The sequence below is a fragment of the Sphingobium sp. B11D3D genome (genome assembly GCF_025961755.1).
Lineage (GTDB): Bacteria > Pseudomonadota > Alphaproteobacteria > Sphingomonadales > Sphingomonadaceae > Sphingobium.
On record NZ_JAOQOG010000001.1, the window covers coordinates 1,868,646 to 2,325,125 of the forward strand.

Below are 456,480 nucleotides of genomic sequence, written 5' to 3' on the forward strand. Positions count from 1 at the left end.
GCACCGGTGTGCGTGGCGGCGGATTCGCGCGCCGCGCTGCTCTTGCCGGGGTGCAGCAAGGCAACGAGCTTGCCGGCGGCGCGGGCCTTGTCCATCAGCGCCAGGAAGCGGGCGGGATCGCGGAACTGCTCGACGATCATCGCAATGATGCGCGTCTTCTCGTCGGCGATCATGAACTCGACATAATCCTCGACACCGCTGCCAGCTTCATTGCCGGTGGAGACCGAGTAAGTGAGGTCGAGCGTGCGGCTCTCCAGCATCACCGCGAGCACGGCCGCCATGGCGCCGCTCTGCGAGACGATGCCGACGCCACCGGGGCTCGGGGCCTTGATGTCGGTATCGATGAAGGTGAGCGGAATGCGGTCCAGATAGTTCACCGAACCCAGGCAATTCGGCCCCTCGACCACGATGCCGGCCTCGCGCGCAATGCGCCCGATTTCCTGCTGGTCGGCCATGCCCTGCTCGCCGCCCTCGGCAAAGCCTGCAGCAAAGATGATGGCGGCGCCGGCCTTGCGCGCAGCAAGCTGACGCATCGTATCCAGCACGGCGACGCGGGGAATGGCGAGGATCGCGCAGTCCACGCCCTCGGGCAGCGCCTCGACGCTGGGCACCGCAGGGCGACCGCTGATCGTTTCGCGCTTGGGATTGACGAGATGGATGTCACCGGAAAAGTCGTTCCGAACGAGATTGGCCAGAACGCTGGCACCGAGCGAACCCGGCGTTTCGGACGCCCCGACGATCGCGATGGACCGCGGACGCAGCAACCGATTGATGTCACGCGTTCCCGCCTGCGGGCGCTCTCCGGCCTCAACCGTCATAACTCAACTCTCCTTCGCGAAACCAGCTCGTGGCAATCAGACCTTTCGCCCCGGAGGCGGATGCAGCCGGGGCGAAGGATAACACACAGGAAAGGGCGGCCCTGCTTGGGCCACCCTTTCGGCAACTCAGACGTCGGTCTTGGTCTTGTCGTAGTGACCCAGGCCCGGCTTGAAGGTCTTGTCGTCGAGGAACTGCTTCATCGCGACATGGCGGCCATCCGACTTGTCGAACCAGTTGAGGCCTTCTTGCAGGCGGATCAGATAATCCTCCGCATTGTCGTAGGTCATTTCCTTCACCCGACGGACTGCGTCCTTGGTGTACTTCACCGTCGCCCAGTTCTTGGCGATCAGCGTCTCGGCGACCTGCTTCACGCGGGCCTTGAGCTGGCCGACCGGCATCGACTCGTTGACGAGATTGTAACGGGCCGCTTCCTGACCGGAGAGGTTCTCGCCCATCATAGCGTGATACATGGCCACGCGCATGGGCATCAGGTCCACGGCCACCTTGGTGGCGCCACCGCCGGGGAGAATGCCCCAGTTGACTTCCGACAGGCCGAACTGCGCTTCGTCAGCGGCAAAAGCGAGATCGCAGGCGAACAGCGGGCCATAAGCGCCGCCGAAGCACCAGCCATGCACCATGGCGATGGTCGGCTTCTGGAACCAGCGCAGACGCTCCCACCAAGTATAGGCCTCACGCTGTGCCTTGCGCGTGCCGGCCAGGCCCTGCGCCTCAGTCTCGCGGAAATATTCCTTGAGGTCCATGCCGGCGCACCAGGCGGGACCTTCGCCACCCAGAACCACGACACCGACATCGTCACGGAATTCGAGATCCGTCAGAACCTTGAGCATCTGGCGGTTGAGCTTGGGGCTCTGAGCGTTCCGCTTGGCGGGGCGATTATAATAGACCCATGCGATATTATTCTCGATCTCGACCCGAACGGTATCCTCTTCCCGCTCGACGGACGTATTTTCCTCAGCCATTTGATTTCCCTTCAAGGCAATTTATGCTATGCGCCATAGCATTATCGACCATGGCTCACAAGGGGCTGGCGACTGGTTTTCATCCGGGGGCATGATGGCAAGGGACCAGAGGCAGGGACGCGACAAGGCGCTGGATTCACCGGCTGAACCCCCGGTCGCCACCACGCTCGCCAGCCCGCTCGACGGGACGCTCGGCTATCGGCTGCGCCGCGCCTCCATGGCGATGATGGGCGATGTCATCGCCGCGCTGCGCGCCATTGACCTGAGTGTCGGCGAGGCCTCCTTGCTGATTCTCGTCGGCCATAATCCGGGTTGCCGGCAGAGCGATGTCGGGCGGGCGCTGGCGATCAAGCGCGCCAACCTGACGCCACTCATCGGCCGGCTCAAAGCTCGCGATCTCATCAGCGATGCGCCCATTGACGGGCGATCCCTGAGCCTGACGCTCACGCCGCAGGGGGAAGCCCTGCAGCGCGAAGCGATGAAGCGGGTGAAGGCGAGCAATCGCAAGTTCCAAAAACGCCTGACCATCGAGGAAAAGGCGCTGCTCGCCGCGCTGGAAGCGTTGGGCTGAGCGGGGCTACGGCCCCTCCCCTCCCGGGCATCAACCTATCGCGGCTTCGCCCTTCACCGTCACCGGAATGCGCAGATAGCGCACGCCATTGGCCTCCGCCTTCGGGAAGCGCCCAGCGCGGATGTTGACTTGGATCGAGGGCAGCAACAGGCGCGGCGCGGACAATCCGGCGTCCCGCTTGGTGCGCATCGCCACAAAGTCCTCCTCGCTGACATCATCGCGCACATGCACGCTGTTTTTCCGCTGCTGGCCGACGGTGCTCTCCCAGCGATAATCATCCCGCCCCGGCGCCTTGTAATCATGGCACATGAACAGGCGGGTCTCGTCAGGCAGGCTCAGCAAGCGGCGGATCGAGCGGTAGAGGGTGCGCGCATCGCCGCCGGGGAAGTCGGCCCGCGCGGTGCCATAATCCGGCATGAACAGCGTATCACCCACGAAAACTGCATCGCCGATCCGGTAGGCGATGTCCGCCGGGGTGTGACCGGGAAGATGAAGCACCTCGACCTCCAGCGACCCGATCGAGAACCGCTCGCCATCGGCGAACAGGCAATCGAAATCCGAGCCGTTGGTCTGCAAATCGTCCAGCGCGAAGACCGGGCGGAAGATCTTTTGAACGTCCCGGATGTGCTCGCCAATGCCGATCTTCGCGCCCGTCTTCGCTTTGAAGAAGGGCGCGGCGGAAAGATGATCGGCATGGGCATGGGTTTCCAGCACCATGGCAATCGACCAGTTCTGCGCCTGGGCGCGGGCAAGAATGCGCTCGGCTGAGCCGGTATCGACCTCGCCACTGGCCGGATCGAAATCCAACACAGGATCGATCACGGCCGCGATGTGCGTCTGCGGATCGACCACCAGATAGCTCACCGTGTTGGTGGGCTCGTCAAAAAATGCCTCAATGATGGGTTGGGTCATAAGTGCCTCCATTCGATGCTTGACAATATAGAAGCGTCTTCTACATTAGCAATATCTAATTTAGAGGATACTGATGTTAAAAGCTGCCATGGATCTCGACACGTTCGAGGCGCGCGCCGGAGAGGTTGCGCAGGTGCTGAAGGAGTTGGGCAACGGCCGTCGCCTGATGCTGCTGTGCAAGCTCGTCGAACATGGCGAGCGCATGGTGGGCGATCTGGCGGACGATGTCGGCCTCTCTCAATCGGCCCTCTCGCAACATCTCGCCCGGCTCCGCGAGGAAGGCCTCGTGACCTCCCGCCGCGAGAGCCAGACCATCTGGTACAGGATCGCCGATCCGCGGATCGAGACCCTGCTCGCCACGCTCTATCAACTCTATTGCACAGGGGACTGACCCCATGACGATCCAGACACTTTCCCCCGCCGACGCCAAGCGCCTCATTGAGGGTGGCGCCAAGCTCATCGATATCCGCGCGGCGGACGAACATGCCCGCGAGCGCATTCCGGGGGCCATTAACGTGCCGCTGGAGCGCATCGACACGGTCGACCCCGGCAACAATGCCATCGTGTTTCACTGCCGCTCGGGCATGCGGACACAGGCCAATGCCGACCGTCTGGCCGCAGCCAGCGATGCCCCCTGCTTCATTCTGGAGGGCGGCATCGACGCCTGGCGCAAGGCCGGGCTGGATGTGCACATCGACAGCGGGCAGCCGCTGGAGATCATGCGGCAGGTGCAACTGACCGCCGGCGGGCTGGTGCTCATCGGTGTGCTGCTCGGCTTCCTCGTCGCGCCGGGGTTCTTCGGCCTTTCCACCTTTGTCGGCGCGGGCTTGATGTTCGCGGGGGCGACCGGTTGGTGCGGCATGGCGACGCTGCTCCAGCGCATGCCCTGGAACCGTCGCAAGGCGGCCTGAGGCCATGACGACCGCGCAGATCCTCCTCGCGCTCCTCTCGGGCGGCATTATCGGCATCGTACTCGGAATGGTGGGCGGCGGCGGATCGATCCTTGCCGTGCCGCTGCTCGTCTATGTTGTCGGGGTAGGATCGACGCATGCCGCGATTGCGACGGCAGCCGTGGCGGTCGCGGCCAATGCGGCAACGGGGCTTGCGGGCCATGCGCGGGCGGGGCGGGTCAAATGGCCTTGCGCGCTGGTGTTCGCGGCGTCGGGCGTCGTGGCGGCAGCGCTGGGGGCGGAGATCGGCAAGGCGGTGGACGGCCGGCGGCTGCTCGCGCTGTTCGGCCTGCTGATGATCGGCGTCGGTATCGCGATGCTGCGCCGGCGCAAGGGCGCCGACGATCCCGACGTGCGTCTCACCCGCCAGTCTGCCGGGCGGCTACTGCCGCGGCTGATCCCCATGGGCGCCGGCGTTGGTCTGGCGGCGGGGTTCTTCGGGATTGGTGGCGGGTTTCTGATCGTCCCGGCGCTCATCGCGGCGACGGCGATGCCCTTCGCTACGGCGATCGGCACCTCGCTGGTGGTGGTGACCGCATTGGGGCTGACCACGGCGACATCCTATGCGCTGTCCGGCTATGTCGACTGGCCGCTGACGGCGCTGCTGATCGCCGGCGGTGCCGTGGGATCGGTGCTGGGGATGCGCGCGGGGTCAGCACTTGCTGCGCACAAGACACCGCTCGAACGCGGCTTTGCGATGCTGGTGATCGGCGTCGGCGGCTATGTAGTCTGGACCGCCCTCTAACCCCATCCGCCGGCGCCGGGCCGTGCGGGTCATCATGCTTGCGATGGGGAGAAATGGCGCGCCCGGAACGATTCGAACGTCCGACCCTCAGATTCGTAGTCTGATGCTCTATCCAGCTGAGCTACGGGCGCTTGCCAATCTCACGGTGCCGGTTGGCCGCCGTGGGAGAGGCGCAGATAGTCGGGGGCGCCGTCCGTGGCAACCCCCTTTTTTGCATTCTTTTTGTCCTTTCAACCGCGCGCGGCGAGCGCCGCCTGTGCGGCCGCCAGACGGGCGATCGGCACGCGGTAGGGCGAGGCGCTGACATAATCGAGACCGGCCTTCTCGCAGAAAGCAATCGAGGCGGGATCGCCGCCATGCTCGCCGCAAATGCCGAGCTTGATGGCCGGGCGCGTCGCCCTGCCCCGCTCCACGGCGATCTCGATCAGCTCACCCACGCCCTCGACATCGAGGCTCACGAACGGGTCGCGCGCGAAGATGCCCTTGTCGACATATTGGGTAAGGAAGCGGCCGGCGTCGTCCCGGCTGATGCCGATGGTCGTCTGCGTCAGATCGTTGGTGCCGAAGGAGAAGAACTCGCCGGCCTCGGCAATCTCGCCGGCCTTGAGCGCGGCGCGCGGCAGTTCGATCATGGTGCCGACAAGATACTCGACGGAGGTACCGCGCTCGGCGAACACGGCCTTGGCAGTCTTGTCGACGATGTCTTTCATCAGCTCCAGCTCGCGCTTGGTGGCGACGAGGGGAATCATGACCTCGGGGATCGGCGCGTCACCGCTGGCCTTGGCGACATCCAGCGCGGCCTCGAAGATGGCGCGAGCCTGCATCTCATAGATCTCGGGATAGGTGACGCCCAGACGACAGCCGCGATGGCCGAGCATCGGGTTGAACTCGTGCAGTTCGGCAGCGCGACGCTTGAGCAGATCGACGCTCACCCCGGCGGCCTCGGCCACATCGGCGAAATCGACATCCTCATGCGGCAGGAACTCGTGCAGCGGCGGATCGAGCAGGCGAATCGTGACCGGCAGGCCGGCCATCTCGGTGAAGATCTCGGTGAAGTCGGCGCGCTGCTCGGGGAGCAGCTTGGCCAGCGCCTCGCGACGGCCCGCCTCGGTCTCGGCGAGGATCATCTGGCGCACGGCGGTGATCCGCGCGGCATCGAAGAACATATGCTCGGTGCGGCACAGGCCCACGCCCTCCGCGCCGAACTCGCGCGCGGTGCGGCAATCGAGCGGCGTCTCGGCATTGGCGCGCACCTTGAGGCGGCGGACCTGATCGGCCCATTCCATCAGCGTGCCGAAATCGCCGGCCAGCTCGGGCTGCACGGTCGGCACTTCGCCGGCCATCACTTCGCCGGTCGCGCCGTCGATGGTGATGATCTCGCGCTCCTTGAGCAGACGGTCGCCGATCCGCATCAGCTTGCCGGCGGTGTCGATGGAGATGCTGCCTGCGCCGGACACACAAGGCCGCCCCATGCCGCGCGCCACCACGGCGGCGTGGCTGGTCATGCCACCGCGCGCGGTGAGGATGCCCTTGGCGGCGTGCATGCCGTGAATATCCTCGGGGCTGGTCTCGATGCGCACGAGGATCACCGCCTCTCCCAGCTCATTGAGCCGCTCGGCGGTCTCGGCATCGAACACCACCTGACCGGAGGCCGCGCCCGGCGAAGCCGGCAGGCCCTTGGTCAGCACATCGCGCGGCGCCTGCGGATCAAGCGTCGGGTGCAGCAGCTGGTCGAGCGCGGCGGCATCGACGCGGGCCACGGCTTCCTCATTGCTGATCAGGCCTTCATGGGCCATGTCCACCGCGATCTTGAGCGCGGCCTTGGCGGTGCGCTTGCCCGAGCGGGTCTGCAGCATCCACAGCTTGCCCTGCTGCACGGTGAACTCGATATCCTGCATGTCGCGATAATGCGTCTCGAGGATCTGGAAGACCTTGGCCAGCTCGGCATAGGTCTCCGGCATGGATTCCTCCATGCTGAGCGGCTTGGCCCCGGCCCGCTCGCGCGCAGCCTTGGTCAGATATTGCGGCGTGCGGATGCCCGCGACCACGTCCTCGCCCTGCGCATTGATGAGATATTCGCCATAATAAGCATTCTCGCCGGTCGCGGGATCGCGGGTGAAGGCGACGCCGGTGGCGGACGTCTCGCCCATATTGCCGAACACCATGGCCTGCACGTTGACGGCCGTGCCCCAATCGCCCGGAATATTGTTGAGGCGACGATAGACCTTGGCGCGATCCGCCTGCCAGCTGCCGAACACGGCGCCGACGGCACCCCAGAGCTGCTCGTGCACATCCTGCGGGAACGGCTTGCCCCAGAGCTGCTGCACCAGCGCCTTATATTCGGCGACCAGCGCCTGCCAGTCCTCGGCGCTCAATTCCGTATCCAGGAAGGCGCCCTTGTCTTCCTTGGCGATCTCCAGCGCTTCCTCGAACTTGCCGTGATCGAGGCCGAGCACCACGTCCGAATACATCTGGATGAAGCGGCGATAGCTGTCCCATGCAAAGCGCGCGTCGCCGGAGACGGTAGCGAGGCCTGCGACGGTTTCGTCGTTGAGGCCGAGGTTGAGCACGGTGTCCATCATGCCCGGCATGGAGACGCGGGCGCCGGAGCGGACGGAGACCAGCAGCGGATCGGCCTTGTCGCCAAAGCGCTTGCCGGTCACGCCCTCGATATGCGCGATGCCGCCGGCGACTTCCGCATTCAGGCTTTCGGGATAGGTCTCGCCATCCTCATAATAGCGCGTGCACATCTCGGTGGTGATGGTGAAGCCCGGCGGCACCGGCAGGCCGATGGCGGCCATGCCATCCAGATTGGCGCCCTTGCCGCCAAGCAGGTTCTTGTCGCCCTTGCCGCCATCATCGACGCCACCACCGAAACGGTACACATATTTCGTCATTCAGACACTCCACCTGCATTGGAATGCGCGCGCAAGCAGCCGTTACGATCTCGCCGCCGACGCGCGATTATTGCTCGCGAACCTAACCTTCGATTTTCGAGAAGTCGGCGACTTTGTGCACCGCAGCGCGAATACGGGTCAACAGACTTAACCGTGATTGGCGCTTGACCGGATCGGCATCGTTCACCGTCACCGTCTCGAAGAACGCATCGATCGGCGCGCGAAGCGTGGCCAGCGCCGCCATGGCGCTCTCGAAATCCTCCGCCTCGATCGCGGACTGCGCGCGCGGCTCGGCCTCGTCGAGTGCGCCGACCAGTGCCGCCTCGGCGGCCTCCAGCGCGTAGCCGGGTTCAACCGCGAACTGTGCCTCATGCGCGCGCATGGCGTCGGCCATCTCCGGATCGGTCAGCGCTTCGCCGGGGTCTTCCTCGCCAAGCTGGCTTTGGGGCTTACCAACCTCGGGCTTCTCCTTCTTGAGGATATTGGCGGCACGCTTGTAGCCGGCGAGGAGGTTCTTGCCGTCCTCGGTACTGACGAAGGATTGGAGCGCATGAACGCGGGCGAGCAGGCGAACGAGATCGTCCTCTCCGCCGAGCGCGAACACGGCGTCGATGAGGTCGTGGCGGACGCCGGCTTCCCGCTGCTGGACCTTGAGGCGGTCGGCGAAGAAAGCCCTGACCGAGCTTCGCTGATCGGCGAATTCCGGATGAGAACCGATATGATGTATCGATCCATGTTGATCGTGGTGGTGCTTCATCACCATCGGCGCGAGCACGGCGCGATCAACTGAAACTCGCAAGCCATTGCCCACGACCAATTGCACAATCCCAAGGGCGGCCCTTCGCAGAGCGAAGGGATCCTTTGACCCGGTTGGAGGCATGTCCTCCATGAAGAAGAGAGCAAGCGTATCCAGCTTATCCGCCAGCGACACCGCCACCGTCACCGGCGCAGTCGGAACCTCATCCCCCTGCCCGACCGGCTTGTAATGATCGCGGATGGCATCGGCGACCGCATCCGGCAGACCTTCCGCGCGGGCGTAATAGCCGCCCATCAGGCCCTGCAGCTCGGGGAATTCGCCGACCATTTCGGTGACGAGATCGGCCTTGCACAGGCGGGCGGCCTGTTCGGCGAGGTCGGCCAGTTGCGCTTTGCTGTGCTCCTGCGAAGGCAGGAGCCCAGGGCCGGCTTGGGCGACATCGCCCTGGGTTCCTGCCTGCGCAGGAACACTGGCTTGTTGATCGGCGCCAACGATGCCTTCTTCCACCAGCCAGCGGGCGAGCTTCGCGACGCGGTCCACCTTGTCCGCGACGGTGCCCAGCTTCTCGTGGAACGTGATGCGCGAGAGCTTCTTCGCGTGATCCTCAAGCTTCGTCTTCTTGTCCTGCTCCCAGAAGAAGCGGGCATCGGAGAGGCGCGCGGCGAGCACCTTGCCATTGCCTTCGACAATCGCGGTGCCGCCATCGCTAGCCTCGATGTTCGCCGTGCAGATGAAGGCGTTGGCGAGCTTGCCAGCACTGTCCCGCAGCACGAAATATTTCTGGTTGATGCGCAGCGTGAGCTGGATGACCTCGGGCGGCACCTCCAGAAACGCGGCATCGAAGCGGCCGAGCAGCGGCACCGGCCATTCGGTCAGCCCGGCATTCTCGGCGACGAGGCCGGCATCGGGGATCAGTTCCAGTCCGGCCTGCGTCGCCAGCTCGTTGGCGCGCCGGTCGATGATCGCCTTGCGCTCCTCTTGATCGACGATGACATAGGCCGCACGCAATTGCTCGGCATAGGTCGCGGCGCTCTCGATGGTGATCTCGCCGCTCGAATGGAAGCGGTGGCCGCGCGTCGTCCGCCCGGTCGCAATCCCTTCAATGGCGAAGGGCACCACATCATTGCCGAGCAGCGCGATGATGCCCTGCAGCGGACGCACCCAGCGCAGGCTCTCGGTGGAGAGGCTGGCATCGCCCCAGCGCATCGACTTGGGCCAGGGGAAGGCGCGCACCACCTGCGGGATCGCCTCGGCCAGCACATCGGCCGTCGCGCGGCCGGGCTTCTCGACCGTGGCGAACCACACGCCGTCGCGGTCCTCAAGCTGGTCGTGCGTCAGGCCGGTCTTGCGCAGGAAGCCCTCCAGCGCCTGCGGCGGGGCCGAGGTGCGCGGGCCTTTGAATTCCTCGCTGACGGCCTGCGTGGAGAGCGGCAGAGCGCGCGCGATGAGGGCGAGACGGCGCGGGGTCACATGAACGGTCAGGCCCTCGGGCTTGAGGCCGGCCTGTGCCAGCGCGTCGCTGAACAGCCGGGCGAAATCCTCGCTGGCCTTGGCCTGCATGCGCGCCGGGATTTCCTCGCACCGCAGCTCGAGAAGGAAGTCAGCGCTCATCATTCCACCCACCCATTATGCGTCATCCAGGCCTCGCAGCTCCCCTTCGCGAGATCGCGCACGCGGCCCATGTAGCTGGCGCGCTCCTGCACGCTGATCACGCCGCGCGCCTGCAGCAGATTGAAGACATGGCTCGCCTCGATGGCCTGCTCATAGGCCGCGAGGGGAACGCCGGCCGCGATACTCGCCTTGCACTCTTCCTCGCAATCCTTGAACCAGCGGAACAGCTTGTCCGTATCCGCCACCTCGAAGTTCCACTTGGAGAGCTGGCGCTCATTTTCGAGGAACACGTCGCCATAAGTGACGGCGGGCCGGTCCCCCACGGCCTCGTTGAACACAAGGTCGTAAACGCTGTCGACGCCCTGGATATACATGGCGAGGCGCTCCAGCCCGTAGGTGAGCTCGCCCGCCACCGGCTTGCAGTCGAACCCGCCCATCTGCTGGAAATAGGTGAACTGCGTCACCTCCATGCCATCGCACCAGACTTCCCAGCCCAGGCCCCAGGCACCGAGCGTCGGGCTCTCCCAATCGTCCTCGACGAAGCGGATGTCGTGCAGCAGCGGATCGATGCCGATGGCCTTGAGCGAGCCGAGATACAGATCCTGCAGATCCGGCGGGCTCGGCTTCATGATCACCTGATATTGGTAATAATGCTGCAGCCGGTTGGGGTTCTCGCCGTAGCGGCCGTCCGTCGGCCGGCGCGAGGGCTGCACATAGGCACAGTTCCACGGGTTCGGCCCCAGGCTGCGCAGCGTGGTCGCGGGGTGGAAGGTGCCCGCCCCGACCCGCATGTCGAAGGGCTGGAGGATCACGCACCCCTGCGCTGCCCAATAGTCATGCAGCGTCAGGATGAGTTGCTGAAAGCTCAGCGGTTTGGAGGCCTTATCCTGCATGGTTCAACCGTTTCACGTCTAAGCTTGAGCGGCTGTGCGCCGCCTGTCTGAACGGGCGCGCTTTGGCCCATGGGACTAACGCGGTCAAGCCGCGCGGTGGCAGGCCGCCGGGCGGGGTTGCGTCCGCGCGCCAACTTGCCCAATGCAGGCGGTGATTTGAGGAGCGCGTGCATGAACTGGAAAACATTGATCCTCGGTTGGGCACTGCTGCTGCCCCCGGCCCTCACCGGGCCCGCGCTCGCCCAGCAACCCAAGGCGCCGGCCACACCGGCACCCGCTGCGGAGGCGCCCACCGTTCACGCGCGGCCGGCCCTGTGGGTGGTGCGGGACAGGGACACGACGATCTATCTGTTCGGTACCATTCATCTGCTCAAGCCGGGCATCAGCTGGTTCGAGGGACCGGTGCGCAAGGCGTTCGACAAGGCGGATACCGTCGTGCTGGAGGTCATCGATCAGGATCAGGGCGCCACGCGGGAGGCAATCATGCAGCGGGCGGTGGCGCCGGGCCTGCCGCTCTCCAACAAGCTCGATGAGGCGACCCGCACCGCCTATTTCGCCGCGCTGGAGAAATATGGCGTCTCGACCCTGCTGTTCGACCATGTGAAGCCCTGGTTCGCGGCCACGACCCTGACCGTGCTGCCCCTGGATGCCCTCGGCTATTCGCCCGAAAGCGGCGTCGACAAGGCGGTGAAGGCTGCGGCGGCCAGCGCGGGCAAGTCCCTGGTCGGGCTGGAGACCTCCAGCGAGCAGATCGGCTTTTTCGACCAGATGCCCGAGGGCGTGCAACTGACGCTGCTCAAGGAGACGCTGGCGGAGCTGCCGACGCTGGCCGAAACCATCGACGGCATGGTCGCCGCGTGGAGCGCTGGCGACGAAGAGCGGCTCGCGGCGCTGATGAACGAGACGACTGAGAGCAGCGAAGAAATCGAGCGCATCCTGCTCACCGACCGCAATGGCCGCTGGGCCGAGTGGATCGCCGCGCGGATGAAGCAGCCCGGCACGGTCTTCATGGCAGTGGGAGCGGGTCATCTGGCGGGGGACAGGAGCGTACAGGCGATGCTCGAAAAGCACGGGCTGTCGGCCAAGCGGGTGAAATGGCCGCGGTGATGGGTGGGGTAGCATAAGCGCTGATCGATGAGCGGGCCGCACCCAGACTTGAACAAGCGCCGCTTTGCGCCGCTGCTGCTGCTCGCGCTGGCCTCGCTGGCCGCCCTTCTGTGGCTGGGCTGGCGGATCGGCGCGCCGACGCAGCCCGATCCCGCCACCGTCACGGCGCGCCCGGCGCTGTGGCAGGCCAGCAAAGGTGAGGCGCGGCTCTGGCTGTTCGGCACCATCCACGCCGTGCCGCGTGGCGAGGCCTGGCTTTCGCCGGCCATCGCCAAGGCGGCGGACGAAAGCGACCGCTTGTATCTTGAGGTCACCGGGCTTGAAGGCGAGCGCAAGAGCCGGGCGGTGTTCGAGCGGATGGGGCGCCGCGCCGGCCTGCCGCCTATCGCCGCACGCCTCTCGCCTGAGGATGCCGAGCGCTATCGGGCGCTGCAGGCGAACCATGGCGCCGCGCTCGATCAGTTGGACGGCTATGAGAGCTGGGCCGCCGCCCTGCTCCTCAACGCTGCGGCTGCCTCCGGACTCTCGCTCACCGCCGCAGAGGCGGGCGAAGCGGTGCTGGAACAGCGCTTCGACAAGGCCTCGCGGCCGGTTCTCGGACTGGAGACCATCGACCAGCAACTCGGCCTGTTCGACAGGATGCCGGAGAGCGAGCAACGGCTGCTGCTTAGCCAGTCCCTCACCGATGCCGCGCAGGCCCCTGCCCTCTACCGCAGCCTGTTCGCCGCCTGGGCGGGCGGCGACGTGGCCCGGCTGGAGCGCGAGTTCATCGCCCCGTTCGCCCGCGCGCCGGCCCTGCGCGTAAGACTGATCGATGGGCGCAATGAGCGCTGGGCGCGGCATCTCGATGCGGCCATGACGGCCCAACCCGGCACCGCCTTCGTCGCGGTCGGCGCCGGGCATCTGGTCGGCGATGCCAGCCTGCAGGCCCGCCTTGCCGCGCGCGGATGGCGGATCGATCGGGTGCAATGAACGAGCGCTCGGTCGCTTCGCTTGCTTTCCCCGCAATTTGCCGCTAAGCGCCCCGGCTTCCGTCATGGTCATCCCTGGAGGCGTGGCGGAGGTTCTAGCACTAAGCTTCTGGAGACACGCACATGAGCGATACGCTTACGCTGTCGGCTGAGGCACGCGATCGGGCAGGCAAGGGAGCCTCCCGCGCTCTCCGCCGTGAGGGCCGCGTTCCCGCCGTCATTTATGGCAATAATGAAGAGCCGCAGTCGATTCACGTTGAGGAAAAGATCCTCAACAAGCTGCTCGGCACGGGCCATTTCTTCAATTCGGTCGTCATGGTCGAAGTGGGCGGCAAGAAGGTCCGCACGCTCCCCAAGGACGTGGCGTTCCATCCGGTGACGGATCGTCCGCTCCATGCCGACTTCCTGCGTGTTTCCGAACACGCCCAGGTGCATGTGAATGTGCCCGTGGTGTTCGAGAACGAAGAGGCCGCTCCCGGTCTCAAGCGCGGTGGCGTGCTCAATGTCGTCCGTCACGAGCTGGAAATGATCGTGGATGCCGCCGAGATTCCGGACAGCATCACGGTTGACCTTACCGGCTTCGATGTGGGCGATTCGATCCACATCAGCGCGGTGAAGCTGCCCAAGGGCGCCGAGCCGGCAATCACCGATCGCGATTTCACCATTGCCACCATCGTTGCACCGTCCGCGCTCAAGTCGAGCGAAGGCGACACGACGAAGGACGGCGAAGAGGCCGGCGAGGCGTAAGCCTCTCCGCGCGGGGGGAGCGCATCTGTGCAACTCTGGGTTGGCCTCGGCAATCCCGGATCGCAATATGCGCTCCACCGCCACAATGTCGGCTTCATGGCGCTGGACGTCATCGCTGCGGATTACGGCTTTTCGCCGTGGAAGAAGCAGTTTCAGGGCCTCGTTTCCGAAGGCCGCATCGGCCCGCACAAGGTGTTGCTGCTCAAACCCCAGACATTCATGAACCAGAGCGGCCGCGCCATCCGCGCCGCCTGTGATTTCTACAAGCTCGGTGTCGAGGACGTGACTGTCTTCCACGACGAGCTGGATCTTGCGCCGATGAAGATGAAGGTGAAGCGCGGCGGCGGCGCTGCCGGCCACAACGGCCTGCGCTCCACCGACGCGCATCTGGGCAAGGAGTTTCGCCGCGTGCGCATCGGCATCGGCCATCCCGGTGACAAGGACCGCGTGACCGGCCATGTGCTCGGCAATTATGCAAAGATCGAGATCGATCCGCTGGCCGACCTGCTCGGCGCCATGTCGCGCGAGGCGGAATGGCTGGCTGCGGGCGACGATGTGCGCTTCATGAACGAGGTCGCGCGCCGCCTGCAGGACTGAGGGCGGGCACGAGCGCCGTTAGCGGCTGCCGCCATTCTGCGCCTGCGCGGCGCGATAGGCCGCGAGACGGGCACGCCAAGGCGCCAGCGTCTGTTGCGGCACGTCCGGCCGGGCCATGGCCGGTTTGCCCGCCCGCAACCGTGCCCGATCTTCCTCGGGCGGATCGACGCGGCGCACCCGCACCTGCACCGTGCCCTGCTGCCTGATCCCGAGCAATTCCGCCGCGCCTTGCGACAGGTCGATGATCCGATTCCTGGCGAACGGTCCGCGATCGTTGACGCGCACCAGGATCGTCCGGCCCGTGTCCAGCGCCGTCACCTCGACATAGCTGGGCAACGGCAAGGTGGTGTGCGCGGCGGAAATGCCGTGCTTTGCAAAGCGCTCGCCATTAGCGGTCTGGTTGCCGGACTCGCTGCCGTACCAGCTCGCATCGCCCAGCATGTCCAGCGTGCGATCATCGGTCGGCGTGTAGGTGACGCCGCGCACCACATAAGGCGGGCCGATGCGCACTGGTGTATCGCTGACCGGACGGAACTTGGTGCTGCCGGCGCACCCGGCGAGGGCCGGCGCCGCGAGCAGTGCGAGCCAGAAAGAACGCCCCGGCAAGGCGCGCGGCATGGAAGAGCGGATCGCAAGCATCGGCTTACCCCTAACCCACTGCGCCGCCACGGTGAAGAGATGAGTCGTCAGCTAGGGTGCGGGCACAAGCTGGCTGCTTCCGGTAATGTCGGCTATCCTGCATTGTCGTCGCGATGCAGATATTCCCGACACGACAACATTGCCGAAATTCGCTCACTATAGCAGCAGCCACTTCACGACGCACGCGCCAGCCAAGAGGACCAGACCGCATCCCCACCACGGGATGAGGGTGCCATCGTCATAATCTCCCAAGTCGACATACCGTTGCACCGCTTGCCTTTGACGCGCCCCGTATGCGCCGTCGCGGGATCGAATGTCAGCATCATTAAGATAGTGGTGAACGGCCTCCGGCGTCGCGTCGATTGGCAGTTCCTCCTGAAGCTCGCTTGCTAGCCGATCCACCTCAAGCCAATCTGTTGGCTCTCGTTGTTCGACAGCCAGAATGGCCGCTAAGCGGCTGCGTAGCTCGTCCATTTCCACGCCTACAGACTACAGGAGTTGGCGCTTGTTGCAACGGCCGCTTTCTACGCCAAGTCAGCCGTACAGACCTCCTGGGCTGTGTCTGAAATCGGACGTCGCATGCCCCTGAATTTTATCCAAGCCGCTCACCCTTCGTTATTCCCGCGCGCGCGGGAATCCAGCTGGAGCGTTGGTCCCGAATGTAAGCGTCGATCTGGATTCCCGCGTGCGCGGGAATGACGGCGTTTTGTGCCCCTGAGCTATCGACTTCCCGGTCAGCCCCATCCCTCACCTCACCTAAGTCACGGAACTGACTTGCAATCTTCATCCCCGTGACATCGCCTCGCAATCATCATGTCATGCACCTCTGCGATCAGGCCCCGCCTGAGCGGCAAATGCACCTTCCGCGAGCCGTGGCGGAACCAATTCAGGGGAAATCATGTCACATCTTACCGACGAAGCCCGCGCGCCCTACCGGACCGCGATGTCTAACGAGGCCAATCCCAACAGTCTGGAAGCGATTGTCGAGGCCAATCCTTCGCGCCGCACGATCATCAAGAACGGCCTGTTCGGCCTGTCGATCTTCCCGGTCGCGGCGATGCTCTCGGCCTGCGGGGAGGACAAGGATGGGATGGTGACCATTCCCAATCCCACGCCGACACCCAGCCCGACGCCGACCCCCACGCCCACGCCGGCGGTCAGCTACGCCATCGAGTTCACGTCGGTGGCCGCCAACCAGGACGACAAGGTCACCGTGCCGGCCGGCTATGACGTGAAAGTCCTGCTGAAGGCGGGCGATGCCATCGAGACCGGCGTCACCGGCTATGCCGGCAGCTTCCCGACGCCTGCGACGGCGGAGAAATGGGCCGGCGGCAATCATGACGGCATGGAATATTTCGAGCTGTCGGGCGTCGACCCCAACAAGGGCGGCCTGCTGGCGATCAATTTCGAATATCCCGATTTCAACATTCTGATGAACGGCAATTACGATGCCGCCACCGCCACCACGGACCAGAAGGCGCTTGCGCTCTCGGCCGTAGGCATTGGCGTGGTGGAAGTCGCCAAGGGCAGCGATGGCAACTGGGCGGTGAAGGCCGGCTCGCAATATAACAAGCGCTATACCGGCAACTCCAATTACCGCGCGGGTGGGCCGGCCGCCGGGCTGCTCTCCGGCACGATCAAGGGCATGCTCAACAATTGTTCGAGCGGCCGCACGCCGTGGGGCACCTACCTCACCTGCGAGGAAACGACGGACAATTATCTCGACCCCACGCGCCCCGAGCGGGATTATGGCTGGGTGGTCGAGATCGACCCGCTGCAGGAGCTGGCTCCGGCGACTAAGCGGACCGCCATGGGCCGGTTCAGCCACGAGAATGTCGCTCACCTCACCAACAGCGATCGCCGCGTGGCCTTCTACATGGGCGACGATTCGACGCCGGGCTGCATCTACAAGTTCGTGCCGGATCAGGCCTACAGCACCACCAACCGGGCGGCGAACAGCAACCTGCTCGACTATGGCACGCTCTATGTCGCCAAGTTCAATGCGGACGGCTCGGGCGAGTGGAAAGCGCTGGTGCAGGGCCAGAACGGCCTCGTCGCCAATGCGTCCGATCCGGGCGATGTCAGCCAATTCACGACGGCCCCTGCGCCGACGCCGGTGAGCTTCAACAGCCAGGCCGACGTGCTGATCAATTGCGCCTCGGCCGCGCGCGTTGCTGGTGGCACCGTGATGGATCGGCCGGAGTGGATCACGGTTTCGCCGGACGGCAAGGCGATCTTCGTGACGCTGACCAACAACAGCGGCCGCAAGGTGACGGATGCGGCGAACCCGCGCGTCACCAACCGCCACGGCCATATCCTCAAGTTCCGCGAGAGTGGCGATTCTCCGCTGGCGACCGGCTTCACCTGGGAACTGTTCCTGCTGGCCGGCGACCCCGGTTATGCAGCCGGCGGCACCAATCTGGTCGGCAACATCAATGGCGACACCTTCTCCAGCCCGGATGGCATCCGCATCGATCCGCAGGGGCGCCTGTGGGTGCAGACCGACCATAGCGTGCCGGGCACATCGGGCGCGAGCGGCGTCACCATCGAGCAGGTCGTCGGGCACAATGCGATGTTCTACATCGACCAGACGAGCAAGAAGAGCAAACGCTTCCTCGTCGGCCCGACGGGCTGCGAGATCACCGGCCTTGCCTATACGCCGGACCTCAAGACCTTCTTCGTGAACATCCAGCACCCGACCGGCAACTGGCCGATCGCCGGGGAGCAGCCGCGCTCCTCGACCGTCGTCATCACCCGGACGGACGGCAAGCCTGTCGGCGCCTGATCGGTTCACGATCCGACACAGCATCACCGCCGCGCCCACCCCGGCGCGGCGGTTTCTTGTTGGGCGCTACGGTCGAGACGGCTGGCCATGGCAGCGACACGGCGCTAAGGGGCCACATCACGTGCTTCCAGATCGAACGGACAGATTTCCATGGGTTTCAAATGCGGGATCGTCGGCCTGCCCAATGTCGGCAAGTCGACTCTCTTCAATGCGCTGACCGAGACGCAGGCCGCGCAGGCTGCCAACTATCCCTTCTGCACCATCGAGCCGAATGTCGGCCAGGTCTCGGTGCCGGATGCGCGGCTCGACAAGCTCGCGGCGATTGCCGGCAGCCAGAAGATCATTCCGACCCAGCTGGCCTTTGTGGATATCGCGGGCCTGGTGCGCGGCGCCTCCAAGGGCGAGGGCTTGGGCAACCAGTTCCTCGGCAACATCCGCGAAGTCGACGCGATCGTGCATGTGCTGCGCTGCTTCGAGAATGACGACATCCAGCATGTCGACAACCGCGTGGACCCCATTGCCGATGCCGAGACCGTCGAGACCGAGCTGATGCTCTCCGACCTTGAAAGCCTCGAAAAGCGCGTGCCGGCGTTCGCCAAGAAGGCGACCGGCGGCGACAAGGAAGCCAAGATCGCCGCAGCCGTGCTCGGCCGTGCGCTCGATCTGCTGCGTGAGGGCAAGCCGGCGCGGCTCGTCGAGATCAACGATGAGGAGGAAGCGCGCATCTTCCAGCAGGCGCAGCTACTGACCTCCAAGCCCGTGCTCTATGTGTGCAATGTCGAGGAAGAGAGCGCGGCCGAGGGCAATGCCTTCAGCGCCCGCGTGTTCGAGAAGGCCAAGGCCGAGGGCGCGCAAGCCGTGGTGGTCTCCGCCGCGATCGAGGCCGATCTCGTCACGATGCCAATCGAGGACCGCGCCGAATTCCTCGAGGCCATGGGTCTGGAGGAAGCCGGTCTGGCGCGCGTGATCCGCGCCGGCTACGACCTGCTGCACCTCATCACCTTCTTCACTGTCGGCCCCAAGGAAGCGCGCGCCTGGACGGTCCATCGCGGCGCCAGCGCACCGGAAGCGGCGGGCGAAATCCACAGCGATTTCCAGAAGGGCTTCATCCGCGCCGAAACCGTCGCCTTCGACGATTTCATCTCACTCGGCGGCGAAGCGAAGGCGCGTGAGGCCGGCAAGCTGCGCGCCGAAGGCAAGGCCTATGTGGTGCAGGACGGCGACGTGATGCACTTCCTTCACAGCTAGATCGGTGCGATAACCTCGCCATCATGTCGTTCCCCCGCCGACTCCTCTGCGCGCTGCTGACGCTGCTGCTGGCCTTGCCGGCGATGCAGGCCAGCGCATGCGCGCCGGGGAGCGAGGGGACGGGCGTCGCGCACCAAGCGAGCGCCGAGACTGCCGTGCCGCATGGCGACCACGCTGCCCATAGCGGCCATGCGCCGTCCGTGCCGGATGGGTCCAAGCCGGCGGTGGCACATCACGATTGCATTGGCTGCGTAGCGCCGATCGACAGCCGGACCTATCGCCCGGTCGATCGACTGTCCTTGCTGCCGGGCAAGGCGAACTGGTCCCCCAACCCTGCCCGGCTGACCGACTGGCTGGGTTCGCCCGACACGCCCCCTCCCCGACAGGTCCTCTGAACGCTTTTCCCACACAGCCTCAGACAGGACTTTTATATCATGAGTTTTCGATTGAACGTGGCTGCGAGCCTGCTCGCGGCAGCCTCGCCCGTTGCCCTCTTCGCGCAGGCGCCGATGGCCGGGCGTGAACATGCCGGACACCAGAGCGCCAGCCCGGTGACGCCGTCCGCCGAAAATGCTGGCGAGACGATGGACCATTCGACCATGGATCATGGCGCGATGGACCATGCCGGCATGAACCACTCTGGCATGGATCATTCGGGGATGGATCACGCCCAGCACAATGCCGAAGCGCCCGCCTCGGCGCCGAACCACATCCACCCCACCGACACCGCCCAACCTTATGTCGATGGCTCCGGCACGGCGCGGCTCCCGGCGGCGCAAGGCCCGATGAGCGGCCTTCATGCGATGAGCGGCGACTGGATGTTGATGGCGCACGGCAATGTCCAGCTCAATTACACCGACCACAAGGGGCCGCGCGGCGACGATCTGGTCTACGCCACCTCCATGCTGATGCTGGCGGCGGAGCGGGATCTCGGCGGCGCGCGGCTCACGCTCCGCTCGATGCTCAGCCTTGAACCGACCATGTCAGCGCGGGGCTACCCCAATCTCTTTGCCACGGGCGAGACGGCGGGCGGCGCGGCGCTGGTCGACCGCCAGCATCCGCACGATCTCTTCATGGAGCTGGCCGCGCGCCTGGACGTGGACATCGCGCCCGGCGCAAGCGTCTTCCTCTATGGCGGACCGGTCGGCGAGCCGGCGCTGGGGCCATCGGCCTTCATGCATCGGGCGAGCGCGCATTATAATCCCGAGCCGCCGATCACGCACCACTGGTTCGATTCCACCCATATCACTTATGGCGTGGTGACTGCGGGCGTCGCCTTGCCGCAATGGCAGCTCGAAGGCTCGGCCTTCCGGGGGCGTGAGCCGGATGAGGAGCGCTGGGGCATCGAGACGCCCAAGCTCGATAGCTGGTCGGTGCGGCTGAGCTGGACGCCGACGCCAAACTGGGCCGCGCAGGTCAGCCATGGCTTCCTCAAAAATCCCGAGACGCTTCATGGCGACCAGAACGAGCATCGTACCACGGCGAGCGTCCATTATGCGGACGGCGCCCTCTCGGCGACCGCGGCCTTCTCCGCCAAGAACCGCGACCCCGGCGATACGCTGACCGCCTGGCTCGGCGAGATCACTTACGACCTGACGCCGCGACACAGCCTGTTCGGCCGGGTCGAGAATGTCGCCAATGATGAGCTGATCCCCGATCATGACGATCCGCTCCACGACGTGCCGTTCCGCATCACCAAGATGCAGGCTGGCTATGCGTGGAACACCCCGATCGGTGACGGCCCGGTCCACCTCGCGCTTGGCGGCAGCGTCAATCTCTACGCCAAGCCCGCGGCGCTGGATGCGGTCTATGGGGATAATCCCTGGGGCTACACGCTGTTCGCGCGGCTTTCCTTGGGGCGCTGACATCAGCCTCCCCTCCTCCTGCAAGGAGGGGCCGGGGGTGGTGGCGCCAGCATCGCACAGTCAGTGTTTGACCGCGAGGTTGCTGCACCACCCCAACCCCTTCTCTGAGCCGCAGGCGAGCGAAGCTCAACAGGAGGGGCTAATTGAGCTGTCAGGCGTGGCCGACCCAGCCCCGCCATGTGAAGGCGGCGTAGAACAGCGCCACGTCCGCAAAGCCGCCGGCTCTCAAGATGGCTTCGTCTTCTTCAGGCGAGAGGCAGTGGAGGCTGGCGGCGACGGCGGCACGGGCCTTGGCGGTGTCCGCCGGGTCCGCGCCCATCGCCTTGGGGTAAGCCGCATAGCGGTCCAGCCAGACATCGCGGGTCTCGGCATCCTGCGGGAAGCTGCTATGGGCAGCGACGAAGGGCGCGCCTGCGCGCAGGCGGCGGTGGATTTGCTGCACGGTGCGCGTCCGCTCTGTGGGATCGAGAAAATGAAGGGTCAGGAGGCAGACCGCCGCGTCAAATGGCCCGTCCGGTGCGTCATCGATCAGCCCCTGCACCAGCTCGACGCGCTCCATCAGCGGACCGAGCTGCCGTTCGGCCAGTTTCAGCATTTCGCCGGCCGGGTCCACGCCCACGAAGCGCCAGTTTGGTTGTGCCTCCGCGAGCGCCTTCAATTCCATGCCGCCGCCCGCGCCGAGCACGAGCACCCTAGCCTCCGATGGGGCGCGCTCGGCGAGCAGCAGTCCGGTCATCCGGTGCAGCGCATCCAGCCCCGGCACGAAGCGGCGCGGGCTATCCCAGTAGCGCGCCGTGGCCGCCGGATCATCGAAGGCCTTGATGAACATGTCCGGGTCCACTGTCTCGTCCGGTGCGGTGTCGTGCGTGGTCATGGATTTTCGATCCTATGTTGGCCCGGATAATCGGGCGGCAAGAGACGGTGGAAGCCGGCGCTGAGACTGGCGAGCGTGACGGTGGCGTAGGAGTCGAGCAGCAACGACTCGGCCTGCCGCAGCGGTGCATCGAGCGCGGCGTTAACGGCTCGCTCGACCGCGCAGCCGGGGTTGTCGCTGCGATTGCCGATGGCGAAGAGCGGCGGCGCCCCGATGGCCCGATAAATATCGAGCAGCGTGACAGCCGCCGGATCGCAAGCGACCGACCAGCCCCCGCCATGCCCCTTTTCCGAGCGGACATAACCGGCATCCCGCAGCCCGCCCATGACGCGCCGGATCACCACCGGGTTGGTCTGCATGATCCTGGCCAGCATCTCCGATGTAACCGGACGCTGCTGCTCGGCCATGTGGAGGAGGACGTGAAGGACGCCGGACAATTTGCTGCTGTTGCGACTCATGCAACATATCATGTTACATATTCGCGCCCTGTTCAAGCCAAATGAGCGCCGCTTGCCCTTCTTGCCCTCGCCGCTTAGGCAAACGGTCATCCGATCCCGGAACCGAAGGCACAGACATGGACTATTATTGGGAAGACCTGGAACTCGGCCTCACCGAGCATTTCGGCCCGTTCGAAGTGGATCGCGATGAAGTGATCGCCTTTGCCGAGCGCTATGATCCGCAGCCCTTCCACCTCGATGAAGAAGCCGCCGCCAAGACGCATTTCGGCCGTCTCGCGGCGAGCGGCTGGCAGACCTGCGCGATGATGATGGGCGCGATGGTGCGGGCGCGGCAGAATAGCGGCGGCTGGCAGGCCAATGCGCTGGGCGCGATGGGTCTGGACGAACTGCGCTGGCGCCGGCCGGTTTTCCCGGGTGACGTGCTACGCGGATCGAGCGAGTTGGTCGAGAAGCTGGAATCGCGCAGCCGTCCGGAGACGGGCATCCTCAAATGGCGCACCCGCCTGCTCAATCAGGACGATCAGGAAGTGCTCAGCCTCGTCTCCGTCGTGCTCCATCGTCGCCGCCCGAAGGCCTGATGCGACGAATGCTGCACAAGATGTATTGATCTCTCAACATCCTTGCTGCACCCTGTGCGCGTCGGCCATGGGGGCGGCAAGGAGAGGATCATGAAGGACGACAAGGCTGTGCCGGGTGCGCTCGCACCATCGCGGCGGACGTTCATCGCCGGGGCGGCAGCGCTCGGCATCGGCAGCACCAGCGCGCTTGCAAGGGCCGCAACGCAGGAGGGCACCGTGCCGTCGCAGCCCTGGTTCGAGGCGTATCTAGCCGCGTTCAACCGCGCCGACGAAGCGGTTTTCAGCGCTTATTATGCCGATGACGTGCAGTTCTTCGGCCAGGCCGCGCAGGTAACCGGCCGACAGGCGGTGATCGATTTCTATCGCGGTGTGCGCAAGCATCTGCACGAGAAGGTCGATCTGCTGACCTATGTGGGCGATCCGTCCGGCGCGCATATCCTCGCGGTGCTGCGCACGACGCTGGTGGCCCATACCGACTGGCCCGACATGCCCACCGGTGCGCTCAAGGCGGGCGACACGCGCTCGAGCGTCAACTTCGTCATGTACGACATCAAGGATGGTCGGTTCACGCGGGTCCGCTCGGCCCGGTTCAGTCCGCAGAAGGGGCGCAGCGCATGACACAGGAAGAGCGCTTCCGGGCCTATATCGCCTCGTTCAACGCGCAGGACTGGCCCGCGCTGGTGAAGAATTACGCGCCGGACGTGCATCTGGTCATCGGCAATGGCACAGAGCTGATCGGGCACGATGCCATTGTCGCCTTCTACAAGAAGGTGAACCAGCAGACGCGGCGGATCATCCAGGTCCGCAATGTCTTCACCGACGGCAAGCGGCTGGTCGCCGAGCTGGAATCGGAGTTTCTGGCCACGGTCGATGCGCCCGATTTCACCTCCGGCCCGCTCAAGAAGGGCGACCGCATCCACATCAATAGCTTCGCGCTGTATGAATATGTGGGCGACGTCTTCACCAACATCCGCTCGGCGGTGTTCCGGCGGGAATTCATCCCGGCCGGCAAGAGCGAATAAGCAGAGCGAACAGGCCGCGCCGGCTCAATGCCGGCCGAACAGCTTCTCGATGTCGCCATGCGCCAGCTTGATCCAGGTCGGCCGGCCATGGTTGCATTGCCCGCTATGGGGGGTGACCTCCATCTCGCGGAGCAGCGCGTTCATTTCTGCCACGGAGAGCACCCGCCCTGCCCGAACCGAGCCGTGGCAGGCCATGGTCGCCGCGACAAGATCGAGCCGGGCCTTGAGCGAGGCGGCATCGCCAAGCGCGGCCAGATCGTCGGCGAGATCGCGGACGAGGCCGGGCACGTCGCTGGTGCCAAGTAGGGCCGGTGCAGCGCGGACGAGAATTGCGGCCGGGCCGAAGCGCTCGACCTCCAAACCGAGTTCGGCCAGCTCGGCGGCGCGCGCCTCGATCCGGTCGCAGGCCGGCTCATCCAGCTCGACCACTTCCGGCAACAGCAGCGCCTGCCGCGCGACCGCGCCGTCGGCCAAAGCCCGCCGCATCCGCTCCAGCACGAGGCGTTCGTGCGCGGCATGCTGATCGACCAGCACCAGCCCATCCTCGGCTTCGGCGACGATATAGGTTCGCGCCACCTGCCCGCGCGCCACGCCCAACGGAAACTCGCGATGCTCGGCCGGCGGCTGCGCGACCGGCGCTTCCGCCCGGCCAGACGGTGCGAAACCGGTGAAACGGGCTTGGCGGTCCGCGAACAGCGGCGCGGCGCTATAAGCACCGCCGGATGACGGCGCCCGCCAAGTTGTGGGAGCCTCGGGTGCCGGCGCCTCTTCGCGCTGCCACAGATCGGCGGCGCTGGCCTCGGGCCGGTTGGCGACGCGCATCCCGGCATCATCGAGCGCCCGGCGCAGGCCGCTGACGATCATCCCGCGCATGAAGGCGGGATCGCGGAAGCGTACTTCTGTCTTGGCAGGGTGCACGTTCACGTCCACGTCCGGCATCGGCACATTCAGGAACAAGGCCAGCACCGGATGCCGGTCCCGCGCGATGAAATCGGCATAGGCGCCGCGCACAGCGCCCACCAGCAGGCGGTCGCGCACCGGGCGGCCGTTGACGAAGAGATACTGATGATCGGCCGAGCCGCGATGATAGGTGGGCAACGAGGCGACGCCGCTGATCGTCACCGCCTCCCGTTCCAGCGACACGATGACGTGATTGTCGGCCAGCTCGCGATCGATGAGCTGGGCGACGCGATCCTCGCGGGTCTGCCCGCCCGGCAGCGAGAACACCCGGCGTCCGTCATGCTCCAGCACGAAGGCGACATCGTTGCGCGCCATGGCGAGGCGCCGGACGATGTCGAGGCAGGCGGCATATTCCGACCGGGCCGAGCGCAGGAACTTGCGGCGCGCCGGAACGCGCTCGAACAGCCCATTCATCTCCACCCTCGTGCCGGGCGCCATCGCGCAGGGGGCAGCGGTGGCCAGCACGCCATTGTCGCACACCACGCGCCAGCCATCCGCATCGCGCTGGCGGCTGGCGATGCTGAGGCGCGAGACGCTGCCGATGGAGGGCAGCGCCTCACCCCGAAAACCGAGCGTCCTGACCGCCTCAATGGCCTCGTCCGGCAGCTTGGATGTGGCGTGGCGCTCCAGCGCGAGGGGCAGATCGTCGCGGCTCATGCCATGGCCATCATCGGTGACGCTCAGGCCACCGAGGCCGCCCTGCTGCAGCGAGATCGCAACGGAGCGGGCCTGCGCATCCAGCGCGTTTTCCAGCAACTCCTTGAGCGCGCTCGCAGGGCGCTCGACCACCTCTCCGGCGGCAATTCGATTAACGAGGGACTCGGGGAGGCGGCGTATTGACATTGGATTGCGACTAGACCAAGCGAGCCTCCTACGCGAGCGAAAGCCACCCCTTTTTCCGGTGGCTGGAGTCGGCAGGGCGGGCATTCCCCGGAGCATCTGAAAGCCGCGTCCTCACCGGCGCGACCGGCATGAACAGGACAGTCAATGGCGTTCTTCTCCAATTGGTTCAAGTTCACTTCCAGGGACATGGCGATCGACCTCGGCACGGCCAACACAGTGGTCTATGTGCGCGGTCACGGCATTGTCCTCAATGAACCATCCGTGGTTGCGGTGGAGACGATCAACGGCGTGAAGCGCGTCAAGGCCGTCGGCGAAGACGCCAAGCTGATGATGGGCAAGACGCCGGAATCCATCGAGGCCATCCGCCCGCTGCGCGACGGCGTGATCGCCGACATCGACATTGCCGAGCAGATGATCAAATGGTTCATCAGCAAGGTCCATGGCCACCGCCGCTTCCCCCGCTTCCCCGAGATCGTGATCTGCGTGCCGTCCGGCTCGACCAGCGTCGAGCGCCGCGCGATCCGTGATGCCGCCAGCAATGCCGGCGCGAGCCAGGTCTTCCTGATCGAGGAGCCAATGGCCGCTGCGATCGGCGCCGATATGCCCGTGACCGAGCCCATCGGCTCAATGGTCGTTGACATTGGCGGCGGCACGACCGAGGTCGCCGTGCTCTCGCTGCGCGGCCTGGCCTACACCACCAGCGTGCGCGTGGGCGGTGACAAGATGGATGAAGCCATCGTCTCCTATGTCCGTCGCCACCACAATCTGCTGATCGGCGAGGCCACGGCCGAGCGGATCAAGAAGGAATATGGCATCGCCCAGAAGCCGGCCGACGGCGTGGGCGCGACGATCCACATCAAGGGCCGCGACCTCGTGAACGGCGTGCCGAAGGAAATCGCGATCAATCAGGGCCAGATCGCCGATGCGCTGGCCGAGCCCATTGGCACCATCGTGGAAGGCGTGCGCATCGCGCTTGAAAACACCGCGCCGGAGCTGGCCGCCGATATCGTCGATCAGGGCATCGTCCTCACCGGCGGCGGCGCGCTGCTCAAGGGGCTGGACGAGGAACTGCGCGACGAGACGGGGCTTCCCGTGACCGTTGCGGAAGACCCGCTGACCTGCGTCGCCATCGGCACGGGGCGCGCGATGGAGGACCCGGTCTTCCGCGGCGTGCTCCAGACCGCCTAAGCCCGAGGTTGTTCGCATGGCGCCACCCGGCAACAGGCGCCCCGGCTTCAACCGGAAAGCGCAATATGGACTGTTCGCCAGCTATGTGATCGCGCTGCTCGGCGCGGTCACTGGCCTGCTGATGCTGATCGTCTCCATTGCCGATCCCGCTGGCTTTGCTGGCCTGCGGTCGGCGGCGGCGGAAGTCACGCGCCCCATCTCCAGCAATCTGCGCTCGGTCGTCGTCGGCGTCGGCAATATCGAGGAAGAGTTTGCCGCCTATATCAACGCAGGCTCGCAGAACGCCGCCCTGCGCCGGCAGGTGGAAGCGAACCGCACGCGCCTCATCGAGGCCGAAGCGATCCGCCAGGAGAATATCCGCCTGCGCGACCTGCTCAAGCTGACCGAAACCGATCAGGGCGTCGTTGCTGCCGGCCATCTGATTTCCTCTACACCGGCGAGCGCCGCCCGCCTGGCGCGCCTCGACATGGGCCGCAGCGAGGGCGTGAGCGCGGGCATGCCGGTGCGCGCGCCGGAGGGCCTGGTTGGCCGCGTGCTGCGTGCCGGGCCGAACACCGCCGACGTCCTACTGCTCATCGATGAAGGCAATATCGTGCCGGTACGACGCACGAGCGACAATATTCCGGGCATTAGCTCCGGCCGGGGCGACGGCACGGTCGAGATCCGCGCCCTCAATGCCGAGCGCAATCCCTTCAAGCCCGGTGATGTGCTGGTCACGTCCGGCATTGGCGGCCTGTATCGCTCTAATATCCCCGTGGCGATCGTCGCGCGGCGCGAAGGCGAGAAGGCCATCGCCATTCCGCTCGCCAATCCCTCGCGCGTTGAGCTGGTGGTCGTGCAGGCTCCGTTCCGGCCGGAAGAAGCCGAGCGTGCCGGCAATGCCGCGCAGCCGCCCGCCGCGCCATGAACAGCCGCTACAGCAACCGGATCGGCCGCAAGCGGACCTGGCTGCACCTGCGCGGCGTGCCGGTCGCGTCCGTCATTCTGGGATCGATGCTGGCGCCGCTCATGCCGGTCATCGCGCAGACCCCCCTGCTCCCGCCGTTCGGCCTGATGATGCTGATCGCCTGGCGGGTGCTGCGTCCGGACATCTGGCCGCTGTGGATCGGCGTGCCGCTGGGGCTGGCCGATGATCTTATGAACGGGCAGCCGGTCGGCAGCGCCGTATTTCTGTGGACGATCCTGCTGCTCGCTTTCGACTTTGAGGGGCAGCGGAACCTGTGGCGCGATTACTGGCATGGCTGGCTACTCGGCTCGCTGGCAATCGGCTTTGCGCTGGCCGGTGGCTGGCTTGCCGTACATCTCTCCGGCCATGGCGGGGAAATCATTCAAATCCTCCCGCAGTTCCTCTATAGTGTCGCCTTGTTCCCCTTCATCGTGCGCATCTGTGCCGCGTTGGACAAATGGCGGCTTCCGTGATTTCCTTCCGCAAGATCCTGTTCCCCAACAAAGTCGTCACCCCCGCCAGCCAGGCCTACAGCTTCAACCGCCGCACCTTCGTGCTCGGTGGGGCGCAACTGGCGGTGGGCGGCCTGCTGGTGGGGCGCATGGGGTGGATCGCCATTGCAGAGAATGAGAAGTACCAGCTCCTTTCCGACAGCAACCGCATCAACCTGACCATCACCCCGCCACGGCGCGGCTGGATTCTGGATCGGCGCGGGCAGGCGCTGGCCTCGAACCGCACCAATTTCCGTGTCGACATCATTCCCGATCGCCTGCGCGACCGGGAGCGGGTGGTGCGCGAGTTGGCCACGCTGCTGGCCCTGACGCCCAATGATGTGGACCGCATAAACGAGCATCTTGACCGCGCGGCGGGCTATCAGCCCGTTCAGGTGGCCGACGACCTGAGCTACGAGCAATATGCGGCGCTCTCGGTGCGGTTGCCCGATTTTCCCGGCGTCGTGCCCTCGCAAGGCTTTTCGCGTTACTATCCTGCTGGCCCGCCAGTCGGCCATCTACTCGGTTATGTCGGCACGCCGTCAGCCGAAGAATATAACGCATCGCGCGACCCCTTGCTGATCACGCCAGGCTTCAAGCTCGGCAAGCAGGGTCTGGAGAAGTCGCTCAATTCCGTTCTCACCGGCAAGCCCGGTGCCCGCCGCGTGGAAGTGACGGCGCGCGGGGCGATGGTGCGCGACCTCGAAACCCGGCCCGATACGCCGGGCCGCTCGATCAAGCTGACCATCGATGCTGGCCTGCAGGAATTTGCCGGCCGGCGGCTGGGCACGCAAAGCGGCGCCGTGGTGATCATGGATTGCCACACCGGGGACATTCTCTGCTCGACCTCGATGCCGAGCTTCGACCCCAACAGCTTCTCCGAGGGCATTTCGCATCACGAATGGCAGATGCTCTCGCAAGACGACCATGTGCCGCTGCGCAACAAGACGCTGGGCGGGCTGTATCCGCCCGGATCGACCGTCAAGCCGATGATCGCCCTCTCCTTCCTCGAAGCCGGGTTGCCAGCGGATGCGACGGTGAACTGCACCGGGGCGCTGCGGGTGGGCAATCGCCTGTTCCACTGCCATGCGCGCCGGGGCCATGGCACGACGAACATGCACCGCGCCATCGAGCAGAGCTGCAACATCTATTTCTATTACTTCGCCCAGAAGATCGGCATGGACGCCATCGCCATGATGGCGCGGCGGCTGGGCCTCGGCCAGCGCTTCGACCTGCCCTTCCCCAACCAGAGCTATGGCACCGTGCCGGACCCGGCCTGGAAGATGAAGAAATACAACCAGCCCTGGCAGACCTATGACACGGTCAACGCGACCATCGGCCAGGGCTATATGCTGGTGAACCCGACACAGATGTGCGTGATGGCCGCGCGCCTCGCCACCGGGCTCGATCTCGATCCGCACTTCATCGTCGATGGCAAGCGCCATCAGGGCGAGCCGCTGGGCGTGTCGCTCGAGCATCTTACGGTCATCCGCAATGCCATGAAGGATGTGGTCAACGGCGGCGGCACCGGCCGTGCAGCGCGGCTGGACGTTCCCGGCGTGATGCTCGCCGCCAAGACCGGCACGGCGCAGGTCGGGGCGATCAGCACCCGCGGCCAGCGCGCGGCAAGCCAGCCCTTCCGCCTGCGCGATCACGCCCTGTTCCAGGGCTTCGCGCCGCATGACAATCCGCGCTACGCCATCGCCACGATCATCGAACATGGCGGGCACATGGACCGGGTGCAGGACGCGCCGATGATCTCGGGCGATTGCATCACCTATCTCTACGATCCCGCCAAGGCGATGGAGAAGCTGCAGCGCTTCGAAGCGACCTGGGGCGGCACGCCGCAGATGCGCATGGAACGCCAGCTCAACGCCTTCCGCATTGCGCGCGGCCTTGAGTCTGCGCCCCTCATGCCCGAGCCCGGCAATGCGGCCTCCCCGGCCGCCCCGACTCCCGCCACCCCGGCGCAGACCGGGAGCGAAGACGGCGCCAATACAAGCGAGGATGGTGACATCGATGCCCCCGTCGGCCCCGGCACCCGCGACACCGACTGAACCGCACGCGGTTTTCTCGCAAAGCAGCATCTTTTTTCGCCGCGCCTCGGATTTTTTGTTGGCATCCTGAAAACACCATGTTAACGGCCCACCTCCCGACGGGATGTTGATCAAACGATCAACGAGCCGCCGAAGTGGACGCATAGCTCAGTTGGTAGAGCAGCTGACTCTTAATCAGCGGGTCCTTGGTTCGAGCCCAAGTGCGTCCACCACTTTTCTCCTAAATTTCAATCTCTAGAGCGAAGCGAGACATTGCTTCCGCTTTAGGTTCCAGGCGTCCAGCGGCAGCCGCCGTTCGTCATCTGGAAAGTAGCATCGGGTTTTCCCGTTCGATATTGACGCGCGCCCGTCCTATCGGATATTTCCGATGGATGAACACCGATAACGCCCTCGGCATTCTGGCGGCCCTCTCCCACCCGATCCGGCTGACGACCTTCCAGTTGCTCGTGCGGCATGAGCCGGAGGGCCTTTCGACGGGTCAGCTTGTCGCGGCGAGCGGGCTGACGCAGAGCACATTCTCGACCCATCTGGCAGTCATGGCGAAGGCAGGGCTGGTGATCTCGGAAAAGCGGGGGCGCCAGCAAATCCAGCGCGCCAATATCGCAGCTTTACGCGATCTGATGCTCTTCCTCGCCAAGGATTGCTGCCAGGGCCGCGCGGATTTGTGTGCGCCGCTGCTTGCCGAACTCTCCTGCTGCTGAAGGACGGGATCATGACCACCATCGTCATCTATCATAACCCCGATTGCGGAACCTCGCGCAACACGCTGGCGCTCATCCGCAATTCCGGGGTCGAGCCGCATGTCATTGAATATCTGAAATGCCCGCCGACGCGAGCGCTGCTCGCCCAGATGATCGCGCGGGCCGGGCTGACGCCGCGCGCACTGCTGCGGGAAAAGGGCACGCCGTTTGCCGAACTCGGACTGGATGATGAGAGCCTGAGCGATGACGCGCTGCTTGATGTCATGATGGCGCACCCGATCCTCATCAATCGCCCGCTGGTGGTCACGCCGCTGGGCGTGCGGCTTTGTCGCCCGTCCGAGCTTGTCCTCGATATCCTGCCCGATGCGCAGCGCGGCGCCTTCACCAAGGAGGATGGCGAGCCGGTCGTCGATGCCGCCGGGCAGCGGGTGAGCTGATGGGCACGTTCGAGCGCTATCTCTCGCTCTGGGTGGCCCTGTGCATCGTCGTCGGCATTCTGCTTGGGCAGGCCGTGCCCGGTGTCTTCGCCGCGATCGCATCGGCCGAAGTGGCGCAAGTGAACCTCATCGTCGCCGCCCTGATCTGGCTGATGATCGTGCTGGTCGAAGTGCGGGTGATGCTCTCCGTTGTCGCAATCGTGAAGCGCAGCCGGCCCTGGTATGAAAGGAACCTCGTTTCGTGAGCCGTGTGCGCATCCTGCCCGATCCTGATCATCTTCCGGCGCTCGACCGTTCCTATGCGATACCCAGGCCCGCCCTCGGGATTGGCGAGGATCAGCCGCCGCCCCGCATCCTGCTGCTCTACGGGTCGCTCCGGGAGCGGTCCTTCTCGCGCCTTGCGGTCGAGGAAGCCGCGCGCCTGCTGCGGTTCTTCGGCGCGGAGCCCCGCATCTTCGATCCCTCGGACCTGCCGCTGCCCGATCAGGTGCCCGGCGACGATCACCCGGCCGTGCATGAGCTGCGCGCGCTGTCGCTGTGGTCGGAGGGACAGGTCTGGTGCAGCCCGGAGCGGCATGGGCAGATCACCGGCATCATGAAAGCGCAGATCGATCATCTGCCGCTGGAGATGAAAGGCCTGCGCCCGACACAGGGCCGGACGCTCGCGGTCATGCAGGTGTCGGGCGGATCGCAGTCCTTCAACGCGGTCAACACGCTCCGCCTGCTGGGCCGCTGGATGCGGATGTTCACCATCCCCAACCAGTCGTCGGTGGCCATGGCCTATAAGGAGTTCGATGAGGCCGGCCGCATGAAGCCCTCCAGCTATTATGACCGCATCGTCGATGTGATGGAGGAGCTGGTGCGGATCACCGTGCTCATGCGGCCGCATGCGGCGCAACTGGTCGACCGCTATTCCGAACGGAAAGCGCGGGGTGTCAGCGTGGATCCTTCCGCGGACCGCGCGGCGGCGGCGCTGACCGATGGGCGATGAGCGCCGATAGGGCGGTCAGGACTATGCGGCCGACCCCAAGGCGATGCCAAGCGGTGGTTCTTGCTGATACCCAACAGTCCCTTGCCCGACCGCGTTCTGCCGTGTAGCAGGCGGGCAATCGCAAGGACCCGGTGAAACCCCGGGTGGCTATTCCGGCCGCCGATCCGCCGGACAACATCACACATGCAACTCCCCCCGCGCCCAATGTGCGCCATGTGCCTTGTTGTGGAATCCGCATGACCTCTCATCTGACATCTTACCGCCGCCAGTGGTTCACTGACGGACCGACCGCCCGTCGCGACATCTTGGCGGGCGTCGTCGTCGCTCTCGCCCTCATTCCGGAGGCGATCGGCTTTTCGATCATCGCCGGCGTCGATCCGCGCGTTGGCCTTTATGCGTCCGTCGCGATTGCCATGACCATCGCCCTGATCGGCGGCCGCCCGGGCATGATCTCTGCGGCCACGGCGGCTGTCGCCGTCCTCGTCGTGCCGCTCGTCCGCGAGCATGGGGTCGACTATCTCTTCGCGGCCACCATCCTGATGGGCCTTATCCAGATGATCGCGGGTCTGCTGCGCCTCGATCTGGTGATGCAGTTCGTGTCCCGCTCGGTCATCACGGGCTTCGTCAACGCGCTGGCGGTCCTCATCTTCCTGGCTCAGTTGCCCCAGCTGACCAATGTCGGGTGGCAGACATATGCCATGGTCGCCGGCGGCCTGGTCATCATCTATGGCTTCCCGCGCATCACGAAGGCCATCCCCTCGCCGCTCGTCGCCATCCTCGTGCTCAGCGCAATCAGCATCGGCATGGGCCTGCCGGTCAACACGGTAGGCGATATGGGCAAGCTGCCCGAGGGACTGCCCAGCCTGGCGCTGCCCAACGTGCCCTTGACCCTCGATACCCTGCGGATCATCCTACCCTATTCCCTGACGATGGCTGCGGTCGGCCTGCTGGAATCCCTGCTTACCGCGCAGATCGTCGACGACATGACCGATACGGACAGTAACAAGCGGGTCGAATGCGCCGGCCAGGGCGGCTCCAACATCGTCGCCGCGCTGTTTGGCGGCATGGGCGGGTGCGCGATGATCGGCCAGTCGGTGATCAACGTCACGTCGGGCGGCCGTGGACGCCTCTCGACCTTCGTCGCCGGTGCCTTCCTCCTCTTCCTTCTGGCCGTGCTCGGGCCGTTCGTAGGCCGGGTGCCGATGCCGGCGCTGGTCGCGGTGATGATCATGGTCTCGATTGGTACGTTCAGCTGGAACTCCATCCCCAATCTGCGCCGCCATCCTGCAACCTCGTCAGTGGTGATGCTGACCACGGTCATCGTGGTCGTCGCCACGCATGACCTCTCGCTTGGCGTGCTGGCGGGCGTGCTGCTCTCCGGCATCTTCTTCGCCGGTAAGGTCCAGCGCATGTTCGCCGTCGAGCGTGACGAAACTGCGGACGGCGCGCAGGCCATCTACCGCGTGACTGGCGAGATTTTCTTCGCGTCGGTCGACCGCTTCACCCGCGCGTTCCAATCGGAAGGCACAGCGACGCGCGTCGTCATCGACGTGACCGGCGCGCATTTCTGGGACATCTCGGCTGTCGGGGCGCTCGACAAGATCGTCGCGCGACTCCGCCGCGATGGACGCGAGGTCGAGGTCGTGGGCTACAACCGCGCCAGCGCCGACATTGTCGACCGCTTCGCGTTGCACGACAAAACCGGCGTAGAAATGGGGCTTGCGCCGCACTGATCGAAGCTGCGGCGAATGAAGGGCTTGGGCGTCTGGGACTCTAGCGGGCGTCCACTCCGCCCCACGCCCGATCCAGCAGTTCAACGACGTGCAGAACGGGAATGTTCGTGGCGCTGCCGATCTGCATCGCGCAGCCGATATTGCCCGTGGCGATGACATCGGGCCGCAAGGCTCGCAGATTCGCGACCTTGCGATCGCGCAGTTGTGCGGAGATTTCCGGCTGCAGGATATTGTAGGTGCCGGCAGAGCCGCAGCACAAATGGGGCTCGGCGGGGGTCGCGACCTCATAACCAGCACGCTCCAGCAGCGCGCGCGGCTCATGGTCGACCGACTGCCCGTGCAGGAGCGAACAGGCCGATTGATAGGCGACGCGGATGCCCTGCGGACGTCCCCGCGGAAGCGTGATTTTCGCGAGAAACTCGCTGATATCGCAGGCCAGCGCCGATAGGCGGGCGGCCCTCTCCGCATAAAGCGGGTCGTCGCGCAGCATGAAGCCATAATCCTTGATCGTCGTGCCGCAGCCCGAGGCGGTGATGATGATGGCTTTCAGGCCGGCGTCCATATGAGGAGTCCAGGCATCGACATTCCGACGCGCGGCGTTCAGGCTCTCGGCGTCCTGCCCCATGTGCCGGACCAGCGCGCCGCAGCAAACCTCGCCTTTGGCGAACAGGACATCATAGCCGGCGCGCGATAGCAGTCGGTGCGTGGCAGCGCGGATGTTGGGCTTCAGGACCGGCTCTGCACAGCCTTGCAGGAGAATGACGCGGCCCAGATTGCCGATGGCGGGTGGCGGCACCCCAGCAGCCGTTGGGCGTTCGGACGGCGCCAGTCGCAACATGGCAGCCAGCGGGCGCGTCACGGGCCAGCGCGCCAGCAGCGGTGCGAAGGGGCGACCGAACGGTGCGAGGCGCAGGGCCAGGGCAAGGCGGCGCGGGTGCGGCAAGACCGCGCCCAGCAGCCGCCGCATCAGCCGCTCGTGCCAGGGGCGCCTGTAATGCGTCGCGATCCAGCTGCGCGCATGATCGACAAGGTGCATGTAGTTCACGCCCGAGGGGCAGGTCGTCATGCAGGAGAGGCAGGACAGGCAGCGATCGATATGGCGCACGGTCTCGCCGGAGGGCACGCGCTCGTTCTGGAGCATATCCTGCATCATGTAGATGCGCCCGCGCGGCGAATCCCGCTCATCGCCGAGCAGCACATAGGTCGGGCATGTCGCGGTGCAGAAGCCGCAATGGACGCATTTGCGGATCGCGCGCTCACTGCTTGCCATCGCCGGATCGGCCAGTTGCTCGGCCGTGAAATCAGTGCGCATGGGCGGCTCCAAAGCGATCGGGTGACAGGATGCCCAGCGGATCAAACGCCGCCCGCACCCGCGCCGAGAGTGCGGCGACGCCGGGCTCTTCGACATGGAGGGCCGACATGCTGGTGCGCAGCGCGGCTGGCGCGCGGATCAGCGTCGCGTGCCCGCCCGTCTGCGCGATGACCTGGCGCACGCGGTGCTGATCGGCATCTTGCGGCAAACTCAGCCAGACGAGGCCGCCCGCCCAGTCATAGCAGCGTCGCGCACCCAGATGCTGGAGCGCCCGGAAGACCTCCGGCCCACGGGACGGCGCGGTGCTGATCCGCCACAACACGGCCTCGCCCTGCAGGGCGCCTCCACCCCTCACCGTTGCCCACAAAGGCTCGTCGGCACCGTCAGCGAGCAGATCCGCCTGCCCGAGCAGCGCCCGCAACATGTCGCTGCGCGCTGCCACCGATGGCGCAAAGCCTTCGACGCGCAGCAGCGTGATCCCCGCTTCGGGCAGATGCGCGGCGCAGGCGACCTCGGCCGGGGAGCCCATGGCGCGGGCCATTGCGGCGATGGCCGCTTCGTCGTCCAGTCCGCGCAACAGCAGCGTCGCGCATGTCTGCGGGCGGGGCATGACCTTCACAGTGAGGCTGGTGAGCGCGGCCAGCCTGCCCCAGTTGCCAGTCATCAGCTTGGGCAGGTCGTAGCCAGTGACGTTCTTCATCACCTTGCCGCCGCCGATAAAGGCCTCGCCCCGCCCCGAGACGGCCTCGAAGCCCAGCATGTGATCGCGCGCCGCCCCGGCCGAGAGGCGGCGCGAGCCTGAGACGCCGGCCGCGATGATACCCCCGATGGTCGAGGCGCCGGATGAGCGCGCGAAGACCGGGCCGTAATCGAACGGGTCGAACGCCAGCATCTGGCCCTGCTCCGCCAGAAGTAGCTCGATCTCGGACAAGCGGGTGCCAGCCCCTACCGTGAGCACAAGTTCGGCGGGATCATAATCGATGATCCCTGCAAAAGCGGACATATCCACGATCAACGCCTGCCGGTCCGGCTGGCCGATATCCGCCTTTGTCCCGCCGCCGCGCAGTTCCGCAGGCATGCCGTCGCGACCCGCATCGCGAATGATCGCGCAGAGCTCAGCGATGTCGGTCGGCGTGACCATATTGGTGGTCATCAAAATCTCGGCAGCTCGGGGAAAGGCACCTGCCCCTTGTGCACATGCATGCGGCCCAGCTCGGCGCAGCGATGCAAGGTGGGGAAGACCTTTCCGGGGTTGAGGCGCAAGGCCGGATCGAACGCGCATTTCACCCGCTGTTGATGCGCGAGATCGGTCTCGCTGAACATCTCCGGCATCAGATCACGCTTCTCGATTCCGACGCCATGTTCGCCTGTGAGCACGCCGCCCACCTCGACGCACAGGCGAAGGATCTCATTGCCGAGCTTTTCCGCGCGGTCGAGCTCGCCGGGCTGGTTGGCATCGTAGAGGATCAACGGATGGAGATTGCCATCGCCGGCATGAAAGACATTGGCGACGGCAAGGCCATGCGCTGCGGCCAGCTCGGAGATGCGTCGCAGCACATGCGGCAGGTGGCGGCGGGGAATGGTGCCGTCCATGCAATAATAGTCCGGCGCGAGGCGGCCCACGGCGGGAAAAGCGGCCTTGCGCCCCGCCCAGAAGGCGAGGCGCTGCGTCTCATCCTGCGAGACCTGAAGGCTCACGGCGCAATTCGCCGTCGCAATGGCGCTGATCTCCGCCGCGAGATGATCGCATTCAGCATCGACGCCATCGATCTCGACGATCAGCAAGGCCTCGACATCGAGCGGATAGCCGACCTTCACGAAGGCTTCGGCAGCGCCGACGGCGGCGCGGTCCATCATCTCCATGCCGGCCGGAATAATGCCGGCGCCGATCACATCCACCACGCAGCGCCCCGCCGTCTCGATGCTCGGGAAGCCGATCAGCATTGCTCGTGCCTGCAGCGGCTTGGGGAGAATGCGCACGGTGACTTCCGTCACGACACCTAGCAGCCCTTCCGATCCGGTCACCACACCCAGCAGATCCAGATCAGCCGCATCGAGATGGCGCCCGCCGAGGCGGATGATCTCGCCGGTCATCAGCACCAGCTCGACGCCGAGCACATTGTTGGTCGTGAGCCCATATTTGAGGCAATGCACGCCGCCGCTATTCTCGGCGACATTGCCGCCGATGGAGCAGGCGATCTGGCTGGAGGGGTCCGGCGCATAATAGAAGCCCTGCGCTTCTACCGCCTTGGTGATCGCGAGGTTGGTGACGCCGGGCTGCACGACGGCGACCCGGTTGGCATAATCGATCTCGATGATGCGGTTCATGCGGGAGAGGCCGAGCAGGATGCCATCGGCCAGTGGCAGCGCGCCGCCCGAAAGCGACGTCCCTGCCCCACGCGGGACGACTTTCACATCATGGGTGTGGCACCAGGCCAGCACCTGCGAGACTTGCGCGACCGTCTCAGGCAGCACAGCGGCCAGCGGCATCTGCCGATAGGCGGTGAGCGCATCGGTCTCGAACGGGCGCAGGCCATCGGGATGGGAGACGACGCCCTCCCCCGGGCACGATCGCCTGCATCGCCCGCACGATATCCGCGCGACGACCCAGAATGTGTGGGTCCGGGGCAGGCATGGAAATGGTCACGCGAGGCGACCTTGGACCGTCATCACCGGCGGCGGGGGCAGCTTGCGACGAAATGGAGAGATCACGACCTTGGCGCTTAGGTCGCCGAGCAGCTGCCTTTTCAAGATATCTTCCTGAGTTCCATCATGCGTATGACAGATACGAGTGTGCCAGAGCTTGGCGGACTTGGGCAGACTAAAATAGTGGCAACAATTCCGAGCGAAAATATAGTTGTCGCTGGCTGAATTTCGCTTGCATAACAAGGATCAGACAGTTTCAATCGGTCCGTAGAGGATCGCATGAACACAGCGGAAAAGATATATAGCGCGTCCACCAGCGAGGACGCCGGCACGGCCCGCCTGGCCGAGCGGCTGGCCCGCAGGATCGAGGACGATATCGCCTCCAGCCCTTTGCCCGTCGGTGGCGTGATGGGGTCACTGCGGGGTCTGTGCGAGCATTATGCCGTGGGGCGCGCAGCTATGCGCGAAGCGGTCGCCCTGCTCGAGCGCCGCGGATTGGGCCGGCTACGTCCCGGACGGAGCGGTGGCTTCATGGTGGCGCAGCCCGACGTGGGCCGGATCGGGCTTGAGCTCGCCAATTACTTCCAGCTGGCTGGCGTGACGTGCGAGCAGGTGCTGGATGCGCGCGAAGCTGTCGACCCGCTGCTCGCAACGCTTGCGGCCACAGCCGATCGTTCAGACCATGGGATGCGACTGGACGCGCCGGACGAACGCGAGGGCGGCCTTGCCTGGCATTTGCGGGTGCGCTCCCACCTGGCGGCGATGAGTGGAGACCCCGTCCTGCCGCTGTTCGTGCAATGCCTCAACGAACTGACGATGCTGTTTGCCGGCGTTGAATCGCATGACGGCGATTGGCTTGGGCAAGCCAAGCAGCAGGCCGAAGCGATCAACCAGGCCGTCGCTCACCGTGACGTGGCGGCCGCACAGCAAGAGGCCGACACACTTCACCGGCGCCTCGGCGACTGGCTGGCCGCGCGCGATGCGCCGCTTTCGCCGCCGACCATCGAGGCATCCCGTCAGGATGCCGACCGGACGCTCGCCCTCCTCGTCGCCCGCCGGCTGGCGGCCGAAATCCTGCCGAGCGGCAATGCCGGCCAGCGCCTCGGCTCCGAATGGGATTTGTGCGAGCGCTTCAGCGTCAGCCGCGTTACCTTGCGCCAGGCGATCCGGCAGTTGCAGGACAGCGGGCTCGTCGAGTGCCGCCGGGGCCGGGGCAATGGCCTCATCGTGCGGGATCTGCGCGGCACCGGCAGCATCCGGCTTGTCCTTGCCTTCCTGATCAGCCGGCAGGTCGATCCCCAGACCGCCGGCACGACGCTGTTCCAATTGAATCGCTTCGTACCGGCGCTGGCCGTGAGCCGCGCCAGTGCGGCGGAGCGAGCACGGCTGCAGGAACTTCTCGACCGGGCACAGCGCAGCGACCCCATCGATCGCTATGATCTGCTGGCGCTGGTCCAATATGTCTCCAAGCTGGCCAGAAGCCCGATCATCGATCTCTTCTCGCGCTGCCTCGCGGCTTATGAGGCGCGGTTCCATCCCTTCTTGCTGGAGCGCCTGCCGGCGCACAAGCAGGCCGAATATTTCGCGCTGCTGCGCATGCTGCTCGACCGGCTGCCGATGGGGGGCGATGCGCAATTGGGCTGGGCCAAGGCAGAAGCCTCGCGCGTCATGCTCTCCATGAGTTCGACGCGCCCGATCTGAGCGGGTGCAAAGGGGATAGCTCTTATGCCACCCCTGCCTCGTCTTCCGGCCGGTAGACATCCTTGCGCAGATCCCGCGCGGCGAGAACATAGTGCAGCGCGGCCCAGAAAAACAGCACCAGCACAGTGAGCAGCGCGTACCGCAAACCGGTCGATGACGCCGTGAGGCAGGCGGCATCGAGAGCCGTTCCGATGCCATCTGGCCCCCTGCCCCCCGGACAAGATGTCGCGAAATCAGCCGCGCCATAAGCGCGCCTTGCGTAAAAATCGCTGAGCACGCCGGTGACAGTCGGCCCGAGGCCGGCACCCAGCAGGCCACCAACCAGCGCGGTGATCGCGGCGGTCATGGCGCGCATCTGCGGCCCGGCAAGGTTCTGCATCGTGCCCATCGTGGGGGCCATGAAGGTGATCAGCGCCATATTGCCGAAGAAGATGCAGGCGAGCGAGACGTACAGTTCCCGGCTCATGAAGGCGCCGAAATAGATGGGCACGCACAGCGCCATGCACAGCGCCGGCCCCCAGAGCACCCAGCGCATGTCTCGACGCGACAGCCAGTCGAAGCCGAACCCGCCCAGCAGCATGCCAATGCCGTTGGAGGTGAAGGTGACGATGCCGAAGATCACCCCGAGCGTCGCTAGGTTGATCTCAAAGCTGCGCAGATAGAAGGGCAGCACGAAGTTGGCGATGGCGTTGAGGGTGAAACCGGCAATGGTCACCCCCACCAGCAAGTGGATGTAGGTCTTCTTGGCCAGGAGGAAGCGCAGAACCGTCCCCAGCGAGGGCACGGGTGCGCGGGTGATGCGGCCATCAGCCAATCCACGCGGCGGCTCTCGCAGGGTGAACCAGACCAGCAGGGAGACCATGATGCCCGGTGCGGCCATGACGAAAAAGGCCGTGCGCCAGTCCCATTGCGTCGCCACCCAACCACCCAGCGACTGGCCGAGCAGAAAGCCGAACGGTGAGCCGAGCGAGATGACGGCCAGCACCGAGGCGCGACGATTGGCCCTGTAATGATCGGACAGGAGCGATGATGTCGGCGGTTGCACCCCCGCCTCGCCGATGCCCACGCCGATCCGCCCCAAAAGCAAGGTCGTGAAACCCGTCGCGAGGCCACAGACCGCCGTCATGGCAGACCAGGCGGCGACGCAGATGGCGATCAGCCGCGTCCGGTTGACGCGCTCGGCCAACATACCGAGCGGCACCCCCAGCACGGAATACATGATCGCAAAGCCCAGTCCCTGCAAAATGCCAAGGTCGGTATCGGTGAGCCCGAGGTCTTCCTTGATCGGCTGGGCGAGCACCGCGAGGATCGCGCGATCGGCGAAGTTGAAGATGCTGACGAGCAGCAGCACGAACACGGCCCATTTCTTGTAGCCGGGCCGCAACAGCGGATGCGTTTCGTCTGCGACCGGCTCTGCCGGATTATGCTGTGTCGTCGTCGCCATCGTCACCCCCCATTTCGTCGGTCGGTTCTACTGTATTTTTGACCGACTGCTATTCCGCTGCCTGCTGCCGCTCGGCATGGGGAACGAAGGTGACATTGTGCGCCTGCAGGCGTGGCAAGACCTCCTTGCCGATACGGCGCACCTGATTCATGTACATGTCGTGGGGCATGTCGCCGCGGTTGCATACCAGCAGCACATTGTTGGCGCCGGCATCGTTGCACTCATCGATGATGCGCGCGACGATCTCGTCGGCGGTGCCGATCGGCATGTGCTGGGCTGCGCCCCGGACCGTGTCCATCGTCCACTCGTTGAACACCGTGTCATCCTCGGCCAGCGTGCCTTTCGCGCCTTCGCGCAGATGTTCGAACGCGGTGGAGCTATAGTATTTCGTCTTGCGCACATCCGACTGCCAGACCTGATCGTAGCGCAGCAGCGTGTTGAACAGATACATCAGATGGCTGCCATATTCCTCGATGGCCTGCTCCTTGGAATCGGCTACGTAGCAGTCGACCATGATGCTGATCTTGTCCGACTGGACCTCGCGTCCATGGCGGGCCTGGCATTCGGCGAAATAGCGGATGGTATCCTCGCGCATGGACCCACGGAAGATACCCGGCGTGATGGTCGCATCATGCTCGGCAGCCCATTCGATGGACTCCTTCGACCCGGTGAGCGGCACCCAGATGGGCGGGTGGGGTTGCTGGAAGGTGCGCGGCCACAGCGAGACGTCCTCGAACTTGTAGAACTCCCCGTCGAAGGAGAAGCTGTCCTGCGTCCAGGCGCGCCGCATCACCTCGAAGCCCTCATTGAAGCGACCGCGTGATTCACCCATGGGCACGTTGAAAATCCTGTATTCGCGGGGTGCGCCCCGACCCACGCCACAGATCAGCCGTCCGTTGCTCATGCAATCGAGCATGGCGATCTCTTCGGCCAGACGCAGCGGCTCGTGGATGGGCAGGAGATTGGCGTAAACGAGGATCTTCAGGCGCTCAGTCACCTGAGACAGCGCCGCCGCCATCAGATTGGGCGAATTGCCCAGACCGAATGGCGTGCCATGATGCTCGTTGATCGCAATGCCATCAAAACCCTGTTTGTCCATCTCCGCCCATGCTTCGAGATGGTTCTTATAAGTCTTTGCGGCGACCTGTGGATCAAAATGACTTGCACCCAAGCGCGGAATAACACCATCCTCGCGATACTTATCAACATTATCTTGATAAGCGGTCCAGTCGAATACAAAGACCTTCATGATTTATTCTCCAACGTAACGCTTGAATATATTGTTAGACTGAACTTATACTGATGCAGTCTGAAAATCTTGAAAGGCGTTCTTATGAAAAAGACCTTCGTCGCTCTGGTCGAGCGAACAGACCTTTGGGACCCCAGCAAGGAAGCGCATGAGCAGCCCGGCTTTGCGGACCACGCCGGCTATATGGGCGCGCTCGAAAAGGAGGGCTTCATCGCCATGGCGGGCCTGCTGGCCGAGTCCGAGGACGTGCTGTTCGTGTTTCTGGCCGACAGCCGCGAAGAAGTGCTCGATCGACTGGCGAAGGACCCCTGGCAGCAGAGCGGACAGGCGAAGCTGACCCGGCTGGAGGAAGGCCATTTCCGCATCGGCGCGCCGGCCGGCGCAGCCTCGGGCTGATCCGACGCGCAGGATGGCGGAGCGGGCAGGAGAGCGCTGCGCCATCATGCGTCGAACACCGCGATGGTCCTGACCTCGAAGCTCTCCCGGCGCGGGGAATCCGCTTTGCTCGTCGGATCCTCGAACGCTGTATGGCCGGTCATCTGCCAATCGGGATTGCCGGTATCGTACAGGCGAAAGATCAGCGCCTCATCGGGCTGCATATCCGGATAATAATACCATTGATGCCGGGGATTGTAGGCCATGTTGAGGCCGGCCGGCATGCCCTGGCGGAAGCCGCCTTCTGGCTTGCCCAGCGATACGCTCAAGAAGTCGCGCTTCTCGACGCTGCGGCTGTCGCAGACCGCCAGCGGATAATTCTCGACCGGCTTGGTGCCACGCCAGACATTGATGTTGACGAGCCGCTTCGCCGCCAGTTCCTCGGCCCGATCGGGCGCGAGCCGCGCGATCCACTGCTGCAGCGCGGGCCCGTTGAAATCCACATGAGCACTCAGCGCCGGACCGCCGCCCTTGGCATCCTCCCCGCCCCTTAAAATTCCCATGAAGGCGAACACATCACTGGCGCCCGTCAGCTCTTTCACCAGACGCGCCACCTCGGGATAATAGCGGCGCTCGAAATCATCCTTGTCCGTAAAATCGACATCCGTGGCGTGCTTCACCAGGGTGAAGCCCTGCGCATCGAACGAGGTGTCCGCCAGCCGGGCGTTGTGCACGGTCACGTCATGGTCTTCCATCGAGAAGGAATAGGAGCCGTTCTTCTCGATCCAGCCCCCATCGGCCGCACGCTCCGAATAGCGAATGAAGCTCTCGACCGAGGTCGGGCGCGAGGCGACTGCGGCAGCCTGATTCTTCACGATTCTCTCTCCTCATGGCGGCCGGGGTATCGCAGTCGACGGGCTATCCGACCGATCTGGCGATGCCGCTGCGGCCGCCTTTCGTTCAATTCGCGCCAGTGTGCGGACGGGCCGGCTTGAAAATAGTGCCTACATTGCAAGGCTGAGCCGAGCAGAGTGGCCTCAGGGCAGCGCGGATTCGATCATGTCGGCAGATTCCGTCACGGCGACATGCTGGAGATCGTGCGTGAAGGGCATTTCCTCCACGCGCCAGTCCGGCTGAGTGCGCAACCGTTCGGCCACGGGGGCGAACGTATCGTTCTTGTAGCCGGTGGCGATCACATAGGTCTTTTGCGGGATGCGGTCGCGTGCACCCGTCAGCTCCGCCTTCTGCGAGAAGCAGTAGACGGACTGCGCCGTGCGCCGATCCTCGTAGGAGGCGCGCGAGGCGGGGTCCATATGCGCATTGAAGCCCTGCAGCACCAGCCGGGGCGGCGGCACGAGATAATCCCCTTCCTCGGGCGGGAGGTGCGGCTCGCCGGGCACCAGATCGTTCAGCGACTGGCCGTTCTCCGGCATGAAAGCGTCCATATAGAGGATCGACTGGATCACCCCCTCGGGGATCAGTTCGGTCGCCTGCGAGATCGGCATGCCGCCATAGGAGTGGCCGACCAGCAGCACATTCTCCAGTTCCTCATAGCGGATGACATTGGCGATATCCTGCGCGTGCAGCGCCAGATTGACGTCGCGACTGGTGAGGTGGGCGCGCTCACCCAGACCGGTCAGCGTGGGCGTGAACACATAATGGCCGCGCTCGCGCAGCAGATCGGCCACCTTGCGCCAGCGCCACCCGCCAACCCACGCACCATGCACGATCACGATCGTTCCACGCTTGTCCGCCATCATTCTCTCCCTTGATATGTGTCAGCTTGGCCGGCGCGGCCTCTCCGAAGAGGCATGCCATTGATTTCCCCAGCGAGTGCCGCTGCGCCGGGCGAGAAAATAGTGGCGACAATAGGCGGATGCGGTGGGCGGTTCAGAGTGGCGCGCCATCGGCCCGCATCTCCAGGATGCGCCGGCGATAGGGCTTCACCCCCGCCCAATAAGTGACGGCCGCCAGCGGGAAGGAAATCGCCGCAGAAGTTGCGATGGCATATCGCAACAGCGCCTCGTCTCCCCACACATATTGGGTGAGGAAGGCGAAGTAGGTCGGTCCGAGCCCGCCGCCCACCGCCGTCATGGTGAACAGATAGAGCGCGGTGATCTGCCCCCGAATCTCGTTGGGCGTCACCACCTGCAAGGCCGAGTTGAGCGATGGCGCCGCCATCAGCATCAAGGCCGTGCCGATGCCGCCCATGCCGAGCGCCAGCCAGGGGCTGGGCATGAGTGGCGCGGCGATCATGAACGGGGCCGATGCGGTGAAGCCGATGGCCAGCACCCGCATGTTCGCATCGGGATGGCCGCGATTGCGGAAATGATCGTTGAGCCAGACCGCACCGAACAGGGCTGGAACCGCCAGGACGAGGCTGAGAAGCCCGGTGTAGAGGCCCGTGCTGGCCGGCGCCCATCCATAGGTCCGTGCATAAAAGGCCGCGCTCCACGCCGCCGTGCCGAACATATGCATGGCGGTGAAGCACAGGCCGAGGAACATCGGGCCGTAAAGCCGCCAATGGGCGAGCAGATAGCGCAAGGTCTCGCGCAGGCCGACCTTGCGCGGTTGCATCCCGACGACCGCTGCGGCGCTGAATCCGCGACGCTTGGGTTCGACGATCGTGGCGACCAGCAGCAGGATCGGGATGCCCATAAGGCCGGTCACCACCCACACGACCTGCCACTCGCGCACGGCGCCAAGCAGCGGCAGGTGAATGGCCGGCATCCCTGAGAGCAGGTGGATCATCACCGCGCCAAGCAGCAGCGAGAGCGCCGTGCCACCCTGAAAGCCGACATTGTAGATCGCAATGGCGCGCGGCAGCTTTTCCGGGGGGAAATAGTCGGCCATCAACGAATAAGAGAGCGGGCCGCTGATCGATTCACCGGCGCCGATGCCAAAGCGCGCCGCGAAGAACTGCCAGAAATTCTGGGCAAGGCCGCATGCCGCGCTGGCAAGGCTCCACAGGAAAACGGATACCGCGAGCAGATGCTTGCGATTATGCCGGTCCACCAGTCGGGCGGCGGGAATGCCGATCAGCACGTAGAAGAGACTGACCGAGAAGCCGAGCAGATAGCTCATCTCCATATCGGTCAATTGCAGGTCGCGCTTGATCGGCTCGACGAGCAGCGTCATGACGCCGTTATTGAGCTGGGCGCACATCTGCACGGCGGCCAGCACCCAAGCGACATGATAGGCCTGACGCGCGGCGGGCCAGGCTTCGTCCGAATAATGGGGGCGATAAACGGGGCTGGCGGCGCGATCCGGATCAGGCTGCGCGGCGGCGATGTCAGTCAAATTGTCTCTCCACGCAGCATGTCATCAATCGGTATAGGGGCCGGGCACGGTTCCCGGCTTCATCGCGCCGGTCCAATGCTCCGCAAGGCGCCCCTTCTCGATGCGGAACATGTTGAACTGGGTTGTCGTGTAGCTGGCCCCTACCCGGCTCGGATGCGGATGCTCATGGCCGGTGACGACGATCACGAGATCGCCCTGCGCGACCATGGCGACCAGTGTGGCCTGCATGGCCTGCGCAAGCGGTACCGCAGTGCGACCCTTGGCTGCGGCGATGATCGCGGGCGCGCCGTGCGTGGCGCGTGGATCATGTTCGATGAAGTCGCCGGCCAGATATTTCTTAGCGGCGGCCGCGCCACCCGCATCAACCAGATGGCGCCAGGCATCGAACACGAGCCGCTTGTTGGCTGCCAGTGCGGGATCGTCCGATTGGAGCCGCGCTTGTTGGGCCGGCCCAGTCGCGCCCGTCACCGGCTGCGGACCACCCTCCTCCGGCGAAGGCAGATCTGGTCCGGGCGGGGCTTCGACCGAGTGCCAATGCTCGGCCAGACGATCCCCTTCCACCCGGAACAGGTTGAAGTGCGTGCTGGTATAGCGCCCGGCCCCCTCCGGCTCGCGCAGCTCTTCCCGCAAGGCCATCACCACCAGATCGCCTTCTGCAACCATGGTAACGAGCGGCGGGGAGACCAGCGCCGGGATGTCGCGCCGTGGGACGGCCGAGAAAATCTGCTTGAAGGCCGCGCGCCCGCTCGGCAGCACAGGGCTATGCTGGATATAGTCTTCTGTCAGCAAATCGTCGGCCAGCTCGACATGGCCGGCATTGACGATGCTGCGCCACATGTCGAACGCCAGGCGTTTGTTCCGGGCCAGGCGCGGGTCCTTGTCCTCCAGCAGAGACAGTGGCGCAGGGTGACCCATGACCGGCACGACGCTTCCCTCCCTCGCGGCAGCCACGGGCGGTGCGAGCGAGGGCGACCCGTCACCCGAGGAGGCCGTGCATGCCGCAAGCAGCATGCAGGCCGCCACCCCGCCCAGCGAACCCCGCGTCAAAAGCGTTTGCCGACCTGGATCTGCATCACACGGCCCAGCGCGCTGCCATAAGTCGGGTCGAAGCGGATCGCGCTGCCGGCAAGGCCTGCCTGATTGACGACCAGTGGCGGATCCTTGTCGAAGACGTTCTGCATGCTGAGGACGATGCTGAAATTGTCCGTCAGCCATGAGCCGCCCCGGTCGCCGGTGTCGAAGCCGATGGTCAGGTCGAACGTCGTGTAGGAGCCAATCTTGGCATAGGACGGGTCGACGCCGACTGGTAGTTGTGCCTGATCGATCTCATAGGAATTGCGGAAGTTGACGAAGGTGCTGGCGAACAGATCGCCCATCCCGATATCGCGCCGCCAACCAAGCTGGCCGCGCGCCTGGAAGGTGAGCGGGAAGCCGAGCTGGTTCACTTCCTGCACGAGCTCAGCGCCGGGCAGCGGGGACACTTTCCAGCTCATCGTGTAGGAGGCAACCGCACCGAGGTTGAACCGGCCCATGCTGCTATCGAAGGCGTAATCGATGTTGAAATCGATGCCCCGGCCGACCGTCTTGCCCGCGTTGATCCGGCGGCCGCTCACCAGCGCGAACACATTGCCCGGCGCCGTCGGCGGACCGAACAGACCGCCCCGCTCCCCGCCGGTGTTGTAGCAGCTGATCATCGCATCGTAGACCGCCTGCGTGGTCACATTCTTCCCGAAGGCTGCGGCGCAGGAAGGGTTTGCCTGATTGATGGTCGGGAAATCGCCAAAGAAGGCAGTCGGGTTGTTCGCGGCCAGTGTCGGGAAATAGGCCGGGTTGTAGATGATCTGCGAGTTGTAGATCTGCTGGTTGATCGCCGGCACGCTGCCGACGTTGAAGGCCGGCGTGGTGATCTGGCCCTCATAGCTCAGCCACCAATATTTGGCGGACATGGTGAGGCCCGGCAGCGAGGGCGGTGTCCAGTCGACGCCGATGGCATAGGTCTCGGAGGTCTCGGGCGCGAGATCGCGATTGGCGCCGCCGATCGACTGATAGATCGCGCCCATCGGCACGCCCTGGCACGCTGCGCAGATCGCCGGCGAGAGCTGGTTGCCCGCCGTCACCAGCGGGATAACGCCGGTCTGCGAGAAGGGATCATTATCGGCAAGGCCCGGCGCCCGGAAGGACGTGCCCCAGCTGCCGAAAATCTTGAGGCCGCGCGTCGGCCAGAAGTTGAAGCCCAGACGCGGATTGGTCGTGGTGCCGGCGTCGCTATAATCATCGTAGCGGATCGAGCCATTGAGCTCGAGCTTGTAGATGAGGCCGCTCCCCGCATCCGGGCTCACGACCGGCACGAACAATTCGCCGAACACCGAAGAGACGCTGCGCGGATTGAAGTTGTTGCCGCCGAAATTATTCTCGTTGAGCAGCGAGCCTTCATAGCGCTCGACACCCACGGCCAGCTTCACCTGTCCGGCCGGGAGAGAGAAGAGCGGGCCGTCCGCAGTCGCCGAATAGACCTGCATGTCATATTTGGTCCGGTTGATGAGCGAGGTGCCGCGCGCGTTGATGGAATCGGCCGTCGCCTGATCGGTGCACTGGAAGGCGGTGGGATCGCAGAAGAAGTTGAACGTCGCGAAGACCGGCGCCGGCGCGCCGCCCGTCTGCGTGGTGGTCGAGGGCGCATCATGCGTGCCGGCGAAGGCCGACAGGGTTACCGACCAGTCATAGGGCAGCTTGATGTCGACACCGCCGCCATAGGTCCAGGTTTCGGTTTGGCCGAAGCGGCGCGGCGACCCGATGTCGTAGACGGTGCTGTAGGCCACGGAGAGCGCGCCCGTCGCGCAGGCGGCGAGGAGGTTGGCGGGACCGGTGACGACGCCGCCCGCATAATGGCTGGGGTTGCACGGGCTGAACGGATTGCTGTTGGGAATGCGCGGCAACTGGCCAAGATTGGTGACGCGGTTGCTGGTCGACGAGTTGGGACCGTTAATGGTGAAGTCGCGCCGTACATAGAGCGCGTCCGCGAACACACGGAGCCAATCGGTAACATTCTGCTCGAAGTTCATCGCAAAGCGGTCTGCCTCAACCTGCGGAATAACCTCGATGCCACTCCAGGTATTGAAATAGTTGGGCGTGGATTTGAGATCTGCGAGAGTCAGCTTCGACCCGTCCTGACCCGCCGGGATGCCGTAATAGATGCCGTTGATGACGACATTGCCCGGCGCCGAGTAAAGCGATGAGGGCGCCCCGCCATAAGGCGAGAGATCGTCATTATAGAGATCCGGGCGTGCCGAGGCCGCGAAGGCGGTCTGATAGGAGTGCTGGTAGGAGAGGATAATGCCGCCCTCACCCACGCTGCCCTCGCCCCAGCGCACCCCGCCGATGCCGGTCACATACCAGCCATCCTGACCGTCATTCTTGCGATAGCCGCCGTGGACTTCAAGCGTGTCCTCCGGCCGTCGCAGGATATAGTTGACCGTCCCCGCGATCGCGTCCGCGCCGTAGAGGGCCGAGCCGCCGTCCTGCACCACGTCGATCCGCTGGATCATCTGCGCGGGGTAATTATCCCCGTCGAACGAGTTCATGTTGCCGCCTTCATACGGCACGCGGTGCCCGTTCACGAGGCTGAGCGTTGCGCCCACGCCCAGGCCGCGAACATTGGGCGACTTGTTGAAGTTGAAGGAGTTGATCGTGTTCGCCTGCTGCGCCTGCCCACCGGCATAATTATCGCCGCCGCCCAGGCGCAGGATGGAGGGCACCGTGCCCAGAATGTCGGCGGTGCTGGAGAGGCCGGTGGCCCTGATCTCCTCCTTGCCCAACTGGACGAGCGCCGTGCCCACCGGTGCTTCGCCGCCGATGCGGGTGCCGGTGACGATGATTGCGCGCTCATTATCGCCATTGCTATCCTGCGCTCCGACATCCGCGCCCGCCGAGCCGGTTTGCGCGCTGACCGGCTGGGCCAGCCCCAGCATCGAGGCGCTGCTGAGCAGCAGAAGCGCGAATTGCGCGCGCGACGTGAATGAAAGACGATGGCCTGCAGTCATGTTCACCCTCCCGGCCTTGCGGCTGTTTCGGGATGCACGATCCGGTACTGCGCCGCATTGCTCGCGTGTCGCAGACGAGGTCCGGTCGATGACATCCTCTCTTGTCCACCTGCCTTTGGGCTAAGCACGCAGGACGAAAATAGTGCTGTGAATTGGTTGCGGTCTCAAAGCATCATGAAAGCAGCCTGGCGACAGGCATGAAGCGACCGCCCCAAAAGAACACACTATTTTGAGGGCCGGCGCTCATGCCAGATCGAGGAAGAATGGCTTTGCGCGTCGGCAGCACCTGCGCGCGCCGGGCTGAGATAAAGAGTGGGATGAGGAATGAGCGGAGCGATGAAGATCAACCAACTGCACCCCCGGTTCGTGGGCGAGATCACCGATCTGGACACCTCCGCACCCCTCTCGCCCGAGACCGTCGAATTCTTCGAGGCGGCGATGGCGCAATATGCCGTCTGCGTGATCCGCAATGCCAGCCTGTCGGACGAGGACCATATCGCCTTCGCCCGGTCCTTCGGCCCGCTGGAACTGGCACCGCCCGGGCGCAAGCGGATCGCGCCGGAGCTTTACGACATCAGCAATCTTACCGCCGAGGGCGAGATCATCCAGCCCAAGCCGGATGGCGCCCAACCGGCCGATTTCGAGCTGTTCCATACCGACAGCCCGTTCAATTCCTGGCCCACGAAATGGTCGATGTTGCTGGCCTATGTGACGCCGCCGGAGGGTGCCGATACGGAGTTCATCGACACCCGCGCCGTCTATGATGATCTGCCGGAGGACATGAAGGGAAAGGTCGCCGACCTCAAGGTCGACCACGACCTCTTCCGCGCGCTGCAGCTGAACGGCGTCAAGTTCGAGGACGAGGAGATGCGCAAAAATTATCCGCGCATGGCTCATCCACTGGTCCGCACCTCGGCCAGCGGGCGCAAGGCGTTGTACATGGGCTGGCACGGCGTGGGCATCGAAGGGTGGCCGGAAGACGAGGCCCGCACCTTCCTGGACGAGCTCTACCGCTTCGCCACGCAGGAGCGCTATGTCTACGCGCATAAATGGGGGCCGGGCGACATGGTCGTGTGGGACAATCGCTGCACGATGCACAGCGCGACGTCTTTCGAGCGCTATCGCTATAAGCGGGATATGCGCCGTGCGACGATTAACGAATTTGGCCCGGAGGTCTCGGCGATCGAGGCCAACAGGCGCGCGCCGGATTGATCGCCGCCCGCACGGCCGCTCAGCCCTGCGGGGGTTGGAACCCGGCACGAGCTTTGGCGACCCGTGCCCGGATCGCGCAGCCTTCGGCATGGTCGTTGATCAGCCCCATGGCCTGCATGAAGGCATGGACCGTGGTCGGGCCAACGAACTTCCAGCCGCGCTTCTTGAGGTCCTTGGACATGGCGATGGACGCAGGCGACGTTGGGGCGAGATGCGGAACCTCGTCTCGGGGTTCGAAGCTCCAGACATAGGCTGCGAAGGAGCCGCTTTCGCGCACGAGATCCTGCACGCGCTGCGCGTTGTTGATGACCGCCTCGATCTTGCCGCGGTGGCGGACGATGCCGGCATCCTGCAACAGGCGCTCGACATCCGTCTCATCAAAGGCCGCGACGCGATGAAAATCGAAGCCGTGAAACGCGGCCCGAAAATTCTCGCGCTTGGTCAGGATCGTTCGCCAGCTCAGCCCCGACTGAAAGCCTTCCAGGCTCAGCTTCTCGAACAGACGCCGATCGTCGGACAGGGGATAGCCCCATTCATCGTCATGATAGGCGATGTAATCTTCCGACGCTGCGCACCAGCCGCAACGGGCCACGCCATCGGATGCCGTAAAAAGCCCCGCCATGTTCCTTCCCCCATCATCCGAGCGGACAGCGCGGCGCCAGGGCACCGGCAAGCTGTGATCTAGCCTGCCGCCTTCCCTGACGCCAGCGCGGCCTCGAGGCTTCTCCCTTATCTGTCGGCAGCGATGTTCGTTCGCCAATGTTCGTAGAGAGCCGGGATATCGCCGCTGGTCAGGATGGGCATGGCGCGTTGCAAGTCGTCATCGCTCCAATCCCACCAGCACAGCTCAAGCAGCCGGGCGACGTCCGCGTCGGCGAAGCGCTGCCGGATCAGCTTGGCGGGGTTGCCGCCGACGATGGCATAGGGGGCGACGTCCTTCCTCACGACGCTGCGCGTGCCGATGATCGCGCCATGCCCGATCCTGATGCCGGGCAGGATCACCGCTTCCGACCCGATCCACACGTCATGACCGATGACCGTATCGCCTGCCGGCCGATAGCCATTGTCCGCACCGGCAAATGCCGGCACGTCCGGCATCCAGAAGAAGGGGAAGGTGCTGATCCAGTCGCTGCGATGGCCCTGATTGCCCGCCATGATGAAGGAAGCGCCCGACCCGATAGAGCAGAACGAGCCCATGATGAGTTTGTCTGCGCCTTCATCGGGCAACAGGTAGCGGGCGCAATCGTGGAAACCATGGCCATGATAATAGCCGGAATAATAGCTGTAGCGTCCGACTCGGATGTTGGGATGCGTGACAAGACGATCGAGCGTGATGCCCTTGAAGGGGCTTTCAAAAACATTGTGCATGGTTGGTCTGGCCTGAAGATTTGATCGCCAGCTTCGGGGCCTTGAGACGGCCGCTGGCGCAAGACAACGTGCTCGGGCAATCACTGGATCGCCCGCCATCAGCTTCTCACGTCAGTGACGCGGAAGCACGATGCAGATGGTACACGGTGCGATCTTCATCCCGCGATGATGACGCAAATGCTTCAGCATGCCAAGTCAGGCGATGTATTCGCCCTCCCGCAACATACTATTGCTGCTCGGGATAATCCTCTGGCTTGACCGAGCCGACCATCGGGCGGTCTTCCACCTTCTCCTGAGACTGACCACCGCCGGTGCGATTGTCATTCTCGGCAGCGTCCGGCCGGGCATCGCCCATGGGACCACGGGGCATCTCGGTTGGATTGCCCTTCTCGCCCTTGTCCTTGGGAGGATTGGCCTTCGCCTCGCGATCCTTATCCATGGGCTTGCTCCTTTCCAGCAGTCTTTGGCTCCTTGCCAAAAGCCTCGCGCAGCTCATCCTTGGCTTTCTCAAGGATCTGGCGTTGCTCCTTGCCGAGATTGTCGCCTGCGCGGTTGATGTAAAAGGTGAGCATGCTCATCGCGGACTGGAGCGCGGTGCCCTTGCGCCGCTTGCTATGCTCCGCCGAGCGCTTGAGCGAGGCTGCGATCTTCGCCGGATCGTCCTGCTTGAAGACGCCCTCGTCCAGATCGAGCGCGTCCGAATGTTCGGTCACATCCTGAGACCATTTCTTGTCGGCCATGGCTCAGTCCTTTCCGCTGCCGGGCTCAGCCAGCTTGCGATGCTGCTCGGCGAGCATCGCCTGTGGCACGACGCCGGCGGCGGCGACCTGCAGCTTGTTGGAGAGGCCCGAGACGATATGCCCCTTGCCATCCAGCAGCGCCTTCCAGCCATCGCGTGCGACTTTGGCGGGATCGGCCTTGTCCTGCTGGCCCACCTGCGTATCCAGCAGACCGGCGCGCTCGAAGAACTCGGTGTCCGTGGGGCCGGGCATCAATGTGGTGAGGGTAACGCCCTCGGCCTCCTTGATCTCGTTGCGCAGCGCTTCGGTGAAATTGTCGATGAACGCCTTGGTCGCGTTGTACACGGCATTGAAGGTGCCCGGGATGTAGCCCGCGATGGAGCCGGTGACGAGAATCTTGCCGTCATTGCGCGCGACCATGTCGGCCAGCACCTTCTGCAGAAGATAGACGGTGCCGGTGACATTGGTGTCGACAGACCGTCGCCACATGGCGACATCCTGCTCCAGAAAGGGTCCGCCCGTGCCGACCCCGGCATTGGCGCAAAGCACTTCGATCCTCCGGCCTTCCGCTGCGGCCAGAAGCCGATCCACGCCGTCGAGCGTGGAGAGATCGGCCTCAAGCGATCGCACGTCGCCGCCATGGCGCCTGAAGTCCTGCGCGGCCGCGTCGATCAGCGGCTCGTCAGCGACGACGAGCAGGTCATAGCCATCCTGCGCGATGAGATGGGCGAGTTCGAAACCGATGCCGGTAGACGCGCCCGTGACGATTGCGAATTTCTCGCCCATCCCATGCCTCCTTATGCGCCCGGCATCTTTGCCAGCATGTCGATATGCTTCTGGACGACCGGAGCGATCTCGCCCGCAGCTGCCTTGAGCGCCGGCGTGTCGCCGTTGGCGGCGTAACCCTGATGGAGCGCAAGCGCCGCTGCATGGGCTTCGCGTTGGGCCGTCAGATAGGCCGTGGTGGCGGCGGTGCCCTCTGCAGCCTTGATGGCATCCAGCTTGGCTTGCTGGTTGGCGTCAAGCGCCGGCGGCGTGGCGGTGAGTCCGGCCTTCTCAGCCGCTGCCTTGAGCTTGGCGGTGGATTGGCCATGCGCATCGACCATCATGTTTGCGAAATCGGCAATCGGCTTGTCCGGATTTTTCGCGAGGATGGCGCGGGACGATTCGATCTCGAACAGGTCGCCAGCGCCTGCCTTGGCGAGGTAGCCCGTCGCATCGGTGGGCGTGGCGGACATCTCGCCCGGTGGCGGCGCGCCCACGGACATGTTCGTGGCATTGCCCGTCATGGCCATGTCGTTGTTGGTCATGGCTGTATCATTCGCCGGTGTGCCGCCCTGGCTGCACCCAGCCAGTACACTGGCCGCCAACGGTATCGCAAAATAGAGTTTCATCATCCGTCTCCTTGCATGAGTCATGCGGCGACCCGGTCGAGCCCCGGTTTCAGCACCACCTTGGTCACTTCGTTCTGGTGATCGTGGAACATCTTGTAGCCCTGCGGGGCTTCGCTCAGCGGCATGCGGTGGCTGATGAGGAAGGTGGTATCGATCTTCCCCTCCATGATCGCATTCAACAGGCCCGGCAGATAATGCTGCACATGGGTCTGGCCGGTCTTGAGCGTCAGCCCCTTCTCCATGAAGGCGCCGAGCGGAAACTTGTCGACGAAGCCGCCATAAACCGCCGGCATCGACACGCGGCCACCCTTGCGGCAGGCAATGATCGCCTGACGGATCGAATGGGTGCGGTCAGTGCCGGTGAAGGTGGAGACCTTGATCTGGTCCCAGACATTGTCGGCGAAAAGACCGTGCGCCTCCAGGCCGACTGCGTCGATACAGGCGTCGGGGCCAATGCCGCCGGTCATCTCCATCAGCGCCTCGTAGGTCTTGCTCTCTTCGAAGTTGATGGTTTCCGCGCCGAACTTCGCCGCCAGCTCAAGGCGGCGGGGGAAATGGTCGATGGCGATCACCCGCTCGGCGCCCATCAGGAAGGCCGCCTGCACGCAGAATAGCCCGACCGGCCCGCAACCCCAGACCGCGACCGTATCGCCGGGCTCGATCTGCGCGAACTCTGCGGCTTGCCAGCCTGTCGGCAGAATGTCGGACAGGAACAGCACCTTGTCGTCGTCGATCCCGTCGGGAATGACGATCGGGCCAACGTCGCTGAACGGCACGCGGACATATTCCGCCTGCCCGCCGGCATAGCCCCCCGTCATGTGGCTATAGCCGAACAGACCGCTCATCGGCTGGCCGTAGAGCGTCTGGGCGATATCCTGATTGTCGGCCGGGTTGGAATTGTCGCAGGCGGAATATTGGTGCTTGCCGCAATGGTAGCAGCTCCCGCAGGCAATGGTGAACGGCACCACCACCCGCTGCCCCTTTTGGAGCGTCGAGCCGGGGCCAGTCTCGACCACCTCACCCATGAACTCATGGCCGAGAATGTCACCGGACTTCATCGTGGGGATGTAGCCATCATAAAGGTGCAGGTCCGAACCGCAGATTGCGGTGGATGTGACCTTGATGATCGCATCGCGCGGATTGATGATTTCCGGATCGTCCACGGTGTCCACGCGGACATCATGCTTGCCGTGCCAGGTGAGCGCGCGCATCAGGCCGTCTCCTCTTCCAGTTGCTTGTGCGTCCACGCCGACGTGGCGATCTCGCCGGTTTCCATGAGTTGCTTGAAGCGCCGCAGGTCGCGCCGGGCCTGAATGGCCGGCTCGCGCTGGAACATCTTGGCGATGACCTTGCCGATGAATCCTGCGGGCGGATCGTAGAGGATCGTCGCCGTGACCACGGTGCCGCGCGCGCCTGCATCGCGAAAATCGATTCGACCGCTGTTCGGCACGTCGGCACCCTCGGTCGAGGCCCATGCGATGAACGCGTCCGGCTGTTCCTCGGTGATCACTGCATCCCACTCGACGGTCCGGCCGCCAGGCGCCTTCACCACCCAATGGCTGGTCACATCATCGATCATGTCGACCCGCACGACATTGTCCATGAAGGTCGGCAGCCGGGTGAAGTCGCGCCAATAGGCGTAAAGCTCCGCACGGGGGCGATTGATCGTCACGGAGCGGCCGACCAGACTGTCGCCTTTGGGTTCGACCAGGGTCGCCGCGGCCTCATCGACCACGTGGCGATCTTTGGAGGTCGTCAGCGGTGCGTCGTCGCGCGCATCGGGCATTCTACTTCTCCTGTCGCGGGTTGGCTCAGTGAGCGTATGATCAGTCAACGCGTCTCAGCTGGGACCGTTGCCCACATATCGGACGAACTCCTCAGAATAGCGGCGGGTGATCATCGCCTGCTCGCTGGACGAGACGTCCTCCATCAGCTTTGGGAACCAGGTTCCCTCCTCGGAATAGATGTGATGGGCAACCGCGCCGCGGATATGCTCGAGCTTGTCGAGATAATCCTGGCTCATCGGGTCCAGCCGTTCCAGCAGACCCATCTCCATCTTGGCGGCGGATTGTTCCTGATAGGCAAGCTCGGCATGGCCGACCTGCTTGTCCGCGGCCAGCGCGGGATAGATCGCCGCTTCCTCCGCGATGGAATGGCCCGTGAGGAGCAGCGCCAACCGCTCCTGCGCATCGCGACGCGTCTCGGCCGTGGTTGCGGCCTTCACGGCTGCGAACAGAGCCTCGATCTGCCGATGATGATCGAGAATATGCGCGAGCCAGCTGCCGCGCGTCGCAAGCTCCTCGGCCTTGGCCCGGGCCTCGGCCCGCGCCTCCTCGCTTTCGGGCGGGGTGACAGCGGCGATGACCTTATCGATGATGGACATGATTAATCTCCTTTTCGAAGGAACTCAGGCAACGGCATCGAGATCGACGAGCGGCTCGCGTGCCCAGAACCGCAGCGGCGCCAGCGCCGCGACGAATGCCGTCGCATCGGATTTGCTCTTGAGGGCGAAGCAGCCTTCATCGAGGTCGGGCATCAGACCGGCCTTGGTCAGCAGCGGCTCTGCTTCCTTGCTCAGGCCCATGAACTTGCAGTGGGCAAAAGCGTCCGTCACGAAGTCCTTCGCCGTGGCATCGAGCGCGAGCAACTGCCCGCCCTCCGCCGAGGCGACGACCGCGACGGCATCGAACAGGACCGAAGGCCCGCCATCCACCTTGTAGTGGGCGCCAAGGATCTTACCGTCTGACAATGTGACCCCGCCGATCTTGGGGGCAATGAACTCGATCATCGCACCGGCTTCATCGACCGCATTGATGATCGCCTGGACAAGCGTCGCATCGGCGCCGTCGGTCACCAACAGGCCGAGCTTGCGGCCGGCAAAGCTCTGCGGCCCACGCTTGATGATGCTCAGCGCATCGGACGGCGCCAGATCGGTCCGCGGCTGTACCGCCGTGGTCGCCGCCTGCGGCATGGCCAGCCCCAGCCCGTTTGCGACGGTCGCCGCGAGGTCCGCATCGATGTTCAGCAGATGCGAAACCATGCGCGACCGGATGTCCGGCCGCTCCACGCGGGAGAGCTCGAACACCAAAGCATCGCCGATATGCTTTTGCTCGATCAACGTCTGGCTCGCGTAGAACTGCGTGGCCTGGCTATAATGATCGGCAAAGCTTTCCGGCCGGATGCGCAACTTGTCGCCGTCGGCCGGCTCCGCGAAGCTCTTGAAGCCGCGCTGCGGGTCCTCACGCGGACCGCCGATTTCCGCGCCCCAGCTATTGGGCTCATAATTGGCGCGACCGACGGGATTGCGCATCGCCATATGCCCATCCTGCTGGAAATGCGCGAACGGGCAGCGCGGTGCATTAATCGGCAGATGCGTGAAATTGGGCGAGCCGAGGCGCTTGAGCTGCGTATCCAGATAGGAGAAATTGCGCCCCTGCAACAGCGGGTCGTTGCTGAAGTCGATGCCCGGCACGACATTTTGGGTGCAGAAGGCGACCTGCTCGGTCTCGGCGAAGAAATTATCGACCAGACGATCGAGCACCAGACGACCCACGACGCGGATCGGCACCAGTTCCTCGGGAATGATCTTGGTGGCATCGAGCACATCAAAATCGAAGCTGTCGGCGAATTCCTGATCGAAGAGCTGGAGACCCAGTTCCCATTCGGGAAAATCGCCGGCTTCAATGGCGGCCCAGAGGTCCCGCCGGTGGAAGTCGGGGTCGGCGCCGTTGATCTTGACCGCTTCGTTCCAGGCCACCGACTGAAGGCCCAGCTTGGGCTTCCAGTGGAACTTGACGAACGTCGACTTTCCGTCTGCGTCGACCAGCCGGAAGGTATGGACGCCAAAGCCCTCCATAAAGCGGAAGGAGCGCGGGATCGTCCGGTCGGACATGATCCACATGACCATGTGCATCGATTCCGGCGTCAGGCTGATGAAGTCCCAGAAGTTGTCATGCGCCGTCTGGGCCTGCGGAAAGGCGCGATCCGGCTCGGGCTTGGCGGCATGGATCAGGTCGGGAAACTTCATCGCGTCCTGGATGAAGAAGACCGGGATATTGTTGCCAACGAGGTCCCAATTGCCCTCCTTGGTGTAGAGCTTCACCGCAAAGCCGCGCACATCGCGCGCGAGATCGAACGAGCCCTTGGACCCGGCCACGGTCGAGAAGCGAACGAAGGCCTCGGTCCGCTCGCCTACCCGCTGGAAGAGATCGGCACGGGTGATGTCGGACAGGCTGTCTGTCAGCTCGAAAAAGCCATGGGCGCCATAACCGCGCGCATGAACCACGCGCTCCGGGATACGCTCATGATCGAAGTGGAACATCTTCTCGCGAAAATGGAAGTCTTCCAGCAGCGCGGGGCCGCGCGCGCCCTGCTTGAGGCTGTTCTGGTCATCGGAAACGGGAACGCCCTGCGCGGTCGTCAGCGTCGCGACATCACCGCCAGCGGTCTGCCGCGTTTCGCCACCCTCGCCCATCGGACCTTCAAAAACAGGCATGTCCTCAAAGGCGGCATCTGCAGAAGGGCTGTTTGCCGATGACCGCTGCTGATCGGATTTCATAGGCGCACGGCCTTTCGCCGCACGCGTTGCCTGTTTCGCCATCGCGGTTCCTTGTCATTGCTGGGATGTGAACGAGTTCGTCTCGTGCTTCACCAACACGCCGTCCGGATGACAGTTGCCTGTTAAGGCTAGGAATTAACATTGATCATAGTGAAAGCCGATCGGGGCTGGATCGCCAGCGCGGCTTATCCGTTAGCCACTCGATGTTGATGGATCGCCTCCTTGCAAACCGCCGCGGCGTGGCCCTGACGCCGGAAGAACGAGCCGCGCTCGAAGACACGATTCTCGAGGTTCGCACCTTTGAGCCCCGCACGACGATTGTCGACGCGGGTCAGATTGTGGATGTCAGCAGCTTCCTGGTCGAAGGGATCATGTCGCGCTATATCGATGATCGCAAAGGCTTGCGGCAACTCGTCGCCATCCATGTGCCTGGCGAATTCGTTGATCTCCATGCTTATCCCATGCGGGAGCTGGACCATGCTATCGGCACGCTCACAACCGCGAGCATCGCCATCGTGCCGCACAAAGCCTTGAGGGAAGTACTCGACCCCCGGCCCGATCTGGCGCGCAAGCTGTGGTTTTCGACGCTGATCGATGCCGCCCTTCATCGTGCTTGGTTGTTCCGGGTCGGGAGGCTCGACGCGGTCGGGCGTGTCGCCCATTTCCTGTGCGAGATGAATGCCCGACTCTATGCAGTGGGATTATCGGACGGACATCGCTTCGTGCTGACCCTGACGCAGGGCGACATTGCCGAGATTTGCGGCCTGACCACCGTTCACACCAATCGGGTGCTCCGCCAATTAAGAGAAGCCGGACTGTGCGAGAGGCACGCCTCACTGGTCCAGATCAACGATTATGCCGGTCTGGCCCGCCGGGGCAATTTTTCATCAGATTATCTGTATCTCGCCCCCTGCGCAGATATCCAGCAAGGAGGACCAGCATGACTGTCCACTCCCCAATCGAGCCCTATGCCGAACCCGGCGTCGCCACGGCTGAGGAGGATCATGTCATCCTCGAGGGCCCGGGCGGGATCGCTGTAACCATGACGGCGGACGCAGCCGTTGCCACGGGCGAGAGCCTGATCGAAGCCGGCGAGGAAGCGCAAAGGCATCAGAAGACCAAATAACTGCGCGGTCTCAGATGCAACGCAAGCTTGGACTGGAACGGTCAAGGGACGGGGCGACCGCCGGTCGCCTCTTCGCGGAGCCCCCCGGCGCCGGGAACGATGTCGAACGGATGGAAGTTTCTCTCCAGCGATGAGGATAACAGGTCGAGAGATGATGTTTCCGCAGGAGAAACCCTCAGAAGCTTATGCCGAGACCCTATCCCCGGCACTACCCGATGACATCATTGCGGCAGCCATGGCCGTGCTCGAAACCGCCAGGCAGGCGGCGATCGGGATCGCCACCGCAGAAAGTTGCACCGGGGGCCTGCTCGCATCGCTGCTGACCGATATCGAGGGGACCAGCAACGCCTTTGACCGGGGCTTCGTCGTCTACAGCAAGGATGCCAAATGCGATCTGCTCGGGCTCAGCCATAAGCTTGTCGAGGATTACGGCGCGGTGAGCGAACCCGTCGCGCGCGCGATGGCTGAAGGGGCCTTGCGCCGATCCAAAGCGCGACTGGCGATTGCGATCACCGGCTTTGCCGGCCCCGGTTCCTCCGACGATGAGCCGGGGCTGGTCCATTTCGCCTGCGCCGCGCATCGGGCGGAGACGCGCCACAGCGTCCATCACTTCGGCGACATCGGGCGCGGCGCGACCAGGATCGAATGCCTGCGCGTTGCGCTTGCCATGTTGAGCGAGATGCTCGCCGAGGTGGCCGCCGATCCGCAGCGGGCCGCGTGAGGCCGCCCATGGCGACACCGGCACCCGATGGCATCACGCAAGAGCATGAGAGCAACAGCCGGCGGGCCAATCCCTGGCCGCTGGTCCTGCTCACGGTGATCTTGGGCGCCGGTCTGACCGGTCTGTTTGCGGGGCAGGCCCCTGCCGTGCGCAAAAGCTCGAACGACCGCATCACCCTCCTCGTGCAAACCCCGAAAACGCTGCGCAACGGCATGGTCTTCGAGACCATCGTCGAGGTGACGCCGCGCAAACCGATCGGTGATCTGGTTATTGCCGTGTCGGATGACCTCTGGCGGGAGATGACCATCAACACGATGATCCCGGCTGCAAGCGAGGAACGCTATAAAGACGGCTCTCGGCAGTTCTCATTCGGCGAGGCAAAGCCCGGCGAGACGTTCCGCTTCAAGATCGACGGGCAAATCAACCCGCCGCTGTTCGCCGGCACGCGCGGCAGGATCGCCGCCCTCGACGGGGAGCGCGAACTCGCTGCCCTGCCCGTCCACATCAAGGTCTTGCCCTGATGGATATCATCCTGCGCGCCAGCGTGATGTTCTTCATCATGTACATGCTGCTCCGGCTGCTGGGCAAACGCGAGCTCAGCCAAGTCACACCGTTCGAACTGGTGCTTCTGGTGGTGATGGGCGATCTCGTCCAGCAGGGCATCACCCATAATGATCTCAGCATGACCGGCGCCGCGCTCGCCATTGGCACCATTGCCTTCTGGGCGCTGGCGCTGAGCTGGATCACCTATCTTTCCCCACGCGCCGAACGGCTGCTGGAAGGCGTACCGCGCGTGCTGATCAAGGATGGGGAACTGATTACCCCCAACATGCGCCGCGATCGCGTGACCCGGGCCGAGGTTGAAATCGAGATGCGGCTGGCGGGCATCGCCAACATATCCGAGGTCGCCTGGGCAATCCTCGAACCCAATGGCAAAATGAGCTTCATCGCAAAGAAGGACGATGGGCCGGCCAAGCAGGAAGATGATGATGACAAGGCCGTTTGACCGGTTCCGCTGACTGCGCGCACGATCTTTCAAGCTGAACGAGCGCGGCAGGGTTGCCCACAGGCCGGCGTCATTGTATCAGCAGGTCCGCCGACCAAACGAACTAATGTATTGGTTCAATCATGCGCATTCGCGACAAACGCCGGCCTCACACTATGAGGCCACGCATCGAGACCCTGACTCGTCCCACAGCCCTGCTGCTGCAGCCCGGCGACTTGGCGCTCCCTGCCCGGCCCGAATGGCGCTCGTTCGCGCAGAGTTGGGACGACCTGCCCCGCGACATGTGGATGGCCGATGGCGGAACCTATCGCCGCCGCCGCTACGCTGCCTTTGAGATCGATGGCGACGCCTGCGCGCGCCTGCCGCATCGCGCCCATTATCAGGATCGCGATCACAATCCCTTGAATGGCGGCGTCGAACGCTGGTTTGCACCAGTGGCGGACGAACAGGCCGAGAGCGCGCTATTGCGCGATCTGATGCGGAATACTGCGGCGCGCATTTCGCAGGCCAGCGGTTGCGAAGAGCACGCATGGATGGTCGAAGCCCATCAGTTTCGCATTGAGGCCCTGCCCGACCTCCCCGGCCTTCCGACGCCTGAGGGGATGCATCAGGATGGACGCGACTGGGTGTTGATCCTGCTGGTCGGCGGCAACAATTATTCGGGCGGTGAGACCCGCGTCGAAACTGTTTCAGGCGCGTGCCTGATCGAACACCGGCTCGCGCACGCCGGCGAGGCGCTGCTCCTCAATGATGGACAGGTGCGCCACGGAACCACGCCGATCCAGTCGGAGGCCGGGGATCTGCCGGCTTGGCGAGATACGCTGGTCCTGACCTTCGCGAATGCGGCGGGGCGCTGAGCGGCCGGCGTGGATCGCTTCTTCATCGTCACCGGCGGCCCCGGATCGGGCAAGACCACACTGCTCGATGCGCTGGCCCGGCACGGCATCGCGACCATGGCCGAGGCCGGGCGCACGATCATCCAGCAACAGATGGCCGCAGGCGGCAGCGCCGTGCCCTGGGCCGACCGGGAGGCGTTCGCGGAGAAGATGCTTGCGTTCGACGTGAAGTCCTATGAAGCCGCAAAGGGACGATCGGGCCCGATCCTCTTCGACCGAGGCATCCCGGATGTCATCGGTTATCGTGCTCTGTGCGGCCTTCCCATTCCCGACAATTTGCACCGAACCGCTAGCGCGCGCCGCTACAATAAGGACGTTTTCATCGCCCCGCCCTGGGCGGACATTTACGCGCAGGATACCGAGCGCAAACAGGACTGGTCGGAAGCCTTGGCAACCCATGAGGTCATGGCCCGGGTTTATTCCGACCTTGGATATAATCTCGTGCCGCTACCGTTTACGACTCCGGACGAGCGCGCGGATTTCGTGCTGCGCAGGATCAGCGCCAACGCCTCAGCCTGACCGACGACCGCGCTTTACACCAGCCCTCGCGCGGCGCTGTCGCCCGCCGGCGTCAGCATCTCCACCACCTCGTGAAGCGCCTGTTCCAGACGATCCCGTGACCGGATTGCGCCGAGGCACAGCCGCACGCCCGAGGGCGCACAGGGGTCGACGGCCGGCGCATCGGGCGGGGTGAGCGCAATGCCGGCACGCAGGGCGCGGGCGCTCAGGCGCTCGGCATCGAGCATCGGCATCGGCATCCACACATGCAGGCTGCGCGACGCGCCGGGCACGGCCATGGCCTTGCCGAGAATGTCGCGGGCAAGCTGTGTCCGCATCTCCGTCTCGGCGACCAGCTCGTCGGCGATGCGATCGGCCGTGCCATCCTGCTCCCACTGGCTGAACACCAGACCGCCCAAGGACGGCGGCGTATAACCAAAGGCGCGGACACCGAGCAGCAATCGGTCGCGAACCCCGGCATCCTCCGGCGGCAGCAGAAAGCCGAGGCGAAGCCCCGGCGCGACGGCCTTGGACACGGCGGCCACCATCAGCGTGCGCTCGGGCGCCAGATCGGCGAAACTCTCCGGGGCGTCGCGATCCGCGAACACGCGATAGGCATCGTCCTCGACGATCATCAGATCCTGCGCGCGCGCCACCTCGATGATCTCTGCGCGTCGCGCGGCATCGAGCGTGATGGTGGTGGGGTTCTGCAGAGTCGGGATCAACACCACCACGCGCGCACCGGTCTCGCGGGCGGCCCGAGCCAGTGCCTCGGGTTCGAGCCCGCGTTGATCCATGGCGACACCGCCCAGGCGATAGCCGGCATGATCGGCCAGCGTCCGGATGCCGGGATAAGTGGCCGCCTCGCACAAGATCGTATCGCCGGGCCGCGCCAGCGCCGAGAAGGCCAGCGCAAGGCCGTGTTGGCCGCCATTGCACTGGATCACGCGATCCCGCGTGGCGCGCTGAACGCCATGGCGACGGTGGAGCCAGGAGGCTCCGGCCTCCCGGATGGATTCAAGCCCCTCGGGCGGGGCATAATTGACGGCTGTCGCCAGATCCGCGCGCTGTCGCACACGGCTCAACCCTTCACCGATCCAGCGCTCGGCAGGCGCGAGCGGCGGAATGTTGCGCGCCATGTCCAATGGCCCGCCCGCCTCGGCCGGCGATTGCGGCCGCGCTCGGTCCGCGACGAAGGAACCGCGCCCGACATGGCTGGAGATAAAGCCCCGCCGTTCCGCCTCGACATAAGCGCGGCTGACCGTCCCGACACTCAGCGCCAGGCGATGGGCAAGGTCCCGCTGCGGCGGGAGGCGATCACCGGGGACGAGCCGCCCCTCGCGCACGTCGCGCTCCAGCGCGGCGACGAGACGCTCGTACATCGGCGCATCGTCGCCCGACACTTCCGGCCGCCAGCCCTTCATTTGCCATCCTCAATAAGATTGAACCGGTTCAATATCACATTTGACACATGGGTCAATCGCGATCATTTCCGCAAGCGGGAGATCATAATGGATACCAGCCTGCTCGCGCCTTTGGCGCTCTACAGTTTCGTCTGCACGGCCACGCCTGGCCCCAATAACATCATGCTCGCCTCATCCGGGCTGGTGTTCGGATTCCGGCGGACGCTGCCCCATATTTTCGGCATCAACTTCGGTTGTGCGGCGATGCTGGCCTTGAGCGGGTTGGGCCTTGGCGCGATCTTCGAAGCCTGGCCGATCCTGCGCTGGGTGCTGCGCATCGTGGGCGCAGCCTATCTGGCCTGGCTTGCAGTGAAACTCTGGCAATCCGAAGGCATGGCCCGGCGTGAAGGCGCGCATCCGATGACTTTCTGGCAGGCGGCGGCCTTCCAGTTCATCAATCCCAAGGCATGGGCCATCACCGTGCCTGCCATCGCCACCTTTACCGTGCCGGACCGTCCGCTGGGTCTGCAGCTTGCGGTGATCATCGCGGCTTTCTCGCTGGTCGGCCTGCCCTCCATCGCGGGCTGGGCGGCCATGGGCGCCGGCGCGCGCGAATTGCTCGAGAGTCGCAAGGCCATGACACTTTTCGTGCGTACCATGGCCATCATGACGGCGCTCACCGCCCTGCTGTTTCTGATCTAGGGAGATAGGCGCATGACCCGCGACGAGATGATGCGCTTTGCGGCCCGGTGGATCGCCAACTGGAACGCGCGCGATCTGGAGGCGGTGCTTTCGCACTTCGCCGAGGACGCGCGCTTCATCAGTCCCTTGGCCAGGGAGGTTACCGGTTCGCGCATTATCGAGGGCAAGGCCGCGTTGCGCGCTTATTGGTGCGATGCGCTTGCGGCCACGACGGACATGCACTTCACCCTGATCGCGGCGGTGTGCGACATCGAGGCACAGGTGCTGGACGTGCATTATCTCGCGCAGCGGAACGGCCGATCCCGGCGCGCGCTGGAGACGATGCGGTTCGTCGATGGCAAGCAGGTGGAAGGCGAGGCCTTTTTCGGCATCGATCTCACAGACTGATAGCAGGCGCGGTTGCCAAAGCCCGCGCGAGCGTCTAGCAGGCTCGGTACATCAAGAGTTGGGGCGACGCCCAACGCCAACCTGCCAATCCGGGCAAGGTGGCACTCCGCAAGGAGGATGTGGCCGAACGGCAATTATGCGGATCAAGCCACTCAGCGTCGACCCGGACAAGGACCGACGCACTGTGCCGATCAAGATACCAGACCACCTCCCCGCCCGCCGTACCCTGGAAGCGGAAGGCGTCCTCGTCATGGACGAAGGCACCGCAACGCGGCAGGACATCCGGCCATTGCGGATCGGCCTGCTGAACCTGATGCCGGACAAGATCAGCACCGAGACACAGATCGCCCGGCTGCTCGGCGCCACGCCGCTCCAGATCGAGCTGACGCTTGTGCGGATTACGGATCACGCCACCCGCAATACGTCCGCCGATCATATGGCCGCCTTCTATCGCCCGTGGAGCGCGGTGCGGCATGAGCGGTTCGATGGCTTCATCATCACCGGGGCGCCAGTGGAGCGGCTCGATTATGAGGATGTACGCTACTGGCCGGAGCTGACCGACATCTTCGACTGGACGCAGACGCATGTTCACCGCAGCCTGACGATCTGCTGGGCGGCGCAGGCGGCGCTTTATCACTTCCATGGCCTGCGCAAGCGCGCCCTGGAGCAGAAGGCGTTCGGGATCTTCCCGCATCGCAATCGCGTGCCGACCTCGCCATATCTGCGGGGCATATCCGACGTGTTCGACGTGCCGGTGTCGCGCTGGACCGAGGTGCCGCAGATGGAGCTGGAAACGGCGCCGCATCTGCAGATCCTTGCCGATGCGGCCGGAACAGGCGCGGGCCTGGTTTATGACGAGGCCCGGCACATGCTCCACATGTTCAACCATCTGGAATATGATACGGAGACGCTCGCGCGCGAATATGCCCGCGATGGCGGGGCCTGTTTGCCTGTCGACTATTTCCCGCAGAATGACCCAACGCGTCCACCGCTGAACAGCTGGCGGAGCCACGCCCATCTGCTGTTCGCCAACTGGATCAACGAGGCCTATCAAACCACCGCGTTCGACCTCGTGCATGTCGGGCGGGAGCCACTGCCGGTGTCGTGAAGGACATCACCGGTTCCGCGCACGCCGTAGCCTCCAGTTGGCGATGTGCGCCCCCGCGAGCAGCAGGCTGCCCGAGACCGTGATCGCCGTTTCCAGAATCTCCCGGCTGGCAAACAGGATGCCAACCGCCATCAGCGCCAGGCCGACCGCGCCGATCGCCAAAGGCACGGGCGCGCGATGCCTGCGCCAACCACTCACCAGCGCCAAGGCGCTGGTCGGCACCGCGAGCGCGAGGACGACGGCGTGGAAGCTCTCGCCCGGATCGATCTGATCGGCGAAGGCCGGGAGGGCTGCCAGCAGCAGCGGCAGTCCCAGACAGTGGATCATGCAGGCGACGGAGGCGCAGACGGCGAAGCCGTCCAGCCAGTCGTTTCTGCTCCGGGTTTGCGTGAGGGGAGATGCGGCGGCTGTGTGATTCAATTCCATACCGCTATTATGATATGGTATATCATTCCTTTCAAGGCATGGAGGCATTTAATTGGTGGGAACGCTACCTCTGAAGCAGCCCGCTATTTAAACGCTACGCGCCGCCAATCAGGGAGCGAACGCCTGAACAGCGCGCGGCCGCCTACCCTCTCAGTTCCGACAGAATTTAGGTGCGCGAGCGCGCCCGCAACGTGGAAAACTCCACGTCGCGGGCGTTCGAATTCACGCCTTGGGGATGACCGGTACCAGCAGATGGCTGTCATACTGACCACCGGTGTGGATGACATGCGTGCCGGCGTTGCGCAGTTCTTCGTGGCGCGCGAAGGGCAGCATCGGCAGGCCCTCGCGATAGATATCCATGCCCTTCACGACCACGCGCAATTGCTCGCCCGCCCGGAACAGCGTGGAGGACGGCCAGATCTCGATATCGACCGGCACCGGAACGCCCGGCTCCAGCGGCTCCTCGACCAGATGGCTGTGGACCGGCTGGAACGGCGTCGAGCGTGCTTCATCCAGCGCGCGATGGCTGGCCCGCAGCCAACCCAGTGCCACCGGACCATTTTCGAAAAAGGCGTAGAAGGTCATGCCCACCGGATTGCCATCGGCATCGAGCTTCTGCAGCGCGAGGAACAGGTCCATGTCGTCGGCACCCTGCGCTTCCACCCATAGGCGCAGCTTCATGTAGCCGGTGAGCTCGGTGTCCGTGTCGAAGCGGATATCGAAGCGGGCCTCGCCGGCTTCATCGAGCGGATCGTAGGAGGCGCTGGCTGCATTGCCCACGGGCTCGCCCTGCATCGTGCCGGTCGCGGCATCGAGATAGAGCGGCGTGTAGACCGTGCGTGCCAGCGGCCATTCCTGCTCGCCGCGCATGGTCCATGTCTGCGCGCTTTCGCGGACTTCGAGCATCACCTTAGGCCAGTCGGCAAGGCCGCTCTCGACGCCCTTGAGATAGCGATCGAAGAAGACGCGGGCCAGCTCCTTGCTCTCGGGCATATAATAATGTGCCCATTTCTTGCGGCCATGGCCGATCAGCCATTTGTCCGGCGAAGAGAATTGCCGGAAGGCCTCGAAGGTGCCACGGGTATGCAGCGCCTGATCCGCCCAGCTGCCGACGACCAGCGCCGGAATGTCGATGGCCGACAGGTCGACTTCCTTGCTTGCCCAATAGGCATCGTACAAAGGGTGCGACTGCACATTGGCGTTGGTATCCTCGTAGCGCTGATGGCCAAAGCGCAGATTGCTGCTGCCGCGCGGCAGGAAGCCCGTCTCGCGAATGCCGCCATGATAGGCAAACTCGCGATACCAGTCCGAGAAGCCTTCCCACGGGTTGATGGCGGCCAGATGCGGCGGCTTGAGCTGACCGACGAGATACTGGATCGCCGCGAGATAGGAGACGCCGGTCATGCCGACCTTGCCATTGCTCCAATCCTGCACGCCGAGCCATTCGATGAGATCGTAGCAATCTTCCCCCTCGCCCAGGCCGTTGTGGCGCACCTCGCCCTCGGACTGCCACATGCCGCGCGAGTCCGCATTGCACACGGCATAGCCATGCGCGCACCAGAAGGCAGGATCGGGCGCCTCGAAGGCGGTGAAGCGGGACATCCAACCGGCCTCCACGCCTGAATGCGGCGGGAAGAGTTTATCGGACAGGCCGTGCTTGCCATAAGGGCTCCAGCCGAGAAGCACGGGCAGCGGGCCAGCGGCGGCATCGGCGGGACGATAAAGATCGACATAGATGTGAACGCCGTCGCGCAGCGTCACCTGGATATTGCGATCGATGAGGAGGCCGTCCTCTTCCCACTGCTCATGGGCAATCGGCGGTAGCGGCGGCTTGCCCGGTGCTGTCGTGGGATCAATGCTATCCTGCATGATCAGCGTGAAGCCGGCCGTATCGCTCATCGACTATCCTCTCGTCTGGAAATTAAAAATGCCCGGCGATCGGTTCGACCGCCGGGCACATCATTAACGGATCAGAACTTGAACCGGGCACCGATGCGGTAGGAACGGCCAACCACGTCATACAGCACGTTGTTGGTCGGACCGAAGCTGGACGGTGCGTCCACCGGCGGATCCTTGTCGAACAAATTATTGATCGCGCCGAAGATCTCCATCTTCTGGTCGCCACGGTTCCAGACCGCGACGCTGCCGTTCAGGTTCACATAGGTCCAGGGCGCGATGTAGTTGTCGTTGATGCTGTCCGTACGGTTCGGATCGTAGCCGTACTGCCCCGGCCCCACGAGCGCATTGTTATAGGTACCGCCGGAGATGTGCCGCACCTGAACCTGCAGGGTCGCAGGATCAGCGTTGAACGTCACATAACCATTGATGATGTAACGCGGCATGCCCGAGGGCTGGGACACGGGCGAGCCATTCATGCCCGCACGGTCGATGACGCCACTTGCCGAGTCGGTGATCAGATCGTCGATGATCGTGGCCATGCCGCGCAGCGAAACGCTACCGCCCAACACGTTGATCGGCAACGTGTAGGCCGCCTCGATATCCCAGCCCCGCGTTATGAGGCTACCCAGATTGATGTTGCGGTTGGTGATCGACTGGATCGTACCCAGCGTCTGACCGGACTGCAGCGGAGCGCGTGTGATAAGATCGCAGAGTGTCGCGATATTGCTCACCTCGCAACCCGTGACGATCACCTGCGCCCCAAGTTGAGAAACGGCGTTCTTGAGTTTGATGTCGAAGTAGTCAACCGAGAACCGAAGGCGCCCAGCACTGCCGAGGTCGGGCTGGAGCACCACGCCAAAGGTCAGGGTATCCGCTTCTTCAGGGACGAGATTGGGATTGCCGCCCAGCAGTACCGAGGCGAGCACCTGGCCACCGGCTGCCGGGTTGACGCTCTGGAAGCTAGTCTGCGTCGGGCCGAACAGCTCGAACAGATTGGGCGCACGAATGTCGCGCGACCGCGTACCGCGCAAGCGCAGCCAGTCGAGCGGCGCGGCTTCCAGGCCGGCCTTCCAGGTAATCACATCGCCACTGGTGGAATAATCGGTGTAGCGAACGGCACCGTTAAAGAACACACCTGGCGCGAGCGGCACATCGAGCTCGCCGAATGCTTCGAAAATGTCGACCTTACCATCGATCGGCGCACCCGGACCGGTGTAGAACTGGAGCGCGCGGGAAATCGCGTCGGCACGGCCGCGTGCGATGTCCTGGCGCAATTCCACGCCAGTCGCCGCCTTGATCGGGCCAGCCCAACCTTGGAAGAGCGTACCGTTCATCGAGGCTGCCACAACGTTCTGGGTCAGGCGGGTGTCCTGTTCAACCGTGCCGTGCGTCCAAGCCTTGGCCGCAGCCGAGACATTACCCTCGCCGAACGGGTTCAGAGGCACACAGCCTGCAGCAGCGGCAACGCCCTGTAGGGTGCCGCGGCAGACAATGTTGCCATTCGCAACGCCGGTGGTGAATTCACCTTGATCGACGGCATCGATCGCCAGCTGAATGCGCGGCGTGATCGAGGTGTTGTAACCACGCTGCCAGTAATCGGTGCGACCGAACTGGTAATAAGCATCGAATTTCCAGTCGCCCCACATTTCAGCATTGATACCCACGACCGCGCGGTAGGTGTCACGCTTCACCGTCGAACGCTGCGGTCCAAGATCCTCCCACACGCGCCCGAAGGGAATGGATGCGAGGCCGAACGTTGCCATGGTATTCGCGACGGAATCAGGGAGATAGGCATTGTCCTGACGGATCGTCAGATTGCCGAGGTCACGGCGCTGAGCGCCGATGGTGGAACCGTTCACCCGGCTGTACGAGCCTTCGGTGAACAGCTCGATGCCGTCTGCGACCTCGAACTTTGCATGAGCAAAGGCGTTCAGACGCTCGACAGGCGCGGCGATGGGGAAGTTATCGTAAAAAGGCTGACGCCCGTCGCCGCCGCCGCTCTGAAAGAGGCCGGAGCCGTAGTAGGTTCCAAAGTCGTGACGACCCGTCGTGCCATTGGACCGGAACTCCAGACCCGGAAGTCCCGAGGCAATCAGCGCAGCGTTTGCCGGCGTGTTGGGAACCAGCGGGATCAAACCATTATAGGATGAAGAACCGGTGGTCGTGTTCGGCAGGATCAATGTTGCCGGCAGACCCGGCGCCACCCGGCCTAGCGAGGGATTGGTCGCGACACGATAGGGATTGGCAACCGTGTTGTAGCCCAGCGCGCACCAGTCGCGGGTGTAGCAATCGCCCGTGCCCTTATTATCGGAATATTCGACGCCCGCGACGATGTGACCACGGCCACCGGCAAAGCCCATGCCGCCGGCGAGCGCGAACTGATATTCCTTGCCATCGCCTGCATCGTTGATGCCGTACTGCGCCGAGCCCTTGAGGCCGGTCAGGTTGGTGTCGAGAATGACGTTGACGACGCCCGCGACGGCATCCGAGCCGTAAGCGGCCGAGGCACCGCCGGTCACCACGTCGACGCGCTCAACCAGCGAGGTCGGGATGATGTTGAGGTCAACCGCGCCGGCATTGGCGAAGGAACTGCCCTGCACGGTCGAAGCCACCACGCGGCGGCCATTGATGAGCACGAGCGTGCGGTTGGCGCCGAGGCCGCGCAAGTCGGCGGTGGAGGCGCCGATGTTGTTGGCGAAGATCGCGTTGGTGCTCGGCGTCGCCTGCGGACGGAAGGACGGCAGCTCGTTCAGCACCTGCGCGACGTTGACGGCGGCTTGGCGCGCGATCTGCTCACCGCCAACGACGGAGACGGGGGTGGGCTGATCGAAGCCGGTGCGGGCGATGCGCGAGCCGGTGACGATGATCGCCTCACCAGCCTCATCATCCTGCGGCTGCGCGGCGTCCTGGGCGAAAGCGGGCGTGGCGACAAAAGCCATGCCGAGCGCGAGAGCGCTCAGGCTGGCACCGGCACCGGCCCTCAAAACGCGCGAACGGGTAATGAATGGGGACATGGACAATCTCCTCTCCTGATCAGGCACTAGGCACAAGCTTTGCCGAACGACGCGCGCGCAAAGACAATGCCCGCCCCCGTTCGACATGCTGGAAAAACAACGATGACGGACTATCAAGGGAGAATTGATCCCTCAACACCTTTAGCGCGAGTTAACTGCCTCATTGGCGAGGTGTGACATATCCGTCACAAAACCGGGGCTTTGCGTTGAAAAAGTCCACTCGGATGGGGGTTTCTGAGCACCAAAACCCCCAAAGAGGTCAGGGAGCGAGGGGAATAGTCTCAGCCTCGGCGAGGATCAGGAGAAAGTCCTCCCGGGCGTCGGTCCAAACCTGCCGGTGGGTCCAGCCACCGGCCGAAAGCAGAGCGCGGGCGGACTGTTCAGTATATTTGTGGCTGTTCTCAGTATGGATGGTTTCCCCATCGCGCATGAAGAACAGGCGGTCCTCGACCTGGAACGCGACGTCCCGATGCGCCTCAAGATGCATTTCGATCCGGCTCGCGGAGGGGTTCCAACGGGCGACATGGTGGAAATCGTCCACGGGAATGTCCGCGCCCAGCTCCCGGTTAATCCGGTGCAGGAGATTGAGGTTGAATTGAGCGGTCACGCCTTGCGCGTCGTCATAAGCGGCGATCAGGCGATCGATTGGCTTCACCCGGTCGATGCCGATGAGCAGCCACGAGCCATGGCCGAGCGTGTCGCGCATCGAGCGTAAGAGGTCCGTCGCGGCGAAGGGCGCGAGATTGCCGATGGTGGAGCCGGGAAAGAAGCCGAGCATCGCACTGCCCCGCAGCGCGGAGGGCAGCGCCACGGCTTTGGTGAAGTCGGCTTCGACCGGATAGATTGGTAGATCCGGCAGCAATTGCGCGAGATCGGCATTGGACTGGAGGAGGAATTCCCCGGAAATATCGATGGGCACATAAGCCGAAGGATTGACCTGCCGCAGCAGATGCGGGGTCTTGAGCGAACTCCCGGAGCCGAACTCCACAACGACCCGCCCCTCACCGATCACGTCTGCGACATCGCCGCAATGGGCCTTGAGCAAGCCGACTTCCGTGCGGGTCGGGTAATATTCGGGCAGCCGCGTGATATCCTCGAACAGTTCCGAGCCGACAAGATCGTAAAACCAGCGCGCGGGGATGGCCTTTTGCCGTTGCGAAAGCCCCGACAGGACGTCCTCGCAAAATGCACTGGTGCCTTCATCCGGTGCGCAGCGGTCCAGCAGATCGAGTTTGGGCATCGTCGCCATGGTTAGCAGTCCTTTGCGAGCCGCAGTCCGGTGAACTGCCAGCGCTGATGGGGGTGAAAGAAATTCCGGTACGAGGCGCGCATGTGCCCGCGCGGCGTGGCGCAACTCCCGCCCTTCAGAACGAGCTGGCTGCTCATGAACTTGCCATTATACTCGCCGACCGCGCCCTCGGCGGTGCGAAAGCCGGGATAGGGTCGATAGGCCGAACCGGTCCATTCCCAGACATTGCCGAACAGCGAGAGAAGGCCTGACCCGTCTTCCGGGCATCGCGGCGTGACCGGTCCCGGCCCGTCAAGCTGGATGCCGCCGTGAGGATCGGCACCCTGTGCCGCCGCTTCCAGTTCCTGCTCGGTGGGCAAGCGCGCGCCGGACCAGCTCGCAAAGGCATCGGCCTCGTAGAAGCTGATATGCGTGACAGGATCGGCATCATCCACGGCCTGCCAGCCCGAAAGACTGAACTGCTCCCAGGCGCCATCCGACTCCCGCCAGTAAAGCGGGTGGCCGATCCCTTCCCGATTGCACCAATCCCATCCGTCGGACAGCCACAGGGATGCCATGCGATAGCCACCATCCTCGATGAACGCGCGCCACTCGCCATTGCTGATCGGCCGATTGGCGAGCGCATGGGGCGCGAGATAATGAGGATGACGCGGCTGCTCATTGTCGAAGGCGAAGGTGCCAGCGCCATCTGCATGACCAACCTCGACAAGGCCGCTTGGCCGCTCGATCCAGCGCAGGGCGGGCGCTTCGGTATGTCCTCGCGGTTGCGCGGGCCACAAAGCGACATCCAGCGGGTTGCAGGAAAACAGATGCTTGAGATCGGTCAGCATCAGTTCCTGATGCTGTTGCTCATGATGGAGGCCGAGGGTTAGCAAGTCCGGGCAGGCCTTCGCAAGCAGAGGCATCGCATTCAGGACCGCCTCATCGACCCGCCCCCGATAGTCGCGGACCTCCGCGAGTGTCGGTCGGGTGAGCAGGCCACGGTGTGGACGCGGGTGTCGCGGCCCCTCCGCTTCATAATAGCTGTTGAAAAGATAGGCCCAGCGATCGTCATGCGCGACATAGCCCGGCGCATGGTCGCGCAGCAGGAAGGTTTCGAAAAACCAGGTCGTATGGGCGAGGTGCCACTTGGCCGGCGAGGCGTCGGGCATCGACTGCACCGTCGCGTCGGCGTCGCTCAGCGGCACCGCCAGATCGACAGAAAGCGAGCGGACAGATTGGAAACGGTCAGCCAGGTCTGCAGAACATGCCTCGGCGACCTGCGCGCGGCTGGCCATCTCAGGGATTCATGTCCGCGATCGGCTTCCCGTCCTGCTCCTCTTCGAACAGCAGGGCCGCTGCTCCGGTTGCGGACAAGCGCACCTTGTCGCCTTCCACCTCTGCGACGAGGCCGCCAGACAAATAATGGTGGTGCTTGCCATGCGAGCCGCTGTCCGCGCGCGTCATCTTGATGCGGTCGCCCTCGACATGGTCGACCGTGCCGATATGCACGCCATCGGCGCCGATGATGGACATATGCTCTTTGACGTTGCTGAGATCGGCCACAATTGCCTCCACGCTTAATCGGGAACCCGATAGCCTAACGCGCAAGGCCGATATTGGATGCAGCGCGATCCGAGCGAATCTTTGGCTCAGACGTAGCGCAACCCGGCGTCCATGATCCGCTGGCGCAGATCGAACACGTCGAGGCTGAACTCTCCGGCTGCAAGGCGCGTGCGCTTGCCAGCCTCGTTCGCCTCCCGTGCCCGCGATGCTTCCAGCACTTTAGCCGCATTGGCGCGGGGGACGACGCACACGCCATCATCATCGGCCACGATCACATCGCCCGGATTGACCAGGGCATTGGCGCAGACCACCGGAATGTTGATGCTGCCCAGCGTGTTCTTGACCGTGCCCTGCGCGTAAATGGCCTTGGACCAGACCGGGAAGTTCATCTCGGTGAGGTCGCGCACATCGCGCACGCCGGCATCGATGATCAGGCCGCGACAGCCGCGGGCTTGCGCCGAGGTCGCCAGCAGATCGCCGAAATAGCCATCCCCGCACGGGCTGGTCGGCGCCAGCAGCAGCACGTCGCCGGCCTTCAACTGCTCGATGGCGACATGCACCATCCAATTGTCGCCCGGAGGCGCGCTGATCGTTACCGCGCTGCCCGCGATCCGCGCACCGGCATAGATCGGCCGCATGTAGCTCGCCAGCAAACCCGTGCGCCCCTGCGCCTCATGAACCGTCGCAACACCGCACGCCGCCAGACCGTCAATCACCTCAGGATCAGCACGCTCGATATTCTGTACGACCACACCCATGATTGCTCCTGCCCCTTTTAGCTTGCGATGATTGTCTTGGTCTCCAGAAACTCTTCCAGTCCCCAGACACCATATTGCCGGCCATTGCCCGACCTTCTGTATCCCCCGAACGGCGCCGCCGCCGTCCATGGCGGAAAGTTGATCGACACATAACCGGCCCGCACACGGGCTGCGACGGCCCGCGCCGACGCGGGATCGGCCGACTGCACATAGGCGGCGAGGCCGAAGTCGGTGGCATTGGCGATTTCGATGGCCTCGTCAACATTGCGATAGGTGAGGATGCACAGGACCGGGCCGAAGACCTCCTGCGTGGCGATGGCGGCATCCGGTGCGACCGGACCGAAGATGGTTGGCCTGGCGTAATAGCCGGTCGGTAGATGGGCGGGTCGTCCGAGACCCCCGGTCAATAGGGACTGGCCTTCATCGATCGCCTGCTGGATCAGGCCCTGAACGCGATCGAACTGCGCCGCGTTCATCAGCGGGCCGAAGCTTGTCGCGGGATCATCAGGCGGCCCCACGACGAGGCCCTGCGCGGCGGCCACGGCAAGCGCGGCAACCTCCTCGAACCGGTCGGCCGGGACGATCAGCCGGGTCGGCGCGGCGCAGACTTGCCCTGCCACCATCATGCATGCCGCCACGCTGCGGGGGACGACCGCCGCGAAATCGGCATCCGGCAGCAGGATGTTGGCGCCCTTCCCGCCCAGTTCCTGATGCACTCGCTTGATCGTCGGTGCCGCCGCTGCCGCGACCGCCGCGCCGCCCGCCACCGATCCGGTGATCGAGATCATGTCTACATCGGGATGCGCGGCGAGGCGCTGCCCGCAATCCGCGCCGCGACCATTGACGAGATTGAACAGGCCGGGCGGCAGGTCCGCCTGTGCCATCGCCTCCGCGAGCAGCCCGCCGCACAATGGCGCATGTTCGCTCGGCTTGACGATTACCGTGCAGCCCGCAGCGATCGCCGGTACGGCTTTGCACAGCATCTGATTGACCGGGGCATTCCAGCTGGTGATCGCCACCACCACGCCAATCGGCTCCCGCACGATCTCGAACCCGCCGGGCATCTTCTGGGCGAAGGGATAGCGCGCGAGGATCTCGGCCATGCTGTCGAAATGCGCTCGGCACATCATGCTCTGCCCCTGCGCGACCATGCGCGTCAGGCCGATCTCCCGCATGAGGTGATCCTCCAGCGCGGGTGCCAGCGTCTCGAAGGCGGCGCGCATCCGGGCGAGCACGTCCAGCGTTTCCGCGATGCTGCTCTGCGACCATGAGGTGAACGCCTGCCGGGCTGCTGCGACGGCTCGATCTGCGTCGACCGCATCGCCGAGGACCGCGCGCCCGAGCAGCCTTCCATCTGCGGGAGACCGGACCTCGACGATGTCCCGGCCATGCGGCTCGACCCATGCGCCGCCGATGAAGAGACGATCCTGATACAGCGGAGCATTCAAAGTCGTGACACCTTGGCGTGAGAATTGTATAGCACGAGAATATACTATTTCAGAGAGGCGCCGGTGCCGCAATCGGAAAGCGCAGATTATATCATCATCGGCGCGGGGTCGGCGGGATGCGTCCTCGCCAGCCGCCTGTCGGCCGCGCCGGAAAACCGGGTCTTGTTGCTGGAGGCAGGCGGGCACGATCGCCACCCGCTGATCCGCATGCCCTTTGCCTTCATGAAGCTGCAAACCATGCCGTTCCTGACCTGGCCCTATTGGAGCGAGCCCGAGCCGGGGCTGGATGGCCGGCGCCTGTGGCTGCCACGGGGCAAGGTTTTGGGCGGCACCTCCTCGATCAACGGCATGGTCTACGCGCGCGGCCATCCAGCAGACTATGATGAATGGTCGGCACTCGGCGCCACCGGCTGGAGTTGGGACGAGGTGCTCCCCTATTTCCGCCGCTCCGAACGGAGCTGGCGCGGCGACAGCGCAGATCATGGCGTCGACGGGCCGCTGACGGTCAGCCCGGTCGAGACGACTGGGCCTTTGCATGATGCGGTGATGCAGACCGCGCGCGCCCTTGGCCATCCAATTCTCGACGATCAGCATGGGCCAAATAGCGGGCACGGCTTTGCACCGCCCGAAGTGACGGTGGACAAAGGCCGCCGCGCCAGCAGTGCGCGGCAGTTCCTGCATCCCGTCGCGCATCGACCCAATCTGGCCATTCGGACCGGCTGCACGGTCACCCGGATCGTCATCGAGGCCGGGCGCGCGGTGGGCGTCGAGATCATCGATAAAGGCCGGCCGACTTTGCTGCGCGCACGTCGCGAGGTCATATTGTGCGCGGGCACCTACAACTCGCCGCAGTTGCTGATGCTTTCCGGGATCGGCCCGGCGGACGACTTGCGCGCGCTCGGTATCGATGTCGTGACCGATTTGCCCGGGGTTGGCCGCAATCTTCAGGAGCATCCCCTCACCGGCCTTGGCTACACGCTGACCGAGCCCATCGGCTTCGAAAGCAATCTGCGCTTCGACCGGCTTCTGTTGAATGTGGGACGCTTCTTCCTCGGCCGGGGGGACCGGGCGACTCAATTGCCGGTCACCGCCTTTGGCTTCATGCCGACCAGGCCCGGGCTGGCGCGGCCGGATATCAAGGCCAATATCTACCCCACCCGGCTCGATGCCCGCGTCTGGTTCCCCGGCATCCGCAAGGGCGCCGGTCATGCCATGAGCGCGTTCGCCGTGTTGCTGAGGCCCGAAAGCCGGGGCAGCGTGCGCCTGCGCTCGCGCAACCCGGCGGACGCGCCCGAGATCCGAATCAACATGTATGAGGACGAACGGGATCTGGTGACGATGCGCCGGGCGGTGCGCATGTTGCGGGAGTTCTTTGCCACCGCGCCGCTGCGCGACCTTGCCGGAGGCGAGATCATGCCCGGCGATCGCGTGCAGAGCGATGCGGAGATCGACGCCTATAATCGCCGCAGCAGCGTGCTCGCCCATCATGCCTCCTCGACTTGCGCCATGGGCACCGATGAGCAGGCTGTGGTCGACCCGGCCTTGCGGGTCCGTGGCATTGAGGGCCTGCGCGTGGCCGACGCCTCTGTCATGCCTCGCATTGTGGGCGGCAATACCAATGCGCCGGTGATCATGATCGCGGAAAAGGCCGCCGACCTGATTCTGGGCGTCGTCCCGCCGCAGTCCGGCTGAAGGGGGACACTCCCGCGGCAATCGATTGCATTTTTGCTGGCCCTTCCCGCCTCGCTTCGCTACCCCTCCCACCCATCGGCCCGCTGGATGCGAGACTCGCCGCAGCCGCACGAGGATGAGGAGGCTTTGAAATGAAGAGATTTTTGATCGCCGGCGCCGCCATGCTGGCCATGGGGACCGCGATCGCCGCGCCTGCTCAGGCAGAACTGAAAGTCGGCGCCGCCAAGGTCGATTGGACCCCGGCCGCCAAGAGCCTGAAAGAGCCCTATACCGGCGTTCTGGACCCCATTTACGTCCGCGCCATCGCGCTGGAGAGCAATGGCGAGCGCGCCGCGCTCGTGACGGTGGATGTGGGTGCAATCCCGACGGACCTGTGGAGCGGCGTCACCGCTCGCCTGAGCAGCGATCTCGGCATCGCGCCGGAGCGCGTCATGCTCACCGCGACCCACACCCACAGCGTGCCCTGGGGTCCGCACCCCAAGCTGGAGGACCAGATCGTCCAGGCCGTGCGCGAAGCGGTCGGCAAGATGCAGCCGGGCAAGGTCGCCTTCGGCGAAGGCAAGTCCTACATCAACGTGAACCGCAACATCATCGACCCGGACAACCGTCGTTGGTGGGAAGGCCCCAATGTCGATGGCCCGTCCGACAAGACCGTGGCCGTGCTGCGCTTCGAGAATGCGGCCGGAAAGCCGGTCGCCATCTATTATAACTACGCCGTCCATGCCGTGCTGACCGGCAATCTCGATCTGGTGAGCGGCGATCTGCCCGGCGCCGCCTCCCGCTATATCGAAAATGCGATGGGCGATGATGTGGTGGCCGTATGGTCCGAGGGTGCTGCGGGCGACCAAAACCCGATCTTCTTCCAGCAGACCTACGATCTGCGCGCGATCCGCATCGCCGATTATGCCAAGCGCGGCGAAGACATCAGCAATGCCATGCCGCCCGGCGGCGTCGGCATGGACCGCAAGAACCCGCAAGTCGCCAAACTGATGGAACAGCAAAAGCAGATGGCCCAGTCCATGGGCCAGATGCTGGGTGAGGAAGTGCTGCAGACCATGCGCCTGCGCCTCGAACGGCCCGAGAAGGTGAACGGCATCGCCGGCGCCAGCAAGACGTTGGTGTGCCCCGGTCGCGAGCGCACCGACAAGGGCCGCGCAGGCTATGCCGGCACCTATGTCGACGCGGCAGATATCCCCATTCACCTCAGCATGCTGAAGATCGGCGATGTCTTCATCGGCGGCGTGAATGGCGAGGTGTTCAATCCCATCGCGACCAGCTTCAAGGCGCAGGCGCCCTCGCGCCGCACGATGATGGCGACGCTGACGAACGGCTTTGGCCCATCGGGCTACATCCCGAACGATGCGGCTTTTGGCCAATATACCTTCGAGGTGGTGTCCTCGCGCCTGAAGCCCGGCTGCGCGGAAAGCGGCATTGTCAATGGTCTGCTCGATCTGGTCGAGCAGACTGACGCCGCCAAGTAAGGCCAAGGGGGCTACGGCCCCCTTCCCGCCTCCGGCCCAATCCGCTTCGGCTCAATCCTCTTCGCACTTGCAGACCGGCCCCGCGCGCGTCGCGCTGGGCCGGGGTGCGGTCGTCGCGAATTCGACTGGGACCAGACGCCCATCGCGGTTTGCATCCGCTCCGGCAAAACGGGTCGATGTCGCCACGGCCCACTCCTCGAACGAGAGGAGGTTGTTGCCGTCCTTATCCAGCTTGCGGAACGCGCTCGTTCGGCTCGCCATCATTTCCAGACGCGTCACCACGCCATCGCGATTGCGATCATAGCGGTCGAAGCGCTTCTGCTCGCGGGTGCGCTCTGTGGCTTCCGGGACGTCGGGCGGCGGCGCCCCGCGTGCATTGGGATCGCCCGGCCCGGGCAAGGGCGGCGCTTCTGCGCGCAGGCCACCATTGGCGACGCGCGGCTGCATGTCCGCATCCACGGCGGACTGCCACCAGAACAGCCCCGCCGCGACGAACAGCAGCGCGGAAAGTACACCGGCAAAGAATCGCCCCATCGCAGGCCCCCCGCAGGGAGATTAACCGCGCAGGGCGGCGATCAGCAAGCGGCTGTACTGGCGGGGCGTGAAGCCGCGCGATGGCAGCCGGGCGGCGCGGACGTCCGGCATGGCAACAGCGGCGAGCAAACGCAGGGGGCGCGGCAGACTGCGGGCTGATCGTGCATCCCCAGGCAGAAAATCCGAGGCAAGCGTGAGGCTCCGGCGCCCAAGAGCCTCCTCGCTGGCGTGACCGGCCAGATCCCACAAGGCCCAGAGCGCGCCGAGCCGATTGGCCGCCTCGCTCTCTCCTCCGGCCAGCAGCGCAAACAGCCCCCCGCCACGAGCCAGCGCATAGTCCAGCAAATCCTCGTCGCTGAGAGGATCGGGCGAGGCAAGCACGCGCCATCCGTCGATCAGCCGTTCGGCCGCGGTGCTGGCACCGGCGTCCGCTTGCTGGCGCCAGGCATCGACCAGAGGCTCGCCGCGCCCCTTGGCATCATCCCGTTCCACCAGCACGGCATCCCACCAGGCGAAGCGAATGGCGGCGATGGTCGGATCGGCCCGTCGACGGATCAGTTCCGCCAACCGGGCATCCAATTGCCAGCACAGCGCATGCCATGAGCGTTCCGCCGCAGGCGTGTGTGCGAGCAACAGGCGCTGCAACGGGGCGGGCTCGTGATCGGCACCGAGCGCGGTAGGCGGCGCATTCACCAACGATCAACCAACCGAATTAGGCATTTGTCCACCACTTCTGAATAAGGCGAGGATCGGGCCGGTGGCGGTGCAATCGTTCGCCGGATGGGTGGCTTCAAGGGCAGTGAGGACAGGAATGCGCAACCGGGCAGGCGCAAGCTTCATGACCAGGCTTGGCCGCGACGTGCGCGGCAACGTCATCGCCATTTCGGCAGCGGCGCTCATTCCGCTGGCGGGGCTGATTGGCGGCGGCGTGGACATGAGCCGTCTCTACCTCACAAAGACGCGACTGCAACAGGCTTGTGACGCCGGCGTGCTGGCCGGTCGCCGCGCGATGGGATCGGGAAGCTGGACCGAAGAGGGCAGCACCAGCACCCGCAGCCGCGCGCTCGAACTGTTCAACGCCAATTTCACGGATGGCGCCTACGGCACGACCTTGCTCGACCACGATTTCTCGGAGGATGACGGCGAGGTCACCGGCTTTGCGGACGTCTCCGTGCCCATGACCATCATGCGCATCTTCGGCATCACCGAGCGGACCATGCACGTAACCTGCACCGCCAAGATGGAAATCCCGAACACCGACGTGATGTTCGTGCTGGACGTTACGGGATCGATGAATTGCCCGGCCGATGGTAGCTACTGCCCGAGCGGCAACAACAATAATGTTCCAGCCACCAATGCTCGCCTTGTCGGCCTGAAGAGCGCAGTAAAGTGCTTTTATGAAGCATTGCTGCGGGTCAACACAGCCGAGGTCTGCGGCAGCGACCCTACGGCCACCACTTACACCGGCACAGCGCAGATCCGCCTTGGGTTCATGCCCTATTCGGTGAACGTGAATGTGGGCAAGCTACTGAACAATGACTGGATCGCCAACAACTGGTCCTATCAGTCACGCGAACCCCGGATGGAAACGGTCTATGCATGGCAGGCAAGCGGGGAGGCCATGGGCAACTGGAGCAACTGGTCGAGCGCGCCAACCAATCTGAACACTGCCAGCAGCTATTCCTGGGGGACTAACCTCGGCAATAATGGCTCAACCACAATTAACGGCACGTCCTACAGCAACAATCGAACAGACCGGACCTCTTCAAACTGCACGAACCTTAACACCAACGGCACCATTTTAACTTACACGGACAACGGCAGCCTGCAAGCCGCGACGGTCTCTGACTATGCCGCGCCCACATATCCGGCCACTCAACAGACGCGGACGTACCAGCAGAATGATAATCACACCGTCGTCGCGTATCGCTATGCGTGGTCAAACAGCAGTTGCCGCCTGCAGAGCAGCAGTGCGCGCACCTACACCCGGTCGAGGACGACAACTGGCACGCGCCAGATCAGCTGGACGGATTACGAACGCGTTTTTGGATGGCGATACAAGCAGGTCTCGTTCGACGTCTCCGGGCTGAAGGCTGGCGGTTCCAGCTGGAACAATAGCGTCGCACTACCCTTGACCACGACCACAGGGCCGACGGTCAAATTGTCCGGCTCCACCAGCGACACGACGCTCTATTTCCCGGCAAATGCCGATGTGGGCTGGGACGGCTGTATCGAGGAGCGGGCCACAGTCAAAAACAGTGACGGCGACCCCAGCGACGAGTGGAACTCCATTCCCACCGGCGCTCGCGACATGAACATCGACGCCGTGCCTGATCCGTCCAACCCGGACACGCAGTGGAAGCCAATGTTGCCCGGCGCGGCGTGGTCGCGGTATACGGGGACAAACTATAACAATAACTGGACCCTGAACAATGTCGACGCTTCCGGTGTCGACCCTTCTCACCCTCGCAAAGACAGATTCACTTACTACTGTTCGACGGAAGCCAAGAAACTGCAGACCTGGTACACACCGGGCAGCTTTGTGAACTATGTCAATTCATTGCGCGCCATCGGTAACACCTATCATGACATCGGGATGATCTGGGGTGCCCGATTCATTTCGCCGACCGGAATCTTTGCCGACGAGAACAGAGAGACTCCGACCGGCGGTGCCATACAGCGTCACATCATCTTCATGACCGATGGGGCGACGATGACGAGCAACACAAACTATACCGCCTATGGCATTCCGTGGTGGGACCGCCGCCAGACGACCTACGCGCCCAGCGATAGCCAGCTCGATAGCGTTCTCAACAGCCGGCTCGTTGCGCTGTGTACCGCGATCCGCAACCGCAATATCACCTTGTGGGTGGTCTCCTATGGCGGCGGCGTCGACAGTACGACCGAAGCGCGGCTGCAGAACTGCGCAACGCCGGGCAAATATTTCAAGGCCGATGATACACCGACGCTGATCAGCAACTTCAAGCAAATCGCGTCCGAAATCGCCGATTTGAGGCTGACCAACTGAGATGAGGCGCGCGCCTCATCTGTTCGGCGCACGCGCCTTGCCTGTCCTGCGCCGTTTCGCGCGGGCGCAGGACGGCGTGACGATCATCGAGTTCGCGCTCATTCTGCCGGGCTTCCTCATCATGCTGCTGGGCGCGCTGGATGTTGGGCACACGCTCTACATGCAGAGCGTCGTGCAGGGCGCCGTGCAGAAGGCCGCGCGGGACGGCACGCTGGAGACATCCGCCGGCACCAACGCGACCTCGCGCGATGCGATCGACGCAGTCGTGGAAAGCCAGATCAAGCAATTGCATAATGACGCGGAGGTTTCGGTCCAGCGGCGCTTTTATCGCAGCTTCTCGCAAGCCGCTGCTGCTCAGGCCGAGCCCTTTACGGACAGTGCGAGCGGCCCCAACAAGAATGGCGTTTGCGACGGCGGGGAGCCGTTTGTAGACAACAATAACAACGGCGTTTGGGATGCCGACGGTGGCAATGCCATCAACGCCGCGGGCGCGCGTGACAATGTCGTGTTCACGGTGACGGTCTCCTATCCGCGCCTTTTTCCGATCGACAGACTGATCGGCGGGCATGGGACCACGCATGTCGTGGCCAGAACCGTGCTCTCAAACCAGCCCTATGGCGACCAGGGCACCGATGGCACGCCCACCGTGCGGTATTGCTCATGAGTGCGGTGAGGCTCCTCAAGCGCAAAGGCGCGCTCTGCCGTGTGCGGCTTGGCAAGGTCGCACGTCTGGGGGGCGCCCAGAGCGGGGTGGCTGCCGTGGAATTCGCACTCACGGCCCCGCTCATCCTCGGCATGTTCCTCGCGGGCGCGGAACTCACCAATTTCGCGATCACGCGAATGCAGGTGAGCCAGATCGCCCTGCATGTTGCCGATAACGCCTCCCGCATCGGCACCAACAGTCTGCTCACCGCACCGCAGATCAGCGAAGCGCAGATCAACGATCTGCTGATCGGCGCTAATATGCAGTCCGGCTCGCTCGATCTTGCTACCAATGGGCGGATCATCATCTCGAGCCTTGAGCCGGTCGCCAATCCCAATCCCGAACCCAAGAAATTCCACATTCACTGGCAGCGTTGCTTCGGCGCCAAAAGCTGGGCTTCGACCCATGGCGTGCAGGGCGACACCGATCTGCCGGCGATGGGCGAAACCGGCAAGCAGGTGACGGCGCCCGATGGCGGCGCGGTCATTTTCGTTGAAGTGGCCTATGATTATACACCGCTCATTTCGGCGAGCATCGTGCCGACGACCGTCATCGTCGATACTGCCGCCATGACCGTGCGCGACGACCGCGACTATAATGGCAATGGCGGCACGGGCGTCTACAATAATGAAGGCGTCACCGCTTCGACCTGCAGCAGCTGAGGCGATAGCGCGGGCCTAGAGCGCCAGATCGACCCACCCGCTTTGGGCCCGAGAGGCGGCAACGGCTGTCTCGATAAACGCCATGCCGCGCAACCCCTCCTGCACGCCGGGGAGCAAAGGCGCCGCATTGCCCTGAAGAACCGCCGCGAAATCGCGATAGAGGGTGGCGAAGGCCGCCATATAACCTTCGGCATGGTGGACGCCCGGCGGACAGGCGATCGCCGGCTCGGCCTCTTCGAATGAGAGCCGAAGACTGGCACCGTCGATTGGATGCAGCGTAAGGGCATGGGGATCAGCAAGCGTCCAGACCAGACTGGCGGCCTCCCCATCGCAGCGCAGGCGGAGCCGGTTGCCCTCCCCCGCCTCGATCTGCGACGCCATTATGATCCCACGCGCGCCATTGTCGAACCGCAGGAGCACGGCGCAGTCGTCGTCCAGCGTGCGCCCCGGCACGACGCTGCCAAGGTCGGCCATGATCCGGTTCACATGCAGGCCGGAGACGAACTCGGCGAGCTGGAAGGCGTGGACGCCGATGTCCGCGATGCAGCCGCCTGCGCCGGAGCGCGCGGGATCTACCCGCCATGCCGCCTGCGCATGGCCGGCTGCGCTCGCCAGCCAGCCCTGCGCATAGGTTGCGCTGACCTTGCGGATCGCGCCTAGTTCTCCGGCAGAGATCATCGCGCGGGCTGCGCGCACGGCGGCAAAGCCACCATAAGGATAGCTGACCGCAATGGGGCGGCCCGTCTCGTTCACAAGCGCGGCGAGCCTGCGGGCTTCATCGAGCCGCGCGGTCATGGGCTTGTCGCTCATCACGGCAAGGCCGGCCTCGAGGGCGGCCACGGCCGCCGGATAATGGAGATGATTGGGCGTAACGATGGTCACGAAGTCGGCGCCATCCACCCGGTCCCGCTCGCCCGCCAGCAGAGCGGGCACATCGGCATAGGCACGGGCGGGATCGATGCCATAAGCCAGGCCCGCCTGCCGGGATCGCGCCGGGTCGGAGGAAAACACGCCCGCAACCAGCCTGATCTGCCCGGTCGCCTCCGCCGCGATGCGGTGGGTCTGGCCGATGGACAGGAGCCCGCCTCCGCCGATCATGGCCATGTTCAACATGACGGGCGCCTCCGCTTCCCCAGCGATCAGGCAGCAACCAAGGCGGCGTCGCGCAAGCCGCGCCACACCCGGGCGGCCTGCACGCTTTCCTGCACATCGTGCACCCGCACGATCTGCGCGCCCAGCCCGATCGCGACCTGCGCCAAGGCGACCGAGCCGCCGAGGCGCTGCTCGACCAGCGCACCATCGGTCAGCGCGCCGACAATGCGCTTGCGGCTGGCCCCGAACAGCAGCGGCACGCCCAGCGCCTGATACATGGCCAGATTGTTGATGATGCGCGTATCATCCTGCAACGCCTTGCCGAAGCCGACACCGGGATCGAGGATGATCTTGCTCCGCGCAATACCGGCATCGAGGCAGGCGGCGATCCGCGCCTCCAGCCAGTCGAACACGGCCATGTCCGCCGTCGGCCCTGCCACGGCGCCGGCCTTGTACTTGACCGCCCCACCATGCGGATCGTCGCCAGCGGACGGGCTGTGCATCAGGATGACGGGGCACCCCGCCTTCGCTACCACCTCCAGCCCGCGCGGATCGTGGGTGAGGCCGGTCACATCATTAACGATGCCGGCGCCGGCCGCGAGCGCGGCCTCCATCACCGCTGCCTTGCGCGTATCGATGGAGACCACGATGCCGTTCCTGGCCAGTCGCTCGATCACCGGCACGGTCCGGGCGATCTCGTCGCCCTCCCACACGGTGGCGGCGCCGGGCCGGGTGGACTCGCCGCCGACGTCGATGATCGAGGCGCCGGCCAGCTGCATCGCAAAGCCGGCATCGGCGGCGCGCTCGGCATCGCCGATGAGCTTGCCGCCATCCGAGAAACTGTCCGGCGTCATGTTGAGGATGCCCATGACCTGCGGCGTATCGAAGCGAATGACGCGCTCGCCCAGCGTCAACGGTGCGCGCGGCGCCGTCAGCCCCTCCATTTGCGCTGCGACCCGCTCAGCCTGCGCGTCGCTCAGGCGGCTTTGCCAGTCATCAAACATGGCAACGGGGACGATGGCCTTGCCGGCGGTGCCTTCCGCGCCCGCCCAACGGACCTCGAGGCCCTGGAACCAGATCAATCCACCGGCGAGCCTGCGGAATTCATGCGTGTCCAGCCCGACAGGCGTGTCGATGAACCAGATCGGGCGCAGATAGAGGCGGGCGTCCGGCGGCGGGGTTTCCATCATCATCGGGCGATATCCTTGTGCATCCCGCGCGCCTTAGCTTGCCCGGCACAAAAGCGGAAGCAGGAGCCCGGACCCGCGGTGGGAGCGCGCCGTCCGGGCCCCAACGACGGTGCCTTATGGCTCCGTCGCGAGCAGGTAAAGCTGGCGCATGGCATCGAGCGGCTTCACGGCGCCTTCGTGCTCGATTTGCCAGAAGGTCCAGCCATTGCAGCTGGGCGCGCCCTGCAGCGTGGCGCCCATCTTGTGGATCGAGCCGGTCTGGCCCTTGCACTCCAGCGAGCCATCGGCGCGGACATGCGCCTTGAAGCGCCCCTTGCTGGCGGTGAGCACCGTCCCGGGTGCGATCATGCCGGTCTCGACCAGCGTGCCGAACGCCACGCGCGGCTGGCTCTTGGGAGATTGCATGATGGTCAGCGCGCTCTCATCCAGCGGGAGCGCTGCAGCAATACGCTCCCGCGCGACCTCGCAATAACTGTCTTCCCGCTCGATGCCGATCCAGCGGCGCCCCAGGCGGCGGGCCACGGCGCCGGTTGTGCCGGTGCCGAAGAAGGGATCGAGCACCACATCGCCCTTGTTGGTGCAGGAGAGCAGCACGCGGTACAACAGCGCCTCCGGCTTTTGGGTGGGATGCGCCTTGGTGCCGCCGCGCTTGAGGCGTTCCTGCCCGGCGCAGATCGGCAGCACCCAGTCCGAGCGCATCTGCAGCTCGTCGTTCAGGGTCTTCATGGCGCGATAATTGAAGGTGTATTTCGCCTTCTCGCCCTGGCTGGCCCAGATCATCGTCTCATGCGCATTGGTAAAGCGCGTGCCCTTGAAGTTGGGCATGGGATTGGCCTTGCGCCAGACGATATCGTTGAGGATCCAGAAGCCGTGATCCTGCATCAGCGCGCCGACGCGGAAGATATTGTGATAGCTGCCGATCACCCAGATCGTACCATCGGGCTTGAGGATGCGGCGCGCTTCGGCCAGCCACTCGCGGCAGAAGGCATCATAGGCGGCATAGCTGTCGAACTGGTCCCAGGCATCGTCCACGGCATCGACCCGGCCGCCCTCGGGCCGGAACAGATCGCCGCCGAGCTGGAGATTATATGGCGGATCAGCGAAGATCATGTCCACGCTTGCCGTCGGCAGCGTGCGCATGATGGCGATGCAGTCGCCCTGCAGCAGCGTGTCGAGTGGCAGGATCGGCGGCGTGTTGGCCGGCAGGACCTTTGCGCGCACCGGTCGCTTCGTCAGTTTTTCCATCACGCTCATGTCGTCTCACCCCCGTTTGTGCGCCCGGTGTGAGTCACGACGAGTCCACCGTCAAGAGCGGTAACGGACTGGAGTCACGCGAAGAATCCGCGCCGGAAATGAGAACGAAACGAGTCCCACACGAGGGATGGAGTCCTGCGATTCAGGCAGGACTCAACATGTTGTGGTGTTGCGCCGAAGACTCAGGGGCGCGATGGGCCGAAAAATATTTTAACCGAGCCTCCGGCATTATCGATTTTCAGAGGCTGCCCGGTCCCTGGATCAGCAACCACAGGCCGATGACCGCGAACAGGCTGGCCGCCACGATGCGCACCACCTTGAGCGGCACGCGGCGGAGCAGTTCATGCCCGAGGAACACTGCCGGGACATTGGCGATCAGCATGCCCAGGGTCGTCCCCATCGTCACCAGACCGACCTGATGGAACTGCGCGCCAAGCGCGACCGTCGCGATCTGTGTCTTGTCTCCCATCTCCACGAGGAAGAAGGCGATCGTAGTGGTGACGAACGCGCCGAAGCGGGCCGGCTTGTCCTCCAGATCGTCGATCTTGTCGGGGATCAGCGTCCAGATCGCCATGGCGAGAAAGCCGGCTGCGACCAGATAGTGGAACCAATTTTGCTGAAAGATGGACGCCACGCTCGCGCCGAGCAGAGCCGCCAGAAAGTGGTTGGCCAGCGTCGCCGCGAGAATGCCGAGGATGATCGGCACCGGCTTCTTGAACCGGGTGGCGAGCAGGATGGCCAGCAACTGCGTCTTGTCACCGATTTCGGCGAGCGCAACGACGGCGGTGGAGGTGAACAGGGCTTCCATGAAAAATCCTCAGCCGGGCAACAAGACAAACAATGACACCGCGCCTCCCGCCCGGCCTGGACGGAAGCTCGATGTCATTGGTCTCGCCGGAATGCTTGGATTCCCTGCCGCCACGGCCTCTCGACCGAGTATGTTGACGGGCAGGCCTGCCGGAAACCGGCAGCTGGCTACTCCCCAGATGACCCCAGCGCCTTAGGCCTTCGGCCGTCTCCCGTCAACGGGCGCCCTACAGAAAGGCCAGTTGCGCGACTGGCGCGAAGCTGCGGCGGTGAAGCGGGCTCGGGCCGTGCTGGCGCAGCGCGGCGAGATGATCGGCGGTGCCGTACCCCTTGTTCCGCTCCCAGCCATAATGCGGATGGTCGCGCGCGGCTTCCCGCATCAGCGCGTCGCGATGCTGCTTGGCGATGATCGACGCGGCGGAAATGCAGGGCTCCAATGCGTCCCCCCCGACGATCGCCCGCGCCGACCAGCGCCACTCGGGGCGCCGGCCATGGGGCGTGAGATTGCCGTCCACCAGCACCTCGCGCGGATCGCATCCTAGGCGGGCGCACAGCCCCTCGACCGCGAGCGTCATCGCCAGCATCGTCGCGCCAAAGATGTTGAGCCGGTCGATCTCGGCGACGTCCACCACGCCGACCGCCCAGTGGCAGCGGCGCTTGATCGTCGCTTCCAGACCCGCGCGCTTGGCGGCGCTCAGCTTCTTGCTGTCATCCAAGCCGGACGGGCGCGGCTTGCAGAGCACCACCGCCGCCGCGACGACCGGCCCGGCCAGCGGCCCGCGCCCGGCCTCGTCGACCCCCGCGATCATCCCTCGACCCGCCAGGGCGGATAGCGCCGGTTCTCGCCCGCCGAATAGAGGCAGACGCGGTTACCGGCGGGATCGACCAGCCAGGCCTCGCGCCAGCCCCATGCCTGATCCACCGGCTCATTATCGAAGACGAGGCCCGCCGAGATCAACGCCGTCACCCGGGCATCGAGATCATCGCATTCCAGATAGACGCCATGCTGCTGGCCATGGAGAGACAGCGTTGCGCCGCCCGGCGCCTCGAACCGGGCATAGGGCTGGTCCGGGCTGTCCACGATCAGGGTCAGGCCCAGATCCTCGTAGAAATCGCGGGAGGCGGCATAGTCGCTGACCGGCACGGATATCTGATTGAGCCGGCCGCTCGGTCCCATATCGAGCCGCACCGCGCCATGCGCCATCGGACCATGCCCGCGACCGAGGCCGGGCGCAGTACGCAAAGCCAGCCGTACGAACAGGCGCGCCCGAGCGATCGCTTCCGGCAGGTCCAGCCCCTGCCCCAGCCCGGTCGCGATGGCGCTGGCCAGGGTGCAGCCCGTGCCATGGGTATCCTCGGTATGGATGCGTGCCCCTTCCCAACGGGCGATTTCGCCTTCCGATCCGACCAGCCGGTCGGTGATGATCTCGCCGGGGGCGTGGCCGCCCTTAATGAGCAGCATCTCGCCGCGCGCGGTCAGTTCTGCTTCGCCGCCAAGCGCCGCCAGCTCCGGCAGGTTCGGCGTCGTGACGAACGCCCAGCCCATCAGCTCGTGCAAGCTCTCGATGGTGGCTGCGTCCGCCAGCACGCCGCCGCTCGTCGCGACCATCACCGGATCGAGCACCACCGGCGCGCCAATGCTCTCAAGCCGGTCGGCGACCGCCAGCGCCGTCTCCGCAGAGCCGATCATGCCGATCTTCACGGCGTCCACGCCGATGTCGCTGACCACGCTGTCGATCTGCGCGAGCACCATGTCCGTCGGCACGGGATGTACGGCCTGCACGCCCAGCGTATTCTGCGCGGTGATCGCGGTGATCGCCGTCATGGCGTGGCCACCCAGCATGGTGACGGTCTTGACGTCCGCCGGGATGCCGGCGCCGCCGCCGGAGTCCGAGCCGGCGATGATCAGGATTCGAGGATAGCTCATGAGGCGCTTTTGCCCCTTGCCAGCGCGGAAGTCGAGCCGCTGGCGCTGCGCCTCACTGTTCCTTGCGGGCGCAGGCGATGCACAGCGATGCCTCAGGCCGGGCCGCCAGACGCGCCGGGGCAATGGGCTCGCCGCACAGCAGGCAGGCGCCGTAAACGCCCGCCTCGATCCGCGCGAGCGCACGATTGACCGAACCGATCTCGCGCGCCACCAGTGCAGATTGCTGCTCCAGCGCGCGATCATCCTGCACTTCGCTTGCCTGTTCAGCTGAATCGGCATTCAGTGGTTCGTCCAGATCGACCGCAAGCCGCTTTTGCCGAGCTTTCAGATCATCGCGCATGGCCAGAAGCCGTGCTTTTGCGTCCATCATGTCCATGGCAACCCCCTCTCCGTCCGACTGCTTGATGCCAATCTAGGCGGTGATGCGCGCCAATCCATGCGCCAGATCAAACAGGTCGCGCGGACGCTCAGCCCTTGAAGCGGCGCTCCGTCGAAGCCGGGTTCCGCTGGAGCGCGTCGCCAGTCCGGCTTGGCCGATCCAGCAACTCGCCCCCGCAATTGGGGCAGCGATCATCCATGTCCTCGGCGCACTCGGCGCAGAAGGTGCATTCGAACGAGCAGATGAAGGCGCCGCCGGCATCGGCGGGGAGATCGGCGCCGCAGCGCTCGCAGTCCGGGCGCATCTCAAGCATGGGCGGCTGCCGCGCTTGCCACGGCATCGCAGATGCGGTCCACCACGCGGACGACCTGATCGCCATCGTCCCCTTCGGCCATCACGCGGATCACCGGCTCGGTGCCGGACGGCCGAATGAGGAGGCGCCCCACCCCTTCCAGCTCCGCTTCGGCCTGCGCGATCACGGCCTGGACGCTCTGCGCCTCCAGCGGCTTGCCGCCGGCGAAACGGACATTCTTGAGCAATTGCGGGACCGGCTCGAACTGGCGCAGCAGCGCGCTCGCCGGCTTGCCGCTCTGCACGAGCGCGGCGAGCACCTGGAGCGCGGCAATGGTGCCGTCGCCCGTCGTCGCATAATCGGAGAGGATCATGTGGCCGGACTGCTCGCCCCCGACATTGCACCCGCACGCCTTCATCTCCTCCAGCACATAACGGTCACCGACCTTGGTGCGGATGAGGGGAATGCCCTCGCTAGCGAGCTTTCGCTCCAGCCCCAGGTTGGACATCACCGTGGCGACGACCCCCTCGCCCTTCAACATGCCCTGCCGCGCCCAGCTCGTGCCGATCAGCGCCATGATCTGGTCGCCATCCACGATGGTGCCGGTCTCATCCACCACGATCAGCCGGTCGGCATCGCCATCGAGCGCGATGCCGATGTCGGCGCCGGATGCCACGACCGTCTCCTGCAGCAGCAGCGGCGCGGTCGAGCCGCAACCATCGTTGATGTTGGTGCCGTTGGGCGTCACGCCGATCTGGACTAGCTCAGCACCCAGCTCCCAGAAGGTGTAGGGCGCGGTGTTGTAGGCGGCGCCATTGGCACAATCGAGCGCGACCTTGAGCCCATCGAGCCGCAGATGCTGCGGGAAGGTCGATTTGACGAAGTGGATGTAGCGCCCCCGCCCATCCTCGACCCGCCGCGCGCGCCCGATGCCTTCGGACGGAGCCAGCGGTATCTCGCCGCCCTCGATCAGCGCCTCGATCTTCAGTTGATCGGCGTCGGAGAGCTTGTATCCATCCGGCCCGAACAGCTTGATGCCATTGTCATAATAAGGATTGTGGCTGGCGGAGATCATCACGCCGAGATCGGCGCGCATCGATGCGGCCAGCATCGCCACGGCGGGGGTCGGGATCGGGCCGAATTGCACCACGTCCATGCCGACACTGGTAAAGCCCGCGACCAGCGCATTCTCGATCATATAGCCGGAAAGGCGCGTATCTTTGCCGATCACCACGCGGTGGCGATGGCTGCCGCGCATGAAGTGGCGGCCGGCGGCCATGCCCACTCGCATGGCCATTTCGGCCGTCATCGTGGACTGGTTGGTGCGGCCCCGGATGCCATCCGTGCCGAAGAAGCGTCTGGTCATCGCCAGTGCTTAGCGGATCGGGGGCCGGCAACGCCAGCCCCTTGAAGGCTCACCGCACCGGCGCCGTCTGGTCCCGCAGGCCTTCCTCCGGGCGGTCATCGACCGGTTCATCCTCTTCCTTCAGCGTGTCGAGATGCATCAGGCGCTTGACCAACGGGGAGACCGCCAACACCGCGACGGCGATACCAATCGTCCACCAGCCGATGGTGTTGTAGACGGAAAGCGTCGCCTCCTTGGTCATCTCGCCATCATGACCGCCGGTCGCCTCACCGATCTTGCCAGCGACGAAATTGCCGACTGCCGACATGTAGAACCAGGCGCCCATGATGAGGCTGGCGAGATGCTTGGGGGCCAGGCGGTTCATCGCGGAAAGCCCGACAGGCGAGAGGCACAGCTCACCGGTGGTCTGGAACAGATACACCAGGAACACGAACAGCACCGGCGTCAGCGCCGCCATGCCCGCGGACTGGGCGCCCCATACGAAGATCAAGAAGGAGAAGCCGACCTGCGCCAGCGCCAGACCGAATTTGGCCGGTGCGGACGGTTCCCAGCCGCGCTTGCCCAGCCACAGCCACAGCCAGGCGAAGACTGGCCCGAGCAGCACGATGTAGATGGGGTTGAGCGACTGGAAGAAGGTGGTCTGGAAACCGCCACGGTCGACATAGCGATCCGTGTACAGATTGAGGCTGCCGCCCGCCTGCTCGAACAGGCCCCAGAAGACTGGGTTGAGGGCGACAAGGAAAACGATCGCGAAGATGCGATCGCGGGCATCGGGTTGCAGCTTCATCGCGGCGTAGAGCACATAGCCGAGCAGGGCGACGCCCGCGACGATAAGCAGCGTCTCGATGATATCCTGATACTGGACGAGGAACCAGATCACGCCGATGGAGGCAACGCCGATCGCGTAGAGCAGCCATTCGGTGCGCAGGGTGAGCGGCTTGGGCGGCTCCCCCTTGCCCATGAGGAACGGCTTGCCGATGACGAACACCGCCGCGCCCAGCAACATGCCAACGCCCGCCGCGCCGAAGCCGTATTTCCAGCCGTAGGTCTCGCCGAGCCAGCCGGCCATGATGGTGCCAATGGCCGCGCCCACATTCACGCCGACATAGAAGATCGTGTAGGCGCCGTCGCGGCGGGGATCGGTAAGGCCATAGAGCTGGCCGACGATCACCGAGATATTGGCCTTGAGGAAGCCCGAGCCGACAACGATGCAGCTCAGCGCCAGCCAGAAGATGTTGATCGTGGGATCATCCTGTCCGCCCGAGCCTTCAAATGCCATCAGGCAGTGGCCGGCGGTGAGGATCAGCGCGCCGAACAGCACGGCCTTGCGCTGGCCGAGATAGCGGTCGGCGAGATAGCCGCCCAGCACCGGTGTGACGTAGACGAGGCTGGTATAGGCCCCGTAGACGAGGTTCGCCTGCCCATCGCTGAACAGCCAATGCTTGGTGAGGTAGAAAATCAGCAGGGCGCGCATGCCATAATAGGAAAAGCGCTCCCACATCTCGGCAAAGAACAGGATGTAGAGGCCCTTGGGATGGCCGATAAACTCCTGCTTCTTGCTCACAAGCCCGACCGCGCCGCCGGCAAGAAGCACGACGAGCGCGATGAGGGCGATGGCTGGAATGGTCGCCATAAAGTCTCCTGGTCCGGGCAACGGCGAGACGCCGGCCGCGACAATATGCCCATGAGACTTAGAGAGTCTGACATTTGAGAAAAGCGCTTTTTTCCGCCGGCCTCGATGGGAGCCGTTCCATCGGCCCTGCCGTAGCGAAAACCGCCGCTACCGCACCGACATTGCGATCAATTCGCAAAGGCGCTTGGCGGATCGACCGGATTTGTCTAGCGATGCGGCATGTTCAACGACCGCTCTTCCCTCCCCGCCTATCTCGCATCCCGCCGGTCCGGCAAACCGCGCGACCTCGCGGCGCCTGGCCCCTCGCTCGATGAGCAACGCGAGATGGTGCGGATCGCGACGCGGACCCCCGATCATGGCAAGCTCGCCCCCTGGCGGTTCGTGATCGTGGCCGACGACCAGCGCGCGGCGCTGGCGGCCCTGCTCGAGCGCGCCTATTTGGCCGAAAAGCCCGACGCCGGTCGGCTGGAAATCGAGGCGATGCATCAGTTCGCGCATCAGGCGCCGGCGCTGATCGTCGTGCTGTCCTCGCCCAAGCCTTCCAAGATTCCGGTGTGGGAGCAGGAGCTCTCCGTCGGTGCGGCAACCATGAACCTGCTGCACGCCGCCCATGCGATGGGTTTTGCGGGAGGATGGCTGACCGGCTGGCCGTCCTACAACGAGGCCGTGCGCGATGCGTTTGCCACGAGCGAGGAGCGGATCGCTGGCTTCGTGTTCATCGGCACGCCCTCGCGGGATCTGGACGAGCGCCCCCGGCCGGAGCTGGACGACGTGTTGTCGATCTGGTCGGGCGGCTGACCGCACGCTTCCTGGCCGGCGCCTTGACCGATCCACTGTATTATGTCACTGATGCAGCATGATCGATGAGAGCCGGCCTGTCTATCTGCGCCTGCGCGACCAAATCGCCGCTGCCATTCTGGATGGACGCTTTGCCGATGGCGATGTCTTGCCATCGGTGCGGGCCTTTGCGGCCCAGCAAGGCGCGAATCCCCTGACCGTCGCCAAAGCCTATCAGAGCTTTCAGGATGAAGGGCTGGTGCAGGTCCGCCGCGGCGTTGGCATGTTTGTCGCGCCGGGCGCATCGCGGCGCTTGCGGGCGATGGAGCGCGAACGCTTCTTCAGCGCGGTCTGGCCGGGCGTCTCCGAGCAGATGCATCGCATTGGAATCACGCTGGAAGAGCTGATCGAGCGAGATCGCGTGACCACCGGCTGATCACGGCCCGTCGCCCCAACCCATCGATCTATCGCGTCTGATCTCTCGTTCATCTGCCGTTGCGGTTGGCCTCGCCAGACTTGTCGCATCAGGTTGAACGGAGACAAGACATGATCAAGACCGCCCTTGCTACCCTCGCCGCCGTCGGCGTGATGATGAGCGCAGCCCCTGCGGAAGCCCATAAGAGCAAGCATCGGCACGGGCACGGCGCCAGCCGTATGTATGACGACCGCGGCTATTATCGCGAGCCCCGCCCGATCACTCGCGACACGCGCACATGGCGCGGCGATGATGGCCGCTATTATTGCAAGCGCGCGAACGGTACGACGGGCCTGATCATCGGCGCGGCCGGTGGCGCATTGCTCGGCCGGACCATCGATACGCGCGGCGACCGCACGCTCGGCACCGTGCTTGGAGCGGCCGGTGGCGCCTTGCTCGGTCGGGAAATCGAGCGCAGCGGCGCGCGCTGCCGCTGATCGGCGCTTGAGTTTGGACGCGCCGGAGCGGCCACAAGGTCGCTGCGGCACGGGCCGCTCAACTCTGGAGATTATAGCTTTTCATGAGATCGTAGAGCGTCGGCCGGCTCACCCCCAGCATTCGGGCCGCGCCTGAGATATTGCCCTCGGACCGGGAGATCGCCCGCCGGATCGCCGCCTGATCGGCCGCCTCGCGGACCGCGCGCAGATTGACCACCGGGCCATCCTCGCCAGCTGCTCCATCCAGATCGAGATCGCCTGCGGTGACCATCTTGCCCTCGGCCAGGATGACCGCACGTTTGACGCGGTTTTCCAGCTCTCGCACATTACCCGGCCAGTGCCAGGCATCGATGGCGGCAATGGCATCGCTGGCCAGGCCGCGCACCTGTGCATTCAGTTCCGGCGCGAAGCGGGCGACGAAATGGCGCGCCAGCAGCACGGCATCACCGGTTCGCTCCGCCAGAGCCGGGATGCGCACGATGATCTCTGCCAGGCGGTAATAGAGATCCTCGCGGAAGCGGCTCTGGGCGATCATCTCCTCCAGATTCTGGTGGGTCGCGCAAACGATCCGGCAATCGACCGCGATCTGCTGGCGCCCGCCGATCCGCTCGATGGTCCGCTCCTGCAAGAAGCGCAGCAGCTTCACCTGCAACGCCAACGGAATATCCCCGACCTCATCGAGGAACAGCGTGCCGCCCTGCGCCTGCTCGATCTTGCCGGGCGTGGTCTTGACCGCACCTGTAAAGGCGCCCTTCTCGTGCCCGAACAGCTCGCTCTCCAGCAGCGTCTCGGGGATCGCCGCGCAGTTGATCGCGACGAACGGCCCGGCGGCGCGGTCGCTCTTTTCGTGCAGGCCGCGCGCGAGCAACTCCTTGCCAGTGCCGCTGGCGCCAAGCAGCATCACGGACACGCTGGCGCTCGCCACCCGTTCGATCATGCGCGCGACCTTGAGCATTTCGGGCGATGCCGTGATCATATGCCCGAGCACCCGCGCATCGGCGGGGACCGCCTCGGCAAGCCGCCGGTTCTCCTGCTCCAGCGTGTGGACGTGGAAGGCGCGCGCGACGATGTGCCCCAGCGAGTCGATGTCGAGCGGCTTCTGGTAGAAGTCCCACGCCCCCTGCGCGATCGCACGCCGGGCACTTGCGCGGTCGCCCTGGCCGGACGCCACGATCACTTTGGTCGCCGGGGCTTCGGCGAGGATCTGCGCCAGCGCGGCCATGCCTTCGGTGATTCCATCCGGGTCCGGCGGCAACCCCAGGTCGAGCGTGACCACCGGCGGCGCTTCTGCGCGCAGGATGTCCATCGCCTCCTCCCGGTCCCCCGCGATCAGAATGTGATAACCGTCATAGGACCAGCGCAACTGGCGCTGCAGACCTGGATCATCTTCGACGATCAGCAATTTCGGGCGACTATCCCCCATCACATCGCACTCCGCATCGGCATGTCTGTTGCGTTCTCACTTGGGCTGGTGACTGGCAGCCGGATCGTGAACTGGCTGCCTTCTCCTTCGACACTCTGGACGAGAAGCCGGCCGCCCATTGCCTCGACCAGCGCGCGCGTCTCATGCGCGCCAAGGCCAAATCCACTGGCTTTGGTGGAGCTGAAGGGGCGGAACAGACGGTCGCGCATGAAGGCGGCGCTCATCCCCTTACCCCGGTCGATAACGTGAAGATCGAGCCAGGCGGAGCCCTGCTCCACGACGATCCACACCAAGGCGCCATCCGGGCTGGCCTCGATAGCGTTGCGCACCAGATGGGTGAGCGCGCGCTGCAGATTATCGGCGTCGACGATCACCTGCTGTTCGAGCGCGCCCTCCACGACGACATTGCGCGTGCCGCCGGCCCAGGCGCGGGCGAGATCGCCGAGCCATGGCCCCAGCAGCAGTTCCTCGCGCTCGGAGGGGCGCGCCTGCCCGCCGCGCCCAAGGCGCTGGATGAGGTCGTTCATCCGCGACGAGGTCTCTTCCAGCGTCAGGATCATATCCTCCCTGAACGCCGGATTGTCCGCGTGGCGGCGGGCGTTGCCGGCCAGCAGCGTCATCTGGCTCACGAGATTCTTGAGATCGTGCAGGATGAAGGCGAAGCGGCGGTTGAACTCTTCGAACCGCTGCGCTTCAGCCAAAGCCTCGCGGTGGCGCTCCTCCGCGACACGAGCGGCAGCTTCACCGCAGACGACGCGCAGAACGTCAAAATCCTCCCAGTCGAGCGCGCGAGAGCGTGGCGGTGCCGCGATCAGCATCACGCCGATGATCTCATCGCGGCAGATGAGCGGCGCGAGTGCCCAAGCGGCACGGCTCTCCAACATCAAGGCCGGGAGAAGGTCGCCCAGATCATGTCCCTCGCGTGCGATGTCGAGGATTTTTCCGGCCGGAACCATCCGGTCGGTGACGGCGAGTGGCAGGGTCAGCGGCGGGGCGCTAGCCTCTGGCCACGCATAGGCGCAGACGCGGACCAGACGCTCATCCTGCCTCAGATACAGCGCACCGGCCGGCGCATCGACCGCCTGGGCAATCGCCCGCGCGATCCGGCAATCGAGGCTGGTGTCATCCGTATCTCCGCCATCCATCGTGGCGGAGAAGCGGAGCCAGAGGCTGCGATAGTCATATCGATGCGCGAACACATGCTTGGAGATTTCGCCCCGCAGCCACGAGCGCATCGAGGCCGACGGCAGAAAGGCCAGCACCGCGACGGCAAGGGTGAACAGCAGCGCGAACTGGACGATGCGCGCCATGGGAGCGCTCATGCCGCTCAGCAAGCCGACCAGCAGCAGGATGACGCAAATGTAGAACAGCGCGAGACCGGCCGAGACGAGCCGGGTCGTCAGTGTGCGCGAGAGCGCGAAGGCGCGCGTGCCATCGCTGCGCAAGCCCAATGCGAGCATGATCGCCAGCACCGCCATCACGAACCCGCGCATCGGCGCGAGCGGGGTCATGCTCCCTTCGGCGAACCAGACCAGCAGATAATGATTGAAATCATAGGCCCACATGCAGGCCAGCGCGGCGGCCAGCCAACCCTCGCGGCGGGCCGATTCCGGGTCACCGCGCCCGGTGCTCCAGCGGAAGAGCAGCAGCAGCGCGCCCAGAGCGAAGGCAGCGCGCAACATCCAGGTCATCTCGAAATAGACGAGGATGCGGCGATCGACCCGAATACCCTCGCCCATTTGCAGATCGAAAATGAGCTGAACCGCGAGCACAAGCGCCAAAGCCAGCACCACAACCTTGGGGCCAGTCCGCCCGCCCGGTCGCCAGACCCGCGAGAGGCTGGCCAGTGCTGCCAGCCAGGCCGCGTTGCGCATGGTCTCGGTGACGCCATCGCTCAATTGCCCGAGTGGGCTGAAGCCAACAAAGGCATGACGCAGCGACCATAGCGCCGTCAGCGCCAGCGCCACGATGACGAACTGCGGCGCGGCGATGCGGTGGGGTTGTCGCGAAATCAAGATTGCGAGCGTGGCGAACAGGATCGCCGCGAGCGCGTGACCCAGATGGCCGGCAATCAGCCAGACAGTCATGCGCATCTCCCCCGGCTAAGCGACCGCCCGGCCGTGAAGATCACGCCGCCCACGTCGCAGCGCCGCCATCCCGCTTTACAGGTCAGTGTAAGATGATCCGACACCCGGCCGACTTACGATGAAATAGCAAAAATATGCTGAACGCCGCAGATTGCCGGCGCGCGATGCCGATTTTTACCGGATGCTAAGGCTGTCTGCTTATCATGCACGCGTCCGCGAAGACCGGACGAGCCGGAGCCATTCATGCCCAACCGCATCTATCTGCTGATCGCCCTCGCCTTCATCATCGGTGGCCCGATGCTTGTGATGGGCATCAGCAATGTCCTCCCTTCGGACCCGGCGGTAGAGGTGGCGGCAAACGGCGGGCAGGCCCTAGAACCGTCGGTGGAACAGGCGCAGTCCGAACCGGTCGCGGAGGCACCGCCCCCGCCGGTGGTAGAACAGGCGCCCGGATCGACCGATCCCCTCTTCGATGCCAACCCGACGCTGGATGTGGAGTCCGCCCGCGTCTCGCTTCCCGAGCCGGTCACCGAGGATGTCCCCGCACCGCCGCCCCCGGCCCACACGGAAAACTTCTCGCCGCAGTCCGGTTTTGGCGGCGACGACGGCAAACCACATTATTGAGGCGCGCGTGATCTTGACAGACGAGCGTAAGGCCGGCCGCTCAGCGCGGCGTTGTCAAAATGTCAATCAGGGCACTCACCCCGGCGTCAATCCCGATGCTCATCTGCCCCGCTCGGAAGCGCGGCAATATCCGTTCGGCGATGATCTTTTTGCAAAGTGAGTTGGGCAACGCTTGTTCCAACCCATAGCCAACCGCGATCCGCACCTGCCGCTCGTGAGGCGCGACAAGAAGAACCACGCCGTCATTATAATCCTTGCGGCCGATCCCCCAGGCATTGGCAAGGTCGCGGGTAAACTCTGAAACATCCCGCCCGCCCAGAGATTTGACAGTCACCACAACCATCTGGTGACGGGTGGTCTCCTCAAACCGCGCAAGACGCTTTGAAAGTGCCGCTTCTTGCTTGTCCGGAATGATGTTGGCGAAGTCATTGACGCGGCCAATAGGTGCGACCGCCGCCTGCGTTTGGGCGGCGTGAGACGGCGCATCCCTCGTGGATTGGTCGGCTGGCGGCGCGTTAGAGCAAGCCGTGGTGTACATGATCAACAGGGGGACGAGGAGCTTGTTGGTCAACATTTTGATGTCTGACCTAGAGGCCCACATTTTGCTGTTTCGGACCAACGTGTTTCGAACCGAAAAGCATAAGCCACGCCCCCGCAAAGTCAGGCTACGACTTCCCAAAAATATCCAGCGCCGCCACCGTCAGCGCCTTTGCGGCCGTGCCGATCACCGCATGGGGATCGGGCGCCCAGAGCGGGCTGTGGAGCGACGGCAGGCTGATCTCTCCGCGCCGCGCCGCGGCCACCTTGCCAGGGTCCACCCCGCCGACCCAGAAGATCATGCTCTCGATGCTGTTGTCAGCGCGGTGATACTGGCCGAAATCTTCGCCGCCCATCACCGAGGGCACCTGGCGCACCCGATCGGCACCGAAATGGGCGCGCAGCACGCCAGCGACATGATCGCTGAACTGAGGGGTGTTGTAGGTGGCCGGCGTATAATCCTGCTCCACCGCCATGATCGGCATCCGGTCCTCAGGCACGCCGGCCGCCATCGCCTCGCCCCGCGCGATCCGCTCGATGCCGCCCAGCAGGCGCCCGCGCGTCTCATCGGAATAGCTGCGCACGGTGATCAGCAGCTTTGCCTCGTCCGGTATGACATTGTGCTTGGCGCCGGCGACGAAGCTGCCGACCGTGACCACGGCCGCCTCCTGCGGATCGCATTCGCGGCTGACCAGCGTTTGCAGGCTGGTGACGATGCGCGCAGCGATCACGATCGGGTCGATGGTCTTGTGCGGATAGGCACCGTGACCGCCCTGACCGCGCACGGTGAGGTCCACACTGTCCACATTCGCCAATATCCAGCCCGGCGTGTAGCCGATGGTGCCGGCCGCAAGCTCCGCGCTGTCATGGAAGGCAAGGACATGGCTTGGCTTAGGGAAGCGCGTGAACAGCCCATCGTCCAGCATTGCCTTGGCACCCAGACCGATCTCCTCGGCCGGCTGCAGGATCATCACCAGCGTCCCCGACCATCGCGCCCGCAGCGCCATCAGCGCCTGCGCCGCGCCGGTCCAGGCCGTCATGTGCGTATCGTGGCCGCAGGCGTGCATCACCGGGCTTTCGATGCCGTCGCGTGTCGTCGCCCGGACCGTTGAGGCGTAGGGCAGACCGGTCTTTTCCTCGAGCGGAAGCGCATCCATGTCGGCGCGGATCGTTACCACCGGGCCGGGGCCATTCTCCAGCACAGCCACCACGCCCGTTTGCCCGACCTGCTCGGTGACGGCAAAGCCAAGGGCGCGCATTCGCGCCGCCAGCGTCGCCGCGGTGCGCACCTCCTGAAAGCTCAGCTCCGGATTGGCGTGCAGGTCGCGGTAGATCTCCAGCAGTTCAGGCAGCGCCGCATCGATGGTCGCGTCTATATGGGAGGCCGCAATAGCTTCGTTCGACGCTTCATTGAAAGACATGCCCGTTCCTTCTGCCCCGTGACGGCCACGATCATAGGCGCTTTTGCGCGCCTTGGAAGGGCAGTGAGCCGAAGCGCTTCCAACCCGCCTGCTCTGTGCCTATGAGGCGGGCATGAAGCTGGACCGACCCCCAAAAGCCGTGGTGTTCGATATGGACGGCGTGCTGTTCGACACCGAGACGCTCTATCGCGCGGCGATGTTTGCCGCCGGCGATGAGGGCGGCCATGCGATCACCGAAGCGCTGTTCAATGCCACATTGGGATGCCCATGGCCGACGGCGCGCCAGCAATTGCTCGACCATTTCGGCGGCGATTTTCCGGCCGATGATTTTCGGCATCGCGTGCGGGCGCATTTCGACCAGTTCGTGGCGCGGGATTTGCCGCTCAAGCCCGGTGTGGAAGCGCTGCTCGATGTGCTTGATGCGGCGGGTTTGCCCCGCGCGATCGCGACATCCTCCGGCCATGAGCAGGTCCGGCATCATCTGGCGCATCATGATTTGGCGGATCGGTTCATGCATGTCGTGGCGTTTGGCGATTATCAGGCGGGAAAACCGGCGCCCGATCCCTATCTCCTCGCCGCCGAGCGGCTGCGCGTCTCGCCAGCGGACTGCCTTGCCCTTGAGGATTCGCACAATGGCGTGCGCTCGGCAGCCGCGGCAGGCCTGATGACGGTGATGGTGCCGGATCTGATGGCGCCCACATCAGAAATGCAGGGCCTATGCGCCCACATCGTCGAGGATCTGCATGCCGTGCGCGACATCGTGCTGGCGTCGCTTGCAGAAGGCCACCTGGTCGAACGGCGTTAGTCCGCGCGCCCTGTGACTCGCTCTTCGGCCATCGCATCGGCCTCCTGAGGGGCACTCTCGCGCGGTGCCGGTGCAGGTAACCGCCCAAGCGCCTCGACCGGCTCGATCGCGTCGATCTCCCGCGATCCGGTTTCGACGCTCAGATCCTTGAAACGGCGCCCGGTGACCAGCACGCGGTTCTCGAAGCTGGAGACGAACTTGTTGTAGCTGGAGACCGAGCCGTTGAGGCTGCGGCCGAGCGAAGAGAGATGCCCGGCGGCCACCGCCAGCCGCTCATACATCTCCTTGCCGAGCGCCGCGATCTGCTGGGTCTGTTCGGCCATTTTCTCCTGCCGCCAGACACTCGCAACGGTCCGCGCGATGGCGACCAGATTGGTCGGCGTGGCGAGCAGCACACGCTTCTCGAAGGCCCATTCCCACAGGCCGTCATCCTGCTCCAGCGCGGCCGCGAGGAAGTGCTCGCCGGGGATGAACATGACGACATAGTCCGCCGCATCGCCGAAGCGCGTCCAGTAATCCTTCGCGCCAAGCTGCTGCGCGTGGTTGCGGATCGCGCCGGCATGGGCCTTGAGATGCCCGGCCCGCACCACCTCGTCCACGGCGTCGACCGCTTCCAGATAGGCGTTGAGCGAGCATTTGGCGTCTATGATGAGTTGCCGTCCGCCGGGCAGACGCACGATCACGTCCGGGCGCAGCCGGCCATCGGCGGTATCGACGGAGACCTCCGAGCGGAAATCGGCGAACTGGCTGAGGCCGGCCATTTCCAACACATTACGCAATTGCTGCTCGCCCCAGCGCCCGCGCGCCTTGGGGCTGGAGCGCAGCGCATTCACCAGTCGCGCCGTCTCGACCCGCGCCTCTGCACTGCCCAACCGCACCTGCTCGACGGCCTCGCGCAGCGCGGCGTAGCTATCCACCCGCTCTTTCTCGACCTTGCCCAGGCCTTCCTCATAGCGCTTCAGCGTCGTCTCGACCGGTTGCAACAGCGCCTTGAGGCTCGCCTCGCTCTTCTCATGGGCCTGATGGAAGCGCTGGTCAGCGCGCTCGATGAGCATGCGCTGCGCCTCGTTCAGCAACTTGCCCGCGGTCTCACTGAACTGCGCAGACAATTGCTCGCGCGCCTCACCCAGGGCGCGAATCTGAGCCTCGAAGCCCTCCATCCGCGCCTTCTGATCAGCCTGCACCGCCGCGAGCATCCGTTCGGCCTCGTCCCGCGCGCGATCGGTCTCGTCCAGTTTCCCGCGCAACAGGTCCGTTTCTTCCGCCCGGCTCGCCGCCACCGCGAGATCGCGCAGCGCGGCGTTGCGCATATCCTCAAGGGTGGCGAGTCGGTCGGCGAGAGCCTTGCGCTCAGCCTCGACCGGCGCAGCCATGCGGGCGCGCATCAGCCAGCCGGCGACAAGCCCGACCAGCAGAAGAAGCAGACTAAGAACAAGGCTTTCAACGGTCACGGCAACTCGCGGCAAAACAGGAACGAAATGAGAACCTATCGCCCCTGCCTCACAAGCGCAAGCCCGTCACTCGATATGGCCCTGCTCGCGGAAGAAGCTGTTGAGGGCGCCGAGCATCGTCTGCCACCAGTCGACGACATCGGCGAAATTGCGCTGGGTCAGGCCACCATAGGTTGTCACGTCATAGGTCAGGTCGAGCGAGCCATCCTCGTCCACCGCCATCTGGCTGAACCGGTTCTTGCGGTTCCACAAATTGGCGAGCTCTGGCGTGTTCTTGCCGTCATCCACGAAGCTGGTCGAGAAATGTAGCGAGGCGCAGTTCTTTCCGTCCTCGCATTCATAGAAATAGATGTTGAAGTTGTAGCCGCTCGCCGCGCTGGTGATCATCGGGTTGCCGCTCGACTCACTCTTGCTCAGGCTGGCCTTGTAGCCGGCGTCCTGGATCGCCTTCACGACCGTCTCGGGCGCATTCGCGCAGACAAGCCCCTTATCGCACGGTTCCTCATCGGCCGCATGAGCGGGCGCTGTCATCATCACAAGCGCACATGCTGCAGCCGAAATCCAAGCGGTCGTCTTCATCGTTGTCCCCATTGCTCGTTACCGCCACGGCCTTATCGCGATGAAGCGGACATCGCCACACCGCAAAGCCTATTGCAGATATGTTCTTCATATGTTCTATTGACACATGACTGCGATCAAGGGGCGCGGCGCCCCGGCCAATGAGGTATCGAGCCGCTTCCACCTGCCCGCGCGCGAGGTCGATGGCGACTGGCTGGATGCGCGACTGGCGGACGAGGAGGACCAGCCGCCACCCCTGCGCACCACCGTGACGCTGGAGCAGGCGCGCACGATCATCACCCGCAACAATTCCCCCGACATTGGCTTTGAGCAATCGGTGAATGCCTATCGGGGCTGCGAACATGGGTGCATTTATTGCTTTGCGCGGCCGAGCCATGCCCGGTTCGATCTCTCGCCGGGGCTGGACTTCGAGAGCCGGTTGTTCGCCAAGCCGGACGCGGCCAGGCTGCTGCGGCAGGAACTCGCCAGGCGCGCATATGTGGTGAAGACCATTGCGATGGGGACGAACACCGACCCCTATCAGCCTATCGACGCGCGGTATTGCATCACGCGGGCGTGCATCGAGGTGCTGGCCGACTGCCGCCATCCGCTGATGATCACTACCAAATCCAACCGGGTGCTGCGGGATCTCGATCTGCTGGGGCCGATGGCAGCGCAGGGGCTGGTCGCGGTTGCAATTTCCCTCACGACGCTGGATGCCGGGCTGCACCGCAAGCTGGAGCCGCGCGCGCCCTCGCCGGCCAGCCGGCTCGCGGCGATCCGCGGGCTCTCACAGGCGGGGGTGCCGGCCCATGCCAGCCTGTCGCCAATGATCCCGGCGATCAACGATCATGAGATCGAGGCGCTTGTCGCGGCGGCCGCAGAGGCGGGCGCGCAATCGGTCTCGTTCATTCCGGTGCGGCTGCCCTTCGAGGTCGCGCCGCTGTTCCGGGATTGGCTCGATGCGCATTATCCGGACCGGGCCGCCAAGGTGATGAGCCTCATTCAGTCGATGCGGGGCGGGCGCGACAATGATCCCAATTTCGGCACGCGCATGCGCGGGTCCGGGGCTTATGCGGAGCTGATCGGCACCCGCTTCCGCGTCGCTCAGGCACGCCATGGCCTTGGCAAGGGCCGCCTTGCGCTGCGGCATGACCTGTTCGTGCCGCCATCCGATCAGGGCGATCTGTTCAGCATGCTGCGATGAACAGACCGCCCTTCGGCTATGTCAGATCAGTTGAAGGACACGCGCATCGTCGCCTTGCGCCCCCTCAACGTGTAGCCAACCGCGCCGAAGCCGATGACCAGCATGGCCCAGACAGCCGGCTCGGGCACCGGCGGAGCGTTGGTTCCGTTTACGGCAATATTGTCGATGTTCGCCGAAGCGCCACCGACGACGAAGCCGAAGACGACCCGGTCAACCAAATTACTGGCGCCGGCGATGGTGGAGAAATCCCCGGAGAAGGTCGAGAGCAGGCTGAACACCGGCACCTGACCCGCAAAGCCGGTCACGCTGTAGAGCAGGTTGCTGTCCACGGTCGCCAGATCGAAGCTGTCCAGCGTGAAGCTCGCGCCGCCCGCCGTCAGATCGAACAGGCTGAGCGCCGTCCCGCCGCCAAAGCCGACGCTGGGCGCGCTATTGCCCGAGCCGGTATCGACCACGGAAGACCCCAGCACATTGGCGAAGGTAAACCCATCCTGCGTGTAGCTGGTGAACGGATCACCCGATCCGGAGAGACCATCGAAGCTGATGATTGCGGCCTGTGAGGGTGCCGCCAAGGCGGCTCCGGCCATGAGCGCCGCTGTGACAAGCGGCAGTTTGTACATAGTTTTCATCGGTAACTCCCAAGTCCTAAGAGTCACCCCCGGCGCCACCCGATGGAACGGGATGGCACCCCCGCCGCTGCGATGGTTAACATTTCGCAAACGCACAATAGCGCTGCGTTCAATTGTGCTCACGAGGCGAGGAAAGCCGCCTCGGCTCGCGCTCCGGCGCGGTGCAGTGCAACACGTCGCGCGTCAGGCACGGTTTAGCGGGAGGCGACCAACGCCAGCTGTGGGCCGTGCTGAGCGAGCACCACCTTGGTCACACCGCGCACCGTTTCCACGCGCTCGCCAAGCTCTGCATCGAGCTGAAAATCCTCGCCGAGGATGACCCGCGCCCGCCCGCCATCGGGCAGCGCCGCGTCCAGCTCCACCGTCGAGCGCGCGCCGCGCCGTTCGCCCAGCATCTGCCGGAGCGAAGGAATAGCGCCGGGCTCCTCGACGGAAATGACCATCCGCATTCGCGCCGTGCCAGCGAGGCGCGCAAAGGACTGGACGTTGCGCACGGTGACGCGCGGGGTCTCCTCACCGGGCTGGCGATCCAGCTCCACGGTCAGCAGGGCGCATTCGTTACTCTCGTGCAGGGTGGCGAGCAGCTTGCAGCTTTCCTCATCGAAGCAACTGGCCTGGAACTGCCCGCTGGAATCCGAGAAGGTCGCCGAGGCATAGCGAGCGCCGCGCTTGGTCTCGCGCCAGCGTATATCCTCGATCAGCCCCGCCATCATCGCGCCGGTTCGGTCGCCGCCGCCAATGCCATCCGACTGGCCGCACAGCTCCGCATAGCTGCGCACGCCCTTGCCGCGCGCGAGAATGCGATAGCGGTCCACGGGGTGCGCCGAGAAATAGAAGCCGAACGCCTCCTTCTCCTGCGCCATGCGCTCGACGGCGGCCCATTTCACATCCGGCAGCGGCACATCCGCATGGGAAACATCCTCCCCGCCGAACAAACCGCCCTGCCCGCTCTCGCGCTGCTCGGCGGCTTTGGCGGCAACCGCCAGCAGCGCCTCGGCCGCGGCATGGACCACCGCGCGGTCCAGACCCAGGCTGTCGAAGGCGCCCGCCGCCGCCAGACTCTCAAGCTGCCGGCGATTGAGCAGGCGCGGTTCGATCCGCCCGGCCAGATCATCGAGATCGCGAAACGCGCCGCCTCGGACCCGCTCCTCGACCAGCGTTTCCATCGCCTTTTCACCCACGCCCTTGAGGCCACCGAGCGCATAACGGACGGCATGGCGGCTGGCGTCATCCGGGTCCGGCTCCACCGAGAAATCGGCTTCGCTCACGTTGATGTCGGGCGGCAGGCAGGTCAGCCCCATGCGGCGCATATCATCCACGAAGACGGTCAGCTTGTCCGTCTGGTGGATATCGAAGGCCATGGAGGCGGCGTAGAATTCGGCCGGATAATGCGCCTTGAGCCACGCGGTCTGATAGGCGAGCAGCGCATAAGCGGCCGCGTGGCTCTTGTTGAAGCCATAGCCGGCGAACTTGTCGATCAAGTCGAACAGCTCATTGGCCTTCTTCTTGTCGATCTGGTTGTGCGCCTTGCAGCCTTCGACGAACGTCGCGCGTTGCGCGTCCATCTCCGCCTTAACCTTCTTGCCCATCGCGCGGCGCAGCAGGTCGGCGCCGCCGAGCGAGTAGCCGGCGAGGATCTGCGCGGCCTGCATCACCTGTTCCTGATAGACGAAGATGCCGTAGGTCTCGTTTAGGATCGGCTCGAGCAGATCGTGCGGATATTCAATCGCCTCCTCGCCATTCTTGCGGCGGCCGAAGAGCGGGATATTGTCCATCGGGCCGGGCCGGTAGAGCGAGACGAGCGCGATGATGTCACCGAAATTGGTCGGCTTCACGGCGGCGAGCGTCTTGCGCATGCCCTCGGATTCCAGCTGGAACACGCCGACCGTGTCGCCGCGCTTGAGCAGATCGTAGACTTTCGCGTCGTCCCAGCTCAGTCCTTCCAGATCGACGCTAACACCGCGCTTGGCGAGCAGCTTGACCGCGCGTTGCAGCACCGAGAGGGTCTTAAGGCCCAGAAAGTCGAACTTCACCAGTCCGGCGCTCTCGACATATTTCATGTCGAACTGGGTCACCGGCATGTCGGACTTGGGATCGCGATAGAGCGGGATCAGCTCCGACAACGGACGATCGCCGATCACGACGCCGGCGGCGTGGGTGGAGCTGTTGCGCGGCAGGCCTTCCAGCATCATCGCCTGATCGACCAGCCGCTTAATCTGCCCGTCCGCCTTATATTCGGCCACGAACTCGGCGGAGCCGTTCATCGTTCGCTCCAGCGTCCATGGGTCGGTGGGGTGATTGGGAACCAGCTTGGCCAGCCGGTCGACCTGATTATAGCCCATCTGCAGCACGCGGCCGGTATCCTTGAGCGCCGCGCGCGCCTTCAATGTACCGAAGGTAATGATCTGCGCGACCTGATCATGGCCATATTTGCCCTGCACATAGCGAATGACTTCGCCACGCCGGGTTTCGCAGAAGTCGATGTCGAAGTCCGGCATCGAGACGCGCTCGGGATTGAGGAAGCGCTCGAACAGCAAGCCCAGCGCCAGCGGATCAAGATCGGTGATCGTCAGCGCCCAGGCGACGACCGAGCCAGCGCCCGAACCACGCCCCGGCCCCACCGGAATATCTTGCGCCTTGGCCCATTTGATAAAGTCGGCCACGATCAGGAAGTAGCCGGGGAAGCCCATCTGGATGATGATATCCAGCTCGAAATCGAGCCGGGTGAAATAATCCGGATAGCGCGCCCGCAGCGCAGCTTCGTCAAGCTCGGCCGCGGCCTCGCCATGCGTCTGCTGGTGGATCTTGCGCAGGCGCCCGACCAGACCCGCCGTCGCATCGACGCGCAACTGCGCCTCCTCACCGTCGCGGTCGCCGGCGAGGCTGGGCAGGATCGGCTTGCGCTTGGGCGCCATCACCGCGCAGCGCTGCGCAACGACAAGGGTGTTGGCGATGGCCTCCGGCAGATCGGCGAACAATTGCTGCATCGCATCGGCCGGCTTCATCCAGCTTTGCGGCGAACTTTTCGGGCGGTCCTCGCTCTCCACATAGCTGCTGTTGGCGATGCAGAGCAGCACGTCATGGGCCGGATGGAAGCCGGCATCGGCATAACAGGCGGGATTGGTAGCCACGAGCGGCAGGTTGCGCGCATAAGCGAGGTCGATCAGCGCGTCTTCCGCCGCCGCCATGATCGCATCGTCCGTGCGGGACAGCTCGATATAGAGGCGATCGCCGAACAGCGCGGAGAGACGGCCCAGATAGCGACCGGCTTCCTCCGGCAGGCCCTCCGCCAGCAACCGGGCGAGTGCACCTTCGCCGCTGGCCGTCAGGCAGATAAGACCGTCGGCATGGCGCTCCAGCGCCTCGAAGGAGACATGCGCCTCCTCCATTTCCGGCCGCTCGACATGGGCGCGGCTCGCCAGCGCGCAAAGATTGCCATAGCCGACATCATCCTGCGCCAGCAGGACCAGCCAGTCGATCTGCACCGGCGCATTGTCCGGCCGGCCGGGGCGCGCCACCGCAAGCGTCGTGCCGATGATCGGCTGCACGCCGGCCTTCGCCGCCGCATCCGAGAAGGCCATGGCCGCATAGAGGCCGTTCCGATCGGTTAGCGCGGCGGCAGGAAAGCCCAGCTCCTTGGCCCGCGCGGCAAGCTGCTTGGGCGCAATCGCGCCTTCCAGCAGGGTGTAGGCCGACAGGTTACGGAGCGGAACATAGGGCTGGTGCGGCATGACCGCTGTTATGGGGCCTTGGCGCCCATCTGGAAAGGGCCGCGCGCAAGTTACCCACAGGCTTTGCACCACTGAGACCGCCGGCACTGGGTCATTCCCGCAATCCCCCTGAACGCCCGATCTTGCAAGGACTTGCGCCCCGGACCCAAGATGGTTCAATGAGTCGCAGAAACAGGGGACGGGATTATGGACATCGAACCGACGGGTGGCAGGGCGCCATCGCTCATGGAACGCGCGAAGGCGATCATTCTCAAGCCCAAGGCGGAGTGGCCGGTGATTGCGGCGGAGACGACGCCGAGCGGTGACATCTTCACCAACTACGCCCTGCCACTGGCGGGGATCAGCCCGATCGCGGCCTTCGTCGGCGGCCAGCTCTTCGGCTTCGGCGCGTTCGGCTTCAGCTATCGCCCGTCGCTGATGGGCGGCCTCTCCATGGCGGTGACGAGCTTCATTCTGGCGCTGGTCAGCCTGTTCCTCATCAGCTTCATCGCCAACAAGCTCGCGCCCAAATTCGGCGGCGTCGGCAGTTCTCGCAACGCCTTCAAGCTCGTCGCCTATTCGATGACGGCCAGTTGGCTAGCCGGCATCTTCAGTATCATGCCGTCGCTCAGCTTCCTTGGAATTCTCGGCCTCTATTCTTTCTATCTCTTCTATGTCGGCGCGGCCCCGCTGATGAAAGTGCTGCCCGAGAAGGCGCTGACCTACACGATCGTGACGGTGCTGTGCGTGCTGGTGATCTATATCGTCATCGGCGCGATCACCGCCACGGTGGGCCGCACCTTCGGCTTCTCGCCCTCGGGAAGCCTGGGCGGCGGCACGGTGACGACCGAAGATGGCGATACGATTACCCTGCCCGGCGTCGGCAACATCGATACCGGCAAGATCGAGCAGGCAGCGCGCGACATGGAAGCCGCGCAGACCCGTGAAGCCGTCGCGCCGGCGCAATTGCAGGCGCTCCTGCCTGCCAGCATCGGTGTCTATCAGCGCACGGCGATCAGCAGCGTCAAGGCCGGCCCCACCAGCCAGGCCGAGGCAAGCTATGAGGCAGGTGGCAAGCGCTTCACCCTCAAGGTCTCCGATATGGCGGCGATGGGCGCGATTGCCGGCATGGCGAGCGCCATGGGCGTTGAATCCAACCGTGAGGATGGCGACAGCTACGAGCGCACCACGACGGTGGACGACAATATGGTCATCGAGCGGTGGGACCGCGGCGCCGGCAACGGATCGTTCGCAACCACGGTCGACAAGCGCTTCATGGTCGAGGCAGAGGGCGACGCGGGCAGCATCGACGAATTGAAGGCCGCCGTCGCTGCCATCGACATGGCCAAGCTGAAAGGCCTGGGGCGCTAATCAGGCGCCGATCCGTTCAAAAATAGGCTGCGCCTGAGCGGTTCAGGCGCGAGGCTGAAAGCGTCGGCGATTACCAGTCCAGCACTTCGCCATCATAGGCCCAGAAGCGGCCCGTGTTCGCCATGCTCAGGCCATCGAGCACCTGCCGCAGCCCCGCCGCGCTGGTCTCGACGTCGATGTCCGCGCCGGGGCCACCCATATCGGTGCGCACCCAGCCGGGGTGGAGGGAGGCCACCGCAATCCCCTCGCCTGCCAGATCGGCGGCGAGGCACTGGACGATCTTGTTGACCGCCGCCTTGGAGGCACGATAGGCGAGATGGCCCGACTGCGGCGCGGCCATCGACCCCATGCGGCTGGAGGTCACCGCCACGCGGGGATGAGCCGCCCTGCGCAAATTGGGCAGCAGTGCCTGGATCACCCGCAGCGGGCCGAGCACGTTCACATCGAGCGTGCGCAGGAAGCCATCGAAGTCCATGTCCGTGCTGCTCTGACGCTCGGGGCCGATCACTCCGGCATTGGCAAGCAGCAGGTCGACCGGCCTGCCGTCCAGCGCCGCCGCAAACTTGCTGACCGATTGCGCATCCGCCACATCCAGCGCCATGGTGGTGCCGAAGATGGGGTCGGCTCTGTCTTCACCACGCATGGCCCGGATCACATCATGCCCGTCCTGCGCATATTGCCGGGCCAGTTCCAGGCCGATGCCCCGATTGGCGCCGGCGATCACGATGGTTGCCATGAGTCGTCTCCTGTCGCGTGCCGTCGGCCACCATGGCGCGCCGGCACAAATCGCTAATCGAGAAACCCGTCATGCAGCCGAACGATCCGGTCCATCCGTGCCGCCAGCCGCTCATTATGCGTTGCGATGAGCGCGGCTGAGCCCTGCTCGCGGACCAGCCGGATGAATTCGTCCAGCACCACATCGGCCGTGCGCTCATCCAGATTGCCGGTCGGCTCATCTGCCAGCACCAGCGCCGGTCGATTGGCAAGGGCCCGGGCCACCGCGACGCGCTGTTGCTCGCCGCCGGAAAGCTGGCTGGGCTTGTGCTCGAGCCGATGCCCGAGACCAAGGCTGGTGAGCAGGCTTTCCGCACGCGCCCGCGCCTCAGCCTTGCTCTTGCCGAGGATCAGCTGCGGGAGGATGACATTCTCGACCGCGCTGAAATCCGGCAGCAGATGATGGAACTGATAGACGAAGCCGAGCTTCTCCCGCCGCAGCGTCGTGCGGCCATCATTGCCCTCGCTTGCAACTTCAACGCCGCAGAGGCGGATCGAGCCGCCAAAGCCGCCCTCCAGCAGCCCGATCGCCTGCAACATGGTCGACTTGCCGGAGCCGGACGGGCCGAGCAGCGCCACGATCTCGCCGGCCTGAACGTTCAGGTCCACGCCGCGCAGCACGTCGATCTTGGCGCCGCCCTGCGTGAAGCTGCGCGACAGGCTGTGAACGGAGAGCACCTCACTCATAGCGCAGCACCTGTACGGGGTCGGTATTGGCAGCCTTGAAGGCCGGATAAAGCGTGGCGAGGAAGCTGAAGCCCACCGCCATGATGCAGATCGCGCCGATCTCGACCGGATCGGGCTTGGACGGCAGCGAGGTCAGGAAGCGGATCGACGGGTCCCAGAGCTGCTGGCCGGTGAGCATCTGCACGCCATCGACAATGCCCTGACGGAAGAACAGGATCACCGAGCCAAGGACAAGCCCCGCGCCGGTGCCGAGCGTGCCGATGGTCACGCCCACTGTCACGAAAATCCGCAACAGGCTGGCGCGAGTCGCGCCCATCGTGCGCAGGATCGCGATGTCCCGCGTCTTGGCGCGGACCAGCATGATCAGGGAGGAAAGGATGTTGAACACCGCGACCAGAATGATCAGCGAGAGGATGACGAAGGAGACCACGCGGTCCACCTGCAAGGCCTCGAACAGGCTGGCATTCATCTGCCGCCAGTCGATCACCTGGCCTTGGGTCGCTACCTGCTTGGCCAGCGGCGCTAGGATCTCGCCGACCCGGTCCGGATCTTCCGTCTGCAACTCGACCATGCCGACCTTGTCGCCCATCAGCAACAGCGTCTGTGCGTCCTGCATCGGCATGATCACGAACGCCTTGTCATAATCGTAGATGCCGATCTCGAAGATGGCGCCGATCTCATAGGGGAGCTGGCGCGGCACCGTGCCGAAGGGCGTCGAGCGCCCGGCCGGATTGATGACGCTGATGGACTGGCCAACGCCCACGCCAAGCGCCTCGGCCAGGCGGGAGCCGATCGCCACCTTGCCGCTGCCGGCCCGCACATCCTTGAGCGAGCCTGCCAGCACCTTGCCGGAGAGCGATGCATTGTCGTGAATATCGGCTTCCGTCATGCCGCGAATCAGGGCCGCTTCAACCCGGCCGTTGAACGTCGCCAGCAGCGGCTGCTCGATTAGGGGCGTCGCGCTGGTCACGCCCGGGGTGGCTCGCGACTGCCGCGCGATCTCTTCCCAGTTGTCCAGCCGCCCGCCATAGCCCTGCACCACCGCATGGCCGTTCAAACCCACGATCTTGTCGAACAGCTCGGCGCGGAAGCCGTTCATCACGCTCATCACCACGATCAGCGCGCCCACGCCCAGCATCACCGCGACGAGGCTGATGGAGGCGACGAGGAAGATGAATCCCTCGCCCTTGCCAGGCAGCAAGTAGCGCCGGGCGATCATGCGTTCGTAACGATTGAGGATCATGGCAGGGGCAGAAGCCTCGCGGGGGGACAGTCTGCGCACCTCTATGGTGCGGGGGAGGGAGTGGCAAGGCCCTGCGGCCTGACCGGGGGCATGGCGCGCCTGTTGCGGATATGGCACAGGGTGCTTAACAATTTCGTAGCGTCGCAACTTGCCTGATGACAGCCGCCGTGCGTCATCCTAGCGTCAGCGGCGAAACACAGGCAATCATAGCAGGCCGTGGTTCAGGGATGTCGCATCCCGCCTGACTCGCTTGAGGGGGCCGGACAGGTGAGCGGAAGCGACGCCAAAGGGGGAGACGATTAATCGTCCACGGGCGCCCGGATCGGCAACGATCTGGGCGCTTAGTCTTTGTGGCGATCTTCCCCGCACGCCTAGCACCCGATTGTTGCCGGATGATGTCAGCGCGAGCGGCACCGCTTGGCTGTGCAAAAATCATGATCAGTCGCCTCACCTGCACCTCTTGAAAGGGCATGGCGCGCGCATATCTCTGCCCTGTCCGGTCGCCCATGATGGGGATCGGCTGATGCACCGGGCGCCGACTTCGGGCCTGGCATCGCAGTTCAAACACGCTCCAATGGAGGATTTGATTATGCGTGGCTTTGATTTGACTCCCTATCGCCGCTCCACTGTCGGCTTCGATCGCCTGTTCGACCTTATCGAGAACAGCGCGCGCCTGCAGCAGACGGACAATTATCCGCCCTATAACATCGAGCGCCTTGATGAGGATCGCTATCGCGTGACGGTCGCCGTCGCCGGTTTCAAGGCGGAAGAAATCGACATCACGGCGCAGCAGAACCTGCTCCAGATCACTGGCCGCAAAGCCGAGGTCGCGGAGAGCGAGCGCGCCAATTATCTTCACCTCGGCATCGCGAACCGCAGCTTCGAGCGCCGGTTCGAGCTGGCCGACTTCGTGCGCGTCGAGCGCGCCGACCTCGCCGACGGCCTGCTCATCGTAGAGCTGGTCCGCGAGGTGCCGGACGCGATGAAGCCGCGCAAGATCGCCATTAACGGCAAGGGCGAGGTCATCGACCTCTCAAGCGACAAGAACGCCGCCTGATCCGTTCCACCCCTCTCTCACCAGTCGGAGAGATGAGCGCCCGGGGAGACCCGGGCGCTTTTTTTTGGCCGCCCGCCCCCCCGCGCCGCATCACTCCTCCAGCCGCCAGTGAATACGCTGGTTAAAGCCGCTTATCACTGGCTGGCCCAGCGCTTCGCGCGCCGGTGTGTACCGCGCACGCGTCGTGATCATAACGCATGAAGCCTTGTCCAGCACATCATGACCGCTGCTTTCCCCCAGTCTGCAATCGAAAGGCTGGCCGGTCTCATCGACGGTGAAATGGATGATGGTCGCGCCTTCCCAGCCGTTACGCCGGGCGAGCAGAGGATAGTCGACGGCTGGCACGGCTCCCTGCAGCCTCGCCCGCGTTGCTGGCGCTTTCAGGGCATCTTTTGCCGGATCATAAGGCGGCGGAACCGCGACATGTGCATAGTCGTCCTCGATCGCTTCGGGCGCGCCGAGGACCACCGCTTCCGCCAAGGTGCCGAATGCCGCCTCGGCTCGCTCGAAATGCCCTGCATAATCAACGTCGATCTGCACGGCTTTCCCAGCCCATAGCAGCAAGGCCCCGAGCCCAGCCACACCGACGAGCGCCAACAGAAAATCCTGTGATTTGCGGTTCATACCCCCATCTCCGTTCCCGCATCATGCCCGAGCAGCCCGCCAAGGCGCAACCGCTCACCCTGACCATATCGATCGCCGCACCAGAAGCATTGGCCCCTGCCCCATCTTGCGCTAATCGCGCGGCATGACTGATCGATCGCCTCTCGCTCGCCCCTTCCCCGCCCTCCCGGATATTGCCGGCGTGACGCCGCGCGTCGCCCGCGCCCGATACAAGCAATGGGATCGCTGCGACCTCACTTATGTGGAACTGGGGGAAGGCACCGCTGTGGCCGGCGTCTTCACCCGGAACGTCTGCTGCTCGACCGAGGTCGAGCTTGGCCGCGAAAGCGCCGCGCAGGGCAAGGCGCGCGCATTGATCGTCAATGCCGGAAACAGCAACGCCTTCACCGGTTTTCGGGGGCGCGAAGCCGTGGACCAGATTCGCGATCAGGTCGCCGGGCACTTGGGTTGCGCCGCCAGCGACGTGTTTGTGAGCTCGACCGGGGTGATCGGCGTGCCGCTGCCCCGCGACAAGGCCCGCGCCGGCGTCGAGGCAGCACTGGCCGCTGCGCCCTGCACTTGGGAGCAGGCCGCCGAGACCATCGGCACCACGGACACCTTCGCTAAGGGCGCCACAACCAGCGCCGTCATCGGCGACAAGACCGTCCGCCTCTCCGGCATCATCAAGGGCTCAGGCATGATCGCGCCGGATATGGCGACGATGCTCGGCTATATCTTCACCGATGCTGCCATCGCGCCCGATTTGCTCCAGCAGATGCTAAGCGCCGCCAACCGGCGCAGCTTCTCGTGCATCACCGTGGATGGCGACACCTCCACCAGCGACACCGTGCTGCTCTTCGCGACCGGCAAGGCCGGCAATGCCCCGCTCACGAGCATGGACGATGCCGGCGCCGACGCGTTTCAGGCAGCGCTCAATGACATCTGCACCCAGCTCGCCCAGCTCGTGGTGCGTGATGGCGAAGGCGCGCAAAAGTTCATCGAGGTCGAGGTGACCGGTGCCGTCAGCGACGAGAGCGCCCGGCGCATCGGCCTCTCGATCGCCAACTCCCCGCTCGTGAAGACGGCAATCGCCGGAGAAGACGCCAATTGGGGCCGCGTCGTCATGGCGGTCGGCAAGGCCGGCGAGCCGGCGGATCGGGACAAGCTGGCCATCCGCTTCGCCGACAAATGGGTGGCGCAGGATGGGCTTGCCGTGGACAGTTATGACGAGGCCCCGGTGGCAGCGCATCTCAAGGGGCAGGATGTCCGCATCGGTGTCGACCTTGGGCTGGGCACAGGCCGCGCGACCGTGTGGACCTGCGATCTCACCCATGGCTACATCTCGATCAACGCCGATTACCGGAGCTAAGCCTCATGAACAGCCTCAGCAGCGCCGTGAGCGCGCTCCTGCGTGATGTCGCGCGCGATGTCGTCCTGCCGCGCTACCAGAACCTCGCCAATCATGAGGTGGAGGAAAAGACGGTCGGCGAGCTGGTGACCATTGCCGACCGCGAAGCCGAGTTGCGCCTCAATGAAGGGCTGAGCCGCATCCTGCCAGAGGCGGGCCTTGTCGGCGAGGAAGCCTGCGCGACCGACCCCGGCCTTACTGGCAAGCTCGAAACGGGTCTCAACTGGGTGATCGATCCCATTGATGGCACAGCGAATTTCGCTTCCGGAAAGCCGCCCTTTGCCATCATGGTCGCGCTGGCCGATGCCGGCGTGATCCAGGCGGGCTGGATCCTCGATCCGCTCACCGGGCGCCTGTGCGAGGCGTCGCTCGGACAGGGGGCGTGGATCGATGGCGAACGGGTCGAGGCCCGGACGAGCGGCGCGGATATCCCGGTTGCCGGACTGTCCGTGCTGTTCCTGAACCCCGCAGACCGGCAGGCGATGATCGACCGCGTCGAAGGCCAGTTCGCCATTGCCGACATTCCGCGCTGTGCCGGGGAGCAATATCCCCGCATCGTGCTGGGCGTGCATGATCTCGCGGCATTCGAGCGCACCTTGCCATGGGATCATGCCCCCGGCGCGCTCTTCGTCAACGAGGCGGGCGGTCGTGTCGCGCGCCCGGATGGCTCGCCCTATCGGCTGGCGGCAGATCCGGGGCGCGGCCTACTCGCGGCGGCGTCCCCTGCCCTGTGGGATCGTGCGGTGGCGGTTCTGTACGGTTAATCAATAACCGACATAACGGGCTGTTTTGTAACGATAACTGATAACAAAAAGGGCGCCATTTGGCGCCCTTTTCTTCGGCTCAATGCCAGTGGTGGCCGATTGCCTTAAAGCTCGCCTTCGATCCAGCCCTTGAGCGCGCTCTTGGGGGCGGCACCGACCTTGGTCGCGGCCGGCGCGCCATTCTTGAACAGGATCATCGTGGGGATACCGCGCACGCCATAGCGAGTCGGCGCGTCGGGATGATCATCGATATTGAGCTTGGCGATGGTCACCTTCTCGCCCAATTCCTCGCTGATTTCCTCCAGAGCGGGTCCGATCATTTTGCACGGGCCGCACCATTCCGCCCAGAAATCGACCAGAACGGGCTTGTCGGACGCAATCACGTCCTCATGGAAGCTGGCGTCGGAAATTGCCTTGGTAGCCATCGTCGAAACTCCTTCTGTCGAACGTCTATCTAGGTTGCCGAGGCGTCCGCCTCAAGGTCGGTGCTGCCCAACTTGTGCTCCTGTGCCAGCAAGCCGGGCTTGTGCGCAGCGAGCAAGGCCTGCGGCAGATCGATGAGGCGGGGGGCCGCCGTGTAAAGCAGGCTGACCCGTTGCGGACGGCCCGGGAAAATTTCGGCCAGCGCAGCGGCATAGGCCGCCATCTGACGGACATGGGTTACGGGCAAATTCACTGGATTGTCAGGGACATGCCGCCCAGTCTTGAAATCGACAATATGGACGAGATCATCCGTCACCAGCAGCCGGTCCACCGTTCCCGCGATCACCTGCCCGGCTACGACGGCCGCGATGGGCGCTTCTGCCAGCGCATCCGGGCCGAACAGCGCGGCATGGTCGGGGTCATCGAGTACGGCGCGGACATGCGCGAGCAGGTCGGTGCGCATCCCGGCATCGGCCACGCCGGCCCGCTGCAGCCAGCGCGAGGCGGCAGCAGAGCGCTCGGCGGCAGGCAGATCCGGCAGACGCTCGAACAGCGCGTGGAGCAGCCGGCCCCGCTCTGCGGCGGCACGCATGGCGGCATCCGGCGGCGGATTGGGCACGTCATCCTCGACCAGCGCGGAGGGAGACAACGGACGCGGCGGCCGTGCTTCCTGCGGCGCCGGCGCGCGCAGCCAGGCGGGCAGCGCGGGTTCTGCGGCGCTGGCATCTGCCTCGCGGGCCTTCTTCGGCTTGGCTGGCGCAAGACCCGCCGGGCCGGACCAGCGCAGGGATTTGCCCCAGTCGGGCACGTCCGCCTCGGCAGCCCCGAGCGTCCGCATCGCGAGATCGACAGCCTGATACCAGCTTTCCCTGGGCGGCTCACCCTTGGCGCGGCTACCGAGCGATCCGGTGACGATCAGCCGCTCTTCTGCGCGCGTGAGGCCGACATAGAGCAAGCGCCAATGTTCCTCCATGTCGAGCCGCTCGGCGGACTGCATGGCTTGTTCGATCGCCGGCGCGGCTTCGCCCTTGGCGGGGCGGATGAGCGGCAAGCGGGCGGCCTCGGTCACCGGCAGGCTCACGGCGTCGGCGCGGGGGCGCTGGCTGGGATCAAAGGCGGCATCGGCCAGAATGACGATGGGCGCCTCCAGCCCCTTGGCTCCATGCACGGTCATCACCCGCACCATGTCACCGCCCTCGCCCAGTTCGCGCTTGATGTCCGCGTCGCCACGGTCGAACCAGTCGATGAACCGCTGCAGCGAGGGATGATCGTCGGCCTCGAAGCCCAGAGCGACATTGAGCAGCTCGTCAATGGCATCGCGCGCTTCCTCGCCGAGCCGGGCGATCAGCTTGCGCCGACCGTCCATGGCGCCGGAGAGAATGGCCTCGAGATAGCGATAGGGCGTCGTGAAATCGGCCTGCCCCAGCAGCGTGCGCAGCGGGGCCTGAAGCTCCGCCGCCAACGTGGCCCGGACATGGCTCCACAGCGAGCCATCGCGCGGGACGGCGCGCGCCAGCAATTCATCCTGCGTCCAGCCGATCAGCGGCGAGACCAGCAGGTTGGCGAGATTGAGATCGTCTTCGGGCTGCACCGCAAAGCGCAGGGCCGCCAACAGATCGCGCACGGCGAGCGGGGCCTGAAGCCGCAGCCGGTCCACACCCGCCACCGGCACCCCCGCCTCATACAGCCGCGCGACGATCAGCCGGGAGAGCGCGCTGCGGCTACGGAGCAGGATCAGCACATCGCCGGCGCGCGCCGGGCGACCTTGCGTGGCCAGCGGCGTGCCGATCATGCCCTTGACCAGCCGCGCGATCTTCTCGGCATGGCGGCGCTGGTGATCGGCCAGCCAGTCTTCCTCTCCCTCGCCGGCAGTCTCGTCAGCCTCGCCGTCCTCATCGCTCTCGCTCGGCAGCAATGAGGTCGGCGGAAGCAGCAGCACCTCGCCGGGATGCTGGCGGGCGGCCTGATGGGGGGCGGACGGCGACTCCAGCCCCAGGCGATCATGCCCCACCGCGTCCAGCACCGCGTCGACGACATCGAGCACGGCCGGCATGGAGCGGAAGCTGCGGGCCAAAGGCAATTCGGCGAAGGGGTGGCCGACGCGCTCGGTTGCCTCGCGGAAGCGCTGCAGGGCGCTGGAAAAGGCCTCGGGACTGGTGCCCTGAAAGCCGAAGATCGCCTGCTTGGTATCGCCCACCACGAACAGGGTGCGCAGCCGCGCCTGCTCGTCGGGCTCAACCTCGAGGAACTCCTCGACGATGGACCAGACGATGTCCCACTGCGCGTCATTGGTGTCCTGCGCCTCGTCCACCAGGATATGGTCGACCTGCTGATCGAGCTTGTAGCGGATCCAGTCCGCCATGCCGGGCTGGATGAGCAGCGCGCTCGCGCGGCCGATCAGATCATCGAAATCGACAGCGCCAGCCTGTCGCTTGGCCTTGGCATAGGCCCGCGCATAAGCACGGCCCGCCGTCAGTCCCTGCGCCGCCGTGCGCGCGAAGGCGGCTTGCTTGCGCAGATCGAGCAGAGCCTTGATCGCCGCGCCGCACGCGCTGGCGAGATCGACATAATCCGGCTCGGCTTCCAGCAGGTTCTTGTTGGCGCGGTTCTTGACCTCGCCTTCCTTGGTGAGCAGCACGCCGAGCAGGTCCGCCAGTCCCTCGGCGCGCTGGACCTCGGAGCCGCTTAGCCAAGCCGCGATCATATCAGCGCACGCTAGGCCGGATTTGGCACCCCATGCACCATTGGCCCGCGCGACGGCCTGCAACGCGGCCACCGGAAACACGCCCTCGGCGCAGCGATCCGCCAGATGCGCATCGATGTCGCCATCCGGCAGGTCGAGGAAGGCAAGGAGGAAGCCCGCCAGATCTTCCGGCAACATCTCCAGCAGTTGCGCCGCGGGCACGCAGCGCGCGAGATAGGCCTGCGTGCCTTCCTCGCCCAGCCGCAGGGCCAGCATCTCCAGCGCCGCCAGCACCGGATCGTCCTGCGCCTGCCCGGCCTCCTCGATCATCGCGATCAACGCACGCCGGGCCAGCTCGCCCTGCCCGCGCTCGTCGAGCGGGCGGAACCCGGGGACCAGTCCGGCCTCCAGCGGGAAGGCAGCCAGCAGCGCCTGACAGAAGCTGTGGATGGTCTGGATGCGCAGCCCGCCGCCGGTCGCATCCAGCACGCGCGCGAACAGCAGGCGGGCGCGGGCGATCGCCTCCGGCCCCGGATCCTCGCCGAGCGCCACGAGATCGCGCGCGACGTCCACGGACTGCCCCTGCACCCAGCGGGCAAGCCGGCTGTGGACGCGCTCGGCCATTTCCGCCGCGCCCGCCTTGGTGAAGGTCAGGCACAAGATGCGCTCGGGCGCGACACCGCTCAGCAGCAGCCGCAGCACGCGGGCCGACAGCACGGCGGTCTTGCCGGTGCCGGCAGAGGCGCGCACCCAACGGTGGGCAGCGGGGTCCGAGGCGCTGGCCTGCTCGTGCGTCAGCCGGTTGAGTTCACCTGCCTCAGCCATGGCTCACCTCCGGCTGCGGCTCAGCCCGCCGATCCCGCGCGAACCACTCATCCAGCCGCATGAGTTGGTCATAGTCGGTGAACACGGGTGCATCGCTGTGCGGGCGTGCGGCGAACGGCTCGTCGCCTGTCAGCCAGCGCGCCACGGCATCATCGAAGAAGCCGGCGACCATTGCGAGGAAATCTGCCGTCATGATCCGCTTGTAGCTGCCCTTGGGGTCGGTCAACGGACGCTTGAACCCGAAATTGCCATCCGTGCCCTTGCCGAGCTTCCAATATTCAAAGGCGCTCACATCCGATCCGGCAGCCAGCTCCGCTTCCTTGGCGAACCCGCCTGCCTGCGCGATCAGGCCGAGCAAACCGAGCTGGAGCGAGAAGCCGGCCTTCACCTGCTTGACCGAGGCGGTCGCGCCGCTCTTGTAATCGACAATGGCCAGCGTGCCGTCCGCAAACCTGTCGATCCGGTCGGGCTTGCCGCGCAGGGTCACGCCTGCCCGCTCGATGCGGCCCCATTTCTCGCCGAACAGCACCTCGCGCCCCTGCCCGGCCTGATCGCGCACGGCGTTCGCCACCCAGTCGAGCGCGGCCAGCAAACGCGGCTGCCAGAGCGTCTTGAGCAGGGGATGGGCTTGCGCCTGCGCGATCATCTCTTGCGCCAGAGCGGAGAGCCGCGCGGGATGGTGCCCGCCTTCTTCCATCCATCGCTGGAGGACATCATGCGCGCGGGTCCCGCGCCAGGCCGGGCCGGGGTCGGCATCCACGACGTCCAGCGGCGCCAGACGCAGAATGCGAGCCGCGTAGAAGGCATAGGGATCGGCCCGCAGGCGATCGACATCGGTGACGGCGATCTCGCGCGGGCGCAGGTCGGCGCGTGGGCGAGGCGCCGGTGCGCGATAGGCCGGCGCAGGAGCATCGGGCCGGTCGATGGCCCGCGCGAGCGCGATCAGCCTGTCATCCTCCACCCAGCGCGCGCCGGTCATGGCCTTGAGCCGCAGCCAGAAGCGCGAGGCGACGGTTGGCGCAGAGGCATCCCGCCGGGCACGGGAGAGGATCACCTGCGGCGCGCCTAGCCCATTGGCGAAATCATGCGCGGAGAGGCCGATGCGATAATCCAGCCCTGGTAGGCCAAGCGCGCGGCGGATGCGCGGGGCGAGCCATGGGTCAGGCGATGGCAGGCCGGGCCAGACGCCTTCGTTGAGGCCGGCAAGGATCATCAGGTCGGCCTGTTGCAGCCGCGCTTCCAGCAAGCCCAGAATTTGCAGGCGCGGGTGACCGCCCTGCGGCGGGCGCACGGCCTGCCCGCCGAGGATCTGCGCGAGCATCCCCACGAAGCCGGCGCCATCCGCGCGCGCCGGCCCTTGCGGTGCTGCGGCTTCCGCATCGCCCAGGCATTGCGCGGCGGCATGACCCTGATGACCGGCCCAGACGCGCTCCTCCGTCAGGGCCGAGGCTGCCTCGCGAACGGCGGCGAACAAGGCGGGCAGGCTCTGCTCACCGGCAAAGGCGACCTCCAGAGGCGCCAGCAGTGCCACGACCTGCGCCCACCAGGGACGCAGCGATTCCCTCATCGCCTGCTGCCGGCCGCCCTTCTCCGCGAGCAAGGCGGTGACACCGGCCAATCCCGCCGCCGGCCGGGGGCCGCGCAGCACCAGATCGAGGCGGCGCACCGATTCCAGCCACGCCAGCCGCTCGTCGCCGGCCATCACCAGCGGATGCTTGAGCAGGGCGAGCAGCGGCACCGGCGCGAACTGTTCCGCCCCGGCCTGCACCAGCGCCAGCAGCAGCGTGCCGGGCGGAAGCTGGGAGAGCGGGCGGCCGGCGCTGTCATCCGCCTCGATCCCCCAGCGGCGCAGATGTGCGGACACGCGCGTCGCGAGCGCACGATCCGGCGTCACGAGCGCGGCCGTGCGCCCTTCCGTCTCCACCGCCTCGCGCAGGGCGATGGCGATGGCCTGCGCCTCCTCCGCCGGGTTCGCCGCCTCGATGGCGCGGACATCCTTGAGCGAACGTTGCGCGGTCGGCACATCCGGCCAGCCGCCGGTCAGCAAAGCCGGGAGCAGCGCGTTGCTGATCGCCTTGCCGCGCGCGGCGCGGGCATCATGCTCGCTGCCCCAGCGCCAGAGCGCCACCTCGGCCCGGTGGGCATCCATCCGCTCCAGCAGCAGCTTGAGCGCGAATTGCGGGTGCGATTCATTGGCGGGGGGCGGTAGATCGCGCCCCGGCTCGGGCCGCGCGACGGGGCCGATCGCATCCCATTGCTCATCCGAGAGATTCTGGTCGAGATCGGGCAGCACCACCGCACCACGCGGCAGGCCGGCGACCGTCTTGAGCAGTCCCGCCACGGCTGGCGCATTGGTGACGACACCCGCGGCAACCACGAAGCGCTCCGGCGGCATCTCGCGCCAGCGGGCCGCAACATGATCGAGCAGGCGATTGCGCCGCTCGGCCATGTCGATCAGCCCGCGCGCGGCCAGTTCCTGCTGCCACTGGGCCGCCAATGCATCGAAATCGCTGAACGCGGCTTGCCAGTGGTGCGAGAGGTCATCGGGCTGCAGCGCCTTGAGATCGGCCAGCGCCTTGCGCTCGACGGTGAGCTGATCGAAAGCGGCCGCCAGCGCCGTCGCCAGCCGCCAGCCCTCGCCCGTTTCCAGCCGCTCGCCGCGACGCGCGCGCTGATCGATCACCAGCCGGGTCAGGATCATCAGCCGCTCGGCCGGCGCGATGGCTTGCGGAATATCCGCTTCCGCCCCGATCGGGCTGAGCGCGCTGCTCAGCGCTTCGTCCAAATCGATATCGCCGATGGGCACCAGCCTCGGCAGCAGCAGCCCGTTGCCGGACGCGCGCACGAACGCATCGCGCACCGCCCGCACCGCACGATTGTTCGGCAGCAATATGATCCCGCGCGCCAGCGCCAGCCCGCCATCACGCCCACCATGCTGGGCGAGCAGCCCGGCGGCGAGCGCATCCGAAAATGCCCGGTGAGCGGGGATGGTAAAGAGGGCCGGCGCGCGGCGCTCAGCCATCGGCCAATCCTGCCTCGACCAGCGGAATCGCCTGCGGGGTGCCGACATCGAACCATTGGCCGCCATGGCTGAGGCCAAAGGCGCGGCCCTGTTCGATCGCACGGTCCCAGAAAATATTGGTCGAGAAGACCTCGCCTGGCGGATCGCGCACCAGCCGCGGCGAGAGGATTTGCACCCCGGTAAAGACGAAGGGCGCCACGCGACCGGGCTTGCGGCGGCTCAGGCGGCCATTGGCCTCCATGTGGAAATCGCCAAGGCCACGATGACCGGTGGCGCGGGCATGCGGGACGAGCAGCAGCAGCGCATCCATCGCATCGTCATCCCAGCGGTCCGCCAGCGCGCGGATGGAATCGAACGGCCCGTTCACCCACAGATTGTCGCTGTTGGCGCAGAGAAACGGCTTGTTGCCGAGCAGCGGCAGCGCTTTGACGAGGCCGCCGCCGGTTTCCAGCAGCCGGGCGCGCTCATCGGAGACCGGATAGCTCGCACCCGTCCGGCGGGCGCGCGAATCCAGATGCGCCTCGATGGGCGCGGCGAGATAATGGACGTTCACCACAGTGCTACGGATGCCGGCATCCTCGATGCGGTCCAGCGCGTGATCCATGAGCGGCTGGCCGGCCACGCGGATCAGCGGCTTGGGCCGTGTGGCCGTGAGCGGACGCATCCGCTTGCCGAGGCCAGCGGCCATCAGCATCGCCGTCTCAAGCGTCGTGCTCATTCCGCGGATTGCCCCACGTTCAGTCCACCGCGCGCCGAGGCAGGCACATTCTGCGCGAACCAGTCAGCCACCGGCGCGAGCGCGGGATGGGCGAGATCGCGCTCCAGCAGCCCCCACATGCGCGGCAGGAAATCGAGATAGCGCGGCTTTCCGTCGCGCTTCCACAGGCGCGTGAAAATGCCGATGATCTTGGCATTGCGCTGGGCGCCCAACACCGCATAAGCCGCCTCGAAATCGGGCGAAGCTTTCGCGCGCGCCTGATAATGCGCCAGCATTACCTGCTCGACGGCCGGGCTCACATCGCGCCGGGCATCCTGCAGGAGCGAGACGAGATCATAGGCCGGGTGGCCGGCCAGCGCGTCCTGAAAGTCCAGCAGCCCAAGCCCGTGCGAGCGCGCATGGTCCGGCAGCAGCATGATGTTCTCAGCATGATAATCGCGCAGCACGGTCACCACCGGCGCTGTATCCTGCTCGGCAATCGGCAGCACCTTGTCCCATGCGGCGGTATAGCCCGCCGCGTCGACCGCAAGCCCTGCCGCCGGAGCGAACCACTCGGGGAGCAGCGCTGCCTCGCGCTGGTAGACGGCGCGGTCATAAGGCGCGAGGCCACTCTGGGCCGGCTGCTCATGAAGATCGACGAGAAGGTCGACTGCCCGCGTGTAGATTGCCATTTCCTCGGCCGGCGCGGCATCCAGATGCTCGCGCACCCGCGCATCGCCGAAATCCTCGAGCAGAACGAGGCCCTGCGTCAGATCCCGCGCCAATATGGCGGGCGCCGCGAATCCGCTTTCGCACAGCCACTCGTCCACGCTGATGAACGGGCGCGGATCTTCATGCGGCGGCGGGGCGTCCATCAAAATGGCGCGACGATCACCCTCGACCACGCGAAAATAGCGCCGGAACGAAGCGTCACCGGCAAGCGGCAGGATCTCGGCCCCTCCCCATCCGGCTTGATCGAGAAACGGGCGCGCGCTTGGCGGCGGGATCATGTGACTGGCCATCGGCTCTCCCAAACGCGCGGCACCCGCGCTGTCAAGCGGCGCGTGCCGTCCGCCAAAATGTCGATCTGCAGGGCAAGGGCAATGGCATTGTAGCGCCCCGCCAGCCGGTCGGGCCATTCGATCGCCAGCGCGCCATCTTCGAGCCATTCGTCCAGCCCGAGTTCGCTGAGATCGCCCGTGTCCTCGATGCGATAGAGATCGACATGGCCCACAGGCAGACGCGTCTCGGGCGGCTCATAGCCCTGCAGGATGGCGAAGGTCGGGCTCGGCACATCGCCTTCATGCCCAAGGCCCCTGAGCAGGCCGCGGGCGAGCGTCGTCTTGCCGGCGCCCAGCCCGCCGGTGAGCGTGATCACATCGCCGGGCCGCAACTTTGCGCCCAAAGCTGCCCCGAAATCGGCGAGCGCGTCTGCTGAGGAGAAGAAAAGGGCATGATCGGACACGCCATCATTCTCCACGCGGAAGAGTGAGGGTAACGCTGGTCCCCTGCCCCGGCTCGGAGACGAGGTCGACGCTGCCGCCATGCGCTTCCACGAACTGGCGCACCAAGGGCAATCCGAGCCCCTGATTGGCACCATCGCCATGGCGCCCGAACCGCACGAAAACGTCGAACAGATGCGCCTGTGTCTTGGCGTCGATACCCGGGCCGTCATCGGACACGATGATCCGCACCACGTCCGGCGCGGGCTGCACATGCACAAGCACCCGCCCGCCCCGGCTCACGAAACTCACTCCATTATCCACCACATGGGCGAGAGCCTGCCGCAGTCGCCGCTCATCGCCTGACACGGTGCCCGGCTCCTGCTCGAACGACATGTCCACCGTCACGTCGCGCGAATCTGCCTTGTCGCTCAAGCCCTCGACCACCTGCCGCACCATCGCGGCCACATCGATGTCGCGCCTCTCGATGGGCAGGCCGCCCGCTGCGCCCTGCGTCAGGTCCAGCACATTATCGATCAGCCGCGTCAGCCGCGTCGTCGCCGTCATGATGGCATTCACATAATCACGCGACTGGGCGCTCAATTCGCCCGCATAGCCGGCTTCCATCATCTCGGCGAAGCCAACGATGGAGGTGAGCGGCGTGCGCAACTCGTAGCTCATGTTGGAGACGAACGCGGTCTTCACCCGGTCGGCATCCTCCAGCGCCTCGTTACGATCCCGCAGGGCCTGTTCGATGTGGCGGCTATCGGTGGTGTCGAGCATGGTGAACAGCGCGTTGCCGTCCGGCAGCGGGATGGCCGCAAACTCGAAGAAGCGCCCGTCGGCGAAGGCGATGCGCCCACCCCGCTGGCGGCGCTCCATCGTCGCCGCGCGGATGAGTTGGTGGACAAGGCCTGCCTGTTCGGGGCGCGCGAGGCGATCCGCCAGCGCCGACATGAGTTCATCGACGCGCGGATGCGCCGCCATGGTTGTGTCGGGCACCGACCAGATCTTAGTGAAGCGGCTGTTCCACAGATGCAGACGACCGTCGGAGGCGAACACGGCAATCGCCTCGAACAGATTGTCGAGCGTGGCCGTGCGCACCCGCAGCAGGGTATCGCGCGCCGAGGCCAACTGGACATGCTCGGTACGGTCCTCGAAGATGACCAGCAGGCCGCCATCGGGCAGCGGCTGGGCGTAGACGCGCAGATGCACGCCATCGCGCAGGCGCCACTGCTCCTCATGCGCGGAGGGCGAGAGGAACCAGTTGCGGCGCTCCTGCCGCCACGCGCGGAAATCCGGTGTGTCGGGCACCTGCCCGCTGTCCCGCATGGCATCCAGCACGCGGTCAAAATGGGTATCGAACGCCGCTGTCTCCGGCGTCAGGCCGAACAGGCTGAGGAAGGGCTGATTGCAGAACTGCAGCAGTTGATTGGCACCGAACTGGACGACGCCGGCCGACAGCCTGTCCAGCATGTCCCGGTTGGCCTGCGAGAGGTGGCGCAGTTCGGCCCGCACCTCCTCCAGCTCCTGCATGTCGATCGCGTAACCTGCAACGCCCGAGGGGCCGAGCGGGACATCGACGACCTTCATCAACCGGCGCTTGCCATCGATGGTGACCGGCAGCATCCGGGCGGTTGGGGCCTTGCGCGCGGCGGCATTGGCAGCGGATGCGCGCGGGGAAATGCCGTCGACCGCTTCGACAAGCTCAATGCCCTGCTCGATGACATCCTGCGCGGACTTTCCGTCCACCGCCTTCACATAGGCGCTGTTGACCAAACTGATCTGATGATCGGCGCCGCGATGCCAGACCGGCATGGGCGCCGCCTCGATCACACCCGATAGCGCATCGAGGGCCTGGCGATACTGCCCGACCTGCCCGCGCAGCTCCTGGATCTGCGCGAAGCTGTCAGTCGTGTCGAAGACCCAAAGCACCACCGTGCCGGCCTTGCCGAGCCGCGTGCCCACCGGACCGCCACGCACGAGCAGCATCCGGTCCGACCCGTTGACCCGCACCGGTAGCGTAAAGGGTCGGCCGCCCTGCTGCGCTGCTGCGATCTCCGCCGCGAGCGCGCGGGCATGATCCGGCTCCAGGCCGCCATCTGCATCCAGTAGCGCATCAAGGTCGGTGGGCGCCGTCTCACGGCCGAGCCATGCGGCCAGCCTGTCCGGCGCATCCAGCTTGCCATCGGGGCGAATGAGCAGGGGGACGGCGGGAGCAGAGTTGAGCAGATCGACCAGTTGCGCGGCGTGCGTGCGCGCCAGCGCCGCCTTGCGCCGCATCGAGAGGCCGGTGAACAGCGCCCAGACCGCCAGCACCAGCCACACGGCCAGCACGGCACCCACGATCAGCGGAAAGAATGGGACATTGGCAATCACGGGAGTGGATTACGGGCCAATCCACCCTGAGACAAGGTCGGCTTGCGCCTTCTTTGGCGTGGGCCGGATAAGAAAAGGAACCGGCGCCCTCAGAGCGCCGGGCCGTCCTTCGTCACCGTCCAGGTCTGGCCCTGGCTCACCAGCTTCTGCAGGTCCGGCGTCTTGCCCTTGGCCAGCAGGGCATTCTGCTCCACCACGGCCTGCTCGAAGCTCGCCTTGGGGGCATCGTAGAGCACGCCCAGCGCCATCGGGAACAGGCCGAAGGGCATTTCCACCAGCATGTGCGCAACGGCGCGGTTGGTGACGTCATGGACGATCACGCCGGCTGCCTGCCAATCACCATCGACCACATCCACGACCTTGAGCGTCAGCGCCTCGCGGTCGAGCGCGATGCCTTTAGCGCCCTTATCGAAGAGCAGCGGCTTGCCATGCTCTACCCAGAGCTGGCCGACATCGGCATTCTTCTTCTCGGTGAAGTCGGCGAACACATCCTTGTTGTAGACGATGCAGTTCTGGAAAATTTCCACGAACGCCGCACCCTTGTGCTCATAGGCGGCCTTGAGCACGTCCGGCAGCTGCTTGGACACGTCATAGGCCCGCGCAATGAAGCGGGCACCAGAGCCGAGCGCGAAGGCGCAGGGCCGGGCCGGATGGTCCACCGAACCGAATGGCGTCGACGGGCTCTTGGTTCCCTCCCGGCTGGTCGGCGAGTACTGCCCCTTGGTGAGGCCGTAGATCTCGTTGTTGAACAGCAGGATCTGGCAATCGAGGTTGCGACGCAGGATATGCATCGTGTGGTTGCCGCCGATGGAGAGGCCGTCGCCGTCGCCAGTAACGATCCACACGTCCAGCTCCGGATTGGCCAGCTTCACGCCAGTCGCCACCGCCGGCGCGCGGCCGTGGATGGTGTGGAAGCCGTAGCTCTCGACATAATAAGGAAAGCGCGATGAGCAGCCGATGCCCGAAACGAACACGGTGTTCTTCGGGTCCGCGCCCAATTGCGGCAGCGTGCGCTGCACGGCCTTGAGGATGGCATAGTCACCGCAGCCGGGGCACCAGCGCACCTCCTGATCGGTCTCCCAGTCCTTGAGGCTGGTCTCGACGCGCGGCTTGGTCAATGTGGTCATGTCGTTCATGCGAGCATCCCCTCGATGGCCGCCTCGATTTCCGCGATGCGGAAGGGCTGACCCGAGATCTTGTTGAGCGGGCGGGCATCCAGCAGATACTGGTCGCGCAGCACGGTCTTGAGCTGACCGGTGTTCATCTCCGGCACGAGAATCTTCTCATAGCCGGCGAGCAGCTCACCCAGATTTTCCGGCAGCGGCCAGATATGGCGGATGTGGATGTGCGAGACATCCAGCCCCTTGCGCCGGGCGCGCCGGACCGCCTGATGGATCGGGCCGTAGGTCGAGCCCCAGCCGACGACGACGAGCTTGCCGCTCTCCTCGCCCAGCGACACATCTTGCCGCACGCCCTTGGCGATGCCCAGCACCTTGTCGCGGCGCAGTTCGGTCATCGCCTGGTGATTGGCCGGCGCATAATTGATGTGGCCGGTGTTCACTTCCTTCTCGATGCCGCCGATGCGGTGCATGAGATCGGGCGTGCCCGGCTTGATCCACGGCCGCGCAAGCTTCTCATTGCGGGCATAAGGCTTGAGGCCGCCTTCCGGCACCGCATCCTGAAACTTCACCGGGAACGGCGTGTAGCCGCTCATATCCGGCACCTTCCACGGCTCGGCGGCATTGGCGATATAGCCGTCGGTCAGCAGCATCACCGGCGTCATATATTCGATGGCGATCCGGCAGGCCTCGATGGCGCAATCGAACGCATCGGCGGGCGAGCGCGCGGCAATGACCGGCATCGGCGCGTCGCCATTGCGGCCGTAGACGGCCTGATAGAGGTCGGATTGCTCGGTCTTGGTCGGCAGGCCCGTGGACGGACCGCCACGCTGTGAGTTCACGATCACCAGCGGCAGCTCGGTCATGATCGCAAGGCCCATCGCCTCGCCCTTGAGCGCGATGCCGGGGCCGGACGAGCTGGTGACGCCCAGCGAACCGGCATAGCTCGCGCCAATCGCGCTGGCGATCGCGGCAATCTCGTCCTCGGCCTGGAACGTCGTCACGCCATATTCCTTGAGGCGCGAGAGATGATGCAGGATCGAGCTGGCCGGCGTGATGGGATAGCCGCCGAAGAACATCGGCAGGCTGGCCAACTGTGCGCCCGCGACGAGACCGAGCGAGATCGCTTCGGCGCCCGTCACCGTGCGATACAGGCCCTCGGGGGCCGGCGCCGGCGCGACATGGAGTTGCTTGAGCGGCGCGGCCAGCTCGGCGGTCTCGCCATAGGCATGGCCGGCATTGAGCGCGGCGATGTTGGCATCAGCGATTTCCGGCGCCTTGGCGAACTTGGCCTTCAGCCAGTCGATGATCGGCTGGCGGCTGCGGTCGAACATCCACAACGCCAGACCGAGCGTCCACATATTCTTGGAGCGCAGCGCTTCCTTGTTGCCAAGGCCGAAGGGCTTCACGCTTTCCAGCGTCAGCGCGGAAATATCGAACGCCAGCACCTGCCAGCGCGCCAGCGAGCCATCCTCCAGCGGATTGCTCTCATATTTCGCCTTGGCGAGATTGCGCTCGTTGAACTCGCCGGTGTCGGCGATGATGAGTCCTCCGGGCTTCAAATCAACGACGTTGGTCTTGAGCGCAGCCGGGTTCATCGCGATCAGGATATCGGGCGCATCGCCCGCCGTCGTGATCTCGGACGAGCCGAAATTGATCTGGAACGCCGAAACGCCGAACAACGTGCCCTGCGGCGCGCGGATTTCCGCCGGAAAATCGGGGAAGGTCGCAAGGTCATTGCCTGCCAGCGCGGTAGACAGGGTGAACTGCCCGCCGGTGAGCTGCATGCCATCGCCACTGTCTCCGGCAAAACGGACGACAACGGCTTCGGGCGCAGCCTCTTCGCTGCTGTGAATTATGGTCGATGTGGGTGCGGCAGATGCCATGCTCAGACTCTAGTAATGCAGTGGTTGCATCGCCCCTAGTCCGTCGAGCCCAGCCGAGCAAAGTAGAAAAGCTGCGCGCGACAGAGCATTGCCTTTTTCTCTCCGGCTTGCCATCGCGGCCGTGAACATATTTTAACGGATGAAATCGCGACCTCGTCATGACCAAGATCGACCCCGCCTCTCTCCCCTATCGCCCCTGCGTCGGCATCATGCTGGCCAACCGTCAGGGCGAGGTGTTCGTAGGTCAGCGACTCGATTCCAAGGAAGGCGACGCCTGGCAGATGCCGCAGGGCGGCATCGACAAGGGCGAGACGGCAGAGCAGGCACTGCTGCGCGAACTGGGCGAGGAAACCGGCATTGCGGCCGATCTCGTCGACATCATCGCCCGCTCGACCGAAGAGCATCTTTACGATCTGCCCGAAGAGCTGATGGGCCGGCTGTGGGGCGGCAAATATCGCGGCCAGACGCAACGCTGGTTCCTGCTACGCTTCAAGGGCGAGGACAGCGATATCGACATTGCCACCGAGCATCAGGAGTTCATGGCGTGGCAGTGGGTCACGTCCGACCGGCTGGTGGATCTGATCGTGCCGTTCAAGCGCCCGGTCTATCGCGCCGTCGTGCAGGAATTTGCGCACCTGCTCTAAAAATCGGGGCCGGCAGGCACGCCGGCACCGTCCCATCCTGAAACAACTGCAGCACGCGCCCGCCGCCTGCGATTGCGCATGGTTAACGCGATCCTTACCTTTGCATCTCGCCCTTCGGACTCGCGATGCACAGGACCAGAGATGCGCAAGATCGCCCGCCTCTTCACCATTCGCACCAAGTTCGAGGCCTATCTCGCGATCTTCGGCGTCGCGATGGGCGCGACCGCGCGGGGGGCCCATTATCTTGAGATCTATCCCGGCTTTCCGGGCTATCTGCTCTACGCCAGCTGCTGCGGCGCGGTGATGATCGTGGGCGGCCTGATGATCGATGGGGTGACCCTCAAGCAGACCTACTGCCACTGACGCCAAGGCGCACCCAGTTCGGCCATGTCTTGCGCTCGATTGTTGAACCGTGAATAGGTTTGCGATCCGCCTCCCATGGATCAGGAAAGACCTGCGATGACCTCAGCAAGCCAGACCCGCGCCCTCCTCGCGCGATATTATGACGCCTTCAATGTCGGCGATGCCGAGACCATGCTGGCCTGCCTCGCCGACGATGTGGTGCATGATATCAATCAGGGCGAACGGGAATCCGGCAAGGACGCCTTCCGCGCCTTTCTGGGCCGGATGGACCGCGCCTATCGCGAGCGCCTCGCCGACATCGCGCTGATGGTGAATGAGGACGGCAGTCGCGCCGCGGCGGAATTCATCGTCCATGGCGAATATCTCGTCGGCGAGGCCGGCCTGCCTCCCGCGCATGGCCAAAGCTATGTGCTGCCGGCCGCGGCCTTCTTCGAGGTGCGGGACGAGCTGATCCGCCGTGTCACGGTGTACTACAATCTTGCCGACTGGATCGCGCAGGTCAGCCGGGAAGACGCGCCAGCGTGAGCAACCTGACCGTCGAGACGCTGCGGGACCGCGAGGCGCGCCATGCCGCCATCGACGATCTCGCCCGCCTGCGCATCACCGTCTTTCGTGAATGGCCCTATCTCTATGACGGCTCGGTCGATTACGAGCAGCGCTATCTGAGCGCGTTTCTCGACGGCGCCGATGCGGCGTTGGTCATCGCACGGGATGGCAGCGCCATCATCGGCGCAGCCACCGCCTCGCCCATGAGCGGGCAGGACGAACCGCTGCAGGCGCCATTCCGCGCGCAGGGCATCGAGGTGGATCGGCTCTTCTACTTCGGCGAGTCCGTGCTGCTCGATGCCTATCGTGGCCACGGCCTTGGCCACGCCTTTTTCGATGCGCGCGAAGCCGCCGCACGCGAGGCCGGCGCGACGGCGACCTGCTTTTGCGGCGTCATTCGCCCTGCCGATCATCCGCTCCGCCCCGCTGAGGCCCGCGACCTTGGCCCATTCTGGCGCAAGCGGGGCTATCAGCTGCTGGAGCGCATCATGGCGGAATATCGCTGGAAGGACATCGACCAGACGGACGAGACCAGCCACCCGATGCAGTTCTGGTCCCGCGACCTGTAACCCTAGAACAGCTTGCGGAAGCTCAACCGGACGGTGCGGCCCAGAGGATCGATGAAGGCAGGCTGATAGGCGAAGGGCACTGCGCCATTGCCATCCGTGACGCGCTGGCGCGCATCGAAGACGTTATCGACCCCAAGCTGGAGCCGCGCGCCGCGCAGGAACGAGGCTTTCTCGATCAGGCCGGGCATCTGATTGAAGTTCACGAACGCCCGCACGTCCACCTTGGCCAGCGCACCGAAGCGCAGCTGGCTGGCCGGCAGCCCTGCCGTGCCATTAACGCGCGAGGGGCTGCGCCAGCTGCCGGTCAGCCGCAGACCATAGCCGCTCTGCGAAACGCCGGTGCGCAGCTCGATCAGATGCCGCGACGGCCCGCTGGTGTCGCCCAGCGTATCGCCATCTAGCAGATCGAGCACGGGCAGGCTCGGGGCCAATTGCGTGGTGTTGGTCAGCGCCCACTCGTGATGGATGGAGAAGTCGACGCGTCCGCCGCCGCCACCGCCTGCACCGCCCCGTCCACCGGGACCACCGGGACCAAAGCCGCCCGGCCGGGGGCCGGGTGCATCGCCCGGAGGGGGTCCATCCGCGCCGGGTGGCGTCTGGGCTCCGGCCTGTCCGCCCCTGCCCGGCCGATCCGCACCGCCCGTTTCCCCGCGCGCGGCCCGCTCGGCCTGCCGCCGCTGGAACGCAGCCCGCATGGCATCGATCTGGCTCTGCGGGGTGGCAAGGCGTTTGCTGAAGCTGAAACCCCAGCGGAGCACTTCCCGCGTCTGCTCGGCGATGTTGATCGGGCGCAGGTCTACCTGCGTGAGGCGGCCGCTTTCATCGCGCAGGAACCGCTCCGGGAAAGCGCCGATGGTGTCCGCCGTCACGCCCGGAAAGGCCGACACGCCACCCTCGGTCGCGCGGTGATTGTAGGATATGTCGAACCGCAGGCGCGGCTCGCGCAGAACCGAGATGTCCGCCCCGAGCCGGAACGTCTTCACCCGCGCCTTGTCGAGATCGGGATTGCCGCCGGTGATTGTTGTCACCAGCACGGATTCGCCGCGCGCGAAATCGAAGATCGGTACGAAGGGCGTAAAGGTCTGCGCGTCGCCGATCTGAGCCACCGTCGCGGCGGAGTCTTCATCGCTGTAACCGGCCGAGAGGGACAGGAAGCCAAGCGGCGACCAGTTGAGACCCAGCCCGAAGTTCCGCAACGTGCCGGCATCCGAATAATGATCGAGCCCGAGCGTAGCGTTGGCGGACATGCGCCCGATGCCCGAGGAGGCGGGCACGAGGGGGATGTCCACGGTGAGCGACCCGGTCGCGCTGTCCCGCCCAAGGTCGCGAACCGAAGGGACCAGATCGCGCTCGCGCATATTCTCGATCCGCGTGAGCGCGCCGCCCAGCTTCATCGTGGCCATGACCTCACCGGCCGGCAGCCTGAACAGCGGCCGGTTATGGATGAAGGTGATGTCCGCCGTATCCGAGGTGCTGCGTGTGAGGTCCGCAGCGCGCGCGTTGAGAAAGGCGGCATCGATCGGCAGGCTAGGGTCGGCCGCCGGATCGCCGGCCGCCAGCGCGTCGGCATAATCTGACAGATCGAACGGGCGGCCGGTGATGACGCGGCTCTCGGCGCGCGCATAATTGGCGGTCAGCGTCCATTGCCCCGTGCTGCGCTCGGCATTGACGGTGAGGCCGACCGTGCCCGTCTGGCTCTTGGAGGCGCGCCCCAGAGCGCTGGCGCCCGCCAGTTGCGGGTAGAAGAGCAGATCGTCGGCGCCCCGCGCATAAGGCGTTCCGGCGGGAATCGTCACGCCCGGCAGGGTAAGGCCAACGAGGCTGTCCCGCCGATTGGTTACCAGCTCGCCGCTCAACGTCGCCTTGGTGCGTTCGCCCAAAGGGCGGCTATAGCTGGCATTGAGCGTCAGCGTCTCCTGCGCGGCCTGCAGACTGCGCGCCGGGCTCTCTGCACGGTCCAGCCCGCGATCGCTCTCCAGAATCGGATCGACGCTCTCATGCTCGGCGCTGATGTTCACCCGCTGGCTGTTGCGGATCAGGAAGAGCCCGCCCTGCAGCTCCAGCGAAGCGCCATCGCCAGCGGTCGGCACCCGGCCATCGACCTCGGCCGTGACCGCGCGGAAGCGCTGGCGCAGGACGATGTTCATTACCTTCTGGTCGGCGCCGTAACCATAGCGAAGCCCAACCTCTTCCGGCAGGATGTCGATCCGCGCGATGGCCTCGGCCGGGAGGCGGGCGATCTCGCGGAAGCCGGAAATGCGGTGCCCTTCGAGCAATGTCACCGGCGGCTTTCCGCTCGCGCTCTGCAGCTCAGGACCGAGTTCGGTCAGCAGGTCGCTGATCGTGCTGACGCCCAGGGCCCGGATGTCCGCTGGGCGCAGCTGCAACTCAGGGGTGGCATTGCCGATGACCGCGCCCCGCTCGCGCTGACCGCTGACCACGATCTCCTCGATATCCGTCCCCACGCCCTCATCGAGATGGGTATCCGCTTCCTGCGCCTGGCCCATTGCTGGGATCAGGGGAAAGGAAGAGGTCGCCAGGAACAGAGCGGCGGCAGTGCGTCGTTTGGCTGGCATAGAAACCTTCAGAACGAGGGAGAGCCGAGGCTCGACCGGATGGGGATGGCAAACAGCGAAACGGGTTCATTTCTGGCCTGTCCGCCAAGACCGCATTGCAAAATGCCGCCGCCGCCTTCAATCCTGCAATTTGTACTAAAATGTCACCCCGTCCGTGGCGGGGATGGCACACATAAGAGGAGAGGCGCGCAATGACTTTGCCGATCGAAGACAGGCTCGGCCTGCAGGATCTTATCGCCAATTATAGCTGGGCGCTGGATACCGGCGATGTCGATGGGCTGGTCGCCTGCTTCACCCCCGATGCGCGCATGGTGGAGGAGGTCTTCGAGGATCCAGACATCTGGGAAGGCCATGAGGGCATTCGCGGCATTGCCGAGCATTATCGCAATGCGCCGGGCTTTCCGGGCCGGCAGCATCATGTCACCCAGACGCAGTTCATGCCGCAGCCGGACGGATCGGTGAAGATGCGCTCCTTCGCCTTCGTGACCGAATGCGAGGGCGAGCCGCCCTATCTGCTGCGCTTTGCCGGCTGGTATGACGACCATGCCGTGAAGGGCGCGGACGGGGGCTGGCTGTTCCATCGCCGCACCGTGCGCCTTTGGGATGGCGAAGTGCTGAAGAACTTCCCCGGCAAGGGCGAATGGGTGCCCCGCAAGCGCCCGGAATCGCTGATCATCAAGCGGTAAGCCCGCCCGTCACCCCGCCTTCGCGCCGACCAGGTCCAGCACCCGGTCGGCATAGTCGGGGCGGCAGATCAGCAAATCGGGCATGTAGACATCGGCCTGATTGTAGCGCAGCGGCGTGCCGTCGATGCGCGAGCAATGCAAACCATGAGCCAGCGCGACGGCGACGGGTGCGCAACTGTCCCACTCATATTGGCCGCCGCTGTGCAGGTAGATATCCGCCGCGCCGCGCACGACCGCCATCGCCTTGGCGCCGGCCGAGCCCATCGGGACCAGTTCGGCACCCAGCGCCTGCGCGACCGACAGCGCCTCGGGCGCCGGGCGAGTGCGGCTGACGACCATGCGGGGCGTCGCAGGTGCCGGCGGCACGGCAATCGGCCGGTCCGAGCGCATCACCAGCCCCATGTCCGGCAGGGCGACGGCGCCAAGGGTGGCCACGCCATCCACGGCGAGCGCGACATGGACCGCCCAGTCCGCTCGCGCCTCGCCATATTCGCGCGTGCCATCGACCGGATCGACGATCCAGACGCGGGACTTGGCGAGCCGATCCTTTGTGTCGCGGCTCTCTTCGGAGAGCAGGCCGTCGTCGGGTCTCTCGCGTCCGAGCGCCTCGCACAGATAGGCATTGGCGAGGGCATCGCCCTCATTGCCCAGCGCCTTTCCGTCGAAGCGCGCTTCATCCCGCAAGGCGAGCAGCCGCCGGCCCGCTTCCTCCGCGAGGTGCGCGGCCAGCTCTGCGTCCGTCACAGATCCGGGCTCCACACGCCCACGATACGCTCCACGATGAGGTCCGCCGCCTGCTCGGGCGTGAGGGCTTGGGTATCGATGCGGATTTCCGGCTTCTCGGGCGCCTCATAGGGGCTGTCGATCCCGGTGAAGTTCTTGAGCTCCCCGGCGCGGGCCTTCTTGTAGAGGCCCTTGACGTCCCGGCGCTCCGCCTCGGCCAGCGGGGTGTCGACGAACACCTCGATGAACTCGCCCGCCGGCAACATCGCGCGGACCATGTCCCGCTCGGCACGGAAGGGTGAGATGAAGGCGGTGATCACGATCAGCCCGGCATCTGCCATCAGCTTGGTCACCTCGCCGACGCGGCGGATATTCTCGATCCGGTCGGCCTCGGTAAAGCCCAGATCCTTGTTCAGGCCATGGCGGACATTGTCGCCGTCGAGCAGGAAGCTGTGGCGGCCCAGCGCGAACAGCTTCTTCTCGACGATGTTGGCGATGGTCGACTTGCCGGAGCCGGACAGGCCGGTGAACCAAAGCACTGCAGGCTGCTGGCCCTTCTGCGCCGCATGAGCTTCACGGCTGACATCCATCGCCTGCCAGTGAACATTCTGCGCCCGCCGCAGCGAGAAGTTCAGCATGCCGGCCGCAACGGTGGAATTGGTGATCTTGTCGATGAGGATGAAGCCGCCCAGCGTGCGGTTCTCGGCATAAGGCTCGAACACGATGGCCTTGTCGGTCGTCAGCTCGGCGACGCCGATGGCATTCAGCTCCAGCGTCTTGGCTGCGAGATGCTCCATGGTGTTGACGTTGACGACATATTTGGGCGGCTGGACCGTCGCGGAGACAGTCTGCGTGCCGATCTTGAGCCAATAGGCCCGGCCGGGAATCAGGGCATCGTCGGACATCCACACGACGGTGGATTCGAACTGATCGGCCGCCTGCGGCGGGTTTTCGGCGGACGCGATCACATCGCCACGCGAGCAGTCGACCTCATCGGCAAGGCAGAGCGTGACCGACTGGCCGGCAACGGCTTCGTCCAGATCGCTATCCAGCGTCACGATGCGCGTGACCGTGCTGGTCTTGCCCGAGGGGAGCACGCGGATGGCATCACCCGGCTTGATCGCGCCGCTGGCGACCAGGCCCGAGAAACCGCGGAAATCCAGGTTCGGCCGATTGACCCATTGCACCGGCATGCGGAACGGACGGGCCTGATCGGCGCTGTTATCAACCTCGACCGTTTCCAGATAATCGACCAGCGTCGGCCCCTGATACCAGGGCGTGTTGGCCGAGAGGGTCGTGATGTTGTCGCCCTTGAAGCCGGAGATCGGCATGGGCACGAACTGCTCGATGCCGATTTCCTTGGCGAAAGCACCATAATCCGCGACGATCTTGTCGAACAGGGCGCGGTCGTAACCGACCAGATCCATTTTGTTCACGGCAAGCACGATGTGGCGGATGCCGACAAGCTGCGCGAGATAGCTATGCCGCCGCGTCTGGGTCAGCACGCCCTTGCGCGCGTCGATGAGGATCACGGCGAGGTCGGCCGTGGAAGCACCCGTCACCATGTTGCGGGTATATTGCTCATGGCCCGGCGTGTCGGCGACGATGAACTTGCGCTTTTCCGTCGTGAAGAAGCGGTAGGCGACATCGATGGTGATGCCCTGCTCGCGCTCGGCGGCGAGACCATCCACCAGCAGCGCGAAGTCGATCTCCTGCCCCTGCGTGCCGACGCGCTTGCTGTCGGCCTCCAGCGCGGCAAGCTGATCCTCGAAGATCATCTTGCTGTCGTAGAGCAGCCGCCCGATCAGGGTCGACTTGCCGTCGTCCACGCTGCCACAGGTGATGAAGCGCAGTAGCGACTTGTGCTGATGCTGCTCCAGATAGGCATCGATATCCTGCGCGATGAGGGCATCGGTCTGGTAGACCGGCGTCTCGAGGGTGGCGTCGGCCATCAGAAATAGCCCTCCTGCTTCTTCTTCTCCATGCTGGCGGCACCACCATCCTTGTCGATGATGCGCCCCTGCCGCTCGCTGGTGGTGGTGAGCAGCATTTCCTGAATAACCTCGGACAGCGTGCTCGCCTCGCTTTCGACCGCGCCGGTGAGCGGATAGCAGCCCAGCGTGCGAAAGCGGATCGAACGCATCACCGGCTCCTCGCCGGGGCGCAGCGGGAAGCGCTCGTCATCGACCATCAGCAGCATCCCGTCGCGCTCCACCGTCGGGCGCGGCTGCGCGAAGTAGAGCGGCACGATGGGGATGCGATTGAGCTGGATATATTGCCAGATGTCCAGCTCAGTCCAGTTGCTGATCGGGAAGACACGGATGCTCTCGCCCTTGGCCTTCTTCGCATTGTAGAGGTTCCACAGCTCGGGCCGCTGGTTCTTGGGGTCCCAGCCATGGCTTGCGGTGCGGAAGGAGAAGATGCGCTCCTTGGCGCGGCTCTTCTCCTCATCGCGGCGCGCGCCGCCGAAGGCGACGTCGAAGCCGTAGAGATTGAGCGCCTGCTTGAGACCCTCGGTCTTCCACATGTCCGTGTGGAGCGGGCCATGATCGAACGGGTTGATGCCCCGCTCCTTGGCCTCGGGATTCTGGTAGACGAGCAGTTCCATCCCGCTTTCTTCCGCCATGCGGTTGCGCAGCTCGTACATCGCCTTGAACTTCCATGTCGTATCGACATGGAGCAGCGGAAAGGGCGGCGGTGAGGGATAGAAGGCCTTGCGCGCCAGATGCAGCATCACCGCGCTGTCCTTGCCCACCGAGTAGAGCATCACCGGCTTTTCCGCCTCGGCCGCCACCTCACGCATGATGTGGATGCTCTCGGCTTCGAGGCGTTCGAGATGCGTGAGCGTACGGGTCATGGAAAGTCCTGGACTGGATGGGCCGGTGGCATGTCGATTAATCGTGGCCGATTAATCTGGCCACGCTGCTAGCCCAGCACCAGAGGCGGTGCAGCAAGCTTTTCCTACGATCCGCCACAGTTTGGCTTGGGCAGTCGCGCCTGAGTTTGCGACTGCCCCGTGAGAAGCGGGCCCTTAAGCCTCTTCTGCCGCCTTCTTCTTTGCCGGCGCTTTCTTCGCGGCAGGCTTCTTGGCGGCGGCCTTTTTGGCAGGCGCCTTGGCGGTCGCGGCCTTCTTCTTGGCCGGTGCCTTCTTGCCCTTCTTCTTGGCCGGCGCGGCGGCCGCGCGCGCATCGATAAGCTGAGCCGCTTCCTCCAGCGTCAGCGCGTCCGGCGCCACGCTCTTGGGCAGAGTCGCATTGGTGGTGCCATCGGTGACATAGGGGCCATAGCGGCCTTCCATCAGCTTGATCTCGGCCTCGGTGCGGGGATGGGCGCCTAAAACCTTGAGCGGCTCGGCGGCCTTGCGGGGGCCGCCGCGATTGGCGGCATCGGCTAGCTTCGCGACGGCGGCATTCATGCCCGTCTCGAAAATCTCCACGGTAGAGCCCAGCCGGGCATATTTGCCCTCATGCGCTAGATAGGGGCCATAGCGCCCGAGGCTGGCCACGATCGGCTTGCCGGTTTCGGGATGGTCGCCGATCGTGCGCGGCAGCGAGAGCAGCTTGACCGCCCAGTCGAGCGTCAGTTCGCCATCCGGCAGATCCTTGGGGATCGAGGCGCGCTTGGCCTCCTTACCATTGCCCATTTCGACATAAGGCCCGAAGCGACCCGACTTGCGCAGGATAGGCTCCCCGGTCTCGGGATGCTTGCCAAGCTCCTCGGGCCCGGTATCCGCCTCGCCACTGCCCCCAGGCTGGCCGAATTTGCGGGTGAACTTGCACTCGGGATAATTGGAGCAGGCGATGAATGCGCCGAAGCGCCCGCCGCGTAGCGACAGGCGCCCGTCCGCGCACAGCGGACAGGCTCGCGGATCGCTGCCGTCGGCCCTGTCCGGGAAGAGCATCGGCGCGAGAAATTCGTCCAGCTCCGCGGTGATCTCGGACGGCTTGCGATCCATGATCTCGACCGTCTTGGGCTTGAAGTCGCGCCAGAAGGCTTCCAGCACCGCCTGCCACTGGGCGCGGCCGCCGGAAATCTCGTCCAGCTCATCTTCAAGGCCGGCAGTGAACTCATAGGCCACGTAGCGCTCGAAGAAGCGCTCGAGGAAGGCCGTCAGCAGCCGCCCGCTCTCTTCAGCGAAGAACCGGTTCTTCTCGACACGGACATAATCGCGATCCTTGAGTGTCTGGATCGTCGAGGCGTAGGTGGACGGGCGCCCGATGCCCAGTTCCTCCAGCCGCTTGACGAGGCTCGCCTCGCTGTAGCGCGGCGGCGGCTGGGTGAAGTGCTGCTCCGCGCGCACATCGCGCTTGGCCGGTTGGTCACCTGCGGACATCGCGGGCAGCAGCTTGCTGTCCTCATCGGCCACGTCGTCGCGACCTTCCTCATACAGGGCCAGGAAGCCGGGGAACAGCACGACCTGCCCGGTCGCCCGCAGCGCGTGCTGTCCGGTGCCGTCGGTGAACTCGACCGCCGTGCGCTCCAGCCGCGCCGAGGCCATCTGGCTCGCCAGCGCGCGCTTGAAGATCAGATCGTACAGCTTGGCATGAACGCCCGAACCCACGCTCTCGCGCGTGAACTCGGTTGGGCGGATCGCCTCGTGCGCTTCCTGCGCGTTCTTGGCCTTGGTCTGGTACATGCGCGGCTTGTCCGGCAGATAGCCACCGTCATAGCGGTCCGCGATGGCCTTGCGCGCGGCGGAAATGGCGCTGCCATCCATCTGCACGCCGTCGGTCCGCATATAGGTGATCGCGCCATCTTCGTAGAGCTGTTGGGCGACGCGCATGGTTTCGTTGGCTGAAAGACCGAGCTTGCGCGCGGCCTCCTGCTGCAGCGTCGAGGTGGTGAAGGGCGGCGGCGGATTGCGGGTGGCCGGCTTGGTCTCGACAGAGGAGACGGTGAAGCGGCCGGCCTCCACATCAGCCTTGGCAGCCTTGGCATCGCCTTCCTTGCCGATGGTCAGCCGGTCGATCTTGTCGCCACGCCAGCGCACCAGCCGCGCCTCGAAGCTCTGCCCGGCCTGCTCCAGATCGGCGGTGACCGACCAATATTCCTGCGGCGTGAACGCCTCGATCTCGCGCTCACGCTCGACGATGATGCGCAACGCAACCGATTGAACGCGCCCGGCGGACTTGGCGCCGGGCAGCTTGCGCCACAGCACCGGCGAGAGCGTGAAGCCGACCAGATAATCCAGCGCGCGGCGGGCGCGATAGGCATCGATCAAATCTTCATCGAGGGCGCGCGGCGCCTTCATCGCCTCCGTCACGGCGGCCTTGGTGATGGCATTGAACGTCACGCGATCGACCAGCTTGGGCAGCGCCTTCTTATTGCGCAGCACCTCCTGCACATGCCAGCTGATCGCCTCCCCCTCGCGATCAGGGTCAGTCGCGAGGATCAGACGGTCGGCCTTCTTGGCCTCGTCGGTAATCGCCTTGAGCTGACGGGCCTTGTCGCCGTAATTTTCCCAGGCCATCGAGAAACCATCGTCCGGATCGACCGAGCCATCCTTGGCAGGCAAATCTCGAACATGGCCGTAGGACGCCAACACCCGGAAGTCGCCTCCCAGATATTTTTCGATGGTCTTGGCCTTGGCCGGTGATTCGACGATGACGAGTTGCATAGAGTTCCGCTAACGATCCTTACGTGTACGCGCGAGTCTGGAAACGGCTCGGCCGCAACGTCAAGCGAAATGCTTACTCGCCGACATCGGGCTTGTCGGCTGCCACATGCCGGCGGTGCCACGTCGCCTGCCGCCAGATATAGATCAGCACGATCAACAGGATGATGCCCGTCGACAGCGGCCCGAGGAACTGCTCGATATTGCTGAATCGCCGCCCGAGCACCCAACCGGCAATCGCCAGGCCGGAGCTCCATGCCGCAGTGCCGACCGCCGACCACACAAAAAAGCGGATCAGCCGCATCCGCAGAACGCCGGCGGGAATGGAAATGACCGAGCGAATGGTCGGGAGGACCCGGCCGATCATCACGATCGGCCCGCCGAAGCGCCGAAACAGGCCCTGCGCGCGCTCCACCTCTGGCCAGTCGAGCGTCAGCCAGCGGCCATATCGCTCGATGAGCGGGCGGAAGCGATGCAGGCCGATCATCCGCGCCAGCGCATACCAGAACAGATTGCCGGCCATCGCGCCCGCAGTACCGGCCAGGATCACGCCGCCCAGCCCCATGCCACCCCGCGCGGCGAGCACGCCCGCGACCGGCATGATCACTTCCGATGGGATTGGGGGGAACACGGTCTCCAGAAGCATGAGCAGGAACACGCCGAACAGGCCGGTGCTCTCCACGATATCAAACACCCAATCCTGCATTGAAAACTCCAGTCCAGCGCGCGTTAGCGTTAGGAGACGGGCGGATCTGCAACACGCAGACCCGCCCTGCCTCAACACCCATCAGCGCAAATAGTTGATGATCGCATAAACGCCGATGGCGCAGAGCAGAACAATTATCGATATCGCCGTATAGCCGAAGGGCGAAATCCGCTCGATATGATCCTTGTAGAAGCGCTCATAGCCGGGCCGCAGGTCATCGCGAGCGGACAGCATCGCGACATCATAGGAGGAGGCCTCCTTGCGATACCAGTGGAGAAGGCGGCGCAAATCGTCCTCGTTCAGGTCAGGATATGCGGCGATCAAGGCGTCGATGCGCGCCTGCGCAGCGACAGCCCCGGAGTCGGGGGTCGTCAGTTGTTTCATGATAATTGTCCGAAGTTCGGGTGAGATAGGGCGCCGAGAAGGCGCGATTACCGAGCTTCAGACAGAGGGAGGTGGGCGTGGGCCTCGATTGCGGCGCGCCGCCTGATCGTGGGTTGGGTCAGTGCGGTCCAGCCGCGGCAAGAATTGGGGGAAAGCCTCTGTGTGCCCTGCCGCCACGACATCGGGCGCATAGGGGAGCGGCGGCAGCGCCTGATGCAACTCCGCCTTGGTAAACTCGCTCCGCCCCGGCGGGACCAGCGCAACTTCCACCGTCGAAGCGCTGAAAGCCGAGCCGTTGCGCGGCTGGAATGTCGCGGCACCGTCGGGCCATGCCTGCACCGCGATGAGCGCAAGGAGCAACAAGGATAGCAGCCGGCGCATCATCGCGCCGGGCAGTCCTCGCCCCTGCCAGGCGGGCGGCGTGTCAGGCGATGCCACCTCAGGCAAAGCTCACCCGTCCCCCGGCATGGCGCTGCAGACGACCGGCAATCTCAAGCTCCAGCAGCGCCGTCTGCACGCTCGCCGGTGCTAAGCCGCTCTGCCGGATCAGTTCGTCAACCGCCACCGGGCTGAGGCTGAGCAAGCCCGTCACGCGCTGCCGTTCCGCCTCCCCCAGATCGTCAGATGGCGGCTGCGACAGGAAGTCGCGCTGCCCCGAGCGCAGCGCGCGCGGATCGAGCGACGCGATCGCCTCCACGACATCCTGCGCGCTTTGCACCAGCGTGGCGCCGTCGCGAATGAGGGCATTACAGCCATGGGCGCGCGGATCGGCCGGAAAGCCGGGCACGGCCATCACCTCCCGCCCCTCCTCGCCCGCCAGCCGCGCAGTCAGCAGCGAGCCCGAGCGCGGCGCAGCCTCCACCACCACCGTACCCAGGCTCATCCAGGCGATGATCCGGTTGCGGGCGGGAAAGTGGCGGGCAAGCGGCTCAGCGCCGGGCGGCAGTTCGGTGAGCAGCAAGCCCTCGCGCGCAACCCGCTCCTGCAGATCGGCATTTTCCGCCGGGAAATTGACGTCGATGCCGGACCCGATCACCGCAACGGTCCGCGCGATCCCGGCCCCCTGATGCGCGGCGGTGTCGATGCCGCGCGCGAGACCGGAGACCACGACGATGCCGGCCTCTTGCAGGGCATGGGCCAGTTCTCGCGCAAATCGGCAGGCTGCGGCGGAGGCATTGCGCGCACCGACGATGGCGACACAGCGCTCAACGCCCAGCCCCACGTTGCCCCGGGCGATGAGCACCGGCGGGGCACCTTCGGCCTGGCCGAGCAGAGCCGGGTAATCCGCCTCGCCCAGAAACAGATAATGCGCGCCCAGCCGCTCGACCTGCGCGATTTCGGCATCGACGCTGTGGCGATCACAGGGCTTGAAGCGCCGGTTTCCGCCGCGCGAGGCGAGATCGGGCAGCGCCTCCAGAGCGCGTCCCGCCGTGCCGAAGCGGGCTAGCAGTTGCCGATAGGCGACCGGGCCGATATTCGGCGTCCGGATGAGCCGCAGGCGATCGTACCGATCTGCGTTGAGCGTCGTCATGCGGCGCGGGAGCTTCCCACGCGCGGTTCTTCCCCGCGCAGCAGGCGCGCGATGTTCAACCGATGCCGCCACAGCACCACGAGCGCCATGCCGGCGATGGGCGCCGCCAGATCGGGCCGGCCAATCAGCAACGCTGCCACCGGCGCGCTGATGGCCGCGCTCATGCCGCCCACCGAACTGATCCGAAACAGGGCAAGCGCGGCCAGCCAGACCGCCGCAAAGACCAGTCCGGCGATCCAGGACAGTGCAAGACATACGCCCAGCATCGTCGCCACGCCCTTGCCGCCGCGAAAACTCAGCCAGACCGGATAGCAATGCCCCACAAAGGCCATGACGCCGCCAATAGTGGCGCCGCTGAGGGCCATATCACCGACCGGCATCAGCCATGCGCCGACCATCGCCGCGACGGCGCCTTTCGCGCCATCCAGCAGGAGCGTCGCAGCCGCGAGGCCCTTGCGCCCGGTGCGCAGCACATTGGTCGCGCCGATATTGCCGGAGCCGATCGCGCGCAGGTCCCCTGCCCCAGCCAGCCGCGTAAGGATGATGCCGAAGGGGATGGACCCCAGAAGATAGCCGACAAGCGCGACAAGGGCCGGCAACTGCCATTGCATGGGAATTCTGCTCCTGTTTCGCCGGTGACCTTTGCGCAGCAGCGGGCGATCTTGCAAGCAGGGATCGCGTGCGGGTGCCCGGCGGGTGGCGCGGACGGGCCCATCGCATGACTTTAATTTGCAACATTTCTGTCATCGATCCATCACAGGATCATGGCAGCGCAACCCGAGATGAAGACAATCGCGGTGTTCAGCCTCAAGGGAGGCGTCGGCAAATCCACCTTTGCCGTTAATCTGGCATGGGCCTCGGCAAGCCTCTCTGCGCGGCGAACGTTGCTGTGGGATCTCGACCCGCAGGGCGCAGCGACCTGGCTCCTGGCCGCGCAAACAGAAACGCGCGACGCCGCCCGAGCGGTCTTCGCGCGGCAGCTGGAACCGGAAGACATCTGCCAACCCACCGCCATCCCCGGCCTCGATCTCTTGGCCGCAGACATGTCCCTTCACGGTCTGGAGCGGCTGCTCTTCGATCTGGGTAAAAAGCGCCGGTTGGCGAAGCTCCTCTCGGGCCTCGCGCCGCGTTATGACCGCGTCATCCTGGATTGCCCGCCCGGGCTCACCGAGACAGCCGAGCAGGTGCTGCGGGGCGCAGATCTTGTCGTGGCGCCGGTGATCCCCTCACCGCTCGCCCGCAAATCGCTCGATGATCTGGCCAGCATCCTGATCCGGCGCGGCGGATGGCATCCCCCGATCCTGCCGGTGTTCTCGATGGTGGACCGGCGGCGCAAGCTCCATGCCGAGGCGCTCGAAGCCCATCCAGACTGGCCGATCGTCAGCTACTCCAGCCTTGTCGAGCAGATGGGCTTCCGGCGTGCGCCGCTCGCCACTTATGCCGCCCAGAGCCAGCCGGCCGAGCAATTTGCGACGATCTGGCAAGCCATCGAGCGCCGTCTCGCCAAAGGGTGAGGCGAAAGGATTAGGCGACCTGCGTCGCCGAGCGCCCGAACAGGCCGATGCTCTCGTCTCGCGACATGGGCCGGCCGAAATAATAGCCCTGAATCTTCGAGCATCCCAGCGCCCGGATGATGTCATATTCCCCTTCGGTTTCTACACCCTCGGCGGTGGTCTCCAGCCCAAGGCTGGTGGCCATGGCCACCACCGCGTTGATGATGGCGAGGCTCTCACGCTGGCCGCGAGCGGCGCCGTGAATGAAGCTTTGATCGACCTTGATGGTGTCGAACCGTGCACGGGAAAGGTAGCCGAGCGACGAGTAGCCCGTCCCGAAATCGTCCAGCGAAAGCCGGATGCCCATTTTCGCCAACCGATCGAGCGCCTGCGACGCGCCCGTCTCCTCCTGCATGAATACGCTCTCGGTCACCTCCAGCTCCAACCGGCTGGCGGGAAGCCCGGACTGCGCCAGAGCTGCGCTGATCTGTGGGACGATCTCGGGATCGCATAGTTGCTGGGCCGACACATTGACCGAGAGGCTCACCGCGTCGGGCCAGTGACAGGCTGTCTTGCACGCCGTCTCCAGCACCCAAGCCCCGAGGCGGGAGATGAGCCTTGTATCTTCGGCGATAGGAATGAAGCGGCTGGGCGGAATCGGACCAAGCTGGGGGTGCGTCCACCGGCAGAGCGCTTCGAAGCCGATGACATGGCGGGACCGCGCGTTGACGATGGGCTGGTAGACCAAGTGAAATTCGCCGGCCTCGATTGCGTTGCGCAACGCCAGTTCGAGATTGCGACGCTCCTCTGCATCGGCGTGCATCGATGCCGTAAAGCGCAGATGCTTGCCGCGCCCGGCCTCCTTGGCGCGATACATGGCCAGATCGGCGCTGCGCATCAGCATATCCGCATCCGTGCCGTCCTGCGGTGCCATGGCCGAGCCGATGCTGGCGCCGATGAACAGCGTCTGCCCATCGAGCACATAGGGTCTGGACACGACCTCGATGATCGCGCTCGCCAGCCGGTCGACATAGATGGGGTCGGCCACCTCACGGACGACCACCGCGAACTCATCGCCGCCGAGCCGTCCGCAAACTTCGTTGAGCGAGCAGACGCCGCGCAAACGTTCGGCAACTTGGGCCAGAAGCTGGTCGCCGACGTGGTGACCCAACGTGTCGTTCACCGATTTGAACCGATCGAGATCGATCATCATGAAGGCACACCGCGTCTGCCACGTCTGCGTGTCTTCGACGGATTTAGCCAGTTCCTCGCCCAGATTGAGGCGGTTGGGAAGATTGGTGAGCGTATCCAGCCGGGCAAGCTGCGAAATGCGCTCGTTCGTCTCCTTCTGCACCGTGATGTCTGAGCCGACCCCGCGAAAGCCCAGGAAATTGCCGGCCTCATCCAGCCGGGGAGATGCGGACAATGACCACCAGCGTCGCGCACCATCGACTGTGCCGGACAGGCACAGGTCGGAAAAGGACACGCGGTCCTTGAGCTTCTCCGCCAGCACATGAAGGGCCGGGTCGAAGTCCCCATTCGTCCAGGTCGATCCCGCCAGCACCTGAAGGATGGACTGGCCGTCCACCTCTTCCACCGTCTTGCCGAGCATCCGCGCAAAGGCCGGGGAAACCCCGGTCAGACGCCGGGCGGGGTCGGTCTGCCACAGCACATCGGCCCCGTCGCGATCATGCTCGCGCAGCAGGAGACTGACGACCTCCCGCTTTTCGGCCAGCGCCTTGCTGGTCGAGACCTGCACGCCGAACTGGTGCGCCTGCCAGAGGCTTGTCGCCAAAGCGAGCAGAGCATAGATCGCCACTACGCCCGCCAGAAAGGGATCGGCATGGCGGAGCATCATCCAGACGGTGCCCGTGCCGATCGAGAGGATGAAGCCACTGGCGGACAAGGGAGTCGACTGGAACGAAATGGCCACCGACGCCATCAGGCAGCAGGCGATGGTCCAGAATGTGACCACTTCTTCCGGCCTGGCCTCACCGGTGAAGAGCACCATTGCGGCGACCCATATGGCGCCCTGCAGCCAGCAGATCGCGCCATGTCGCAACAATGCGGCCCGCGTCGCATCGGCATAATCCGACGCCACATTGACCCGGCGTAACCGCAGCAACTGCGCTTGTGAAATACCGAGCACCAACATCCAGACAACGAACATCCAGATATTGATATGGTTGTAAAACCGCGCGCCCACGAGCATGGCAGAGATGGCCGTGATCGTGGTGAAGAGCCCCAGCATCCGGTCTGCGGAGCGCATCTGGCTCCCGCATACAAGGCGCCCCTGCGCCCCGGGAAGCGGGCGGAATCCGCACAACAAGCCGAGCGAAACGACTTCCGTGGCGGGCGCTGCGCGCTGGTCTGGGACGGTTGAACGCTTGGTCACGGCGCGGTCATATCGCGCGCAGGTTATCAACCCGTAAGCAAGCGCTCGCAGTCTTTTACCGCGTCAACCGCCCCGATCAGGCCGCGATGTCATAGGGCACGATTTCCCCGGTCAAATACAGGGTCCGCGCCTTCGAGCGGCTGAGTTTGCCCGAGCTGGTGCGCGGCAGCGAGCGCGGCGGTACCAGTTCAACCACGCAGTTCATGCCGGTGATCGAACGGACGCGCTCGCGAATCTCTTCCCGCAGCCGTGCGCGCTCGACATTGTCGGAGACGCGGCAATGCACGAGGACGGCGGGTGCTTCCTCGCCTCCAGCGGTGGTGATGGCGAAGGCGGCAATGTCCCCCTGCTTGAAGCCCGGAAGCTGCTCTACCGCCCACTCGATATCCTGCGGCCAGTGATTCTTGCCGTTGATGATGATCATGTCCTTGGCGCGGCCGACGATGTACAGATAGCCATCCGAGAGATAGCCCATGTCGCCGGTGTCCAGCCAGCCATCGGCCATGCAGGCATCGGTCGATTCCTGATCGCGGAAATAGCCGACCATGAGCGAGGGACCGGTCGTCCACACCTTGCCGATGGTCCGCTCGGCCAGCGGGCCGCCGAATTCGTCGCGGATTTCGACAGTCATGCCCATCACGGGCTTGCCGCAATTGACGATCGCGCGGAAGCGCTGCGGGCGATCCTCCACGGCATGACCGCCGGACAGTTCGGTTTCCTCGACCAGCTCCACCATGATGCCTTCACCCGGCGGCATGATGGTCACGGCCAGCGTCGCTTCAGCCAGGCCATAGCTTGGTAGGAAGGCCTTGGGCGAGAAGCCGGCTTCCGCAAAGGCATCAACGAACTGCTGCATCACATCCGGGCGGATCATGTCCGCGCCGTTACCGGCCAATCGCCAGCGCGACAGGTCGAAGCGCTCGGATGCCCGCGTCTGGCTGGACATGCGACGGGCGCAGATATCGTAACCGAACGTAGGCGAATAGCTGATCGCGGTGCCCTGATGGCGCGAGATCATATCCAGCCACGCCAGCGGGCGGCGCGCGAAATCCTCGGTCTTGAGGTAATCGGTTGAGACCTGATTGGCGACGACCGACAGGAAGCAGCCGACCAGACCCATGTCATGATACCAGGGCAGCCAGCTGATGCAGCGGTCACTCGCGATCAGCTCCATGCCGTGGCTATGGGCCGCGAGATTGCTGAGCAGTGCCTTGTGGGTCACCGCCACGCCATGCGGAAACCGTGTCGATCCGCTAGAATATTGCAGATAGCAGATGTCATCCGGACCCGCCTGCGGCAGCGCACAGGCTGCAACGGGGGGTGCCGCGAGAAAGTCATCGAAACTGAGCGGTTCCACGCCCTTGCGGCGCGCGGCCTCGCCGGCCATCTCGCTCAGCTCGGCGGGGAAGAGCAGCATGATCGGGTCGCAGCTGTCGAGCTGGACGCAAAGCTGGTCGATATAGCTTTCCTTGCCGCCGAAGCTGGTCGGCAAGGGCAGCGGCACAGGCCAGGCACCGGCATAGACGATGCCGAAGAACAACTGGGCGAACTCGGGGCCAGTCTCGGCAATCAGGGCGATCCGCTGCTGGGGCTGAACACCCCGCGTAATCAACCGATAGGCGCAGGCCAGTGCATCGTCGCGCATTTCCGAAAAGGGATAAGGACGCGCAAGATTGCCGCGGGCATCGTGAAAGTTAACTCCACGAACACCCTGCGCCGCATAATCAAGCGCGGCACCCAAAGTATCGAAATCGGCAAAGCGCCGCTCAAGCCGATCTTCCGTCGGTGTTGGCTGCATCTTAAATGACCCTTCTTTTTCCGCCAGATATCATCCCCTTAAGTCAAGGCATGGCGGCTGTTCTCTTGCGTCTACGCCTGGCTGGCTTGCGCTTGTCTGAACCGAAAAGCCGCATTCTATGCCTGGCCCTACCCCGTTCTTGCGCGAGTTAGGCGCGTTTACTTTAAGACAGGGAGTGTGGCACAAAAATGGCGCATGACGCCGCGCCCGCAAAAATCACCGCCAAAACCGCTTGTCGAAGCGAGCCTTGAGGCGCTGGCTCTCCACTATGTCGGGCGCTTCGCCACCAGCCGGGGCCGACTCGCCGCCTATCTTACGCGCAAGCTGCGCGAGCGTGGCTGGGCCGGCGATTCCCCGCCCCCGACCGAGCGGATCACGCAAAAGCTGGTCGATCTCGGCTATGTGGACGACCGAGCCTATGCCGAGATGAAATCCGGGGCGATGCAGCGGCGGGGCCTCGGGCAACGCCGCATCGCGCAGACGCTGCGGCATGACGGGATCGACGAGACGACATCCGAGCACGCCGCGCCCGACGCTGCCGCGCAATGGGATGCGGCCGAGCGCCTCGCCCGCCGCAAGCGAATCGGGCCGTTCGCGGCCGAGCAGGCCGACCGGCCGCTGCGGGAAAAGCAGATCGCGACCTTTTTGCGAGCAGGCCACAGCATGCAGACCGCCCGCAACTGGATCGAAAGCGCGCCGGGCGAGTTGCCCGAGCGACCAGAGACCCTGTCAACAGAGGATTGGGAATGACGAAGAGGCGGCGGATCGGGCGTGGTCTGAACATCGGCGCGCTGGCGACAGCGCTCGCGCTGGCCGCCTGCCATGCGGCGCCGGAGGACAGCGCTAACACCTCAGCGGTTGCCAATAGCGCGGCCCTGCCCGCTGGCAGCACCGAAGTTCGCATTCACACGTCCAGCGGCCAGACCCATCGCTTCGTCGCGGAACTGGCGGTGGACAAGGAGGCCCAGCAGCACGGCCTGATGGGCCGCGAGACGCTGGCCGACGATGCCGGCATGATCTTTCCGTTCGCCTATCCCAACATGGCATCCTTCTGGATGAAGGACACGCGCGTCCCGTTGGACCTGTTATTCATCCGCACCGACGGCACGATTGCCGACATCCTGCAGGGCGAGCCGAACAGCCTGCGCCCGATCGCGGCCAATGAGCCGGTGACGGCGGTGCTGGAAATCCGGCAGGGACGTGCAGAGGCGCTCGGCATCGCCAAGGGTGACCGGATCGAATGGGGCGATTGCGCCACGGATGCAGGCGCCGGTGCCGGTCGCGCGCCCGTGTGGCGAGCGGATCGCTTCTGCCCCTCGTCGCAGCGCTGAGCGCACTTCATTCGATTCCACGTTGCCAATCCCCCGTGAGTGCGGCTAAGCGCTCTGGCCATGGGACTGCTCGGCAAGATCTTCACCTGGTGGGACGGCGCCACCATCGGCACCTCGCTGTTCACTTCGCGCAAAGGCACGAAAGTGGGCGAGGACCATCAGGGCAATGTCTATTATGAAGGCGGCACCGACCCCAACGGCCTCACGCGCCGCTGGGTGATCTACAAGGGCGCTAATGATGCCAGCCGCGTGCCGGCAGAATGGCATGGCTGGCTGCATCACAGCATCGACGGCACGCCCGAGAGCCATTTGCCGCCGCCCCGCATCTGGGAAACCGAATTCACGCCCAACCAGACGGGCACGCCGCAGGCCCATCTGCCTTCCGGCGCCATCGCTGCCGGCGGTCGCCGCCAGATGGCCACGGGCGATTACGAAGCCTGGACGCCGAATACGTGATGATTCTCCGGTCCGCGCGGCCGGGCCGATGGTTGCTCGCGCTCGGCATCATTGGACCGCTGACGGCCTGCGGAGACCCCGAGGCAGCCCGCAATGTCGCGGTCGTGCCGGAAGAGCGCACGCAGGACGAGCGCCCCGTGAAGGTCGAGACCGGCTTGCCCGGAACGCCGATGGCAGAGCGCGTCGCGGAGATCGGCCTGCTCAACAAGCGCAACGGGATCACCCAGAAATTCACGATGAAGCCGGGCGTGGCGTTGCGCTCGGGCAATGCCATCATCCGCCTGCGCGCCTGCGAAACCACCGCGCCGTGGGAAATGGACAAGGAAACCGGCGCATTCGTGCAGCTCGACGTGCTGGAAAGCCGCGACAATAAATGGCACCGCACCTTCTCCGGCTGGCTGTTCAAGGAACGGCCCGACCGTAATGTGGTGCTACACCCGATCTACGACGTCTGGGTGATCAGCTGCGCGATGAGCTGGCCGGAGACCGGGCCGGATACGGTGCGCGTGGCGGATCGCAGCGCACGGTCGGCCGGCGCATCCGGCAACGAATCGAGCGCATCGAACGCGGCAGAAGCACCCGCAACGCCATCCGCTCCCGCCGAAAGCGCTGCGCCTAGCAATCCCGAATAGGCCTGCGCGTCGATCTCCACCGCGCCTAGAGAGGCAAGGTGCGGGGTCATGAACTGGCAATCGAGCAGCGTGAACCCGCCGACCCGCAGCCGGGCGACCAGCCAGGCCATCGCCACCTTTGAGGCATCACGCCGGCGGCTGAACATGCTCTCGCCAAAGAAGGCCCGCCCCAGCGCCAGACCGTAGAGCCCGCCGACGAGATGGCGCTCGCCATCCTCGTGGCTCCACACTTCCACGCTGTGCGCCAGCTTGCCGTGGTGCAGGCGCACAAAGGCTTCCTCAATGTCCCGATTGATCCACGTCGTCGGGCGATCTGTGGCGCTCTGCGCACACAGGGCGATGACCTGCTCGAACGCGGTATCCGCAGTGACCTCGAACCGGTCGGCGCGCACGGTCTTGCGCAGGGATTTGGAGAGGTGAAAGCCATCGAGTGGCAGGATTGCCCGCCGCTCAGGCTCCACCCAGAAGACAGAATTGGCGGCACGGTCGTCGGCCATAGGGAACAGCCCGACCGCATAAGCGCGCAACAGGATCGGTAAATCGATCGCCATTCCCGGCCTTTAGCATCCCCACCGACCTTTGTCGCGCCCGTCCCTTGGGGCAAAAAGGGCTGGCAGGCGCCACCAGGAGGCGATAGCGATCCGGCACAGTCTGGAGAGGAGCAAGCCTGTGGCAATTTTCGTGCTGGTTCATGGCGCCTGGGGTGGCAGCTGGGGTTATGGCCCCCTTGCCCGTGAATTGCGGTCGGCCGGCCATGAGGTACACGTCCCGTCGCTCACTGGGCTGGGCGAGCGTGCTCATCTGGCTCATGGCGGCATTACGCTCAGCGATCATATCGCCGATGTTGTCGGCCTCATCGATTGCGAGGGCCTGCGCGACATCATCCTCGTCGGCCATAGCTATGGCGGCATGGTCATCACCGGCGTCTCGGCCCTGCGCGGCAGCCGCATCCGCAGCCTCATCTATCTCGACGCCTTCCTGCCGAAGGATGGCGAAATGCTCTGGGACATCGTCGATGACGGGACACGGGCGATGTATATCGAGAATCAGCGGCAGTCGCCGGGCCTCGTCCAGCCGATCTTCCCGATTCCGCCGGGGCGGGCCGGGCGCGTCTCGGGCCACCCGCTCCTCACCCTGCTCGAACCGGTCAAGCTTGGTGGCGAGGAGGACGCGGTCGCCCGGCGGACCTACGTCTTTGCGTCCGCCAGCCCGCTCGGCTCGTTCGCGCTGTTCCGCGCGCGTTGCACCGCAGACCCGGCCTGGGATGTCCACGAACTCCCCACCAGCCACATGATGTGGGACGATGATCTCCCCGGCACTACACGCATCCTCCTCGATGACGCGGCGAAGGACGAATGACGACAAGTTGCGGAAAGCGCCGTTGACCGCTTGCGCCCGCCTTCGGGTCGCGTTAAGGGCAGCGCCTTCACCGGCACAGGGGTGTAGCTCAGCTGGTAGAGCGTCGGTCTCCAAAACCGAATGTCGTAGGTTCGAATCCTATCGCCCCTGCCAAAACTTGCCCCGAGGCGCCCGAGCGCGTAGAGGCAAGGACGGTTGCGAAATGCAGGCGGCGGGCCGGCCGGAGAAAGCTCCGGGTGCGGTCCGCTTTCTTGTGTTTCGAAGAGTTCTGGTTTCATCTGAAAGAGCAGGCTGAGCGTGGCGAAAACCTCCCCCATCGAATTCGTGAACCAGGTCAAGGCCGAGTGGAACAAAGTCACCTGGCCGACCTCGCGCGAGACGGTGATGACCACGATCATGGTGGTGATCCTGACTACGGTGCTCGGACTTTTCTTCTTTGGCATCGACACGTTCTTTGGCTGGATCGTTCGCACGCTGCTGGGTTTGGCCGCGGGCCAGAGCTGATCGCCGCTCTCCCGACCAAGACGAATTGAGGAAACGATAAAATTATGGCGCGCTGGTACATCATCCACGCTTATTCGGGCTTCGAGAACAAGGTCCGCGAGTCCATCCTGTCCGAAGCCGAGCGCATGGGTCTGGCCCAGCTCATCGAGCAGGTCGAGGTGCCGACCGAGACCGTGACCGAAGTGAAGCGCGGCAAGAAGGTTCAGGTCGAGCGCAAGAACATGCCGGGCTATGTGCTCGCCAAGCTCAGCATGAACGATGATATCTACCACCTCATCAAGAACACCCCCAAGGTCACCGGCTTCCTCGGCAATTCCGGCAAGCCGCAGCCGATCAGCGAGGCGGAAGCCGCCCGCTTCTTCGGCGCGCGCGAGGAAGCCGCCGCCCAGCCGCGTCACAAGGTCAATGTCGATTACGAGATCGGCGACAGCGTGAAGGTGATGAGCGGTCCGTTCGCCAGCTTCATCGGCACCGTCGAGGAACTGGACTTCGAGAAGAGCCGCGTGAAGGTCTCGGTTTCGATCTTCGGCCGCGCGACGCCGGTGGAACTGGACTTCGAGGAAGTCGAGCTTTCCAAATAAGGCCTTCGACAGCCAATTTTTCGAGCCGCCGGTCCCTGATCGGCGGCTCTTTTCTTGTGTCGGCCCCGACAACTCGCTCGTCATTCCCGCGAACGCGGGAATGACGAGCAGGGAACGCCGAAAAGGCACAACGCGCCGCGCCGATCTTCAGCCGTTCTTCCACCTCATCCAACCTGACTATCGCGCAGGGCGATTGCGTTGGCGCGGCGAATGATCCCTTGATTGCGCAAGCACCGCAACGGTGCCGCATCGGGAGGGAGTGGGCGTGGCAGGGACCAGGAGATCGTGGATCGCAGGCATGGCGCTGATAACGGCGCCGCTGCTCCTTGCGGGACAGGGCGCCCGATCTGGCGACATGCAGCCAGCCCATGTCACCAGCGAGCGGATGCGGGCGCCGGACGCACCCGCCAGCGCCGGCAGCTGGATGGCCTATGGGCGCAGCTATGACGAGCAGCGTTATTCGCCGCTCACCCAGATCAACGACAAGACCGTCCAGCGGCTGGGACTGGCCTGGTACGATGATTTGAACACCTATCGCGGCGTGCAGGCGACACCGCTGGTGGTCGATGGCGTGATCTACAACGCCTCCGCCTTCAACATCGTGACCGCCTATGATGGACGGACCGGCCGCAAGCTGTGGACCTATGATCCGCAGGTCGAGCGGCAGTGGGCCCGGCTGGCCTGTTGCGGCCCCTCGACCCGTGGCATTGCGGCGTGGAACGGCAAGATCTACGTCGCCGCGCTCGACGGCCGGCTGATCGCCGTGGATGCGCAGACCGGCAAGGAGGTCTGGACGGTGCAGACCTTCGACCGCGCGCATCCCTATTCCATCACCGGCGCGCCGCGCGTGTTCGATGGCAAGGTGGTGATCGGCCATGGCGGCGCCGACTATGGCGTGCGCGGTTTCGTCAGCGCCTGGGATGCGGAGACCGGAAAACGGCTATGGAAGTTCTACACCGTGCCCGACAACCCCGCCGATGGCCCCGACGGCGAAGCCTCGGACGCGGCGATGAAGATCGCGCTGCCGACCTGGCACGGGGAGTGGTGGAAATATGGCGGTGGCGGGACTGCGTGGGACAGCTTCGTCTACGATCCGGCGCTCAACCTCGTCTATATCGGCACCGGCAACGGATCGCCGATCAGCTGGCATTTCCGCAGCGCGGGCAAGGGTGACAATCTGTTCCTGTGCTCCATCGTGGCGGTGGATGCCGACACTGGCGCCTATCGCTGGCATTATCAGGCGGTGCCGGAAGAAGACTGGGACTTTACCTGCACCCAGCCGATGATGCTCGCGGACCTGAAGATCAAGGGCAAGACCCGCCCGGTCATCATGCAGGCGCCCAAGAACGGCTTTTTCTACGTGCTCGACCGCAAGACCGGGGAATTGCTCTCGGCCGAAAAATTCGTGCCGAGCAACTGGGCCAGCCATATCGACATGAAGACCGGGCGGCCGGTGCTGTATCCGGGCGTGCACCTGACGACGGCGCCCCAGCGGATCACGCCGAGCCTGCTCGCCGCGCATAGCTGGCACCCCATGTCGTTCAGCCCGAAGACCGGGCTGGTCTATTTCCCGGCCATGGAACAATCCATCGTCTATGCCCGGCAGCGGGACGAGGATTTCGCCTTCGTGCCGTTCCGCAACAATGCAGGCTTCGATTATGCCGGCGCAACGCCGGAATGGGCTGCGCAGCGCAAGGCCTTGCAGGCAGAGGCGGATGCCATGGAGAAAGGCTATCTGCTCGCCTGGAATCCGGTCACACAGAAGGAAGCCTGGCGCGTGCCCTATTCACTCCCCGGCTCGGGCGGCACGCTGGCGACGGCGGGCAATCTCGTCTTTCAGGGCACCATCGAGAAGACCTTCACCGCGTATCGCGCCGACACCGGGCAGAAGCTCTGGGACATGAATGTCGACAATGTCGCCATCGGCGGTCCAGTCACTTACGCCATCGACGGCGTGCAATATGTCGCAGTGAATGTCGGCTGGGGCGGATCGATCGTCGCGGGGCTGAGCAAGATTCCCGGCGGCTTCCGGGTGTCACCGGCGCGGTTGCTGGTGTTCAGGCTGGATGCCAAAGGCGTGACGCTGCCGCCCCTACCGCCGCCGACGGCCCTGCCCCGCCCGCCCTTCCTCCGCGCCACCGAAGCGCAGGTGCGGCAGGGCGCCCAGCTTTATGGCGACACCTGCGCCCGCTGCCATGGCGAGAATGCGCGCGGTGGCCTCAAGGATCTGCGCTACATGACGCCTGACACCCGCGCGCATTTCCTCGATATCGTGCTGGAAGGCACCAAGGCCGATCTGGGCATGGCCAGCTTCAAGGGCGTGCTGGATAAGGCACAGGCGGAGGCGATCCACGCCTACCTCATCGCGCGCGGCAATGAGGACTGGCAGGACGATGCCGTGCGACAATGACGGGTCGCTGCGTGCGGCCTAGCCCCGTCGCTGGGCAAACCAGATGACGTGGCGCGGCCCCTTGCCGTTCTCCCGCGCCTTCACCGCCACCTCGTCGACGATGAACCCGGCGCTCTTCAGCCGGCGGGTGAAGGCTTCGTCCGAGCCGGCGGACCAGACGGCGAGAATGCCGCCCGGCTTGAGTGCCCGCATCGCCTGGGAGAGGCCGCGCGCGGAATAGAGCCGGTCATTGGCCGGCACGGTGAGGCCGTCGGGGCCGTTATCGACGTCGAGCAAGATGGCATCGTAGCGCCCCTGCCCGTCCTCGATCAGCTCGGCGACGTCGCTGTGGACGAGATCGACGCGGGAATCATCCAGGCAGCCGGCCGCCAATTCGGCCATCGGCCCCCGCGCCCATTCGATAATCTCCGGCACCAGCTCGGCCACCGTGACCTTCGCCTGCGCATCGAGCGCGCCCAGCGCCGCGCGCAGCGTGAAACCCATGCCATAGCCGCCGATCAGCAGATGCCGTCCCGCGCGGGTCGGCAGCCGCTCCAGCGTCATCAGCGCCAGCGCCTTTTCTGATCCGCTCATCCGGCTGTTCATCAGTTCGTTGCGGTCCAGTACGATCATGAAATCGTCGCCGCGCCGGAACAGGCGCAGATCCTCGCCGCCGGGCACCTTTGCCGTGCCGAGATGTTCGCGGGGCTTCATATCGTTCCTTTCAACCGAGCCGTCCCTCTGGCAGACCCGGAGGCATCGCGCAAACGGTCCCGGCACTGTATGCCTCCGCGCGACTCTCCCCCCAATCCAATCCCCGGAGCTTCATGCGTTACTTTCTCGATACCGAATATAATGGTTTTGGCGGCGCCCTGATCAGCCTGGCCCTCGTGCCCGAATATGGCGATCAGGAGCTGTATCTCTCGCTTCTGCCGCTTCCCGAACCGCTCCACCCTTGGGTCGAGCATAATGTGATCCCTTATCTGCGCCATGTGCCGACCGGGCTGGATTATGCCGTGGAGCGGGCCAATGCGTCCGAGCTGGTCGCCACTTATCTCGCCGGGGACAATGAGCCGATGATCGTCGCAGACTGGCCCGAGGACATCGCCCATTTCGCGACGCTGCTGATGACCGGCCCCGGCGAGATGATCGATGTGCGCGGCCTCCGCTTCGAGCTGGTCAATGCCGCCGGGTTCAGCAGCGCGCGCAACAGCCAGGTGCCGCACAATGCGCTGCACGACGCTCGCGCCTTGCGGGGTTTCGTGCTTTCGACCGATATCTGAACCGGGCGGCGCAGCAGGTATCGCTTGCCGCCGCCCGATAGATTGCTAACCATCAAAAGAATAGTTGCCTTACGAACGATTCGAGGCACAGCCGGAGAGGACAGCCAGCATGGCCAGCGCGCGCCGCTCGATCGATATCGCCACGTTCATCAATGAGCGGAAGCTCGGCCCGTTCAATTTCCGGCTGATCGTTCTCTCCTGGCTGATCACGGTGTTCGACGGGTTCGACATGATGCTGATCAGCTTCACCGCGCCCTGGATGCGCGATGAGTTGAGCCTTTCCACCCACCAGCTGGGCAACGTGTTTTCCGCCGGCCTGTTCGGCATGATGGTCGGCGGTTTTGCCTTCGCATACATTGGCGACAGGATCGGGCGGCGACAGACGATCATCGGCGCCGCCTTCGCATTCGGCATTTTGACGACCGCCACCGCGCTGGCGCAGAGCTATGAAGCCCTTCTCATCCTGCGCTTCCTCGATGGCTTTGCCATTGGTGGCATGCTGCCGCTCGCCTGGGCGCTCAACATCGAATATGTGCCCACCAAATACCGCTCGACCGTGGTGACGGTGATCATGGTCGGCTACAGCCTCGGCTCCTCGCTGGCCGGGCCGGTGACCGTGTGGCTTGCCCCCACCTATGGCTGGGAGGGCGTGTTCGTTTTCGGCGGCCTCGGTACAATCGTCTGCGCCTTTGCCCTGCTGTTCTGGTTGCCGGAATCGGTACGCTTCCTCGCCAGCAAGAACCTCAAGCCGGACCTCATCGCCAAGACGCTGAACAAGGTCGATCCCACGCTCGGCGCGACCGCGCAGGACCGCTTCGTGCTCAGCGACGAGAAGCAGGACACCAGCAACTTCACCGCCGCCAAGCTGTTCAAGGGCGACCTTAAATGGCTGACGCCGCTGCTCTGGCTGGCCTATATCGCCAGCACGCTGGCCGTCTATTTCAAGGCCAATTGGGGCCCGATCGTCTATGAGGATCTCAAATTCTCGCGGGAGACGGCAGCCTATGTCTCGTCCATCGGGGGCATTGCTGGCGCGGTGCTGGGCCTGCTGCTGATGCGCTTTACCGATGGCAAGGGGCCGCTCGCGGTCGCGGTCTATCCCGCCGTCGCCTTCCCGCTCCTGCTGCTGGTCGGCCTGGTGCCGATGGAACCGACGCTCTTCCTGATCGTCTCGGTCGCCGCAACCAGCTTCGTGGGCGGCGCGCATTTCGGTATTCTGTCGATTGCCGGCGTCTTCTATCCCTCCGCAATCCGGGCGAACGGCGCCGGCTGGGCAACATCCGTAGCCAAGATCGGCGGCATTGCAGGGCCGATCATCGGCGCGTTCGTGCTGGCGAGCGGCCTGCCGATCGTGCGCAGCTTTGCCATTCTGGCGCTGTGCCCTGCCGTTCTGGCACTGTGCGCGCTCGGCATCGGCATGATCGTGAAGCGCCGCAAAGCACCAGCAGACGTGCTCAACACGGCACAACCTGCGGCGGCCGAATGAGTGGCGGCGCAACGGACTGAAAGCCCCGCTTGATCGGCAAGCGGAAATGCTCGCTGGTCTTCTGGGTGAAGCCGCGCCAATAGCGCGCCTCTCTTCCAAGCCAGTGCGACGAAACCCATGACCACAGAGCGCCTCTTCAAACCGATCCTCGCCGGCGCCCGGCTGATGCCGCGCCTGCTGGCCGTGATCGGCGCGACGGCGGGGATCGGGCTGACGATCGTGCTCTGCCTGCAATTCCCGATCGCTTATGCTGATCTGCCGATCATCGTCGCGCCCATTGGCGCTTCGGCAGTGCTGGTCTTTGCCGTGCCGACCAGTCCGCTCGCCCAGCCCTGGTCGGTGGTGGGCGGTAACATCCTCTCGGCACTGGTGGGCGTGGCGGCGGCCCGCTGGATTCCGCCAATGGCGCTGGCCGCCGGGGTGGCTGTCGGCGGCGCGATCCTCGTGATGTCGCTCTGCCGCTGCCTACACCCGCCCGGCGGGGCGGCGGCGCTGACCGCCGTGATCGGCAGCCAGGGCATTCACGATGCCGGCTATGCCTTCGCCTTCGCGCCCGTTGGGCTCAATTCCATCGCGCTGGTGTCGCTTGCCATGTTCTTCCATCGCATGACCGGGCACAGCTACCCGCATCAGCCGGCTGCGCCCACAATCCATAGCGACCAAATGCGGGAGGCTTCAGGGCTGCACAGCGAGGATATCGACAAGGCGCTGGAGGATATGGACGAGAGTTTCGACATCAGCCGGGACGATCTCGCCCTGCTGCTCTCCCAGGCGGAGCTTCATGCGCTGGCGCGGCGTACTGCCGGGCAAAAGTGAATCGAGAAGACCGCTCTTTCCTTTTGTACCGGTCACCGCTATAGGCGCCGGCTTCCGGACGGTCTTGCAGGCCTGATGGAAGCCCATTGCGGGAGGACGACCCCTTAGGGTCAGCCGTTTGACCGCTAAGCTTGAACCGGGCGGCGCCATTGGCCCCGCCTTCTACAGAGTGAGTGTAATGGCCAAGAAAATCACGGGCTATATCAAGCTCCAGGTGCCCGCTGGAGCCGCCAACCCCTCGCCGCCGATCGGCCCTGCCCTGGGTCAGCGCGGCGTGAACATCATGGAATTCTGCAAGGCGTTCAACGCGGCGACCGAAAAGGAGCAGAAGGGTACGCCCCTGCCCACGATCATCACCGTCTACGCTGACCGCAGCTTCTCCTTCGTCACCAAGAAGCCGCCGGCAACCTATCTCATCAAGCAGGCCGTGAACCTCAAGTCCGGCTCCAAGGAGCCCGGCAAGGTCTCCGCCGGCAAGATCACGCGTGCCCAGCTCGCCGAGATCGCCGAAGCGAAGATGGTCGACCTCAATGCCAACGACATCGAGGCCGCGACGAAGATCATCGAAGGCAGCGCCCGCGCGATGGGCCTGACCGTGGTGGAGGGCTAAGAACATGGCAAAGCTGACCAAGAAGGCCAAGGCGATGGCCGCCGCAGTCGATGCGAACAAGCTGCACGGCGTCGATGAAGCCATCGCGCTCATCAAGAAGAACGCCACCGCCAAGTTCGACGAGACCGTCGAAGTCGCGATGAACCTGGGCGTCGACCCGCGTCACGCCGACCAGATGGTCCGTGGCGTCGTCACCCTGCCCGCCGGCACCGGCAAGGATGTGCGCGTTGCCGTCTTCGCCCGCGCCGACAAGGCTGATGCCGCCAAGGCAGCCGGCGCCGAGATCGTGGGTGCCGAGGATCTGCTCGAGCACATCCAGAACGGCAATTTTGACTTCGACCGCGTGATCGCGACGCCCGACATGATGGGTCTGGTCGGTCGCCTCGGCAAGGTGCTGGGTCCCAAGGGCCTGATGCCGAACCCGAAGCTCGGCACCGTCACGCCGAACGTCGCTGAAGCCGTGAAGGCTGCCAAGGGCGGCCAGATCGAGTTCCGCGTCGAGAAGGCCGGCATCATTCACGCCGGTCTCGGCAAGGCCAGCTTCACCGAAGCCGACCTGCGCAAGAACTTCGACGCCTTCGTCGATGCCATTGTGAAGGCCAAGCCCTCGGGCTCGAAGGGCAAGTATGTCCGCAAGATCGCTCTGTCGTCCTCGATGGGCCCGGGCGTGAAGGTGGACGTGGCTCAGGTCGCCTCGGCCTGATCTCACCCAATTCTAAAAACGCCCCGCCCGGTATCCACCGCGGCGGGGCTTTTTTATTGCCCGATGTTGTGATCTGAGTCGGCGGTCTGATTAGGCGTTTGTTCGTAAAGCGCCTGTTAACCCTGCGATGGCATTGCTTGGCGAGGCACGCGACGATAGAACTCAGATGAAAAACAGGGAAATTGGGGTGAAGAAGCGACATCCAACTGCTGGACAGGATGCCTATGACCGGGTGTCGAAACAGCTCAATCTGGCGGTTCGCCTTCTCGGCTTCTGGATCGCTCTTGTCAGCCTGTTCTTTCTCTTTCAGGCGCTCGATTATCGCGGGTTGATCGCGCGACTGGCCGAATGGCAGTTTCTTCATTTCGATCGTTACTGGCCCACCCTGACCTTCGTCGCGGTGACCGCATTGTTCTCTGCGCCGCTGATCGCTGCCGTGTGGCTGCTGCGTACCCGCCAGCGCCGCACCGAATCCTTCGGCCCTGCCCGGCAGGACGATCTGCGCATCGTGAAGGGCCGCCTTGCCCGCCTCCAGGGCTTTTTTGCAGGCGTTTGCGTTGGCAGTCTGCTTGCGGCGGTCATTGTGCTGATCCTGCGGCTGCAATTGCCATCCGATGAGGGAACCCCGCGCAGCATCGTCGTTGGGTCGCCCGATGCGATCGCGCCGGTGGAAGGCCGCGCCGTCATTACCGGCAGCATCGATCTGCGCGAGACGGCGCAGTTCAATGAGGATCTGCTGCTGGTCAAGCGCTCGCTCTATTTCGCGCCGGTTCGCTCCGGGCCGGACGATCGCTCGCCGCTGCGCTACTTCGTCGAGGTGCGGCGCAACGATGTGCCGGAAGGCTATCATCCCATCACCTTCCCCAAGGATGAGGATCTGGTGCGCGTCTGGCGGTTCCGCCTCTCGCACCTCGTCTTCACGCCCTATCTCGACGGCGTTCTGCGGCGCGAGGCCCTGCCGGGCGAGATCGTCAACCTGTATCGCCACGCCGGCTATGACGTCGAGGATGATAATTTCGTGCTGTTTAGCGGCCTCGACAAGCTGACCTGGCGCTACAACGTCCTTGCCGCCGAATTCGGGATTTCGGCGCTCATCTCCGGCCTTGCCGCGTTCATCTTTGGCCGCCGGCGGCGCCGGGTGAAGCAGCGGATGGAGGACGAAATCGAGGCCTCCCGTACGGCACAGGCACCCGCCTGACCGCCCTTTCTTAATGCCGCGCTAACTCAATCTCGAAACCGCTTCTTGGGTGAGTCGGGGTGATAATGCGGCATGATCGGCATCCATCTCGAATTCGGTAGCATCATGGCGGCAATGGCATCCATTGCCGTCGCGCTGAGCAACCCGTTCACGGATCACCAGAACATCCAGAAGGAAGCCGCCGCAAACATCGCCGTGCCGGAGGCCGCAGTTCTGGATGCCTCGGCCATCCAACTGCCTGCCAACACCGTGCAGCGCCATGCCGACGGCCTCTTCTATGTCGAGGCGAAGGCCAATGGCCATTCGATCCGCTTCGTGGTGGATACCGGCGCGACGGTCGTCGTGCTCAATCGCGCCGACGCGGCCAAGCTCGGCCTGACTTATGAGAGCCTGCCCGGTCGCGCGCAGATGCGCACCGTCAACGGATCGTCCGCGATGCGCTGGGCGAGGATCGAGCGGATGGAAATGGCCGGCAAGCGCATCGAGCAGATCAGCGCCGCCGTGGTCGATGGCGCCCTGCCGGTTTCGCTGATGGGCCAGAATGCGCTCCAGCAACTCGGCACCGTCACCCTGAGCGGCGACACCTTGACGATCCACTGAACCGGGCTTCCCAGCCAGACCGATCCCGCCGCGCAATCGGCAAAGAAAAGGCCAGTCCCCCCGGACTGGCCTTTTCAGCGGGAAACGCGTGTAAAGCCGGCCATCAGCTGGCGGCGAAGGTAACCTTCACCGGATTGCGGCGGCGCATCATCGTGCCGGCCAGACCGAAGCCCGCGATCATCAGCGCCCAGGTCGACGGTTCGGGAACCGAACCGAACACCGGCGGCACAAAATCGGGCAAGGGAATGGGAATGCCAGGGATGAACCCGCCGCCACCGCCCGTACCACCTGTCGGCGGCGTGAAGGAGGCCATGGAGGGCTCCAGCGTCGGCTGCGTCACGATCAGCGGGCTGTTGAGGTTCGATACGAAATCGGCAGCTTCCGGCTCGGCGAAGAAGGCGGTCGGCGCGACCGGCGACTTGTTCGGCGTCGCGGTCGGCTTCTGTGCGAAGGGGCTGCTGCCCTGGTTGCGCGAACGGCCAGGACCGCAATCGGCGCGATTGACCAGCTGGGTCAGGTCACCCTTTGAATTGACGAATTCGGGCGCGCAGCCATCGCGAAGATAGCCCATGATCGCGGAGCGCAGCGACGTCTCTTCCGGCGCGGGCACGGCGACGAACGCGGAGGCGAATTCAGGGATGGTGAACATCCGGCGCTCATTGTGCGGCGCGGCTGCGATCAAGGCGCTGGCCACCACGGCCAGACCGATCAAAGCCCGGTGCCGTTCAATTTCACGGCGCGCCCAACGGAGCGAGTCTGTCGATAAGCTTTCCATGAACCCGTGCTAAACCTGCCGTGGAAAGAATTAAAGCGCTTTAACCTTCTTTTCCCACGTCTTAACCACCTTTGCGCAGATGGCCGACAGACGTTGCCAAAGGGTCACAAATTAGGCGTCCACCGCCCTCCCCGGCTCCCTCGCCGTGGCCAGAATTGGAAACGGCTTGCTTTTCACCGCCGCCCCGCCTATCGGGCCTTCGCTCATCGGGCCCGTCCCGGTGCACCGTCCGAGACAGCTGGTGATGGGATCTGCCCATCTTAATGCCCAGCCGAGACGGGGAAAAGTTCTTGCCGGACGGCGCTCCGCTTCGATGCGCAGCTCAATCCGGGTCTGTCCGCACTCTCGTGCCGGACCAGTCAACCCTTCCCCTCGGACTGCTTCGCCGCTTGCGGCCCCTCTCGGGTCGTGCGCGGCACATGTGTGAACGCGGCCGGGCCTTCCGGGCCTTGCCGCAGAGGAGAATGGCATGGATCGCAATGAAAAGACCGAGGTCGTTTCCGCGCTTCACGAATCTCTGAAGGAAATGGGCGTGGTCGTCGTGACCCGCAATCTGGGCCTTAGCGTGGCCCAGTCGACCCAGCTCCGTCAGAAGATGCGCGATGCGGGTGCGACCTACAAGGTAACGAAGAACCGCCTTGCCAAGATCGCCATCAAGGACACCGATTATGCCAGCATCGAAGAGATGCTGGTTGGACCGGTGGGCCTGGCGACGTCTTCCGATCCGGTTGCGGCTGCAAAGGTCGCGATCGATTTCGCCAAGACGAACGACAAGCTGGAGATCGTCGGCGGCGCCATGGGCACTACGCTCCTGGACGCCAATGGCATCAAGGCGCTGGCTTCGATGCCGTCGCTCGACCAGATGCGCGCAACGCTGATCGGCCTCATTCAGGCCCCGGCGACCAAGCTCGCAGTCGTCACCAAGGAACCGGCCGCGCAGCTCGCGCGCGTCTTCAACGCTTATGCCACCAAGGACGCTGCCTGATCTTCAGGCCGCCTCCCCGGCAGACAGTTGCAATCAATTGACTTGGGCCAGACCCGGCCCCGCTAGAAAATGGAGTGAATTACATGGCTGATATCAACTCGCTCGTCGACCAGCTCTCCGCGCTGACCGTTCTCGAAGCTGCTGAGCTGTCGAAGGCTCTCGAAGAGAAGTGGGGCGTTTCCGCTGCTGCCGCAGTCGCGGTTGCTGCGCCCGCCGGCGGCGCCGGTGGCGATGCCCCCGCTGCTGAAGAGAAGACCGAGTTCGACGTGATCCTCGTCAACGACGGTGGCAAGAAGATCAACGTCATCAAGGAAGTCCGCGCCATCACCGGTCTCGGCCTGACGGAAGCCAAGGCGCTCGTCGAAGGCGCGCCGAAGGCTGTGAAGGAAGGCGTGAACAAGGCGGAATCCGAAGAGCTGAAGAAGAAGCTCGAGGAAGCCGGCGCGACCGTCGAGATCAAGTAAGCTTGATGGGAGGGGAGCGGCCCGACCGTTCCCGCCCGACCAAAAGAAGCGCGTCCGGAGAGATCCGGGCGCGCTTCTTTTTTGCGTTTGAGGGATCGTTGCGTGGATCAGGCGTGATCAATGCGCGCCCGGAGGCCGATCAACGGCGTGTGGCAGCCTCGGCCTTCATCGCCTCGATGGCTTCGCGCAGCGTCGGGTAGCGTGCTCTGTCAGCTTCCTCTCGGGCAGCGGAGCGCTCGGCCCGTCCATAGTCGGTCAGGGCCAGCGGCCCCTGCCGCCCGCGCATGCCCAGCCGCCAGAAGAGCAGACTGGCGAGCAGCACCAAGCCGGCAATGAAGCCGATCTGCTGCCACGGCGCGGAAAGATATTGCGCCAGACCGAGGCCCTCGGCTTTGCCCTGCGTGCGCTGCAAGGTCGGCCCAGCCGGCCCGGCGCCCATCGGCACTGCTGACAGCGCGATCGGCACGGGTGGCCCATCCGCACTATTCATGGCAGGCGCCCCGGCCACGCTCTCATTGGCCGCCGCGACATCCTGTGCCAGAGCCACCGCCTTTGAACCAGAGTCCAGCAACTCGGGCCGCGCCTTGCGCACATCCTCATAGGAGCGCGCCAAGGGATCGCGGCTCTCCGGACGATAGGCTGGCAATTCGCTCACCGGCCGCGCGAGGCGGTCGCGCGACTCCGGCCGCGCGGAGGGTTGGGCCAGACGGTCCCGGCTCTCGGGCCGCACCTCATTGGCGATCAGCATCGGCGCCCGCACCTGATTATCCTGCCCGAAGGCGGGCGGGAGCAGCAGGCTGGTGAGCTTCTGGAGATCGAGAAGGCTGGAGCTGGCCCGGGCAAACGCAGTTTCCGCTTGCCCTGCCGCCGGACTCACGGCGAGAAGGCAGGCGAGCGACGCCATCCCTGGAAAGACAACAGGCAATCTCATTATGACCCCACCGACCCATTTCGGGACAGACTGCGATCAGCATATCGTCGCGCCAATGTAAAGCGTGAGGGTCAAAAGGCGCCCTGTGCCGCCCGATCCTTGCGCCGACACGTGCGGCCTGCGCCAGCCGATTATCGAAGGGACCCATCCTCATGGCCGAGACATCTTCTCTCACCACGACGAACAATGACGACCTCAAAGCGCTGGTGCGGACCGTCCCGGACTATCCGATTCCCGGCATCCAGTTTCGCGACGTTTCGACCCTGTTGTTGGATGGCGAAGGCTTCCGGGCGACGATTGACCGGATCGCGGCAATGGTCGATCCGGCCCAGGTCGACCTCATCGCCGGCATCGAGGCGCGCGGGTTCATCGTTGCAGCCGGGCTCTCCTACAAGCTCGGCAAGGGCAAGCTGATGCTGCGCAAGTCCGGCAAGCTGCCCGGCGCGACGGTCGGCATCGATTATGCGCTCGAATATGGCACCGACCGGATCGAAATGCATCAGGGCGCCGTGCGGCCGGGGCAACGGGTGCTGCTGGTGGACGACCTGCTGGCGACCGGCGGGACCGCGCTCGCCGGCGCCGCCTTGCTGCGGGGCGAAGGTGCCATTGTCGATCAGGCGGCGTTCGTGATCGACCTGCCAGAGTTGGGCGGCGCGGAACGCCTCAGGGACGTGGGCATCACGCCCCTCTCCCTCATCACCTTTGAAGGGCATTGAGACGCATGCGCATCCTGATGCTCGCCGCCCTGCCCGAAGAGGCCGATGCCTTCCTGCCGGATGCGGGGGACAGGCTGGACGGCGACTGGCCGCTGGTGCGCCGCGTCGACACCGGGCGCCATCTGGTGCACATCGCGACGACCGGGATCGGCAAGGTCAACATCGCCGCCGCCGCCGCGCGGCTGCACGCGCTCCACGCAGCGGATATGCTGATGATCCTCGGGACGGCCGGCAAGCTGAGCGCCCTCGCCGGCGATTGCTTCTGGCTCGCCCGCGCCGTCCAGCATGATTATGGCGCGCGTCGCCCGGATGCCTTCGTGCACTATCCCGCTGGCGCCTGGCCGATGGGGCCTGCAAATGTCACGCCTTATGCGGCCATGCCCGATCCCGGGAGCGCCCTGCCCCATGCTTGCATCGCCAGCGGTGACGCATTCATCGAGGATGGCGCCTATGCCGCCCATCTCGTGGCTGCGCTGGATGCCGACATCGTCGACATGGAAACCGGCGCGCTCGCCCAATATGCCGCCCTGTGCGGCCTCCCCTGGGGCGGCATCAAGGCGACGACGGACGACGCCAATCCCGACAGCGCGGGGGATTTCCACGCCAACTTCCGCGCCGCTTCCCGCCGGGCGGCGCTTGCCATGGAACGGGCGCTTGACCTGCTTTGACCTCGCCGGACAACACGCTAGATTACGCCGACTGCATCGCCCCAACACAGAGAGACATGATGGCTCATTTTGCTGCTTCCCCCCTCCTCCTCACCGCCACCGGCTTCTGCCTGGCCTTGCAGGGCTGCGGCGCCAAGGCCCCGGCGGGGCCGATGCCCACGCCCGAGCCGTTCGCTGAAGCGATCCTCTATGATGGCCAGGGCAACCGCACCGGTGTCGCGACGCTGGTGCCGGAAGACGGCCATATGCGCGGCAGCGTCGAGGTGACACGCGGGCTGACGCCGGGCGCGCACGGGATGCACATTCACGCCATCGGCAAATGCACCCTGCCCGATTTCGTATCGGCCGGCGGTCATCTCAACCCCGAAAGCAAGCAGCACGGCACCGAGAACCCGCAAGGCCCCCATGCCGGCGACCTGCCGATGGTCACGGCTGACGCACGCGGCGCGGCCAAGGTGACGTTCATGGCGCACACCAACATGGCAACCCTACTGGACGACGATGGCGCGGCGCTGGTGATCCACGCAGACGCCGACGATATGCGCACCGATCCCACCGGTAACAGCGGCGGCCGGGTGATGTGCGGCGTGTTCTACCGCAAGGAATCCTGATCGCAGATCTGGGTTCGTCTCCGACCGGCGCCGCAAAGGCATTGCAGCGGGCCGTAAGCCCCTTGCAATGCCGCGCGATGGCCTTATATCGCTGGTCATTCGGATTGGTCGGGTATCTGCCCGCCAGTCGCCTTCCGCTACCCGGGCAAGCATGACGCGTTGCGCACGACATGCATCACATATGGGGTGACGGCGAGGTTCATATGACGCTCAAGTGCGGATCGGACAGCCCCGGCCCGCACTTTTTTGCGTGCTCGCAGCCCTCGAATCGAGGTGCGCAGACGCAGCAAAAGGCTGAATTTTCGCTGCAATGCGAAAAATATTATCGGGACCACAACACGCAGGAAGGTCAGGTATCTCTGGCATGGCAACCAAGGCTCTCCCCATCAAGCCCGGCGAAAGCGCCACCAAGCGCATCCGCAAGGTGTTCGGCAACATCCACGAGGTCGTGGAAATGCCGAACCTCATCGAGGTTCAGCGCGAAAGCTATGAGCAGTTCCTGCGGTCCAATCCCGCAATCGGCTATGTGTCCGGCCTTGAGAAGACGCTGCGCAGCGTCTTCCCGATCCGTGACTTTGCCGGCACGGCCGAGCTGGACTTCGTCCACTATGAGCTGGAAGATCCCAAGTACGACACCGAGGAATGCCGTCAGCGCGGCATCACCTACGCCGCGCCGATGCGCGTCACCCTCCGCCTGATTGTCTTCGAAGTCGATCAGGACACCGAGACCCGCTCGGTTCTCGATATCAAGGAGCAGGATGTCTACATGGGCGACATGCCGCTCATGACCGGCAACGGCACCTTCATCGTCAATGGTACAGAGCGCGTCATCGTGTCCCAGATGCACCGCTCGCCGGGCGTCCTGTTCGACCATGACCGTGGCAAGACCCACTCCTCCGGCAAGTATCTCTTCGCCGCTCGCGTGATCCCGTATCGCGGTTCCTGGCTGGACTTCGAGTTCGACGCCAAGGATATCGTGAACGTGCGTATCGACCGCAAGCGCAAGCTGCCGGTCACTGCCCTGCTCTTCGCGCTTGGCCTGAACAGCGAGGAAATCCTCGGCGAGTTCTACAACAAGGTCACCTATGTGCGTGGCGAGAATGGCTGGCAGATTCCCTATACGGCGGACGCCTGGCGCGGCCTCAAGCCCACCTTCGACATCATCGACGCCAAGACCGGCGAAGTGGTGTTCGCAGCCGGGCAGAAGATTAGCCCGCGTGCGGCGCTCAAGGCCGCGAAGGACGGCTTGGAAGCGCTCGTGATTCCGACCGAAGAAGTCTATGGTCGCTACAGCGCCTATGACCTCATCAACGAGAGCACCGGCGAGATCTACATCGAAGCCGGCGACGAGGTCTCGCCCGAGAACCTCGCCAAGCTGGATGCGGCCGGTATCGACCGCCTCGAACTGCTCGACATCGACCATGTGAACACGGGTCCGTGGATCCGCAACACGCTCAAGGTCGACAAGGCCGAGGACCGCGACCACGCGCTTTCGGACATCTACCGCGTCATGCGCCCCGGCGAGCCGCCGACGCGCGAGACCGCCGAAGCCCTGTTCGAAGGCCTGTTCTTCGACGGCGAGCGCTATGACCTCTCGGCCGTGGGCCGCGTGAAGCTGAACATGCGCCTTGGCCTCGACGCCGAGGACACCATCACGACGCTGCGCCGCGAGGACATCCTCGCCGTGGTCAAGGAGCTGGTGAACCTCAAGGACGGCAAGGGCGAGATCGACGACATCGACAATCTCGGCAACCGCCGCGTGCGTTCGGTGGGCGAGTTGCTGGAGAACCAGTATCGCGTCGGCCTGCTCCGCATGGAGCGCGCCGTGAAGGAGCGCATGTCCAGCGTCGACGTCTCGACGGTGATGCCGAACGACCTCATCAACGCCAAGCCCGCCGTGGCCGCAGTGCGCGAGTTCTTCGGCTCCTCGCAGCTCTCGCAGTTCATGGACCAGACCAACCCGCTCTCCGAAATCACGCACAAGCGCCGCGTTTCGGCCTTGGGCCCGGGTGGTCTCACCCGTGAGCGCGCCGGCTTCGAGGTCCGCGACGTTCACCCGACCCATTATGGCCGCATCTGCCCGATTGAGACGCCGGAAGGCCCGAACATCGGTCTGATCAACTCGCTGGCAAGCTTCTCGCGCGTCAACAAGTATGGCTTCATCGAGACGCCTTACCGCAAGGTCATCGATAACAAGGTGACGGACGAGGTCGTGTACCTCTCCGCCATGGAAGAGGCCAAGCACACGATCGCGCAGGCCAACGCCGAAGTAAACCCGGACGGCACCTTCGCCGAGGATCTCATCTCCGCCCGTGAGGCCGGCGAGTTCCTGATGGCGCCGCGCGACCACATCACGCTGATGGACGTCAGCCCCAAGCAGCTCGTTTCGGTTGCCGCATCGCTCATTCCTTTCCTGGAAAACGATGACGCCAACCGCGCGCTCATGGGATCGAACATGCAGCGTCAGGCCGTGCCGCTCGTTCAGGCCGAGGCGCCGTTCGTCGGCACCGGCATGGAAGAGACGGTTGCGCGCGACTCCGGCGCCGCTATCGCGGCCAAGCGCTCGGGCATCGTCGATCAGGTGGACGCCACCCGCATCGTGATCCGCGCCACCGAAGAGATCGAGGCCGGCAAGTCGGGCGTCGACATCTACACGCTGATGAAGTTCCAGCGCTCCAACCAGGATACTTGCATCAACCAGCGTCCGCTGGTGAAGGTGGGCGAGCATGTGAAGGCCGGCGACGTGATCGCCGACGGTCCCTCGACCGAGCTGGGCGAACTGGCCTTGGGCCGCAACAGCCTCGTCGCGTTCATGCCCTGGAACGGCTACAACTACGAGGACTCCATCCTGATCTCCGAGCGGATCGTGAAGGACGACGTCTTCACCTCGATCCACATCGAGGAGTTCGAGGTGATGGCCCGCGACACCAAGCTCGGGCCGGAAGACATCACCCGCGACATCCCGAACGTCGGCGAGGAAGCCCTGCGCAACCTCGACGAGGCAGGCATTGTCTACATCGGCGCCGAGGTGGAGCCGGGCGATATTCTCGTCGGCAAGATCACGCCCAAGGGTGAAAGCCCGATGACGCCGGAAGAGAAGCTCCTCCGCGCCATCTTCGGTGAGAAGGCCAGCGACGTGCGCGACACCTCGCTGCGTCTTCCACCGGGCGTTGCCGGCACGATCGTCGAGGTCCGCGTGTTCAACCGCCACGGCATCGACAAGGACGAGCGCGCCATGGCCATCGAGCGGGAGGAAATCGACCGTCTCGCCAAGGACCGCGAAGACGAACGCGCCATTCTCAATCGCGCCACCTTCAACCGCCTGCGGGAAATGCTGATCGGCCAGACGGCCACGGCAGCGCCCAAGGGCGTCAAGAAGGGCATCGAGATCAACGAGGAGCTGCTCACCGAGGTCGAGCGTCACGAATGGTGGAAGTTCGCGGTTGCGGACGATGCCCGCCAGACGCAGCTCGAAGCGGTCAAGACGCAGTATGACGAGGCCGTGAAGGTCATCGTCGAGAAGTTCGAGGACCGCGTCGAGAAGCTGCAGCGCGGCGACGAGCTGCCCCCGGGCGTGCTCAAGATGGTCAAAGTCTTCGTCGCGGTGAAGCGCAAGCTGCAACCGGGCGATAAGATGGCCGGCCGTCACGGCAACAAGGGCGTCATCTCGCGCATCCTGCCGGTTGAGGACATGCCGTTCCTGGAGGATGGCACCCCGGTCGACATCGTGCTCAACCCGCTGGGCGTGCCGTCGCGCATGAACGTCGGGCAGATCTTCGAGACGCACCTTGGTTGGGCCGCCCGTGGCCTTGGCCAGCAGATCAAGCATGCCCTGCGCGACTGGCGCGAGGCCAACCCGAACGCAACCGGCGGTGAAATGCCGGAAGCGGTGAAGGAGCGTCTGCTGACCGTCTATGGCGAGGATTATGCGGACGAGATCAAGTCCCGCTCGGCTGAGCAGGTCATCGAGCTCGCTTCCAACCTCGTGACCGGCGTTCCGATCGCGACACCGGTGTTCGACGGTGCGCGTGAAGCCGACGTTTCCGCTATGCTGCAGCTGGCAGGGCTCGATACGTCGGGCCAGTCCACGCTCTATGACGGCCGGACCGGTGACGCGTTCGACCGCAAGGTGACGGTGGGCATCATCTACATGCTCAAGCTGCACCACCTTGTGGACGACAAGATCCACGCCCGTTCCATCGGCCCCTACAGCCTCGTCACCCAGCAGCCGCTGGGCGGTAAGGCCCAGTTCGGTGGTCAGCGCTTCGGTGAGATGGAGGTCTGGGCACTGCAGGCTTATGGTGCAGCTTACACGCTGCAGGAAATGCTCACGGTCAAGTCCGACGACGTGGTCGGCCGTACCAAGGTCTATGAGGCGATCGTCAAGGGTGACGACACCTTCGAGGCCGGCATTCCGGAAAGCTTCAACGTGCTCGTGAAGGAAATGCGCTCGCTCGGCCTCAATGTGGAGCTGGCGGCGCTGGAAGACCTCTCCGACAGCGATGGCGACGACGAACTGCCCGAGGCGGCGGAATAATGGGAAAAGGGGCGCTGCTCGCGCGGCGCCCCTCCCCTTCGCCCCTTTACGAACTTCAGCCCTCTGCAGGGAATTGAGACATGAACGAACTGACCACCTTCGCCAATCCGATGGCCAAGCCGGAAACCTTCGACCAGATCCAGATCGGCATTGCGTCGCCCGAGCGCATCCGCAGCTGGTCCTTCGGCGAGATCAAGAAGCCGGAGACGATCAACTATCGCACGTTCAAGCCCGAGCGTGACGGCCTGTTCTGCGCCCGCATCTTCGGCCCGATCAAGGACTATGAGTGCCTGTGCGGCAAGTACAAGCGCATGAAGTACAAGGGCATCGTCTGCGAAAAGTGCGGCGTGGAAGTGACCGTTTCCAAGGTCCGCCGCGAGCGCATGGGCCATATCGAGCTGGCCGCGCCGGTTGCCCACATCTGGTTCCTAAAGTCGCTGCCTTCGCGCATCGGCCTGCTGCTCGACATGCAGCTCAAGCAGCTTGAGCGCGTCCTCTACTTCGAGAGCTACATCGTCATCGAGCCGGGCCTCACCCCGCTGGAGAAGTATCAGCTTCTCAACGAGGACGAGCTGGTCGAGGCGCAGGACGAATATGGCGAAGACGCCTTCTCCGCCGGTATCGGCGCCGAGGCGGTCAAGCAGATGCTCATGGACCTCGATCTCGAGGGCGAGCAGAAGGCGCTGATGGAAGAGCTGGCGACGACCAAGTCGGAGCTGAAGCCCAAGAAGATCATCAAGCGCCTCAAGGTTGTGGAAAGCTTCATCGATTCCGGCAACCGCCCGGAATGGATGATCCTCGACGTGGTGCCGGTCATTCCGCCCGAACTGCGCCCGCTAGTGCCGCTGGACGGCGGCCGCTTCGCGACCTCGGACCTCAACGATCTCTATCGTCGCGTCATCAACCGCAACAACCGCTTGAAGCGCCTGATGGAGCTGCGCGCGCCGGACATCATCGTCCGCAACGAAAAGCGCATGCTGCAGGAAGCCGTTGACGCGCTGTTCGACAACGGCCGTCGCGGCCGTGTCATCACCGGTGCCAACAAGCGTCCGCTCAAGTCGCTCTCCGACATGCTCAAGGGCAAGCAGGGCCGCTTCCGTCAGAACCTGCTCGGCAAGCGCGTCGACTATTCCGGCCGTTCGGTCATCGTGACCGGTCCGGAGCTCAAGCTGCACCAGTGCGGCCTGCCCAAGAAGATGGCGCTCGAGCTGTTCAAGCCGTTCATCTACGCCCGCCTCGACGCCAAGGGTCTCTCCATGACCCTCAAGCAGGCGAAGAAGTGGGTCGAGAAGGAGCGCAAGGAAGTCTGGGACATCCTCGATGAGGTGATCCGCGAGCACCCTGTGCTGCTGAACCGCGCCCCGACGCTCCACCGCCTCGGCATTCAGGCGTTCGAGCCCGTGCTGATCGAGGGCAAGGCCATCCAGCTTCACCCGCTGGTCTGCGCCGCGTTCAACGCCGACTTCGACGGTGACCAGATGGCCGTTCACGTTCCGCTGAGCCTTGAGGCCCAGCTGGAAGCGCGCGTGCTGATGATGTCCACCAACAACATTCTCTCGCCCGCCAACGGCAAGCCGATCATCGTGCCCTCGCAGGACATGGTGCTGGGTATCTATTATCTGTCGATGGAGCTGGCCGGCGAGCCGGGCGAAGGCATGATCCTCGCCGACATGCAGGAGGTCCACCAGGCCCTCTTCGCCAAGGCGGTGACGCTGCACAGCAAGATCATCAGCCGCGTGCCGCAGACGGACGAGAATGGCGAGACCTACATGCGCCGCGTGGAAACCACGCCGGGTCGTATGCTGATCGGCGAGTGCCTGCCCAAGAGCCACAAGGTGCCGTTCGACGCCGTCAACCGCCTGCTCACCAAGAAGGACGTGGGCGACGTGATCGACGAGGTCTATCGTCACACCGGCCAGAAGGACACGGTGCTGTTTGCCGACGCCATCATGGCGCTGGGCTTCCGCCACGCGTTCCAGGCCGGCATCTCGTTCGGCAAGGACGACATGATCATTCCGGACAGCAAGGTGGCTCTGGTCGATGAGACCAAGGCGCTGGTTGCCGACTATGAGCAGCAGTATCAGGACGGCCTGATCACCCAGCAGGAAAAGTACAACAAGGTGATCGACGCCTGGTCGGGCTGCGGTGACCGCGTGGCCAACGCCATGATGGACGAGATTCGCTCGATGCCGCAGGACCCCGATACGGGCCGCCTGAAGCCGATCAACTCGATCTACATGATGAGCCACTCGGGTGCCCGTGGTTCCCCGGCGCAGATGAAGCAGCTGGCCGGTATGCGCGGCCTGATGGCCAAGCCGTCGGGCGAGATCATCGAGACGCCGATCATCTCGAACTTCAAGGAAGGCCTGACCGTTCTTGAATATTTCAACTCGACGCACGGCGCCCGTAAGGGTCTGGCCGACACGGCGCTCAAGACGGCGAACTCGGGTTACTTGACCCGCCGTCTGGTCGACGTGAGCCAGGACTGCACCATCGTCGAGGTGGATTGCGGCACGCAGAAGGCGCTGGAGATGAAGGCCATCATCCAGGGCGGCAGCGTGATCGCATCGCTCGGCGAGCGCGTGCTCGGTCGCACCACGGCCGAGGACATTGTGGACAGCAAGGATGGCTCGGTCATCGTCCCCGAGGGCGAGCTGCTGGACGAGGCGATGGTCGCGAAGATCGAGGCCATCGGCGTTCAGGCGGTCAAGATCCGTTCGCCGCTGATCTGCGAATCTAAGATGGGCGTGTGCGCCAAGTGCTACGGGCGTGATCTCGCCCGCGGTACGCCCGTGAACATCGGTGAGGCTGTCGGCGTGATCGCCGCCCAGTCGATCGGTGAGCCGGGCACGCAGTTGACGATGCGGACCTTCCACATCGGCGGTGCCGCCCAGCTCAACGAGCAGTCCAACCTCGAGGCCGTCTCCGACGGTTCGATCGAGCTGCGCGACATGCCGACCATCACGGACAAGCATGGCCGTAACCTGTCGCTGGCCCGCAATGGCGAACTGGCGATCATCGACGATGAAGGCCGCGAGCGCGCGGTCCATCGCCTGCCTTATGGTGCCGCCATCCTGTTCAAGCATGGCGCCAAGGTGAAGCAGGGCGACCGCATCGCCGAGTGGGATCCGTTCACGCAGCCGGTGATCACCGAGAAGCCGGGTATCGTGAAGTATCAGGACCTGATCGACGGCAAGACGCTGACCGAACAGGCGGACGAGGCCACCGGCATCACGCAGCGCGTGGTGACCGAATATCGTGCCCCGTCCCGCTCCAAGGACGATCTGCGTCCGCGCCTGACCCTGCTGGACGATGCCTCCGGCGAAGCAGCGCGTTACCTTCTGGCGCCGGGCGCGACGCTCTCGGTCGAGGATGGTGCGCAGGTGCAGGCTGGTGACGTGCTGGCCCGTGTCTCCCGCGAGGCTGCCAAGACCCGCGACATCACGGGCGGTCTGCCGCGCGTGGCGGAGCTGTTCGAGGCGCGCAAGCCCAAGGACAATGCGATCATCGCACGGGTCTCGGGCCGCGTTCAGTTCCTCAAGGACTATAAGGCCAAGCGCAAGATCGCGATCCTCCCCGAGGATGGCGGCGAGCCGGTCGAGTATCTGATCCCCAAGAGCAAGGTGATCGACGTTCAGGAAGGCGACTACGTGAAGCGTGGCGACAACCTGATCGGCGGTTCGCCCGATCCCCACGACATTCTCGAAGTGCTCGGCATCGAGCCGCTTTCGGAATATATGGTCGCGGAGATCCAGGAGGTCTATCGACTGCAGGGCGTGAAGATCAACGACAAGCACATCGAGGTGATCGTTCGCCAGATGCTGCAGAAGGTCGAGATCACCGACGGCGGCGACACCACGCTGCTGGCAGGCGAGCAGGTCGATCGCGAGGAAATGGACGAAGTGAACGCCCGCCTCGCGCCCGGCCAGCAGCCGGCGTTCGGCAAGCCCGTGCTCCTCGGCATCACCAAGGCGTCGCTGCAGACCCGCAGCTTCATTTCGGCTGCCTCCTTCCAGGAAACGACCCGCGTCCTCACCGAGGCGGCCGTTCAGGGCAAGAAGGACACGCTGATCGGCCTCAAGGAGAATGTGATCGTCGGGCGTCTGATCCCGGCCGGCACCGGCTCCTCGATGAACCGGATGCGGATCGCCGCGAACAGCCGCGATGCTGCGCTCCGCGCCGCCATGCGGGCCGCCAACGAGGTTCACCTCGTAGCCCCGCAGACCGCCGCCGAAGAGCATGAGGCCGAGCTGCGCCAGCCCGTGGAAGCCGCCATCGGCGACGATCCGCTCGGCAAGGTGCAGGGTGAGGACTTCACCACCGAGGACATGAACTAAGCATCAGGTCCTTTTCGGAAGAAAATAGAGAGGCCCGCCGGAGCGATCCGGCGGGCCTTTTGCTTGGATGTCAGGCGCGATATCCTGTGGCATCGACTCCCCTGGCCGCAGGACATATGATGCTGAAACTGAGGTTCTGCCGCCTTGCCCTGACTTTGGGCGCCCTCGCCCTCTCTGCCAGTGGCGCGCTGGGACAGACCAATCCCTATCAGGAGGATGCCCGTGCACTTCCGGGCATCATCGCGGAAACCTATGCCTATCCCGAGCGCCTTGCAGGCGGCGAATATCGCCTGCCCTCCCGGCTCCAGGCGGAAGCCGAGGCGGTGCGCGATGAGGATGGCCTCATCCGGCTTGCAGAACGCGCCCTCATGGTTCTCGCCGACCATCATGCAATCACGGGGGCCTCCTTCTCCAACAGCTGGGCGGTTTTCCCAAGCTATGGCGACCTGTGGATCGAGCGGCGCGGCGCTGGCTATCGTATTGAGCAGGTCCGGGCCGGCAGCCCGGCGGAACAGGCCGGTGTGCAAGCCGGCGACGAGCTGATCGCCATTGCCGGGACGCCTGTACAGGCAGCGGTCGACGCGTTCTGGACTGACCTCGGCATCGCGCCGGGCGAAGGCGATGCCGGCTATGCCGCGCGCGTACTCGCGGCGGGCCGTCGCGACCGGCCGCGACAGCTGACCGTGAAGGCCGGCGGCAGGTCACCGCGCACGGTCGAACTGCCCAATCTGTACGCCCTCAATCATCCGGATAGGCCGCCGCTTTCGGTCGCGGAGGACGCCCGCGGCGCGGCGATCATCCGTTTCCACGATTCCCTCGGTCGCGATGACACGATCCCAGCCTTCGATGCGGCCATGGCAGCGCTGACGCAGGGCAAGCCGATCATCCTCGACCTGACGGACACAGCCAGCGGCGGCAATACGACGGTCGCGCGGGCGATCATGGGCTGGTTCGTCACCCAGCCCACCGCCTATCAAATTCACAACCTGCCCGTCGAACAGCGCGAGACAGGCATTGCGCGGCAGTGGATCGAGCAGGTGCTGCCACGGGCGGGGAAGCACCATGCCGGCCCCCTCAGTGTGCGGGTGTCACGCTGGACCGGGAGCATGGGCGAAGGCCTGGCGATTGGCCTGCATGCCACAGGCGCGCGCGTGCAAGGCAGCAGGATGGCGGGGCTCCTGGGCGCGATCTACGATCATGCGTTGCCCAAATCCGGCGTGATCATCAAATTGCCGACCGAGCGGCTGTACGCTGTCGATGGGACGCCAAGGGAAGCGTTCCAGCCCGAGCCGGTCCCGATGGATACAGCGCGCTGACGGTCAGCATGATGGGGGCGCGGCCAGGCCTCCGTCGGCGTTCCTGACAAAGAAAAAGGCCCCGAAAACCGGAGCCTTCCTCTGAAACCTTGGGTGGAGCCCGCTCAGTTCTTCTTGAGCGTGAGGCCACCGAAGCGCTTGTTGAACTGGGCAACGCGGCCGCCCTGATCGAGCTGGCGCTGACCGCCGGTCCATGCCGGGTGCGACGTCGGATCGATTTCCAGCGTCATCGTGTCGCCTTCCTTGCCCCAGGTCGAGCGGGTCTGGAAGCTGGTCCCGTCCGTCATCTGCACGGTGATGAGGTGATATTCGGGATGCGTGTCTTTTTTCATGTGTCGGCTCCTGAAATGACCGGTTTCCGACCGGTCCGGGGCGTTAGGGAAGCGCGGCCCTTAGCGGGAAAGGGCCGGCTTGGCAAGGCTCTGCGGGGCTTGTGTCCCGCTCAGTCCTTCGGCGGATCGGCGATCATCGCGACGCAGTTTGTTTCTGCGCACAATTTGCCGTCGATGCTGGCCTTGCCGGAGAATTTGCAGACCGAACCGCGCAGCTGCGTGAACTCGACATGGAGGTCCAGCAGATGCCCCGGCTCGACAGGCGCACGGAACTTAGCGCCCTCGATGGTCATGAAATAAACGAGCTTGCCCGTGCCGGCGAGCCCGAGGGATTCGACGGCGAGGATACCGGCAGCCTGGGCAATCGCCTCGACGATGAGCACGCCCGGCATGATCGGCCGGCCGGGGAAATGCCCCTGGAAGAACTGCTCGTTCATCGACACCGCCTTGACCGCATGGATCGAGGTCTTGGGAACCATCGAGACCACACGGTCGACCAGCAGCAACGGGTAACGATGCGGCAAGGCTGCCAGCACGCCACGGATATCGAGTCCGCCGCTCTGTTCAGCCCCTGTGCTTTCCGCTTCGCTCATCGGTGATTAGCGCCCTTCGCCAGCTGTCGGCGTGCGCGCAGCCGGCGCTGCAGCGGCAGGCTGCTGCTGCTGACCACCGGGCTGCCAACCCTGCGGCGGCGTGATGCTGACGGACGGGACCAGTGCGTTGATTTCCTGCACGAGCAGACGGGTGACGTCCGCCGTGGGCTGGAAGGCTTCTGCGGCTTCCGCCTTCACCAGCAGGTCGATCTTGTTCTTGGTCATCACGTTGCGCATGGCTTCGGGCAGCTTGGCGCCGATCTGCTCGAGCACATAGGCACGGGCGAGCTGGAGCGGCTGCTCGAGACGCTGCAGCTCGGCCTGCGCTTCCTGCGCGCGACGCTGCAACTCGTTATACTGGTTCTGCAGGGTGGTCTGCGTGGCAGCGGGCGGGTTCTGGCCGGCGGCCTGCGCCGCGGTCTGCAGCGCCGTCTGCTTCTGCTGGATCTCGGTCTGCAGCGCGGTGCGACGCGTGTTGATCTGGTCGATATTCGACTTGTAGGTCACCTGCATCTGCTGGCTGGCCGTGGTGGCCGCGCTGGACTGGCCAATCGCCTCGTCGATGTTGACAACGGCAATCGCCTGCTTGACCTGTGCGGAAACCGGCGCGGAAACGCTGAGGGCCGCGACCGATGCCGTTGCGAGCGCAACAGCGGAAAAGATGGAGTTACGCATCAGAATTGTGTCCCTATGTTGAAGGTTACAAGCTTGGTATCATCGCCTTCGACCTTCACCAGGGCCTTGGCGATATCGATCCGGAACGGACCGAAGGGCGAATTCCAGTTCACGCCGAAACCGACCGACACGCGCGGTTTGGGGCTGTCGCCGAGGAAGACTTCTTTGAAGCCGCCGACAGATGTCGCATAAAGCGTTGTGCCAGACGGGCAGTCAGCGCCTTCCGCGACGGAAGAAAGCGTGCTGGCCGTCGTGTCGGTTGCAGGCGTAATGCACTGCCTCAAGCCGTTAGAATCCCGGATAGGAAAATCGATGTTTTGCGGCAGGTCGATCAAGTTCGGACGACGAACCCCGAAGACGGCACCGGCATCAACGAAGACAGATGGACGCAGGCCCATGTCACGCGCGCCGGCACCAAGCGGAATCTCGATCTCAAAGTGCGTGAGATAGTAAGCGCGGCCACCCAGAGCGTCGTCGGACCATTGGTCGCGGTCCTCGCTGAGCCCGATGACATTGTTATTCTCGTCGTACAGGTAAGGCTTGCGCACGATCCGCGGCCCCACGCCGCGAATATCGAAGCCACGCAATTGCGGCTCGCCCAGGAAGAAGCGGTCCACGAGCCGGACGGGGTCGGAATTCGGCCCAGCGCCATCCTCGAACGAATGGATGTAGCCAGCTTCGCCCTTGATCGAGAAGATGAAACCGCCGCCGAGCGGCCAGTATTTATCGGCCGAGAGGCGGTTGCGCAGGTAACGGACGTTACCGCCCAGACCGGCAAAGTCCTGACTGAACGTGATGCTGTGCCCGCGCGTTGGACGGATGCGGTTGTCCCGCATGTCGTAGATTAACGAATAGCCGATCGATGACGTGGTGCGCTTGCCGATGGCATCGCACAGATACTGGCTTGCGCGCAGAGGGTCGCACTGGAAGTTGCCGGCCTGCTCACGGTCGGAATAATAGTTCGCCTTGTCCAGCGTCACGTCCTCGAATGAGAGGCCGTAGCGCAGCGCCAGCGAGAGATATTCGGTAATCGGCAAACCGGCGCGCAGCTGGAAGCCGGTGCGCACTTGGCTGTAGAGGGTGTTACGCTCATTGCCTGTGGCGTAATTGAACGAGTTCGTATCCTGCCGGAAGATATCGCCGCCGATCGCGATGTTCTTGTCCAGGAAGTAAGGCTCGGTGAAGCCGACGTTCACGGACTTCGAGTAGCTCGAATAATTGACCGAGGTTCGCAGTTCCTGGCCCATGCCGCGGAAGTTGCGCTGCGTGACCGACGCCGAGAGGATGAAGCGCTCAAGGCTGGAGAAACCAGCGGAAAGCTGAAGCTCGCCGGTCGCCTTTTCCTCGACATTGGTTTCCAGCACGATGCGGTCGGGCGCGGAACCAGGCTTCTGGTCAATCTCCAGACGCTCCTGGAAGAAGCCCAGCGAGTTGATCCGATCCTGCGAGCGGCGGACCTGGAAGGTGTTGAACGCGTCGCCCTCATGCAGACGGAACTCGCGGCGGACCACCTTGTCCTGCGTCAGCGTGTTGCCGTTGATATCGATCCGCTCGACATAGACGCGCGGCGCGTTGGCGATACGGAAGGTGATGCCCATGGTGAGGTCTTCGCGGCTGCGATTGAACTCGGGCTGCACGTCAGCGAAAGCGTAGCCGAACAGACCGGCCGTCTGGTTGAGCTGCTCGACCGTGTCTTCCACGGCCTTGGCGTTGTACCAGTCGCCCTTCTTCATCCGCAGCGAGCGGGACAGTCCCTCGGAGCTGAGATCGCGAATATCGCTCTGCACGGTCACGTCGCCGAACTTGTAGCGGTCGCCTTCCTCCACCACATAGGTGATGATGAAGTCCTGCTTGTTCGAGGTCAGCTCGGCCACCGCCGACACGACGCGGAAATCGGCATAGCCCTGCGTCAGGTAAAACTGACGGACCTTCTGCTGGTCATAGGCCAGGCGATCGGGATCGTAGGTGGTGCCGGACGAGAAGACGCGGAACCAGCGCGACTGCTTGGTCGCCATCTCGCTGCGCAGCTGCCCATCGGAGAATTTGTCGTTGCCGATGATGTTGATCTGGCGGACCTTGGATTTTGGCCCTTCCGTGATTTCGTAGACGATGTCGACGCGGTTCTGGTCCAGCTGGACCAGCTTGGGATCGACAACCGCTGCAAACCGGCCCTGGCGACGATACAGCTCGATGATCCGGGCGACGTCCGCACGCACCTTGGAGCGCGTGTAGATCTGCCGCGGCGCCATGCGGATTTCGGGGAGGATCTTGTCGTCCTTGAGGCGCTTGTTGCCCTCCAGCACGATGCGGTTGATGACCGGGTTCTCGGTCACCTGGATGGTGAGCGCGCCCTGATTGTCGCGGATCTGCACATCCGAGAACAACTCGCTGGCGTAAAGCTCGCGCAGCGCCTCGTCGAGCGTCTCGCGGGTGTATTTGTTGCCGATCCGCAGCTTGGTATAGGAGAGGACCGTGTCCCCCTCGAGGCGCTGGGCACCTTCCACCGTGATGGCGGAGATGGTGCGCTCTTCGGCCGTCACCGGCTGAACCGCAGGCGCGGAGGGCAGCGCGGGGGCCGGCTGCGCGGCGGCGCTTCCGGTGGCCTGTGCCATCGCCGGCACGGACCCGAAGCCCGCCAGGATGGTGCCACACAGGAGCAACGGCGCGAGGCGGCCCTGTGTCGATGAAATGCGTGCTGCTTCGCTCAAACTCAGATTCCTCGACATGTCCTGAATGCACTTCATCCGGGGAAGCCGCATCCGCGCTGCCTCCCCTGCCCCAACCCGATCAGCCAATCAAGCCGCTCAGCCCTCGCCAGACGCCAAACGACGCCAGATCGTTCAAAGTCACGAAGATCATCAGCCCCAGCAAAAGCGCGAGGCCCGACCGAAACGCCATTTCCTGAAAGCGTGGACTGACTGGCCTGCGCTGAATAGCTTCTATTCCGTAGAAGAACAAATGACCCCCGTCGAGCATGGGAATTGGCAAGAGATTGATGAACCCCAAGTTAATGGAAACCAGCGCCACGAAGGCAATCAGCGCCTCCGGCCCCAAGGCCGCCTGCTCACCGGAAATCTGCGCGATCTTGAGCGGCCCGCCCAGTTCATCGACAGAGCGTCGCCCGGTGATTATGTCGCCAAGGCCACTTGCCATCATGCCAATCAGCTCGCCCGTGCGGCGCACGCCGACCCAGGGTGCCTCAAGCAACCCGACGGGGCGCGAAACAGATTCAAGGCTGCGCACGCCCAGCGCGCCATAACGGAACTCATTGCCGAATCGATCGACCTGAACGACCTCGCCGATCTTCACCGGGATCTGGCGCGCCGCCCCGCCACGCTCGACGGTGAGAGTCACCTCCTCGCCGGGTAGCTTGGTCACGATGATCTGGCGCAGTTCGCCAAACAGCTCCACCGGCTTGCCATCCACGCCGCGAATCTTGTCCCCGGGCAGGATGCCGGCGCGGTCCGCCGCGGAATTGGCTTCCACCGCCGTCACATCGGCCGGGGTGACATTCTCGCCATAGGCATAAGCGAAGCCGCCCAGAATGATCGCGGCGAACAGCAGGTTGATAAGCGGCCCGGCCAGCACGATGAGCGCGCGCTTGCCGACCGACTTGGACTGGAACGTGCGGTTGCGCTCATCCGGCGGGAGTTGCAACCAGCTCGGGTCGGACTGGCTGGCCGCGTTCATGTCTCCGGCGAATTTGACGTAGCCGCCAAGCGGCAGCGCCGCGACGCGCCAGCGCGTGCCGCGCTTGTCATGCCAGGCGAAGACTTCCTTGCCGAAGCCGATGGAAAAGGTCTCGGCATGAACGCCGAACCAGCGGCCGACGAGATAATGTCCCAGCTCATGAACGAACACGAGCGGGCCGATGACCAGCAGGAACGCAAGAATTGTGAAGAAGAAACCGGGGTTATCGGTCAATTGATGAGCTCCGCCGTCAGCCGCTCGGCCATTGCACGCGCCGACCTGTCGATGGCCTGAACATCCTCGAGCGTGGCGATGCGGCCTGCATCGCTGCGGGCTAGCACGTCTTCGACGATCCGGCCAATATCAAGAAAGCCGATCCGCCCATCGAGGAACGCCCCGACGGCGATCTCGTTGGCGGCATTGAGAATGGCCGGTGCGCCGCCGCCGGTCTGGATCGCCTCACGCGCAAGGCGCAGCGCGGGGAAGCGCTCCTCATCGGGTGCCTCGAAATCGAGCCGGCCGAGCGTGGCGAGATCGAGCGCCTCGCAGGGCGTCTCCATGCGCTGCGGCCAGGCCAGCGCGCAGGCGATGGGGATGCGCATATCCGGGCAACCGAGCTGCGCAATCGTCGAGCGATCGCGATATTCGACCATCGAATGGATGACCGATTGCGGGTGAACGAGGATCGAGAAGCGCTCAAGCCCGATGGGGAAGAGGTGGTAGGCCTCGATCAGCTCCAGCCCCTTGTTCATCATCGTCGCGCTGTCGATGCTGATCTTGCGGCCCATCGACCAGTTGGGATGCTTGACCGCCTGCGCCGGCGTCACCGTGCGCATGGCCTCGCGGCTGAGCGTGCGGAACGGGCCGCCGCTGGCGGTGAGCGTGATCTTGCGCACGGCGTCGAGGCCGCCGCTTGCGAGGCACTGGAAGATTGCGTTGTGCTCACTGTCGACCGGCAGCAGCGCGGCGCCACTGCGGGCGACCGCCGCCATCATGACGTCACCGGCCGAAACCAAGGCCTCCTTGTTGGCCAGCGCCACGGTCTTGCCCCCGGCGACCGCAGCAAGCGTGGGAGCCAGTCCCGCGCAGCCGACAATGGCGGCCATGGTCCAGTCCGCGCCCATTTGGGCCGCCTCGATCAGTGCCTCGCCGCCGGCGGCGGCCTCGATGCCGCTACCGGCCAGCGCAGCCTTGAGCGCGCCATAACGGCTCTCATTGGCGATGACCGCGCGGCGGGCGCGGTGCGTGATGGCGATCGCGGCGAGCTTGTCGACATCGTCCCCGGCGGTCACGGCCAGAACCTCGAACGCCTCCGGCTCGCGCGCAATGAGATCGAGCGTGGAGGTGCCAACCGACCCGGTCGCGCCGAAGACGGAAACGGTGCGCGGCACGATCATCCCAGCATTCCTCCTGCGCTGGCCAGAGCAGCCAGAATGGCGGCCAGCAGCAGGCCGTCCACCCGGTCGAACATGCCGCCATGGCCGGGGATGAGATTGCCGCTATCCTTCACGCCCGCCCGCCGCTTCATCCAGCTTTCGAAGAAGTCGCCCACCTGGGCCACCACAGCGATGGCTGCGCCGAGTAGCGCGCTGACCAGCACGAAGCCGGGCTGCAGGCTCACACTGGCGACAACCGCCACCAGCAGCCCCGAGGCGGTCATGCCGCCGCCAAGACCCGCCCAGGTCTTGGACGGACTGATCGCCGGTGCGATCTTCGGCCCGCCAATCGTCCGCCCGGCGAAATAGGCGCCCACATCCGTCGCGATGACGATGCCGATCAGCAGCCAGCGCGTCGCCGCGCCCAGAGACAGCAGCGCTAGCGCCGCACCGCCGATATAGATCAGCCCGAAGAGCAGCCAGAGCATCCGGGCGAGCGTGCCATCGGGAAAGCGCCGGACGAGGCCGCGCCATTCCCAGAAAACGAGGGCGCTCACCAGCGCCACCAGCAGGATCAGCACCGCGCCATCGGCCCATAGCGCGAGCCCGGCGCCGACCAGCAGCACGATCGCCGAGCCGGTGCGAACCGCCAGATCGGAGCGAGGCGCGCGTTCCGCCATCATCGGCCTCCGTACCGGCGTTCGCGGCAGGCGTAGCTTTCCACCGCCGCTGCCAGCGCCGCCTCGTCGAAGTCCGGCCAGAGCGTCTCGGTGAAATACAGCTCGGCATAGGCCGCCTGCCAGAGCAGGAAGTTGGAAAGGCGCACTTCGCCCGAGGTGCGGATCAACAGATCGAGCGGCGGCAGGTCAGCAGTATCGAGTTGGGCCGCGATGACCGCGGGCGTGATCGCCTCTGGCGCCAGCGTGCCGGCCTGCACCTGTTGGGCAAGCGTGCGCATGGCGCGGGCCAGTTCGTCCTGCGACCCGTAATTGAGCGCGACCACCAGCGTGGACGCGGTGTTGGCGGCGGTGCGCGCCACGGCGGCATCGACCATCGCTGCCGCTTCCGGCTCGAAGGCATGGTGATTGCCGATGATCTTCAGCCGGATGCCAGCCTCGTGCAGATCGTCTACTTCCGAGCGGAGAAACTGCTTCATCAGGCCGGTCAGGTCGGCAATCTCGTCCTCGGGCCGCTTCCAGTTCTCAGACGAAAAGGCATAGAGCGTCACGCATTCGATGCCGAGCTTGGACGCAGCGCGCAGAGTGCGGCGCACGGCCTCGGCGCCAGCGCGATGGCCGGCGACGCGCGGCAAGCGGCGCGCCTTCGCCCAGCGGCCATTGCCATCCATGATGATCGCGACATGGCGCGGCACCGCCCCTTCCCCGCCGGTCTGGGCGGGGGTCGGCGCGGCCTTGCGCGTCATCCTGGACCTCAAAAGGCTCATAAATGGCCCTGGCCTCTCCCTCGGCAGTCGAAGGACGGATTATTTGCCAAGGATTTCCTTTTCCTTCGCCTGCGCTGCCGCATCGATATCCGCTATGGTCGAATCGGTGAGCTTCTGCACGTCGGCTTCAGCGCGCTTGCGCTCGTCCTCGCTGATCTCGCCCTTCTTCTCGTCGGTCTTCAGATTGTCCATGCCATCGCGGCGGACGTTGCGGGCGGCGACGCGCGCCTTCTCGGCATATTGGCCGGCCAGCTTGGCCAGTTCCTTGCGGCGCTCTTCGGTCAGGTCCGGAATCGGCAGGCGGACGTTCTGCCCGTCGACGATCGGGTTGAGGCCAAGCCCCGCCGAGCGGATCGCCTTGTCGACCGGGCCGACATTGGACTTGTCCCATACCTGCACGGAGAGCAGGCGCGGCTCCGGCGCGGAAACGGTCGCGACCTGATTGAGCGGCATCTTGGCGCCGTACACCTCTACGGTGATGGGATCGAGCAGGCCCACATTGGCCCGGCCCGTACGCAGCCCGTTCAGATCGTGCTGGAGCGCGTCGACGGCGCCTGCCATGCGGCGCTCCAGATCAGCCTTGTCATATTTTGCCATCTTGCCTCTCCGATGAACCTAGCGACCGCTGTCGACCAGGGTCGAAACGCCCTCGCCGCGCAGCACGCGGGCAAGGTTGCCCTGCTCGCGAATGTTGAACACGATGATGGGAATGGCGTTATCGCGGCACAGCGCCACGGCGCTGGCATCCATCACCTTGAGATTTTGTGTGAGCACCTGATCGTAACTCACGCGATCGAAACGCTTTGCAGAATCGACGAGCTTGGGATCGGCATCATAGACGCCATCCACCGACGTACCCTTGTAGAGCGCGTCGCAGCTCATTTCGGCCGCCCGTAGCGCCGCGCCGCTGTCCGTCGTGAAATAGGGATTGCCGGTTCCAGCGGCGAAGATCACCACCCGCCCCTTCTCCAGATGCCGCTGCGCGCGGCGACGAATATAGGGCTCGCAGACGCTGGCCATGGGAATGGCGGATTGCACGCGCGTCGCGACGCCCAGATGCTCAAGGGCATCCTGCATAGCGAGCGCGTTCATCACGGTCGCCAGCATCCCCATGTAATCGGCATTGGCGCGGTCCATGCCCTGCGCTGCGCCGGCCATGCCCCGGAAGATGTTACCGCCGCCGATCACCAGACAGATCTCGAAGCCGAATTCCTTGGCTTCCTTCACTTCCCCGGCCACGCGCGCGACCGTCGCGGGATCGATACCGAAGCTCTGAGCCCCCATCGCGGCCTCGCCCGAGAGCTTGATGAGAATGCGCTTGGGGGCGGTGGTGGTCATGAATGCCTAACAAATTCCAGAGACGGGAGCGGCGCGGACCTTAGTAAGCCCGCGCCGCCATGCCAAGCACCGAGCGCGCCCGGTGCGTAATAAATGAAGGAAAGGATCAGGCGCCGACGGCGGCCGCGACTTCCGCCGCGAAATCCTTCTCTTCCTTCTCGATGCCTTCGCCGAGCTGGAAGCGCACATAGTCCTTGAGGACGATGGTCGTGCCCGCATCCTTCGCGGCCTTGGCCACGACGTCCGCTATCGGCGTCTTGTTGTCCATCACGAAGATCTGCGAGAGCAGCGCCTGCTCCTTGGCGAACTTCGCCACGGCGCCGTCGACCATCTTGGCGACGATGTCGGCGGGCTTGCCCGACTCGGCAGCCTTCTCCGCCGCGATCTTGCGCTCGCGGTCGAGGATCTCGGACGGAATGTCCTCAGCCTTGAGCGCGACCGGGAAAGCCGCCGCGATGTGCATGGCGATCTGCTTGCCGAGCGGGGCGAGCACGTCGGCACCGGCCGGGCTCTCCAGCGCGACGAGCACACCGATCTTGCCGAGCGAGGGCGCCACGGCGTTGTGCATGTAATCGATGACCAGACCTTGGTCGACCGACACCGCCTTCACGCGACGCAGCTGCTGGTTCTCGCCGATGGTGGCAACATTGGTCACCAGCGCATCGTTGATCGTGCCGCCGGCCGGGTGGGGCGCGGCCAGCAGGGCCTCGGCATCGCCGATGGCGTTCTTGAGCGCCACGTCGCCCGCCGTGCGGACGAAGCCCTGGAACTGATCGTTCTTGGCGACGAAGTCCGTCTCGCTGTTCACTTCGACGGCAACGCCGCGCGTGCCATCGACAGCCACGACCACGAGGCCCTCGGCTGCGGTGCGGCTCGACTTCTTCTGCGCGGCGGCAAGGCCCTTGGCGCGCAGCCAGTCGACTGCGGCTTCCACGTCACCATTGGTTTCGGCAAGCGCCTTCTTGCAGTCCATCATGCCAGCGCCCGAGCGCTCGCGCAGTTCCTTGACGGCGGCTGCGGTAATCTCTGCCATGTCTCTTGTTCCTCAAATCTCGAATTCAATGTTGCCAGATGTCAGGCGGGCGCCAGGATCGTTCCCGATCCGGCGCCCTGCCCGCACATTGTTGCGTGCGTTTGACGGCGCCGATCAGGCCTGCGCGAGCGCTTCCTCAGCCGGCGGCTCGTCCATGGCGCCAAGGTCCATGCCGGATGCCGCGGCGGCGTTCTGGTTGCCGCGGGTCGCAGCCTGGGCCAGAGCCTCGCAATAGAGGCGGATGGCGCGGCTGGCGTCGTCATTGGCCGGAACCGGGAAGGCGATGCCCGACGGATCGACGTTCGAGTCGAGAACCGCGACCACCGGGATACCCAGCGTGTTGGCTTCCTTGATCGCCAGCTCTTCCTTGTTGACGTCGATGACGAACATCACGTCCGGAATGCCGCCCATGTCGCGGATGCCGCCGAGCGACAGCTCGAGCTTGTCGCGCTCGCGCGTCATCTGGAGCACTTCCTTCTTGGTGAGGCCGTGGGTGTCACCCGACAGCTTCTCCTCAAGCGTCTTGAGACGCTTGATCGAGCCGGAAATGGTCTTCCAGTTGGTGAGCATGCCGCCCAGCCAGCGGTGATTGACGAAGTGCTGACCCGAACGACGGGCAGCCTCGGCAATCGGCTCCTGCGCCTGGCGCTTGGTGCCGACGAACAGCACCTTGCCGCCAGCGGCGACCGTCGCGGACACGAAGTCCAGCGCGCGGGCGAAGAGGGGAACGGTCTGCGAGAGATCGAGAATGTGGATGCCGTTCCGCTCGCCGAAGATATACGGCTTCATGCGGGGATTCCAGCGGTGCGTCTGGTGGCCGAAGTGCGCGCCGGCCTCGATCAATTGGTGCAGGGTGACGACGGGTGCCGCCATAATATATCTCCTTCCGGTTGAGCCTCTGGGATTCAGTGACCGCGAAGCGGCACCGGTATGTGGCGAATCCCATGTGGGTTAGACGCGCGCCCTTAGACCAAGCCCGACAGGAGCACAAGCCTGCACATCATGCTTGACAGGCGGCGAGAAGAAGAACAAATGGTGAACATGAAGCCATGGCGATGCTGTGGACACAGGAAAGGGACGACGATGTTCTATATTCTGGGATGTGCCTTGTTTGCGGTTGCGGCGACTTTGGCGGCGACGATCATGGTCCATGAACTGCGCCTGCGCCATGGCGCGATGATGCGCGCCCTGCGGACGCTGGATCTGGAAGGTTGGACGCCCGAGCGGGCCGGCCAGCGGCACACTGCACAGCCCGTCGCCGCGACAGGCCTCAGCCTTGCGATAGCGATGCCGCCACGAGCCGCCGCTTGAACCGAGCGTAGCTGACCAGCCCGACCGGCAGCAGCGCGATGTATGCCAGCGACAGCAGAAGCAAAGCGTGCCACGGCGCAACCATCAGGCTCGCGGCAAAGATGCCGGCGAGTAGAATGGCGAACAGGCGCCAGGCCGGCGGTACGCGCAGTCCTTTCCAGCCCAGCGTCGGCAGGCTGGAGATCATCAGGAACGCCGAGATGACGATCCACGGGGCGACAAGCCGCCAGTCGCGGAACACGTCCAGTCCGGTGATGAACCATGCATAGAGCGGCAACAGGGCGATGCCGGCGCCGGCCGGAGCAGGCACGCCGGTGAGAAAGCCCGCAGCCTTGCGCGGCTGATCGATCACATCGAGGCTGGCATTGAAGCGCGCGAGGCGCAACGCGCAGCTGAGCGCCAGCACCAATGCGACGATCCAGCCAAAGCGCGGCATGGATTGCAAAGACCAGAGATAGACGAGCAGTGCCGGCGAGACGCCAAAAGCAATCGCATCCGAGAGCGAATCGAGTTCCGCGCCGAAGCGACTGTCCGCCCGCAGCAGGCGCGCGACACGTCCGTCGACCCCATCGAGCACGCCGGCAAAGATGATCGCCGCGACGGCAAGCTGCCATTCACCGGAAATGCCATAGCGAATGGCGGTGAGACCAAAGCAGAGCGCCATCGCCGTAATGGCGTTCGGTGCGACCTGACGCAGCGTGATGCCGCGGCTCATCCGGGCGATGGGACGCGGTCGCGCCATTATATCAAATCCGACACAGGCGCGGGTCCGCAAATGGGTGCGCCGAGCGAGCGAGGCCTCATTGTAGCACAGCCGTAGCGGACTGATTCTCGCCCAGATGCGCAAGGATCGTTTCGCCGGCCACCGTATGCGTGCCCAGCGCCACCTGCGGCGCCGTACCGGCAGGGAGATACACGTCCACGCGGCTGCCAAAGCGGATCAACCCGACGCGCTGGCCTGCCGCGACGATATCGCCGCGCTTGACGAACGGAACGATCCGCCGCGCGACCAGCCCTGCGATCTGCGTGAAGCCCACCCGCACGCCATCGCTACGCTCGACCAGAATATGCTGGCGCTCATTGTCCTCGCTGGCCTTGTCCAGGTCCGCATTGACGAATTTGCCGCTGATATAGACAACATCCTTGATGGTGCCGCTGATCGGGGTGCGATTGATGTGGACGTCGAACACGCTCATGAAGATAGAAACCCGTGTCATGGGTTCGGTTCCAAGCTTGTCTGGTCCGAGCATCTCCGGCGGGGGCGGAACGACCTGGATCAGGGTCACCAGGCCATCCGCCGGCGCGATGATCGCGCGCTCGTCCTGCGGCACGGCGCGGACGGGATCACGGAAGAACGCGAACACCCAGAGCGTCACGCCAACCATCAGCCAGGCCAGGATCGACCAGCCCATCAAGGCGAAAATGAGGGTAATCGCAGCGGCAATCGCCCCAAAGCGCCGCCCCTCCGGGTGAACCGATGGGAAACTCCACTTGACGCTTGTCCGTGAAGGCGCGACCGGCTGCGTGCCCGAAAATTCTGTTGTCATGGGCTCTGTTTAGGGTGAGCCGCCGCCCGGCACAATCCCCGCCGGCCCAAACAGGCCTGCCACGCGGCATAAATCGCCCGACATCAGCCTCTCATGCATGGCCAGGGCAGTTGATCATCGCCGCGACCTTCCCTAGAGGCATGCTGAAAGGCCCTGCCGCGCGCGGTCGCGGCGGCCCCAGCGACATCGAACAGGGAACATGGCACGCATGAGCAAGATCAAGGTGAAAAATCCGATCGTCGAGATCGACGGCGATGAGATGACCCGGATCATCTGGGAATGGATCCGCGAGCGGCTCATCAAGCCTTATGTCGACGTCGACCTTCACTATTATGATCTGAGCGTCGAAGAGCGTGACCGCACCAACGACCAGATCACCATCGATTCCGCCGAGGCAATCAAGAAGTACGGCGTCGGCGTGAAGTGCGCCACGATCACGCCGGATGAGGCGCGCGTCGAGGAGTTCAACCTCAAGCAGATGTGGAAGTCGCCGAACGGCACGATCCGCAACATTCTGGGCGGCGTCGTGTTCCGCGAGCCAATCGTCATCAAGAACGTGCCCCGCCTGGTGCCGGGCTGGACCGACCCGATCGTGATCGGCCGTCATGCCTTTGGCGATCAGTATCGCGCCACCGACTTCCTCGTGCCCGGCCCCGGCAAGCTGCGTCTGGTGTTCGAAGGCGACGATGGCAAGGTGATTGACCGCGAAGTCTTCCAGTTCCCCGGCTCGGGCGTAGCCATGTCGATGTACAATCTTGACCAGTCGATCATCGATTTCGCCCGCGCATCCATGAACTATGCGCTCGACCGCAAGTGGCCGCTGTACCTCTCCACCAAGAACACGATCATCAAGGCCTATGACGGTCGCTTCAAGGATCTGTTCCAGGACGTTTTCGACCGTGAATTCAAGGACAAGTACGCGGCTGCTGGCATCGAATATCAGCACCGCCTGATCGACGACATGGTCGCGGCCGCACTCAAGTGGAGCGGCAAGTTCGTATGGGCGTGCAAGAATTATGACGGCGACGTCCAGTCGGACACCGTGGCGCAGGGCTTCGGCTCGCTCGGCCTGATGACCTCCGTCCTCATGTCGCCCGACGGCAAGACGGTCGAGGCCGAAGCCGCGCATGGCACCGTGACCCGTCACTATCGCCAGCACCAGCAGGGCAAGGCGACCTCCACCAATCCGATCGCCTCGATCTTCGCGTGGACCGGTGGCCTCAAGTTCCGCGGCAAGTTCGACGAGACGCCGGACGTCGTCCGCTTTGCCGAGACGCTGGAGCGCGTCTGCGTGCAGACGGTGGAAAATGGCGAGATGACCAAGGATCTCGCGATCCTCATCGGCCCGAATCAGGCCTGGATGACCACCGAGCAGTTCTTCGAGGCGATCCGCCGGAACCTCGAAGCTGAAATGAGCAACTGGTCCTAAAGACCTGAAGGGGGCGCTTCGATGGGGTCAACCACGCTCGAAGCGCCCTCCTCCCTCCCTGCGGCACGCCCGCACCCTGGCCTCCCGCCCACTCGTCCGAGCGGACTGATCCGATGATCCACGGCACGTTCGGCAGCCAGACGTTCAACGAGGCGCTGGTCATTCTCGGCGCGGCAGGCCTCGTGATCCCTGCCTTCGCACGCTTCCGCATCAGCCCGATCATCGGCTTCATCCTCGTCGGCCTGCTGGTGGGCCCCTTTGGTCTCGGCCGGTTCGTCAGCGCCTATCCGGCGCTCGCCCATGTGACGATTTCGCGGGAATCGGCGATCACCGCCTTTGCCGAACTCGGCATCGTCATGCTGCTTTTCTCCATCGGCCTGGAACTGTCGTTCAAACGCTTGTGGTCGATGCGCAAATTCGTCTTCGGCATCGGTGCGGCGGAACTGCTCGGCAGCGCCACGCTGATCGGCGGCGGGATGCTGCTGCTGGGCAGCAGCCTGTATGCCGCCATCGGCCTGGGTCTTGCCCTCTCCCTCTCGTCAACGGCGCTCGTCATGCCGATCGCCGGCACGCACTCGGCGGTTGGCAAATCCGCGTTCGGCATGTTGCTCTTCGAGGATCTGGCGCTCGTACCGATCGTCTTCGCGCTTGGTGCCATGGCCCCCAATGTCGCGGACGATGGTTGGGAAAATCTTGCTACCGTCCTGCTGACCGGCGGTCTCGCCGTCCTCGCCTTGCTGATCGGCGGGCGCTTCATGCTCCCCCGCCTCTTCGCACAGGCGGCGCGCGCCAAGCGGCCCGAGGTCTTTCTGGCGGCAAGCCTGCTCGTCGTAATGGTCTCCAGCCTGCTCACCACCGCTGCGGGCCTCTCGCCCATCGTCGGCGCGCTGGTCGCGGGCATTCTGATTGCCGAAACCGACTATCACGGCCAGGTCGAGGGCATGACCGAGCCGTTCAAGGGCCTGGCGCTGGGCGTCTTCCTGATCACCGTGGGCATGGCGATCGATCCCGTGGCTCTGGTCGCGCAATGGGATGGGTTGCTGCTCGCGATCACCGGCGTGGTTCTCGCGAAGGTGGCGGTGACCAGCCTGCTGCTGCGGCTTGCGGGCGCGCGGCGTGGGGTGGCGCTGGAAACCGGCATCCTGATGGGCAGCCCCTCGGAAACGACACTCATCGTGCTGGCGAGCGCCGTGACGGCCAATCTCATCAGCCCCGGCACGGCGGCGTTCTGGCAAATGGCCACCGCCATCGGCCTCACCCTCACCCCCATCCTCGCCAAATTCGGGCATCGCATGGCCCGGCGGGTCGAACGGGATGCGCTGGAGCCGGACACCAACGAGACCGACGACAATGCGCGCGCCGCCATCATCCTCGGCTTCGGCCGCGTCGGCCGCACCGTCGCTGATCTCCTGCGGGTGCATGAGGTGCCCTATGTGGCAGTGGAGAACGACATCGATATCGTCGCGCAGGCCCGGGCGGAGGGCTACACCGTCCAGTTCGGCGATGTGTCGCGCCCGGACACGCTCGATCGCCTGAGACTCGGGCGCGCGCAGGCGCTCATCATCACCATGGACGACCCGGTGCTGGCGATGCGCGTCACCAATCGCGTGCGGGGCTGGCTGGACGATCTGCCAATCATCGTGCGGGCGCGGGACACCACCCACGCCGCGCAACTCTATCGGGCCGGCGCAAGCGACGCGGTGCCCGAGACGCTGGAAAGCTCACTGCACCTGGCCGAGACCGCGCTGGTGGACCTCGGCCTGCCCATGGGGCCCGTGATCGCGTCCGTGCACCAAAAGCGCGAAGACCTGCAGAATGAGATCAAGGCGGCGGCGGAACTCGACGTCGCGCCGCGGCTGCGGAGTCGGCGACTGGGGGAAGCGAACGGCCCCGCCTGAGCGCAAGTCGCCGCTAGCGCGGCTCGTGCTCGGTTCCGCTCCCCGGGGTGATGAACAGCAGTTCCACCTCTCCGGCCGCATCCGCCGTGTGCCAGACATTGGCGGGGTTGATCGCATAGTCACCGGCGGAGAGCGCAACATGGGTTTCCGTCCCATCCTCGCCGCGCTGCCGCAGCGTCACGGCGCCGGCGATGCAATAGACGATTTCGTCGCCGAGCGGATGCCGCTCCCACATCGACCAATTGCTGCTGAAACGATAGGCGCTGACCAAGCGGCCATCTGCGCCATCTCCGCCATGGCGGGCATCATAGGCGGCATACCATGCCGGATCGGAGGTCATGGCCGGCTGTGCCACGGCCTTACCGCCCCGCGCGAGGTGGATGGGATAGATGCTGAGCGACTTCGGCGTCATGGATCGTCTCCCACACAGGAGCCGGCCGGACCGAGAGGTCTGCCCTCCCCCGTTCAGCGCCCCGTTAGCCCTGCGCGATGCGCGCCTTGATCGCCTCGATCGCCGCCGGTGCAGCCGAACCGTCCGGACCGCCACCCTGCGCCATATCCGGGCGACCGCCGCCACCCTGCCCGCCCAGCGCAGCCACGCCGAGCCGGACCAGATCGACAGCGCTGAACGTGCCGGTCAGATCGTCGGTCACGCCGGCCGCGATGCTCGCGCGCCCGTCATTCACCGCGATGACGACGGCGATGCCGCTGGCAAGCCGGCCCTTGGCGTCATCCACCAGACCGCGCAGTCCCTTGGGGTCGAGTCCATCGAACTGCTGGGCGAGCACCTTGTAGCCATTGACGATCTCGGGCGCAGCCTCAGCCGAAGCGCCGCCGCCCGATGCGCCAGCCAGCGCGAGCGCCTTCTTGGCCTCCGCCAACTCGCGCTCCAGCTTGCGGCTCTGTTCGGCCAGCGCGGCCACGCGGGTCGTCGTGTCCTCGGGCGTCGTCCGCAAGGTCGTGGCGATGGCGCGCAATTGCTCGTCGCGCTGCGTGAGCCACAGGCGGGCGGCTTCCCCGGTCAGCGCCTCGATCCGGCGGACACCACTGGCAACCGCGCTTTCGCCGACGATCTTGAACAGCGCGATGTCGCCCAGCGCGCGCACATGGGTGCCGCCGCACAGCTCGACCGAATAGGTGCCCTCGTCGCCCGTGCCCATGGAGAGCACGCGCACTTCGTCGCCATATTTCTCGCCGAACAGCGCCATGGCGCCAGCGGCAATCGCGTCGTCCGGCGACATGAGGCGCGTGCTGACCTCGGCATTGCCGCGAATCTGCGCATTCACATCGGCCTCGACCCGCGCGATCTGCGCCGGGGTGAGCGCCTCGGGATGCGAGAAGTCGAAACGCAGCCGGTCTTCCGCGACGAGGCTGCCCTTCTGGGTCACATGCGGGCCGAGCGTCTTGCGGAGCGCGGCGTGCAACAGGTGCGTGGCGCTGTGATTGGCGCGCACGCGCGCGCGGCGGGCGGCATCGACCTCCATATGGACGATATCGCCAATCGCGATTCGCCCGGCCTCAATGCTCGCCTGATGGGCGTGAAGACGGCCCAGGGGCTTGGCGGTGTCCGAGACGGTTGCCGACAGCCCATCTGACTTGCTGATCCGACCGGTATCGCCTGCCTGGCCGCCGCTCTCCCCATAAAAGGGCGTCTGATTGGTGACGATGGTCACGCTCTCGCCGGCCTGCGCCTGCTCGACGCGAGCACCATCCTTGACCAGCGCGACCACGCGACCCTCACCCGCTTCGCTCAGATAACCGGTAAACTCGGTCGATCCCTCGCTCTCGGCAATATCGAACCAGACGTCTTCCGATGCCTTCTGGCCAGAGCCTTTCCAAGCGGCGCGCGCGGCGGCCTTCTGAGCCGCCATGGCCGCATCGAACCCGGAGCGGTCGACGGTGAGGCCCTGGGCGCGCAGCGCGTCTTCGGTCAGATCGTAAGGGAAGCCGTAGGTGTCATAGAGCTTGAACGCCGTGTCGCCGGGCAGCGTCGCGCCCGTCGGCAGACCGGCCACGGCTTCGTCCAGCAGCTTGAGACCCTTGTCGAGCGTCTGCCGGAAGCGGGTTTCCTCGCGCAGCAGCGTTTCCTCGATCAGCGGCTGCGCGCGGATCAATTCGGGGAAAGCCGCGCCCATTTCCGCGCTCAGGCCGCCAACCAGGCGGTGCATCAGCGGCTCGGCGGCACCGAGCAGATGCGCATGACGCATGGCGCGGCGCATGATCCGCCGCAGCACATAGCCGCGCCCCTCATTGGCCGGCAGCACGCCATCGGCAATCAGGAAGCCCGCCGAACGCAGATGGTCGGCGATGACGCGGTGGCTGGCGGCCTGCTCGCCTTTTGCCGACGTCTTGGTCAGCGCGGCGGACAGATCGATCAGCGCCCGGAACTGGTCGGTATCGAAGACGCTGTGGACGCCCTGGATAACCGTGGCCGCGCGTTCGAGGCCCATGCCGGTGTCGATGGAGGGACGCGGCAGATCGCCGACGATTTCGCCGCCCAGCTGCTCGAACTGCATGAAGACGAGATTCCAGATCTCGACGAACCGATCGCCATCCTCATCGGGCGAACCCGGAGGCCCACCGGGCACATCCGGACCATGATCGTAGAAGATCTCGGAACAGGGGCCGCATGGGCCATCATCGCCCATCGACCAGAAATTGTCTTTGGTCGCGATGCGGATGATGCGCTCGTCCGGCAGGCCGATCTTCTTCCAGTAACCAAAAGCCTCGTCATCGGTGTGATAGACCGTGACCAGCAGCCGGTCCTTGGGCAGGCCGAGTTCGCGCGTGACGAACGTCCACGCCAACTCGATGGCGCGTTCCTTGAAATAATCGCCGAACGAGAAATTGCCGAGCATCTCGAAGAAGGTGAGGTGCCGCGCGGTGTAGCCGACATTATCGAGATCGTTGTGCTTGCCGCCCGCCCGCACGCATTTCTGAGACGAGGTCGCCGTCTTGTAGGGGCGGCTCTCAAGTCCCGTGAACACATTCTTGAACGGCACCATGCCGGCGTTCACGAACATGAGCGTGGGATCGTTATTGGGCACGAGCGGCGCGGAAGGCACGATCTCATGACCATTGGCCCCGAAATAATCGAGGAACGCGCGGCGGATATCGTTGGTCGACGTCATGGACGAGCGATTAGGGGAAGCCGCAGCCGCCGACAAGCGGTGAGTGAACGGAAAATCGCGACCAAAATCCGATCGTCAGTCGCAAGCGCAGCTTCATGATCGCTTGAACTACGCAGCGCGCTACTCATGCGACCCCACCGCAGACGACGACCTGACCGCGCTTGTGCACGATCAGGTCCCCGAAAAGATCAATCCTCGCTTGCCTCGTCACTGTCCGGCCCGGTCATCATGCCCTCGGCCACAGCCTCGGTGCGCGCGCGGATGGTGCGCTCCAGCTTGTCCATCATCTCGGGATTTTCGCGCAGGAAGTTCTTGGCGTTCTCACGTCCCTGCCCGATCCGCACGGAATCATAGGAGAACCACGCGCCCGACTTCTCGACCACACCGGCCTTGACGCCCAGGTCCAGAATCTCGCCGACCTTGGAAATGCCTTCGCCATACATGATGTCGAACTCGACCTGCTTGAACGGCGGCGCGACCTTGTTCTTGACCACCTTCACGCGCGTAGCGTTGCCGACGATATCGTCACGATCCTTGATCTGGCCGGTCCGGCGAATGTCGAGACGAACAGAGGCGTAGAACTTCAGGGCATTGCCGCCCGTGGTCGTCTCCGGATTGCCGTACATCACGCCGATCTTCATGCGCAGCTGGTTGATGAAGATCACCATGCAGCGCGAGCGGCTGATCGAGCCGGTCAGCTTGCGCAGCGATTGCGACATGAGCCGCGCCTGCAGGCCGACATGGCTATCGCCCATCTCACCCTCGATCTCGGCGCGGGGCACCAGCGCCGCGACCGAATCGACGACCAGCACATCGATGGCGTTGGAGCGCACCAGCGTGTCGGTGATCTCCAGGGCCTGCTCGCCGGTATCCGGCTGCGAGACGATCAATTCATCGATGTTCACTCCCAGCTTGCGGGCATAGACCGGATCGAGTGCATGTTCGGCGTCGATAAAGGCCGCCGTGCCGCCCGTCTTCTGCGCCTCGGCGATCACATGGAGCGCCAGCGTGGTCTTGCCCGAGCTTTCCGGGCCATAGACCTCGATCACGCGACCGCGCGGCAGGCCGCCGACGCCGAGCGCGATATCAAGGCCCAGACTGCCGGTGGAAATCGCCTCGACCTGCATCGCCTCCTTGGAGCCCAGCTTCATCGCCGAGCCCTTGCCGAAGGCGCGATCGATCTGCGCCAGTGCTGCTTCGAGTGCTTTCTGCCGTTCCATGGTTCCCACGTTCTTCTCGCCGTCGATAAGCTTCAAGCTCGCCGTCATGTGCCTGCTCCCCATGGAAGTCAAATCCTCGTGAACCGAAAGTCACAAGGGGCATGTATCCTATTTGTTCTTATGGAACAAGAGGGGAACGAAATTTAGGGATCGCAGGTCAGGCGACCCGGCGCGGACTTGCCGCCGAGACCGGCACGACCGCAACCTTGGCAGCGGCGAGGGGAACCCCCTCCTCCGCCGTCAGCAGCGCCGGACTGCGCAAGTCCGGACGCTTGCCGGGCGCGATGCAGCGCGTTGCGGCGCTGAGCTTCTCGACCGGCACCTCCGGAGCTTCCGGCGCGGATGCGGCCTGGGCGCGGATGCTGAGATCCGCCGACCAGAGCCGCCGAACGATCGCGCCGGCCACGGCCAGCGCAGAGGGGCGTTGCGCATTTACGTTCATACCATTGGTGAACAGCGAGACGATCAGCCGGTCGCGGATTTCCTCGGAATGAAAGTCGAACAGGATGCCGATCCGGCGCGCCGAATAGCGCACCTCGCCGCGCAATATCCCGACATCCGGCAGCACGATCTGCACCCTTTCACCCACCGCGAAGCCGCTCGGTGCATCGAGATGCAGGCCGATGCCCGAGATGGAGATATCCCCCCTCGAGGCGCTGAGCATCTGTCCGTTATCGCCGATCAGCGTCACCGTCTGGCGCAGGTCGAAGCGCTCCTCGCCCCGCACGCGCGGCTTCTCTAGGCACATCATCGCCACCAGCAGCAGCATCACCATGTTGAACGCCAGCCAGAAGGCCACGACCGGCAGCAGGCCATCCTGCGTGACAATGCGATAATCGGGCAGCATGTTGATGGCGAGGCTGGCCAGACTCGCCGCCATGAGGGTGAGCGACGCGAACAGCACATAATCGCCCGGCCCGCGCTTGCCGCCCTTGGAGCCGGAGCCCTTGGGCGTCACCTTGAAGGTCAGCCCCTTCGGCGCGATCAGCGTCTTGAGCGCGGCAGGCAGGATGCGGAAGGTCTGGAAAACGGACAGGATCTGCGCCGCGAGCGGATAATAGCGGCCCGGGGCCAGCATGCTGATGCCACCGAGCAGCGCGACGATCATCGGCAGAAGGAAGAAGATAATGCCCGGCAAATCGACTCCGACCATCGGCGCCAGATTGAACAGCGCGAACAGAATCGGCGCGAGGATTGTGAAGACCGATTGCAGGCCCTGCGTCACCCACGCGGAGGGAAGGAACAGCAGCCGATAGCGGAGCTTCAGCGTGCCCCCCAGCGGGCCATGGTTGAGATAGAGAATCTGGATCGCGCCCTGCGCCCAGCGCTGGCGCTGGACGAAGAAGGCAGCGGTGCTCTCCGGCGCGAGGCCATAAGCCAGCGGCTCGTTGAGATAGCGCGTGATGTACCCCTTGCGCAGGCTGGCGAGGGTCAGCAGCATATCCTCGGTGATCGAGCCCTCGGGCAGGCCGCCGCCGATCTCGTCGAAGATCGCCCGGCGCGTCACCGAGTTGGAGCCGCAGCAGAAGGAGGCATCCCAGCCATCGCGGCCCGGCATGATCGCCTCGAAGAAGAAGCGTTGATCATCCGGCATAGCCTGCTGCAGGCCAAGATTGGTCTGCATGGGATCGTGATTGTAGAAGCTGTGCGGAATCTGGACGATTCCGATCTTCTCATTCTCGAAAAAGCCCATGGTACGGATGAGGAAATCGCGCTGAGGCACGAAGTCGGCATCGAACACGGCGACGAACGGCGCATTCGTCTGGGTGAGGCCATGGTTGATATTGCCAGCCTTGGCGCCCTTGTTGTCAGGCCGGGTGATGTACCCGGCGCCCTTGGCGAGGCACATATCCTGCACCCAGGGACGCCGCCCGTCATCCAGCACCCAGACGCGCGCCTCCGGCCAATCCATCGCGAGGCAGCCGAGAATCGTCTTCTCTAGCACCTCGCGCGGTTCATTATAGGTCGCGATGAACACGTCCACGGGGGGCAGAAGATCGGCGTTCTCCGCCCATAAAGCCCGCAGGCGGGCTTCCCCCGCATCGGCTTCAGCCGAGCGGTCCGTCGGGCGCGAGAGAATCGCCAGAAGAATGCCGGCGTCGAACAGCGCCAGCACCTCCACGATCAGGCAGGAGACCGGCCACCAAAGCTCGCTGAAGCTGCCGCCCCAGGGGATCGTATAGAAAATCCGCCAGTGCAGATAATTGACGATAGCCGCGGCAATCGTCGCCACGATGCCAACGCGCGACGGCCATAGCCCGCCAAATATGACGAAGGCGCCCAGCACCAGCGCCAGCGAGGCCCAGGGCGCCGTGAAAGCGACGTCGGTCATAGGGCTTAGAGGCTGCGGCTGAACCGCACCTCGGCCAGACGCCCCACATCGCATTTGCGCGCGGCATCGGCCTTGGCCGGCACCTGCTCGGGCAGCGCAACATCGACGATGATCTCGCGCGCTTCCGGCAGGGAATAGGTCGATGCGGCGAGCAGGCCTTCCTGCCGGCGACCGGCGGCGCCGGTGATCGCGATGACCCGGCCCTTCATCCACTCGCTCGCGCCAATCATGCGGATGTTCGCGGGCGAGCCGGCGTGGATCACCTCCGCCTTGCGCTCGGGCAAGGCCACCTGCACGAAGCGTCGGCGGCAATCGACCAGATCGACAACCGGCTCACCGGCTCGAATGGAGGTGCCGGAACTGGCGGTGGTCGCCCAGACCAGCGTGCCAGCCGGGGCCACATAATTGGCGCGGGCCTGCGCATCCTTCAACCGGAGCTGAGTTTGGGTATATTCGGCATTGGCGTCGGTGAGCATCTTCTCGATGGTCTGGCGCTGGAGCACCACGCGATCGGCCTGCTGCACGGCATAGGGCGCATCATTATAGCTGTCGCCCAGAAACACCCCGGCGCGCGCGGCGTTGCGGGCAATGCCGATGGACTGGATCTTGGCCCCAAGGCCGCTGCACTCGCTGTCCTTGGCGGCGAGCAAGGCGCTGGCCTTTTCCACGCCAGAGGCAGACATGAAGCCCTGCTCGGAGAGCTGGCGGGCGCGGGCCAAGCTCGCGCGAAGCTCCGTCCGCTCGGCCTGGCAACCGGACAAAGCAGCGCCAGCGGCAGATTGATCCTCGGATAGGCGCGCCGTCGTGGCGTTGGAGAACACCGTGGCACGGCGCCCCAGCCGGACCTCCTGCGCGGTCAGCTCCCCGAGCTGGCGCTTGGCGAGATCGATCTGCGCGAGGGCAATTTCGGCCCGGGCCTTGAGTTCCGCGACCTCGCCGGTGTCCTGCGAGAGATCGAGCAGATGCACGGGCGTCGGCTTCATGAAATACTGGCCATCGGCGGGCAGCGCCGCCACTGTTCCGTCAGCCGCCGCGGTCAGGCGGATGATCGGCGCGTTCACCGCCGCCTGCGTCGACACATCGTTGAACACATAAGGCGCAAAGCCAATGGCGCCCGTACTCAGCAAGGCTACCGCCAGCGCAATGCGCGTGCTGCGCGCCCGCAGGATCGTTTCAACGCGACTCATGAATACCACCACCCCTGAAAGATACCGGGCGTCTGCCCGGCGCCCACCGAGCGGGACTAGCAGTGGCGTGGTTACGATATCGTTAGCCGAAGCACGGCTGGGCCGTGTTATGCGCGGGCGGTCGCATCATCCTGCGGATCGCCCTGGCGGGCGCTCGCCAGCACATCGCGCGCGGCCTCGGCGAGTTGGGAGACCGAGAAGGGCTTGGGCAGGAAAGCCACATTCTCGATGTCGATGGACTTGCGAAGCTGCTCCTCGGCATAGCCGGACATGAACAGCACCGGGATAGCGGGATGGCTCTCCCGGACATGGCGGACCATGGTCGGGCCATCCATCCCCGGCATCACCACGTCGGAAATCAGCAGATCGATCCGCTCGGCTTCGGCAAGCCGCGCCAGACCCTGCTCGCCATCGGACGCGGTGACGACCGTGTAACCCTGCCGGGCCAGCGCACGCTCAGCGACGTTGCGCACCATGTCCTCATCCTCGACCAGCAGGATGGTGCCGGTGCCCCATGTCTCGCTGACCGCCGCCTTGCGCGGGGCCACGGGGGAAGACATGCCTTCCGAAGCGACCGCGTGCACCGGCAGATAGATGTTGAACGTTGTGCCCTGCCCCACGGTCGAATCGGAGAAGATGAACCCGTTGGACTGCTTGACGATGCCGTAGACGGTCGAGAGCCCGAGCCCGGTGCCCTTGCCGACCGACTTCGTGGTGAAGAAGGGCTCGAAAATCTTGCCCAGCACCTCGGGCGGGATGCCGGTGCCGGTGTCCGAGATGCTGAGGCCCGTATAGTCGCCGATGGGCATGATCTCGTTCTTCATCTCGCGCACATCGGCGGCAGAGACGGGGAAGGTGCGGACGGTCACCGTGCCGCCCTCCGGCATCGCATCGCGCGCGTTCACCACCAGATTAACGATGACCTGCTCGAGCTGGCCGGGGTCGGCACGAACATGGCCGAGATTGCGGCCGTGGAAGACCTCCAGCCGGATATTCTCGCCGAGCAGCCGCTTGAGCAGGCTGGAGACCTCGGACACGACATCGGGCAATTGCAGCACTTGCGGACGCAAAGTCTGCTGGCGCGAGAAGGCGAGAAGCTGGCGCGTCAGCGAGGCTGCGCGGTTGGAATTGGCCTTGACCTGCTGGATGTCGTCATAGTCGCTATCGCCGGGCGTGTGGCGCATCAACATCAGATCACAATGGCCGATGATCGCGGTCAGGATATTGTTGAAATCATGCGCCACGCCGCCGGCAAGCTGGCCGACCGCCTGCATCTTGGTCTGCTGGGCGACCTGACGCTTGAGGCGCGATTCCTCGCTATTGTCCTTGAGGCTCAGCAGCACGGCGGCCTCGCCCAGCCCCCTCACCCCGGCAAGGCTCAGGGACACCGGCTCGTCCGGCGCACCGAGCAGGCCGACCTGCATATCGCCGGACATTTGCGGGCCATTGGCAAAGCGGCGGATGGTGTCGGCCACGGCGGCGCGATCCTCCACCACCACGATATCGCCCGGATAGCTCGGCTTTTCGCCGGGAGGGATGCCGGCAGCGCGACCGAAAGCCTTGTTGAAGAACAGCAGCCGCCCTTCCCGGTCGGCCATGCCGAGGCCGAAGGGCAGCAGCGAGAGCAGGGCTTCGACATAAGCGAGGCTGGAAATGCCCTCCACCGCCGAGACGCTCTCATCCACCATGACCAGCACGATCTGGCCGGAGGGGTCATCCGGGCGCAGCGGCACCTGGATCATGCGGATGGGCACCGCCTGCTTTTCTTCCTGCGCGAAGAAAATGCGGCCCTCGGCGTCCACGCGCATATAGCCGGCGAAGTCGCGACCTTCGATGATGCTGTCGGCGCGGCCGGTCGCGCGCAGGATGAAGGCGGGATTGGCCGCACGGATGCGCCCTTCCCCACCGATCATCACGCACATCACGCCGGAATCGGACAGGCGCTCGCCCGCCTCGCCAGCCATGATGCGGCCGAAATCATCGACAATGCTGGCCTGCTGGACACTCTCGAACCGCCACAGCAGATAGTCATCCGCCCGGCCCGTGCGCGTGACCTGCAGATCGAGATGGAGGCTGCCGCGCAAAATGCCGCGCAGGGTGATTTCCCCCTCGCGCCAGGCCGCCTGCCCCGCTTGCGCCACGCGGTTCAGATCGCTCGGGGAAATGTCGATCTCGGCAGGCGCGGGATAGCCACCGAACCAGTCGCCATAATGATCGTTAGCGCACACCATGCGGCCCATCCGGTCGGTCAGGGCGATGGCGCAGCCGGCTGCATTTGCCGCCGCGCGGATCAGCGTCCAGTCCGGGTCTGCAGGCGTAGCCGGCACGACCGGCGCGAGGCTGCGCTGCGTCACCCAGAGCAGCGCTGACACCGCGAGCACGGACGCCCCGAACGCGGCGCCCACGGCAGGATCGCCAAACAGCCATAACAGCGGCGCGCCCGCCAGCAGCGCGACCAGAGCGACGAGCAGCAGCATGGGGAAGCGCGGTTGATTTGCCGTCAGATTGAGCAAATCGCCATTGCGCGCATTCGCTCCCCCATCGCTCACGAAGTCTGCCCTCCCAGCGGCAAAATTCCGTCGCCTCCGGTCTCAGCGATGTCGGATCGGCCCGCCTGACGCCCGCGCCATTTCCGCCCGATGCGGCTCTTCCACAGCCAGGAGGAGACGAAATAGCCGATTGCGGCCGAGACGACCGACACGACGAAAAGGCCGAACAGCAGCACCGGCGCCGTCGAGGACAGCAGCCAAGCCGTCCATTCCGCCAACCCGGCCTCGTGATGAATAAGTGCCATCACCTGACTGACATCGCCGGAGCGCCCCAACATGGTCGCGCCGACATAATAGGATGCGGCGAGGATGAAGGGCGTCGTCGCGGGATTGGACAGGAAGGTCATCGCGGCGGCCAGCGGCACATTCGCGCGGAATGGCAGCGCCAGCAGCGCCGCGCCGGCAATCTGCAGCCCGGGGATCAGCAGGAAGATGCCGACGAGCAAACCCAGGGCCACGCCACGCGGCACGGACCTGCGGGTGAAGCGCCACAGCTCGGGGGCCAGCACGCGATGCGCCACCGGCTTGACGAACCGGTTTTCCGCCAGGCTCTCCCGGCTGGGCATGGACGCGCGAAACGCCTTGATCAGCCGGCGCTTGGGCATCAGCCCCGCTCCCGCATGATGCGGCCCTGCTCGCGCTTCCAGTCGCGCTCCTTGGCGGTCTCGCGCTTGTCGCGGACGTTCTTGCCCTTGGCCAGCGCCAGCTCGACCTTGGCCTTGCCGCGCTCGTTGAAATAGACGCTCAACGGCACCAGCGTCATGCCCTGCCGGGCGACGGCGCCGTGCAGCTTGGCGATCTCCCGCTCGCGCAGCAGCAGCTTGCGGGGGCGCTTGGGCTCATGATTGAAGCGGTTGCCGTGGCTGAACTCGGGGATGTTGCTGTTGATCAGCCAGATCTCGTCGTCTTTCACCTCGGCATAGCTCTCGGTGATCGAGCCATCGCCAAAGCGCAGCGATTTGACCTCGGTCCCGCGCAGCATGATGCCCGCTTCGTAAACGTCCTCAATCGCGTAATCGAAACGGGCGCGCCGGTTCTCGGCCACGGTCTTGACCTTGTTGAATGTCGCAGGGCGCGGGCGAGCCATTGGAATCTTTCTGTAATGAGCGCCAGATTTAGGCGATGTGACCGGCCTAAACCAGCCCCGCGATCTCAAGAGCGCGGTCTACCGTCGCACGCGAGGCACCTGATGGCCATGTTATCGGCAGCCGCAGCTCGCAGGGCATCTCCGGTCGTACCCGCGAAAGCGCATATTTGATGGGCCCCGGTGAAGAATCGGTGAAGAGCGCATCGTGAAGTGGGTAGAGCCGGTCCTGCAGCGCCAGCGCATCCTTCCAGCGATCCTCAAGGCAGGCATTCTGGAAATCGGCGCACAAACGCGGCGCGACGTTGGCCGTGACTGAGATGCAGCCCCGGCCACCCATGGCGTTGAACGCCAGCGCCGTTTCGTCATTGCCGGAAAGCTGGCACCAGTCCGCCCCGCAGGCGAGGCGCTGGGCGGTCACGCGGCCGATATTCCCGGTCGCATCCTTAAGGCCCACGATGCTCGGAAATTCCTCGACCAGCCGGTGCAGCACCGGCACGCCGATATCCACGATGGAGCGGCCCGGAATATTGTAGAGCACGATGGGCAGATCGCAGCGCGAGGCCAGATAGGCGAAATGCTGGTACAACCCCTCCTGGCTCGGCTTGTTGTAATAGGGCGCGACGACCAGCGCGGCATCGGCACCGGCGGCCTGCGCGGCGAACATATGTTCCAGCGCGATCCGGGTATCGTTGGAGCCAGCGCCGGCAATCACCGGCACCCGCCCGGCCGCCTGCTCGACGCAGATCCGCACGACGCGATTATGCTCCTCGATGGTCATCGTGGCGCTCTCACCGGTCGTTCCGCACGGCACGAGGGCGCTCGATCCCTCCTCGATTTGCCAGTCCACAAAGCTGCGGAAAGCGTCCTCATCCAGCCGATCATTGCGAAACGGGGTGATCAGCGCCGGAATCGAGCCGGAAAACATATGAAAAAACTCCTTCAAAGCGCGCGCTCGGACAGGCATAGTGGGGCAAATGCACGCGCCCGTTCACCGTTCGATCATCGAGGCTCTGCCATAATGCTTCCCATGGGAAAAGACCTTCGCTTATCTGCTGTCGTTCTTGTTGCGGCCATGGCCTCGGCAGCGACGACCGCTTCGTCCTCGCAAAGCACGCCGACCGTCACCTGGCAGGCCGTTCAGGAGCGCCTTGCCGCTGGTGCCAATGACGAAGCGCGCACCCGCGATGCGATTGAGAACTGGCGCCGCATTGCCTCCAGCGACAGCCACGATTTCTCGGTCTACGCCAACTTCCTGCTCGCCAATCCCGGCTGGCCCGAGGAATCCAAGCTGCGCTCCTATGCCGAGCGCCGGGTGGATGCGGACGTCAACGAGCCGTCGGTCATTCTCGCCTTCTTCGCGAAATATCCGGCACGCTCCGCTCAGGCCAAGGCCATTCATGCGCTGACACTGGCGCGGATGGGCAAGCAGAGCGAGGCGCAGAAAATGGCGCGGGACGCCTGGGCGTCTGGCGCCATGGACGCCAAATGGGAGGACCGGCTGCGGATGCAGTTCGCGTCCACCCTCACGCCGGAGGACCATTTGCAGCGCGCGGATTCAGCGTTGTGGCAGCGCCGGCCAGACATCGCCGAACGCCTGCTCGCCTCCGTGCCGGTGACCCGTCAGGCGGTGGTCGCGGCGCGGATCGCCTTCCAGCGCAAATCGCCCAATGCTGCGGCCCTCATGGGTCCGGCCGATCCGGTCGGGATGATGGACGCCGGCTATCTGGCCGACAAGGCGCGCTGGCTGACCGACAATGGCGACCTTGCTGCGGCCCGCGGCCTGCTCGGCAACCGCACGGCGCTGATGCAGCGCCCGACCGACCCGGAAAAATGGTATGAGGTGCTGCTGGCGCAAGCCCGTGCGGCGAACAATGATAATCAGTTCAGTACCGCCTTTGCCATTGCTTCCAAGGTCGATGATGCCTTCCCCCGTGGGACAGACATCAGTGCGCAATCGCTGGGCGTGCGCGATGATTATACCAGCCTCACATGGCTGGCGGGCATGATCGCGCTCAACAAGCTGAACCGCCCCGCCGACGCCGAAGCGATGTTCGACCGCTATGCCAATGGCGCCAAATCGGGCCAGACCAGCTCCAAGGGCCATTATTGGGCCGGACGCGCCGCGCTGGCTGCTGGCCGGCAGGCGCAGGCGACTGCGCATTTCGAGAAGGCCGGCAGCTATCCCGATCAATATTATGGCCAGCTCGCGCTCGAGCGTCTCAAACGCCGCGTCAATCCCGATGCGCTCGCCAGTGCCGTGCGCCCCAGCGCCAGCGAGCGGGCCGCATTCATGGCGCGACCGGTGGTGCGCGCCGCCAGCCTGCTCGGCCGCAACGGGCAGACCCGCGACCAGTCGCTGTTCATCCGCGCCATTGCTGACAATGCGCAGACGGACACGGAGCTGGCGCTTGCCGGCGAACTGGCGCAAGTCCTCGGCCGCCCGGATTTGGGCGTCATGGCCGCACGCAGCGCCGGCCGCAATGGCCTGAGCGCCGCGCCCGACTACAGCTTCCCCCGCATGAACGTGCCGCTGAGCGACCGCTCCAACTGGACGATGATTCACGCGATCACCCGGCAGGAAAGCCAGTTCGACCGGGCCATCGTGTCCCACGCCAATGCGCATGGACTGATGCAGCTGCTGCCCTCCACGGCGCGAGAAGTCGCGGGTAAGATCGGCATGAGCTTCAACCAGAGCTCGCTCTACGACCCGAACTATAACGTGCAGCTCGGCAGTGCCTATTTCCAGCAGCTGCTGCGCTATTACAACGGCAGCTACCCGCTCGCCATCGCCGCCTATAATGGCGGCATGGGCCGGGTGAACCGCTGGCTGCAATCCAACGGCGACCCGCGCCTGCCCGGCGTGGACATGGTCCAGTGGATCGAGGACATTCCCATTTTCGAAACGCGCAATTATGTGCAGCGCGTGCTGGAGAATGCGGTGATCTATGACATGCTGAGCCCCGTGCAGAGCACCGCTGACTTGGCGCCGCTCAGCCGGTTCCTGGGCAAGTCCCTGCCCGGCTGAGGACCGTCCGCATCCAGCTAATCCGACCTTTCGACCCAGAACAGAATAGAGATCATGACTGAAAGAGAGACGAGTTCCGCGCCCGCATCGACGCCCATCGCCGGGCCTGCCGACGCCGCCGAGACCGACGAGAAGCGCGGGACCAAGGCCTTCTGGGCCGGCGTCGGCATCGGATCGGCAGCGCTCGCGGCGGCCCTGATGTACGCCAGCAAGCGGCCGAAACGCCGGGGCAAATGAGCGCGCTTCCTCGGCCGAACTACATCACGCCGGGCGGTTTTGCCGCGCTGCGCGCCGAATATGACCAGCTTCTCGGGGAAGAACGGGCCCAAGATCGTGGAGATCGTCAGCTGGGCCGCCGGCAATGGCGATCGCAGCGAGAATGGCGACTATCTCTATGGCCGCAAGCGGATGCGGGAAATCGACCGACGCCTGAAATGGCTGGCGCAGCGGATGAAGCTCGCCAAGATCGTCGAGCCCGCGCAGCAGCCGGACAAGAGCCGCATCTTCTTCGGCGCGACGGTCACGCTCGCCGATGAGGAGGACAATCAGCGCAGTGTTACCATCGTCGGCAATGACGAGGCGGATGCCGGCGCCGCTCGGATCGGCTGGGATACGCCGCTGGCGCGCGCCCTGAGAGGAGCTGCCGTGGGCGACCTGCGCCGCGTCGACCTGCCGGGCGGCAGCAAGGAATGGGAAATCCTCGCCATCAGCTATCCGCAATGATCGCGCGGACGGCCTTGCTGGGGATTGCGCTGTTGGCCGGCACTGTGCCGACGATGGCCGAAGACTGCCCGACCGGGCTGTTTATGGCCGATGCCGGGCCGGATGCAGCCTCGGCGCTGGAGATCGGCCCGGATGGTCGCTTCCGCTACATGTTCACCGCAGGCGCTGTCGATGAATCGGCGGCCGGCCGCTGGGAATGTGGGGATGACGGCACCCTGCGCCTCACCACCGAGCCGACCCCCAAGCCGGCAGCGTTCTCGCTCGCCGATGTAGCCAGCAACGGGAAAGAGCCGTTCACCCTGCTGGTCACCTGGCCCAATGGCGCGGGCGTACCCGCCGTCGACTTTAAGCTCACCCTCGAGGATGGCGACACCATCGCCGACTATACCCAGAGCGACGGCTGGACCCGCGATCTGGGCGAGCGCCGTCCGCGCTCGATTCAGGTCTCAGAAGTGTTTTTCGGCACCAAATCCGAGGTGATCCCTCTGCCCGCGCAGGAGCATCTTCGCGTCCACATCATCCTTACCCCCAATGACATGGACGTTGCCGCTTTCCGCGATACGTTGGTGACTCGCGAAGACGACAAGCTGGTTCTCCACTGGCGCGACGGCACGATGCGCTACGCCCCGGCCGCGCAGGACTGAGCGCCTCGCCATGATGGACATCCGCCCCGCCGCGGCTGCCGATTGGCCGGGCATCTGGACCGTTTTCGAGCCGGTCATCCGCGAGGGTGCGACCTTTCCCCTCGCCCGCGATCTGGATGAGGCGGGTGCCCACGCCTACTGGACCGCTCCGGACAAGCAGGTGTTCGTCGCGACATCCGACACCGGCATCGTCGGCAGCTACACCTTGCGCGCAAATTCGACCGGCCCGGCCGCCCATGTTGCCAATGCCGGATATATCGTCCGGGCCGACCAGCGTGGGAAAGGCATTGCACAGGCGCTGTGCCGCCACTCGCTGCAGACGGCCGCCGCGCAGGGCTTCCGCGCAATGCAGTTTAACCTGGTGATTTCCACGAACATCCGCGCCGTGCGCCTATGGCAGCATATGGGGTTTAGCGTGGTTGGGGCGCTCCCCGGCGCGTTTCACCACCCGGTCCATGGTTATGTCGATGCGCTCGTCATGTATCGCAGCCTCATGGATCAGGACTGAGCCGCCTCAGTCCTCGGGCTGATAGCCGAATGCCTCATGCGCCAGTTTCACGACGGCGGGATCGACGTCCGGCATCTCCATCGAGACATGCTTTTCCAGCCGGTCGGCGATGCAGGTGAGCGCCGCGATCCGCGCAGCCTTGCGATCATTGCCATCGATCACGTGCCAGGGCGCTTGCTTGGTGTCGGTCTTGGCGAACATGTCCTTGATGGCATCTAGATAATCTGCCCGCTTGTCGCGATTGCGATAATCCTCCGTGCCCGTCTTCCAGCGCTTGAAGGGATCGTCCAGCCGCTGGGCAAGCTGTTTGTCCTGCTCCTTCTGCGTGATGTGGACGAACAGCTTCACGATCGCGGTGCCGCTATCGATCTGCTGCGCCTCGAACGCATTGATCTCGTCATAGCCGCGCTTCCACTCGGCTTTTGTGCAGAAGCCCTCCACCCGCTCGACCAGCACGCGCCCGTACCAGCTTCGATCGAAGATCGCGATGTGCCTGTCTTCCGGCAGTTTCGTCCAGAAGCGCCAGAGGAAGTGGCGCCCCAGTTCCTCCGGGGTCGGCGCGCCGATGGGCCAGACCCGGAAATAGCGCGGATCGAGCAGCGACGTCATTCGCTTGATGATGCCGCCCTTGCCCGCGGCATCCCATCCTTCCAGCATCACCACGCTGCGGCGCTTGTGGATGATGTGGGCGACCTGGATCTTCTCCAGCCGCTTCTGGAGCTTGAGCAGCGCCTTGTCGAAGTCGCCGTCGAAATCGGCGCCCTTCTCATAATCGGAGAGCTTGATGGTCATGGCCGCACCCTATCGTGCGGCCAGCCATTGTCGAGAGTTTAGCTCTTTTGCGGCTCGACGACGCGGATGTGCAGTTCGCGCAGCTGCTTGAGCTCCGCGTTGGAGGGCGCGCCCATCAGCAGATCCTCGGCGCGCTGGTTCATCGGGAACAGCGTGATCTCGCGCAGGTTCACAGCGCCACACAGCAGCATCACGATGCGGTCCACACCGGCAGCCATGCCACCGTGCGGCGGCGCGCCATATTGGAAAGCGCGGTAGAGCCCGCCGAAACGGTCCTCCACATCCTGCTTGCTCAGGCCCACCTTCTCGAAGGCCTTGACCATCAGCTCGGGCGACTGGTTGCGGATCGAGCCGGACGCGATCTCGAAGCCGTTGCACACCATGTCATACTGGAAGGCCTTGATCGACAGCGGATCGGGCCCGTCCAGCGCCTCCATCCCGCCCTGCGGCATGGAGAAGGGGTTGTGCGCGAAGTCGAGGCTCTTGGAGTCCTCGTCATATTCGTAAAAGGGGAAGTCCACGATCCAGCACAGGTCGAAGCGGTCCTTGTCGATCAGGTCAAGCTGCTCGCCTGTGCGGATGCGGGCAAGACCGGCCAGCTTGGCGGCCTGCGCCTCCTTGCCGGCAGCGAAGAACATGCCATCATTGGGACCAAGGCCGAGCGCTTCGATCAGCTTGGCGGTGGCCTCCGGGCCGTGATTCTTGGCGATGGGACCACCAGGCTCGCCATCCTTGATGTTGATATAGCCAAGGCCCGAGAAGCCTTCCGAGCGCGACCAGTTGTTCATCTCATCGAAGAACTTGCGGCTGCCCGCGCCAGCCCCCGGCGCCGGAATGGCGCGGATGACGCCGCCGCTCTCGACGATGCTCGCGAAGATGCCAAAGCCCGAGCCGACGAAATGATCGGTCACATCTGTGATGATGATCGGGTTACGCAGGTCCGGCTTGTCGCTGCCATATTTCAGCATGGCTTCGACATAGGGAATGCGCGGGAAGCTGCCAGCCGGGGTGACCGGTTTGCCATCGGCAAAGGTCTCGAACACCTGCGCGATCACCGGCTCCATGGTGTTCCACACATCTTCCTGCGTGACGAAGCTCATTTCCAGATCGAGCTGGTAGAACTCGCCCGGCAGGCGGTCGGCGCGCGGATCTTCATCGCGGAAGCAGGGCGCGATCTGGAAATAGCGATCGAAGCCGGCGACCATCAGCAACTGCTTATACTGCTGCGGCGCCTGCGGCAGCGCGTAGAACTTGCCGGCATGAATGCGGCTGGGCACGAGGAAGTCGCGCGCGCCCTCCGGCGAGGAGGCGGTGAGGATGGGCGTCGAATATTCGGTGAAGCCCGCGCCTTCCATACGGCGGCGCATGTCCGAGATGATCTTTGTGCGCTTGACGATGTTGGCGTGCAGCGTCTCGCGGCGCAGATCGAGGAAGCGATAGCGCAGGCGGATATCCTCGGGATATTCCTGCTCACCAGCGACCGGGAGCGGAAGCTCCTGCGCGGCGGAGAGTACGACGGCCTCAGCCGCACGCACCTCGACCTCGCCGGTCGGCAAGTTCGGGTTCACGGCTTCCTTGGCGCGCGCCACGACCGTGCCGGTGATGGTGACGACGCTCTCGGCCTTCAGGCTCTCGATCACATCGAACACCGGGCCGCTGACTTCGGTGACGATCTGCACCATGCCATAATGATCGCGCAGGTCGATGAACACCAGATCGCCATGATCGCGCTTGCGGTGGACCCAGCCGGACAGCCGAACAGTCTCGCCGGCATTGGCGGCGCGGAGCTCCCCGCAGGTGTGCGTGCGATAGGCGTGCATGGTCTAACGGCCTTTTATTTTCACGCGCCTCATTGCGAGGGCGCCAATTGGATGACAAAGACGACTTGTGGGGGATATGGTGATACGCTCAAGCGTGCCGCCGGCCCCCAATCCGAGGACCGGCCAATAATAAGATCACCTGCCATATGCAAATCCATCCATTAATCACTGACAGCTCTTCCCTCGCCGCGCTGTGCGAGCGGTTGTCCAAGGCCGACTTTGTCGCCGTGGATACCGAGTTCATGCGCGAGAACACCTATTGGCCGGAACTGTGCCTTTTCCAGATCTCCGACGGGAAGGAAGCCGCGGCGATCGACCCCAAGGCGCCCGGGCTGGACATGGGGCCTTTGCTCGACCTGCTGGTGAACAATGAGGATGTGCTCAAGGTCTTCCACGCCGGCGGGCAGGATATCGAGATCGTTTTCAACCTCACCGGCAAGACGCCGCACCCGCTGTTCGACACGCAGATTGCCAGCATGGCACTGAGCCAGGGCGAGCAGATCGGCTACAGCAATCTGGTCGACAGCTGGCTGGGCATCCATCTGGACAAGGGCGCGCGGTTCACCGACTGGGCGCGCCGCCCGCTGGACAAGCGGCAGATCGATTATGCGATCGGCGACGTCACCCATCTCGCCGCAATCTTCCCGATGATGCTGGAGGAACTGCGCAAGACGGGGCGCGGCGTGTGGCTCAATCAGGAAATGGAGCGGCTCGCCGATCCCGGCAATTATGAAGTCAATCCGGCCGAGGCGTGGAAGCGCGTGCGCATTTCCAGCCGCAAGGCCGATGTTCTCGGCCGCCTGAAGGCGCTGGCCGCCTGGCGCGAGACCGAGGCGAAGGACAAAAACCTGCCGCGCGGACGCATCGTAAAGGACGAGACGCTGGCCGACATCGCCTCCCATCCGCCGCGCAAGCAGGAGGATCTGGGCAAGGTGCGCGGGCTTTCGGCAAGCTGGAAGGGCAATGACATCGGCGCGCGGCTGATGGCTGCGGTAGAAAATGCCGGCCCCCTGCCCCGCGACGAAATGCCCGAGCGCGATCCGGGTCGGCCCGGTCTTGGCAAGGAAGGCGCGCTGGTCGCCGATCTGCTCAAGCTGCTGCTCAAGATCCGCTCGCGAGAGATCAACGTCGCCTCGCGGCTGCTCGCCCGCGCTGACGATCTGGAGATGCTGGCGGCCGGCGTGCGCACCAATCTGCCGATTCTCGAAGGCTGGCGGTTCGAGCAATTCGGCCGCGACGCGCTGGATCTGGTGGAAGGCCGCATGGCCTTCGCGGTGCGCGACGGCAAGCTGCTGATGACCCGCACGGAAAAGCTGGCCGAGCCCAACGACTGATCGCCTGCCGGATGACCGGTGGACGCCCGCATGCTAGGCTGGCCTTTTGAGGAAAGGCCCCGCACCATGCGCATGATCGCTCCCCTTCTCGCTCTTGCCCCGCTGACGGCCTGCGCTACCGCCACGACCAGCGTGGGCGAACCGCCAATGGCCGGCAACGGCGCCTGTTCGGCGGACGGGCTGCAAAGCGCCATCGGCCAGCGCGCAACCGCAACGCTGGGCGCTGATCTGCTCGCCAAATCCGGCGCCCGCACCCTACGCTGGGCCCCGCCGCGCTCCGCCATGACGATGGACTATCGCGAGGACCGGCTGAACATCAGCTATGATGATGCGATGATGATTGAGCGGGTGAACTGCGGGTGACGGGCGGTTGGGCTGCGCCGGCAATTAGGGGGTACGACAGTGTACAGCCGTGCTGATGGCTGACTGTCCGGACGCGACGTCGTGCGAGCCCTCCTTCTCCCCTTGAGGGAGAAGGATACGGAGCCTTGTCGCCGTGAGGCGGCTAGGCGCAGTTGGATGAGGGGTACGGATCTCTGATCCGCTCGATCCTGCGGATCGACACCCCTCTCCCAGCTTCGGCTAGGCAGCAAGCTGCCAAGCCTGCGCATCCCTCTCCCTCAAGGGGAGAGGGCTTGGAAGACGTCCACTCCCCACCCCAAACCGCCCACGTCACGCATCGAGCAGATAGCCCATGCCCATGGCCTGGCCGAGCTGGCGCAGGCGGCGGTCGATGGATTCGCCGGCAAGTGCCGCATGTTCCGGGTCGAGGCGCAGGATGACCGTGCCGTCGCGCACGTCGAGCGAGCAGCCGTCCAGCGGGCCTTCCGCGCCGCCGGAGAGGCGCTGGCACAGGCGGATGGCAAGGCCCCATTGGATCGCGCGGCGCAGCAGCGGCTCGGGAGCGAGACCCGCCAGCAGCGCGGGAATGTTGGTGCCGCCGCCGAAATTCGCATGAAGCGCCTGCCCCAGCGCGGCGCGCTCGGCGGCATCCACGCCGACCCAATTACCCTGCAGGGCGAATTCCATGCCGCGTTCGGCGCGAAACTCCGGATTGGCACGCCAGCCGACATCCGCCAGCAGACAGGCCGCAAAGCGGATGCGCGCCCATTCCGGCGGATCATCGTGGAACAACGGCGCGATCCAGCCACTGATCGTGTCGCCATGGCCGACAAAGCGCCCCTGCGCCTCACCCTCGATGCGGGCGGCGACCAGAAGCGGGTCCTGATTCGCCATATCGCGCGGCAAACTCTCGTATAGCAGCCCTTCACGCAGCCCGAAGGCTGAGACGGTGAGATGGGCAGAGCGCAGCCGTTCCACCACCGCGCACAGCAGATGCGCGGCATCCGGCAGCGTGGGAAAACGCGCGCTGGAGACGCCGACCGCCTTGAGGTCCGCCTTCTGCGCGCTTTCCAGCCATTTGAGCAGCTCGGCCGGGCGATCCGGCGTCATTTCGTAATGATGCAGGATCGGCAGCGAATAATTGGTGAGGTGCATGTCCAGCCGCGCCAGCGCGCGCCAGCTGCCGCCGATCAGATAGAAGGGCAGGCCCTGCTCGATGTCGCCAAGGCCCTGCGCCTTGAGCAGCCCATCGAGATGCTGGACCAGCCCCTTGCGTCCCCGCGCGCGGACGTCGCCAATCCGAAAAATGCCGAGCGGTAGCGACACGGGCATCTCGACGCCATCAGGCCGCACGCGCACCAGTTCGAGGCTGCCGCCGCCCAGATCGCCCATGATCCCATCCGCACGCGGCATGCCGGAGAGCAGCCCGTGCGCAGAGGCCAGCCCCTCCTCCTGACCGCTCAGCACGCGGACTTCCAGGCCAATCTCCGCCGCGCGGTCGATGAAGATGTCGCGGTTGGACGCATCGCGCACGGCAGCGGTGGCAACGCAGGTGATCTGGTCCACCTCCATCTCCACGCACAGCCGGGCAAAGCGCTCCAGCGCCACCAGCCCGCGCTCCATCGCCGCCGCGCCGATCCGCCCGGACGTGCCGATCTCAGCGCCCAGGCCCGCCAGCACCTTCTCGTTGAACAGCACGAAAGGAATGCGCCGAGGCCCATCATAAACGACGAGGCGGACGCTGTTGGAGCCGATGTCGATAATCGCCGTGCGGCGGAAATGCGGCCCGTTGAGCGTCGCCTTCATCGAGCGGCGCGTCGTGCGATCCAGCAGGGTCATGGCCGAACCCCTCCCCTCAGCCACGCTCGGAGAGCGAGAGCTTTGGCACCGCGCGGGCGGAGCGCCGCGAGGCACCGCGACCGGAGAGGGACGGATTGGTCATGAAATAATGATGCAGGTTGAACGGCTTCTTCCCCGGTTTGAGGCGTGTGTAGCTGCCATCGCTGCCCAGCGCCCAGCTCTGCTCATCATCAAGCAGATTGGCGACCAGCACTTGATCGAGCACCTGATCATGGACGGTCGGGTTCTCGATCGGCAGCATATACTCAACCCGCCGGTCGAAATTGCGCGGCATCCAGTCCGCCGAGCTGATGAACAGCCTGGCGCCATTGTTGGGCAGGGACTTGCCATTGCCAAAGGCCCAGATGCGGCTGTGTTCGAGGAAGCGCCCGATCACCGATTTGACCGAGATATTCTCCGACATGCCGGGCACGCCGGGCCGCAGGCAACAGATGCCGCGCACGATCAGTTCCACCTTCACGCCCGCATTGCTGGCGGCATAAAGCTGCTCGATGATCGCGGGGTCCACCAGGCTGTTCATCTTCGCCCAGATGGTCGCGGGGCGGCCAGCGCGGGCATGCTCAATTTCCGCTTCGATCAGCGCCGCGAGCTTGTCGCGCATGTGCAGCGGCGAGAGCGTGATCATCTCCATATGCTGCGGCTCGACATAGCCGGTGATGTAATTGAACACGGCGGCGGCATCGCGCCCGGCCCGGGGATCGGCGGTGAAAAAGGATAGGTCCGTATAAATCCGCGCGGTGATCGGGTGGTAATTGCCGGTACCGAAATGGCAGTAGGTGCGAAAGCCGTTGCCCTCGCGCCGCACGACCATGGAAATCTTGGCGTGGGTCTTCCAGTCGATGAAACCGTAGACGACCTGCACACCGGCGCGCTCCAGTTGCGCGGCCCAGAGCAGGTTCTGCTCCTCATCGAACCGCGCCTTCAGCTCGACCACCGCCGTGACGGACTTGCCCGCCTCGGCCGCGTCGATCAGCGCGCGGATGATCGCGCTCTGCTTGCCAGCGCGGTAGAGGGTCTGCTTGATCGCCACCACATCGGGATCGTCCGCCGCCTGCTTGAGGAAGGCGATGACGACATCGAAGCTCTCATAGGGGTGGTGGACGACGATGTCCTTGGCGCGAATCGCGGCGAAACAATCGCCGCCATATTCGCGGATGCGCTCGGGGAAGCGCGGGGCGTAGGCCGGGAATTTGAGATCCGGCCGATCTTCCTCGACCACCTCGGCCAGGTCGGCGATGCCCATGAAGCCATCGATATCCACGACCATGGCCTCATGGCCCTGCATCATCGTCTGCAGCTTGGTTTCGACCGGCTCGGCCACGCCGCTTTCGATTTCCACGCGGATGATCCGGCCGCGCCGGCGCTGCTTGATGGCGCTTCGATAATAGCGGACGAGATCCTCGGCCTCTTCCTCGATCTCGATGTCGCTATCGCGCAGGATGCGGAACAGGCCGCTGTCCCGCACGATGAAGCCGGGGAAGAGCAAGGCCGAATAACGCCGTACCAGTGCCTCAATGGCGATGTATCGCGCATTCTTGCCCGGCACCCGGATGAAGCGCGGCAGCGTAGCCGGCAGAATCACCAGCTCCTGCACCACCTCCTTATCCGATTCGCGCAACAGGTCGAAGAACAGGCTGAGGCCCTTATTGGGAATGAACGGGAACGGGTGGGCAGGATCGAGCGCCTGAGGCGTGAGGATCGGGAAGATCTGCTCGAGGAAATGCTGGCGCATCCAGCTGTCCGCGCGGGCATCCACCGGTTCTGGGCCGATGACGCTGATATGCGCGCTGCGGAGCGCCGCATGAAGATCATGCCAGACGACCTGCTGGGCAGACATGAGCGCCTCGGCCCGGTCGCCGATCGCCTCCAACTGCTGGGCCGGGGTCAGCCCATCGACCGAGCGCATTTCGACGCCTTGGAGCTGCTGGCCCTTGAGACCGGCCACCCGGACCATGAAAAACTCATCGAGGTTGCTGCCGGAGATGGAGAGAAAGCGCAGCCGCTCCAGCAGCGGATGCGCAGGATTGCAGGCTTCCTCCAGCACGCGCTGGTTGAAATTGAGCCAAGACAACTCTCGATTGAAGTAGCGCGCTCCGTCTGCGGCGCCCGCGCCCGTGATCGAAGAAGTGGGATCGGCTTCAGACACGGTCAGTGGGTTCCCTCATGCGGTGCGGTCTCATCCGCTCCGTCTAGCAGCGCATTGTTACGGAGCGCTTGCCGCGCCAACGCAACCGAGAGTTTCTGCCCCCGCGCCAGCGACAGCGCGTTCAGCTCGGCCACGACGCCGTCGATCGCGGCATAACAGCGCGCGGTGCGGCGGGCGAGAAAATCCGGGAGGTCCGGAGCGAAGGCCGAGCCTGCCCGCTCCAGTCCATGGGCGATCAGCGCTGCGGTAACCGCTTCGTCCGGCGGGAGAATACGCGCGACGGCGGCGGTCGCGAGGCGCGTGCGCAGATCGGGCAATGCAATCGTCCATGTAGGCGGCGCCTCGCTGGCGACCATCAACAGCGGCCGGCCCGAATCGCGTGCCTCGTTCCAGAGGTGGAACAGGTGGGTCTCATCGGCGCGGTCGGCATCATCGACCAGCACGCCACCGCTTTCGCGCAGAAACACCTCGGCAATGAGCGAACGGCCGGACCGGGATGGGCCGACGAGCAATGTGCAGGGCGAGGGCCAGCGCTGCCAGTCGCGCACCAGCGCGAGCGCGTCGGCATTGGCAGCGTGGACCAGCAGACTTTCCGCTCCGCCATGCCGCGACCAGCCGATGGGCAGCGGCAACTGGGTCATTGCCCGCCCCCGCCTCCGCCGGCTGGTGGACTTGCGCTCCGACGGGCGATCCGCAGCGTGTTGCCAGATACGGCGACCGAATATCCCCGTCCTTCAAGCTGCGCGCGCAATTGCTCGATCGTGCCGCTGAAGCCGACCTGCATGACCGACGTGCCGCCGAGTGCCAGGCTTGAGGTCGAGGCCGCGCTGACCCCCGGAATACCCCGCAGCATCGCCTGCGCTTCCCCGACCGAGGCCGTGGTAGGCGTCTCGATCTGAACGCTGAACGAGGCGGCACCGGGCGTATCAGCCGGCAGGACACCGAGGATCGCCTCCAGCCCAACCGCATTCTCGATCTCGACCGCGTTGACCGGCTCCTCGATCACCAGCGAGGGGTCGAGCCGCAACGTGCCGTCCGCCAGGGCGCCCGCGTAAAGCTGGTCGATGCGCGCGACGGCGTCGCTCATCATCTTGGGCAGATCGGCAGGCGTGGCGGCGCGCAGGGTGAAATCCCCGATGAAATTATTGTCCGGCCCGTAGCGCGCACTGAAATGGCCGGTGATCGGCCCGCCGGGAAAGCTGCGCTCGATCCGCGCGATCGGCATGATCACATCCGCCGCGCCATAAAGATCGAGGAGGATACGCCACCAGTTGCGCCCGCGCCGGCCGATCTGACCGGGATTGAGCAGCAGGGAATCGGGGCCATCGCCGGCGGTGCGCACATAATCGATCGGGCTGTCGGAAATGCGGAATTCGGCCCACGCCTTCTGCCAGGGCGTCACCCGCTCGAACGTCATCGGCGTGCCCGAATCCCAGAGAACGGGGATCACCAGCAGCGGCGGGGAGCGGCGAATCTGCCCGGAAACGCCAAGCGCCTGCCCGGCCCGGGCGCGATCGAACATCACCGAGAGCGTGGCGATGTAGCGGTTGGGGCCGATCTGCTCCTGCTGCACTTCGATGCCAGACACCAACCCATCGAGCACGCTGTCCCCAAGCGCAGGACCGTTGCCGCCATGCGTGCGCTTCCACAGCGATTGCCAGGCGAGGCGCTGGGCCAGCCGCCAGCCGGTCGCCCGCGCCGCATCGGCATTGGGCCCGGCGACATCGACGCGGATATCCTTCACCTCGAAATCGCCCTGCGAGGCCAGCGGCGCAATGCCCCGCTCACCCTCGATCTGCGCGACCAGCACAGCCGCAAAGGCCGCCAGAACCAGCGCGAACACGACGTGAATGGGGCGCAAGGATGGCAGAGAGAGCGTCACGGCGCCCTTTTGGCGGCATTGTTCTGGAAAACCAAGCCCGATTTGGTAAGGGCGGGCCATGGACTCCAAGCACAACCAGCCCGAGGGCTACACCTATGCGCAGGCCGGCGTGGATATCGCCGCCGGAAATGCGCTCGTTCGCGCCATTGCTCCGCTCGCCCGCGCGACGCGGCGACCGGGGGCCGATGCCGATCTGGGCGGATTCGGCGGCTTCTTCGACCTGAAGGCGGCGGGCTTTACCGATCCGCTGCTCGTTGCGGCGAATGACGGCGTCGGCACCAAGCTCAAGCTCGCTATCGACAGCGGCAAGCACGATACGGTGGGCATCGATCTGGTGGCCATGTGCGCCAACGACCTCATCGTGCAGGGCGCCGAGCCGCTCTTCTTCCTCGATTATTTCGCGACCGGCCGCCTCGACAATGGCGTGGCCGAGCGGGTGATCGCGGGCATCGCAGAGGGCTGCAAGCAGGCCGGCTGCGCGCTGATCGGCGGCGAGACGGCGGAAATGCCTGGCATGTATGCCGATGGCGATTATGACCTCGCCGGTTTCTGCGTCGGCGCGGTCGAGCGCAACGAAGTGCTGACCGCCGACAAGGTGGCCGAGGGCGACGTGATTCTGGGCCTCGCCTCCTCGGGCGTCCACTCCAACGGCTATTCGCTGGTGCGACGCCTGGCGGCGGACAAGGGCTGGAAGCTGGACCGCCCTGCGCTGTTCGATCAGGAGGTGCTGCTCATCGATGCGCTGATGGCGCCGACCCGGATTTATGTGAAGCCGCTGCTGCCGCTGGTCCGCCAGGGCCTCGTCCATGCGATGGCGCACATCACCGGTGGCGGCCTGTTGGAGAATATCCCCCGGATTCTGCCGGCTGGCCTGCACGCGCATATCGATGCGGACCTTTGGGCGCAGCCGCGGCTGATGGCGTTCCTGCAAGCACAGGGCAATATCGAGCCGGGCGAGATGGCGCGCACATTCAATTGCGGGATCGGCATGGCCGTCGTCGTGGCGCCCGCCGATGTGGACGCGGTGAGTGCGGCGTTGCGTGAGGCGGGTGAGACCGTCCACCGCATCGGCGAGATTAGCGCTGGCGAGAAGGGCTGCACCGTGCGCGGATCGCAAGAGACGTGGTGCGCCATGGCAGACTGGAACGCGGTCCATCTGGGGTAATAAGCTCGAACGGATTGGGGGAACTGACGTGTCCAAGGCCAAAGTCGCGGTAATGCTCTCCGGCACGGGGACGACGATGACGTCGCTCCTCTATGCCTCGCGCCTGCCGGACTGCCCCTATGAGATCGTGCTCGTCGCCTCAAACAAGCCGGAAGCGCGCGGACTGACCGTCGCGGCGGCCGAGGGCGTGGCGACCTTTGCCCACAGCCACAAGGGCATGAGCCGCGAGGCCCATGAGGCGATCATGCTCGACGCGCTGCGGGCATCCGGGGCCGATTATGTCGCGCTGTGCGGCTATATGCGCATCCTCACCGCCGATTTCGTGGGCCAATGGGCCGGGCGGATGCTCAACACCCATCCGTCCCTGCTGCCCAAGTTCAAGGGGCTCGACACGCACCAGCGGGCCATCCATGCTGGCGACAGCCATGGCGGCTGTACCGTCCACCTCGTCACACCGGCGCTGGATGACGGCCCGGTATTGGGGCAGATCCCGGTCGCGATCCTGCCCGAGGACACTGCCGACACGCTCGCCCAGCGCGTCCTCTATGCCGAATATCAACTCTACCCCCGGATGCTGGCCAGCTATGTGGGGCGGGAGATGGACCCGGACTGGCTGGTCGGACGCGTGGGCCAACTCGCTCTCGCCTTGCCGGAGACACATGCCCGCGACTCGCATGGGGCGGCGGGTTGGCGCGTGGGCAGCGAAACGTCGGGCAAGTTCTTCGCTTATGTCTCGGTGCGCCACCATGGCGAGGATGCGGTGGCGCTACTGGTCAAGACCTCCGGCGCTGACGAAATGGCCGCGCTGATCGAGGCCGACCCCGACATCTATTATCGCCCGGCTTATTATGGCGCGAGCGGCTGGATCGCGATCCGCCTCGACCGCCCGGGCATCGACTGGGAGCATGTGCGCGGCTGGCTGGAAAAGAGCTGGCGAGCCGTGGCGCCCAAGCGGCTGACAAAAATGCTCGAGATCGCGGGCCAGTTTTAGGGCGCGGGACCACTGCCCGCCTTAGCGATAGTGCCCAACACACCATCCACTCATCATTCCCGCGAACGCGGGAATCTAGCCGGGACCGTGCGTCTTTCGTAGGCGCTGGCCTGGATTCCCGCGTGCGCGGGAATGACGAAGAAGGTTGGGTACGGCTACCTTCAAACCTGATGGAATTCTCGTCCTGAACGCCCGGAGCGCCCCATCCATTGAACCTACGCAAAAATAGGTATAGGGGGTATCCCTATGTCGCATCTTCTCCAGATTAATCCACAGCTGCTCGCCCGCGTCCGGCGGATCGGGGGGCAGGTCAACGCCATCGAGCGCGCGCTCGAATCGGACAAAAGCTGCACCGATATCCTGCATCTGGTGGCGGCCGTGCGTGGCGCGGTGAACGGGCTGCTCGATGAAATCATTGCCGAGCATCTGGAGGCGCATGTCGCGCGGCCTGGCCTGAGCGATGCCGAACGCCAGATAGGGGCGGACGAACTGCTGGCGGTCATCCGCCGCTACGCGAAGTAGGACCCCGTGATGCGGACACTCGATATTGAAGGCCTGACGCCGAGCCACGACTTCCTCGGCGCCTCGCACGACCAGAATGCCCGGCGCACCTATTGGGTCATTCTGCTGACCGTCGTGACGATGGTCGGCGAGATCATCGCTGGCTACTGGACCGGATCAATGGCGCTGCTAGCGGATGGCTTCCACATGGCGACCCACGCCGGCGCGCTGTCCATCGCCGCATTCGCTTATGGCTATGCGCGCAAACATGCGCAGGACCCCGCCTACAGCTTCGGGACCGGCAAGGTCGGCGATCTGGCAGGCTTCGCCTCCGCCATGGCGCTGGGTCTCGTCGCGCTGGCGATTGCCAGCGAGTCGGCGGTGCGCCTGTTTGAACCGACGAGAGTCGCTTTCGGCGAGGCGACCTTCGTGGCGGTGATCGGCCTGCTGGTGAACATCGCCAGCGCGCTGGTGCTGATGGGCGGCGCGCATGGGCATGGGCATGATCACGGTCACGCGCACCATCATCACGCTGGCAATGACCATGCCGCGCATCACCATGATGGCCATGAGCATGGGCATAGCCACGGCCATGACAATAATCTGCGCTCAGCCTATTTCCACGTGCTGGCGGACGCGCTGACCTCTGTCCTCGCCATCGGTGCCCTGCTGGCCGGGCGCTATCTGGGCTGGGTGTGGATGGACCCGCTGATGGGCATCGTCGGCGCGCTGGTCATCGCCCGCTGGGCCTGGGGGCTGATGCGGGACACCTCGGCCATGCTGCTCGACCGCAGCGACGAGGCGCTGGCCGGCAAGGTGCGCGCCGTCGTTGAGGAACAAGGCGATACGCGCGTGGCCGATCTTCACGTCTGGCGCGTGGGTCCGCAGGCCCATGCTGCGATCGTGAGCGTCATCGCGCAACCGGATGTCAGCAGCGACACGATCCGCGCCCGCATGGCCGGACGCTGCACGCTCGCGCATCTCACGATCGAAGTGCGGTAGCCGTCCCGCCCGTCAGGACGGCCCGAGACCTTAGCGGAAATTATCGGCGTAAGCCTGAATTTTCAACGTCTTGGGTGGCGTTCTCACGACGTGATAGGCGATGCCATAGCGCTCGGCATAAGCACGGGCGGCGTCCTCGTCGGGGAAGCTCAGCTTGACCTGCTCCTGCGTGTCGCCAGAGCCGGCCCAGCCCATCAGCGGATCGGGCTTCTTGGCCTCTGCCGGGGCGAACTCCAGCATCCAGGTGCCGGTGCGCGCCCGACCGGACTGCATGGCGTTCTTGGGTATCTGGTAGATCCGGGCGGACATCGGTGCTTTCCCCATCGTGCATATGCCCAACATGTGAGCTCTTTTGCCGTCGCGCAAAGCGGGTGGCCCTGTCAAGATGATTGGAGGACTGAGGCGACCTGTTCGTGTCGAGCGAAATCGAGACACGGGATGATGGTGCTGCGGTGTCTCGACTTCGCTCGACACGAACGGAAAGTCATCCGGAACAGGATCACCGACGGGCATCAGCCTTCTTGGTCCGCAGCGTCGCGCTGGCCGCGGCGGGATCATCCGGCCACGGATGCCGCGGATAGCGCCCGCGCATCTCTTTGGCGACGTCCGCCCAGCTGCCTTTCCAGAAGGCCGGCAGATCCCGCGTCGTCTGGATGGGGCGACCCGCCGGCGATGTCAGGGACAAGACGAGCGGGATGCGCTCGCGCCCGATGACCGGATGCTCCGATAGGCCAAAGAGCGCCTGCACCCGCAATTCGACGGTCGGGCCGGCCGGCGCCTCATAGTCGATGGCGTGGGTGCTGCCGGCCGGGCTACGGAACTCGGCGGGCACCAGCGCCTCGATCCGCTGCGTGGCATCCCATCCCAGGCGCTGACTCAGCAGGCCATGCAGCGCGCCACCGTCGATCGCGGAAAAGCGCCGGGCATTGGCCGGGAGCAGCATCTCCAGCCACTCCTCGGCATCGGCAAGCAGCGCCGCATCGCCGATCTCATCGCCCACGCCCGCAAAGGCAGCCCGGGTCCGCAACGCGCGCGCCGCCTTGCCCCATGGCAGCAGCCCCAGTCCCTCGCTGCGCAGCGCCTGCGCCAGTGCGGCAATGATGGCGGCCCGTTCGGGTGCGTCATCCGGCCCGCTGGTGAGGCGGATGGCGCCCAGATGCCGCTCGCGCAGTGCCTCAACGCCTGCCAGATCCTTGCGCCAGCGCACCGTGCGACGGTCCATGACGCGATGCCCCGCAGCGACCATCACATCCTCCTCCTGCACGGCCAGTGCGGAGAGGATGCGCGCGCCGGCGGCGCTGCCCTGAATATCGCCCACCGCCAGCCAGTCTGTACGTGCCATCGGATCGGCGGGATCGAGCCGGAAGCCGCGCCCGCCCGCGCTGATCCAATGTTCTCCGCTGGCATCCCGCCGCCGGGCGATGCGGTCCGGGAAGGCTCGCATCAGGCAACGGGTAAGCGTGGCATCGTCGATGATGCCTCGCGACGAGCCGGACGCGACTAACCCCAACCAGCGCCGCGCAAGGCCGCGCGCTGCTTCGGCCCGCTGCCCCCGCTCGCGCTGCCAGAGCGCATGACGCCGGGCGAGGTCCGCCGATGGCCCGCCCAGCCCGCGCTCGGTGAGCAGCACCGCCACGTCAGCCGCCGCAGCGCCCTCCCCCGCCTCAGCCGAGGCAATGAGCATATGCGCGAGACGTGGCTCCAGCGGCAGATCGGCGACCGCGCGGCCATGCGGAGTCGCCCGCCCCTCCCCATCCAGCGCGCCCAGCGCCTCGAGCCGGCGCCGCGCCTCGGCCAAGGCCGCCGCCGGTGGCGGATCGAGCCAGCGCAGCGTGGTCGGGTCGGTCACGCCCCACACCGCGCAATCGAGCAGCAGGCCGGTCAGGTCGCTTTCCAGAATTTCGGGCGGATCGAACGGCGGCAGCCCGGCGGTCGCCGCTGCTTCCCACAAGCGGTAGGCCACGCCCGGCGCCTGACGACCCGCGCGGCCGGCACGCTGGGTTACGGCGGCCTGACTGGCGCGCTCCGTCACCAGCCGCGTAACACCGGCGGCGAGATCATGCCGGGGCCGGCGGGCAAGCCCTGAATCGACCACGATGCGCACGCCGTCGATGGTGAGGCTGGTCTCAGCGATGCTGGTCGCCAATATCAGCTTGCGCGTGCCTGCCGCCGCCGGTCGCAGGGCCGCGCGCTGGGCTCCCGGCTCGAGCGAGCCATGCAGGCGATGGAGGGCGATGCTCTCGGACAGTCCCATCAGCCGCTCGGCCGTGCGCTCGATCTCGCCGACGCCGGGGAGGAAGGCCAGAACATCGCCCTGCGACTCTTCGGCCAGCGCGCGACGGATCGCCGCCGCCATGCCATCCTCGATGCGCTGCTCTGCCGCGCGGCCAATATGCCGCAGATCGATGGGGAAAGATCGGCCCGCGCTCTCGATCACGGGGGCCGGCTTGCCCTCCACCGCCATGAGCGTGGCGAAGCGCGCACCATCCAGCGTCGCGGACATGGCGAGCAGGCGCAAATCCTCGCGCAGGCCGGATTGCGCATCGAGCGCGAGGGCCAGCCCGAAATCGCCTTCCAGGCTGCGTTCATGGACCTCGTCGAACAGCACGGCGGCGACGCCGGTCAACTCCGGATCGGCCTGAATGCGGCGCCGGAAAATCCCTTCGGTCACGACGAGGATGCGGGTGCGGACGGATTGGCGGCTCTCAAGGCGGGTGGCATAGCCGATGGTGTCGCCGGGCTTCTCGCCAGCCAGATCCGCCATGCGCTCGGCAGCGGCGCGCGCGGCAAGCCGGCGCGGCGAGAGCAGCCATATCTGCCCGCCCGCCACCCACGGCTCGCCCAGCAAAGCGGGCGCAACGCTCGTCGTCTTGCCCGCCCCCGGCGGTGCCACGAGCACGGCGTTCGATCCTGCTCGCAAGGCGGCGAGCAGGTCGGGCAGAACCTCATGGATGGGGAGCGTAGCGGTCACATCATCCGCTTATGCGCCGACGCCGCCAAAGCCAAGCTGGCGGCGTAAGGGATAAGAGCAAATCCTGACCGCCGCAGCGTCATCCGATGGCGAACATGGTTAATGCTTAGCCACCGTCATCGGAGCAATGCGCTCCTGCGACTACACCCGCGCGGCTAGAGTTCCGTGCACTTGTTCACTTAAGTCATGGAACTACCTACCTTTTGCCGCAACGCCCGAACGCTCCGCCTCTTTGCCGCGAAGAGGTATTGCTCTGTTAACCGTTCGAACCCATCCATGGTCTCGCTGAGGCGCAAGGCTTCGTAAAAATAGAAAGCTCGTCTGGCCCGGTTGGGCCTTTTGGGGGTCGTCCAAGTGCATGATCATGTTGTGTCCGCCTCTTTGGCGGAACCGCACGGCGGGCTGCTGTCCGTGCGCCGTATCCCGTCTGCCTGTGGCCAGCGGCTGCGCACCATCGATGTCCGGCTGGCTGATCGGCCCGACCTGCGCGAGCAGGCGCATGATCTCCTGAACCGCATGTATGGATCGCGCGGTTATGGAATGGCGCATCTGCTCCCCGACAATGGCGATCACCAAGCCGTCTTCACGGCAGCGCTGGAAGATGCCGTAATCGCCACGCTCACCTTGACGGTGGACTCACCAGCCGGCCTTTCGACCGATCAGACGTTCCGCATGGAACTGGATGCCTTGCGCGAGGCGCCCGGTGCCCGCCTGTGCGAACTCACCAAGTTCGCGGTCGACCCGATAACCAAGTCCCCCTCCGTCCTCGCGGGGCTTTTTCATGTCATCTTCATTTACGGTATGCAGCGCTTCGATTGCACGGATCTGGTGATCGAGGTGCATCCACGCCATGTGCGCTATTATGAGGCCATGCTCGGTTTCGATCGGCTTGGCCCGCCGAAGATGGATGAGTCCGTCTCCTGGTGGCCCAAGGATACGCCGGTACAGCTCATGCGCCTCAAGGTCTGCGATGTCGCCGACCAGATCAATCGCTTTGCCGGCCGCGCCGACAAGATCGGCCGCTCGCTCTACCCCTATTTCTTCTCGCGCGATGAGGAGCAGGACATCGCACGGCGCGTCGCGCGCTTGTGGGACAGGGATGCGGGTTGCGCAGAACCGCGCAGCCGCAATGGCATGAGCGGCACGTTCTGGCGCAGCGCCGCCTGAACAGGATCGTTTGTCTCATCGCACAAAAATGGGGATCAACGGCTGCACCCGTTGATCCCCATTCTTTATCGAGGCCGTCCCGTGGGAGACGGCCAGGATGATCAGGCGAACTGGACCCGTGCGCTGGTGCGACGTGCGCGGCGCATCGTGTAGCCAAGGCTGCCGAAGCCGAGCAGCATCAGGGCCCAGGTGGCCGGCTCCGGAACCGGCGCGCTCACCGGCGACGGCGTGAAGGTCAGGTTGCCGCCATAGGAGCCAAGACCCGCGGACGTGCCGCTGATTACCAGCTCGTTCAGCATGCCGGCCATGATCGGGAAGCCCGAAATGCCAGCGGATTCAACGTCGGTGCCCTGACCGAAGATCGGGACGTCCTTGCCGTTGATCGTGACAGTCAGCAGGTCGATGTTGGTCGACAGGCCCGACAGCGTCGTGATGATGCCGCCGCTGCCGACGCCATCAACGTCAACGATGAAGCGGTAAATGTCGGTGAAGATGCCCGAACCGATGTCGGTGCGGCCGATGGTGGCCGAAACGGCTTCGGTGATGGGGGGGATGGTGTCGCCAGACGTGGTGAACTCGTCATCGCCAGGCGTGAACGTGCAGTTCATGGCGACGCAGGTAGCGGCGTTGGCCGCACCCGGCGCAAATGCTGCCGCAGTGGCCAGCGCGGCCAAAGATACCAGTTTCCTCATGGATAGCTCCTTTGTTTGTTCGGTTTTTGAGCTGGCTCATCATGCTTCTCCCACACCGCCTGAAAGGCGAACATTCCGAGTAGATAATGAGGCGACCGCTCGAGCAGAGAAATACTGGTCGGTTAACGGATTATCAACGGATTCCTCATATTTTATTGCTGTATTTCAGATACTTAATCCGGCCAACCAATTTGCCGGGTTCCCAAAGTTCCCAACCGTTAACCGCAGATTTACCACGCTATGGCGGGCAGTGCGGTCGCTTCATCGCAACGCAGCATCGTTCCCGTGCAGTGCAAAATTATTTGGGTCGTGGCCGATATACCCCGTGTCCCGAAAATGGACGGGAAGGGACTGGCGAGAATAGGGGAAGTGGCGGCCTGCCGCACCGACAAGCCCCGATTCGAGACCGGCTAGGCGAGGCGGCCGCCCCGCCCAATCGGGCAGCGCGGCGCGTCATCTCGCTATGGTTGTCGGTGCAACGTGGAAGGCGCTGGCGCCCGCTGAAAAGCCGGATCAGTAAGCCCGCGCGATGGCGAATTCGACGGCTTCGACCAGCGCAGACTTGGCGGCACCCTTGCCGTACATGCCGATGGCGTCGATGGCGCGCTGGCCATAATGGCGCGCCCGCGCCATAGTGTCGTCAATCGCGCCGGTTTCGCGCAGCAAATGCTGGGCATGGGCGAGATCGGCATTATCGCCATGGAGGCCGGACATCGCCTCTTTCCAGAATTTGCGATCCGCCTCGCCGCCGCGCGCATAAGCCAGGATTACCGGCAGCGTGATCTTGCCATCGCGGAAGTCATCGCCGGTATCCTTGCCCATCGTCGCGCCGTCCGAGACATAGTCGATCGCATCGTCGACGAGCTGGAAGGCAATGCCGAGATTGCGACCATAGGCATCCAGCGCGAGTTCCTCCGCCTCGGGGCGCTCCGCAACCACGGCGGCGATGCGGCAGGCCGCAGCGAACAGGGCCGCGGTCTTGGCACCGATGATGTCGAGATACTGGTCCTCGTCGGTCTCCACACGACGCTGGGCGGTCAGCTGATTGACCTCCCCCTCGGCGATCACCGCAGATGCGTTAGAAAGGATCTTGAGAACCTTGAGGCTGCCATCCTCGACCATCAACTCGAAGGACCGGCTGAACAGGAAATCACCGACCAGAACCGAGGCATTGTTGCCCCATATCATGTTGGCGGTCTGCTTGCCGCGGCGCATGGCGCTGCCGTCCACCACATCATCGTGCAGCAGCGTGGCGGTGTGGATGAACTCCACCGTCGCCGCCAGCTTGTGGTGCCGCGTGCCGGCATAATCGAGCAGCCGGGCGCAGGCGAGCGTGAGCATGGGCCGCAGCCGCTTGCCACCGCCGGCGATGAGGTGCCCGGCCAGCTCCGGGATCAGCGGAATGCGCGACTGCATTCGGGCGAGGATGACTTCGTTGACGCGGTTCATATCCTCCGCAACGAGGCTCAGCATCGGCTGGAGGGATGGCGCGCCCTGGCGGGGCAGGTGGTGGATCGTGGCGCTCATGCGCGGTGCTCTGACCAGATGACCGCGCTTTGGCAAGCAAATTGGCTTGCCTTGTGCGCCCGGAGCGGCAAGTGATGCGCCGTTGCGGGCGCTGCCCGGCCCCTCATCAGCCTGGTTCGCCCCAGCGAGATCAGGCCACAGGAACAATGCCCCAGAGGCTCAGGGAGACGACCCGGAATGGACGAAACGCTCAGGCGCTACCGCGAAAGCATCGACAATATCGACGCGGCGCTGGTCTTCATGCTGGCAGAGCGCTTCAAGATCACCAAGGCGGTCGGTGAGCACAAGGCTCAGTCCGCCCTGCCCCCCGCTGACCCGGACCGCGAAGCCCGGCAGATCGCCCGCCTGCGCACATTGGCAGTCGACGCCAATCTCGACCCGGATTTCACCGAGAAGTTCCTGCGGTTCATCATTGATGAAGTCATCCGGCATCACGAGCAGATGCGCGCCGACGAGGCTGATGCCGCTGGCGCCTGAGGCGCCCGAGGTTAACGTCGCCAGATTGTTCCCGCTGCGTTAACCAGGTAACAACCTGCGCCGGGCCATGATGGGCCATGGGGCAAAGCCAGCGCCAAATCCTTTACGCCTTCATCCGCCATGCCGGTCTGCCGGTGCTGGCGGGCCTGGGCTATTTCGTGATTTCCTACGCGACAATCTCGCTCAAGTCCACGAACGGCATGGTCGCGCCCGTCTGGATCGCCAACGCCTTCCTGCTGGCGCTCGTGCTCACCCGGCCCGCGCGGCAGGCCCCTGTCCTCATCATTGCGGGCATGGTCGCCAATGTGCTGTCTGGCCTGCCGGCTGGCAATAATCTCCAGACGGCTTTGGTCTACGGGTTCGCCAATGGGCTGGAAATCGCCGTCGCGGTGGCCGGGCTCAAGCTGCACAGGAATGGCGCCCACGCCTTTTCGGACCCGGAGGCTCTCCCTCATGTCCTGATCTGGGCCGGGCTGGTCGGCCCGGCTTGCGGCGCTTTTCTCGGCGGGCTCGGCGCCTGGGCCAACAATGCCCATCCGCTCAGCGAAGCCTATGCGCGCTGGTTCCTGGCGGATGCTCTGGGCCTGTTGATCTTCACGCCGGTCTTCCTTGCCATGTTCAACGGCGAGATGAAGCGCAGCCTCGCCAGCCAGACCCGGCAACGCAGGCTGGAAGTCGCGGCGCTGCTCGCTCTCACCGCCGGCGCGGCGGGGGTCGCCTTCTTCTCGACGGAATCATCGCATCTGCTGCTCGTCGTTCCGCCCATGCTGCTCGTTCTACTGCGCAGCGGGTGGATGGCGACGAAGATCGCCCTCGCCATCGTCACCGTCATCGGCGGCGGAGCGATGATGGGTGGCTATGGGCCGCCCGTGATGCACAGCCATCATGCGGCCCATCACCTCTACGGCATCCAGATGTTCATCGCCCTGCTCATCGTGGTGCAGGTGCCGATCTCGGCCATGCTCGCCAGCCGCCAGGCGACGATCGAGCGAATGCGCCAGAACGAACAGTCGCTGAACCTGCTCGCCTCAGCCTCTCCGGTGCTGCTGCTGGCCTTCAACCTCGAAGGCGTCTGCACACGGGTCGTGGGCACGCGCGAGCTGCTGCTCGACCGCCCGTTCGACGCGCTCGTCGGCGCAGGGCTCTCCGACATTTCGGAGGAAGGCCAATATGATCTGACCCGCGCGCATAGCGCGGCGCTTGAGGATGTGAGCACCAGCCAGATTGCCGAGTTTCGCACCCTCAAGCTGCGTGACGCCTGGATGGAGGCGACATTCCGCGCCCATTTCGATGAGCGCGGCCGGTGCATCGGGACGATCGCCACTGTGCAGGACATCACGCAGCGCAAGAAGCAGGAACTGTGGCTCTCCCGCACCGCCACGACGGACAGCCTGACCGGTCTGCTCAACCGGGCCGGCTTTCATCAGCGGCTGGAGCAGGCGCTGGTGAAGGCGACACCAGGCACCCTCAGCCTAGCCGTGATCGACATCGACCGGTTCAAGCTGATCAACGACAATAGCGGGCACCAGATGGGCGACACCGTGCTGCGGGAAATCGCATGTCGCATCTCGAGCCAGGTCCGGGCGAGCGATGCGGTCGGGCGCATGGGCGGCGACGAGTTCGTGGTGCTCCTCGCCACCTCGAATTGGGATCGTGTGCAGGAAATCTGCGGCCGGATCGTGTCTGCGGTCAGCAGCGAGCCCATTGCCCTGCCCTCGGGCAACAGCCTGCGGGCTGCGATCAGTTGCGGCGTCGTGCGCTACCGGCAGGGACAAAGCGCCGAGGATTTCATCCATGAGGCGGACATCGCGCTCTACCAGGCGAAGCGCGGCGGTCGCAATCGGGTGGTCGCTGCCTGATCCGCAAGGTCGGTCGCGGATTGGCGACATTTTGTGACATTTGCGCCTGCCCGCGACAAAGTCTCGCGACAAGTCCCCGCTATATCATGGTCATGGCGCTACCCCCCGGCGCCGGCAGACCAGGAATTCAAGTCTATGAAACGTCTCACCGCAATCGCGCTCTCCAGCGTCGGCCTGCTGTCCATCGGGACCATGGCAATCGCTCAATCGGCACCGCAGCCGCCCCAGCGCGGCGAAGCCCGTCCCCCGATGGATCGCGCGTCTCTTGAAAAGCGCCTCGCGACCATGTTCGATGCCGCCGACACGAATCGGGACGGCGTGCTCTCGGTTGAGGAGCGTAAGGCCCATCAGGCGCAGAATCGCGACAAGATGCGCGATGCGATGTTCGCCCGCCTCGATGCCAATAAGGACGGCTCAATCTCGAAAGCCGAATTTGCGGAAGCCGGCGCGATGGCCGGCGGCCATCAGCGACGCGGCCATGAAGGCAAACGGCGTGGCCATGGCGGCCCCGGCATGGGTGGCGGCATGATGATGATGGGACGCGAGCTCGCTGCCTATCGTGACAAGCCGATCCCCCGCGCCACCTTCATCCAGGCAGGCCTTGCCGGCTTCGACCGAATGGACACCAACCGCGACGGCAAGATTTCGCCCGAGGAACGGCAGGCCGGCCGGAAAGCCATGATGGAGCGCCGCAATACCGATCAACGGCCTGCGCAAACGCCCCCGGTGCGCTGAGCCCACTTGGCCGATCCGGCGGAGACAACTCCCATGCCGCCGGGTCGGCCATCCCTACTGCCCTCGGTCGCCTGCCCCTTTCAGGCGGCTGAGGGATGGACCTCAAGACCCAAGCAGGGCAGAGAATTGCATCCCACCGATTTTGCGAAAGCGCTTTGATGTCCGCACGGCCCCATCTCCTCCTCGTCGACGATGAAGCGGCCATTCGCGAGCCGCTGGGGCAATATCTCCAGCGGGCCGGCTTTCGCGTCTCCGATGCCGGGAATGCGGCCGACGCGCGCAAGATCCTCGCCGGCAGCGCCATCGAACTGGTGGTGCTGGATATCATGATGCCGGGTGAGGATGGCCTCAGCCTTTGCCGCTCGATCCGCGAACAGGGCGAGCTGCCGGTGATCCTGCTCACCGCCCGCACTGAAGAGACCGACCGCATCGTCGGGCTGGAAATGGGCGCGGACGATTATGTGCTCAAGCCCTTCTCTCCACGCGAGCTTGTGGCGCGGATCAAGACGATCCTGCGCCGCACCGGCAACGGCACCGCCCGCGAACCGCAGGCAAGCGCATCCCTCTACCGCTTCGAGGGCTGGACGCTCAGCGCTGACGACTGGACGCTGACCGGCCCAGACGAAGTCGCGATCCCGCTCAGCACGGCCGATTACCGGCTGCTCCATGCCTTCGTCACGCATCCGCGCCAGGTGCTCAGCCGCGATCAGTTGCTCGATCTCACGCAAGGCCGGGAAGCCCACGCCTTCGACCGTTCCATCGACAACCAGATCAGCCGCCTGCGCCGCAAGCTGGAAGATGACGCCCGCTCGCCAACGCTCATCAAGACCGTGTGGGGCGGCGGTTACATGTTCGCCGCCGATGTGGCGCGCGAATGACCCTCAGCCTGCGCACCTTTACCGGCTGGCTGCGGCCCAGAACGCTGGCGGGGCAGACAATCCTCGTCGTCGCGGCCTCCCTGTTTGCCGTGCAGCTCATCGGGTTCAGCTTCTATTACATGATGCAGCGCAATCAGTGGGTGACGATTGCCGCCGCCCCGGGCGTCATCCGCATCCTTGAGGCGCTCGATCAACGGGACGCGCCATCCCCCTGGCATCGCGCACGGGCTGCCCGCGGCATCGTCGTCACCGATGCACCGCCGCGCCGTGAGGGTGCCGACTCGCCGCGTGTGGCCGTGCGTGCCAACGAGCTGTTTCGCTCGGCCGGGCTGGTGCCGCTCGCGGTCCGGGTCGCCATTGCGGAAGCCCGGCCCGGCGCGGATGGGCGCGAGCGCGCGCGCGATCTGCTCCAGCCGCCCAACCGGCGCGCACCACGGCTGCAGGTGCAATTGAGCGTGCAACTCCGGCCCGACCGCTGGATCACCGTCTACACACGCGCAGCGCCGGTCGCCCAGCCGATCCTGCGTCAGATCGTGATGCAGTCGCTGTTCCTCTATGGCATCGTGCTGATGCCGCTCGTCTGGTTCACCCGACGCCTTGCTCGCCCGCTTCACGCGCTCACCCAGGCCACCGCCCGGGTCGGCACACCGGAGGGCGCCGCCCCGGTCATCGAAACCGGGCCGGAGGATTTGCGGCGCCTCGCGGCGTCCTTCAACGCCATGCAGGACCGTATCCGCTCCATGCTGGAGGAGAAGGACCATATGCTCGGCGCCATCGGCCATGATCTGCGCACACCCCTCACGGCGCTGCGGGTGCGGGTGGAATCGGTCGCCGAGGGGGCGGATCGCGAGCGCATGGTCGCGACCATCGAAGACATGCAGAAGATGCTCGACGACATCCTCTCGCTGGCGCGTGTCGGCCGGGACCGCGAACCACCGCAGCGCATGGACCTGGCCGCGCTGGCCGATGCGACCATCGACGATTTCGAGGATATGGGCGTGCCGGTAGAGCGAAGCGACATGCCGCGCGCCATCGTCAACGTCCATCCCCGCGCCGTGCGGCGAGCGCTCACCAACCTGATCGAGAATGCCGTCAAATATGGCGCACGCGCGCACGTCTCGCTGCGGATCGAAGGCCAACGCGCCACGCTCTGCGTCACCGACGAAGGCCCCGGCATCCCGGAGGACCGCATCGAGGACATGCTGCAACCCTTCACCCGCATGGAAGCCTCACGCAGCCGCGACACCGGCGGTACCGGCCTTGGCCTGGCCATCGTTCGCGCGGTCGCGTCGGCGGAATCGGGCCGACTGGAACTGCGCAATCGGCCTGAGGGCGGGCTGGTCGCGGAGTTGAGCTTTCCGCTGGCGTGAGGATGGAGTCGCGTCGGTGGGACGGAATGCCTAAAATGGGCGAACGTCGCTAAGCCTCGGTGATCAACTGCCCCCGATTTTGCCGTTGGTGCCGACCAGTGTCTGAGGTGCGCTGCAAGAGCCTATCGAATCATCGCACTGGCCACTGCTTCAAAAGGCTCAGCAGCTAATCAAATCGAACGGAGAGACCGCCTGAAATGTCATCGCCCGGTCAACCCACTGTTATAATAAACAAAATTCAATACATCTGTTAGGCTCGCTTTTGACGAACCGACGACAGGCCCTCGACAAGTTTGGCGTGGGATGCGCACGTCGCCCTTTGTCATTCAGATGAAGGCGCGGGGCCGTTCCCAACGAAGCCAAACTTTCCTTCCCCCCTTGCGCTCGCCAACTTGATAGCGGCAAGTAGGCGAGAGGAACGATCAATAAAAGCTTGGAAATCGCCTGCTATCTCGGGCGGCAGTGAATGGCAAACGCATCGCCAAATGGACGGATTGCTTCTCCCTTCTGAAAACCGCAGTGCGTTTCCAATGCTTCTACGAAGAGAGCATCGTTCGCGAAGTCTGGACGGCGGGGGAACCCGTCAAGCAAGCCAAGCTTGGAAAGCTCGGCTTCTGCGCTTGCCACCATTTCGGGGGCTAACGCTTCTTCCACAAAAGCATGATAGCTGTTGATCTGCTCTAGGTCATCGAACGTCACGATCTCGCCTGCCGAAGCCTCGCGTATGCACGCGAACATTTCCGGCGCGACATTCGCCGAAGCCCTGATGATGATCTCATAGGACTGTAGATCGTCCTCGTATGATACCTCGAGGCCGTGCGGGGAAAGACCGCACGCCACGAGCTTCTGAATTATGATCTGCTCGTGTGAGGGCGGCGGTTCGGGAAGTGTCTCCATCGCCCGAATAAAGGATATAAAGCGAATGTCCGCAATGACATCATATCCGGTCAGTCCGCTTTTTTCGCCACGGTCCCAATAGTGGCCCTTTCCTCTCCTAGATGCACCATGTCGCCTCGCATGGCAGGCCCATCACCGCATCAATGCTGGTCCATCAGTCCCGTCGTGCGGGCTGTAAGATCGGTCTTGCCCGGAGGGGTGTTGGAGCTGCGCTTGGGAATCGAGTCTGCATTGATCACCGTCGCGCCCTGGGGGAGCGCGGTTCGGCCGAGGTCCAGCTTGCGCACTTCGGATTCCGCCATGGCGACACGCTGGTCGCGCACGAGGATGCGGCGGTCGATCTTGGCCTGCTCGGGGCCTTTGGGAGCCGGCGCCGCGGGCTGCGCGTCTGCGGCATTGGCGACCGCCCCCCCGGCGGGAGAGTCCTTGCTCCACGCCAGGATCACCGACATGCGCCGGTTGCGCGGATCGTAGCGGTTGTCAGCGACGAAGGGCTCGCGATCCGCCACGCCTTCGATGCGCGCGAAGCGATCCGCTCCGATGCCGCCCTGTGCGAGCACGGCGCGAGTGGCTTCGGCACGGGATGACGAGAGCAGCCAGTTATTCATGTTGCGCCCTGCGGCATATGGCAGTGCATCGGTGTGACCGCGCACGATCACATCGTTCGGCACTTCGGACACCGCCTCGGCAACCTGCGAGAGCAACGCGCGGGCTTCCGGCACGAGCCTGTCCGTGCCGATGGCGAACATCGCGAAATCGGCTTCATCCACCAGATCGATGCGCAGGCCCTCCAGCGTCTCGGTAAAGCGCACATGCTTGCGGAGCTTGCGGAGCGCTTCGGTGCGCTCGAGCTTCTGCTCCAGCTCCTGCTTGAGCTTCTCGAACTTCTGGCGATCCTGGTTCTTGAGATCCTCGCCGCCGACATCCTTGGTGCCCGTGGCATCGCGCGGGATGGTGATGGCGAGATTGCCCTGCCCGCCCGTCGTCGGATAATTTTCCTTGCTGACGAGGCTGTCGCCACCGAACAGGCCACTGGAGCCGGCGCTATCCATCTTCATCTGGACGAGTGTAGGCGTGAAATAGTCGGCCAGCCCCTTGCGCTGCTTTTCGGTTGTCGCGCCGAGCAGCCACATGAGCAGGAAGAAGGCCATCATCGCCGTCACGAAGTCGGCATAGGCCACCTTCCAGGCGCCGCCATGATGGCCGCCATGGCCGCCATCGATGATCTTCTTGACGATGATTGGCCTGGGTTCAGGCTCGTTCACCGGTTTCTTTGCGGCCGATGCCATGGCTTAGCCCTCAACGCCCGCGCATGCCGTCGAACACTTCGGCAAAGGCCGGCTGGTTCGCGTGGATGAGGTTGGAGCGCGCGGCCTCGATGACCAGCGGCTGCGGGTGGCCGTGGAGCGAGGCGATGATGATCTGCTTGACGACATGATACATGGCGCCATCCGCCTCGATCACCTGCTTGGCGCGGCTGGCGAACGGCCCGACCATACCATAGGCCAGCAACACGCCGAGGAAGGTACCGACGAGCGCCGAGCCGATCATGCCGCCCAGAATTTCCGGCGGCTTGTCGATCGAGCCCATGGTCTTGACCACGCCGAGCACGGCGGCGACGATGCCGAGGGCCGGCAGCGCGTCCGCCAGGCCCTGGAGATTGTCGGCAGGACGAACTGCCTCATGGTGGTGGGTCTTGAGCGCATTATCCATGACGTCCTCGACCGCATGCGGATCGAGCGTGCCGGATGAGACGACCACCAGCCGCAGCGTATCGCAGATGAGGTGGATGAGCGCGCTGTCCGCCATCAGCCGGGGATATTCGGCGAAGATCGCAGAGGATTTGGGGTCTTCGATATGCGGTTCGAGCGCGACCGGGCCTTCGACCCGCAGCGTCTTCATCAGCTTGCTGACGAGAAAGATGCAGTCGAGATAATCCTGCTTCTTGAACTTGGGGCCTTTGAAGACGGTCATCACGCCGCCGGCCAGCGCCTTCAAATCCGCGCCGCTGTTGCCGATGATCAGCGCGCCTGCCGCGGCGCCGCCGATGATGAGCATTTCGTGCGGAAGCGCATGAAGCACCGGACCAATGGCGCCGCCGGTGAGCATGAAGCCCCCGAAGACCATGACCAGCAGAACGACAAGACCGATACCAGCGAACATTCTGATCCCCGCATGTTCATAAAACGGGACCGCGCACAGCTGCTTTTGGTCCCTTCATCCCTTCCTAGAACGGCTCTGCTGAAACAGGGTTTAGCGACAGGGTTAGCGAAAGATGACGATTACGATTTTTCGAAATTTCTGCCGGCGCGAACAAGAAAAACGACCCGCAGCCAAAAGCCTGCGGACCGCCAGATTTGCCTCTCTTCGAACAGGATCAGAAAAGATCGAATAGCGACTTCTGATTGATCCGCGCAAACGCCAGTTGAGCGGCTTCCAGCGTCAGCAATTTGCTTTGCAGCTTCACGCTGGTCTCGGTGATGTCCGTATCTTCCAGCGCCGAGCGACGCTCAGTCAGCGCCAGATCGGAATTGGTGAGCCGGCCACCAATGTCTTCCAGCCGCTGCGAGCGAACGCCCTGTACGGACTGGGCGACAATGACATGGTCGAGCGCGGTGCGGGCATCCTGCAGGGCAGCGGAGCGGTCTGCCTCTGTGCCGGTGCGCACCACATTGATGATGTCGGAGATCACCTGATCGATCGACCGGCTGCCCACCGCATTCTCCATGATGCTCGCGCGGGTCGGCACGGCTTCCACGTTCAGCCCTGCGCCCAGAGGAATCAGCACGGCGCTGGGATGATCGAAGACCGGCGTGCCCTGATAATCGGTCTGATTGAGGAGATCGTTGATCGTGGCGCGAATGCCTTCCAGTTCCTTGGCCACCGCCTCGCGCCCGGTCGATCCGTCGGCAGTCGAAGTGGACGTAACGATCAGCTCGGTCACGCGCGTCATGAGATTGTTGACCTCATTGAGATTGGTGCTGGCCTGCGTCGCGCGGGATTCGGCGAAGGTCAGATTGCCCTTCCACGCCGCGTTTATCGACTGGCGCCGCCCCACCTGCGAGATCTGCACCCAGTCATGCGGATTGTCCGAAGGCTGGTTGATCTTCTTGGTCGTCGAAATCTTGGTCTGTTCCCCCGCAATATCCGCAGCGAGCCGCTGCTGGCGGGTAATCTCGGCAGTGATGGACTGCGTGGTGATGAAAACCATGATGGATTGCCCTTATTGCGTCAGAATGCGGAAATCAGTGTCTGGAACATCTCTCGCGCGACCTGGATCACGCGGGACGATGCCTGGTAGGCCTGCTGGAGCCGGATCAATTCGGCCGCTTCCCGGTCGAGATTGATGCCGGCCACATCGGCGCGCGCCTGCTGCGCCATGGTGTTGCGGCTCTCGGCCGCGGTCTGCTCTTTGGTCGTGCTGTTGGCGATGCTGCCATGGGTCGCAATGATGCCGGTCCATTCATCCTCGATGGACCCGCTGCCGCGCAGCGCGGTCATGGCCAACAGATTGCCGTTCGCCGTGCCATCGGCGGAGAAGCGCGCGACCAGAGCCGGCGAACTGACCAGCACCGAAAGCGAGCTGGCATCCGCCCCCATGCTTAGCAGTGTCTGGCCGGCGACACCGGGCGACGAATAACCGCTGGTGTGCCAATCATTCATTTCACTCACATAGCGGCTCGCGAGGTCGTTCAGCGCGTCGATCCTGTCCCGCACGACCTCGGCACTGGTGGCGATGCCGCCCAGCGCGCCGCCTGTCGGGGTGGCAATCGCCGTGCCGTCCGCCAGCCCGAAGCTCAAAATGCCGTCGGCGGCCTGACTGACCGTCAGGGTCTTCACCTGATTGTTCTCGACCAGCATGTCGCTGCCGTAACTGATGTTGGCGACGCCATTGGCGCCGAAGGTCACCGTCACGTTCAGCCGCTCGGCAATCTCGCTCAGGGCCTGATCGCGTGAATCCAGCAGGCTGGCATGGCTGGCAGTGCCTTCGGGCACGCGGCGCAGGCCTTCATTGGCATTGCCGAGCTGGCGCAATGCATCATTGAGCGAATCCACCTCATTGGTGGCCGTGTTGCCGATCGAACTGCGGATCGAGACCAGATCATTGTGGCTCTGCTGAAACGCAGCATTGATCTGCTCGAACGAGAACAGCACGTCCGCCTGCAGCGTCGTGTCTGTGGGGTTGGAGGCGAGCCGCTCCACCGCTGCGAACATGCCGGTGAAGCGCTGGCCGACGCCCAGTTCGCCATCGTTGAGGGCGGTCTGGATGTCCGACATCCAGCGGGCGCGCTGATTGACGCTGCCCAGCGCATTGGTCGTCTGACGCGCTGCCGCTTCCAGATATTGGTCGGATGCGCGCACCACGCCGCCGATCTGCACGCCGTAGAAAGAGGCGCTCGATTTGTAGAGCAGCATCGGCGAATTGCCGGCGGCGGACTCGCTGAGCGCAATCGTCCGGCGACTGTAGCCGGGCGTCTCCGCGTTCGCGATATTATCGGCAATCGCTCCCATCGCCGCCTGATAGGCGCGCGTGCCGGAAGCGCCGATCTGGAGAAGATCGCTGCTCACGGCTTGTGGTCAAGTTGCTGGAGGATCAGTTCGGCAATGCCGAGCCCGCCCTTGGTGGCGAGCCCTTCGGCCATATGCGCGTCCTGCATCTCGCGGAACTGGTCGAGCCCGCTGCCGCCGCCAATCTCTTCGCCCAGGCTCGCCTGGCGCATGGAAGACAGGAGCTGGCGGGTGAACACGGCCTCGAATGCCTTGGCGGCCTTCTGCAATGCGGCGTGATCGTCGTTGGCCCTTGGCGACGTCGGGGCTTGCGCCTGCGCGCCCTGCATGGCGGCGGCAAAGGCCGCCTGACCGGAGCCGATCCCTGAGACCTGCGTCATATCACCTCCAGCTCCGCCCGCATGGCGCCGGCTTGCTTGAGCGCGCTCAGGATCTCGAGAAGGTCCGAGGGGGAGGCACCCACGGCATTCACCGCCTTGACTATATCGGCCAGAGACGCGCCACCTTTAAACAGGAACATCGGATTCTTTTCCTCATGGGCGGAAAGCTGGCTGGATTCCTCCACCGCCGTCACCCCCCGCGAGAGCGGCGCAGGCTGCACGATGCGCGGCGCTTCGGTCACGGTCACGGTCAGCTTGCCATGGCTCACGGCGGCCGGGGTGATCTGCACATTGCCGTTGATGACCACCGTGCCGCTGCGCGCGTTGACGATCACTTTTGCGGGCGGATCGGCGGGCTTGACCTGGATGTTTTCGATGAGGCCCATCATCATGACGCGGCTCTCGGCACCCGGCGGGGCATCGATGGCGATGGAAACGCCATCCACCGCGCGGGCGCGCTGATCGCCGAACGCGAGGTTGATCGCGTCGGCCACCCGCAGCGCGGTCGTCACGTCCGCCTCCGCGAGGTTGAAATTGATCGTCGGGCTAGTCTCGAACCCGGTGGCCACGGCGCGCTCGACGGAGGCCCCCGAGGGGATGCGGCCGGCTGAAGGCACGTTGACGGAAAGCTGCGAGCCATCGGCACCGGAGACGCCGAAGCCGCCGACGGCCATATTGCCCTGCGCCATCGCGTAGATTTCGCCATCGGCGCCGCGCATCGGGGTCAGCACCAGCGTGCCGCCGCGCAGCGACTTGGCCTTGCCGAGCGCGGAGACGGTCACGTCCAGCCGCTGGCCAGGCTTGGCGAAGGCCGGCAATTCTGCCGTGACCAGCACGGCTGCGGCATTCTTGAGCGAGGGATTGACGCCCGGCGGCAAAGTAAGGCCGAAGCGCGAGATCACGCCTTTCACGCCCTGCGTCGCATAATCGAGGCTGTCATCGCCCGTGCCGGCAAGGCCGACCACAACGCCATAGCCGACAAGCTGGTTGGACCGCAGGCCCTCGAAGGTACCGATGTCCTTGATGCGCTGGGCATGGGCCGAGGTGGCGATCATGAGGCAGAGCCCGAACGCGAGCAGGGCGAGGGAAACGACCAGCCGACGGAGCAAGGAAGGATAAGGCCTGATCATGGCTGAAAGCTCCATCAGAACGGGCTGATCATGGAGAAGAAACGCTGCAGCCAGCCCTGGCGGCTGGCGCGGGCGATTTCTCCCTTGCCGGTGTAGGTGATCCGCGCATCGGCGACGCGCGTTGAGAGAATGCGGTTATCGGGCCCGATGTCCGCCTGCCGGACGAGGCCGGAGATCTGGACATATTCGTCACCACGATTGAGCGTGAGGGCCTTCTGCCCGCGCACCAGCATCGTGCCATTGGGATAGACCCGCGCGATGGTGACAGTGATCTCGCCGGAGAGCGCGTTCGACTGCGCGGCGTCGCCCTTGCCGGTGAAGCCTTGCGTGCCGCCCGAGGCGATGTCGCTGCCGCTGAACAGCTTGCTGAACGGCCCCGTGGTGGGCGGCGTGAGGCCGATGCTGCCGGCGCGGTTGGTGTTGGCACTGGTGCTCTTGCTGGCCTGCGTCCGCTCGACGAGGAGGATGGTGATGACATCGCCCACGCTCGCGGCCCGCGCGCCATTGGTCAGCGCGGAATAGCCGGCCGAGGCCTGAAAGATGCCGCCATTGGGCCGCACCGGCGCGGCGCTGCCAGCATCGCCCGGATAGGTGACCTGATAGGCCGGGTTTTCGAGCGGCTCCTGCTTCTTGCCGAACAGACCGGCAGAGGCCGGTGCGGCGAGGCTGGTCGCCGTGAGGGCGAGGATCAGGATGGCGGAACGGCGATACTGCATGGTCAGGCTCAAAGCTGCTGATTGACGTATTGGAGCATTTCGTCGGTCGCCTTGATCATCTTGGAGGCGATCTCATAGGCGCGCTGGGTCTCGATCATCGTGACCAGTTCCTCCACGGTGTTGACGTTTGACTGCTCGAGCGCGCCCTGGCGGATGGTGCCGCGGCCTTCGAGGCCTGCAGCGCCCACCTGCGGCGCGCCGGATGCCGCCGTCTCCAGTAGGAGGTTGCCACCGACAGCCTGCAGGCCAGCGGGATTAACGAACCGTGCGGTTTCGATCGCGCCAAGTTCGACCGGCTCCTTTTGACCGGCGACGGTCGCCGAGACGGTCCCGTCATTGCCGATGGTGACGGCACTCACGCCCTCGGGAAGCTGAATCTGCGGCACCAGCGGCAGGCCATCCGGGGAGACCAGCAAGCCTTCCGCATTGGTCTTGAAATTGCCCGCCCGGGTATAGGCGATCGTGCCGTCGGGCTGCTGGAGTTGGAAGAAGCCGGCCCCCTCGATCGCGAGATCATAGGTGTTGCCGGTGGTGTTCATCGTGCCTTGGGTATCGATCCGCTCGGTGCCGGTGAGCTGCACGCCGGTGCCGAGGTTGAGGCCGATGGCGAGGCGGTTCTGGCTATCCGCCTGCGTGCCCGCCGCAATCACCTGCTGATAGGCCAGCGTCTCGAAATTGGCGCGGTCGCGCTTGAAGCCGACCGTGTTCACGTTCGCCAGGTTGTTGGCGATGACGCGCATCTTGACGTCCTGTGCGTCAAGGCCGGTGCGGGCGACATGAAGTGCGCTGCTGGTCATTGGTCTGGTCCCCTATCTATCCGTCAGTCGAGCCGCATGAGGCTCGCGCCGCCGGAGTCGATCTCCTTGGCGGTGTCGATCATTTTGATCTGATTTTCCCACGCGCGGCTTGCCTCGATCATCTGGACAAGCGCCGTGGTGGCATTCACGTTCGAGCCTTCGAGGGCGCCGCTGGTCACGGTCGCCATCGGGTCCTGCGGCAAGGCGCCGCCATTCACTTCGCGGAACAGCGTGTCGGTGGACTTGGCGATCGTCGACCCCTTGGCGTTCACCAGCTTGATGACATCGACCTGCTGCGGCTGATCGATCTGGCCGCCCTGCGGGACGATCCAGATGCTGCCATCCTTGGCGATGTTGACGCTATCGGCGGGTGGCAGGGTGATCGGACCGCCCTCCCCCAGCACCGGATAGCCATCGCCCGTCGTCAGCAGGCCGCTCTCGTTCAGCTTGAGATCGCCGCGCCGCGTATAGGCTTCGGACCCGTCATTGGCCTGCACCGCGATGAGCGCGTCGCCATCCACCGCGATGTCGAGCGTGTTGCCGGTCTGCACCGCCGTGCCGGCCTTCATGTCCGCCGCGATGACCTGCCCCACCTGCTCCGCGCGGCTCTGGAACGCGCCGCCGCCGACCCAGCGGGTCGAGGCGTTGGCGATCTCGGCGCGAAAGCCGCTGGTGTTGACGTTCGCGAGATTGTTCGCGACCGCCGCCTGGCGAGCCATCGTGCCGCGCATCGCGGTGCGGGCAATGGTGGTGAGACGATCCATGGTTCAGCTCCGGGTCCGGTCGATCTTCGCGATCAGGTCCGCATGTTGATGATGGTCTGGGTCATGGCGGTGGCGGTCTCGATCGCCTTGGAGTTCGCCTGGAAATTGCGCTGCGCGGAGATCAGCGCGACCAGCTCCTCGGTGATGTCCACGTTCGAGCGCTCCAGCGTGCCCGAGCGGACAGCGCCGACCATGCCGCTATTGCCGGCGCTGTAGCTCGCCTCGCCGCTGTCGCCGGAGGAAATCCAGTGCGAATCCCCCATCTGCCGCAGCTCTTCCTGTGCCGGGAACGACGCCATGGCGACGACGCCGAGGTTGCGCACCGAGCCATCGCCAAAGGTCGCGCTGACGACGCCGGTGGCCGAGATCGCGATGGCGGTGAGCGGAATGCTGGCATCGTCGGGATGGGCGCTGGGGATTTCCAGATCGGAGAGATCGCCTGCCGCCGTACTGGTCGGCGTGCCATCGCCGGTCGCGTTGGTCGGCAGCACCTGAAGGCGGGCACCGGTGGAATCGACGATGAAGCGGTTCTTGTCCATCGTGAAGGCGCCGGCGCGGGTGTAGCTGATCGTCTGGTCGGGCGAGGCGCTCTTGACGGTGAAGAAGCCTTCGCCGGTGACGGCCAGATCCAGCGTCTTGTCGGTCGTCTCCAGCGTGCCCTGCGTGAACTGCTGTTTCACGTCGACGAGACGGACGCCATTGCCGCCCGCGCCGACGCCGCCGCTCGCATAAATGTCGCCGAAGGTTGCCTTGCTCTTCTTGAAGGCGAGCGAGGAGACGTTGGCGACGTTGTTGGCGACGACACCGAGGTCGGTCTGGGCGCCCTTGAGGCCGGAAAGCGAAATGTAGAAGGACATGGTCGATGCTCCTTGTGAAGTTCAGGGATCAGCCGAGACGCAGCGCGTCTTCGGGCGAGAAATTGCCGAGGGCGGTCATGAGCTGGGCGTTGCCGCCACTCGCGGGGGACTGGACGGCTGCGATGCTGGCCCAGGTTGCGATGCCGGCCGGCGTCGCGCCGCGCACCTTGACCTGCAGCGCCTGCCCGCCAATCACATTGCCGGCGTCATCCCGGCCGTCCCAGAAGAAGGGCACATTGCCCTTGGATTGGGCGCCGAGATCGAAGCTCTGGACGACCTTGCCGCTGGCATCGACCAGATCGATCGACACGTTCGAGGCGTCGGCGCCCAGCGCGATCTCGCCGGCATAAGCGCCGGTGCGGTCGGGCGTGGCGATGTTGCTCTCGACCAGCATCGACTTGCCGATCCAGCCCGCCGCGTCGGAGAGGCGCGCGCCGGACACGGAGTCCGCGATCCGGCTGAGCAGGGATGTCGATTGCGACTGCGACGCCAGCGACGACATTTGCGCCATCTGCGTGACCATCTGATTGTTGTCCATCGGCTGGAACGGGTCCTGATGCTGCATCTGCGTGGTGAGCAGGCGCAGGAAGCCGTTCATGTCGATCGAGGCGTTGGACTTCGCGCTCGTCTCGGCAAGGTTCCGGTTGGTGAACGCCGTGTTGCTATCCACCGCCCAGGGACTGCTGGTCGTCGTCACTGCTGTCATTTGCCGAGCCTGATTGTTTCGAGGATGAGGGATTTGGCCGTCTGAAGGACCTGCACATTGTTCTGGTACATGCGCGCGCTCTCGACCATTTCGACGAGTTCGGCACTGGTATCGACACCGGCTTCCCATACATCGCCATTGGCATCGGCCAGCGGATGGCCGGGCTCGTGCCGCTTGGTCGCGGGCGTGTCCGAAGTCACGACGTTATCGACCTTGACCGTGGCGACGCCGGGCTTCTCGACCACGGTGGAGAAGACCGGGCGGATCGCGCGATAGGCCTTGTCCTCGCTGCCCGTGACCGACCCGGCATTGGCGAGGTTGGAGGCGGTGGCGTTGAGACGCACGAGCTGCGCGGACATGGCGCGCCCGGCGATGTCGAAAACGTTCATGGGCTTGTCCATGCTCATTCTCCCCGCAGCGCGCGCGTGATGGTGTTGAGACGGCCCTCGAGGAAGGAGAGCGTGGTGCGGTACTTCACCGCATTCTCCGCGAAGAGCGTCTGCTCGGTCGACATCTCGACGGTGTTGCCATCGCTGCTCGCCTGCAGCGGCACGCGATAGCCCATCGCCGTTTCCAGCGCGCCGGTCACCGAGCCCTGCTGGCTGGTGGCGCTAGCGAGCGCCTTCTCGAAATCGATGTCGCGCGCCTTGTACCCGGGGGTCGAGGCGTTCGCGATATTGGAGGCAAGCAACTCCAGCCGCTGCGAGCGCAGCGCCAGTGCCTTGCCATGGATGCCGAACAATGCGTCGTCGAACGACATTTTTTCGTGCCTTCCCTAAAAGTCCGTGAGCCGCATCCGTTCTGACCGGTTGAAACTGGTCCGGTTCCGGCACGACCCATGCCCACGGGTATGGATTGCAAATGCCGTGCCAAACCAAATTTCCGCCGGCTGAGGCCGCGCGGACATGAGGATTTCCGCGCCTTTTGCGCAGGCGGGCGGCAAGGGTGGCAATGTTTTGCCGGTTGGCGGCAGAGTTTTGCCGGTGCGCACGTGCGCCCGGCAGCATCGGGGGATGAGCGGGACCATGTCGGATGTTGTGGGGTTGGATATTCTCGGCCACGTCTTCGCGCCGCTGCCCCTGCTGATGGTGCTGGGCGGCGCGATCATGATCGCACTGGCGCAGGTCGGGTTCGGCACGGGTTTTCGCGCCCTGGCTTCCCTGCGCCCGCTGCTGACCGCGCGCCCGGATGATGAACGCGACAATGCCCGCGCCCTGCTGTTCAAGGTCGAGGCTGTCGCGCAGCTCAAGGGCCTGGCCCGCGCCGACCGGCTGGAAAGCACCCATCCCTTCGTCAGCCAGACCCTCACCACGCTTGCCAATGCCGCAGATGCCGAGCATTTCGCGCTCTGGGTCCATCAGGCGATCCATGATCGCCGTGCCCGTCACGGGCGGGTCATCGCCTTCTGGAATGCGCTGGCCGATGCCGCGCCGGCCGTCGGCATGGCAGGCACGATCGTCGGCCTGATCGGTATGTTTGCGCAGATGAGCGACCCGGCGGCCATCGGCCCCTTCATGGCGCTGGCGCTGATGACCACATTGCACGGCCTGATCCTCGCCAACGCCATCGCCGGGCCCATCGCCAACCGCCTCTCGGCGCAGTCCGAGCGAGAGATTGGCTGGCAGCAGGCCATGGCCGACCGGATGATCGCCATCGCCCGTCGGGAAGCCAATCCGTTCCAGCGTGCCAGCATTCGCGAGGTCGCCTGATGTCGGTGCAGCCGCGCCAAAACCGCGCGCGCTGGGCGCTGAGCTTCGCCGATTTGTGCCTGCTGCTGCTCGCCTTTTTCGCCCTGCTGCAGTCCAACCAGACCACGCGTGAGACGGCGCTGGCGGGGATTGGCAGCTATTTCGGCGCGTTCGAGGCGCCGCGCCAGGCCGATCTCGTCGCGCAAGAGCTGTTCGAGCCTGGCGAGGCTCTGCTCAACCCCGCCGGTCGCGCCGCCTTGCTGAAAGCCGCAGAACCCATCATGCGTGAGAACAAGATCGTGCGGATTCAGTCAATTGACCTCGACTCCGGCGATCATCGCTTCGACGCCTGGGATCTGGCGGCAGCGCGCCTCGGCGCCGTCGCCCGAACCCTGGTCGCCGCCGGAGTGCCGGAAAAGCGCCTGCGGATCGCAGGCCTCGCCGAACGCGCTGATGACAGCGCACCCGGCAAGCAGACTATCAGGATCACCGAACTGGCCGAAACCGACCGGTAACATGCGTCTGGCACGGACCTTGCTGTGTTTGTTCCGACCATGCATCGGAGCAAGTGACGTGACGATTGAACGCCTGACCTTCCCCAAGCGCGCTGCCCTCATCGTAGCCCTGCTGCTCGGCGCGATCGCGCTTACCAGCATCCACGCGCCGGCAAAGGCGCAGAGTTTCGAGAATCTGGACCGGCTGGACAGCTTGGTTGCGGCCAGCCTGGGCGCCAATCTCGGCCAGCCTGGCGGCCCACTGGCGCCCATCGATCGCCGCCTGAAGCTGGCACCCTGCCCGCAGACGCCGACGGTCGAAACCCCGCAGATGAACGCCGCGACGGTCGCCTGCCCTAGTCTGGGCTGGCGCATCCGCGTGCCGCTGCTGGTCAACCGGCAGGCCGGCAATCCTCAGCAAAACGGGCGCTTTTCCGAGGCCACAAACAGCGCGCCGGTCGTCAAGAAGGGCGATCCGGTTCAGCTGGTCGCGGGCAATGAGAGCTTCAGCATTTCCCGCATGATGGTCGCGGATGAAGACGGCGCGCCCGGTGCGCTGATCCGCGTGCGCGAAGAACCGCGCGCCACGCCTGTCATGGCCCGTGTCGAGCGGACGGGCGTTGTTCGTATTCCCGGCATTTAAACTTTCCTGAACTGATCCGTTTATAGTACGGATTGGACAGAAAGGACGTTGGAATGATCAAGTCTGTTGGCCAGGCGACGAGCGCCGCAGTAGAGGCAGCCAAGCTGCGCGACGCTGCACAAGCCCGCTCCGCTGCGCCAGTCAGCGCCGAGCCTGCGCCTGCGAAAGCGGCGGAAACGGCAGCCACCCCCGCCGCGCGCATGGCCGCGCAGGGCGCCCCGGTGGACATGGACCGGATCAACCGCGTCAAGCAGGCCATTGCTTCGGGCCAATATCCGGTCGATGCCGACAAGATCGCCGATCGCATGATCGACCTCGATCTTCCTCATCTGCGCGCCTGAACGTGCCCCAAATGAACCTGTCCATCATCGAGAATTTCGCGGCCGCGACCGGTTCGCTCCGGGTCGCCATGCAAAGTGCCGACCCGCAGGCCATCGAAACGGCAATGGACCTGTTCCGCATCTCGCTCGATGCGATCAAATCCATCGAGACCTGGGAGCGTGATCCTGCGATCAAGGCGCGGTTTAGCGACCTGATCGAGGAGCTGGATTCCTCGCGGATGCTCGCCTGCCTGCTCGGCGATATGACCACGCAGATGCACGGCGCGATCGCCGATCGCGATCTGGACGTGCCGCAGCCGCTGTACCAGCGCGCCGGCTGAGCTTCGGCTCGACCCGGATATCCCGACTTTCACGCTAAGCCCGCTGCGCCCTGTGGGCGTGTCGCCGCGCGTCTGATCGCCCCAAAAATCCCGATCCGCCGTTAACCAATTCTGGCACGCATCTTGCTTTTTGATCCTCGGTACCAACGGGAGATCATTAGTCGCCATGTCCGTGAATGGACTGACCACCAACTCGGCCCAGAGCAGCAATGCCGCCAGGGTGACGCAGGCCATTGCCAAGGCCAGCAGTCGCACCGGTGTGGATTTCAATTATCTGATGAGCCAGGCGCATGTGGAAAGCGCGCTGAACCCGACGGCGCGCGCGCGCACCTCCAGTGCGACCGGCCTCTACCAGTTTATCGACCAGAGCTGGCTTTCCATCGTCAACGACCATGGCGCGAAATATGGCATGGACTGGGCGTCCAACGCCATCGAGCGCACGGCGACCGGGCGGTACGTGGTTTCGGACCCGACGCTGCGACAGCAAATCCTCGACCTGCGCAATCATCCCGAGACGGCCTCGATCATGGCGGCCGAGCTGGCCACCGACAATCGCGCCTATCTTGAAGAGCGGATCGGCCGACCGGCCGAGGCGGTCGATCTCTACCTCGCCCATTTCCTCGGTGCAGGCGGCGCCGCGAAATTCCTCACGACCATGGCGCAGGCACCCGATGCGTCCGGAGCGGCTCTGTTTCCCGCCGCTGCTCGGGCCAATGCCTCGGTTTTCTTCGACCGGCAGGGCAATGCCCGCAGCCTGACGGACATCCGCGCGAGCTTCGCGCAGAAGCTGGCGGCGGGCGGTCAGGCCGCCGGCAGTGTGGCGAGCGATATGGCGATGGACGGCGCGCAGACCGTGATGCCCGCCGACTATGTCCGCATCGCGCAGGAGCGGCTGACGATGAACCAGACATTGAGCGAAAAGCAGCCCTATCCCGAATTCGCGCCGCGCGCTGAAACTGCGCGGCTTGCCTACCTCATGCTCGCCACCCTCGGAAGGTAATCGCCAGCCATGACGCGCAACGACATCAACGGCAGCATCTGGAAGAACTCGGCGCGCGGGGCAGCCCTGCCCTTCGCCATCCTGCTGCTCGTCATGTTCATGGTGGTGCCGGTGCCGGTGCTCCTGCTGGATATCGGCTTCGTCGGCAACATCATGATCAGCCTTGCGGTGCTGATGATCGCGCTGAACGCCGCCAAACCGCTCGATTTCTCCAGCTTTCCGACCGTGTTGCTGCTCGCCACGCTGCTTCGCCTGGCGCTCAACGTCGCCTCGACGCGCATTGTGCTGGTTAACGGTCACAACGGATCGGATGCGGCCGGCCATGTGATCGAGGCATTCGGCAATTTCATGATCGGCGGCGATTATGTCGTCGGCATCTTCGTGTTCGCGATCCTGATGATCATCAACCTTGTGGTGATCACCAAGGGCGCGGGCCGCGTGTCGGAAGTGTCTGCCCGCTTCACCCTCGATGCCCTGCCCGGCAAGCAGATGGCCATCGATGCCGATCTCAACGCCGGCCTGCTGACCGCCGAGCAGGCCAAGGTCCGCCGGCAGGAAGTCGCGACCGAAGCTGACTTTTACGGCTCGATGGACGGTGCCTCCAAGTTCGTGAAGGGCGACGCCGTCGCCGGTGTGCTGATCCTCGTCATCAATATCCTAGGCGGCATCACCCTGGGTCTGGTCAGCCATGATCTCTCCATCGGGCAAGCCGCGCAGACCTACATCCTGCTGGCCATCGGCGACGCGCTCGTGGCGCAGGTGCCGGCGCTGCTGCTCTCCATTGCCGCAGCCGCGATCGTGACCCGTGTCACGTCCGAGCATGACCTCTCCGGCCAGATCTCCAGCCAGTTCGGCCACAGCCGCGCCTGGGTTCCGGTTGCCGGCATTCTCACCGTGCTCGGCATCGTACCGGGCATGCCGCACCTCATCATCCTTCCTGCTGCCGGCCTCGCCTGGTTCATCGCGTGGAAGCTGCGCAAGGCCGCCAAGGCCCGCAGCGAGGCGCCGGCGGAACCGGCGGTGGTCGAAAATCCTGCCCACATCGAGTGGAGCGACGTTTCCGACGGCGCCGCGCTCGGCCTGGAGATCGGCTATGGCCTCATCAGCCTTGTCGATGAGCGCAAGGAGGCGCCGCTGATCGGCCGGATCACCGGCATTCGCCGCCAGCTCTCGCGCGAACTGGGCTTTGTGGTGCCGATGATCCGGGTGAAGGACAATCTCGCGCTCGGCCCGAACCAATATCGCATCACCATCGCCGGCGTCGTGGTTGGCGAGGATGAGATCTTCCCGGACAGCCTGCTGGCGCTCGATAGCGGCGACATCACCCAGCGGATCGAGGGTCGCGCTGCGCAGGACCCGACGTTCGGGCTCGACGCGGTGTGGATTCCGATGGAGCGGCGCAGCGAAGCGGTCGTCTCCGGCTATACCGTCGTCGACCCCTCGACGGTGATCGCGACGCATATCAATCATCTCATCCTGCAGAACGCCGCTGAGCTGTTCGGCATGGACGAGGCCAAGAAGCTGCTCGACACGCTGCGCGAAGTCACGCCGCAACTTGTCGATGGCCTGACGCCCAATCCGCTGAGCCTCGCGCAGATCGCCGCGCTGTGCCGCGGGCTGCTCATCGAGGGCATTCCGCTCAAGGACTTTCGCCGTATCGCCGAAGCCATGGTGATCGTTGCGCGCGGGGACATGTCTACCGACGCGCTCATCGAGGCAGTGCGCCAGCGGATCGGCTCGCTCATCATCCAGAGCATCGTGCCGGTGAAGGCGCCGCTGCCAGTGCTCACGCTCGATGGCGAGCTGGAAAGCCTCCTCGCCCAGGCCATGCGCGTCGGCGCGGATGCCCATCATCCCATCGAGCCGGCGCTGGCCCAACGCCTCATCGAACAGGTCAGCGAGGCGGCCCGTCCGCTGATGGCACAGGCCCGCAGCTTTGCGATCGTGACCTCGCCGGTGGCGCGCCGCGCCCTATCCCGCCTGTTCCGCCCGCATCTGCCCGACGTTCCGGTGCTCTCATTCCTGGAAATCCCGGATGGCAAGGCTGTGGAAGTCGTCGCAGTGGTCGGAAACGAGACACGCATCCATCAGGTCGAGCGGCTGCAGGCGGCATGACGATATTGCGCAGCATAATCCGCACACGCCTCCGCCCTGCTCGGAAATTCCCGGTTAAACCTTTCAGCGTAGATGAGACCCATGCACAGCGCACAGCTTGAGGTTGCAGCCCTGACTTACGGTCGCCGGCCCGGTGTCTCACCGGATCAGCTGGCGCAGCAATATATGCCGCTGGTGCGCAAGATCGCCTGGCATGTCCATGGCCGCGTCTCCAGCGCCATCGAGATCGAGGATCTGCTGCAGATCGGCATGGTCGCGCTGGTCGAGGCGGCCAACAGCTTCGAGGATCGCGGCTTCGGCTTTGCGACCTATGCGCAGATGCGCGTGCGCGGCGCGATGATCGACCATCTGCGCCGCCATGCGACCCTGTGTCGCTCGGCGATGGCGCGCCGCAAGACCATTCAGGATGCCCGTCGCGCGCTGGAGCAACGTTTCGGTCGTCCGCCCGCGGATAGCGAAGTGGCCGCGCATCTGGGTCTTGATGCCGCTGGCTGGCGCGAGCTTGCCGACGGGACGGATATGGCCCAACACCAGAGCATGGACGAGGTCTATTCGGACCAGTCGATGTGGTTCGCCGATGCAACCGAGGGCGCCGAGGAAGTGCTGGAGCGGGAATCCCTCAAGCGCGCGGTTTCCGCCTGCATCAAGGAACTGCCCGAGCGCGAGGCGATGGTTCTGCAGCTCTACTTCGTCGAGGAAATGAACCTTGAGGAAATCGGACTGACGCTCGACATCGGTGCGGCCCGGGTGTGCCAAATCAAGAAATCTGCGCTCGACAAGCTGCGGGGACGCCTCAGCGCCTTCCTCTGATCGGAACCGCGCTGCGGGATGATCGTTTCTCCGCCATCAATCAGGTGGAGGATGACATGGCCGAAGAACCCAAAACGGTAATCGTCGAGCGCTCGAGCGGCGGCAGCGCAACCGCGATCATTGCGATCGTGGCACTGCTGATCCTCGCGGTGGGCGGTTACTTCCTGCTGCAGAGCCAGGATAACAAGAACGACGCCGTGTCCACGGCGGCGCAGCAAGTCGGCGATGCAGCGCAGGATGTGGGCGATGCGGCCCAAGGTGCTGTCGATAAGAAGTGAGCGTTTGCGGACAGTGCGCCGCCTCAATTCAAACGTCGTTGAAATCGAGCAGATTTAGCCCCTCCTCTTCAGAGGAGGGGTTGGGTTGGGGTGGTGTCGCGCCCGCGCGGCCACTCTCTAAGTTTGCGATGCTGGCGCATCGCCACCACCCCCAGCCCCTCCTCTGAGGCGAGCATGTTTGTGGGTTTCACCCGCGCAGCCTAGGCGAACCGCTGCGGTTGCGCTAAAGCGTGGCCATGTCCGCCACTTACACCCTCGATACGGCGACCAGCCGGGCGAACCCCACGCCGGCGCCGATGCGTCGGCTGACCATTCCCGCCATCCGCGCGCGCAAGGTCGATGGGGTGACCGACTCGCCAATCGTGATGCTGACCGCCTACACGGCACGGCAGGCGCAGTTGCTCGACCCCCATTGCGACCTGCTGCTGGTGGGCGACTCGCTCGGGCAGGTGATCTACGGCCTGCCGTCCTCCGTGCCCGTCACGCTCGAGATGATGGCCGCCCATGGCGCTGCGGTCGTGCGCGGCAGCTATCACAGCGCCGTCATCATCGACATGCCGTTCGGGAGCTATGAGGCTTCGCCGGAGCAAGCCTTCGCAAGCGCCGCCCGCCTGATGAAGGGAACCGGCGCTGCCGGCGTGAAGCTGGAAGGCGGCGAGGCCATGGCACCGACCATCGCCTTTCTGAGCGAGCGGGGCATCCCGGTCTGCGCCCATGTCGGCCTTACGCCGCAGGCGGTGAACGCGCTCGGCGGCTATGGGCCGCGCGGCCGCGATGCTGCCGAAGCCGCCAAAATCCGCAACGATGCCCGCGCCGTCGCCGCCGCCGGCTGCTTTGCGATGGTGATCGAGGGCGTGATCGAGGAACTGGCTATCGAGATCACGGGAGACGTGCCCTGCCCCACCATCGGCATCGGCGCCTCGGCAGCCTGCGACGGGCAAGTGCTGGTGACTGAAGACCTCCTCGGCATGTTCGAGCGCACGCCGCGCTTCGTGAAGCGCTATGCCGATCTTGCCGGGACGATCAGCGATGCGGCGGCCCGATATGCGCAGGAGGTGCGCGCACGCAGCTTCCCCGGCGAGGCCCAGCTTTATGGCGCCAAAAAGTGATTTGCGCGGAGTTCATCCGCCGCTAAGGTCCGCGGCCACAAAATCCCTTCATGCGCCCCTGCGCTTTTTCAGCCGACTGGAGATAGAGACTTGGCCCTGACGCCACATCAGAACGAGGCCCTGCTCCGCGAGATCGACGATGCCGTGCGGCAGGACGATCTGCTGTCCTTCTGGAAGAATTACGGCCGTCTGGTCATCGCTGTCGTCGTGCTCGGCCTCGCTGCCTTTGGCGGCTGGCTCTACTGGCAGCACCACCAGACCCAGAAGGCCGAGGCCAATGGCGAGCAGTTCGCCCGGCTGATGAGCGCAGCCCAGCGGGCCACGCTGGACGATGGGGTGTACAAGCAGATCATGGCCGAAGGTGGCCCGGGCTATCGGGCGCAGGCGGAAATGCTCAGGGCCGCACTGGCAGGCGGACGCAATGACGCCAAGACCGCGCTTGCCGCCTATGACGCCATTCTGGCCGACGCGCAGGCGCCCGCCGCGACCAAGGACGCCGCGCTGATGCGCCGCACCGCCCTCGCCTTCGACAGCATGAAGCCGCAGGACGTGATCGCCGCGCTCAAGCCCCTGGCGATGCCGGGCAATAGCTGGTTCGGCAGCGCCGGCGAACTCACTGCCATCGCTCACCTCAAAGCTGGCCAGCGCGATCAGGCCGGCAAGATCTTCAAAGAGATGGCTAACGATCCGCTGGTGCCTGAATCCATCAAGCTGCGCGCCGGACAAATGGCCAGCATGCTTGGATCGGCGACGACGCCCAAGCAAGCCGGGCCGACCGCTGACACGCCTGCCTCCTGATTCCATTGAAAGAGAAACCCACGAGGATGCGTAATCCCACATCATATCGCGCCGCCTGGATCGGCATTCCTGCGGCCCTTCTGCTCCTGACCGGATGCGGCGGGAAGAGCGGCCCCAAGACCCCCGTGCATGGCGACCGCACCTCCATTCTGGGCAGCAACAATGTGCTGGCCGTGGACGACGCCGTGGCATCGCAGGTGGTGACGCTGCCGCCGCCGGTCGTGAACCCGGCTTGGGCGCAATCCGGTGGCAATGCCGCCAAGGCCATCGGCCATGTCGCGCTCGGCGACAATATCCAGCAGGTTTGGTCGGCGTCGGTGACCGGCGGCGGCTCGCGCAGCCGGTTGGCCGCAGCGCCGGTCGTCGCAGGCGGCAAGCTGTTCGTGATCGACACCGATGCGACCGTCTCCGCCTTCGACGCCAAGACCGGCGCGCGGCTCTGGTCGAAGAGCATTCGCTCGCCCAACCAGCCTTCGCAGGTGCAGTTCGGTGGCGGCGTCAGTGTCGAGGGCGACCGTTTGTTCGCCACGTCCGGCGCCGGGTCTGTCGCGGCGCTGAACGTTGCGGACGGGGCCGAGATCTGGAAGGTGCAGCCAGGCGGCCCGCTGCGCGGTGCGCCCACGCTCTCCAACGGCAATGCCTATGTGATGAGCCAGGACAACCAGCTCTTCGCGCTCTCGCAGGCAGACGGTGCGGTCGTGTGGACGGACAGCGGCACGCTGGAAGCGACGGGCGTGTTCGGCGTCGGCGCTCCGGCGGCGGCGCAGGGTTCGGTGATCGCCGGCTATAGCTCGGGCGAACTGACGGCCTATCGCTACGAGAATGGCCGCGCTTTGTGGGGCGATGCGCTCAGCCGCACCAGCATCTCCACCTCAGTCGCCATGCTGACCGATATCGACGCCGATCCGGTGGTCGACCGGGGCCAGGTGTTCGCCATCGGCGAAGGCGGCCGCATGGCAGCTTATGAGCTGGTGAGCGGGCAGCGCCTGTGGGAGCTGAACATCGGCGGCATCGCCACCCCGCTGGTGGTGAGCGACTGGGTGTTCGTGGTGACCGACAAGTCCCAGCTGCTCGCCATCACCCGCGCCACCGGCAAGATCCGGTGGATCAGCGATCTGCCGGCCTGGCGCAAGCCGAAGAAGAAGACCGGCCCAATCCGTTGGCGCGGCCCGATCCTCGCGGGCGGCAAGCTCATCCTCGTCTCCACCGAAGGTGCGATGGCGTTCGTCGATCCGACGAGCGGCAAGGTGCTGCAGGAGCGCGACCTCAAGCAGGGCCTCACCCTGCCGCCCATCGTCGCGGACAACATGCTTTACGTGCTGACGGACGAGGGACGCATCCTCGCGTTTCGCTGATGGCAAAAAGGCAACGCCCAGACCGCGACACGCCGCCCGGAAGCCTTCCGGTCGTCGCCATCGTCGGCCGCCCGAATGTGGGCAAGTCCACGCTGTTCAACCGGCTGGTGGGCAAGAAGCTCGCGCTTGTCGATGACCAGCCCGGCGTCACGCGCGACCGGCGCGAGGGCGATGCCGAACTGCTTGGCCTCAAGTTCCGCATCGTGGATACCGCCGGTTTCGAGGAAGACGACGCGCAGACCCTGCCGGGCCGAATGCGCGCGCAGACCGAAATGGCGGTTCAGGGTGCCTCGGTCGCCTTGTTCATGATCGACGCGCGCGCGGGCATCACGCCGCTCGACGAGCATATCGCCCGCTGGCTGCGCGCCGGGAACACGCCGGTGGTGCTGCTCGCCAACAAGGCCGAGGGCCGCGCTGCCGACCCCGGCATCATGGAGGCTTTTTCGCTCGGCTTTGATGAGCCGGTGGCCTTTTCCGCCGAGCATGGCCAGGGCCTTGCCGACCTGTTCCAGGCGATCCGCCCGCATGTCGAGGCGGACGAGCCGGACCTACCCGTCGAGGGCGACGACGATGATGGGGGGGACGAGGACGAGCTGGACGACAGCGCGCCGCTCAAGCTCGCCATCGTGGGGCGGCCCAATGCCGGCAAGTCCACGATCATCAATCGAATATTGGGCGAAGAGCGGTTGATCACCGGGCCGGAAGCCGGCATCACGCGCGACAGCATCGCCGTGGACTGGACCTGGCACGCGCCCGACGGCGTGGCGCGCGCGGTGCGGCTGATCGACACCGCCGGCATGCGCAAGCGCGCAAAAGTGCAGGAGAAGCTGGAGAAGCTCTCTGTCGCCGATGCGCTTCATGCCGTGGATTTCGCGGAAGTCGTGGTGCTGATGCTCGACGCCACGCTTGGGCTTGAGGCGCAGGATCTGCGCATTGCCGATAAGGTGCTGAGCGAGGGCCGTGCGCTCGTGATCGCGCTCAACAAGTGGGACGTGGCCGAGAATGGCTCGTCGCTGTATCAGGGCGTCCGCAAGGCGCTGGAAGACGGGCTTGCGCAGGTGCGCGGCGTGCCGCTGCTCACTGTATCCGGCGCCACCGGCAAGGGCATTGACGATCTGCTGCAAGCGGCATTCGATACCCGCCGCCGCTGGTCGCAGCGCGTGCCGACGAGCCTGCTTAACCGCTGGTTCGATGAGGCGCTGGAAGCCAATCCGCCGCCGGCACCGGGCGGCAAGCGGATCAAGATGCGCTACATCACCCAGGCGCGCAGCCGGCCACCAACGTTCGTGGTGTTCGGGTCGCGTCTTGATGAGGTGCCGGAGAGCTACAGCCGCTATCTCGTGAATGGCATCCGCAAGGCGCTCGACTTTTCGGGCGTGCCAATCCGGCTAAACCTGCGTAGCGCACGGAACCCATTTGACAAAAAGAAGTGATCCGGCGCGCATCGACGCCCGGGGGCTGAAATGCCCGTGGCCCGTCCTGCGCGCCGCTCGCGCGATGCGCGACCATGATTCCGTATTGCTGCTGGCCGATGATCCGGTGGCGAAAATTGACGTACCGGCCTTGGCGCAATCCAATGGCTGGACGATTGGCGTTCACGAGGCCGAGAGCCATGTGGAGTATGCGCTGAGCCGCGAGGGCGCAGAGGAAACATAAGCGAATGAGATGCGGCCGTTTTGCGGCTTTTCGTTGGCAGGAACCACCTGTTCTGCCGCACTGACAGATGATGAACGGTCGGCAGGGCCATTCTGCCCTTCCCCCTCACCCCTCCCCACCCTATAGCCGCCCGATGCTTGCCGATCCCGCCGCCCTGCTCCGAAGCGTCTTTGGCTTCGAGGCCTTTCGGGGCGTGCAGGCGCAAGTGGTGGACCGGGTGCTGGCGGGCCGACCGACGCTCGCGATCATGCCCACCGGCGCGGGGAAATCGCTCTGCTACCAATTGCCTGCGCTCGCCTTGCCCGGCTGCTGCGTTGTGGTCTCGCCGCTGATCGCGCTGATGCACGACCAGTTGCGTGCGGCGCGAGCGCTCGGCATTCGCGCGGCGAGCCTCACGTCGGTGGATGCCGACTGGCGCGAGACGCAGGACAGGCTGGTCGCTGGCGAGCTGGACCTGCTCTATGTGGCGCCGGAGCGCGCCTCGGGCGACGGATTCCGCGCGCTGCTGGAGCGGTCTCGCCTCAGCCTCTTCGCGATCGATGAGGCACATTGCGTCTCGGAATGGGGCCATGATTTTCGCCCCGACTACCGCCTGCTGCGTCCGCTGCTCGACGCCTTCCCCGATGTCCCCCGGCTCGCGCTCACCGCCACAGCGGATGCCCATACCCGCGAGGATATTCTCACCCAGCTCGGCATTCCAGCCGATGGGCTGATTATCTCCGGCTTCGACCGGCCCAATATCCGTTACCTCGTGCAGCCGCGCGATGGCCTGCGTCGTCAGCTCACCGATATTCTGGCGGCCAATCCCGGCCCCGGCATTATCTATGCACCAACCCGCGCCTCGACCGAGCAGCTTGCCGAGGCGCTCGGTGCCAAGGGGCGCCCGGTGCTGGCTTATCATGCGGGACTGCCCGGCGAGTTGCGCGCCGCCAATCAGGCCGCGTTCCTCGCCAGCGAAGAGATGGTGATGGTCGCCACTGTGGCCTTCGGCATGGGCATCGACAAGCCGGACGTGCGCTTCGTCGTCCATGCCGGCCTGCCCAAGTCCATCGAGAGCTACTATCAGGAGAGCGGACGTGCCGGCCGCGATGGCGATCCGGCGACGGCGACGCTGCTGTGGGGCGCAGAGGATTTCATGCGCGCACGCCAGCGGATCAGCGAGGTGGAGCCGGAACGTCAGGCCGGCGAGCGCACGCGGATCGCTGCGTTGGGCGCGCTGGTCGAGACGGCACGTTGCCGCCGCGCGGTGTTGCTACGCCATTTCGGCGAGAACCCGCCACCCACCTGCGGCAATTGCGACAATTGCCTCTCGCCGCCCGCCAGCATCGATGCGACGCTAACGGCGCAGAAGCTACTCTCGGCCGTCCACCGCACCGGCCAGAGCTTTGGCCTCGGTCACCTCGAAGCCGTGCTGACCGGGCGGGGTAATGACCGGATTTCCCAGCGCGGGCATGATCGCCTGTCCGTCTTCGGCATTATCGAGGGCGACGAGGCCGCGCTCATCAAGCCGGTCGCCCGCGCCCTGCAGGTGCATGATGCGCTGACCACCACCGACCATGGCGGGCTGGCGCTCGGCCCAGCGGCGCGCGGCTATCTCAAGGGCGAGAAGCGCGTCGAGCTGGTGATCCAGCCGAAGAAGGAACGCCGGCGTGGCCGCGACAAGGGGGAGAACCCCGTCAACGACCCGGTTTTCGAGGCCCTACGCGAGTGCCGCCGCACGCTGGCGCAGGAGGCCGGGGTGCCGCCTTATGTCATCTTCCATGACAGCACCTTGCGCGACATGGCCGCGATCCGCCCCAAGTCGCTGCGGGACATGGCGCTGGTCAGCGGTGTCGGCGAGCGCAAGCTGGAGGCCTATGGCGAGGCCTTCCTCGCCGCCCTTCGCCGCTTCGGCTAATTCATCAGCCCGTTTCGTCGGCGTCAGTGAGCCGCGCGGCCATATCCATGAAATTGCGGGCGGCCGCGCGCTCGGCGGGGTCCTTGAAGGCCACGTCCAGGTCCGGCGCGCCACCGAGCATGTGCATCAGCGCCCATAGGCCGAAGCGCCGGCCCGGATCCTTCTCCAGCCCGAAATCGACGCGCATCCGCTCGATTCCGGCGCCCATCGCCTCGGGAGGCACCTCTTCCAGTTCGGTCTTGCCGAAATAGCGCAGCATCAGGTCATGAAAATCCATGGCCGCCAGCATAAGGCAGGCACGGCCCGGACGCAGCCGAAATCGACGGCGCTCACCGCCGGATCGTCACGCTCCAGGCGTAGCCGCGATACAGGGCACGGCAGGACAGGTCCGCGCCATAGGTCGCGGCAAGGCCGTGGGCCACGGCGAAGAGCGGCTCGCGCGGCGTGACGTGAAAGCGATCGAGCCAGCCCCGCAACGCCGCCCGGAACCAGGCGGGCAACCGCTCCTGCTGGCCGAAATCGACGATATGGAGCGACCCGCCCGGTTCGACGACCGAGAGCGCCTGCGCCAGCGCGGCCTCCCATTGCGGGATCATCGAGAGGCTGTAGCTGATATAGACCCGGTCAAAGCCCGGCTCGCCGAACAAGGCCTGCGGGTCGAACCGGGCGGCATCGGCGCGCTCCAGCAGCGTGCGCGAGTGCGCCCCCGCATGCGCAATATTGCGCTGCGCGGACTTGAGCATTTCCGCCGAGATATCGAGCCCGAAGAGCCGCGCCTGCGGATAATGCCGGGCGACCAGCGCGAGATTGCGCCCGGTGCCCACACCGATCTCCAGCACCGATCCGCCAGCGGGCACGGCCAGATCGCGGATTAGCCGATCCCGCCCCAGCAGATAATATTTGCGGGTGATGTCGTAGACATGCCGCTGCAGCGCATATTGCGCATCCATCGCGCCGGCATGGCGCTCGCTTGCCGCGCCGATGCGGTCCATGTGCGACACAGCCTAGCCCTTCAAACTGTAGAGATGCACGCCGCCATAAATGGACGAGCGGTCGGCGCGGGTGAAGCGCAGCGAGTCTTCGCCATGATAATGCCATCGCTCCAGAATCTGATCAGGCACGCGCCCCGGCAGCAGGCTTGGCTCGGCCGCCGTGCGGAAGAGCACCCGCGCACCGGGGCGGGCTGTGCGGGTGATCTCGTACCAGAGCGCAATCAACTGCGCGTCGTTCATCCAGTCCTGCGCATCCAGCAGCACATAACGATCCACGCTGGCATCCGGCTGCTGGGCGAGCCAGTCAGTCATATTGGCGTGACGGATATCGACCCGGTCGGCGCGCGCCTTCACCGCCTCATAATGATCCTGCTGGAGATAGGGCGGCAGCGGCGCATCCGCATGGCGGCCATAGCCGCGCCCGAAGGCCTGCCAGGCGAAATAATTGGCCTTGAGATCATAGTCGCAGGCGAGCCGCTCAAGCCGCTTGCGCAGCACGGCGGCCATTTTCTCATCGCCGGCAAGCGCATCATATTGCGCCGGAGGAATGCCGAGGCCGAAGAGCGAGGCGGGCTGGTCGGTCAGCCAGCGGATGAATTTGCGCTCGAAGATCGGCGCCAGTCGCGCCTCGAAGATGCGGCGCTGCTCATCCATGTCCCGGGCGGCCAGCAGTTCGCGCGGATCAATGCGGTACAGCCGCGCCACCAGATGCGCCGCACCGATGAAGCCGCCGAGCAGCCCGCGCTTGTATGCGCCGGAGCGGAACATGCCGATGCGGCGGCGCCCCACCAGATCGCGCCCTTCCCAATAGCGGCGCGCGGTCTCGTCCAGATGCGGGCGGATATAGGCCTTATAGGCCCGAAGATTCTCCGCGCTGTCGGCCTCGGCAAAGAAGCGGTGAAAGCTCGCATAATCGGGCAATTGCTGCGCCGCGACCTGCTTCAGCCGATTGAGCGCAATATGCGCCGTGTTGAGATCGACCGCCGTGATGCGCGCAGGATCGGCGGTCAGATAGGAGAGCACATTGCAGCCGCCGCTGGCGATGGTCACGACATGGCTCTCCGGCGTGATCGCCAGCGCCGCCATGTCCACCACCGGGTCTTCCCAGATCTGCGCATAGACCAGGCCCCGAAACGCGAAGGCGAAGGCGCGTTCGAGAAGGCCTTCGCGCGTGGTCGCCTCATGATTGATGACGGCGCGATCGATGACATGCGGCATGAACGGCTCCCCTGTTGGTCCACCTGACGCCCCGCTAGGCGCCATGCATGTCAGGCCCGTGACCGCGCGATGGCAGATTGGTGACGAGGCTGCGTGCAATGGTCTTGGCTCTGGCGGAGCGCTCACGCTAGGATCGGGCATGGCAGGGTCATCACCCCATCTCGATCAGATCTGGTACGCGCTGGAATGGCTCATCCGCCTCGGCGCGCTTGCCGTCGTGCCCTTGCGGCGGACACCTGCGGCGGCGCGGGCGTGGCTGCTGCTGATCTTCTTCCTGCCGGTGCCCGGCCTGCTCTTGTTTCTCGCCATCGGCAGTCCGCGCTTCCCGGCGTGGCGGCGCGAGCGGTTCGGCGCCTTGCAGCCCTTCTTCGCCGCGACCGCGCAAGCGCAGCAGCGGCATCAGCCCGCGCTTGCCGATGCGGAGCCCATCGCGGCGCTCGCACGCACTTTGGGCCATATGCCCGCCACTGACGGCAATGCCATCACGCTTATCGACGCTTATGATGCGGTGGTGGACCGGCTCGTCGCGGATATCGATGCCGCCGAACAGTCCGTCCACCTGCTCGTCTACATCTTCGCCGACGATGCCGTGGGCCAGCGCGTGGCCGCCGCGCTCGGCCGGGCCGTCCAGCGCGGTCTGGACGTGCGGGTGCTGTTCGATCCGGTCGGCTCGCGCCCATGGCGGCGCGGGACGCAGGCGCTGCTACGCGCCAAGGGGGTGCGCGTGTGCGAAACGCTGCCGTTGCGGTTGATCCGGGCGCGAACCCGGCGCGATATGCGCAATCATCGCAAGCTCTTCGTGATCGACGACAGGATCGGCTATGCCGGCTCCCAGAACATCGTCGCGCGCGATTTCCGGCCCGGCGTGGTCAATCGCGAACTGGTCGCGCGGGTGACGGGGCCAGTCGTCGCCAGCATGGCGGCGCTGGTGCGTGCCGACTGGTCGCTGGAGTCTGGCGATCCGCCCGGCGCCTCCCCTGCCCCGACGGACACCGCCGGGACCGCATGCCTGCAATTGCTGCCGAGCGGCGCGGATTATCCGCTCGCCGGGTTCGAGACGCTGCTGGTCTGGCAATTGCATCAGGCGCGCCAGCACGTCGTCATGGTCAGCCCTTATTTCGTGCCGGGCGAGGACGTGCTCGGCGCCATGGGCGCAGCGGTGGCGCGCGGGGTCAAGGTCGACCTCATTCTCTCGCGCGTGGCGGATCAGCCGCTCGTTCGCCTCTCGCAAAGCTCCTTCTATCAGGAGCTGCTGGACGCCGGCGTCTCGATCCACCTGTTCCCCAACGAACTGCTCCACGCCAAGACGCTCAGCATCGATGACCAGCTGGCCGTGGTGGGATCGAGCAATGTCGACCTGCGCTCGTTCCAGCTCAACCAAGAGGCGAGCCTGCTGATCTATGACGCCACCTCGATTGCGCAGGTGCTGGCAATTCATGACGGCTATCTCGCCGCCTCCACGACGCTGACGCCGGCAGCATGGCGCGCGCGCTCGCGCACCCGGCGGCTCGCCGAGAACATCGCCCGGCTGGTGGATTCGCTGCTGTGAGCCTCAGCCCGCCCGGTCGGCGAGCTCCAGCAGGCGGGTGAACGTCTCCCGGTCGACATTGCCGCCCGAGAGGGTAACGAGCGTCGCATCGGTCACCAGCACCTTGCCCGCGAGCACGGCAGCCAGCGCCGCAGCGCCGCCGGGCTCAACGACCAGATGGAGCTTCTCGAAGACCACCCGCATGGCCTGCGCGACCTCCATCGGCGTCACGGCGGCACCGCCGCTGGCCCGGCCTTGCAACACCGCGAAATTGATCGGGAAGGTGCGCGGCGTCTGGAGCGCGTCGCAATCGGTAGGTAAGGCCAGGTCGTCCACCGACTGGATGCTGCCGACGGCGAGCGAGCGAAGCAGATCGTCATAGCCTTCCGGCTCGGCGAGATAGAGCTCCGCATCCGGGCAGGCCAGCGCGAGACCGGCAGAGAGGCCCCCGCCCCCGCAGCAGGCAACGATGCGATCGGGTCCGCGCCCGAGTTGCGACTTCATTTGCGCCGTCGCTTCAATCCCGAGCGTGCCCTGCCCCTCGATGATCCACGGATCGCCATAGGCATGAACGAGGGTCGCGCCGGTCGTCGCGACCAGATCGGCAGCGATGCTGTCGCGATCCTCGCTCGCGCGATCATAGAGATGGACCTTGGCGCCCAGCGCCAGGGTCGCCGCCAGCTTGGCGCGGGGCGCATTGCTCGGCATCACGATGGTCGCGGCGATGCCGAGCCGCCGGGCGGCCCAAGCCACGCCCTGCGCGTGATTGCCGCTGGAGACGCCGACCACCCCGCGCGCCCGCTGCTCCGCCGTCAGATCGCTGAGCCGATGCCAGGCGCCCCGGATCTTGAAGGCACCGATGGGCTGGAGCATGTCCGCCTTGCACCAGATCGTCCGCCCCTGGACCTCCAGAGGCAAAAGCGGCGTGGGCGGCAGCAGCGCGGCAATCTTGTCCGCCGCGCGCAACACGCCTTCGCGGCTCGGCGCACGAAGCGGATCGAGCAATTCTTGTTCTGTCACAGAGCCCCCCTATATGCAGGCGCTTGTCGATTCGACTTCATGGAGACTAACAGATGAGCAAGGTGCTGGTCATCGGCGCAGGTGGCGTCGGATCGGTCGCGGTCCACAAGATGGCGATGAATGTGGACATCTTCAGCGACATTCACCTCGCCAGCCGCACGGTCTCCAAATGCGATGCGATTGCCGCCTCCGTGAAAGAGCGCACGGGCGTTGCCATCAGCACCTATGCGCTGGACGCCGACGACGTGGCCGCAACGACCGCGCTCATCAAGCAGATCGGCCCCAAGCTGGTCGTAAACCTGGCCCTGCCCTATCAGGATCTCGCGATCATGGATGCCTGCCTTGCTGCGGGCGTCAATTATATGGACACGGCGAATTACGAGCCGCGCGATGAGGCGCATTTCGAATATAGCTGGCAGTGGGCCTATCAGGACCGGTTCAAGGATGCCGGCCTCATGGCGCTGCTCGGCTCTGGCTTCGATCCCGGCGTCACCAGCGTCTTCGCGAGCTGGCTCAAGAAGCATCATTTCGAGCGGATCGACACGCTCGATATTCTGGACTGCAATGGGGGCGATCATGGCCAGCACTTCGCCACCAACTTCAATCCCGAGATCAACATTCGTGAAGTGACCGCGCCCGCACGGCACTGGGAGAATGGTGCGTGGGTCACGACCCCCGCCCTCTCCTACAAGCAGAGCTTCGACTTCGAGCAGGTCGGGCCCAAGAACATGTACCTCATGTATCATGAGGAGCTGGAGAGCCTTGCCAAGCATCTGCCCGAGATCAAGCGCATCCGCTTCTGGATGACCTTCGGCGATGCTTATCTCAAGCATCTCGAAGTGCTGCAGAATGTTGGCATGACGCGGATCGACCCGGTGATCTACAATGGCGTGGAGATCATCCCGCTGCAGTTCCTCAAGGCCGTGCTGCCCGAGCCCGCCAGCCTTGGCCCGACGACCAAGGGCAAGACCAACATTGGCGATATTGCCACCGGCCTTGGCAAGGACGGCAAGGACAAGACCCTCTACGTCTACAACATCTGCGACCATGAGGATGCCTATGCCGAGACCGGCAACCAGGCGGTGAGCTACACCACGGGCGTGCCGGCGATGATCGGGGCGGCGCTGATGCTGCAGGGCCTGTGGTCCGGCGCTGGTGTGTTCAACATCGAGCAGCTCGATCCCGACCCGTTCATGGACATGCTGAACAAGCATGGCCTGCCGTGGCAGGTGAAGGAACTCGACGGACCGCTGCCTTTCTGATGGGCGCCCTGCGCATCCGCATCGGGCTGGCGAGCGCCGTCCTGACGCTCGCTCTGGGAGGCTGCGCGCCGCAGATCGGCCTGGTCGATGGCGTGCCGTCTTCCGAGCTGAACAGTTGCGCGCGCCAGGGCGGCTCGCTGCAGGCACGGGGACGCGCGCAGACAGTCATGTGCGTCGTGCCCTATGCCGATGCGGGTAAGAGCTGCGCCTCGAAGAAGGACTGTCAGGGCCGCTGTCTCGCCCAGCCCGGCAAGAACGGCGCGCTGCCGCTCGATGAGCAGAAGGCGCCCGGCCGCTGCCAGGCCGACAACAAATTATTCGGATGCTTTGCCGAACTCGATGGCGGCAAGGTCGTTCGGTCTATGTGCATCGACTGATCGGTGCATCGATGAAGGCGCGGCGGTTGCAGCCGCGCCATGACATGATTTGAGCGGAGCTGACCCCATGGAAACCCGAGCCGGCGACCCCGGCGCCTTTGCGCGCTTCGACCTCAATCGCGTGCCCTCGCCCGCCTTTGTGGTCGATGCCGCCGCCATCCGCCGCAACCTGACGATCCTCAAGGACGTGCGGGACCGGGGTGGCATCAAGATGCTGGCCGCGCTCAAGGCCTTCTCGATGTGGTCGCTCGGGCCGACTGTTTCGGCCTATCTCGACGGCATCTGCGCCTCCGGCCTCTACGAGGCCCGACTGGGCCGCGAAGAATATACCGGGCTGGATGAGAAGGGCGAGGTCGCGACCTATTGCGCTGGCTACAAGGCGGCGGACCTGCCCGAGATCTGCGTGCTTTCTGACCATATCATCTTCAATTCGCCCGGCCAGCACGCGCGCTTCCGGCCCATTCTCGACGCGCAGCGCGCGCAGGGCATGAGCTTTGACGTGGGGCTGCGGATCAATCCGCTCCATGCCGAGGGCGAGGTGGCGAAATATGATCCCTGCCAGCCCAACAGCCGGCTCGGCTTCCCCATCGACCAGCTACTCCCTGAGCATCTTGAGGGCGTGGACGGCATTCATTTCCATACGCTGTGCGAGCAGGATTTCGTGCCGCTTGGCCGGACATGGGCCTCGGTCGAGCCTAGCCTCAAGCGCTTCTTTCCTCAGCTCAAATGGCTGAACTTCGGTGGTGGCCATCATATCACCCGCGCCGACTATCAGCGCGATGAGTTGGTCGCCTTCCTCCAGCAGGTCCGCCGTGAGACCGGGCTCGACGTGTATCTGGAGCCGGGCGAGGCCGTAGCGCTGGATGCGGGCATCCTCGTGGGCGAGATTCTCGACGTGATCGACAACGGCATGCCGGTGGCCATCGTGGATATTTCCGCCACCTGCCACATGCCGGACGTGATCGAGGCGCCCTATCGCCCCGCCATGCTCGGCGAGCAACCCGGTGGCGATCTGGTGCGGCTGGGTGGCCCCTCCTGCCTCGCAGGGGACATCATCGGCGACTATGGCCTGCCCGTCCCCGCCGAGCCGGGCCGTCGCATCGCCTTCCTCGATCAGGCGCATTATTCGATGGTGAAGACCAACACCTTCAACGGCGTGCCGCTGCCCTTCATCTGGCTGTGGGACAGCGAGACGGACGAACTGCAAGAAATCCGCCAGTTCAGCTATGAGGACTTCAAGGGCCGGCTGAGCTGACATGGAAATGACATAAAACTGTCACAATAAGCCCTTGAATTCCCTCGCCTCATTCGAACTGGATAACCAAAAGTTTACCGTCCGGCTTCTAGAGGCGTGGCATGATGCATGCGGCCTCTTTCCAGATCGACGGACAGGATGACGAGGACGCTGTCGCCCGGCTGCGGATGCCGGGCAGCGAACAGATCAAGGCGCGGCAAGGCGCCTCGTCCATGGAGATTGTCGCGCTGTTTCGCCAGCACATGGGCTTGCGGCTTCTCCCGCTGGTCGATCAGGCGGATCGCCCAATTGGCGCCATCTATGAGGAGGATGTCCGCAATATTCTCTTCAACCCCTATGGCTATGCCCTGCTGAGCAATCCCGGCATCACCATCGCCTTTGGCGAGCGGATGCAGCACTGCCCGGTGGTCGAGATGGACAAAGGCCTTGCCGGCCTCCTCGCCGTTCATGCGCGCGACGGTGGCAAGGAAGCGATTATCGTGACGCGCGGGGGCCGCTATGCCGGCTTCGTCCCGAATGCCGCCATTCTCGGGGCGATCAACGCCCAGGAGGTGCGGCAGCGCCGCGCCCGCGACGCCGAACTGGCACGACTGCGCGCGGTGAGTACGGCCTTCGAGCAGGACATCCAGAGCCTCTCTACGGCGCTTGGCGATATGGCTTCGCTGCTGCAGGATACGGCCACCGGCACCGCCACCCGCAGCCAGGACAATACCGACCACGCCTTGCACGTGCTCACCGCCGCCGGCCAGACCGGCGCGATGATGGACGAGGTGGCGCGCTCCAGCGCCGCATTGGTGCAATCGCTCGGGCGGCTCGACCGGGAAACGGAGCAGGCGCGGGCTGTCGCCGCCGAAGCCGTTTCCCGAGTGGACGCCAGCGCCGCGCAAGCGCAGGCGCTCGATCAGGCCACGCAATCCATCGAAACGATCACCGTCACGATCGAAACGCTGGCCCGATCGGTCAAGCTGCTCGCGCTCAACGCCTCGATCGAAGCGGCGCGGGCTGGAGAAGCCGGGCGCGGCTTTGCCGTCGTCGCCAATGAAGTGCGCGCCCTTGCCCAGAAGACGGGCGCCGCTGCGCAGGATATTCGCACCCATGCGCTGACGGTTCGAGGCACGGTCGCGGCGGTGACCGGGGCACAAGCGGGCCTCGAGCGCGTCATCGCCAGCGTCAAGCAGATCGCAGATGGCGTCACCGGGACGGTCAGCGCGCAGCGAGCCCTCTCCCTCCATCTCGCCGCCGGCACCGAACAGGCGGCCTCGGCCAGCAAGGACATCGAGGCGCATATCGTGCGCATCTCCGGCAATGCGCGATCCGCTGCTGAAGGCGCGCAGGATCTGGCACGGACGGCTCATGATCTGAGCGACTCATCGAGCAGCCTCTCGCGGCGGGTGGAGCGGTTCCTGAGCGACATCGCGATGGGCGACGGCGCCGCTGATTGAAGCGCATTCGCGCGCGGATTCGACTCGCCGCAACCGCGCGACCAGATCCGGCGGGTTTGCGACACGTCCGATCCTGCACCGAAATTGCGCCATCGCTGCAGCGCGATTACGAAAAAGCCAGACTTTCCGGCACTTTCCAGCGCCGCAGCGCGTGACTCAATTTTGCCCCCCGATCTTTACAGGGGGGTCCGCAGGTCATATATGCGCACCCCTGCTGCCCCATGGGACTTCCACCGCAAGGCAGCTCTTTTCGACTGTAATCCACTGGAGGTCCCTTGAGTTGTACAAGCATCATAGCGCGCTGGGGGTAGCTCTCTCCCTCAAACCGGCAGCACCGGTAACGCTTATTCGCCCGCAGGCAGCTGCCCGCGCCGCTCGATACTTCTCGACGAAGTTCCCGGGGCGCTCGCTCTATGCCGTCAAGGCCAATCCCTCGCCCGCGTTGCTGGAAACGCTGTGGGCAGCTGGAATCACGCATTTCGATGTCGCGTCCATTGCCGAGGTTCGGCTGGTCGCGCGGACGCTGCCGCAGGCCAAGCTCTGCTTCATGCATCCGGTGAAAGCCGAGGAAGCCATTCGCGAGGCCTATTTCAAGCATGGCGTGCGGACCTTCTCGCTGGATTCGCTCGAGGAGCTGGAGAAGATCGTGCGGGCCACCCGTGGCGCGCCGGACCTTGAGCTGTGCGTGCGCCTGCGCGTCTCCTCCGAGCACAGCAAGCTGAGCCTTGCTTCCAAGTTCGGTTGCGATCTCGCCGATGCGCGCGAGCTGCTGCAGGCCACCCGTCAGGCTGCGGATGCGCTCGGCATCTGTTTCCACGTCGGCAGCCAGGCGATGTCGCCCCACGCCTATGTGCAGGCTATCGAGCGCGTGCGCGCCGCGATTGTCGATGCATCGGTGACGGTGGACATCGTGGATGTGGGTGGCGGTTTCCCCTCCACCTATCCCGGCATGGAGCCGCCGCCGCTCGGCCATTATTTCTCGGCCATTCACCGCGCCTTCGAGAGCCTGCCGATTTCCTATTCGGCGGAACTGTGGTGCGAGCCGGGCCGGGCATTGTGCGCAGAATATAGCTCGCTGCTCGTGCGCGTGGAAAAGCGCCGCGGTAATGAGCTGTTCATCAACGACGGCGCCTATGGCGCACTGTTCGATGCAGCACATCTCGGCTGGCGCTTTCCGGTGCAGTTGCTGCGCGCGGAGGCCAATGAGGCGGATCAGGAAGCTTTCAGCTTCTATGGCCCGACCTGCGACGACATGGACCATATGGCCGGCCCGTTCATGCTCCCTGCGGACGTGCGGGCGGGCGACTATATCGAGATCGGGATGCTCGGCGCCTATGGCAATGCCATGCGCACCGACTTCAACGGCTTCGGCGCGGAGAGCGTCGCACAGGTCGCCGACGAGCCGATGGCGAGCCTCTACCGTGAGGAAGAGCCCGTCCCGCAGCAGTCCAACGTGGTGCAACTGCGCCGCTAAAGCGGATTGCCAAGCATAAAAGAATGAGACAGCCTCCCCGGACAAGTTTCGGGGAGGCTTTTTCATGTCGGTCAATCTGCTGCTGCCGGTGTTTGCGCTGGTGCTCTGGTCCATCGTGATGCTCATCTGGATGGTCGCACTGCGGCTACCGGCGCTGAGCAAGCTCAAAATCTCGCCGGAGCAGGCACGCGGCGGACGCGGGCAGGATCTCGACCGGATGCTCCCGCGCGAGATCAACTGGCCCGCGCACAATTATGCGCATCTGATGGAGCAGCCGACGATCTTCTACGCGACGGCGATCGGCCTGGCGCTACTCGGCCAGGGCACGACGGCCAACATCGCCCTCGCCTGGGCCTATGTGGGCATCCGCATCGTCCACAGCGTGTGGCAAGCGAAGGTGAACACCATTCCGGTGCGCGCCAGCCTGTTTTTCCTCTCGTCGATCCTGCTGGCGGTGCTGGCCGTCAACGGCCTGCTCGCCGCGCTACGGCTCAGCGCCTGAAGGTCGCGACCAGCTCGACATGGGTCGACCAGCGGAACTGGCCGACGGGCTTCACCCGCTCGATGCGGTAGCCTGCCTCGGCCAACATCACCGCATCCCGCGCGAAGCTGGCCGGATTGCAGGAGACATAGACGATCAGCGGCACCTGTGAGGCCGCGATCTGCGCCACCTGCTCGCGCGCGCCGGCGCGGGGCGGATCGAGCACGACGGCATCGAAGCGGTTGAGTTCCGCTGGCGTAAGCGGACGGCGGAACAGGTCGCGATGCTCCGGGAAGATGCGGCCGGGCAGGCGATTGCCACCGGCGCGCAGGGCCATCACCAGATCGCGGGCGGCCTCCGCCGCATAGACCTTGCGCCCCGGCACATCATTGGCGACGGACAGGGCGAAGGTGCCGAGCCCCGCGAACAGGTCAGCCACCATGGCTGCGCCCCCCAATGCCTGACGCACCTCGGCGACCAGAGCCGCCTCCCCGTCCTCCGTCGCCTGCAGGAAGGCGCGTGGCGGGTAGCCAGTGAGGACATCGGCGAAGCGCACCGTCACCGGCTCCGGCTCCCAGATGGTCATGGGGGCATCATCATCGATCAGGATGAGCCGGGCGAGTTGGTTCTCACGGGCAAAGTCGAGCAGCGCCTCGGTTTGGGCAAGGCCATCGACCCGCAGGCCTGAAAGGACGACATCCACGCCCTGATCGACCAACGTCAGATCCGCCTCGCCTGGCTGGCGATCCGGCAGCATCGTCGCAAAGAGCGCACGCAACGGCGCGACGAGCGCGAAAAGGCGCGGGTCCAGTACCGGGCATTCGCGCAGATCGATAAGCTTATGACTGCCCTGCTCCGAGAAGCCGAACTGGATGCGCTTGCCGAGCCGCAGCGCGCGCAGGCCGGCTCGACGACGGCTATGTGGCGGCGAGACATAAGGCGCGGCGACCTCCTGCGCGCTCAGTCCCTGCCCGGCCAGCGCGCCGGCCACGCGATCGCGCACATAGTCGGTGAAGGCCTCATCCGATAAATGCTGGAGCTGGCAGCCCCCGCATTGCGGGAAATGGCGGCATGGCGGCGTGACGTGATGCGGCCCGGCCTCGATGCTGCCATCGGTGCGTAGACGGTCGCCCGGCGCGCTCAGCGCCACATGGCGGCCATCCGCCGTCACGCCATCGCCTCGCGCGGCAATGCGGACGATAAGATCGGGATCGGGGCTGGTCATGAGGCACTCGCAAGGGCAGCAGGAAGGCAACCGACGAGATCGTCGGCAATGAAGGCCGCGCCGGCACGGCGGCCAGCCTCGCCATGCAGCCAGACGGCCTCACAGGCAGCGGTGAAGGCATCGCCCGTAACCGCCAGACGGCCCGCGCACAAGCCGGCCAGCACATCGCCCGTGCCGGCGGTGGAGAGCCATGACGAAGCCGGCGGGGCGACGACGCAGCGTCCATCGGGCGCGGCGATCACGCTGTCCGCGCCTTTGTGGACGACGACGGCCCCGATATCGGCCGCCGCCGCGCGAGTGCGATCGATCTTGTTGCCTGGTCGTGCGCCGAAAAGCTGGCGGAACTCGCCTTCATGCGGAGTGACGACGGCAGGAGGTGGCGCTTCCGGGGGACCGCGCGTGCCCATCAGCCACAAGGCATCTGCATCGGCGACGGTCGGAACGCCTCCATTCAAGGCTATGAGGAGCGTGCGCCAGGCCGCATCATCGCGCCCGAGGCCAGGGCCGACAAGCAGCGCCTTGGCCCGATCCACCTCGAAATGCTCGCTGCACACAATGGCGTGGCTGTGAGAGCCGGCCGGCGCGGCCTGCCCGATCAGCCGTACATAGCCGGACCCACTGTGCGCCGCCGCCTCCGCCGCCAGCGCGGCCGCGCCCGGCATCGCACCGGCCACGACGCAGACCAGACCGCGCAGATATTTGTGGGCATCACGGGCCGGGGGACGGATCGATGGCGGTTGAAGAACCCACGCAGCATCCGCCGGCACGTCGATGCCGATATCGACCATCCAGTGCTGCTGCGCAAAGCCAAGCGCCGGCATCAGCATATGCGCGGGCTTCCAGGCGCCGAGCGAGAGGCAATGGGTGAAGACCGGCACTGGGGAGAGCGCGAGCGCGGCATCGCTCTCCACGCCGCTCGGGACGTCGATGGCGTAGCTCAGTTGCGCGGCCTCCACCAGGGCGCCAAGCCGGGCCGCCAGTTCCGGCGACAGGCCGCGCGTGAGGCCGATGCCGAACAGCGCATCCACCAACTGCGTCGCCGGTTCGGCAAGCATGATATCCTCGACCGGGCCGCCCCAATCGGCGCGCGCCTTGCGGCTGCTGCCCGTGCCGCTCTCGCCCAACGCCGCCACGCGGACGGGCACGCCCAGATCGCGCAGGGTACGGGCGATGACGAAGCCGTCCCCGCCATTGTTGCCGGGGCCGCAGAGCACCAGCACATCGCGCATCGCGCCCGCGCGGAAGATCACCTCCGCCGCGCCCTCGCCGGCCGTGCACATCAGGGCGTAGGGATCGATGCCGGCATCGAACAGCGCCTGCTCGGCGGCGCGCATCTGGGCGACGGTAAGGATGGGCGCGGCGGTCATTGGCGGCTGCACCGCGAAGAGCGTAGGTTTCCTGATCCACCACTGTGCTCCTGCGAAGGCAGGAGCCTAGGGCGGTCAGAACAGTCGCATGCGCCCTGGGCTCCTGCCTTCGCAGGAGCACGGCGGTGCGGTTGCCCCAAGAGGCGCGCCAAAGCGCAAGCCACCCCTCCTCTGAACAGGAAGGGGGCGTATACGTCAGATATCAACGAAGACATGCTTCTCCGCTTTGGCGCCCGGATGCGTCACCGCGCCCTGCCAAGCCGGACCGACATTCTGCGCGTAGCGCCACAGGGCACCCGCCTGATAGTCATTCTGGCGCGGCTGCCACTTCGCCCGGCGCTCGGCCAGTACGGCTTCGTCGACCAACAGGTCGATCGTGCCGGCCTCGGCATCGATGCTGATCGTATCGCCATTCTCGACCAGCGCGATGGGGCCGCCGTCCGCTGCTTCCGGGCCGACATGGCCGATGCAGAAGCCGCGCGTGCCGCCCGAGAAGCGCCCGTCCGTGATGAGCGCCACCTTCTCGCCCAGACCCTGGCCGTAAAGCGCAGCGGTGGTCGAGAGCATCTCGCGCATGCCGGGGCCGCCCTTGGGGCCTTCGTAGCGGATCACGACGACATCGCCGTCCACGATCTGCTGCGCCTCAACGGCGGCGAAGGCCTCTTCCTCGCGCTCGAACACCTTGGCGATGCCGGTGAACTGCAGGCGCTTCATGCCCGCGACCTTCACGATCGCCCCGTCCGGCGCAAGGCTGCCCTTGAGGCCGACGACACCGCCGGTCGGCGTGATCGGGGTCTTGGCGTCGTAGATGACCTTCTGGTCAGGGTTCCACGTCACTTCGTCGATGTTCTCGCCCAGCGTCTTGCCGGTCACCGTCATGCAATCGAGGTGCAGCAGGCCGGTCTGGGCCAACGACTTCATGAGCATGTAGATGCCGCCGGCGGCATGCATGTCCTTGGCGACATATTTGCCGCCCGGCTTGAGGTCAGCCATGTACGGCGTCGTCTTGAAGATTTCGGCCACGTCGAACAGCGAGAAGTCGATGCCGCATTCATTCGCCATGGCCGGCAGGTGCAGCGCGCCATTGGTGGAACCGCCGGTCGCCGCGACGATGCGGGCCGCGTTCTCAAAAGCTTCGCGCGTGCAGATGTCACGCGGGCGCAGGTTGATCTTGAGCAGCTCCATGATCTGCTTGCCCGCCGCGACAGCGATTTCCTGACGGCTCTTATAGGGCGCCGGCACCATGTTGCTGTTCGGCAGCGACAGGCCGATGGCCTCGCCGACGCAGGCCATGGTGTTGGCAGTATACTGGCCGCCGCATGCGCCGTGACCCGGGCAGGCCGCCTTCTCGATGGCCGTCACTTCCGAGAGCGGGCAATTGCCGGCAGCGAACCGCCCAACAGCCTCGAACACGTCGATGACGGTCAGGTCCTCGCGATCCTTATACTGGCCGGGGAGGATGGAGCCGCCATAGACGAAGATGCTGGGCACATTGAGGCGCAGCATCGCCATCATCATGCCGGGGAGCGACTTGTCGCAACCGGCGAAGGTCACCAGCGCGTCATAGCAGTGACCGCGCACGGAGAGCTCGACCGAGTCCGCGATGACCTCGCGGCTGACGAGGCTGCTCTTCATGCCCTGATGGCCCATGGCGATGCCGTCGGTCACGGTGATGGTGTTGAACCGGAACGGCGTGCCGCCTGCGGCCATCACACCCTCGCGCGCCCAATTGGCCTGGGTATCGAGCGTGGTGTTGCACGGCGCGCTGTCATTGCCGGCGGAGGCGAGACCTACGAACGGCTTGGCAATATCCTCTTCTTTCCAGCCCATCGCGTAATAATAGCTGCGGTGGGGGGCGCTCTCGACGCCAACGGAGACGTAGCGGCTGGGGAGTTTGGATTTGTCGAAGCTGTGGGTCATTTCATTCACCTTCCTGCGGGCAGCGCTCTAGGCCCGTTGCGGGGCGGCTTGCAAGCATGGAGGGCGCAAAACACGCCTGTTGCGAGCCGCTCTCAGGAAAAGGCCGCACGGCAGGCGCGCAGCACCGGGCCGATGATGCCCGCCAGCCGCGCCTGACCGGCGCCGTCGCTCACCAGATCCTGCCGCATCTCGATGCCAAGATAGGGCCGCCCATGGGCCTCGGCATGGCGGTTCATCGTCGCATTGAGCAGCTTGCCCGAATAGGGCTCCTGATCGCCCACCACCAGCCCGGCGGCGGCCAGCAGTGGGATGGCGATCCGCGCGCCGCGATCGTCCTGATTGTAGAGCACGCCGATGTCCCATGGGCGCGCCTCCTCGGGCCGGCTGCGCAATTGCGGCGTAAAACTGTGCAACGAGAGCAGGAACGGCCGATGCCCCTGCCCGGCCAGCACGGCGACCTCGGCATGATAGGGATCGTAGAAGCGCGCGAGGCGGTCGGCGACCTCGGCGGTGCTGTTGCCCTCGATATGGTGGCTATCGCTATGCACCGGCACCAGCCCGGCCGAATCCGCCTCGCGATTATAATCGATCACGAGGCGCGAAACGCCGCCCAGGATGGAGCAGCACCCGCCCTGATCCACCAACAGCCGCGCAACCTGCGCCACGCCGATGTCGATCGCGACATGCTCCTCCAGCACGGCAGCGGGCAGACCGAGATCGATATCCTCCGGCACATGATTGGAGGCATGATCAGCGATGATCAGAATCGGCGAGCTCGGATCGCCCAGGATTTGAAACGCAACAGTCATGTCCAAGGCCTAGCGCAGTTTGCGGCCGGCCAAAAGGCCGCGCGTTCAGCGCAGCAGGCTGGTCATCACCCACCAGTCGGGATGGTCGGCGATGATGCGGTCTGCGGCAGCATCCCGCTCGGCCTCACTCGCGAAGACGGCAAAGCAGGTCGCCCCGGAGCCGGACATGCGGGCAACTTGGGGGAGTTGCGCGCGCAGCACCGCCAGCACTTCCTCGATTTCTGGCACCAGCGCCATCGCGCTCGCCGCCAGATCGTTGCGGCCCCGCGCCCATCCCAGCGGGTCGAGCGCGCCCCGGTCGATGCCGTCCCATCCGCCGAACACGGGCCCGGTCGGGCAGGCGATCAGCGGATTGACCAGCAGTACGGGCGTCTCCGCCAGATCGAGATCGATCGTCTCCAGCCGGTCCCCGACGCCCGACCCGAAAACGGTGGCCGAGCCGAGGCAGGCGGGCACATCGGCGCCCAGCGCCGAGGCGATGGCCGGGAAATCGATCTCCATCGGCCGCACGTCCCACAGCCGCACCAGCAGCCGAAGCGCAGCGGCGGCATCGGCCGAGCCGCCTCCGATGCCGGAAGCAACCGGCAGGTGCTTCTCGAGCAGCAGATCGGCGCCCAGATGGCCGCCAGTCGCGGCTTGCAGGGCGTGCGCCGCGCGCATCACCAAATTGCGCTCATCAGTCGGCAAGCCATCCGCGAACGGCCCCTCGACCCGCAGCGCGATCTCGCCGTCCTCGCGAAGGGTGCCGCTCAAACCGTCGCCATCTGCGCAAAAGGCGAACAGGCTCTCCAGTTCATGATATCCATCGGCGCGGCGCGCGCGGACATGAAGAGCGAGGTTGAGCTTGGCGTAGGCGGTTTCTGTGAGCACGGGCGGCTCCATAGCGGGGCCGCGGCCGCTTGTCTTGTCCCTCTGCAAGCTCGGTCGCCGAGCCATCATGCGTCAATCTGATGGCGCGGCCTTCCCTGCCTCGCGATAGTCGGGAAGATCAGGCGCATTCTGTGGCACCGGCTGCGCCTCCAACTTGGCGATCAGCGCCTTCATTTCAGCGATCTCCCGCACCTGCGCTTCGATGATGCCGTCGGCCAGCGCACGCACCTGCGGGTCACGAATATGGGCGCGCTCGCTGGTCATAATCGCGATGGAATGGTGCGGGATCATCGCCTTCATGTAGCTGACATCGTCGACCGTGGCCTGACTGCGCACCAGCCAGAGCGAGAGACCGAAGACGAGAGTTGCGCCTGCGATAATCCCGATCTTCACGCCCTTGCGCGGGTACATCCCCCACATGAAAACTAGCATGATGATGGCCATCACAGCCCCCATCAGCAGCGCCATCCAGGTGCGGGTCTGGCTGTACGTGACATGATCGAGGGCGTAGGTGTTCAGATACATCAGTCCGAACATCACGACCGTCGACGTGGCGATCATGGCCGCGAAGCGCGCGTAGCTCATCCAGGCCTCCTCTGCGGGTCTGCCAACCAACCCGCCAACTGGGATAGGGTTGCAGCCTGAGCCGGTGTCCGTCGGCCTGCCAGACACCGAGACGGGAACTTTTCGCCGCAGCGACCGTCTCCCCATTGTCGGGAAAAGAATTTGAAAGGGACTTATATGCTCTGGACCATCATCGGTATTCTGATCGTTCTGTGGCTGCTTGGGTTCGTCCTTCACGTCGGTGGCGGCCTGATCCACATCCTTCTGCTCATCGCGGGCGTGGTGTTCGTATTCCAGCTCATCACCGGTCGCCGATCTCTCTGATCGCGCCAATGATCGATGAACAAACGGGGCCTTGATCGGCCCCGTTTTTCTACCCGTCAGCGAGGGTATAGGCGCAGCTACATGTTCGGATAAGTCGGCCCGCCGCCGCCCTCGGGCGCCACCCAGTTGATATTCTGGGTCGGGTCCTTGATGTCGCAGGTCTTGCAGTGGACGCAGTTCTGCGCGTTGATCTGGAAGCGCGGATTTCCGGCGCCATCCTCCACCACCTCATAGACGCCCGCAGGGCAGTAGAGCCGGGCCGGCTCGTCATAGAGCGGCAGATTGTAGCGGATCGGCACTTCCGGGTCCTTGAGCTGCAGATGGACCGGCTGGTCCTCCTCATGATTGGTGCCCGAGAGGAAGACGGACGAGAGGCGGTCGAAACTGATCACCCCATCCGGCTTGGGATAGGCGATCTTGCGGACGGCATCCTTGCGCCAGAGCTTGGTATGATCGGCCTTGTTGCGCAGCGTGAACGGCAGCCCGATGCCAAGTGTGCGCATCCACATATCGATGCCGGCGAACAGCGTGCCTAAGATATTGCCGAACTTGGCAAGCGCCGGGCCGGCATTGCGCACCAGCTTCAGCTCCTTGACGATCCAGCTTTCGTCCAGCGCGGCTGGGTAGGCATCCAGTACATCGCCGGAACGATCCGCGGCGACCGCATCCGCCACGGCGTCGGCCGCCAGCATCGCGGATTTCATCGCTGTATGCGTGCCCTTGATGCGCGGCACATTCACAAAGCCGGCCGAGCAGCCGATCAGCGCCGCACCAGGCATCACCAGCTTTGGGATGGATTGCCAGCCGCCCTCATTGATAACCCGGGCGCCATAGGAGACGCGCTTGCCGCCTTCCAGCACCGCGCGGATGTCCGGATGCTGCTTCCAGCGCTGAAATTCCTCGAACGGGCTCAGATACGGGTTCTTGTAGCCCAGCCCGACCACGAAGCCGAGCGCCACCTGACCATTCGCCTGATGATACAGGAAGCCGCCCCCATAGGCATCGGTCAGCGGCCAGCCTTGCGTGTGGATCACCCGGCCGGGCACATGCTTGGCCGGATCGATATCCCACAATTCCTTGCAGCCCAGGCCATAGGTCTGCGGATCGCTGTCCGCTTCCAGATCGAAGCGGGCCTTGAGCTGCTTGGTGAGGTGGCCGCGCGCGCCTTCTGCGAACAGCGTGTAGCGGGCATGAAGCTCCAGCCCGGGCTGATAATCCGGCTTGCGACTGCCATCGCGGGCCACGCCCATGTCGCCGGTCGCGACGCCCTTCACGGCGCCATGTTCATCGTGCAGGATTTCCGCGGCGGGGAAGCCGGGGAAGATTTCCACGCCCAGCCCCTCCGCCTGTTCGGCGAGCCAGCGGCACAGCGAGCCCAGCGAGCCGGTATATGTGCCCTTATTGTGCATGAAACCCGGCGTCAGCATATGCGGCAACGCGAATTTGCCCGAGCGGCTCAGCATCCAGTGATGGTTCTCGGTGACCGGCACCTGCGCCAGCGGGCAGTCGCTGGTCCGCCACTCCGGCAGCAGCTCATCGAGCGCCCGGGGATCGATCACCGCGCCGGAGAGAATATGCGCGCCGATCTCCGAGCCTTTTTCCAGCACGCAGACGCTGATCTCGCTGCCCGCCGCCTGGGCGCGCTGCTTGAGGCGGATCGCCGCGCTCAAGCCTGCAGGGCCTCCGCCTACGATCACCACATCATAGGGCATGGATTCCCGTTCGGACATGTCTACCTCCCTATGCGGCGGACGCTCTGGAGTTCCGTCCGGTCGCCGCAATATTTTCACGCTTTACAGTCGCCAGCGATGCGGCAGAGTTGACCGCGCCGTCAACCTCTGTCTCTGTAAACCCATGGGTGAGCAGGACATGATGACGCCGGAGCAGGCGGCCTATGCCTATGCGCATTGGTGGCGGGAAGCGGGGCTGGACTGCGCCACCGACGAGGCGCCCCGGCGCTGGCGAGATGGCGAACCCGTTCCATTCTGGCGACGCTCTTCCAACACAGCCAGTGGCGCAGCAGACGTTGCCGCGCGGCCGGCCATTGATGCGCCTGCTGAAGCCCCCGGGCCGGCGCCGCAGCCCGCCCCCGTACAGGCCCGCACGCCGGATCAGGCGCCCAAGAGGATGCCGGGAGATTTACCGGGCTTCCTCGACTGGATTGCGCAGGATGCCGGCCAGCCGGAAGCCGACTGGCATGGCGAGCGGATCGCCCTCCCCGCCCTGCACGTGCCGCGCCTCGTTCTCCTCGTCGAGATGCCGGCCGCCGGTGCAACCGATCTAGCCCAGCTTCTCGAGCCGCAACAGCAGCGGTTCATCGCCGCGATGCTCGGCACGCTCGGCCTTGAGCCTGCACAGGCGCCGTGCCTGCCGCTGGCTCTGCGCCGTCCGCCGGGCGGTCATCTCGATGCCGCCTTGCTCCCCCAGCTTGCCGCGCGGATGAGTCGCTATCTCGATCTGGTCCAGCCGGGCGCGATCATCCTGCTGGGTGACCGGATTGGCCGCGCCATGCTCGGCGAGCGCTGGCGGCCCGGCCTAGTGGGGCTCGAAAAGATTGACCTGCCGCATGGCAGCGTGGATACGGTCGCCCTCGCGGGGCCTGATCTGCTGATGAACCGGCCGCTTGCCAAGGCCAGAAGCTGGCAAAGCGTGCGTATGCTCCATGGATTGTTGACGCAATGAACAGGTCCCCTTCCCGATCCCGTGTGCGCCGGTCGCTGCTCATGGCCCTGTCGCTGTGCGCGCTCGCTGGCCCACTGGCGGTAGCCCAGCCGGCGGCGGCAGCCTCCGCCATCCCGACGCCGAGCCAGGATGAGCAAGGCCGATATGGCGCCATTCTCGCCATGCTGGAGGGCAAGCGCTGGGACGAGGCGCGCAGTGCCATTCTCGGCCTCTCCGAGGCGGACAGCATGCGCCCGCATCTGCTAGCCGAGTTGTATCTCGCCAAGGATAGCCCCCGCGTCGAGCTGTTCGACCTGCTCGACCTGCTGCACAAGACGCCCAACCTTCCGCAGAACGACCGCATCGCCTCGCTGGCCCGCAAGCGGGGCGCGCAGACGCTGCCGGACCGGCCGGCTACGCGCCAGCTCATGTGGACCGGCACGTCTCCCCAGCGGCAGATGCTCCGCTCCGTGAAGGGCGATGCCGCGGCTGATCAGCTGCGCGGCACGCTGCTCCAGTATATCAAGGACGATCAGCCCAATCAGGGCGAGGCTCTGCTCGCCTCCGCCGAGGCCGGGCTCGGCATGGATGGCCGCACCGAATTGCGTCAGCGCCTCGCCTGGTCCTATTTCATCTGCGGCGATACCGCCAATGCCCGCCGCATGGGCGCGCTGGCCGTCGATGGCGGCACCGGCGAGTTCGTGGCACCGTCTTACTGGGTGATGGGCCTCGCCGCCTGGCGCGAGAAGCAATGGGCCGCCGCCGCCGACTCTTTCTATCATGCCGCGATGAGCACGTCCGATGCGGACCTGCGCAGCCGCAGCTATTTCTGGGCCGCGCGCGCCATGATGGCCGACCGGAAGCCCGAGCGAGTCAATGCCCTGCTGCGCAGCGCGGCGCGCGATGAAGAGAGCTTCTACGGCCTGCTGGCCCGCGAAACGCTCGGCCTCGGCTTCAGCACCGCGCTCAAGCGGGAGAATGTGTCGTCGCAGGATTGGTCACTGCTCGCGGGCAGCGGCAATGTCCGCAACGCCGTGATCCTCGCCACGCTGGGCCGGAGCGCGCAGGCCGATGCGGTGCTGCGCCACGAAGCGGCGCTGAGCGACGACACGCGCTATAGCGCCCTCGTGCATCTCGCCAGCGACCTTTCGCTGCCGACCACCCAGCTCTGGCTGGCGCAACGCTCGCCAAGCGGGCGCAAGTCGGCGGCCTATGCGCGCTATCCCCGCCCGGAATGGTCGCCGAGCAATGGCTGGCAAGTCGAGCGCGCGCTGGTCTTCGCCCATGCCCTGCAGGAATCCCGCTTCCAGACCGATGCACGCAGCCCGGCCGATGCACGCGGCCTGATGCAGGTGCTCCCGGGCACCGGTGCGCAGCTTGCCCGCTCCAGCGGCATGGCCGTTACGCCCGATCAGCTTTACGATCCGGCCGTCAGCCTCGCGCTCGGCCAGGCCTATCTGCGCAAGCTCAGCCAGATGCCGGCCACGGGCGGACTGCTGCCCAAGGTCGTCGCGGCCTATAATGCCGGCCCAACCCCCATCGAGCGCTGGAACGTGCAGATCCGCGATGAGGGCGATCCGCTGCTCTTCATCGAATCCGTGCCTTATTACGAGACCCGCGCCTATCTGAACGCCGTGCTGCGCAATTACTGGATCTACCAGATGAACGAGCAAGGCGGCCGCTCCCCGGCACTCTCGGCCATGGCGCAGGGCCTGTGGGTCCGTTTCCCGGATGGCAGCAAGGACGTCGCCGTCCGTGTCACCCCGCATGGGACCGCTGCCGGTGCCTATTGACGAGAGCCGCGTCTTCATCCCGGTTCAGATCGCCCTGCTCACAATCTCCGACACGCGGACGCTGGCGGACGACCGATCCGGCGATACAATGGCCGAGCGGGTGACCGCTGCCCGCCATGTGCTGAAGGCCCGCGAGATCAGCAAGGATTCGGTCGAGACCATCCTTGGCCATCTGCACCGCTGGATCGACGACCCGCAGATCGATGTCATCCTCACCACAGGCGGCACCGGGGTGACGGGGCGGGACGTGACACCTGAAGCGCTCGAAAAGGTGCAGGACAAGGCCATTCCGGGCTTTGGCGAGCTATTCCGCTGGCTCAGCTTCCAGTCGATCGGCACCTCGACCATCCAATCCCGCGCCTGCGCCTGCGTGGCGCGAGGGACTTATATCTTCGCCCTGCCCGGCTCGACCGGCGCGGTGAAGGATGGGTGGGATCAGATTCTGGTCCACCAGCTCGATAGCCGCTTTCGGCCGTGCAACTTCGTGGAATTGATGCCGCGGCTGTTGGAGAAGTAGGCTCAGGAAATCCACAGAACCGTTCGTGTCGAGCCCTTCGACTGCCCGCAGGGCGGGCGCTCAGGATAAACTTCAGCCAAAGGCTGAAGTCGAGACACGCGAGGACAGTGCTGGCCGTGTCTCGACTTCGCTCGACACGAACGGGGGAACTTAGGGGCGCTCAAGTGCCACCGCCCCTACGCCTCAATAAGCGCGGCCGACCAGAACCCGCTGCACAGCCTTCTCGCCGGTGAAGATGCACGTCCCGCTCGCCGGCGTCGCATCCATCGGCACGTTGCGCAGCGTCAGCTTCTCGCCCTTCAGCCAAGCGACCACCTTGTCCAGCGCGGGTCCCGTGGGCTTGCTCCATTCGACTTCGACCCAGCCGGGCTTGTCGCCGCCGAACGCGCCGGCCAGCGCGGTCAGTTCGCTCACGTCGCGGCGGATGTTCGCATCCAGACGCGCGCGCGCCTCACTGTGCAGCGTGTCCTGAACCCCGCGCAGCATATCCGCGACCGCCGCCACGAAAGCATCCCGCGCCATGACCTCGCTCGCCAGCTTGCCCGCCTCATTATAGAGCCGGTCCCGCCGCACGACCGAAACATTGCCGCCCGCCACATCGCGCCCGCCGACCTCGACGATGATCGGCGCGCCCTTCTTCACCCAGCCCCAGCGCTTGGGGGCGGCCTTGATCGGCTTCTTGTCGAACAGCACCCGCAGCGGCTCGCGGAACACGTCGACCGCGCCCAGATCCTTGGCCAGCGCGTCGCAATAATCGATGACCGCCGCATCCTCGTCCGTATCGCGCAGCATCGGCACGATCACCACCTGATGCGGGGCGATCATCGGCGGGCAGCGCAGTCCGTCGTCATCGCCATGAACCATGATGACGCCGCCGATCATGCGGGTCGAAACGCCCCAACTCGTGGTGTGGCACAGGGCCTGCTGGCCATCCTGATTCTGGTACTGGATGCCGGCCGCCTTGGCGAAGCCCGTGCCCAGATAGTGCGAGGTGCCTGCCTGTAGCGCCTTGCCATCCTGCATCATCGCCTCGATGGAATAGGTGGCGACCGCGCCGGGGAAGCGCTCATTCTCCGGCTTTTCGCCCGCGACCACCGGCATGGCCAGCTCGGTTTCCGCAAAGTCACGGTACATTTCGAGCGCGCGCATCGTCTCGGTCCGTGCATCGGCTTCGTCGGCATGGGCGGTATGCCCTTCCTGCCAGAGAAACTCGCTGGTGCGCAGGAACATGCGCGTGCGCATCTCCCAGCGCACGACATTGGCCCACTGGTTGGTGAGCAGCGGCAGATCGCGCCAGCTCTGCACCCAACGCGCCATCGCCTTACCGATCACCGTCTCGGACGTGGGGCGCACGACTAGGGGCTCCTCCAGCTTGCTATCCGGATCGGTCTGCAGCTTCCCGTCGATATTCTTGAGGCGATGATGGGTGACCACCGCCATTTCCTTGGCGAAGCCTTCGACATGGTCCGCTTCCTCGGCGAAGAAGGAGAGCGGGATGAACAGCGGGAAATAGCAGTTCTCCACCCCAGCTGCCTTGATGCGCGCATCCATCAGCTTCTGGATGCGCTCCCAGATGCCATAGCCCCACGGACGGATGACCATGCACCCGCGCACGCCGCTTTCCTCGGCCAGATCGGCCTCGCTGATCACGGCCTGATACCAGGCAGCGAAATCCTTGGCTCGGGTGACGGGCAACGCGTGCTTGATGTTGGACAATGTCTGGCTTCCGGGAGCTGGATTGGGGATTGCAGCGGTCTTTAGTGGCCGCGCGGAAAAATACCAAGACGTTCGCGCGCTGACGCTGGGAGACGAACGGGAACTTTCCCTGACCTCACTCGTCCCGTCTCCAATGGCCCACTTCTCGTCGATGATTCGCACTACGCCCCGCCGCACTCGGATCATCGCGATGATCGCGGCCGGGCTGCTGTTTCTGCTTCTGGCCCTGCTGGTGCTGGCTGCCACCTTCCCCGCTTCCTGGTTCAAGGATGCCGCCGAGCGGCGCCTGTCGGACCAGATCGGCACCAAAGCCACCATCGGATCGATGACGCGGGAAAGCGCATTTTCGTTCAGCCCCGTGATTCAGGTGCGGGATATCCGTGTGCCCCAGCCGGCCTGGGCCGGCGAAGGCGACCTGGCGCGGATCGAGGCGTTGCGGTTGCGTCTCCCGGTACTCGGACTGCTGCTCGGGCGCGGCGGGCCGCAGTTGCTCTCCGCCCGTGGCGTGCGGCTGACGCTGGTGCGCGACGAGAATCGCCGCAAGAGCTGGGACGCGCTCGGCAGCAAATCGAATAAGGATGACCAGGGCAGCTCGGAAACGCCTTTGGTCCGTGTCGATGATGCTGTGATCGATTATCGCGATGCCTTCCAGAAACGGCGGTTCACGGTCAAGCTGTCGGTCGATCCGCAGCAGGGCTTGCGCGGCACGGGGACCGGCACTGTCGAAGGGGAACCGGTCACGCTGCGCCTCACCGCCGCGCCGATGCGCGCCGGCCAGAGCTGGCCCTTCGATGCGCGCATCATGGGTGACGCCCTCACCATGCACGCGCGCGGCACGATGGCGGGCCCGATGCGCACGGACGACATGACGTTCAAGGTCTCCGCTCGCGCCAGCACGCTCAAACTGGTGGACCGCATCATCGAGGCGGGGCTGTTCGGTACCCAGCCGGTCGATATCGCCGCCAATGTCCAGCGGCGCGATGGCGTGTGGAGCGTGGCCGATCTGGGCGGCACCGTCGGCCGTAGCCGGTTCACGGGCGCGCTCACGGTTCGCAAGGTGGATGGCCGCACCAAGCTGGATGGCGAGGCGCGATTCAGCCAGCTCGATTTCGAGGATCTGGCCGACGACAAGGGCAATGCGCAGGCGGTCGCGCTGGAGCGGGCACAGGGGCAGCGGCTGGTACCCAACACGCGGATCAATATCCGCAAGATCGACAAGACGGACGGGCGCATATCGGTGCGCGTCGACCGGATTTTGGGCGGGCGGCGCCCCTCCTCCCTCACCAATGCCAGCGCGGTGCTGAATCTTGATAACCGCATCCTCACCGTCGATCCGCTGCGCATCGGCCTGACGCAAGGCGTGATGACCGGGCGGGCCGTAGTCAATCAGCGGGGAGGCCAGCCCAAGCCGACGGTCACGCTGGCGCTCGACATGCGCAACAGCAGCATCGCAGCGCTTGCGGGCGGGGACGGCAACAGCGAGGGCGACGTGCAGGGCCGCGTGGATGCCCGCGCGCGCCTGACCGGCGTGGGCGACACGATCCGCGAGGCGGTCGGGCAATCGAACGGAACCGTAGGCGCGGTCACCCGCGGCGGATCGATGCCGGCGCGGTTGGCCGGCCTGCTCGGCTTCGACATAGGCAAGGGCCTGTTTGCGGACGAGGACGGGCGGGAAGCGCTGCGCTGCGGTGTGGTCCTGCTCGATATGCGGGGCGGGCGCGGCGTTGTGCGCACCTTGGTCGTCGACACGCCGGTCAGCCAGTCACGTGGCACCGGCACAGTCAGCTTCCCCGCCGAACGTCTCGAACTGACCCTCAAGGGCCTCGCCAAGAACGAACATGCGCTGCAGCTGCCCGGCAATGCCCATCTGCGGGGCACATTGCGCAATCCCGATCTGGTCGTGCCGGAAAACACGCGCTCGGTAGGCAACATCCTGAAGGCAGTCGGTCGAGCGATCGGTGGTCGCGCGGAAACCGCACCGGATGCCAATTGCGCGGCGCTGATCGCTCGGACCGTGGGCCGTTAAGGCGCAGCCATCCCGACCGCGCCAGATTGGTCAGCCGCCCAGCTTGTCAATCTTGGCGTTGAGCGCGGCGAGTTGTGCCTTGAGCTCGGACACTTCATCGGCAGAGTCGCCAGCCTTCGCGGGTGCGGCAGGTGCAGCGGGCTTGAAGGCGTTTGCTGCGGCGTTGAGCATTTCCATGTTGCGCTTGGCGATCTCGGCAAAGGGTCCGCCGGCGAATGCGCCCTGCATGGCTTCCTGGAATTGCTGCTGGTTCTTGCGGAACGCTTCCATGCTCGCCTCAAGATATTGCGGCACCATGGACTGCATCGAGTCGCCGTAGAGCGAAATGAGCTGGCGGAGGAAGCTGACCGGCAGCATGTTCTCGCCGCGCTGCTCTTCTTCCATGATGATCTGGGTGAGGACATTGTGCGTGATGTCTTCGCCGGACTTGGCATCGACCACCACGAAATCGCGCCCCTCGCGCGTCATCTGCGAGAGCAATTCAAGTGTGATATAGCTGGAGGTTTCCGTGTCATAGAGACGCCGATTGGCGTACTTCTTGATGACAATGGTCCCTGATTCGCCACCTGATTTCGATCGTGCCATAGATGATGCTCCACCCTCCGTTGGGCGCAACATAGCATCGTTTCTTTCTGCACCGCAACATGGGCCGCGCCCGCTGCCGCTGTTTCTTTCCATATTGTGGCAGGTTACGGCACAGGATGCCCAATTACGCCGCAAGGCATTGGCAGGATTGCGCCGTTTTCAGACGGCGCAGCGACCTGCGGGGAGTCCCCTGCCGGAAATTGCTGCGCAAAATAGCCGCGCGGCTTTGCTCACGCGAAACGGCAATGCACAACGTAGCATGAGGGGCACCGGCGGAGACCGGGTGCCGGTCATCCTCATCCCGTCACTCATCAACCCGCCCCACGTCCTCGATCTCGCAGAACAGCGCTCCTTGCTGCGCCATCTTGGACAGCAGGGCCATGATGCCCTGCTGCTGGACTGGGGGACGCCGGATGAAGGCGAGCGCGACGTCGATCTGGCCGATCATGTCGAGCGCCTGCTGCTACCCCTGTTGCAGCAACTGGATCGCCCGCCCCTGCTCATCGGCTATTGCCTGGGCGGGACGCTCGCCATCGGCGCGGCGGCGCGGCTGCACGCGCTGGACAAGTCCGTCGCCGGCGTCGCGACCATCGCCGCGCCCTGGGACTTCTCGGCCTATGACGCCCCCTTTCAGTCCCAGCTTGCGGAAATCTGGGCCAAGGCCAAGCCCGGATGCGAGGCGCTGGGACTTGTTCCCATGGAAGTCTTCCAGACCGGCTTCTGGTCGCTCGATCCCGACCGCACCGTTCGCAAATATGCCGCCTTCGCCGAGATGGAGGCTGACAGCCCGGCCTTTGAGGCCTTCATCGCGCTGGAGGACTGGGCCAATGAAGGCGCGCCGCTCACGCTAGCAAGCGGACGAGACCTTGCCGAGCGGTGCTATGGCGCCAATATGACAGCGAGCGGCCAATGGTCCATCCATGGCACCGTCGCGGACCCGCGAGCGCTCGATTGTCCGACGCTCGCCATCGCCTCGACCACGGACCGGATCGTGCCCGCCGCTGCCGTGCCACCTGCGGCGGAACGGATCGACCTTGCGCTCGGCCATGTCGGCATGATGATCGGCAGCCGTGCGGAAGCGCAACTTTGGAGAGGATTGAGCGACTGGCTTTCGCGCTGTGGCGGCTGATGCTAGAGGCCCGGCACGAGAGAGCAACCTGCGCCCCTGGCGCCGCAATCGAGGGACTTGCCAATCCATGACCGATATCGTCATCACCGCCGCCAAGCGCACGCCGGTCGGCAGCTTTCTGGGCAGCTTCGCCAACACCCCCGCGCATGAACTCGGTCGCGTCGCCATCGTCGCAGCACTAGAGCAGGCCGGCGTCTCGCCCGATGAGGTGAACGAGCTGATCTTCGGCCAGGTGCTCACTACCGCCCAGGGCCAGAACCCCGCGCGGCAGGCGGCCGTGAACGCCGGCATCCCGATCGACCGCACGGCGATCACCATCAATCAGGTCTGCGGCTCGGGCCTGCGCGCCGTCGCGCTCGCCGCGCAGGCGATCCGCTGCGGCGATGCCAGCATCATGGTGGCCGGCGGTCAGGAGAATATGTCCCTCTCGCCCCACGCCCAGATGATGCGCGCGGGCACCAAGATGGGACCGATCACGCTGGTCGACACCATGGTGAATGACGGCCTGACCGATGCCTTCAATGGCTACCACATGGGCATCACGGCGGAAAATCTCGCCGAGAAATACGGCATCACCCGCGAAGAGCAGGACGCCTTCGCAGCGGCCAGCCAGAACAAGGCGGAAGCTGCCCGCGCCGCCGGCCGCTTTGCCGATGAGGTCGCGCCTGTCACGGTCAAGGGCCGCAAGGGCGACACGATCGTCGATGCCGACGAGTATATCCGCGCCGGCGCCACCGTTGAGGCGATGGCGGGACTGCGCGCTGCGTTCAAGAAAGACGGCACAGTCACCGCCGGTAATGCCAGCGGCGTGAACGATGGCGCCGCGGCGCTGGTACTGATGACCGCCGAAGAGGCCGCCCGTCGCGGCGCGCCGGTGCTGGCGCGCATCGCCAGCTGGGCGACCTGCGGGGTCGACCCCTCGATCATGGGCATCGGCCCGGCCCCGGCCAGCCGCATCGCGCTGGACAAGGCCGGCTGGTCGCTCGCTGACCTCGACCTGATCGAGGCGAACGAGGCCTTCGCGGCACAGGCCCTCTCGGTCGGCAAGGAACTGGGCTGGAACCCGGATATCGTGAACGTGAACGGCGGCGCGATCGCGCTCGGCCACCCCATCGGCGCCTCGGGCGCGCGGGTGCTCACCACGCTGCTTTACGAACTCGCCCGCCGCGACGGCAAGAAGGGTCTGGCGACGCTCTGCATCGGGGGCGGCATGGGCATCGCCCTGTGCGTCGAGCGCTAAGCCACACATATCCTCATCACGGACCCTCATCACAGGCGCCAGCTCTCGCACGGGCTGGCGCCTTTTTAATGGCCACGGCGCCTGACTGAAGATTGCTCTGACAGACCGTCAGCCCCGCGCCCCGACAGCTATAAATCGGCAGCGAAGGCCGAAAATTAGGCGCTTTCGGGTTGTCCTCCTGCCGCAATGTCTGGATAAGGTGGACAGACCTTTTGAGGATCGCCAGATCCTGATCGCCATCGGATCGTCAATCACCTGCCGACGGACCACGGGAGCTGCGGATTTTTGTTGCTGATACTCGCCTTGCTGCCATTTCTTGGCGCGTTGCTGTTGGCGATACTCAGCGGCACCAGCCGAAACCTTCAGGCGTGGATTGCTGCCGGCACGACCGGCGCGGCGCTCGCTATCCTCATCGCGCTCATGCCGGCCGCTCTCGCCGGGCAGACGCCGACGATGCAGATCGACTGGGTGCCGGCCCTCGGCCTATCCTTGGGGTTCTTCCTCGATCCGTTGGGCGCGATGTTCGCGGGGCTGATCCTCGGCATCGGCCTGCTCATCATCGTCTACGCCCGTTTCTATCTGGCAGCGAAAGACCCGATGGGGCGCTTTCTGGCCTTTCTGCTGCTGTTCCAGGGCGCCATGCTGGGCATCGCCCTCTCCGACAATGTGCTGCTGCTGCTCGTCTTCTGGGAAATGACGAGCCTCTCCTCCTTCCTGCTGATTGGCTTCTGGCGCGATAGAGCCGAGGCCCGGCAGGGCGCCCGCATGGCGCTGGTGGTGACGGGCGGCGGCGGGCTGGCGCTCATCGCCGGGCTGTTGCTGCTGAGCAGCATTGCCGGCTCCACCGATATCCGCACCATACTCGCCAGCAGTGACCTGATTCAGGCCTCGCCGCTCTATCCGGTCGCGCTGGTGCTCATCCTGCTCGGTTGCTTCACTAAGTCGGCGCAATTCCCTTTCCACTTCTGGCTGCCGCACGCCATGGCGGCACCGACACCGGTCAGCGCCTATCTCCATTCCGCGACGATGGTGAAGGCCGGCATCTTCCTGATCGCGCGCCTGTGGCCGGCGCTGGCGGGTACGGATCTGTGGTTCTATCTCGTCGCGACGACCGGCCTCGTCACCATGCTGATCGGCGCCGCCATCGCGCTGTTCAAGACCGACCTCAAGGCCATCCTCGCTTATTCGACCGTCAGCCATCTCGGGCTGCTGACCATGCTCTTCGGCTTTGGTACCGGCACGGCGGCGATGGTCGGCGTCTTCCACATCCTGAACCACGCCATCTTCAAGGCGGCGCTGTTCATGAATGCCGGCATTGTCGACCATGAGGCTGGCACGCGGGATATCCGCCGGCTGGGCGGTCTCGCCACGCTGATGCCGATCACCGCGACGCTGGGCATGATCGCGGCGGGATCGATGGCCGGCCTGCCCCCTTTCAACGGCTTCCTCTCCAAGGAAATGATGCTCGACGAGGCGGCGCATACCGCCTGGCTGGGGATGGGCTGGCTGGTGCCGGCCATCGCGGTGATCGCCGCGACTCTCTCGGTCGCTTATGCGCTGCGCTACGCTTTCCAGGTCTATCTGGGCCGCCGGCGCGATGACTATCCCCACGCGCCGCACGATCCGCCCTTCGGGCTTTGGGCGCCCTCTGGGCTGCTTGTCCTTCTGGTCATCCTTGTCGGCCTGTTCCCCGCGACGCTGACGACATGGCTTGTGCAACCGGTGGCCGATACCGTCACCGCAGGCAGCGCCGGGACATTCGCGCCCGCCCTCTGGCATGGCGTGAATGCCGCTCTGCTGATGAGCCTGTTTGCCGTGGCGGTGGGCGCGCTGATGCTCTGGCGGTTCGGCCTCGCCGAGCGCATCTGGCAAGCGCTCCCGCTGCCGGAAGCCAAGCGCCTGTTCGACAGCGGGATTGCGACGCTGGTGGACGCCGCCCGCGGCTTCATCCATGCCGTGCACAACGGTTCGCTGCAGCGGCAGCTTGCGCTGATCTTCGTGCTTGCCATTGCGCTGGCGATTGAGGGGGTGCTGGTCGGCGGCGGCAGCGGCACCGGTCCGCGCGCAACGCTGCCTGCCTCGCCGCTCGCCATTATCGGCTGGCTGCTGCTGGTCGGCGCGACGGTGGCGGTCGTCATCTCCCAGCGCGAGCGTTACCTCACGCTCGTGTTCATCAGCGTCATCGGCCTCATTGTCTCGCTGGGCTTTGTCTATCTCTCCGCGCCTGATCTCGCCCTGACGCAGATTTCCGTCGAGACGGTCACGATTCTGCTGCTGCTGCTGGCGCTCAACCTGCTGCCCAAAAAGCCCGCCCGGCTCTCCAGCAATGGACTGCGGCTGCGGGACGGCTTGCTCGGCCTGGTGGGGGGCACCGTGGCCGGGCTCGGGGCGTGGGCCGTGCTCACCCGCGAGCCCAATCAGCCCATCTCGACCTTCCACTGGGAGAACAGCTATTCGGGCGGTGGCGGCACCAATGTCGTGAACGTGACGCTGGTGGATTTCCGCGCCTTCGACACCTTCGGCGAGATCATCGTGCTCGGCATTGCCGCGCTGACCATCTTCGCCCTGCTGCAGCCCGCGACGCGCGGCGCGGCCGGCGCGCGGTTGCGGGCCTGGCTCCCGGACCTCATTCGCTCGCCCGAACGGCATCCGATGATGTTCGTCGTCGCCACGCGGCTGCTGCTGCCACTTGCGATGATGGTCGGCATCTACATCTTCCTGCGCGGGCATAATCTGCCGGGCGGCGGTTTCATCGCCGGGCTCATCGTCTCCATCGCCGTGCTGATGCAATATATGGCGTCGGGCTTCGAGTGGGCCGAACAGCGCCGCAAGTTCGACGAGCATCTGATGATCGGCCTCGGGGTCATCATCGCCGCGCTTACGGGCATCGGCTCGCTCGTCTTCGGCGCCCCGTTGTTCACCAGCGCCTTTGGCTATGTCACCCTGCCGGTCATCGGCACGTTCGAGCTGGCGACGGCCATGCTGTTCGACATCGGCGTGGCGATGACCGTGATCGGCGCGGTCATGCTCGCGCTGGCCGAACTCAGCCACATCGCCCAGCGCGCCGACAAGGAAGACCATAGCGACGACGCGCCCATGGATGTCGACCCCGCGCGCAACCGGGAGGCCAAGGCATGATAAGCATGGAAATGCTCGTCGCCAGCGCCATCGGCATCCTTACGGCGGCCGGCATCTATCTGTGCCTGCGCGGCCGCACCTTCCCGGTGGTGCTGGGCCTCGCCATGCTGTCCTACGCCATCAACGTGTTTCTCTTTGCGATGGGGCGGCTGGTCGTGGATCGCCCGCCAATCTATGAGAAAGGCATTACGGATTATACGGACCCGCTGCCACAGGCGCTGGTCCTCACCGCCATCGTCATCGCGTTCGGCATGACGGCGCTGGTGGTGGTCCTTTCCCTGCGCAGCTTCCTCGAGACGGGCACGGACCAGGTCGACGGCAAACCGGATGACGAGCCGGAGGACATCGCGCCATGACCGCCCTTGTCGCCGCTCCCCTGCTGTTGCCCGCGCTCATGGCCGCAGCCACGCTGATCTTCATGCGCCGCCACCGCTGGATCGGCGCCGCCATTTCCATTGCCGGCGCGACGGGCCTCCTCGCCCTCGCCATCTATCTGCTGGGCGTCGCCAGCAGCGGCACGATCTCCGTCTACGCGCTGGGTGACTGGGCAGCGCCCTTCGGCATCGTTCTGGTGCTGGACCGGCTCTCGGCGATGATGCTGCTGATTACCGCCCTGCTCGCCCTGCCCGTGCTGTGCCATGCCGTGCTGACCGGGCTGGACCGCAAGGGCTGGCATTTCCATCCGCTCTTTCAGTTCCAGTTGCTGGGCATCAACGGCGCGTTTCTGACGGGCGACCTGTTCAACCTCTTCGTCTTTTTCGAGGTCTTGCTGATCGCCTCCTACGGCCTGATGCTCCACGGCCAGGGCGCCGAGCGCCTGAAGGCCGGCGTGCAATATGTGATCGTCAACCTCATCGGCTCGACGCTGTTCCTCTTCGCGATCGGGCTGCTCTACGGGATCACCGGCACGCTCAACATGGCAGACATGGCCGCGCGCATCCCGGCGCTGCCGGCGGCCGATCAGGGCCTGCTGCGCGCCGGCGCGCATCTGCTGACGCTGGTCTTTGCGCTCAAGGCCGCATTGCTCCCACTGCAACTCTGGCTGCCGCGCACTTATGCCGGTACGTCCGCGCCTGTGGCGGCCTTGTTCGCCATCATGACCAAGGTCGGCGCTTATGCGATCATCCGCACATCATCGCTGATCTTCGGCGATCAGGCCGGCGCGGCAGCTTGGGCGCCGGAGGTCTGGATGATGCCGGCCGCGCTGGGGACGATGGTCATCGGCTTTGCGGGCCTGCTGGCGGCGCGCTCCCTGCGCGATCTGGCTGCATTCGGCTTGCTTGGTTCCACCGCCACATTGCTGGTCGCCATTGCGGCGTTCGACCCCATGGTGCTGACGGCCGGGCTTTATTATCTCGCGCACACGACGTTGGCTGCGGCCTTGCTGTTCCTCGTCGTCGATCTCATCCGGCTGCGGCGCGGTCGTTACGGCGACACGATCGTCCCCTCCCCACGCTTTGCCGGCATCGAGCCACTGTCCGCGCTCTACCTGCTGGCGGCCATGGCCCTCGCGGGCCTCCCGCCGCTCTCTGGCTTCATCGGCAAATTGCTGATCCTGCAGGCGACATTGGCGGACCCTTGGGCGGCGTGGATCTGGGCGGTCATTCTCGGCACCACGCTCCTCGCCATTCTCGGCCTCGCCCGCGCCGGCAGCGCCATCTTCTGGAAGAGCGCAGCGCACCCCGACAATCCACACGAAGATGCCGCGACGGCAAAGCCCGATGCCCGTCTGGTGGAGATGTTGCCCGCCACCGCCTTGCTCGCGACGCTGGTCGTGCTCACCGTCGCGGCGGGGCCGGTCACGCGCTACATGGACGCAACGGCCCAGCAGCTTTTCGCGCCGACGCACACGATCGAGGCCGTGCTCGGCCCGGCGACGGGAGGGTGAAGCAATGCTGACCAAACTCTTCCCCCATCCCGGCCTAACGGTGATGCTGCTCATCGTCTGGATCCTGATCCAGAACAGCCTGACGGCCGGTGGCTTCCTTCTCGGCCTCTTGCTGGCGACCGTCATCCCGGTGTTTACCGCACCGTTCTGGCCCGATCGCCCGCGCCTGCGCTTTGGCTGGGCGATGCTCGGTTATCTCGGGATCGTGCTCTACGATATTGTCGTGGCGAACTTCCATGTCGCCAAGCTCATCCTGTTCCGGCGCAACCGCGACCTCAATTCCCGCTGGATGACCATCCCGCTGGACCTGCGTTCGGCCGAAGCCATCACCGTGCTGGCCGGCACCATCAGCCTCACGCCCGGCACCGTCTCTGCAGACGTGTCGGCGGACGGGCGCTATCTGCTCGTCCACACGCTCGACACGGGCGATGTCGCGCACGAGATTGCTCATATCAAGGCGCGCTATGAGGCCCGGCTGCAGAGGATTTTCCGATGATCGCGCTCGCGCTGACCTTCGCCTTCGCCTGCATCGCGCTGGCCGTGCTGCTCAACCTCTACCGGCTGCTGCGCGGCCCGACGCGGTGCGACCGGATATTGGCGCTGGATACCATGGTGATTAACGCCATCGCGCTGATCGTGCTGTTCGGCATCTACGAAACCAGCACAACCTATTTCGAGGCGGCGCTGCTCCTCGCAATGGTCGGCTTCGTCGGCACGGTGGCTTACTGCAAGTTCCTCCTGCGCGGCGACATTGTGGAGTAGGCCATGGCAGTGATCGCAGAAATCCTGATCGCCGCTCTCATCGTCCTCGGTGGCGCCTTCGCGCTGATCGGCAGCTGGGGCCTTGCCCGGTTGCCCAGCCTGATGACGCGGCTGCACGGCCCGACCAAGGCAACCACCCTCGGCGTCGGAAGCTGCCTCGTGGCATCCATGATCTACTTTCCGTTCCAGGACGGCACTTGGTCCGCCCACGAACTGCTCATCACTCTGTTCCTGTTCATCACGGCGCCGGTGTCCGCCAACCTCATTGCCAAGGCGCATCTGCACCGGCAGCGCACCAATACCGACGTGGAGCCAATGGACGGTGTACGGGATGCCTTGCCTGAGCCGGGCGGCGACACCGAATGGGCGACGTTCGGCGTCGATCGGCCGGAGGGGCGCTGAGCTATGGGTTTCGCTGCATGAATCCGGACGACGAGACGCCCGGCGGCCTTCTCCACTGGCTACGCGAACGGCTGCATATCGTCATCGGCACGGGCGGTCTGATCGCCTGGCTGGTCATGCTGTGGCTGATGTTCGGCGACGTCCTTTAACCCTCAATCGGGCGCGCCCCTAGCCCCGGGCGGCCAGTTGGTCTAGCATCGGGCCATGACAGGACTCTCACCGACCGAAATCGGGATCGTGGAGCATCTTAGGAGACGACAGGCGGACATGGCCGCGCAAGTCGTCGACTGGGCGCAGGTCAACTCAGGCAGCCGCAATCTCGCCGGGCTGGAACAGATGCGCCAGCATATCGCGGCCCGACTGACGGAGATTGCCGATACGGTCGCAACCGTTGCGCCAGAGCCCGCTGAAACGCTGGATGAGGCAGGCCGCACCGTTGCGCTCGCTCATGGCGCCAATCTGCTCGCCCGCAAGCGTGTCGCCTGCGCCCGCCGCATGATCCTCACCGGGCATATGGATACGGTCTTCCCGCCCGATCACCCGTTCCAGACCTGTCGCCTGATCGATGACGACCGCCTCAACGGCCCCGGCACCGCCGATATGAAAGGCGGGCTCATCGTGATGATCGAGGCGCTGGCTGCGCTGGAGGCGGCGCATGCCATTCCCGATTTCGGCTGGGATGTGGTGGTCAATGCCGATGAGGAAGTTTCCTCGCTAGGGTCGGCAGCGCTGCTGCGCGAGACGGCGCGGCGCTGCCAGACCGGCATGACCTTCGAGCCTTCCGTCACGGTGGATGGCACGCTGGCGAGTGCCCGGCGAGGCAGCGGCAATTTCACCGTCGCTATGACTGGCCGATCCGCCCATGCTGGCCGCAATCCGCTGGATGGCCGCAATGCCGTGGTGGCCGCAGCCGATCTCGCGGTGCGGCTGGATGCGCTCAAGCACGAGATCGAGGGGCTTTCCGTCAATGTCGCGCGCCTGTCCGGCGGCGGCGCCAACAATGTTGTGCCCGATCGGGCGCTGCTGAGCTGGAACATGCGGCCCGTGGACCTGGCCGGCCAGCAGGCCGCCGAGCAGGCCATCGCCCGGATCATTGCGCAGGTCAGTGCGGATCATGGCGTGACGATCGCGCTCGCAGGCAGCTTTGCGCGACCGCCCAAGCCCTTCGACGCGAAGCATCAGGCGCTGTTCGGGCTGGTCCGGGAAACCGGCGCGGACCTCGGCCTTGCCATCGACTGGCAGCCAAGCGGCGGCGTTTGCGATGGCAACAACATCGCCGCCCAGAATGTCGCGGTGGTGGACACGATGGGCGTGCGCGGGGGCGCCATCCATACCGATGAGGAGTTCATGATTCTGAGTTCACTGAGCGAACGCGCCGCGCTGGCTGCCATCACCATGCTGCGGATCGCGCAAGGACGGCTCGACCACGCCCTCAATTCCGCGCCGGATATGGCAGGGGTCGCCCATGACTGACGGCTCTTTCAACGACTGGTTCGTCCGCCCTGCGACAACGGCGGATATCGACGCCATCTACACGCTCGCCGGCCAGACCGGGCCGGGCTTCACCAATCTGCCCCATGATCGTGAGGCCCTGTTCGCACGCCTCGAACGATCCCAGCGCAGCTTTGAGGCGCGGCTGAGCCAGCCCGATGACGAGCTGTACATGTTCGCGCTGGAAGAAGCCGGCACCGGGCGGATCGGCGGAACGGCGCTCATCTTCTCCAGCGTCGGCACCAAGAAGCCCTTTTATTCCTACAAGCTCACCCGGCTCTCGCAGCACTCGCGCCAGCTCGACCGCATCGTCACGACGAGCGTGCTCAATCTGGTCAACGACTTTGCCGGCGCGAGCGAGGTCGGCGGCCTGTTTCTGGTGCCCGAGCTGCGGCGCAGCGGGCTGGGCGTGCTGCTCGCGCGCAGCCGCTATCTGTTCATGGCCATGCACCGTGTGCGCTTCGGCCAGCAGGTGCTCACCGAATTGCGGGGCTGGCAGGAACCCGAAGGCGTCTCGCCATTTTGGGAAGGGCTGACCCGGCGCTTCTTCGACCTGGAATTCGCCGATGCCGACCGCTTTCACGCCCTCAACGGCAACCAGTTCATCGCCGATCTCATGCCCAAGCACCCGATCTACACCACCCTGCTGCCACCCGAGGCGCAGGCAGCTATCGGCAAGCCGCACGCCAGCGGCGCTGCGGCCATGAAGCTGCTCGCGGCCGAGGGCTTCCGCTATGATGGCTATGTCGATCTGTTCGACGCCGGGCCAACCATGCAGGCCGATGTCGATGATTTGCGGGCAGTGAAGGAAAGCCGCGAGGCGGCTGCCTTCAGCGATGCACCTGCATCTCAGACCCAGGCCCGCCCGATGTTGCTGGCCGCCGGAGATTTGCTGGATTTCCGCGCCTGGCGCGCCGCCGGGCAGATCGATACCGAAGGAGAGCGCCTGACCCTGCCAGCGGATGCGATGGCGCTCGGCCGCCTGAGCGAGGGCGCAACGGCCCGTTATCTGACGACCGACTGACCGAACAGACCAGAGACGAAACGAGCGGAAGAGCCATGAACGACCTGATTTCCACCGACCCGTGCACGGGAGACGTCGTCTGGCGGGGCGTTGCTGCGGATGCAGCTACCGTCGATGCCGCCGTCGCGCAGGCCCGGTCCGCCCAGCCCGGCTGGGAGCGCACGGCGCTGGAAGAGCGCATCGCCATCCTGCGCGCCTATGCCAGCGCGGTGAAGGCCCATGCAGACGACGTCGCCCGGGTAATCTCGCGCGAGACGGGCAAGCCCTTCTGGGAAACCAGGACCGAGGCGGCCAGCGTCGCTGCCAAGGTGGAGATTTCCATCGTTGCGCAGGCGGAGCGGGCGGGCGAGACGCTGCGGGATGGAGACGGATTCGCGCTGGCGCTGCGTCACCGGCCCCATGGCGTGCTGGCGGTGCTCGGGCCTTATAATTTCCCGGCGCATCTGCCCAACGGGCACATTGTCCCGGCCCTGCTGGCAGGCAATGCCGTGGTCTTCAAGCCCAGCGAACTGGCGCCTGCGACGGCGGAACTGATGGGCCAGCTTTGGCGACAGGCTGGCCTGCCCGACGGCGTGCTGCAGATCGTGCAGGGCGGCGGTGAGACCGGCAAGGCAGTGGCCGCGCATCCGGGCACGGATGGTCTGCTGTTCACCGGCAGTTCGAGCACCGGGAAGCTCCTCGCCCGCGCATTCGCCGACGCGCCGGGCCGCATTCTCGCGCTGGAGATGGGCGGCAACAATCCGCTGCTCGCCTGGGAGATCGGCGAGGCCGACATGGACGCTGCCGTTGCGCTCATCGTCCAGTCCGGCTGGCTTTCCGCCGGGCAACGCTGCACCTGCGCGCGCCGACTGATCGTGCAGGACGAGATCGCCGACGCGCTCATCGAGCGGGTCACGGCAACACTGGACAGGCTGATCGTCGGCGCGCCCTTCGACGATCCGCAGCCCTTCATGGGGCCGGTGGTGGATAATCGCGCCGCCGATCTGGTGGAGGCGCGCGTTGCGGATCTGCTTGCGTTGGGCGGGCGCCCGATCCGTCCGCTGGTCCGGAGGGACTCCGGCTTGCCCTTCCTCTCCCCGGCGCTGATCGACATGACCGGCATCGAGATTGCCCCTGACGAGGAGATTTTCGGCCCGGTGGTCCAGCTCTGGCGCGAGACGCATTTCGAGCGCGCCATCGCCCGCGCCAATGCCACGCGCTTTGGGCTATCTGCGGCCATGCTGGGCGGAAGCCGAGCGCAGTTCGAGCAGTTTCGCGCCGCCACGCGCGCCGGCGTCGTCAACTGGAACCGGCCCACCAACGGCGCCAGTTCCGCCATGCCATTTGGCGGCATCGGCGACAGCGGAAATCTGCGCCCCAGCGCTTATTATGCCGCAGATTATTGCGCCTTCCCCGTCGCGGGCCTGGAGGCCCCGGCACTGGACGGCGCGCTTTCCACCGGGCTGCGCGCATGAGCACCGCGCCCGTCTTTCGCGAGGTCAATTTCGATGGGCTGATCGGCCCGACCCACAATTATGCGGGCCTCAGCCTCGGCAATCTGGCCGCCACGCTCCATGCCGGCGAGGTCTCCCAGCCCCGCAAGGCAGCCCTGCAAGGCATCGCCAAGATGCGCACGCTGCACGGGCTGGGACTGGGACAGGGCTTCTTCCTGCCGCACGATCGCCCGAACGCGGGCTGGCTGCGTCAATTCGGCTTCGACGGTTCGGATGCGCAGGTCTATGCCCTCGCATGGGCGGAAGAACCGCTGCTGTTCGCTCAAGCCACCAGCGCATCGGCGATGTGGGCAGCCAATGCGGCGACGGTCTCCCCTGCCCCGGATACGGCGGACGGGCGGACGCACTTCACCGTCGCCAATCTCGCGACCATGGCGCACCGCAGCCATGAATGGCCCGAAACGCTGCGGCAGTTGCGGCACATCTTCGCGGACGAACGCTATTTCGCGGTCCATGATCCGGTCCCCGCTCGCTTCGGCGATGAGGGCGCCGCGAACTTCATGCGGCTGGCCTCCCCCGTGAACGGCCCCGGCGTCGAGGTCATGGTCTATGGCGAACCGGGCGGGCGCTTTCCTGCCCGCCAATCGGCCGAAGCCTGCCGCGCGATCTTCCGTCGGCACGGCATTGAGGACGGCCTGACCGTACAGCAATCCGCCGACGCCATCGCAGCGGGCGCGTTCCACAATGATGTCGTGGCCGTCGCGCACGAAAACATCCTCTTCGCGCATGAACAAGCCTTTGCGGACAAGGCGGCCTTTTATGCCGCGCTGTCGCAGCGCTGCCCGGACCTGATCATCCTAGAGGTGCCGGCCAGCGAAGTCTCGCTGGAAGCCGCCATCGCCTCCTATTTGTTCAATTCCCAATTGGTGACACTGCCGGACGGGCAGCGAGCGCTGATTCTCCCGATGGAGTGCCAGGAAACCCCCGCCGTCAAAGCCTGGCTGGACAGCAATGTCGGCGCCAACGGCCCGATCCACACCTCCCATTTCGTCGATGTGCGCGAATCCATGCATAATGGCGGCGGCCCTGCCTGCCTGCGCCTGCGCGTGCTGCTCTCACGTGAGGCGGAACAGGCGGTTCACCCTGCCCATCTGCTCGACGAGCGCGGACTGGACCGCCTGGAGACGATCGTCGGCAATCACTGGCCCGAGCGCCTCGCCCCGTCCGATCTCGGCCTGCCCGACCTCTGGGCGCAGGCACAGGCGGCGCGGACGGCCTTGCGCCATGCATTGGAGCAAGCCCTGCCATGACCCGCTTCGTCGATCCTGCTGACATTCGCCTCGCCTTTTCGGAGGCGATGTCCGCGATGTACCGGGCCGAGGTGCCGCTTTACGGCACGCTGCTGGAGATCGTCGCCACGAGCAATGCCCGCCTGCTGCGGGACGATCCCGCGCTGAACGAACGGCTGGCGGCGCAGGGCGAACTCGACCGGCTCAGTGCCGAGCGCCACGGCGCCATCCGGGTCGGCACGCCAGAAGAACTGCACCTCATGCGGCGGCTGTTCGCCGTGATGGGCATGGTGCCGGTCGGCTATTATGATCTCGGCGTGGCCGGTCTGCCGGTGCATTCGACAGCGTTTCGGCCGATTGACACGGCATCGCTGAACCGCTGCGCCTTCCGTATCTTCTGCTCGCTGCTGCGGCTCGAGCTGATCGAGGATGTTGCGTTGCGCGAACAGGCCCAGGCGCTGCTCGCCCGACGCAGCATCGTCACAGATGGCGCGCTGGCGCTGATCGACCGCTTCGAGCGGGAGGGCGGTCTGGGCACCGAAGAGGCAGAAGCCTTCGTGCTGGAGGCGTTGGAAACCTTCCGCTGGCATGGCGAAGCGCTGGTGGACCATGCAACCTATGAAGCCTTCAGTCGCGCGCACCGGCTGATCGCCGACATTGTGTGCTTCCGCGGTCCGCACATCAATCACCTGACGCCCCGCGCGCTCGACATCGATGCGGTTCAGGCCGAGATGATCGCGCGCGGCATCAAGGCCAAGGCCGTGATCGAAGGCCCGCCCCGCCGGTCTGTCCCGATCCTGCTGCGCCAGACGAGTTTTCAGGCGCTGGAGGAGGCCATCCTGTTCCGCGATGGCGATGAGAGCGTGGCCGGCGTCCACACCGCACGGTTCGGCGAGATCGAGCAGCGCGGGATTGCGCTGACGCCACATGGCCGCGCGCTTTACGATGCGATCCTCGCGGAAGCCGAGCAGGCCCGCGGCCTGGGCGAAAAAGGCTATGAAGCGCGCCTGGCAGAGATCTTCCAGCGCTTTCCCGACGATCTGGATGCGATCCGCGAACAGGGGCTGGCCTATTTCACTTATGCGCCGACGCCCAAGGCCGCTATGCTTCCTGCGGGACGCCAGCTGCCATCCGGCGCACCGGACGAGCTGGTTGCAGATGGCTGGCTGGAAGCGAGCCCGATCACCTATGAGGACTTCCTGCCGGTCAGTGCCGCCGGCATCTTTCGCTCCAATCTCGCCGATGCAGAGACTGGATCCCGCGCAGGCGCCTCATCGCAGGATGAGTTTGAGGCCGCGCTCGGCGTCCCGTGCCTCGACCCGTTCGGATTATATCTCGATCAGGAACAGGCCTCACTCGAGATTTTGGGATAGCAGACCGGCGTTCACGCCGCCGCAGAACCTTCACCGCTCAAGGCCCGGGCGCGAACCATGAGACGGCTCACAATGGCCTGATAAAATGCTCGATCCTCGGCGCTCGCCTCGCTCCAGAGGCTGGCATCGCGCACGGAGGCCTCGTGGTGGAGCGCCTTGTACACCACGGCACCGGCCTCGGTCGGTTGCAGGACGATATCGCGGCGGCGGGTCGGCCTGAATCGCTCGATCAGCCCGCTCTCCTCCAGCGCCGAGACCGTCCGGCCGATCTGGCTCTTGTCCCGGCCCATCGCCTTGATCAGCTGCGCCATTGGCAGCGGCGCGTACAGGCCAATCAGCGCGAGAACCTGACCCTGAAAGTTCGACAGGCCGTGCATCCGCTGGCAGGAAAGCATGGCGCTACGCTTGAGATAGGCGACCAGTCCGACCAGCTTGGGCGCGATGAGGTCCGGCGGCGGCTCGATCTTCTTGCCCTCCGGTCCGACAGGCCATGAAGGCGTGCCGGCCCCGCCCGGTGCCGCACCAATGATCCCCGCCTCGACACTCAGGCAGCGCTCGTGATTGTAGATGCGGGCGGCCTTCTGCGCCAACTGGTCGGTGAGCAGGCCGAAGCGCTCCAGTTCGTCGCGCCCCAGACCGCCTACCAACTGGCCGTCACGGGCGCGGACGATGGCGCGAATCTTTTCAAAGAGCACCCGCCCCGACGGGGAGAGGGTGAGTTTGGCGCGCAGCTTCTCACGCACGATCAATCCGTCCCGCTCCAGCGGCTTGATCGCGCGACTGACCTGCGCCTTTTCGTAGCCGGCAAAGCCGACGATGTCCTGAGAGGTCATGCCGCCGGAGAGCCCGAGCAGCAGCAGTAGATGGCGATGGATTTCTTTGTAACCCACCTCCGCCTCGAACAGCGGCAGGCCGCCCTCGCGGATCGCGCGCATGAGCAGCATGAGGCGCATCCCCAGAAGCCCGGCATCGAGCTGGGCGGGACCGATATCCGCCTCTTGCGTCACGATATTTTTGCTCCTCGCCCCTGGCATGCTGTCATCTGCATGATAAAGCCCATCGAACCCGATCAGGCAACCGGCGCGACGATATAGTGTGAGTCTTGCGACAGAGCTGTGATCGCGACGCGACAGGTCATCGACCGCTCAGGAGACACCATGCTCAGGATTTTCCGTTATATCGCCCTGGTGGAAGGCATCACGACCCTCGCGCTGTTCCTGATCGCGATGCCGCTCAAATATGGCTTCGACAATCCCGCGCTGATCCGTCCGGTCGGGATGACCCACGGCATCGCGTTCCTGCTCTACATCGGCGCGATGCTGTTCGTGCTGCCGGGCAAGGGCTTTGGTGTCATGGGCTGGCTGCGGACGACGCTGGCGGCGTTCTTCCCGTTCGGCACCTTTCTCAACGATCCCTATCTCAAGCGGCAAGAGGCCGCCCTCACCCAGGGGCGCGCACGCTCCGTCTAAGCCTGCGCGCCGAAGAGGCCGCGAAGATCAGGCCTTGAGGCGCTCGGCGTGCCAGCGGATATGCTCGGCCATGAAGGTCGAGATGAAATAATAGCTGTGGTCATAGCCGGGCTGCATGCGGATTGTTGCGGGCTGACCGGCCTTGGCGCAGGCCGCTTCCAGCAGATGCGTACGCAGCTCCTGCTCGAGGAAATTGTCCGCACCGCCCTGATCGACCAGCAGGTCGGGCAGTCGCGCACCGCTTTCGATCAGCGCCACGGCATCATGCTGCGCCCAGGCCGATGCATCGTCCCCCAGATAGCCGCCGAGCGCCTTCTGGCCCCACGGCACCTGGCTCGGCGCGACGATGGGCGCGAAGGCGGAGACGGACCGGAAGCGCTCAGGATTGTGCAGCGCGATGGTCAGCGCACCATGGCCGCCCATGCTGTGCCCGGTGATGCCCTGCCGCGCCATATCGACAGGGAAATTTGCGGCGATCAGCGCCGGCAGTTCCTGCTCGATATAGCTTTTCATGCGATAATGGGTCGCGAAGGGTGCCTGGGTCGCATCGACATAGAAGCCGGCGCCTAGGCCGAAATCATATTTGCCTTCCGCATCGTCGGGCACATCCTCGCCGCGCGGACTGGTATCGGGCGCCACGAAGACGACTTTCTCCGCCGCGCAGGCCGCGCGATACTCGCCCTTTTCCATGACGTTCGCATGGGTGCAGGTGAGGCCGGAGAGGTAGAAGAGCACGGGCAATGTTTCGCCCGGCTCATGCTCGGGGACGAAGACGGCGAATGTCATCGCCGTCCCCGTCTCCGAAGATGTGTGCCGGTAGACGCCCTGGACGCCGCCATAGGCCTTGTTCGTCGAGAGCGTCTCCAACGTCATCGATCAGGCGCCTTCAGGCAGCTGGCAGAAGACGCAGATCTTGTTGCCGGTCGGATCGCGCAGATAGGCGCCATAGGCATTGCCCGGCGCCTGCGGGCGCTTGCCCGGCTCGCCTTCGCTGGTGCCGCCATTGGCCAAACCGGCAGCGTGGAACGCATCGACCTGATCCTTGTCGGCAGCGGCAAAGCCGATCGTGCCGCCATTGGCATGGGTCGCCGGCTCGCCGTTGATCGGCGAAATGATGCCGAAGGTGCCGCCATTGTGCGAATAGAAAGCGCGATCGCCGATGTTGTGGCCGGCGCCAGCGCCCAGTGCGCCGAGCACGGCGTCATAGAATTTCGCGCTCTGCGCGAGGTCCTTCGCGCCAACCATGATATGCGTAAACATTGTAACTCTCCTCTTGGTTACTCAAAATCCTGCGCGCGCCGGAGCATCACTGGGGTTCATCCCAAGCCGCGCAAAGCTTGTTGCCATCCGGATCGCGCAGATACGCGACCCAGATACCCCGCCCGGTGGCGGGCGAAATCCGGTTCTCCGGCTCTCCCTCGCACGCCTGGCCGCCATGCGCCAGGCCGGCTGCATGCCAGGCCTTCACCGCCTCCGGTGATGGGGCCAGAAAGCCGACCGTCCCGCCATTGGCATGGGAAGCCGGCTGACCATCGATGGGGTGGCCAACGATGAACAGACCGCCGCCATTCCGATAGAGCAACCGCCCCTTCGCATCGGCCTGTGCCGGCGCGATGCCCATCGCCGCGAACGTTGCATCATAGAAGATGCGCGCGCGCTCGATGTCGTCGGTGCCGAGGACCAGATGCCTGAACATGGGTGCCGCTCCCGAGCGCAACCGCCGCCCTGCGGACCTTAGAACACCACCACGGAGCGGATGCTCTTGCCGGCATGCATCAGGTCGAAGGCGGTGTTGATCTCTTCCAAGCCCATGACGTGGGTGATCATGGGATCGATCTCGATCTTGCCGGTCATGTACATGTCGACGATCTTGGGCACGTCCGTGCGGCCCTTGGCACCGCCGAACGCCGTGCCGCGCCAGTTGCGCCCGGTAACGAGTTGGAATGGCCGCGTGGCGATCTCCTTGCCCGCTTCCGCTACGCCGATGATGATGCTGGTGCCCCAGCCACGATGGCAGGCTTCCAGCGCCGTGCGCATCACTTCGGTGTTACCGGTCGCGTCGAAGGTATAGTCCGCGCCGCCGTCGGTCATCGCCACGATCTTCGCTACCACATCCTCGCGGCTCATGCCCTTGGAATTGAGGAAGTCGGTCATGCCGAACTTGCGGCCCCATTCCTCGCGATCCGGGTTGATGTCGACGCCGATGATCTTGTTGGCGCCAGCCAGGCGCGCGCCCTGGATGACGTTGAGGCCGATGCCGCCGAGGCCAAAGATCACGACATTGTCGCCGACCTGAACCTTGGCGGTGTTGATGACCGCGCCCACACCCGTCGTCACGCCGCAGCCGATGTAGCAGCTCGTCTTGAACGGCGCGTCCTCGCGGATCTTGGCAACTGCGATCTCGGGCAGCACGGTGAAGTTCGAGAAGGTCGAGCAGCCCATATAATGGTAGATCGGCTGGCCTTTGTAGGAAAAGCGCGTCGTGCCGTCTGGCATCAGGCCCTTGCCCTGCGTCGCGCGGATCGCGGTGCACAGGTTGGTCTTGCCCGAGAGGCAGGACTTACACTGGCGGCATTCCGGCGTGTAGAGCGGGATGACATGGTCCCCCGGCACCACGGAGGTGACGCCCGCGCCGACCTCGCGCACGATGCCCGCGCCTTCATGGCCGAGCACGCTGGGGAAGATGCCTTCGCTGTCGAGGCCGTCGAGCGTGTACGCATCGGTATGGCAGATGCCCGTCGCCATGATCTCGACCAGAACTTCGCCCGCCTTGGGCCCTTCCAGATCCAGCTCGACGATCTCCAGCGGCTTCTTTGCCTCAAATGCTACCGCAGCCCGCGTTTTCATGCCCCATCTCTCCAGCAAGGAACGGCGCTCGCGCGCCAGTTGCCGCTTGTTGGAACCTGAGACTGATTCTTGCAACCCCGCCCAAGCCGGTCGAACGCTTATTTCGCGCGGCACAGGGCCAGCAGGCCGGCCTCCCCGGCGCCGAGGCTGAGCAGCGCGCAGAGCAGGATCGCGAGGGCAGCGAGCGTCCGCACGCCGGGCTTACGGGCCAGCCCGGCCAGCATCGTGGCGCCGACCTGTACCGCAAGCAACGCCGGCAGCGTGCCGATGCCAAAGCCCGCCATGACCAGCAGTCCGCCGGTGAGCGACCCGGCAAAGGCCGCATATAGCAACGCACCGTAGACCATTCCGCACGGCATCATGCCCCAGCCAAAGCCGGTGGCGACCATGCGCAGGCGCGGCGGCAGCATCGATCGCGCCGCGCCTGCGACGTAAGCCGGCACATGCACCTGCCCCCGGATCGCGTGACCGACCACAGCGGGGCTCGGCATAAGGCCCAGCATCGAGAAGCCGACCCAGGCGAGACTCATCGCCGCGGCCCAGCGCAGGAGCAGATGGCCGAGTCTCGCATCCAGCCCGCCCAGCGCCAGTGCGCCCAGCGCCCCCGCCGCGCCACCCATCACCATATAGGCCCCGATACGACCGGCATGGAGCCGCGCCGCAAAGGCTGCGGGATGGTCCCCCTCTCCCCGCGCCTGGTCGAGCAGCAGCGCGATGCCGCCGCACATGCCCACGCAATGCAGGCTGGAGGCAAAGCCGAGCAGAAATCCGCCGCCAAAGGTCCACGGATCGGCCATCGCTCAGATCGCGCTGCTGAACCGCTGCTGGGACAGGGCGCGATGGCGGTCGAACAGCACTGCGACGGCGCGCCCATAAGGCCGGCCCTGTTCGGCGATGCGCAGGCTATTGCCCTCCAGCGTAGCGAGGCCCCGCTCCAGGAAGGGCGCGAGCCGGGCACGCAGGTCCGTCAGGTGCAGATCGGTCCCGACATCGGCAGCGCGGCCACACAGCATATCCTCGATGATCGCGCCACGCCGCTGGTCATCCGCGTCACGCAGGATGCCGCGCTCGCCGGTCAGGCGACCGGCGCCAGCGCGCATCCGGTAGCGGCCGCTATTCTTGTCATTCTGCACGACGAGATGCGGAAACTGGCCGATGGCCGTCGCGCCGATGCCGATCAGCACATCAGCTCGATCCTCGGTAAAGCCCTGAAAATTGCGCCGCAACCTGCCCTGCAGCTGTGCCTTGGCGAGATCGTCATGGGGCAGCGCGAAGTGATCGAAGCCGACCGGGACATAACCCGCGCTAACCAGGCGATCATGCCCCAGCGCCGCCATGGCGAAGCGCTCGGCCTGATCAGGCAGATGGGTGGCATCGATCCGCTTCTGGCGGGGCAGCATATGCGGCACATGCGCATAGCCGAACAGGGCGATCCGGTCTGGCCGCATAGCGATGGCCTCGTCCAGCGTCTGCTCGAGCAACGCGCGATCCTGCCCCGGCAGACCGTACATCAGATCGAAATTGATGGACCGCACGCCGTTGCTGCGCAGGCGATCAACCGCGCTGACGATGAGGTCGCGCGGCTGGACCCGCCCGATTGCGGCCTGAATGGCGGGATCGAAGGTCTGCACGCCAAGGCTGGCGCGTTTGGTGCCGGAGACGCCCAGCGTCATCGCCCAGCGCTGGTCGAATCCGCGCGGATCGATCTCGACCGAGAGCACCGGCGCGCCACAGTTGAAGGCCAGCATCATCTCATCGACCAGCCGGGCAAACTCCAGCGGCGGGATGGCATTGGGGCTGCCGCCGCCAAAGGCGATGCGCTCGACGCGGGCGCGTCCGCCGAGGCGCTGGGCGACAGTGCGAATTTCGGCATGAAGCGCATCGAGATAGCTGGTCAGCCGCTGCGCCTTGTTGGAGCGCCCGGTGTTGCACCCGCAATACCAGCATATCTCCTCACAAAAGGGGATGTGCACATAAAGCGAGACGGGTTGCCCCGGCTGCACCGCATCCAGCGCATGGCCGAGATATGCCTCCCCCACCCGGTCCGTGAATTCGGCCGCCGTCGGATAGCTGGTGTAGCGCGGCACCGGCCGGGCGAGCAGATCGGGATAATAGGACCACATGGAAATGGCTCTACTTTGTCGAGCCTTGGCTGCCCTTGACCTCGATCAAGCCAAGTCTTGCGCTGGGTCAATGAGCGGCGCCCAACCCAATCCTAATGAGCGATGCAGGTTCAGGGAAAGAAAGGAAAGAACCCATGAATGCTCGTTTATTCAGCTGTGTCGCCGGTCTTGCGATGCTCGCTGCCCCCGGGGTCGCGCAGGCGCAACAAGGCAAGGTGCAGGTCAAGCTGATGGCAACCGGCGTGCTGCCCAATGGCAAGATCGATACGGTCAAATCCGCCACGGTGACGCTGCCCGCCGGCACGGACACCGCCGCTAGCGACAATTGGGTGCCGACCGCCGCAATCGAATATTTCCTGAGCGATGCCGTCTCGGTGGAGACGATCTGCTGCATGACCGCGCACCATGTGGATGGCGCGGGCGCGATCAAGGGCGTCAACCGGCTGCTCGATGACATCAAGATCGTGCCGGCGACGGTGACGCTCAAATATCACCTCAACGCCGGCCCCATCAAACCCTATATCGGCGCCGGGCCGAGCTACTTTTGGGTGGTGGACTCCAAGGTGGGCGCGGGCGGCACTGCCGCGCTGGGCGCCGCGAGCGCCAAGCTCAAGAGCAAGGTGGGCTTCGCGCTGCAGGCCGGCGTCGACATTCCGGTGAATGATACCGGCCTTGGCATCTCGTTCGACGCCAAGCGCTACTTCGTCCGGCCCACCGCAGAATTCTACAATGCCTCCGGCGCCACCGTCCTGGCGACGCGGCACGAACTCGATCCCTGGGTCGTCAGCGGCGGCGTCAGCTACCGCTTCTAAGCCCAGTTCCCGGCACGCGCCGGCAAGGCGGGTCTGCTCCTCCCTCTCCCGGAGCAGGCCCGTTTTTTTGTGCTCGTACCCCTAGTGCAGGATCGGCAGCTCATTGGGGCTCGCCCCTCCTCTGAAGAGGAGGGGAGCATCTTCGCGGTATTCTCAAGTCGCGTCAGTCCGACGGCTTATCCTGATCCTCGATCAGAATGCGCAAGGCAGCGCCATCCGGGTCGTCGAACTGGCCATTGCGCAGCGACCACATGAACGCGACCAAGCCGGTCAGGCCGAGCAGCAGGGCGACGGGGATGAGGAAGATCAATCCGTTCATTTGACAGCCCAGCGCAGACGGAGGGAATTGGCCACCACGATGAGCGAACTGCTCGACATCGCGACGGCAGCAATCAGCGGCGTGACATAGCCGGCAATCGCCAGCGGCACAGCCAGCGCATTATAGCCGATCGCCAGACCGATATTCTGCCGCACGATGCGCATGGTGGCGCGCGAGGCCCGCACCGACTTGGGGATACCCGAGAGGCTGTCACCCAGAAACACGATGTCCGCCGCCTGCTGGCCGACATCGCTCGCCGAGCCGGGCGCCATGGAGACATGGGCCGCGGCAAGTGCCGGGCCGTCGTTCAGTCCGTCGCCTACCATCAAAGGCTTGTGTCCGGCCTCGGCCAGCGCCTGCAGCCGCGCCAGCTTGTCGGCCGGGCGCATCCCGCCCTCGGCCGGCACGCCGAGCTGATCGGCTAGCGATTGGACCGCCTCCTCCCGATCGCCCGACATGATCGCCGGCGGCAGACCAAGGCCGCGCAGGTCCGCCAGCGCCCGCGCGGCATCCGGGCGCAGCGCATCGGCGAAGCGGGTGATGTGACGGCGCCCGTGCGCCAGCTCCAGCGCGACCGCCATGGTCGGATCGTCACTTGCGCCAGCCTGATCGCTCAGATCCTGCGGTGTCGGCTTGCCCATCGCAACGGGCTGGCCCTGCCAACGCGCGCGCACGCCCTCGCCGGGAATATCCTCGACGTCAGCAAGAACCGCCGGGCTGACATGCTCGCCGCCCAGCGCTTGCCGGAGCGCCACCGCGAGGGGGTGGCGGCTGGTCATGGCCAGCGCGCGGGCGATGCTCCGCTCCTCCTCGTCCAGCGCCTCGACGCCAGAGGCACGCGGGCGACCGAGCGTGAGGGTGCCGGTCTTGTCGAACAGGGCCTGATCGGCCTGCGCGAGGCGTTCCAGCGCGCTGCCATCCTTCACCAGCAGCCCGGCGCGCATCATCGCGCCGCAGACCACCACCTGCGCCACCGGCACGGCGAGGCCCAGCGCGCAGGGGCAGGTGATGATCAGCACGGCGATGGCGACCAGCAGCGATTGGTGCCAGCCCGCCCCGGCGATCATCCAGCCGGCAAAGGTGATGGCAGCGAGCAGATGCACCACCGGCGCGTAAAGCCGCGAGCATTTGTCGGCGAGGCGGACATAGCGGGACTTGGCCTGGCCGGCGCTTTCCATCAGCCGGGCAATCTCGGCAATCGCCCGCCCCTCGCCTACGGCCGTCACGCGCAGCGTCACCGGGCCGTCGAGATTGAGCGTGCCGGCGGTCGCCATGTCGCCCGCGCGCAGCGTGACAGGCGCACTTTCGCCGGTCAGCAAGGAGAGATCGAACCGGCTGCTGCCCTGCTCGATTATGCCATCTGCCGCGAGCCGCTCGCCGGCGGCAACCAGAACGCGGTCGCCTACGGCCAGCGCATCGGCGGCAACCCACTGGCTCGCGCCATCCTCGGCCAGCCGCATGGCACCGGGCGCGGTGCGGCGTACCAGCGCTTCAGCTCCGCTGGCGGCGCGCGCGCGCATCATTTCATCCAGCACCCGGCCGGCGAGCAGGAAGGTGAGCAGCATCAACGCGCCATCGAACCAGGCATGGCGACCGCCGATGATCGTCTCGTAGAGGCTCATCGAGGTCGCCAGAATGACGCCGATGGAGATCGGCACATCCATATTGGTCGTGCCCGCCCGCAGCGCCTTGAAGGCCGAGCGGAAGAAGGGCTGTCCCGCATAGGCCACCGCCGGGATGGCGATCAGCGCGGAAATCCAGTGGAACAATTCGCGCGCGCTGCCATCCGCCCCGGACCAGACCGAGACCGAGAGCAGCATGACGTTCATCGCCGCAAAGGCTGACACGGCAAGAGCGCGGATCAACTTACGCAGCGCCTGGCTGCGCTCATGCGCCGCCGCGCTGTGCAGCGGTTGCGCCTCGAACCCGATCGCATCGAAGGCGCGCAGCAGGTCCGGCTCGGCCAGATCGGCGGCATGCGAGACGATCACGGTCTTGGCCGAGAAATTCACGCGGGCCGCGTGGACCCCCGGCTGCAATGGTAACAGCCGCTCGATCTTGGAAATGCAGCCGGCGCAATGCATGTCCGGCACGGCGAGGCGGGTTTCCACCGCATCCGCCGACCAATCGGGCCTTGGCGCCACATAGGTCATGACAGATCGACCACCCGGTTGATCTCCCGCCCATGGGCGCGGGCCCGCACATGGACGATCCAGCGGCCCTGCGGCAGGGGCTGGAGGCTCTCATACACGCCATCGCCGAGCGCCCGGAATTGCAGCGCGATATCGGGCTTGCGGCCGAGCGGGTGGCGGGCGGTGGCGGTCAGCGCCACATCGTTCATCGGCGCATTCGCACTGCGCAGCGTCGCGCTCAGCCGTGTCTCCGCAGTCCGATTCAGCGTGAGCGCCCAGCCCAGCGCGTTTTCGGCGCGGGCCTGCGCCAGCCATTTGTTGAACTCCTGGCTGGCGACGTAACTGTTCTGCACCACCAGCCCGCCGAATGTGGAGCTTGCGAGGAAGGCCATGGTGAAATTGACGGCCATGACCACGCCGAAAAAGCTGACGAGAATGACGGTGATATGCCGTCCGGTGAACTTGCGGGTCATTGGCCTACCTCCGGGCGAACAAAGCTCTCATCATCCTGCGCTGCCTCTTTCTGCTCGTCGAGCGTGCGCAACGTGAAGGCGAAATCCTGGCGGGCAACGCCCTGCGCCGGCGCAACCACATGCACGCGTTCCTTGAGCACCTGATCGGGCGGCACGTCGATTTGCAGGGTCCGGCTCGCCTGATCGCGGGTCTGGCCCTCACGCCACATCAGCGCGCCGTCCAGCCCATCGAGGCCGATGGCCATAGGGCGCGCGCGGCTCTGCATGTTGCGCACCTTGATCAGATAGCTGTTGCGGATCGACCCGTCGGACAGGCGGACATAGACCGGATTGCGCTCCGCATTGGCCGCGATGTCGATGCGCGAACGCACGCCCAGCGCGAACAGCATGGCAAGGCCAATGCTCGCCCAGATCGCGAAATAGGCAATTGTGCGCGGACGGAAGAGGCGCTTGCGCACGGGCGCCGGCGCCTCGCCCTTCATCTCGGCCTCGCAGTCGATCTCTGTCGCATAATCGATCAGGCCGCGCGGACGGCCGATCTGCGCCATCACCTTGTCACAGGCATCGATGCACAAAGCGCAGGTGATGCACCCGATCTGCGGCCCCTCGCGAATGTCGATCCCGGTCGGGCAGACCTGCACACATTGCAGACAGTCGATGCAGTCGCCGGTCGGCAGCCCTTCATCCTGCGCCTTCTTCAGCCCCTTGGTGCGGGGCTCGCCGCGCCAGTGCTTGTAGGTCACGATGAGCGATTTCTCATCCGTCATCGCGGTCTGGATGCGCGGCCAGGGGCACATGTAGATGCACACCTGCTCGCGCATGAAGCCGCCGAAGATGAAGGTCGTCATGGTCAGCACGAAGGTGGTGCCATAGGCAACGAACGGCGCCTGCCCGGTCCAGAACTGGTGTTGCAGCGTCGGCGCATCGGCAAAGTAGAATATCCACGCGCCACCGGTCAGGAATGAGATGACGAGCCAGACCGCCCATTTGCGCAGCCGCTTCCAGACCTTCATCGGAGTCCAGGGCGCTTTCTCCAGCCTGATCTGCGCGTTGCGATCCCCATCGAGGAAGCGCTCGACATGCTGGAACAGATCGGTCCAGACCGTTTGCGGGCAGGCATAGCCGCACCAGGCGCGGCCGACGGCCGAGGTCACCAGAAACAGGCCGACGCCCGCCATGATGAGCAGCCCGGCGACGTAATAGAATTCGTGCGGCCAGATCTCGATGCCGAACATGAAGAAGCGGCGATTGGCGAGGTCGACCAGCACCGCCTGATTGGGCGCGTGCGGCCCGCGGTCCCAGCGGATCCAGGGCGTGGCCCAATAGATCGTCAGGGTGACGGCCATCACCAGCCACTTGAAGCGGCGGAACGGCCCATCGACCTGCTTGGGGAAGACCGACTTGCGCTTGGCGTAGAGGCTTTCCGCTGGCGCGGTAACATCATTCACGGGGGACATGGCAGCGTCCGTTGTTGGCGTCTTCGGCATCAGATTGCCTCCGATCGATCTTCGCTTAGGCGCAGTCGGCTCAAACGACATTGAGCAGGATCAACGAAATGAGCGGCAGCCGGCCCCTCCCCCGACGCGCGAAGGAAGGGCCGGCTCCGCCTTATGGTGTTGCGGCGTTGGCCTGCGCCTCCGGTGCCCCGGCAGCCTGAGCGGCAATCTGCGCTGCGACGGGCGTCGCCTCGCCGCCGCCAAGGCCGTGGACGTAGACGGCCAGCATGCGGATCGTCGCCTTGTCGAGCGCATGGCCCCAGGCGGGCATCACACCCCGACGGCTGTTCGTCACCGTCTGGGTCAGCGTCTCGCGATCGCCGCCATAGAGCCAGATCGGGTCGGTCAGGTTCGGCGCACCGAATTCACGCAGTCCCTTGCCGGCCGGGCCGTGGCAAACCGCGCAATTCTGTTGGAACAGCACGTCGCCACGCCGTGAGGAAGCGCTGGCCTTCTCCTGCCCGCTGATCACGCGGACATGGCTCACTACATCCTGAACCTGCGTGCCGGTGAGAATGCCGTCCTTGCCGAAGGCGGGCATCAGGCTCATGCGGGTCTGCGCTTCATCCGGGTTCCGAGCGCCATGAGTGATCGTATATTCGATCGATTGCAGGTCGCCACCCCACAGCCAGTCGTCATCCACCAGATTCGGATAGCCCTTGGCGCCTGCAGCGCCCGAGCCATGGCACTGCACGCAATGCACCTTGAACGCGGCTGCCCCCCCCTGCATCGCCGCTTCCATCAGCTTTGGCTGGGCGACCAGCTTCTCGATGGGCGTGGCAGCGATGGCCGAGAGGATCGGCGTGCGGCGCGCGGTCTCGGCGTCCATCACCTGCTGGAGCTGCCCACGGCTGGACCAGCCGAACAGCCCCTTGCTGGCTTCATGCGCGAAGGGAATAGCGGGATAAACCACCACATAGCCGATCGCGAACACGATCGTTGCGTAGAAAGTCCAGACCCACCAGCGCGGCATGGGGGTGTCGAGCTCCTCGATCCCGTCCCATTCATGGCCGACGGTCTGGGTACCGGTCGGCGCGTCGATGCGTTTCTTCTCAGCCATGGTTGTTCTTCCTGTCATGGGCTGCGGCCTCGCCATCTTCGGCGAAGATCAGGTGCGCGGCGTCCTGGTTGCTCCGGCGCGAGCCGGGACGGAACGCCCATGCGCACAGGCCGAAATAGAGCACCACCATTGCCGAAAGCCCGTAGCTGTCCGCGAAGTGGCGCAGATCATTATAGCTCATCGCTCCACCTCCTGCGGCGCGGCGCTATCCAGATCGACAAGCGTGCCGAGCATCTGGAGATAGGCGACGAGGGCATCCATCTCGGTCAGCTTGGCCGGGTTGCCGTCGAAATCGCGGGCCTGCGCCTTGGGGTAGCGCTTGAGGAGATCGGCGGTGTCGGCCTCGGGATCGGCCTGCGCCAGGAGATCGGCATTCGCCTTCTCGATGTCCTCATCGCTATAGGGCACGCCAACCCGGCGCTGCGCCGTGAGATGGGCCGTCATGTCGCCCGCTTTCAGCTCACGCTTGGTGAGGAAGGCATAGGTCGGCATGATCGATTCCGGCACCACGCTGCGCGGATCGATGAGGTGCTGGACGTGCCACTCATCCGAGTAGCGCTTGCCGACGCGGGCCAGGTCCGGCCCAGTCCGCTTGGAGCCCCACTGGAAGGGGTGGTCATACATGCTTTCGGCGGCGAGGCTGTAATGGCCGTAGCGCTCCACCTCGTCGCGGAACGGGCGGATCATCTGCGAGTGGCAGTTGTAGCAGCCCTCCCGCATGTAGATGTTCCGGCCCGCCAGCTCCAGTGGCGTGTAGGGACGCATTCCCTCCACCTTCTCGATCGTGTTGTCGATCCAGAAGAGGGGTGCGATCTCCACGATGCCGCCGACGGTAACCGCGGCGAAGGCAGCGACGGCAAGGAGCGTGACGTTCCGCTCCAGCTTCTTGTGCTTCTGTGCAAAGCTCGACATGGTTTTCCGTCCTTATTCCGCGGGAACCGCAGCAGGTTTGTGGGTGATCGGCCGGTCCTTGGCGGCGTCGTAGGCAGCGTCGCTCATCGGCGCTTCGACGCGCTGGTGGCCGAGGATGGTGCGCCACACATTGATGGTCATGCACACGGCGCCCGAGAGGTAGAGCAGTCCGCCGAAGGCGCGCAGTACGTACATCGGGAACATCGCACGGACGGTGTCAGAGAAGGCGTAGACGAGGTAGCCGTCCGCCCCATATTCCCGCCACATCAGGCCCTGCATGATGCCAGCGACCCACATGGCCGAGGCGTAGAAGACGATGCCGACGGTCGCGAGCCAGAAGTGCCAGTTGACCATGCGCAGCGAGTAGAGCCGGTTGCGGCCCCACAGGCGCGGCGTAAGATAGTAGATCGCCGCGAAGGTGATCATGCCGTTCCAGCCGAGCGCGCCCGAGTGAACGTGGCCGATGGTCCAGTCCGTATAGTGCGAGAGGCTGTTGACGCTCTTGATCGAGAGCATCGGCCCTTCGAAGGTGCTCATGCCGTAGAAGGCGAGCGCCATCACCATCATGCGGATGATCGGATCGGTGCGGACCTTGTCCCAGGCGCCGTTCAGCGTCATCAGGCCATTGATCATGCCGCCCCAGCTCGGCATCCACAGCATGACCGAGAAGACCATGCCCAGCGTCTGCGCCCAGTCGGGCAACGCAGTGTAGTGGAGGTGATGCGGACCGGCCCAGATGTAGAGGAAGATCAGCGACCAGAAGTGGATGATCGACAGGCGATAGCTGTAGATCGGCCGCTCGGCCTGCTTGGGCACGAAATAGTACATCATCGCCAGGAAGCCGGCGGTGAGGAAGAAGCCTACCGCGTTATGGCCGTACCACCACTGGGTCAGCGCATCCTGCACGCCCGCAAAGGCGCTATAGCTCTTGGAGCCCAGCAGGCTGACCGGCATCGACAGGTTGTTGACGATGTGGAGCATCGCGATGGTGAGGATGAAGCTCAGGTAAAACCAGTTCGCCACATAGATATGCGGCTCGCTGCGCTTGACGATCGTGCCAACGAAGACCGCGAGATAGGCGACCCAGACGATGGTGAGCCACAGGTCGACATACCATTCGGGCTCGGCATATTCCTTCGCCTCGGTGATGCCGAGGAGATAGCCGGTCGCGGCGAGCACGATGAACAGCTGGTAGCCCCAGAAGACGAAGCGCGCGAGCGAGGGGAAGGCAAGCCGGGCGCGGCAGGTGCGCTGCACGACATAGAAGCTCGTTGCGATCAGGGCATTGCCACCGAAGGCAAAAATCACTGCTGAGGTGTGCAGCGGCCGCAGGCGCCCGAAGCTGGTATATTCCAGCCCCAGGTTCAGCGCCGGGAAGGCAAGCTGCAAGGCAATGTAGAGCCCGGCGAGAAAACCGGCCATGCCCCAGAACACCGTGGCGATAACGCCCCAGCGCACCGGATCGTCATCATAATGCCCCTGATCGGGCATGCGCAGAATGCCGCGCGCCATACCGCCCCAATCGGCGGAGCGAAGCGTCCCCATCATGGCGAGCAGCGCCGCAAGCGACGCAATGACCATGTGGATGGCAAATCCGGAATCCACGGCGAGCGCGGAGGCGAGCATCGCGAGAATGGCGAGCAGAAGCCAGCCTCCCGCCTTCATTGTTAGACCGGTCATAGAAACCCCTTGAGCAGCACAGTCCTGGGACTGTGCTGTCGCTGTGGATCAGCGGGGGCTCGGCATCATTGACATGGGTCAACGGGAAGAATGCGGTCTGCGGGGTGGCCGGCGCGCCACGATGCGCGCCGACGAGGAGCGCGGTGCTCAGCCGTTGCCGGCTTCGGCCTCCATGGCGTCATGATCTAGGATGACGACAGTCCGCCGATCCGGCAGATCGATGATCCCGGCCTGGCGGAGCCGGGTGAGCTGGCGACTCACAGTCTCGATGGTCAGGCCCAGCAGATCGGCCATCTGCTGGCGGGTGAGCGGCAGTTCGAAGCGCTCGACAAGATCGCTGCCGCTACAGCTTGCATCCGCAAGCCGCTGCGCCATTTCGAGCAGGAAGGTCGCGACACGCTCTCCGGCGCTCTTGCGTCCCAGCAGCAGCATCCAGTGACGCGCGCGATCCAATTCGGTGAGGGTCCGTTGGAGCAGCTTGTGCTCCAGCTCCGGATGCGTGCGGGCAAAATCGTCGAACGAGGAGCGCGTGAACAGGCACACCTGCGCATCGCACAGCGCGGTGACGCTGTGCTGAGTCGTGCTGCCAAACGGTCGCCCGATGAAATCGGAGGGATAGACGACGCCAACAATCTGCTCGCGGCCATCCGCCGTCGAGGTCGACAGTTTGAGCACGCCGTCAATCACATTGGCGACCAGCAAGCTGTCATCGCCTTCCCACATCAGCGTCTGCCCGCGATGCACGGGCACGCGACGACCGATCTTGTTGAGCACCTCCAGCTCGGAGGTATCCAAAGATGAACAGATCGCGCGGTTCCGCACGACACACTGTTGGCAGCTAGTCACCGCGACTCTTTACAGCAGTCGTCGAGACTTTCCAACGGCCTAAGCAGGCCATCTGTGCCAAAGACACATTGGCAGTCCCGCCCCTCACCCTTCACGGAAGACACCGTCGTCAGTAGCCGACGGTGAACCGCATGTTCTTGTGCTTGGGCGTCTCGATCTCGTCGATCATCGCGACGGCGAAATCCTCATAGCTGATCGAGCTTTTGCCATCCGGCGCCGTCAGCAGCGTTTCGGTGCCGAGGCGAAAGGTGCCGGTGCGCTCGCCCGGTCCGAACATCATGGCCGGCGACAGGAACGTCCAATCAAAGCCCGGCCCCGCCTTCAGCTGGTTAAGGAAATCTCGCGCCGGCGCGGCCTCGACCTTGATGAAGTCCGGGAAACCCGGCGTATCGAGCAGCACCACGCCATCCTCGGTCTGCAGGCTCGCCGCGCCACCGACGACCAGCAGCCAGCACCCGGCCTTGCGGGCCACGGCAAACACATTGTCCGCATCCAGCGACTTGAACGGCATGGAGAGAATGACCGCATCGTGGCCGGCGATCTTGCTCGCCATGTCGTCGACATCATTGATGTCGGCCTTCACCCACGTCACGCCCTCGCGCGGGGCTTGGGTGTCTGCGCTGCGCGAAATGCCTGTGACATTGTGCCCGCGACTCACGGCCTCATCGACCAGACGCTGGCCTGCATTGCCAGTGGCACCCATGATTGCGATCTTCATGCCTGCATTCCTCTCTTATCGGGCACATCGCGCGCCTAGCCCGCGACACCCAAATTGACTTTGCCTATTCTAAGGGCCTGTTCTTAGGGTCAAGCCGGACAAAGGCAAGAGACCAGCGCCGCGTTTCCCGACGTCAGCGATCAACGGCCAGCTTTTCCGCCATGTTCGGGTCATCCGCAGCGATCTCGACAGCATGCGAGGTGCGGAACGGCTGATTGGAATGCGGCGCAGTCAGCAGCGTCCACTGCGCGAGATCGCAGCCGAGCAGCAGCGGCCGCTCCGGCAAGCCAGCGGCGGCAAGCTGGCTCTTGGTCAGCGCTTCCAGCTCCTGCGGACGGATGGAGAGATAGAAGATCTTCTGCCCCTCCGCCGCCAGTTTCTGCACCGTCTCGATCGCCACCGGGTTGGGCTTCACTTCCTCGAAGCCGGGCTTGAAAAACAGCGACCCCTGCTCGAACAGGAAGCCATCGACGCTGATGAAGAACACCCGGTGGCCCTGCAGATATTCGCGCCACTCGTGGACCGTCCCCCAGTCCTGATACTGCTTGATCCGCTGGATGCGGAACACCGAGCCCTGCATCGCCAGATAGCCGATAATCTCGGAGAGATAGAGCTCGCCGGCGGACAGGCGCGGCTGGCCCATCAGCTCGTCATAGGCCGTCAAAAACTCGCGCGGGCTAGAGAAATAATAGCCGCCGACGCTGAACAGATCGGAGATGACCTGCTTTTCGCGGAAATTGACGATCACATCTTCCTGATCGACCTGAACATAGCTCTTGTTCTGCGGATTGACCTGGCTGAAGCTGCTGAGCGAGGCGACGCAGACATAATTGTATGTCTGATAGAGGTGCGGCACCTCAAAATAATTGTCGCTGTCCTTCACCATGAAGGGCTCGTCGATGCCGCTCTTGAGCAGCGTCTGGGCAACCGTCTCGGACTGGCTGCGTGTCGGCTCGTCCAGAATGACGCAATTGACCTTCTGCCCAAAGGCGGCGCGCAGACCTTCCTGAGCCTGGAAGCGCTCTTCATGCTCGCGCAGGATCGTGAAGATGAAATCATCCACATTGGCGCCAAGGCCCTGTACTGCCTTGAAGACCATGGGCAGGCCATCATTGTCGGGCAGCATCCACTTAGGCGCCATGTTGGGGAAGCGGGAGGAGCGGCCGGCGCAGGGTACGATGATCTTCATGGGTCTTCTCTCTCGCGTCAAAGATTGTCCAGGGCAGCACGGCCGCATTCGGCCACCCGCCGGGCAACGAAGGCCCGGTCCTCGTCGGTCTTCGCATAAGGCAGGATGCGCGCGAAGGTGAGGCCGAGCAGGATGTAATGGCGTGCGGGATACGCCGGGTCCAGCGCTGTCGCGGCAGCATGGAAGCGCTGCCGCAGCCACCATGTCACGCCCCGTGCCAGCGGCCGGCCGCGATGGGCGTGCCAAAGCCCCTCGCATTCCTGAAACAGCTTGGACCAGTCGATCCAGACGTGATCGAAGGGCGATGTGATCGTATCGATCAGCCACAAGGCGCCGCGCCGGTCGACGAGGATGTTCTCGAAGGTTAGATCGCCATGCGCTGCGGTGGGCTTTTCGTCCGCCACCAGCACATCCATGCGCTGTACCGCCTCCACCAGAGGGGCGAGTGCTTGCTCGTGCATCGCGCCAGTCTTGTCGGCGATCTGCTGCAGCTTGTCCACCAGCAGGCTCTTGCGCGGGGCGAGTGGCGGCTGGCTGACCGGCACCGAAACCGCCAGGCGGCTCATCAGCCGCTCCACGCGGTCGGCGAAATCGGCGACATTATCAAAGGTGCCATTGGAAAGGAAATTGACCGCATCGCGCGACGGGATGAACGCCATGTCGAAATAGAAAAGCCCGTCCTGCTCGCCCATGTCGAGCACCTCAGGCATCCCGGCACAGCCTTCCACCAGCCCAGCCAGCGCCTGCTGCCGCACCGCCTGATCGCGCAACGACCCGTTGGCATCGACAAGATTGGCCGCCTTGCGCACGAAGGGCTGTCCGCTATCACGGACCAACGCGACGGTCGCGCCGGAAAAGCCGGAGAGCGGAATGACCTCGCGAAACATCCGCAAAGCCGGGTGGCTGTCGAGGGTCAACTCTGGTCCTGTCATGATTTGCCCGGCCGATGGATGACGCCGGCTTGGGTCACGTCGATGACAGTCATGCCCGCGGCAAGGCCGGACGCGATCCCGACCGGCGTATCCTCGAACACGAGGCAGCGTGCGGGCGCCACGCCCAGTAACGCCGCGCCGGTGAGATAAGGTTCGGCATGCGGCTTGCCTTGCGCCACATCATCGCCGCTCACCACGGCGCCGAAATGGGGGCGCCACGCCATCGTTTCCAAGATCGCTTCCACGCCGTCCCGGTTGCCCGACGACACCAACGCCATGGGGATCGTGCCGGCATGACGCGTCAGCAAGTGTGACGCGGTCAGTGCCGGCGCCTTCTCCTGCCGTAGCACGGTCTTGAAATGCGCCTTCTTCTCGGCATGGAGGGCGGCGATCATCGCATCGTCGATCTCACCCATGCCCGCCGCTGCCGCAAAAGCCGGGATCGCGATCCGGGCGGGCGGACCGACATTTGCAAGATAATCATCCATGGTGAAGCGATAGCCGCGCGCATCGAACACGGCTGCGTAGGCGAGGCCGTGGAGCGGCATGGTATCGACCAGCGTGCCATCCAGATCGAATAGCAGGGCGTCATAGGCGGAGAGGTCCACGCCGAGCGGCCATGGCTCCACGGACACGTCTGGCGTCATTTCCCGCCCCGCGACTTAACTAAAACGACCATCGACCTTCAAATAACCCCCTGCAATCGACGCACATCTATCGCGCTGGCGAGCATTCTCTCAGCTGGCCGTCATGCGAATGTGGAAATGGGTTGAATTCTTAATCCGAAATCTTGCTAGGTTGAACGCGCGCGCCATTGGCCATCGAGGAAAACCCGTGAAGTCTGTAAATGGAAAACCTGCAAGCGAGTTCCTCGACAATCGGCTTGCCGCAGCCAAAGAATTGACCGAGGCCTCAAACTATACCCCTGCCTTGGAGATTTACGAGGCAATATTTAAGGAGGGCATAACGGCCCACCGCGCCTTTGAGGGCGCCGGACGCGCGGTGACCGGCGCGCTGATGGACGGGGCTTTGCCGACGGACTGGGGTCGGGAGCGGCTGGACGATCTCCTCCGCATCCTCGTCCTTGAGCGCGATCGCGACGGCACGCCCCCTGCCCTGTGCGCGCGGATCGCAGCAGCCCATGCCGGCGGCAATCAGGGCGTCCTCCAGAAGGCGGCCGAGCTTCTTCGGCCCGTTCTGACAGCTTTGTGGGATGAGGGCGCGCGCGACCGCGGCTTTTTGATCGCCGTACTGCTGCTGCGCCACCCCCTGCAGGGCTGGCAGGACGAAGCCCCGATCTCGCGCTGGCATCTCGACCTGCTGCCGCAACTGGACCGACACGAACTCAGCCTTCCCTATAATGGCATTTTCGATGCGGTGCATTTTCAGGGCAACATCGCCGATCTGGCCGGTCTCGCCGAGAACACACCGCCCGATGCGCTGGTGCGCCGTTTCCCCGCCTGGCAGTTGCTGCTCTTCCTGTGGATCACGGGATCACGCCGTGCAGACGCGCAACTTGCCGCATGGCTGGCGGCCTATCGCAGCGCATATCCGGGTGGTGCAACCGATGAGGACGATGGCGCGGCGGCGCGCTCTCTGGCGCTGCGATGGGCGGTTTCGCCGGATGGTCCCGCGAGCGCAGCGGCAGTCACGACGGCCCTCGGTCCGGACCTGGCCGCGCTGGCGCAGCCGGGCCTCAAGCTGCGCTCGACTGCTGATCGCGCTCGGTCGAACGCAGCGCTTGCCCGGCTGGACTCCAGGCCATGGCAGGCGGCCGCTTTCGTGGAGGACAAGGTCACGGGCAAGGCGCCTTTCCTCAAGCGCGGGCGGCGCCGTCCGCGCATTGCCGTGTGCGTTTCGGGCCAGCTGCGTGGCTACCGCGCGGCCTTCCCGACCTGGCAGGCCAGCTTGCTGCGGGACGCGGACTGCCAATTCTTCATCCATAGCTGGAGCAAGATCGGGCGCTCGGGCGCAGAGCCGTTCCGCGCTTATCTGCCCTTCGCCGGCGAAGCCTTTTGCGAAGCGTGGCGCCTGCACGCCGGGCGCATCGGCATGCCCGGCATGGCCGAGCGCTACCCCGCGCTGTTCGCCGCGCTGGCGGATGGCGGGGTCGTCAGCAAGGCTGAACTCGAAGCCTTTTATAGCACCGAGCATGTGGTGCTGGAGGACGATAGCGACCCGGATTTTGCGGGTTGGTCCAACCCCCGCAAGATGCACTACAAGCTCAAGGCCGCGTCGGACATGGCGACGGCCCGAGGCGACGAATTCGATCTCATCCTGCGCATCCGCCCGGATAAGGTTATCGGCGCGAAAGCGTTCCGCTGGGGCGACGCCTTGGCCGCTTGCCGGGCGACGCCCACGCTGCTTGCCGATGCGGCGATGGGCCATCAATATGGCTCACTCATGATCGGGGATCAGGTCGCGCTCGCCAGCGCCGCGACCATGGCGGTCTATGCCGACACGCTGGATATCGCGCCTCGCTTTCATGAGATGGCGCTCTATGATGCCAAGCCGGATTTGATGGGTCATGTCAGTCTTGCCCAGACCTGTTGGTATGCCGGCATCACCGCGGCCAGATTGCCGGCCCGGATGGGCAAGTTGATGGAAGCAGCGCCGATGGCGAGCAGCGCCATCTGCGCTGCCCTTGAGCAGGACGCTGCCGGCCGTCACGACGCTGTGGACAAGGCTTTGCTCACAGCGGCGCGAACGGACAGGCAGAGGCGCTGAACTCAGGAGCCGACGACCATCCCACCATTGGGGTGGAGCACCTGCCCGCTCATATAGCTGGAATCCTCGCAGGCGAGGAACAGGAAGCACGGCGCGACTTCGTTGGGCTGGCCCGGGCGACCCATGGGCGTGCTCTCGCCGAAATGCGCGAGCTTCTCCTTGGTGGCACCGCCGAACGGGTTGAGCGGCGTCCAGATCGGCCCCGGCGCCACCGCGTTGACGCGAATGCCCTTCTCGATGAGGTTTTCGCTGAGCGAGCGGGTAAACGCCGTGATGGCGCCCTTGGTGCTCGAATAATCGAGCAGTTCCTTGGAGCCCTGATACATCGTGACGGACGTGCAATTAACGATTGCAGCGCCCTCGCGAAGATGCGGCATCGCCGCCTGCACGACGAAGAACATCGAGTAGATGTTCGTCTGGAAGGTCCGCTTGAGCTGTTCCTCGGTGATGTCCTCGATCGCCTTGTCCGGGTGCTGCTCGCCGGCATTGTTGACGATGATGTCGAGACGCCCGAACGCGCCCACTGTGCGATCGATCAGGTCCTGACAGACAGCCTTGTCACCCAGATCGCCAGCGAATACCAGCGCGCGAGCGCCTTCCTGCTCGACCAGCTTTTGCGTCTTGGCGGCGTCTTCATGCTCGCACAAATAGGCGATGGCGACATCGGCGCCTTCACGCGCGAACAGCACCGCGACCGCGCGGCCGATCCCGCTATCCGCCCCGGTCACAACCGCGACCTTGCCTTTCAGTCGGCCCGATCCGGGGTAGCGCGGCATGAACTCCGGCTGGGGATCGAGCTTATGCTCGTCACCAGGCAAATTGTCTTCGTGGATCATCTCGATTGTGTCAGTCATGGATCATTCTTCCGTTCAGCACGTCACTTGACGTGGTCCGGCTTGCCCTTGCGGCTGCCGGAGGCAAAATCCTCAAGCTGACTCTTGCTCATCGAGTCATACATCTCGCGTGAGGCGCCCTTGAGATCGGATTTGGCGCTGTCACCGCGTTTGGCAGACAAGGCTGCCCCGGCGGCTTTCTGCTGCGCTTTGGATTTGGCTGGCATGAGTAAGCCTCCAAATTAAAAGGCCGCCCGTTCGTTCCGGGCGGCCTGTGCCTGTCGATCAGACGAAGGGATAAGGGATGCCCCAATATCCGTAGACCTGCCGGCCGTAGCCATGGTCGTAGACGGGGTCTTCCTGCGCATATCGCGGCGCGCCTTCGAGACGGGATTTCTCGATATCGACGACATAGCCGCCATATTCGGTATCATAATCGAGCATGTCCCACGGCAGCGGATAATAATCGCTGCCGAGGCCGAACAGGCCACCGAACGACATCACGGCATATTCAGCCTTGCCGCTCCGCTTATCGACCATGAAGTTGCGCACCGTCCCGAGCTTCTCGCCTTGCCGGTTGTACACCGTCGTGCCCTCGACCTTGTCTGAGGAGATGAGGCGCTGAGTTTCGTCAATTGCGATTTCGGTAGCCATGAGCCTGGTCCTCTTCCTGTTGAAGGTGGGCCTCGATCCACGGAAGGGGTTTGCCGATCCAACCGGGACCAAGGTGCCAATGCCGGCCTATGCCGGCCCTTGGGTCTTGAGGCCGCGCATCAGCGCGACGCCATCTGCCAAACCAACGGCCAGATAGCGCAGGAGTTCCGGGTAAAGCGGCAAACCGATCGACAGCGAGTCACGCCGTGTCACATCGGCGTCCAGAAGGCCGGTCCGGTCAGATCATGGACTGCGGCTGCACGAGACGATCGAAGGTCGCCGCATCGACAAGGCCGAGCGCAGAAGCCGCCTCGCGCAGGCTCAGCCCCTGCTCATGGGCATATTTGGCAATCTTGGCGGCATTGTCATAGCCGACCTCAGGCGCGAGCGCGGTGACCAGCATCAGCGAGCGCTCGACCAGGTCCGCGATGCGCGCCTCATTGGGGATAATGCCTTCCACGCAGCGCTCGGCAAAGCTCTCCATTCCCGTGCTCAGCAGATCGATGGAACGCAGGATCGCCGCACCGATCATCGGCTTGAAGACGTTGAGTTCGAGATGCCCCTGCAAACCACCGACCGTCACGGCCTGATGATTGCCGATCACCTGCGCGGCAACCATCGTCAGCATCTCGCACTGGGTGGGGTTGACCTTGCCGGGCATGATCGAGCTGCCTGGCTCATTGGCCGGCAATTCCAGTTCGCCCAGCCCCGAACGCGGCCCTGAACCCAGCAGGCGAATATCATTGGCGATCTTGGTCAGCGCGACGGCGAGCGTTGCCAGCGCCCCGGAGAGCTGGACCAGCGGATCGTTGGAGGCCAAGGCCTCGAACTTGTTGGGCGCGGTCCTGAACGGAAGATCGGTCAACGCCGCAATCTGCTTGGCCACCGCCTCGCCGAACCCTTGCGGCGCATTCAGGCCCGTGCCGACCGCCGTGCCGCCCTGCGCCAGCGGCATCAGCTCGTCTTCCAGGGCGCGGGAGAGACGGCTGCGGCAGTTGAGCAGTTGCTGAGCATAGCCGGAGAACTCCTGCCCCAGCGTGAGCGGCGTCGCGTCCTGCAGATGCGTCCGGCCGATCTTGACGATGCCGGACCAAGCCTTCGCCATCGCGCCGAGCAGATCGGCAAGATGATCGAGCGCCGGCAGCAGCCGATCGACCAGCGCGCGGGCCGCTGCGATGTGCAGCGCCGTCGGGAAGCTGTCGTTGGACGACTGGCTCATATTGACATGGTCGTTGGGATGGACCGGCGCCTTGCCGCCACGCTTACCGGTCAGCGCCTCGTTGGCGCGGCCCGCGATCACCTCGTTCACATTCATGTTGGTCTGGGTGCCGCTGCCGGTCTGCCAGATGACCAGCGGAAACTGATCGTTCAGCTTGCCGGCCACGATCTCGGCCGCCGCCGTCTCGATGGCATCGGCGATGTCCGGGGCCAGTCCATGCGCGCGGTTCACATGCGCGGCGGCGCTTTTCACGATGGCCAGCGCATGGACGATGCCGGTCGGCATTCGCTCGGCCGGGCCGAACGGAAAATTCTCGATGCTGCGCTGCGTCTGAGCGCCCCAATAGACCGCGTCAGGCACGTCGATAGGCCCCAGGCTGTCGCGTTCTTCCCGCATCTTCGTCACCGGTTTCTCCACTGTCATCTGCCGTGCCGGTCCGTGTGCGCCACCGGCGGGCTCCAAACCCACAGCTTGCGCGTTGTGCGCTCGTCCATGCCCATGGACAAGTCCCGTGGATAGGCCCCGTGGATAGGCAAGGAGCGGACCCTGAGCATGACACACGCGCTGATTTTCGTCGACGACAGCATGCCGGGCATTCGCCGTCGACCGAGTGGAAAACGCGGCTGGGCCTATTTCGATGCGGAAGGCGCGCGCATCACCGAACGGGCGGAGATCGACCGGCTCAACCGCATCGGCCTGCCGCCGGCTTATACCGATGCCTGGTTCGCGCCCAATGCCCATGCCCATATTTTGGCGACGGGCATCGATGCGCGCGGGCGCAAGCAATATCGTTACCATCCCGATTTTACCGCCGAGCGGGACGCGCGCAAATATGAGGGCTGCGCCGCTTTCGGCGCGCTGTTGCCGCTGCTGCGCCGCCGGGTGGAGGATGATCTGGCCGGGCGCGGCCTGACCGCCGAGCGCGCCATCGCCTCGGTCGTACAACTGCTCGACAGCGGCCGCATTCGCGTGGGGAACGAAGCCTATGCCAAGAGCAATCGCAGCTTCGGGGCGACCACCCTGCGACGGCGCCATGCCAAGGTCGTCGGCAACCGGCTCACCTTGCGGTTCAAGGCCAAGTCGGGCAAGCTGAGCGAAGTCAGCATGACGGACCGCCGCCTCATTCGCTTCGTTCGCCAGATGCAGGATCTGCCGGGCCAGCACCTCTTCCAGTATCTGCGCGACGACGGCACCGCCTCACCGGTCTCCTCGTCGGATGTGAACTTCTATCTGCGCGAGACGATGGGCGCGGACTTCACCGCCAAGCACTTCCGGACATGGCGGGCGAGCGTGCTCGCGTTCGACTGGCTGCTGCACGAGCAGGAGGTCTCGACCCTCACGGCGATGCTGACCCATGTCTCGGAACATCTCGGCAATACGCCGGCCATCGCCCGCAAATCCTACATCCACCCCAATCTCGTCGCCTTGGCGCGCGAGGGGCCGAGCGAATTCCGCAAGCAGACGCGCCTGCCGCGCCAGACCAAATGGCTCAGCCGCCCCGAACGCGGCCTGATCGCATGGCTGGAAGAGCAGCAGGTCGAGGCCGGCTGATCAGCGGCAAACGCCCCAGCTGACCCCGCCCCGATCCGCCTGATCGAAGTGGAAGTGATCGGCATGCTGGCGGTTATAATTCGGCGAGAGCACGGTAGAGAACAGGCGGCATGCGCCATCGCGCACGGTTCGCAGGAACGCGGCCTCTTCGCCCTCCCCGTCCCAATCCCGCAGCACCGAGATCCGGCGACCGTCACTCAGCACGAAGCCGGCGATGTCCAACGCATTGGCGGTAGCATGTTCGCTCCACGCACCTTCGCCGCTCCCGTACATCCGCCGGCAACTATAGCTGCCCAGATGCTCGATGCGCACCACAGACGCCCCGAGGATTTGCTGCGCGGCAGGCTGGACAACCTGCCAGGTCCAGAGCGCGGTGGCGGCCATAACGGTACAGGCCGGGGCCACGTCCGTCGGCGAAAGGGCGAGCATGTCCTGCCTAGCCGCAAGGCGCGTGGCGGTCGTGACCCGGCACTGGTCACTGCCGAAAGCCGGGACCGCCGTCGTCTCCAACCCGGCGCGATGCAGCAAGGCGCGACATTGTGGCGCATCATCCCGCAATCCCGAGAGCTTGTGCCGCGTGAACAGGCCGATGGGCTGATCGAGCGAAAGCGGCGTCCATGGAAGATCCTGCGGGGCCGGACGGAACAGCGCGAACGCCAGCAACGCTGCCAGAACCAGAATGCCCGCCCAGACGAGCCAGCGGATCGCGCGATAAAAACCGGATGCCTTCATAGCTGCCTAACGCGGCAGGACGCGTTCCGCTTCCGACAGGGCCATGCAACTGCTGGCGCATGCAGGCGTTGATCGATCAGACGACAAGGAAATCACGAAAGGATTTGAGATGTCGATGCCCGAAGACCCCAAGACGAAAACCGAGACGGACGAAAACCCCGAGGTCCGCGATGCCGGGCCGGATGCGATGAAGCACAAGCCCGCCCCGGGCAAATGGGACGAGATTGACGAAGCCTCGGACGAGTCCTTTCCCGCCAGCGATCCGCCGGCATTCCAGCCGTCGATAACCTGACGATCAGGCGGACGCGGGCGGTGCCACGGCGCCTGCCCGCGCCACGTCGATCGTCGCGATCTGCCCATTGCGCAATCCGTAGACGACGAACACGCGCACCTGAACGCTCTCGCCTTGCTTGAGCGGCGCGACCACGAAATCGGGCGCGTCCTGCTGCGCCGTGAACGTGCTGGTGCAGTCCACCGCAATCCCGTTGTCGTCGATCACCAGCCCATGGATGGTGAGATCTTCGCGTACCGTCTGGAACATGGTGCGATAGAAGTCGCAGATGCCATCGCGTCCGTTGATGACAGGCACTGAGGGTAGCCGCAGCACACAGTCCTCTGTGTAGTAACGCCCTGCCCGCTCCATATCGCCAGCACTGAACGCCGCCGCATAAGCATGATAGGCCGCCCGCCCGCCCGCATGGGATGAGAGCATCGGCGCCTTGGTGACGCCCTGCTCCGCCGGCCAGGTCATGGAGCACAGTTCCTGGATTTGCCCGGCCTCGTTCAACAGATAGGTCACGAAGAACCGCACCGTCAGAATATCGCCCGGCAGCAAGGGCGCGAAGGGGAAATCGGGGCGCAGCGCGTGGCAGATGAAGTCCATGTCCACATCGACGAACAGCCGGTTGCCCTCCTGCAGTACCAGCCGGGGCCGGATGACCTCGCGTACGCCGTCATGGGCCCAGTCGAGGAAATCCAGCAAGCCATCGCGCCCACGGCAGACGCGGGTGCTGCTGTACATCACGCAATCCGGTGCAAACCACCGCTCGACGAGGCGATCATCCTGCCCCTCGTTGAAGTCGGCGACATAATCGTCGTAATTCAAGGCTTTTTCCTCGCTGAAGGAACGCCTTCACGCCCCATTTGGTCGGCCCTTTTGGCCATGCGCAGCAACATTCCATCCAGGTCCGACAGTTCGGACTCGCTGAAATCGGCCGTCAACATGCTGAAGAACTTGCGCCGATCCATATGGACCCGCTTGTAGCTGTCCTGCCCCTTTTCGGTCAGCACCAGCAGGCTGCTCTTGCGGTTTCGGGGGTTTTCCTCGCGCCGCAGGAAGCCTTCTTCTTCCAGAACCCGCACCGCGCGGCTGACTTCCGCCCGGTCCACCAGCGCTGCGGCCGACACTTCGCTGGCACTTTTGGTGCCCATCACCGCGAGATGAGCCAACACGCGCCACTCCGCCAGCGAGACACCCGCATTGTCCCGGATGTGCTGGACCGAAAGCCGGTCCAGCATCTTGCCAAGCATCAGCAGACGATAAGGAAGGTGGCGGGAATCGAAGATGCGCCAGGCTTCTTCGAGAGGGCCCGCCACCCCATTGTTGTTATCCTTTGCGCTCAATTGCGCTCCCCCTCTCCTCGAGCCGCCCCGGTGGACCCGAGGCGGCACTATAATTCGCTGCGCGCCCTTAGAGGGCGACGCTGACCGCCTTGAGCTCGGTATAGGCCTCGACGCCGGCCTTGCCATTCTCGCGGCCCCAGCCGGAGGCCTTGTAGCCGCCGAGCGGAAGCGCGGGATCGACGCCGCCCGAACCGTTGATGCGGATGGTGCCGGATTTGAGGCGCCGGGCCAGCTTGTGCGCGGTGGAGATATTCTGGGTGTAGATGGATGCGGACAGGCCGAACTCCGTCTCATTGCCCCGCGCCGCCAGCGCCGCGACGTCGTCCTCGTCGGTGAATCGCATCGCGCAGAGCACCGGGCCGAAGATTTCCTCGGCGCGCACGCGCATGTCGGGCTTGGTATCCACCAGCACGGTGGGCTGGACGAAATAGCCGCCCTCATAGCCCTCACCGGAGAGGCGATCGCCGCCGGCGAGCACGCTGGCGCCTTCCTGGCGGCCGGACTCGATGTAACCGGTCACGCGGTCAAGCTGCGCCGCGCTGACCAGCGGGCCGATCATGGTCAAGGCATCGAGGGTCTGGCCGACCTTCATGCCCCGCGCCATGTTCACCACGCCTTCCAGCACGGCATCAGCCACCTTCTCATGCACGAACAGGCGCGATCCCGCCGCGCAGACCTGACCGGCATTGAAGAAGATACCCATCGCCGCTGCCGGAATGGCTTTGGAAAGATCCGCATCTGCAAAAATATAGGTCGGCGACTTGCCGCCCAGTTCGAGCTGCACGCGCTTGAAGTTCGTCTTGGAGGCTTCGATAATCGCCTTGCCGGTCACCGTCGAACCGGTGAACGAGACCTTGTCGACATCGCGGTGCGCAGCCAGCGCCGCGCCAGCGGTCCGGCCGAAGCCCGAGACGATGTTGATTACGCCTTCGGGGAAACCCGCCTCAAGCAACAGCTCACCCAGCCGCAGCGTGCTGAGCGGAGTCTGTTCGGCTGGCTTGAGCACCACGGTGCAGCCCGCCGCGATCGCCGGCGCCAGCTTACCCATGGCCATGACCAGCGGGAAATTCCACGGCACGATCTGCGCGCACACGCCGACCGGCTCGCGCAGCACATAGGAGAGCCATTCGCCCGGTGCGCTGATCTCTGCGGTCTCGCCGAAAATCTTGGTCGCCCAGCCGGCATTGTAGCGCAGCTGGCCAACGGCGCCCGCGACGTCGATCATCCGCGAGAACTGGATGGGCCGCCCTACGTCCAGCGTCTCCAGCAGAGCCAGTTCCTCGGCATTGGCTTCAAGCAGATCGGCGAGCTTGAGCAGCAGATTGGTCCGCTCGGTGGGCTTCACGCCCGACCAGGCACCCTCGAACGCCTTGCGCGCGGCGGCAACGGCCCGGTCCACATCGACCTCGCCGGCGCTGGCGACATTTGCGATGAGTTCGCCGGTCGAGGGATTGAGCGTTTCGAAGGTTTCGCCGGATGCGGCCTCGACCCACTGCCCGCCGATCAACATTTTGACCGGGCCGTTGGCGTAGCGCATACGCAGTTGCTCAAGCAGACCGGGATTGTAAGGCGCATTCATCGAAACAGACATCCTTTCCAGCAGCCGTCGGTACCCTGACGGCAGAGATCATGTTGAATCATCATGATCTCCTCAATAACAGCAGACATGCGTCCACGCCAACTCTAGCGCGCCGGAAGTCCATGGAGAGTGACTTTGTCCGAAAATTCCTTTGATTATGTGATTGTCGGCGCGGGGTCCGCCGGGTCGGTGCTCGCGGCGCGACTCACCGAGGACCCGAATGTGCGCGTCCTGCTGCTGGAGGCAGGCGGCGGTGGCGATGACTGGCTGATTCGGATGCCGCTCGGCTTCCTCAAGGCGCTGTTCAAGCCCGGCTACACCTGGCCCTATTGGACCGAGCCGGAGCCGCACATGAACAACCGCAAGCTGATCCTGCCGCGTGGACGGTTGCTCGGCGGCTCCAGCTCGATCAACGGCATGGTGTTCATGCGCGGTCACAGCGCCGATTTCGATCGCTGGGCGCAGATGGGCTGCAAGGGCTGGAGTTATGCCGATGTGCTCCCCTATTTCCGCAAGATGGAGCGCAGCTGGCGCGGCGCGTCCGATCTGCACGGCGCCGACGGCCCGCTGAGCGTCACGCCGAACGCGACGAAATGGCTGCTGCATGACGAACTGATGGCCGCCGCGAAGAACGCCGGCTTCCCGATCACCGACGACATTCACGATGGCGATGAGGAAGGCGTAGGCCGCGTCGAGCTGACCATCGACAAGAATGGCCGCCGGGCCTCGACCTATGCCGCCTATCTCAAGCCCGCTATGGATCGGCCCAATCTGACGGTTCTGACCAACGCGATGACCCAGCGCGTGCTGACCGAAGGCAAGCGGGCGACGGGCGTGGAGTATCGCCACGACGGCATTCTCAAGACCGCCCTTGCCCGACGCGAGGTCATCCTTTCGGGCGGCAGCTACAATTCGCCGCAGTTGCTCATGCTCTCCGGCATTGGCCCGGCGCAGCATCTGCGCGAGATGGATATCCCGGTCGTGCATGATCTGCCCGGCGTCGGCGAGAATCTCTCGGAGCACCCCCGCACACCGGTGCTGTTCGAGGCCTCGCCGGTCACCTTCGTCAACGAGTTGCGCTTCGACAAGGCGACGCTCTCCGTGCTGCGCTGGTACTTCATGGGCACCGGCCCCTTTGCGCGGCAGGTGAACAGCGCCAACCCGGTGCTGCGCACCGACCCGCGCCTCGCCCAGCCGGACATTCAACTCTGGTGCAACCCGGTGACGCTGGATGCGCATTTGTGGTTCCCCGGCATCAAGAAGCGTCCGCCGCACAAGCTGACCGCCGACGTCATCCTGCTCCACCCGGAAAGCCGGGGCCGGGTATTCCTCAAATCGCCCAAGGCCGACGATCATGTCGGCATTTTCCTCAACCTGTTCAGCGCGCCGGCCGATTTCGCGACGGCGCGGGCGGGCATCCGCATTGCGCGGAATATCTATGCCACTTCGCCGCAAGCCGAGATCACCGGCAAGGAAATCTCGCCCGGCGCCGAGGTGGTGAGCGATGAAGCGCTGGATGAGCATATCCGCGCCACCACGACGACCACGCAGCATCCGCTCGGCACCTGCCGGATGGGCACAGGCCCGATGGCGGTGGTCGATCCGCAGCTGCGGGTGATCGGCATGGAGGGCCTGCGGGTCATCGATGCCTCGGTGATGCCGGACGAGACCGGCGGCAACATCAATGCGCCCACCATCATGCTCGCCGAGCGGGCGGCGGACATCCTCAAGGGCAAGGTTCTGCCCGCTGACGAACTGGTTCACACAGGAGAGTATGCCGCATGACCCGCGAGGATTTCGAGCGCTATATCGGCGCCTTCAACGCCAATGATTTCGATGGCTTCACCAGCTTCTACGCAGATGACGTGGATTTTCAGCTTGGGGACCGGATGCACATCGTCGGCCGGGAGAAGATCGGCGAGTTCTATCGCGGCGTGAAGGCGCATTTCGAGGAGACGCTGACCATCCTCGATCTCATTCTCGCCGATGACGGCGCAGCGCTGCGGGTCCACACCCGCTTCGAGACGATCAAGGACTGGCCCGAGTTCGAAATGTGGCCGACCAAGAAGGGCGATGTGCGCGAGATCGAGAGCATCATCCTGTACCGTATCGCGAACGGCAAGTTCACCCACATCAAATCCGCCCGCTTCAAGGAACTCTGAGTCTTGGCCAACAGCTCCACGCCCGACTTCATCGTCATCGGATCCGGCTCGGCCGGCGCAGTCATCGCCGCCCGCCTGTCGGAAGATCCCAATGCCAAGGTCCTCGTGCTGGAGGCCGGACGCCGCGAGCGCGACATCCGCCTGACCATGCCGATCCTCTTCCCGTTCGTCATGGCCGATCCCAAGTTCAACTGGAGCTATATGGGCGAGCCGGAACCGTTCGCAGATAACCGCCAGATCCGCCAGCCGCGCGGCAAGGCGCTGGGCGGCTCCTCGATGATCAACGGCATGCTCTACGCGCGCGGCCATGCGCGGGATTATGACGAGTGGCGCCAGCTCGGCAACGAGGGCTGGAGCTATGACGATGTGCTGCCCTACTTCAAGAAATCGGAAAATCATTGGGGCCCTGAGGACCATTGGCATGGCAAGGGCGGACCGCTCAGCGTCAAGCAGCAGCCCAAGACCAACGATCTCTACCAGCGGTTCATCAGCACGGTGAAATCGCTCGGCTATGACGAGCGCGACAGTTTCCACCGCGCCGAGCAGGAAGGCTGGGGACCGCCGCCGCTCAACATCCATGAGGGCACGCGCGCCAGCACCGCCGCGCGCTTCCTCATTCCGGCGATGTCGCGGCCCAATCTGACGGTTGAGACCGGCGCGCTGGTCACCCGCATCGAGGTCGCCAACGGCCGCGCGGTCGCGGTCCATTATCGCGACAGCGAAGGCCGGGACAAACGGGTCGTCGCCGGACAGGAAATCATCCTTTCGGGCGGTGCCTATAATTCGCCCCAGGTGCTGCTGCTCTCCGGCATCGGCCCGGCCGAGCATCTCGCCGAGCAAGGCATCGATGTGGTGCATCACCTTCCCGGCGTCGGCATGAACCTGCAGGACCACCCTTCCGTCGCGATGGTCAATGCAGCGGCGCGCAGCGTGACGCTGACCGACAGCCTGCGCATCGACCGTTCCGCCCTTGCCGCGCTGCAATGGCTGCTGACGCGCGGCGGCATGATCGCGGATATGCCGGTGACCGCCAACGGCTTCATCAAGACCCGGCCCGAGCTTGAGCGGCCGGATGCGCAGTGCCTGTTCCAGCCGACGATGATCGGCGCGCAGACCTGGTTCCCCGGCTGGCGCAAGCCCAAGGCGGACGTAGTGGCAATGGCCTGCGTGCTGCTAAGGCCCGAGGGTCGCGGCTGGGTGAAGCTGCGCTCGGCAAACCCGACGGAAAAGCCGCGCATCCTCTCCAACGTGCTCTCCACCGAGATAGACCGGGCCTTCTTCCGCCGCCTCGTGCCGCAACTGCGCGAGATATTCTCCACCGCACCGTTGAGCGACGTTTTGCGCGGGGAGGTGATGCCCGGCCCGAATGTGAAGAGCGATGCGGAGATCGATGCCTGGGTGCGCAGCGCAATCAACACCGCCCTGCACCCGGTCGGCACCTGCGCCATGGGGCAGGATGACATGGCGGTGGTCGATCCGCGCCTGCGCGTCCACGGCCTCCAGGGCCTGCGCGTGGCCGATGCCGCCATCATGCCGCGAATCGTGGGTGGCAACACCAATGCCGCAAGCATCATGATCGGCGAGAAGGCTGCGGACATGATCAAGGCGGACAACGGCCTGCAGGCCTGAGGCGACCTTGCCGGTGACGTAACGTCAGCTCAGGGCGGCCCGGTCGAACGGGCTGCCCCGGCTTGCGTTCGCCCATTCATGGCGCGATAGGCAGGGCAACCTCAAAATTTGCAGGAGCCTTGCCTCATGCCTCGGCGTGTCCATCATATCGTTTCTCTCGCGGGCTGCACCGCCCTCCTCGCCCTCGCCGCACCGGCCGCTGCCAATGAAGGCATGTGGATGCCGGGCCAGATCAAGGACATTGGCGCCGCGCTCAAGGCCGACGGCCTGGCGCTCTCACCCGATCAGCTGGGACGGCTGGATGCCGCGCCGCTGAACGCCATCGTTTCGCTCGGCGGCTGCTCGGCTGCATTCCTCAGCCCCGAAGGGCTGGTCGCGACCAACCATCACTGCGTGCAGGGGTCGATCCAGTATAATAGCGGCGAAGGCCGGGATTATCTGACCAATGGCTTTCTCGCCAAGGAGCTGGGCGAGGAACTGCCCGCCGCGCCCGGATCGCGCATCTATGTGATCGAGGATCTGCGCGACGTGACCAGCGCGATGATGCGCGGCGTAACGCCCCGCCTGGATGGCCTCGCCCGCTACGAGAAGCTGGACGCCAATCGCAAGGCGTTGATCTCGGCGTGCGAGAAGCAGGCCAACCGCCGCTGCGACGTGCGGCCTTATTATGGCGGCGCGGCTTATTATCTCCAGCAGCAGCTTGAGATTCAGGACGTGCGCCTCGTCTACGCGCCGGCCGAAGGGCTCGGCAATTTTGGCGGCGAGACGGACAATTGGATGTGGCCGCGCCACACCGGCGACTTCGGCTTTTATCGCGCCTATGTCGGGCCGGACGGCAGCTCAAAGCCTTTCGCGAAGGAGAACGTCCCCTACCGCCCGAAATCCTGGCTGCGCATTGCCTCGCAGGGTGTGAAGGAAGGCGATTTCGTGATGGTCGCCGGTTTCCCCGGCACCACCAACCGCCTGCGCACCAGCGATGAAGTGCTGTTCAACTTCGCGGAATATGAGCCGCTCTGGCAGCGTCTGCTGAGCGACTATGCAACGCAGATCGACAAGGTCACGGCAGGCGATCGCGAGGCGCAGATCCGCTACGCCTCCATCCTCGCGGGGGCCGAGAATTACGAGAAGAAGCTCGCCGGCGACCTCGTCGGTGCCGACGCCATCCGCCTTGATGAGCGCAAGCCGGCCGAGGAAAAGGCCTTCCGCGACTGGGTCGCTGCCGACGCGGCCCGTCAGACGCGCTACGGGGCGGACATTGCGGCGCTGGATGCGGTGGTCATCGAGAATAACAAGGCTTCCCTCACCGGCCTGCGCACGTCCCTGCTCAACCGCGCGCAACTGCTCGGCGCAGCCCGCACCCTGTATCGCTGGGCCAAGGAGCAGGAAAAGCCCGACGCCCAGCGCGAGAGCGGATTCCAGCAGCGTGACCGCGAGAGCATTGTCGACCGGCTCCGTCAGGTCGAGCGCCGCTTTCTGCCCAAGATCGATCGTCAATTGTTCGAGGCTGCGCTCGTCGAATATCGCCAGCTCGACGTGGCGGATCGCGATGCCAAGTTTGAGGCCGCGCTGACGCAGATCGGCTTCGACCGGCTCTATGGCGAGACCAAGCTGGGCGACACGCCGACCCGGCTGGGCTGGCTGGACAAGCCCGCCTCCGCCTTCGAGACTTCGGACGATCCGTTCATCAAGCTCGCCATCGCGCTCTATGCCGGCGACATGGAGAGCGAGCAGGCCGCCAAGGCCCGCTCGGGTCGCACGCAGGCAGCGCGGGCTGGCTATATGAAGGGTCTGATGGCCTATAAGCAAGCGGCCGGCCTGCCCCTCTATCCCGATGCCAACAGCTCGCTGCGCCTGACCTGGGGCAAGGTCATGGGCAAGGAAAAGGACGGCCAGATCTGGACCGCCTTCACCACCGCCGAGGGCCTTCTCGCCAAGCAGACCGGCAAGGGCGAGTTCAATGCCCCGCAGGGCGCAATCGATGCGATCAAGGCCAAGGACTACGGCCCCTATGCCGCGACAGAGCTGGGCACGCTGCCGGTCGACTTCATGTCCAATGTCGACATCACCAATGGCAACTCGGGTTCCTCGACGCTGAACGCGCGCGGCGAATTCGTCGGCCTGGCCTTCGACGGCACGCTGGAAGGCGTGATCTCCGACTGGGCCTATGTGGCCGAGCGCAACCGCACGATCCATGTCGACAGCCGCTTCATGCTCTGGACGATGGACAAGGTCGACGGCGCGCAGCGGCTGCTCAAGGAAATGGGCGTCACGCCCGTCGCCAGCCGCTGAGGCGGAAGGATGGGGCGGCGCGGCCGCCCTGCCCCCCTGTCCCCACACGCACCAAAAGAGAAAGGCCGCTCCGGATGTCTCCGGGGCGGCCTTTCCTTATGTCAGCCTGACGCTGTCAGGCGCGTCAGAAGCTCTTGCGCACCGAGAGATACCACTCGCGGGGACGGCCCGGCTGGGCTTCCGTGGTGGGCTGGCCGAAGGGCACCAGATCGAAGATGTTGTAGTAATATTGCTTGTTGAACAAGTTGGTCGCACCGACCGCCACGGTCAGGTCGCCCGCATCGTTCTGGTAGCTGATCCGCCCGTTGAACACGGCGCGGCCGGGGATCTGGGCGATCGGGCTGCGCGAGTTGAACGAGATCTTCGACTGGTAGAAGCCGTCGATCCGCGGCGTGATGGAGCCACCCAGCTGCTCGACCGGGATCTCGTACTGGATACCAGCCGAACCCGTCCACTGCGGCACGTAAACCGGCGTCTGGTTCACTACGAGCGGATCGTTGCGCAGTTCCGGCGCATCGAAATGCGTGTAACCGCCCGCGAGGTTGAACGTCAGGCCATCGACCGGACGGGCCTCCAGCTCGACCTCGAAGCCCTTCACCTTGCCCGGCGAATTGACGTAGTTGGTCTTGGAGATGCAAGCCACGCCAATGCCCTGCGCGAGGTTGACCGCACCGTCCGTCGCCGGATTATAGGCGCGGCACAGCTCGCTGCCGCCGGTCACAGCCGGATCGACCTGCGTCCCGGCGAGCGTGCAGACACCGGTCGTGCCGTTGTTGATGCACTCAGAACCGCTCTGCGAGACGATGCGCGAGGAGTAGTCCGAATAGAAGCCGGCCACGTTCAGGCGCAGGCGACGGTCGAAGAAGTCACCCTTGAAGCCGAGTTCATAGGCGACCATTTCCTCGGCCGCGACGGGCACGAGCTGCGAGGCCTGGAACGGACGCGGGTTGAACGCACCGGGACGATAGCCCGAAGCGATCGAGCCATAGACCATCACGGAATCGGTCAGCTTGTAGTCCGCGCCGAAGCGGTAATCGATGCGGTCGTCCTTGACGAGCACGGGGCGAATGATGCCGCCCTGGCCGTTGTTGAAAAGCGTGTCCTTGGTATCTTCCGAGTAGCGCAGGCCAGCGGTGAGCTGCAGGCGATCGAGCGGACGAACCTGCGCCTGGGCATAAGCCGCCTTGGCTTCGCTATCCACGCTGATGCGGGCGTTCTGCTGGAAGTTGAGGAACGGAATCGAGACGTTGGACGTCGTGAGGCCCTTGCCCTTGTAGTAGAACAGACCGGCGGTCACATCGAACAACGGGCTGGTGTAGTTGAGGCGCGGTTCGACCGTCCACTGCTCATGCGTGATGATGGACTTGGTGGTCTGCAGGCTCAGCGGCGACCCGTCGGTATCGTTGATGGCCGTCGTGAAGACATTGCGATAGCTACCCAGCACGGTGAGCGTCAGGTCCTGCGTCAGATCGACCACGGCCTTGCCGCTGAAGCCGTAATTCTCGATCACAGCCTTGCGATCGAAGCACTGGCCGCCACGGTCCGACCCACCGTTATAATAAGTGCCGGCGATGTTGGTACCAGCCGGGATCGGATCGCAATAGGTGGCATAGGTGGTGTAAGGGCTGTTCGTGAGGAAGCGGCTGTCATAGCTGACCCCCCAAAGCGGCTGATAAACGGCCGCATCAAGCGCCTGCGTGGCTGCGCTCGGCACGATGCGGAGCTGCTTGTTCGCCACCGCCGGGGAATCATCGTTGGTGTAGTCCGCCGAGAGCGTCAGGTCGATGCCGGTGCCGGCGTAACGCAGCGCGCCGCGCAGGGCGACGACGCTTTCACCGCCATAACGGCCCAGTTCGCAATCGGTCTGCGAGGCGCCGGAGAGGAAGCCGTCCGAGGGATCGAGCGAGGGGAACCTGCCGGCGAGGCCAGGCGTGCCCTGACGCACCATGTCACAACGAAAGTCGAGCAGCTTCTGGTAGCCCTTGCGCTTCTTCGACACGCCCGAAACGCGGAAGAAGAGGTTCTCCGAGAGCGGCACATTGAAGCCGGCGCGCAGGTCGGTGCGGTTGTAGCTGCCCACGGTCGCTTCGACATAGGCCGAAGGCGTGGCATCGGGTGCTTTGGAAATCAGGTTGACGGCGCCACCAATGGCGTTGCGGCCGAACACCGTGCCCTGCGGACCGCGCAGCACTTCGACGCGCTCAAGGTCGAGCAGATCGAAGGTCGAGCCGGCGAGCAGCGCATAATATTGGTCATCAACATAGAAGGCCACGCCCGGCTCGAACGCCAAGTTGAAGTCATACTGGCCGATGCCGCGGATATAGGCCTGCACGGCGCGGCCAAAAGAGGCGTTCGCTGCCGCAAAGCTGGCGTTCGGCACGATGGCCGCAACGTCCTGAATGTTGTTGATCGCCCGATCGGTCAGCGCATTAGCGGTCACGGCGGTGATGGCCAGCGGCGTTTCCTGCAGGTTGGTGGCCGAGCGCGTCGCGGTCACGACGATCTCTTCGACACCGGCGCGCTGGGGCTGCGCCTGGGCAGCGGCATCGTCCTGCGCCTGTGCGGGCGCTGCGATGCTCATGGCAAAGACGGACGCACCCGCCATGCCCAGAAGCTTGTTCCTCAACGAAAACGACATTCCAAATCTCCCAAAACGCGGGCGCAGGCCCATTGATCGATGGGTGAATGCCGCGCCGCATCCCCGCGCCGCCCGGAGACAGCGCCGCCCGCAAACGGGCCAGGACACCACGCAGCTTCACCGCGTTAGTGGAGTGATCAGCAGGGATTGGACTTATGCGCCAAGACGAACGAGATCGCCTTTGCCTGTGAGGCGATCAGGCACGATGAGGGCCTGATCGAAGCCACGGGCTTCGCCTGTACTGCATCCTTCTCCCGCTGGCATAAGACCAGCCGAGCATCGCCAATACTCCGAGATATTGACTTTGCCCGATACTCCAGCCTGCGCCATTGGAAGAGCACCGATGAGAAAACAAGAAAATTTCTCATCGAGCAGGAAATATTGATGACTTTGTCAGAAAGTGTCGCATGCATGCCACGATGGACCCTGGCCTGCGGGCCGGTGGCGCCTCTTGTTCCGATCACGTCGAAGCCGCGTCGCGCCCGCTCTTACGCGGCGCCCATGGGCGACATTGCCGCCCATCACAACCGCTAATCTGCAGCTTTGCTTTATAAGGATGTTGATTCCCCATCAACACCGTGTTTTGGTGCAATCCGATAAAAAGCCCGGCTGGTCGGCCGGATGGATGCGGGATGGCTGAATATGAACAGGTTTGACGTCGAAGACTTCATCGATCGGTCGCGGATCAGCGCCACCCAGATCATGGCGCTGCTCGTCTGCGTTCTGGTCTGCTTCATCGACGGGTTCGATATCTTCATGATCGGCAAGATCGCGCCGGCCATCGCTGCAGATTTCGGAGAGACCTCCGAGGCCATGACCAAGGTGTTCGTCTATCAGCAGATCGGCCTCGCCATTGGTGCCTTCAGCATCGCCCCGCTGGCGGACCGGTTCGGACGGCGGTTCATGCTCATGGTCTCCTGCCTCATCTTCGGCACGATCACCATCGGCAGCATCCATGCCCAGACGCTCACGCAGCTGGCTGTTCTGCGCGGCATTGCCGGCGTGTTCATGGCGGCGGGCCTGCCCATGGCCATGGCGCTGATCTCCGAGCTGACCCCCAAACGCAAACGCTCGACGCTGATCTCTCTGGCGCTTGTCGGCTTCTCGACCGGCAGTGCCGCCAGCGGCGTCGTCGCGGCGTGGCTGCTGGACAGCTATGGCTGGGAAAGCGGCTTCTGGATCGGCGGCCTCGTGCCGATTACCTGCGCGGTGCTGCTCTTCCTGATCGTGCCGGAATCGCTTAAGTTCCGGGCCGAGCGCAACCCATCCGATCAGCGGATCGCGACCACGATCCGCAAGATCGACCGCAATGTCGACCTGCGGGGCGACGAACTGTTCGTGATCGAGAGCGGTGGCGCCAAGGGGCGCAAGGCCAAGCTGTCCGACGTGTTCTCCGAGGGTCGCCTGACCATGACGGCACTGGTCTGGGCTGCCTGCACCCTCAGCATGACCAACACGGCCCTGCTTAGCGCCTGGATGCCGACCTTCTTCCTCGAAATGGCGGGCGTCCCCATCCAGGATTTCGCGAAGGTCGCCATGATCGGCTATCTCGGCGGGGTCGCGGGCACGCTCTCCATCGGCTGGCTGATGGACCGGATGCGCCCCGCCCTGCTCATCGCCTGCTTCTATGTGATGCTGGCCGTGACCATCAACCTGCTGGGCTGGGTGCCCTTCTACTCCGCCTTCTTCGTGGTCGCGCTGCTCACCTGGCAGTTCTTCCAGACCGGCGGACAGTCCGGCCTCAACACGATGATCGCCCAGGTCTATCCGCCCCGGATGCGCAGCACGGCATTGGGCTGGGCCGGTGGCGCCGGGCGCATTGGCGGCATCGTGGCGCCGATTGCGGGCGGCTTCGCGCTCGCCCAGCACTACTCGCTGCAACTCACCCTCGCGCTGACGGCAGCGCTGCCGCTTGGCACCGCGATCTTGATGTTCGCCCTCGCCTATATCCGCCGCCAGGAAGAGGCGAAGGATAGAGAGCCCGTCACCCTCGCGCATTGATATGCGCGCTCGACGGTTGCCGGGCGAAAGGAAAAGGGCGGCCTCGCGATGATGCGAGGGCCGCCCTTTCTGTTTGAGGCCCGCCCGGTCTACAGGGAACCGGTCGGCCGATAGGTGTAAGCGATCAGGCCGCCGAGCTGAGCTTCATATTATACTGGCCGCTCTTGAGCGTCTCCTCCGGCACCCAGGTGCCGTGGAAGGTCGAGCGGACGCGGACGGGCAGCTTGAGCAGCGCAACCGGCCCGGCCGCCAGGTTTTGCGCGTCCAGAATGGCCAGATCGCTGCGGTTCTTAGCACCGCGTGCGACCAGCACGAGCAGCCACCCATCGCCTTCCGGCGCGTCCGGCGTGCGCGGCACGAACTGCGCCTCCTGCACGCTATCGCCCGGGCCAGGCTTCCAGATCTGGAACTCGCCGGTCTGGTTGTCGAACCGCGCCGTGCCGCTCGATCCATCCTGCGCGCGTGCGAGCAGGAAGCCATAGCGATAGGGCCGCCCCTGATAGCGATCGTCCGTGCGCGGCATCTCGCCCGGAATGTTCAGCAGACGCTGCGTGGTGAAGCTGTCCTCATTGCTGGCAAGATCGAACGTCATGCGCGTCAGGAATGGCGGAACCGGCGCCGTCTCCTCGCCCTGCGGCGTGGTAAAGAAGGGGAAGCAGTTGCCATCATAATAGCACAGATCGAGGTGGACCTTCGTGCCTTCGCGATAGGCATTCATCATGTGACCGGCGCTGCCGGTCGGCCCCTTGAACCAGCGAATATCCTCCGCCTTGCCATAACGCGGCACCAGCGCGACATGCACAGGCTGATCGGGGTGCCACTGATAATAAGGCCCGCCCTGCTTCACCACGTCGAGATCGGTGATCAGCGGGAAGAACGGCACGACCACCCATTCATCGGTGATCGCGAAATCATGGACGCAGGCTGCATAGGGCATCTCGAACCAGATCTCGGTCTTGATCTTGCGATCCGGCCCGAAAACGTAGAACACGAAATCCTTGGTCGCATCGCCCTTGGCCTGATAGCCGAACGCCAGCAGCTCGTTGGTGATCGGGTCCACCTTGGGGTGCGCCGTAAACGTCTCGGACAATATCTGTCCGTCGAAATCCACGCGGCCCTTTGTTTCCAGCGTGTCGGGGTCGATCTCATAAGGGAGGTCATCTTCCTTCAACGCATAGAGATGGCCGGCATGGAACATCGCCGTGGTGTTGGCCGTGCCGAGATGGATTTCCTTCGCGCTTTCATCAACCGTATAGCGGTTGCGATAGCTGCCGAAGAGCCCGCGACGGGCGGCCTTCTGCGCCTTGTAGCGATCCGTCTCGACCCATTTGACCACATAGTCCGCTTGATTGTCCTTGAAGCGGATCATGTGCATCTGGCCTTCGCCATCGATGAATATGTCATCGGTGCGGCCGGAGGGATATTGCCGGTCGGCGCCGACGCGATACAGGCCGCCTTCCAGCCCATCGGGGATGGCGCCGGAAATCAGCTCCAGCCCACGCAGCTCGATATTGGCGCGCATCGGCTCGCCCCAGCCGCGATACAACTCGACATCGGGAAATTGAATGGGTTCGACCATGGGGTCCTCCTGAAGAATCTGCCTCAGACGGTGGCGATGAAGTTCATGATGTGATGCTCAAGGTCGCTGTCTGGCGTCCCGATCTCGAGCACAGGTGACAGATGGTTGTGGCCTCCCAGCCAATGCAGCCTTGGAAAGGCCTTGTTGGTTATGGCGTAGCGGGCAGCCAGGCTCGCGGCCTGCTGCTGGAACGGCACCGGATCGAACTCGCAGACCGAGAAGAACAGCGGGATCTTGCTGGTGAGCAGCCCGGCCACGGTGGACGCCTGCGCCCAGCCTGCCGGGTCCTCGCCATAATAGGATTTCTGGAACTGATTCGGCTCGGCCGCGGCCACGTCGTAAATCCCTGAGCACATCAGCGCGCCGGCAATCTTTGGCGAGAAGCGCGCGACGCAATCGGCCACGTGCACCGCGCCGGCCGACTGGCCCATCACGAAGATGCGATCCGGATCGCCGCCGAACTGTGCCACATTCTCGCGCAGCCAGATGACGGCATTGGCGACGTCCTCACCGCCGGCCGGCCAAGTGGCGGCAGGCGCGAGCCGGTACGTCATGGTGACGCCGACATAGCCCTCATCCACGGCAAAGCTGCCGATATTGTCGTAAAAGGGCGAGCCTTCGGTGGTCTTGTCACCCATCACGAAGCCGCCGCCATGGACGAACACCAGCACCGGCGCGCCGGAAAGCCCGTCCCGCGTGAAGATATCCAGCCGATTGCGTGCATCGGAACCATATTGATGGTCGCGCGTCACTCTGGCGCCAGCCGGAATGCCGGGCTGCAGGGCACGGTAAATCCCCTGCGTGCCGCCCATCATGTCCGGGGTCAGTTCCGTGCCGAACGCTTCAAGCTGTTTGCGGATTTCGGGGGTCATGCAGCATCTCCAACCTTGAGCACCGGCTTGATCACCGTGCCCGCCTCACAATCATGAAACGCCTTGCCGATCTCATCGAAGGCGTAGGTCTCGATCAGCCGATCGAACGGGAAGCGCCCTTGCCGCCAGTAATCGATCAGCATTGGCAGGAAGGTGCGCGGATTGGCGTCGCCGCCGAGGATGCCGCGCAGCTGCTTGCCACCGGCCAGCATGGGGAACATGGCGGGCGCCCATTCCCCCCGAGGCGCCGCGACGAAGCCGGCAGTGCCGTTCATGGCGAGGCATTCCAGCGCCATGGTGTGGACGGCTGGCACGGTGGTCGTGTTGAAGGTGAAGTCCACGCCGCGACCGGTAACCGCGCGAATCTGCTTCGCGACGTCCTCGCCGTCCGAGCGGATCGCATCGGTCGCGCCCAGTTCGCGCGCAAGCTCAAGCCGGCCTGGGTTAATGTCCACCGCGACGATCCGCTTCGCGCCCACCAGCTTGGCGGCCATCACCGCCGAGAGGCCGACACCACCGACCCCGAAGATGGCGATGGTGTCCCCTGCCCCCACCTTCAGCGCCTCGATCACCGCTCCGGCGCCAGTGATGACGCCGCAGCCGAGCGGGGCGAGTAGTTCCAGCGGAATATCCTTGTCCACCTTCACCGCCGTGCGCTCCGGCACGATGCTGTGCGTCGCGAACGAAGACTGGCCGAAGAAATGCGAGTGGATGCGCTCATCCCCGCACGCCAGCGCCGTCGAGCCATCGAGGCGCTTGCCGCCGAAGTTCATCGGCATCGCGAGATCGCAATAGGTCGGACGTCCGGCCACGCAACTGGGGCACACGCCGCAGCTGCTGCCCGAGAGGAGCACATGGTCGCCCACCGCGAACCCGCGCACGCCCTCGCCCAGCGCCTCGACCACGCCCGCGCCCTCATGGCCGAGCACGATGGGATGCGGCGCGTGACGGCCGGGATGCTCATGCAGATCGGTATGGCAGATGCCGACCGCGACCATGCGCACGAGCATCTCGCCTGCGCGTGGCGCTTCCAGCTCCAGCGTCTCAAGCACCGGCGCCGGCTGATTGCCGCGACTGACGGCAGCGGTGATCTGCATCACTTCTTCCCCGCGACCGGCGGAGCCTGATGGCTCGGCTTTTTTTTGAGCAGGATCTCACCTTTCCACGGCACCTGATCGGCCGCCGTCCAGGCGTTGACGTGCAGTGACTGGAAGCGCCACACGCCTTCCTTCTTGGTCACATGGTCCTGCCGGGTGCCGATGCCGAACACGAAGTTGGTGTGGTAATCGGTTTGAAACTGGAGGATCTGGAAGAAGCAGCGCACGTCCACTTCGCCCTGCTCCGGGCGTGGGTCCATGATCAGCGTGTTCATGATGTGCTGGCGCCCGTACCACCAGCTCTGCCGGTCGTTCCACAGCGAGCGCAGATTCTCCAGGATGGCCTCATGGCCCTGCACCCGGCCCTGCCAGAGATGATCGAACCAGGCGTCCTGCGCGAAGGTCGACATCGCCGTCTCTTCATCGGCGAGGTCGATGCCCCAGGCGTAGCGCGAATAAAGCTCCTGAATTTCGAGCCGGTCGAGTGCGCTCAGTTCCCATGCCATGTCAGTGTCCTCCCGGTTTTCCAAGATGGTGATCGTTCTGGATATCGGCCGGCTCGCCATGATTGGTGAGCAGAGCCTTGCGGCGCACATAGCGCAGGATCGCCTCCGGGCCGGTGCGCGAGCCCCCGCCCACGCCGGACGCGCCAAAGGCATTGCTGCCGACCGTGCGGTTCTTGGCGAAGGTCAGGAAGGTATCCTGCATGAACACGGAGCCGGCATTGATCTGCAGGCCGATCGCCATCGCTTCTTCCGCGCTGCCCGCAACGACGTTCGCCGTAAGGCCGAAAATGGTGTCGTTGGCGAGGGCAATCGCCTCCTCAACCGTCTTGAACGGCATGACCGGCAGGATCGGCCCGAAGGTTTCGTCCCGCATGACCAGCATGTCGTGGGTCACGCCGGTCAGCACGGTCGGGCGCATGTAAAGGCCGCCGTCGATCTGCTCGACGGCCCCACCGGTGAGGACCTTCGCCCCTTTCTCGACCGCGTCGGCGATATGCCGCTCGACGATCTGCGCCTGTGGCGCGAAGGTGAAGGGATGGAGATGCCCGGCGCGCGGATCGTCGCTGTTGAGGCGAACCTTCTGCGCCTTCTCAACGAGAAGCGCGACGAAGGCATCGTGGATGGCCTCGGCGACGTAGATGCGCTCGACCGAGAAGCAGACCATGCCATTGGCATGAACCGCGCCGCGCAGGACGGCGGTGGTCGCCCGCTCCAAATCGGCGGTTTCAGTGACGATCACCGGGTCCTTGCCGCCCAGTTCCAGATAGCAGGGAATCAGGCGCTCGGCGCACTGCACGGCGATCTTGCGGCCGGTGGGCACGCTGCCTGTGAAGCAAACGAGATCGACGGTGTCGATGATCGCCCGGCCCGTCTCGCCATCGCCCTGAACATAATCGAACACGCCGGCCAGCTCCGGCACCTGGGCCACAGCCTCGAACAGCGGCTGCACCCAGCGCGGCGTCACTTCCGAGGGCTTGATAAGCACGGCGCAACCCGCGAACAGGGCGGGAATGGCATCGAGCAGCACCAGCATCATCGGCGCGTTCCAGGGGCCGATCACGCCGACCAGCGGATAGGGCACGAACTGCGTGCGCACCTCCACCTGCGGCATGGCCTTGGAGGGGCCGGTATAGCTCGCCGCATCGAGCGCGGCCTGCGCGTCCTCGATCCAGCCGCCGATATTGCCCATGGTGATGAAGCCCTGGAGATAGGAGGTATGGCACCCTCCGGTATCGACCGCATCAGCCTCGGCGATGGCGCTGGCGCGCTTGGCGACCTCGCCCAGCCAGCGCTGCATGACGCCGATGCGCTCTGCGAGCGGCTTGGCACCCCAAGCCTGCTGGTTGCGCCGGAGACGGTCAGCCTTCGCCGCCACGTCCTCCGCCGTCGCAATTTCCATCATAAAGTCGATCGCGCCGCTGCGTGGGTTGCGCACGGGCACGCTGCGCCGTTCGATATCCGCCATGAACGTCCTCCCCGAAGGCGAGAGACTCGCCTCAATTAGTCAGACGTCGTTGTATATCGATGTTAGACGGGCAATCAACAGGATTGCGGCGTTTCATTGTCCCAAGGGAAAAAGCCCGGATAGCGCAGGATCGCCGAGTGCGCGCGCACCACGGATTGCAATGGCGGGAGCAGCGCTTCGAAGGCGCGCGCGGATATGTTGGATCGCACCGCATCTTCGGTCGCATCCGCGCTGGTCTGGAGACGGTCGATCTGGTGCCGGCCATCATCGGTGACGAAATAGAGCGTCTTGCGACGATCCTGCGGCGAGGGCACAGCCTGCAACCACCCCCGCTGGGCCAGCTTCTTGAGAACGATCGCGCAGGTGGAGGGATCCAGGCCATAGACACGCGCGAACTCGACCTGACTCAGGCCGCCATGCAGATCGAGTATCACCATCGCGGAGAACTGGCGCAGGGTCACCGCCATCGGCGCGACCTGCTCACTGAAATGCGCATGGAGGATCTGCAGCGCGCGGCGGAACAACATGCTGGGCACATTGGCCAGATAGGAGTCCTGCCTGTCCCATCGCGGCGCGCCGTCATTGCCGGCCTCCACCAGGCTGGAGAGCTGCGCCATGGCCACCGCGCGTTCGTCATCGCTCAGCGGATCGAGCAGCAACGCCTGAAGCTGGGCGAAAGACGACCGGATTTCGTCCATGCGGGCTTCCCCGGCCGCCGTCAGCACCGGCAGACTGCGCCGCCGATCCCGCTCATCCTGCTGGCGGGCGATAAGGCCGGTCAATTCGAGGTTCTGCAGCACGATCGCCGTGGTCGACGTGTCGCTGCCGCAGGCCCGCGCGAGGCGGACCTGATCGCTCCCCGGACGCTCAGCAATCGCGAGCATCATTTCCGCCTGCGACAAGGTCTCGCCCCCGCAGGCCACCGATCCGTACAGGGCATTGGCGATCTGATCGATGCGGTTGAGCAGAAACCCCGGCTTGCGCAGGAACACCCGCATGACCTGATCGAGCGGAACACGCGGTCTTTCTACGGCCCAATCAATCTCAGGTGCAGCAATGGCAATTTGTTTTGCAGGCATGGTCACAAACAGGCGGACCCCGTGATGGGCAATGTTATCATGCGCAACAATCGGCCAGATTCCGGGGCTTGGCAAGCATATCGGTCGAGCGGATCGACGTTTTTCAGTTGAACCCAAACGGCCACCCGCTTAGCTGTTGAAGAATCAACAACAAGAATTTTATTGGAGCGCAGGATGACCGAGGACGACTATGCCGACTACATCGCCCGCTTCAATGCGAACGATTTCGAAGGTTTCGGCCGATATTATTGCGATGACGTGGTGTTCAACCTGGGCGAAAAGCGTCAGATTATCGGTCGTTCCGCCATTCTGGATTTCTACCGCGACGTGAAGTCGAAGGTTCGCGAAACGCTCGACATTCTCGCCGTCGCGGCCGGTCCGGACACCCTCGCCTGCCATGTTCGCACCGAATTCTATGGCCTGGAAGACTGGCCAGACTTCATCGCCGGCCCCTTGATGAAGGGGCAGACCCTCAACATCGAGAGCCTTGGTTTCTATTATCTGCGCGACGGCAAGTTCGCGCAGATTCTCGGCGCGCGGTACAAGACGCTGCCCGCCACAGCTGCTGTTTGATAGTCATCGAAAAAGGAGATTGCACTTCATGGTAACGCCCGAAATTGCCCCCCATCCCTTCGCGCCGAAGTTCGAATTCGCCTTCACGGTGTCGATCGACCTGACACCGGCGGTGTGGATTTCCCCCACCAGCATGGGCGCGACCCGCGCTGCCGTGTGGGCAGCCCAAGGCATCTTCGAAGGCCCCCGCATTCGCGGCCGGGTCATCCCGATGAGCGGCGGCGACTATCCGCTGTCCCGCCCCAACGGCGTGATCGATTTCGACGCGCGCTACATGCTGGAAGCCGATGACGGCACGCCGATCTATCTGCAGAGCCGCGGCTATCGCTGGGCCGAAGGTGACGCGATGGAGCGCATGGCCCGCAACGAAGATGTGGGACCGGAAGAATATTATATGCGGGTGAGCCCCAAGTTCGACGTGCCGGAAGGCCCGCACGAATGGCTGGGCAAGCACATCTTCGTCGGCGTTGCCGAGAAGATCCCGAAGGCCAACCGCATCCACTATTTCATGCTGCTCTGACGGCTGACGCCTTCCAAAGAAATCCAGCTGCCGCCGCCTTGCACTTTCCGCAGGGCGGCGGCAGTGCCTTATCCAGCCAAGAGGAGAGCATGCGATGAACGATCCGCAAGTCCCCGCCCATCTCGAATATGCGTTCGAGATGCGGGTGAATTTCCGCCCCGAACGCTGCACTGTCGGCCCGCTGCCGGGTGGCGGCTATCAGGGCTACACGCCCTGCGCTAGCGGCACGATCTACGGCCCGCGCCTGTCCGGCATCATCATCCCGGACAGCGGTGCCGATTACGCCACCGTGCGGGGCGACGGCACCATCGTCATCAAGTCGCACTATATGCTGCAGGCCGATGACGGCACCAAGATTTACATCAACAACAATGGCTATCTCATCCCGGCCAAGCCGGGCGAGGCGCGACTGGATGACGGCACGCCGCAACCGGCCTATTTCTGCTTCTCGCCCACATTCGTGGTGCCCGAGGGCCCGCATGACTGGATGGGCAAAACGCTGATCATCGGCACCGGCAGCCGCCGGTCCAATCCCGATCACTCCATCTTCACATATTATGCGGTGAAGCAGACACTCGACTGAGCATTTGACTAAACAAGCGAAAACGCCGCCGCTGGAGCCCTCAGGCCCCGGCGGCGGCGTTTTTCATGCCGGTCAGATTATCCGATCAGGCCGCGTCACCCGCCTGGCGCTTTTCCGCACCGAAGACGCGGACGGGGTCCTTACGGCCCTCCACCACATCCTTGTCCACCACGACTTCGGTCACGCCTTCCATCGTCGGCAGATCGAACATGGTGTCGAGCAGGATCGCCTCGATGATCGACCGCAGACCACGCGCGCCGGTCTTGCGCTCGATGGCGCGCTGAGCAATCGCCGTCAGCGCTTCGTCCGTGAACGTCAGCTCCACGTCTTCCAGCTCGAACAGCTTGCGATACTGCTTCACCAGCGCGTTCTTGGGCTCGGTGAGGATCTGCACCAGCGCGGCGATGTCGAGATCTTCCAGCGTCGCGATGACCGGCAGACGACCGACAAACTCGGGGATAAGGCCGAATTTGAGCAGATCTTCCGGCTCGGTCTGCTTCAGCAGCTGACCGGTACGCCGTTCATCCGGTGCCGCGACATGCGCGCCGAAGCCGATCGACTTGCCCTCAAGCCGGTCGCCGATGATCTTTTCCAGCCCCGCAAAGGCACCGCCCGCGATGAACAGGATGTTCGTCGTGTCCACCTGCAGGAATTCCTGCTGCGGATGCTTGCGGCCGCCCTGCGGCGGCACCGACGCGGTCGTGCCTTCCATCAGCTTGAGCAGCGCCTGCTGCACGCCCTCGCCCGACACGTCGCGGGTGATGGAGGGATTCTCCGCCTTGCGGCTGATCTTGTCGATCTCGTCGATATACACGATGCCGCGCTGCGCCTTCTCGACATTATAGTCCGACGCCTGGAGCAGCTTGAGGATGATGTTCTCGACATCCTCACCGACATAGCCGGCTTCGGTCAGCGTCGTCGCATCCGCCATGGTGAACGGCACGTCGAACGTCTTGGCCAGCGTCTGCGCGAGCAGCGTCTTACCGCAACCCGTCGGGCCGATCAGCAGGATGTTGGACTTGGCCAGCTCGACATCGCCCGCCTTGCCGCCATGCTCCAGCCGCTTGTAGTGATTGTGCACAGCCACCGAGAGCACGCGCTTGGCGCGCTGCTGGCCGATCACATAATCGCTCAGCACATCGCAAATCTGCTGGGGCGTCGGCACGCCGCCTTCCTTGCGGCCGACCAGACCACCTTTGGTCTCTTCACGAATGATATCGTTGCACAATTCGACGCATTCATCGCAGATGAACACGGTTGGGCCGGCGATGAGCTTACGCACTTCGTGCTGCGACTTTCCGCAGAACGAGCAGTAGAGCGTGCTCTTCGAATCCGATCCTGTGAGCTTTGTCATTCAATCTCTTCCTTGGTCTGGCGCCGTCTCGCGCCAATTGCCCAGATGCTCTTTCCGTCGGTCATCCTAGACCGCCTTCTTGCAGCATCACAAGTGCCGAAAATGTCGCCAAATAGCGTAAACCAGACATTGCCGGCTCAAAAGCCATAATGGAAAGAAGATGGGAGGGCTGGCCCGGCTTTGCAATGGGAGATGCTGGCCGCCCCCGGCCAGGCTGCGAACAGAGAGATTTTAGCGGCGGAAACAAGCTGGCCGCTCACTCGACCACGGCACAGCCCAAAGTCCGGCGACGATGCACGGCGCCGCCGGGATGCAAAGGCCGACCGCGTGAGCGGCCGGCCCGACCCTATCAAGCCGGCGTTTCTTCGCTGGTGCCGGGACGCTTGTCGTACACCTTGTCCACAAGGCCGAACGCGAGCGCTTCTTCCGCTTCCAGGAAGGTGTCGCGATCCATGGCGGCCTCGATCTTCTCCAGCGGCTGGCCGGTGTACTTGACGTACAGATCGTTCAGGCGACGACGGATCCGGAGGATTTCCTTGGCCTGGATCTCGATATCCGACGCCATGCCCTGCGCGCCGCCAGACGGCTGGTGGATCATGATCCGCGCGTTGCTGAGCGCAAAGCGCATGCCCGGTTCGCCGGCCGCGAGCAGGAAGCTGCCCATCGATGCGGCCTGACCGATGCACACCGTGCCGACCTTCGGGCGGATATACTGCATGGTGTCATGGATCGCCATACCGCTGGTCACCACGCCGCCCGGCGAGTTGATGTACATCCAGATGTCCTTCTTCGGATTCTCCGATTCCAGAAAGAGCAGCTGGGCGACGATCAGCGAGGCCATGTGATCCTCGACCTGGCCGGTCACGAAAATGATCCGCTCCCGCAACAGGCGCGAGTAGATATCGAAGCTGCGCTCGCCGCGATTGGACTGTTCGATAACGATAGGAACAAGTGCCCCGAGCGGATCAAAATTATCGGTCATGATTCTCTTTCTTACTGGCCGTCTGCGGCCACTACATCGGACGTTTGGGCACTGACTTCAAGATGCGCAGGGTGGGCAACGGGTGCAGACAGGTGCGTTTCGAAAAGCGCGCGCCCAGGCCCTTCGATCAGTCGCCGGCTCAGAGAGGCACAACCCATGACGAAGATCAGAAAGAGGATACTGATCGCATCGCCGATCCAGACCCCGCCGCCGATGGCTTTCCCCGCCTGCGTACCGACCACCAGATCGACACCGGCATGACGCTCGATGACCGATAACAAGTTGAGCAGGCGGTAATATAGAAAGATGTGGATAAGGTAGATCGAATAGGAGAGCGCTCCGATTTCCACGACCTTAGGCCTTTTCAAGCACTCGCTCACCACCCCTTTTTCACGCGCAAACACGAGTACCGCGATCAAAAAGAGAAAGGGTGACAGAACGGACAGCCTCCCCCCTCCCAGGCAGGATATGAAGGCAAGCAGCGCAATCACCGTCACCAGTTCCAGCCCCTGATCAGCCCAACCAGGAAGCTGCATCGCCCTGATCCGATCCATGCAGCGCCAACCGACCAGGCCGAGCGCGAAGCCCATCGCGCAGCGCAGCAGCGCGTTCTGGTACATGATCGGACTGAAATCCGGCTGGCTAAGGAGCAGCAACGGAACGGCGACCGCAACGCCGAGACAAATTGGCACCAAGTGACGCCCAGCGGTTCGCAGCACCAATGCAAAGGCCAGATAAATCCAGACTTCCGCCGCGATCGACCAGCTGGGGAAATTCCACGCTGTCGGATCGCCGCCCGGGAAAATCTGGATTAACAGCAGGGCGTCGATCAGATTCTTGGGCGATTGCAGGCCCTCAAAGGCCGGCCTGCCTAACCTATCCCCACCGAAAATGAGGAGACACAGCTCGAACAGGACGAAGCAGACCAGCATGGCAAAATGCAGTGGATAGACGCGGGCGATCCGCTTGCGCATGAAATGGCCGACGGAATAGCCGTCCACGAGTCTCTTCCCGTAGCTCGCGCCGATGACAAAGCCGGACAGCACGAAAAAGAAATCGACGAAAAGGGACGCATGCTCAACCAGCGCTGCGTTCGATATTCCTCCCTGCGTCTTCACATGCAGCAGGACCACCATGCACGCGCAAATGCCGCGCAAGCTATCAAGCACCTTATAATGGTGCCGCGATGAACCGACCCCCTCCATACCTGCCCCCCCGAGCCTGTCGGGAAAGTTTATGGACTCAATTATTCATGATCAACTGGGTTAATGAAATTTAACGCGCCATCCCCGGCGCGGTATGCGCCAGATAGGCAAGGCGCTTCATTTCCTGCCGGCCGCGCGTCACCGTATCGAGGATGAGGCCGGTAAGCAGACACAGGGCGGACAGAACGCCCATCCCCACGATGGTGATGAGGGTCGGGAAGCGGGGCACAAGCCCCGTCTCCAGATAGGTCAGGATGACCGGCACGCCCATCAGTCCGGCAACCAGCGCGATCACCAGCGCAATGAAACCGAAGAACCACAAGGGCCGCTCCACGCGATAGAGCTGGATCATCGTGCGCAGGATGCGCCAGCCGTCGCGGAAGGTGTTGAGCTTGGAGAGCGAGCCCTCCGCCCGCGCCGCATAGGCGGTCATCACCTCGCCCACCGGCATGCGCAGCTCGAGGGCGTGGACGGACATCTCCGTCTCGATCTCGAAGCCCTCCGAGAGGATCGGGAAGCTCTTGACGAACCGCCGGGAGAACACCCGATAGCCTGAGAGAATATCGGTGAAACTGCGCCCGAAAAGCTGCCTCAGCAGCCCGGTGAGCAACAGATTGCCGAGCCGGTGCCCCGGACGGTAAGCCGCCTCTACCTCAGACTTGCGGGCGCCGACGACCATGTCGAGCGGCCCGCCCAGCATCGCGCTGACCAGCGCCGGCGCCGCGCTCGCATCATAGGTCGCATCGCCATCGGCAAGCACGTAGATGTCCGCATCCACGTCCGCGAACATCCGCCGCACGACATGGCCCTTCCCCTGCTGCCGCACGCTGTAGACGATCGCCCCGGCGGCGCGCGCGACGGCGACGCTGTCATCGGAACTGTTATTGTCGAACACGTAGATGGCCGCCTGCGGCAAGGCCTGCGCGAACGCGGTGACGGTCTGCCCGATGGCGACCGCCTCGTTATAACAAGGCAGCAGGACGGCGATGCGCACGCCTGTCATCGGGCTGGACGGGTCTGGATGCATGGGACTGCGGGCTTATGGCAACAGATCGCATGGTTGCAATGGTCTTTTGCGACCCCAGCGCCCGGCGGCACCTGCTGCACGAGCCCGCCGCCATGCATCCAAAGAAAAAGCGAGCCGGAACGGCATCCCGCTCCGGCTCGCTTCTGATCAGTTCATGCGATCTGCAGTGAGGCCTCAGGCCTCGGCAGTCTTGGCCTTTTTGGCAGCGGGCTTCTTGGCCGGCTTCTCTGCCGCGTCGCCCTCGTCAGCCTTGGCAGCCGCGGCCTTCTTGGCCGGAGCCTTCTTGGCAGGCGCCTTGGCCTCTTCAGCCGGAGCGGCCTCTGCCTCGACATCAGCCTTCTTGGCAGCCGGCTTCTTGGCGGCAGCCTTCTTGGCCGGCTTGGCGTCGTGGCTGTGATCGTGGCCGCAATCCGGTCCGTGGACGTGACCGCCCTCTTCGCTCTCGATCGCCGCCTCCAGATCGGCGCGCGCAACGGTACGCTCGCTCACATCGGCCTTCTCGAAGAGATAATCGACGACCTTGTCCTCATAGAGCGGGGCACGCAGCTGCGCGGCTGCCATCGGCTCGTTGCGGACATATTCGACGAACCGCTCGCGGTCCTGCGGGGCGTACTGCTGCGCGGCCTGAGCAACGAGGCGGTTCATTTCCGCCTGCGTGATCTCCACGCCATTGGCCTGGCCGATTTCCGAGAGGAGCAGGCCCAGACGGACGCGACGCTCGGCGATCTTGCGATAATCGTCGCGGTCGGCTTCCATTTCCTTGAGCGCCGCCTCGGGATCTTCCTCGTGACCGGCTTCATGCTCAAGCTGCTGCCAGATCTGGCCGAACTCGGCCTCGACCATGCCCGGGGGCACCTCGAAATCATGGCCGGCAGCCAGCTGATCGAGCAACTGGCGCTTCATGTAGGTGCGCGTCAGATTGCCGTGCTCCTGCTCGATCTGCGCCTTGAACAGCTCGCGCAGCTTCTCGAGGCTCTCGAGACCGAGCTGCTTGGCAAATTCGTCGTCAGCGGGCTTCTCGACGGGGTTCTTGACCGCCTTGATGACGAGATCGAACGTCGCATCCTTGCCGGCCAGCTCCTTGGAGCCATATTCGGCGGGGAAGGTCACGTTGATGGTCTTCTCGTCGCCGGTCTTCACGCCAACCAGCTGATCCTCGAAGCCGGGGATCAGATTGCCCGAGCCGATGGCGATCGCCATGTCCGAACCGGTGCCGCCCTCGAACGCCACGCCGTCGACCTTGCCGACGAAATCCATGACGACCTGGTCGCCTTCCTTCGCCTTGGCGGTCTTGGGGGCGTCCTCATAACGCTGGCTCTGCGCGGCGAGACGGCCAACCGCCTCGTCGATCTGCTCGTCGGTCACATCGACGACGAGCCGCTCTAGCTTGATGCCCTCGATCTTGGGCGCGGGAACCTCCGGCAGGATTTCCAGAGCGACCTTGACCTCGGCATCCTTGCCGTCCTCATAATCGGCGGTCAGCTCGACGCTCGGCTGCATCGCGGGACGCAGCTTGTTCTCGGCGATGACCTTCTCGACGCCCTCACGGATGGACTTGTCCAGCGCCTCGCGCTGCAGGGCCGGGCCGTGCATCTTGCGGACGAGGTTGGCAGGCACCTTGCCGGGCCGGAAACCGGGCATCCGCACCTGCGGCGCAATCGACTTCACTTCCTCTTCGACGCGGGCGTCGATGTCCTTGGCCGTGACGGTCAGCGTATAGGCGCGCTTGAGGCCCTCATTCAATGTCTCGACAATCTGCATATCTCTAACTCGACGCTTTCCAGGCTAGGATGAAATCTTTTGGAACGACCGGGGCCAGGCTGCGCAACTGGTGCGGGCGAAGGGACTCGAACCCCCACATCTTGCGATACCAGAACCTAAATCTGGCGCGTCTACCAGTTTCGCCACGCCCGCATCGGTCGCCGGTCGGCGGGCCATAGTGCAAAGCCTGGGAAAGGGCAAGGCTGTGCGCGCCTTGCCGTGTCGATCCGGAACGATCCCTCACCCCGCCCGTTGAAAAGAGCAACGAAAGGACGCAAAGCCATGGCCAGCCAGCCGGAAATTCCGCCCCCCGATACCATCACCCCGCAGTCACCTGACGAGCTTCCGCCCATGGAATCGCCGGACGAGACGCCGTTTCGCGAACCGCCGGAAATCGCGCCGGAAACGCCCAATATCGATGAACCCGGCCGCGGCCCCGACGAACTGCCGTCCATCGCGCCGCCGCCAGACTGATCTGAGCTACTGATCTCAGCTTCCCGGCCCACCTCGTGGAGGCGCGGCCGGGATGCGATCAGGCCAATGCCTTCTTGATCAACTCGTTGACCATCTGCGGATTGGCCTTGCCCTGCATGGCCTTCATCGTCTGACCGACGAAGAAGCCGAACAAAGCTTCCTTTCCACCCTTGTACTGCTCGACCTTGTCCGCATTGTCGGCGAGAATCTTCGCAACGACCGCCTCGATCGCGCCGGTATCCGTGGTCTGCTTGAGGCCGCGCTTCTCGACAATCTCGGCAGGCGCTTCGCCGGTCTCCAGCATGATCTCGAACACCTGCTTGGCGATGCTGCCCGAAATCGTGCCATCGGCCACCAGTGCAAGCAATTCCGCGCCGCGCTCGGGGTTGACCGGGCTGTCCTCAAGCGTCTTGCCGAGGCGATTGAGCGCACCGTAAAGCTCCGAGAGCAGCCAGTTGGCGCTGGCCTTGGCCACCTCACCTTCGCTCTTCTTCTGGATGCGCGCGCTTTCCGCGAGCAGAGCCTCGAACCAGCGGGCCGTTTCCGCCTCGGCGGTCAGCACGCGGGCGTTGTAATCGGAGAGCCCCAGCACCTCGACATAGCGGGTGCGTTTGGCATCCGGCAGTTCGGGCAGCGAGTGCAGGCAATCCTCGATGAAGCTGTCCTCCAGCACCAGCGGCAGCAGGTCCGGGTCCGGGAAGTAGCGATAATCATGCGCGTCTTCCTTGGAGCGCATCGAGCGCGTTGTGCCGGTATCCGGGTTGAACAGCCGCGTTTCCTGCACGATCCGTCCACCGCCCTCGATCACATCGACCTGGCGCTGGGCTTCATATTCGATGGCCTGCATGACGAAGCGCACGGAATTGACGTTCTTCGTCTCGGTCCGCGTCCCGAATTCCTCGCCGGGCTTGCGCACGGAGACGTTCACGTCCGCGCGCATGGAGCCTTCCTCCATATTGCCATCGCACGAGCCGACATAGCGCAGGATCGCGCGCAGCTTGCGCAGATAGGCCCCGGCCTCGGCAGGCGAGCGCATGTCCGGGCGGCTGACGATTTCCATCAGCGCCACGCCCGAGCGATTGAGATCGACATAGGAGCGGGTCGGGTGCTGATCGTGCATCAGCTTGCCGGCATCCTGCTCCACATGGATGCGCTCGATCCCGATGGCCTTGTCGGCGGGAATGCCGGCCTTCTCATCGGCTTCGATCGTCAGCGAACCTTCACCCACAAGCGGATGATAAAGCTGGGAAATCTGGTAACCCTGCGGCAAGTCCGCGTAGAAATAGTTTTTGCGGTCGAACCGGCTCCACTTGTTGATCTGCGCATTGATCGCAAGGCCGGTGCGGACCGCCTGACGGATGCACTCGCGATTGGGCACCGGCAGCATGCCGGGCATCGAGGCATCGACAAGGCTCACCTGCGTGTTCGGCTCCGCGCCGAAGGCCGTCGCCGCGCCGGAAAACAGCTTGGCCTGGCTCACCACCTGCGCGTGAACCTCGAGGCCGATCACGACCTCCCAGTCCCCGGTGGCGCCACGAATGCGATAGCTCGTCTCAGTCATTCTTCAGTCCTTACAGTATTCCCGCGAAGGCAGGAATCCAGGGGAGTGCAGCCCTTGGCTGCCCTGGGCTCCTGCCTGCGCAGGAGCACGAAACATCTACCACCACGCCTCAGGCCGGGCGGTGAAGCCCGCCCGTTGCTCAATGGCGAAACCCGCGTTCAGCACCGCTTGCTCATCGAAGGCCGGACCGATGATCTGCAGGCCGAGCGGCAGCCCGTCCTTGCTGAGCCCGCCGGGCACGGACATGGCGGGGAGACCCGCCAGCGAGGCCGGCACCGCGAACACGTCGTTCAGATACATTTTCAGCGGATCGTCGACATTCTCACCGAGGCCGAAGGCCGCGCTGGGCGCGGTGGGTGCGAGGATGACGTCGCATGCCTCGAAAGCCTTGGCGAAATCCTGCGCGATCAGCGCCCGCACCTTCTGCGCCTGGGTGTAATAGGCATCGTAGAAGCCCGCCGAGAGCACATAGGTGCCGATGATGATGCGGCGCTTGACCTCCGGGCCGAAGCCGGCGGCGCGCGTCGCAGCATACATATCCTGCAGGTTCGCGCCATCGGGCAGATCACGCAGGCCGTAGCGCACGCCGTCATAGCGCGCGAGATTGGACGAGGCTTCCGCCGGGGCGATGATGTAATAAGCCGGCAGGGCATATTTGCTGTGCGGCAGCGAGACCTCGACGATCTCGGCGCCGGCATCCTTCAGCCAGGCAATGCCATCGTCCCACACCCGCGCGACATCGGCATCGAGACCCTCGACGCGATATTCCTTGGGAATGCCGATGCGCTTGCCCTTGAGATCGCTGGATAATCCAGCTTCCCACTGCGGCACCGGCAGGTTGAGCGAGGTCGAATCCTTCGCGTCAAAGCCCGCCATATTCTCCAGCAGGATCGCGCAGTCGCGCACGTCCTGCGCCATCGGCCCGGCCTGATCGAGTGAGCTGGCAAAGGCGATGATGCCCCAGCGTGAGCAGCGGCCATAGGTCGGCTTGATGCCGGAAATGCCGGTGAAGGCCGCCGGCTGGCGGATCGACCCGCCGGTATCCGTACCCGTCGCCGCCGGGCAGAGCCGCGCGGCGATCGCCGCCGAGCTGCCACCCGAGGAACCGCCCGGCGCCAGCGCGGCATTGCTGCCGTCATTGCGGCGCCAGGGCGAGATCACATTGCCGAAATAGCTCGTCTCGTTGGACGATCCCATGGCGAACTGATCGAGATTGAGCTTGCCGAGCATGCCTGCGCCGGCATCCCACAGCTTCTGCGAGACGGTGGACTCATAGGTCGGCGTGAAGCCTTCCAGCATGTGGCTGGCGGCGGTCGTCTGCACGCCCTCGGTGCAGAACAGGTCCTTCATGCCGATGGGCACGCCGGAAAGCGGCTTGAGCGTGCCGGCGGCGCGGTCCTTGTCCGCCTGATCGGCAGCAGCCAGCGCATGCTCGGGCGTCTCGACGATGAAAGCGTTGAGCGCCTTGGCGGCGGCGACATTGGCGTTGAAGGCCTCGGCGACTTCCCGCGCGGAGAAGTCACCAGCACGGAAGCCATCGCGGATCTGCGCGACAGTGAGGTTGGTCAGATCGGTCACGATCCCGCTCCGTTCGCCCTGAGCTTGTCGAAGGGCTGCTTGTTGAGTCTCTCGTTTCTGGATCCCGGATCGGTCGCCGCTACGCGGCTGTCCGGGATGATCGAATGATGCCGTCCCGTCATCATTCGATCACCTTAGGCACGGCGAAAAAGCCATGTTCGGCCTGAGGCGCATTGGCCAGCACCTTGTCGCGGACATTGCCATCGGTCACGGCGTCCTCGCGCAGGCGCAGCGTGTTGGGGATGACGGCGGTCATCGGCTCGACGCCGGTCACGTCCACTTCGCCCAGCTGCTCCACCCAGTGGAGAATGCCGTTGAGTTCGGGCACCAACGCCTGCGCTTCATCCTCGCTGACAGCGAGGCGCGCGAGGCTGGCGATCTTTTTTACGGTTGTCAGGTCTACGCTCATGGGAGCGCGCGCTAGCACTGGCTCTGGCGGTCATCAAGGCGCTTCCGCCGTTTCGGCCCCATTGGCGGCCGTTGACAGCGGTTCGCCGACCGGTTCGCCACCGATGTAGAGCTGTCGCGCCATCACCGGGCGGAGGTCAACGGCGCCGGCGCGGATCTGCGCGACCAGCCGGCGAGCGGCATCGCCTTGGGCAAGATAGCGGCTCTCATTGGTCCATTGGCCATTCTCCTGCCGGATGAGGCGCACGGTTGGGGCACAATCGCCGCATTCCGGAGCGGGCAGCTTCACAACAATCGCCAGATCCTCGCCGGGCACATAGTGCAGCAGGCACGGGCCGGTCTCCTCGCAGGCATCATATTGCACCAGCCGCTTGCGCAGTGCTGCCGGCAATTCGACCGGGATGGGCAGGATCGTCAGCCGCTCGTCCAGCAATTCGCCACTGCGCGCGGCGACGACCATAGGCGGCACGGCCCAGCGGTCGGTCAGCTTCATCGTCTCGGCGGCATGACGGCGGATCGTCGCGTCCGCCGAGCCGCTCGCCAGCCGTCGAATCGCAGCCCGCCCCTCCGGCCCGAAATCGAACCACAAGGCACGGTAATCGAACTTGTCCGGCGCCACCTGCCCGCCCGCGAGGCGCTGGAGCTGGTGCGCAGTCGCGATCCGCTCGAAGCCGAAGATCGGCGTGGAGAGCAGCAGCGCGATGCCGGCGATCACGAATACGAGCATGCGATTGGTCCGCCGCAGCCGGGCGAACCAGCCGCGTGCGCCGAGGATGGCGACGGCATAGGCAATGGCGGTGATGCTCGCCACGATCAGAAAGGCCAGCGCCCACAGCCGCTCGGGCGTCAGGCCATGTTGATGGATGCGCAGGCCCGAGGAGAAGACTGCAATACCCACCATCGGGAGCAGGAAGAGGCCGAGCGCCGCCGCGCTGGCACCCAGCAAGACTGAGCGGGTTTCCTCAACCGCCGTATCGCCCACCACGGCATTGGCGAGAAACAGCGCCAGCACCGCTCCGGCCAGCATGATCGGCGTCGTGCCGCCCGTCGCCCAGAGCGGCGCCAGGCCGGTGACAGGCAAGGCCGCCAGGAAGATGCCGATCGCCAGCGCCACCACCGGCGCCAGCACGCGCAGCACCAGCATGGCGACGCGCTGCAGGGCGGCGATGATCGCCCCGCGATCCTGCAACAGCCCAAGCGCCGCGCCGAACGCGGCGCCGCACAGCATGGCGACCACAACAGACTCGCGCAAGGCATCGCGGAGGAACGGGAGCTTCACCAGCATGAACATCTGCGCCAGCAAATGGGCGATGCCGAAGCTGAGCAGCATGAACAGCGCGCTTGCGCCGATCAGCAGCGCATTCGTCCACAAATGGCCGTGAACATCCTCATAATGGATGGCCTGGCGCGACCAGGCCCGTACGGCGCGCGGCAACACACCGGCCGGCGCGGAGGGCGCGCCGCCGGCCAGACTGCGATCCTGCGCTGCCTGAAACAGCACCAGCAGCGCAGCCGCGGCGATGGCGCCGCAGACGAGATGCCAGAGATCGACGCTCGATCCATGGCCGGGCACCCCGTTCCACAGAAAGACGCCGCCGCCGAGGAGGCCGCAGATCAGCGCCACGACAAGAGCCGCGACCGGTCGCCGCCGGCGCCAACCGAGGCCAAAGGCGAGAGCGGCGGTCGAAAGGAACATGGGCAGCGCGGCGATCACCCGCCGCAGAAACTCGGGCTCGATGGGCGCGGGATCGGAAAACCGGTCGATCGCCAGACCGACAAGCGCGCCGAGCACACACAGCACCCAAGTGCGCAGCGGCCATACCGTCTGCGCCGTCGATGCGTTGCTGGCCATCATCCTGCTCCCCGCCGCGTCCGTTCCTGAACGCGTCCGACCTATCACGATCCGCTCGCAAGGCAAATTGGACCTTCGCCTGTTGGACCTTCGCCTGCTGCCTTCGCTTGCCTCGCGGAACCCAAGCGGGCATGAGCCATGCCACTGCCCAGCTTGCCACAGAGATGGAGTCGTGCCCCTTTGGCCCGGAAGTTCCTGTATGTCGTCGCGTTTTTCACAGCCCTGGCGATCGCGGGAATGATCGCCTTCTCCTTCTTCGGCCCCCGGCTGATGCAGAGCGCACTGGTGCCGCATGTCGGGTTCAGCGAACCGCCTGCCCTGCCCGCGAATTTCTATTCAGGTGGCGATGGATGGATCAGCCGGCCGGACGGGCGCCGCGACGATCCCGCTCGCTGGCAACCGGCCAAGAAGCTTGCCGAGGCGGCGCCAGCGCAGAAAGCGGCGATCTTCTTCGTCCACCCCACCAGCTCGTTCGAGACGCTCCACTGGAACGCCCCGATCAACGACCGCATCGCAAAGGCGCAGGCCGGGCGGTTCGTGCGCATTCAAGCCAGCGCCTTCGCGGCAGCCGGAAACATCTGGGCGCCGCGCTACCGGCAGGCCGTGTTCGGTGCCTTCCTTACCGAAAAGGCAGACGCCGCGTTGGCGCTTGAGCGAGCCTATGCGGACGTGAAGGCCGCCTTCGCACAGTTCCTCGCTGCCAATCCGCAAGGGCCGATCATTCTCGCCGCGCACAGTCAGGGCAGTCGCCACCTGCTGCGGCTGCTGCATGAGGAAGCGGGCAACAGTGCGCTCAAGGCCCGGCTGGTCGCGGCCTATGTCGTCGGCTGGCCAGTCTCCGTGGAGCATGATCTGCCCGCTCTCGGCCTGCCCGCCTGCACGGGGCCGGGCACGACCGGCTGCGTGCTGAGCTGGCAGAGCTTTGCCGCGCCCGCAGACACCTCCGCGGTGGAAGCAACGTTCGACCGCGAGCGTGGATTGGACGGCCAATCGCGCGCCGGGTCGGCCATGCTGTGCACCAATCCGCTCAATGGCGGCGCGGCGCCCGATGCGCCGGGCGATGCGAATCTGGGCGTGCTGCGCGGTGATGGCGAGGCGGCGTCGACCGTGCTGCTCACGCCCGGCGAGATCGGCGCGCGCTGCGCCGGCCGTGGCTTCCTGATGCTGGACAGCGCGCCCAAGCTCGGCACCTTCGTGCTCCCGGGCAATAATTACCACGTTTATGACTATCCCCTGTTCTGGGCGAACATTCGTGCCGATGCGCTTGGCCGATTGGCGGCGTGGCAGCGCTGATGGTCGGGGAAACGCTGATTACGCTCGACAAGGCGTCCTTCGCGCAGGCGCTACCGGCTGGCGGACGCCTGCTCGGCATGGACCTTGGCACCCAGACCATCGGCCTTGCCCTGTGCGATGCCGGCTGGAGCATCGCCAGCCCCGCCCATACGCACAAGCGCGGCAAGTTCAGCAAGGACCGGGACGTGCTCGCCCAGTTCATCGCCCAGCAGTCGGTCAAGGGACTCGTCATCGGCCTGCCGCTCAATATGGATGGCAGCGAGAGCCCGCGCAGCCAGGCTGCACGCGCCTTTGCCCGCAACATCGCCGTACTCGGCCTGCCCGTGCTGCTGTGGGACGAGCGCTGGTCGACCGTCGCTGCCGAGCGGGCGATGATCGCGCAGGACATGAGCCGGGCCAAGCGCGCTGAAAAGATCGACGCCCACGCCGCCGCCCTCATCCTGCAGGGGGCCATTGACGGCCTGACGATGGGCTGACCTGCGCATGACGGAAACGCACATCATCTGGGGCTGGCTGGTGCTGATCAACCTCATCACCCTCGCCGCCTTCCGCCATGACAAGCAGCGCGCCATTGCCGGGGGACCGCGCATGCGCGAGCGCGATCTGCTGACCCTGGCGGCGATCGGCGGGACGATTGGCGCCTGGCTCGCCATGCGGCTCTTCCGGCACAAGACCCGCAAGCGGGACTTCTCCCGCGCGCTGTTCCTCATCGCCGCCGCGCAGTGCGCGCTGATCATCCTGCTCGATCTCAACGTCTGGACGCCGTCCGCCTGATACATCAGCGCTTGAGTCCGCCCCGCCGCTCCACTAACGAGGCGCTTTAATGACAATATCGCCCTCTCCCGCCACCGGCCTCATCGGCCGGGACAATTTTCCGCACCGGCATCTGGTGGGAATCGCCAATCTGGCGCCGCATGAAATCCGCTTCTTACTGGATGAAGCCGAGCAATGGGCCTCGCTCAACCGTGCCGGCAGCCGCAAGCATGACGGGCGCCTCGCCGGCCTCACGCAGATGAACGCCTTTTTCGAGAACAGCACGCGCACGCTGCTCTCCTTCGAGGTGGCGGGCAAGCGGCTGGGGGCGGACGTGGTGAACATGCACGCCGCCCAATCGAGCGTGAAAAAGGGCGAGACGCTGATCGACACCGCCGTGACGCTCAACTCGATGCGCGCCGACGTGATGGTGATCCGCCATATGAGTTCGGGCGCCGTGCAGTTGATCGCCGACATGGTGGATTGCCCCGTGCTCAATGCCGGCGATGGCCGCCACGAGCACCCGACGCAGGCGCTGCTCGACGCACTGACCATAAGGCGGCGCAAGGGCAGCTTCGAGGGGCTGATCGTCACCATCTGCGGCGATATTCTCCACAGCCGCGTCGCCCGCTCCAACATGCTCTGCCTCACGGCTTTGGGCGCGCAGGTGCGTGTCTGCGCGCCGCCGACGCTGATGCCCCCGGCGGTGGAGCGCTATCGGGTCACGCCGTTCCATGATTTCAACGCCGCACTGGAGGGCGCGGATGTGGTGATGATGCTGCGCATTCAGAATGAGCGGATGGACGGGGCCTTCATCCCCTCGGCCCGCGAATTTCACGCGCTCTATGGCCTCACGCCCGAGCGGCTGAAGCGCGCCAAGCCAGACGCGATCATCATGCACCCCGGCCCGATGAACCGGGGCGTGGAAATCGTCAGCAGCGTAGCGGACGATCCGGATCGCTCGGCGATCACCGAGCAGGTCGAGATGGGGGTCGCTATGCGCATGGCCTGCCTCGATGTCCTCACCCGCACAGCCCGGGGAGTCGAAGGATGGGCCTGACCGCTATCGTCAACGCACGCCTGTGCGATCCGACCGCCAGCGCCCTCTCCGAAGGCACGCTGCTCGTTGAAGGCGCGGCAATCGCTGCTGTTGACGCCACAAAGGTGCCGGATGGCGCCGAAATCGTCGATGCCAAGGGCATGATCCTCGCGCCGGGCATCATCGATCTGGGCGTGTTCCGCACCGACAAGCCGGCCTTCCACTTCGCCGGCATCACCCGCGCCGCGCTGATGCCGGACCAGTCGCCCGTTCTCGACGAACCGGGGCTGATCCAGCACGCCGCTCGGGCCGGCAAGCCGGACTTCTGGGTGCATCCGCTCGGCGCCGCGACGCGCGGCCTGGAGGGGCGCGAACTGGCGGAAATGGCGCTGATGAAGTCCGCTGGCGCCCGCGCCATCGCGACCGGCCGGCGCTGGATTGCCGACTCGGGCGTGATGCTGCGCGTGCTGCACTATGCTGCCGCGCTCGACCTGGTGGTCATTACCCATGCTGAGGATGGCGGGCTGACGGCCAATGCCGTGGCGACGGATGGCGAAACGGCCTCGCGCCTCGGCCTGCCCAGTGCCCCGGCCAGTGCCGAAGCGATGGCTATCGCGCGGGACATCGCGCTGGCGCGGGAGACGGGCGCACGCCTGCATGTCCGCCTCGTCACCACTGCGGCGGGCTTTGCCCTCATTCGCGCGGCCAAGGCCGAAGGGTTGAAGGTGACCTGCGGCACCAGCCCCTCCTACCTCTTCCTCAACGATGCGGCAGTGAGCGATTTCCGCACCTTCGCACGCCTCTCCCCGCCTCTGCGCGATGAGCGGGACCGGCTTGCCACGATCGAGGCGGTCGCGGATGGCACCGTCGACGTGCTATGCTCGGGCCACGATCCGCGCGGCCCGGAAGACAAGCGCCTGCCCTTTGCGGACGCCCTGCCCGGCATCGCCGGCGCCGAGACGCTGCTGCCGCTTGCCCTCAATCTGGTGCGTGAAGGCAAGATCACTGAGACGCGGATGATGGCCCTGCTCGCGGCCAATCCCGCCGCAATCCTCGGCCTCGACGCGGGACGGCTGGCGCCGGGCGCGCCGGCGGACCTCATCCTCATCGCACCTGACACACCCTGGATCGTCGATTCGGCCAAAATGGCAGCCGCGGCCGGCAATACGCCGTTCGACAAGCTGCCGGTTCAGGGCCGGGCGCGGATGATCATGAAAGGCGGCGTGATCCGCTGAGCGGATCGCCCACCGGCCCCATCACCGCGATGCGAATTGCGACCCGCCGGCCGAGGCGCCAGCGCGCGCCATGCGCGATGCATTGCTGTCATCGCGGCGCACGTAACAGGCCTGCCCTTCGCCGCGCAGAGTCTGGCAGAGCGAGCCGGCAGCGCCCCGGCTCGCAAAGCCACCCACCGCCACGCGATGGAAGGTGCGTCCATTGACGCTCGCGGCGGTGACGATCTCGCGATAGCCAGCCAGACGCGGGTTGCGGCGCATATCCTGCCATTTCACCCGCGCCATCGTTGCGCTGTCGAAGGCGCCGAGTTGGATCACCCAGTCGCCCGAAGCGCGACCTGGCCTGGCCGACAGGACCGGCACCGCGCGAGAGGCGGCGGCAATCTTCACTCCCAACGACGGGCTGGATGCAGCAGGCGCAACGGCCATCTGAGCGATGCTCGGCGCCCTTGGCGCTGGCTGCAGAACCAGCAAAGGCGCTGCTGAGAGAATTTCGGCGGACGGCGCGCTAATGGTCGCGTTCGCCGAGGACGCGGCGGGAGGATTGGCTTTGGGCGGGGCAGCCGGGTCTAAGGACCGGCTCGAAGGCGGGATCGCGACCGATTGAACGGCGGGTACTGTGTGCTCAGCATCGGCCGCTGCCGCAGGTTCAGCCGCTTCAGCCACCTTCGCTGACGACGGGACGACAGCCTTTGGCGGTGCTAGTTCCGCAACGGCGGGAAGCTCGAAGCTGCGCAGCGCGAGGCGAGACGGCATCCCGGCATCGTCGGCACGGGGCGCAACCCCAGTCAGGGCAGCCACCCGCGCGCCGGGTTCAGCCTGCGCCACGGCCTGAGACCAGCGCCCGATGCGCTGCTCGGCCTCTTTGGCGGACAGATCCTGCCCGGCGATCAGCCGTGCCTGCCCCCAGGCGCCACCCAGCGCCAAGGCAAAGGCGAGGTTCTGCCGTGTCTGTGCCGAGGCGTCAGGTTGGCGCGCGGCGTAAACGAGCGCGCGCACGCCTTCCTGCACGTCGCCAGCCATGGCCATGGCGAGACCATAGTCCGAGGCGGGCAGCGTGGCAGCGTTGTCGGCGAGCAAAGCCTGGGCCGTGCTGTCATTGCCCAGCGCGGTCTCGCACAGGGCCAGGCTGATGATCGTGCGGACATCGCTGTTGCCCAGCGCCATGGCGTCCGTGAACGCCGCCTGCGCAGAGCGATAGCGGCCATTGGCAAGATAGGCACGGCCCAGCAAGACGCGATGGTCTGCAGTAGCCGGGTCGGCGGCGACCAGCGCCTCGGCCAGGTTGAGCGCATGGGCGAACTTGCGATCCGCGAGCGCTGACTCGATCTTGGGCGAAAGTTGCGCAACCGAGGGCGTCGCGCGCGCGCTATGGGACTGGAGACCCAGCTGTGCGCAGCCGCCCAGCGTCACGCTGGAGAGCGCCACCGTCACCAGCAGCAAAGGCATTTTTACGGAGAGCGCCATATGCCTCACGCCTCCAGGCCCGAACTGGATTCAATCTCTTCGGCGAGCGCCTGCACTTGCGCGTCGGCGGCAATCATCTGATCCAGCGCCTCGATGAGAAGCTGCTGGGCGGAGCGCTTCGAGACCGCGCTCAGCAAGCGCAGACGCAGGTGCCTCTCGCTATCGATCCGCAGCGTGAACGCGGCCTTGCGGCCGACGCCCGCCAGACTGGCCGGGCGCTTGGAAGTGACTTTCGGCGGCGTGACGCGCAGGCTGATTTGCTCGGCGAGAGCCAGCATCTGCTGCTTGGCCGGGGAGACCGGCGCCGGGTCGCTCTCAGCAGCCACGGACACATTGGCGTTGATGGGCACCGCAGCGTCCGTCCCGGTGGCCAGCGCTGGCATGTGGGGGACAGCGCCCTCCCCCATGTCATTCCAGCCAAGGTCATCATGGAGGGTCGGGGCGGTCGAGAGACCCGGCAGCGCCGGGCGACGCATGGCCGGGCGCGCAGTGCCCCGCCGCGCGAGCAGGCTCGCCGTCAGCGATGCCGCAGGGCGCGGCTCGGTCATGGAATTATCGCGATTCATCCCTGCACCACCCGACGACCGAAGCCCGTCTGGCGCGACATCGCCGCTGCGACATGCGTGGGCGAGAACACCGTCCGCCGGAAATTCCGCTCGAGCCGATCGGCCACATAGCTCCAGAGCTGCTCGACTTCCTGCGCCGAGCGCCCCTTGGGATCGAAGTCCATCACCGTGCGCCCATCGATCATCGAGGACGCAAAATCGGTGCGCTGGTGAATGGTGACCGGTGCCACCGTGCCGTGCTGCGAAAGTGCAATCGCGGCTTCCGAGGTGATGCGCGCCCGCGGCGTTGCCGCATTGACCACGAAGATAAGCGGCTTGCCGGCGCGTTCGCACAGGTCGACCGTCGCGCCCACGGCACGCAGATCGTGGGGGCTGGGCCGGGTCGGCACCACGATCAGCTCGGCGACGCCGATGACGCTCTGAATGGCCATGGTGATCGCCGGCGGCGTATCGATGACCGCCAGCTTGAACCCCTGCTGACGCAGCGCCTCAAGATCGCCGGCAAGACGCGCGACGCTCGTCTGGGCAAAGGCGGGATAATCGTCGCTGCGCTCGTTCCACCAATCGGAGAGCGAACCCTGAGGATCGATATCGATAAGGACGACCGGCCCCGCGCCAGCGCGCTGCGCCTGAACCGCAAGATGGCCAGACAGCGTGGTCTTTCCCGAACCGCCCTTCTGAGATGCTAGCGCCAATATCCGCACGACATTCCCCCGCTCGATCATGGATCGGGCAAGGAAATCTCACGCTTCCTTCTAAGATTCGGTTAAGTGCGCTGCCCGGCCTGCATAGGCCGCGACCCGGCTAGCCCGTCACCCACTGCGCCCGAGCGATGCCCAGGGCATGCAGCAGGACGCTGAGGTCACCCCGCTCGATGGCGGCATCGGCAGCGGCGCGTGTCTTGGGCTTGGCATGATAGGCAACGCCTAGCCCGGCCGCCTCGATCATCGGAATATCGTTCGCCCCGTCACCGATGGCGATGGATTGCGCGGGCGACAATCTGCCCTGCTCCGCCGCCCCGAGCAGTTCGGCACGCTTGCGTGCGGCATCGACAATCGGTTCGCCGACCGTGCCGGCAAGCTTGCCGTCGGCGATGTGCAGGGTGTTGGCAATGGCGACATCGAACCCGATCTCCTGCGCGACCGGCTGCGCGAACGGCACGAACCCGCCGGACACCAGGATCGTGCGCGCGCCGCGTGCCCGCAGGGTCTGCACCAGCGCCCGGGCGCCGGGCATCAGCCGCACCCGCTCGGCGCGGCAGCGATCGATCATGGTCGCGTCCAGACCCTTGAGCAGCGCGACCCGCCCGGTCAGCGCCTGCGCGAAATCCAGTTCCCCGCGCATTGCTCGCTCGGTCACCGCCGCGATTTCTTCCTTGAGGCCGGCATAATCGGCCAGCTCGTCGATGCACTCGACGGTGATCATCGTCGAATCCATATCCGCCACGAACAGACGGCAATCGCGGTTCGCCCCCGCGAGCACGAACAGGTCGGCGGGCGGCGCCAGCGCTTCCAGCGCCGCGCGCGCAACGGCCCGGCCACCGGCGAAGGGCAGGTCGACAGCCTCACCCGCCTCGATCCAGACCGGCGCGGCGACATCGAGACCCGCCTGCGCCAGCGCATCGCGCGCGGCGGTCACGTCCCCCTGCCCAAGTCCGTCATGCGCGACTAAGGTCGCAACCATGTCCCGTCCGTTCGAAATGCCGCCAGCCATGCCTGATCCTGATTCCCTGCCCGAAATGCGCGACCGGGAGCGGCCGCCGGTGGCGCTTATTGCCGGGCCGACCGCCAGCGGCAAGAGCGCAGTCGCGATGCGGCTCGCGCGGGCGACGGGCGGCATCATCATCAATGCCGATGCCAGCCAGGTCTATGCGGACCTGAATGTGCTGACTGCCCGCCCGCCCGAGGAGGACCTCGCGCAGGCCCCGCACCGCCTCTTCGGCCATATCGACGGCATGGAAGATTGCTCGGCCGCGCGCTGGGCGCAGGACGCCAAGGCAGAAATCGATGCCGCCCATGCGCAAGGCGTTCCGGCTATTCTCGTGGGCGGCACCGGGCTTTATCTGCACACGCTGCTGCACGGCATCGCGCCGGTCCCGGCCATCGATCCGGCGATCCGCGAGGCCGTGCGCGCGCTGCCGGTGACGCAGAGCTATGCCGCGCTGGAACGGGAAGACCCAGTCAGTGCAGGGCGGCTCAACCCGGCGGATACCTCGCGCGTCGCGCGCGCGCTGGAGGTCGTCCGCTCGACCGGGACGCCGCTCCCCCAATGGCAGGCCCGGCGCGAAGGCGGCCTTGCGGGACACATGCGCATTCACGGTGCGGTGGTGATGCTCCCGCGCGAGGTGCTCGCCGAACGCGCCGAGCAACGGCTGGATCTCATGCTGGCGCACGGCGCCATCGAGGAGGTCGAAGCGCTCGTTCGCCGGGACATTCCGCCTGATCGACCGGTGCTGCGCGCACTCGGCGTTCGCGAACTCGCCGCGATGCTGGCGGGCGAAATCGACCGGGCGACAGCACGGGCAGCCATCCTCCAGCAGACCATCGCCTATCAGAAGCGGCAGCGGACATGGGCTCGGGGCCGGCAAGCCGGCTGGACGACCATCGATCCGCAGGCTGCGGTGATCATTGAAGACTTCAACAGCATCGCGCCGGAGGGCCATTAACGGCCACCTGCTCGTCTGTACCAAAACCGGACATGGCTTTCGACGTGCAAGATGAACGCTTCAACGCTCTGACAAATGGTATAAAGGCCGTTCATCTTTCGCCATCCCGCACCGACGGAGACCTGTTTCATGCTCAAGCGTTCGTCCCTTGCCATCGCGCTCGGCCTCGCCGCGTTTGCCAGCGCCCCCGCCCTCGCATCCGGCGATGCCGCTGCGGGCCTTGAAGCGCTCAAGAACTATAATCTCATCGTGCTGGGTGACGTGAACCTGAAGCATGATGTCGAGGGCAAGATGCTGGTCGGCGGCAACCTGACCGGCGCGAGCCAAGTCGGCATCGGCAATTCGAGCCAGGGCCAGACAAAGAATGCCGGTATTCCCGTTCTGACGGTAGGCGGCAATATCTCAAATGCTGATATCAAGGTGCATAACGGATCCAATGGCGGCGTCGGCACCATCGCCAGCGGCGGCAGTGCCTCGGTCGCCGGCAATGTCAGCAACAGCTGGCTGACGATGAACTCGACGCCCCGCACCGTGACGGTTGGCGGCAACTTCACCGGCAGCAACCCCAACATCGGCAATGGCGACGTCTATACGATCGGCGGCAGCTTCTCCGGCGGGACGATCAACCAGAGTGGCGGCTCGCTGAATGTCGGCGGCACCGCGTCTGGCAACTTCAACGGCGGCACGCGCAACTTCAATCTCGCCTCCGGCAATTCCGGCTATGCGGCCTCGGTCTCGGCACCCATCACGGCGACGGTGACCAAGGTCTCCGACGATGTGCGCGCGCTCTCGAGCGCACTCGCCTCGCTCAACATGGCGAGCAACCCGAGCGGCTTCGACATCACCGGCACGGCCATGACGCTGAACGCCGTGGACAATGGCGCCGGCTATGCGCTGTTCTCCTTCAATGCGGCCGACTTCGCATCGATCAACAGCCTGAAGTACAACTTCTCGGGCACGACGCCGGTCATCATCAATGTGTTCGGCACCGATGTGAACCTGGGCTTCAACTCCAACGGCGCAAATCAGGCGAACAACCAGCAGGTCATCTGGAACTTCGTGAACGCGGAGACGCTCAACTTCTCCGGCAACATTTTTTATGGCTCGGTCCTGGCGCCCAGCGCCAGCCTGCTGATCCACACCCCGATCGAAGGTTCGGTCGTGGTCGGGCGCTATACTGATGGCAATGGCGGCGAGATCCACCTCGGCACCTTCAACGGCAACCTCAATCTGGTGCCCGTGCCCGAGCCTTCCACCTGGGCGATGATGATCATGGGCCTGGGCCTGACCGGTCTGGCGATGCGTCGCCGCGCGAAGACCGTCGCCTTCGCCTGACGGCCACGATCTTCATCATCCTTGAAAAGCTGGAACGGCGCTGACTTCGGTCGGCGCCGTTTCCATTTGGGCCGCTGGCGAGAACATGCCCGTCCAATAAAATGTTGCAAATTTTTCCGTTATTGTAATTTTATTACTCAATATTGATTTGACACGGCATTTTATAATCCATAGAGGCACCAACCTTGTCAGGGCAGCTCCTTTCGACCAAGGGCGCTGCTAATGGTTTTCAAGGAGTTTCCCGTGGCCGAGAGAAGCGGCGCCGACATTCTGGTTCAATGCCTGCTCGATCTGGGGGTCGACACCGTGTTCGGCTATCCCGGCGGCGCGGTGCTGCCGATCTATGATACGATCTACGATCACCCGAAGATCCAGCACATTCTCGTCCGCCACGAGCAGGCTGCGGCCCACGCCGCCGAGGGCTATGCCCGTTCGACCGGCAAGCCCGGCGTCGTGCTCGTCACATCCGGCCCCGGCGCGACCAACGCGATCACCGGCATCACCGACGCGCTGATGGATTCCATCCCGATGGTCGTCATCACCGGGCAGGTGCCGACGACACTGATCGGCACGGACGCGTTCCAGGAAGCCGATACCGTCGGCCTTACCCGCCACTGCACCAAGCATAATTATCTGGTGAAAAGCCCGGCCGATCTGGCCGCGACGGTGCACGAGGCGTTCCACATCGCGACCTCCGGCCGCCCCGGCCCGGTCGTGATCGATATTCCCAAGGACGTGCAGGTTGCCACCGCCGCCTATGAGAAGCCCTCGCTTAATGCCCATCCCAGCTACCGGCCGCAAACCGAGCCGGATGCGGAGATGATCGACAAGGCCATTGCGCTCATTCTCGATGCCAAGCAGCCAGTCCTCTACACGGGCGGCGGCGTCATCAATTCCGGCCCCGCCGCCAGCGAAGCGCTGCGGGCGCTGGCCGATATGCTCGGCGCGCCGGTCACCTCGACGCTCATGGGCCTGGGCGCCTACCCCGCCTCCTCGTCGCAATGGCTGGGCATGCTGGGGATGCATGGCACCTACGAAGCCAATTTCGCGATGAACAAGGCCGATCTCATTCTGGCGCTGGGTTCGCGGTTCGATGACCGCGTGACCGGCCGGCTGGATGCGTTCGCCCCGCTCAGCAAGAAAATCCATGTCGATATCGACCGCGGCTCGATCAACAAGATCGTGCCGGTGGACGTGCCCGCCGTTGCCGATGTCGGCCGCGCGATCGAGGCGATCATCGCCGGCCTCAAGGCGCGCGGGTTCAAGAAGCCCGATTATAGCGGCTGGTGGTCGCAGATCGACGAGTGGCGCGCACGCAAGAGCCTCGATTATGTCGAGACCGGCGAGGAAATCATGCCGCAGCGGGCCATCGCCGAGCTCTATAATGCGACCCGCGACCGCGACACGATCATCACGACCGAAGTGGGCCAGCACCAGATGTGGGCGGCCCAGCACTATCATTTCGAGGAACCGAACAAGTGGCTCACCTCGGGCGGGCTCGGCACCATGGGTTATGGCTTCCCGGCCGCGATCGGCGCCCAGCTCGGCAATCCCGATTCGCTGGTGATCGACGTGGCCGGCGATGCCTCGATCCAGATGAACATCCAGGAGCTTGGCACGGCGATCCAGTATCGCCTGCCGGTCAAGATCTTCATCCTGAACAACGAATATATGGGCATGGTCCGCCAGTGGCAGGAACTGACCTATGAGAGCCGCTATTCGCACAGCTATTCGGACAGCCTGCCCGATTTCGTGAAGCTGGCCGAAGCTTATGGCGCGACCGGCATTCGCATCGAGACTATGGACGAACTGATCCCCGGCATCCGCCGGATGATCGACACGCCGGGCCCGGTCATTGTCGATTGCCGGGTGGCCAAGCTCTCCAACTGCTTCCCGATGATCCCGTCTGGTGCGGCGCATACCGATATGCTGCTCGACCCCAGCCAGGTCTCCGGGACGATGGACGACGAGGCCAGGGCGCTGGTCTGATGACCCAGCCCGTCCGCCTTCGCCTCCATGTCAGCGAACCGTTCGATTTCGAGCGGCACAATGAGAGTGCCGACCTGTTCGGCACGACGCGCGACCATGGCGACGAGGATGCTGGCGAGTGGGTGATCGAATTGGAAAGCCGGTTTCAATTCAACGAGCGGGATTATGACAGCGTTCTGGTGTCGCCCCGCTATGTTGGAGAGCCGCTGCGCCGGGTGTTCGATGCGATGCTGGGCGAACCGGTGCGCATCGCCCACCGCACGCCCGAGGGTTGGCATTATGCCATGACCGGCATGCTCTCGGTGGCGCCGCCAGCCAGTGACGGCCCGGCCGGGACGCCAGACGATCCAACCGGTCTCTGACCGACCCGATTTTGAACCCATTGCGATTTCTTGACGAGGACGAAGAGTGATGCACATCCGCCAGGAGGACAGCGAACGCCATGTGCTGTCCGTCACGGTCACCAACGAGGCAGGCATTCTCGCGCGGATCGCGGGCCTGTTTTCGGCACGCGGCTATAATATCGAGAGCCTGACCGTCGCGGACGTGAGCGCGGACCATAAGGTCAGCCGCATCACCATCGTGACCAATGGCCCCCCGCGCGTGATCGACCAGATCATTGCCCAGCTGGAGCGACTCGTGCCCGTACACAAGGTGACCGACCTGACCGAGATCGGCCCCTTCGTGGAGCGCGAACTGGCGCTGGTGAAGGTCGCCGGCACTGGCGAGGCGCGCATCGAGGCGCTGCGGCTGGCGGACGTGTTCCGCGCCAAGGTGGTCGACACCACGCTGGAGAGCTTCGTCTTCGAGATCACCGGGCCGAGCAACAAGGTCGATACGTTCGTCGGCCTGATGCGCGAACTGGGGCTCGTTGAAGTGGGCCGCACTGGCGTTGTCGGGATGCTGCGGGGCGCCGCCGCCTGAATTTAGCCAGTCCACCCCGCAGAAAACCGCGACACCGGCTTGGCTTTGCCGGCTGAAAGGTGCAGGAGCGGTCCGCCGGCGGGGGCCGACACGAGATTTTTACATGGATGCCGACACAGGTCGGCCCGACGAACTGAAAGAGAAGGGTTCTGGGAAATGCGTGTTTATTACGATCGCGATGCCGATATCGGCCTCATCAAGGGCAAGAAGGTCGCCATCCTCGGCTATGGCAGCCAGGGCCATGCCCATGCGCAAAACCTGCGCGATTCGGGCGTTGCTGAAGTCGCGATCGCGCTGCGTCCCGGCTCGCCCTCGGCTACCAAGGCAGAAGGCGCCGGCTTCAAGGTGCTCGCGAATGCGGATGCTGCCAAGTGGGCCGACGTGCTGATGATCCTCGCGCCCGACGAACATCAGGCCGCGATCTACGAGAACGACATCAAGGGCAATCTGCGCCCCGGCGCCGCGCTGGCGTTCGCGCACGGCCTCAACGTCCACTTCGGCCTCATCGAGCCGCCGGCAGATGTCGACGTGATCATGATCGCGCCCAAGGGCCCGGGTCACACCGTGCGCGGCGAATATGTGAAGGGCGGCGGCGTGCCGTGCCTCATCGCCGTCCATCAGGACGCGACCGGCAATGCCCATGACATCGCCCTCTCCTACGCCTCGGGCGTCGGCGGCGGTCGCTCGGGCATCATCGAGACCAACTTCAAGGAAGAGTGCGAGACCGACCTTTTCGGCGAGCAGGCTGTGCTGTGCGGTGGCTTGACCCACCTCATCCAGGCTGGTTTCGAAACGCTGGTGGAAGCCGGTTACGCGCCGGAGATGGCCTATTTCGAGTGCCTCCACGAGGTGAAACTGATCGTTGACCTGATGTATGAGGGCGGCATCGCCAACATGCGCTACTCGATCTCGAACACCGCCGAATATGGCGACATCACCACCGGTCCGCGCATCATCACCGAAGAGACCAAGTGGGAGATGAAGAAGGTGCTCGAGGACATCCAGTCCGGCCGCTTCGTCAAAAACTTCGTGCTCGACAACCGCGCCGGCCAGCCGGAGCTGAAGGCCAGCCGCAAGGCCGCTGCCGCCCACCCGATCGAGCAGACCGGCGCCCAGCTGCGCGCCATGATGCCCTGGATCGGCGCCAACAAGCTGGTGGATCAGGCTAAGAACTAAGCCTTACCGGCATCGCCTAGATATGGGGCGGCGGACCGTTGGTTCGCCGCCCTTTCTCTTACGCGCTGCCATTCACCAGATCGGCCAGCGCCTGCCATGGCGCGATATCCCAATAGCGCCGCCCGGAGCCGGATGGCGACGGCAGCACGAACAGGCGGGTTATCCCGATCCGCTCAACCTGTTCGCCCAGCACGATCCGGCCGGTCGGCCGATCGAGCAATCGGCTCGCGCCGGTCTTGCTGGTGAAGGCGAGGATAGCAGGCTGGTAACGCAGCATTTTTTCGCGCAGCACCGCCCCATCCAGCGCGTCGGCCGGCAGCTCGGCATCATTGCCGAAATGACCTTTGGAAAGATCGGTGAGGCCGATGCCCAGATCCAGCAACCGCGGATAATCGCACGGCGAGAACCGCTCCGGCGTCAGCCCGACCTGATGCAGCGTGCGCCAGAACAAATTGGCCGGATTGGCATAATAAGCCCGCGCCTGCGCCGACTGGCGCCCGAGCGCCGTTCCGCAGAAGACCAGCCGCAAGCCCGGCGCCAACAGGTCCGGCACGGTGAAGTCATCTGGCAACGGACCTGATCTGGGCAAAACCATCATGCCCCTCATGTAGGCCGCAGAGGGCCGCTCGGTAAGGGGATGAGATGAAAACGCCTCCCCATCGTGCGGAGAGGCGTTTCGGGATCGCGTCAGACGTTGTTGGCCTCGGCAGGCAGCACCACCACCGGCTCGCCCCGCGTCTTCCACAAGGAGTAGAACACGCCGCCTGCCAGAATGACGAAGGTGACGCTGAGCGACACCACCGGCGGGATCTTGGCGATGCCGAGCGCATCGGCCAGGACGATCTTGGAGCCGATGAACACCAGCAACAGGCTGAGCGCATATTTGAGGTAATGGAAGCGATGCACCATCGCCGCCAGGGCGAAATACAGCGCGCGCAGGCCCAGAATGGCGAAGATGTTCGAGGTGTAGACGATGAACGGATCGGTGGTGATGGCGAAGATCGCCGGCACCGAATCCACTGCGAAAACCACGTCGACGAACTCGACCATCAGCAGCGCCAGGAACAGCGGCGTCATGTAGCGCACCGTCCGCCCGGTCGCGCCATCGGGCAGCTTCACCCAGAAGTGATGGCCGTGCAGCTCCTCCGTCACCCGGAAGCGGCGCTTGATCCACCGCAGCACGGGCGAGTTGCCGACCTCATACTCGGCTTCTGCATTGCGCCACATCTTGATGCCGGTGAAGATGAGGAAGGCCGCAAAGACATACAGCACCCAATCCCAGCGCTGCACGGCGGCGGCACCGAAGCCGATCATGATCGCGCGCAGGATGATGACGCCGAGAATGCCCCAGAACAGCACGCGGTGCTGGTACAGGCGCGGGATGCCGAAATAGGTGAAGATCATCGCAATGACGAAGACATTGTCCATCGCCAGGCTCTTCTCGACCACGAAGCCCGTGACGTAATTCAGGCCCGCCGTCGGCCCAAGCTGCCACCAGATCCAGCCACCAAAGGCCAGACCGAGCGTGATGTAGAAGGCGGACATGGCGAGGCTCTCGCGCACGCCGATTTCCTTCTCCTCCTTGTGCAGCACGCCCAGATCGAAGACCAGCAGCGCCAGCACGAGGCCCATGAACATGAGCCACATCCAGGCCGGCTTGCCGAGCCAGAGAATATCCAGAAATTCCATGCGTCAGGCCCCCAGTACCCGGGGGCCGGCCAGCGAGCGCCGCAGGCGGCTCATCAGCACATCGCGGCGCAGACGCAAGCGCGCGACGAGATGACCATCGGGCCGCGCCTTGCCCCGTTCGCTGGACAGCGCATCGTCGACGCGTTGCAGCAGGACCATCAGATTGAACGTGAAGATATTCATGAACGTCATCCTCCAAAGTGCGTTGCACGTGATCGGATGACTGGATGCCTGAGCCTGAAAAACCGAACCTGCACCGGTATCACCCGATGCGGTCCGACATCGCGAGGCGCTCATGTTTGAGCGCTGCGCCAGAGGGGCCCGGTCCGCAGGCGGCATTTTGGAGATAGCGCGGCAGGTTTCAAGAGGGCGATGCGAAAAAACTTGCGTCGGGCCGTGACCGAGGCGCTATGCCAGATGACATCGCGCCTGCCGGGCCGCGAAGCCCGAGGTCTCGATCCCCATGCCACTCGATCCCTTCTACATTCTGTGCGCGGTGGTCGCCGTGGTGATTTCCGGCCTCGCCAAGGGTGGCTTCTCCGGCGCGGGCTCGCTGGCCATGCCTATCCTCGCCCTTGCGATCGACCCGGTGCGGGCCGCGGCTATCCTGCTACCGATCCTGATCGTGCAGGATGTGGTGGGCGTCTGGGCGTTCCGCCGCACCTGGGATGGGCATGTGCTCGCGGTGATGATCCCCGGCATGACCATTGGCGTGGCGCTGGGCTATTTCTTCTCCGCGCAGGTCTCGGCGGATGTCGTGCTGGGCGTGCTCGGCGCGATCTCGATCCTCTTCGGCCTGCAGCGCCTGTGGGTTGAGCGGGGCCATGCGATCACCCTGCCCTCCAATTCCCCGGCATGGCTGGGCGTGCTGTTCGGCGTCGCATCGGGCTTCACCAGCCACGTCGCCCATGCCGGTTCGCCGCCCTTCCAGATGTGGGTGCTGCCCCGCAAGCTTCCGCGCGATACGCTCGTCGGCACCACCGCCATCGCCTTTGCGGTGATGAACTGGATCAAGGTGCCGGCCTATGCCGCGCTCGGCCAGTTCACCCACGCCAATCTGCTCGCAACCGCTGCGCTGATCCCCCTCGCCCTCATCTCCACGATGCTGGGCGTGAAGCTGGTCCGCAAGGTCGAGCCGGAGCGCTTCTATGTGCTGATCTATGTCCTGATGATCCTGCTCGGCGTGAAACTGCTCGCCGATGCGCTGATGTAAAGCCGGCGCCCTTCGATCCGCACCCGATAATCCCCTGATGACAGCGGCGAGTGGCACGCTATGCTAAGGCGTATCGTTCTCAATCCCCCTCGCAGACGATCAGGAGACACAGATATGCGCCTCATTCACGCTGCCCTTCCCGCTCTTCTTCTTGCCGGCATCACCGGCGGGCTGGTCGCACAGCCTGGCAAGCCGGACCCCGCCGCGATTTCCGGCGGCACCTATACCGCCGATCCCGGCCACACGCTGGTGAAGTGGGAAGTCGATCATTTGGGCTTCACGCCCTATTTCGGCATTTTCGGTGACATCACCGGCACGCTCCAGCTCGACCCCAAAAACCCTTCGGCGGCCAAGGTCGATGTAACCATCCCCGTCTCCAAGGTCACCACCGCCAGCGCGGGTCTGACGGCTCACCTGCTGCGCGCCGGCAAGGATGGCAAGGCCGCCGACTTCTTCGGCCCGACGCCCGCCGACGCCCGCTTCGTCTCGACCAGCGTCGTCGTGGACGGTCAGGCTGCCAAGATCACCGGCAACTTCACGCTGAACGGCGTGACCAAGCCGGTGACGCTGGACGCGCGCTTCTATGGCGCCGGCATGGGCATGGGTAACAAGGAAAATGTCGGCTTCACCGCCACCGGCTCGATCAAGCGCAGCGACTTTGGCGTTGCTTACGGCCTGCCGATGGTGGGTGACGAGGTTAAGCTCGAGATCGTCGCCGGCTTCACCAAGTAAGCGCTGAGACTATCCGGCCGGTGAGGCGATCACCGGCCGGTCACAGCCCATGCGCGCAAGATGGGCGCGCCGCGCGACGATCCCGTCATCCCCCTTGAAGATTGGCGAGAGCGGATAGACGCCGAGCGGTTGGAACTGCCGAAAATCCATCACCGCCACATCATAGCGTGCGCACAGGGCCGCCAGATCGGTGGCCTTGAGCATTTGCAGCGCCATCACTGCCGGTTTGCCGGGCGCACCATCGGCATCGAAGCGCACAAGGTCGGTCATGAAATAGCCGCCGCGAATATCGACCAGCACCACATCGGCATCGGACGCGCGAATGGCCGCCATCGTCTTAGCATAGCCCCGCACATAGTGCTCGGTATCGCGCGCCTGCCAGAGCGTACCCAGCAGCGCGAACAGAGCACCGGCCACCAGCAGCACCCGGCCATAGCGCGCATCGCGCGGCACGACCGCGCGCCAGCCCAGCCCGGCGAGGAGGCAGAGCGCCCCGATCTGGCCGTGCATGTATCGGAAGCCCCAGCCATAGCCCTGATAGAGCGCAAGGCAGAGACCGGCGATCACGCCCAGCAGCAGCGGTACAGTCACCGGCACGTCACGCCACACACTCCGCCAGCGCACGCCCAACACTGCCAGGCCGGCGAGCGGCAGGAGCAGCAGATTGTTCCAGGCCATCAGCCGCGAAATGTTCAGCAGCGGCTGGAGATTATCGAGCCGACCGAAGAGGCTGATCAGCTTGTCGACGATGCTGTTGGTGCGGTGGACATCGCTTGGCGGTGCCGGGCCGACCAGCTCGGCCAGCGCCATCGGCCAGAGCCGGGCCCAGATCACCATCAGAGCGAGCGCGACACAGATATGGAACAGCGCCGGACGCCAGCGGCGATTGGCCGCCATCCACAGGATGAACGGCGCGATAAACAGCAGCGGGAAGTGCCACTGATGCAGCCCCGCGGCCAGAACTGCGACCAATGCCGCCAGTCCATGCCCCAGCGCCCCGCCACGCAACACCAGCGCCAGCCAGATCATGTTGAACGCGAAATGGCTCGTCATCGCATAAGGCGTCATGGCGGTGACGAGCAATTGCGCGGAGGTGAGCGCCATAACCATCGTCACCAGCGCAGCATCGCGCCGATCCGGGTTGAGGTGCCGCGTGATATGCCAGAGCGCGACGAGGCCCGCGCCGAGGGTCAGCGGGGCGGCGAGATCAGCCAGCCCGACCCGCTGAAACAGGCTGCGGATTGCGGCATGGACCGGCAGATAGATCGAGGTCCAATGCGTATCCGAACCGTAGGGACTGTAGAATTCCGGCTGCATCGCATGGCGGACGGCGTTCCAGGCTTCGGGAATCGGCCAGCCGATCATGCCATGGGCGAGCGCGCCCGCCGTCAGCTCGACCATCACCTCATCGCGCGAAACGCTGTAGCCATGGAAGACCCAGGTTCGCCCTAGCCAGGCGAGCAGGACAATGATGAGGATGCCGACGGGAACCAGCGCCCTCCCGGCGAAGGTGCCGCCACTTGCGTGCTGGTCAGCCAGCCGACCGCCCCGCGCCCGGAGGCCAACGATAAAACCCGCGACCAAAAGGCCAAACGCCTGCGCGTCCAGCATCCACATATCCTGCCGGGCGAACAGATATTCGGAAATGCTCCGGCCATACTGGCCGCGCAAATGCCACATCCAGGTGCCCCAGCTCAGCGCGAGGCACAGCACACCGCCCGCCACCAGCGCCGTTGCGAGAGCCAGCGGGCGCCCGTGCGCCGGATCAGACGATCGGGACATTGCCCTCACGCGCCAGATCTGCGCGAATGAACAGGCCGTCCATTTCCACCAGCAGCGGGAAATGGCCCTTGTTGTTGGCGAACACCGCATTGGGCACGAAGCCGCCGCGCTCCAGAAGCGCGATCATCGTGCGATAGTCCGTCGCGCCATCGTAGAGCGGGCGCACCGACAGTTCGGTCTGCGCGGCGGTGATCCGCCCGGCGACCGCGCTGGCCCCGGACCAGACCTGCGCGTCATGCCCCTGCGTATCCATCTTGAGCAGAATCGCGTTAGCATCGCGCGCCGGCTCCAGATCGGGCAGCAGCGTATCGAGCCGGGCGCAGGGCACATGCACGGTGCGCGTGACCTTGTTGCGCTCGGCGAAAATCTGCTCAAGGCCATCCTGAGGGGCATTGAGCGAGCTGAACTGGTCGGCCGCCATCAGGTGGAAGGTCGCCTCGCCATCCCGATCCGAGAGGGCAATATTGTGGACGTGCCACCGTGCATCCTTGCCGGCGATCTCCACCAGCTTCGCGCAGACCTCGGGGTGCGGCTCGAACGAGAGGATCGTGCCGCGAAAGCCGACATCCTTGCGCAACATCGTGGCATATTGCCCGGCATTGGCGCCGACATCGATCACGCAATCGATGCCGAAATGCCCGATCAGCCGGCGCAGCGAGACAATCTCGCCATATTGATGCTGGCGGCCGACAAGGCCCAGCCGCACGGCCAGCCAGCGGTCGCGCAGTTCGCGGCGGTAGCGGCGCAGGTCGATCATGCCGCGCTCTCCCCAGCTGTATGCCCCGTTCTGCCAGCGAAACGCTCACGCGCGATCTGGTAGGCCTCTTGCGTCTGCGCGGCGGCGACATCCCATCCGGTCATCACCTGACCATGAGCGCGCGCGGCCTCCCCCGCCTCCTGCCGGCGGCGCGCATCGACGATGAGTTGGCGCAGGGCCACCGCCAGCGCCGGGGCATTGCCCGCCGGAAAGCGCGTCGCCACGGCATCGGGAAGGTCGCCGAACATGCCGGCATCGCTGGTTACCATGGCGGCGCCATAGCGCAGCGCGGAGAGGAAGGCACCGCTCGAATCGATCTCGCGATAGGGAAACGCCAGAATGTCCGCCGCGCGCAGATGCGCATCGAGGCGATGCTCCGTGAGGAAGCCGAGATCGGTCACCAGCCGCTCGCTAAAGCCGCCCCCATGAATGGCCTGCAGAAACGCCTCGACCGGCATGAACGGCTTGCCGGCAATGGCCAGCTCAAAGTCGAGCCCGTCGCGCCAGAGGTCGAGACAGGCCTGCACCAGCAGATCCAGCCCCTTATAGGGCCGAATCGTGCCGAAGAAGAGAATGCGTGGCACAGTTCCGCGCGGGACGGCGGCCAAATCCTCCGCCGTTGCCTCCCGCAAGGTCATCGGCGGATGCGGCACCAGCGCGATGTCGGCAGGGTCGATCCCCTGCTTGAGCAGCGTCTCGCGCGTCTGATCGCCATGGACGATCAGCAGATCAAACTGCCGCAGCAACGCCTCATAGCCGCGCCCCTGCACGCCCGAGCGATCCTCGCCATGGAACGGCCGGGCATTGTGAACGGTGTGGACCAGCGCTGTCCGCCCCGCCAGCCGATCGAGCAGGATCTTGTCCACCATGGCAAGCGGCAGCCACTGGAAATGGGCCACATCGCCTGCCAGCGAGCCGAGGCGGCCGAGCCGGGCATCCAGTGCATAATCCGCGGCCTTGGCGATCTGCCCGACGCGACCATCCCCCAAAACCGGTCGCAGCCGCTCGCCAATCCTGAAGAAGCGGGGCTCATAGCGGTAGCGCCTGGGCACGATGGCATCGGTTTCGCGCATCGGCCGGCCAATCAATGTCACGTCATTGCCGCGCGCGGCCAGCGCCTCGCACAGCCCATCGTCATAGCGCGGCGTAAACAGCGAGGGATCGATCATCGAAATCTTCACACGCTGCCCCTTGCCTGCGCCTCTGCGCCCCGCGCTCCTGTCAGATGCATCAGCATACGCCCATGAACCAGCCCCAGCGAAACATGAACAGCGGCGTAGAGAGCCAGAAACCCGGCGGAGAGAGTCCAGCCGAGGCTCTCATGCATGGGCATGGCGAGCGGAACCGCCAGCACACTGCCGAGCAACAGCAGCATCGAAGGCCGCAGCAAGGCCCCGAACCGCCCCAATCCCCACTGCAGATAGACCGAGACGCAAATGAGGCTGAGGCCAAAGAGCAGCGCAATCATCATCGCAATTTCAGAATATTGCAGGTCGAGATTGCCGTCGAATATGATGTGGGCGACCAGCTTTCCCGCAATTAGCAGCGCGGCGCCGCCTGCCATCGTGGCACCCAGCGACCAGCCAAGGCAGCGCAGGACAGCGCGCCGCACGCCGGCCCCATCGCCCTGATAGGCCGCGCGCGTCAGGCCGGGCAGAACCGTCTCCGCAAGAGCGCGAATGACGGCGGACAGCGAGCGGGACAGCTTAAACACCAGATCGAAGAGCAGCAGCGGCCGTGGGTCCGGCGTCACCGCGACGATGGTGAAATAGGGCGCGTTATAGGCGCCGACATCACACAGCGTGAGAAGGCCGGTGTGGCCGAAATCGGAGAGATAATGCACCCGCACCGCCGCCAGCCCCGGCCCCAGCACAATCCAGTCGCGCCGCCGCATCGCCAATGTCGCGTGGAAGGTCGCAAGCCCGGCGCACAGCACCCCGAGCGCGACGACCAGTTGAATGAGCACCGAGGCGAGAATGGGCAGCGGCCCTAGCGCCGCCAGCAGCAGCGCGAGGCCGGAGATACGGCGGATGCTGTCCAGCGCTTCCCACCAGAGATTGTGATCGACCGCGGCCAGCGCCCGCCGCGCCAGCAGGGTGAGCAGATTGAAGGCGGCGACAAGATAGAAGGTGATGAACAGCGCCGGATAGTCGGTCTTGAGCCAGCCCGTCGCGATGGCGCCACCGATCAGCACGGCGCCCAAGGCCACGAGGCCAGCAAGAATCCACAGCAGGGCGACCAGTTCGGCAGGATCGAATGCGCCCTCCCCGCTCACTCGTAAGCGCCGCAACCGGGCATAGGCGATGGCGCTCAGGCCAAGCTCGGCGGACACGGTGAAGTTGGCGAACGCGACCAACACCAGAAAGCCGCGAAATTCCTCAATGGGGAGGATGCGCACGAAGACGAAGGTGACGACGAAGCCCCACAGCATGGCAAGGGCCACATTGCCCAGCTTCACCAGCCCGAGCAGCCCGGAATGACGCTCAAGACGCCCCGCCAGCGCAATCAGGCCGGCCATCACCCCCGCAGGCTCATCATGCCGGTCGACGGGCGCGGAACAGCGTGTCGGCCAGGGCCTCCCGCCTCACCGCTTCGGGCGGCCGGGACGCGGCATCGATCAGGTCCACCTCGAACCCGGCCGCGCGGATGCGCTCGGCAAAGTCACGGCCATATTGGCGGACATGGTCCCATTGGCCGAAGCGCCGCTCCCGCTCACGGCCGGAGAGATCGGGCGGGCCATCCTCGCTGGGACGATCCCACAGCGGCACGAGCAGCCAGGCCTCGCCGCCGGGCTTGAGCGCCCGCAGCAGATTGCGCAGCACCACCGCGTCGTCAGGCACATGCTCCATCACATGGCTGGCATAAATGCGGTCGTATCGCGAGTCGTCGGTCATCGCCATCAGGTCCAGGTGCTGGACACCGGGGACGGCATAGCGTGAGGGGTCGATATCGGCGGGCACATAATCGCCGGCATGGGCACGGAACCGCTCGATCAGGCTCGCCTCGCCCGGCGCGCAATGCAGCACCGCGCTCCAGGCCGGCAAGGTGATGACACCTTCATCGAGGAGATGGTGCATCAGCCGTTCGCGCGGCGATGCGCCGCAATCGAGGCATCCCCATTCCGCTTCATCGCCATAGCGGAAGAAGCCCACCACATCGCGCCGGCACGCCGGGCAGTGCCGGTCACGCGCAGCACCGAAGGCTGACCGCACGGCCAGTTCGGCTCTCGAGAAATGCTTACCTGCGGCCTTGCGCACGCGTTGCATGGTGATCATGGCGCGAGCCTATACAATGCTGCACCCCGAAAGCGAGAGGAACCGCACATCTTTGCGTGCACGGCCTCAGTCGCGGGACTTGGCGGGCGTCCACAGCGTGAAGGTCTGCCCGCGCATGGCGAGCAGCACGCCCTTCAAAGTCGCCATATAGGCCAGCAAAAGATCGAAGATCGCCGCGAGCGGCCCGCGTCTTGCCATCGCGCCCAGCATCGCCAGCACCAGCCCGGCCGCGACCAGCGCGACTGCGGCAACGGGCGTGATCCGCCAGGCCAGTGCCAGCGCCGCCAGCACCGCCAGAGCGATCCACAGGCCACCGAACCAGCGCACAATCTTGCGCGAGCCATATTTGAACCGGTCGAGCCGGCTCATCCGCCGCAATCCCGGCCGCAAATGCCGGTGCGTGTGCCAACTGCGGGCGGCGATGCGCACCTTGCGGCGATATTCGTCCGCGCGCTGGGCCACCATCGCCTCGCGGGCGATCACGTCCTTGGCCTTGATGAGTCGGCGGCCGGCGAAGACCACGGCCATGGAGACGGTGAGATCGTCCAGCACGCTGTCGGGGAAATCAGGATAGAGCGCGCGCCGGATAGAGAAGATCGATCCGTCCGCCCCCATCACATTGCCGGTGCGCGACTCGAGATCCTTGAGATGCTCCTCAAGCCGCCAGTAGAGCGCGCCCACAGACGCCGAAGCGCTGCGATCCGCGCCATCATAATGCAGCGAGCCGAGCACGCCGCCGACCTGCGGATCGGCATAATAAGGCAGCAGCGCATCGATGGCGTCCGCATCGAGCAGCACATTGGCGTCGGTGAAGACGAGGATGTCGCCCGTGGCCATGGCCGCCAGCTGCTTCATCCCGTGCGCCTTGCCGCTGCGACCCGGCCCACGCAGCAGGGTGAGGACGTCCTGAGCCAGTGCCAGCAGGTCGCCCGTCCCATCGCTTGAGCCATCGTCGAAGGCGAGAACCTGCAAACCCGGATGCCGCGCCTTCAGCAGGCGCAAATTCTCGATCTTCGCGGGCAGCGATGCGGCCTCGTTATAAGCGCAGAAGAGCAGCGAGACGGTGGGTGGGGCCGCGCCGCCCGCGTGCTCGACCGGCTTGGTCGGCAGCAGCCGCAGGATGAGCGGATAGATGAGGAACGGCCAGACCAACAGCACCGCACATAGCACGATGATGAGGGCGAGGATCACATCGACGGGCGTCATCGTATGTGTCCCCTCCGGGCTTCCCTGTTCTCCTGCGAAAGCAGGAGTCCAGGGCGCAGCAGATGAACTTTGCCGCCCTGGGCTCCTGCTTTCGCAGGAGTACAACGCCTCTCTGCAAAACGCCCATCCTCAGAATGCATTGTCATGCGCCAGCACCCGCAGCGTCGCGACAATTATCCGCAAATCCCGCCAGATCGACCAGTTGGTCACATATTCAAGATCGGACTGGAGCCGATTGATGAGATCCTCGTGCCGGTCGGTCGGGCCGCGATGGCCACGCACCTGCGCCAGACCGGTCATGCCCGGTTTGATGCAATGGCGCGCCCAATAGCGCTCATCGACCTCCCAATAGAGGCTCTGCGCCGCCTTCGCCGCCGGAGCATGCGGGCGGGGACCGACGATGCTCATATCGCCTTTCAACACATTGAAAAGCTGCGGCAGTTCATCGATACTCGTGCGCCGCAGAAAGGCGCCGATGCGGGTCACGCGCGGATCGTCCTTTTCGGTGAGCTTGTCCGCCTTGAGGTCGCTCAGCGCCATATGCATAGTGCGGAATTTGAGGATCATGAACGGCCGCGCATCGCGCCCCAGCCGCTGCTGGCGGAAGAACACCGGCCCCGGCCCCGAGAGCTTCACCGCCAGCGCGCCGAAAATGAGGATCGGCGAGAGCGCCAGGATCGCCGGCACGCAGATCGCCAGATCGAACAGCCGCTTCAACAGCCGGTCGCGGAACAGCAATGGCCCGCCGGCCACCACCAGCGTCGGATGATCGGCAAAGGCGCTCACTTTCGCGGGCACGAACTGGCGCATCTCCGGCACCAGAATTTCCCCCTTGGCGGACAGGGAGGTAAGCGCGATGCGCCAGTCCGCGATCCGTTCGGCCGGGCACGCGACGACCACGCGCTCGGCGCCGCCGACACCATCGGCGAGGCGCTCGGCCATCTTGGCATCCCGCGCGGTGGGGTCGAAGCCGATCGCCTGCGCATCCACCCGCCACGCATCGCGCGGCGTTTCGATCTCGACGCCATCGACCAGCAGCACCGTGATGTGCGGCACCGTGCCGACCAGCCAGATTGCCAGCCTGTCGATCAGCGGACGCACCGCGATCAGCCCGCCGGCCGACAAGGCGAGGCCGACCATGAAGGTGAGACGCGACAATTGCTCGGCGATCTTGCCGAGATAGATAATGAACAGGGTCAGCATCACCGCTTGCGCCAGCGACCATACCGCCTTGGCGGCGCTCGCCCGACGATTGCCGATCATCCTTATCCCGTAGACGCCGCCATGCACGGCAATGAGCACGTAGACCGGCACGATCATCGCGGCCATCACCAAGCCATGCGGCTTGCCCGGCTCGCCGATGAGGGACCCCAGTACCAGCAGATTGGCTAAGGCAAAGGCCAGCCCGAGCACCAGCATGTCGAGCATGATGCTCAGCAGATAGAGGCGCAGGCGTGCTGCTTCCTTCGACTGCGCTGGTTTGGCTGCCATGGCCGCGCGCTATGCCCCTGCGCGGGGGCCGTCAACGAGATTGTGCGTGGGCGGCGCGGTGGCATCCGTCGCAGTTCCAGCAACATATGTCCCGCGCCGGGGCAGGAATTCGGGATCATCGCTGGAATATCGTGTATGACCCTTTTATGACGGCCGCCCCAGAACGCCGCGGAGAGATGATGCAGCATAGCCCCAACAGACCAGCGCCAGCCGTGAACAGGATTCAAAACAACCTGCTTGCGGCGCCGGAGAGACGTCTGCTGAACTGGCTGTGCAGCATCATGCCCCGCTGGGTCACGCCCGATATGCTCACGACGCTGGGCGTGGTGGGCGGGCTTGCCACCTTCGTCGGCTATGCCGGCAGCAGCTTTGGCGACCAATGGCTGTGGCTGGCGATGGCCGGCTATGTGATGCAGTGGTTCGGCGACTCGCTGGATGGCAGCCTCGCCCGCTATCGCCACATCGAGCGGCCGTCCTACGGTTACTTCATCGACCATAGCTGCGACGGGATCGTGACCCTGCTCATTCTGGGCGGCATGGGCTTCAGTCCCTATGTCCGGGTGGACGTCGCGATGTTCGCGGTCGTCGGCTATCTGCTGCTCTCCATCCACGCCTATCTCGCGGCTCGGGTGATGGGCGAATTCAAGCTCTCCTACGGCATTGCCGGGCCGACGGAGCTGCGCTTCGTGCTGATCGGTATGACCATTGGGATGATGCTCACCGACCCCACCCGGGCACCGGCCATCTCGCCGTTCGACATGATCGTCGGCGGCGTGGGCGTGATCTTCGTGGTGCTGTTCGTCAGCCAGACGCTCGTTGCGGGCCGTCAACTGTCCCGGTCGGACAACGCCCGGCGCGGCTAAACGCCGCCGCGCCGAACGGGGCCTGCCTTATTCGGCGGCCTCTTCCAGATGACCATGCGGCGCAGCCTGCATCGCCGCGATGCCGAGCTTGGCGAGCAGCGCGCCATCCTTGTCGTCGCCGGCATTGGGTGTGGTGAGCAGCTTGTCGCCGGTAAAGATACTGTTGGCCCCAGCCATGAAGCAGAGCGCCTGACAGGCCTCGCTCATGCTCTCCCGCCCCGCTGAAAGGCGGACCATCGCCTGCGGCATGGCGAGCCGCGCCACCGCCACCGTGCGGACGAACTCGATCTCGTCGATCTTGGCGAGCGGCGTATCGGCGAGCATGTCGCCAAGCACGGTGCCCTTCACCGGCACCAGCGCGTTGATCGGCACGCTCTCCGGATGCGGCATCGTCGCCAGCGCGTGGATGAAGCCGATGCGATCCTCCCGCGTCTCGCCCATGCCCACAATGCCACCGCAACAGACGTTGATCCCAGCGGAGCGCACGGCCTCCAGGGTCTCGATGCGATCGGCGAAGCTGCGCGTCGTGATCACCTCGCCATATTTCTCCGGCGCGGTGTCGATGTTGTGATTATAATAATCCAGTCCGGCTTCGGCGAGCATCTGGGCCTGACCCGGCGTCAGCATCCCCAGCGTCATGCAGGTTTCCATGCCCATTTCGCGCACGCCCTTCACCATCTCGATGAGCGCGGGCATGTCGCGGTCCTTGGGGTTGCGCCAGGCCGCGCCCATGCAGAAGCGGCCCGAACCGGCATCCTTGGCCTGGGCGGCGGATTGCAGCACGGCGCGCACGTCCATCAGCTTGGTGGCCTTGAGGCCGGTCTCTGCATGGACGGACTGGTTACAATAGCCGCAATCCTCCGGGCAGCCGCCGGTCTTGATCGAGAGCAGCGTCGAGAGCTGCACCTCGTTGCGCGGATGATTGGCCCGATGCACGCCCTGCGCCTCATAGAGCAGATCCATGAACGGCAGATCGAACAGCGCGGCGATTTCCTCGCGCGTCCAGTCGGTTCGGGGGGCGGTTGTCACCGGCGCGGCTGCGGATGAAAGCTGTGTCATAGCCTGCCCCTCTGCCTCAGGCCGAGGCGCTTGAAAAGCTACTCTTGCCATTGGCGGCATCAGCATAACGCCTGAGCGCATCCGCATAACGCCCGACCAGCCGCCGCGCCTGTTCATCGGCGGGCATCGCAGCAAGCGCCGCGCTCAGCCGCACAGGCCATTCTCCCGGCAGATCGCCCAGCCGCTCTCGAGCGATGCCAATGGTGAAGAGGATGGCACGGCTCTCCGGCAGGCGCCTCAGCGTTTGCCGTTCGCAGCGGACGATCAGCGTCTGCCCGGCATTGTCCGGCGTGACATGCGCAAACGCGGCGGCCTCATCGACGGTCGGGAGATAGCGCCACTCCATGGACGGCACGATGAACCAGTTGGCCCGCGCGAAAATTGGCCCCGCTTTCAGCCCATTCATGAAATGATCGACACCGGGCGCCAATTGCTCGGCATAGCCATGGATGGGCGCATGGATCTGCGCCATCGGTCGGCGGATCTTGTCCGCAATGCGCCAGTCGGTCGGGAAGCCCACCGCAGCGGCGGTAAGCTGCCACGGCCCGCCAGGCTCCGCCTGCTGCATGATGCACAGGTCTTCCCAGCAGCCGCGCGCGATATCGACCAGCTCTCCTGAAATGCCGACCATCGCGCCGAGTTCGCGGATGGCGCCATAGGCACCGGGCAGCGTCTGCACCGCCGCCGGGTGCGCATCGAACACGGCGGCGCGGGCGGCGCGGTCGAAGTCCGGCCAGAGCCAGTCCTCCTCCGGCACGCGGCGCAGGCCCATGGTCATCGCACGGCCCATCCGCGCTGCGCCCAGCAGATCGGGCACGGAGAAGCCAAGCGTCATGCTGCCCCGCCTCCGTGCCCGGCTGCCATCCTCAGAGCGCGTCCAGCGCCTGCGCCATGTCGGCGATAATGTCGTCGATATGCTCGATACCAACCGACACGCGCACCACGTCCGGCCCGGCACCAGCTGCGACCAGTTCCGCCTCTGACAGCTGGCTATGGGTGGTCGAAGCAGGGTGGATGATCAGCGAACGGGTATCGCCGATGTTGGCCAGATGGCTAAACAGCTTGACGCCCGAGACGAGCTTGATGCCAGCCTCACGCCCACCCTTCACGCCGAAGGTGAACACGGCGCCGCCCTTGCCGCCCAGATAACGCTGCGCGAGCGCATGATAGGGATCGTCCGGCAGACCCGCATAGCGCACCCACTCCACCTTGGGATGCTTCTGCAGCCACTGCGCCAGCGCCAGCGCGTTGTCGCAATGCCGCTCCATGCGCAGCGAGAGTGTCTCCATGCCCGTGAGCGCGAGAAACGCGTTCATCGGCGCCAACGCAGGCCCCAGATCGCGCAGGCCCAGCACCCGGCAGGCGATGATGAAGGCAATCGGCCCTACCGCGTCGCTCAGCACGGCGCCGTGATAGGAGTCGTTGGGCTGGGTCAGCGCAGGAAACTTGCCGGACTTCACCCAATCGAACTTGCCGGCATCCACGATCACGCCGCCGATGGAATTGCCATGGCCGTTAAGGAACTTGGTGACCGAATGCACCACGATGTCCGCGCCATGCTCGATCGGGCGGCACAGCACCGGCGTCGCCAGCGTGTTATCCACGATCAGCGGAATGCCGGCATCATGCGCGATCTTCGCGATCGCCTCGATATCCTGCACCACGCCGCCGGGATTGGCGAGGCTCTCGATGAACACGGCGCGCGTGCGGTCCGTGATCGCCGCGGCGATATTGGCCGGATCGTCCGCATCCACGAAGGTCGAGCCCCAGCTCATCTTCTTGAAGCTGTGGCCGATCTGGTTGAGCGAGCCTCCATAGAGTTTCTTGGCCGCGACGATGTGATCGCCGGCTTCCAGCAACGTGTGGAACGCCAGGAACTGCGCGGCATGACCCGAGGCCACGGCCAGCGCGGCAGCACCGCCCTCAAGCGCCGCAATCTTGCCTTCCAGCACGCCATTGGTGGGGTTCATGATTCGCGTGTAGATGTTGCCGAACTCCTGCAGCGCGAAGAGGCGCGCGGCGTGATCGGCATCATCGAACACATAGGATGCCGTTTGATAGATCGGCGTGATCCGCGCCTTGGTCGTCGGGTCGGGCTCGGTTCCGGCATGGACAGCGAGGGTATCGATCTTCTGGCTCACGGGGCTGCTCTCCTTTGTGTTGCGCGAAGCGTGACCGACAGCGGCACGGACCGCCATACAGAAGGCTCCTTAGCGTCTCGCCAACGCAAAGCCTACCGCCAGCGCGTGCCTGCAGACCGATGATCGTCCATCTGCTTGCGGAGATGGCTCCCGATCGCCAACTAGGCACCACAGACAGGACACGCCATGCACATCCAGGACCCCACGCCCCGCCCCCGCCAGATCGCCGAGATCGGCAGCTATCATGCGCATATTTATTATGATGCCGCGACGCGCCCGGTGGCGGAGCGCCTGCGCGCGGGCGTGTCCGATCGATTTTCCGTTCGGCTGGGGCGTTGGCACGATCGGCTGGTCGGGCCGCACACGCAATCCATGTTCCAGATCGCCTTCGCCTGCAGCCTGTTCGACACGCTGGTGCCCTGGCTGATGCTCAACCACGGCGGACTGAGCATCCTCATTCATCCCAATACGCTGAACCAGCGGCGCGATCATCTGGAGGACGCGCTGTGGATCGGCACCCCGCAGGCGATCCTGGGAGACCGTCTGCCGACCGAGGGCGCAGAGCCGAATGATGTGGGTGAGATCAATTCCGCGCCCGTTGCCGGAGTCACCATTTAGCGAAGGAGCATTCCTGTCGCAGCGCCTCTCGGAGCGGCGCGACAAGCATAGAAAAACCCCGCCAAGTCGTTGAACCTGGCGGGGTTTTCCATGGTGGGCGTGGCAAGGATTGAACTTGCGACCCCTGCGATGTCAACACAGTGCTCTACCACTGAGCTACACGCCCACTTGAGAGGAGAGGCCCTTACGCAACGCGCGAGGGCGGCGCAAGCGCAAATATCAGAGAAGGTTCTCCGCGCTGGTGCGATTGAACATTCGGTCGACCTCCATCACCAGATCGCGCAAGTGAAACGGCTTGGAGAGAACCTTGGCTTCCGGCGCGACGCGCCCCGCGCGCAGGGTCACCGCTGCAAAGCCTGTGATGAACATCACGCGCGTATGCGGCGAGACGGACGCGACATGCTGGGCCAACTCAATGCCGTCCATTTCCGGCATCACGATATCGGTCAGCAGCAGATCGAAATGCTCGGCCTCGATGATCGGCACCGCCGCCGTGCCCCGGTCCACCGCCACGACCTCATAGCCGGAGCGTTCGAGCGCACGAACGAGATACTGCCGCATCGAGTCATCGTCTTCCGCCAACAAAATGCGAAACATGCGCGTGCCGAAGCCTCCGGGATACTCGTCGATCACACCGCCATAAAGCCTGATAGGCCTTGGCGTCACCCCTTGCTTTATGCGAAAAGCGATTAAGAATTTCCATCAGTTGCGGCCAATTGCGGAAAATTTCGCAGCCGCAAGCGGCCCTGTGGAGGACCATTGCGACCCAAGCCTGCCCGGAGTCATGACGCGTTTCATCACTACGGCGTGGCCGGTGATCGCGGCCCTCTGGTGTTCGCCGTCCCTCACGCGGGGCGGGATTATTCCCCCGCCCTGCTTGCGCGGGCCCGCGTTTCGCAAAAGGCGTTGCAAGGGCTGGAGGACCGCTATGCCGATCTGCTGGTGGAAAGGCTCATCGAGCAAGGCCATCATGTGCTGATCGCGCGCCAGCCCCGCGCCCTGATCGATCTCAATCGCGACGAGCGGGAGGTCGATCTGCGTGGCATCCAGGGGGCGCCATGGAGCTTTCGTGGCCAGAGCAGCGCAAAATTGCGCGGTGGCCTGGGGCTGATCCCGGAGCGGCTGGCGACGACGGGCGGTCTCTGGCGCGATCCTCTGCCCTACGCTGCCTTGTGCCAGCATATCGAGCAGGTCCATCGCCCCTACCACGCCGCGCTGGCGGCTGCGCTAGACGTGACGCGCCGGCGCTATGGCATCGCGCTGCTGCTCGACATTCATTCCATGCCACCGCTCAAGGCCACGACGACCGACATACCGACTCCGCGCGTGGTGATCGGCGACCGATTCGGGCGGAGCGCGACGGATCGGCTGACCGACCTGTGTGCAGACGTCATCCGCCGGCACCGCCTGCCGGTGGCGATCAACGCGCCCTATGCGGGTAACCATATTCTCGAGCGACATGGCGGGCCCGAGCGGGACGTTCACGCTATTCAGATCGAATTCGATCGGTCGCTTTATCTGGACGCGGCAATGACCGAACCGGGGCCTGGCCTTGCCAATGTGCAGGGCCTGCTGGTGACACTGGCCGAGCATCTCTCGCGCGAGCTGATTGACTTTGCCCGGCCGCTGGCGGCCGAATAGCGCAGACCGAGCCATCTCCGTTTAACCATAAAAAACCACCCCGTGCGATGCACAGGGTGGCCCAGGTTCAGGGAGGAGACGTCCCGAAAGGGCGGGACGCCCACGCAACGGCTCGAAAGGGGGAACAAGCCATTACGTATTCCGAAGTTAAGGCACGGCCCGAGCCTTTTCAAGCCCGGGCCGCAAGAGGTAGATGATTTTTTCAACTTATCGCCTCGCCCCGCCGAAAAAATCGAGCGGCTGAGCGAGGGGCGCGATTTAGCTGATCTGGTAAGCCGGCACCGGGCCGAGGCCGAGGGCGCGCTGAGCGAAGAACAGCTCACGCATGCCCTGCAGCGAGAACAGATGCGCATGAATGAGCGGAAGCGCACCGCTCTGGTTGAACTTGCGCAACTGATCGCCACGCAGCTCGCGCAGCTTTTCCTCGTTGACCATCTGGAAGCCGCGATAAACGAAGGGCTGCTCCTGATCGGGAATCTGGATGCTCAGCTCGCCGTCCATCAGAAGCTCCTGCTCCTGCAGTTCCTTGACGAACTGGCCGGTGCGCATCGCCGCTTCCTCGAACTGCTGGCAGAAGGCGAGCAGTTCCTTGGTCAGCTCGCTGGCCTCGCCATTTTCGATGAGCGGACGTCCGTCCTCATACTCACCGACGATCTCGCTGGTCGGATCGAAGCACAGCGACAGCTCGTCGGAATCCGGACGCAGGCGCACCAGCATCCAGGGGTAGCGACGGATATAGGCCGGAACATAGCCGTCCTCGCGGCGCAGCTTGCCCTCGCTGTCGACCAGCGTGTTGACGCCCTCGTTGAGGCCCATCAGCGCCAGCGGCACGGGATTGGGGCCGCTGGAGAAGACGATCGGCAGGAAACGCTGGGCCTGCGCGAACTCGTCGAGCGTCAGCGGGACGGCGTGGACGCCCACGATATGCGGCGCGGTGTCATAGTTGCGCAGCGTGTACTTGCCGTGCTGCTCCACATTGAGCGGCACCAGATCGTTATAAAGCAGAGGCAAATTCTGGGCTTGTGGCGCGCTGGCCATGACATCGGTCTCCTGAAACGGACATGGATCAGCCCGTTCCCGATGGGCCGGCTGAATGACGCCCGGCCATAAAGGGCCGCTCGGGCCTAGGCAAGGGGCACAAGCTTGCCGGGATTGAATAGGCCCTGTGGATCGAACGCCCGCTTGATCGCCCGCACCGCATTCAGCTGGGCGGGTGGCGTAAGACGCGCAAACTCCGCGATCTTCATCTGGCCGATCCCGTGCTCGGCCGAGATCGATCCGTGCATCGCCACGACAATGTCGTTGACGAAGCGCGTTGCCTCTTCTCCGTGCGAGGCGAGCCAGTCCGCCCCCTGCCCTGGGCCGGTGCCGGCCGGCGCGCGAACATGGAAGTGCACATTGCCATCGCCAAGATGTCCGAAGGACGAAGCCGTCGCCCCCGGGAACCGCGCCTCGCACGCCGCTGCCGCCTCGATCATGAAGCGGGGCATGTCCGCAATCGGCACGCTCACATCGAACTGCAGCGCGGGGCCTTGCGCCCGCTCCGCCTCCGATCCGCTTTCCCGCAGCTTCCAGAATGCCTCAGCCTGCGCCTCGCTGGCGGCGATGGCCGCATCGACGACCAGACCTTGTTCGAAGGCCTCGGCCAGAGCGGCCTCCAGCCGGGCAGCCGCGCTCTCTTGCTCGTCGGCCGCGTCCAGATCCACCTCGATCAGCGCATTCCACGGCGTCCTGGTCTCGATCGGCGCGCGAGTGTCGGGGATCACATCGAGCACATGGCCGAGCGTATCGCGCGCCATCACCTCGAATCCCTCCACGACGGACCCGAGGCGCCGCTCGAGAAACCGCAGCAGCGCCAGCGCCTGCGCGGGGTCTTCCACGCCGGCCCAAGCCACGGCCCGATCGGCAATCGCGGGCACCAGGCGAAGGCTCGCGGCCGTCACGATCCCCAGCGTTCCTTCCGCCCCGATAAGCAGCTGCTTGAGATCGTAACCCCGATTGTCCTTCTTGAGCGCGGCAATCCCATCGTGGATCGAGCCATCCGGCAGCACCGCCTCGATGCCCTCCACCAGCGCGCGCATCGTCCCGTGCCGCAGCACCTGCGTCCCGCCGGCATTGGTGGAGACCAGCCCACCCACTGTTGCCGATCCCTTGGCGCCCAGGCTCAGCGGAAACCGCCGACCGACCGCCGCTGCCGCCTCATGCAGCGTCGAGAGAATGACGCCTGCCTCACACACGGCGAGATTGGCGGCAGGATCGATCGCGCGAATCCGGTTCATCGCGCGGAGCGAGAGGATGAGGGCGCTGCCATCGCCCGGGGGCGTCGCGCCGCCGACCATGGAGGTATTCCCGCCCTGCGGCACCAAAGCGACGCCATGATCGTGCGCGCAGCGGACCATCGCGGCCACCTCCTGCGTAGAGCGGGGCGTCAAAATGGCCGCCGTCTCGCCATGATATTTGCCACGCCAGTCACCCAGCCAAGGCACGATGAGATCGCGATCCTCTATCAGGCCACGGGGACCAGCAATCGCACGAAAGGCGTCCAGAACTGTCTCGGAGATCATGCCCGCCTATATGCCCTCTGCGCCGCCGCATGACCACCATCTGCGCGCAAAAATGCTTGCGAAGCGCGCGCCTTCGTTGTTGATCATACAATTAATCGGCTGTTCAAGCGGTAAGGGTTAGGGCATTTTCCTCCCCTGGGGTCAGTTCATTGCCAGCATCGTCGCCAACCATTTTGCTGCCGCTCCTGCTTTTGGGAGCATCGCAGGCCGTAGAGGCCGAGCAGCGCGTGGCGAGCCCAGAGATGAGCCCGATGGCCCGCATGGGACAGGTCCAGCTCGCCCAGCTCTCCATCGAACAGCGAGTGATCATCCGCATCCCGACCATGCCGGCGCAACCCCGAACAGCCGCACCGGCGCCCCCGGTCATCCAGTGGAAGGAAGGGCGCGGCCCGCGTTGCCTCCCCCTCAACCTGATCCGCGCGGCGGTGGTGACGCATGCCGATGGCGTGACGATGGTGGTGAGCAACACCGAGCGCTACCGCGCCCATCTGGGGCGGGCCTGCCGGGCAGCGGACTTCTATTCGGGCTTCTACATCTCGCCCGACAAGGATGGGGTGCTGTGCGCCGGGCGGGACATGCTGCATGCTCGCAATGGCTCTGCCTGCGAGATCGAGCGCTTCTCGCGCCTCACGGCCCAGGTCGTGCACGCCGAACCTGACGACGAGCCAAGGCGCGCGCGGTCCGATAGATAACCTGCCGATAAGCGGGGCGGAATTTCGCGTTCCGCGTTCGAGGCCAGAAACCATATCGCCGCCGCAGCATTATCATGACGGGGAGCCTCAAGGCTCGCGGACGTCGCGTCAATCGCGACAGGGGAGCCGTCGTTGCGACTAAGATTACCGAAGGCAGGCTTGAAGCCAAGCACGCAGAACTTTGGAAAAGCCTGGCGTGGAAGCTTGCTGGCGAGTGCCGGGATGCTGTGCCTGCTCGCCTATCCCGCACAGGCCCAGCCCACCGCGACCGATCAGACGCGGCCGACGCAGAATCCAGACGCGGCTCCTGTCGAACCGATTATTTCTGACGAAGAGTTCGACGCCAGTATTCCGCCGATCGATGAAAGCGCCCCGCTCGGCAGCGTCCAGGCATGGGAAGCCGACGCAGACCGGCGCGCGGCCAGCACCGGCCGAGATGCCAGCGTGAGCGCCGAGCCGACCACCACCGAACAATCGGAGGATAATGGCCTGCCTGCTCCGCCCGAACTGGACAAGGAACTCGACCGGCCCCTCACCCCGCTTAACGCCTTCGATGTCGAAACCTTCGATGAGAGCCAGTATACCGAGGCTGACGAGGGGCCCGCCCCTTCGCTGCGCTACAGCTACAAGATCGAGGGTCTCTCCGCGCTGGACGGTGCCGGCCCGGTGCTGCCCGTCGATGGCGGGGACATTGTCAGCCAGTTCAAGTCGCTCTCCGCCCTCGAAGATGGCGATGGCAAGGCCGACAATGGCGCCATGATCAATGCCCGGCTGGAGGAAGACCAGAAATTGCTGGTCGATATCCTCTCCTCGCAGGGCTTTTTCGATGCCACGGTGCGGGGTTCGCTAGAGCTTCCCGAGCAGGACAGCAAGGGACCGATCACGGTCATCCTGCAGGCCACCCCCGGCCCGCGCTATCATCTTGGCGAGATCCGTTTCGATGCGACGCCAGTACAGCCCGAGGACCTCATTACGCGCGCCTTCCGGCCCCGCAGCGGCGACCCCATCGTGGCCGAACGCATTCTCGGCGCGGAAGCCAATATCGCCGTGACCTTGCCCGAGAACGGCTATCCGTTCGTGAATGTCGGCCAGCGCGATATCGTGCTCGATCCGGAGACGGAGGCCGGCGACTACACGCTGCCGATCACCCCCGGTCCCCGCAGCAGCTTCGGCGACATCGTGGTCGAGGGCGAGAAGCCGGTGTTCGAGGCGGACCATATCCAGAAGATCGCCCGCTTCCGCAAAGGGGAGTTGTATGACAGCCGCAAGATCGATGATCTGCGTCAGGCGCTGATCGCTACCGGCCTGCTCTCCGTGGGATCCGTGACGCCCCGCCCGAGCGGCGAGCCCGCCGGCGACGGCACCGACTATGCGACCCTCATCGTCAATCAGGAGGCCGGCCCCGCCCGCACCCTCGCCGCCCAAGCCGGATATGGCACGGGCCAGGGCGTCAAGGTCGAGGGGAGCTGGACGCACCGGAACATGTTCCCACCCGAGGGCGCGCTCATTGTTCAGGGCACGGCCGGCACATTGGAGCAAGGCCTCGGCGTCTCCTTCCGTCGCTCGAATGCCGGCAAGCGGGACCGCAGCGTGGAACTGGGCATCGATGCGCGCCACAGCAATTTCGACGCGTTCGAGGCGTTCACGGGCCGTCTGTATGGCCGCATCGCCTACGAAAGCACGCCCATCTGGCAGAAGCGGCTGACCTACAATTTCGGCTTCGAGCTGCTCGGCTCGAACGAGCAGGATTATAATTTCGACGCCGGTGAGCTGCGCCGGCGGACCTATTATGTCGCGGCGCTGCCCGGTCAGGTGACGTTAGACACATCCAACTCCCTGCTCGACCCGACCCGTGGCTTCCGGATCTCCGCCTGGCTCTCGCCGGAGGCATCGCTCGGCAGCGGCGCGCAGACCTACGCCCGCGCCCTGCTGGAAGGCACGGGCTACTATCCCGTCTCGGACGGCTTCGTGCTGGCCGGCCGCGCGCGCGTCGGTATGATCGGCGGCGCGGCGCGTGAGCAGATCGCACCCTCGCGGCGCTTCTACGGCGGCGGCGGCGGATCGGTGCGCGGCTTTGGCTATCAGGAACTCGGCCCCAAGGATCCCGATGCCCGGCCGATCGGCGGCCGCAGCCTCGTCGAGGCCGCAGCGGAAGTGCGCTATCGCTTCGGCGATTATGGCATCGTCGGCTTCATCGATGGCGGGCAGGTCTATACCAGCCAGGTGCCACGCTTTGACGATTGGCGCTTCGGCGTCGGCATAGGCGGGCGCTTCTACACCAATTTCGGCCCGATGCGGCTCGATGTCGCCACACCGATCAACCGCCAGCCGGGAGAATCCCGTATCTCCGTCTACGTCTCCATCGGGCAGGCTTTCTGATGGCTGATCCGACCCCGCCCCCCGCGCCGATCGCCCCGGATATGCCGGAAGAGACGACTGCCGAAACCGTGATCGTCCGCCGCCGGAATTGGCCGCGCCGCGTGCTGATCGGCATCGGCGCGCTGCTCGCCTTGCTGCTGGCCGTCATCATTGGCGGCTATGCCTGGCTGAACAGTGACAGTGGGCGGGGGTTCGTCACCCGGCAGATCACCGGGCTCAAATTCGAGAACGGCATGTCGATCGGCATTGGGCGGATCGATGGCTCGATCTTCGGCGCCATGCGTCTGCGCAACGTAGAGGTGCGGGATACAAAGGGCGTATTCCTGAGCGCGCCGCTCATCGAGATGGACTGGCGGCCGCTCGCCTATGCGCGCAGCCATGTCGACATCCGCTCCCTGTTGATCCCCGCCGCCCGGCTGGATCGCTCGCCGGAATTCAAGCCGACGCCATCCAGCGATGGGCCGCTGCTGCCCGATCTCGACATTGACGTGAACCGGCTCGACATTGGCCGCCTGCAGATCGACACCCCGGTGACCGGCCGCAAGCACCTGCTCGGCCTCGCCGGGACGGTCCACATTGCGGACCGCCGCGCGCGGATCAAGGCAGACGGGCGCGCCATTGTGGCGCCGGGCGTTGCGGGTGGTGACAGGCTGGCGCTGCTGCTCGACGCGGTACCGGAATTCAATCGCCTGGCGGTCGATCTGCGCGTAACGGCGCCGGCGCAGGGCTTGCTGGCAAGCTACACCGGCATCGCCCAGCCGACAGCCATCGCGCTGGCCGGCAAGGGTGACTGGCAGAGCTGGACCGGCAAGCTGACGGGCCGGATGGGCAGCGAAAGCCTTGCCAATGTCGCGATCACGGGCCGCGACGGCACCTTCACGGTGCGTGGCCCCTTGCGGCCCGGGCTTTTCCTCACCGGCCCGGCTCGCGCCATGCTCGAGCCGGTGACGCAAATCGACATGACCGCTGCCCTCGCAGACCGCCGCGCCCAGATTCGTGGCGGCCTGGCCAGCGACAACTTCACCTTCGGCGCCCAAGGCCTCATCGATCTGGGTGCCAGCCGCATGGAGAATCTCGATCTCGCCTTCCGGCTCACCAAGCCCAGCGTGATCGCCGAAAACCTGCGCGGCGCGGACATCGCCATGAACGCCACGCTCAACGGCGCCTTCGTTGCCCCCACGATCCGCTATGGCGTGAACGCCCGCCAGATTGGCTTCGGCGCCACGCTGATCGAAGGCCTCGCCGTCTCCGGCAGCGCGACGCTGGACAAGGATCGCTGGATGATCCCCGTCGAGGGACGGGCCCGGCGGATCAGCGGCGTCAATGCCAGCATCGAGCCACTGCTCACCAATGTCAGCCTGGACGGCGACCTGGCTTATGCCAATGGCCGCATCCTCTCGGACAATATGCGGCTGCGGTCCGACCGGATCGACGCCACCGCCGTGATCGTGGCCGACCTCAACACCGCGCTCTACACAGGCGCCCTGAATGGCCGGGTGAATGGCTATCAGGTCGAGAGCGTGGGCATCTTCAACCTCCAAACCGACATGGACCTCAAAACCGGCCAGAACGGTTCTTTCCGCCTCGGCGGCCGCGTCACCGCGCGCTCGACACGCCTGCTGAACGACGGGCTGCAAAGCTTTCTTGGCGGCAATGCACTGATCGTCGCGGATGTCGGCTATGACAGCAACGGCGTGGCCAGCGTCGAGCGGCTGAACGTCTCGGCGCCACAATTCCGCATGACCGGCGCGCGCGGTCGCTACGGCGCTGATGGCAGCGTGCGCTTCTCCGGGCGCGGAAGCTCGGATCAATATGGCCCGCTGGGCGTCGAGGTCACAGGCACGGTCAATCGCCCGCTGGTCCGGCTGGCAGCCGAGCGGCCGGGGCTTGGCATTGGCCTCGCCAATGTGACGGCGACCGTGCGGGGCGACAACGGCACCTATCTGGTGCAGGGCGAAGGCGCCTCCGACTACGGACCGCTGGACCTCAATCTGGCTGTAATGACTGCGCGCGGGCCTTTGACCGTTGATGTGCGCCAAGGCACGAGCTTCGGCGGCGTCGGCCTCTCCGGGCGCGTCTCGCAAAGCCGCGCCGGCCCGTTCGAGGGCACGTTGCTGGCCGATGGGTCCGGCATCAACGGGCGGGTTGCGCTTTCCGCGCAGGGCCCCGTGCAGCGCGCGCTGGTGGATGCCACCGCGCGCAATGCCAGCCTGCCCGGCAAGGCCGGCCTTACCGTGGAGCAGGCACTCATCAAGGCGGACATTCTGCTGACAGAGCAGCCGCAGGTCGTTGCCGATGCGCAGCTTGCCGGCACGCGGATGGGCGATCTCACAATCGCGGTCGCGCGCGGCACGCTGAACTATCGCGACGGGGGCGGTCAGGCGAAACTGCTGGTCGAGGGCCGCACGCGCTATCCGTTCCGCCTGGCCGCCAACGCCCGCATGGCGCGAGACCTGTGGCAGCTCGCGCTGGACGGGCGATTCAACGGCGTCGACGTCAAGACAAGCTCGCCGATGCGCATCGTGCCATCGAACGGACGCTATACGCTCGCCCCGACGCGGCTCACGGTCGGCGGAGGCACCTTGCACCTTGCCGGCCATTATGGCGACGGCATGGCCGTGCAGGCCAGAATGCAGGATCTCAACCTCGCCATCGCCAATCCCTTCATGCCCGGCCTTGGCCTCGGCGGAAAGGCCACCGGAAGTCTCGATTTCACCCAAGCCAGCGAGACGGCCTTCCCTGCCGCCGACGCCCGCCTGACGATCGACGATTTCACCCGCACCAGCCTCGCGGCCGTCTCCGAACCGGTCGATATCCAGTTCGCCGGCCGGCTGATCCCGCAAGGTGGCGAGGCGAATGCGCTCATCCGCCGGCGCGGCGCCGCGATCGGCCGGATGAAGGTCAACCTCCAGCCCCTCGGGCCGGGCGCCGGCAGCTGGTCGACTCGCCTGCTCGCCGCGCCTCTTTCCGGCGGCTTGCGCTACAACGGCCCGGCCGACGTGCTCTTCTCACTCGCCGCGCTGCCGGACCAGAGCCTCAAGGGCCCAGTCGGGGTCGCCGCCGATTTCAGCGGACGGGTCCGGTCGCCGCAACTCACGGGTGTCGTGCGGGCCAGCAACCTCACCTATGAGAACACCAGCTACGGCACCCGCCTCACCAACATGGCCGTGCGCGGACGCTTCACCAACGACCGGCTGGAGGTCGAGAGCCTCACCGCCAATGCCGGCAATGGCACGGTCAGCGCCAGCGGATCGGTCTCGCTCAATTCCGATCAGGGTTTCCCCATCCAGCTCGGCATCGACATGAACAATGCGCAGCTGGCGCGCAGCGATGGCCTGCAGGCGCGGGCGACCGGCCAGATCCAGGTGGTCAACGGCCCCAACCAGCCACCGACGATCACGGGGCGCCTCACCCTGCCCGAGACGCGCTATCGCATCGTCTTCCAGGGCAGCGCGGAAGTCCCGACGCTGACCGGCGTGCGGCGCAAGCCGACGCTCAAGCGCGAGCGCATCTCCGGCGCGCCTGAGCCAATGAAGACCATCCCCTCTGACTGGCGGCTGGACCTGCGCGTGCAGGCGGATAACCAAATCTATGTGAGCGGCATGGGCCTTGAGTCCGAATGGGCGGCGGATTTGCGCGTCGCTGGCACCAGCGCAGCGCCGCAGATCACCGGCGGCGTCAACCTCGTGCGCGGCACGCTGGGCTTTGCCGGGCGCTCGTTCGAGCTTCAGCAGGGCCGGATCACCTTCAGCGGACCCGAGATGACCAACCCGCAGCTGCGCATCGTCGCGAGCGGCGAGGTCGAGGACGTGACGATCACCATCACGATCACCGGCAATGCTCAGGATCCGCAGATCGCGTTCACCTCCACGCCCAGCCTGCCGCAGGACGAACTGATGGCGCGCATCCTGTTCGGCAATTCGGTGGGCGAGCTGAGCGCCATCCAGGCCGTGCAGCTGGCCGCCTCGCTCAACTCGCTGCGTGGCGGCTCGGGCGGCCTCAATCCGCTGGGCGTGCTGCAATCGGCCGGTGGCATCGACCGGCTGCGTCTGCTGGGTGCCGACGAGGAAACAGGCCGGGGCACTTCGCTCGCCGTGGGTCAGTATATCAGCAATGATGTCTATGTGGAGATCATCACCGATGCGCGCGGCCATACCGCCACGCAGCTGGAAATCAGCCTCTCGAAAGCGCTCTCAGTGTTGAGTTCGGTCAGCAACTTCGGCGGGTCCGGCGTGAACCTGCGCTACCGGAAGGATTATTGATGCGCGCGGTGACGATTTTGTCGATGCTGGCAGCGCTCGGGCTGGCGGGGTGCAGCACGGAGCCGAGCTTCGATGAGCGCTATGCTACCGAATCCAACCGGATCGAGGGCATGGCGGCCAATATGCAGGCGCAGCTCGACGAGCAACTCAATGCCTCTGCCGCGGCCGGCCGCCTCGCCCTCCCCATCGATGAAAATGATGTGGCCGACAACGCCACGGCCCAACCATGACCAATACCGACCAAGACAAGGAGGACCGCCCGATCTCTGCCCAGGAACTCGAAGTGCTTGCCGAAGAAATCCCCGGCGCTAAGGGCGATTCGCCGCTCTCTCTGCCGCCCAAAGCGTGGTGGGCGATCCTCAAGCGCATCTACGTGATGATTGGCTTCCATAATCTCAGCCTGCTCGCCGCCGGGGTCGCTTTCTTCTCCTTCCTGGCTTTCGTGCCGCTCATCGCCTCGATCGTGCTGCTGTACGGCCTCATTGGCGATCCGCAGATCGTCGCGAGCAATGTCAATTTGCTGCGCGGCTTCGTGCCGCCGGAGGTGCTCACCATCCTGGAAGAGCAGCTTCTCGCTATCGTGACGACCAGCAAGGCAGCGCAGGGCTTCGGTCTGGTGCTGGCCCTCGCCTTTTCGATCTATGGTGCCATGCGCTCGGCGACGGCGATGATCGCGGCCCTCAACATCATCTATGAAGAGCATGAGACGCGCAATTTCTTCCGCACCACCGGCGTGGCCGCCGGCATCACCGTCGGCATGGTCGCGGTGGGCGTGATCGGCACCTTGGCGATCTCGCTGTTCACTTATGCCGGGCGCGTGCTCTCCGATTATATCGGCAGCGGTTCGGCGCTGATCATCCAGTTGGCGACCTGGATTTTCGCGGGCGTGCTCATCAGCCTCACCTTCGCCGTGTTCTATCGCTATGCGCCAGACCGCAGAGCCGCGAAATGGCGCTGGCTCTCTGTGGGGTCGGTGCTCTCCACCCTGCTGTGGGTGGGGATCACGCTGGGCTTCGGCTTCTACGTCGCCAATCTGACCAATTATAACGCGACCTATGGCTCGCTTGCCGCCGTCGTCATCTTCCTCATGTGGCTGTTCCTCTCCGCCTTTGCGGTGCTGATCGGCGCTGAGGTCAACAGCGAGATGGAGCGGCAGACGATGGTCGATTCCACCATCGGGCCGGATCGCCCGATCGGCCATCGCGGCGCGGTGATGGCGGACAATCTGGCGGTGAATGATGCCAGCCGCATATTGCTCGAAAAGAAGCGCCGGCGCGACGCCGATCGGGCTGCCAACAAGGCGCATTGAGCGGGGTCGCCGGGGACGCTGCCAATCTTTTCGGGAACGATCCGCTTCCCTCTCGTGTTCGCTCTATATCCGTAAGCAATGGGAGTAATGCCGTGACTGCAAGGATTTACGCCGTGGCCGCAATCGCCACGCTGGGTTTGGCAGCCTGTAGCAGCCCCGATCACACGCAGAACAACGCCGTGCCGGCCGATAATGTTGCCGACAATGCCATGATGGGCAATGCCACGGGCAATATGGCGAGCGGCGAAAGCGCCACCGCGACCCTGCAGACGGCGCAGGGCGCGCCGGCCGGCACCGCGACCATCCGCGCCATGGATGGCGGCTTGCAGATCATGCTCGCCCTGCAGGGCCTGCCTTCAGGGAGCAAGGGTGTCCATGTGCATATGACCGGCAAGTGCGATGCGCCCGACTTCACCACTGCGGGCGGTCACTGGAATCCTGCCAGCACCAAACATGGTCTGGAAAACCCGCAGGGTCAGCATGCCGGCGACATGCCGAACATCGACATTGGCGAGGATGGCCGGGGTACGCTCGAATACACGCTCAAGGGCGCCACGATGGCCGGCTTGATGGACACCGATGGCTCGGCGATCGTCGTGCATGAAGGCACGGACGACCAGCGCACCGATCCGTCTGGCGATAGCGGCGGGCGCATTGCGTGCGGCGTCTTCCAAGCGGGCGCCTGACCGCGCGCTTTGGCTGAATTTTCTCGAAGCCGGGGCTGATCGCGAGGTCAGTAACCGGCTTCGACAGCCAGCCGGATGGCATCCGCCCCGGTTCGGACGCCCAGCGCCTGAAACAGCGCGGCGCGGTGCATTTTCACGGTCCGCTCGCTGAGCCCCAGGTCGAACGCGATCTGCTTGTTGAGCTTGCCCGCCGACATCAGCACCAGGATTCGCCTTTGCCGTTCGGTGAGTGCCGAGACGCGTGCGGTGGCCATGCCCTTGCGGCTGTCCGGCCCGGCGGATGCCACGGCCGCAACCTCGACCTGAGACCCCAGAAAATATTCCAGCCCGCCATCGGTGTCGAACATCGGCGCGATCATCACCGCATTGCGGAACGGCGAGCCATCCTTGCGATAATTGGTGATCTCCACAATAGCCGGCTTCTTCTGCCGGATAGCCGAGCGCAGCAATTCGCTTGATGCGGCTTCCGTTTCGGCCCCGTGTAGGAAGCGGCAATTGCGTCCGAGAATTTCCGCGCGGCTATAGCCGGTAAGACGCAGAAACGCCTCATTGCAGGCGATGATGGGATTATCGGGCAGCCGGGGATTGCTGATCACCGCTGCGGTCGAACTGGCATCGATGATGTCGCTTATGGCCATGCCGGCAGCGATATCAAAAGCGGTACGCACCGCCAAGGTCTGGCGGGAGAATGGTGGTGTCCGGACGCGTTTTATTGCGCGGCTGCATGGCAGCCTTAGCCCTCCAGCCCCCTCGCCCCGGCCCCTCCTCTGAAGAAGAGGGAGTAAGCTGTGAGCCTTCCTCAGCCCTCCGGCCGGGCGTGCCGGTCCAGAAAGGCCACGAAAAGCCCCAGCCACTGGCGGACCGGCAGTTGCGGCCAGCCCAGCCCGAAACCGTGGCCGCCTTCCTCGAAGAAATGCGCCTCCACCGGCCGCCCCGCGACACGCAGCGCCTGCAGCATCTCCAGACTGTTCGACGGCGGCACCGCCGGATCGTCGAGCGCGTGCATCAAGAACGTGGGCGGCGTCTGCGGCCCGACATGGGCGGCCGGCGAGCGCCGGGCGACCAATGCGGGATCGGGCTTCTCGCCCAGCAGATATTTGCGCGAATCCGCGTGGGTATCCGGCATGCGCATGCTGATGACCGGATAGATCAGCCCGGCAGTGCGCGGCCTCGCGTCGAGCCGGTCGATGGCATCGCGCGGGGCGTAAACCGGCTGCGCGAAATCGGTGATCAGGGTCGCCGCCAGATGTCCGCCGGCCGAGAAGCCGAGCACCGACACCTGATCAGGATCGATGCCATAGGTCCCGGCCATCGACTTGATGAGGCGCATGGCGCGTTGCGCATCCTGCAGCGGCACGTCGGACCGGTTGGTCCAGCCCTCCCCCGGCAGCCGGTGGACGAGGACGAAGACCGTATAGCCCCGCGCTGCAAGCGCCTGCCCGACCTCCGCCCCTTCATTGTCGATGGAAATGAAGATGTAGGCACCGCCGGGAATGACCAGCACCGCGCGGCCATTGGACTTGGCCGGTCGGAAGACGCGCAGATAGGGCTTGTCGACATTGTGCATGAAGACCGGCGGCGCCTTGTCCATCGGCAGAGGACGCGCCGAAAAGCCGCTTTCGGGCGGCGCGCCCACCCACAGGTCGATGGTCGGCGCGGCAGTCCAGGAAGGCGGAATGACGCGAGGCGGCATCCCGGCCGGCGGCTGGGCAGCGGCCATCGGCGCGCTTGCTACGCCGACCACAGCGGCCGCGATGCCCGCTGCCGCCAGAAAGCCCCTGCGATCGAGTGCGCCGTCTTCCTTTGCCATCAGTCCTGTCCCATCATCGTCGCCAGCTGAGCCGGCTTATGTTCACAACGCCGCAGACACTAGCGGTAATCGATTGCATTGCAAGCCGTCCGGCTGGTGGCGGCCGCCCCCTCAATCTGCCGATATTGAGCCAATCGACATTGCGAAAGCAATCGATTACAGCCATGCCCTCATCCGCCGCGCCTTGCTGCGGAATGATCATCTGCAGGCAGCCTGGTTCGACCGATGCTGCCATGGAACGATAAGGCCGAGAGGATCGCAAAGTGACGGAACGCCCCCACATCCAGCCGAGCAACGCATCGGCCCTGCTGAAATGGCTGGTCTTCCTGATGTTCGCGATGTTCGCGATGACCACCGATTCGGTCGGTACAGTGATTCCGCAGATCATCCGCGAGTTCAATCTGGGCATGACGGCGGCGGGATCGTTCCAATATGCGACGATGTCCGGCATCGCCATTTCGGCCATCTCGCTCGGCTTTCTGGCAGACCGCATCGGCCGTAAGGCGACGATCCTGATCGGCCTCACGCTCTTTGGCCTCAGTTCTGTCGCCTTCGCAGCCGGACACGACTTCCTGTTCTTCGTCGCCTTGCTGTTCATCTCTGGCATCGGCATCGGCATCTTCAAGGCCGGGGCGCTCGCGCTGATCGGGGACATCTCCCGGTCGACGCGCGAGCATTCGACGATCATGAATCTGGTCGAAGGCTTCTTCGGCGCCGGCGCGATCGTCGGCCCGGCCGTCGTTGCCTGGTCGCTACAGGAAGGGTTGAGCTGGAAGTGGGTCTATTTCCTCGCCGCCGGCATCTGTGCCCTGCTCGTGCTAGGCGCATTCGGCGCGCGCTTCCCGACCCCGGTGCGGGCGGATGAAAAGCCTGCCGATCCGCGCGACGCTGCCCGAATGATGACCGATCCCACCGCCATGTTCTTCGCCACCGCTCTGATGCTGTATGTCGGCGCGGAAGCCGCGATCTACGTGTGGACGCCGACATTCCTCGCCAGTTACGAGGGCTCGAACGCGTGGCTCGCGGTCTATGCCGTCTCGATCTTCTTCGTGCTTCGCGCTGCCGGTCGCTTCCTCGGCGTGTGGCTGCTGGCCCGTTATGACTGGACCGCTGTGCTCGCCGTGTGCACCGTCGCAATGACGATCCTGTTCTGGATCGCCGTGCTGGGGGATAGGGGCGTCGCCATCTACGCCCTGCCCGCCACCGGCCTGTTCATGTCCGTGCTTTACCCCACGATCAACTCGACCGGCATCAGTTGCTTCGAGAAAGCGCGCCACGGCTCGGTTGCGGGGCTGCTGCTGTTCTTCACCTGCCTCAGCGCGGTCATCGCGCCGCTTGCGATGGCGCTGATCGGCGACGGGCTGGGTGACGCGCGCTACAGCATCGCGCTTGGCGCGCTGATGGCGACGGGCCTTGCCATCCAGTGCATCTGGAACTGGCGCAAGCAGCCGTTTGCGAGCCGGCTGGCCGAGCGCAACAGCGCCGATTACCGCAAGGAAGTCATCATCGGCGACACCGGCCCGACCGCCTGACGGGCGCTCCCGGCGCGGACGCTGCGGCCCGCGCCGGAAAAATGCTTTGGCAAAACCCACCTGCGCCCTAGAGATGCCATTTGTTTGGCCTTTGGATGCGAGAGGACACAGGAGCGTTGAAACCCAAGCAGGTTCGGACAATCTACGATCTGGCAGAGCTCGCCGGTGTCTCCGCCGCGACCGTCTCCCGCGCGCTGGCCGGCAAGGCCGTGGTCAATTCCGAGACTGCCGAGCGCATCCGCAAGCTGGCGCAACAGCATGGTTTTCAGCCGAGCCCACTGGCCCGCAACCTGCGCACGCGCAAGACCGGGGCCATCGGCGTGGTCATCCCGCTCGGCCATGAGCGCGCCCAGCATATCTCCGACCCCTTCTTCATGACGATCATCGGTTTCCTGGCCGATGAACTCACCGAGCGCGGTTTCGACCTGATGCTCTCGCGCGTCATTCCGGACCGGGACGACTGGCTGGAGGGCATCATCAAGACCGCGCGGGTGGATGGCCTGATCATCATCGGCCAGTCCGACCAGTCCGCCGTGCTCAACGCGGCCGCCGGCCATTATCTGCCGATGGTCGCCTGGGGCGCCTTCACCCAAGGGCAGAGCCATTGCTCGGTCGGCACCGACAATTTCCTCGGCGGCCAGATGGCGATGCGCCACCTGATCGAGCGCGGTTGCAAGCGCGTGGCGTTCCTCGGCAATCCCCGCGCCATCGAGATCGCCCAGCGCTTACAGGGCGCACGCGCGGTGCAGCAGGATCACGCGGCAGACGTGATGCTGACCGAAGTGCCGACCCATCTCGCGCCGGAACTCAGCGCGCCGGACATCAACGCCTATCTCGACCAGGTGGATCAATTGCCCGACGGCATTTTTGCGGCCTCGGACATGATTGCCCTCGCCGCCGTCCAGACCGTCATCAGCCGGGGCATGTCGATCCCCGACGATGTGCGAATCGTCGGCTTCGATGACCTCCCGATTGCGCAAAGCATCGTGCCGCCGCTGACCACGATCCACCAGGATATCGCCAGCGGCGCCACGCAGATGGTCGATTGCCTGCTCAAGCGCATCGAGGGCCGACAGACCGGTTCGATCATTCTCAACCCCGCTCTGGTGGTGCGCGGCTCCACCTGACGGACCGATTTTCCGCTGCGACAGCCCTGTTCCAAAATGGTTGTAATCGATTGCCAATGGCGTATTGGTTGCGAGGACTTGAGGAACGGGAACAATGATCGAAATTCAGGCGCAATCGCGCGCATATTTGCAGCATGGCGCGAGGAGCCCATGGCCTTGCAACACAGTTGCGAACGCCTCCTTTCCGGACATCGCCTGCCCCGGCCTCCTGCGCACTCGCGCCCTCTCCTTTCTCTGACCTAACTGGCTCTCCATGAACGATATCAGCACGACCCGCTGGGCGATCGAACAGCTTAATCACCTCAAACTGACCCTATCCTGCGTGGCGCCGCTCATCGGCGAGGCCGATGTGGAACGGATCAGTGAGGATGTGTGCGTGTGGGATGCCTGGCCCATCCTGCAGCGCGACGGTTCGCCGGCGCCGGCCGATTGGTGGATGGCGCTCGCCTCCCCCTGGTTTGCCGACCCGGATGACCGTCACGGTCATGCCCGCATTCATTTGTTCGAGCGGCGGGGGGATGATTGGCGGCATTATGGCCCGGTGATGCCCGATGGCTTCTCGCCCGGCAGCCGGGAATGGTCCGGCTCGGCCTATCTGGAGAATGACGGGCGCCGGTTGACGCTCTATTTCACTGCCGCCGGCTTTCGCGGCGAGAGCGAACTCAGCTTCGAGCAACGCCTGTTCGAGGTCGAGGCCGATCTGGTCGGCAAGGATGGCGGCTGGTCCGTCGAGAACTGCCGCAATCTGCGCGAATCCTTCCCGCGCGACCCGCGCTTTTATGCCGATCCGCTGTCGGCCGGTGGCGGCCTCGGCACCATCAAGGCCTTTCGCGATCCCGGCTATCTGCTCGATCCGGCGACCGGCGAGCATTGGCTGCTGTTCACCGGATCGCTGGCCACCTCGCAATCTGCCTATAATGGCGTGATCGGCGCGGCGCGCGCCAAGCCCGACGCCCTCGGCCAGTGGGAGGTGACCGCGCCGATCATCAGCGCCGATGGCCTCAACAATGAGTTGGAGCGGCCGCACATCGTGCTGGCCAATGGACTCTATTATCTGTTCTGGTCCACACAGACCCATGTGTTCAACCCGGAAGCCCCCCGTGCCCCGACGGGCCTCTACGGCATGGTGTCCGAGCAGATCACGCACGGGTGGAAACCCTTGAACGGTTCCGGCCTCGTCATCGCCAACCCGCCGGAAGCGCCGCGTCAGGCTTATAGCTGGCTGGTGCTGCCGGATCTCTCCGTCACGGCCTTCGCGGACGATTGGGGCCGTGGCGAGGCTGCCGAGGGTGCTAAGCGCTTTGCCGGCACCTTCGCGCCGTTCCTTCGCCTCGCCTTGGATGGCGAGACGACGCGGATTATCGACTGAGCGATGTCGAGCGCGCGCCTTGCCGGAGTCGAGCTGGGTGGGACGAAGACCTTCGTCCTGCTTGCTCAAGGTGATCGCATCGTCGAGCGGGTTCGCATTCCGACCACCCAGCCCGACGAGACGCTGGCCGCCGCCAACGCACAATTGCGCGCTTGGCACGCGGATGCGCCGATTGCCGCGATTGGCATCGCATCTTTCGGCCCCATCGCTCTGTCCCGCAAATCCGATAATTTCGGTCATATGCTGCCCACCCCCAAGCCCGGCTGGGCGGGCGCCGACATTGCCGGCGGGCTGACGCGCGGCCTCGATTGCCCGATGGCCATCGACACGGATGTCAACGGCGCGGCCCTGGCCGAGCATCGCTGGGGTGCCGGTCGCGATCTCGATTGCTTCTGGTATATCACCATCGGCACCGGGCTCGGCGGCGGCCTGCTCGTTGACGGCAAGCCGGTGCACGGCGCCATGCACCCGGAAATCGGCCACATCCATGTGCGGCGCGCGGCAAGCGACAGCTTTGCCGGGGCCTGCCCGTTCCATGGCGACTGCATCGAAGGACTGGTGAGCGGCCCCGCCCTCGCCGCCCGCTTCGGCACCAGCCCCGAGCATGTCGCCGATGACGATCCGCGCTGGGATTTCGTGGGCTCCGACCTGGCGCAACTCGTCGCCACGCTGTTCCTCACCACGGCGGCCGAGCGAATCCTGCTGGGTGGCACTGTGGCCACCAGCCGCGCTGCGCTCCTGCCCACCGTGCGCGCCACGTTGCTGCGGGATCTGGGCGGCTATCTGCCCTTTCTCACGCAGGAGACGGTCGAGCAACGTCTGTGCCTCGCAGGCCTCGGCGACGAAGCCGGCCCGATGGGCGCCATCGCGCTCGCCATGGCCGCGCTGCAGGGCTGAGCTTTCGGCGGAGCGTTTGCGCGGCGTGACGACGCTGGCGCAGCGTTCGCCTGCCACTTCGGCGCTTCACATATGAACTGATCTGGAAAATATGGCTGGGGCGGGAGGAGACGGAGGCAGAAGGTCCGCAAGCCCGCACAATTGCTATAATTGCAGCATTTTCAAGGGTTAAAACCCCACAGATGGACCCCACAAACGGACCCCACACAGTCTTGCGGGACCCAACGAAACGTCCTAACGATCGCTCATGGCATCGCTCAAACTCCACCGCCAATGCTGGCAGGCCAAGGTCCGCATCCCCAAAGAACTGCGGTCGCGATACGAGGGCCGGGAGTTCATCTATCGCCACCTATCGACCTCCGACCGTCGCAAGGCGAAACTTGAGGCCGATGCATGGGAGGCAGGGTTGCGACTGGAGTGGGCGGCGGCGCGCGGCGAGGCCGTTTCCACTTCAGCGCTGCGTAGCCTTTATCAGCAGCTACGGCAGAGAGCCGAGGCCGGGGAATTTGTTGTCGAGAGCGGCGACGCTGACCCCATTGAGCTTGGCATTGAGCATGAACTTGAGAGGCTGTCGGAGCAGTATGAAGCGCGGGACATTCCCGCAGAGGCCGAATACCGTCTAGCAGCCCTTCAAGATGCCCAACGGGCTCGCGCGGGTCGTTCTATACCCCGGCGAGCAATTCTTGAGCCCACCATGCGGGAGGTCGCGAACGACTATCTCACACTCTGGAAGACGCAGCACGGCTTAAAGGAAACCAATACCGAGCAGCAGAAGATTGCCACGTTCGACCTGTTCGCTGGCTTCTTAGGAGACAAGCCGCTCCGGGCCGTCAGGAAGGCGGACGCCGCCAGGTTCGTGGACGCCCTCCGCCAGATGGACCCGAATTGGGCGCGGTCGCCTGCTGCAAAGGGCATGTCCTGGGCGCAGCTACAGCAGAAGTTCGGCGGGCGTCCGAAGGGATTGAGCGACGCCACGGTCAATCGACACATGGCGACGCTACAGGCGCTTTGGGACTGGGCGTTAGATCGTGAGCACTGCGAAGGCCGCAATCCCTTCTCCGGCTTCCAGCGGAAACTCAGGGAGGGTCGAAATACGCAAGGCTATGTAGCGTGGGAGCCAGAGGAACTCACAGCGCTCTTCACCCCTCCCCCCAAGCGGGAGGACCTCACGGAGCTCATGCTTGTCGCGATGTTTTCGGGAATGAGACTGGACGAGATTGCTTCCCTGACAGGCGCAGACGTGCATCACTCCGGCCCCGTGCCGTTCGTGCGCGTGACCGATGCCAAGACAATAGCGGGGAACCGGGATGTGCCGCTGCACCCTGCCCTGTCTTGGCTCATCGACAGAGCAAAAGAGAACCCGAAGGGCCGGATTTGGCCTGCATTCAATGCAGAAGGTCCCGGCAAGAAGCCCGGCGCAGATGCCGGCAAGGAGTTCTCCCGCTTCAAAGCGTCTCGTGGCTTCACCCGTCGAGCGAAGGTGTTTCACTCGTTCCGCAAGAATTTCGTTGGTCAGCTAGAGCGGGCGCGCGTGCCTGAGCACGAGGTTGCGCAGATCGTAGGGCATGAAAAGAAGGGCATAACGTTCAAGGTCTATGGCGACCGGGTCATGTCTCTGGAGCGAAAGGCCGAAATTGTGAAACTCATCGATTACAAGGGGCTATCAAGCTGTTTGAGAACTGCCCGCCACGAACAGCAGCCGTAACAAACGTGAGACACCCCTCAGGTTAGTTCATCCCGGGCCCCGGCACAATAAAGCCGGTTTTTGGCCCCCTCCTAGTACGGTAATTTTCAATTAAGTTCATAATTTCTGGTTCAGAGAAAATATAGTTTCCAATTTGTTCTTGAATGGTATGGCCGACCTCATCGTACTTACTAATTACAATTGAAGATAATTCTAATATCGGATTGATTATTTGAGAACTTGCATTGTAAAATATTCTTTCATATTCGATACGATATTTACCTTCTTTAATATTAAATAAAAGTCTTTCGCGATTCCATGGATTCCATAGCTCTTCGTGGCCAATGCCATAATGCGCAACGGCATTGTCACGAACCTTTTTTATTATACGATGCTTTTCCTTTTCAGAATCTGAAAACCATTCGTAATCAAATAATGGATTCCTCAGTTTAGACTTTGTAGACGTTGCCCTCATATAATGTATAATTGCAGAAATCATTTGATCCCTACAAATATCAGAAGACTCTTTGTCATAAATATTTGTAGAACTGAATGTTGATCTAATATTGTTAGTCGTACTGTTTATTATGTGGCATATATTTACACTCAATCCCAAATCGGCCTTTGCCGATCTGACGGCCGTTAAATCAACAATGAGAGAAATCAGTTCAGCATGTCTCTGAATAACATTTTCGTCACTTATGAGTTGAGTAATATCAAAGACGTCCTCGTCTGCACTTTCCATATCGCCTCCTACACGAGTAAATGAGATTCTGGAAATTTTGGTCGTCAAAGACATAACGCCGCACAGCGAGGAAACGGTGAGTGAGGAGCCCACGGCAGGATGCCTTCCCGCCACGAAGGCTTGAACGATCCGACCCGCCGCTTCCCAGTTTTCATCGGATTCCTCACCAACGGAAAAAGTTGGGAGGTGTGTGTCCTTCGGACATACCTGCATTCTGCGGACGCTGTCCAGATTGCAGGAACGTCGGGCTGTGGAGGCCTACGGACATGACATTTTGTGCTCCCGCACCAGAACACGAAGGACACCAGATGTCGACGCTCGGGCTCTTCAAGCTGGGCCGAGGGCCACTATGCCTCTGCACAAATGGATGGCCCGGCCTGTCGAGGAATATGGCTTCGATGAGCCGGACGACGTTCGGACAAATTTGTCCAAAACCGAGGATGCCCCCGGAAGGACTACCTCATCACAGTCGACAGGGCGAAGGAGTTGGCAATGATCGAGAGGACGAGCGGGGCCGCGAGACCCGGCGGCTTTCCGCTGTGTCCAAGTAGAGGTCCATTAGCAGCAAGGGGGCTTTTCTGCAGCGCCTCTCAGTCCCTCTCAATTAGGCCGCACTTTCGGACTAATAAGCTCTTTCCGGTTCACATCGTTATAGTTCTCTAGAGTAACCTGAGGACACTCTAACTGAATTGAGCGCTGCCTCGGCGGCATAAATTGGGCCGCACTCGTGGAGCGGTAACCTTGCCAGCATCCCCGGCGATAGGTCCCCCACCCGGCCCCTCAAGTCCACCTCCCAAATCTTACAGCATCGGCCAGCCGCTTTCCTCACTTGGCGGCTGTTCAGTGCTGCGCGTCTGTCTTTGCTCCGGGTTGCGGGGCGGGAGCCGGTCAGACGCAACCCCATCCCGGCACCAGTGCCGAGACAGCCGGGGCGCCCCGCCTCATTTCATCAACCCGCATAAGGTCAATTGAATGACAGACCCTAACTCCGATCCCTCCAATTTTCTCCCCAGCGATGAGGACATCCTGTCCCAAATCGACTCTGAGGACTTCATGAGCATCCCGAGCTCCGGCACTGTGATCGGGGATCCCTTCTTCCTGTCTCGCTTCCGCGCTCTGCCCACGAAGGTGGATGCTCTCCCACCGGAAGACCGTGACCCCATCATGGCTCAAGTTAATCAGCTTCCCGAGTCCATCCGGGACGAAAAGGAAGCCGAGCTCGTGCAGGGCCGTCACCTTGAACTTGCCCGCGCTGCCCGCATTCGTCGTGGTCCCGCCGCTGGCCACAATGCTGTCTTTGAGGAGCAGTCCAGCTTAGCGGCTGAGGTCCGGCAGCTTCAGCGAGAGACGCAAAGGATTATGGAAGAGCTCGCCGTTGTGGCCAAGCGCGATCTTCAGACCGGCGCGGCAACCCTGAAGCATCCGAAGGGCAGCAAGACCTACAACGACTTGGACAATGCGCTCCAGCTTGCCCTGTCGAAAATCGACAGTCTCAGCGGCGGAGATGAGGCACAGCGCCGCATTGGCAAGGCCCGTCAGGTTGAGCTTGAGCGCCGCAAGGCCCGTCTCACCGAGGCATATATTGCTCAGGAGGCGACCCGGCGAGCCGAAGCCAAGCTGATCGACGAGCGTATCGAAAGCCTCGCATCGAGCCGCGCAAATCTCGGACGCTCTGCGGTCTAATCCATGGTCATCTATCGCCCCGGTGTCGGGCGAATTTATTCGGGGCGAGAGAGCTTCTTCCGGCAATCTTCCGGCCCCTCCCCGGACCCCTACGAGGGCACCAGCGGCGTCGTAACCAGCAGCATTGTCCTGGCCAACGGCATAACCGTGGAATCCTACGGGGCCACCTACAAACCCCAAGGCTATCCCCCGCTTGCCCCTGGGCAAGAGGAGGTCGCCCCGGAGGCTACGCCCCCACATGCCCAGACCGCCAAGCCCAAGCTCGAACGCAACTGGCGCGACGGCTGCGGCTTAGCCCGCGAAGGCTAGCCGCCTTCATACACAAGGCCCGTGGGGCAGCTTCGGCTGTCCCCGGTGCCCCACAGCGCTCTTGGAGGAGCCCATGGCCAAACCCGGCCCCAAACCCAAAGCCCCGCCGATCCCTGTTCGGGCAGGCTTCAAGTTCTGTTTCCACTGCCGCACTGCCAAGCCGTGCGCAGACTTCGCAACCGACCGCCGCGCTTGCGACCGTCTCAAACACGTCTGCCGGTCCTGCGATGCCGAACGCCGCCGGTCCTACCGCCTCTCCACCGAAGCGCCACGCCGCCGCGCCGAAAGCGCCGCAAAGGCCACGCGCGGCTCCATCTTCTCAAGAATGAAAGCGGACCCTCGCACCTCACCAGGCACGGGTCCGAACCTACTATGTCGATCCCTACCCATTCCCGTGCCGCCGCTATCGCAGCCAAGTGCCAGGACTGCATTCATGACCCTCTCGCCGCCGGAACTTGGCGGGAGCAGGTGGCTTGCTGCGCAAGCGCCAATTGCCCGCTGCACCCTTTCCGGCCTCTCCCGGTCTCCTGCACAGGCAATCCGGATGCCCTGAAGGCACTCCGGCAGCGCATTGAGGGCACCGACCGTGAACTCCGCTAAGATGAAGCGGACCCGCAGGGGCCGGAGGGGCTCAAACAGGGCAAAAAATGCCTCGTATCAGAGCGTAGCGGTGCCGTCGGCATCTTCAGGCGCTCAAGTATCACCCGGCCCACCGAAGCCATCTTTTGGGCTCAGACAGCCCCTTTCTTCCACACGAGCCAAAGGCCATCCCATGCGTTTTCCATTCGCTATGGCGGCGGCAAAGTTGCCCCCTGAAGCCCGCGTTCACTACGAAGCGGCTTTCAGCAACAGCCAGAACAGGCCGCCACTTTCCGAAATCGACCGTGTAGCGGCAGACGCGATCCACCGGGCAGCGCGCTATGCCTGAGCCGCGTATGTCAGCATGGGCTGCACTCTAGATGTGTGCGCCCGTTGCACCCGCACTAATTGCGGGTGTTGTAAGCGTCGTTGGCACTGCCGCGACTGTGATCGGCCAAGCTAATGCCGCGAACGCTCAAGCCCGTGCAATCAACGCGCAGCTTGAAATCGTTCAGGAAGAGAACCGGCTGACAGCCTCGGCTGAGATGTTCGACCGAATGCGGGCTGCGCGGCGTGAGCAAGCTCGCATCCGAGTGGCGGCGGGAGAGGCAGGACTCGGCTTGACCTCCGGTTCAATCGGCCAACTTCTCGTTGATAGCGCTATGCAGGCCGATCTCTCCAATCAGCGTTCAATCGCCAATCGAGAGAGCCGTGACGCTGCCGCCGTTGCGGAGGCAACATCTCAAATGTCCTACGTCCAAAAGCCTACGGCGCTCGGCGCGGGTTTGCAGATCGGCGCAGCCGCGTCGAGTGCTTGGGTGGACATCAGCAAAGCGAGGGTCGCTGCTGGATCAGCATCTGCGAAGCCTAGCAGCAAGAAGCCCAAGAAGGCGTGATCCTCGCCTTCACTCTACGATGTCGTCCCCAAACAAGGGGAATCTCCACACAATCCGCGCCCGCCAGCACCGCTATCCGCTGGCCGCACGGCAACCCTCAAAAGGCCGCAGTTCATGCCTAAATGCGGGGCATCAGCCCCTGTTCGTATTGGGGAGGCTGTCACGATGCTGGCCTTCCTCGATTACAAATACCCCGGCGCCCTTGAGATTGAGGACCCGGACATGTTTGAGCGGCTCCGCGATACCGTTCGCGCCGTGACCGGATACCTTGAGGAGACCGCGTTCGATGGCTGGTGATCTCTCGCGTTTGGAAGTCCGGGCGGGAGCACAGCGTCGATTGACGACCGGGCAGTCGTCTGTGCTGCCGAGGCAGGCCAACACTGACGCCCCCCGCCTAGAAATCAACGCTGACATGCGAGCGGCCCGCAGGAGTTCTGCGGAGGCTGATGAACTCCGCCGGGTCTTTGGGCTGGTATCGAACGCGGCGCAGTCGTTTCAGGAATATGCCGAAGCGGCCCACCGGAACCGGGAGGCACAGCTTGCCGGCGACGGTGCCACAGCTTTCGCAACCGGCACCGTTGACCCCGCACTTATGGAGCGGAGCAGCGCCTACAGAGACTCTGTCACTACTGGTCAGGCCATGCGGGGACTGAACGATACCAAGGCGCGAATTGCGGAACGCGTTCAGCAGCGGTTTGCCGACCCTAACAGTTTGCCGGACTTGGAAGACATCGACGGCATCATTGATGAAGAGCTTCGCGCTTTTGCGACGGTCGACGGGACGCTCAGAGACTTCGGCTCAGTTTCTGCCAATCGTGCGGTGGGTAGCGCGCTCATAGAAGCAAAGCCAAAATGGATAGAAGAAGCCCGCGCCACCATCACAAAGCAGGTGGATGAACGCTCTCTTCAGTTCGCAGCCGCCAACCTCGCCGACGCCGCAGCGGAAGGCAGGGTTGATCTTGAGGACGCGCTACGACAGGTCTCGCCGGGCGTCGACAAGTCTGAGGCGAAGGCCGCTCTGATCGATTCAGTTCAGGAGTTTGCGATGCGGACACTTGAGACCGAGCCTCAGAAGGCTCTTGCCGCACTAGACGCCTTGCTCACCTCCAAGCGCGAGGACGGCACCCCATCCCTCTCTGCTAACGAGAGGGAAAAGCTCCGGGCTGAGCGCCTCAAGATGGGGGAAGAGGCCGAACGAAACGCAGAGCGCGCGGAGGCAAAGCGTCACGAAACCAACGCGGAGACTCTGCTGGACAGGTTCAATCGCGTTCCCGGTTCGGGTGGCTATCCCACCACCTCGGAACTCCTACGGCTCCGCTCCGAAGGCCAAATCAGCGCACAGTTCACGAGCAGTATGCTTACGGCACTCCGCGCCGACCGGGAGGCTAATGGCGCTGGCGTCGTGAACCGTGCAGGGGGCGGACGCCCCGCCGGCTTCGATCCTGACGAACACCCGACCGCACAAGCGCTCGTCAGCGAGGTCTTCAGCGGTCGAATGACGGCGAACCAAGCCAGTGTCGCTGCGCTCCGGCTCCTCGGGCAAGGCTACTTCGGTGAGGGTCCGGACAAGTATAAGGTTCTGGCTAACCTTAATAAGAACCTCAATGCGGTTCGAACGCTGGAAAGCGGCGTGCGCAATGCGCTTTCCCTCCCTGTGCAAGATTGGCTCAACCAAGCGAAGCGGGCGGCGAGTTCCATTCGTGATCCAAAGCGCCGCCGGCTGGCGAACATCGAAGCGGACGACGCCGCCAAGCGGATGCTCGAAAGAGCTCTTAAGGCGTCCCGAGAGGGCCGAGACCCGGCGGCCTATATCGATACGATGGGTAGAGCAGCGGCCGGCGCACTCGTGAGGAAGTACGGGCTCTAACCGAGCCATCTTCATCGATCTAGCTCAACAACTGACCAAGGACCGGCAGGGACCGGAGAATTCTCTATGTCGAAACGAAAGACCCCGCCGGTCCCTGCGGGACGCAAATGGTGCCTAGGGTGCCAAGCGGCGCTCCCGCTCATGGTCTTTTCGGTAAACCCGCGGAGACCAGACGGCCACGAGGCGAGGTGCAATCCGTGCCTAAAAGAGCAGCGGAGGTTGGCGCAGGAGCGTCGGGGGATTGTTCGGGATGCCGCCCACAGGATCATGGCTCGGCAAGCGCTATCGAGGCTGGCAGGGCACAGGGTCTAGGATGGGGCAAAATGCCCTGTTCTGGATCGTGGGAGAGCGAAAGAGGGCTGAGGAGTCCTAGGATAGCCGGGAGAATAGGACGGCCAGATTTCGTCCGAAATGCCCCACTTTTTGATCTTCCCTTGGCGCGGACAGACCCGGTTACTTTCACCGCACATTTCCGAAGGGGTATACGCTACAGCGTTCCGCGCCGTTCCCCCCGTAGGGGGGTGTGGGGCCTCTGCTTTTCCGTGCGCGCAGCGCCTAGCGCCTTTGCCACTCGTGAGGCCCCCTAGGAAAACAATTGGGGGTGGGCTTTTGAGATGGGGCACCCCCCATGTCCACGAGACAGTCTGAGATACCCCAAAAACTGCCCCATCGCGGCCCCTACAGCAGCGAAAGGCCCCTCCGGTAACCTGAGGGACCGGCGGAGACCCGAGTGAGTTTTGGTGCCCGGATGAGTGCCTTTTCTCTACACAGCTGCGGCGCCTCCCGAGCAAAAGGAATGCCCCAGCCTCCAGAGGAAACCGGGACAATCGATTAGGCCGCACTCTCGGACAAAAGGGTGGGAGATTGTATTAGGATACTTAGGTATCCTTATGAGCTCTGGAGGCTCCCGCAGGGGCTATCCTCTCCCCTCCTCCGCTGTTTCTCTTTCAAATATCGTCTCAGGTCGCGGATGCTCCGGAGGGCCTTCTGTCGCTCTGCGTAAAGGTCACGCACCCTCTGTTCCAATATGGGCAGAACCTGCTCTGGGTCCTGAGACCACCACGTTCTCAGCGGACAGGCCTTTTGCCCCCTAACGCGGCGACGTGACTCGGACACGACGCGCCGGCAATGTTCGGCATATTCCTCTAGGTCTCTATCTACCTCAAATTCCCGATCCATCGGTATCCCCCTCAGTTGGTGAGGGGCTTTCAGTTAGAGGCTAGATCAGTGCTCGTCACCAGAATTGAAATTCCGTTAGCCTGAAGGTCGAATGGAATTAGCGGAAACCCTCCATTCTCTTATGAAGTGATGAGTCCAACCGAGTCCCGTTTACGACGAAACGCCCCAATGCCCAAACACGGTTTGGCTCATAAGGTGTAAGTTAGGCGCTAGGCTCACAACATAAGTTGACAGACCCATTGAGCCGGCCATATGAGCCAGCTTAACAGGACCTCTAACTTGTGAGCCAGACATGTCACACCGGATCGCTTACTATCGTGTCTCGACCGCAGACCAGTCGATTGAAGCCCAACGCGCCGCAATGGGCGGTGGCTTCGATCAGGAGTTCACAGACGAGGGCGTGAGCGGCGGCATCATGGCCGCAGACCGTCCCGGCTTCGCTGCCATGCTCAAGAGCGTGAGGACCGGAGACACCCTGCATGTCTACGCGGTGGACCGGCTCGGGCGTGACGCTATTGACGTTCAAGCCACTGTTCGGCGCCTGCTGGACGCTGGCGTGACTGTGGACGTTCACGGCATCGGCCCGATTGGCAGAGGGGTCGGGGAACTCATCCTAGCCGTGCTGGCGCAGGTGGCAGAGATGGAACGCCGCAGGATCGCAGAGAGGACCGAGGCAGGCCGGAAGGCAGCGCGGAGGGCTCTTCAGGAAACCGGCAGGACGCATCGGGGCAAAGAGAGCCTCGGGAGGCCGTTTGCGAAGGATGCGGCAGAAGTGCGCAGGTGGCGGCAGGAGCGCGGGGCGTCCATTAAGGGGACTGCGGAGCACTTCGGGCTAAGTCTGGCGACGGTGAAGCGGTATTGCGCACTTCCGGGAGAGTAGATTGCCCCGCTCGCGCGTGCTCGCCTGATGCCCTGCTTTTTTTCTTTGAAGAATAGCGCACCGGCCTAGCGCCTAAGCTGGTTTAGACTTATCCCGGACAGGCAGATTGAGGGCGGGGCAAATGGCAACAATCGTAGAGACATGTCCACGCTGCGGTGCGGAGAACATGACCTTTGACATGATAGCGAGTGTTCCGAACTCGCAAATGCATAGCGCCATGTCATTCGAGACTTGTGTAGTTTGCCGTAAGTGCAAAAAGCCCTCCCTCCTGGAGGTCGCTATAAAGAACTCTGAGATCAGCTACATGATCGAGCAAGCGGGCTCATTGCCCAAAATCACAGGAGATTTGAGCAACTTCGTTAACTCTTGGGGATTTTTGGACTGGGCGTCCGTCAACGCTCCACCCGCCCCGGATGAACTACCGGATAGCGTCCGGGCAGCTTTCGAGGAAGGTGCACGATGCCTCGCAGTGCGATGCCCCAACGCAGCGAGCGCCATGTTCCGCCTGTGTTTGGACTTGGCGACGAAGGAGCTCTTACCCAAAGAAACCGAGGGAGAAGGACCCTCTAAACAAGAGAGGCGAAACCTCGCTCCTCGCTTGCGTTGGCTATTCCATCACGGTCGTCTTCCGGCTGAACTGGAGGGCCTGTCGCAAGCGGTGAAGGACAACGGGGACGATGGCGTCCATGAGGGAGCGTTGACGGAGGAGGATGCGCAAGACATCCATGAGTTCGCCTTCATGCTCCTCGAACGAATTTACACTTTACCGGCCCGGCTAGAAGCATCGAAATTGAGACGCTTGGAGCGCAAATCTAAGGCGGACACGGCAGGCTAGGCACCCGCTTCGTGCGCAAGACAAATTGAGGTGCGGAGGCTCCACGGATCAGTCCTGAGAACCCCTGCCATTCTCTCAAGCTCCCCTTCAGCCACCTCAGCTCCCTCAAGCAACTCCCGCAGCCTCTCCCTCGACACCCCCGACCGTTTGCTCAACTTCTCCATCGTGACGCATTGCTGCATCATCCAAGCATCGAGCCAGCCGGAGCCCGTGCGGATCATGCGCGCTACGGTGCAGTTTTCAGACCAGACAAGCGGCAGATGAACAATCGGTTGTTCACGCTTGGAGGGGCTCACAGCGTCTCGGGGAACAACGGTAGGGGCTCCAGCGTGCGGGGAACTGTCACGGCCTGATCGATCCCGGACACAGTGAACCATTCAACGGGCCATTGGACTTCGACGCCTTGGCCTTGGGCCACCACGAGGCCGGCGCCCGCCGTCGCAACCTTGAATTGAGTTGGCGAAGGAGGTCCGGGGGAGACCTCAAGCAGCGTTCCGTCGCTTAGAGCAACGGCGGCGGGCCACTGAGACACCTTGACGGAGCGGCTTACATCACCTGCGAATGTGAGGGCGTCGGAAGCGGGCGAGAGTGCGATAGTGAGAGTCATGGCGGGCTCCTCCTGAGTCGGAAGAGAATAGAACAAATAATGAACATCGTCACGCCACGTCGCGCTCAACTCATCGCCATTAGCTGGCTGGGAAACGTCACGGCGAGAGAGAGTGCATCGTCCAAATCCGCCCTAAGCCACCGGTCATAGTCTTCCGGGTGAAGAATGACCGGGCAGGCTTTGGGGTGGACTGCTCCGACAATGTGAGCGGAAGGGTCTCCGTCGTATCCACAAGTGAGGAAGGAAAACACCGGGTCGCCTTCGGTGGGCCGCCAGATACCGGCGAAGGCAAAGATGGGTTCAGAAGGTACTCGAAACCAGAAGGCGCGCCTTTTTCCCGTTTCAGGCATCGGAGCGTCTGACCATTCCTGAAACTCTGTAACGGGCACCAGACAGCGCTGCTCGGCATTGACAAGCGCGGACTTCCAAAATGGGCTGGTGTAGTTGCGGACGTTCGTGACCGGCTTGCCGTGGAAGGGGAAGCCCCAGAGCATCGTGGATGTGACCCGTGCTCCCTCTTTCTCTCGAACAGCTAAGCCGGGTTTGCCGGGGGCGACATAGTCCTTCTCAATCCGGGCAGCGAAACGAGGGTCATCCGGCGCTTTGAAGTGCCGATTTACCTCCTCACGGGAGGCCCGGAGATTGTAGAGATTGCACACCTCCTATCGTGCTGAGATGCTCCGGAAAAAGCAAGTCCGTCAAGTCGGGGCGCCCAAGCGCATGATTGCTGACCAACTAAAATTCAGACAAGCACGATTATCCGCTTCTATTTCTCGCGGACAGAAGGCTAACGTCTGGAAAGCCGTGGCGGACTGGCGTTAGGCTTTCTGAAAATGTGAGACGGAAAATAGCCTTGGGGCCAGTAAGAGCGCCGGGCGGCGATATCGGAAAACATTTGCAAAGGAGAAAGCCCATGGAATGGAACGCAAGTGTTTAGTCCGAAAACTGTGTTCGTACTTGGTGCAGGAGCCAGTCACGACCTCAAACTTCCAACCGGAGATGAGCTTCGGGCAGATTTGATGAGCGTTCTTGAACGTGACGGCCAGAACCATCGCTTCAGCAATGAGCAGTTAAATCGGTCGGTCATGAACCTCTGTCAAAAAGAAGGCGTCAACTGGTCGGTTCCTTTCCAGCTCTATTTAGATGCCGCGGTGCGAATACGATTTGCACTGCCTATGGCCATCTCGATTGATAACCTTCTTCACACTCACCGTAATGACAAGCTCATGATTCGGATGGGTAAACTGGCAATTGCTACTACTATTTTAGAGAAAGAGGCTCATAGTTACCTGTGCCCGGAAGAACCACGGAAACGAGAAGGTGTCGACGTCGCCGTTACCAACACTGAAAGAATAGCAAAAAGCTGGTATTTACCTTTAATGAGGCTGTTGGTTACCGGTCGGACATTGGAGGAGCTAGAGAGAATATTCGAAAACGTTGCGTTCGTCGTCTTCAACTATGATCGGTGTTTAGAACATTTTTTGGTGAATGCGGTCATCAACTATTTCAATGTTGATCCAAGAACTGCAATCGCGACGGTCAATAGGATCACCATCCTTCATCCTTATGGCCAAGTGGGCCATTTCGCTTGGCAGGAGGGTGCCAGAGACAGCGTCACCTCGTCCTTCGGAAACGCTGAGGGGAAGTTGATAGAGATTGCAGACCAGCTACTTACCTTCACTGAATCCGCCGAAGAAGGCGTGGTTATACAAACCCGAGCGCTGGTGGCTGGCGCCGAAACCCTCGTATTTATGGGATTTGGTTTTCTGCCGCAGAACATGGAGCTATTGACCGTCGCCAACCCAGCAGCCACTAAGCGCGTGTTTCTTACTACCAAAGGCATAGGCGATGACGATGTGGAAATTGTCATCAACGAATTAAGGCATGTGCTTCAACGGAAGCCCACTAGTGAACGGGCAGGTCGTGACAATCGCTTCCAAGCCTTCGTTGAGCGTGGGACCTGTCGAGAGCTCATGGACCATCACTGGCTAAGACTAACCCGCGCATAACTTCTGCATTGGCTGAACCAAGAATGCACGCGGAGGATAAGCTCTGGCGTGGTGCCCCCAAGGGGTTTAGTGGGGAAAAGATGCCAGAAGCCGCTGACTTGGTCACTCAATGCGGCCACGCAGCCTAGCTGTCGTTGGCCGACCCGATCCTATCCACTATCTGTCATCCGGTGCCCTGAAATCCCACCCTTCGGAGATTGCGACGTGCAAAGCCTTGACGCTGGGCTGGCTAAGACCGTCTTCTGGCCGATCATCATAAAAGTTTGCCAGGAGACCGGCTGCTCCAAATGGGCCTTCGGGCGCCTCTGCGCGTTTATCTGGATTTGCGGCGTGATCCTCACCACGAAAGAATGGACGTGGTTCTGGAGCATCTTCATTGCACTGATTGCCATCGGAGAGACGGTATCGGTCGGGCTACGAAAAGATGCGCCCTACGGCCAAAGCGGGCTGGCCCGCGCGGTCTTCTGGATTTCGCTAGCTCTGGAGTTGCCCACGGTAGCTGCTGGAGAGGCTCAACTGGCCCGCCCGGCTTCCACGCTCGCTATGCTGTTCAGCCTCTATGCGGCCACCTTACCTAAGGTGCCCCCGAAAAAACGGGACGAGAAAAAGGAGATGAGGGCGTCGGAGGTGTCCACCTGAACAGGGTGAGCCGTGCCATTTTGAGAATGCTCCAGAGAAGCGGGAATAGCCCCTCAAATGGACCCCACAAACGGACCCCACAATTATCAATTTTCTCATTTATGTAATTGATTTTATTCGCGAATTTGATTCTGGCTGGGGCGGGAGGATTCGAACCTCCGCATGGCGGTACCAAAAACCGCTGCCTTACCGCTTGGCTACGCCCCAGCATCGCGCGCTGCGAGCGGCCCATATACAGGGCCGGGCGCAAATGCCAAGCCGGAGAAACGGTGGTTTGGCGATCTCTTTAGGCGAATATGCTCCCCCTGTGCGCCTTGCTTGCGAAAGGGGTAATCGGGCTGCGGAACGAAGTTCCATCGCCTGCCCACAGGCCTTATGAAACGGCGCATGAGCAACGCCCCATCCAGTCCCGCAGCCTCTCCCCTGTTCCTGCGCGAGGAGGAGATTCGTCGCGGGATCGAGCTGCTGCAATTTGGTCATATGGCGTTCGCGCAGGCCATGGACCCGATTCTGGATCAGCACCGGCTCGGCCGCGCGCATCAACGGGCGCTCTACTTCATCGCGCGGCGGCCCAATCTCAGCGTGTCGGCGCTCATCGCGCTGCTCGGCGTGACCAAGCAGTCGCTGGGGCGCGTGCTCGATGAGCTGATCGAGCGCGAGTTGCTCGTCGTCAACAAAGGCGACCGCGACCGTCGGCAGAAGCTGCTGAGGCTGACGCCTGCCGGGCAGGCCATCGAGCAGGCATTGTTCGATGCCGTGCGTGAGCGGTTCGCGGCGGCCTATTCGGCAGCGGGGCAATCCTCCGTCACGGGCTTCTGGCGGGTGCTGGAGAGCCTGCTCGATCCGGAAACGCAGCGACTGGTCGCCGCCCTGCAAATCGCGCGCTGACGGTTCAGCTGGCCTTGGTGGACAAGGCAGCGAGAACTGCACCCCGGTCCCGCGCAGCCTTCAGCGTCTCCATGACGAGCGGGGCGAGGCCGTCAGACCGGTCCAGCACGTCCAGCCCTTCGCGGGTCATGCCGCCCTTGCTGGCGACTGCATCCGCCAGATCGGCGGGCGGGCGATCCGCCGCCGCTGCGCTCAATGCGGCGCCTTCCACGGTCTTGAGGGCCATGCGCGCGGCGGCATCCGGCGCAAGGCCGAGTTCGGCGCCGGCGGCAGCCAAGGCATCGATGAAGCGATAGACGAAGGCCGGGCCGCATCCTGCGAGCGCCGTCGCGGCATCGAACAGTTGCTCATCGCCCAGCCATTCGACCAGACCAAGGCGGCTGCACATGGCGTCGACCAGATCGCGCGCGCGTTCGTCAGCCGCGTCTTCCACCTTGAGAATGCTGACACCCTTGCCGACCCGAACGGGCAGATTGGGCATGCAGCGGACAATCGACTGTATGGCCGGGAGCGCATCCCGAATGCGCGCGATCGGTACGCCCGCGAGGATCGAAAGCAGGGTCGCCCCGGGGCCGAGAAGCGCCGCCGTTGTCCCGGCAACGTCCGCCAGCTGCTGAGGCTTGCAGCCGAGCATCACCAGCGTGTCACCCTCTACCGGCCCTTCGAGCACTGTCAGCACCCGCACGCCCGGCGCGACCGCCTTGCCGCTGGGGCGCACCACCGTCACCCGCTCGGCGGGCAGGCCCTCGTCGAGCCAGCGCAGCAGCATGGCCCCGGCCATGTTACCGCAACCCAGCAGAAGAAGGTGCGAAGGCCACATCGGGCCAGCCTCAGGCTTCGCCATGCGTCTCGATCAGGCTGGCGGCCATGGCTTCAGCGGGATTCTTGCCGCCCCACAGCACGAACTGGAAGACGGGGTAGAAGCGCTCGCACTCGTCGATTGCGCTTTCCACCAGCAACTGCGCCTGATCGAGCGTCAGCGATCCGCTAGGGCCGAGCAAGGCGCCATGACGGAACAGCAGCGTGCTACTCGCCGACCACAGCTCGAAATGGCCCAGCCAAAGCTGCTCGTTGATAAGGGCGATGGTTTCGCAGATCGCCAGACGCTTATCATCGGCGACGCGAATGTCCGGCAGCACGAGAAGCTGCAGCACCATGTCATCGTCACGCCAGATCGCCCGGACCTCATATTCGGTCCAGCTGCCACGATGGCGCGCGACCAGCTCGTCCTCGCCGACATGCTCGAAGGGCCAGTCATGGGCCTCGAAATAGGCCGCCAGCATGTCGATCGGCTCGGCTTCCTGCTCGCCGCCTGTAAATTCATCCCGGTCGATCATACTCAAAAACCGTCAGTCCACTTCCTGTAGCGGCCAGCGCCGTCCTGCCCCTGCTGGACAGCCCTTCGTAGCACGACACAGCGCAACCGGAAAGGCAGGCGGCGGCGAAGCCGCGCCCAACCTGTCCGGAATGCGATATGTTGCTGTGAATAAGTTGTGGATAAATGCGGGATAGCCGGTCGAAAACTCAGCTTGCGGCCTTGTCCGACGGCTTGCCGGCCTTGGACGCACCGCCCTCCAGCGCAGCCAGCCGCGCCTCGAGTGCTTCGACCTGCTCGCGCGCCTGCGCCGCCATGGCCTTGACCGCCTCGAACTCCTCGCGGCTTACGAAATCGAGCCCGCCGATCCACTCGCGCGCGCGCTCCCGGGCGTTGCTCTCAAACTCGCGCCCCACCCCGGCCACGGTCCCGGCCGCGCCGTTGATGATCTTGGACAGGTCGTCGAAAAAGCGGTTTTCACTTTGCATGGGTCTGATCCTTCGCCGCCACCGATGGCGGCCATCGACTAGATTTGGGTACGCACGGCTGCAGGAACAAGGGTTTCGGCATCCGGGTTCATCCGGTCGATATCGAAGGCGAGCCCGCTCGCAAAGCCCAACCAGCAAAGATAAGGCACCATCAGCCACGCCGCGAAGGACCTAATTCGCCCGAAGAGGATGGTGGTGATCGTGGCCAGCACCAGAATGACAAGGATCAGATAGAAAGCCAGCGTAGCCTGATGCGCGCCGAAGAACAAGGGCGACCAGACGAGGTTGATGCAGAGCTGGACGATGAAGAGCGTGATGGCGAGCCCCCGCCCCCTCGCGCCGCGCGCGTGCAGGATCATCGCCAGCGCCAGGGCCATGAGCAGATAGAGGGTCGGCCACACCGTGCCGAACACCCAGCCGGGCGGCACCAATGCCGGCTTGCTCAGCGCATCGAACCAGCGATTGTCATAACCGCTGTTGGACACATAGCCCGACACAAAGCCGAGAAACTCGATGGCAGGGATGGTGACAAGCGCCCAGCGGAGGAAGGACATCCGCAACTGACTTCGCGATGCAATCTGGTTCACGCGCACTCCCACTTCATGCCGAATCCCCACAGCGTTGACATGACTTTAACGATGGCGTTGCGCCGCGCCAGCCCTTCCCGCATGCCGATTGCACGGGAGAGGATCGCGCCTGCTTCATCCTGGCACGCGTGCGCCGGCAATCAGGAACTCCACATTGCCCTCCGGCCCGGTGATCGGGCTGGTAGTGAGGCCAGTGACCTGCCACTCAGGTTGCGCCGCCAGCCAGGCCTCCACCTCCGCGCAGACGCGGGCGTGAACCGCGGGATCGCGCACCACACCGCCCTTGCCGACCTCTTCGCGCCCCGCCTCGAACTGCGGTTTGATGAGCGCGACGAGCCGGGCGGCTGGCGCCGCGAAGGTCAGCGGGCGCTCCAGCACCTTGGCAAGGCTGATGAAACTTGCATCGCAGACGATGATGTCCACCGGCTCCGGCACATGCGCGACCGTCAAAATACGCGCGCTGGTCTGCTCGCGAACGATGACGCGGGGGTCTTGCCGCAGCTTCCACGCAAGCTGGTTGGTACCGCTGTCGATCGCATAGACCCGCGCTGCGCCGTTGGTCAGTAGCACGTCCGTAAAGCCGCCCGTGGAGCTGCCGACGTCCATCGCCACCAGTCCGGTCACATCGATGGCGAACGCCTCCAGCGCGTGCGCCAGCTTGAGTCCGCCACGCGAGACCCAGGGATGATCGCGCCCCTTGAGGACGATCTCCGCCTCCTCCGGCACCGCCTGCCCCGCCTTGTCGACCGGCTTGTCGCCGACCAGCACATTGCCGCTCATGATGAGCGCCTGCGCGCGGGTGCGGCTCTCGGCAAGGCCGCGCTCGACGAGCAATTGATCGAGGCGCTTCTTGGCCATCCTCAGCGTTTCGCCAAAGCGGTGAGCGTGCCGGATGTCAGCACTTGCGGGAGAACCTGTGGCGTCGCGGCGCCGGGCGCATAGAAGAGGTACAGGGGCACGCCGGAGCGGCCATGTGCTTCGAGGAAGCGACTGATCGCCGGATCGGCATTGGTCCAGTCGCCCACCATCGCGGCGACCCCGCCCGCCTCGAAGGCATCACGCACCGCCTGCGTATCGATGGCATTGGCCTCATTGACCTTGCAGGTCAGGCACCAGTCGGCTGTGAAATAGAGGAAGACCGGCTTGTTCTGCGCCCGCAGCGCGGCCAGCCGGGCCTCGCTGAACGGCTGGCCCACTAGCCCCTCGCCCGCAACCGGGCGATCCCCACGGACCAGCGCAGGCGCGGCGATTGCAGCGCCGCTCAGCAGCAGGGCTACGAGTCCACCCAAGGCCCAGTTGACGCCAGCGCCGGCGCGCTGGCGCCGCCCCAGCAGCAGGAGGGCCAGGATCACGCCCCCCGCCAGCAGCACGCCCAGCACCACGCCACCCGCACCCAGTTGCCGCGAGAGCAGCCAGAGCAGTGCCAGCGCCGTCAGCCCCATCGGCATTGCCATGATGCGCCGAAAGCGCGTCATCCACGCGCCCGGGCGGGGCATCAGTCGGCGCAGTGCCGGAACCCAGGCAATGGCGATGAACGGCGAAGCCAAACCAAGGCCGAGCCCTGCGAACACCGCCAGCGCCAGCGGCCAGGGCAGCACCAGCGCCGCGCCCATGGCGGCGCCCATGAACGGCCCGGTGCAGGGCGTCGCGACGAAGGCGGCCAGCGCGCCGGTCCAGAACGCGCCCGCCTGCCCGCCTTGCCTAGCCCGCCCCTGCCCGACCGAGAGCGAGGCGATCTCGAACCCGCCGAGAAGATTGAGCGTGATCGCCACCATCAGCATCAGCAGCACCGCGATCACGCGCGGGTCTTGCAACTGGAAGGCCCAGCCGACCTCCGTGCCGCCGGCCCGGATCGCCAGCATCAGCGCGCCGAGCGCGAGGCAGGTGACGAGAATGCCGGCGGTGTAGGCCAGCGCATCACGCCTGGCCTGCCGCTCATCCCCGCCTGCCTTGGCAAGGCTGATCGCCTTGAGGCTGAGGATCGGGAAGACGCACGGCATGACATTGAGGATCAGCCCGCCCAGAATAGCACCACCGAGGATCAGCAGGACCGCGCCAAGCCCGGTTTTCTCGGCCGGCGCGGCCGTCGTTCCTCCATCGGGTGCCACGGTCAGCCGCTCGCCCCCTTCGGGCACCGCGCCGGGCGTGGCCCTGATCGCGAGCGCGACGCCCGGCGAAACCGCCAGCACGCCCTCGACCGCAGCGGGCACGGACGCGTCCTCGGCCAGCCCCACCTCGACCACCAGCCAGTCGCCCGCTCGGCGGACGGCCTGCGGCTGGGCGTAGCGCACGACGTCCTGTGTCGTCGCAAAGAACCATGGCGCGCCCATTGGCGCCGCCTGCGGATAGGGCACCGCGATGCTCAGCGTCCCGCCGGCCACAGCATATCGCGCAGGCTGATCGAGCGGACGGGGGAGAGCCGCGCGAAATCCGTCGAAGATCTTGCGGGAGGCTGCCGTCGTAGCGCCATCGCCAATGGTCAGCGTGGTCGCGATCTCGCCCTGCTCCGGCACGCAGATCGCGTCCGTGCAGGCCAGCCACCGCGCCTTGCCGCGCACCGGAAGTACCGTCCCTGGCGCCAACCCAGCGGGAACCGCCAGATCGACCAGCACCGCATAGTCATGCTCGTAGACATGGTTCATCAGCCCGGCGATCAGCAGTCGGTCCGGCACGGGATAGCGGAAATCGCCTATCTTGACGCCACTGCCCGCCGGCAAATCCCAGGCGACCTGCATGCCCTGCCCGGCATCGCCCGGATTGCCCCAATAGCCATGCCAGCCGGCTTTGGGTTTCATCACGATAGCGAGCGTGACCGTGCTCCCGGCAGCCGGCCTATCCGTCTCGGCAACCAGGCTGGCCGTGATATTCGGCGCCCCGCGCTGCGCGAACGCGCCGCCGGCCGATGGCGCCGCAGATTGCGCAAAAGCCCCTGTCCCGACCAGCAGCGCCGCCAGTAGAACCCACGCGGTCATCAAAACGCCATTGAGCCGGCGCACAGGAAAAGCCATGAAACGGATCATTGGCCGTTCTGTAAGCGCGCGCCGCCCCGACCCCAAGGAGAATCTATGCGTTTCCCTGCTTGCCTGTGCCTTGCCGCAACGCTGGCCCTGAGTGGCCCGGCGCTGGCCCAGCCCGCGCAGACTCCAGCCGCGCCCGCTGCTCCCGCATCCGAGGCGCCGCAGAGCCCACCCAAGCTGCTCGTCGTCATCTCCGTCGATCAGTTCTCGACCGACCTGTTCGGCGCCTATCGCAGCGCCTTCACCGGCGGCTTGGCCCGCCTGCAGCAGGGCGTCGTCTTTCCCAATGGCTATCAGGGCCACGCCGCCACGGAGACCTGCCCCGGTCATTCGACGATCCTGACCGGCAGCCGCCCCGCGCGCACCGGGATCATCGGCAATGACTGGATCGACCAGAAAATCGCCCGCGCCGACAAGACCGTCTACTGCGCCGAAGACCCGGAGGTGCCGGGCACCAGTTCGCGCGATTATGCGCCGTCCGTGAAGATGCTGCGCGTGCCGACGCTGGGCGGCTATATGAAGGCGCAGAATCCGGCGGCCAAGGTGGTGTCCGTCTCCGGCAAGGATCGCTCGGCGATCATGATGGGCGGGCCGGTGGTCGACCAAATCTGGTGGTGGGGCGGCAATGGCTTCACCAGCTATCGGGGGACGCCGCTCACCCCTTTGATCGAGCAGGTGAACGCCGGCGTGCGCAAGACCTTCGACCAGCCTCGCGCGGCAATGGACGTGCCCGCCTTCTGCAAGGCCAACGACCGCGCCGTCCGCCTGACCGATACACTCAGCGTCGGTGACGGGCATTTCGCCCGTGCCGGCGGCGATGTTCGCGCCTTCCGCACCTCGCCGGAAGCCGATGCCGCCGTTCTGGCGCTCGCCGTCAAGCAGTTGGAGGCGCAGCAGCTCGGACGCGGCGACACCACCGACCTGCTGATCGTCGGCCTCTCGGCCACCGACTATATCGGCCATAGCTACGGCAATCGCGGCGCAGAAATGTGCATCCAGATGTTCGCGCTGGACGATGCCCTCGCCAGCTTCCTGGACCGGCTGGATGCGACCGGCCTCGATTATATGGTGATGCTCACTGCCGACCATGGTGGGCCGGACATCCCCGAGCGCCTGCGCGAGCAGGCCATCGCGGATGCCGAGCGCGCGGACCCGGCCCTGTACCCGAGTGCCGTCAGCGCCGCGATCAGCGCGCGCACCGGCATTACGGTCGCGCACGGCACGCTGCTGCTCGGCACCAATCCCTTTGGCGACATCTATGTGAATGCCGCCCTCACCGCCGCCCAGCGTACCCGCGTCATTGCCGAGGCCAAGGCGTTCTACGCCGCTCACCGGCAAGTCGAGGCCGTCTTCACCCGCAAGGATATCGAGGCCGCGCCGGCCCCCGCCGGATCGCCGGAAAGCTGGTCGCTCGCGACGATCGCCAAGGCGAGCTACGACCCCGAGCGCTCGGGCGATCTCGTCCTTCTGCTCAAGCCGCGCATCATGCCCATCGCGACGCCCGCGCCCGGCTATGTTTCGACCCACGGCAGCCCGTGGGGCTATGATCGCCGGGTGCCGATGCTGTTCTGGCGCAAGGGCCTGATGCACATGGAGCAGCCGCAAGCGGTGGAGACGGTGGATATCCTGCCCACGCTGGCCGCGCAGATCGGCGTCACCGTGCCGGCCGACCGGATCGATGGCCGCTGCCTCGATCTCGATCCCGGCCCGGCAAGCCGTTGCCCTGCCCCGCAGGATCGCTAGACTGGCCTGAATCGGTCGCAACAAGCATGACCGGATAAGGAGAGGCTACGCATGTCAGGCAAGATCGTCATTACCGGTGCCTCAGGCCAATATGGCCGGGCCGCCACGGACCGGCTGATCGAGAAAGGGCTGGCAGACCAGCTCATCCTCATCAGCCGCTCGCCGGACAGACTGGCGGACCGCACCGCGCAGGGCTGCGACGTGCGCTATGGCGATTATGACAAGCCCGAAACGCTGGCCGCCGCCGTGCAGGGCGCGGAAAAAATGCTGCTCATCTCCGGCACGCGGGTCGGGGCCCGCGTCGTCCAGCACAAGGCGGCGATCAATGCGGCCGCGGCCGCCGGCGTCCGCCACATTCTCTACACCAGCTTCATCGGCATCGATGACCCGAACAACCCGGCGGAAGTGCGCCACGACCATATCGAGACGGAACAGGCGATGCGCGCCTCCGGCATGGCCTGGACGGCGCTGCGCGACGCACATTATGCGGACGCCATGATCCTGATGGCCGGGCCCAATGTGCTGGCGACCGGCAAATGGTTCAGCAATGCCGGTGAGGGGCGCGAAGCGATGGTGTGGCGCGACGATTGCGTGGACTGCGCGGTCGCCGCGATGACGACGCCCGGCCATGAGAACAAGATCTACAACATCACCGGGCCGGAGTTGCAGACCTTTGGCGAGGTTGCCGCGCTCATCACGCAGATCACGGGCTGCCCGGTGGAGCACATTCCCGTCGACGACGCGCAGCAATATGCCATCTTCGACAGCATGGGGATTCCGCGGCGCCCAGTCGATGACCAATATGTGAGCGGCATTCCCTGGAACAGCGATGATATGGTCACCTTCGGCCGCGCGATCCGCGAAGGCTATCTGGAATTGCGCACCGATGACGTGCAGACGTTGACCGGCCGCCCGGCCCGCTCCGTCCGCCAGATGATCGAGGAAAATCGCGCGATGCTGGTCGAGGCCGCCCGTGGCGAGGCAGCGGCGCAACCGGCATGAACCGCGCCGATTACGAGCGGTATCTCGCGGCGTTCAATGCCAAGGATTATGACGCGGTCTGCGACTTTTACGCAGAGCCGATGGACATGCGCTTCTTCGGCGTCGCGCTGCAATCCCGCGAGGACATGAAGCGCTTCTACAGCTTTCTCCACGCCCATGTTCATGAGAGCGTGCGGGTGCTCAATTTCGCGTCGAGCGACACCCTGACGGCCGTCGACGCCATCGTGCGCATCGAGGCCTATCGCGACCTCGACCGGGCGACGCTCGATGCCAATGGCGCGGGCGGGTTGTTCCCGATCAAGGCCGGCGAGGTGCAGGAGATGCGACAGTTCATCTTCTACACCCTGCGCGACGGGCTGATTGTGGACGTCGCCTGCGCGCTGGCGCCGCCGCCCGGCTGACCGGCGCGGCGAGCTGCTTTAGCGATAGGGCGACTGCGTGCGGCTCACATAAAGCGGCGAGCGTGCGACCGGGCCGCTGACGACCATCGCCTTCATGCCCTTGCGCACCTTGTCGGCATCGATGACATTGTTGAGAACGGCGCGGGTCTGGCCGCTCGGCAGTGGCTCGACCACAGAAAGACCGATGCCAGCCTTGGCACAATAAGCCAGCACATCCGCTTCCGGGGCGGCGAGGATGACGACGCGGCTCATGCGGCGAGGCTCCCCTGCTGCGCGAACACCGCGCGCATGGCCGTGGCCGAGCGCAGACGGTAGGGATAGGGATGCGCCTTGATGCGGGCGGACACAGAGCAGGCAGCTTCCCGCGCGGCATGATGGCGCTGGCTGCACCCGGCGAACTGGGCGTCGATCAGCGCGCGCTGCTGATCGTGCAAAAGGCGATTGAAATCTTCCATGAGCGTCTCCCGACACGGCAAGCGGGAGCACGACGGTCTCTCAGTTATCGCGACAGCTTGCGAGCAGGGTTCGCGCTAATGGCGTCGCCCTAGCAGCTAATGTGTCATCTGTCGCACGCAATCGCCTCGGCAACAGCCCAGCGCACCGCGCGCGGATCAGGTCAGCGCATAATAGCGCACCAGATTGCCATCCGGCTTGCGCTCGCCCACGCCCACGAAGACATGGCGGGTCATCCAGTCATATTTGCCCTTGCTCGTCTCGAAGGTCGGCTGCGCGCGCAGATAATAATCCTCATGTGTGACCGGCTCGCCGCCCTCGAAGGCCCAGGCGCGTAGCCTGGCCATGGAGTCCGGCTTGCGACCCCAGAGATAGCCCTTGTTCTGCATGTAGATGATCTCGCCATCGTCGGTTTCAAGCAGATAGCGGGCATCGAACACGGCGGTATCGTCATCGCGGAAATGGGCGTAATCGCCGCCGGAATTGGGCACCGCCCGCCCCCGCAGCCGCGGCCCCTCGAAATGCCCTTCATCCACGAGCACCGCCGAGCGGAAGCCGCCATTATGGACATTGGGCACGCCGAAGACCCGCGTGAACATGAGGCGGCACTCGAAGGCGAACTCAAGCACGGGCTGGTCGAGGGTCGAGAAGGACATGGCGGCTCCTTGGACGATCAGGCGGCGCGGGCGCCCGCGTCCGGGCGAGCATCCCACGGGCTGGGCATATGATAGGGCACGGTGATGAAATTGGCCTCGATCTGGCAGATCATGCCGTGATCGATCTTGAACAGCTCAGCGAGATAATAGCTATGCGGCCGGCGGATGTGCGAGCGGACCTGCGTGCCGTCGGTCAGCGTGTAATGATCCAGCCGCCCGCAATGATCGATGAAACCATAGGCCAGCACCAGCCCCCGCTCCTCGTCCACCAGCGGAAAGCGGCGGCCGCGCAGGCGATCGTCATAGCGGTAATTGCCGGTGCGGAACTGCGCCTCGCACGGCAGGCCGGCGACCGGCACCAGCTTGGCGAACTCGGGGTTGTTGGTGGTCTGCACGCCATTTTCGACGCGGTTGCAATCGGGATGGAATTTCGTGCGGATCGTGCCGTCATTCAGTTGTAAGGTCTCGAAATAACCGTCTGACAAGGCGATCATTTCTGCGCGGGAGACGGGCGCCTCAACGGTGGCGTTGAGGATCGGCTTGTCGTCAAATCGCTGGTTCTCGAACACCGGCGAGCTGTCCACCTGCCGCACCACGATGGTCTCGGCCTCCGCTACCCGGCCCGCCTCGTCCAGCCCGAGGCGCATGGTGTATGCGCTCTCATCCAGCGGCTCGACTGCCGTACCGAAATAGCCGACCTGTCGCGTCTTCTCATCGGCGAACATGAGGCGATAGTCGCCCAGCCGCTCGATGGTACCCCACAGGCCATCGTCCGGCTGGAGGCGGACATTGTTCTCGGTGATGAACGGGTCGGGCGCCCAGTTCACGGCGCCGGGGTCTTTGCGCCCCAGCGCCGCGAGATAGGCCTCCAGCGCATCATAGAGCGCCGCGCGGCTCATCCCCTTTTGGCTCACGCCGCGTTGACCGGCGCGTCCATGTACATGGCCTTGATCTCCAGATAGGCCATCAGCCCGTCCACGCCGCCCTCGCGGCCGATGCCGGACTGCTTATAGCCACCGAAAGGCAGGCCCCAATCGACCTTGAGCCCGTTCTGGCCGATGCCGCCGGTGCGGATGCGCCGGGCGACGTCGAACGCGGCCTGCGCATCCTTGGTCAGCACGGAGCCGGAGAGGCCATAATTGCTGTCATTGGCGACGGCGATGGCCTCCTCCTCATCGTCCACCGGGATGATGCTGAGGACCGGGCCGAAGATTTCCTCCTGGGCGATCTTCGACTTGTTATCGACATTCTTGAACAGCGTCGGCTCGATGAAATAGCCCTGGTTGAGATGCTTGGGGCGGTTGCCGCCGGTCACCAGATCGGCTGTCTTCTTGCCCTCCTCGATGTAGCTTTCCACGCGCTCGAGCTGTCGCTTCATGGCAAGCGGACCGAGCTGCGTCGTCGGATCGTCCGAATAGCCGATCTTCACCTTCTGCATTTCCGCCGCGATGGCATCGGCAATCTCGTCCTGCCGGACGCGCGGGACGATCAGCCGGCTGAGCATCGCGCAGACCTGCCCGGAGAGCAGGCTGATCGTCTGTGTCATCAGCTTAGCGGTCTCCTCGGCGGAAAAATCGTCGCGCACGATGGCAGCGGACTTGCCGCCCAGCTCCAGCGTGCAGCGCGCGATCCGCTCGCCACACACGCTCGCGATGCGCTTGCCGGCCACGGTGGAGCCGGTGAAGCTCACCTTGTCCACGGCGGGATTGCAGACGAGGTGATCGCTCGCCTCGCGATGGCCGCAAACGAGATTGACGACGCCCGCCGGCACGCCCGCGGCCTCGCACGCCTCGGCGATGATATAGGCCTCCAGGGGGGTCTCCGGCGAAGGCTTCATGATGACCGTGCAGCCCGTGATGAGCGCATTGGCGACCTTGGAGGCCATGATGCCATAAGGCCCGTTCCACGGCGCGATGGATGCGACCACGCCGACCGGCTCATAGACGAGATAGGCAGCGGCTGCGGCCTGCGTCTCGCGCTGCTGGACATATTGGAAGTTGGCACCCACCTCGCGGGTCTGATCGAACTGCATGGTTGCGCCGGCGACCATGCCGGGCGCGAAGCTCGCGAGGCCGCCCATCTGCGCGGTCCACGCCTTGGCCAGCTCGCTCGCGCGGCTCTGCAGATGTGCGGTGATCTTCTTCATGATCTCGTTGCGCTCAGCAACGCTCATGCGCGGCCACGGACCGTGGTCGAAGGCAGCGCGGGCGGCGGAAACGGCAGCGTCCATGTCCGCCTCATCGGCTTCCGCCACGGCACCGACGACCTGCTCGGTATTGGGCGAAACCAGCTCGATGAACCGCCCGCTATTGGGCGCACGCCATTGCCCGTTGATCCAGACCTTGCCCGGCTCCTTCACGAACACGCCTTCGGGATTATGTCCTGCCACGCTCTCTCTCCTTCAATTTATGCCCGGCGCCGCCGCCTTCTGGGGAGCGGACTGCCCGGATGCTGACGACCTGCACGCCGCCGGATTCGATGGCGCGGATGCTAAGGATTGCGGACGCGGGTGCAAGGGGAAAGCGCCGCCGCCGTTGTGCTAATGTTGACTTTGTCTGACAGAAATCTTCGCCCGATGGCAACTCGGCGCCGGCGCTTTCGGTGCCGGGCCGTCAAACTTAGTGCGGACGAATTTCCGACGGCCGTTCGCGACTATCGTGGGCAGTCTTTTTGCGCATCGCTCGCAAACACCAAGCACCCCAATGATTGAAAAATCCAACCATATTGACTCGATCCTGTAACCGGCTCACACTCCCTGCCGATAACCGCCGCAGACTCAAGCAAGCACAGGCGGGAGAGACGAGAGAGGACGCCCATGATTACCGTCAATCAGCTTCATCCCCTGTTCTTCGGCGAGATCGTCGGGACCGACCTCAAGGCCGAGCCGACCGAGGATTTGCGCCAGGCTGTGCAGGATGCGATGGACAAGCACATCGTCTGCGTCGTGCGGCACGCGCCGATCACGGATGAGGAGCATATCCGCTTCGCCCGGCTGTTCGGGCCGCTGGAATATCCGCCCAATTATGGCAAGCGCCCGGCGGGCCGGATCGCGCCGGAGCTGTTTTCTGCCGGCAATCTCGATCCTGATGGCAATATCAAGCCGCTGACCCCGGCCAATGCGAACATCGCCAAGGGCGCCGAGCGCTTTCATGCGGACAGCTCGTTCAACCCGCTGCCCTCCAAATGGTCGATGCTGCGCGGCGTGGAGTGCCCGCCCTCGGAGGTCGGCGGCGACACGCTGTTCCTCGATCTGCGCGCGGCTTATGACGATCTGCCGCAGGCAATGAAGGACAAGGTGGATGGCATGACTGGCATCCACGATTTCTGGCGCGGCCGCCAGTATGCCGGGCTTGCGGTCACCGAGGAAATGAAGGCGGCGATGCCGATGCCGCCGGTGCACCATCCGCTGGTGCGTGAGGCGCCGCTCGGGCGCAAGGCACTGTTCGTCGGCGGGCATTGCGTGGGCGTGGTCGGCATGAGCGACGATGAGGGCCATGCCTTTGTTGAAGAGCTGTACGCGCATGTCACCCAGCCCAAATATATCCACCGCCATCAGTGGACCGAAGGCGACATCGTGATCTGGGACAATCGCTATGCCCTGCATGCCGCGACGCCGCTGGAGACGGACCAGTATCGCCGCGACATGCGCCGCGCGACGCTCAATGAGAGCGGCGAGGAAGGCGACACCTACGAGTTCCGCCGGCGTGAGGCCGAGGCGGCGCACTGAGCGCCTGTGCGGTTCTCAACCGCGCGCTGACTGGCGCCATGCCCGGTAACGACCGGCTTGGCGTCCCGGCGCGCGCCGGGGGTTCAGCGCGGCAGATAATCCTCCGCCATCGCCGCTTCGATGCCGGCATGACGGGCCTTCACCGAACCGATGAAGGCCGGGTGGGTGATGACATAGAGCTTGCCGGTGAGGATCGCGTCCACGGTCATCTGCCCGACGGTCAACGGGTCGAGCCAGAAACCCGGCGCCGTTGGCGGCAGGGCGCCGGGGGGCGGCGTTTCGTCCCGGTGGCGGAAGGGTGTATCCACCTGAAACTCCGCCGGGCGGTGCTGCTCGGTCTCCTCGATATTGGTTCGCACTGGGCCGGGGCACACCACCGTGGCGCCGATGGCGCCGCCTCCCATGCTGCTGCCCTTGGCATCCAGTTCCAGCTTGAGATGCTCGGTCATGGAAATGACCGCCGCCTTGGTCGGCGCGTAGACGCCGCGCGTGGCGCGCGCCTGCATGATCGCACCCTGCGAGGCGGTGTTGACGACATGCCCGCCCAGCCCATGCGCCTTTATGCGTGGCAGGCCCGAGACGAGGCCGTTGACCACGCCCATCAGATTGACGCCGATTGCCCAATCCCAATCCGCATAGGTCGCTTCATCGACCGGGCCCTGGATGCCGATGCCGGCATTGTTGATGAGGATCTGCAGCGGGCCGAGCGCGGCCTCGGCCTCGTCCAGCGCGGCGGCAAAGGCGTCGCGGTCGCGGACATCGAGTTGGAGCGCGCGGAAGCGGTCCGCCCAGCCTTCGTCCGCCGCGACCTGCGCCGCCTGCGCCAGATGGTCGGCGCGCACATCGCAGACCGCGATCCTGGCGCCCTGCGCCGCCAGCGCGCGCGCCATGCCAAGGCCGATGCCGCTCGCACCGCCGGTGATGAAGGCCATCGTGCCTGCTACTGTCTTCATTCCTCTCCTCGCCTCATGGCTACCACTCTTATTATGGGGATTTACAACCAATGACCGTGGACCTCTATCATGGCGAGCCGGCTTCCAACAGCCTGAAGGTCTTGCAGGCCATTCATGAGAAAGGCGTGCCCTTCACCAGCCACTACATCAACCTTATGAAGTTCGAGCAGCATGCGCCGGCCTATGTCGCGATCAACCCAGCCGGACAGGTGCCGACGCTTGTGCACGACGGCCGGGTGCTGACGGAATCAACGGTCATCAACGAATATATTGACGACGCCTTCGATGGCCCGCCGCTCAAGCCGGCCGATCCCTATCTGCAGGGGCAGATGCGCATCTGGACCAAATATGTCGATGAGGTGTTCCGCCCGTCCCTCTCCTTCCTCGCCTGGCATCGGGTGATCCCCGGCATGGCCAAGGCGCTGCCCGAGGGCGAGTTCGAGGCGCGACTCAAGCGCATCCCGCTCAAGGAAAAGCGCGACAAATGGGAGCTGGCGGCCAAGGGCGGCTTTTCCGAGCGGGAGCTTGAGGGCTGGCGCGCCAATCTGGAGGACGTGAGCGACCGGGTGGAAAGCGCGCTCGCGGGCCATGACTGGCTGGTCGGCGGCATGTTCACGCTGGCCGACATCGCCGTCTTCGCCATGGCCGTCTCCATGCCGCGCAGCTACCCCGACCTGTGGAACGAGACCCACACGCCGCAGGCCATGGCGTGGATGGCGCGGATGAAGGCCCGCCCGGGCGTGGCAGCAGCGCTTGCGATGCCGGACCACACCGGCATGGTCTCCCGCAAGGATTGAAGGCACGCCGCCGCCTCTGTCGCTACGAGTCACGGTGCCTTTTTGCACATTTTTCTATCGCGAAAGTTCCCGTTAGGCTCCGGTTAAGCTAATTCATGCATGAGAGCGCTGGCCTTGTCCGTCAGCCCGGCCTTCCCGGCCGTTTTCGTGCTGCAGCGATACCGGATTGCCCCGGCTGACGGACAAGCGATCTCCCCCTGACCAACCGAAGCGCAGGCGATCAGGGCTCCAGAACGCAGCCCGAATAGCCCGGCAGATCGCCCTGCCCTGCGCCGCCGACCTGCTTCAATGGCGCCGCCCGACCGAGCCGCTTGGGCCAAGGCGCAGGCTCAGTCCCCAGATTGAACAGGCAAAGCCGGCGCTGCTCGCCAAAGCGCCGCTCGAACAGCAGCACCTGCTCATCGACCTGCAGAAAGCGGATGGCGCCCCAGCGCAAAGCGGGTTGATCCTTGCGGAAGGCGAGCAGCGCGCGGGTGAGATGGAGCAACGATCCCTCCTCTGCCTCCTGCTTGTCGACAGCCAGGGCCGGATGGTCAGCCCCCACCGGTAGCCACGGTTTCCCGCTCGAAAAGCCGGCATGAGGCGCGTCACCCTTCCAAGGCATCGGCGTGCGGGCGCCGTCGCGGCTGAGGGTCAGCGGCCAGTTGGCGATGGCCTCGGGATCCTGCAAATCCTCGAACGCCACATCCACCTGCGTCAGCCCGAGTTCCTCGCCCTGATAGAGGAAGATGTTGCCGCGCAAGCAGGTGAGCAGCAGCATCTTCATCGCCGCGAACCGCGCCCGCGTCTCGGCGCCCGCCTCGTCCGGTAGCCAGCGGGTGACGGCGCGGGGCGCATCATGGTTCTCGAATGCCCAGCTCGGCCAGCCCATGCCGGCGCGGTCCGGCCACTGGCCGATCGCATCCGCCACCACGCGCGGGGTCAGCGCGTCGGCGTAGAGAAAATCGAAGCCGTAGCTGGTGTTCAGCCGGTTCTCGCCGCTGGTGTAGAGCTTCATCTCGCGCAGGGCCTCGTCCCCGCCGATCTCGGCGACCGTGAACCGATCATCATAGCTGTCCATCTGCGCGCGGACCCGCTCGATGAAGCGCGGAATATGCCGGTGCCCCTGATTGTAGCGCCGCTGCTGATAGTCGAACGGCCGCGTGCGCTGCCCCGCCTGGTTCGGGTGCGGCGGATTGGGACGCAGGCGCGGATCGTGCATCAGGAAGTTGAGCGCATCCAGCCGGAAGCCATCGACGCCGCGGTCCAGCCAGAAGCGCGAAACATCGAGCAAGGCCTGCTGGACCTGCGGATGATGCCCGTTGAGCTGCGGCTGCTCGCGCAGGAAATTGTGGAAATAATATTGCCGCCGGCGGGCATCCCACGTCCAGGCCGGCCCGCCGAACACGCTCTGCCAGTTCGATGGCGGCGAGCCGTCCGCCTTAGGGTCCGCCCAGACGTACCACCCGGCATGGTCGCCCTGCCGGTCGGATCGGCTGGCCTGGAACCAAGGGTGCCGATCGGAGGTATGAGCAAAGACCTGATCGATGATCACCCGCAGCCCCAATTCATGCGCGCGGGCCAGCAGCGCGTCAAAATCGGCGAGCGTGCCGAAGATCGGGTCGACATCGCAATAATCGGCAACGTCGTACCCGAAGTCCCGCATCGGCGAGGTGAAGAAGGGCGAGAGCCAGATGGCGTCCACGCCCAGGCTGGCGACATGATCCAGATGCGCCGTGATCCCCGGTAGATCACCGACGCCGTCATCGTTGGAATCAGCAAAGCTGCGTGGATAGATCTGGTAGATAGCCGCGCCCTGCCACCAGGGCAGCGTCTCGGGATCGCGCTGGCTGACGGGAAGGCTGGTGGCGGCAGGCTGGTGATTCTCGCTCATCCGCGCCAAACTGCATGGGAAGTCGTGCGCTGGCAATTGCGTCGGATAGCCGTCAGCCTGCAAGCCACCCGGAACGAGGGACGAATGCGAACAAGAGCTGGGATTTGCGCCAAAAAGAAGCGCTATGCCACCGAAGCGGACGCCCGCGCGGTGGCGCTCCGCGCAACGATTACGCTCCGCCCCTATCGCTGCGCTCTCTGCCGCCAATATCACCTCACCAGCCGGACCAAGGGGATGCAGGTGCTGAAAGTGGTCGAATGAAGGCGGTCAGTGCTCGCTGAGGAATAGCCTCAAATCCCTCATTTGCCTTTCGCCCTCATCCGTTTAGGCTCCGGACAAAATCAACGGGAGAGAGCGATGCGGTTTCAGGACAAGGTTGTGCTCGTCATTGGCGGCAACAGCGGGATCGGGCGTGCCGCCGCGCAAGGATTTGCTGCCGAGGGCGCGCGTGTGTTCCTCACTGGGCGGTCGCAGGCGACCATCGATGAGACCGTGGCGGCGATTCCCGGCGCGCAGGGCTTCCAGGCGGATATCGCGCAGATCGACAGCAACGATGCCGTGCTGGATGCCATCCGCGCAGCGCATGGGCGGATCAACATATTGTTCGTGAATGCCGGGATCGGCGCTTTCGCTCCCGTGGAGGAGGTGACCCCAGCGCAGTGGGACGAGGTGCATGACGTCAATCTGCGCGGTTGCTTCTTTGCCGTTCAGAAGGCCCTGCCACTGATGGGGCAGACACCCGGCGGCGCCATCGTCATCACCGGCTCGATCGGATCGGTTGCAGCAGTGCCCGGCAACGCCATGTATGCGGCGGCGAAGGCGGGGCTGCGCGCGGTGGCGCGTACGCTCGCTGCTGAGCTGATCGGGCGGGGCATTCGCGTCAACATGGTCAGCCCCGGTCCCACCGAAACGCCGATCATCAACCGCTCCGGCCTGCCACCCGAGGCCGTGGCGGGCATGCGCGCGATGATGACCGACGCCATCCCGATGAAGCGTATGGGCACGCCAGAGGAGATTGCGCGCCCGGTGCTGTTCCTCGCCTCGGACGAAGCCAGCTTCATCACCGGCATCGACCTGTATGTGGACGGCGGCTGCGTCGAGCTTTAGCCTCGGGAGTCGGGCCTTCGAGCAGGATCAGGCCGAGAGATCGACGCTTGCGCTTTCCATCGGCCAGACTGAAGCGGCTGTTCCCTGCCTATCTTTGCGCCCTGCCCCGTGGAGCCGGGCGAGAAGAAAACGCCCGAACCCCCAACTGCCCAGGCCCGACGCCGCGTTGATATGGCCGACTGCGCCGGCATCGGCAAAACGGCTGCCCCAGAACTGGGCGAGACGCCTTGCCCGGTGGTATTGGATGTACGGATCATCACGGCTCGCCACCAAAATCGAGGGGAAAGGCAATGGAGCGCGCGAGGCTGGGGCGAACGGCTCCAGCCGCTCATCCAGCGGTGCCAAATCCAGTTCGGGCGGCGCAACAAGCAGCGCGCCGACAACCGGATAACCGAAGTCCGGCCGCTCCATCGCAGCCCAGGCAGCGACGGCGTGGCACCCCAGACTGTGCGCCGTCAGAATGACCGGCCGGCCCGCGCTGCGGATCGCCAGATTGAGCTTGCTCACCCAATGCGTGCGGTTGGGCCGCGCCCAATTGCCGAGGTCGGCACGGACGCAATCGTCAATCTCACGCTCCCAAATGCTCTGCCAATGGGCGGGGCCGCTGCCGTCCAATCCCGGCACGGTGAGGACCAGCGGGGGCGACAATGTGGATGTGACATGATCCATGATCAAAACTCCTGTTCTCA

General features: G+C 64.8%; 429 protein-coding genes, 6 tRNA genes, 2 pseudogenes, 2 riboswitches and 1 other annotated feature (1 of these 440 cut by a window edge). Of the genes and pseudogenes, 201 read left to right on the forward strand and 236 right to left on the reverse strand.

The window, feature by feature from the left end:
* A protein-coding gene (locus tag M2334_RS08805) for an acetate--CoA ligase family protein (protein ID WP_264594507.1) crosses the window boundary here: on the reverse strand, positions 1–818 show its beginning. Its footprint begins 1,312 nt before the window's first position; the window shows 818 of its 2,130 coding nt (coding positions 1–818); it begins with the start codon at positions 816–818; its stop codon lies beyond the left edge, outside the window.
* 126 nt (positions 819–944) lie between these two features.
* A complete protein-coding gene (locus M2334_RS08810) occupies positions 945–1,799 on the reverse strand; it encodes a p-hydroxycinnamoyl CoA hydratase/lyase (protein WP_264594508.1) in 855 nt (284 codons plus the stop codon).
* Between the two features lie 28 nt (positions 1,800–1,827).
* On the opposite strand from M2334_RS08810, the gene M2334_RS08815 reads away from it, so the two are divergent.
* Complete coding sequence (locus M2334_RS08815; RefSeq protein WP_264594509.1) at positions 1,828–2,370, forward strand: MarR family winged helix-turn-helix transcriptional regulator; 543 nt, start codon at positions 1,828–1,830, stop codon at positions 2,368–2,370.
* Positions 2,371–2,400: 30 nt separating this feature from the next.
* Here the strand turns inward: M2334_RS08815 and M2334_RS08820 are convergent, their stop codons facing one another.
* Positions 2,401–3,282: an MBL fold metallo-hydrolase gene (locus M2334_RS08820; protein WP_264605231.1), complete on the reverse strand. Its 882-nt coding sequence runs from the start codon at positions 3,280–3,282 to the stop codon at positions 2,401–2,403.
* A gap of 73 nt (positions 3,283–3,355) precedes the next feature.
* Between M2334_RS08820 and M2334_RS08825 the strand changes: the two genes are divergently transcribed.
* Genes M2334_RS08825 through M2334_RS08835 form a run of 3 tightly spaced genes read left to right on the forward strand, consistent with a single transcriptional unit; the run spans position 3,356 to position 4,977 of the window.
* Positions 3,356–3,673: an ArsR/SmtB family transcription factor gene (locus M2334_RS08825; protein ID WP_264570254.1), complete on the forward strand. Its 318-nt coding sequence runs from the start codon at positions 3,356–3,358 to the stop codon at positions 3,671–3,673.
* Positions 3,674–3,677: 4 nt separating this feature from the next.
* Complete coding sequence (locus tag M2334_RS08830) at positions 3,678–4,193, forward strand: rhodanese family protein (RefSeq protein ID WP_264605232.1); 516 nt, start codon at positions 3,678–3,680, stop codon at positions 4,191–4,193.
* A 4-nt stretch (positions 4,194–4,197) separates the two neighbouring features.
* Positions 4,198–4,977, forward strand: a complete 780-nt coding sequence (locus tag M2334_RS08835) for a sulfite exporter TauE/SafE family protein (RefSeq protein WP_264605233.1) — start codon at positions 4,198–4,200, stop codon at positions 4,975–4,977.
* Between the two features lie 54 nt (positions 4,978–5,031).
* On the opposite strand, the gene M2334_RS08840 is transcribed toward M2334_RS08835, so the two are convergent.
* The 4 genes from M2334_RS08840 to M2334_RS08855 form a co-directional block, all read right to left on the reverse strand.
* Positions 5,032–5,108: transfer RNA gene (locus M2334_RS08840), tRNA-Arg, on the reverse strand.
* Positions 5,109–5,207: 99 nt separating this feature from the next.
* Complete coding sequence (gene ppdK / locus M2334_RS08845) at positions 5,208–7,874, reverse strand: pyruvate, phosphate dikinase (RefSeq protein ID WP_264605234.1); 2,667 nt, start codon at positions 7,872–7,874, stop codon at positions 5,208–5,210.
* 82 nt (positions 7,875–7,956) lie between these two features.
* On the reverse strand, positions 7,957–10,245 hold the full coding sequence (glyS, locus tag M2334_RS08850; protein WP_264605235.1) for a glycine--tRNA ligase subunit beta: 2,289 nt from the start codon (positions 10,243–10,245) through the stop codon (positions 7,957–7,959).
* The gene (locus M2334_RS08855; protein WP_181559607.1) at positions 10,242–11,135 is read right to left on the reverse strand and encodes a glycine--tRNA ligase subunit alpha; all 894 of its coding nucleotides are present in this window, start codon (positions 11,133–11,135) and stop codon (positions 10,242–10,244) included. Before M2334_RS08855 ends, glyS begins: the two co-directional genes overlap by 4 nt.
* A 171-nt stretch (positions 11,136–11,306) precedes the next feature.
* Here M2334_RS08855 and M2334_RS08860 point away from each other — a divergent pair, with 171 nt between their 5' ends.
* From M2334_RS08860 to pth, 4 genes are all read left to right on the forward strand, one after another.
* Positions 11,307–12,242, forward strand: coding sequence for a TraB/GumN family protein (locus M2334_RS08860; RefSeq protein ID WP_264605236.1), 936 nt, complete (start codon positions 11,307–11,309; stop codon positions 12,240–12,242).
* A 48-nt stretch (positions 12,243–12,290) separates the two neighbouring features.
* Positions 12,291–13,214, forward strand: coding sequence for a TraB/GumN family protein (locus M2334_RS08865; RefSeq protein WP_264605237.1), 924 nt, complete (start codon positions 12,291–12,293; stop codon positions 13,212–13,214).
* 122 nt (positions 13,215–13,336) lie between these two features.
* Positions 13,337–13,960: a 50S ribosomal protein L25/general stress protein Ctc gene (locus tag M2334_RS08870; RefSeq protein WP_181559604.1), complete on the forward strand. Its 624-nt coding sequence runs from the start codon at positions 13,337–13,339 to the stop codon at positions 13,958–13,960.
* Positions 13,961–13,987: 27 nt separating this feature from the next.
* Positions 13,988–14,557 (forward strand): aminoacyl-tRNA hydrolase, encoded by a 570-nt coding sequence (gene pth, locus M2334_RS08875; protein ID WP_264605238.1) that lies wholly within the window; start codon positions 13,988–13,990, stop codon positions 14,555–14,557.
* 18 nt (positions 14,558–14,575) lie between these two features.
* On the opposite strand, the gene M2334_RS08880 is transcribed toward pth, so the two are convergent.
* On the reverse strand, positions 14,576–15,196 hold the full coding sequence (locus tag M2334_RS08880) for a septal ring lytic transglycosylase RlpA family protein (protein ID WP_413716437.1): 621 nt from the start codon (positions 15,194–15,196) through the stop codon (positions 14,576–14,578).
* Positions 15,197–16,094: 898 nt separating this feature from the next.
* Here M2334_RS08880 and M2334_RS08885 point away from each other — a divergent pair.
* From M2334_RS08885 to M2334_RS08900, 4 genes are all read left to right on the forward strand, one after another.
* Entirely contained in the window at positions 16,095–17,981 is a 1,887-nt protein-coding gene (locus M2334_RS08885) for a PhoX family protein (protein WP_264605239.1), read from the forward strand.
* Positions 17,982–18,131: 150 nt separating this feature from the next.
* Positions 18,132–19,229, forward strand: coding sequence for a redox-regulated ATPase YchF (gene ychF / locus M2334_RS08890; RefSeq protein WP_181559600.1), 1,098 nt, complete (start codon positions 18,132–18,134; stop codon positions 19,227–19,229).
* Positions 19,230–19,252: 23 nt separating this feature from the next.
* A complete protein-coding gene (locus tag M2334_RS08895; protein WP_264594521.1) occupies positions 19,253–19,624 on the forward strand; it encodes a hypothetical protein in 372 nt (123 codons plus the stop codon).
* Positions 19,625–19,663: 39 nt separating this feature from the next.
* Entirely contained in the window at positions 19,664–21,094 is a 1,431-nt protein-coding gene (locus M2334_RS08900) for a hypothetical protein (protein WP_264605240.1), read from the forward strand.
* A 151-nt stretch (positions 21,095–21,245) separates the two neighbouring features.
* Here the strand turns inward: M2334_RS08900 and M2334_RS08905 are convergent, their stop codons facing one another.
* Positions 21,246–21,968, reverse strand: coding sequence for a class I SAM-dependent methyltransferase (locus tag M2334_RS08905; RefSeq protein ID WP_264594523.1), 723 nt, complete (start codon positions 21,966–21,968; stop codon positions 21,246–21,248).
* Entirely contained in the window at positions 21,965–22,426 is a 462-nt protein-coding gene (locus tag M2334_RS08910) for an Rrf2 family transcriptional regulator (protein WP_264594524.1), read from the reverse strand. The genes M2334_RS08905 and M2334_RS08910 overlap by 4 nt, the downstream gene beginning before the upstream one ends.
* Positions 22,427–22,542: 116 nt before the next feature.
* Here M2334_RS08910 and M2334_RS08915 point away from each other — a divergent pair, with 116 nt between their 5' ends.
* The 3 genes from M2334_RS08915 (at position 22,543) to M2334_RS08925 (ending at position 24,026) form a co-directional block, all read left to right on the forward strand.
* Positions 22,543–23,004: a MaoC family dehydratase gene (locus M2334_RS08915; RefSeq protein ID WP_264572768.1), complete on the forward strand. Its 462-nt coding sequence runs from the start codon at positions 22,543–22,545 to the stop codon at positions 23,002–23,004.
* A 90-nt stretch (positions 23,005–23,094) separates the two neighbouring features.
* Positions 23,095–23,622, forward strand: coding sequence for a nuclear transport factor 2 family protein (locus M2334_RS08920; protein WP_264594525.1), 528 nt, complete (start codon positions 23,095–23,097; stop codon positions 23,620–23,622).
* Positions 23,619–24,026, forward strand: coding sequence for a nuclear transport factor 2 family protein (locus M2334_RS08925; protein WP_264594526.1), 408 nt, complete (start codon positions 23,619–23,621; stop codon positions 24,024–24,026). Before M2334_RS08920 ends, M2334_RS08925 begins: the two co-directional genes overlap by 4 nt.
* A 24-nt stretch (positions 24,027–24,050) precedes the next feature.
* Here M2334_RS08925 and mutL read toward each other — a convergent pair whose 3' ends face one another.
* Entirely contained in the window at positions 24,051–25,829 is a 1,779-nt protein-coding gene (gene mutL, locus M2334_RS08930; RefSeq protein WP_264594527.1) for a DNA mismatch repair endonuclease MutL, read from the reverse strand.
* Between the two features lie 144 nt (positions 25,830–25,973).
* Here mutL and M2334_RS08935 point away from each other — a divergent pair, with 144 nt between their 5' ends.
* From M2334_RS08935 to M2334_RS08980, 10 genes are all read left to right on the forward strand, one after another.
* The gene (locus tag M2334_RS08935; RefSeq protein ID WP_181559593.1) at positions 25,974–27,017 is read left to right on the forward strand and encodes a rod shape-determining protein; all 1,044 of its coding nucleotides are present in this window, start codon (positions 25,974–25,976) and stop codon (positions 27,015–27,017) included.
* A gap of 16 nt (positions 27,018–27,033) precedes the next feature.
* A complete protein-coding gene (gene mreC, locus M2334_RS08940; RefSeq protein ID WP_181559592.1) occupies positions 27,034–27,924 on the forward strand; it encodes a rod shape-determining protein MreC in 891 nt (296 codons plus the stop codon).
* On the forward strand, positions 27,921–28,436 hold the full coding sequence (locus tag M2334_RS08945; RefSeq protein WP_264572764.1) for a rod shape-determining protein MreD: 516 nt from the start codon (positions 27,921–27,923) through the stop codon (positions 28,434–28,436). The genes mreC and M2334_RS08945 overlap by 4 nt, the downstream gene beginning before the upstream one ends.
* Positions 28,421–30,511: a penicillin-binding protein 2 gene (gene mrdA / locus M2334_RS08950; protein WP_264594528.1), complete on the forward strand. Its 2,091-nt coding sequence runs from the start codon at positions 28,421–28,423 to the stop codon at positions 30,509–30,511. The genes M2334_RS08945 and mrdA overlap by 16 nt, the downstream gene beginning before the upstream one ends.
* Positions 30,512–30,647: 136 nt before the next feature.
* Positions 30,648–30,723, forward strand: a tRNA-Lys gene (locus M2334_RS08955).
* Between the two features lie 159 nt (positions 30,724–30,882).
* Positions 30,883–31,212 carry an ArsR/SmtB family transcription factor gene (locus tag M2334_RS08960; protein WP_264594529.1) on the forward strand — a complete coding sequence of 110 codons (330 nt, stop codon included), beginning with the start codon at positions 30,883–30,885 and terminating at the stop codon, positions 31,210–31,212.
* Between the two features lie 11 nt (positions 31,213–31,223).
* Positions 31,224–31,649: an arsenate reductase (glutaredoxin) gene (arsC, locus tag M2334_RS08965; RefSeq protein ID WP_264605241.1), complete on the forward strand. Its 426-nt coding sequence runs from the start codon at positions 31,224–31,226 to the stop codon at positions 31,647–31,649.
* Positions 31,649–31,894, forward strand: coding sequence for a hypothetical protein (locus M2334_RS08970; protein WP_413714739.1), 246 nt, complete (start codon positions 31,649–31,651; stop codon positions 31,892–31,894). The genes arsC and M2334_RS08970 overlap by 1 nt, the downstream gene beginning before the upstream one ends.
* Entirely contained in the window at positions 31,891–32,640 is a 750-nt protein-coding gene (gene arsH / locus M2334_RS08975) for an arsenical resistance protein ArsH (protein WP_319801010.1), read from the forward strand. Before M2334_RS08970 ends, arsH begins: the two co-directional genes overlap by 4 nt.
* A 121-nt stretch (positions 32,641–32,761) precedes the next feature.
* Positions 32,762–32,817, forward strand: a sequence feature (sul1 is cis-regulatory element that is thought to sense ions involved in sulfur or methionine metabolism; They are found in Alphaproteobacteria).
* Positions 32,818–32,876: 59 nt separating this feature from the next.
* The gene (locus tag M2334_RS08980; RefSeq protein WP_264587161.1) at positions 32,877–34,373 is read left to right on the forward strand and encodes a SulP family inorganic anion transporter; all 1,497 of its coding nucleotides are present in this window, start codon (positions 32,877–32,879) and stop codon (positions 34,371–34,373) included.
* Between the two features lie 40 nt (positions 34,374–34,413).
* Here M2334_RS08980 and glcF read toward each other — a convergent pair whose 3' ends face one another.
* Genes glcF through M2334_RS08995 form a run of 3 tightly spaced genes read right to left on the reverse strand, consistent with a single transcriptional unit; the run spans position 34,414 to position 38,175 of the window.
* Positions 34,414–35,685 carry a glycolate oxidase subunit GlcF gene (glcF, locus tag M2334_RS08985; protein WP_264587160.1) on the reverse strand — a complete coding sequence of 424 codons (1,272 nt, stop codon included), beginning with the start codon at positions 35,683–35,685 and terminating at the stop codon, positions 34,414–34,416.
* Complete coding sequence (locus tag M2334_RS08990; RefSeq protein WP_264605242.1) at positions 35,675–36,838, reverse strand: FAD-binding protein; 1,164 nt, start codon at positions 36,836–36,838, stop codon at positions 35,675–35,677. The genes glcF and M2334_RS08990 overlap by 11 nt, the downstream gene beginning before the upstream one ends.
* Entirely contained in the window at positions 36,838–38,175 is a 1,338-nt protein-coding gene (locus tag M2334_RS08995) for an FAD-linked oxidase C-terminal domain-containing protein (RefSeq protein WP_264605243.1), read from the reverse strand. The genes M2334_RS08990 and M2334_RS08995 overlap by 1 nt, the downstream gene beginning before the upstream one ends.
* Positions 38,176–38,610: 435 nt before the next feature.
* Here M2334_RS08995 and M2334_RS09000 point away from each other — a divergent pair, with 435 nt between their 5' ends.
* Positions 38,611–40,032 carry a FadR/GntR family transcriptional regulator gene (locus M2334_RS09000; protein WP_264605244.1) on the forward strand — a complete coding sequence of 474 codons (1,422 nt, stop codon included), beginning with the start codon at positions 38,611–38,613 and terminating at the stop codon, positions 40,030–40,032.
* 22 nt (positions 40,033–40,054) lie between these two features.
* Here the strand turns inward: M2334_RS09000 and M2334_RS09005 are convergent, their stop codons facing one another.
* A complete protein-coding gene (locus M2334_RS09005) occupies positions 40,055–41,476 on the reverse strand; it encodes a spinster family MFS transporter (RefSeq protein WP_264605245.1) in 1,422 nt (473 codons plus the stop codon).
* A 49-nt stretch (positions 41,477–41,525) separates the two neighbouring features.
* Complete coding sequence (locus M2334_RS09010) at positions 41,526–42,725, reverse strand: LLM class flavin-dependent oxidoreductase (RefSeq protein WP_264605246.1); 1,200 nt, start codon at positions 42,723–42,725, stop codon at positions 41,526–41,528.
* A gap of 84 nt (positions 42,726–42,809) precedes the next feature.
* Between M2334_RS09010 and M2334_RS09015 the strand changes: the two genes are divergently transcribed.
* Positions 42,810–43,121 (forward strand): hypothetical protein, encoded by a 312-nt coding sequence (locus M2334_RS09015; RefSeq protein ID WP_181559580.1) that lies wholly within the window; start codon positions 42,810–42,812, stop codon positions 43,119–43,121.
* A gap of 44 nt (positions 43,122–43,165) precedes the next feature.
* Here the strand turns inward: M2334_RS09015 and M2334_RS09020 are convergent, their stop codons facing one another.
* The 5 genes from M2334_RS09020 to M2334_RS09040 form a co-directional block, all read right to left on the reverse strand.
* Positions 43,166–43,975, reverse strand: a complete 810-nt coding sequence (locus tag M2334_RS09020) for a CmcJ/NvfI family oxidoreductase (RefSeq protein ID WP_264605247.1) — start codon at positions 43,973–43,975, stop codon at positions 43,166–43,168.
* A gap of 162 nt (positions 43,976–44,137) precedes the next feature.
* Positions 44,138–44,857 carry an alpha/beta hydrolase gene (locus tag M2334_RS09025; protein ID WP_264605248.1) on the reverse strand — a complete coding sequence of 240 codons (720 nt, stop codon included), beginning with the start codon at positions 44,855–44,857 and terminating at the stop codon, positions 44,138–44,140.
* A gap of 133 nt (positions 44,858–44,990) precedes the next feature.
* A complete protein-coding gene (locus M2334_RS09030; RefSeq protein ID WP_264605249.1) occupies positions 44,991–46,400 on the reverse strand; it encodes an MFS transporter in 1,410 nt (469 codons plus the stop codon).
* Positions 46,401–46,424: 24 nt separating this feature from the next.
* The gene (locus M2334_RS09035; RefSeq protein WP_264605250.1) at positions 46,425–47,411 is read right to left on the reverse strand and encodes a nuclear transport factor 2 family protein; all 987 of its coding nucleotides are present in this window, start codon (positions 47,409–47,411) and stop codon (positions 46,425–46,427) included.
* A 32-nt stretch (positions 47,412–47,443) separates the two neighbouring features.
* Entirely contained in the window at positions 47,444–50,440 is a 2,997-nt protein-coding gene (locus M2334_RS09040; protein WP_264605251.1) for a TonB-dependent receptor plug domain-containing protein, read from the reverse strand.
* 336 nt (positions 50,441–50,776) lie between these two features.
* Here M2334_RS09040 and M2334_RS09045 point away from each other — a divergent pair, with 336 nt between their 5' ends.
* On the forward strand, positions 50,777–51,652 hold the full coding sequence (locus M2334_RS09045) for a TauD/TfdA dioxygenase family protein (RefSeq protein ID WP_264605252.1): 876 nt from the start codon (positions 50,777–50,779) through the stop codon (positions 51,650–51,652).
* 19 nt (positions 51,653–51,671) lie between these two features.
* Here M2334_RS09045 and M2334_RS09050 read toward each other — a convergent pair whose 3' ends face one another.
* The 10 genes from M2334_RS09050 to M2334_RS09095 all read right to left on the reverse strand — a co-directional run bounded on the left by M2334_RS09050 (position 51,672) and on the right by M2334_RS09095 (position 59,649).
* Positions 51,672–52,274, reverse strand: coding sequence for a DNA-3-methyladenine glycosylase I (locus M2334_RS09050; protein ID WP_319801339.1), 603 nt, complete (start codon positions 52,272–52,274; stop codon positions 51,672–51,674).
* A 107-nt stretch (positions 52,275–52,381) separates the two neighbouring features.
* Positions 52,382–53,020, reverse strand: a complete 639-nt coding sequence (gene catB, locus M2334_RS09055) for a type B chloramphenicol O-acetyltransferase (RefSeq protein WP_264605253.1) — start codon at positions 53,018–53,020, stop codon at positions 52,382–52,384.
* A gap of 226 nt (positions 53,021–53,246) precedes the next feature.
* A complete protein-coding gene (locus M2334_RS09060) occupies positions 53,247–53,459 on the reverse strand; it encodes a hypothetical protein (protein ID WP_181561598.1) in 213 nt (70 codons plus the stop codon).
* Positions 53,452–53,760 carry a DUF3175 domain-containing protein gene (locus M2334_RS09065; protein ID WP_181559571.1) on the reverse strand — a complete coding sequence of 103 codons (309 nt, stop codon included), beginning with the start codon at positions 53,758–53,760 and terminating at the stop codon, positions 53,452–53,454. Before M2334_RS09065 ends, M2334_RS09060 begins: the two co-directional genes overlap by 8 nt.
* A 3-nt stretch (positions 53,761–53,763) precedes the next feature.
* Positions 53,764–54,546, reverse strand: a complete 783-nt coding sequence (locus tag M2334_RS09070) for an SDR family NAD(P)-dependent oxidoreductase (RefSeq protein ID WP_264570215.1) — start codon at positions 54,544–54,546, stop codon at positions 53,764–53,766.
* An 11-nt stretch (positions 54,547–54,557) separates the two neighbouring features.
* The gene (locus M2334_RS09075) at positions 54,558–55,070 is read right to left on the reverse strand and encodes a DUF4142 domain-containing protein (protein WP_264605254.1); all 513 of its coding nucleotides are present in this window, start codon (positions 55,068–55,070) and stop codon (positions 54,558–54,560) included.
* 104 nt (positions 55,071–55,174) lie between these two features.
* The gene (locus M2334_RS09080; RefSeq protein ID WP_181559568.1) at positions 55,175–56,365 is read right to left on the reverse strand and encodes a zinc-dependent alcohol dehydrogenase; all 1,191 of its coding nucleotides are present in this window, start codon (positions 56,363–56,365) and stop codon (positions 55,175–55,177) included.
* The gene (locus M2334_RS09085) at positions 56,365–56,940 is read right to left on the reverse strand and encodes an SRPBCC family protein (RefSeq protein ID WP_264605255.1); all 576 of its coding nucleotides are present in this window, start codon (positions 56,938–56,940) and stop codon (positions 56,365–56,367) included. Before M2334_RS09085 ends, M2334_RS09080 begins: the two co-directional genes overlap by 1 nt.
* Before the next feature lie 54 nt (positions 56,941–56,994).
* Positions 56,995–57,537 carry a hemerythrin domain-containing protein gene (locus M2334_RS09090; RefSeq protein WP_264575866.1) on the reverse strand — a complete coding sequence of 181 codons (543 nt, stop codon included), beginning with the start codon at positions 57,535–57,537 and terminating at the stop codon, positions 56,995–56,997.
* A 24-nt stretch (positions 57,538–57,561) separates the two neighbouring features.
* The gene (locus M2334_RS09095) at positions 57,562–59,649 is read right to left on the reverse strand and encodes a catalase (RefSeq protein ID WP_413716438.1); all 2,088 of its coding nucleotides are present in this window, start codon (positions 59,647–59,649) and stop codon (positions 57,562–57,564) included.
* A gap of 266 nt (positions 59,650–59,915) precedes the next feature.
* Between M2334_RS09095 and M2334_RS09100 the strand changes: the two genes are divergently transcribed.
* From M2334_RS09100 to M2334_RS09130, 7 genes are all read left to right on the forward strand, one after another.
* Positions 59,916–60,656, forward strand: a complete 741-nt coding sequence (locus tag M2334_RS09100; protein WP_264570211.1) for a Crp/Fnr family transcriptional regulator — start codon at positions 59,916–59,918, stop codon at positions 60,654–60,656.
* On the forward strand, positions 60,653–60,838 hold the full coding sequence (locus M2334_RS09105; RefSeq protein ID WP_181559564.1) for a hypothetical protein: 186 nt from the start codon (positions 60,653–60,655) through the stop codon (positions 60,836–60,838). The genes M2334_RS09100 and M2334_RS09105 overlap by 4 nt, the downstream gene beginning before the upstream one ends.
* A 151-nt stretch (positions 60,839–60,989) precedes the next feature.
* The gene (locus tag M2334_RS09110) at positions 60,990–61,559 is read left to right on the forward strand and encodes a CinA family protein (protein WP_264570210.1); all 570 of its coding nucleotides are present in this window, start codon (positions 60,990–60,992) and stop codon (positions 61,557–61,559) included.
* A gap of 8 nt (positions 61,560–61,567) precedes the next feature.
* Positions 61,568–62,080: a hypothetical protein gene (locus M2334_RS09115; protein ID WP_264605256.1), complete on the forward strand. Its 513-nt coding sequence runs from the start codon at positions 61,568–61,570 to the stop codon at positions 62,078–62,080.
* Complete coding sequence (locus M2334_RS09120) at positions 62,080–62,565, forward strand: DUF421 domain-containing protein (protein ID WP_264605257.1); 486 nt, start codon at positions 62,080–62,082, stop codon at positions 62,563–62,565. The genes M2334_RS09115 and M2334_RS09120 overlap by 1 nt, the downstream gene beginning before the upstream one ends.
* A 155-nt stretch (positions 62,566–62,720) precedes the next feature.
* Entirely contained in the window at positions 62,721–63,422 is a 702-nt protein-coding gene (locus tag M2334_RS09125; protein ID WP_264605258.1) for a 2OG-Fe dioxygenase family protein, read from the forward strand.
* A gap of 9 nt (positions 63,423–63,431) precedes the next feature.
* On the forward strand, positions 63,432–63,980 hold the full coding sequence (locus tag M2334_RS09130) for an AAA family ATPase (protein ID WP_264570206.1): 549 nt from the start codon (positions 63,432–63,434) through the stop codon (positions 63,978–63,980).
* A 14-nt stretch (positions 63,981–63,994) separates the two neighbouring features.
* On the opposite strand, the gene M2334_RS09135 is transcribed toward M2334_RS09130, so the two are convergent.
* Positions 63,995–65,383, reverse strand: a complete 1,389-nt coding sequence (locus tag M2334_RS09135) for a PLP-dependent aminotransferase family protein (RefSeq protein ID WP_264605259.1) — start codon at positions 65,381–65,383, stop codon at positions 63,995–63,997.
* 87 nt (positions 65,384–65,470) lie between these two features.
* On the opposite strand from M2334_RS09135, the gene M2334_RS09140 reads away from it, so the two are divergent.
* From M2334_RS09140 to M2334_RS09150, 3 genes are all read left to right on the forward strand, one after another.
* Positions 65,471–66,064, forward strand: a complete 594-nt coding sequence (locus M2334_RS09140; RefSeq protein WP_264605260.1) for a LysE family translocator — start codon at positions 65,471–65,473, stop codon at positions 66,062–66,064.
* A gap of 12 nt (positions 66,065–66,076) precedes the next feature.
* Positions 66,077–66,451 carry a nuclear transport factor 2 family protein gene (locus M2334_RS09145; RefSeq protein WP_264594556.1) on the forward strand — a complete coding sequence of 125 codons (375 nt, stop codon included), beginning with the start codon at positions 66,077–66,079 and terminating at the stop codon, positions 66,449–66,451.
* 43 nt (positions 66,452–66,494) lie between these two features.
* Positions 66,495–66,599: riboswitch (SAM-I-IV-variant riboswitch) on the forward strand.
* A gap of 36 nt (positions 66,600–66,635) precedes the next feature.
* Positions 66,636–67,559 carry a homoserine O-succinyltransferase gene (locus tag M2334_RS09150; protein ID WP_264606062.1) on the forward strand — a complete coding sequence of 308 codons (924 nt, stop codon included), beginning with the start codon at positions 66,636–66,638 and terminating at the stop codon, positions 67,557–67,559.
* A 6-nt stretch (positions 67,560–67,565) separates the two neighbouring features.
* Here the strand turns inward: M2334_RS09150 and M2334_RS09155 are convergent, their stop codons facing one another.
* From M2334_RS09155 to M2334_RS09190, 8 genes are all read right to left on the reverse strand, one after another.
* Positions 67,566–67,985, reverse strand: a complete 420-nt coding sequence (locus M2334_RS09155; RefSeq protein WP_264605261.1) for a MerC domain-containing protein — start codon at positions 67,983–67,985, stop codon at positions 67,566–67,568.
* Between the two features lie 222 nt (positions 67,986–68,207).
* On the reverse strand, positions 68,208–69,884 hold the full coding sequence (locus M2334_RS09160; protein WP_264605262.1) for a CocE/NonD family hydrolase: 1,677 nt from the start codon (positions 69,882–69,884) through the stop codon (positions 68,208–68,210).
* Positions 69,885–69,955: 71 nt separating this feature from the next.
* The gene (locus M2334_RS09165) at positions 69,956–72,898 is read right to left on the reverse strand and encodes a TonB-dependent receptor plug domain-containing protein (RefSeq protein WP_264605263.1); all 2,943 of its coding nucleotides are present in this window, start codon (positions 72,896–72,898) and stop codon (positions 69,956–69,958) included.
* Positions 72,899–73,157: 259 nt separating this feature from the next.
* On the reverse strand, positions 73,158–74,147 hold the full coding sequence (egtD, locus tag M2334_RS09170) for an L-histidine N(alpha)-methyltransferase (RefSeq protein WP_413716439.1): 990 nt from the start codon (positions 74,145–74,147) through the stop codon (positions 73,158–73,160).
* A gap of 2 nt (positions 74,148–74,149) precedes the next feature.
* Complete coding sequence (gene egtB / locus M2334_RS09175; RefSeq protein ID WP_264605264.1) at positions 74,150–75,424, reverse strand: ergothioneine biosynthesis protein EgtB; 1,275 nt, start codon at positions 75,422–75,424, stop codon at positions 74,150–74,152.
* Between the two features lies 1 nt (position 75,425).
* Positions 75,426–75,692, reverse strand: coding sequence for a DUF2171 domain-containing protein (locus M2334_RS09180; protein WP_181559551.1), 267 nt, complete (start codon positions 75,690–75,692; stop codon positions 75,426–75,428).
* An 86-nt stretch (positions 75,693–75,778) separates the two neighbouring features.
* The gene (gene ligK, locus M2334_RS09185; RefSeq protein WP_319801354.1) at positions 75,779–76,453 is read right to left on the reverse strand and encodes a 4-carboxy-4-hydroxy-2-oxoadipate aldolase/oxaloacetate decarboxylase; all 675 of its coding nucleotides are present in this window, start codon (positions 76,451–76,453) and stop codon (positions 75,779–75,781) included.
* A gap of 14 nt (positions 76,454–76,467) precedes the next feature.
* Positions 76,468–77,898, reverse strand: a complete 1,431-nt coding sequence (locus tag M2334_RS09190) for an aldehyde dehydrogenase family protein (protein WP_264605266.1) — start codon at positions 77,896–77,898, stop codon at positions 76,468–76,470.
* 63 nt (positions 77,899–77,961) lie between these two features.
* On the opposite strand from M2334_RS09190, the gene M2334_RS09195 reads away from it, so the two are divergent.
* Together M2334_RS09195 and M2334_RS09200 are read left to right on the forward strand one after the other, a co-directional pair.
* A complete protein-coding gene (locus tag M2334_RS09195; RefSeq protein ID WP_264594563.1) occupies positions 77,962–79,590 on the forward strand; it encodes a GMC family oxidoreductase in 1,629 nt (542 codons plus the stop codon).
* A 131-nt stretch (positions 79,591–79,721) separates the two neighbouring features.
* Complete coding sequence (locus M2334_RS09200) at positions 79,722–81,071, forward strand: neutral/alkaline non-lysosomal ceramidase N-terminal domain-containing protein (RefSeq protein ID WP_264594564.1); 1,350 nt, start codon at positions 79,722–79,724, stop codon at positions 81,069–81,071.
* A gap of 51 nt (positions 81,072–81,122) precedes the next feature.
* Here M2334_RS09200 and M2334_RS09205 read toward each other — a convergent pair whose 3' ends face one another.
* Both M2334_RS09205 and M2334_RS09210 read right to left on the reverse strand, forming a co-directional pair.
* Complete coding sequence (locus M2334_RS09205) at positions 81,123–81,605, reverse strand: EF-hand domain-containing protein (protein ID WP_264570194.1); 483 nt, start codon at positions 81,603–81,605, stop codon at positions 81,123–81,125.
* Between the two features lie 21 nt (positions 81,606–81,626).
* On the reverse strand, positions 81,627–82,298 hold the full coding sequence (locus M2334_RS09210) for a hypothetical protein (protein ID WP_264605267.1): 672 nt from the start codon (positions 82,296–82,298) through the stop codon (positions 81,627–81,629).
* Positions 82,299–82,443: 145 nt separating this feature from the next.
* On the opposite strand from M2334_RS09210, the gene M2334_RS09215 reads away from it, so the two are divergent.
* From M2334_RS09215 to M2334_RS09225, 3 genes are read left to right on the forward strand one after another with little or no spacing between them, the layout of a single operon-like run.
* A complete protein-coding gene (locus M2334_RS09215; RefSeq protein WP_264605268.1) occupies positions 82,444–84,633 on the forward strand; it encodes a TadE/TadG family type IV pilus assembly protein in 2,190 nt (729 codons plus the stop codon).
* 1 nt (position 84,634) lies between these two features.
* Positions 84,635–85,297: a TadE/TadG family type IV pilus assembly protein gene (locus tag M2334_RS09220; RefSeq protein WP_181559544.1), complete on the forward strand. Its 663-nt coding sequence runs from the start codon at positions 84,635–84,637 to the stop codon at positions 85,295–85,297.
* Complete coding sequence (locus M2334_RS09225) at positions 85,294–85,998, forward strand: TadE/TadG family type IV pilus assembly protein (protein WP_264605269.1); 705 nt, start codon at positions 85,294–85,296, stop codon at positions 85,996–85,998. Before M2334_RS09220 ends, M2334_RS09225 begins: the two co-directional genes overlap by 4 nt.
* Before the next feature lie 15 nt (positions 85,999–86,013).
* Here the strand turns inward: M2334_RS09225 and M2334_RS09230 are convergent, their stop codons facing one another.
* The 10 genes from M2334_RS09230 to M2334_RS09275 all read right to left on the reverse strand — a co-directional run bounded on the left by M2334_RS09230 (position 86,014) and on the right by M2334_RS09275 (position 95,938).
* Positions 86,014–87,111, reverse strand: coding sequence for a Gfo/Idh/MocA family oxidoreductase (locus tag M2334_RS09230; protein ID WP_319801340.1), 1,098 nt, complete (start codon positions 87,109–87,111; stop codon positions 86,014–86,016).
* Positions 87,112–87,137: 26 nt separating this feature from the next.
* Complete coding sequence (folP, locus tag M2334_RS09235) at positions 87,138–88,280, reverse strand: dihydropteroate synthase (RefSeq protein WP_264606065.1); 1,143 nt, start codon at positions 88,278–88,280, stop codon at positions 87,138–87,140.
* A gap of 114 nt (positions 88,281–88,394) precedes the next feature.
* Entirely contained in the window at positions 88,395–89,534 is a 1,140-nt protein-coding gene (locus tag M2334_RS09240; protein ID WP_181559542.1) for a site-specific DNA-methyltransferase, read from the reverse strand.
* Between the two features lie 238 nt (positions 89,535–89,772).
* Positions 89,773–90,342: a TMEM165/GDT1 family protein gene (locus M2334_RS09245; protein ID WP_181559541.1), complete on the reverse strand. Its 570-nt coding sequence runs from the start codon at positions 90,340–90,342 to the stop codon at positions 89,773–89,775.
* Between the two features lie 3 nt (positions 90,343–90,345).
* A riboswitch (yybP-ykoY riboswitch) is annotated at positions 90,346–90,531 on the reverse strand.
* A 37-nt stretch (positions 90,532–90,568) separates the two neighbouring features.
* Complete coding sequence (locus M2334_RS09250) at positions 90,569–91,150, reverse strand: ribonuclease HII (protein WP_264594570.1); 582 nt, start codon at positions 91,148–91,150, stop codon at positions 90,569–90,571.
* Positions 91,147–92,268 (reverse strand): bifunctional hydroxymethylpyrimidine kinase/phosphomethylpyrimidine kinase, encoded by a 1,122-nt coding sequence (gene thiD / locus M2334_RS09255; protein ID WP_264594571.1) that lies wholly within the window; start codon positions 92,266–92,268, stop codon positions 91,147–91,149. The genes M2334_RS09250 and thiD overlap by 4 nt, the downstream gene beginning before the upstream one ends.
* 52 nt (positions 92,269–92,320) lie before the next feature.
* Positions 92,321–92,638 carry a TraR/DksA family transcriptional regulator gene (locus M2334_RS09260; protein WP_319801341.1) on the reverse strand — a complete coding sequence of 106 codons (318 nt, stop codon included), beginning with the start codon at positions 92,636–92,638 and terminating at the stop codon, positions 92,321–92,323.
* Positions 92,639–92,735: 97 nt separating this feature from the next.
* The gene (locus tag M2334_RS09265; protein WP_264594573.1) at positions 92,736–92,960 is read right to left on the reverse strand and encodes a DUF1272 domain-containing protein; all 225 of its coding nucleotides are present in this window, start codon (positions 92,958–92,960) and stop codon (positions 92,736–92,738) included.
* Positions 92,953–94,305 carry a phosphoglucosamine mutase gene (glmM, locus tag M2334_RS09270; protein ID WP_264605270.1) on the reverse strand — a complete coding sequence of 451 codons (1,353 nt, stop codon included), beginning with the start codon at positions 94,303–94,305 and terminating at the stop codon, positions 92,953–92,955. Before glmM ends, M2334_RS09265 begins: the two co-directional genes overlap by 8 nt.
* 49 nt (positions 94,306–94,354) lie before the next feature.
* Positions 94,355–95,938, reverse strand: a complete 1,584-nt coding sequence (locus tag M2334_RS09275) for a peptide MFS transporter (RefSeq protein WP_181559535.1) — start codon at positions 95,936–95,938, stop codon at positions 94,355–94,357.
* A 219-nt stretch (positions 95,939–96,157) separates the two neighbouring features.
* Between M2334_RS09275 and M2334_RS09280 the strand changes: the two genes are divergently transcribed.
* The 3 genes from M2334_RS09280 to M2334_RS09290 all read left to right on the forward strand — a co-directional run bounded on the left by M2334_RS09280 (position 96,158) and on the right by M2334_RS09290 (position 97,627).
* Positions 96,158–96,736: a nitroreductase gene (locus M2334_RS09280; RefSeq protein ID WP_264587116.1), complete on the forward strand. Its 579-nt coding sequence runs from the start codon at positions 96,158–96,160 to the stop codon at positions 96,734–96,736.
* A gap of 58 nt (positions 96,737–96,794) precedes the next feature.
* Complete coding sequence (locus tag M2334_RS09285; protein ID WP_264587115.1) at positions 96,795–97,151, forward strand: GntR family transcriptional regulator; 357 nt, start codon at positions 96,795–96,797, stop codon at positions 97,149–97,151.
* A gap of 110 nt (positions 97,152–97,261) precedes the next feature.
* Positions 97,262–97,627 (forward strand): glycine zipper 2TM domain-containing protein, encoded by a 366-nt coding sequence (locus M2334_RS09290; protein ID WP_181559532.1) that lies wholly within the window; start codon positions 97,262–97,264, stop codon positions 97,625–97,627.
* Between the two features lie 58 nt (positions 97,628–97,685).
* Here M2334_RS09290 and prsR read toward each other — a convergent pair whose 3' ends face one another.
* Positions 97,686–99,050, reverse strand: a complete 1,365-nt coding sequence (prsR, locus tag M2334_RS09295) for a PEP-CTERM-box response regulator transcription factor (RefSeq protein WP_264605271.1) — start codon at positions 99,048–99,050, stop codon at positions 97,686–97,688.
* Positions 99,050–101,137 carry an XrtA/PEP-CTERM system histidine kinase PrsK gene (gene prsK, locus M2334_RS09300; protein ID WP_264605272.1) on the reverse strand — a complete coding sequence of 696 codons (2,088 nt, stop codon included), beginning with the start codon at positions 101,135–101,137 and terminating at the stop codon, positions 99,050–99,052. The genes prsR and prsK overlap by 1 nt, the downstream gene beginning before the upstream one ends.
* Positions 101,138–101,380: 243 nt before the next feature.
* Between prsK and M2334_RS09305 the strand changes: the two genes are divergently transcribed.
* A complete protein-coding gene (locus tag M2334_RS09305) occupies positions 101,381–101,761 on the forward strand; it encodes a hypothetical protein (protein WP_264605273.1) in 381 nt (126 codons plus the stop codon).
* Between the two features lie 40 nt (positions 101,762–101,801).
* Here M2334_RS09305 and M2334_RS09310 read toward each other — a convergent pair whose 3' ends face one another.
* Both M2334_RS09310 and M2334_RS09315 read right to left on the reverse strand, forming a co-directional pair.
* Positions 101,802–102,335: a TPM domain-containing protein gene (locus tag M2334_RS09310; RefSeq protein ID WP_264605274.1), complete on the reverse strand. Its 534-nt coding sequence runs from the start codon at positions 102,333–102,335 to the stop codon at positions 101,802–101,804.
* A gap of 91 nt (positions 102,336–102,426) precedes the next feature.
* A complete protein-coding gene (locus tag M2334_RS09315; RefSeq protein WP_264605275.1) occupies positions 102,427–103,719 on the reverse strand; it encodes an amidohydrolase in 1,293 nt (430 codons plus the stop codon).
* A 112-nt stretch (positions 103,720–103,831) separates the two neighbouring features.
* Here M2334_RS09315 and M2334_RS09320 point away from each other — a divergent pair, with 112 nt between their 5' ends.
* Positions 103,832–104,524 carry an HAD family hydrolase gene (locus tag M2334_RS09320; protein ID WP_264605276.1) on the forward strand — a complete coding sequence of 231 codons (693 nt, stop codon included), beginning with the start codon at positions 103,832–103,834 and terminating at the stop codon, positions 104,522–104,524.
* Here the strand turns inward: M2334_RS09320 and rmuC are convergent.
* On the reverse strand, positions 104,521–105,975 hold the full coding sequence (gene rmuC / locus M2334_RS09325) for a DNA recombination protein RmuC (protein WP_264605277.1): 1,455 nt from the start codon (positions 105,973–105,975) through the stop codon (positions 104,521–104,523). The two genes, M2334_RS09320 and rmuC, sit on opposite strands and share 4 nt — an antisense overlap.
* A 66-nt stretch (positions 105,976–106,041) precedes the next feature.
* Positions 106,042–106,554, reverse strand: a complete 513-nt coding sequence (locus M2334_RS09330) for a YbjN domain-containing protein (RefSeq protein ID WP_264605278.1) — start codon at positions 106,552–106,554, stop codon at positions 106,042–106,044.
* A 106-nt stretch (positions 106,555–106,660) separates the two neighbouring features.
* Here M2334_RS09330 and M2334_RS09335 point away from each other — a divergent pair, with 106 nt between their 5' ends.
* Positions 106,661–107,740, forward strand: a complete 1,080-nt coding sequence (locus M2334_RS09335; protein WP_264605279.1) for a PA0069 family radical SAM protein — start codon at positions 106,661–106,663, stop codon at positions 107,738–107,740.
* Between the two features lie 26 nt (positions 107,741–107,766).
* On the opposite strand, the gene M2334_RS09340 is transcribed toward M2334_RS09335, so the two are convergent.
* On the reverse strand, positions 107,767–108,369 hold the full coding sequence (locus M2334_RS09340) for a PEPxxWA-CTERM sorting domain-containing protein (protein ID WP_181559524.1): 603 nt from the start codon (positions 108,367–108,369) through the stop codon (positions 107,767–107,769).
* 194 nt (positions 108,370–108,563) lie between these two features.
* Complete coding sequence (dnaE, locus tag M2334_RS09345; RefSeq protein WP_264605280.1) at positions 108,564–112,100, reverse strand: DNA polymerase III subunit alpha; 3,537 nt, start codon at positions 112,098–112,100, stop codon at positions 108,564–108,566.
* A 186-nt stretch (positions 112,101–112,286) separates the two neighbouring features.
* Between dnaE and M2334_RS09350 the strand changes: the two genes are divergently transcribed.
* On the forward strand, positions 112,287–113,450 hold the full coding sequence (locus tag M2334_RS09350) for a Yip1 family protein (protein WP_264594586.1): 1,164 nt from the start codon (positions 112,287–112,289) through the stop codon (positions 113,448–113,450).
* Between the two features lie 70 nt (positions 113,451–113,520).
* Here the strand turns inward: M2334_RS09350 and M2334_RS09355 are convergent, their stop codons facing one another.
* From M2334_RS09355 to M2334_RS09365, 3 genes are read right to left on the reverse strand one after another with little or no spacing between them, the layout of a single operon-like run.
* Entirely contained in the window at positions 113,521–114,186 is a 666-nt protein-coding gene (locus tag M2334_RS09355) for an SDR family oxidoreductase (RefSeq protein WP_264594587.1), read from the reverse strand.
* 53 nt (positions 114,187–114,239) lie between these two features.
* Positions 114,240–114,911 (reverse strand): ABC transporter ATP-binding protein, encoded by a 672-nt coding sequence (locus tag M2334_RS09360; RefSeq protein ID WP_264572695.1) that lies wholly within the window; start codon positions 114,909–114,911, stop codon positions 114,240–114,242.
* The gene (locus M2334_RS09365; protein ID WP_264594588.1) at positions 114,904–116,154 is read right to left on the reverse strand and encodes a lipoprotein-releasing ABC transporter permease subunit; all 1,251 of its coding nucleotides are present in this window, start codon (positions 116,152–116,154) and stop codon (positions 114,904–114,906) included. Before M2334_RS09365 ends, M2334_RS09360 begins: the two co-directional genes overlap by 8 nt.
* Before the next feature lie 589 nt (positions 116,155–116,743).
* Between M2334_RS09365 and M2334_RS09370 the strand changes: the two genes are divergently transcribed.
* Complete coding sequence (locus M2334_RS09370; RefSeq protein WP_181559518.1) at positions 116,744–117,211, forward strand: Hsp20 family protein; 468 nt, start codon at positions 116,744–116,746, stop codon at positions 117,209–117,211.
* 90 nt (positions 117,212–117,301) lie between these two features.
* Here M2334_RS09370 and M2334_RS09375 read toward each other — a convergent pair whose 3' ends face one another.
* Positions 117,302–117,808, reverse strand: a complete 507-nt coding sequence (locus M2334_RS09375; RefSeq protein WP_264605281.1) for an energy transducer TonB — start codon at positions 117,806–117,808, stop codon at positions 117,302–117,304.
* Between the two features lie 151 nt (positions 117,809–117,959).
* On the opposite strand from M2334_RS09375, the gene argJ reads away from it, so the two are divergent.
* Both argJ and M2334_RS09385 read left to right on the forward strand, forming a co-directional pair.
* Complete coding sequence (gene argJ / locus M2334_RS09380; protein ID WP_264605282.1) at positions 117,960–119,183, forward strand: bifunctional glutamate N-acetyltransferase/amino-acid acetyltransferase ArgJ; 1,224 nt, start codon at positions 117,960–117,962, stop codon at positions 119,181–119,183.
* Between the two features lie 5 nt (positions 119,184–119,188).
* Positions 119,189–119,986 carry an inositol monophosphatase family protein gene (locus M2334_RS09385; protein ID WP_264584936.1) on the forward strand — a complete coding sequence of 266 codons (798 nt, stop codon included), beginning with the start codon at positions 119,189–119,191 and terminating at the stop codon, positions 119,984–119,986.
* A gap of 104 nt (positions 119,987–120,090) precedes the next feature.
* Here the strand turns inward: M2334_RS09385 and trxA are convergent, their stop codons facing one another.
* From trxA to M2334_RS09430, 9 genes are all read right to left on the reverse strand, one after another.
* Positions 120,091–120,411, reverse strand: coding sequence for a thioredoxin (gene trxA, locus M2334_RS09390; RefSeq protein WP_181559514.1), 321 nt, complete (start codon positions 120,409–120,411; stop codon positions 120,091–120,093).
* A 29-nt stretch (positions 120,412–120,440) separates the two neighbouring features.
* A complete protein-coding gene (addA, locus tag M2334_RS09395; protein ID WP_264605283.1) occupies positions 120,441–123,917 on the reverse strand; it encodes a double-strand break repair helicase AddA in 3,477 nt (1,158 codons plus the stop codon).
* Positions 123,910–126,939 (reverse strand): double-strand break repair protein AddB, encoded by a 3,030-nt coding sequence (addB, locus tag M2334_RS09400; protein ID WP_264605284.1) that lies wholly within the window; start codon positions 126,937–126,939, stop codon positions 123,910–123,912. Before addB ends, addA begins: the two co-directional genes overlap by 8 nt.
* Complete coding sequence (locus M2334_RS09405; protein WP_264605285.1) at positions 126,932–127,657, reverse strand: nucleotidyltransferase family protein; 726 nt, start codon at positions 127,655–127,657, stop codon at positions 126,932–126,934. The genes addB and M2334_RS09405 overlap by 8 nt, the downstream gene beginning before the upstream one ends.
* Complete coding sequence (locus tag M2334_RS09410) at positions 127,654–128,646, reverse strand: aminoglycoside phosphotransferase family protein (protein ID WP_264606067.1); 993 nt, start codon at positions 128,644–128,646, stop codon at positions 127,654–127,656. The genes M2334_RS09405 and M2334_RS09410 overlap by 4 nt, the downstream gene beginning before the upstream one ends.
* Complete coding sequence (gene tsaE, locus M2334_RS09415; protein ID WP_264605286.1) at positions 128,643–129,101, reverse strand: tRNA (adenosine(37)-N6)-threonylcarbamoyltransferase complex ATPase subunit type 1 TsaE; 459 nt, start codon at positions 129,099–129,101, stop codon at positions 128,643–128,645. Before tsaE ends, M2334_RS09410 begins: the two co-directional genes overlap by 4 nt.
* 4 nt (positions 129,102–129,105) lie before the next feature.
* A complete protein-coding gene (locus tag M2334_RS09420) occupies positions 129,106–131,454 on the reverse strand; it encodes a PAS-domain containing protein (protein WP_413716140.1) in 2,349 nt (782 codons plus the stop codon).
* Between the two features lie 92 nt (positions 131,455–131,546).
* Positions 131,547–132,593, reverse strand: coding sequence for a 2-oxoacid:ferredoxin oxidoreductase subunit beta (locus M2334_RS09425; protein ID WP_264570157.1), 1,047 nt, complete (start codon positions 132,591–132,593; stop codon positions 131,547–131,549).
* Positions 132,590–134,461 (reverse strand): 2-oxoacid:acceptor oxidoreductase subunit alpha, encoded by a 1,872-nt coding sequence (locus M2334_RS09430; RefSeq protein ID WP_264594596.1) that lies wholly within the window; start codon positions 134,459–134,461, stop codon positions 132,590–132,592. Before M2334_RS09430 ends, M2334_RS09425 begins: the two co-directional genes overlap by 4 nt.
* A 158-nt stretch (positions 134,462–134,619) precedes the next feature.
* On the opposite strand from M2334_RS09430, the gene M2334_RS09435 reads away from it, so the two are divergent.
* From M2334_RS09435 to M2334_RS09450, 4 genes are all read left to right on the forward strand, one after another.
* Positions 134,620–135,105 carry an RNA pyrophosphohydrolase gene (locus M2334_RS09435; protein WP_181559507.1) on the forward strand — a complete coding sequence of 162 codons (486 nt, stop codon included), beginning with the start codon at positions 134,620–134,622 and terminating at the stop codon, positions 135,103–135,105.
* A gap of 141 nt (positions 135,106–135,246) precedes the next feature.
* Positions 135,247–135,468, forward strand: a complete 222-nt coding sequence (locus M2334_RS09440; RefSeq protein ID WP_264570155.1) for a hypothetical protein — start codon at positions 135,247–135,249, stop codon at positions 135,466–135,468.
* Positions 135,469–135,564: 96 nt separating this feature from the next.
* Positions 135,565–135,993, forward strand: coding sequence for a ketosteroid isomerase-related protein (locus M2334_RS09445; RefSeq protein WP_264594597.1), 429 nt, complete (start codon positions 135,565–135,567; stop codon positions 135,991–135,993).
* On the forward strand, positions 135,990–136,583 hold the full coding sequence (locus M2334_RS09450) for a GNAT family N-acetyltransferase (RefSeq protein WP_264594598.1): 594 nt from the start codon (positions 135,990–135,992) through the stop codon (positions 136,581–136,583). The genes M2334_RS09445 and M2334_RS09450 overlap by 4 nt, the downstream gene beginning before the upstream one ends.
* Before the next feature lie 2 nt (positions 136,584–136,585).
* Here M2334_RS09450 and M2334_RS09455 read toward each other — a convergent pair whose 3' ends face one another.
* Entirely contained in the window at positions 136,586–139,159 is a 2,574-nt protein-coding gene (locus tag M2334_RS09455; protein WP_264605287.1) for a TonB-dependent receptor, read from the reverse strand.
* A 191-nt stretch (positions 139,160–139,350) separates the two neighbouring features.
* On the opposite strand from M2334_RS09455, the gene M2334_RS09460 reads away from it, so the two are divergent.
* Positions 139,351–139,845 (forward strand): nuclear transport factor 2 family protein, encoded by a 495-nt coding sequence (locus M2334_RS09460; RefSeq protein WP_181559502.1) that lies wholly within the window; start codon positions 139,351–139,353, stop codon positions 139,843–139,845.
* Between the two features lie 9 nt (positions 139,846–139,854).
* Here M2334_RS09460 and M2334_RS09465 read toward each other — a convergent pair whose 3' ends face one another.
* The 9 genes from M2334_RS09465 to plsY all read right to left on the reverse strand — a co-directional run bounded on the left by M2334_RS09465 (position 139,855) and on the right by plsY (position 149,414).
* Positions 139,855–140,589, reverse strand: a complete 735-nt coding sequence (locus M2334_RS09465) for a 3'(2'),5'-bisphosphate nucleotidase CysQ (RefSeq protein ID WP_264594601.1) — start codon at positions 140,587–140,589, stop codon at positions 139,855–139,857.
* Positions 140,586–142,520: a sulfate adenylyltransferase subunit CysN gene (gene cysN, locus M2334_RS09470; protein ID WP_264594602.1), complete on the reverse strand. Its 1,935-nt coding sequence runs from the start codon at positions 142,518–142,520 to the stop codon at positions 140,586–140,588. The genes M2334_RS09465 and cysN overlap by 4 nt, the downstream gene beginning before the upstream one ends.
* Complete coding sequence (gene cysD, locus M2334_RS09475) at positions 142,520–143,425, reverse strand: sulfate adenylyltransferase subunit CysD (RefSeq protein WP_264570150.1); 906 nt, start codon at positions 143,423–143,425, stop codon at positions 142,520–142,522. Before cysD ends, cysN begins: the two co-directional genes overlap by 1 nt.
* Before the next feature lie 174 nt (positions 143,426–143,599).
* Positions 143,600–146,185 (reverse strand): type I DNA topoisomerase, encoded by a 2,586-nt coding sequence (topA, locus tag M2334_RS09480; protein WP_264594603.1) that lies wholly within the window; start codon positions 146,183–146,185, stop codon positions 143,600–143,602.
* Between the two features lie 73 nt (positions 146,186–146,258).
* Positions 146,259–146,888, reverse strand: a complete 630-nt coding sequence (locus M2334_RS09485) for a DedA family protein (RefSeq protein ID WP_264594604.1) — start codon at positions 146,886–146,888, stop codon at positions 146,259–146,261.
* Between the two features lie 81 nt (positions 146,889–146,969).
* The gene (locus M2334_RS09490) at positions 146,970–147,272 is read right to left on the reverse strand and encodes a hypothetical protein (protein ID WP_264570147.1); all 303 of its coding nucleotides are present in this window, start codon (positions 147,270–147,272) and stop codon (positions 146,970–146,972) included.
* A gap of 57 nt (positions 147,273–147,329) precedes the next feature.
* A complete protein-coding gene (locus tag M2334_RS09495) occupies positions 147,330–147,710 on the reverse strand; it encodes a hypothetical protein (RefSeq protein WP_264594605.1) in 381 nt (126 codons plus the stop codon).
* A gap of 1 nt (position 147,711) precedes the next feature.
* A complete protein-coding gene (dprA, locus tag M2334_RS09500) occupies positions 147,712–148,803 on the reverse strand; it encodes a DNA-processing protein DprA (RefSeq protein ID WP_264594606.1) in 1,092 nt (363 codons plus the stop codon).
* A complete protein-coding gene (gene plsY, locus M2334_RS09505; protein ID WP_264594607.1) occupies positions 148,800–149,414 on the reverse strand; it encodes a glycerol-3-phosphate 1-O-acyltransferase PlsY in 615 nt (204 codons plus the stop codon). The genes dprA and plsY overlap by 4 nt, the downstream gene beginning before the upstream one ends.
* A gap of 153 nt (positions 149,415–149,567) precedes the next feature.
* Between plsY and M2334_RS09510 the strand changes: the two genes are divergently transcribed.
* Entirely contained in the window at positions 149,568–150,317 is a 750-nt protein-coding gene (locus M2334_RS09510) for a ParA family protein (RefSeq protein WP_264594608.1), read from the forward strand.
* 10 nt (positions 150,318–150,327) lie between these two features.
* Here M2334_RS09510 and M2334_RS09515 read toward each other — a convergent pair whose 3' ends face one another.
* Positions 150,328–152,565, reverse strand: a complete 2,238-nt coding sequence (locus M2334_RS09515) for a putative bifunctional diguanylate cyclase/phosphodiesterase (RefSeq protein WP_264605288.1) — start codon at positions 152,563–152,565, stop codon at positions 150,328–150,330.
* A 202-nt stretch (positions 152,566–152,767) separates the two neighbouring features.
* Positions 152,768–154,489: a fatty acyl-AMP ligase gene (locus tag M2334_RS09520; RefSeq protein WP_264605289.1), complete on the reverse strand. Its 1,722-nt coding sequence runs from the start codon at positions 154,487–154,489 to the stop codon at positions 152,768–152,770.
* Positions 154,490–154,684: 195 nt separating this feature from the next.
* Here M2334_RS09520 and M2334_RS09525 point away from each other — a divergent pair, with 195 nt between their 5' ends.
* The 4 genes and pseudogenes from M2334_RS09525 to M2334_RS09540 form a co-directional block, all read left to right on the forward strand.
* Positions 154,685–155,239: a regulatory protein RecX gene (locus M2334_RS09525; RefSeq protein WP_264605290.1), complete on the forward strand. Its 555-nt coding sequence runs from the start codon at positions 154,685–154,687 to the stop codon at positions 155,237–155,239.
* Complete coding sequence (locus M2334_RS09530; protein ID WP_264605291.1) at positions 155,236–155,820, forward strand: DUF192 domain-containing protein; 585 nt, start codon at positions 155,236–155,238, stop codon at positions 155,818–155,820. Before M2334_RS09525 ends, M2334_RS09530 begins: the two co-directional genes overlap by 4 nt.
* Positions 155,821–155,880: 60 nt before the next feature.
* A complete protein-coding gene (locus tag M2334_RS09535) occupies positions 155,881–156,276 on the forward strand; it encodes an NADH:ubiquinone oxidoreductase subunit NDUFA12 (protein WP_181559488.1) in 396 nt (131 codons plus the stop codon).
* Positions 156,277–156,512: 236 nt separating this feature from the next.
* Positions 156,513–156,683, forward strand: a pseudogene (locus tag M2334_RS09540) (DUF2155 domain-containing protein); the annotation flags it as partial.
* Between the two features lie 35 nt (positions 156,684–156,718).
* On the opposite strand, the gene aat reads toward M2334_RS09540, so the two are convergent.
* On the reverse strand, positions 156,719–157,459 hold the full coding sequence (gene aat / locus M2334_RS09545; protein ID WP_264605292.1) for a leucyl/phenylalanyl-tRNA--protein transferase: 741 nt from the start codon (positions 157,457–157,459) through the stop codon (positions 156,719–156,721).
* Positions 157,460–157,577: 118 nt separating this feature from the next.
* Between aat and M2334_RS09550 the strand changes: the two genes are divergently transcribed.
* From M2334_RS09550 to M2334_RS09570, 5 genes are all read left to right on the forward strand, one after another.
* Positions 157,578–158,267: an alpha/beta fold hydrolase gene (locus M2334_RS09550; protein ID WP_264605293.1), complete on the forward strand. Its 690-nt coding sequence runs from the start codon at positions 157,578–157,580 to the stop codon at positions 158,265–158,267.
* A gap of 77 nt (positions 158,268–158,344) precedes the next feature.
* Positions 158,345–158,420 (forward strand) — tRNA-Trp (locus tag M2334_RS09555).
* A 144-nt stretch (positions 158,421–158,564) separates the two neighbouring features.
* A complete protein-coding gene (gene secE / locus M2334_RS09560) occupies positions 158,565–158,771 on the forward strand; it encodes a preprotein translocase subunit SecE (RefSeq protein WP_181559485.1) in 207 nt (68 codons plus the stop codon).
* A gap of 44 nt (positions 158,772–158,815) precedes the next feature.
* A complete protein-coding gene (gene nusG, locus M2334_RS09565) occupies positions 158,816–159,352 on the forward strand; it encodes a transcription termination/antitermination protein NusG (protein ID WP_181559484.1) in 537 nt (178 codons plus the stop codon).
* Positions 159,353–159,650: 298 nt separating this feature from the next.
* Complete coding sequence (locus tag M2334_RS09570) at positions 159,651–161,762, forward strand: PQQ-dependent dehydrogenase, methanol/ethanol family (RefSeq protein ID WP_264605294.1); 2,112 nt, start codon at positions 159,651–159,653, stop codon at positions 161,760–161,762.
* Between the two features lie 18 nt (positions 161,763–161,780).
* On the opposite strand, the gene M2334_RS09575 is transcribed toward M2334_RS09570, so the two are convergent.
* Positions 161,781–162,455: a spermidine synthase gene (locus M2334_RS09575; RefSeq protein ID WP_264605295.1), complete on the reverse strand. Its 675-nt coding sequence runs from the start codon at positions 162,453–162,455 to the stop codon at positions 161,781–161,783.
* A 113-nt stretch (positions 162,456–162,568) separates the two neighbouring features.
* Between M2334_RS09575 and M2334_RS09580 the strand changes: the two genes are divergently transcribed.
* The 7 genes from M2334_RS09580 to M2334_RS09610 all read left to right on the forward strand — a co-directional run bounded on the left by M2334_RS09580 (position 162,569) and on the right by M2334_RS09610 (position 168,437).
* Positions 162,569–163,024 (forward strand): hypothetical protein, encoded by a 456-nt coding sequence (locus tag M2334_RS09580; protein ID WP_181559481.1) that lies wholly within the window; start codon positions 162,569–162,571, stop codon positions 163,022–163,024.
* A 109-nt stretch (positions 163,025–163,133) separates the two neighbouring features.
* Positions 163,134–164,510 carry an MFS transporter gene (locus M2334_RS09585; protein ID WP_264605296.1) on the forward strand — a complete coding sequence of 459 codons (1,377 nt, stop codon included), beginning with the start codon at positions 163,134–163,136 and terminating at the stop codon, positions 164,508–164,510.
* A 117-nt stretch (positions 164,511–164,627) separates the two neighbouring features.
* Entirely contained in the window at positions 164,628–165,326 is a 699-nt protein-coding gene (locus M2334_RS09590; RefSeq protein WP_264594618.1) for an HPP family protein, read from the forward strand.
* A gap of 178 nt (positions 165,327–165,504) precedes the next feature.
* On the forward strand, positions 165,505–165,936 hold the full coding sequence (gene rplK, locus M2334_RS09595) for a 50S ribosomal protein L11 (RefSeq protein WP_181559478.1): 432 nt from the start codon (positions 165,505–165,507) through the stop codon (positions 165,934–165,936).
* A 4-nt stretch (positions 165,937–165,940) separates the two neighbouring features.
* Positions 165,941–166,639 (forward strand): 50S ribosomal protein L1, encoded by a 699-nt coding sequence (gene rplA / locus M2334_RS09600; RefSeq protein WP_181559477.1) that lies wholly within the window; start codon positions 165,941–165,943, stop codon positions 166,637–166,639.
* Between the two features lie 187 nt (positions 166,640–166,826).
* The gene (locus M2334_RS09605) at positions 166,827–167,837 is read left to right on the forward strand and encodes a hypothetical protein (RefSeq protein ID WP_264578740.1); all 1,011 of its coding nucleotides are present in this window, start codon (positions 166,827–166,829) and stop codon (positions 167,835–167,837) included.
* 72 nt (positions 167,838–167,909) lie between these two features.
* Entirely contained in the window at positions 167,910–168,437 is a 528-nt protein-coding gene (locus tag M2334_RS09610; protein ID WP_264605297.1) for a TIGR02281 family clan AA aspartic protease, read from the forward strand.
* Between the two features lie 103 nt (positions 168,438–168,540).
* Here the strand turns inward: M2334_RS09610 and M2334_RS09615 are convergent, their stop codons facing one another.
* A complete protein-coding gene (locus M2334_RS09615) occupies positions 168,541–169,131 on the reverse strand; it encodes a PEPxxWA-CTERM sorting domain-containing protein (protein WP_264605298.1) in 591 nt (196 codons plus the stop codon).
* Positions 169,132–169,681: 550 nt separating this feature from the next.
* Between M2334_RS09615 and rplJ the strand changes: the two genes are divergently transcribed.
* Entirely contained in the window at positions 169,682–170,197 is a 516-nt protein-coding gene (rplJ, locus tag M2334_RS09620) for a 50S ribosomal protein L10 (RefSeq protein WP_181559473.1), read from the forward strand.
* 83 nt (positions 170,198–170,280) lie between these two features.
* Positions 170,281–170,661, forward strand: coding sequence for a 50S ribosomal protein L7/L12 (rplL, locus tag M2334_RS09625; RefSeq protein WP_181559472.1), 381 nt, complete (start codon positions 170,281–170,283; stop codon positions 170,659–170,661).
* A 139-nt stretch (positions 170,662–170,800) separates the two neighbouring features.
* On the opposite strand, the gene M2334_RS09630 is transcribed toward rplL, so the two are convergent.
* Positions 170,801–171,565: a hypothetical protein gene (locus tag M2334_RS09630; RefSeq protein ID WP_264605299.1), complete on the reverse strand. Its 765-nt coding sequence runs from the start codon at positions 171,563–171,565 to the stop codon at positions 170,801–170,803.
* A gap of 179 nt (positions 171,566–171,744) precedes the next feature.
* Between M2334_RS09630 and M2334_RS09635 the strand changes: the two genes are divergently transcribed.
* The 6 genes from M2334_RS09635 to M2334_RS09660 all read left to right on the forward strand — a co-directional run bounded on the left by M2334_RS09635 (position 171,745) and on the right by M2334_RS09660 (position 183,777).
* Entirely contained in the window at positions 171,745–172,308 is a 564-nt protein-coding gene (locus tag M2334_RS09635; RefSeq protein ID WP_264605300.1) for an adenine phosphoribosyltransferase, read from the forward strand.
* A 5-nt stretch (positions 172,309–172,313) separates the two neighbouring features.
* Positions 172,314–172,976: a purine phosphorylase gene (locus M2334_RS09640; RefSeq protein ID WP_264605301.1), complete on the forward strand. Its 663-nt coding sequence runs from the start codon at positions 172,314–172,316 to the stop codon at positions 172,974–172,976.
* A 56-nt stretch (positions 172,977–173,032) separates the two neighbouring features.
* Positions 173,033–173,587, forward strand: coding sequence for a superoxide dismutase family protein (locus M2334_RS09645; protein WP_264588595.1), 555 nt, complete (start codon positions 173,033–173,035; stop codon positions 173,585–173,587).
* Between the two features lie 364 nt (positions 173,588–173,951).
* Positions 173,952–178,124 carry a DNA-directed RNA polymerase subunit beta gene (rpoB, locus tag M2334_RS09650; protein WP_264605302.1) on the forward strand — a complete coding sequence of 1,391 codons (4,173 nt, stop codon included), beginning with the start codon at positions 173,952–173,954 and terminating at the stop codon, positions 178,122–178,124.
* Positions 178,125–178,204: 80 nt separating this feature from the next.
* Complete coding sequence (rpoC, locus tag M2334_RS09655) at positions 178,205–182,461, forward strand: DNA-directed RNA polymerase subunit beta' (protein WP_181559466.1); 4,257 nt, start codon at positions 178,205–178,207, stop codon at positions 182,459–182,461.
* A 119-nt stretch (positions 182,462–182,580) separates the two neighbouring features.
* A complete protein-coding gene (locus M2334_RS09660) occupies positions 182,581–183,777 on the forward strand; it encodes a S41 family peptidase (protein ID WP_264605303.1) in 1,197 nt (398 codons plus the stop codon).
* 104 nt (positions 183,778–183,881) lie between these two features.
* On the opposite strand, the gene rpmE is transcribed toward M2334_RS09660, so the two are convergent.
* The 12 genes from rpmE to rpsB all read right to left on the reverse strand — a co-directional run bounded on the left by rpmE (position 183,882) and on the right by rpsB (position 195,131).
* Positions 183,882–184,109, reverse strand: coding sequence for a 50S ribosomal protein L31 (rpmE, locus tag M2334_RS09665; RefSeq protein ID WP_181559464.1), 228 nt, complete (start codon positions 184,107–184,109; stop codon positions 183,882–183,884).
* 110 nt (positions 184,110–184,219) lie between these two features.
* On the reverse strand, positions 184,220–184,702 hold the full coding sequence (gene fabZ, locus M2334_RS09670) for a 3-hydroxyacyl-ACP dehydratase FabZ (RefSeq protein ID WP_264575947.1): 483 nt from the start codon (positions 184,700–184,702) through the stop codon (positions 184,220–184,222).
* A 6-nt stretch (positions 184,703–184,708) separates the two neighbouring features.
* A complete protein-coding gene (locus M2334_RS09675) occupies positions 184,709–185,377 on the reverse strand; it encodes an OmpH family outer membrane protein (protein ID WP_264575948.1) in 669 nt (222 codons plus the stop codon).
* The gene (gene bamA / locus M2334_RS09680; RefSeq protein WP_264605304.1) at positions 185,377–188,085 is read right to left on the reverse strand and encodes an outer membrane protein assembly factor BamA; all 2,709 of its coding nucleotides are present in this window, start codon (positions 188,083–188,085) and stop codon (positions 185,377–185,379) included. The genes M2334_RS09675 and bamA overlap by 1 nt, the downstream gene beginning before the upstream one ends.
* Before the next feature lie 79 nt (positions 188,086–188,164).
* Positions 188,165–189,301: a M50 family metallopeptidase gene (locus M2334_RS09685; RefSeq protein ID WP_264578730.1), complete on the reverse strand. Its 1,137-nt coding sequence runs from the start codon at positions 189,299–189,301 to the stop codon at positions 188,165–188,167.
* The gene (locus M2334_RS09690) at positions 189,298–190,464 is read right to left on the reverse strand and encodes a 1-deoxy-D-xylulose-5-phosphate reductoisomerase (RefSeq protein WP_264605305.1); all 1,167 of its coding nucleotides are present in this window, start codon (positions 190,462–190,464) and stop codon (positions 189,298–189,300) included. Before M2334_RS09690 ends, M2334_RS09685 begins: the two co-directional genes overlap by 4 nt.
* A complete protein-coding gene (locus M2334_RS09695) occupies positions 190,461–191,126 on the reverse strand; it encodes a phosphatidate cytidylyltransferase (RefSeq protein ID WP_264570124.1) in 666 nt (221 codons plus the stop codon). Before M2334_RS09695 ends, M2334_RS09690 begins: the two co-directional genes overlap by 4 nt.
* On the reverse strand, positions 191,123–191,866 hold the full coding sequence (locus M2334_RS09700; RefSeq protein WP_264575953.1) for an isoprenyl transferase: 744 nt from the start codon (positions 191,864–191,866) through the stop codon (positions 191,123–191,125). The genes M2334_RS09695 and M2334_RS09700 overlap by 4 nt, the downstream gene beginning before the upstream one ends.
* Before the next feature lie 60 nt (positions 191,867–191,926).
* Positions 191,927–192,484, reverse strand: coding sequence for a ribosome recycling factor (gene frr / locus M2334_RS09705; protein WP_264570122.1), 558 nt, complete (start codon positions 192,482–192,484; stop codon positions 191,927–191,929).
* A gap of 18 nt (positions 192,485–192,502) precedes the next feature.
* On the reverse strand, positions 192,503–193,225 hold the full coding sequence (gene pyrH / locus M2334_RS09710) for a UMP kinase (protein ID WP_264605306.1): 723 nt from the start codon (positions 193,223–193,225) through the stop codon (positions 192,503–192,505).
* A 106-nt stretch (positions 193,226–193,331) separates the two neighbouring features.
* Complete coding sequence (gene tsf, locus M2334_RS09715) at positions 193,332–194,258, reverse strand: translation elongation factor Ts (protein WP_264570120.1); 927 nt, start codon at positions 194,256–194,258, stop codon at positions 193,332–193,334.
* A 114-nt stretch (positions 194,259–194,372) separates the two neighbouring features.
* Positions 194,373–195,131, reverse strand: coding sequence for a 30S ribosomal protein S2 (gene rpsB / locus M2334_RS09720; RefSeq protein ID WP_181559454.1), 759 nt, complete (start codon positions 195,129–195,131; stop codon positions 194,373–194,375).
* A 210-nt stretch (positions 195,132–195,341) separates the two neighbouring features.
* Here rpsB and M2334_RS09725 point away from each other — a divergent pair, with 210 nt between their 5' ends.
* The gene (locus M2334_RS09725; RefSeq protein ID WP_181559453.1) at positions 195,342–195,569 is read left to right on the forward strand and encodes a hypothetical protein; all 228 of its coding nucleotides are present in this window, start codon (positions 195,342–195,344) and stop codon (positions 195,567–195,569) included.
* On the opposite strand, the gene M2334_RS09730 is transcribed toward M2334_RS09725, so the two are convergent.
* Complete coding sequence (locus M2334_RS09730) at positions 195,529–196,311, reverse strand: CDP-alcohol phosphatidyltransferase family protein (RefSeq protein ID WP_264605307.1); 783 nt, start codon at positions 196,309–196,311, stop codon at positions 195,529–195,531. The two genes, M2334_RS09725 and M2334_RS09730, sit on opposite strands and share 41 nt — an antisense overlap.
* 58 nt (positions 196,312–196,369) lie before the next feature.
* Entirely contained in the window at positions 196,370–197,116 is a 747-nt protein-coding gene (locus M2334_RS09735; protein WP_264605308.1) for a phosphatidylserine decarboxylase, read from the reverse strand.
* A gap of 208 nt (positions 197,117–197,324) precedes the next feature.
* Between M2334_RS09735 and M2334_RS09740 the strand changes: the two genes are divergently transcribed.
* Both M2334_RS09740 and M2334_RS09745 read left to right on the forward strand, forming a co-directional pair.
* The gene (locus M2334_RS09740) at positions 197,325–198,545 is read left to right on the forward strand and encodes an NADP-dependent isocitrate dehydrogenase (protein ID WP_264570116.1); all 1,221 of its coding nucleotides are present in this window, start codon (positions 197,325–197,327) and stop codon (positions 198,543–198,545) included.
* A 113-nt stretch (positions 198,546–198,658) separates the two neighbouring features.
* Positions 198,659–200,443, forward strand: coding sequence for a cation:proton antiporter (locus tag M2334_RS09745; RefSeq protein ID WP_264587070.1), 1,785 nt, complete (start codon positions 198,659–198,661; stop codon positions 200,441–200,443).
* Positions 200,444–200,456: 13 nt separating this feature from the next.
* Here M2334_RS09745 and M2334_RS09750 read toward each other — a convergent pair whose 3' ends face one another.
* The 9 genes from M2334_RS09750 to dapA all read right to left on the reverse strand — a co-directional run bounded on the left by M2334_RS09750 (position 200,457) and on the right by dapA (position 212,874).
* Positions 200,457–200,855, reverse strand: a complete 399-nt coding sequence (locus M2334_RS09750) for a cupin domain-containing protein (RefSeq protein ID WP_264605309.1) — start codon at positions 200,853–200,855, stop codon at positions 200,457–200,459.
* Between the two features lie 64 nt (positions 200,856–200,919).
* The gene (alaS, locus tag M2334_RS09755) at positions 200,920–203,574 is read right to left on the reverse strand and encodes an alanine--tRNA ligase (RefSeq protein WP_264605310.1); all 2,655 of its coding nucleotides are present in this window, start codon (positions 203,572–203,574) and stop codon (positions 200,920–200,922) included.
* A 188-nt stretch (positions 203,575–203,762) separates the two neighbouring features.
* Positions 203,763–204,842 (reverse strand): recombinase RecA, encoded by a 1,080-nt coding sequence (gene recA, locus M2334_RS09760; protein ID WP_181559446.1) that lies wholly within the window; start codon positions 204,840–204,842, stop codon positions 203,763–203,765.
* Positions 204,843–204,951: 109 nt separating this feature from the next.
* Entirely contained in the window at positions 204,952–207,126 is a 2,175-nt protein-coding gene (locus M2334_RS09765; protein ID WP_264605311.1) for a glycosyltransferase, read from the reverse strand.
* A 5-nt stretch (positions 207,127–207,131) separates the two neighbouring features.
* Complete coding sequence (locus M2334_RS09770) at positions 207,132–208,313, reverse strand: HlyD family efflux transporter periplasmic adaptor subunit (protein WP_181559444.1); 1,182 nt, start codon at positions 208,311–208,313, stop codon at positions 207,132–207,134.
* Between the two features lie 107 nt (positions 208,314–208,420).
* Complete coding sequence (locus M2334_RS09775; RefSeq protein WP_264606068.1) at positions 208,421–210,790, reverse strand: response regulator; 2,370 nt, start codon at positions 210,788–210,790, stop codon at positions 208,421–208,423.
* A gap of 68 nt (positions 210,791–210,858) precedes the next feature.
* Positions 210,859–211,467 (reverse strand): DUF2062 domain-containing protein, encoded by a 609-nt coding sequence (locus M2334_RS09780; RefSeq protein WP_264605312.1) that lies wholly within the window; start codon positions 211,465–211,467, stop codon positions 210,859–210,861.
* On the reverse strand, positions 211,467–211,949 hold the full coding sequence (smpB, locus tag M2334_RS09785) for an SsrA-binding protein SmpB (RefSeq protein ID WP_264570111.1): 483 nt from the start codon (positions 211,947–211,949) through the stop codon (positions 211,467–211,469). Before smpB ends, M2334_RS09780 begins: the two co-directional genes overlap by 1 nt.
* Before the next feature lie 46 nt (positions 211,950–211,995).
* Entirely contained in the window at positions 211,996–212,874 is an 879-nt protein-coding gene (gene dapA, locus M2334_RS09790) for a 4-hydroxy-tetrahydrodipicolinate synthase (RefSeq protein ID WP_181559441.1), read from the reverse strand.
* Between the two features lie 147 nt (positions 212,875–213,021).
* Here dapA and M2334_RS09795 point away from each other — a divergent pair, with 147 nt between their 5' ends.
* From M2334_RS09795 to M2334_RS09815, 5 genes and pseudogenes are all read left to right on the forward strand, one after another.
* A complete protein-coding gene (locus tag M2334_RS09795; RefSeq protein ID WP_264605313.1) occupies positions 213,022–214,974 on the forward strand; it encodes a lytic transglycosylase domain-containing protein in 1,953 nt (650 codons plus the stop codon).
* A gap of 54 nt (positions 214,975–215,028) precedes the next feature.
* Positions 215,029–215,211: a hypothetical protein gene (locus tag M2334_RS09800; protein WP_264587065.1), complete on the forward strand. Its 183-nt coding sequence runs from the start codon at positions 215,029–215,031 to the stop codon at positions 215,209–215,211.
* Positions 215,208–215,697 (forward strand): annotated as a pseudogene (gene greB / locus M2334_RS09805) (transcription elongation factor GreB). The gene M2334_RS09800 and the pseudogene greB overlap by 4 nt, the downstream one beginning before the upstream one ends.
* A complete protein-coding gene (locus tag M2334_RS09810) occupies positions 215,694–216,341 on the forward strand; it encodes a hypothetical protein (RefSeq protein WP_264605314.1) in 648 nt (215 codons plus the stop codon). The pseudogene greB and the gene M2334_RS09810 overlap by 4 nt, the downstream one beginning before the upstream one ends.
* A 10-nt stretch (positions 216,342–216,351) precedes the next feature.
* Positions 216,352–216,849: an N-acetyltransferase gene (locus tag M2334_RS09815; RefSeq protein ID WP_319801342.1), complete on the forward strand. Its 498-nt coding sequence runs from the start codon at positions 216,352–216,354 to the stop codon at positions 216,847–216,849.
* 6 nt (positions 216,850–216,855) lie between these two features.
* Here the strand turns inward: M2334_RS09815 and M2334_RS09820 are convergent, their stop codons facing one another.
* Together M2334_RS09820 and aspS are read right to left on the reverse strand one after the other, a co-directional pair.
* Positions 216,856–217,641, reverse strand: a complete 786-nt coding sequence (locus tag M2334_RS09820; protein WP_264605315.1) for a polyphosphate kinase 2 family protein — start codon at positions 217,639–217,641, stop codon at positions 216,856–216,858.
* Positions 217,642–217,679: 38 nt separating this feature from the next.
* Complete coding sequence (gene aspS, locus M2334_RS09825; protein ID WP_264605316.1) at positions 217,680–219,461, reverse strand: aspartate--tRNA ligase; 1,782 nt, start codon at positions 219,459–219,461, stop codon at positions 217,680–217,682.
* Positions 219,462–219,607: 146 nt separating this feature from the next.
* Here aspS and rnd point away from each other — a divergent pair, with 146 nt between their 5' ends.
* Both rnd and M2334_RS09835 read left to right on the forward strand, forming a co-directional pair.
* On the forward strand, positions 219,608–220,795 hold the full coding sequence (gene rnd / locus M2334_RS09830; RefSeq protein ID WP_264570104.1) for a ribonuclease D: 1,188 nt from the start codon (positions 219,608–219,610) through the stop codon (positions 220,793–220,795).
* A 72-nt stretch (positions 220,796–220,867) separates the two neighbouring features.
* Positions 220,868–221,158 (forward strand): I78 family peptidase inhibitor, encoded by a 291-nt coding sequence (locus tag M2334_RS09835; RefSeq protein ID WP_413716440.1) that lies wholly within the window; start codon positions 220,868–220,870, stop codon positions 221,156–221,158.
* Between the two features lie 309 nt (positions 221,159–221,467).
* Here the strand turns inward: M2334_RS09835 and M2334_RS09840 are convergent, their stop codons facing one another.
* Genes M2334_RS09840 through M2334_RS09855 form a run of 4 tightly spaced genes read right to left on the reverse strand, consistent with a single transcriptional unit; the run spans position 221,468 to position 227,085 of the window.
* Positions 221,468–222,976, reverse strand: coding sequence for a Ppx/GppA family phosphatase (locus M2334_RS09840; RefSeq protein WP_264605317.1), 1,509 nt, complete (start codon positions 222,974–222,976; stop codon positions 221,468–221,470).
* Positions 222,977–222,992: 16 nt separating this feature from the next.
* Positions 222,993–225,143: an RNA degradosome polyphosphate kinase gene (locus tag M2334_RS09845; protein WP_181559431.1), complete on the reverse strand. Its 2,151-nt coding sequence runs from the start codon at positions 225,141–225,143 to the stop codon at positions 222,993–222,995.
* A 2-nt stretch (positions 225,144–225,145) separates the two neighbouring features.
* Positions 225,146–225,784 (reverse strand): DnaA ATPase domain-containing protein, encoded by a 639-nt coding sequence (locus tag M2334_RS09850; protein ID WP_264605318.1) that lies wholly within the window; start codon positions 225,782–225,784, stop codon positions 225,146–225,148.
* Positions 225,781–227,085: a heavy-metal-associated domain-containing protein gene (locus M2334_RS09855; RefSeq protein ID WP_264605319.1), complete on the reverse strand. Its 1,305-nt coding sequence runs from the start codon at positions 227,083–227,085 to the stop codon at positions 225,781–225,783. The genes M2334_RS09850 and M2334_RS09855 overlap by 4 nt, the downstream gene beginning before the upstream one ends.
* Between M2334_RS09855 and purM the strand changes: the two genes are divergently transcribed.
* The 4 genes from purM (at position 227,084) to dmeF (ending at position 230,684) form a co-directional block, all read left to right on the forward strand.
* A complete protein-coding gene (gene purM / locus M2334_RS09860; protein WP_264605320.1) occupies positions 227,084–228,190 on the forward strand; it encodes a phosphoribosylformylglycinamidine cyclo-ligase in 1,107 nt (368 codons plus the stop codon). The genes M2334_RS09855 and purM overlap by 2 nt on opposite strands.
* A 28-nt stretch (positions 228,191–228,218) precedes the next feature.
* On the forward strand, positions 228,219–229,181 hold the full coding sequence (gene purN / locus M2334_RS09865; protein WP_264605321.1) for a phosphoribosylglycinamide formyltransferase: 963 nt from the start codon (positions 228,219–228,221) through the stop codon (positions 229,179–229,181).
* 246 nt (positions 229,182–229,427) lie between these two features.
* Complete coding sequence (locus tag M2334_RS09870) at positions 229,428–229,703, forward strand: metal/formaldehyde-sensitive transcriptional repressor (protein WP_264594647.1); 276 nt, start codon at positions 229,428–229,430, stop codon at positions 229,701–229,703.
* A gap of 9 nt (positions 229,704–229,712) precedes the next feature.
* Complete coding sequence (dmeF, locus tag M2334_RS09875; RefSeq protein ID WP_264605322.1) at positions 229,713–230,684, forward strand: CDF family Co(II)/Ni(II) efflux transporter DmeF; 972 nt, start codon at positions 229,713–229,715, stop codon at positions 230,682–230,684.
* A gap of 30 nt (positions 230,685–230,714) precedes the next feature.
* Here the strand turns inward: dmeF and M2334_RS09880 are convergent, their stop codons facing one another.
* On the reverse strand, positions 230,715–230,993 hold the full coding sequence (locus M2334_RS09880) for an ETC complex I subunit (RefSeq protein WP_181559425.1): 279 nt from the start codon (positions 230,991–230,993) through the stop codon (positions 230,715–230,717).
* A gap of 190 nt (positions 230,994–231,183) precedes the next feature.
* Positions 231,184–233,655 (reverse strand): ATP-dependent helicase HrpB, encoded by a 2,472-nt coding sequence (gene hrpB / locus M2334_RS09885; protein ID WP_264605323.1) that lies wholly within the window; start codon positions 233,653–233,655, stop codon positions 231,184–231,186.
* Between the two features lie 381 nt (positions 233,656–234,036).
* On the opposite strand from hrpB, the gene M2334_RS09890 reads away from it, so the two are divergent.
* Positions 234,037–234,822, forward strand: coding sequence for an N-acyl amino acid synthase FeeM domain-containing protein (locus M2334_RS09890; RefSeq protein ID WP_264605324.1), 786 nt, complete (start codon positions 234,037–234,039; stop codon positions 234,820–234,822).
* 101 nt (positions 234,823–234,923) lie between these two features.
* Here the strand turns inward: M2334_RS09890 and M2334_RS09895 are convergent, their stop codons facing one another.
* Together M2334_RS09895 and M2334_RS09900 are read right to left on the reverse strand one after the other, a co-directional pair.
* Positions 234,924–235,514, reverse strand: a complete 591-nt coding sequence (locus tag M2334_RS09895) for an FxDxF family PEP-CTERM protein (RefSeq protein ID WP_181559422.1) — start codon at positions 235,512–235,514, stop codon at positions 234,924–234,926.
* A 513-nt stretch (positions 235,515–236,027) separates the two neighbouring features.
* Entirely contained in the window at positions 236,028–237,041 is a 1,014-nt protein-coding gene (locus tag M2334_RS09900) for a polyprenyl synthetase family protein (RefSeq protein WP_264570092.1), read from the reverse strand.
* Between the two features lie 177 nt (positions 237,042–237,218).
* On the opposite strand from M2334_RS09900, the gene M2334_RS09905 reads away from it, so the two are divergent.
* The 5 genes from M2334_RS09905 to M2334_RS09925 all read left to right on the forward strand — a co-directional run bounded on the left by M2334_RS09905 (position 237,219) and on the right by M2334_RS09925 (position 242,360).
* A complete protein-coding gene (locus tag M2334_RS09905) occupies positions 237,219–237,518 on the forward strand; it encodes a chorismate mutase (protein WP_264570091.1) in 300 nt (99 codons plus the stop codon).
* A 77-nt stretch (positions 237,519–237,595) separates the two neighbouring features.
* Positions 237,596–239,377: a diguanylate cyclase gene (locus M2334_RS09910; protein WP_264605325.1), complete on the forward strand. Its 1,782-nt coding sequence runs from the start codon at positions 237,596–237,598 to the stop codon at positions 239,375–239,377.
* Between the two features lie 135 nt (positions 239,378–239,512).
* Positions 239,513–240,112 (forward strand): EF-hand domain-containing protein, encoded by a 600-nt coding sequence (locus M2334_RS09915; protein ID WP_264594653.1) that lies wholly within the window; start codon positions 239,513–239,515, stop codon positions 240,110–240,112.
* Positions 240,113–240,270: 158 nt separating this feature from the next.
* On the forward strand, positions 240,271–240,990 hold the full coding sequence (locus M2334_RS09920; RefSeq protein ID WP_264570088.1) for a response regulator: 720 nt from the start codon (positions 240,271–240,273) through the stop codon (positions 240,988–240,990).
* The gene (locus M2334_RS09925) at positions 240,987–242,360 is read left to right on the forward strand and encodes an ATP-binding protein (RefSeq protein ID WP_264594654.1); all 1,374 of its coding nucleotides are present in this window, start codon (positions 240,987–240,989) and stop codon (positions 242,358–242,360) included. The genes M2334_RS09920 and M2334_RS09925 overlap by 4 nt, the downstream gene beginning before the upstream one ends.
* Positions 242,361–242,807: 447 nt before the next feature.
* Here the strand turns inward: M2334_RS09925 and M2334_RS09930 are convergent, their stop codons facing one another.
* The 14 genes from M2334_RS09930 to flgB all read right to left on the reverse strand — a co-directional run bounded on the left by M2334_RS09930 (position 242,808) and on the right by flgB (position 253,876).
* Positions 242,808–243,257: a hypothetical protein gene (locus M2334_RS09930; RefSeq protein ID WP_264594655.1), complete on the reverse strand. Its 450-nt coding sequence runs from the start codon at positions 243,255–243,257 to the stop codon at positions 242,808–242,810.
* 140 nt (positions 243,258–243,397) lie between these two features.
* Entirely contained in the window at positions 243,398–244,546 is a 1,149-nt protein-coding gene (locus M2334_RS09935) for a flagellar motor protein MotB (RefSeq protein ID WP_264594656.1), read from the reverse strand.
* A 10-nt stretch (positions 244,547–244,556) separates the two neighbouring features.
* Positions 244,557–245,420, reverse strand: coding sequence for a flagellar motor stator protein MotA (gene motA, locus M2334_RS09940; RefSeq protein WP_181559413.1), 864 nt, complete (start codon positions 245,418–245,420; stop codon positions 244,557–244,559).
* Between the two features lie 214 nt (positions 245,421–245,634).
* A complete protein-coding gene (locus M2334_RS09945) occupies positions 245,635–246,468 on the reverse strand; it encodes a flagellin (RefSeq protein ID WP_181559412.1) in 834 nt (277 codons plus the stop codon).
* A 20-nt stretch (positions 246,469–246,488) separates the two neighbouring features.
* Entirely contained in the window at positions 246,489–247,826 is a 1,338-nt protein-coding gene (flgK, locus tag M2334_RS09950) for a flagellar hook-associated protein FlgK (protein WP_264605326.1), read from the reverse strand.
* Positions 247,823–248,146, reverse strand: coding sequence for a rod-binding protein (locus M2334_RS09955; protein ID WP_264605327.1), 324 nt, complete (start codon positions 248,144–248,146; stop codon positions 247,823–247,825). The genes flgK and M2334_RS09955 overlap by 4 nt, the downstream gene beginning before the upstream one ends.
* Positions 248,143–249,201 carry a flagellar basal body P-ring protein FlgI gene (locus M2334_RS09960; protein ID WP_264574865.1) on the reverse strand — a complete coding sequence of 353 codons (1,059 nt, stop codon included), beginning with the start codon at positions 249,199–249,201 and terminating at the stop codon, positions 248,143–248,145. The genes M2334_RS09955 and M2334_RS09960 overlap by 4 nt, the downstream gene beginning before the upstream one ends.
* 89 nt (positions 249,202–249,290) lie before the next feature.
* On the reverse strand, positions 249,291–249,992 hold the full coding sequence (locus M2334_RS09965) for a flagellar basal body L-ring protein FlgH (protein WP_264606070.1): 702 nt from the start codon (positions 249,990–249,992) through the stop codon (positions 249,291–249,293).
* 8 nt (positions 249,993–250,000) lie between these two features.
* On the reverse strand, positions 250,001–250,789 hold the full coding sequence (flgG, locus tag M2334_RS09970) for a flagellar basal-body rod protein FlgG (protein WP_181559407.1): 789 nt from the start codon (positions 250,787–250,789) through the stop codon (positions 250,001–250,003).
* A 23-nt stretch (positions 250,790–250,812) separates the two neighbouring features.
* Positions 250,813–251,553, reverse strand: coding sequence for a flagellar basal body rod protein FlgF (locus M2334_RS09975; RefSeq protein ID WP_264594660.1), 741 nt, complete (start codon positions 251,551–251,553; stop codon positions 250,813–250,815).
* Between the two features lie 32 nt (positions 251,554–251,585).
* Positions 251,586–252,410, reverse strand: a complete 825-nt coding sequence (locus M2334_RS09980; RefSeq protein ID WP_181559404.1) for a flagellar hook-basal body complex protein — start codon at positions 252,408–252,410, stop codon at positions 251,586–251,588.
* Between the two features lie 28 nt (positions 252,411–252,438).
* Positions 252,439–253,116 (reverse strand): flagellar hook assembly protein FlgD, encoded by a 678-nt coding sequence (locus tag M2334_RS09985; protein WP_264605328.1) that lies wholly within the window; start codon positions 253,114–253,116, stop codon positions 252,439–252,441.
* Positions 253,113–253,505 carry a flagellar basal body rod protein FlgC gene (gene flgC / locus M2334_RS09990; RefSeq protein ID WP_264570078.1) on the reverse strand — a complete coding sequence of 131 codons (393 nt, stop codon included), beginning with the start codon at positions 253,503–253,505 and terminating at the stop codon, positions 253,113–253,115. Before flgC ends, M2334_RS09985 begins: the two co-directional genes overlap by 4 nt.
* A 14-nt stretch (positions 253,506–253,519) precedes the next feature.
* Positions 253,520–253,876 (reverse strand): flagellar basal body rod protein FlgB, encoded by a 357-nt coding sequence (gene flgB, locus M2334_RS09995; protein WP_264572610.1) that lies wholly within the window; start codon positions 253,874–253,876, stop codon positions 253,520–253,522.
* Between the two features lie 253 nt (positions 253,877–254,129).
* On the opposite strand from flgB, the gene M2334_RS10000 reads away from it, so the two are divergent.
* From M2334_RS10000 to recQ, 15 genes are all read left to right on the forward strand, one after another.
* A complete protein-coding gene (locus M2334_RS10000; RefSeq protein ID WP_264605329.1) occupies positions 254,130–254,825 on the forward strand; it encodes a motility protein A in 696 nt (231 codons plus the stop codon).
* Positions 254,825–255,319, forward strand: a complete 495-nt coding sequence (locus tag M2334_RS10005) for a flagellar motor protein MotB (RefSeq protein ID WP_264578695.1) — start codon at positions 254,825–254,827, stop codon at positions 255,317–255,319. The genes M2334_RS10000 and M2334_RS10005 overlap by 1 nt, the downstream gene beginning before the upstream one ends.
* Before the next feature lie 58 nt (positions 255,320–255,377).
* Positions 255,378–255,941 (forward strand): flagella basal body P-ring formation protein FlgA, encoded by a 564-nt coding sequence (locus M2334_RS10010; RefSeq protein WP_413715126.1) that lies wholly within the window; start codon positions 255,378–255,380, stop codon positions 255,939–255,941.
* A 53-nt stretch (positions 255,942–255,994) separates the two neighbouring features.
* Entirely contained in the window at positions 255,995–256,282 is a 288-nt protein-coding gene (gene flgM / locus M2334_RS10015) for a flagellar biosynthesis anti-sigma factor FlgM (RefSeq protein ID WP_264578694.1), read from the forward strand.
* An 11-nt stretch (positions 256,283–256,293) separates the two neighbouring features.
* Positions 256,294–256,602 carry a hypothetical protein gene (locus tag M2334_RS10020; RefSeq protein WP_181559394.1) on the forward strand — a complete coding sequence of 103 codons (309 nt, stop codon included), beginning with the start codon at positions 256,294–256,296 and terminating at the stop codon, positions 256,600–256,602.
* A 166-nt stretch (positions 256,603–256,768) separates the two neighbouring features.
* A complete protein-coding gene (locus tag M2334_RS10025; protein ID WP_264605330.1) occupies positions 256,769–257,602 on the forward strand; it encodes a transglycosylase SLT domain-containing protein in 834 nt (277 codons plus the stop codon).
* 9 nt (positions 257,603–257,611) lie between these two features.
* On the forward strand, positions 257,612–259,717 hold the full coding sequence (gene flhA, locus M2334_RS10030; RefSeq protein WP_264584857.1) for a flagellar biosynthesis protein FlhA: 2,106 nt from the start codon (positions 257,612–257,614) through the stop codon (positions 259,715–259,717).
* An 81-nt stretch (positions 259,718–259,798) separates the two neighbouring features.
* A complete protein-coding gene (locus M2334_RS10035) occupies positions 259,799–260,527 on the forward strand; it encodes a FliA/WhiG family RNA polymerase sigma factor (RefSeq protein WP_264572606.1) in 729 nt (242 codons plus the stop codon).
* Positions 260,528–260,583: 56 nt separating this feature from the next.
* Complete coding sequence (locus M2334_RS10040) at positions 260,584–260,805, forward strand: hypothetical protein (RefSeq protein WP_264572605.1); 222 nt, start codon at positions 260,584–260,586, stop codon at positions 260,803–260,805.
* 236 nt (positions 260,806–261,041) lie between these two features.
* Positions 261,042–261,914, forward strand: coding sequence for a 3-methyl-2-oxobutanoate hydroxymethyltransferase (gene panB, locus M2334_RS10045; protein ID WP_264575997.1), 873 nt, complete (start codon positions 261,042–261,044; stop codon positions 261,912–261,914).
* Between the two features lie 90 nt (positions 261,915–262,004).
* Positions 262,005–262,712 (forward strand): tetratricopeptide repeat protein, encoded by a 708-nt coding sequence (locus tag M2334_RS10050; RefSeq protein ID WP_264594663.1) that lies wholly within the window; start codon positions 262,005–262,007, stop codon positions 262,710–262,712.
* 26 nt (positions 262,713–262,738) lie between these two features.
* Entirely contained in the window at positions 262,739–264,067 is a 1,329-nt protein-coding gene (locus tag M2334_RS10055) for a PQQ-binding-like beta-propeller repeat protein (RefSeq protein WP_181559386.1), read from the forward strand.
* Positions 264,067–265,500 carry a ribosome biogenesis GTPase Der gene (der, locus tag M2334_RS10060; protein ID WP_264594665.1) on the forward strand — a complete coding sequence of 478 codons (1,434 nt, stop codon included), beginning with the start codon at positions 264,067–264,069 and terminating at the stop codon, positions 265,498–265,500. The genes M2334_RS10055 and der overlap by 1 nt, the downstream gene beginning before the upstream one ends.
* The gene (locus M2334_RS10065) at positions 265,484–265,723 is read left to right on the forward strand and encodes a sulfurtransferase TusA family protein (RefSeq protein ID WP_264570065.1); all 240 of its coding nucleotides are present in this window, start codon (positions 265,484–265,486) and stop codon (positions 265,721–265,723) included. The genes der and M2334_RS10065 overlap by 17 nt, the downstream gene beginning before the upstream one ends.
* 133 nt (positions 265,724–265,856) lie before the next feature.
* Positions 265,857–267,620, forward strand: coding sequence for a DNA helicase RecQ (recQ, locus tag M2334_RS10070; protein WP_264605331.1), 1,764 nt, complete (start codon positions 265,857–265,859; stop codon positions 267,618–267,620).
* A 4-nt stretch (positions 267,621–267,624) separates the two neighbouring features.
* Here the strand turns inward: recQ and M2334_RS10075 are convergent, their stop codons facing one another.
* The 3 genes from M2334_RS10075 to M2334_RS10085 are packed head-to-tail and all read right to left on the reverse strand — an operon-like array spanning position 267,625 to position 269,830.
* Complete coding sequence (locus M2334_RS10075; RefSeq protein ID WP_264580013.1) at positions 267,625–267,897, reverse strand: hypothetical protein; 273 nt, start codon at positions 267,895–267,897, stop codon at positions 267,625–267,627.
* 52 nt (positions 267,898–267,949) lie between these two features.
* Positions 267,950–268,612 (reverse strand): class I SAM-dependent methyltransferase, encoded by a 663-nt coding sequence (locus tag M2334_RS10080; protein WP_413716144.1) that lies wholly within the window; start codon positions 268,610–268,612, stop codon positions 267,950–267,952.
* Between the two features lie 12 nt (positions 268,613–268,624).
* Complete coding sequence (locus M2334_RS10085; RefSeq protein ID WP_264594667.1) at positions 268,625–269,830, reverse strand: DUF3419 family protein; 1,206 nt, start codon at positions 269,828–269,830, stop codon at positions 268,625–268,627.
* Between the two features lie 139 nt (positions 269,831–269,969).
* On the opposite strand from M2334_RS10085, the gene cls reads away from it, so the two are divergent.
* The gene (cls, locus tag M2334_RS10090) at positions 269,970–271,379 is read left to right on the forward strand and encodes a cardiolipin synthase (RefSeq protein ID WP_264594668.1); all 1,410 of its coding nucleotides are present in this window, start codon (positions 269,970–269,972) and stop codon (positions 271,377–271,379) included.
* Between the two features lie 3 nt (positions 271,380–271,382).
* Here cls and M2334_RS10095 read toward each other — a convergent pair whose 3' ends face one another.
* Positions 271,383–272,378, reverse strand: coding sequence for a threonine/serine dehydratase (locus tag M2334_RS10095; protein WP_264594669.1), 996 nt, complete (start codon positions 272,376–272,378; stop codon positions 271,383–271,385).
* Positions 272,379–272,431: 53 nt separating this feature from the next.
* On the opposite strand from M2334_RS10095, the gene M2334_RS10100 reads away from it, so the two are divergent.
* From M2334_RS10100 to M2334_RS10125, 6 genes are all read left to right on the forward strand, one after another.
* Positions 272,432–273,640, forward strand: a complete 1,209-nt coding sequence (locus M2334_RS10100) for a saccharopine dehydrogenase family protein (RefSeq protein ID WP_264578684.1) — start codon at positions 272,432–272,434, stop codon at positions 273,638–273,640.
* Positions 273,640–274,017, forward strand: coding sequence for a hypothetical protein (locus M2334_RS10105; RefSeq protein ID WP_264594670.1), 378 nt, complete (start codon positions 273,640–273,642; stop codon positions 274,015–274,017). Before M2334_RS10100 ends, M2334_RS10105 begins: the two co-directional genes overlap by 1 nt.
* A 67-nt stretch (positions 274,018–274,084) precedes the next feature.
* Positions 274,085–275,272 (forward strand): carboxynorspermidine decarboxylase, encoded by a 1,188-nt coding sequence (locus M2334_RS10110; RefSeq protein ID WP_264594671.1) that lies wholly within the window; start codon positions 274,085–274,087, stop codon positions 275,270–275,272.
* Between the two features lie 101 nt (positions 275,273–275,373).
* On the forward strand, positions 275,374–276,714 hold the full coding sequence (locus tag M2334_RS10115) for a methyl-accepting chemotaxis protein (RefSeq protein ID WP_264605332.1): 1,341 nt from the start codon (positions 275,374–275,376) through the stop codon (positions 276,712–276,714).
* Positions 276,715–276,994: 280 nt separating this feature from the next.
* Positions 276,995–278,188 carry a type III PLP-dependent enzyme gene (locus M2334_RS10120; RefSeq protein ID WP_264578680.1) on the forward strand — a complete coding sequence of 398 codons (1,194 nt, stop codon included), beginning with the start codon at positions 276,995–276,997 and terminating at the stop codon, positions 278,186–278,188.
* A 64-nt stretch (positions 278,189–278,252) separates the two neighbouring features.
* Complete coding sequence (locus tag M2334_RS10125) at positions 278,253–278,690, forward strand: MAPEG family protein (RefSeq protein ID WP_264570055.1); 438 nt, start codon at positions 278,253–278,255, stop codon at positions 278,688–278,690.
* Here M2334_RS10125 and M2334_RS10130 read toward each other — a convergent pair.
* The 6 genes from M2334_RS10130 to M2334_RS10155 all read right to left on the reverse strand — a co-directional run bounded on the left by M2334_RS10130 (position 278,680) and on the right by M2334_RS10155 (position 285,445).
* The gene (locus tag M2334_RS10130; protein ID WP_264605333.1) at positions 278,680–279,894 is read right to left on the reverse strand and encodes a class I SAM-dependent RNA methyltransferase; all 1,215 of its coding nucleotides are present in this window, start codon (positions 279,892–279,894) and stop codon (positions 278,680–278,682) included. The genes M2334_RS10125 and M2334_RS10130 overlap by 11 nt on opposite strands.
* Positions 279,891–281,261: an NAD(P)H-hydrate dehydratase gene (locus tag M2334_RS10135; protein WP_264605334.1), complete on the reverse strand. Its 1,371-nt coding sequence runs from the start codon at positions 281,259–281,261 to the stop codon at positions 279,891–279,893. The genes M2334_RS10130 and M2334_RS10135 overlap by 4 nt, the downstream gene beginning before the upstream one ends.
* Before the next feature lie 195 nt (positions 281,262–281,456).
* Entirely contained in the window at positions 281,457–283,181 is a 1,725-nt protein-coding gene (ilvD, locus tag M2334_RS10140) for a dihydroxy-acid dehydratase (RefSeq protein WP_264605335.1), read from the reverse strand.
* A 92-nt stretch (positions 283,182–283,273) separates the two neighbouring features.
* Positions 283,274–283,990, reverse strand: a complete 717-nt coding sequence (locus tag M2334_RS10145) for an N-formylglutamate amidohydrolase (protein WP_264605336.1) — start codon at positions 283,988–283,990, stop codon at positions 283,274–283,276.
* A 45-nt stretch (positions 283,991–284,035) separates the two neighbouring features.
* On the reverse strand, positions 284,036–284,872 hold the full coding sequence (locus M2334_RS10150; RefSeq protein ID WP_264605337.1) for a 4-(cytidine 5'-diphospho)-2-C-methyl-D-erythritol kinase: 837 nt from the start codon (positions 284,870–284,872) through the stop codon (positions 284,036–284,038).
* Positions 284,873–284,932: 60 nt separating this feature from the next.
* Positions 284,933–285,445: a DUF305 domain-containing protein gene (locus tag M2334_RS10155; protein WP_264605338.1), complete on the reverse strand. Its 513-nt coding sequence runs from the start codon at positions 285,443–285,445 to the stop codon at positions 284,933–284,935.
* Positions 285,446–285,601: 156 nt separating this feature from the next.
* Here M2334_RS10155 and M2334_RS10160 point away from each other — a divergent pair, with 156 nt between their 5' ends.
* A complete protein-coding gene (locus M2334_RS10160; RefSeq protein ID WP_181559368.1) occupies positions 285,602–285,748 on the forward strand; it encodes a lmo0937 family membrane protein in 147 nt (48 codons plus the stop codon).
* 77 nt (positions 285,749–285,825) lie between these two features.
* Here M2334_RS10160 and M2334_RS10165 read toward each other — a convergent pair whose 3' ends face one another.
* On the reverse strand, positions 285,826–287,478 hold the full coding sequence (locus M2334_RS10165) for an electron transfer flavoprotein-ubiquinone oxidoreductase (RefSeq protein WP_264605339.1): 1,653 nt from the start codon (positions 287,476–287,478) through the stop codon (positions 285,826–285,828).
* 124 nt (positions 287,479–287,602) lie between these two features.
* Between M2334_RS10165 and M2334_RS10170 the strand changes: the two genes are divergently transcribed.
* The 3 genes from M2334_RS10170 to moaB are packed head-to-tail and all read left to right on the forward strand — an operon-like array spanning position 287,603 to position 290,719.
* A complete protein-coding gene (locus tag M2334_RS10170; RefSeq protein WP_264605340.1) occupies positions 287,603–288,430 on the forward strand; it encodes a hypothetical protein in 828 nt (275 codons plus the stop codon).
* Complete coding sequence (locus M2334_RS10175) at positions 288,427–290,202, forward strand: lytic transglycosylase domain-containing protein (protein ID WP_264605341.1); 1,776 nt, start codon at positions 288,427–288,429, stop codon at positions 290,200–290,202. Before M2334_RS10170 ends, M2334_RS10175 begins: the two co-directional genes overlap by 4 nt.
* Positions 290,192–290,719, forward strand: coding sequence for a molybdenum cofactor biosynthesis protein B (gene moaB, locus M2334_RS10180; RefSeq protein ID WP_264606071.1), 528 nt, complete (start codon positions 290,192–290,194; stop codon positions 290,717–290,719). Before M2334_RS10175 ends, moaB begins: the two co-directional genes overlap by 11 nt.
* A 183-nt stretch (positions 290,720–290,902) precedes the next feature.
* Here the strand turns inward: moaB and M2334_RS10185 are convergent, their stop codons facing one another.
* On the reverse strand, positions 290,903–292,426 hold the full coding sequence (locus M2334_RS10185) for a proline--tRNA ligase (protein WP_264606072.1): 1,524 nt from the start codon (positions 292,424–292,426) through the stop codon (positions 290,903–290,905).
* Positions 292,427–292,586: 160 nt separating this feature from the next.
* Here M2334_RS10185 and M2334_RS10190 point away from each other — a divergent pair, with 160 nt between their 5' ends.
* Positions 292,587–294,461, forward strand: coding sequence for an AsmA family protein (locus tag M2334_RS10190; protein ID WP_264605342.1), 1,875 nt, complete (start codon positions 292,587–292,589; stop codon positions 294,459–294,461).
* A 30-nt stretch (positions 294,462–294,491) separates the two neighbouring features.
* On the opposite strand, the gene phaR is transcribed toward M2334_RS10190, so the two are convergent.
* Positions 294,492–295,046 carry a polyhydroxyalkanoate synthesis repressor PhaR gene (gene phaR, locus M2334_RS10195; RefSeq protein ID WP_181559362.1) on the reverse strand — a complete coding sequence of 185 codons (555 nt, stop codon included), beginning with the start codon at positions 295,044–295,046 and terminating at the stop codon, positions 294,492–294,494.
* A gap of 259 nt (positions 295,047–295,305) precedes the next feature.
* Here phaR and M2334_RS10200 point away from each other — a divergent pair, with 259 nt between their 5' ends.
* The 14 genes from M2334_RS10200 (at position 295,306) to M2334_RS10265 (ending at position 310,215) form a co-directional block, all read left to right on the forward strand.
* Positions 295,306–296,175, forward strand: a complete 870-nt coding sequence (locus tag M2334_RS10200; protein ID WP_319801343.1) for an alpha/beta fold hydrolase — start codon at positions 295,306–295,308, stop codon at positions 296,173–296,175.
* A 67-nt stretch (positions 296,176–296,242) separates the two neighbouring features.
* A complete protein-coding gene (locus M2334_RS10205) occupies positions 296,243–297,415 on the forward strand; it encodes an acetyl-CoA C-acetyltransferase (protein ID WP_264605343.1) in 1,173 nt (390 codons plus the stop codon).
* A 288-nt stretch (positions 297,416–297,703) separates the two neighbouring features.
* Entirely contained in the window at positions 297,704–300,553 is a 2,850-nt protein-coding gene (locus M2334_RS10210; protein ID WP_264605344.1) for a monovalent cation/H+ antiporter subunit A, read from the forward strand.
* A 5-nt stretch (positions 300,554–300,558) separates the two neighbouring features.
* Positions 300,559–300,909: a Na+/H+ antiporter subunit C gene (locus tag M2334_RS10215; protein ID WP_413716459.1), complete on the forward strand. Its 351-nt coding sequence runs from the start codon at positions 300,559–300,561 to the stop codon at positions 300,907–300,909.
* Entirely contained in the window at positions 300,906–302,441 is a 1,536-nt protein-coding gene (locus M2334_RS10220) for a monovalent cation/H+ antiporter subunit D (protein ID WP_264605345.1), read from the forward strand. Before M2334_RS10215 ends, M2334_RS10220 begins: the two co-directional genes overlap by 4 nt.
* 4 nt (positions 302,442–302,445) lie before the next feature.
* Positions 302,446–302,937, forward strand: coding sequence for a Na+/H+ antiporter subunit E (locus M2334_RS10225; RefSeq protein WP_264605346.1), 492 nt, complete (start codon positions 302,446–302,448; stop codon positions 302,935–302,937).
* Positions 302,934–303,203 carry a K+/H+ antiporter subunit F gene (locus tag M2334_RS10230; RefSeq protein WP_264570039.1) on the forward strand — a complete coding sequence of 90 codons (270 nt, stop codon included), beginning with the start codon at positions 302,934–302,936 and terminating at the stop codon, positions 303,201–303,203. Before M2334_RS10225 ends, M2334_RS10230 begins: the two co-directional genes overlap by 4 nt.
* 3 nt (positions 303,204–303,206) lie before the next feature.
* On the forward strand, positions 303,207–303,605 hold the full coding sequence (locus M2334_RS10235; protein ID WP_264572576.1) for a Na+/H+ antiporter subunit G: 399 nt from the start codon (positions 303,207–303,209) through the stop codon (positions 303,603–303,605).
* 17 nt (positions 303,606–303,622) lie between these two features.
* Complete coding sequence (locus M2334_RS10240) at positions 303,623–303,754, forward strand: hypothetical protein (protein WP_264576023.1); 132 nt, start codon at positions 303,623–303,625, stop codon at positions 303,752–303,754.
* Between the two features lie 55 nt (positions 303,755–303,809).
* Positions 303,810–305,078 carry a hydrolase gene (locus M2334_RS10245; RefSeq protein WP_264605347.1) on the forward strand — a complete coding sequence of 423 codons (1,269 nt, stop codon included), beginning with the start codon at positions 303,810–303,812 and terminating at the stop codon, positions 305,076–305,078.
* Complete coding sequence (locus M2334_RS10250; protein WP_264605348.1) at positions 305,071–306,120, forward strand: arginine N-succinyltransferase; 1,050 nt, start codon at positions 305,071–305,073, stop codon at positions 306,118–306,120. Before M2334_RS10245 ends, M2334_RS10250 begins: the two co-directional genes overlap by 8 nt.
* 35 nt (positions 306,121–306,155) lie before the next feature.
* Complete coding sequence (gene astD / locus M2334_RS10255; protein ID WP_264605349.1) at positions 306,156–307,574, forward strand: succinylglutamate-semialdehyde dehydrogenase; 1,419 nt, start codon at positions 306,156–306,158, stop codon at positions 307,572–307,574.
* Positions 307,571–308,863: an N-succinylarginine dihydrolase gene (locus tag M2334_RS10260; protein WP_264605350.1), complete on the forward strand. Its 1,293-nt coding sequence runs from the start codon at positions 307,571–307,573 to the stop codon at positions 308,861–308,863. Before astD ends, M2334_RS10260 begins: the two co-directional genes overlap by 4 nt.
* Positions 308,860–310,215 carry a VOC family protein gene (locus M2334_RS10265; RefSeq protein ID WP_264605351.1) on the forward strand — a complete coding sequence of 452 codons (1,356 nt, stop codon included), beginning with the start codon at positions 308,860–308,862 and terminating at the stop codon, positions 310,213–310,215. Before M2334_RS10260 ends, M2334_RS10265 begins: the two co-directional genes overlap by 4 nt.
* Positions 310,216–310,226: 11 nt before the next feature.
* Here M2334_RS10265 and M2334_RS10270 read toward each other — a convergent pair whose 3' ends face one another.
* The gene (locus M2334_RS10270) at positions 310,227–311,222 is read right to left on the reverse strand and encodes a MarR family winged helix-turn-helix transcriptional regulator (RefSeq protein WP_264605352.1); all 996 of its coding nucleotides are present in this window, start codon (positions 311,220–311,222) and stop codon (positions 310,227–310,229) included.
* Between the two features lie 150 nt (positions 311,223–311,372).
* On the opposite strand from M2334_RS10270, the gene M2334_RS10275 reads away from it, so the two are divergent.
* Positions 311,373–311,684 carry a DUF3817 domain-containing protein gene (locus M2334_RS10275; RefSeq protein WP_264572568.1) on the forward strand — a complete coding sequence of 104 codons (312 nt, stop codon included), beginning with the start codon at positions 311,373–311,375 and terminating at the stop codon, positions 311,682–311,684.
* Between the two features lie 27 nt (positions 311,685–311,711).
* Here the strand turns inward: M2334_RS10275 and fghA are convergent, their stop codons facing one another.
* From fghA to hemN, 6 genes are all read right to left on the reverse strand, one after another.
* Positions 311,712–312,557 (reverse strand): S-formylglutathione hydrolase, encoded by an 846-nt coding sequence (fghA, locus tag M2334_RS10280; protein WP_319801345.1) that lies wholly within the window; start codon positions 312,555–312,557, stop codon positions 311,712–311,714.
* A gap of 3 nt (positions 312,558–312,560) precedes the next feature.
* Positions 312,561–312,944, reverse strand: coding sequence for a VOC family protein (locus M2334_RS10285; RefSeq protein WP_264576031.1), 384 nt, complete (start codon positions 312,942–312,944; stop codon positions 312,561–312,563).
* 46 nt (positions 312,945–312,990) lie between these two features.
* Positions 312,991–313,380 (reverse strand): VOC family protein, encoded by a 390-nt coding sequence (locus M2334_RS10290; RefSeq protein ID WP_264605353.1) that lies wholly within the window; start codon positions 313,378–313,380, stop codon positions 312,991–312,993.
* A 38-nt stretch (positions 313,381–313,418) separates the two neighbouring features.
* Positions 313,419–314,531: an S-(hydroxymethyl)glutathione dehydrogenase/class III alcohol dehydrogenase gene (locus tag M2334_RS10295; RefSeq protein ID WP_264570027.1), complete on the reverse strand. Its 1,113-nt coding sequence runs from the start codon at positions 314,529–314,531 to the stop codon at positions 313,419–313,421.
* A gap of 98 nt (positions 314,532–314,629) precedes the next feature.
* Positions 314,630–315,328 carry a sulfite exporter TauE/SafE family protein gene (locus M2334_RS10300; protein WP_264594699.1) on the reverse strand — a complete coding sequence of 233 codons (699 nt, stop codon included), beginning with the start codon at positions 315,326–315,328 and terminating at the stop codon, positions 314,630–314,632.
* A gap of 3 nt (positions 315,329–315,331) precedes the next feature.
* Positions 315,332–316,654 (reverse strand): oxygen-independent coproporphyrinogen III oxidase, encoded by a 1,323-nt coding sequence (hemN, locus tag M2334_RS10305; RefSeq protein WP_264605354.1) that lies wholly within the window; start codon positions 316,652–316,654, stop codon positions 315,332–315,334.
* Positions 316,655–316,788: 134 nt separating this feature from the next.
* Here hemN and M2334_RS10310 point away from each other — a divergent pair, with 134 nt between their 5' ends.
* Positions 316,789–317,466 (forward strand): OmpW/AlkL family protein, encoded by a 678-nt coding sequence (locus M2334_RS10310; RefSeq protein WP_264586998.1) that lies wholly within the window; start codon positions 316,789–316,791, stop codon positions 317,464–317,466.
* Between the two features lie 163 nt (positions 317,467–317,629).
* On the opposite strand, the gene ccoS is transcribed toward M2334_RS10310, so the two are convergent.
* The 13 genes from ccoS to M2334_RS10375 all read right to left on the reverse strand — a co-directional run bounded on the left by ccoS (position 317,630) and on the right by M2334_RS10375 (position 329,870).
* On the reverse strand, positions 317,630–317,785 hold the full coding sequence (gene ccoS, locus M2334_RS10315) for a cbb3-type cytochrome oxidase assembly protein CcoS (protein ID WP_264594701.1): 156 nt from the start codon (positions 317,783–317,785) through the stop codon (positions 317,630–317,632).
* Complete coding sequence (locus M2334_RS10320) at positions 317,782–319,938, reverse strand: heavy metal translocating P-type ATPase (protein WP_264605355.1); 2,157 nt, start codon at positions 319,936–319,938, stop codon at positions 317,782–317,784. Before M2334_RS10320 ends, ccoS begins: the two co-directional genes overlap by 4 nt.
* Complete coding sequence (locus M2334_RS10325; protein ID WP_264570021.1) at positions 319,935–320,390, reverse strand: FixH family protein; 456 nt, start codon at positions 320,388–320,390, stop codon at positions 319,935–319,937. Before M2334_RS10325 ends, M2334_RS10320 begins: the two co-directional genes overlap by 4 nt.
* Complete coding sequence (gene ccoG / locus M2334_RS10330; protein ID WP_264595403.1) at positions 320,387–321,847, reverse strand: cytochrome c oxidase accessory protein CcoG; 1,461 nt, start codon at positions 321,845–321,847, stop codon at positions 320,387–320,389. The genes M2334_RS10325 and ccoG overlap by 4 nt, the downstream gene beginning before the upstream one ends.
* 151 nt (positions 321,848–321,998) lie before the next feature.
* Positions 321,999–322,946 carry a cytochrome-c oxidase, cbb3-type subunit III gene (gene ccoP, locus M2334_RS10335; protein ID WP_264594703.1) on the reverse strand — a complete coding sequence of 316 codons (948 nt, stop codon included), beginning with the start codon at positions 322,944–322,946 and terminating at the stop codon, positions 321,999–322,001.
* Positions 322,939–323,127 carry a cbb3-type cytochrome oxidase subunit 3 gene (locus M2334_RS10340; protein WP_181559338.1) on the reverse strand — a complete coding sequence of 63 codons (189 nt, stop codon included), beginning with the start codon at positions 323,125–323,127 and terminating at the stop codon, positions 322,939–322,941. The genes ccoP and M2334_RS10340 overlap by 8 nt, the downstream gene beginning before the upstream one ends.
* Entirely contained in the window at positions 323,124–323,858 is a 735-nt protein-coding gene (gene ccoO, locus M2334_RS10345; RefSeq protein WP_264576039.1) for a cytochrome-c oxidase, cbb3-type subunit II, read from the reverse strand. Before ccoO ends, M2334_RS10340 begins: the two co-directional genes overlap by 4 nt.
* 12 nt (positions 323,859–323,870) lie before the next feature.
* Entirely contained in the window at positions 323,871–325,538 is a 1,668-nt protein-coding gene (gene ccoN, locus M2334_RS10350; RefSeq protein ID WP_264572558.1) for a cytochrome-c oxidase, cbb3-type subunit I, read from the reverse strand.
* 147 nt (positions 325,539–325,685) lie between these two features.
* Positions 325,686–326,384, reverse strand: coding sequence for a Crp/Fnr family transcriptional regulator (locus M2334_RS10355; protein WP_181559335.1), 699 nt, complete (start codon positions 326,382–326,384; stop codon positions 325,686–325,688).
* 109 nt (positions 326,385–326,493) lie between these two features.
* On the reverse strand, positions 326,494–327,102 hold the full coding sequence (locus tag M2334_RS10360) for an NAD(P)-dependent oxidoreductase (RefSeq protein WP_264594704.1): 609 nt from the start codon (positions 327,100–327,102) through the stop codon (positions 326,494–326,496).
* Positions 327,103–327,235: 133 nt separating this feature from the next.
* Positions 327,236–328,291 carry a hypothetical protein gene (locus M2334_RS10365; protein WP_181559333.1) on the reverse strand — a complete coding sequence of 352 codons (1,056 nt, stop codon included), beginning with the start codon at positions 328,289–328,291 and terminating at the stop codon, positions 327,236–327,238.
* A gap of 17 nt (positions 328,292–328,308) precedes the next feature.
* Entirely contained in the window at positions 328,309–329,208 is a 900-nt protein-coding gene (locus M2334_RS10370; protein WP_264594705.1) for a phosphotransferase, read from the reverse strand.
* Between the two features lie 11 nt (positions 329,209–329,219).
* Positions 329,220–329,870 carry an HAD family hydrolase gene (locus tag M2334_RS10375; RefSeq protein ID WP_264594706.1) on the reverse strand — a complete coding sequence of 217 codons (651 nt, stop codon included), beginning with the start codon at positions 329,868–329,870 and terminating at the stop codon, positions 329,220–329,222.
* A 187-nt stretch (positions 329,871–330,057) separates the two neighbouring features.
* On the opposite strand from M2334_RS10375, the gene M2334_RS10380 reads away from it, so the two are divergent.
* On the forward strand, positions 330,058–331,950 hold the full coding sequence (locus M2334_RS10380; RefSeq protein WP_264605356.1) for a hypothetical protein: 1,893 nt from the start codon (positions 330,058–330,060) through the stop codon (positions 331,948–331,950).
* Positions 331,951–331,952: 2 nt separating this feature from the next.
* On the opposite strand, the gene M2334_RS10385 is transcribed toward M2334_RS10380, so the two are convergent.
* The 5 genes from M2334_RS10385 to fumC all read right to left on the reverse strand — a co-directional run bounded on the left by M2334_RS10385 (position 331,953) and on the right by fumC (position 335,052).
* Positions 331,953–332,804 carry an SDR family oxidoreductase gene (locus tag M2334_RS10385; RefSeq protein WP_264594708.1) on the reverse strand — a complete coding sequence of 284 codons (852 nt, stop codon included), beginning with the start codon at positions 332,802–332,804 and terminating at the stop codon, positions 331,953–331,955.
* 23 nt (positions 332,805–332,827) lie between these two features.
* A complete protein-coding gene (locus tag M2334_RS10390; RefSeq protein ID WP_264572550.1) occupies positions 332,828–333,010 on the reverse strand; it encodes a DUF3008 family protein in 183 nt (60 codons plus the stop codon).
* A 58-nt stretch (positions 333,011–333,068) separates the two neighbouring features.
* Positions 333,069–333,437 carry a PRC-barrel domain-containing protein gene (locus M2334_RS10395; protein WP_181559327.1) on the reverse strand — a complete coding sequence of 123 codons (369 nt, stop codon included), beginning with the start codon at positions 333,435–333,437 and terminating at the stop codon, positions 333,069–333,071.
* Between the two features lie 87 nt (positions 333,438–333,524).
* Positions 333,525–333,650 carry a hypothetical protein gene (locus tag M2334_RS10400; RefSeq protein ID WP_264594709.1) on the reverse strand — a complete coding sequence of 42 codons (126 nt, stop codon included), beginning with the start codon at positions 333,648–333,650 and terminating at the stop codon, positions 333,525–333,527.
* Between the two features lie 25 nt (positions 333,651–333,675).
* Positions 333,676–335,052, reverse strand: coding sequence for a class II fumarate hydratase (gene fumC, locus M2334_RS10405; RefSeq protein ID WP_413716145.1), 1,377 nt, complete (start codon positions 335,050–335,052; stop codon positions 333,676–333,678).
* Between the two features lie 156 nt (positions 335,053–335,208).
* On the opposite strand from fumC, the gene M2334_RS10410 reads away from it, so the two are divergent.
* The gene (locus M2334_RS10410) at positions 335,209–336,207 is read left to right on the forward strand and encodes a DNA topoisomerase IB (RefSeq protein WP_264605357.1); all 999 of its coding nucleotides are present in this window, start codon (positions 335,209–335,211) and stop codon (positions 336,205–336,207) included.
* Here M2334_RS10410 and M2334_RS10415 read toward each other — a convergent pair whose 3' ends face one another.
* Positions 336,208–336,939 (reverse strand): extensin family protein, encoded by a 732-nt coding sequence (locus tag M2334_RS10415; protein WP_264605358.1) that lies wholly within the window; start codon positions 336,937–336,939, stop codon positions 336,208–336,210. It abuts the gene before it with no gap.
* Between the two features lie 109 nt (positions 336,940–337,048).
* Here M2334_RS10415 and M2334_RS10420 point away from each other — a divergent pair, with 109 nt between their 5' ends.
* Positions 337,049–337,231 (forward strand): hypothetical protein, encoded by a 183-nt coding sequence (locus M2334_RS10420; RefSeq protein WP_264572224.1) that lies wholly within the window; start codon positions 337,049–337,051, stop codon positions 337,229–337,231.
* A gap of 3 nt (positions 337,232–337,234) precedes the next feature.
* On the opposite strand, the gene M2334_RS10425 is transcribed toward M2334_RS10420, so the two are convergent.
* From M2334_RS10425 to M2334_RS10435, 3 genes are all read right to left on the reverse strand, one after another.
* Positions 337,235–338,044, reverse strand: coding sequence for a nuclear transport factor 2 family protein (locus tag M2334_RS10425; RefSeq protein WP_264605359.1), 810 nt, complete (start codon positions 338,042–338,044; stop codon positions 337,235–337,237).
* Positions 338,041–338,562, reverse strand: a complete 522-nt coding sequence (locus M2334_RS10430; protein ID WP_264605360.1) for a MarR family winged helix-turn-helix transcriptional regulator — start codon at positions 338,560–338,562, stop codon at positions 338,041–338,043. Before M2334_RS10430 ends, M2334_RS10425 begins: the two co-directional genes overlap by 4 nt.
* 67 nt (positions 338,563–338,629) lie before the next feature.
* Positions 338,630–340,141: an aldehyde dehydrogenase family protein gene (locus M2334_RS10435; RefSeq protein WP_319801346.1), complete on the reverse strand. Its 1,512-nt coding sequence runs from the start codon at positions 340,139–340,141 to the stop codon at positions 338,630–338,632.
* Between the two features lie 135 nt (positions 340,142–340,276).
* Here M2334_RS10435 and M2334_RS10440 point away from each other — a divergent pair, with 135 nt between their 5' ends.
* The 4 genes from M2334_RS10440 (at position 340,277) to M2334_RS10455 (ending at position 346,221) form a co-directional block, all read left to right on the forward strand.
* Entirely contained in the window at positions 340,277–341,926 is a 1,650-nt protein-coding gene (locus M2334_RS10440; RefSeq protein ID WP_264605361.1) for a GMC family oxidoreductase, read from the forward strand.
* Positions 341,923–342,303: a nuclear transport factor 2 family protein gene (locus M2334_RS10445; protein ID WP_264570004.1), complete on the forward strand. Its 381-nt coding sequence runs from the start codon at positions 341,923–341,925 to the stop codon at positions 342,301–342,303. Before M2334_RS10440 ends, M2334_RS10445 begins: the two co-directional genes overlap by 4 nt.
* A 3-nt stretch (positions 342,304–342,306) precedes the next feature.
* Positions 342,307–343,932, forward strand: coding sequence for a GMC family oxidoreductase (locus M2334_RS10450; protein WP_264570003.1), 1,626 nt, complete (start codon positions 342,307–342,309; stop codon positions 343,930–343,932).
* Between the two features lie 126 nt (positions 343,933–344,058).
* Positions 344,059–346,221, forward strand: coding sequence for a S46 family peptidase (locus M2334_RS10455; RefSeq protein WP_264605362.1), 2,163 nt, complete (start codon positions 344,059–344,061; stop codon positions 346,219–346,221).
* A 124-nt stretch (positions 346,222–346,345) separates the two neighbouring features.
* Here M2334_RS10455 and M2334_RS10460 read toward each other — a convergent pair whose 3' ends face one another.
* On the reverse strand, positions 346,346–348,859 hold the full coding sequence (locus M2334_RS10460) for a TonB-dependent receptor (RefSeq protein WP_264594718.1): 2,514 nt from the start codon (positions 348,857–348,859) through the stop codon (positions 346,346–346,348).
* Positions 348,860–349,501: 642 nt separating this feature from the next.
* On the opposite strand from M2334_RS10460, the gene M2334_RS10465 reads away from it, so the two are divergent.
* Positions 349,502–350,860 carry an MFS transporter gene (locus M2334_RS10465; protein ID WP_264570000.1) on the forward strand — a complete coding sequence of 453 codons (1,359 nt, stop codon included), beginning with the start codon at positions 349,502–349,504 and terminating at the stop codon, positions 350,858–350,860.
* A gap of 124 nt (positions 350,861–350,984) precedes the next feature.
* Here the strand turns inward: M2334_RS10465 and M2334_RS10470 are convergent, their stop codons facing one another.
* From M2334_RS10470 to M2334_RS10495, 6 genes are all read right to left on the reverse strand, one after another.
* A complete protein-coding gene (locus M2334_RS10470) occupies positions 350,985–352,439 on the reverse strand; it encodes a carotenoid oxygenase family protein (protein ID WP_264572537.1) in 1,455 nt (484 codons plus the stop codon).
* A 23-nt stretch (positions 352,440–352,462) separates the two neighbouring features.
* The gene (locus M2334_RS10475; protein WP_264605363.1) at positions 352,463–353,311 is read right to left on the reverse strand and encodes an alpha/beta hydrolase; all 849 of its coding nucleotides are present in this window, start codon (positions 353,309–353,311) and stop codon (positions 352,463–352,465) included.
* Positions 353,308–354,408 carry an NAD(P)-dependent alcohol dehydrogenase gene (locus M2334_RS10480; protein ID WP_264605364.1) on the reverse strand — a complete coding sequence of 367 codons (1,101 nt, stop codon included), beginning with the start codon at positions 354,406–354,408 and terminating at the stop codon, positions 353,308–353,310. Before M2334_RS10480 ends, M2334_RS10475 begins: the two co-directional genes overlap by 4 nt.
* Positions 354,408–354,914, reverse strand: coding sequence for a nuclear transport factor 2 family protein (locus M2334_RS10485; protein ID WP_181559312.1), 507 nt, complete (start codon positions 354,912–354,914; stop codon positions 354,408–354,410). Before M2334_RS10485 ends, M2334_RS10480 begins: the two co-directional genes overlap by 1 nt.
* A gap of 1 nt (position 354,915) precedes the next feature.
* Positions 354,916–356,379, reverse strand: a complete 1,464-nt coding sequence (locus tag M2334_RS10490) for an aldehyde dehydrogenase family protein (protein WP_264605365.1) — start codon at positions 356,377–356,379, stop codon at positions 354,916–354,918.
* A gap of 74 nt (positions 356,380–356,453) precedes the next feature.
* Positions 356,454–357,377 carry a MarR family winged helix-turn-helix transcriptional regulator gene (locus M2334_RS10495; RefSeq protein WP_264605366.1) on the reverse strand — a complete coding sequence of 308 codons (924 nt, stop codon included), beginning with the start codon at positions 357,375–357,377 and terminating at the stop codon, positions 356,454–356,456.
* A 255-nt stretch (positions 357,378–357,632) separates the two neighbouring features.
* Between M2334_RS10495 and M2334_RS10500 the strand changes: the two genes are divergently transcribed.
* The 3 genes from M2334_RS10500 to M2334_RS10510 all read left to right on the forward strand — a co-directional run bounded on the left by M2334_RS10500 (position 357,633) and on the right by M2334_RS10510 (position 359,134).
* Positions 357,633–358,031, forward strand: coding sequence for a nuclear transport factor 2 family protein (locus tag M2334_RS10500; RefSeq protein WP_264569994.1), 399 nt, complete (start codon positions 357,633–357,635; stop codon positions 358,029–358,031).
* Between the two features lie 28 nt (positions 358,032–358,059).
* On the forward strand, positions 358,060–358,551 hold the full coding sequence (locus tag M2334_RS10505; protein ID WP_264605367.1) for a DUF3237 domain-containing protein: 492 nt from the start codon (positions 358,060–358,062) through the stop codon (positions 358,549–358,551).
* Positions 358,552–358,645: 94 nt separating this feature from the next.
* Positions 358,646–359,134: a DUF3237 domain-containing protein gene (locus tag M2334_RS10510; RefSeq protein WP_264605368.1), complete on the forward strand. Its 489-nt coding sequence runs from the start codon at positions 358,646–358,648 to the stop codon at positions 359,132–359,134.
* 85 nt (positions 359,135–359,219) lie between these two features.
* Here the strand turns inward: M2334_RS10510 and clpX are convergent, their stop codons facing one another.
* The 6 genes from clpX to M2334_RS10540 all read right to left on the reverse strand — a co-directional run bounded on the left by clpX (position 359,220) and on the right by M2334_RS10540 (position 365,616).
* A complete protein-coding gene (clpX, locus tag M2334_RS10515; RefSeq protein WP_181559306.1) occupies positions 359,220–360,488 on the reverse strand; it encodes an ATP-dependent Clp protease ATP-binding subunit ClpX in 1,269 nt (422 codons plus the stop codon).
* A gap of 349 nt (positions 360,489–360,837) precedes the next feature.
* Positions 360,838–361,470: an ATP-dependent Clp endopeptidase proteolytic subunit ClpP gene (gene clpP / locus M2334_RS10520; protein ID WP_181559305.1), complete on the reverse strand. Its 633-nt coding sequence runs from the start codon at positions 361,468–361,470 to the stop codon at positions 360,838–360,840.
* An 11-nt stretch (positions 361,471–361,481) separates the two neighbouring features.
* Positions 361,482–362,675 (reverse strand): acyltransferase family protein, encoded by a 1,194-nt coding sequence (locus tag M2334_RS10525; protein ID WP_264605369.1) that lies wholly within the window; start codon positions 362,673–362,675, stop codon positions 361,482–361,484.
* Between the two features lie 70 nt (positions 362,676–362,745).
* Positions 362,746–363,678, reverse strand: coding sequence for a glycosyltransferase family 2 protein (locus tag M2334_RS10530; RefSeq protein WP_264605370.1), 933 nt, complete (start codon positions 363,676–363,678; stop codon positions 362,746–362,748).
* A 198-nt stretch (positions 363,679–363,876) separates the two neighbouring features.
* A complete protein-coding gene (tig, locus tag M2334_RS10535; protein WP_264605371.1) occupies positions 363,877–365,463 on the reverse strand; it encodes a trigger factor in 1,587 nt (528 codons plus the stop codon).
* A gap of 68 nt (positions 365,464–365,531) precedes the next feature.
* Positions 365,532–365,616, reverse strand: a tRNA-Leu gene (locus M2334_RS10540).
* Positions 365,617–365,745: 129 nt separating this feature from the next.
* On the opposite strand from M2334_RS10540, the gene M2334_RS10545 reads away from it, so the two are divergent.
* A complete protein-coding gene (locus M2334_RS10545) occupies positions 365,746–365,937 on the forward strand; it encodes a hypothetical protein (RefSeq protein ID WP_181559302.1) in 192 nt (63 codons plus the stop codon).
* Positions 365,938–365,995: 58 nt separating this feature from the next.
* Here the strand turns inward: M2334_RS10545 and gatB are convergent, their stop codons facing one another.
* From gatB to M2334_RS10565, 4 genes are all read right to left on the reverse strand, one after another.
* Entirely contained in the window at positions 365,996–367,498 is a 1,503-nt protein-coding gene (gene gatB, locus M2334_RS10550) for an Asp-tRNA(Asn)/Glu-tRNA(Gln) amidotransferase subunit GatB (protein WP_264605372.1), read from the reverse strand.
* A gap of 96 nt (positions 367,499–367,594) precedes the next feature.
* Positions 367,595–369,076, reverse strand: a complete 1,482-nt coding sequence (gene gatA / locus M2334_RS10555; protein ID WP_264605373.1) for an Asp-tRNA(Asn)/Glu-tRNA(Gln) amidotransferase subunit GatA — start codon at positions 369,074–369,076, stop codon at positions 367,595–367,597.
* A gap of 121 nt (positions 369,077–369,197) precedes the next feature.
* Positions 369,198–369,485: an Asp-tRNA(Asn)/Glu-tRNA(Gln) amidotransferase subunit GatC gene (gene gatC / locus M2334_RS10560; protein ID WP_264572525.1), complete on the reverse strand. Its 288-nt coding sequence runs from the start codon at positions 369,483–369,485 to the stop codon at positions 369,198–369,200.
* A 33-nt stretch (positions 369,486–369,518) separates the two neighbouring features.
* A complete protein-coding gene (locus M2334_RS10565) occupies positions 369,519–371,336 on the reverse strand; it encodes a DUF4153 domain-containing protein (RefSeq protein ID WP_264605374.1) in 1,818 nt (605 codons plus the stop codon).
* Between the two features lie 180 nt (positions 371,337–371,516).
* Here M2334_RS10565 and M2334_RS10570 point away from each other — a divergent pair, with 180 nt between their 5' ends.
* From M2334_RS10570 to M2334_RS10590, 5 genes are read left to right on the forward strand one after another with little or no spacing between them, the layout of a single operon-like run.
* Positions 371,517–372,629: a DUF3089 domain-containing protein gene (locus M2334_RS10570; RefSeq protein WP_264605375.1), complete on the forward strand. Its 1,113-nt coding sequence runs from the start codon at positions 371,517–371,519 to the stop codon at positions 372,627–372,629.
* Positions 372,629–373,105: a Holliday junction resolvase RuvX gene (gene ruvX, locus M2334_RS10575; protein WP_181561379.1), complete on the forward strand. Its 477-nt coding sequence runs from the start codon at positions 372,629–372,631 to the stop codon at positions 373,103–373,105. Before M2334_RS10570 ends, ruvX begins: the two co-directional genes overlap by 1 nt.
* A gap of 7 nt (positions 373,106–373,112) precedes the next feature.
* Entirely contained in the window at positions 373,113–373,403 is a 291-nt protein-coding gene (locus tag M2334_RS10580) for a DUF1294 domain-containing protein (protein ID WP_181559297.1), read from the forward strand.
* Between the two features lie 49 nt (positions 373,404–373,452).
* Positions 373,453–374,442, forward strand: coding sequence for an aspartate carbamoyltransferase catalytic subunit (locus M2334_RS10585; RefSeq protein WP_264572521.1), 990 nt, complete (start codon positions 373,453–373,455; stop codon positions 374,440–374,442).
* The gene (locus M2334_RS10590; RefSeq protein ID WP_264605376.1) at positions 374,433–375,656 is read left to right on the forward strand and encodes a dihydroorotase; all 1,224 of its coding nucleotides are present in this window, start codon (positions 374,433–374,435) and stop codon (positions 375,654–375,656) included. The genes M2334_RS10585 and M2334_RS10590 overlap by 10 nt, the downstream gene beginning before the upstream one ends.
* Positions 375,657–375,677: 21 nt before the next feature.
* Here M2334_RS10590 and M2334_RS10595 read toward each other — a convergent pair whose 3' ends face one another.
* The 4 genes from M2334_RS10595 to serB all read right to left on the reverse strand — a co-directional run bounded on the left by M2334_RS10595 (position 375,678) and on the right by serB (position 379,402).
* On the reverse strand, positions 375,678–377,123 hold the full coding sequence (locus M2334_RS10595) for an SPOR domain-containing protein (protein ID WP_264605377.1): 1,446 nt from the start codon (positions 377,121–377,123) through the stop codon (positions 375,678–375,680).
* 5 nt (positions 377,124–377,128) lie between these two features.
* Entirely contained in the window at positions 377,129–377,671 is a 543-nt protein-coding gene (locus tag M2334_RS10600; protein WP_264605378.1) for a hypothetical protein, read from the reverse strand.
* A gap of 14 nt (positions 377,672–377,685) precedes the next feature.
* A complete protein-coding gene (locus M2334_RS10605; protein WP_181561377.1) occupies positions 377,686–378,393 on the reverse strand; it encodes a ParA family protein in 708 nt (235 codons plus the stop codon).
* A gap of 100 nt (positions 378,394–378,493) precedes the next feature.
* Positions 378,494–379,402, reverse strand: coding sequence for a phosphoserine phosphatase SerB (gene serB / locus M2334_RS10610; RefSeq protein ID WP_264594738.1), 909 nt, complete (start codon positions 379,400–379,402; stop codon positions 378,494–378,496).
* Here serB and miaA point away from each other — a divergent pair.
* The 6 genes from miaA (at position 379,401) to ilvC (ending at position 385,778) form a co-directional block, all read left to right on the forward strand.
* Entirely contained in the window at positions 379,401–380,354 is a 954-nt protein-coding gene (gene miaA, locus M2334_RS10615) for a tRNA (adenosine(37)-N6)-dimethylallyltransferase MiaA (protein WP_264594739.1), read from the forward strand. The genes serB and miaA overlap by 2 nt on opposite strands.
* A gap of 129 nt (positions 380,355–380,483) precedes the next feature.
* A complete protein-coding gene (locus M2334_RS10620) occupies positions 380,484–381,689 on the forward strand; it encodes a collagen-binding domain-containing protein (RefSeq protein ID WP_264594740.1) in 1,206 nt (401 codons plus the stop codon).
* A gap of 243 nt (positions 381,690–381,932) precedes the next feature.
* On the forward strand, positions 381,933–383,678 hold the full coding sequence (locus M2334_RS10625; protein WP_264605379.1) for an acetolactate synthase 3 large subunit: 1,746 nt from the start codon (positions 381,933–381,935) through the stop codon (positions 383,676–383,678).
* Entirely contained in the window at positions 383,678–384,040 is a 363-nt protein-coding gene (locus tag M2334_RS10630; RefSeq protein WP_264576072.1) for a hypothetical protein, read from the forward strand. Before M2334_RS10625 ends, M2334_RS10630 begins: the two co-directional genes overlap by 1 nt.
* A 49-nt stretch (positions 384,041–384,089) precedes the next feature.
* Positions 384,090–384,602: an acetolactate synthase small subunit gene (ilvN, locus tag M2334_RS10635; RefSeq protein WP_264586963.1), complete on the forward strand. Its 513-nt coding sequence runs from the start codon at positions 384,090–384,092 to the stop codon at positions 384,600–384,602.
* A 156-nt stretch (positions 384,603–384,758) separates the two neighbouring features.
* Positions 384,759–385,778, forward strand: a complete 1,020-nt coding sequence (gene ilvC / locus M2334_RS10640) for a ketol-acid reductoisomerase (RefSeq protein WP_181559289.1) — start codon at positions 384,759–384,761, stop codon at positions 385,776–385,778.
* Between the two features lie 58 nt (positions 385,779–385,836).
* Here the strand turns inward: ilvC and M2334_RS10645 are convergent, their stop codons facing one another.
* The 3 genes from M2334_RS10645 to M2334_RS10655 form a co-directional block, all read right to left on the reverse strand.
* Positions 385,837–386,331 carry a mismatch-specific DNA-glycosylase gene (locus M2334_RS10645; RefSeq protein WP_264605380.1) on the reverse strand — a complete coding sequence of 165 codons (495 nt, stop codon included), beginning with the start codon at positions 386,329–386,331 and terminating at the stop codon, positions 385,837–385,839.
* A gap of 134 nt (positions 386,332–386,465) precedes the next feature.
* On the reverse strand, positions 386,466–387,467 hold the full coding sequence (locus tag M2334_RS10650; protein WP_264605381.1) for a TerC family protein: 1,002 nt from the start codon (positions 387,465–387,467) through the stop codon (positions 386,466–386,468).
* A 3-nt stretch (positions 387,468–387,470) separates the two neighbouring features.
* Positions 387,471–387,650, reverse strand: coding sequence for a hypothetical protein (locus M2334_RS10655; RefSeq protein WP_264605382.1), 180 nt, complete (start codon positions 387,648–387,650; stop codon positions 387,471–387,473).
* Positions 387,651–387,930: 280 nt separating this feature from the next.
* Between M2334_RS10655 and M2334_RS10660 the strand changes: the two genes are divergently transcribed.
* On the forward strand, positions 387,931–388,680 hold the full coding sequence (locus M2334_RS10660; RefSeq protein WP_264605383.1) for a sulfite exporter TauE/SafE family protein: 750 nt from the start codon (positions 387,931–387,933) through the stop codon (positions 388,678–388,680).
* A 114-nt stretch (positions 388,681–388,794) separates the two neighbouring features.
* Positions 388,795–389,412, forward strand: a complete 618-nt coding sequence (locus tag M2334_RS10665) for a YceI family protein (protein ID WP_264572508.1) — start codon at positions 388,795–388,797, stop codon at positions 389,410–389,412.
* Between the two features lie 9 nt (positions 389,413–389,421).
* On the opposite strand, the gene M2334_RS10670 is transcribed toward M2334_RS10665, so the two are convergent.
* From M2334_RS10670 to M2334_RS10700, 7 genes are all read right to left on the reverse strand, one after another.
* Positions 389,422–391,194: an MFS transporter gene (locus tag M2334_RS10670; protein WP_264605384.1), complete on the reverse strand. Its 1,773-nt coding sequence runs from the start codon at positions 391,192–391,194 to the stop codon at positions 389,422–389,424.
* The gene (locus tag M2334_RS10675; protein WP_264606077.1) at positions 391,178–391,942 is read right to left on the reverse strand and encodes an FkbM family methyltransferase; all 765 of its coding nucleotides are present in this window, start codon (positions 391,940–391,942) and stop codon (positions 391,178–391,180) included. The genes M2334_RS10670 and M2334_RS10675 overlap by 17 nt, the downstream gene beginning before the upstream one ends.
* Positions 391,943–391,947: 5 nt before the next feature.
* The gene (locus M2334_RS10680) at positions 391,948–393,132 is read right to left on the reverse strand and encodes a glycosyltransferase family 4 protein (RefSeq protein ID WP_264605385.1); all 1,185 of its coding nucleotides are present in this window, start codon (positions 393,130–393,132) and stop codon (positions 391,948–391,950) included.
* Positions 393,129–394,469 (reverse strand): hypothetical protein, encoded by a 1,341-nt coding sequence (locus tag M2334_RS10685; protein WP_264605386.1) that lies wholly within the window; start codon positions 394,467–394,469, stop codon positions 393,129–393,131. The genes M2334_RS10680 and M2334_RS10685 overlap by 4 nt, the downstream gene beginning before the upstream one ends.
* A gap of 16 nt (positions 394,470–394,485) precedes the next feature.
* Positions 394,486–395,226: a class I SAM-dependent methyltransferase gene (locus tag M2334_RS10690; protein ID WP_264605387.1), complete on the reverse strand. Its 741-nt coding sequence runs from the start codon at positions 395,224–395,226 to the stop codon at positions 394,486–394,488.
* A 66-nt stretch (positions 395,227–395,292) separates the two neighbouring features.
* On the reverse strand, positions 395,293–396,432 hold the full coding sequence (locus M2334_RS10695; RefSeq protein WP_264594751.1) for a glycosyltransferase family 2 protein: 1,140 nt from the start codon (positions 396,430–396,432) through the stop codon (positions 395,293–395,295).
* Between the two features lie 129 nt (positions 396,433–396,561).
* A complete protein-coding gene (locus M2334_RS10700) occupies positions 396,562–397,923 on the reverse strand; it encodes an exopolysaccharide biosynthesis polyprenyl glycosylphosphotransferase (protein WP_181559278.1) in 1,362 nt (453 codons plus the stop codon).
* 179 nt (positions 397,924–398,102) lie between these two features.
* Here M2334_RS10700 and M2334_RS10705 point away from each other — a divergent pair, with 179 nt between their 5' ends.
* Positions 398,103–398,786: a CDP-alcohol phosphatidyltransferase family protein gene (locus M2334_RS10705; RefSeq protein WP_264569966.1), complete on the forward strand. Its 684-nt coding sequence runs from the start codon at positions 398,103–398,105 to the stop codon at positions 398,784–398,786.
* 27 nt (positions 398,787–398,813) lie between these two features.
* On the opposite strand, the gene bioB is transcribed toward M2334_RS10705, so the two are convergent.
* Genes bioB through M2334_RS10720 form a run of 3 tightly spaced genes read right to left on the reverse strand, consistent with a single transcriptional unit; the run spans position 398,814 to position 401,986 of the window.
* Positions 398,814–399,845, reverse strand: a complete 1,032-nt coding sequence (gene bioB, locus M2334_RS10710; protein WP_264569965.1) for a biotin synthase BioB — start codon at positions 399,843–399,845, stop codon at positions 398,814–398,816.
* 16 nt (positions 399,846–399,861) lie between these two features.
* Positions 399,862–400,680, reverse strand: coding sequence for a DUF3445 domain-containing protein (locus M2334_RS10715; RefSeq protein ID WP_264594752.1), 819 nt, complete (start codon positions 400,678–400,680; stop codon positions 399,862–399,864).
* A gap of 31 nt (positions 400,681–400,711) precedes the next feature.
* Entirely contained in the window at positions 400,712–401,986 is a 1,275-nt protein-coding gene (locus M2334_RS10720; protein ID WP_264594753.1) for an O-acetylhomoserine aminocarboxypropyltransferase, read from the reverse strand.
* Between the two features lie 186 nt (positions 401,987–402,172).
* Here M2334_RS10720 and M2334_RS10725 point away from each other — a divergent pair, with 186 nt between their 5' ends.
* Positions 402,173–402,604: a DOPA 4,5-dioxygenase family protein gene (locus tag M2334_RS10725; protein WP_264594754.1), complete on the forward strand. Its 432-nt coding sequence runs from the start codon at positions 402,173–402,175 to the stop codon at positions 402,602–402,604.
* Positions 402,605–402,695: 91 nt separating this feature from the next.
* On the opposite strand, the gene M2334_RS10730 is transcribed toward M2334_RS10725, so the two are convergent.
* Positions 402,696–402,770: transfer RNA gene (locus M2334_RS10730), tRNA-Val, on the reverse strand.
* A gap of 53 nt (positions 402,771–402,823) precedes the next feature.
* A complete protein-coding gene (cpdR, locus tag M2334_RS10735; RefSeq protein WP_181561372.1) occupies positions 402,824–403,201 on the reverse strand; it encodes a cell cycle two-component system response regulator CpdR in 378 nt (125 codons plus the stop codon).
* Positions 403,202–403,411: 210 nt separating this feature from the next.
* Between cpdR and M2334_RS10740 the strand changes: the two genes are divergently transcribed.
* The gene (locus M2334_RS10740) at positions 403,412–404,245 is read left to right on the forward strand and encodes an N-formylglutamate amidohydrolase (RefSeq protein WP_264594755.1); all 834 of its coding nucleotides are present in this window, start codon (positions 403,412–403,414) and stop codon (positions 404,243–404,245) included.
* 258 nt (positions 404,246–404,503) lie between these two features.
* Here the strand turns inward: M2334_RS10740 and M2334_RS10745 are convergent, their stop codons facing one another.
* On the reverse strand, positions 404,504–405,283 hold the full coding sequence (locus M2334_RS10745; RefSeq protein WP_181559273.1) for a SapC family protein: 780 nt from the start codon (positions 405,281–405,283) through the stop codon (positions 404,504–404,506).
* Between the two features lie 86 nt (positions 405,284–405,369).
* Positions 405,370–406,809, reverse strand: coding sequence for an FAD-binding oxidoreductase (locus M2334_RS10750; protein WP_264594756.1), 1,440 nt, complete (start codon positions 406,807–406,809; stop codon positions 405,370–405,372).
* Between the two features lie 242 nt (positions 406,810–407,051).
* On the opposite strand from M2334_RS10750, the gene M2334_RS10755 reads away from it, so the two are divergent.
* The 6 genes from M2334_RS10755 (at position 407,052) to M2334_RS10780 (ending at position 416,137) form a co-directional block, all read left to right on the forward strand.
* The gene (locus M2334_RS10755; RefSeq protein WP_264594757.1) at positions 407,052–407,501 is read left to right on the forward strand and encodes a hypothetical protein; all 450 of its coding nucleotides are present in this window, start codon (positions 407,052–407,054) and stop codon (positions 407,499–407,501) included.
* Positions 407,502–407,705: 204 nt separating this feature from the next.
* Positions 407,706–409,880, forward strand: a complete 2,175-nt coding sequence (locus tag M2334_RS10760; RefSeq protein ID WP_264605389.1) for an autotransporter assembly complex protein TamA — start codon at positions 407,706–407,708, stop codon at positions 409,878–409,880.
* Positions 409,880–414,142 (forward strand): translocation/assembly module TamB domain-containing protein, encoded by a 4,263-nt coding sequence (locus M2334_RS10765; RefSeq protein ID WP_264605390.1) that lies wholly within the window; start codon positions 409,880–409,882, stop codon positions 414,140–414,142. The genes M2334_RS10760 and M2334_RS10765 overlap by 1 nt, the downstream gene beginning before the upstream one ends.
* Positions 414,142–414,372, forward strand: coding sequence for a hypothetical protein (locus M2334_RS10770; protein ID WP_264605391.1), 231 nt, complete (start codon positions 414,142–414,144; stop codon positions 414,370–414,372). The genes M2334_RS10765 and M2334_RS10770 overlap by 1 nt, the downstream gene beginning before the upstream one ends.
* A complete protein-coding gene (locus M2334_RS10775) occupies positions 414,369–415,451 on the forward strand; it encodes a YihY/virulence factor BrkB family protein (protein WP_264605392.1) in 1,083 nt (360 codons plus the stop codon). Before M2334_RS10770 ends, M2334_RS10775 begins: the two co-directional genes overlap by 4 nt.
* Before the next feature lie 92 nt (positions 415,452–415,543).
* Entirely contained in the window at positions 415,544–416,137 is a 594-nt protein-coding gene (locus M2334_RS10780) for a superoxide dismutase family protein (protein WP_264579232.1), read from the forward strand.
* A gap of 47 nt (positions 416,138–416,184) precedes the next feature.
* Here M2334_RS10780 and M2334_RS10785 read toward each other — a convergent pair whose 3' ends face one another.
* The gene (locus M2334_RS10785; RefSeq protein ID WP_264572221.1) at positions 416,185–416,775 is read right to left on the reverse strand and encodes a PAS domain-containing protein; all 591 of its coding nucleotides are present in this window, start codon (positions 416,773–416,775) and stop codon (positions 416,185–416,187) included.
* Between the two features lie 161 nt (positions 416,776–416,936).
* Positions 416,937–417,947: an alpha/beta hydrolase gene (locus tag M2334_RS10790; RefSeq protein ID WP_264605393.1), complete on the reverse strand. Its 1,011-nt coding sequence runs from the start codon at positions 417,945–417,947 to the stop codon at positions 416,937–416,939.
* A 263-nt stretch (positions 417,948–418,210) separates the two neighbouring features.
* Here M2334_RS10790 and M2334_RS10795 point away from each other — a divergent pair, with 263 nt between their 5' ends.
* The 5 genes from M2334_RS10795 (at position 418,211) to M2334_RS10815 (ending at position 424,577) form a co-directional block, all read left to right on the forward strand.
* Positions 418,211–419,479 (forward strand): MFS transporter, encoded by a 1,269-nt coding sequence (locus M2334_RS10795; protein ID WP_264569951.1) that lies wholly within the window; start codon positions 418,211–418,213, stop codon positions 419,477–419,479.
* A 116-nt stretch (positions 419,480–419,595) separates the two neighbouring features.
* Positions 419,596–420,606, forward strand: a complete 1,011-nt coding sequence (locus tag M2334_RS10800; RefSeq protein WP_264576094.1) for a LacI family DNA-binding transcriptional regulator — start codon at positions 419,596–419,598, stop codon at positions 420,604–420,606.
* Positions 420,607–420,859: 253 nt separating this feature from the next.
* Positions 420,860–421,975, forward strand: coding sequence for a glycoside hydrolase family 68 protein (locus M2334_RS10805; RefSeq protein WP_264605394.1), 1,116 nt, complete (start codon positions 420,860–420,862; stop codon positions 421,973–421,975).
* A gap of 3 nt (positions 421,976–421,978) precedes the next feature.
* On the forward strand, positions 421,979–422,872 hold the full coding sequence (locus tag M2334_RS10810) for an ROK family protein (protein WP_264605395.1): 894 nt from the start codon (positions 421,979–421,981) through the stop codon (positions 422,870–422,872).
* Between the two features lie 247 nt (positions 422,873–423,119).
* Positions 423,120–424,577: a DUF6538 domain-containing protein gene (locus M2334_RS10815; protein WP_264605396.1), complete on the forward strand. Its 1,458-nt coding sequence runs from the start codon at positions 423,120–423,122 to the stop codon at positions 424,575–424,577.
* 22 nt (positions 424,578–424,599) lie between these two features.
* Here M2334_RS10815 and M2334_RS10820 read toward each other — a convergent pair whose 3' ends face one another.
* Positions 424,600–425,514, reverse strand: coding sequence for a hypothetical protein (locus M2334_RS10820; RefSeq protein WP_264605397.1), 915 nt, complete (start codon positions 425,512–425,514; stop codon positions 424,600–424,602).
* Positions 425,515–426,273: 759 nt separating this feature from the next.
* Between M2334_RS10820 and M2334_RS10825 the strand changes: the two genes are divergently transcribed.
* From M2334_RS10825 to M2334_RS16740, 6 genes are all read left to right on the forward strand, one after another.
* Complete coding sequence (locus M2334_RS10825; protein ID WP_264605398.1) at positions 426,274–426,984, forward strand: hypothetical protein; 711 nt, start codon at positions 426,274–426,276, stop codon at positions 426,982–426,984.
* Between the two features lie 1,334 nt (positions 426,985–428,318).
* Complete coding sequence (locus M2334_RS10830; RefSeq protein ID WP_264605399.1) at positions 428,319–428,768, forward strand: hypothetical protein; 450 nt, start codon at positions 428,319–428,321, stop codon at positions 428,766–428,768.
* Positions 428,769–428,933: 165 nt separating this feature from the next.
* Entirely contained in the window at positions 428,934–429,065 is a 132-nt protein-coding gene (locus tag M2334_RS10835) for a hypothetical protein (RefSeq protein WP_264605400.1), read from the forward strand.
* A complete protein-coding gene (locus M2334_RS10840) occupies positions 429,055–430,635 on the forward strand; it encodes a hypothetical protein (protein ID WP_264605401.1) in 1,581 nt (526 codons plus the stop codon). The genes M2334_RS10835 and M2334_RS10840 overlap by 11 nt, the downstream gene beginning before the upstream one ends.
* Positions 430,636–432,175: 1,540 nt before the next feature.
* Positions 432,176–432,694 (forward strand): recombinase family protein, encoded by a 519-nt coding sequence (locus tag M2334_RS10845; protein ID WP_264605402.1) that lies wholly within the window; start codon positions 432,176–432,178, stop codon positions 432,692–432,694.
* 304 nt (positions 432,695–432,998) lie between these two features.
* Positions 432,999–433,529: a DUF4145 domain-containing protein gene (locus M2334_RS16740; RefSeq protein ID WP_413716441.1), complete on the forward strand. Its 531-nt coding sequence runs from the start codon at positions 432,999–433,001 to the stop codon at positions 433,527–433,529.
* 292 nt (positions 433,530–433,821) lie between these two features.
* On the opposite strand, the gene M2334_RS10850 is transcribed toward M2334_RS16740, so the two are convergent.
* Together M2334_RS10850 and M2334_RS10855 are read right to left on the reverse strand one after the other, a co-directional pair.
* Positions 433,822–434,136 (reverse strand): hypothetical protein, encoded by a 315-nt coding sequence (locus M2334_RS10850; RefSeq protein WP_264605403.1) that lies wholly within the window; start codon positions 434,134–434,136, stop codon positions 433,822–433,824.
* Positions 434,137–434,201: 65 nt separating this feature from the next.
* On the reverse strand, positions 434,202–434,795 hold the full coding sequence (locus M2334_RS10855) for an SOS response-associated peptidase (RefSeq protein WP_264605404.1): 594 nt from the start codon (positions 434,793–434,795) through the stop codon (positions 434,202–434,204).
* Positions 434,796–435,155: 360 nt separating this feature from the next.
* Between M2334_RS10855 and M2334_RS10860 the strand changes: the two genes are divergently transcribed.
* Positions 435,156–436,145 (forward strand): hypothetical protein, encoded by a 990-nt coding sequence (locus tag M2334_RS10860; RefSeq protein WP_264605405.1) that lies wholly within the window; start codon positions 435,156–435,158, stop codon positions 436,143–436,145.
* Positions 436,146–436,349: 204 nt separating this feature from the next.
* The gene (locus tag M2334_RS10865) at positions 436,350–436,784 is read left to right on the forward strand and encodes a hypothetical protein (RefSeq protein ID WP_264605406.1); all 435 of its coding nucleotides are present in this window, start codon (positions 436,350–436,352) and stop codon (positions 436,782–436,784) included.
* 132 nt (positions 436,785–436,916) lie between these two features.
* On the opposite strand, the gene M2334_RS10870 is transcribed toward M2334_RS10865, so the two are convergent.
* Positions 436,917–436,991 (reverse strand) — tRNA-Gln (locus tag M2334_RS10870).
* A gap of 180 nt (positions 436,992–437,171) precedes the next feature.
* On the opposite strand from M2334_RS10870, the gene M2334_RS10875 reads away from it, so the two are divergent.
* Positions 437,172–437,672, forward strand: a complete 501-nt coding sequence (locus tag M2334_RS10875) for a MarR family winged helix-turn-helix transcriptional regulator (protein ID WP_264605407.1) — start codon at positions 437,172–437,174, stop codon at positions 437,670–437,672.
* Positions 437,673–437,676: 4 nt separating this feature from the next.
* On the opposite strand, the gene M2334_RS10880 is transcribed toward M2334_RS10875, so the two are convergent.
* The 6 genes from M2334_RS10880 to M2334_RS10905 form a co-directional block, all read right to left on the reverse strand.
* Positions 437,677–438,516 carry a pyrroline-5-carboxylate reductase family protein gene (locus tag M2334_RS10880; RefSeq protein ID WP_264605408.1) on the reverse strand — a complete coding sequence of 280 codons (840 nt, stop codon included), beginning with the start codon at positions 438,514–438,516 and terminating at the stop codon, positions 437,677–437,679.
* A complete protein-coding gene (locus tag M2334_RS10885) occupies positions 438,503–439,009 on the reverse strand; it encodes a YbjN domain-containing protein (protein ID WP_181559260.1) in 507 nt (168 codons plus the stop codon). The genes M2334_RS10880 and M2334_RS10885 overlap by 14 nt, the downstream gene beginning before the upstream one ends.
* A 187-nt stretch (positions 439,010–439,196) precedes the next feature.
* Complete coding sequence (locus M2334_RS10890) at positions 439,197–439,475, reverse strand: accessory factor UbiK family protein (protein WP_264569945.1); 279 nt, start codon at positions 439,473–439,475, stop codon at positions 439,197–439,199.
* Positions 439,476–439,513: 38 nt separating this feature from the next.
* A complete protein-coding gene (locus M2334_RS10895; protein ID WP_264605409.1) occupies positions 439,514–440,062 on the reverse strand; it encodes a TspO/MBR family protein in 549 nt (182 codons plus the stop codon).
* 114 nt (positions 440,063–440,176) lie between these two features.
* Positions 440,177–440,920: a TlyA family RNA methyltransferase gene (locus M2334_RS10900; RefSeq protein ID WP_264605410.1), complete on the reverse strand. Its 744-nt coding sequence runs from the start codon at positions 440,918–440,920 to the stop codon at positions 440,177–440,179.
* A 2-nt stretch (positions 440,921–440,922) separates the two neighbouring features.
* Positions 440,923–443,034, reverse strand: coding sequence for a protein-disulfide reductase DsbD family protein (locus M2334_RS10905; RefSeq protein WP_264605411.1), 2,112 nt, complete (start codon positions 443,032–443,034; stop codon positions 440,923–440,925).
* 93 nt (positions 443,035–443,127) lie between these two features.
* Between M2334_RS10905 and M2334_RS10910 the strand changes: the two genes are divergently transcribed.
* The 3 genes from M2334_RS10910 to M2334_RS10920 are packed head-to-tail and all read left to right on the forward strand — an operon-like array spanning position 443,128 to position 446,225.
* The gene (locus tag M2334_RS10910; RefSeq protein WP_264605412.1) at positions 443,128–444,822 is read left to right on the forward strand and encodes an alkaline phosphatase family protein; all 1,695 of its coding nucleotides are present in this window, start codon (positions 443,128–443,130) and stop codon (positions 444,820–444,822) included.
* Positions 444,823–444,873: 51 nt separating this feature from the next.
* Positions 444,874–445,824 carry an SDR family oxidoreductase gene (locus M2334_RS10915; protein ID WP_264605413.1) on the forward strand — a complete coding sequence of 317 codons (951 nt, stop codon included), beginning with the start codon at positions 444,874–444,876 and terminating at the stop codon, positions 445,822–445,824.
* Complete coding sequence (locus tag M2334_RS10920; protein WP_264572476.1) at positions 445,821–446,225, forward strand: nuclear transport factor 2 family protein; 405 nt, start codon at positions 445,821–445,823, stop codon at positions 446,223–446,225. Before M2334_RS10915 ends, M2334_RS10920 begins: the two co-directional genes overlap by 4 nt.
* Positions 446,226–446,243: 18 nt before the next feature.
* Here the strand turns inward: M2334_RS10920 and M2334_RS10925 are convergent, their stop codons facing one another.
* The 5 genes from M2334_RS10925 to M2334_RS10945 form a co-directional block, all read right to left on the reverse strand.
* Entirely contained in the window at positions 446,244–446,477 is a 234-nt protein-coding gene (locus M2334_RS10925; RefSeq protein WP_181559252.1) for a hypothetical protein, read from the reverse strand.
* On the reverse strand, positions 446,474–446,680 hold the full coding sequence (locus tag M2334_RS10930) for a hypothetical protein (protein ID WP_264572475.1): 207 nt from the start codon (positions 446,678–446,680) through the stop codon (positions 446,474–446,476). Before M2334_RS10930 ends, M2334_RS10925 begins: the two co-directional genes overlap by 4 nt.
* Before the next feature lie 156 nt (positions 446,681–446,836).
* Complete coding sequence (locus M2334_RS10935) at positions 446,837–447,334, reverse strand: DUF3237 domain-containing protein (RefSeq protein ID WP_264605414.1); 498 nt, start codon at positions 447,332–447,334, stop codon at positions 446,837–446,839.
* A gap of 17 nt (positions 447,335–447,351) precedes the next feature.
* Entirely contained in the window at positions 447,352–448,233 is an 882-nt protein-coding gene (locus M2334_RS10940; protein ID WP_264605415.1) for a hypothetical protein, read from the reverse strand.
* Between the two features lie 11 nt (positions 448,234–448,244).
* Complete coding sequence (locus M2334_RS10945; RefSeq protein WP_264605416.1) at positions 448,245–449,723, reverse strand: aldehyde dehydrogenase; 1,479 nt, start codon at positions 449,721–449,723, stop codon at positions 448,245–448,247.
* A gap of 426 nt (positions 449,724–450,149) precedes the next feature.
* Between M2334_RS10945 and M2334_RS10950 the strand changes: the two genes are divergently transcribed.
* Positions 450,150–451,061 carry a TauD/TfdA dioxygenase family protein gene (locus tag M2334_RS10950; protein ID WP_264605417.1) on the forward strand — a complete coding sequence of 304 codons (912 nt, stop codon included), beginning with the start codon at positions 450,150–450,152 and terminating at the stop codon, positions 451,059–451,061.
* An 83-nt stretch (positions 451,062–451,144) separates the two neighbouring features.
* On the opposite strand, the gene M2334_RS10955 is transcribed toward M2334_RS10950, so the two are convergent.
* Positions 451,145–452,014, reverse strand: a complete 870-nt coding sequence (locus M2334_RS10955; protein WP_264605418.1) for an SDR family NAD(P)-dependent oxidoreductase — start codon at positions 452,012–452,014, stop codon at positions 451,145–451,147.
* Positions 452,015–452,064: 50 nt separating this feature from the next.
* Here M2334_RS10955 and M2334_RS10960 point away from each other — a divergent pair, with 50 nt between their 5' ends.
* Entirely contained in the window at positions 452,065–452,811 is a 747-nt protein-coding gene (locus tag M2334_RS10960) for a glutathione S-transferase family protein (RefSeq protein WP_264605419.1), read from the forward strand.
* Positions 452,812–453,031: 220 nt separating this feature from the next.
* Here the strand turns inward: M2334_RS10960 and M2334_RS10965 are convergent, their stop codons facing one another.
* Positions 453,032–454,684: an alpha-amylase family glycosyl hydrolase gene (locus M2334_RS10965; RefSeq protein ID WP_264605420.1), complete on the reverse strand. Its 1,653-nt coding sequence runs from the start codon at positions 454,682–454,684 to the stop codon at positions 453,032–453,034.
* Between the two features lie 84 nt (positions 454,685–454,768).
* Between M2334_RS10965 and M2334_RS10970 the strand changes: the two genes are divergently transcribed.
* On the forward strand, positions 454,769–454,945 hold the full coding sequence (locus M2334_RS10970) for a hypothetical protein (protein WP_264569931.1): 177 nt from the start codon (positions 454,769–454,771) through the stop codon (positions 454,943–454,945).
* 96 nt (positions 454,946–455,041) lie between these two features.
* Entirely contained in the window at positions 455,042–455,791 is a 750-nt protein-coding gene (locus M2334_RS10975) for an SDR family NAD(P)-dependent oxidoreductase (protein WP_264579253.1), read from the forward strand.
* Positions 455,792–455,818: 27 nt separating this feature from the next.
* Here the strand turns inward: M2334_RS10975 and M2334_RS10980 are convergent, their stop codons facing one another.
* Positions 455,819–456,460, reverse strand: coding sequence for an RBBP9/YdeN family alpha/beta hydrolase (locus M2334_RS10980; protein ID WP_264579254.1), 642 nt, complete (start codon positions 456,458–456,460; stop codon positions 455,819–455,821).
* Positions 456,461–456,480: the final 20 nt, after the last annotated feature.

Excerpts from the sequence above, each read along its gene's own strand:
- M2334_RS10080 (WP_413716144.1), bottom strand. The coding sequence starts at position 268,612 with ATGGACCGCATCGGCGCGGCAAGCGAGCGCCATGCCGGCGCGATGGAT.
- M2334_RS09880 (WP_181559425.1), bottom strand. The coding sequence starts at position 230,993 with ATGTCCGCCCGGATCTACCAGATACCCAAGAACGCCATGCAGTCCGGT.
- M2334_RS09725 (WP_181559453.1), top strand. The coding sequence starts at position 195,342 with ATGTTCTATATTCTGGGATGTGCCTTGTTTGCGGTTGCGGCGACTTTG.
- M2334_RS09980 (WP_181559404.1), bottom strand. The coding sequence starts at position 252,410 with ATGTCCTTCTACATTTCGCTTTCCGGCCTCAAGGGCGCCCAGACCGAC.
- rpmE (WP_181559464.1), bottom strand. The coding sequence starts at position 184,109 with ATGAAAAAAGACACGCATCCCGAATATCACCTCATCACCGTGCAGATG.
- M2334_RS10265 (WP_264605351.1), top strand. The coding sequence starts at position 308,860 with ATGACCCGCTTCGTCGATCCTGCTGACATTCGCCTCGCCTTTTCGGAG.
- M2334_RS09515 (WP_264605288.1), bottom strand. The coding sequence starts at position 152,565 with ATGCGCTCCGCAGACCGGATGCTGGGGCTCTTCACCACGATCACGGCC.
- M2334_RS09645 (WP_264588595.1), top strand. The coding sequence starts at position 173,033 with ATGATGGCTCATTTTGCTGCTTCCCCCCTCCTCCTCACCGCCACCGGC.
- M2334_RS10960 (WP_264605419.1), top strand. The coding sequence starts at position 452,065 with ATGACCGTGGACCTCTATCATGGCGAGCCGGCTTCCAACAGCCTGAAG.
- M2334_RS10630 (WP_264576072.1), top strand. The coding sequence starts at position 383,678 with ATGACCCAGCCCGTCCGCCTTCGCCTCCATGTCAGCGAACCGTTCGAT.
- M2334_RS09740 (WP_264570116.1), top strand. The coding sequence starts at position 197,325 with ATGAGCAAGATCAAGGTGAAAAATCCGATCGTCGAGATCGACGGCGAT.
- M2334_RS10860 (WP_264605405.1), top strand. The coding sequence starts at position 435,156 with ATGAGCGTTCTTGAACGTGACGGCCAGAACCATCGCTTCAGCAATGAG.
- M2334_RS09240 (WP_181559542.1), bottom strand. The coding sequence starts at position 89,534 with ATGAGCGTGATGGAAAAACTGACGAAGCGACCGGTGCGCGCAAAGGTC.
- dnaE (WP_264605280.1), bottom strand. The coding sequence starts at position 112,100 with ATGCCGCACCAGCCCTATGTTCCGCTCCGTAACCTGTCGGCCTACACC.
- M2334_RS09635 (WP_264605300.1), top strand. The coding sequence starts at position 171,745 with ATGGCCGAGACATCTTCTCTCACCACGACGAACAATGACGACCTCAAA.
- M2334_RS09435 (WP_181559507.1), top strand. The coding sequence starts at position 134,620 with ATGACCAAGATCGACCCCGCCTCTCTCCCCTATCGCCCCTGCGTCGGC.
- M2334_RS10490 (WP_264605365.1), bottom strand. The coding sequence starts at position 356,379 with ATGGCGGATATCGAACGGCGCAGCGTGCCCGTGCGCAACCCACGCAGC.
- fghA (WP_319801345.1), bottom strand. The coding sequence starts at position 312,557 with ATGACGTTGGAGACGCTCTCGACGAACAAGGCCTATGGCGGCGTCCAG.
- M2334_RS10460 (WP_264594718.1), bottom strand. The coding sequence starts at position 348,859 with ATGTCGTTTTCGTTGAGGAACAAGCTTCTGGGCATGGCGGGTGCGTCC.
- hemN (WP_264605354.1), bottom strand. The coding sequence starts at position 316,654 with ATGTGGTCCTATTATCCCGATCTGCTCGCCCGGCCGGTGCCGCGCTAC.
- M2334_RS09455 (WP_264605287.1), bottom strand. The coding sequence starts at position 139,159 with ATGCCAGCCAAACGACGCACTGCCGCCGCTCTGTTCCTGGCGACCTCT.
- M2334_RS10900 (WP_264605410.1), bottom strand. The coding sequence starts at position 440,920 with ATGGCCAAGAAGCGCCTCGATCAATTGCTCGTCGAGCGCGGCCTTGCC.
- thiD (WP_264594571.1), bottom strand. The coding sequence starts at position 92,268 with ATGAGCTATCCTCGAATCCTGATCATCGCCGGCTCGGACTCCGGCGGC.
- M2334_RS09360 (WP_264572695.1), bottom strand. The coding sequence starts at position 114,911 with ATGAGTGAGGTGCTCTCCGTTCACAGCCTGTCGCGCAGCTTCACGCAG.
- egtD (WP_413716439.1), bottom strand. The coding sequence starts at position 74,147 with ATGGCGACGATGCCCAAACTCGATCTGCTGGACCGCTGCGCACCGGAT.
- motA (WP_181559413.1), bottom strand. The coding sequence starts at position 245,420 with ATGTTCGCTGGTATCGGTCTTGTCGTTCTGCTGGTCATGGTCTTCGGG.
- M2334_RS08880 (WP_413716437.1), bottom strand. The coding sequence starts at position 15,196 with ATGCTTGCGATCCGCTCTTCCATGCCGCGCGCCTTGCCGGGGCGTTCT.
- M2334_RS10975 (WP_264579253.1), top strand. The coding sequence starts at position 455,042 with ATGCGGTTTCAGGACAAGGTTGTGCTCGTCATTGGCGGCAACAGCGGG.
- aspS (WP_264605316.1), bottom strand. The coding sequence starts at position 219,461 with ATGCACGCCTATCGCACGCACACCTGCGGGGAGCTCCGCGCCGCCAAT.
- M2334_RS09205 (WP_264570194.1), bottom strand. The coding sequence starts at position 81,605 with ATGGGGCGATTCTTTGCCGGTGTACTTTCCGCGCTGCTGTTCGTCGCG.
- M2334_RS10965 (WP_264605420.1), bottom strand. The coding sequence starts at position 454,684 with ATGAGCGAGAATCACCAGCCTGCCGCCACCAGCCTTCCCGTCAGCCAG.
- M2334_RS09965 (WP_264606070.1), bottom strand. The coding sequence starts at position 249,992 with ATGCAGTATCGCCGTTCCGCCATCCTGATCCTCGCCCTCACGGCGACC.
- M2334_RS10465 (WP_264570000.1), top strand. The coding sequence starts at position 349,502 with ATGAACAGGTTTGACGTCGAAGACTTCATCGATCGGTCGCGGATCAGC.
- M2334_RS10755 (WP_264594757.1), top strand. The coding sequence starts at position 407,052 with ATGAGCCCGATGGCCCGCATGGGACAGGTCCAGCTCGCCCAGCTCTCC.
- M2334_RS09385 (WP_264584936.1), top strand. The coding sequence starts at position 119,189 with ATGAACAGCCTCAGCAGCGCCGTGAGCGCGCTCCTGCGTGATGTCGCG.
- M2334_RS10445 (WP_264570004.1), top strand. The coding sequence starts at position 341,923 with ATGACCCGCGAGGATTTCGAGCGCTATATCGGCGCCTTCAACGCCAAT.
- M2334_RS10005 (WP_264578695.1), top strand. The coding sequence starts at position 254,825 with ATGTCGGTGCAGCCGCGCCAAAACCGCGCGCGCTGGGCGCTGAGCTTC.
- M2334_RS09425 (WP_264570157.1), bottom strand. The coding sequence starts at position 132,593 with ATGAACGACATGACCACATTGACCAAGCCGCGCGTCGAGACCAGCCTC.
- M2334_RS10650 (WP_264605381.1), bottom strand. The coding sequence starts at position 387,467 with ATGGAATTTCTGGATATTCTCTGGCTCGGCAAGCCGGCCTGGATGTGG.
- cysD (WP_264570150.1), bottom strand. The coding sequence starts at position 143,425 with ATGACCCGTACGCTCACGCATCTCGAACGCCTCGAAGCCGAGAGCATC.
- phaR (WP_181559362.1), bottom strand. The coding sequence starts at position 295,046 with ATGGCACGATCGAAATCAGGTGGCGAATCAGGGACCATTGTCATCAAG.
- M2334_RS09290 (WP_181559532.1), top strand. The coding sequence starts at position 97,262 with ATGATCAAGACCGCCCTTGCTACCCTCGCCGCCGTCGGCGTGATGATG.
- M2334_RS09460 (WP_181559502.1), top strand. The coding sequence starts at position 139,351 with ATGACTTTGCCGATCGAAGACAGGCTCGGCCTGCAGGATCTTATCGCC.
- M2334_RS10525 (WP_264605369.1), bottom strand. The coding sequence starts at position 362,675 with ATGGAGGGGGTCGGTTCATCGCGGCACCATTATAAGGTGCTTGATAGC.
- M2334_RS09050 (WP_319801339.1), bottom strand. The coding sequence starts at position 52,274 with ATGGCGGGGCTTTTTACGGCATCCGATGGCGTGGCCCGTTGCGGCTGG.
- M2334_RS10285 (WP_264576031.1), bottom strand. The coding sequence starts at position 312,944 with ATGTTTACGCATATCATGGTTGGCGCGAAGGACCTCGCGCAGAGCGCG.
- M2334_RS10260 (WP_264605350.1), top strand. The coding sequence starts at position 307,571 with ATGAGCACCGCGCCCGTCTTTCGCGAGGTCAATTTCGATGGGCTGATC.
- M2334_RS08925 (WP_264594526.1), top strand. The coding sequence starts at position 23,619 with ATGACACAGGAAGAGCGCTTCCGGGCCTATATCGCCTCGTTCAACGCG.
- M2334_RS09060 (WP_181561598.1), bottom strand. The coding sequence starts at position 53,459 with ATGGATAAGGATCGCGAGGCGAAGGCCAATCCTCCCAAGGACAAGGGC.
- M2334_RS10200 (WP_319801343.1), top strand. The coding sequence starts at position 295,306 with ATGAGGGGCACCGGCGGAGACCGGGTGCCGGTCATCCTCATCCCGTCA.
- M2334_RS10880 (WP_264605408.1), bottom strand. The coding sequence starts at position 438,516 with ATGGCGAAGCCTGAGGCTGGCCCGATGTGGCCTTCGCACCTTCTTCTG.
- M2334_RS09810 (WP_264605314.1), top strand. The coding sequence starts at position 215,694 with ATGATCGCGCGGACGGCCTTGCTGGGGATTGCGCTGTTGGCCGGCACT.
- M2334_RS10300 (WP_264594699.1), bottom strand. The coding sequence starts at position 315,328 with ATGGCCGATCCGTGGACCTTTGGCGGCGGATTTCTGCTCGGCTTTGCC.
- M2334_RS10205 (WP_264605343.1), top strand. The coding sequence starts at position 296,243 with ATGACCGATATCGTCATCACCGCCGCCAAGCGCACGCCGGTCGGCAGC.
- M2334_RS09535 (WP_181559488.1), top strand. The coding sequence starts at position 155,881 with ATGGGACTGCTCGGCAAGATCTTCACCTGGTGGGACGGCGCCACCATC.
- M2334_RS10245 (WP_264605347.1), top strand. The coding sequence starts at position 303,810 with ATGACAGGACTCTCACCGACCGAAATCGGGATCGTGGAGCATCTTAGG.
- M2334_RS10725 (WP_264594754.1), top strand. The coding sequence starts at position 402,173 with ATGCACATCCAGGACCCCACGCCCCGCCCCCGCCAGATCGCCGAGATC.
- clpP (WP_181559305.1), bottom strand. The coding sequence starts at position 361,470 with ATGACCGATAATTTTGATCCGCTCGGGGCACTTGTTCCTATCGTTATC.
- alaS (WP_264605310.1), bottom strand. The coding sequence starts at position 203,574 with ATGACGTCGACCAACGATATCCGCCGCGCGTTCCTCGATTATTTCGGG.
- M2334_RS09700 (WP_264575953.1), bottom strand. The coding sequence starts at position 191,866 with ATGACGCGCAAGGCCGCGCCGACCCCCGCCCAGACCGGCGGGGAAGGG.
- M2334_RS08885 (WP_264605239.1), top strand. The coding sequence starts at position 16,095 with ATGTCACATCTTACCGACGAAGCCCGCGCGCCCTACCGGACCGCGATG.
- M2334_RS09410 (WP_264606067.1), bottom strand. The coding sequence starts at position 128,646 with ATGATCCCGCCGCCAAGCGCGCGCCCGTTTCTCGATCAAGCCGGATGG.
- M2334_RS10970 (WP_264569931.1), top strand. The coding sequence starts at position 454,769 with ATGCGAACAAGAGCTGGGATTTGCGCCAAAAAGAAGCGCTATGCCACC.
- M2334_RS10495 (WP_264605366.1), bottom strand. The coding sequence starts at position 357,377 with ATGCGGGTGTTCCTGCGCAAGCCGGGGTTTCTGCTCAACCGCATCGAT.
- M2334_RS10660 (WP_264605383.1), top strand. The coding sequence starts at position 387,931 with ATGCCACTCGATCCCTTCTACATTCTGTGCGCGGTGGTCGCCGTGGTG.
- M2334_RS09260 (WP_319801341.1), bottom strand. The coding sequence starts at position 92,638 with ATGATGGACGCAAAAGCACGGCTTCTGGCCATGCGCGATGATCTGAAA.
- ppdK (WP_264605234.1), bottom strand. The coding sequence starts at position 7,874 with ATGACGAAATATGTGTACCGTTTCGGTGGTGGCGTCGATGATGGCGGC.
- aat (WP_264605292.1), bottom strand. The coding sequence starts at position 157,459 with ATGGCGATCGATTTACCGATCCTGTTGCGCGCTTATGCGGTCGGGCTG.
- M2334_RS10290 (WP_264605353.1), bottom strand. The coding sequence starts at position 313,380 with ATGTTCAGGCATCTGGTCCTCGGCACCGACGACATCGAGCGCGCGCGC.
- M2334_RS09985 (WP_264605328.1), bottom strand. The coding sequence starts at position 253,116 with ATGACAGCAGTGACGACGACCAGCAGTCCCTGGGCGGTGGATAGCAAC.
- M2334_RS09835 (WP_413716440.1), top strand. The coding sequence starts at position 220,868 with ATGATCGCTCCCCTTCTCGCTCTTGCCCCGCTGACGGCCTGCGCTACC.
- M2334_RS08820 (WP_264605231.1), bottom strand. The coding sequence starts at position 3,282 with ATGACCCAACCCATCATTGAGGCATTTTTTGACGAGCCCACCAACACG.
- flgM (WP_264578694.1), top strand. The coding sequence starts at position 255,995 with ATGATCAAGTCTGTTGGCCAGGCGACGAGCGCCGCAGTAGAGGCAGCC.
- M2334_RS09075 (WP_264605254.1), bottom strand. The coding sequence starts at position 55,070 with ATGACCAACAACGACATGGCCATGACGGGCAATGCCACGAACATGTCC.
- M2334_RS09675 (WP_264575948.1), bottom strand. The coding sequence starts at position 185,377 with ATGCGTAACTCCATCTTTTCCGCTGTTGCGCTCGCAACGGCATCGGTC.
- M2334_RS09105 (WP_181559564.1), top strand. The coding sequence starts at position 60,653 with ATGACTGTCCACTCCCCAATCGAGCCCTATGCCGAACCCGGCGTCGCC.
- M2334_RS10715 (WP_264594752.1), bottom strand. The coding sequence starts at position 400,680 with ATGACGCTTGGCTTCTCCGTGCCCGATCTGCTGGGCGCAGCGCGGATG.
- rnd (WP_264570104.1), top strand. The coding sequence starts at position 219,608 with ATGCAAATCCATCCATTAATCACTGACAGCTCTTCCCTCGCCGCGCTG.
- M2334_RS10435 (WP_319801346.1), bottom strand. The coding sequence starts at position 340,141 with ATGAATGCGCCTTACAATCCCGGTCTGCTTGAGCAACTGCGTATGCGC.
- M2334_RS10420 (WP_264572224.1), top strand. The coding sequence starts at position 337,049 with ATGTCGATGCCCGAAGACCCCAAGACGAAAACCGAGACGGACGAAAAC.
- M2334_RS09200 (WP_264594564.1), top strand. The coding sequence starts at position 79,722 with ATGAAGAGATTTTTGATCGCCGGCGCCGCCATGCTGGCCATGGGGACC.
- M2334_RS09820 (WP_264605315.1), bottom strand. The coding sequence starts at position 217,641 with ATGACCATCAAGCTCTCCGATTATGAGAAGGGCGCCGATTTCGACGGC.
- M2334_RS09610 (WP_264605297.1), top strand. The coding sequence starts at position 167,910 with ATGATCGGCATCCATCTCGAATTCGGTAGCATCATGGCGGCAATGGCA.
- M2334_RS09125 (WP_264605258.1), top strand. The coding sequence starts at position 62,721 with ATGAGGCCACGCATCGAGACCCTGACTCGTCCCACAGCCCTGCTGCTG.
- M2334_RS08855 (WP_181559607.1), bottom strand. The coding sequence starts at position 11,135 with ATGCAGGATAAGGCCTCCAAACCGCTGAGCTTTCAGCAACTCATCCTG.
- trxA (WP_181559514.1), bottom strand. The coding sequence starts at position 120,411 with ATGGCTACCAAGGCAATTTCCGACGCCAGCTTCCATGAGGACGTGATT.
- M2334_RS10190 (WP_264605342.1), top strand. The coding sequence starts at position 292,587 with ATGATTCGCACTACGCCCCGCCGCACTCGGATCATCGCGATGATCGCG.
- M2334_RS09630 (WP_264605299.1), bottom strand. The coding sequence starts at position 171,565 with ATGGCGTCGCTCGCCTGCCTTCTCGCCGTGAGTCCGGCGGCAGGGCAA.
- M2334_RS08825 (WP_264570254.1), top strand. The coding sequence starts at position 3,356 with ATGTTAAAAGCTGCCATGGATCTCGACACGTTCGAGGCGCGCGCCGGA.
- M2334_RS10850 (WP_264605403.1), bottom strand. The coding sequence starts at position 434,136 with ATGACTCTCACTATCGCACTCTCGCCCGCTTCCGACGCCCTCACATTC.
- M2334_RS10665 (WP_264572508.1), top strand. The coding sequence starts at position 388,795 with ATGCGCCTCATTCACGCTGCCCTTCCCGCTCTTCTTCTTGCCGGCATC.
- M2334_RS09960 (WP_264574865.1), bottom strand. The coding sequence starts at position 249,201 with ATGATCGCCACCTCGGCCCATGCCCAGCGCATCAAGGACATCGGTACC.
- M2334_RS08980 (WP_264587161.1), top strand. The coding sequence starts at position 32,877 with ATGACCTCTCATCTGACATCTTACCGCCGCCAGTGGTTCACTGACGGA.
- M2334_RS08830 (WP_264605232.1), top strand. The coding sequence starts at position 3,678 with ATGACGATCCAGACACTTTCCCCCGCCGACGCCAAGCGCCTCATTGAG.
- M2334_RS09230 (WP_319801340.1), bottom strand. The coding sequence starts at position 87,111 with ATGTTGAACATGGCCATGATCGGCGGAGGCGGGCTCCTGTCCATCGGC.
- M2334_RS10455 (WP_264605362.1), top strand. The coding sequence starts at position 344,059 with ATGCCTCGGCGTGTCCATCATATCGTTTCTCTCGCGGGCTGCACCGCC.
- M2334_RS10275 (WP_264572568.1), top strand. The coding sequence starts at position 311,373 with ATGCTCAGGATTTTCCGTTATATCGCCCTGGTGGAAGGCATCACGACC.
- M2334_RS10075 (WP_264580013.1), bottom strand. The coding sequence starts at position 267,897 with ATGGATTTTCATGACCTGATGCTGCGCTATTTCGGCAAGACCGAACTG.
- M2334_RS10500 (WP_264569994.1), top strand. The coding sequence starts at position 357,633 with ATGACCGAGGACGACTATGCCGACTACATCGCCCGCTTCAATGCGAAC.
- M2334_RS09850 (WP_264605318.1), bottom strand. The coding sequence starts at position 225,784 with ATGACCCAGTTGCCGCTGCCCATCGGCTGGTCGCGGCATGGCGGAGCG.
- M2334_RS08960 (WP_264594529.1), top strand. The coding sequence starts at position 30,883 with ATGAACACCGATAACGCCCTCGGCATTCTGGCGGCCCTCTCCCACCCG.
- M2334_RS09735 (WP_264605308.1), bottom strand. The coding sequence starts at position 197,116 with ATGACAACAGAATTTTCGGGCACGCAGCCGGTCGCGCCTTCACGGACA.
- M2334_RS09585 (WP_264605296.1), top strand. The coding sequence starts at position 163,134 with ATGGCCAGCGCGCGCCGCTCGATCGATATCGCCACGTTCATCAATGAG.
- addB (WP_264605284.1), bottom strand. The coding sequence starts at position 126,939 with ATGGCTGAGCGCCGCGCGCCGGCCCTCTTTACCATCCCCGCTCACCGG.
- M2334_RS10040 (WP_264572605.1), top strand. The coding sequence starts at position 260,584 with ATGGCCGAAGAACCCAAAACGGTAATCGTCGAGCGCTCGAGCGGCGGC.
- M2334_RS10215 (WP_413716459.1), top strand. The coding sequence starts at position 300,559 with ATGGAAATGCTCGTCGCCAGCGCCATCGGCATCCTTACGGCGGCCGGC.
- M2334_RS10565 (WP_264605374.1), bottom strand. The coding sequence starts at position 371,336 with ATGGCCAGCAACGCATCGACGGCGCAGACGGTATGGCCGCTGCGCACT.
- pyrH (WP_264605306.1), bottom strand. The coding sequence starts at position 193,225 with ATGACCACCACCGCCCCCAAGCGCATTCTCATCAAGCTCTCGGGCGAG.
- M2334_RS09955 (WP_264605327.1), bottom strand. The coding sequence starts at position 248,146 with ATGACGCAGGTCTCAGGGATCGGCTCCGGTCAGGCGGCCTTTGCCGCC.
- M2334_RS09015 (WP_181559580.1), top strand. The coding sequence starts at position 42,810 with ATGAAAAAGACCTTCGTCGCTCTGGTCGAGCGAACAGACCTTTGGGAC.
- M2334_RS10580 (WP_181559297.1), top strand. The coding sequence starts at position 373,113 with ATGACGGAAACGCACATCATCTGGGGCTGGCTGGTGCTGATCAACCTC.
- M2334_RS09330 (WP_264605278.1), bottom strand. The coding sequence starts at position 106,554 with ATGAAGACGACCGCTTGGATTTCGGCTGCAGCATGTGCGCTTGTGATG.
- M2334_RS10110 (WP_264594671.1), top strand. The coding sequence starts at position 274,085 with ATGGAAACCCGAGCCGGCGACCCCGGCGCCTTTGCGCGCTTCGACCTC.
- M2334_RS10295 (WP_264570027.1), bottom strand. The coding sequence starts at position 314,531 with ATGAAAACGCGGGCTGCGGTAGCATTTGAGGCAAAGAAGCCGCTGGAG.
- M2334_RS10820 (WP_264605397.1), bottom strand. The coding sequence starts at position 425,514 with ATGCAGGTATGTCCGAAGGACACACACCTCCCAACTTTTTCCGTTGGT.
- M2334_RS10165 (WP_264605339.1), bottom strand. The coding sequence starts at position 287,478 with ATGTCCGAACGGGAATCCATGCCCTATGATGTGGTGATCGTAGGCGGA.
- rpoB (WP_264605302.1), top strand. The coding sequence starts at position 173,952 with ATGGCAACCAAGGCTCTCCCCATCAAGCCCGGCGAAAGCGCCACCAAG.
- M2334_RS10175 (WP_264605341.1), top strand. The coding sequence starts at position 288,427 with ATGAACAGGTCCCCTTCCCGATCCCGTGTGCGCCGGTCGCTGCTCATG.
- M2334_RS10915 (WP_264605413.1), top strand. The coding sequence starts at position 444,874 with ATGTCAGGCAAGATCGTCATTACCGGTGCCTCAGGCCAATATGGCCGG.
- M2334_RS10135 (WP_264605334.1), bottom strand. The coding sequence starts at position 281,261 with ATGACCGCCGCGCCCATCCTTACCGTCGCCCAGATGCGCGCCGCCGAG.
- M2334_RS10220 (WP_264605345.1), top strand. The coding sequence starts at position 300,906 with ATGACCGCCCTTGTCGCCGCTCCCCTGCTGTTGCCCGCGCTCATGGCC.
- M2334_RS10845 (WP_264605402.1), top strand. The coding sequence starts at position 432,176 with ATGGGCGGTGGCTTCGATCAGGAGTTCACAGACGAGGGCGTGAGCGGC.
- M2334_RS09035 (WP_264605250.1), bottom strand. The coding sequence starts at position 47,411 with ATGCTGCTTGCGGCATGCACGGCCTCCTCGGGTGACGGGTCGCCCTCG.
- prsK (WP_264605272.1), bottom strand. The coding sequence starts at position 101,137 with ATGACTGTCTGGCTGATTGCCGGCCATCTGGGTCACGCGCTCGCGGCG.
- glmM (WP_264605270.1), bottom strand. The coding sequence starts at position 94,305 with ATGACCAGACGCTTCTTCGGCACGGATGGCATCCGGGGCCGCACCAAC.
- M2334_RS10930 (WP_264572475.1), bottom strand. The coding sequence starts at position 446,680 with ATGGAAGATTTCAATCGCCTTTTGCACGATCAGCAGCGCGCGCTGATC.
- M2334_RS09065 (WP_181559571.1), bottom strand. The coding sequence starts at position 53,760 with ATGGCCGACAAGAAATGGTCTCAGGATGTGACCGAACATTCGGACGCG.
- M2334_RS09575 (WP_264605295.1), bottom strand. The coding sequence starts at position 162,455 with ATGAAGCCCCGCGAACATCTCGGCACGGCAAAGGTGCCCGGCGGCGAG.
- M2334_RS09090 (WP_264575866.1), bottom strand. The coding sequence starts at position 57,537 with ATGTCCATCATCGATAAGGTCATCGCCGCTGTCACCCCGCCCGAAAGC.
- fabZ (WP_264575947.1), bottom strand. The coding sequence starts at position 184,702 with ATGAGCGAAGCGGAAAGCACAGGGGCTGAACAGAGCGGCGGACTCGAT.
- M2334_RS10810 (WP_264605395.1), top strand. The coding sequence starts at position 421,979 with ATGTCGAGCGCGCGCCTTGCCGGAGTCGAGCTGGGTGGGACGAAGACC.
- serB (WP_264594738.1), bottom strand. The coding sequence starts at position 379,402 with ATGGCTGGCGGCATTTCGAACGGACGGGACATGGTTGCGACCTTAGTC.
- M2334_RS10510 (WP_264605368.1), top strand. The coding sequence starts at position 358,646 with ATGAACGATCCGCAAGTCCCCGCCCATCTCGAATATGCGTTCGAGATG.
- M2334_RS09005 (WP_264605245.1), bottom strand. The coding sequence starts at position 41,476 with ATGGCGACGACGACACAGCATAATCCGGCAGAGCCGGTCGCAGACGAA.
- M2334_RS10155 (WP_264605338.1), bottom strand. The coding sequence starts at position 285,445 with ATGAGCTACGCGCGCTTCGCGGCCATGATCGCCACGTCGACGGTCGTG.
- M2334_RS09160 (WP_264605262.1), bottom strand. The coding sequence starts at position 69,884 with ATGAGCGATACGGCCGGCTTCACGCTGATCATGCAGGATAGCATTGAT.
- M2334_RS09335 (WP_264605279.1), top strand. The coding sequence starts at position 106,661 with ATGACTGCGATCAAGGGGCGCGGCGCCCCGGCCAATGAGGTATCGAGC.
- M2334_RS10395 (WP_181559327.1), bottom strand. The coding sequence starts at position 333,437 with ATGGCTACCGAAATCGCAATTGACGAAACTCAGCGCCTCATCTCCTCA.
- M2334_RS10145 (WP_264605336.1), bottom strand. The coding sequence starts at position 283,990 with ATGACTGTTGCGTTTCAAATCCTGGGCGATCCGAGCTCGCCGATTCTG.
- M2334_RS10230 (WP_264570039.1), top strand. The coding sequence starts at position 302,934 with ATGATCGCGCTCGCGCTGACCTTCGCCTTCGCCTGCATCGCGCTGGCC.
- rpsB (WP_181559454.1), bottom strand. The coding sequence starts at position 195,131 with ATGGCGGCACCCGTCGTCACCCTGCACCAATTGATCGAGGCCGGCGCG.
- glcF (WP_264587160.1), bottom strand. The coding sequence starts at position 35,685 with ATGCGCACTGATTTCACGGCCGAGCAACTGGCCGATCCGGCGATGGCA.
- M2334_RS10240 (WP_264576023.1), top strand. The coding sequence starts at position 303,623 with ATGAATCCGGACGACGAGACGCCCGGCGGCCTTCTCCACTGGCTACGC.
- M2334_RS10910 (WP_264605412.1), top strand. The coding sequence starts at position 443,128 with ATGCGTTTCCCTGCTTGCCTGTGCCTTGCCGCAACGCTGGCCCTGAGT.
- M2334_RS10530 (WP_264605370.1), bottom strand. The coding sequence starts at position 363,678 with ATGACAGGCGTGCGCATCGCCGTCCTGCTGCCTTGTTATAACGAGGCG.
- flhA (WP_264584857.1), top strand. The coding sequence starts at position 257,612 with ATGACGCGCAACGACATCAACGGCAGCATCTGGAAGAACTCGGCGCGC.
- M2334_RS10235 (WP_264572576.1), top strand. The coding sequence starts at position 303,207 with ATGGCAGTGATCGCAGAAATCCTGATCGCCGCTCTCATCGTCCTCGGT.
- M2334_RS10925 (WP_181559252.1), bottom strand. The coding sequence starts at position 446,477 with ATGAGCCGCGTCGTCATCCTCGCCGCCCCGGAAGCGGATGTGCTGGCT.
- M2334_RS09765 (WP_264605311.1), bottom strand. The coding sequence starts at position 207,126 with ATGACCGACGTCGCTTTCACGGCGCCCTGGGCCTCGCTGGCGCTGGTG.
- ccoO (WP_264576039.1), bottom strand. The coding sequence starts at position 323,858 with ATGTCGAGCTTTGCACAGAAGCACAAGAAGCTGGAGCGGAACGTCACG.
- M2334_RS09745 (WP_264587070.1), top strand. The coding sequence starts at position 198,659 with ATGATCCACGGCACGTTCGGCAGCCAGACGTTCAACGAGGCGCTGGTC.
- M2334_RS16740 (WP_413716441.1), top strand. The coding sequence starts at position 432,999 with ATGATCGAGCAAGCGGGCTCATTGCCCAAAATCACAGGAGATTTGAGC.
- M2334_RS09445 (WP_264594597.1), top strand. The coding sequence starts at position 135,565 with ATGACCTCAGCAAGCCAGACCCGCGCCCTCCTCGCGCGATATTATGAC.
- M2334_RS09795 (WP_264605313.1), top strand. The coding sequence starts at position 213,022 with ATGGCCTCGGCAGCGACGACCGCTTCGTCCTCGCAAAGCACGCCGACC.
- M2334_RS09305 (WP_264605273.1), top strand. The coding sequence starts at position 101,381 with ATGCCCAACCGCATCTATCTGCTGATCGCCCTCGCCTTCATCATCGGT.
- cls (WP_264594668.1), top strand. The coding sequence starts at position 269,970 with ATGGCAGGGTCATCACCCCATCTCGATCAGATCTGGTACGCGCTGGAA.
- M2334_RS08815 (WP_264594509.1), top strand. The coding sequence starts at position 1,828 with ATGCGCCATAGCATTATCGACCATGGCTCACAAGGGGCTGGCGACTGG.
- M2334_RS09580 (WP_181559481.1), top strand. The coding sequence starts at position 162,569 with ATGCGTTACTTTCTCGATACCGAATATAATGGTTTTGGCGGCGCCCTG.
- M2334_RS10835 (WP_264605400.1), top strand. The coding sequence starts at position 428,934 with ATGCTGGCCTTCCTCGATTACAAATACCCCGGCGCCCTTGAGATTGAG.
- M2334_RS08835 (WP_264605233.1), top strand. The coding sequence starts at position 4,198 with ATGACGACCGCGCAGATCCTCCTCGCGCTCCTCTCGGGCGGCATTATC.
- M2334_RS09100 (WP_264570211.1), top strand. The coding sequence starts at position 59,916 with ATGTTGATGGATCGCCTCCTTGCAAACCGCCGCGGCGTGGCCCTGACG.
- M2334_RS10505 (WP_264605367.1), top strand. The coding sequence starts at position 358,060 with ATGGTAACGCCCGAAATTGCCCCCCATCCCTTCGCGCCGAAGTTCGAA.
- M2334_RS10225 (WP_264605346.1), top strand. The coding sequence starts at position 302,446 with ATGCTGACCAAACTCTTCCCCCATCCCGGCCTAACGGTGATGCTGCTC.
- frr (WP_264570122.1), bottom strand. The coding sequence starts at position 192,484 with ATGGCAAAATATGACAAGGCTGATCTGGAGCGCCGCATGGCAGGCGCC.
- recA (WP_181559446.1), bottom strand. The coding sequence starts at position 204,842 with ATGACGGCGAGCTTGAAGCTTATCGACGGCGAGAAGAACGTGGGAACC.
- M2334_RS09490 (WP_264570147.1), bottom strand. The coding sequence starts at position 147,272 with ATGAAACAACTGACGACCCCCGACTCCGGGGCTGTCGCTGCGCAGGCG.
- M2334_RS10750 (WP_264594756.1), bottom strand. The coding sequence starts at position 406,809 with ATGATCTCCGAGACAGTTCTGGACGCCTTTCGTGCGATTGCTGGTCCC.
- M2334_RS10410 (WP_264605357.1), top strand. The coding sequence starts at position 335,209 with ATGACACACGCGCTGATTTTCGTCGACGACAGCATGCCGGGCATTCGC.
- fumC (WP_413716145.1), bottom strand. The coding sequence starts at position 335,052 with ATGCGGGAAGAACGCGACAGCCTGGGGCCTATCGACGTGCCTGACGCG.
- ychF (WP_181559600.1), top strand. The coding sequence starts at position 18,132 with ATGGGTTTCAAATGCGGGATCGTCGGCCTGCCCAATGTCGGCAAGTCG.
- M2334_RS09155 (WP_264605261.1), bottom strand. The coding sequence starts at position 67,985 with ATGGAATTGAATCACACAGCCGCCGCATCTCCCCTCACGCAAACCCGG.
- M2334_RS08970 (WP_413714739.1), top strand. The coding sequence starts at position 31,649 with ATGGGCACGTTCGAGCGCTATCTCTCGCTCTGGGTGGCCCTGTGCATC.
- M2334_RS10360 (WP_264594704.1), bottom strand. The coding sequence starts at position 327,102 with ATGAAGATCGCAATCATGGGTGCCACTGGCAATGCAGGCCAGCGTCTG.
- purM (WP_264605320.1), top strand. The coding sequence starts at position 227,084 with ATGGACTCCAAGCACAACCAGCCCGAGGGCTACACCTATGCGCAGGCC.
- M2334_RS10385 (WP_264594708.1), bottom strand. The coding sequence starts at position 332,804 with ATGACTGACACAATCGAGATGATCCACGAAGACAATTTGCCTGGTGAC.
- M2334_RS10025 (WP_264605330.1), top strand. The coding sequence starts at position 256,769 with ATGTCCGTGAATGGACTGACCACCAACTCGGCCCAGAGCAGCAATGCC.
- M2334_RS10785 (WP_264572221.1), bottom strand. The coding sequence starts at position 416,775 with ATGGCCATAAGCGACATCATCGATGCCAGTTCGACCGCAGCGGTGATC.
- M2334_RS10600 (WP_264605378.1), bottom strand. The coding sequence starts at position 377,671 with ATGACCGAGCCGCGCCCTGCGGCATCGCTGACGGCGAGCCTGCTCGCG.
- M2334_RS09690 (WP_264605305.1), bottom strand. The coding sequence starts at position 190,464 with ATGATCGTGCCGCGCACCGTTTCCGTCTTCGGCGCGACCGGGTCGGTT.
- M2334_RS10475 (WP_264605363.1), bottom strand. The coding sequence starts at position 353,311 with ATGACCCCCGAAATCCGCAAACAGCTTGAAGCGTTCGGCACGGAACTG.
- M2334_RS09920 (WP_264570088.1), top strand. The coding sequence starts at position 240,271 with ATGTCCGCACGGCCCCATCTCCTCCTCGTCGACGATGAAGCGGCCATT.
- M2334_RS10765 (WP_264605390.1), top strand. The coding sequence starts at position 409,880 with ATGGCTGATCCGACCCCGCCCCCCGCGCCGATCGCCCCGGATATGCCG.
- M2334_RS09145 (WP_264594556.1), top strand. The coding sequence starts at position 66,077 with ATGACCCGCGACGAGATGATGCGCTTTGCGGCCCGGTGGATCGCCAAC.
- M2334_RS09010 (WP_264605246.1), bottom strand. The coding sequence starts at position 42,725 with ATGAAGGTCTTTGTATTCGACTGGACCGCTTATCAAGATAATGTTGAT.
- M2334_RS10690 (WP_264605387.1), bottom strand. The coding sequence starts at position 395,226 with ATGATCACCATGCAACGCGTGCGCAAGGCCGCAGGTAAGCATTTCTCG.
- M2334_RS10940 (WP_264605415.1), bottom strand. The coding sequence starts at position 448,233 with ATGAGCCGCGCGGCGCTCTATGATGCGCTGGAGGCCTATCTCGCGGCG.
- rplJ (WP_181559473.1), top strand. The coding sequence starts at position 169,682 with ATGGATCGCAATGAAAAGACCGAGGTCGTTTCCGCGCTTCACGAATCT.
- M2334_RS10875 (WP_264605407.1), top strand. The coding sequence starts at position 437,172 with ATGAGCAACGCCCCATCCAGTCCCGCAGCCTCTCCCCTGTTCCTGCGC.
- astD (WP_264605349.1), top strand. The coding sequence starts at position 306,156 with ATGAACGACCTGATTTCCACCGACCCGTGCACGGGAGACGTCGTCTGG.
- ccoS (WP_264594701.1), bottom strand. The coding sequence starts at position 317,785 with ATGAACGGATTGATCTTCCTCATCCCCGTCGCCCTGCTGCTCGGCCTG.
- M2334_RS09250 (WP_264594570.1), bottom strand. The coding sequence starts at position 91,150 with ATGATCGCGGGGGTCGACGAGGCCGGGCGCGGGCCGCTGGCCGGGCCG.
- M2334_RS09370 (WP_181559518.1), top strand. The coding sequence starts at position 116,744 with ATGCGTGGCTTTGATTTGACTCCCTATCGCCGCTCCACTGTCGGCTTC.
- M2334_RS10905 (WP_264605411.1), bottom strand. The coding sequence starts at position 443,034 with ATGACCGCGTGGGTTCTACTGGCGGCGCTGCTGGTCGGGACAGGGGCT.
- M2334_RS10150 (WP_264605337.1), bottom strand. The coding sequence starts at position 284,872 with ATGGAGCCGCCCGTGCTCACAGAAACCGCCTACGCCAAGCTCAACCTC.
- M2334_RS10170 (WP_264605340.1), top strand. The coding sequence starts at position 287,603 with ATGGGTGAGCAGGACATGATGACGCCGGAGCAGGCGGCCTATGCCTAT.
- M2334_RS10770 (WP_264605391.1), top strand. The coding sequence starts at position 414,142 with ATGCGCGCGGTGACGATTTTGTCGATGCTGGCAGCGCTCGGGCTGGCG.
- folP (WP_264606065.1), bottom strand. The coding sequence starts at position 88,280 with ATGATGGAAACCCCGCCGCCGGACGCCCGCCTCTATCTGCGCCCGATC.
- M2334_RS09355 (WP_264594587.1), bottom strand. The coding sequence starts at position 114,186 with ATGGCAACCATCGTGATCGCCGGCGCCAATCGGGGCATCGGCCTGGAA.
- M2334_RS09930 (WP_264594655.1), bottom strand. The coding sequence starts at position 243,257 with ATGGAGACACTTCCCGAACCGCCGCCCTCACACGAGCAGATCATAATT.
- M2334_RS09220 (WP_181559544.1), top strand. The coding sequence starts at position 84,635 with ATGAGGCGCGCGCCTCATCTGTTCGGCGCACGCGCCTTGCCTGTCCTG.
- M2334_RS09935 (WP_264594656.1), bottom strand. The coding sequence starts at position 244,546 with ATGGCATCGGCCGCAAAGAAACCGGTGAACGAGCCTGAACCCAGGCCA.
- ilvC (WP_181559289.1), top strand. The coding sequence starts at position 384,759 with ATGCGTGTTTATTACGATCGCGATGCCGATATCGGCCTCATCAAGGGC.
- nusG (WP_181559484.1), top strand. The coding sequence starts at position 158,816 with ATGGCGCGCTGGTACATCATCCACGCTTATTCGGGCTTCGAGAACAAG.
- ccoN (WP_264572558.1), bottom strand. The coding sequence starts at position 325,538 with ATGACCGGTCTAACAATGAAGGCGGGAGGCTGGCTTCTGCTCGCCATT.
- M2334_RS10320 (WP_264605355.1), bottom strand. The coding sequence starts at position 319,938 with ATGACCTATGTGGCGCCAAGGCCCGATTGGTCGGCGGATGCGGTGGAA.
- M2334_RS09225 (WP_264605269.1), top strand. The coding sequence starts at position 85,294 with ATGAGTGCGGTGAGGCTCCTCAAGCGCAAAGGCGCGCTCTGCCGTGTG.
- M2334_RS08935 (WP_181559593.1), top strand. The coding sequence starts at position 25,974 with ATGGCGTTCTTCTCCAATTGGTTCAAGTTCACTTCCAGGGACATGGCG.
- M2334_RS10375 (WP_264594706.1), bottom strand. The coding sequence starts at position 329,870 with ATGACGCCAGACGTGTCCGTGGAGCCATGGCCGCTCGGCGTGGACCTC.
- M2334_RS10670 (WP_264605384.1), bottom strand. The coding sequence starts at position 391,194 with ATGTCCCGATCGTCTGATCCGGCGCACGGGCGCCCGCTGGCTCTCGCA.
- M2334_RS09215 (WP_264605268.1), top strand. The coding sequence starts at position 82,444 with ATGACCAGGCTTGGCCGCGACGTGCGCGGCAACGTCATCGCCATTTCG.
- M2334_RS09000 (WP_264605244.1), top strand. The coding sequence starts at position 38,611 with ATGAACACAGCGGAAAAGATATATAGCGCGTCCACCAGCGAGGACGCC.
- M2334_RS09365 (WP_264594588.1), bottom strand. The coding sequence starts at position 116,154 with ATGATCCTCAATCGTTACGAACGCATGATCGCCCGGCGCTACTTGCTG.
- miaA (WP_264594739.1), top strand. The coding sequence starts at position 379,401 with ATGCCTGATCCTGATTCCCTGCCCGAAATGCGCGACCGGGAGCGGCCG.
- M2334_RS10365 (WP_181559333.1), bottom strand. The coding sequence starts at position 328,291 with ATGAAGATCATCGTACCCTGCGCCGGCCGCTCCTCCCGCTTCCCCAAC.
- M2334_RS08915 (WP_264572768.1), top strand. The coding sequence starts at position 22,543 with ATGGACTATTATTGGGAAGACCTGGAACTCGGCCTCACCGAGCATTTC.
- M2334_RS09780 (WP_264605312.1), bottom strand. The coding sequence starts at position 211,467 with ATGCCCAAGCGCCGGCTGATCAAGGCGTTTCGCGCGTCCATGCCCAGC.
- rplA (WP_181559477.1), top strand. The coding sequence starts at position 165,941 with ATGGCAAAGCTGACCAAGAAGGCCAAGGCGATGGCCGCCGCAGTCGAT.
- cpdR (WP_181561372.1), bottom strand. The coding sequence starts at position 403,201 with ATGTTTCGCATTTTGTTGGCGGAAGACGATGACTCGATGCGGCAGTAT.
- arsC (WP_264605241.1), top strand. The coding sequence starts at position 31,224 with ATGACCACCATCGTCATCTATCATAACCCCGATTGCGGAACCTCGCGC.
- M2334_RS10340 (WP_181559338.1), bottom strand. The coding sequence starts at position 323,127 with ATGAGCTATAATGATCTGCGCCACTTCGCGGACAGCTACGGGCTTTCG.
- M2334_RS09310 (WP_264605274.1), bottom strand. The coding sequence starts at position 102,335 with ATGTTGACCAACAAGCTCCTCGTCCCCCTGTTGATCATGTACACCACG.
- M2334_RS09570 (WP_264605294.1), top strand. The coding sequence starts at position 159,651 with ATGGCGCTGATAACGGCGCCGCTGCTCCTTGCGGGACAGGGCGCCCGA.
- M2334_RS10825 (WP_264605398.1), top strand. The coding sequence starts at position 426,274 with ATGACAGACCCTAACTCCGATCCCTCCAATTTTCTCCCCAGCGATGAG.
- M2334_RS10695 (WP_264594751.1), bottom strand. The coding sequence starts at position 396,432 with ATGACGCCCGTCGATGTGATCCTCGCCCTCATCATCGTGCTATGTGCG.
- M2334_RS10790 (WP_264605393.1), bottom strand. The coding sequence starts at position 417,947 with ATGGCAAAGGAAGACGGCGCACTCGATCGCAGGGGCTTTCTGGCGGCA.
- clpX (WP_181559306.1), bottom strand. The coding sequence starts at position 360,488 with ATGACAAAGCTCACAGGATCGGATTCGAAGAGCACGCTCTACTGCTCG.
- M2334_RS10055 (WP_181559386.1), top strand. The coding sequence starts at position 262,739 with ATGCGTAATCCCACATCATATCGCGCCGCCTGGATCGGCATTCCTGCG.
- M2334_RS08810 (WP_264594508.1), bottom strand. The coding sequence starts at position 1,799 with ATGGCTGAGGAAAATACGTCCGTCGAGCGGGAAGAGGATACCGTTCGG.
- M2334_RS10390 (WP_264572550.1), bottom strand. The coding sequence starts at position 333,010 with ATGCCAGCCAAATCCAAAGCGCAGCAGAAAGCCGCCGGGGCAGCCTTG.
- M2334_RS09135 (WP_264605259.1), bottom strand. The coding sequence starts at position 65,383 with ATGAAGGGCTGGCGGCCGGAAGTGTCGGGCGACGATGCGCCGATGTAC.
- M2334_RS09315 (WP_264605275.1), bottom strand. The coding sequence starts at position 103,719 with ATGTCTTTCAATGAAGCGTCGAACGAAGCTATTGCGGCCTCCCATATA.
- M2334_RS09770 (WP_181559444.1), bottom strand. The coding sequence starts at position 208,313 with ATGAGTCGCGTTGAAACGATCCTGCGGGCGCGCAGCACGCGCATTGCG.
- M2334_RS10105 (WP_264594670.1), top strand. The coding sequence starts at position 273,640 with ATGGGCGCCCTGCGCATCCGCATCGGGCTGGCGAGCGCCGTCCTGACG.
- M2334_RS09045 (WP_264605252.1), top strand. The coding sequence starts at position 50,777 with ATGAAGATCAACCAACTGCACCCCCGGTTCGTGGGCGAGATCACCGAT.
- M2334_RS10415 (WP_264605358.1), bottom strand. The coding sequence starts at position 336,939 with ATGAAGGCATCCGGTTTTTATCGCGCGATCCGCTGGCTCGTCTGGGCG.
- bioB (WP_264569965.1), bottom strand. The coding sequence starts at position 399,845 with ATGACACAGCTTTCATCCGCAGCCGCGCCGGTGACAACCGCCCCCCGA.
- M2334_RS10115 (WP_264605332.1), top strand. The coding sequence starts at position 275,374 with ATGATGCATGCGGCCTCTTTCCAGATCGACGGACAGGATGACGAGGAC.
- M2334_RS08920 (WP_264594525.1), top strand. The coding sequence starts at position 23,095 with ATGAAGGACGACAAGGCTGTGCCGGGTGCGCTCGCACCATCGCGGCGG.
- M2334_RS10700 (WP_181559278.1), bottom strand. The coding sequence starts at position 397,923 with ATGGCAGCCAAACCAGCGCAGTCGAAGGAAGCAGCACGCCTGCGCCTC.
- M2334_RS10745 (WP_181559273.1), bottom strand. The coding sequence starts at position 405,283 with ATGGCCAGCGCGCCACAAGCCCAGAATTTGCCTCTGCTTTATAACGAT.
- mutL (WP_264594527.1), bottom strand. The coding sequence starts at position 25,829 with ATGTCAATACGCCGCCTCCCCGAGTCCCTCGTTAATCGAATTGCCGCC.
- M2334_RS10020 (WP_181559394.1), top strand. The coding sequence starts at position 256,294 with ATGAACCTGTCCATCATCGAGAATTTCGCGGCCGCGACCGGTTCGCTC.
- M2334_RS10655 (WP_264605382.1), bottom strand. The coding sequence starts at position 387,650 with ATGAATATCTTCACGTTCAATCTGATGGTCCTGCTGCAACGCGTCGAC.
- M2334_RS10980 (WP_264579254.1), bottom strand. The coding sequence starts at position 456,460 with ATGGATCATGTCACATCCACATTGTCGCCCCCGCTGGTCCTCACCGTG.
- M2334_RS09590 (WP_264594618.1), top strand. The coding sequence starts at position 164,628 with ATGACCACAGAGCGCCTCTTCAAACCGATCCTCGCCGGCGCCCGGCTG.
- M2334_RS10130 (WP_264605333.1), bottom strand. The coding sequence starts at position 279,894 with ATGACCAGCCCCGATCCCGATCTTATCGTCCGCATTGCCGCGCGAGGC.
- rpoC (WP_181559466.1), top strand. The coding sequence starts at position 178,205 with ATGAACGAACTGACCACCTTCGCCAATCCGATGGCCAAGCCGGAAACC.
- rplK (WP_181559478.1), top strand. The coding sequence starts at position 165,505 with ATGGCCAAGAAAATCACGGGCTATATCAAGCTCCAGGTGCCCGCTGGA.
- M2334_RS10250 (WP_264605348.1), top strand. The coding sequence starts at position 305,071 with ATGACTGACGGCTCTTTCAACGACTGGTTCGTCCGCCCTGCGACAACG.
- M2334_RS09115 (WP_264605256.1), top strand. The coding sequence starts at position 61,568 with ATGGCGACACCGGCACCCGATGGCATCACGCAAGAGCATGAGAGCAAC.
- M2334_RS08945 (WP_264572764.1), top strand. The coding sequence starts at position 27,921 with ATGAACAGCCGCTACAGCAACCGGATCGGCCGCAAGCGGACCTGGCTG.
- flgB (WP_264572610.1), bottom strand. The coding sequence starts at position 253,876 with ATGTCGTTCGACGACGCATTGTTCGGCATCCATGGCAAGGCACTGGCG.
- M2334_RS10955 (WP_264605418.1), bottom strand. The coding sequence starts at position 452,014 with ATGAAGACAGTAGCAGGCACGATGGCCTTCATCACCGGCGGTGCGAGC.
- mrdA (WP_264594528.1), top strand. The coding sequence starts at position 28,421 with ATGGCGGCTTCCGTGATTTCCTTCCGCAAGATCCTGTTCCCCAACAAA.
- M2334_RS09660 (WP_264605303.1), top strand. The coding sequence starts at position 182,581 with ATGCTGAAACTGAGGTTCTGCCGCCTTGCCCTGACTTTGGGCGCCCTC.
- M2334_RS10595 (WP_264605377.1), bottom strand. The coding sequence starts at position 377,123 with ATGGCGCTCTCCGTAAAAATGCCTTTGCTGCTGGTGACGGTGGCGCTC.
- M2334_RS09910 (WP_264605325.1), top strand. The coding sequence starts at position 237,596 with ATGGGGCAAAGCCAGCGCCAAATCCTTTACGCCTTCATCCGCCATGCC.
- M2334_RS09430 (WP_264594596.1), bottom strand. The coding sequence starts at position 134,461 with ATGGCATCTGCCGCACCCACATCGACCATAATTCACAGCAGCGAAGAG.
- M2334_RS09085 (WP_264605255.1), bottom strand. The coding sequence starts at position 56,940 with ATGCCCGATGCGCGCGACGACGCACCGCTGACGACCTCCAAAGATCGC.
- M2334_RS09340 (WP_181559524.1), bottom strand. The coding sequence starts at position 108,369 with ATGAAAACTATGTACAAACTGCCGCTTGTCACAGCGGCGCTCATGGCC.
- M2334_RS09440 (WP_264570155.1), top strand. The coding sequence starts at position 135,247 with ATGCGCAAGATCGCCCGCCTCTTCACCATTCGCACCAAGTTCGAGGCC.
- M2334_RS09520 (WP_264605289.1), bottom strand. The coding sequence starts at position 154,489 with ATGCAGCCAACACCGACGGAAGATCGGCTTGAGCGGCGCTTTGCCGAT.
- M2334_RS10890 (WP_264569945.1), bottom strand. The coding sequence starts at position 439,475 with ATGCAAAGTGAAAACCGCTTTTTCGACGACCTGTCCAAGATCATCAAC.
- M2334_RS08860 (WP_264605236.1), top strand. The coding sequence starts at position 11,307 with ATGAACTGGAAAACATTGATCCTCGGTTGGGCACTGCTGCTGCCCCCG.
- M2334_RS09840 (WP_264605317.1), bottom strand. The coding sequence starts at position 222,976 with ATGACCCTGCTGGATCGCACGACGCGCCGCTCGATGAAGGCGACGCTC.
- recQ (WP_264605331.1), top strand. The coding sequence starts at position 265,857 with ATGCTTGCCGATCCCGCCGCCCTGCTCCGAAGCGTCTTTGGCTTCGAG.
- ilvN (WP_264586963.1), top strand. The coding sequence starts at position 384,090 with ATGCACATCCGCCAGGAGGACAGCGAACGCCATGTGCTGTCCGTCACG.
- M2334_RS10035 (WP_264572606.1), top strand. The coding sequence starts at position 259,799 with ATGCACAGCGCACAGCTTGAGGTTGCAGCCCTGACTTACGGTCGCCGG.
- M2334_RS09350 (WP_264594586.1), top strand. The coding sequence starts at position 112,287 with ATGGACATCGAACCGACGGGTGGCAGGGCGCCATCGCTCATGGAACGC.
- M2334_RS10585 (WP_264572521.1), top strand. The coding sequence starts at position 373,453 with ATGACAATATCGCCCTCTCCCGCCACCGGCCTCATCGGCCGGGACAAT.
- M2334_RS09730 (WP_264605307.1), bottom strand. The coding sequence starts at position 196,311 with ATGGCGCGACCGCGTCCCATCGCCCGGATGAGCCGCGGCATCACGCTG.
- M2334_RS10950 (WP_264605417.1), top strand. The coding sequence starts at position 450,150 with ATGATTACCGTCAATCAGCTTCATCCCCTGTTCTTCGGCGAGATCGTC.
- M2334_RS10545 (WP_181559302.1), top strand. The coding sequence starts at position 365,746 with ATGGCCAGCCAGCCGGAAATTCCGCCCCCCGATACCATCACCCCGCAG.
- M2334_RS09095 (WP_413716438.1), bottom strand. The coding sequence starts at position 59,649 with ATGCCTGTTTTTGAAGGTCCGATGGGCGAGGGTGGCGAAACGCGGCAG.
- argJ (WP_264605282.1), top strand. The coding sequence starts at position 117,960 with ATGACTGATCGATCGCCTCTCGCTCGCCCCTTCCCCGCCCTCCCGGAT.
- ilvD (WP_264605335.1), bottom strand. The coding sequence starts at position 283,181 with ATGACCCACAGCTTCGACAAATCCAAACTCCCCAGCCGCTACGTCTCC.
- smpB (WP_264570111.1), bottom strand. The coding sequence starts at position 211,949 with ATGGCTCGCCCGCGCCCTGCGACATTCAACAAGGTCAAGACCGTGGCC.
- M2334_RS08870 (WP_181559604.1), top strand. The coding sequence starts at position 13,337 with ATGAGCGATACGCTTACGCTGTCGGCTGAGGCACGCGATCGGGCAGGC.
- tig (WP_264605371.1), bottom strand. The coding sequence starts at position 365,463 with ATGCAGATTGTCGAGACATTGAATGAGGGCCTCAAGCGCGCCTATACG.
- M2334_RS10775 (WP_264605392.1), top strand. The coding sequence starts at position 414,369 with ATGACCAATACCGACCAAGACAAGGAGGACCGCCCGATCTCTGCCCAG.
- dmeF (WP_264605322.1), top strand. The coding sequence starts at position 229,713 with ATGCGGACACTCGATATTGAAGGCCTGACGCCGAGCCACGACTTCCTC.
- M2334_RS10310 (WP_264586998.1), top strand. The coding sequence starts at position 316,789 with ATGAATGCTCGTTTATTCAGCTGTGTCGCCGGTCTTGCGATGCTCGCT.
- M2334_RS10920 (WP_264572476.1), top strand. The coding sequence starts at position 445,821 with ATGAACCGCGCCGATTACGAGCGGTATCTCGCGGCGTTCAATGCCAAG.
- M2334_RS10000 (WP_264605329.1), top strand. The coding sequence starts at position 254,130 with ATGAGCGGGACCATGTCGGATGTTGTGGGGTTGGATATTCTCGGCCAC.
- M2334_RS09870 (WP_264594647.1), top strand. The coding sequence starts at position 229,428 with ATGTCGCATCTTCTCCAGATTAATCCACAGCTGCTCGCCCGCGTCCGG.
- M2334_RS08900 (WP_264605240.1), top strand. The coding sequence starts at position 19,664 with ATGAGTTTTCGATTGAACGTGGCTGCGAGCCTGCTCGCGGCAGCCTCG.
- panB (WP_264575997.1), top strand. The coding sequence starts at position 261,042 with ATGTCCGCCACTTACACCCTCGATACGGCGACCAGCCGGGCGAACCCC.
- M2334_RS09640 (WP_264605301.1), top strand. The coding sequence starts at position 172,314 with ATGCGCATCCTGATGCTCGCCGCCCTGCCCGAAGAGGCCGATGCCTTC.
- M2334_RS09110 (WP_264570210.1), top strand. The coding sequence starts at position 60,990 with ATGATGTTTCCGCAGGAGAAACCCTCAGAAGCTTATGCCGAGACCCTA.
- M2334_RS09695 (WP_264570124.1), bottom strand. The coding sequence starts at position 191,126 with ATGATGGCGGAACGCGCGCCTCGCTCCGATCTGGCGGTTCGCACCGGC.
- M2334_RS09925 (WP_264594654.1), top strand. The coding sequence starts at position 240,987 with ATGACCCTCAGCCTGCGCACCTTTACCGGCTGGCTGCGGCCCAGAACG.
- M2334_RS09915 (WP_264594653.1), top strand. The coding sequence starts at position 239,513 with ATGAAACGTCTCACCGCAATCGCGCTCTCCAGCGTCGGCCTGCTGTCC.
- M2334_RS10885 (WP_181559260.1), bottom strand. The coding sequence starts at position 439,009 with ATGATCGACCGGGATGAATTTACAGGCGGCGAGCAGGAAGCCGAGCCG.
- M2334_RS10160 (WP_181559368.1), top strand. The coding sequence starts at position 285,602 with ATGCTCTGGACCATCATCGGTATTCTGATCGTTCTGTGGCTGCTTGGG.
- M2334_RS09775 (WP_264606068.1), bottom strand. The coding sequence starts at position 210,790 with ATGCTGCTGCTCGTCGCTCTGGTCGCGCTGCTGGCGGGCGCGCCGCTG.
- M2334_RS09895 (WP_181559422.1), bottom strand. The coding sequence starts at position 235,514 with ATGAGGAAACTGGTATCTTTGGCCGCGCTGGCCACTGCGGCAGCATTT.
- glyS (WP_264605235.1), bottom strand. The coding sequence starts at position 10,245 with ATGATGAGCGCTGACTTCCTTCTCGAGCTGCGGTGCGAGGAAATCCCG.
- M2334_RS09120 (WP_264605257.1), top strand. The coding sequence starts at position 62,080 with ATGGATATCATCCTGCGCGCCAGCGTGATGTTCTTCATCATGTACATG.
- dprA (WP_264594606.1), bottom strand. The coding sequence starts at position 148,803 with ATGACGACGCTCAACGCAGATCGGTACGATCGCCTGCGGCTCATCCGG.
- M2334_RS09945 (WP_181559412.1), bottom strand. The coding sequence starts at position 246,468 with ATGGTTTTCATCACCACGCAGTCCATCACTGCCGAGATTACCCGCCAG.
- M2334_RS09485 (WP_264594604.1), bottom strand. The coding sequence starts at position 146,888 with ATGCAGGATTGGGTGTTTGATATCGTGGAGAGCACCGGCCTGTTCGGC.
- dapA (WP_181559441.1), bottom strand. The coding sequence starts at position 212,874 with ATGTTTTCCGGCTCGATTCCGGCGCTGATCACCCCGTTTCGCAATGAT.
- M2334_RS10100 (WP_264578684.1), top strand. The coding sequence starts at position 272,432 with ATGAGCAAGGTGCTGGTCATCGGCGCAGGTGGCGTCGGATCGGTCGCG.
- M2334_RS09525 (WP_264605290.1), top strand. The coding sequence starts at position 154,685 with ATGACGCCGCGCCCGCAAAAATCACCGCCAAAACCGCTTGTCGAAGCG.
- M2334_RS08990 (WP_264605242.1), bottom strand. The coding sequence starts at position 36,838 with ATGACCACCAATATGGTCACGCCGACCGACATCGCTGAGCTCTGCGCG.
- topA (WP_264594603.1), bottom strand. The coding sequence starts at position 146,185 with ATGCAACTCGTCATCGTCGAATCACCGGCCAAGGCCAAGACCATCGAA.
- M2334_RS10485 (WP_181559312.1), bottom strand. The coding sequence starts at position 354,914 with ATGGCATGGGAACTGAGCGCACTCGACCGGCTCGAAATTCAGGAGCTT.
- M2334_RS09855 (WP_264605319.1), bottom strand. The coding sequence starts at position 227,085 with ATGGCCCGCCCTTACCAAATCGGGCTTGGTTTTCCAGAACAATGCCGC.
- M2334_RS10085 (WP_264594667.1), bottom strand. The coding sequence starts at position 269,830 with ATGCCGCATGTCATCGATCGCGCCGTCATCAATCATGAGGCGACCACG.
- M2334_RS09070 (WP_264570215.1), bottom strand. The coding sequence starts at position 54,546 with ATGGGCGAGAAATTCGCAATCGTCACGGGCGCGTCTACCGGCATCGGT.
- M2334_RS10470 (WP_264572537.1), bottom strand. The coding sequence starts at position 352,439 with ATGGTCGAACCCATTCAATTTCCCGATGTCGAGTTGTATCGCGGCTGG.
- M2334_RS09275 (WP_181559535.1), bottom strand. The coding sequence starts at position 95,938 with ATGGCGACCATTCCAGCCATCGCCCTCATCGCGCTCGTCGTGCTTCTT.
- M2334_RS09750 (WP_264605309.1), bottom strand. The coding sequence starts at position 200,855 with ATGACGCCGAAGTCGCTCAGCATCTATCCCATCCACCTCGCGCGGGGC.
- M2334_RS10815 (WP_264605396.1), top strand. The coding sequence starts at position 423,120 with ATGGCATCGCTCAAACTCCACCGCCAATGCTGGCAGGCCAAGGTCCGC.
- M2334_RS10705 (WP_264569966.1), top strand. The coding sequence starts at position 398,103 with ATGCAGCATAGCCCCAACAGACCAGCGCCAGCCGTGAACAGGATTCAA.
- M2334_RS10590 (WP_264605376.1), top strand. The coding sequence starts at position 374,433 with ATGGGCCTGACCGCTATCGTCAACGCACGCCTGTGCGATCCGACCGCC.
- M2334_RS09975 (WP_264594660.1), bottom strand. The coding sequence starts at position 251,553 with ATGGATCGTCTCACCACCATTGCCCGCACCGCGATGCGCGGCACGATG.
- M2334_RS08995 (WP_264605243.1), bottom strand. The coding sequence starts at position 38,175 with ATGCCGCTGGCCGCTGTGCTGCCTGAGACGGTCGCGCAAGTCTCGCAG.
- M2334_RS10325 (WP_264570021.1), bottom strand. The coding sequence starts at position 320,390 with ATGACCCGCAAGTTCACCGGACGGCATATCACCGTCATTCTCGTCAGC.
- M2334_RS10685 (WP_264605386.1), bottom strand. The coding sequence starts at position 394,469 with ATGGCCGGCCTGATTGCGCTGGCGGGGCGTCTTGAGCGTCATTCCGGG.
- M2334_RS10480 (WP_264605364.1), bottom strand. The coding sequence starts at position 354,408 with ATGCAGATCACCGCTGCCGTCAGTCGCGGCAATCAGCCGGCGCCGGTG.
- egtB (WP_264605264.1), bottom strand. The coding sequence starts at position 75,424 with ATGGCCAGCCGCGCGCAGGTCGCCGAGGCATGTTCTGCAGACCTGGCT.
- cysN (WP_264594602.1), bottom strand. The coding sequence starts at position 142,520 with ATGGCCGACGCCACCCTCGAGACGCCGGTCTACCAGACCGATGCCCTC.
- M2334_RS10805 (WP_264605394.1), top strand. The coding sequence starts at position 420,860 with ATGAACGATATCAGCACGACCCGCTGGGCGATCGAACAGCTTAATCAC.
- M2334_RS10125 (WP_264570055.1), top strand. The coding sequence starts at position 278,253 with ATGTCGGTCAATCTGCTGCTGCCGGTGTTTGCGCTGGTGCTCTGGTCC.
- M2334_RS09285 (WP_264587115.1), top strand. The coding sequence starts at position 96,795 with ATGATCGATGAGAGCCGGCCTGTCTATCTGCGCCTGCGCGACCAAATC.
- tsf (WP_264570120.1), bottom strand. The coding sequence starts at position 194,258 with ATGGCAGAGATTACCGCAGCCGCCGTCAAGGAACTGCGCGAGCGCTCG.
- M2334_RS08895 (WP_264594521.1), top strand. The coding sequence starts at position 19,253 with ATGTCGTTCCCCCGCCGACTCCTCTGCGCGCTGCTGACGCTGCTGCTG.
- M2334_RS09900 (WP_264570092.1), bottom strand. The coding sequence starts at position 237,041 with ATGAGCGCCACGATCCACCACCTGCCCCGCCAGGGCGCGCCATCCCTC.
- M2334_RS10840 (WP_264605401.1), top strand. The coding sequence starts at position 429,055 with ATGGCTGGTGATCTCTCGCGTTTGGAAGTCCGGGCGGGAGCACAGCGT.
- M2334_RS09140 (WP_264605260.1), top strand. The coding sequence starts at position 65,471 with ATGGATACCAGCCTGCTCGCGCCTTTGGCGCTCTACAGTTTCGTCTGC.
- addA (WP_264605283.1), bottom strand. The coding sequence starts at position 123,917 with ATGGCTGAGGCAGGTGAACTCAACCGGCTGACGCACGAGCAGGCCAGC.
- M2334_RS09800 (WP_264587065.1), top strand. The coding sequence starts at position 215,029 with ATGACTGAAAGAGAGACGAGTTCCGCGCCCGCATCGACGCCCATCGCC.
- ccoP (WP_264594703.1), bottom strand. The coding sequence starts at position 322,946 with ATGGCTGAGAAGAAACGCATCGACGCGCCGACCGGTACCCAGACCGTC.
- ccoG (WP_264595403.1), bottom strand. The coding sequence starts at position 321,847 with ATGTCCCCCGTGAATGATGTTACCGCGCCAGCGGAAAGCCTCTACGCC.
- M2334_RS09405 (WP_264605285.1), bottom strand. The coding sequence starts at position 127,657 with ATGAGCACGACGCTTGAGACGGCGATGCTGATGGCCGCTGGCCTCGGC.
- M2334_RS10620 (WP_264594740.1), top strand. The coding sequence starts at position 380,484 with ATGCTCAAGCGTTCGTCCCTTGCCATCGCGCTCGGCCTCGCCGCGTTT.
- M2334_RS09165 (WP_264605263.1), bottom strand. The coding sequence starts at position 72,898 with ATGTCCCCATTCATTACCCGTTCGCGCGTTTTGAGGGCCGGTGCCGGT.
- rplL (WP_181559472.1), top strand. The coding sequence starts at position 170,281 with ATGGCTGATATCAACTCGCTCGTCGACCAGCTCTCCGCGCTGACCGTT.
- flgC (WP_264570078.1), bottom strand. The coding sequence starts at position 253,505 with ATGAACGTTTTCGACATCGCCGGGCGCGCCATGTCCGCGCAGCTCGTG.
- M2334_RS08910 (WP_264594524.1), bottom strand. The coding sequence starts at position 22,426 with ATGAGTCGCAACAGCAGCAAATTGTCCGGCGTCCTTCACGTCCTCCTC.
- M2334_RS09280 (WP_264587116.1), top strand. The coding sequence starts at position 96,158 with ATGTTCAACGACCGCTCTTCCCTCCCCGCCTATCTCGCATCCCGCCGG.
- M2334_RS09265 (WP_264594573.1), bottom strand. The coding sequence starts at position 92,960 with ATGCTTGAGATGCGCCCGGACTGCGAGCGCTGCGGCGCCGATCTCCCC.
- plsY (WP_264594607.1), bottom strand. The coding sequence starts at position 149,414 with ATGCAATGGCAGTTGCCGGCCCTTGTCGCGCTTGTCGGCTATCTTCTG.
- M2334_RS09530 (WP_264605291.1), top strand. The coding sequence starts at position 155,236 with ATGACGAAGAGGCGGCGGATCGGGCGTGGTCTGAACATCGGCGCGCTG.
- M2334_RS09040 (WP_264605251.1), bottom strand. The coding sequence starts at position 50,440 with ATGACTGCAGGCCATCGTCTTTCATTCACGTCGCGCGCGCAATTCGCG.
- prsR (WP_264605271.1), bottom strand. The coding sequence starts at position 99,050 with ATGGGGGATAGTCGCCCGAAATTGCTGATCGTCGAAGATGATCCAGGT.
- M2334_RS09510 (WP_264594608.1), top strand. The coding sequence starts at position 149,568 with ATGGCAGCGCAACCCGAGATGAAGACAATCGCGGTGTTCAGCCTCAAG.
- ruvX (WP_181561379.1), top strand. The coding sequence starts at position 372,629 with ATGGTCGGGGAAACGCTGATTACGCTCGACAAGGCGTCCTTCGCGCAG.
- M2334_RS09025 (WP_264605248.1), bottom strand. The coding sequence starts at position 44,857 with ATGGCGGACAAGCGTGGAACGATCGTGATCGTGCATGGTGCGTGGGTT.
- M2334_RS09245 (WP_181559541.1), bottom strand. The coding sequence starts at position 90,342 with ATGGAAGCCCTGTTCACCTCCACCGCCGTCGTTGCGCTCGCCGAAATC.
- M2334_RS09815 (WP_319801342.1), top strand. The coding sequence starts at position 216,352 with ATGATGGACATCCGCCCCGCCGCGGCTGCCGATTGGCCGGGCATCTGG.
- M2334_RS09905 (WP_264570091.1), top strand. The coding sequence starts at position 237,219 with ATGGACGAAACGCTCAGGCGCTACCGCGAAAGCATCGACAATATCGAC.
- M2334_RS10935 (WP_264605414.1), bottom strand. The coding sequence starts at position 447,334 with ATGTCCTTCTCGACCCTCGACCAGCCCGTGCTTGAGTTCGCCTTCGAG.
- gatC (WP_264572525.1), bottom strand. The coding sequence starts at position 369,485 with ATGAGCGTAGACCTGACAACCGTAAAAAAGATCGCCAGCCTCGCGCGC.
- M2334_RS09080 (WP_181559568.1), bottom strand. The coding sequence starts at position 56,365 with ATGCGCGCGCTCACCTGGCACGGCAAGCATGATGTCCGCGTGGACACC.
- gatB (WP_264605372.1), bottom strand. The coding sequence starts at position 367,498 with ATGACTGAGACGAGCTATCGCATTCGTGGCGCCACCGGGGACTGGGAG.
- M2334_RS09320 (WP_264605276.1), top strand. The coding sequence starts at position 103,832 with ATGAAGCTGGACCGACCCCCAAAAGCCGTGGTGTTCGATATGGACGGC.
- catB (WP_264605253.1), bottom strand. The coding sequence starts at position 53,020 with ATGCACAATGTTTTTGAAAGCCCCTTCAAGGGCATCACGCTCGATCGT.
- mreC (WP_181559592.1), top strand. The coding sequence starts at position 27,034 with ATGGCGCCACCCGGCAACAGGCGCCCCGGCTTCAACCGGAAAGCGCAA.
- M2334_RS08905 (WP_264594523.1), bottom strand. The coding sequence starts at position 21,968 with ATGACCACGCACGACACCGCACCGGACGAGACAGTGGACCCGGACATG.
- flgG (WP_181559407.1), bottom strand. The coding sequence starts at position 250,789 with ATGACCAGCAGCGCACTTCATGTCGCCCGCACCGGCCTTGACGCACAG.
- der (WP_264594665.1), top strand. The coding sequence starts at position 264,067 with ATGGCAAAAAGGCAACGCCCAGACCGCGACACGCCGCCCGGAAGCCTT.